The organism is Halococcoides cellulosivorans, assembly GCF_003058365.1.
Lineage (GTDB): Archaea > Halobacteriota > Halobacteria > Halobacteriales > Haloarculaceae > Halococcoides > Halococcoides cellulosivorans.
Window position 1 is genome coordinate 2290901 of record NZ_CP028858.1, and the last position, 432220, is coordinate 2723120.

The 432220-nt window shown below is 62.3% G+C and carries 369 protein-coding genes, 20 tRNA genes and 7 pseudogenes (1 of these 396 only partly in view); 167 read left to right on the plus strand and 229 right to left on the minus strand.

What is annotated here, in order from left to right; genetic code table 11:
* On the minus strand, positions 1-267 hold the start of the coding sequence (locus HARCEL1_RS13465) for a helix-turn-helix transcriptional regulator (protein ID WP_159077116.1). It extends 687 nt beyond the left edge of the window; 267 of the gene's 954 nt are visible here — the first part of the coding sequence; its start codon is at positions 265-267; its stop codon lies beyond the left edge, outside the window.
* Between the two features lie 117 nt (positions 268-384).
* Here HARCEL1_RS13465 and HARCEL1_RS11310 point away from each other — a divergent pair, with 117 nt between their 5' ends.
* Together HARCEL1_RS11310 and HARCEL1_RS11315 are read left to right on the plus strand one after the other, a co-directional pair.
* Entirely contained in the window at positions 385-1629 is a 1245-nt protein-coding gene (locus HARCEL1_RS11310; protein ID WP_108383619.1) for a DUF7096 domain-containing protein, read from the plus strand.
* Between the two features lie 51 nt (positions 1630-1680).
* Complete coding sequence (locus HARCEL1_RS11315; protein WP_108383621.1) at positions 1681-2139, plus strand: type IV pilin; 459 nt, start codon at positions 1681-1683, stop codon at positions 2137-2139.
* A gap of 86 nt (positions 2140-2225) precedes the next feature.
* On the opposite strand, the gene HARCEL1_RS11320 is transcribed toward HARCEL1_RS11315, so the two are convergent.
* Entirely contained in the window at positions 2226-2849 is a 624-nt protein-coding gene (locus HARCEL1_RS11320) for a methyltransferase domain-containing protein (RefSeq protein WP_108383623.1), read from the minus strand.
* Positions 2850-2970: 121 nt separating this feature from the next.
* Between HARCEL1_RS11320 and HARCEL1_RS11325 the strand changes: the two genes are divergently transcribed.
* Both HARCEL1_RS11325 and HARCEL1_RS11330 read left to right on the plus strand, forming a co-directional pair.
* The gene (locus HARCEL1_RS11325) at positions 2971-3303 is read left to right on the plus strand and encodes a V-type ATP synthase subunit H (protein WP_108383625.1); all 333 of its coding nucleotides are present in this window, start codon (positions 2971-2973) and stop codon (positions 3301-3303) included.
* The gene (locus HARCEL1_RS11330; RefSeq protein WP_108383627.1) at positions 3290-5455 is read left to right on the plus strand and encodes a V-type ATP synthase subunit I; all 2166 of its coding nucleotides are present in this window, start codon (positions 3290-3292) and stop codon (positions 5453-5455) included. The genes HARCEL1_RS11325 and HARCEL1_RS11330 overlap by 14 nt, the downstream gene beginning before the upstream one ends.
* Positions 5456-5461: 6 nt before the next feature.
* On the opposite strand, the gene HARCEL1_RS11335 is transcribed toward HARCEL1_RS11330, so the two are convergent.
* The 3 genes from HARCEL1_RS11335 to HARCEL1_RS11345 all read right to left on the minus strand — a co-directional run bounded on the left by HARCEL1_RS11335 (position 5462) and on the right by HARCEL1_RS11345 (position 11473).
* Entirely contained in the window at positions 5462-8236 is a 2775-nt protein-coding gene (locus HARCEL1_RS11335) for an anti-sigma factor domain-containing protein (RefSeq protein ID WP_108383629.1), read from the minus strand.
* Between the two features lie 172 nt (positions 8237-8408).
* On the minus strand, positions 8409-9947 hold the full coding sequence (locus tag HARCEL1_RS11340; protein ID WP_108383632.1) for an RICIN domain-containing protein: 1539 nt from the start codon (positions 9945-9947) through the stop codon (positions 8409-8411).
* Between the two features lie 71 nt (positions 9948-10018).
* Positions 10019-11473: a cellulase family glycosylhydrolase gene (locus tag HARCEL1_RS11345; protein WP_108383635.1), complete on the minus strand. Its 1455-nt coding sequence runs from the start codon at positions 11471-11473 to the stop codon at positions 10019-10021.
* Between the two features lie 229 nt (positions 11474-11702).
* On the opposite strand from HARCEL1_RS11345, the gene HARCEL1_RS11350 reads away from it, so the two are divergent.
* From HARCEL1_RS11350 to HARCEL1_RS11380, 7 genes are all read left to right on the plus strand, one after another.
* Positions 11703-11951, plus strand: a complete 249-nt coding sequence (locus HARCEL1_RS11350) for a hypothetical protein (RefSeq protein ID WP_108383638.1) — start codon at positions 11703-11705, stop codon at positions 11949-11951.
* 7 nt (positions 11952-11958) lie between these two features.
* Positions 11959-12537, plus strand: a complete 579-nt coding sequence (locus HARCEL1_RS11355; protein ID WP_108383641.1) for a V-type ATP synthase subunit E — start codon at positions 11959-11961, stop codon at positions 12535-12537.
* The gene (locus HARCEL1_RS11360; RefSeq protein ID WP_108383644.1) at positions 12534-13601 is read left to right on the plus strand and encodes a V-type ATP synthase subunit C; all 1068 of its coding nucleotides are present in this window, start codon (positions 12534-12536) and stop codon (positions 13599-13601) included. Before HARCEL1_RS11355 ends, HARCEL1_RS11360 begins: the two co-directional genes overlap by 4 nt.
* The gene (locus tag HARCEL1_RS11365; RefSeq protein ID WP_108383646.1) at positions 13601-13921 is read left to right on the plus strand and encodes a V-type ATP synthase subunit F; all 321 of its coding nucleotides are present in this window, start codon (positions 13601-13603) and stop codon (positions 13919-13921) included. Before HARCEL1_RS11360 ends, HARCEL1_RS11365 begins: the two co-directional genes overlap by 1 nt.
* A 1-nt stretch (position 13922) precedes the next feature.
* The gene (locus HARCEL1_RS11370; RefSeq protein WP_108383649.1) at positions 13923-15677 is read left to right on the plus strand and encodes an ATP synthase subunit A; all 1755 of its coding nucleotides are present in this window, start codon (positions 13923-13925) and stop codon (positions 15675-15677) included.
* A complete protein-coding gene (locus tag HARCEL1_RS11375) occupies positions 15677-17098 on the plus strand; it encodes a V-type ATP synthase subunit B (RefSeq protein ID WP_108383651.1) in 1422 nt (473 codons plus the stop codon). The genes HARCEL1_RS11370 and HARCEL1_RS11375 overlap by 1 nt, the downstream gene beginning before the upstream one ends.
* 95 nt (positions 17099-17193) lie before the next feature.
* Positions 17194-17406, plus strand: a complete 213-nt coding sequence (locus tag HARCEL1_RS11380) for a DUF7511 domain-containing protein (RefSeq protein WP_108383654.1) — start codon at positions 17194-17196, stop codon at positions 17404-17406.
* A gap of 4 nt (positions 17407-17410) precedes the next feature.
* On the opposite strand, the gene HARCEL1_RS11385 is transcribed toward HARCEL1_RS11380, so the two are convergent.
* Positions 17411-17626: a hypothetical protein gene (locus HARCEL1_RS11385; RefSeq protein WP_108383657.1), complete on the minus strand. Its 216-nt coding sequence runs from the start codon at positions 17624-17626 to the stop codon at positions 17411-17413.
* Between the two features lie 74 nt (positions 17627-17700).
* Complete coding sequence (locus HARCEL1_RS11390) at positions 17701-18285, minus strand: non-canonical purine NTP pyrophosphatase (RefSeq protein ID WP_108383660.1); 585 nt, start codon at positions 18283-18285, stop codon at positions 17701-17703.
* A gap of 233 nt (positions 18286-18518) precedes the next feature.
* Between HARCEL1_RS11390 and HARCEL1_RS11395 the strand changes: the two genes are divergently transcribed.
* On the plus strand, positions 18519-22526 hold the full coding sequence (locus HARCEL1_RS11395) for a GLUG motif-containing protein (protein WP_159077117.1): 4008 nt from the start codon (positions 18519-18521) through the stop codon (positions 22524-22526).
* Here HARCEL1_RS11395 and HARCEL1_RS11400 read toward each other — a convergent pair.
* The 6 genes from HARCEL1_RS11400 to HARCEL1_RS11425 form a co-directional block, all read right to left on the minus strand.
* Positions 22523-22798, minus strand: coding sequence for a DUF5808 domain-containing protein (locus HARCEL1_RS11400; protein WP_108383665.1), 276 nt, complete (start codon positions 22796-22798; stop codon positions 22523-22525). The genes HARCEL1_RS11395 and HARCEL1_RS11400 overlap by 4 nt on opposite strands.
* 32 nt (positions 22799-22830) lie before the next feature.
* A complete protein-coding gene (locus HARCEL1_RS11405) occupies positions 22831-24531 on the minus strand; it encodes a bifunctional N(6)-L-threonylcarbamoyladenine synthase/serine/threonine protein kinase (RefSeq protein ID WP_108383668.1) in 1701 nt (566 codons plus the stop codon).
* Between the two features lie 21 nt (positions 24532-24552).
* Positions 24553-25149: a hypothetical protein gene (locus HARCEL1_RS11410; protein WP_108383671.1), complete on the minus strand. Its 597-nt coding sequence runs from the start codon at positions 25147-25149 to the stop codon at positions 24553-24555.
* A 45-nt stretch (positions 25150-25194) separates the two neighbouring features.
* Positions 25195-25329: a 30S ribosomal protein S27ae gene (locus HARCEL1_RS11415; RefSeq protein WP_108383673.1), complete on the minus strand. Its 135-nt coding sequence runs from the start codon at positions 25327-25329 to the stop codon at positions 25195-25197.
* Positions 25330-25332: 3 nt separating this feature from the next.
* On the minus strand, positions 25333-25644 hold the full coding sequence (locus HARCEL1_RS11420; protein ID WP_108383676.1) for a 30S ribosomal protein S24e: 312 nt from the start codon (positions 25642-25644) through the stop codon (positions 25333-25335).
* Between the two features lie 146 nt (positions 25645-25790).
* Positions 25791-26138 carry a DUF5658 family protein gene (locus tag HARCEL1_RS11425; protein ID WP_108383678.1) on the minus strand — a complete coding sequence of 116 codons (348 nt, stop codon included), beginning with the start codon at positions 26136-26138 and terminating at the stop codon, positions 25791-25793.
* A 170-nt stretch (positions 26139-26308) separates the two neighbouring features.
* On the opposite strand from HARCEL1_RS11425, the gene HARCEL1_RS11430 reads away from it, so the two are divergent.
* From HARCEL1_RS11430 to HARCEL1_RS11440, 3 genes are read left to right on the plus strand one after another with little or no spacing between them, the layout of a single operon-like run.
* Positions 26309-26488 (plus strand): DUF1918 domain-containing protein, encoded by a 180-nt coding sequence (locus HARCEL1_RS11430; protein ID WP_108383681.1) that lies wholly within the window; start codon positions 26309-26311, stop codon positions 26486-26488.
* A 4-nt stretch (positions 26489-26492) separates the two neighbouring features.
* The gene (locus HARCEL1_RS11435) at positions 26493-26924 is read left to right on the plus strand and encodes an RNA-binding protein (protein WP_108383684.1); all 432 of its coding nucleotides are present in this window, start codon (positions 26493-26495) and stop codon (positions 26922-26924) included.
* Entirely contained in the window at positions 26921-27643 is a 723-nt protein-coding gene (locus HARCEL1_RS11440; RefSeq protein ID WP_108383686.1) for an RNase P subunit p30 family protein, read from the plus strand. Before HARCEL1_RS11435 ends, HARCEL1_RS11440 begins: the two co-directional genes overlap by 4 nt.
* A 495-nt stretch (positions 27644-28138) precedes the next feature.
* Here HARCEL1_RS11440 and HARCEL1_RS11450 read toward each other — a convergent pair whose 3' ends face one another.
* Both HARCEL1_RS11450 and HARCEL1_RS11455 read right to left on the minus strand, forming a co-directional pair.
* On the minus strand, positions 28139-29518 hold the full coding sequence (locus tag HARCEL1_RS11450) for a COG1361 family protein (protein WP_108383693.1): 1380 nt from the start codon (positions 29516-29518) through the stop codon (positions 28139-28141).
* Positions 29515-31926 carry a hypothetical protein gene (locus HARCEL1_RS11455; RefSeq protein WP_159077118.1) on the minus strand — a complete coding sequence of 804 codons (2412 nt, stop codon included), beginning with the start codon at positions 31924-31926 and terminating at the stop codon, positions 29515-29517. The genes HARCEL1_RS11450 and HARCEL1_RS11455 overlap by 4 nt, the downstream gene beginning before the upstream one ends.
* A gap of 818 nt (positions 31927-32744) precedes the next feature.
* On the opposite strand from HARCEL1_RS11455, the gene HARCEL1_RS13470 reads away from it, so the two are divergent.
* Positions 32745-33101, plus strand: coding sequence for a hypothetical protein (locus HARCEL1_RS13470; RefSeq protein ID WP_159077119.1), 357 nt, complete (start codon positions 32745-32747; stop codon positions 33099-33101).
* Between the two features lie 323 nt (positions 33102-33424).
* Here HARCEL1_RS13470 and HARCEL1_RS11460 read toward each other — a convergent pair whose 3' ends face one another.
* Positions 33425-33826, minus strand: a complete 402-nt coding sequence (locus HARCEL1_RS11460; protein WP_108383698.1) for an HVO_A0114 family putative DNA-binding protein — start codon at positions 33824-33826, stop codon at positions 33425-33427.
* Positions 33827-34022: 196 nt separating this feature from the next.
* On the opposite strand from HARCEL1_RS11460, the gene HARCEL1_RS11465 reads away from it, so the two are divergent.
* On the plus strand, positions 34023-34502 hold the full coding sequence (locus HARCEL1_RS11465; protein ID WP_108383701.1) for an Rpp14/Pop5 family protein: 480 nt from the start codon (positions 34023-34025) through the stop codon (positions 34500-34502).
* A gap of 3 nt (positions 34503-34505) precedes the next feature.
* On the plus strand, positions 34506-35294 hold the full coding sequence (gene psmA, locus HARCEL1_RS11470) for an archaeal proteasome endopeptidase complex subunit alpha (protein WP_108383704.1): 789 nt from the start codon (positions 34506-34508) through the stop codon (positions 35292-35294).
* 78 nt (positions 35295-35372) lie between these two features.
* Here psmA and HARCEL1_RS11475 read toward each other — a convergent pair whose 3' ends face one another.
* Both HARCEL1_RS11475 and HARCEL1_RS11480 read right to left on the minus strand, forming a co-directional pair.
* Positions 35373-36305, minus strand: a complete 933-nt coding sequence (locus tag HARCEL1_RS11475) for a hypothetical protein (RefSeq protein ID WP_159077120.1) — start codon at positions 36303-36305, stop codon at positions 35373-35375.
* Positions 36302-46276: a LamG-like jellyroll fold domain-containing protein gene (locus HARCEL1_RS11480; protein ID WP_108383709.1), complete on the minus strand. Its 9975-nt coding sequence runs from the start codon at positions 46274-46276 to the stop codon at positions 36302-36304. Before HARCEL1_RS11480 ends, HARCEL1_RS11475 begins: the two co-directional genes overlap by 4 nt.
* Positions 46277-46413: 137 nt before the next feature.
* Here HARCEL1_RS11480 and HARCEL1_RS11485 point away from each other — a divergent pair, with 137 nt between their 5' ends.
* On the plus strand, positions 46414-47139 hold the full coding sequence (locus HARCEL1_RS11485) for a ribosome assembly factor SBDS (RefSeq protein ID WP_108383711.1): 726 nt from the start codon (positions 46414-46416) through the stop codon (positions 47137-47139).
* Between the two features lie 40 nt (positions 47140-47179).
* On the opposite strand, the gene HARCEL1_RS11490 is transcribed toward HARCEL1_RS11485, so the two are convergent.
* Complete coding sequence (locus HARCEL1_RS11490) at positions 47180-47512, minus strand: FUN14 domain-containing protein (protein ID WP_108383714.1); 333 nt, start codon at positions 47510-47512, stop codon at positions 47180-47182.
* Between the two features lie 134 nt (positions 47513-47646).
* Here HARCEL1_RS11490 and HARCEL1_RS11495 point away from each other — a divergent pair, with 134 nt between their 5' ends.
* On the plus strand, positions 47647-48000 hold the full coding sequence (locus tag HARCEL1_RS11495) for a DNA-binding protein (RefSeq protein WP_108383717.1): 354 nt from the start codon (positions 47647-47649) through the stop codon (positions 47998-48000).
* Positions 48001-48055: 55 nt separating this feature from the next.
* Here the strand turns inward: HARCEL1_RS11495 and HARCEL1_RS11500 are convergent, their stop codons facing one another.
* Positions 48056-49384 carry a glutamate-5-semialdehyde dehydrogenase gene (locus tag HARCEL1_RS11500; protein ID WP_108383719.1) on the minus strand — a complete coding sequence of 443 codons (1329 nt, stop codon included), beginning with the start codon at positions 49382-49384 and terminating at the stop codon, positions 48056-48058.
* 128 nt (positions 49385-49512) lie between these two features.
* Between HARCEL1_RS11500 and HARCEL1_RS11505 the strand changes: the two genes are divergently transcribed.
* The 4 genes from HARCEL1_RS11505 (at position 49513) to artA (ending at position 58597) form a co-directional block, all read left to right on the plus strand.
* Positions 49513-50274, plus strand: coding sequence for a VOC family protein (locus tag HARCEL1_RS11505; RefSeq protein WP_108383721.1), 762 nt, complete (start codon positions 49513-49515; stop codon positions 50272-50274).
* A gap of 71 nt (positions 50275-50345) precedes the next feature.
* Positions 50346-53741: an Ig-like domain-containing protein gene (locus tag HARCEL1_RS11510; protein ID WP_108383723.1), complete on the plus strand. Its 3396-nt coding sequence runs from the start codon at positions 50346-50348 to the stop codon at positions 53739-53741.
* A gap of 137 nt (positions 53742-53878) precedes the next feature.
* Complete coding sequence (locus HARCEL1_RS11515; protein ID WP_159077121.1) at positions 53879-57466, plus strand: Ig-like domain-containing protein; 3588 nt, start codon at positions 53879-53881, stop codon at positions 57464-57466.
* Between the two features lie 48 nt (positions 57467-57514).
* Positions 57515-58597 (plus strand): archaeosortase A, encoded by a 1083-nt coding sequence (artA, locus tag HARCEL1_RS11520; RefSeq protein WP_108383727.1) that lies wholly within the window; start codon positions 57515-57517, stop codon positions 58595-58597.
* A 2-nt stretch (positions 58598-58599) separates the two neighbouring features.
* Here artA and dph5 read toward each other — a convergent pair whose 3' ends face one another.
* The 3 genes from dph5 to HARCEL1_RS11535 form a co-directional block, all read right to left on the minus strand.
* Positions 58600-59364 carry a diphthine synthase gene (dph5, locus tag HARCEL1_RS11525; RefSeq protein ID WP_108383729.1) on the minus strand — a complete coding sequence of 255 codons (765 nt, stop codon included), beginning with the start codon at positions 59362-59364 and terminating at the stop codon, positions 58600-58602.
* 72 nt (positions 59365-59436) lie between these two features.
* Complete coding sequence (locus HARCEL1_RS11530; protein ID WP_108383731.1) at positions 59437-60237, minus strand: hypothetical protein; 801 nt, start codon at positions 60235-60237, stop codon at positions 59437-59439.
* Between the two features lie 46 nt (positions 60238-60283).
* Complete coding sequence (locus HARCEL1_RS11535; protein WP_108383733.1) at positions 60284-61084, minus strand: hypothetical protein; 801 nt, start codon at positions 61082-61084, stop codon at positions 60284-60286.
* 83 nt (positions 61085-61167) lie between these two features.
* On the opposite strand from HARCEL1_RS11535, the gene HARCEL1_RS11540 reads away from it, so the two are divergent.
* Positions 61168-61479 carry a PRC-barrel domain-containing protein gene (locus HARCEL1_RS11540; protein ID WP_108383735.1) on the plus strand — a complete coding sequence of 104 codons (312 nt, stop codon included), beginning with the start codon at positions 61168-61170 and terminating at the stop codon, positions 61477-61479.
* A gap of 9 nt (positions 61480-61488) precedes the next feature.
* Here HARCEL1_RS11540 and HARCEL1_RS11545 read toward each other — a convergent pair whose 3' ends face one another.
* Positions 61489-62940 carry a DHH family phosphoesterase gene (locus HARCEL1_RS11545; protein ID WP_108383738.1) on the minus strand — a complete coding sequence of 484 codons (1452 nt, stop codon included), beginning with the start codon at positions 62938-62940 and terminating at the stop codon, positions 61489-61491.
* 118 nt (positions 62941-63058) lie between these two features.
* Positions 63059-65269 (minus strand): ATP-dependent protease LonB, encoded by a 2211-nt coding sequence (lonB, locus tag HARCEL1_RS11550; protein ID WP_108383740.1) that lies wholly within the window; start codon positions 65267-65269, stop codon positions 63059-63061.
* 117 nt (positions 65270-65386) lie between these two features.
* Here lonB and HARCEL1_RS11555 point away from each other — a divergent pair, with 117 nt between their 5' ends.
* A complete protein-coding gene (locus HARCEL1_RS11555) occupies positions 65387-65986 on the plus strand; it encodes a hypothetical protein (protein WP_108383743.1) in 600 nt (199 codons plus the stop codon).
* 61 nt (positions 65987-66047) lie between these two features.
* Positions 66048-66569, plus strand: a complete 522-nt coding sequence (locus HARCEL1_RS11560) for a nicotinamide-nucleotide adenylyltransferase (protein WP_108383744.1) — start codon at positions 66048-66050, stop codon at positions 66567-66569.
* 25 nt (positions 66570-66594) lie between these two features.
* On the opposite strand, the gene HARCEL1_RS11565 is transcribed toward HARCEL1_RS11560, so the two are convergent.
* Positions 66595-67383, minus strand: a complete 789-nt coding sequence (locus HARCEL1_RS11565) for a hypothetical protein (protein ID WP_159077122.1) — start codon at positions 67381-67383, stop codon at positions 66595-66597.
* A gap of 89 nt (positions 67384-67472) precedes the next feature.
* Between HARCEL1_RS11565 and HARCEL1_RS13475 the strand changes: the two genes are divergently transcribed.
* Genes HARCEL1_RS13475 through HARCEL1_RS11580 form a run of 4 tightly spaced genes read left to right on the plus strand, consistent with a single transcriptional unit; the run spans position 67473 to position 69135 of the window.
* Positions 67473-67613, plus strand: coding sequence for a hypothetical protein (locus HARCEL1_RS13475; protein WP_159077123.1), 141 nt, complete (start codon positions 67473-67475; stop codon positions 67611-67613).
* A 54-nt stretch (positions 67614-67667) separates the two neighbouring features.
* Complete coding sequence (locus tag HARCEL1_RS11570) at positions 67668-67931, plus strand: AbrB/MazE/SpoVT family DNA-binding domain-containing protein (RefSeq protein ID WP_108383746.1); 264 nt, start codon at positions 67668-67670, stop codon at positions 67929-67931.
* 3 nt (positions 67932-67934) lie between these two features.
* Positions 67935-68336 carry a PIN domain-containing protein gene (locus tag HARCEL1_RS11575; RefSeq protein ID WP_108383747.1) on the plus strand — a complete coding sequence of 134 codons (402 nt, stop codon included), beginning with the start codon at positions 67935-67937 and terminating at the stop codon, positions 68334-68336.
* 40 nt (positions 68337-68376) lie between these two features.
* Positions 68377-69135: an SAM hydrolase/SAM-dependent halogenase family protein gene (locus tag HARCEL1_RS11580; protein WP_108383748.1), complete on the plus strand. Its 759-nt coding sequence runs from the start codon at positions 68377-68379 to the stop codon at positions 69133-69135.
* A 15-nt stretch (positions 69136-69150) separates the two neighbouring features.
* On the opposite strand, the gene HARCEL1_RS11585 is transcribed toward HARCEL1_RS11580, so the two are convergent.
* The 4 genes from HARCEL1_RS11585 to mutL form a co-directional block, all read right to left on the minus strand.
* Positions 69151-70107 (minus strand): succinylglutamate desuccinylase/aspartoacylase family protein, encoded by a 957-nt coding sequence (locus HARCEL1_RS11585; RefSeq protein WP_108383749.1) that lies wholly within the window; start codon positions 70105-70107, stop codon positions 69151-69153.
* A gap of 100 nt (positions 70108-70207) precedes the next feature.
* Complete coding sequence (locus HARCEL1_RS11590; protein ID WP_108383750.1) at positions 70208-71158, minus strand: PfkB family carbohydrate kinase; 951 nt, start codon at positions 71156-71158, stop codon at positions 70208-70210.
* A 51-nt stretch (positions 71159-71209) separates the two neighbouring features.
* Entirely contained in the window at positions 71210-74803 is a 3594-nt protein-coding gene (locus tag HARCEL1_RS11595; RefSeq protein WP_108383751.1) for an ABC transporter substrate-binding protein, read from the minus strand.
* Positions 74804-74907: 104 nt separating this feature from the next.
* Positions 74908-77037, minus strand: a complete 2130-nt coding sequence (mutL, locus tag HARCEL1_RS11600) for a DNA mismatch repair endonuclease MutL (protein ID WP_108383752.1) — start codon at positions 77035-77037, stop codon at positions 74908-74910.
* Between the two features lie 86 nt (positions 77038-77123).
* Between mutL and HARCEL1_RS13480 the strand changes: the two genes are divergently transcribed.
* The 3 genes from HARCEL1_RS13480 to HARCEL1_RS11610 all read left to right on the plus strand — a co-directional run bounded on the left by HARCEL1_RS13480 (position 77124) and on the right by HARCEL1_RS11610 (position 79509).
* Entirely contained in the window at positions 77124-77753 is a 630-nt protein-coding gene (locus HARCEL1_RS13480; protein ID WP_159077124.1) for a prolipoprotein diacylglyceryl transferase, read from the plus strand.
* A gap of 64 nt (positions 77754-77817) precedes the next feature.
* Positions 77818-78360 (plus strand): SprT-like domain-containing protein, encoded by a 543-nt coding sequence (locus HARCEL1_RS11605; RefSeq protein ID WP_159077125.1) that lies wholly within the window; start codon positions 77818-77820, stop codon positions 78358-78360.
* A gap of 171 nt (positions 78361-78531) precedes the next feature.
* Entirely contained in the window at positions 78532-79509 is a 978-nt protein-coding gene (locus HARCEL1_RS11610) for an aldo/keto reductase (protein ID WP_108383754.1), read from the plus strand.
* 2 nt (positions 79510-79511) lie between these two features.
* Here HARCEL1_RS11610 and HARCEL1_RS11615 read toward each other — a convergent pair whose 3' ends face one another.
* Positions 79512-80501, minus strand: coding sequence for a methyl-accepting chemotaxis protein (locus tag HARCEL1_RS11615; RefSeq protein WP_108383755.1), 990 nt, complete (start codon positions 80499-80501; stop codon positions 79512-79514).
* 166 nt (positions 80502-80667) lie between these two features.
* Between HARCEL1_RS11615 and HARCEL1_RS11620 the strand changes: the two genes are divergently transcribed.
* Positions 80668-80741, plus strand: a tRNA-Lys gene (locus HARCEL1_RS11620).
* A gap of 518 nt (positions 80742-81259) precedes the next feature.
* On the opposite strand, the gene HARCEL1_RS11625 is transcribed toward HARCEL1_RS11620, so the two are convergent.
* A complete protein-coding gene (locus HARCEL1_RS11625; RefSeq protein ID WP_159077126.1) occupies positions 81260-82471 on the minus strand; it encodes a vWA domain-containing protein in 1212 nt (403 codons plus the stop codon).
* Between the two features lie 241 nt (positions 82472-82712).
* Here HARCEL1_RS11625 and HARCEL1_RS11630 point away from each other — a divergent pair, with 241 nt between their 5' ends.
* Both HARCEL1_RS11630 and HARCEL1_RS11635 read left to right on the plus strand, forming a co-directional pair.
* Complete coding sequence (locus HARCEL1_RS11630; protein WP_108383757.1) at positions 82713-84191, plus strand: oligosaccharide flippase family protein; 1479 nt, start codon at positions 82713-82715, stop codon at positions 84189-84191.
* 69 nt (positions 84192-84260) lie between these two features.
* Positions 84261-85394, plus strand: coding sequence for a glycosyltransferase (locus tag HARCEL1_RS11635; protein ID WP_108383758.1), 1134 nt, complete (start codon positions 84261-84263; stop codon positions 85392-85394).
* On the opposite strand, the gene HARCEL1_RS11640 is transcribed toward HARCEL1_RS11635, so the two are convergent.
* From HARCEL1_RS11640 to HARCEL1_RS11650, 3 genes are all read right to left on the minus strand, one after another.
* Complete coding sequence (locus HARCEL1_RS11640) at positions 85395-86831, minus strand: right-handed parallel beta-helix repeat-containing protein (protein ID WP_108383759.1); 1437 nt, start codon at positions 86829-86831, stop codon at positions 85395-85397.
* A gap of 486 nt (positions 86832-87317) precedes the next feature.
* Positions 87318-87860 carry a hypothetical protein gene (locus HARCEL1_RS13485; RefSeq protein WP_159077127.1) on the minus strand — a complete coding sequence of 181 codons (543 nt, stop codon included), beginning with the start codon at positions 87858-87860 and terminating at the stop codon, positions 87318-87320.
* A gap of 342 nt (positions 87861-88202) precedes the next feature.
* Positions 88203-90992 carry a right-handed parallel beta-helix repeat-containing protein gene (locus HARCEL1_RS11650; RefSeq protein WP_159077128.1) on the minus strand — a complete coding sequence of 930 codons (2790 nt, stop codon included), beginning with the start codon at positions 90990-90992 and terminating at the stop codon, positions 88203-88205.
* A gap of 320 nt (positions 90993-91312) precedes the next feature.
* Here HARCEL1_RS11650 and HARCEL1_RS11655 point away from each other — a divergent pair, with 320 nt between their 5' ends.
* Both HARCEL1_RS11655 and HARCEL1_RS11660 read left to right on the plus strand, forming a co-directional pair.
* Positions 91313-92542, plus strand: coding sequence for a DegT/DnrJ/EryC1/StrS family aminotransferase (locus HARCEL1_RS11655; RefSeq protein WP_108383762.1), 1230 nt, complete (start codon positions 91313-91315; stop codon positions 92540-92542).
* Positions 92543-92623: 81 nt separating this feature from the next.
* Entirely contained in the window at positions 92624-93811 is a 1188-nt protein-coding gene (locus tag HARCEL1_RS11660) for a carboxylate--amine ligase (protein ID WP_108383763.1), read from the plus strand.
* Here the strand turns inward: HARCEL1_RS11660 and HARCEL1_RS11665 are convergent.
* On the minus strand, positions 93801-94781 hold the full coding sequence (locus HARCEL1_RS11665; protein WP_108383764.1) for a polysaccharide deacetylase family protein: 981 nt from the start codon (positions 94779-94781) through the stop codon (positions 93801-93803). The two genes, HARCEL1_RS11660 and HARCEL1_RS11665, sit on opposite strands and share 11 nt — an antisense overlap.
* A gap of 300 nt (positions 94782-95081) precedes the next feature.
* On the opposite strand from HARCEL1_RS11665, the gene HARCEL1_RS11670 reads away from it, so the two are divergent.
* The 6 genes from HARCEL1_RS11670 to HARCEL1_RS11695 all read left to right on the plus strand — a co-directional run bounded on the left by HARCEL1_RS11670 (position 95082) and on the right by HARCEL1_RS11695 (position 100877).
* Positions 95082-96050: a Gfo/Idh/MocA family protein gene (locus tag HARCEL1_RS11670; protein ID WP_108383765.1), complete on the plus strand. Its 969-nt coding sequence runs from the start codon at positions 95082-95084 to the stop codon at positions 96048-96050.
* A complete protein-coding gene (locus HARCEL1_RS11675) occupies positions 96047-97408 on the plus strand; it encodes a nucleotide sugar dehydrogenase (protein ID WP_108383766.1) in 1362 nt (453 codons plus the stop codon). The genes HARCEL1_RS11670 and HARCEL1_RS11675 overlap by 4 nt, the downstream gene beginning before the upstream one ends.
* Positions 97405-98670: a DUF354 domain-containing protein gene (locus tag HARCEL1_RS11680; RefSeq protein ID WP_159077129.1), complete on the plus strand. Its 1266-nt coding sequence runs from the start codon at positions 97405-97407 to the stop codon at positions 98668-98670. The genes HARCEL1_RS11675 and HARCEL1_RS11680 overlap by 4 nt, the downstream gene beginning before the upstream one ends.
* The gene (locus HARCEL1_RS11685) at positions 98667-98897 is read left to right on the plus strand and encodes a hypothetical protein (protein ID WP_108383768.1); all 231 of its coding nucleotides are present in this window, start codon (positions 98667-98669) and stop codon (positions 98895-98897) included. Before HARCEL1_RS11680 ends, HARCEL1_RS11685 begins: the two co-directional genes overlap by 4 nt.
* 338 nt (positions 98898-99235) lie before the next feature.
* Positions 99236-100132 (plus strand): diacylglycerol/lipid kinase family protein, encoded by an 897-nt coding sequence (locus HARCEL1_RS11690; protein ID WP_108383769.1) that lies wholly within the window; start codon positions 99236-99238, stop codon positions 100130-100132.
* A gap of 22 nt (positions 100133-100154) precedes the next feature.
* Entirely contained in the window at positions 100155-100877 is a 723-nt protein-coding gene (locus HARCEL1_RS11695; RefSeq protein WP_108383770.1) for a PHP domain-containing protein, read from the plus strand.
* 37 nt (positions 100878-100914) lie between these two features.
* On the opposite strand, the gene HARCEL1_RS11700 is transcribed toward HARCEL1_RS11695, so the two are convergent.
* On the minus strand, positions 100915-101271 hold the full coding sequence (locus tag HARCEL1_RS11700) for a four-helix bundle copper-binding protein (RefSeq protein ID WP_108383771.1): 357 nt from the start codon (positions 101269-101271) through the stop codon (positions 100915-100917).
* 76 nt (positions 101272-101347) lie between these two features.
* Positions 101348-101983, minus strand: coding sequence for a helix-turn-helix domain-containing protein (locus HARCEL1_RS11705; protein WP_108383772.1), 636 nt, complete (start codon positions 101981-101983; stop codon positions 101348-101350).
* Between the two features lie 333 nt (positions 101984-102316).
* Between HARCEL1_RS11705 and HARCEL1_RS11710 the strand changes: the two genes are divergently transcribed.
* The 5 genes from HARCEL1_RS11710 (at position 102317) to HARCEL1_RS11730 (ending at position 108831) form a co-directional block, all read left to right on the plus strand.
* Entirely contained in the window at positions 102317-102706 is a 390-nt protein-coding gene (locus HARCEL1_RS11710; protein WP_108383773.1) for a pyridoxamine 5'-phosphate oxidase family protein, read from the plus strand.
* A 94-nt stretch (positions 102707-102800) separates the two neighbouring features.
* Positions 102801-104150, plus strand: coding sequence for a sulfatase family protein (locus tag HARCEL1_RS11715; protein ID WP_108384275.1), 1350 nt, complete (start codon positions 102801-102803; stop codon positions 104148-104150).
* Between the two features lie 146 nt (positions 104151-104296).
* Positions 104297-106171, plus strand: coding sequence for a glycoside hydrolase family 15 protein (locus tag HARCEL1_RS11720; RefSeq protein WP_108383774.1), 1875 nt, complete (start codon positions 104297-104299; stop codon positions 106169-106171).
* Positions 106172-106412: 241 nt separating this feature from the next.
* The gene (locus HARCEL1_RS11725) at positions 106413-107126 is read left to right on the plus strand and encodes a hypothetical protein (RefSeq protein WP_159077130.1); all 714 of its coding nucleotides are present in this window, start codon (positions 106413-106415) and stop codon (positions 107124-107126) included.
* 289 nt (positions 107127-107415) lie between these two features.
* Positions 107416-108831, plus strand: coding sequence for an ATP-binding protein (locus HARCEL1_RS11730; protein ID WP_108383776.1), 1416 nt, complete (start codon positions 107416-107418; stop codon positions 108829-108831).
* A 170-nt stretch (positions 108832-109001) separates the two neighbouring features.
* Here the strand turns inward: HARCEL1_RS11730 and HARCEL1_RS11735 are convergent, their stop codons facing one another.
* The 4 genes from HARCEL1_RS11735 to HARCEL1_RS11750 all read right to left on the minus strand — a co-directional run bounded on the left by HARCEL1_RS11735 (position 109002) and on the right by HARCEL1_RS11750 (position 113705).
* Complete coding sequence (locus tag HARCEL1_RS11735) at positions 109002-110459, minus strand: sulfatase (RefSeq protein WP_108383777.1); 1458 nt, start codon at positions 110457-110459, stop codon at positions 109002-109004.
* Between the two features lie 82 nt (positions 110460-110541).
* Positions 110542-111357 (minus strand): trehalose-phosphatase, encoded by an 816-nt coding sequence (gene otsB, locus HARCEL1_RS11740; RefSeq protein WP_108383778.1) that lies wholly within the window; start codon positions 111355-111357, stop codon positions 110542-110544.
* Positions 111341-112849, minus strand: coding sequence for an alpha,alpha-trehalose-phosphate synthase (UDP-forming) (locus tag HARCEL1_RS11745; RefSeq protein WP_108383779.1), 1509 nt, complete (start codon positions 112847-112849; stop codon positions 111341-111343). Before HARCEL1_RS11745 ends, otsB begins: the two co-directional genes overlap by 17 nt.
* Positions 112850-113222: 373 nt before the next feature.
* Positions 113223-113705: a DUF4112 domain-containing protein gene (locus HARCEL1_RS11750; protein ID WP_108383780.1), complete on the minus strand. Its 483-nt coding sequence runs from the start codon at positions 113703-113705 to the stop codon at positions 113223-113225.
* A 172-nt stretch (positions 113706-113877) separates the two neighbouring features.
* Here HARCEL1_RS11750 and HARCEL1_RS11755 point away from each other — a divergent pair, with 172 nt between their 5' ends.
* The 3 genes from HARCEL1_RS11755 to HARCEL1_RS11765 all read left to right on the plus strand — a co-directional run bounded on the left by HARCEL1_RS11755 (position 113878) and on the right by HARCEL1_RS11765 (position 116201).
* Positions 113878-114165 (plus strand): DUF7130 family rubredoxin-like protein, encoded by a 288-nt coding sequence (locus HARCEL1_RS11755; protein ID WP_108383781.1) that lies wholly within the window; start codon positions 113878-113880, stop codon positions 114163-114165.
* A 28-nt stretch (positions 114166-114193) separates the two neighbouring features.
* The gene (locus HARCEL1_RS11760; RefSeq protein WP_108383782.1) at positions 114194-115195 is read left to right on the plus strand and encodes a hypothetical protein; all 1002 of its coding nucleotides are present in this window, start codon (positions 114194-114196) and stop codon (positions 115193-115195) included.
* A 313-nt stretch (positions 115196-115508) separates the two neighbouring features.
* Complete coding sequence (locus HARCEL1_RS11765; protein ID WP_233357337.1) at positions 115509-116201, plus strand: DUF7344 domain-containing protein; 693 nt, start codon at positions 115509-115511, stop codon at positions 116199-116201.
* 6 nt (positions 116202-116207) lie between these two features.
* On the opposite strand, the gene HARCEL1_RS11770 is transcribed toward HARCEL1_RS11765, so the two are convergent.
* Positions 116208-116414: a hypothetical protein gene (locus HARCEL1_RS11770; protein WP_108383783.1), complete on the minus strand. Its 207-nt coding sequence runs from the start codon at positions 116412-116414 to the stop codon at positions 116208-116210.
* A gap of 474 nt (positions 116415-116888) precedes the next feature.
* Between HARCEL1_RS11770 and HARCEL1_RS11775 the strand changes: the two genes are divergently transcribed.
* Positions 116889-117164 carry a winged helix-turn-helix domain-containing protein gene (locus tag HARCEL1_RS11775; RefSeq protein ID WP_108383784.1) on the plus strand — a complete coding sequence of 92 codons (276 nt, stop codon included), beginning with the start codon at positions 116889-116891 and terminating at the stop codon, positions 117162-117164.
* Positions 117165-117693: 529 nt separating this feature from the next.
* Here HARCEL1_RS11775 and HARCEL1_RS13490 read toward each other — a convergent pair.
* Entirely contained in the window at positions 117694-117912 is a 219-nt protein-coding gene (locus HARCEL1_RS13490) for a DUF7511 domain-containing protein (RefSeq protein ID WP_159077131.1), read from the minus strand.
* Between the two features lie 81 nt (positions 117913-117993).
* Between HARCEL1_RS13490 and HARCEL1_RS11780 the strand changes: the two genes are divergently transcribed.
* Positions 117994-119310, plus strand: a complete 1317-nt coding sequence (locus HARCEL1_RS11780) for a phosphopentomutase/phosphoglucosamine mutase (RefSeq protein ID WP_108383785.1) — start codon at positions 117994-117996, stop codon at positions 119308-119310.
* 153 nt (positions 119311-119463) lie between these two features.
* Positions 119464-120822, plus strand: a complete 1359-nt coding sequence (locus HARCEL1_RS11785) for an anaerobic sulfatase maturase (protein ID WP_159077132.1) — start codon at positions 119464-119466, stop codon at positions 120820-120822.
* Positions 120823-121518: 696 nt separating this feature from the next.
* On the opposite strand, the gene HARCEL1_RS11790 is transcribed toward HARCEL1_RS11785, so the two are convergent.
* The 5 genes from HARCEL1_RS11790 to HARCEL1_RS11805 all read right to left on the minus strand — a co-directional run bounded on the left by HARCEL1_RS11790 (position 121519) and on the right by HARCEL1_RS11805 (position 125135).
* Positions 121519-121743: a hypothetical protein gene (locus HARCEL1_RS11790; protein WP_108383787.1), complete on the minus strand. Its 225-nt coding sequence runs from the start codon at positions 121741-121743 to the stop codon at positions 121519-121521.
* A gap of 229 nt (positions 121744-121972) precedes the next feature.
* Positions 121973-122632, minus strand: coding sequence for a hypothetical protein (locus HARCEL1_RS13495; protein ID WP_159077133.1), 660 nt, complete (start codon positions 122630-122632; stop codon positions 121973-121975).
* A gap of 8 nt (positions 122633-122640) precedes the next feature.
* Positions 122641-123276: a hypothetical protein gene (locus tag HARCEL1_RS11795; RefSeq protein ID WP_108383788.1), complete on the minus strand. Its 636-nt coding sequence runs from the start codon at positions 123274-123276 to the stop codon at positions 122641-122643.
* A gap of 64 nt (positions 123277-123340) precedes the next feature.
* A complete protein-coding gene (locus HARCEL1_RS11800) occupies positions 123341-124390 on the minus strand; it encodes a hypothetical protein (protein ID WP_159077134.1) in 1050 nt (349 codons plus the stop codon).
* 73 nt (positions 124391-124463) lie between these two features.
* Positions 124464-125135: a hypothetical protein gene (locus HARCEL1_RS11805; protein ID WP_159077135.1), complete on the minus strand. Its 672-nt coding sequence runs from the start codon at positions 125133-125135 to the stop codon at positions 124464-124466.
* Positions 125136-125697: 562 nt separating this feature from the next.
* Here HARCEL1_RS11805 and glmU point away from each other — a divergent pair.
* Positions 125698-126939 (plus strand): bifunctional sugar-1-phosphate nucleotidylyltransferase/acetyltransferase, encoded by a 1242-nt coding sequence (gene glmU / locus HARCEL1_RS11810; protein WP_108383791.1) that lies wholly within the window; start codon positions 125698-125700, stop codon positions 126937-126939.
* Positions 126940-127154: 215 nt separating this feature from the next.
* On the opposite strand, the gene HARCEL1_RS11815 is transcribed toward glmU, so the two are convergent.
* From HARCEL1_RS11815 to HARCEL1_RS11825, 3 genes are all read right to left on the minus strand, one after another.
* Complete coding sequence (locus HARCEL1_RS11815; RefSeq protein WP_233357338.1) at positions 127155-127418, minus strand: HalOD1 output domain-containing protein; 264 nt, start codon at positions 127416-127418, stop codon at positions 127155-127157.
* Positions 127419-127555: 137 nt separating this feature from the next.
* On the minus strand, positions 127556-128575 hold the full coding sequence (locus HARCEL1_RS11820) for a hypothetical protein (RefSeq protein WP_108383792.1): 1020 nt from the start codon (positions 128573-128575) through the stop codon (positions 127556-127558).
* Positions 128576-128867: 292 nt separating this feature from the next.
* The gene (locus tag HARCEL1_RS11825) at positions 128868-130097 is read right to left on the minus strand and encodes a glycosyltransferase family 4 protein (RefSeq protein WP_108383793.1); all 1230 of its coding nucleotides are present in this window, start codon (positions 130095-130097) and stop codon (positions 128868-128870) included.
* A gap of 133 nt (positions 130098-130230) precedes the next feature.
* Between HARCEL1_RS11825 and HARCEL1_RS11830 the strand changes: the two genes are divergently transcribed.
* Positions 130231-131088: a hypothetical protein gene (locus HARCEL1_RS11830; protein WP_108383794.1), complete on the plus strand. Its 858-nt coding sequence runs from the start codon at positions 130231-130233 to the stop codon at positions 131086-131088.
* Between the two features lie 26 nt (positions 131089-131114).
* Here HARCEL1_RS11830 and HARCEL1_RS11835 read toward each other — a convergent pair whose 3' ends face one another.
* From HARCEL1_RS11835 to HARCEL1_RS11875, 9 genes are all read right to left on the minus strand, one after another.
* Entirely contained in the window at positions 131115-131795 is a 681-nt protein-coding gene (locus tag HARCEL1_RS11835; RefSeq protein WP_108383795.1) for an HAD family hydrolase, read from the minus strand.
* The gene (locus HARCEL1_RS11840; protein ID WP_108383796.1) at positions 131786-132910 is read right to left on the minus strand and encodes an ATP-grasp domain-containing protein; all 1125 of its coding nucleotides are present in this window, start codon (positions 132908-132910) and stop codon (positions 131786-131788) included. Before HARCEL1_RS11840 ends, HARCEL1_RS11835 begins: the two co-directional genes overlap by 10 nt.
* A 2-nt stretch (positions 132911-132912) precedes the next feature.
* Entirely contained in the window at positions 132913-134109 is a 1197-nt protein-coding gene (locus HARCEL1_RS11845) for a glycosyltransferase family 2 protein (protein WP_108383797.1), read from the minus strand.
* Complete coding sequence (locus HARCEL1_RS11850; protein WP_108383798.1) at positions 134102-134701, minus strand: hypothetical protein; 600 nt, start codon at positions 134699-134701, stop codon at positions 134102-134104. The genes HARCEL1_RS11845 and HARCEL1_RS11850 overlap by 8 nt, the downstream gene beginning before the upstream one ends.
* Positions 134698-135432 (minus strand): polysaccharide deacetylase family protein, encoded by a 735-nt coding sequence (locus HARCEL1_RS11855; protein ID WP_108383799.1) that lies wholly within the window; start codon positions 135430-135432, stop codon positions 134698-134700. Before HARCEL1_RS11855 ends, HARCEL1_RS11850 begins: the two co-directional genes overlap by 4 nt.
* A 66-nt stretch (positions 135433-135498) precedes the next feature.
* Positions 135499-136059, minus strand: coding sequence for a metal-dependent hydrolase (locus HARCEL1_RS11860; protein WP_108383800.1), 561 nt, complete (start codon positions 136057-136059; stop codon positions 135499-135501).
* A gap of 10 nt (positions 136060-136069) precedes the next feature.
* Positions 136070-137161, minus strand: coding sequence for a DegT/DnrJ/EryC1/StrS family aminotransferase (locus tag HARCEL1_RS11865; RefSeq protein WP_108383801.1), 1092 nt, complete (start codon positions 137159-137161; stop codon positions 136070-136072).
* A complete protein-coding gene (locus tag HARCEL1_RS11870; protein WP_108383802.1) occupies positions 137158-137739 on the minus strand; it encodes an acyltransferase in 582 nt (193 codons plus the stop codon). The genes HARCEL1_RS11865 and HARCEL1_RS11870 overlap by 4 nt, the downstream gene beginning before the upstream one ends.
* A gap of 222 nt (positions 137740-137961) precedes the next feature.
* Positions 137962-139239 carry a sulfatase gene (locus HARCEL1_RS11875; protein WP_159077136.1) on the minus strand — a complete coding sequence of 426 codons (1278 nt, stop codon included), beginning with the start codon at positions 139237-139239 and terminating at the stop codon, positions 137962-137964.
* A gap of 163 nt (positions 139240-139402) precedes the next feature.
* Here HARCEL1_RS11875 and HARCEL1_RS11880 point away from each other — a divergent pair, with 163 nt between their 5' ends.
* The 4 genes from HARCEL1_RS11880 (at position 139403) to HARCEL1_RS11895 (ending at position 144411) form a co-directional block, all read left to right on the plus strand.
* Entirely contained in the window at positions 139403-140374 is a 972-nt protein-coding gene (locus HARCEL1_RS11880; protein WP_325047909.1) for a glycosyltransferase, read from the plus strand.
* 214 nt (positions 140375-140588) lie between these two features.
* Entirely contained in the window at positions 140589-142547 is a 1959-nt protein-coding gene (locus tag HARCEL1_RS11885; protein WP_108383805.1) for a hypothetical protein, read from the plus strand.
* Positions 142544-143425, plus strand: coding sequence for a DUF1616 domain-containing protein (locus tag HARCEL1_RS11890; protein ID WP_108383806.1), 882 nt, complete (start codon positions 142544-142546; stop codon positions 143423-143425). The genes HARCEL1_RS11885 and HARCEL1_RS11890 overlap by 4 nt, the downstream gene beginning before the upstream one ends.
* A complete protein-coding gene (locus tag HARCEL1_RS11895; RefSeq protein WP_394337423.1) occupies positions 143422-144411 on the plus strand; it encodes an NAD-dependent epimerase/dehydratase family protein in 990 nt (329 codons plus the stop codon). Before HARCEL1_RS11890 ends, HARCEL1_RS11895 begins: the two co-directional genes overlap by 4 nt.
* Positions 144412-144624: 213 nt before the next feature.
* Here HARCEL1_RS11895 and HARCEL1_RS13500 read toward each other — a convergent pair whose 3' ends face one another.
* Positions 144625-144882: a hypothetical protein gene (locus HARCEL1_RS13500; protein WP_159077137.1), complete on the minus strand. Its 258-nt coding sequence runs from the start codon at positions 144880-144882 to the stop codon at positions 144625-144627.
* Between the two features lie 170 nt (positions 144883-145052).
* Positions 145053-145370 carry an RPA12/RPB9/RPC11 RNA polymerase family protein gene (locus HARCEL1_RS11900; RefSeq protein WP_108383807.1) on the minus strand — a complete coding sequence of 106 codons (318 nt, stop codon included), beginning with the start codon at positions 145368-145370 and terminating at the stop codon, positions 145053-145055.
* A gap of 612 nt (positions 145371-145982) precedes the next feature.
* On the opposite strand from HARCEL1_RS11900, the gene HARCEL1_RS11905 reads away from it, so the two are divergent.
* Positions 145983-146465 carry a hypothetical protein gene (locus HARCEL1_RS11905; protein ID WP_108383808.1) on the plus strand — a complete coding sequence of 161 codons (483 nt, stop codon included), beginning with the start codon at positions 145983-145985 and terminating at the stop codon, positions 146463-146465.
* Between the two features lie 164 nt (positions 146466-146629).
* Here HARCEL1_RS11905 and HARCEL1_RS11910 read toward each other — a convergent pair whose 3' ends face one another.
* On the minus strand, positions 146630-147232 hold the full coding sequence (locus tag HARCEL1_RS11910; RefSeq protein WP_108383809.1) for a hypothetical protein: 603 nt from the start codon (positions 147230-147232) through the stop codon (positions 146630-146632).
* Between the two features lie 374 nt (positions 147233-147606).
* Between HARCEL1_RS11910 and HARCEL1_RS11915 the strand changes: the two genes are divergently transcribed.
* Positions 147607-148122: a hypothetical protein gene (locus tag HARCEL1_RS11915; protein WP_108383810.1), complete on the plus strand. Its 516-nt coding sequence runs from the start codon at positions 147607-147609 to the stop codon at positions 148120-148122.
* 532 nt (positions 148123-148654) lie between these two features.
* On the opposite strand, the gene glmS is transcribed toward HARCEL1_RS11915, so the two are convergent.
* On the minus strand, positions 148655-150442 hold the full coding sequence (gene glmS / locus HARCEL1_RS11920) for a glutamine--fructose-6-phosphate transaminase (isomerizing) (RefSeq protein WP_108383811.1): 1788 nt from the start codon (positions 150440-150442) through the stop codon (positions 148655-148657).
* Positions 150443-150888: 446 nt separating this feature from the next.
* Here glmS and HARCEL1_RS11925 point away from each other — a divergent pair, with 446 nt between their 5' ends.
* The 3 genes from HARCEL1_RS11925 to HARCEL1_RS11935 all read left to right on the plus strand — a co-directional run bounded on the left by HARCEL1_RS11925 (position 150889) and on the right by HARCEL1_RS11935 (position 153769).
* Complete coding sequence (locus HARCEL1_RS11925; RefSeq protein ID WP_108383812.1) at positions 150889-151512, plus strand: DUF7344 domain-containing protein; 624 nt, start codon at positions 150889-150891, stop codon at positions 151510-151512.
* Positions 151513-151878: 366 nt separating this feature from the next.
* Positions 151879-152541, plus strand: a complete 663-nt coding sequence (locus HARCEL1_RS11930) for a DUF7344 domain-containing protein (RefSeq protein WP_108383813.1) — start codon at positions 151879-151881, stop codon at positions 152539-152541.
* 415 nt (positions 152542-152956) lie between these two features.
* On the plus strand, positions 152957-153769 hold the full coding sequence (locus HARCEL1_RS11935; RefSeq protein WP_108383814.1) for a TrmB family transcriptional regulator: 813 nt from the start codon (positions 152957-152959) through the stop codon (positions 153767-153769).
* A 63-nt stretch (positions 153770-153832) separates the two neighbouring features.
* On the opposite strand, the gene HARCEL1_RS11940 is transcribed toward HARCEL1_RS11935, so the two are convergent.
* Both HARCEL1_RS11940 and HARCEL1_RS11945 read right to left on the minus strand, forming a co-directional pair.
* Positions 153833-154087, minus strand: coding sequence for a HalOD1 output domain-containing protein (locus tag HARCEL1_RS11940; protein WP_108383815.1), 255 nt, complete (start codon positions 154085-154087; stop codon positions 153833-153835).
* A 174-nt stretch (positions 154088-154261) separates the two neighbouring features.
* The gene (locus HARCEL1_RS11945) at positions 154262-154513 is read right to left on the minus strand and encodes a HalOD1 output domain-containing protein (RefSeq protein ID WP_108383816.1); all 252 of its coding nucleotides are present in this window, start codon (positions 154511-154513) and stop codon (positions 154262-154264) included.
* A 142-nt stretch (positions 154514-154655) separates the two neighbouring features.
* Between HARCEL1_RS11945 and HARCEL1_RS11950 the strand changes: the two genes are divergently transcribed.
* From HARCEL1_RS11950 to HARCEL1_RS11970, 4 genes are all read left to right on the plus strand, one after another.
* The gene (locus HARCEL1_RS11950; RefSeq protein WP_108384285.1) at positions 154656-155135 is read left to right on the plus strand and encodes a DUF309 domain-containing protein; all 480 of its coding nucleotides are present in this window, start codon (positions 154656-154658) and stop codon (positions 155133-155135) included.
* A gap of 77 nt (positions 155136-155212) precedes the next feature.
* Entirely contained in the window at positions 155213-156262 is a 1050-nt protein-coding gene (locus tag HARCEL1_RS11955; RefSeq protein WP_108383817.1) for an NAD(P)-dependent alcohol dehydrogenase, read from the plus strand.
* A 390-nt stretch (positions 156263-156652) separates the two neighbouring features.
* Positions 156653-157129: a hypothetical protein gene (locus HARCEL1_RS11960; RefSeq protein ID WP_108383818.1), complete on the plus strand. Its 477-nt coding sequence runs from the start codon at positions 156653-156655 to the stop codon at positions 157127-157129.
* Positions 157130-157691: 562 nt separating this feature from the next.
* Complete coding sequence (locus HARCEL1_RS11970; RefSeq protein WP_159077138.1) at positions 157692-158102, plus strand: hypothetical protein; 411 nt, start codon at positions 157692-157694, stop codon at positions 158100-158102.
* A gap of 25 nt (positions 158103-158127) precedes the next feature.
* On the opposite strand, the gene HARCEL1_RS13505 is transcribed toward HARCEL1_RS11970, so the two are convergent.
* From HARCEL1_RS13505 to HARCEL1_RS11980, 3 genes are all read right to left on the minus strand, one after another.
* Positions 158128-158274, minus strand: a complete 147-nt coding sequence (locus HARCEL1_RS13505) for a hypothetical protein (RefSeq protein WP_159077139.1) — start codon at positions 158272-158274, stop codon at positions 158128-158130.
* Positions 158275-158446: 172 nt separating this feature from the next.
* Positions 158447-158833: a hypothetical protein gene (locus HARCEL1_RS11975; RefSeq protein WP_108383821.1), complete on the minus strand. Its 387-nt coding sequence runs from the start codon at positions 158831-158833 to the stop codon at positions 158447-158449.
* 130 nt (positions 158834-158963) lie between these two features.
* Complete coding sequence (locus tag HARCEL1_RS11980) at positions 158964-159185, minus strand: hypothetical protein (RefSeq protein WP_108383822.1); 222 nt, start codon at positions 159183-159185, stop codon at positions 158964-158966.
* 383 nt (positions 159186-159568) lie between these two features.
* Between HARCEL1_RS11980 and HARCEL1_RS11985 the strand changes: the two genes are divergently transcribed.
* A complete protein-coding gene (locus HARCEL1_RS11985) occupies positions 159569-161740 on the plus strand; it encodes a beta-glucosidase family protein (protein ID WP_108384288.1) in 2172 nt (723 codons plus the stop codon).
* 1 nt (position 161741) lies between these two features.
* Here HARCEL1_RS11985 and HARCEL1_RS11990 read toward each other — a convergent pair whose 3' ends face one another.
* Positions 161742-162407, minus strand: a complete 666-nt coding sequence (locus tag HARCEL1_RS11990) for a Yip1 family protein (RefSeq protein ID WP_108383823.1) — start codon at positions 162405-162407, stop codon at positions 161742-161744.
* A 142-nt stretch (positions 162408-162549) separates the two neighbouring features.
* Between HARCEL1_RS11990 and HARCEL1_RS11995 the strand changes: the two genes are divergently transcribed.
* Both HARCEL1_RS11995 and HARCEL1_RS12000 read left to right on the plus strand, forming a co-directional pair.
* Positions 162550-162843, plus strand: a complete 294-nt coding sequence (locus HARCEL1_RS11995; protein ID WP_108383824.1) for an AbrB/MazE/SpoVT family DNA-binding domain-containing protein — start codon at positions 162550-162552, stop codon at positions 162841-162843.
* Positions 162840-163259 (plus strand): PIN domain-containing protein, encoded by a 420-nt coding sequence (locus tag HARCEL1_RS12000; protein WP_108383825.1) that lies wholly within the window; start codon positions 162840-162842, stop codon positions 163257-163259. The genes HARCEL1_RS11995 and HARCEL1_RS12000 overlap by 4 nt, the downstream gene beginning before the upstream one ends.
* A gap of 6 nt (positions 163260-163265) precedes the next feature.
* Here the strand turns inward: HARCEL1_RS12000 and HARCEL1_RS12005 are convergent, their stop codons facing one another.
* The gene (locus HARCEL1_RS12005) at positions 163266-164345 is read right to left on the minus strand and encodes a geranylgeranyl reductase family protein (RefSeq protein ID WP_108384290.1); all 1080 of its coding nucleotides are present in this window, start codon (positions 164343-164345) and stop codon (positions 163266-163268) included.
* An 88-nt stretch (positions 164346-164433) separates the two neighbouring features.
* On the opposite strand from HARCEL1_RS12005, the gene HARCEL1_RS12010 reads away from it, so the two are divergent.
* The 3 genes from HARCEL1_RS12010 to HARCEL1_RS13990 all read left to right on the plus strand — a co-directional run bounded on the left by HARCEL1_RS12010 (position 164434) and on the right by HARCEL1_RS13990 (position 167848).
* Positions 164434-165534, plus strand: a complete 1101-nt coding sequence (locus HARCEL1_RS12010) for a glycosyltransferase family protein (RefSeq protein ID WP_108384292.1) — start codon at positions 164434-164436, stop codon at positions 165532-165534.
* A 25-nt stretch (positions 165535-165559) separates the two neighbouring features.
* Complete coding sequence (locus tag HARCEL1_RS12015) at positions 165560-166117, plus strand: NUDIX hydrolase (protein ID WP_108383826.1); 558 nt, start codon at positions 165560-165562, stop codon at positions 166115-166117.
* Between the two features lie 1557 nt (positions 166118-167674).
* Positions 167675-167848 (plus strand): DUF7260 family protein, encoded by a 174-nt coding sequence (locus HARCEL1_RS13990; protein ID WP_449405014.1) that lies wholly within the window; start codon positions 167675-167677, stop codon positions 167846-167848.
* 155 nt (positions 167849-168003) lie between these two features.
* Here the strand turns inward: HARCEL1_RS13990 and HARCEL1_RS12020 are convergent, their stop codons facing one another.
* Complete coding sequence (locus HARCEL1_RS12020) at positions 168004-170160, minus strand: amino acid permease (protein ID WP_108383827.1); 2157 nt, start codon at positions 170158-170160, stop codon at positions 168004-168006.
* Between the two features lie 246 nt (positions 170161-170406).
* Here HARCEL1_RS12020 and HARCEL1_RS12025 point away from each other — a divergent pair, with 246 nt between their 5' ends.
* On the plus strand, positions 170407-170880 hold the full coding sequence (locus HARCEL1_RS12025; RefSeq protein ID WP_108383828.1) for an Lrp/AsnC family transcriptional regulator: 474 nt from the start codon (positions 170407-170409) through the stop codon (positions 170878-170880).
* A gap of 27 nt (positions 170881-170907) precedes the next feature.
* On the opposite strand, the gene HARCEL1_RS12030 is transcribed toward HARCEL1_RS12025, so the two are convergent.
* Both HARCEL1_RS12030 and HARCEL1_RS12035 read right to left on the minus strand, forming a co-directional pair.
* Positions 170908-171957, minus strand: coding sequence for a TrmB family transcriptional regulator (locus tag HARCEL1_RS12030; RefSeq protein ID WP_108383829.1), 1050 nt, complete (start codon positions 171955-171957; stop codon positions 170908-170910).
* A gap of 102 nt (positions 171958-172059) precedes the next feature.
* Complete coding sequence (locus tag HARCEL1_RS12035; RefSeq protein ID WP_108383830.1) at positions 172060-173478, minus strand: cellulase family glycosylhydrolase; 1419 nt, start codon at positions 173476-173478, stop codon at positions 172060-172062.
* Positions 173479-173844: 366 nt separating this feature from the next.
* On the opposite strand from HARCEL1_RS12035, the gene HARCEL1_RS12040 reads away from it, so the two are divergent.
* The 3 genes from HARCEL1_RS12040 to HARCEL1_RS12050 all read left to right on the plus strand — a co-directional run bounded on the left by HARCEL1_RS12040 (position 173845) and on the right by HARCEL1_RS12050 (position 177097).
* Positions 173845-175323 (plus strand): cryptochrome/photolyase family protein, encoded by a 1479-nt coding sequence (locus HARCEL1_RS12040; protein WP_108383831.1) that lies wholly within the window; start codon positions 173845-173847, stop codon positions 175321-175323.
* A 94-nt stretch (positions 175324-175417) separates the two neighbouring features.
* Entirely contained in the window at positions 175418-176296 is an 879-nt protein-coding gene (locus HARCEL1_RS12045) for a methyl-accepting chemotaxis protein (RefSeq protein WP_108383832.1), read from the plus strand.
* Positions 176297-176332: 36 nt separating this feature from the next.
* Positions 176333-177097: a type I 3-dehydroquinate dehydratase gene (locus HARCEL1_RS12050; protein WP_325047896.1), complete on the plus strand. Its 765-nt coding sequence runs from the start codon at positions 176333-176335 to the stop codon at positions 177095-177097.
* An 11-nt stretch (positions 177098-177108) separates the two neighbouring features.
* Here the strand turns inward: HARCEL1_RS12050 and HARCEL1_RS12055 are convergent, their stop codons facing one another.
* Together HARCEL1_RS12055 and tnpA are read right to left on the minus strand one after the other, a co-directional pair.
* Entirely contained in the window at positions 177109-178266 is a 1158-nt protein-coding gene (locus tag HARCEL1_RS12055; RefSeq protein ID WP_108383834.1) for an RNA-guided endonuclease InsQ/TnpB family protein, read from the minus strand.
* Positions 178263-178679, minus strand: coding sequence for an IS200/IS605 family transposase (tnpA, locus tag HARCEL1_RS12060; RefSeq protein ID WP_108383835.1), 417 nt, complete (start codon positions 178677-178679; stop codon positions 178263-178265). The genes HARCEL1_RS12055 and tnpA overlap by 4 nt, the downstream gene beginning before the upstream one ends.
* Before the next feature lie 226 nt (positions 178680-178905).
* On the opposite strand from tnpA, the gene HARCEL1_RS12065 reads away from it, so the two are divergent.
* The gene (locus tag HARCEL1_RS12065) at positions 178906-179301 is read left to right on the plus strand and encodes a DUF7575 domain-containing protein (protein WP_159077140.1); all 396 of its coding nucleotides are present in this window, start codon (positions 178906-178908) and stop codon (positions 179299-179301) included.
* A gap of 172 nt (positions 179302-179473) precedes the next feature.
* Here the strand turns inward: HARCEL1_RS12065 and HARCEL1_RS12070 are convergent, their stop codons facing one another.
* Positions 179474-179833: a hypothetical protein gene (locus HARCEL1_RS12070; protein WP_108383837.1), complete on the minus strand. Its 360-nt coding sequence runs from the start codon at positions 179831-179833 to the stop codon at positions 179474-179476.
* Between the two features lie 415 nt (positions 179834-180248).
* On the opposite strand from HARCEL1_RS12070, the gene HARCEL1_RS12075 reads away from it, so the two are divergent.
* Together HARCEL1_RS12075 and HARCEL1_RS12080 are read left to right on the plus strand one after the other, a co-directional pair.
* On the plus strand, positions 180249-181103 hold the full coding sequence (locus tag HARCEL1_RS12075) for an IS5 family transposase (protein ID WP_108383838.1): 855 nt from the start codon (positions 180249-180251) through the stop codon (positions 181101-181103).
* Positions 181104-181184: 81 nt separating this feature from the next.
* Positions 181185-181673 carry a helix-turn-helix domain-containing protein gene (locus HARCEL1_RS12080; RefSeq protein ID WP_233357339.1) on the plus strand — a complete coding sequence of 163 codons (489 nt, stop codon included), beginning with the start codon at positions 181185-181187 and terminating at the stop codon, positions 181671-181673.
* Positions 181674-181906: 233 nt separating this feature from the next.
* Here the strand turns inward: HARCEL1_RS12080 and HARCEL1_RS12085 are convergent, their stop codons facing one another.
* On the minus strand, positions 181907-183889 hold the full coding sequence (locus tag HARCEL1_RS12085) for a DUF5591 domain-containing protein (protein WP_233357340.1): 1983 nt from the start codon (positions 183887-183889) through the stop codon (positions 181907-181909).
* A 586-nt stretch (positions 183890-184475) separates the two neighbouring features.
* Positions 184476-184682 (minus strand): hypothetical protein, encoded by a 207-nt coding sequence (locus HARCEL1_RS12090; protein WP_108383839.1) that lies wholly within the window; start codon positions 184680-184682, stop codon positions 184476-184478.
* Between the two features lie 290 nt (positions 184683-184972).
* Between HARCEL1_RS12090 and HARCEL1_RS13770 the strand changes: the two genes are divergently transcribed.
* Both HARCEL1_RS13770 and HARCEL1_RS13775 read left to right on the plus strand, forming a co-directional pair.
* The gene (locus HARCEL1_RS13770; protein ID WP_233357341.1) at positions 184973-185236 is read left to right on the plus strand and encodes a hypothetical protein; all 264 of its coding nucleotides are present in this window, start codon (positions 184973-184975) and stop codon (positions 185234-185236) included.
* 433 nt (positions 185237-185669) lie between these two features.
* Positions 185670-185957: an HNH endonuclease gene (locus tag HARCEL1_RS13775; RefSeq protein WP_233357342.1), complete on the plus strand. Its 288-nt coding sequence runs from the start codon at positions 185670-185672 to the stop codon at positions 185955-185957.
* A 149-nt stretch (positions 185958-186106) separates the two neighbouring features.
* Here the strand turns inward: HARCEL1_RS13775 and HARCEL1_RS12100 are convergent, their stop codons facing one another.
* The gene (locus tag HARCEL1_RS12100) at positions 186107-187342 is read right to left on the minus strand and encodes an RNA-guided endonuclease TnpB family protein (RefSeq protein ID WP_108383840.1); all 1236 of its coding nucleotides are present in this window, start codon (positions 187340-187342) and stop codon (positions 186107-186109) included.
* A gap of 411 nt (positions 187343-187753) precedes the next feature.
* Entirely contained in the window at positions 187754-187894 is a 141-nt protein-coding gene (locus HARCEL1_RS13780) for a zf-HC2 domain-containing protein (RefSeq protein ID WP_233357343.1), read from the minus strand.
* 111 nt (positions 187895-188005) lie between these two features.
* Between HARCEL1_RS13780 and HARCEL1_RS12110 the strand changes: the two genes are divergently transcribed.
* The 3 genes from HARCEL1_RS12110 (at position 188006) to HARCEL1_RS12120 (ending at position 190661) form a co-directional block, all read left to right on the plus strand.
* The gene (locus tag HARCEL1_RS12110) at positions 188006-188971 is read left to right on the plus strand and encodes a CBS domain-containing protein (protein ID WP_233357344.1); all 966 of its coding nucleotides are present in this window, start codon (positions 188006-188008) and stop codon (positions 188969-188971) included.
* 182 nt (positions 188972-189153) lie between these two features.
* On the plus strand, positions 189154-189624 hold the full coding sequence (locus HARCEL1_RS12115; RefSeq protein ID WP_233357345.1) for a PDDEXK family nuclease: 471 nt from the start codon (positions 189154-189156) through the stop codon (positions 189622-189624).
* Positions 189625-189875: 251 nt separating this feature from the next.
* Positions 189876-190661: a hypothetical protein gene (locus HARCEL1_RS12120; RefSeq protein ID WP_233357346.1), complete on the plus strand. Its 786-nt coding sequence runs from the start codon at positions 189876-189878 to the stop codon at positions 190659-190661.
* A gap of 35 nt (positions 190662-190696) precedes the next feature.
* Here the strand turns inward: HARCEL1_RS12120 and HARCEL1_RS13510 are convergent, their stop codons facing one another.
* The 8 genes from HARCEL1_RS13510 to HARCEL1_RS12160 form a co-directional block, all read right to left on the minus strand.
* Positions 190697-191137: a hypothetical protein gene (locus tag HARCEL1_RS13510; RefSeq protein WP_159077142.1), complete on the minus strand. Its 441-nt coding sequence runs from the start codon at positions 191135-191137 to the stop codon at positions 190697-190699.
* Between the two features lie 69 nt (positions 191138-191206).
* Entirely contained in the window at positions 191207-191605 is a 399-nt protein-coding gene (locus tag HARCEL1_RS12130) for a hypothetical protein (protein ID WP_108383844.1), read from the minus strand.
* A complete protein-coding gene (locus HARCEL1_RS12135) occupies positions 191602-192441 on the minus strand; it encodes a ParA family protein (protein WP_108383845.1) in 840 nt (279 codons plus the stop codon). Before HARCEL1_RS12135 ends, HARCEL1_RS12130 begins: the two co-directional genes overlap by 4 nt.
* 264 nt (positions 192442-192705) lie before the next feature.
* Positions 192706-196347 carry a UvrD-helicase domain-containing protein gene (locus HARCEL1_RS12140; RefSeq protein ID WP_108383846.1) on the minus strand — a complete coding sequence of 1214 codons (3642 nt, stop codon included), beginning with the start codon at positions 196345-196347 and terminating at the stop codon, positions 192706-192708.
* On the minus strand, positions 196340-199528 hold the full coding sequence (locus HARCEL1_RS12145) for a PD-(D/E)XK nuclease family protein (RefSeq protein ID WP_108383847.1): 3189 nt from the start codon (positions 199526-199528) through the stop codon (positions 196340-196342). Before HARCEL1_RS12145 ends, HARCEL1_RS12140 begins: the two co-directional genes overlap by 8 nt.
* Positions 199529-199681: 153 nt before the next feature.
* The gene (locus HARCEL1_RS12150; protein ID WP_108383848.1) at positions 199682-200095 is read right to left on the minus strand and encodes a PadR family transcriptional regulator; all 414 of its coding nucleotides are present in this window, start codon (positions 200093-200095) and stop codon (positions 199682-199684) included.
* Positions 200096-200313: 218 nt separating this feature from the next.
* A complete protein-coding gene (gene orc4, locus HARCEL1_RS12155) occupies positions 200314-201546 on the minus strand; it encodes a DNA replication protein Orc4 (protein ID WP_108383849.1) in 1233 nt (410 codons plus the stop codon).
* 630 nt (positions 201547-202176) lie between these two features.
* Positions 202177-202500 (minus strand): hypothetical protein, encoded by a 324-nt coding sequence (locus tag HARCEL1_RS12160; RefSeq protein ID WP_108383850.1) that lies wholly within the window; start codon positions 202498-202500, stop codon positions 202177-202179.
* A gap of 136 nt (positions 202501-202636) precedes the next feature.
* On the opposite strand from HARCEL1_RS12160, the pseudogene HARCEL1_RS13900 reads away from it, so the two are divergent.
* A pseudogene (locus HARCEL1_RS13900) lies at positions 202637-202744 on the plus strand (transcriptional regulator TrmB); the annotation flags it as partial.
* Between the two features lie 49 nt (positions 202745-202793).
* Here the strand turns inward: HARCEL1_RS13900 and HARCEL1_RS12170 are convergent.
* The 3 genes and pseudogenes from HARCEL1_RS12170 to HARCEL1_RS12180 all read right to left on the minus strand — a co-directional run bounded on the left by HARCEL1_RS12170 (position 202794) and on the right by HARCEL1_RS12180 (position 205948).
* Positions 202794-203490, minus strand: a pseudogene (locus tag HARCEL1_RS12170) (nucleotidyl transferase AbiEii/AbiGii toxin family protein).
* 104 nt (positions 203491-203594) lie between these two features.
* The gene (locus HARCEL1_RS12175; protein WP_108383851.1) at positions 203595-204425 is read right to left on the minus strand and encodes a type IV toxin-antitoxin system AbiEi family antitoxin domain-containing protein; all 831 of its coding nucleotides are present in this window, start codon (positions 204423-204425) and stop codon (positions 203595-203597) included.
* 575 nt (positions 204426-205000) lie between these two features.
* Positions 205001-205948: a M78 family metallopeptidase domain-containing protein gene (locus tag HARCEL1_RS12180; RefSeq protein ID WP_108383852.1), complete on the minus strand. Its 948-nt coding sequence runs from the start codon at positions 205946-205948 to the stop codon at positions 205001-205003.
* Positions 205949-206103: 155 nt separating this feature from the next.
* Here HARCEL1_RS12180 and HARCEL1_RS12185 point away from each other — a divergent pair, with 155 nt between their 5' ends.
* Entirely contained in the window at positions 206104-206250 is a 147-nt protein-coding gene (locus tag HARCEL1_RS12185; protein ID WP_108383853.1) for a zinc-ribbon domain-containing protein, read from the plus strand.
* A 15-nt stretch (positions 206251-206265) separates the two neighbouring features.
* Here the strand turns inward: HARCEL1_RS12185 and HARCEL1_RS12190 are convergent, their stop codons facing one another.
* The 9 genes from HARCEL1_RS12190 to HARCEL1_RS12230 all read right to left on the minus strand — a co-directional run bounded on the left by HARCEL1_RS12190 (position 206266) and on the right by HARCEL1_RS12230 (position 213694).
* Positions 206266-206598: a hypothetical protein gene (locus tag HARCEL1_RS12190; RefSeq protein WP_108383854.1), complete on the minus strand. Its 333-nt coding sequence runs from the start codon at positions 206596-206598 to the stop codon at positions 206266-206268.
* A gap of 74 nt (positions 206599-206672) precedes the next feature.
* Entirely contained in the window at positions 206673-207671 is a 999-nt protein-coding gene (locus HARCEL1_RS12195) for a DUF6610 family protein (RefSeq protein ID WP_108383855.1), read from the minus strand.
* A 122-nt stretch (positions 207672-207793) separates the two neighbouring features.
* A complete protein-coding gene (locus tag HARCEL1_RS12200; protein WP_108383856.1) occupies positions 207794-208012 on the minus strand; it encodes a hypothetical protein in 219 nt (72 codons plus the stop codon).
* A 78-nt stretch (positions 208013-208090) separates the two neighbouring features.
* Positions 208091-209272 (minus strand): Fic family protein, encoded by a 1182-nt coding sequence (locus tag HARCEL1_RS12205; RefSeq protein ID WP_108383857.1) that lies wholly within the window; start codon positions 209270-209272, stop codon positions 208091-208093.
* A 275-nt stretch (positions 209273-209547) separates the two neighbouring features.
* Positions 209548-209766 (minus strand): hypothetical protein, encoded by a 219-nt coding sequence (locus HARCEL1_RS12210; protein WP_108383858.1) that lies wholly within the window; start codon positions 209764-209766, stop codon positions 209548-209550.
* 67 nt (positions 209767-209833) lie between these two features.
* The gene (locus HARCEL1_RS12215; RefSeq protein ID WP_108383859.1) at positions 209834-210994 is read right to left on the minus strand and encodes a hypothetical protein; all 1161 of its coding nucleotides are present in this window, start codon (positions 210992-210994) and stop codon (positions 209834-209836) included.
* A 116-nt stretch (positions 210995-211110) separates the two neighbouring features.
* Complete coding sequence (locus tag HARCEL1_RS12220) at positions 211111-211506, minus strand: DUF7567 family protein (RefSeq protein WP_108383860.1); 396 nt, start codon at positions 211504-211506, stop codon at positions 211111-211113.
* A 196-nt stretch (positions 211507-211702) separates the two neighbouring features.
* Entirely contained in the window at positions 211703-213118 is a 1416-nt protein-coding gene (locus HARCEL1_RS12225) for an ATP-binding protein (RefSeq protein WP_108383861.1), read from the minus strand.
* 159 nt (positions 213119-213277) lie between these two features.
* The gene (locus HARCEL1_RS12230) at positions 213278-213694 is read right to left on the minus strand and encodes a hypothetical protein (RefSeq protein ID WP_108383862.1); all 417 of its coding nucleotides are present in this window, start codon (positions 213692-213694) and stop codon (positions 213278-213280) included.
* Between the two features lie 165 nt (positions 213695-213859).
* Between HARCEL1_RS12230 and HARCEL1_RS12235 the strand changes: the two genes are divergently transcribed.
* Positions 213860-218761, plus strand: a complete 4902-nt coding sequence (locus HARCEL1_RS12235; protein WP_108383863.1) for a sacsin N-terminal ATP-binding-like domain-containing protein — start codon at positions 213860-213862, stop codon at positions 218759-218761.
* Between the two features lie 128 nt (positions 218762-218889).
* Positions 218890-220230 (plus strand): outer membrane protein assembly factor BamB family protein, encoded by a 1341-nt coding sequence (locus HARCEL1_RS12240; RefSeq protein WP_159077143.1) that lies wholly within the window; start codon positions 218890-218892, stop codon positions 220228-220230.
* Between the two features lie 89 nt (positions 220231-220319).
* On the opposite strand, the pseudogene HARCEL1_RS13995 reads toward HARCEL1_RS12240, so the two are convergent.
* Positions 220320-220415, minus strand: a pseudogene (locus HARCEL1_RS13995) (DUF6735 family protein); the annotation flags it as partial.
* Positions 220416-220735: 320 nt separating this feature from the next.
* On the opposite strand from HARCEL1_RS13995, the gene HARCEL1_RS12250 reads away from it, so the two are divergent.
* Positions 220736-222079: a PQQ-like beta-propeller repeat protein gene (locus HARCEL1_RS12250; protein WP_108383866.1), complete on the plus strand. Its 1344-nt coding sequence runs from the start codon at positions 220736-220738 to the stop codon at positions 222077-222079.
* A gap of 154 nt (positions 222080-222233) precedes the next feature.
* On the opposite strand, the gene HARCEL1_RS12255 is transcribed toward HARCEL1_RS12250, so the two are convergent.
* The gene (locus HARCEL1_RS12255) at positions 222234-223109 is read right to left on the minus strand and encodes a biosurfactant protein 1 (protein ID WP_108383867.1); all 876 of its coding nucleotides are present in this window, start codon (positions 223107-223109) and stop codon (positions 222234-222236) included.
* A gap of 136 nt (positions 223110-223245) precedes the next feature.
* Here HARCEL1_RS12255 and HARCEL1_RS12260 point away from each other — a divergent pair, with 136 nt between their 5' ends.
* Positions 223246-223797, plus strand: coding sequence for a DUF7342 family protein (locus tag HARCEL1_RS12260; RefSeq protein WP_108384303.1), 552 nt, complete (start codon positions 223246-223248; stop codon positions 223795-223797).
* Between the two features lie 17 nt (positions 223798-223814).
* Positions 223815-224303 carry a hypothetical protein gene (locus HARCEL1_RS12265; protein WP_108383868.1) on the plus strand — a complete coding sequence of 163 codons (489 nt, stop codon included), beginning with the start codon at positions 223815-223817 and terminating at the stop codon, positions 224301-224303.
* On the opposite strand, the gene HARCEL1_RS12270 is transcribed toward HARCEL1_RS12265, so the two are convergent.
* From HARCEL1_RS12270 to HARCEL1_RS12385, 22 genes are all read right to left on the minus strand, one after another.
* Complete coding sequence (locus HARCEL1_RS12270; RefSeq protein ID WP_108383869.1) at positions 224300-225226, minus strand: transcription initiation factor IIB; 927 nt, start codon at positions 225224-225226, stop codon at positions 224300-224302. The genes HARCEL1_RS12265 and HARCEL1_RS12270 overlap by 4 nt on opposite strands.
* A 742-nt stretch (positions 225227-225968) precedes the next feature.
* Positions 225969-226835, minus strand: coding sequence for a DNA-binding protein (locus HARCEL1_RS12275; protein ID WP_108383870.1), 867 nt, complete (start codon positions 226833-226835; stop codon positions 225969-225971).
* A gap of 950 nt (positions 226836-227785) precedes the next feature.
* Entirely contained in the window at positions 227786-228223 is a 438-nt protein-coding gene (locus tag HARCEL1_RS12290; RefSeq protein WP_108383871.1) for a hypothetical protein, read from the minus strand.
* Positions 228216-228785, minus strand: coding sequence for a DUF7342 family protein (locus HARCEL1_RS12295; protein ID WP_108383872.1), 570 nt, complete (start codon positions 228783-228785; stop codon positions 228216-228218). Before HARCEL1_RS12295 ends, HARCEL1_RS12290 begins: the two co-directional genes overlap by 8 nt.
* Before the next feature lie 60 nt (positions 228786-228845).
* A complete protein-coding gene (locus tag HARCEL1_RS12300) occupies positions 228846-229199 on the minus strand; it encodes a DUF7558 family protein (protein WP_233357350.1) in 354 nt (117 codons plus the stop codon).
* Positions 229199-229483: a hypothetical protein gene (locus tag HARCEL1_RS12305; RefSeq protein ID WP_108383873.1), complete on the minus strand. Its 285-nt coding sequence runs from the start codon at positions 229481-229483 to the stop codon at positions 229199-229201. The genes HARCEL1_RS12300 and HARCEL1_RS12305 overlap by 1 nt, the downstream gene beginning before the upstream one ends.
* 172 nt (positions 229484-229655) lie before the next feature.
* Positions 229656-230474, minus strand: a complete 819-nt coding sequence (locus tag HARCEL1_RS12310) for a hypothetical protein (RefSeq protein ID WP_108383874.1) — start codon at positions 230472-230474, stop codon at positions 229656-229658.
* A gap of 358 nt (positions 230475-230832) precedes the next feature.
* Complete coding sequence (locus tag HARCEL1_RS12315) at positions 230833-231273, minus strand: hypothetical protein (protein WP_108383875.1); 441 nt, start codon at positions 231271-231273, stop codon at positions 230833-230835.
* Positions 231274-232077: 804 nt separating this feature from the next.
* Entirely contained in the window at positions 232078-233274 is a 1197-nt protein-coding gene (locus HARCEL1_RS12320; RefSeq protein ID WP_108383876.1) for a PQQ-binding-like beta-propeller repeat protein, read from the minus strand.
* A 152-nt stretch (positions 233275-233426) separates the two neighbouring features.
* Positions 233427-234944, minus strand: a complete 1518-nt coding sequence (locus HARCEL1_RS12325; protein WP_108383877.1) for a primase-associated protein — start codon at positions 234942-234944, stop codon at positions 233427-233429.
* A complete protein-coding gene (locus tag HARCEL1_RS12330) occupies positions 234941-235825 on the minus strand; it encodes a bifunctional DNA primase/polymerase (protein WP_108383878.1) in 885 nt (294 codons plus the stop codon). Before HARCEL1_RS12330 ends, HARCEL1_RS12325 begins: the two co-directional genes overlap by 4 nt.
* Positions 235822-239643: an ATP-binding protein gene (locus tag HARCEL1_RS12335; protein ID WP_108383879.1), complete on the minus strand. Its 3822-nt coding sequence runs from the start codon at positions 239641-239643 to the stop codon at positions 235822-235824. The genes HARCEL1_RS12330 and HARCEL1_RS12335 overlap by 4 nt, the downstream gene beginning before the upstream one ends.
* Positions 239636-241852, minus strand: a complete 2217-nt coding sequence (locus HARCEL1_RS12340) for a VirB4 family type IV secretion system protein (RefSeq protein WP_108383880.1) — start codon at positions 241850-241852, stop codon at positions 239636-239638. The genes HARCEL1_RS12335 and HARCEL1_RS12340 overlap by 8 nt, the downstream gene beginning before the upstream one ends.
* Positions 241845-242966 carry a hypothetical protein gene (locus HARCEL1_RS12345; protein ID WP_108383881.1) on the minus strand — a complete coding sequence of 374 codons (1122 nt, stop codon included), beginning with the start codon at positions 242964-242966 and terminating at the stop codon, positions 241845-241847. The genes HARCEL1_RS12340 and HARCEL1_RS12345 overlap by 8 nt, the downstream gene beginning before the upstream one ends.
* 6 nt (positions 242967-242972) lie before the next feature.
* On the minus strand, positions 242973-244079 hold the full coding sequence (locus HARCEL1_RS12350) for a hypothetical protein (protein ID WP_108383882.1): 1107 nt from the start codon (positions 244077-244079) through the stop codon (positions 242973-242975).
* Between the two features lie 2 nt (positions 244080-244081).
* Positions 244082-244957 (minus strand): hypothetical protein, encoded by an 876-nt coding sequence (locus tag HARCEL1_RS12355; RefSeq protein ID WP_174182932.1) that lies wholly within the window; start codon positions 244955-244957, stop codon positions 244082-244084.
* Positions 244954-246684, minus strand: a complete 1731-nt coding sequence (locus tag HARCEL1_RS12360) for a hypothetical protein (RefSeq protein ID WP_174182933.1) — start codon at positions 246682-246684, stop codon at positions 244954-244956. The genes HARCEL1_RS12355 and HARCEL1_RS12360 overlap by 4 nt, the downstream gene beginning before the upstream one ends.
* Positions 246685-246711: 27 nt before the next feature.
* Complete coding sequence (locus HARCEL1_RS13910; RefSeq protein ID WP_108383884.1) at positions 246712-247134, minus strand: hypothetical protein; 423 nt, start codon at positions 247132-247134, stop codon at positions 246712-246714.
* A 6-nt stretch (positions 247135-247140) separates the two neighbouring features.
* Complete coding sequence (locus tag HARCEL1_RS13960) at positions 247141-247419, minus strand: hypothetical protein (RefSeq protein WP_108383885.1); 279 nt, start codon at positions 247417-247419, stop codon at positions 247141-247143.
* 184 nt (positions 247420-247603) lie between these two features.
* Entirely contained in the window at positions 247604-250009 is a 2406-nt protein-coding gene (locus HARCEL1_RS12375; protein ID WP_108383886.1) for a DEAD/DEAH box helicase, read from the minus strand.
* The gene (locus HARCEL1_RS12380) at positions 250010-251452 is read right to left on the minus strand and encodes a ribonuclease H-like domain-containing protein (RefSeq protein ID WP_108383887.1); all 1443 of its coding nucleotides are present in this window, start codon (positions 251450-251452) and stop codon (positions 250010-250012) included.
* A 172-nt stretch (positions 251453-251624) separates the two neighbouring features.
* Positions 251625-253415: an MBL fold metallo-hydrolase gene (locus HARCEL1_RS12385; protein ID WP_108383888.1), complete on the minus strand. Its 1791-nt coding sequence runs from the start codon at positions 253413-253415 to the stop codon at positions 251625-251627.
* 165 nt (positions 253416-253580) lie between these two features.
* Between HARCEL1_RS12385 and HARCEL1_RS12390 the strand changes: the two genes are divergently transcribed.
* Positions 253581-253910 (plus strand): DUF6788 family protein, encoded by a 330-nt coding sequence (locus tag HARCEL1_RS12390; protein WP_108383889.1) that lies wholly within the window; start codon positions 253581-253583, stop codon positions 253908-253910.
* A gap of 10 nt (positions 253911-253920) precedes the next feature.
* Here the strand turns inward: HARCEL1_RS12390 and HARCEL1_RS12395 are convergent, their stop codons facing one another.
* Positions 253921-254952, minus strand: coding sequence for a helicase-related protein (locus tag HARCEL1_RS12395; protein ID WP_233357352.1), 1032 nt, complete (start codon positions 254950-254952; stop codon positions 253921-253923).
* Positions 254953-255012: 60 nt separating this feature from the next.
* Here HARCEL1_RS12395 and HARCEL1_RS12400 point away from each other — a divergent pair, with 60 nt between their 5' ends.
* Entirely contained in the window at positions 255013-255525 is a 513-nt protein-coding gene (locus HARCEL1_RS12400) for a hypothetical protein (RefSeq protein ID WP_108383890.1), read from the plus strand.
* A 55-nt stretch (positions 255526-255580) separates the two neighbouring features.
* Here the strand turns inward: HARCEL1_RS12400 and HARCEL1_RS12405 are convergent, their stop codons facing one another.
* The 4 genes from HARCEL1_RS12405 to HARCEL1_RS12420 form a co-directional block, all read right to left on the minus strand.
* Entirely contained in the window at positions 255581-255925 is a 345-nt protein-coding gene (locus tag HARCEL1_RS12405) for a hypothetical protein (protein WP_108383891.1), read from the minus strand.
* Positions 255926-255950: 25 nt separating this feature from the next.
* A complete protein-coding gene (locus HARCEL1_RS12410) occupies positions 255951-256595 on the minus strand; it encodes a hypothetical protein (RefSeq protein ID WP_108383892.1) in 645 nt (214 codons plus the stop codon).
* A 53-nt stretch (positions 256596-256648) separates the two neighbouring features.
* Positions 256649-257059, minus strand: a complete 411-nt coding sequence (locus HARCEL1_RS12415) for a hypothetical protein (protein WP_108383893.1) — start codon at positions 257057-257059, stop codon at positions 256649-256651.
* Positions 257060-257192: 133 nt separating this feature from the next.
* The gene (locus HARCEL1_RS12420) at positions 257193-257771 is read right to left on the minus strand and encodes a rhomboid family intramembrane serine protease (RefSeq protein ID WP_108383894.1); all 579 of its coding nucleotides are present in this window, start codon (positions 257769-257771) and stop codon (positions 257193-257195) included.
* Positions 257772-258239: 468 nt separating this feature from the next.
* On the opposite strand from HARCEL1_RS12420, the gene HARCEL1_RS12425 reads away from it, so the two are divergent.
* The 5 genes from HARCEL1_RS12425 to HARCEL1_RS12445 all read left to right on the plus strand — a co-directional run bounded on the left by HARCEL1_RS12425 (position 258240) and on the right by HARCEL1_RS12445 (position 267837).
* Positions 258240-259007 (plus strand): BrxA family protein, encoded by a 768-nt coding sequence (locus tag HARCEL1_RS12425; RefSeq protein WP_233357353.1) that lies wholly within the window; start codon positions 258240-258242, stop codon positions 259005-259007.
* A complete protein-coding gene (locus HARCEL1_RS12430; protein ID WP_108383896.1) occupies positions 259004-262714 on the plus strand; it encodes a hypothetical protein in 3711 nt (1236 codons plus the stop codon). The genes HARCEL1_RS12425 and HARCEL1_RS12430 overlap by 4 nt, the downstream gene beginning before the upstream one ends.
* On the plus strand, positions 262711-263292 hold the full coding sequence (locus HARCEL1_RS12435) for a BREX protein BrxB domain-containing protein (protein ID WP_108383897.1): 582 nt from the start codon (positions 262711-262713) through the stop codon (positions 263290-263292). The genes HARCEL1_RS12430 and HARCEL1_RS12435 overlap by 4 nt, the downstream gene beginning before the upstream one ends.
* Complete coding sequence (locus HARCEL1_RS12440) at positions 263289-267131, plus strand: hypothetical protein (RefSeq protein ID WP_108383898.1); 3843 nt, start codon at positions 263289-263291, stop codon at positions 267129-267131. The genes HARCEL1_RS12435 and HARCEL1_RS12440 overlap by 4 nt, the downstream gene beginning before the upstream one ends.
* 61 nt (positions 267132-267192) lie before the next feature.
* Positions 267193-267837: a hypothetical protein gene (locus tag HARCEL1_RS12445; protein WP_108383899.1), complete on the plus strand. Its 645-nt coding sequence runs from the start codon at positions 267193-267195 to the stop codon at positions 267835-267837.
* 14 nt (positions 267838-267851) lie between these two features.
* Here the strand turns inward: HARCEL1_RS12445 and HARCEL1_RS12450 are convergent, their stop codons facing one another.
* Positions 267852-268862 (minus strand): Kiwa anti-phage protein KwaB-like domain-containing protein, encoded by a 1011-nt coding sequence (locus tag HARCEL1_RS12450; protein ID WP_108383900.1) that lies wholly within the window; start codon positions 268860-268862, stop codon positions 267852-267854.
* Positions 268859-269431 (minus strand): hypothetical protein, encoded by a 573-nt coding sequence (locus tag HARCEL1_RS12455; RefSeq protein WP_108383901.1) that lies wholly within the window; start codon positions 269429-269431, stop codon positions 268859-268861. The genes HARCEL1_RS12450 and HARCEL1_RS12455 overlap by 4 nt, the downstream gene beginning before the upstream one ends.
* 164 nt (positions 269432-269595) lie before the next feature.
* Between HARCEL1_RS12455 and pglX the strand changes: the two genes are divergently transcribed.
* From pglX to HARCEL1_RS12480, 5 genes are all read left to right on the plus strand, one after another.
* The gene (gene pglX, locus HARCEL1_RS12460; protein WP_108383902.1) at positions 269596-273918 is read left to right on the plus strand and encodes a BREX-5 system adenine-specific DNA-methyltransferase PglX; all 4323 of its coding nucleotides are present in this window, start codon (positions 269596-269598) and stop codon (positions 273916-273918) included.
* 61 nt (positions 273919-273979) lie between these two features.
* A complete protein-coding gene (locus HARCEL1_RS12465) occupies positions 273980-275980 on the plus strand; it encodes an N-6 DNA methylase (protein ID WP_108383903.1) in 2001 nt (666 codons plus the stop codon).
* Between the two features lie 9 nt (positions 275981-275989).
* On the plus strand, positions 275990-276829 hold the full coding sequence (locus HARCEL1_RS12470; RefSeq protein ID WP_108383904.1) for a hypothetical protein: 840 nt from the start codon (positions 275990-275992) through the stop codon (positions 276827-276829).
* A gap of 109 nt (positions 276830-276938) precedes the next feature.
* Positions 276939-279131, plus strand: coding sequence for a BREX-5 system phosphatase PglZ (gene pglZ / locus HARCEL1_RS12475; RefSeq protein WP_108383905.1), 2193 nt, complete (start codon positions 276939-276941; stop codon positions 279129-279131).
* Between the two features lie 55 nt (positions 279132-279186).
* Positions 279187-279906: a uracil-DNA glycosylase family protein gene (locus HARCEL1_RS12480; protein WP_108383906.1), complete on the plus strand. Its 720-nt coding sequence runs from the start codon at positions 279187-279189 to the stop codon at positions 279904-279906.
* Positions 279907-279942: 36 nt separating this feature from the next.
* On the opposite strand, the gene HARCEL1_RS13965 is transcribed toward HARCEL1_RS12480, so the two are convergent.
* Entirely contained in the window at positions 279943-280233 is a 291-nt protein-coding gene (locus HARCEL1_RS13965) for a hypothetical protein (protein WP_233357459.1), read from the minus strand.
* On the opposite strand from HARCEL1_RS13965, the gene HARCEL1_RS12485 reads away from it, so the two are divergent.
* Positions 280207-282894 (plus strand): helicase-related protein, encoded by a 2688-nt coding sequence (locus HARCEL1_RS12485; protein WP_394337431.1) that lies wholly within the window; start codon positions 280207-280209, stop codon positions 282892-282894. The genes HARCEL1_RS13965 and HARCEL1_RS12485 overlap by 27 nt on opposite strands.
* 24 nt (positions 282895-282918) lie before the next feature.
* Positions 282919-283407 (plus strand): HNH endonuclease, encoded by a 489-nt coding sequence (locus HARCEL1_RS12490; RefSeq protein ID WP_108383908.1) that lies wholly within the window; start codon positions 282919-282921, stop codon positions 283405-283407.
* A gap of 334 nt (positions 283408-283741) precedes the next feature.
* On the opposite strand, the gene HARCEL1_RS12495 is transcribed toward HARCEL1_RS12490, so the two are convergent.
* The 3 genes from HARCEL1_RS12495 to HARCEL1_RS12510 all read right to left on the minus strand — a co-directional run bounded on the left by HARCEL1_RS12495 (position 283742) and on the right by HARCEL1_RS12510 (position 286638).
* Positions 283742-284053 (minus strand): hypothetical protein, encoded by a 312-nt coding sequence (locus HARCEL1_RS12495; protein WP_108383909.1) that lies wholly within the window; start codon positions 284051-284053, stop codon positions 283742-283744.
* Between the two features lie 700 nt (positions 284054-284753).
* The gene (locus HARCEL1_RS12505) at positions 284754-286271 is read right to left on the minus strand and encodes a hypothetical protein (RefSeq protein WP_159077144.1); all 1518 of its coding nucleotides are present in this window, start codon (positions 286269-286271) and stop codon (positions 284754-284756) included.
* A complete protein-coding gene (locus HARCEL1_RS12510) occupies positions 286261-286638 on the minus strand; it encodes a hypothetical protein (RefSeq protein WP_108383912.1) in 378 nt (125 codons plus the stop codon). Before HARCEL1_RS12510 ends, HARCEL1_RS12505 begins: the two co-directional genes overlap by 11 nt.
* 60 nt (positions 286639-286698) lie before the next feature.
* On the opposite strand from HARCEL1_RS12510, the gene HARCEL1_RS12515 reads away from it, so the two are divergent.
* A complete protein-coding gene (locus HARCEL1_RS12515) occupies positions 286699-287037 on the plus strand; it encodes a hypothetical protein (protein ID WP_108383913.1) in 339 nt (112 codons plus the stop codon).
* 95 nt (positions 287038-287132) lie between these two features.
* On the opposite strand, the gene HARCEL1_RS13515 is transcribed toward HARCEL1_RS12515, so the two are convergent.
* Positions 287133-288410, minus strand: coding sequence for a hypothetical protein (locus HARCEL1_RS13515; protein ID WP_159077145.1), 1278 nt, complete (start codon positions 288408-288410; stop codon positions 287133-287135).
* A 102-nt stretch (positions 288411-288512) separates the two neighbouring features.
* Between HARCEL1_RS13515 and HARCEL1_RS12525 the strand changes: the two genes are divergently transcribed.
* Together HARCEL1_RS12525 and HARCEL1_RS12530 are read left to right on the plus strand one after the other, a co-directional pair.
* The gene (locus HARCEL1_RS12525) at positions 288513-288698 is read left to right on the plus strand and encodes a hypothetical protein (RefSeq protein ID WP_233357354.1); all 186 of its coding nucleotides are present in this window, start codon (positions 288513-288515) and stop codon (positions 288696-288698) included.
* A gap of 151 nt (positions 288699-288849) precedes the next feature.
* Positions 288850-289332 carry a hypothetical protein gene (locus tag HARCEL1_RS12530; protein ID WP_108383915.1) on the plus strand — a complete coding sequence of 161 codons (483 nt, stop codon included), beginning with the start codon at positions 288850-288852 and terminating at the stop codon, positions 289330-289332.
* Between the two features lie 273 nt (positions 289333-289605).
* Here the strand turns inward: HARCEL1_RS12530 and HARCEL1_RS12535 are convergent, their stop codons facing one another.
* The 3 genes from HARCEL1_RS12535 to HARCEL1_RS12545 form a co-directional block, all read right to left on the minus strand.
* The gene (locus HARCEL1_RS12535) at positions 289606-291000 is read right to left on the minus strand and encodes an ATP-binding protein (protein ID WP_159077146.1); all 1395 of its coding nucleotides are present in this window, start codon (positions 290998-291000) and stop codon (positions 289606-289608) included.
* A gap of 104 nt (positions 291001-291104) precedes the next feature.
* Positions 291105-291509, minus strand: a complete 405-nt coding sequence (locus HARCEL1_RS12540; RefSeq protein ID WP_108383917.1) for a hypothetical protein — start codon at positions 291507-291509, stop codon at positions 291105-291107.
* Positions 291510-291526: 17 nt separating this feature from the next.
* Positions 291527-291748, minus strand: a complete 222-nt coding sequence (locus HARCEL1_RS12545; protein ID WP_108383918.1) for a winged helix-turn-helix transcriptional regulator — start codon at positions 291746-291748, stop codon at positions 291527-291529.
* Positions 291749-291996: 248 nt separating this feature from the next.
* Here HARCEL1_RS12545 and HARCEL1_RS12550 point away from each other — a divergent pair, with 248 nt between their 5' ends.
* Positions 291997-292785: a hypothetical protein gene (locus HARCEL1_RS12550; protein WP_108383919.1), complete on the plus strand. Its 789-nt coding sequence runs from the start codon at positions 291997-291999 to the stop codon at positions 292783-292785.
* A 60-nt stretch (positions 292786-292845) separates the two neighbouring features.
* Here HARCEL1_RS12550 and HARCEL1_RS12555 read toward each other — a convergent pair whose 3' ends face one another.
* Entirely contained in the window at positions 292846-294258 is a 1413-nt protein-coding gene (locus tag HARCEL1_RS12555; protein ID WP_108383920.1) for an argonaute/piwi family protein, read from the minus strand.
* Positions 294255-295733 carry a hypothetical protein gene (locus tag HARCEL1_RS12560; protein ID WP_108383921.1) on the minus strand — a complete coding sequence of 493 codons (1479 nt, stop codon included), beginning with the start codon at positions 295731-295733 and terminating at the stop codon, positions 294255-294257. The genes HARCEL1_RS12555 and HARCEL1_RS12560 overlap by 4 nt, the downstream gene beginning before the upstream one ends.
* Before the next feature lie 107 nt (positions 295734-295840).
* On the opposite strand from HARCEL1_RS12560, the gene HARCEL1_RS12565 reads away from it, so the two are divergent.
* Both HARCEL1_RS12565 and HARCEL1_RS12570 read left to right on the plus strand, forming a co-directional pair.
* Entirely contained in the window at positions 295841-296704 is an 864-nt protein-coding gene (locus tag HARCEL1_RS12565) for a hypothetical protein (RefSeq protein ID WP_108383922.1), read from the plus strand.
* Complete coding sequence (locus tag HARCEL1_RS12570) at positions 296704-297468, plus strand: hypothetical protein (protein ID WP_108383923.1); 765 nt, start codon at positions 296704-296706, stop codon at positions 297466-297468. Before HARCEL1_RS12565 ends, HARCEL1_RS12570 begins: the two co-directional genes overlap by 1 nt.
* A 585-nt stretch (positions 297469-298053) precedes the next feature.
* On the opposite strand, the gene HARCEL1_RS13520 is transcribed toward HARCEL1_RS12570, so the two are convergent.
* From HARCEL1_RS13520 to HARCEL1_RS13800, 8 genes and pseudogenes are all read right to left on the minus strand, one after another.
* The gene (locus HARCEL1_RS13520; protein WP_159077147.1) at positions 298054-298245 is read right to left on the minus strand and encodes a hypothetical protein; all 192 of its coding nucleotides are present in this window, start codon (positions 298243-298245) and stop codon (positions 298054-298056) included.
* Between the two features lie 152 nt (positions 298246-298397).
* Positions 298398-300026 carry an AAA family ATPase gene (locus HARCEL1_RS12580; RefSeq protein ID WP_108383925.1) on the minus strand — a complete coding sequence of 543 codons (1629 nt, stop codon included), beginning with the start codon at positions 300024-300026 and terminating at the stop codon, positions 298398-298400.
* Positions 300019-301326 (minus strand): hypothetical protein, encoded by a 1308-nt coding sequence (locus HARCEL1_RS12585; protein ID WP_159077148.1) that lies wholly within the window; start codon positions 301324-301326, stop codon positions 300019-300021. Before HARCEL1_RS12585 ends, HARCEL1_RS12580 begins: the two co-directional genes overlap by 8 nt.
* Before the next feature lie 505 nt (positions 301327-301831).
* The gene (locus HARCEL1_RS12590; RefSeq protein ID WP_108383927.1) at positions 301832-302914 is read right to left on the minus strand and encodes a hypothetical protein; all 1083 of its coding nucleotides are present in this window, start codon (positions 302912-302914) and stop codon (positions 301832-301834) included.
* A 159-nt stretch (positions 302915-303073) separates the two neighbouring features.
* Positions 303074-309484 (minus strand): sacsin N-terminal ATP-binding-like domain-containing protein, encoded by a 6411-nt coding sequence (locus HARCEL1_RS12595; protein WP_159077149.1) that lies wholly within the window; start codon positions 309482-309484, stop codon positions 303074-303076.
* Positions 309485-310146: 662 nt separating this feature from the next.
* On the minus strand, positions 310147-313413 hold the full coding sequence (locus tag HARCEL1_RS12600) for a tetratricopeptide repeat protein (RefSeq protein ID WP_108383929.1): 3267 nt from the start codon (positions 313411-313413) through the stop codon (positions 310147-310149).
* 304 nt (positions 313414-313717) lie between these two features.
* Positions 313718-314056 (minus strand): annotated as a pseudogene (locus HARCEL1_RS13795) (thermonuclease family protein); the annotation flags it as partial.
* Positions 314057-314252: 196 nt separating this feature from the next.
* Positions 314253-314402 (minus strand): hypothetical protein, encoded by a 150-nt coding sequence (locus tag HARCEL1_RS13800; protein WP_233357355.1) that lies wholly within the window; start codon positions 314400-314402, stop codon positions 314253-314255.
* An 87-nt stretch (positions 314403-314489) separates the two neighbouring features.
* Between HARCEL1_RS13800 and HARCEL1_RS14000 the strand changes: the two are divergent.
* The 3 genes and pseudogenes from HARCEL1_RS14000 to HARCEL1_RS12620 form a co-directional block, all read left to right on the plus strand.
* Positions 314490-314822 (plus strand): annotated as a pseudogene (locus HARCEL1_RS14000) (pentapeptide repeat-containing protein); the annotation flags it as partial.
* Positions 314823-314846: 24 nt separating this feature from the next.
* Complete coding sequence (locus HARCEL1_RS13970) at positions 314847-316028, plus strand: pentapeptide repeat-containing protein (RefSeq protein WP_449405019.1); 1182 nt, start codon at positions 314847-314849, stop codon at positions 316026-316028.
* Positions 316029-316181: 153 nt separating this feature from the next.
* Positions 316182-316805, plus strand: a complete 624-nt coding sequence (locus HARCEL1_RS12620; protein WP_108383932.1) for a rhomboid family intramembrane serine protease — start codon at positions 316182-316184, stop codon at positions 316803-316805.
* A gap of 85 nt (positions 316806-316890) precedes the next feature.
* Here the strand turns inward: HARCEL1_RS12620 and HARCEL1_RS14005 are convergent, their stop codons facing one another.
* Complete coding sequence (locus tag HARCEL1_RS14005; RefSeq protein ID WP_449405020.1) at positions 316891-317094, minus strand: HVO_A0114 family putative DNA-binding protein; 204 nt, start codon at positions 317092-317094, stop codon at positions 316891-316893.
* A 109-nt stretch (positions 317095-317203) separates the two neighbouring features.
* On the opposite strand from HARCEL1_RS14005, the gene HARCEL1_RS12630 reads away from it, so the two are divergent.
* On the plus strand, positions 317204-318172 hold the full coding sequence (locus HARCEL1_RS12630; protein ID WP_108383933.1) for a hypothetical protein: 969 nt from the start codon (positions 317204-317206) through the stop codon (positions 318170-318172).
* Positions 318173-318314: 142 nt separating this feature from the next.
* Here HARCEL1_RS12630 and HARCEL1_RS12635 read toward each other — a convergent pair whose 3' ends face one another.
* Positions 318315-318719, minus strand: coding sequence for an HVO_A0114 family putative DNA-binding protein (locus HARCEL1_RS12635; RefSeq protein ID WP_108383934.1), 405 nt, complete (start codon positions 318717-318719; stop codon positions 318315-318317).
* A gap of 3 nt (positions 318720-318722) precedes the next feature.
* Complete coding sequence (locus HARCEL1_RS12640; protein WP_108384310.1) at positions 318723-319022, minus strand: toxin-antitoxin system TumE family protein; 300 nt, start codon at positions 319020-319022, stop codon at positions 318723-318725.
* A 158-nt stretch (positions 319023-319180) separates the two neighbouring features.
* Here HARCEL1_RS12640 and HARCEL1_RS12645 point away from each other — a divergent pair, with 158 nt between their 5' ends.
* Positions 319181-320422, plus strand: a complete 1242-nt coding sequence (locus HARCEL1_RS12645) for a tyrosine-type recombinase/integrase (protein ID WP_108383935.1) — start codon at positions 319181-319183, stop codon at positions 320420-320422.
* A gap of 4 nt (positions 320423-320426) precedes the next feature.
* Here HARCEL1_RS12645 and HARCEL1_RS12650 read toward each other — a convergent pair whose 3' ends face one another.
* Together HARCEL1_RS12650 and HARCEL1_RS12655 are read right to left on the minus strand one after the other, a co-directional pair.
* Entirely contained in the window at positions 320427-322133 is a 1707-nt protein-coding gene (locus tag HARCEL1_RS12650; protein WP_108383936.1) for a DUF262 domain-containing protein, read from the minus strand.
* 396 nt (positions 322134-322529) lie between these two features.
* The gene (locus HARCEL1_RS12655; protein ID WP_108383937.1) at positions 322530-322745 is read right to left on the minus strand and encodes a hypothetical protein; all 216 of its coding nucleotides are present in this window, start codon (positions 322743-322745) and stop codon (positions 322530-322532) included.
* Between the two features lie 85 nt (positions 322746-322830).
* Between HARCEL1_RS12655 and HARCEL1_RS12660 the strand changes: the two genes are divergently transcribed.
* Positions 322831-323256 (plus strand): hypothetical protein, encoded by a 426-nt coding sequence (locus tag HARCEL1_RS12660; RefSeq protein WP_108383938.1) that lies wholly within the window; start codon positions 322831-322833, stop codon positions 323254-323256.
* A gap of 14 nt (positions 323257-323270) precedes the next feature.
* Here HARCEL1_RS12660 and HARCEL1_RS12665 read toward each other — a convergent pair whose 3' ends face one another.
* From HARCEL1_RS12665 to HARCEL1_RS12700, 8 genes are all read right to left on the minus strand, one after another.
* The gene (locus tag HARCEL1_RS12665; RefSeq protein WP_108383939.1) at positions 323271-323960 is read right to left on the minus strand and encodes an SOS response-associated peptidase; all 690 of its coding nucleotides are present in this window, start codon (positions 323958-323960) and stop codon (positions 323271-323273) included.
* A 41-nt stretch (positions 323961-324001) separates the two neighbouring features.
* Complete coding sequence (locus HARCEL1_RS12670; RefSeq protein ID WP_108383940.1) at positions 324002-325243, minus strand: type I restriction endonuclease; 1242 nt, start codon at positions 325241-325243, stop codon at positions 324002-324004.
* A gap of 291 nt (positions 325244-325534) precedes the next feature.
* Positions 325535-325843 (minus strand): hypothetical protein, encoded by a 309-nt coding sequence (locus tag HARCEL1_RS12675; protein ID WP_108383941.1) that lies wholly within the window; start codon positions 325841-325843, stop codon positions 325535-325537.
* The gene (locus HARCEL1_RS12680) at positions 325836-326288 is read right to left on the minus strand and encodes a hypothetical protein (protein ID WP_108383942.1); all 453 of its coding nucleotides are present in this window, start codon (positions 326286-326288) and stop codon (positions 325836-325838) included. Before HARCEL1_RS12680 ends, HARCEL1_RS12675 begins: the two co-directional genes overlap by 8 nt.
* A gap of 58 nt (positions 326289-326346) precedes the next feature.
* Positions 326347-326628: a DUF3006 domain-containing protein gene (locus tag HARCEL1_RS12685; RefSeq protein WP_108383943.1), complete on the minus strand. Its 282-nt coding sequence runs from the start codon at positions 326626-326628 to the stop codon at positions 326347-326349.
* Positions 326628-328067 carry a lamin tail domain-containing protein gene (locus HARCEL1_RS12690; protein ID WP_108383944.1) on the minus strand — a complete coding sequence of 480 codons (1440 nt, stop codon included), beginning with the start codon at positions 328065-328067 and terminating at the stop codon, positions 326628-326630. Before HARCEL1_RS12690 ends, HARCEL1_RS12685 begins: the two co-directional genes overlap by 1 nt.
* A gap of 122 nt (positions 328068-328189) precedes the next feature.
* Positions 328190-328795 (minus strand): hypothetical protein, encoded by a 606-nt coding sequence (locus HARCEL1_RS12695; RefSeq protein WP_108383945.1) that lies wholly within the window; start codon positions 328793-328795, stop codon positions 328190-328192.
* The gene (locus HARCEL1_RS12700; protein WP_108383946.1) at positions 328795-329106 is read right to left on the minus strand and encodes a hypothetical protein; all 312 of its coding nucleotides are present in this window, start codon (positions 329104-329106) and stop codon (positions 328795-328797) included. The genes HARCEL1_RS12695 and HARCEL1_RS12700 overlap by 1 nt, the downstream gene beginning before the upstream one ends.
* 205 nt (positions 329107-329311) lie before the next feature.
* On the opposite strand from HARCEL1_RS12700, the gene HARCEL1_RS13525 reads away from it, so the two are divergent.
* The 3 genes and pseudogenes from HARCEL1_RS13525 (at position 329312) to HARCEL1_RS13820 (ending at position 331335) form a co-directional block, all read left to right on the plus strand.
* Positions 329312-330211, plus strand: a complete 900-nt coding sequence (locus tag HARCEL1_RS13525) for a site-specific integrase (protein ID WP_159077151.1) — start codon at positions 329312-329314, stop codon at positions 330209-330211.
* 8 nt (positions 330212-330219) lie between these two features.
* A pseudogene (locus HARCEL1_RS13815) lies at positions 330220-330525 on the plus strand (site-specific integrase); the annotation flags it as partial.
* 198 nt (positions 330526-330723) lie between these two features.
* A complete protein-coding gene (locus HARCEL1_RS13820; protein WP_233357450.1) occupies positions 330724-331335 on the plus strand; it encodes a site-specific integrase in 612 nt (203 codons plus the stop codon).
* Positions 331336-331723: 388 nt separating this feature from the next.
* On the opposite strand, the gene HARCEL1_RS13825 is transcribed toward HARCEL1_RS13820, so the two are convergent.
* A complete protein-coding gene (locus tag HARCEL1_RS13825; RefSeq protein WP_233357356.1) occupies positions 331724-332002 on the minus strand; it encodes a hypothetical protein in 279 nt (92 codons plus the stop codon).
* Positions 332003-332244: 242 nt separating this feature from the next.
* Entirely contained in the window at positions 332245-332781 is a 537-nt protein-coding gene (locus tag HARCEL1_RS12720) for a DUF7342 family protein (RefSeq protein ID WP_108383949.1), read from the minus strand.
* Between the two features lie 368 nt (positions 332782-333149).
* On the opposite strand from HARCEL1_RS12720, the gene HARCEL1_RS12725 reads away from it, so the two are divergent.
* From HARCEL1_RS12725 to HARCEL1_RS12735, 3 genes are all read left to right on the plus strand, one after another.
* Complete coding sequence (locus HARCEL1_RS12725) at positions 333150-334088, plus strand: P-loop NTPase family protein (protein WP_233357357.1); 939 nt, start codon at positions 333150-333152, stop codon at positions 334086-334088.
* A 5-nt stretch (positions 334089-334093) separates the two neighbouring features.
* Positions 334094-334381, plus strand: coding sequence for a hypothetical protein (locus tag HARCEL1_RS12730; protein WP_108384316.1), 288 nt, complete (start codon positions 334094-334096; stop codon positions 334379-334381).
* 89 nt (positions 334382-334470) lie between these two features.
* A complete protein-coding gene (locus tag HARCEL1_RS12735; RefSeq protein ID WP_108383950.1) occupies positions 334471-336690 on the plus strand; it encodes a type B DNA-directed DNA polymerase in 2220 nt (739 codons plus the stop codon).
* Between the two features lie 203 nt (positions 336691-336893).
* On the opposite strand, the gene HARCEL1_RS12740 is transcribed toward HARCEL1_RS12735, so the two are convergent.
* The 33 genes and pseudogenes from HARCEL1_RS12740 to HARCEL1_RS12880 all read right to left on the minus strand — a co-directional run bounded on the left by HARCEL1_RS12740 (position 336894) and on the right by HARCEL1_RS12880 (position 352539).
* A complete protein-coding gene (locus HARCEL1_RS12740; protein ID WP_108383951.1) occupies positions 336894-337439 on the minus strand; it encodes a DUF6884 domain-containing protein in 546 nt (181 codons plus the stop codon).
* Positions 337440-337538: 99 nt separating this feature from the next.
* Positions 337539-338189: a helix-turn-helix domain-containing protein gene (locus HARCEL1_RS12745; RefSeq protein WP_108383952.1), complete on the minus strand. Its 651-nt coding sequence runs from the start codon at positions 338187-338189 to the stop codon at positions 337539-337541.
* Between the two features lie 506 nt (positions 338190-338695).
* A complete protein-coding gene (locus HARCEL1_RS12750; protein ID WP_108383953.1) occupies positions 338696-338977 on the minus strand; it encodes a PadR family transcriptional regulator in 282 nt (93 codons plus the stop codon).
* A gap of 106 nt (positions 338978-339083) precedes the next feature.
* The gene (locus tag HARCEL1_RS12755) at positions 339084-339407 is read right to left on the minus strand and encodes a hypothetical protein (protein ID WP_159077152.1); all 324 of its coding nucleotides are present in this window, start codon (positions 339405-339407) and stop codon (positions 339084-339086) included.
* Positions 339408-339422: 15 nt separating this feature from the next.
* A tRNA-OTHER gene (locus HARCEL1_RS12760) sits at positions 339423-339494 on the minus strand.
* Positions 339495-339513: 19 nt separating this feature from the next.
* On the minus strand, positions 339514-341043 hold the full coding sequence (locus tag HARCEL1_RS12765) for a TROVE domain-containing protein (RefSeq protein ID WP_108383955.1): 1530 nt from the start codon (positions 341041-341043) through the stop codon (positions 339514-339516).
* Positions 341044-341106: 63 nt separating this feature from the next.
* Positions 341107-341235, minus strand: a tRNA-Arg gene (locus HARCEL1_RS13530).
* 502 nt (positions 341236-341737) lie between these two features.
* Positions 341738-341914: a hypothetical protein gene (locus HARCEL1_RS13535; RefSeq protein WP_159077153.1), complete on the minus strand. Its 177-nt coding sequence runs from the start codon at positions 341912-341914 to the stop codon at positions 341738-341740.
* Between the two features lie 149 nt (positions 341915-342063).
* Positions 342064-343158, minus strand: a complete 1095-nt coding sequence (locus HARCEL1_RS12770; protein ID WP_108383956.1) for a hypothetical protein — start codon at positions 343156-343158, stop codon at positions 342064-342066.
* 135 nt (positions 343159-343293) lie between these two features.
* Positions 343294-344163, minus strand: a pseudogene (locus HARCEL1_RS12775) (nucleotidyltransferase domain-containing protein).
* Between the two features lie 58 nt (positions 344164-344221).
* Positions 344222-344297, minus strand: a tRNA-Glu gene (locus HARCEL1_RS12780).
* A 4-nt stretch (positions 344298-344301) separates the two neighbouring features.
* Positions 344302-344375: transfer RNA gene (locus tag HARCEL1_RS12785), tRNA-Cys, on the minus strand.
* Between the two features lie 4 nt (positions 344376-344379).
* Positions 344380-344454: transfer RNA gene (locus HARCEL1_RS12790), tRNA-Ala, on the minus strand.
* Between the two features lie 85 nt (positions 344455-344539).
* A tRNA-Lys gene (locus tag HARCEL1_RS12800) sits at positions 344540-344614 on the minus strand.
* Between the two features lie 4 nt (positions 344615-344618).
* Positions 344619-344691 (minus strand) — tRNA-Glu (locus HARCEL1_RS12805).
* 477 nt (positions 344692-345168) lie between these two features.
* A tRNA-Ala gene (locus HARCEL1_RS12815) sits at positions 345169-345237 on the minus strand.
* 5 nt (positions 345238-345242) lie between these two features.
* A tRNA-Val gene (locus tag HARCEL1_RS12820) sits at positions 345243-345317 on the minus strand.
* Positions 345318-345321: 4 nt separating this feature from the next.
* Positions 345322-345404, minus strand: a tRNA-Leu gene (locus tag HARCEL1_RS12825).
* A 150-nt stretch (positions 345405-345554) separates the two neighbouring features.
* Positions 345555-345636, minus strand: a tRNA-Leu gene (locus tag HARCEL1_RS12830).
* A 3-nt stretch (positions 345637-345639) separates the two neighbouring features.
* Positions 345640-345721 (minus strand) — tRNA-Leu (locus HARCEL1_RS12835).
* Positions 345722-345852: transfer RNA gene (locus HARCEL1_RS13540), tRNA-OTHER, on the minus strand. It abuts the tRNA gene before it with no gap.
* Between the two features lie 9 nt (positions 345853-345861).
* Positions 345862-345947 (minus strand) — tRNA-Ser (locus HARCEL1_RS12840).
* Positions 345948-345953: 6 nt separating this feature from the next.
* Positions 345954-346039: transfer RNA gene (locus tag HARCEL1_RS12845), tRNA-Ser, on the minus strand.
* 253 nt (positions 346040-346292) lie between these two features.
* Positions 346293-346379, minus strand: a tRNA-Ser gene (locus tag HARCEL1_RS13545).
* 15 nt (positions 346380-346394) lie between these two features.
* Positions 346395-346510: transfer RNA gene (locus HARCEL1_RS13550), tRNA-Pro, on the minus strand.
* 279 nt (positions 346511-346789) lie between these two features.
* A tRNA-Asp gene (locus HARCEL1_RS12850) sits at positions 346790-346863 on the minus strand.
* A gap of 1034 nt (positions 346864-347897) precedes the next feature.
* Positions 347898-348284: a PIN domain-containing protein gene (locus HARCEL1_RS12855; RefSeq protein ID WP_108383957.1), complete on the minus strand. Its 387-nt coding sequence runs from the start codon at positions 348282-348284 to the stop codon at positions 347898-347900.
* Entirely contained in the window at positions 348281-348556 is a 276-nt protein-coding gene (locus tag HARCEL1_RS12860) for a hypothetical protein (protein WP_108383958.1), read from the minus strand. The genes HARCEL1_RS12855 and HARCEL1_RS12860 overlap by 4 nt, the downstream gene beginning before the upstream one ends.
* Before the next feature lie 424 nt (positions 348557-348980).
* Positions 348981-349139, minus strand: coding sequence for a hypothetical protein (locus tag HARCEL1_RS13555; RefSeq protein ID WP_159077154.1), 159 nt, complete (start codon positions 349137-349139; stop codon positions 348981-348983).
* Positions 349136-350086 carry a helix-turn-helix domain-containing protein gene (locus HARCEL1_RS12865; protein ID WP_108383959.1) on the minus strand — a complete coding sequence of 317 codons (951 nt, stop codon included), beginning with the start codon at positions 350084-350086 and terminating at the stop codon, positions 349136-349138. The genes HARCEL1_RS13555 and HARCEL1_RS12865 overlap by 4 nt, the downstream gene beginning before the upstream one ends.
* 437 nt (positions 350087-350523) lie before the next feature.
* On the minus strand, positions 350524-351222 hold the full coding sequence (gene queC / locus HARCEL1_RS12870; protein ID WP_174182935.1) for a 7-cyano-7-deazaguanine synthase QueC: 699 nt from the start codon (positions 351220-351222) through the stop codon (positions 350524-350526).
* An 85-nt stretch (positions 351223-351307) separates the two neighbouring features.
* Positions 351308-352084, minus strand: a complete 777-nt coding sequence (locus HARCEL1_RS12875) for a 7-carboxy-7-deazaguanine synthase QueE (RefSeq protein WP_108383960.1) — start codon at positions 352082-352084, stop codon at positions 351308-351310.
* A gap of 2 nt (positions 352085-352086) precedes the next feature.
* Positions 352087-352539, minus strand: coding sequence for a 6-pyruvoyl trahydropterin synthase family protein (locus tag HARCEL1_RS12880; protein WP_108383961.1), 453 nt, complete (start codon positions 352537-352539; stop codon positions 352087-352089).
* Between the two features lie 253 nt (positions 352540-352792).
* On the opposite strand from HARCEL1_RS12880, the gene HARCEL1_RS12885 reads away from it, so the two are divergent.
* Together HARCEL1_RS12885 and HARCEL1_RS12890 are read left to right on the plus strand one after the other, a co-directional pair.
* Complete coding sequence (locus tag HARCEL1_RS12885) at positions 352793-353302, plus strand: GIY-YIG nuclease family protein (protein WP_159077155.1); 510 nt, start codon at positions 352793-352795, stop codon at positions 353300-353302.
* Positions 353303-353522: 220 nt separating this feature from the next.
* A complete protein-coding gene (locus HARCEL1_RS12890) occupies positions 353523-357866 on the plus strand; it encodes a bifunctional RecB family nuclease/DEAD/DEAH box helicase (RefSeq protein ID WP_159077156.1) in 4344 nt (1447 codons plus the stop codon).
* Between the two features lie 101 nt (positions 357867-357967).
* Here HARCEL1_RS12890 and HARCEL1_RS13915 read toward each other — a convergent pair whose 3' ends face one another.
* From HARCEL1_RS13915 to HARCEL1_RS13560, 4 genes are all read right to left on the minus strand, one after another.
* Positions 357968-360724, minus strand: a complete 2757-nt coding sequence (locus tag HARCEL1_RS13915; protein WP_325047897.1) for a homing endonuclease associated repeat-containing protein — start codon at positions 360722-360724, stop codon at positions 357968-357970.
* A 261-nt stretch (positions 360725-360985) separates the two neighbouring features.
* On the minus strand, positions 360986-362533 hold the full coding sequence (locus HARCEL1_RS12900) for an ATP-binding protein (protein WP_108383964.1): 1548 nt from the start codon (positions 362531-362533) through the stop codon (positions 360986-360988).
* Complete coding sequence (locus HARCEL1_RS12905; protein WP_233357358.1) at positions 362533-363774, minus strand: tRNA-guanine transglycosylase; 1242 nt, start codon at positions 363772-363774, stop codon at positions 362533-362535. Before HARCEL1_RS12905 ends, HARCEL1_RS12900 begins: the two co-directional genes overlap by 1 nt.
* Before the next feature lie 2 nt (positions 363775-363776).
* Positions 363777-364250, minus strand: coding sequence for a DUF6884 domain-containing protein (locus tag HARCEL1_RS13560; RefSeq protein ID WP_159077157.1), 474 nt, complete (start codon positions 364248-364250; stop codon positions 363777-363779).
* 454 nt (positions 364251-364704) lie between these two features.
* Between HARCEL1_RS13560 and HARCEL1_RS12910 the strand changes: the two genes are divergently transcribed.
* The 6 genes from HARCEL1_RS12910 to HARCEL1_RS12930 all read left to right on the plus strand — a co-directional run bounded on the left by HARCEL1_RS12910 (position 364705) and on the right by HARCEL1_RS12930 (position 372695).
* Positions 364705-367701, plus strand: a complete 2997-nt coding sequence (locus tag HARCEL1_RS12910; RefSeq protein WP_108383965.1) for a DEAD/DEAH box helicase — start codon at positions 364705-364707, stop codon at positions 367699-367701.
* A 56-nt stretch (positions 367702-367757) separates the two neighbouring features.
* Positions 367758-369173, plus strand: coding sequence for a DEAD/DEAH box helicase family protein (locus HARCEL1_RS12915; RefSeq protein ID WP_108383966.1), 1416 nt, complete (start codon positions 367758-367760; stop codon positions 369171-369173).
* Positions 369174-369357: 184 nt separating this feature from the next.
* The gene (locus HARCEL1_RS13655; RefSeq protein ID WP_174182936.1) at positions 369358-369519 is read left to right on the plus strand and encodes a hypothetical protein; all 162 of its coding nucleotides are present in this window, start codon (positions 369358-369360) and stop codon (positions 369517-369519) included.
* A complete protein-coding gene (locus tag HARCEL1_RS12920) occupies positions 369519-371552 on the plus strand; it encodes an AAA family ATPase (RefSeq protein ID WP_108383967.1) in 2034 nt (677 codons plus the stop codon). Before HARCEL1_RS13655 ends, HARCEL1_RS12920 begins: the two co-directional genes overlap by 1 nt.
* Positions 371553-371554: 2 nt before the next feature.
* Positions 371555-372022, plus strand: a complete 468-nt coding sequence (locus HARCEL1_RS12925; protein WP_108383968.1) for a hypothetical protein — start codon at positions 371555-371557, stop codon at positions 372020-372022.
* Between the two features lies 1 nt (position 372023).
* A complete protein-coding gene (locus HARCEL1_RS12930; RefSeq protein ID WP_108383969.1) occupies positions 372024-372695 on the plus strand; it encodes a hypothetical protein in 672 nt (223 codons plus the stop codon).
* A 55-nt stretch (positions 372696-372750) separates the two neighbouring features.
* Here the strand turns inward: HARCEL1_RS12930 and HARCEL1_RS12935 are convergent, their stop codons facing one another.
* Together HARCEL1_RS12935 and HARCEL1_RS12940 are read right to left on the minus strand one after the other, a co-directional pair.
* Complete coding sequence (locus tag HARCEL1_RS12935) at positions 372751-373200, minus strand: phospholipase D-like domain-containing protein (RefSeq protein ID WP_159077158.1); 450 nt, start codon at positions 373198-373200, stop codon at positions 372751-372753.
* Positions 373172-377257, minus strand: a complete 4086-nt coding sequence (locus HARCEL1_RS12940; protein WP_108383971.1) for a DEAD/DEAH box helicase — start codon at positions 377255-377257, stop codon at positions 373172-373174. The genes HARCEL1_RS12935 and HARCEL1_RS12940 overlap by 29 nt, the downstream gene beginning before the upstream one ends.
* A 203-nt stretch (positions 377258-377460) precedes the next feature.
* On the opposite strand from HARCEL1_RS12940, the gene HARCEL1_RS12945 reads away from it, so the two are divergent.
* Positions 377461-378321, plus strand: coding sequence for an IS5 family transposase (locus HARCEL1_RS12945; protein ID WP_108383972.1), 861 nt, complete (start codon positions 377461-377463; stop codon positions 378319-378321).
* Between the two features lie 2 nt (positions 378322-378323).
* Here the strand turns inward: HARCEL1_RS12945 and HARCEL1_RS12950 are convergent, their stop codons facing one another.
* From HARCEL1_RS12950 to HARCEL1_RS12960, 3 genes are all read right to left on the minus strand, one after another.
* Positions 378324-378584: a hypothetical protein gene (locus HARCEL1_RS12950; RefSeq protein ID WP_108383973.1), complete on the minus strand. Its 261-nt coding sequence runs from the start codon at positions 378582-378584 to the stop codon at positions 378324-378326.
* Entirely contained in the window at positions 378584-379405 is an 822-nt protein-coding gene (locus HARCEL1_RS12955; protein WP_108383974.1) for a hypothetical protein, read from the minus strand. Before HARCEL1_RS12955 ends, HARCEL1_RS12950 begins: the two co-directional genes overlap by 1 nt.
* Positions 379406-379829: 424 nt before the next feature.
* Positions 379830-380987, minus strand: a complete 1158-nt coding sequence (locus HARCEL1_RS12960; protein WP_108384325.1) for a 3-dehydroquinate synthase II — start codon at positions 380985-380987, stop codon at positions 379830-379832.
* A gap of 335 nt (positions 380988-381322) precedes the next feature.
* On the opposite strand from HARCEL1_RS12960, the gene HARCEL1_RS12965 reads away from it, so the two are divergent.
* Genes HARCEL1_RS12965 through HARCEL1_RS12975 form a run of 3 tightly spaced genes read left to right on the plus strand, consistent with a single transcriptional unit; the run spans position 381323 to position 384325 of the window.
* The gene (locus HARCEL1_RS12965) at positions 381323-382603 is read left to right on the plus strand and encodes a Re/Si-specific NAD(P)(+) transhydrogenase subunit alpha (RefSeq protein ID WP_108383975.1); all 1281 of its coding nucleotides are present in this window, start codon (positions 381323-381325) and stop codon (positions 382601-382603) included.
* Positions 382600-382881, plus strand: coding sequence for an NAD(P) transhydrogenase subunit alpha (locus tag HARCEL1_RS12970; protein ID WP_108383976.1), 282 nt, complete (start codon positions 382600-382602; stop codon positions 382879-382881). The genes HARCEL1_RS12965 and HARCEL1_RS12970 overlap by 4 nt, the downstream gene beginning before the upstream one ends.
* Position 382882: 1 nt before the next feature.
* Positions 382883-384325 carry an NAD(P)(+) transhydrogenase (Re/Si-specific) subunit beta gene (locus tag HARCEL1_RS12975; protein ID WP_108383977.1) on the plus strand — a complete coding sequence of 481 codons (1443 nt, stop codon included), beginning with the start codon at positions 382883-382885 and terminating at the stop codon, positions 384323-384325.
* A gap of 46 nt (positions 384326-384371) precedes the next feature.
* Here HARCEL1_RS12975 and HARCEL1_RS12980 read toward each other — a convergent pair whose 3' ends face one another.
* The 3 genes from HARCEL1_RS12980 to HARCEL1_RS12990 all read right to left on the minus strand — a co-directional run bounded on the left by HARCEL1_RS12980 (position 384372) and on the right by HARCEL1_RS12990 (position 386226).
* Positions 384372-384866, minus strand: coding sequence for a hypothetical protein (locus HARCEL1_RS12980; RefSeq protein ID WP_108384327.1), 495 nt, complete (start codon positions 384864-384866; stop codon positions 384372-384374).
* The gene (locus tag HARCEL1_RS12985) at positions 384859-385548 is read right to left on the minus strand and encodes a nucleotidyltransferase domain-containing protein (RefSeq protein ID WP_108383978.1); all 690 of its coding nucleotides are present in this window, start codon (positions 385546-385548) and stop codon (positions 384859-384861) included. The genes HARCEL1_RS12980 and HARCEL1_RS12985 overlap by 8 nt, the downstream gene beginning before the upstream one ends.
* Positions 385549-385659: 111 nt before the next feature.
* Complete coding sequence (locus tag HARCEL1_RS12990) at positions 385660-386226, minus strand: hypothetical protein (protein ID WP_108383979.1); 567 nt, start codon at positions 386224-386226, stop codon at positions 385660-385662.
* Between the two features lie 80 nt (positions 386227-386306).
* Between HARCEL1_RS12990 and HARCEL1_RS13840 the strand changes: the two genes are divergently transcribed.
* On the plus strand, positions 386307-386618 hold the full coding sequence (locus tag HARCEL1_RS13840; RefSeq protein ID WP_233357359.1) for an NAD(P)(+) transhydrogenase (Re/Si-specific) subunit beta: 312 nt from the start codon (positions 386307-386309) through the stop codon (positions 386616-386618).
* Positions 386619-386636: 18 nt separating this feature from the next.
* Here the strand turns inward: HARCEL1_RS13840 and HARCEL1_RS13000 are convergent, their stop codons facing one another.
* Positions 386637-387500: an alpha/beta fold hydrolase gene (locus HARCEL1_RS13000; protein ID WP_108383980.1), complete on the minus strand. Its 864-nt coding sequence runs from the start codon at positions 387498-387500 to the stop codon at positions 386637-386639.
* Positions 387501-387584: 84 nt separating this feature from the next.
* Between HARCEL1_RS13000 and HARCEL1_RS13005 the strand changes: the two genes are divergently transcribed.
* From HARCEL1_RS13005 to mutS, 3 genes are read left to right on the plus strand one after another with little or no spacing between them, the layout of a single operon-like run.
* On the plus strand, positions 387585-388166 hold the full coding sequence (locus HARCEL1_RS13005) for a DUF6149 family protein (RefSeq protein WP_108383981.1): 582 nt from the start codon (positions 387585-387587) through the stop codon (positions 388164-388166).
* Positions 388167-388221: 55 nt separating this feature from the next.
* Positions 388222-388635, plus strand: coding sequence for a VOC family protein (locus HARCEL1_RS13010; protein WP_108383982.1), 414 nt, complete (start codon positions 388222-388224; stop codon positions 388633-388635).
* A gap of 40 nt (positions 388636-388675) precedes the next feature.
* Positions 388676-391375: a DNA mismatch repair protein MutS gene (mutS, locus tag HARCEL1_RS13015; RefSeq protein ID WP_108383983.1), complete on the plus strand. Its 2700-nt coding sequence runs from the start codon at positions 388676-388678 to the stop codon at positions 391373-391375.
* 32 nt (positions 391376-391407) lie between these two features.
* On the opposite strand, the gene HARCEL1_RS13020 is transcribed toward mutS, so the two are convergent.
* Complete coding sequence (locus tag HARCEL1_RS13020) at positions 391408-391920, minus strand: hypothetical protein (protein WP_159077159.1); 513 nt, start codon at positions 391918-391920, stop codon at positions 391408-391410.
* Positions 391921-391937: 17 nt separating this feature from the next.
* Entirely contained in the window at positions 391938-393137 is a 1200-nt protein-coding gene (locus HARCEL1_RS13565; RefSeq protein WP_159077160.1) for a hypothetical protein, read from the minus strand.
* A 309-nt stretch (positions 393138-393446) separates the two neighbouring features.
* Here HARCEL1_RS13565 and HARCEL1_RS13025 point away from each other — a divergent pair, with 309 nt between their 5' ends.
* The 7 genes from HARCEL1_RS13025 (at position 393447) to HARCEL1_RS13055 (ending at position 398180) form a co-directional block, all read left to right on the plus strand.
* Positions 393447-393701, plus strand: coding sequence for an AbrB/MazE/SpoVT family DNA-binding domain-containing protein (locus HARCEL1_RS13025; RefSeq protein ID WP_108383985.1), 255 nt, complete (start codon positions 393447-393449; stop codon positions 393699-393701).
* The gene (locus tag HARCEL1_RS13030) at positions 393702-394154 is read left to right on the plus strand and encodes a type II toxin-antitoxin system VapC family toxin (protein WP_108383986.1); all 453 of its coding nucleotides are present in this window, start codon (positions 393702-393704) and stop codon (positions 394152-394154) included.
* A gap of 344 nt (positions 394155-394498) precedes the next feature.
* Positions 394499-395911, plus strand: coding sequence for an ammonium transporter (locus tag HARCEL1_RS13035; protein ID WP_108383987.1), 1413 nt, complete (start codon positions 394499-394501; stop codon positions 395909-395911).
* Complete coding sequence (locus tag HARCEL1_RS13040; RefSeq protein ID WP_108383988.1) at positions 395908-396261, plus strand: P-II family nitrogen regulator; 354 nt, start codon at positions 395908-395910, stop codon at positions 396259-396261. The genes HARCEL1_RS13035 and HARCEL1_RS13040 overlap by 4 nt, the downstream gene beginning before the upstream one ends.
* Entirely contained in the window at positions 396262-396708 is a 447-nt protein-coding gene (locus tag HARCEL1_RS13045) for an Lrp/AsnC family transcriptional regulator (RefSeq protein ID WP_108383989.1), read from the plus strand.
* Between the two features lie 62 nt (positions 396709-396770).
* On the plus strand, positions 396771-397412 hold the full coding sequence (locus tag HARCEL1_RS13050; protein WP_108383990.1) for a DUF998 domain-containing protein: 642 nt from the start codon (positions 396771-396773) through the stop codon (positions 397410-397412).
* Between the two features lie 27 nt (positions 397413-397439).
* The gene (locus tag HARCEL1_RS13055; protein ID WP_108383991.1) at positions 397440-398180 is read left to right on the plus strand and encodes a hypothetical protein; all 741 of its coding nucleotides are present in this window, start codon (positions 397440-397442) and stop codon (positions 398178-398180) included.
* A 61-nt stretch (positions 398181-398241) separates the two neighbouring features.
* On the opposite strand, the gene HARCEL1_RS13060 is transcribed toward HARCEL1_RS13055, so the two are convergent.
* Positions 398242-398934: a cyclase family protein gene (locus HARCEL1_RS13060; protein ID WP_174182937.1), complete on the minus strand. Its 693-nt coding sequence runs from the start codon at positions 398932-398934 to the stop codon at positions 398242-398244.
* A 354-nt stretch (positions 398935-399288) separates the two neighbouring features.
* Here HARCEL1_RS13060 and HARCEL1_RS13065 point away from each other — a divergent pair, with 354 nt between their 5' ends.
* Together HARCEL1_RS13065 and hemL are read left to right on the plus strand one after the other, a co-directional pair.
* On the plus strand, positions 399289-400053 hold the full coding sequence (locus HARCEL1_RS13065) for an SDR family NAD(P)-dependent oxidoreductase (RefSeq protein WP_108383992.1): 765 nt from the start codon (positions 399289-399291) through the stop codon (positions 400051-400053).
* Positions 400054-400146: 93 nt separating this feature from the next.
* Positions 400147-401478: a glutamate-1-semialdehyde 2,1-aminomutase gene (hemL, locus tag HARCEL1_RS13070; protein ID WP_108383993.1), complete on the plus strand. Its 1332-nt coding sequence runs from the start codon at positions 400147-400149 to the stop codon at positions 401476-401478.
* 7 nt (positions 401479-401485) lie between these two features.
* Here hemL and HARCEL1_RS13075 read toward each other — a convergent pair whose 3' ends face one another.
* The 6 genes from HARCEL1_RS13075 to HARCEL1_RS13100 form a co-directional block, all read right to left on the minus strand.
* Positions 401486-401818 carry a hypothetical protein gene (locus tag HARCEL1_RS13075; protein WP_108383994.1) on the minus strand — a complete coding sequence of 111 codons (333 nt, stop codon included), beginning with the start codon at positions 401816-401818 and terminating at the stop codon, positions 401486-401488.
* Between the two features lie 77 nt (positions 401819-401895).
* On the minus strand, positions 401896-405678 hold the full coding sequence (locus tag HARCEL1_RS13080; RefSeq protein WP_108383995.1) for a hypothetical protein: 3783 nt from the start codon (positions 405676-405678) through the stop codon (positions 401896-401898).
* Positions 405679-405792: 114 nt separating this feature from the next.
* Complete coding sequence (locus HARCEL1_RS13085; RefSeq protein WP_108383996.1) at positions 405793-406587, minus strand: protein-L-isoaspartate O-methyltransferase family protein; 795 nt, start codon at positions 406585-406587, stop codon at positions 405793-405795.
* A 68-nt stretch (positions 406588-406655) separates the two neighbouring features.
* Positions 406656-407801 carry a DUF7118 family protein gene (locus HARCEL1_RS13090; RefSeq protein WP_108383997.1) on the minus strand — a complete coding sequence of 382 codons (1146 nt, stop codon included), beginning with the start codon at positions 407799-407801 and terminating at the stop codon, positions 406656-406658.
* 5 nt (positions 407802-407806) lie between these two features.
* The gene (gene hisI, locus HARCEL1_RS13095; RefSeq protein ID WP_108383998.1) at positions 407807-408178 is read right to left on the minus strand and encodes a phosphoribosyl-AMP cyclohydrolase; all 372 of its coding nucleotides are present in this window, start codon (positions 408176-408178) and stop codon (positions 407807-407809) included.
* 39 nt (positions 408179-408217) lie between these two features.
* Positions 408218-409273: an A24 family peptidase gene (locus HARCEL1_RS13100; RefSeq protein ID WP_394337424.1), complete on the minus strand. Its 1056-nt coding sequence runs from the start codon at positions 409271-409273 to the stop codon at positions 408218-408220.
* An 82-nt stretch (positions 409274-409355) separates the two neighbouring features.
* On the opposite strand from HARCEL1_RS13100, the gene HARCEL1_RS13105 reads away from it, so the two are divergent.
* Genes HARCEL1_RS13105 through HARCEL1_RS13125 form a run of 5 tightly spaced genes read left to right on the plus strand, consistent with a single transcriptional unit; the run spans position 409356 to position 413044 of the window.
* A complete protein-coding gene (locus HARCEL1_RS13105; RefSeq protein ID WP_108383999.1) occupies positions 409356-410624 on the plus strand; it encodes a DUF58 domain-containing protein in 1269 nt (422 codons plus the stop codon).
* Positions 410621-411166, plus strand: a complete 546-nt coding sequence (locus HARCEL1_RS13110; protein WP_108384000.1) for a hypothetical protein — start codon at positions 410621-410623, stop codon at positions 411164-411166. The genes HARCEL1_RS13105 and HARCEL1_RS13110 overlap by 4 nt, the downstream gene beginning before the upstream one ends.
* The gene (locus HARCEL1_RS13115) at positions 411163-411882 is read left to right on the plus strand and encodes a hypothetical protein (RefSeq protein WP_108384001.1); all 720 of its coding nucleotides are present in this window, start codon (positions 411163-411165) and stop codon (positions 411880-411882) included. Before HARCEL1_RS13110 ends, HARCEL1_RS13115 begins: the two co-directional genes overlap by 4 nt.
* An 8-nt stretch (positions 411883-411890) precedes the next feature.
* Positions 411891-412163 (plus strand): hypothetical protein, encoded by a 273-nt coding sequence (locus HARCEL1_RS13120; protein ID WP_108384002.1) that lies wholly within the window; start codon positions 411891-411893, stop codon positions 412161-412163.
* Complete coding sequence (locus HARCEL1_RS13125; RefSeq protein WP_108384003.1) at positions 412160-413044, plus strand: DUF4350 domain-containing protein; 885 nt, start codon at positions 412160-412162, stop codon at positions 413042-413044. Before HARCEL1_RS13120 ends, HARCEL1_RS13125 begins: the two co-directional genes overlap by 4 nt.
* Here HARCEL1_RS13125 and HARCEL1_RS13130 read toward each other — a convergent pair.
* Positions 413041-414894, minus strand: a complete 1854-nt coding sequence (locus HARCEL1_RS13130) for a COG1361 family protein (protein WP_159077161.1) — start codon at positions 414892-414894, stop codon at positions 413041-413043. The genes HARCEL1_RS13125 and HARCEL1_RS13130 overlap by 4 nt on opposite strands.
* An 80-nt stretch (positions 414895-414974) precedes the next feature.
* On the opposite strand from HARCEL1_RS13130, the gene HARCEL1_RS13135 reads away from it, so the two are divergent.
* Positions 414975-415934 carry an AAA family ATPase gene (locus HARCEL1_RS13135; RefSeq protein WP_108384005.1) on the plus strand — a complete coding sequence of 320 codons (960 nt, stop codon included), beginning with the start codon at positions 414975-414977 and terminating at the stop codon, positions 415932-415934.
* Between the two features lie 91 nt (positions 415935-416025).
* On the opposite strand, the gene HARCEL1_RS13140 is transcribed toward HARCEL1_RS13135, so the two are convergent.
* Entirely contained in the window at positions 416026-416994 is a 969-nt protein-coding gene (locus HARCEL1_RS13140) for a transcriptional regulator (RefSeq protein ID WP_108384006.1), read from the minus strand.
* Between the two features lie 168 nt (positions 416995-417162).
* Here HARCEL1_RS13140 and HARCEL1_RS13145 point away from each other — a divergent pair, with 168 nt between their 5' ends.
* Positions 417163-418467, plus strand: coding sequence for a tRNA(Ile)(2)-agmatinylcytidine synthase (locus HARCEL1_RS13145; RefSeq protein WP_108384007.1), 1305 nt, complete (start codon positions 417163-417165; stop codon positions 418465-418467).
* 51 nt (positions 418468-418518) lie between these two features.
* Here HARCEL1_RS13145 and HARCEL1_RS13150 read toward each other — a convergent pair whose 3' ends face one another.
* The 4 genes from HARCEL1_RS13150 to HARCEL1_RS13165 form a co-directional block, all read right to left on the minus strand.
* A complete protein-coding gene (locus HARCEL1_RS13150) occupies positions 418519-420195 on the minus strand; it encodes an endo-1,4-beta-xylanase (protein WP_108384008.1) in 1677 nt (558 codons plus the stop codon).
* A gap of 70 nt (positions 420196-420265) precedes the next feature.
* Positions 420266-420339: transfer RNA gene (locus HARCEL1_RS13155), tRNA-Lys, on the minus strand.
* Between the two features lie 26 nt (positions 420340-420365).
* Positions 420366-421046: a DUF7119 family protein gene (locus HARCEL1_RS13160; protein WP_108384009.1), complete on the minus strand. Its 681-nt coding sequence runs from the start codon at positions 421044-421046 to the stop codon at positions 420366-420368.
* Between the two features lie 656 nt (positions 421047-421702).
* Positions 421703-422191, minus strand: a complete 489-nt coding sequence (locus tag HARCEL1_RS13165) for a GNAT family N-acetyltransferase (RefSeq protein WP_159077162.1) — start codon at positions 422189-422191, stop codon at positions 421703-421705.
* 153 nt (positions 422192-422344) lie between these two features.
* On the opposite strand from HARCEL1_RS13165, the gene serB reads away from it, so the two are divergent.
* Together serB and HARCEL1_RS13570 are read left to right on the plus strand one after the other, a co-directional pair.
* A complete protein-coding gene (serB, locus tag HARCEL1_RS13170; RefSeq protein WP_108384011.1) occupies positions 422345-422977 on the plus strand; it encodes a phosphoserine phosphatase SerB in 633 nt (210 codons plus the stop codon).
* Between the two features lie 66 nt (positions 422978-423043).
* The gene (locus HARCEL1_RS13570) at positions 423044-423208 is read left to right on the plus strand and encodes a hypothetical protein (protein WP_159077163.1); all 165 of its coding nucleotides are present in this window, start codon (positions 423044-423046) and stop codon (positions 423206-423208) included.
* Between the two features lie 36 nt (positions 423209-423244).
* Here HARCEL1_RS13570 and HARCEL1_RS13175 read toward each other — a convergent pair whose 3' ends face one another.
* The gene (locus HARCEL1_RS13175) at positions 423245-424534 is read right to left on the minus strand and encodes an O-acetylhomoserine aminocarboxypropyltransferase/cysteine synthase family protein (protein ID WP_108384012.1); all 1290 of its coding nucleotides are present in this window, start codon (positions 424532-424534) and stop codon (positions 423245-423247) included.
* 164 nt (positions 424535-424698) lie between these two features.
* Here HARCEL1_RS13175 and HARCEL1_RS13180 point away from each other — a divergent pair, with 164 nt between their 5' ends.
* From HARCEL1_RS13180 to HARCEL1_RS13200, 5 genes are all read left to right on the plus strand, one after another.
* Entirely contained in the window at positions 424699-425454 is a 756-nt protein-coding gene (locus HARCEL1_RS13180) for a CPBP family intramembrane glutamic endopeptidase (RefSeq protein ID WP_108384013.1), read from the plus strand.
* A 66-nt stretch (positions 425455-425520) separates the two neighbouring features.
* Positions 425521-425925, plus strand: coding sequence for a hypothetical protein (locus tag HARCEL1_RS13185; protein WP_108384014.1), 405 nt, complete (start codon positions 425521-425523; stop codon positions 425923-425925).
* A 262-nt stretch (positions 425926-426187) separates the two neighbouring features.
* Complete coding sequence (locus HARCEL1_RS13190) at positions 426188-427918, plus strand: nitrite/sulfite reductase (RefSeq protein WP_108384336.1); 1731 nt, start codon at positions 426188-426190, stop codon at positions 427916-427918.
* Positions 427911-429446 carry a Coenzyme F420 hydrogenase/dehydrogenase, beta subunit C-terminal domain gene (locus HARCEL1_RS13195; RefSeq protein WP_108384015.1) on the plus strand — a complete coding sequence of 512 codons (1536 nt, stop codon included), beginning with the start codon at positions 427911-427913 and terminating at the stop codon, positions 429444-429446. The genes HARCEL1_RS13190 and HARCEL1_RS13195 overlap by 8 nt, the downstream gene beginning before the upstream one ends.
* 124 nt (positions 429447-429570) lie before the next feature.
* Complete coding sequence (locus HARCEL1_RS13200) at positions 429571-430518, plus strand: DUF4349 domain-containing protein (protein WP_108384016.1); 948 nt, start codon at positions 429571-429573, stop codon at positions 430516-430518.
* On the opposite strand, the gene HARCEL1_RS13205 is transcribed toward HARCEL1_RS13200, so the two are convergent.
* Complete coding sequence (locus HARCEL1_RS13205; protein WP_108384339.1) at positions 430515-432113, minus strand: DNA-directed DNA polymerase II small subunit; 1599 nt, start codon at positions 432111-432113, stop codon at positions 430515-430517. The two genes, HARCEL1_RS13200 and HARCEL1_RS13205, sit on opposite strands and share 4 nt — an antisense overlap.
* Positions 432114-432220: the final 107 nt, after the last annotated feature.

Consider the following 432220-nt stretch of genomic DNA (forward strand, 5'->3'; position numbering starts at 1 on the left):
GTCGGCGGCGGTCCGGGCGGACTGGAGGCCCTGGGATTCGATTCGGCCGTCCTCGTATCGATCTGCGACCTGCTCGAAAGCGACCCGATCGGTCTCGTTGCGGAGCGTGAGCGTGGTCGTGATCTGCCAGCGGGCGTCACCGTCGCTCTGGAGGGCGATCTCGATGGTCTGGTGGGTTTCGATCGGACTGGTCGCGCCGGTCGCGACACCGCCGATCACGGCGACGGAGACCACCACCAAGAGGAGGGCAATCGCCCGAGGCGACATATCGGGCGATTCGAACCTCCGTAGGATAACAGTTTTCATCGCTCAAAAGGCGACAGAGGGCGACCGGACGCCGCGGTCGGACGGGATTTAAGACCGGGGGGCCCGAACCTCGCCGTGATGGAATCGCGAGTCCTCGCGCTTGTGGTCGTCCTCGGCGTCGTCAGCGTCGCCGGCGCCGCGGGCGTCGCCGCGACGGACGTCGGCGCGGTCGGGATCGACGAGGGACGATCGGGTGTCGCCGCACCGGGGGCCGACCTCGGGACCGCGGCCCACGGCGATGCCGATCAGTTGCGATCGGAGCTCGCGGTCGCCGCACTGGAGACCCGTCTCGACCGGGCGGACGCGGACGCCGAGCGCCGGGCCGCCGTCGAGGCGGCGGTCGGGCGACTCCAGACCCGCCTCGATCGGTATCGGACCGACCGCCAGCGCGCGGGCGCGGAGTTCGCTGCCGGCGATCGATCGGCCGACTCACTCGCGCTCGCGCTCGCACGCGTCGACGGTGACGCCACCCGTCTGCGCGCCGAGCGCGCGGCGATTCAGGCCCTGGCTGCGACCCGGAGTGACCTCTCGTTGAGCAATGGCCTCGAATCGGAGCTATCGAGCCGATCACAGATCGAGGGCGAGGCGCTCTCACTCGAAGGCCCGGTCCGCGAGCGCGTCCGGACGGACGCGGTCTCGGGCGAGCGAACGGCAGTCGTACTCGCCGCCAGCGAGGACGGTGTGGCCGCGAGCACGATCGAATCGGGCTCCTACCGCCGCGAGGTGACCCGCTGGAACGACTACGTCCCCAGCGGAACCAACCAGTTCCGAGAGTCCAACGGCGGGCCCGTGAGCGCCGCCTACGACCTGGCGAAATCGGAGTACTACGCCACCGCCTATCAGATGGCGATCGAGAGCGGATCGAACAACCCGAGCATCCTCACCTACGGCGGGTCGATCTACCGGGTGACGTTCCCGTTCGACGGCGGACGCGTCCGGGCGTTCGTCGACGGCAACACCACCGCACCGTTCCGTGAACTCCAGCGCCGCTCGGTCGCCGACCTCGACGAACGGACGGTCGCGACCCACGAAGGCGACGATCTCACGGTGACGGTCAACGAGACCGACGCGGGCGGGCCCGTCGCGATCGACGTCACCGCCGACGGCGACCCGGTGGATGCGGCCGTCACGATCGAGAACACCACGATCGGACAGACCGGATCGGACGGCCGCCGCTGGGTGGTCGACCCCGCGGGCAAGACGCGGGTCACGGTCAGGGCCACGGGCGATCGCACGGTCGAGTTCGCTCTCGGCGGGGCGTCCCGTGACACCGCCAGTGAGTCGCAGGGCGTCGCGGACCCCACCGCGACGCTTTCCTCGTAGACCCAATCGCGAGTCGCGACATTTTTGCCCACGTAAGCGATCGGCCGAGGTATGGATCGGGCGACCAGTCCCGTCGTCGGCAGCGTCGTGCTGATCGTCCTCACGGTCGTCCTCGCGGGATCGGTCGCCGCCGCGTTCGGGTCAGTCTCGACGCCCGCAGAGCCGAGGTACGCGAGTATCGATGGGTCGGTCGACGCCGACACCGATCAGATCAACCTCATCCACCGTCGGGGCGACCCACTCGACGTCGACGACCTCGATCTGCGCCTGTCGGTCGACGGTGAGCCAGTGACCCACCAGCCCGACGTTCCGTTCAACGGCACCGTCGGATTCACCGGTGCGCCCGAGGGGCCGTTCAACGCCGCCAGTGCAGATCGCGTCTGGCGAGCGGGCGACCGGGCCGGATTCGAACTGGGAAACAACACCGCGATCGACGCTGGCGATACCGTCACCGTCACTATCTCCCACGAGGGCTATCACGTCGCGACCGTCGAGACGACGGCCACCTGACAGCGCGACGGTCGGATCGTCGCTTTGGAGATTTTCTCGAAAGACGCGCGCCTCTCGAAGGATGGTCGGATCGTCGCTTTGGAGATTTACTCGTCGGGCACGCGCGCGACGGTCGTGATCGCGACGTTCGGGCGGTAGGATGGCCCCATCGTGACGTGTTCGATCGCCTCGAACCCCGCGGCCTCGAACATCCGGTCGGCCTCGCGCTCGTCGTAAAAGAACATGATCGCGTCCGCGAGTTTGCGGAGCACCCGCGAGGAGGGGGCGTTCGGCCCGACGACGAGCACCTGTCCGCCCGGTCGTGTCACCCGTCGAAACTCTTCGAGCGCGGCGACGGGGTCGGGCCAGTACTCGATCGACCCCGACGACCAGACCACGTCGAAGCTGTCCGCCGCATACGGCAGCCGTTCGGCGTCGCCCCGGGAGAACTGCACCGGGCCGCGCCGCCCGAACTTCTCGTAGGCGTGTTCGAGCTGGTGGGCGCTCTGATCGAGCGCATGGACCGTCTCGACGTGGTCGAGCAGGCCCGCCGTCCCGAAGCCCGTCCCACAGCCCACGTCGAGGACGCGATCCTCGGCCTCGAAGTCGAGTTCCGCGAGTGCGTCCGCGCGCATCGCTTCGGTCCAGACGTACGGGTTGATCCGGTCGTAGATCGTCGAGAGAAACCGATAGAACGTCCGCGCCCGCGCCTTGTCTTCGAGGAGTCCCATGACCCGGTCCTTACCGGGTCGGCGGCATAATTCCCCGGATTCAGACGCTCGTTGCCGCGGTCGTGGGCCGGGTTCCGCAACGCCCATATAGCCGGTCGGGCAATCACCCGACGATCAGACAATGCCACGCCCGGAGGTACTCGAACGCATCAAGGCGGTCGAGAACGAGGCCGACGAGATTCTCGCGGACGCCGACGACGAGGCCGACGCGATCGTTGCCGAGGCCCGGGAAGCGGCCGAGACGATCGTTGCCGAGGCCCAGGAGGAGGCCGACGAAGCGGCCGACGAGCGTCTCGCGGCGGCTCGCGAGGACATCGAGGCCGAGCGCGAGGAGATCGTCGCGGCGGGCGAACAGCGCCGCGAGCGCCTCGTCGAGCAGGCCGAACAGAACGAAGACGAGGCGGTCGCGTTCGTCATCGAGCGCTTCGAGGAGGCCGTGAATGCTCAGGCCTGAGCGGATGAGTCGGGTCTCGGTGGTGGGGTCGCGGGCCGTCCTCCCGGACGTGATCGAGACGGTCCACGACCTCGAAATGCTCCATCTCTCGGAGTACGACGACGCCATCGAGGGGTTCGACCCGGGGTCGCCCCTGGAGGGGGCCGACGACGCCGCCCAGAAACTCGTCACCGTGCGCGCACTCCTGAGCACGCTGGAAGTCGACCCCGAGGCCGTCGGGCCCGCGCGGATCGAGCCCGACCGTCTCGACGATCGCCTCGAAGAGATCCGCACCGAGGCCAACGCACTCGACGACCGTCGCGAGGAGCTCGAACAGCGCCGGCGCGATCTGCAAGCCGAGTACGAACAGGCCGCCCAGTTCGTCGATCTCGGCATCGATCTGGACTTGCTCGGTGGGTACGACACCCTCTCGGTCGCCGTCGGGGCTGGCGATCCGGACGCGATCGAGGGGAGCCTGGCGGAATCGGACGCCGTCGAGGCCTTCGAGGTGTTCGCCGGCGAGGAGACCGTCGGCATGTTCGCGTCGCTCGCGGAGGGCGAGTTGAGCGACGTCCTCGTCGGCGTCGCGTTCGAACCGATCCCGATCCCCGACGGCGAGGCCGACCCCGAAACCTTCCTCCAGCAGCGACGCCACGAACTCCGACAGATCGAGTCCGAACTCCGGACCGTCGAGTCGAAACTCGAACGGCTCGCGCTCGACGTCGGCGGCGAACTGCTCGCCGCCGAGGAGTACCTCGCCGTCGAAGTGGACAAACGCGAAGCGCCGCTCTCCTTTGCGACGACCGAGCGGGCGTTCGTCGCTGAGGGGTGGCTGCCGACCGAGGAACTCGACCGGTTCGAAGAGGTGCTCCGGACCGCCGTCGGTGATCGGATCTCGATCGACGAACTCGAACGCGCCGCCTACGACGAGGGCCACCCCGTCGAACCCGCGCCCACGGCCGACGCCGAAGCGGACGGCGACGTCGAAGTGCGGGCCGACGGCGGCGTGACCGCGCTGGGTGATCCCAACCCGCCGGTCGTCCAGGACAACCCCTCGATCGCCCAGCCGTTCGAGCCGTTCGTCACGGCGGTCGGGGTCCCGAACTACGACGAACTCGACCCGACGATCTTGCTGTTGTTGACGTTCCCCGCGTTCTTCGGGTTCATGATCGGGGACCTGGGCTACGGGCTGATCTACGCCGCGATCGGAGCGATCATGCTCCAGCGATTCGAGCGGCCCGCCATGCGATCGATGGGTGGGGTCGCGCTCTGGGCTGGTGGGTTCACCGCGCTGTTCGGCGTGCTGTACGGCGAACTGTTCGGCACCCATCTGGTGACGGCCGTCCTCTGGGACGGCCTGCTCGGGATGGACGCGTCACCGCTGCACAAGGGCTTCATCCCCGTGCACAGCGACTGGGCGCTGCTCTGGCTGGTCGGGAGCCTCCTGGCTGGGCTCGCGCACCTCACCGTCGCGTACGCCGTCGGGTTCGTCGACGATTTGACCCACGGCGTCTGGGCCGCGATCACGGAGAACGCCTCCTGGCTCGCGATGCTCGTCGGGACCTGGGCGTGGATCTTCAGCTTCCACGGCGGGAGTTTCAAGCCCGATTTCATGGTCGGTGAGACCGCCGTCCTCAACGGCCATCCGTTCCCCCTGGGCTTTGCGGGCCTGCCTGCGATCGTCGGCATCGTCGGGATCGCACTGTTCGTCGTCGGGTTGGCCCTGCTCGCGATGGGCGAGCCGATCGAACTCGTCGAATTCCTCGACGTGTTCGTCAACGTCATCTCCTACGTCCGGTTGATGGCCGTCCTGCTCGCGAAAGCCGGAATGGCGTTCGTGGTGAACCTGATCGTCTTCGGCGTCGGAGCGGAAGGCGACCCACAGAACTGGCATTTCCTCATCGGGGAGTCCCCAGCCGAGTTCACCAGCCACTACGCGAGCGGTGAGATTCTGTTCGGCGGGCTGACCAACATGGGCATCGCCCCGCTGTTGGTCGGGATCGTCATCCTCGTCGTCGGCCACGCCGTCGTACTCGTTTTGGGTGTCATCAGCGGCGGCCTGCAGGCCGTGCGTCTCGAATACGTGGAGTTCTTCGGAAAGTTCTACGCCGGCAACGGGCGGGCGTACGAACCGTTCGGCGCCGAGGCCGACGGCGATCGCGCCTCGAACTGACCGCCCTCAGACCATCTCGAACAGCGCCATCACGTCCTGCATGTCGACCGTGCCGTCTTCCGAGAAGTCGTAAGCCGTCTCGTGATCGGAGAGCACCGCCTCGTCGGAGTGTTGGTAGAACGTGTTCACGTCGACGAAGTCGAGGCGGCCGTTCCCGTTGAGGTCCTCGTGGAGACCGTCACCGTCGATGTCCTGCGGAACAGTGTCCGCGACGGGATCGAGGTCGCCAGTCCGGACGCGGGCCGTCCCCGACGGCGTTTTGGGATCGGGCACGCCCAACTCGTAGCTCGTGTGATCGGTCGCGTCGCCGGGAATCGGGCCCGCCAGCGGTTTCACCTGGAACGGGGCCGGGCCGGTCGGATCCGTCCCGTCGATGTCGGGTTCGACCGAGATCACCGCTTTCGAGGAGCCGTCCGCGAGGTCGGTCGGGAATTCGAGCCCGTCGGGGGCGTTCTGGAGGAAGTCCTCGCCCGGGAACGGCGGCGCGCCCTGATCGCCCGAGTACGGGGCCGCGTCGTCGGCCATCGCCGGGTGGTCGAACCGGCCCGTCGAGAGCGGCATGCCGCCGTGGACGACCCAGCCCTCGTACGTCCAGTTCGCCTCGCTCAGATCCGGGAGGTCGAGCGATGCGGAGGGGCCACCCGCGGGATCGAGGAACCAGATGCCCGACCGCTCGTTCGAGTCGCCGCCGTTCGTCGGCGTCGCCAGGATATAGCTCCCGCTCGCATCCTCGAAGTTCACCGGGAAGGACAGGTCCGCGATACCGTCTTCGAGGGCGCCCGCGAGCACGACCACGCCGCTCGGGTCGGGGCTCGGATCGTCGCTCGGTTCGATCGTCACGACGATCTTCTCGGCTGCCGAGAGGTCACGGTCGACCTCGAAGACCGTCGATCCGGCCGCGCTGAACGTCCCGGTCGAGAGTTTCTCACTCCCGCCGTCGAAGATCGCCCACCCCTCGTAGTGACCCTCCGACAGTTCGGGCAGCATCGACAGGTCGAGCGAGAGCGTCGAGGTCTCGGGCGCGCGAGCGGCCGCGGCGTCCGCGTACAGCGTTGCGGTGCCGTCGGGCGTCTTCGGATCGGGGGCGTTCAGGTCGTAACTCGTGTGATCGGTCGCGTCGCCGGGGATCGGCGCGGCCAGCGGCTTGACCTGGAACGGGGCCGGGCCGGTCGGATCCGTCCCGTCGATGTCGGGTTCGACCGAGATCACCGCTTTTGACGAGCCGTCGGCCAGGTCGGTCGGGAATTCGAGACCCTCGGGTGCACCCCAGAGGAAGTCCTCCCCGGGGAACGGCGGCCCGTCCTGATCGCCCGAGTACGGTGCGCTATCGTCGGCCATCGCCGGGTGGTCGAATCGACCGGTCGAGAGCGGCATGCCGCCGTGGACGACCCAGCCCTCGTACGTCCAGTTCGCCTCGCTCAGATCGGGCAGGTCGAGCGATGCGGAGGGCCCCGACGGATCGAGGAACCAGATGCCCGACCGCTCGTTCGAGTCGCCACCGTTCGTCGGCGTCGCCAGGATGTAGCTTCCGCTCGCATCCTCGAACGAAACGGGGAAGGACAGGTCGGCCGTGCCGTCCGACAGCGATCCCGCGAGGACGACCACACCGCTCGGGTCGGGGCTCGGGTCCTCGTCGGGTTCGATCGTCACGACGATCTTCTCGGCCTCCGAGAGGTCGCGATCCACCTCGAAGACGTACTCCTCACCCTTCGAGAACGTCCCCGTCGACAGCTTCGTCGCGCCGCCGTCGAAGATCGCCCACCCCTCGTAATGACCCTGATCGAGTTCGGGCAGCATCGAGAGGTCGTAGGCGACCGCGTTCATCCCGTCGCTCGTCCCGCGGGCCGCCGCAGCGTCCTCGTACAGTGTCGCCATGCCCGACGGCGCTTTCGGATCCGGCACGTCGAGATCGTAGCTCGTGTGATCGGTCGCGTCGCCGGGAATCGGGCCCGCCAGCGGTTTCACCTGAAACGGGGCCGGGCCGGTCGGATCGGTCCCGTCGATGTCGGGTTCGACCGAGATCACCGCCTTCGAGGAGCCGTCCGCGAGGTCGGTCGGGAACGCCATCTCGCTGGGCGCGTTCTGCAGGAAGTCCTCCCCGGGGAACGGCGGGCCGTCCTGATCGCCCGAGTACGGCGCCGCGTCGTCGGCCATCGCCGGGTGGTCGAACCGGCCCGTCGAGAGCGGCATGCCGCCGTGGACGACCCAGCCCTCGTACGTCCAGTTCGCACCGCTCAGATCGGGCAGGTCGAGCGATGCGGAGGGCCCCGACGGATCGAGGAACCAGATGCCCGACCGCTCGTTCGAGTCGCCACCGTTCGTCGGCGTCGCCAGGATGTAACTCCCGCTCGCATCCTCGAACGAGACGGGGAAGGACAGGTCGGCCGTCCCGTCCGACAGCGATCCCGCGAGGACGACCACACCGCTCGGGTCGGGGCTCGGGTCCTCGTCGGGTTCGATCGTCACGACGATCTTCTCGGCCTCCGAGAGGTCACGGTCGACCTCGAAGACGTACTCCTCGCCGGCCGAGAACGTCCCCGTCGAGAGTTTCTCCGACCCGCCGTCGAAGATCGCCCACCCCTCGTAATGACCCTGATCGAGTGCGGGCAGCATCGAGAGGTCGTAGGCGACCGCGTTCATCGCGCCGGTCGCCGCACTCGCCGTCACGGCCGTCCCGCCCAGGCCCGCTGTCGCGACCAGCGCCCCCGCCGATCCGAGAAAGCCCCGCCGCGTGGTTCGTCGCCGCTGTGCGTCGTCGTCCGCAGTGTGTGGTTCAGTCATGAGTACGGTCGCACACGGATCGGCGGCCCCGAAGGGCCGCCGACAGGTTACACCGTGTGTGAACGTGCAGGAATCCGGACGTCGAAGTATTAAATCATGGACACTTTGCAAACTCCGAACGAACTCCACCCGAAAACCGTACAAACTTCGACCCGGATCTCGAAGCTCCGACTCAGACCATCTCGAACAGCGCGAGCACGTCCTGTGAGTCGACGATGCCGTCGCCCGAAAAGTCGTAGGCGTCGGGGTAGTCCTGCACGGCGGCGGAATCAGTGTGCTGGAAGAGTCGGTTCACGTCGGGGAAGTTCACGGTTCCGTCGCCCGAGAGGTCCTCGTGGAGTCCGTCGCCGTCGATGTCCTGCGGGACCGTGCCCGCGACGGGGTCGAGTTCCGGCGGGGTCTCGGTCGGTGTCGACTCGACCGGTTCGAACCGCCAGCGCTGGTTGGAGCCAGCGATCCAGGGCCACTGGAGCACCGGACTCCCCGGGTCGGTCGCGCCGTCGGCCACGTCGAGGACGTGCCGGCTGTTGGCGTTCTCGATGCGATAGGTGTCGTCGGCGTTCGCGATCACGTGCCAGCGCTGGTGGTCGCCGCCGTTGTCGGGCCACTGGTCGATCGAATCGCCCGCGTCGGTCGATTCGTTCGCGACCTCCAGGACGTGTCCCGAGTGCGCCGCCTCGACGGTGTACGCGCCGTCGGCGGTCGGTGACAGCGTCCAGCGCTGCCCGTGTGCGCCCACCGCAGCCTGAGCGACGCTCGCGCCCTCGGTGCTCGCACCGTCGACGACCGTCAGCGCGTGGCCCGAATGGGCGGCGACGATGCGGTAGGTGCCCGCCGCGATCGGCTGGGCGGACCGGCCCGCGCTGGTGACGTACGCCTCGCCGACATCGGTCAGCGTCCGCCCGTCAGCCCCCTCGGTGGTCAACCAGGTCGCATCGCTCCCGGACCACCAGGCATACCGGTGGACGTAGTCGCGGCGTTCGAGTTCGGGGACCGTCCGTGAGAGATAGGTCACGTTGCTCTCGATCAGCGACTCGATGTCGCTCACGCTCCCGAAGTTGGGGCCACCGAACTCCGTGATCCAGATCGGCCGGCCGAACTGCTCGTACACCCAGTCCATCCGGTCGAGGAAGGATGTGGCCTGCCCGACGGGGTCGGATGCCATCGCCTGCGAGCCAGCGTACCAGTGGACGCCCACCGCGTCGACGTAGAGGTTCGGATCGCTCTCGACGCCGTCCATAAACGCCTGCAGGTACGACTGCCCGCCCGACGTACCGGTCTTGATCGACGGGCCGACGACCGTCACGCTGGTATCCCGGAAGGTGTCACAGACGGTGCGCCACGGGTCGAGGATCGTCTGGACGTCGTGATACCCTTCCTCGTGGTCGGGTTCGTTGTAGCCGAGCATCGCGTCGGCGTCGCTCGCGCGGATCTGCTCGGCGGCCCCGGCCGTCCAGCCCAGGTCGTCGCCGTTGATCATCGGGACGAACTCGTCGTGGTCGAACTCGTCGGTGCGATCCGATCCCGAGAGCCAGTTGTACGACCACGCGGCTTCCAGAAGGTTCCCCCGCGCCGGGTCCGATCCCGCGAACCCGCGTTTCGAACTCGCGGGCCACTCGGCGGCAGCCACCCGGCCCGGCAGGCCGACGGCCAGTGCCAGCCCCGCGCCCAGGCCCCCGAGGACCGTCCGCCGGTCGACGCTGTGTTCCATGCCACCGATATTCGAGCACACCTCGGATAGTCGTTTCCACCGCTCGATCGACCGGAGAAAGAGACGACTGTTCAGACCATCTCGAACAGCGCGAGCACGTCCTGTGAGTCGACGGTGCCGTCCCCGTCGAAGTCGTAGGCGTCGGGGTGGTCCTGCACGGCGGCGGAATCGGTGTGCTGGAAGAATTGGTTCACGTCGGGGAAGTTCAGCGTCCCGTCCCCCGAGAGGTCCTCGTGGAGTCCGTCGCCGTCGAGATCCTGCGGGACGGTGCCGTCGACCGGGTCGAGGTCGCCCCCGGGCGTCGTGCCCGGCGTCGTCGACCCATCACCCTCGGGTAGACGGTCCGAGCGAGTCTCTTTGAGGTAATCGCGGAAGAACTGCCCGTGCTGGAGCGGCCCGGATCTGAGTTCCCAGGGTTCGTCGGGCCCGCCGGTGTCCTTGGAGAACATCGCGGGCGCCCAGATGTGATCGAAACACCAGACCTGCCAGGAGACGTTCGGGTGGCTCTCGAAGAAGTCGACGAACTGCTGGCCCTCCTTCTCGTTCGATCCGGCCATGTATTCGGCAGTCTCGCCGTCGTCGGGTTCGTACCCGAACTCCGTCATGAAGATCGGCACCTCCTCGGCGGGCGTGCCGAAGTATTCGTCCAGCGGGCGCAAGCCCGGATGGCCGTAGACGTGGCCGGTGTAGGCGAGATTCTCGCCCTCGAACTCGTGGATCGACGACCAGAAGGTCCACTGGGACCACCGCGGCGACCCGATGAGCACCGGCGCTTCGGGGGCGTTGGCCTGAATCGTATCGACCCAGGGCTGGGCGGCCGCCCGCCAGTCGAGCCAGGTCTGTTCGGCGTTCTCGTCGTCGGGATTGGCCACCTCGGCGCTCGCCCCGCGCTCGCGGAAGCCGTAGTACGGCGAGATGGGTTCGTTGTACACCTCGAAGAGGACGTGTGGCTCCTCCGCGTACCGCGAGGCGACGACCTCCCAGAACATCATCAGTTCGTCGTGGAGGTCGGGGTCGGTGTATTCGAGTTCCTGGCTCTTGTGGCGATGGTAGTCCAGAATGAGGTAGACACCGATCTCACGCGTTGTCTCGACGACTGGCTGGACGTAGTCGTCGAGATACGTCTGCAGTTTCGATTCGGAGAACCCACCCGGATCGACCCGAGCGCCGTTGCCCTTGCCGTCTTCGATGATGTCCGCGGGTTGCATCGGCAAGCGGATCACCCGCGAGTACCAGTCGCGCTCAGGGTCGGTCGCGTGCTCGACCACCCGCGGAATGGCGCGTCGCCAGGTGGTCTCTTTCGCGCGGGCAGGGTCGACGACGTTCACCCCGCGCAAGGTCACCTCGTTGTCGCTCGGGTCTTTCATCCACTTTCCGTCGCGATGCAAGCGTGGGGTCGGAATCCCGCGTGCGGCGGCGGTACCGACGGTCGCGAGACCGGCGGCCAGTGCGGCGGTCGCACCGGTGGTCTTCAGAAACTGGCGTCTCGACTGCCGATCGGATCCTGTGGTGTCGTGGTCTCTCATGTGTGCCCCCGGGCCGCCAGGCGCGGCGGTCCCCCGGCCTGACCATAAATTACGTTCATAATAAAGTAAAATGTTCCGACCAGCACGCGATGTCAATGCCCGAGATATCGCAATCGTCGGACGGCGACACCGGCAACATACGGTGGCGAGAGCTATTTACCAAGGTTTATCTTGGCGGTGGACCGACGCTACGCCGAGTGCACGTCGTCTCGAACGACACACGAAACCCATGATTCCAGAAACTGCCATGTTGCTTCAGGAGGGTGCACCGATTCTCAACGACGCCGGCGCTGCGGCGATCGCCGTCGGTTTGTCTGCGCTGGCCGCCGGCTACGCCGAGCGCGGTATCGGCTCCGCCGCTATCGGGGCGATCGCTGAAGACGACGACCTGTTCGTCAACGGGCTGATCCTGACGGTCATCCCCGAGACGCTCGTCATCCTGGTCCTGGTCGTGGTCTTCCTCGTGCTGTTCATCTGAATCCACGATGAGTCTCGAAACGGTCGTCGAGGACATTCGAGAGCAGGCCGAGGCCCAGGCCGAGGCCATTCGGGAGGAGGCCGAGGCGGAGGCCGAGGAGATTCGCGCCGAGGCCGAGGCGGAGGCCGACCAGATCCGCGAGCAGCGCGAGCGTGACGTCGAGCGTCAGATCGACCAGGAGCGCGAACGCGGCCTCTCGAACGCCGAACTCGAAGCCAAGCAGGCGCGGCTTCGCGCACGGCGGTCGGTCCTTCAGGACGTTCGCGAGCGCGTCGAGGACGAACTCGTCGAACTGGACGGCGACCGTCGCCGGGATCTCACCGAGTCGTTGCTGACCGACGCGCTCGACGAGTTCGACGAGGGGTCGCTGGTCGTCCACGGTCGCGCCGAGGACCGCGACCTGCTCGACGACCTCGTCACCGACCGCGACGCGACCGTCGGAGACCCCAGAGACTGTCTGGGCGGCGTCGTCGTCACGAGCGAGGGCGCGCGCGTCCGCGTGAACAACACGTTCGATGCGGTCCTCGAAGACGTCTGGGAGGAGCACCTCCGGGCCGTCAGTGACCGCCTGTTCGAGGAGGAATGAGCGTGTACACGGGATCGAAGCGTTCCCGGGGCAACCCCGAGTACGTCGTCGCGCGCGTCAGATCGCGCCGATCGATGCTGTACGACGAGAGCGATTACCGCAAACTCGTCCGGATGGGGACCGGCGAGATCGCCCGGTTCATGGAGGACAGCGAGTACGAAGCCGAGATGAACGCGCTCGGAACGCGCTTTGCGGGCGTCGACCTCATCGAGTACGCCATCGAGCGCAACCTCGCGAAACACTTCGAGGACATCCTCGGGTGGTCCGAGGGGCGGATCTACGACTTCGTCGCCCGGTACCTCCGGAAGTTCGACGCCTGGAACGTCAAGACCGTCATCCGGGGGATCTACTCGGGCGCGGACGCCGAATCGATCGAGACCGACCTCATCCGGGCCGGCGAAATCGACGAAGAGACGCTCGCCCAACTCACGGGTGCGGACTCGATCGAACGCGTCGTCGAGATCCTCGCGGACACGATCTACGGCCCGCCGCTCGAAGCGGCCTACGAGGACTACGAGCGGACCGACCTGCTCGTTCCCCTCGAAAACGCCGTCGATCGGGCGTTCTACGAGGCGCTGATCGAGGATCTGCCCGCGAAATCGAGTGCCAACCGCCCGACGGAGTTGTACATCGAGTTCCTCGAAACGGAGATCGACTTCCGGAACCTCCGGAACGCGATCCGCGTCGCTCACGACGCCTCGACCATCGACCCCACCGAGTACGCGATCGCCGGCGGGCGACTGTTCGACGTCGATGATCTCACCCGCCTCGGAGAGGATCGCGAGGCGCTGATCGATCACGTCCGGGAGAGTTCGTACGGCACACGGATCGAAACCGCACTCGGCCACCTCGAATCGGGCGATCGGATCGAGTTCGAGAACGCGCTCGACGCCGCGCTGCTCGAACAGGCCGATCGGCTCTCGAACCGGTATCCCGTGTCGGTCTGCCCGATCCTCGCCTACATCCTCGCGAAAGAACGCGAGGTCGAGAACATCCGCGCGATCGCACGCGGTCGCGAGGCGGGGATGAGCGACGCCGAGATCGAACGACGGGTGATTCTCTGATGGCAGACGAAATTGCCGTCGTCGGCAGTAGCGACTTCACGACGGGGTTCAGACTCGCCGGCGTCCGCAAGTGCGAGTCGGTCCCCGAGGACGACAAGCCCGAGCAGTTGGAGGACGCCGTCGAGACGGTGTTCGAAGACGAGTCGGTGGGCATCGTCGTCATGCACGAATCGGATCTCGAATATCTCTCGCGCGGGACGCGCGAGGCCGTCGAGCGGAGTCTCGACCCGGTCCTCGTGACGCTCGGCGGCGGGGCTGCGAGTGGCGGCCTCCGCGCCCAGATCAAGCGCGCGATCGGCATCGATCTCATGGAGGAATGATATGAGCACGGACCAGACAGTCCGCGCAGACGGACGGATCGACAGCGTGAGCGGCCCCGTCGTGACGGCGACCGGGCTGGACGCGCGTATGAACGACATGGTGTACGTCGGTGAGGCCGGCCTGATGGGCGAGGTCATCGAAATCGAAGACGACGTGACCACCATCCAGGTCTACGAGGAAACCTCGGCGGTCGCGCCGGGCGAACCCGTCGAAGGCACCGGATCGCCGCTCGCGGTCGATCTGGGCCCGGGCCTGCTGGACAACATCTACGACGGCGTCCAGCGCCCCCTGGAGGTCCTCGAAGAATCGATGGGGTCGGCGTTTCTCGACCGCGGGGTCGACGCCCCGGGGATCGATCTGGAGAAGCCCTGGGAGTTCACGCCCACCGTCGAGGCGGGCGACGAGGTCGCATCCGGCGACGTCGTCGGGACCGTCCCCGAGACCGAGAGTATCGACCATCGCGTGATGGTCCCCCCGGACGTCGAGGGCGGAACCGTCGCGGAGGCCAAATCGGGGACGTTCACCGTCGAGGAGACGGTCGTCGAACTCGACGACGGCACCGAGATCGCGATGCACCAGGAGTGGCCGGTCCGGCAGGCCCGACCCGCCGGCGAGAAAGAGACGCCGACCGAACCGCTGGTGACCGGGCAGCGCATTTTGGACGGCCTGTTTCCCATCGCCAAGGGCGGAACGGCCGCGATTCCGGGGCCGTTCGGGAGTGGGAAAACGGTCACTCAGCACCAGCTTGCCAAGTGGGCCGACGCAGACATCGTCGTCTACGTCGGCTGTGGCGAGCGTGGCAACGAGATGACCGAGGTGATCGAGGACTTCCCCGAACTCGAAGACCCCGTGACGGGGAAGCCGCTGATGAGCCGGACGAGCCTCATCGCGAACACCTCGAACATGCCCGTCGCGGCCCGCGAATCGTCGGTCTACACGGGGATCACGATCGCGGAGTACTACCGCGACATGGGCTACGACGTCGCGCTGATGGCCGACTCCACCTCGCGGTGGGCCGAGGCGATGCGCGAGATCTCCTCGCGACTCGAAGAGATGCCTGGCGAAGAGGGGTATCCCGCCTATCTCCCGGCGCGACTCGCGGAGTTCTACGAGCGCTCTGGGTACTACCAGACGCTGTCGGGCGACGAAGGGTCGGTCTCGGTCGTCGGCGCAGTCAGCCCACCGGGCGGGGACTTCTCCGAGCCCGTCACCCAGAACACGCTGCGCATCGTGAAGACGTTCTGGGCGCTCGACGCCGACCTGGCCGAGCGACGGCACTTCCCGGCGATCAACTGGGACGAGTCCTATTCGCTGTATCGCGACCAGCTCGACCCGTACTTCGAAGAGTCGGTCGCCGGCGACTGGCCCGACCTGCGCCAGTGGCTGATCGACATCCTCGACGAGGAGGGCGAACTCCAGGAGATCGTTCAGCTCGTCGGGCGTGACGCACTGCCCGAAGACCAGCAACTCACGCTCGTCGTCGCGCGATACATCCGCGAGGGGTTCCTCCAGCAGAACGCCCTCCACGACGTCGACACCTACTGTGCGCCCGAGAAGAGCTACCAGATGATGGGTGCGATCAAGGCGTTCCACGACGCGGCGTTCGACGCGCTCGACGCGGGCGTGCCCGTCGAGGAGATCACGTCGGTCGAGTCGATCGCCCAACTCAACCGCATCGCGACGACCGAGGAGTACGAACAGTTCATCGACGAGACGATCGACGAGATCACCGAGGATCTCAGGGGGCTGTACTGATGAAAGAGTATCAGACGATCACGGAAGTCAGCGGACCGCTCGTCCACGTCGCCGTCGACGAGCCAGTCGGGTACGACGAGATGGTCGAGATCGAGGTCGACGGCGAGACCCGCCGTGGACAGGTGCTCGAATCGACCAGCGACCACGTCGCCATCCAGGTGTTCGAGTCGACCCAGGGGATCGACCGGAACTGTTCGGTCCGCTTCCTGGGCGAGACGATGAAGATGCCCGTCACGGAGGACCTGCTCGGGCGGGTCCTCGACGGGACCGGCCAGCCGATCGACGACGGCCCCGAAATCGTCCCCGACGAGCGTCGCGACATCGTCGGGAAGGCGATCAACCCCTACTCGCGGGAGTTCCCCCGGGAGTTCATCCAGACGGGCGTCAGCGCGATCGACGGGATGAACACGCTCGTCCGCGGCCAGAAGCTCCCCCTATTCTCTGGCTCCGGACTGCCCCACAACGATCTCGCCCTCCAGATCGCTCGCCAGGCCGAAGTGCCCGAGGAGAGCGAGGGCGATGACGAAGAAGAGAGCGAGTTCGCGGTCGTCTTCGCGGCGATGGGGATCACCGCCGAGGAAGCCAACGCCTTCATGGACGACTTCGAGCGCACGGGCGCACTCGAACGCTCGGTCGTGTTCACCAACCTCGCGGACGACCCCGCCGTCGAGCGGACGATCACGCCGCGGCTAGCGCTGACGACCGCCGAGTATCTGGCCTTCGAGAAGGGGTATCACGTCCTCACGATCATGACGGACATGACCAACTACTGTGAGGCGCTCCGCGAGATCGGGGCCGCCCGCGAGGAGGTTCCCGGTCGGCGCGGGTATCCGGGCTACATGTACACCGACCTCGCGAACCTCTACGAGCGCGCAGGGCGGATCGAGGGCGTCGAGGGGTCGATCACGCAGATCCCGATCCTGACGATGCCCAGCGACGACGACACCCACCCGATCCCGGACCTCACGGGATACATCACCGAGGGCCAGATCTACGTCGATCGGGACCTCAACAGCCAGGGCGTCCGCCCGCCGATCTACGTGTTGCCCTCGCTCTCCCGGTTGATGGACGAGGGGATCGGCGAGGGCCACACCCGCGAGGACCACGGCGACGTCTCCGACCAGATGTACGCCGCCTACGCCGAGGGTGAGGACCTCCGCGACCTGGTCAACATCGTCGGGCGCGAAGCACTCTCCGAGCGTGACAACAAGTTCCTCGATTTCGCCGACCGGTTCGAACAGGAGTTCGTCGATCAGGGCACCGACACCGACCGCTCGATCGAGGAGACGCTCGATCTGGGCTGGGAGTTGCTCTCGATGCTCCCGAAAGCGGAACTCAACCGCATCGGCGAGGAGTTCATCGAGGAGTACTACATCGAGGACGAGTCCGCAGCGGCCGACGAGACCGAAGCCGAGGCCTGATTTCGGTTCGATCTTTTGGAGTCGTCCCGATCGCTCCCGAGTGCTCTATACCCCTCATAGCAACGCCCATCAGTGCCGCCGGCGGCGCACCGGACATGCCCGACAGGTCACGGCCCGAGTGCACCGCCGACACCCGCGACGACGCGCCCGCCACCCACGCGGACATCGATCTGGACCTCGCCGTCGTCGAGTACGCGACCGGTCCGGACCGGGCCACCATCCACCCCGGCGTGTGTGGGCACGACCGGACGACACACTGGCTCTCGGCCGACCGATCGGTGTTCTGTGACCTCGCGATGTGGCGGTGAAACGTCAGTCTCGACGACGCTCCGGGCGACCCGCCTCGTCGAGCGCCTCCCGCTCAGCGTCGGCGACGAGTTTGGCGACCGACCGATCGCAGTCGGCGACCTCCGCGCGGAGCGCGGCGAGCGGGTCGTCCGGGATCGGAAGCTCGATCTGACGATCGCCGCGATCGATCACCTCGACGCGGTCCCCAGATCGATCGTCGCTCGCGTCGGCCTCGTCCATACTCGGTGTTCGAGTTCGAACCCAATCAATCCTGTCCGGACGAGCCATCAGTCGTCTCGAAGTGCCCCGCCCGCTCAGGCCAGCCAGTCCGCGAAGGCTTCCAGCGCGCGCCCACGGTGTGAGACCTCGTTTTTCGCCTCCATCGATCGCTCTGCGAACGTCTCGCCTTCGAACTCGAAGATCGGATCGTAGCCGAAGCCCTCCGATCCGCGGGGCTGGACGATCTCACCGGTGACCTCACCGACGAGGAGGGCGACCGGGGCGTCGACGCTCGCGACGATAGTGTGGCCTTCGCCCTCGTCGATGCCGGGCGGGGCGCGTGCGAACGCGTCGCCGTCACAGAACGCGATCACCGAGCGGAACGTGGCGCGCGACCCCGCGCCGAGTTCGGCCACGCCCTCGATGCCGATGGTGTCCTCGACGTACGCCGAGTAGGGGCCGGGGAACCCATCCAGATCCTCGACGAACAGCCCCGAGTCCTCGACGAAGACGGGCCCGCCGACGTAGGCGTACGCCTCGCGCGCGCCGCGAGCGGCGATAGCCGCCAGATCGGGCGACTGGATCTCGACGTAGTCGTGGCTGACCTGTTCGACGTCCTGATCGAGATACCGGCGCGCCTCGCGGACCTTGCCGGCGTTGCCGGTGACGAACGTGAGCATGGGCGTGCCTGCACCCGCGCTCTCAAAAGCCTCCCCATCCCGGTGGGCGCGACCGAGGTCGTCCAGCGCCGTTGGAGCGAATCTCGAACGGAGTTTGGGTGAAGTTCGAACGGAGTTCGAACGCATCTTGATCGGCAATTGAACAATCGTTAAGCCCCGTTCGCGGTGAAACGAAGGTGAATGAGTACCACAGCGCGGATCGAGCGCATCGACGCGAGCGGGCGGTGGCTGTGATGAGATCCAGACTCGCCCTGGGACTGATCGTGCTGGTCGCCGGCACACTCCTCGGTGTCGCGAGCGCCGACACGACGGCGACACCCGGTGAGAACGTGACCACCGACGCGGAGACGACCATCGAGAATACGACGGTCAGGACCGTCGAGACGACGGCCGCGACGCCGACGACCGTCGATCCGGGGGCAGAACTCGCGGGGTCGGGGACCGCCGACGACCCCTACGTGATCGAGCGGGCCGACCAGTTCCGTCTGATCGACGGCGATCTGGACGCGGAGTACGTCCTCGGCAGTGACCTGGACTTCTCCGAGACGGCGATCGATCCCGTCGGCGCGAACGACACCGTCGATGAGGCCACTCGGAAATTCAACGGCACGCTCGACGGCCAGGGCCACACGGTCGAGAACGTGACCGTCGCGGGGCCGCGAATGCCGCTCGTCCGGACCGTGGGTGAGACGGGCCGTGTCGAGTCGCTTCGCGTCGTCGGCGTCGACGGATCGGGCACCGCCGCCGTCGTCGACTCGAACCGCGGGACGATCGCTGACGTCCACGTCACGGGGACGGTCCTCGCGACCGGCGAGTACGCTAGCGCCCCGCTCGTTGAGTTCAACACCGGCACCGTGCGGTCGGTGAGCGGCGATGTGACCGTCGAAGGCAACGCTGACGGGAGGACGCGTCAGCCGACGATCGGCGGCCTCGTCGGCCACAACGAGGGGCTGATCGAGAACGCGACAGTCCGGGGCGAGGTCGTCGGTCACGACGGTAACCGCGCCGTCGGCGGCATGGCGGCGACCAACGACCGCGGCGGGCGGATCGTCGATGCGACCGCACACGCGACCGTCGAGGGCACGAACAGCGTGGGCGGCCTGGTCGGGTTCAACGGTCGCGCGACGGTCACCGATTCGCGAGCGACGGGAGCAGTCACCGGCGAAAACAGCGTCGGCGGCCTCGTGGGCCACTCCACACACGAGGTCGCGCTCGGTGGAGACGACATCGACGCCACCGGCCGGATCGTCCGATCGCGGGCGAGTGGGACGGTAACTGGCGACGATGCCGTGGGGGGCCTCGTCGGGCGGTCCGAACGGCCGATCCGGCAGTCCGTCGCGACCGGGACCGTCAGCGGAGCCCAAACGGCGAGCGGCGAGCGAGGTGGCACCGACGTCGGTGGGCTCGTCGGCCTGGCGCGCGACGATATCACCGACAGCTACGCACTCGGGGCGGTTCGTGGCGAGGAGTCGGTCGGCGGCCTCGTCGGCACGTACGACGCCTTCGACGCGACGATCGACGGTGCGTACGCCGTCGGCACCGTCGACGCCGACACCGAGAGCGGCGCGCTCGTCGGATCGGTCGACGGCACGCCCGAGGCCAGCGCAGTCTACATCCGTGGGTCGGACACGACGGACCCGACACTCGGGACGGCCCTGACGACCGAGCAGATGACCGGCGAGAACGCGATGACGGCCCTCTCGGGGCTCGACTTCGAAGGCAACTGGACGACCACCGATCGGTATCCCAATCTCGCCTGGGAGCAAGACGGAGAGGATCGCGTGACGGTTCGCATCCGACCGCTCGTCGACGGCCGACAGCCCGCGGCTGGCGAATCCTTCGAGTTGTTCGTCAGCGCGGTCCCCCCGGAGAACGAGACGATCACGTCGACGACGACCGCGGTTACGGGGACGACCCTGACCGGTGAGACGGTCAGGACCGAGACCGACGGCGACCGGCCCTCGCTCACCGTCGAGCACGCCGGGGAGTACACCGTCCGCACGACCGTCGAGACCAGTGAGGGAGGAACAGCCGTCGCAGAGCGATCGATCACGGTCGCGCCCTCGCCCGCGACGCTCGACGGGGCGGGCACCGCCGACGATCCCTATCGGATCGCGAGCGTCGAGGGGCTGCTCGCCATCGACGCCGCCCCCGACGCCCACTATCGGCTCGTGAGTGACATCGACGCGGGTCGGGCGGTAGAGCCGCTGCCCGCCATCGCCGCCGAGCAGCCAGCCGACTATGGCTCGTATTTCGACGGGTTCGGCGGCACACTCGACGGGGCGGGCCACACCGTCAGCGACGCGCGCCTCGGGGGGAGCGGCCTGTTCGCGGAGATCGGTGATCACGGGACGGTCCGGAACCTGACCGTCGAGAACGCGAGCGTCGACGGAAGTGGCGAGGTCGGCCTGCTGGCCGGCCTCTCACACGGCCAGATCGCGAGCGTCACCGTCAGCGGGACCGCCTCCGGCGACACCGTCGGCGGTCTCGTCGGCAACACCCTCGGCACCGCCAGGAACGTCAGCGCCGACGTCGCCGTCTCCGGCGAGGAGGCGGTCGGCGGCCTCGCCGGGTCGAACGGCGGCCGGATCGAGGGCGCGGTCGCGCGCGGCGACGTCGACGGCACGCACGGCTACGGGGCAGACGCCACGGGTGGGCTCGTCGGGGAGAGCACCGGCCCGATCGTCGACGTGCGCGCGCACGGCGACGTGACCGGCACCGACAACGTCGGCGGCCTCGCCGGCGAGCAGTCGCTCGGGGGCGACACGCTCCGTCGGGCCGTCGCGACCGGGTCAGTCTCCGGCGGGAGCGCAGTCGGCGGCCTCGTCGGGACGAACGACGCGGACCTCGCCGACGTCGCCGCCCACGGATCGGTGACCGGCGACGACGCTGTCGGCGGCCTGATCGGTCGGGCCCGCGAGGCCAGCGTCGACGGCGCGTTCGCGACCGGGCAGGTCTCGGGGACGAGTGACGTCGGTGGGATCGCGGGCACGTTCAGCGATCGCGTCGACTACCGGACGTTCACCGACGGCGTCTACTTCGACACCGAAGCGACCGGGCAAGACCCCGTGTTCGCGGACACCGGGCGCACGACCGCGGAGATGACCGGCGCGGACGCCCGCGAGCACCTCGAAGCACTGGACTTCGAGACGACCTGGACGACGACCGAGGAGTACCCCAGGCTCGACCGAGACCCGACGGCGGACGGGCCGACCGTCTCGGTCGCGTTCGATCCCGGCATGGTGCGTCCCGACGGCACGACGACGGCGACGCTGCGACTCTCGGGGGCCCCCGAGGGGCTGTCGGGATACAACCTCAGCGTCGCGCTCGCGAACGACTCGGTCGCGACCATCGCGTCAGTGTCGGCCCCCGAGCAGTTCGGCGCGATCAAACGCGTCGAACGGACCGGTAACGGGACGGCACTCCTGAAAGTCTCAGACGGCGCGGGCGCGATCGACGGCCCGGCCCGGAACGTCACGCTCGGGACGCTCACGATCGACGCCGCGGCCACGGGCACGACGAACGTCTCCGCCGACGTCGAGAGCGTCCAGGCCGAAACCGGGGAGCCCTACGACACGGAACCCACCGCCGACACGCTCACCGTCACCGATATCGACCGCCAGACGGTCGCGGTCGACGTCGCGCCCGACCGCGTGAGTGTGAATCGGACGACGACGGCGACCGTGCGACTCGACGAGACCCCCGCCGGCCTCTCGGGGTACGAGGTTCGCGTCGCCGTCGCGAACGACTCGGTCGCCACGATCGAGTCGGTCTCGGCGCCCGAGGAGTTCGGCCCCATCCGCTCGGTCGAACGGACCGCCGACGGAGCGCACATCAAGGTCTCGGACAGCGCGGACGCGGTCTCCGGGCCGACGTCGAACGTCACGCTCGCGACGGTGACGCTGCGCTCCGACGAGCCAGGAGCGACGGCAGTGACGGCGAGCGTCGACACCGTCATGGCCGAGGACGGCACGCCGTACCCGACGGCGACCGAGCGCGGGAACCTCGCGGTCGTCGACGTCACCGCCGAACCGATCGACGGCACGAAACCCCAGGACATCGACGAGGACTGGACCTACGAGGACGTCAACGGGAACGGGCAACTGGACTTCCCCGACGTGAACACATTCGTGCAGTCCCTCGACGAGCCCGTTGTCACCGATCACGTCGCCGCCTACGACTTCGACGGCGACGGCGACATCGATCTCCAGGACGCGCTCGCGCTGTTCGAGATGGTCTAGTCGATCAGGACTTCGGTGTCCGCGTCGTCTGCGTCGTCCGCGTCGGCCGATCGCTGACTCGCGCGCTCGTGATACCACAGCAGGCCCGCGACCGCGAGCAACACCCACGTCCGCCAGGACGCCAGGTTGACCGTGTAGCCGATGCCGAACGGTTTCTGGACGATCATGCCCTTTCCCGGCTGGACGTGCGCGGCGAGCATGCGCCGCAGACCGGGGCGTTCGAAGTTGTACGGGACACCGAGCAGGCTGCCAGTGGTCGGTTTGTCTGCCATACTGACGCGTACGCCCGGGTGGGTCAAGTAGGTTAGCCACCCTGATAGCGGCCCCGACCCGTGATCGCCCCGACGCGGTCGAGCACCGCACGAGCCCCGCCGGCCCCGAGATACGCGCGCTCGGCGGCGGCCCGATACCGATCGGGCGCGTCGGTCGTCCCCGCGAGACTCCGGGCGAAGACGTGCAGGTCCATCGCCAGATCTTCGGGGTGGTCGCTGTAGTAGCCCAGTCCGAAGTCGATGAGGACCAGCGTCCCATCGCCGCAGACCCGCGCGTTCCGCACGGTCGGGTCGCCGTGGGCGATGCCGGCGTCGTGGAGTCCGGCGAGCAGTCGACCCATCCGGGCCGCGCGATCGGTCGTCATCACCCGATCCAGGTCGGACTCACCGACGCGCTGGACGACCAGGCGCCCCGCGCGTGGCTCGACGTCACGCACGACCGGCGTCGGCACGCCCGCGCGGCGGGCGTCGGCCAGCAAGCGGGCCTCCTGACGGGTGCGCTCGGCGCGGAGTCGGCGATCCAGGTCGGGATGGCGGTAGGCGCGGGGAACCCGCTCTTTGACGACGCGGTCACCCTCGATGGTGACGGTCGCCTCCGCGCCCTGGACGAGATCGGATCCGCGCTCGCGTGGCGGGTCGGCCCGCCAGGTGACCGGGACGGCGTCGGGTCGATAATTCGAGTCGACCGCCGACTCGTCGATCGCGAGCGTATCGCCCGCCGCGAACTGCTTCGCGCCGAGGACGGCGATCATCCCGGCGTTGTCGCTCAAAAAGCGAGGCTCGGGAATGTACAGATCGGCGTCGCGGTGGGCGGCCATCGCTTCGAGCATGCCCTGTAGGCGGGCGTTGTTCGCGACGCCACCGCCGACGACCAGTTCGTCACGGCCCGTCAGTGCGAGTGCGCGCTCGGCCACCTCCGTGAGCATCGCGAAGATCGTCTCTTCGAGACCCCGACAGACGTCCTCGACGGGGTGGTCAGCGACGGCCGCCTGGGCCGCACTCGACAGGCCCGCAAACGAGAAGTCCATCCCCTTCACGACGTAGGGCAACTCAACGTACTCACCGTCGCGAGCGTGGGCCTCGACGGTCGGCCCACCCGGGTGCGACCAGCCCACCTCGCGGGCGAACTTGTCGATGGCGTTGCCCACGCCGGTGTCCATCGTCTCACCGAGGACGCGGTATTTCCCGTTGCGATACCCCAGGACGTGAGCGTTCGCGCCCGAGGCGTTCAGCCCGATCGGATCCGAAAAGCCGGCGCGGTGGCGACCAATTTCGAGGTGGGCGAGCATGTGGTTGACACCCACGAGCGGGACGCCGAGTCGCTGGGCGAGCGCGCGGGCCGCCGTTCCGGTGATCCGCAGACACGGACCGAGACCGGGCCCGCGGGAGAAGGCGACCGCATCCACGGGCGCCTGCGGCCGTGGGCTCGTGGACGCGTCCACGGCGTCGATCGGGGCCGACCGCTCGGCGTCGCCGGGCAGCGACTCCTTTTCCGCCCGTTCGCGCGCGTGATCGAGCGCCCAGTCGACGACCGCGGGGATCGCCTCGCGCATATGTTCGGCGGCCTCGCGAGGGTGGAGCCCGCCGCTCGACGGTTCGTAGGCCCGCGACTCGATCGCGACGTGTTCGTCTGCACTGCCGACGGACGGATCGCGGGTCTCGTAGATCGCCGCACTGGCGGCCCAGGCGGTCCCCTCGATCCCGAGCACGCGGAGCGGGCGATCCTCAGTCACGAGAAATGGTGGGGCGCTCGATCACAAGGCCGTGTCGGTCCCGGCCGATCGGCGCCGCCAGGCCCGGATCGCGGCGACTGCGAGCGCCTGCGGGACGATTGCACCAGCGACCGCGACCGTGGCGACGACCGCGAACAAGACCCCCAGGCGAACGGGAGCGGGCCCGGTCCCGACGGGCGTTGCGACCAGTCGGACGGCCGGGAGTCCGAGCGTCTGCACGGCGACGGCCCCGCCGGCCACCGCGAGACCGACCCAGACGGCGGTTGCGCCGGCGACGACCGCAACCGATCCCGGGCCCCTCGCCACGAAGCCGCGACGACGACACCACTCGCGAGCGATCACGATATCGACGCCCACGAAGACGGCCAGACCGAGGCCGATCGCGATCTCGGTCAGCACGTGTTCGAGCGGGTGGAACGCGACGACGTGAATGGGCACTCCGGTCGGCCCCGCAGACTCGACAAGCAGGGCTCTGATCAAGCCGAGACCGCCGACATACAGCCAGAGCGTCGTCGCGGGCGCGACGATCACCACCGAGAGGGCGACGATCGCGAGCGACCAGGGATCGAGCGCGTCTCGAAGCCGACCGACCACGGCGCGGGTGCTCGACGTGGACACGAGTCGTCCGTTCGACGGGGTCCGCGAAAAGAACGGCGTTCGCGCTTACTGCCACTCGGTGTAGCTACACGCACCACAGTGGAGCCGATCGCCGTGATCAGCGAGGAACGTGTCGCCACAGCGGGGGCACTGCTCGTTGTCGGTCTGGCCCTCGTCGTCGTACAGTTCGTAGTGGGCCATCGATCAGGCCTCCTCTGGTTCGGCCTCGCCGTTGTCGGCGGCGATCTTGTTGCGTTCGAGCATGTGGTCCTGCTCGACGTCACGAGCGTGGGTCGACGACTCGTAGACCTTCGCCACGCCGACGGTCTTGCGCATGCCGAACTTCGTGTCGAGTTTCCGCACGACGACTTCCTCGGCATCCTTGTTCAGTTTCGCCGCGAGCGAGTCACGCACGGAGAGTCGCGACGGCGTCGCCTCGTCGTGGGTCATCTCGAACCGGACGTCAGTCCGGTGCAACATGGGATTGTCGTCTTCCGCTATGATGTCGATGTCCATAGTTCGTTGCCGTATACTCCCGCTGTCTCGCCTAAAAGGATTTCGAAGGAGCCGGTCCAACGGCGTCGAAACGGGCTCATACCCGCGATTTCGCGGATGGCGGGCCACCCCGATAGCGACTCCAGTCCCGGAGTGGAGAAGCGCACTCAGAGCACGTGGAGCGCGATCATCCAGGTGTTGATCACGATCGCCACGCCGCCGACGGCGGTCAGCGTCAGCGGAATCGTCTCGGGCCAGTACCGCTCGTCGAGGCGGCGATAGACTGCCCAGAGGACCCCGACCGCGAGGAGTTTCAACCCGACCATCGCCGGCAGCGCCCCAACGGCGTCCATCACCATCGCGGGCACCGGATTCGACTCGCTCACCCCGACCTGCAGGCCGTACGTCGTCGTGAGGATGTCGCCCGCGACGAACACGACCAGCGCGACCCCCCAGGCCACGGTGCCCGTCGAAACGGTCGTCACTGACGACCCCCCTTCGATGACCTCACCCATGCGTTGATTCAAATTGGTGAGCACGCCGAATAAATCGCTCGGTGGGTGAAATCAGTCCTCGGACGGGCCGAGACGCGACTGACCCGTCGACGCCCCCGCTGGCCGGATTCGAGCGCGCGCCACTCGGGCCGGATCGATCCGTTTTATGGGGCCGGGGTCTACGATCCGGTATGGCATTCGAAGAAGACGACGCGGTCATTCTGCACGACGAGCACAGCGACTTCGACGGCGAAGAAGGCACGATCGAGAACGTGATGGACACGATGTTCGGTGACGCGACCTACATCGTCGCCTTCGAGGACGGCAAAGAACAGGGCGTGCCCGAGGACAACATCGAGGCCGCCGAGTAGCGCGATGGGGGCGATACCGCTCCACTACGTCGATCTGCGGGCGTTCTCCTATGGCACCGAACGCGACGACCGCGTGGAGCGGGCGCTTCGGCGCTTCCTCCCCGAGGAGGCGACGATCGACCGGGTGAATAGCGAGGGCCACATGGGCGATCCGATCGGCGTGTTCTCGGCGCGGATCGAGCACGCCGACGGGATGCGGACGATCCTCGACGCGCTCGGAGACCTGCCTGCCGACGAGCGCGATCGCCTCGCCGCGACCCTCGACGATCGGGTCGACGACAACACCGCCTTTTACACGACGCTGGACAAACAGGCCGCCTGCGAGGGGTCGGTTCGACTGGGTGACGGCATCACCGTGCGCGCGAAGATCGAAGCCTACCCCGCGACCCGCGAGGGCGCGATCGAAAACGCCCGCGAGGTGTTCGGCGACCTGTGAGCTACGCCGCCGTCCTGGCCCACCCCGAGGGGTCGAGTACCGTCGCGCGCTTCGCACTCACCGCCAGCGAGTGCGGCTACGACGGGATCGTCGTCCGGAATCACGGTGGGAGCCTCCCCGAGTACGATCCAGCGGCGATCGCCGCCGAGTACGACATCGACGTAGTGAGCGGCGTCGAGGTCCGCGCGGACGATCCGAGTCGGGCGAGTGGGTTCGTGGGCAACCACCGCGCCGACAAGACGATCGTCGCCGTCCACGGCGACGACCCCGAGATCAACCGCTTCGCGGTCGAACACCCCGCGGTCGACGTGCTCGCCCACCCGATGGCCGACGACGGCGATCTGAATCACGTGCTCGCGAAGGCCGCCCGCGAGAACGGCGTCCGCCTGGAGATCGATCTCGGACCACTCGTCCGCGAGCGCGCGGGCGATCGCGTCCGGGCGCTGCAGGGCCTGCGCAAACTGCAGGAACTCCGGGCAGCGTACGACGTGCCCGCGGTGGTGAGTCTGACCCCGACGAGTCACCTCCACCTCCGCGCGCCTCGCGAGGTCGTCGCGCTGGGCGAATCGGCGGGCTTCGACGCCGCGACGATTCGGGCGGGGCTGGCAGAGTGGGGCCACCTGGCCGCCAGGAATCGGGAGCGACGCGACGAGGCGTTCGTCGAACCGGGCGTGCGACGGATCGACGGGCCGGGCGACGGGACGGGCGACGGCACCTGATCGGCGGACACGCGATCTCGACGCGACGGAACGACAACGTCGGCCCCCTGTTTCGAACGGAGTAGCGACGTCGAGACCGACGGCGGCCAGGAACGGCGTTTTCACCGGGTCGAACCCACCGCCTTCGCGGGCGGCCAGTCCTCCGAAACCGACGTCAGTTTCGCGGCATCGCCTTCGAACTGCCCACACAGAGCGCGCGCACGAGAAATGCGGTAGTCTCGACACCGTCCCGGGCGTGACGCTCGTGGCCTTTGATCCGCCCGGAGCGTTGCCGCCCCGATGGACTGGTGCCCTGGCAGCGGGATCGCGTCGGTACGGCCGATGACGCCGACGACGGAGAACCAATCCACCCACACGACAGTCGATCGTTCGATCACGATTACCCCACGGACGGTCATGAAGACACCGCAAGGATTGCTCCGCCGAAATGGGTCCGACCTCGGCGGTTCAGCTCTGTCCCCGCCAAGTGTTAGGGTCTGACCTAGAGCTTAGATGTCAGAGATAATCCGATTTTGCGTGTTCGAGCTGACGGATTGTCTCATCGACCAGGTCAGTCGCCTGTTCCTTTTCGGAGTCTGAAAGGTCCCAGTCGAGATTGATGTACCGTTTCGTGGGCGGGATTCCGTGGTTTATGAGGTTCCGGAAATCGCTCTCGATTTCGGAGGTACTCCCACCCGTCGCGATCGTACGACCGAGCTCGTTCATGTTCTCGATCTGGTCGCTCATGCCATCAGCCAGACTCTGGTTTGAACCAGCCTCCCGGATTAATTTGCGGGCCTGGTTGTACGTTTGCTTGGCACTTTTCAGATAGCAGGTGTCCGCATCGTCAGCGAGGCGAACGATGGCTTTTAACTCTTCGAGCTGGTCGATCAAGACCTGCCTATTGCGCTCACTGAGATTATCCTCTGCGTCCACATACAGCCTGAGCCAGAAGACTCTATCATCGATTATATGTGCAGAGAACTCCGTGTTGTGCGAGCCATCGTTTTTGCGGTACGCCGCGATTTGATCGTTGATGTCACTCTCGACCCATCCGGCACGTTTCCGCAAGTTTCGATTGTAGTCCAGACTCCCAGACAAGTTATCCACTGTTGAGTCGAACGAATTTATTTTGTCGTCGGCCTCGCTCAAGCACCGGAACTTGTCTGCGGCACGTACCTTCGAGCTGACCGTCGTTACTATTTCGCCGTTAACACTCACGTCGACGGTAACAGTGTACAATCCAGATGGAACAGGAGTCCCGTGAACGCTTTCGGCAGTAGAGACGTTCAGGTGGATCAAGGATTTACCCTCAACTTCAAGCGTCCCGATGGAGTGTTCGCTGCCGTTTGTCACCACCAGCGGATCAGCATCGACGGAAACCTCGACGTTTTCAGCCGAGTCGAACCCCGTGTTCTGAACGGTCACTGTTTTCTCTTTGGTCTCTCCAGCAGGTACGACTGTCACTGATTCGGCGTCAGCGGTGATGGAATAGCCGGCCTCATTCGCGACATCAGTGGTCTCCAACTGTCTGGCCGCGGCTTCCAGCTCCTGAAGTGCCTCCTCTTTCGCGTCGATGAGGTTCAGAATTTGCTGTTGGTTCTCTTCACCACTGAGAATATTTTTCGCCATCTTCGCGACGTTCATTATCGATTCTTCGACTTGCTGGGAAGCCCCAATCAGGGCCTCTGCCTGCTCTCTTTCCTGCGGTGTAATGCTTGGATCCTGACGCAGCTCCGCCGCAGACGCTTTCAGGGCGTCTTTTCGGTCCAACTCATCGTCGAAATCATCAAGCATCGGGGGAATGTATTTGATCGCCTCCCCCCACGCTTCGTTTTCCACAGCGGTCCTGAAGTCTCCCTGTGGGTCATCGGTCTTCGTCTGTGATTCACTCATATATCATACACCCCATTCAGATTGTCAGTCCAATCGGGATTCGGCATGTCCCACACCATGTCTGCTTCAATCCACTCCAGGAATACCCCGTGTATTTTACGGATTTGATAAAGCACTGTCGCAATTCCGGTTACCCCTAAGACGAAAGTCACCGCCTCCAATATTGTCATAGCCGTCAATATGTACGCAGAAATCGTAAAGAAGGTGGCTACAGCTGGTGGTACACCTAAACCCTCGGTAGCCACAATAGCGATCACGCCAACAAGGGCCATCAGACCCAACAAGAGAAGCGATGCTATGCTCAATTTAATTCTTTGGAACTTTTGATACCCCAACAGCAATGACTGTAAACGTGTTTGCATCTTTATGAGGGCAATGGCGGTATCCGCCCCTAATTGCCGTGTCGTACTGTCTTGGTGTGGGACCACTTCGCTTGGGTCCTCAGCACGTGATTTCAGGGTGTCTGCAAACTCATTCACTGTGGGGTCGATTGGATATATATTACTCCCAATAGCGTCGTTAATCCCGTCACCGATGTCTTCAGTTGTGTCTTCAGCCACATCTACCACCGTATTTAAGTCTTCAATCAAACCTGAATCGTTGAACTCGGTAATTATTGTTTCCCACGGAATCTCAACAGGCGGATTAACAACATTTACTGTCGCACGCGTATATTCACGGGGGATTTGTTTGTAGTCAATTTCTTTGAACTCTAGGCCCAGATCCACGTCAGGATCTACCTCGAAGTCCTTATCAATAAATTGGAAGTAATATATATCCCACAGCACCTTTTGGAACCAGCCCGCGACCCCGTCCACTTTGCCCATGAGTCCTTCAAGCTCTTCAGGAGTTTTTCTCTCCAGTATCTGTTCTTCGCTTTCATCATTGTTTCCAGTGAATAAGTCACCGATAGCACTCAAAATAGAATCGGTCGACCTACCCCAGGTGACCAAATGGCCAATTAAGTCCTTCGGTTTCCTAATTTCCTTGAAGGTTTCTGCAGCTTCGTCTATCGCAGTTACTGCATCATCGACAACCCCTCGAATTTTCCGTACCGCTGTTGCATCCCCAGCTGCATTCAATCCCTTCAACATATACCTTCCCACCCTCCCAAGATTCCGACCCAGGAACATTCCGAGGCGGCCAACAGCTCCTACTTTGCCTAAGACGCTCCCGAATCCTTCAATGGCGAGTAGAAGCGACAGTGATGTAAGTAGTTCGCTGATTTTGTCGACGAGACGTTGCACTCTCTCACTGGTCGCCGCCAGGGTGACCTGTTCCCCGTCGATCAGCTGGTCAACTGCGCGCCTGTGCTGGACTCGCTCGTGGGCAGCGAAGTCGTACTCATTGTCGTTGAGTTTGTCTTCAAGTTCGTCGATGTACAACTGGGCGCTCTTGTCGACTTTATCTTCAGGGGCGATATATCCATCAGGATAGAGGTCTCGAATCTCTTCGATGCGGGTGCGCTTGTCTTCGATAGCGTTCGCGAGGGGAGATGGGCTATCCGTCTCGATACTCTGCATACCGCCTTCGTGCATGCGGAAGTCGTCCCAGACGAGAGATCCGTCTCCTTTTGCAAGCAATGGATAGTGCCCCTGCTCCCCTTGATCGATAGTATAGGTAGTGGGGACACCGGTCATCGATGCAATTTGTTGATCGGTATCATCGTAGACCCACGCACTCACGAATTTCCGCCCGTTGTCGGCTTCAGTGAGCCCCCATTCGATCCGAAGCACGTCACTCGCCGGCGATTGATCGAAATTTTCTATTTTCACCGTCCGTGGATTTTGCATCGCCGTAATCCGTTTGGAATCGTTAGGTGGGTTTTCTAAGTTGTCCGCCTCAATCAACTCGATTTCTTCCTGTTGGGTATCCACCAATATTACGTAATGCGGCTCATCCTCGTTGCCCTGGGCACGGTCCACGAGGTCGATTGCCGGAACGGGACCCGAATCCTCAACCTCCACGTGAACTTCTACCAGATCACCAATCTCCTCTGATGGGTCATTTCGACTCCAGTGGTTGAAGTGAAATCCACTAATGTCCCCTTCGGCACATGGTTCGCCTGGCAGGCAGTCGGCTCGAAGCTGGAAGTCAGTGTGACCTGATAGAGTGTTCGGTACAGGAATCGGGTCAGTTGTTTCGTGTACCTTACCATCGTAGTCATCATCTACTTGAAACCGGTACTTATCAGTATTATCGAAATTCCATTCGGGCTCAGTATATTGGTAGTCACCATACAAATCTACAATCGGTTGACCCTCGACCGAGTCACCGGCCACCCGCGAGGTGGACAACCCCAACCCCAGTACCCCGGTGATACTCGATTGGAGGACTGCCCTGCGACTCAATCCGGCCCGACGATTATTTGACGTATCGGAAAACTCGTCTTCTTCTGTCGGTTTCATTGCGGATAGCAGTGAAAGGACACCAGCAATAATTGTTTTGGTCGGTGAAAACTATAATTAATCTTGGTGCACGATAATCCAATTTGAGTAATTAACGGAGGAAATTGGGCACCCCGATCCGATAGTCAAGCGGGGTATCCCCGAAAGAGAGGCCACTTCTATAGGCGAATTACCTAATGGATCCATCTGCGCACCTAATTCCAGAGAGACACCCGAAAGCGATAAGATGTGGACTTAAAAACAGCCCCAAATTGTGTTCGTGTCAATAGTAGTCTGTAGAACCACTGGTCGTGATTGTTTGGTCCTCCCGACCAGTAGCCATTCAAAATCATTACTACGAAATTATATTCATAATCGGAACATTCAGGAAAGAGAGACACGGGAGTCTATAGCATCGGTTTTCTTAATTTTCGAGTTCTGGGACTATTAATGTCAGATTGAGGTCCTGACGAGATTAAGGTACTCAGACTCAACGAAGGGAGATGGCCAGATATCTATTTTCACCCATGCATTATTATACGTCGGAATTTCCTCAGTCTAGGCGTCGATAGGAGCAAGCTGACTGACCGACCTGTGCTACCGGGATGTGGAGTGTTTCACAGGTATCACGATTTACGCCAACATTTATTATTCGTGAACGGTCAAAAGATTCAAAAGACCTCCTGGCGAACGCTCGAAGGTGCATTTTGCTAAGAGTGGCCCCATACACTCGGAAGTATCTATAATATCTCAGTCAAGAATATTTTTGGCCAGTATCCGTCCTTTCAATGTGAAATCGTCGGCATTATAACTCCGTTCGGAGTAGTGACTAGAAGGGTATGGGTACCAAATATCAAATTTTTCTCGATGTTTGTAATTATATCTGGTGGACCAGCCTAGTTTTCATACTTTGTATTTCAGTCATTCTCGGTTTGATAACGGATAGAGGGGTGTTGGTATACGCACTTTTTGCGTACCTGTTTCTAAGTCCTATTCTATTCCCTATAGTACTCATTCTCAAATGGTTTCCGCGTGGCAACCCAAATCCATGGAAAAATGCTGAAGGCGAATATAGATTTTCCGAGGATCGCGGAGCGGATGAAGCGGATAACGTCGATGAATCGTCCGCCAATAGTGAAGAGGGTGAAACCGATGGCAGTGATGAATCTCAGTACGGTGCCGACTTCGACGCTTGAGTGGGTCGAAGCGAAAATCGTCGGGAACCCTGTCGAAGGCCGTGTGCTCGACCAAGAAAGTCGTCACGGGACAGCGCGGTTTGATATTTTAAGCGACATCTCGGCCTCGACACGAGAGCCCCGAGTGTGCCATCGTCACTCTGTACCGTCTGCGGGTTGGCCTCGAAAATCGGATCGGGAAAGGTCCGATCTGCCGAGCGAAACAGATGTTCTCGGAGCGACGGGCCCGAACCGTCAGCTATCGGCCGAGTGACTGCGACAGCGTGGCTCCAGACCGGACGACCGACGAGAACAGAACTTCGGTGGCGTTTGCGGTATCCTGGCTACGGAGCGGCGGCGTCGACCGAGCCCACTGTCTCGAACGGAATATCGACTTCGAGGCCGTCGTAGACCAGGATCGGCCTTTTCGCCCGGCCCGAGCCACCGCCCTCGAACTCGATCACGCCGATGTCTTCGAGTTCCGTGAGATTGCGATGGACCTGCTTGTAATCCCGATCGACCAGGTCGGCGGCCTCGCTGATGCTATCGGGTTCGTGCTCGGCGATGACATCTAACAGCCCGAGATTCGCCGGACTGAGCAGCCGACTGAGTTCGGCGTACGACCCGAAATTCAGCACGGGTTGGGCGTCGTCGAGCTCCTCGCCGCGCTGGGCGGCTTCGATGCGGTCGCGAGTGCGCCGATCGAGGTGGTCGTGATCGCCGACGGTGACTGTGAGCGTTGGCATGGTGGGCCCTCCTGGAGGCGTCCGACGATGGCCAGTCCAACGACGGTCGGACACCATTCGTCACCCTCTGGTACGAAGTCCAAAGATATGGTCTATGGGTCTGTCTCCATAGGGCGAGCGCAGTATCTGGGACCGCGAGAGGAAAGCAGGAACCGAAACCGTCAGGCGTAGGCCGCTCCGGCCCCGAGGCCAGTGCGTGAAGCACCTCCCGAAGTATCTCCGCCCGCGCTGGCGGTATCTCGCGGTCGGGATCGAGTCCTGGCCCGACGCGGACATCGACCGGCGGGCGTTCCAGGGCGCGATCTGGGGGGCCGCCCGCGCGTTGTTCGGCGACACCGCGAGCGCCGCCGCGGACCTCTCGGTGCTCGACTGGGAGTTCGCGGACGGCACCGGCGAAGCCATCGTGCGCGTCCGCCGTGGCGAGTGCGATCGCGCACGCGCAGCCATCGCGTCGATCGATGCGGTCGACGACGCGCCCGTCGGACTCGTCGTCCGCGGAATCAGTGGGACGCTGCGTGCGTGTGAGGAAAAGTATATGGGTCGGGCACCGATAGCCCACACAGAGAACGAGGTCGTGTTCGGGAACGATCGTCGCACGGCCGTCACCCGCGACGGGCGGGTCGACGTGCGCGACGGCGAAACGTTCACGGGGGCGACGGACTTCGATTGTCGATAACCTATGCAAGGAAGCCAACAACAGCAGGCGTACGACCGGGGGATCACCATCTTCTCGCCGGACGGACGTCTCTATCAGGTCGAGTACGCGCGCGAAGCGGTCAAACGCGGGACAGCCTCCATCGGCGTCCGCACGTCCGAGGGCGTCGTCCTCGCCGTCGACAAGCGGATCCGGTCGCCGCTGATGGAGCGGTCCTCGGTCGAGAAGATCCACAAGGCCGACGACCACATCGGCATCGCGTCGGCGGGCCACGTCGCCGACGCGCGCCAGTTGATCGACTACGCGCGCCAGCACGCCCAGATCAACCAACTGCGCTACGGCGAGGCGGTGGGCGTCGAGACGCTCACGAAAGAGGTCACCGACTACATCCAGCAGTACACCCAGGTCGGTGGCGCACGCCCCTTCGGCGTCGCGCTCATCATCGCGGGCGTCGAGGACGGCGTCCCGCGGCTGTACGAGACCGACCCGTCGGGGACGCCCTACGAGTGGCAGGCGCTCGCGATCGGCGCGGACCGCAACGACATCCGGTCGTATCTCGAAGACCACTACGAAGCGGAGATGAGCCTCGACGAGGGCGTCACCCTCGCGCTCGCCGCACTCGCGAGCGTCAACGACGACGCGCTCTCGCCCGAATCGATCGGCGTCGCGACCATCGCCGTCGACGATCCCGTCCTGACGGAGTTGAGCGAGGCGGAGAAGACCACGTATCTGGAGGACGAAGGCCTGCTGGCCGACGACGAGGACGACGAGGAGAGCGACGCAGAAGAGGACGGCGACGAAGACGACGAGTGATCGAGCGTCCGGGCCCGATCGGACTGGTGGGCCCACCCGACGGCCGCCGACCGGCGGGCCACGCGGCCCGCGCTGCCGTCACGCTTCGTAGCTGATTCTTCGGACACGGCCGGGCGTCGACCGGAACCCCCAGGTTCGACAGCCTTCCCGAGCGGGCTTGACGCGATCGACCTGGCGAAGCCCCTGCTTGATACAGTCCCACCAGGCGCTACTCGAATCGTAGCCCGCAGGGAACTCCGCGTACAGTTCCTCGACGAAATCCGAGCGGCGCGCTTCGCCCTCGGATTTCAGCAGCGCGAGCGCCGCGCCGACCGCGGTGCGGCGGCGCTCGATCAACTCCTCGTCCCACCCGGGCACCTCGATCGCGTCGAGATCGGTGATCTCTCCGCCCGGGCGGACGCCGCCGCGCTGTTCGCGGGCGTCGTAGTCGATCCCGGTCCCGGCCTCACCGCCGAGCCGATCGCGCGTCTTCGAGACGGCCTGGCGGACGAACGCGTCCAGGCGATCGCCCTCGACGTCGGTCAGCGACGCGGCGACGTCCGCGAGGTCGTCGTCTTTCACGCGGTCGATCCGCATCCGGTCCGGGCGCGGTGGTTCCACGAGATGGACCTCGTCGCTGCCCTCCTCGGCCGCCGCCTCACCCTCCTCGGCGTCGCCGGCCGTCGCGTCGTCAGCCTCGGCGTCGGCGTCTTCAGCGAGGACGCCCGGTGGCGTCTGGACGTTGTCGAGATTCAGGTCGCGCATCCGCTCGGCGTACTCTCGCAGCAGTTGGTCGCGCTCGCTGCCGTGATCGATCGCGTACCGTCGGCGGACGATCCAGGCGAGATACGTTTCGACGTCGTCGAATCCCAGCAGGTCAGCCTCGACGTGGAGTGCGCGTTCGGTGTCGCCGTCGAGGTCGATCGTCACCGAGCCCATCGAATCACCGTTGGAGTGGCGGACGCATAAATCCAACAGGCCCGCGCCGTCGAGCGGTCGGGTCCCCGCCGAGCGGGGCCGTGGACGCGTCATCGCAACGCCACCACGCCAGTGTCGTTCGCGCCGACGAACACCGAATCACTGATCGGCACCGGTCCGCCCCGGACCGATCCGTTCGCGGTGTACGACCAGCGCTCGGCCCCACTCGTGGCGTTCAGCGCGACCAGCCGATCGCCGTCACCCAGATAGACGGTGTCCTCGACGACCGCGGGGTCCGAGTGGAGGTCGGTCCCGTCGTAGGTCCACCGGACCGCCCCGTCGGCCCGGTCGACCGCGAGGAGCGTCCCGTTCTGGAGGCCAGCGTACACCGTCGACCGATCGACCGCGGGCGAGGTGGTCACCGACTGTCCGGTGTCGCGCACCCAGCGGGCAGTCCCGTCGGTCCGATCGAGCGCGACGAGTTCGCCGTCGCTGACGGTCGGCCCGGTCGCGCGGTCGTGGTCGACGGTGATCGACGTGACGCCGAAGCTGTCGGTCGGAGCGAGCGTGGTGCCGTTGATCGTCACCACCAGGTCCTCGCTGTCGGGCAGTGCGAGCGCCGTGGTCGTCGTCCCCGCCGTGAGTTCGATCGTCGTCGTGCCGAGAACACTATTGCTCGCGTCGCGGGCCTCGACGGTCGCGTTCAGCGTCGCGCCCGCGGGCAGCGCGGCGGTCTCGACACGAACCTCCGACCAGGTCTGTGTGGCCTCGGTGTCGACGCGGTGGGTGTAGTTTCCGCCGAACGCCGATCCGACGTCGCGGTAGTGCTCGGAAATCTCGGCGGTCGAGAGCGCGCGGTCGTAGACCTGCACCTCGTCGATCCGCCCCTCGAAGGCCTCGGTTTCGGTCCCGCCGATCCGGACGGTCCCATCGGTGTCGTTGACGCTGCTGACCGTCGCCGTCCCGGCCAGCGACCCGTTGACGTACAAGGCGAGTTCGTCGCTGTCGGCGTCGTATCGCGCGAGGAGGTGCGTCCAGGCGTCGGCGGTCGCCGTCGGCCCCGAAACCGTCGTCCGCGCGCTCCCGGTGTCGATCGCCGCGCGCCAGGAGTCGGTGTCGTCGATCTCGATGGCCCACTGGTCGTCGTTGACGACGATCGGCTGGACCGTGCCGTCGAGCGTCGCCGGCCGGGCCCACGCAGCCAGCGTAAACGAGTCGGTCAGGTTGAGCGCCGGATCGCTCGCGACGACGGCGTCGTCGACTCCGTCGAAGGTGTAGGCGGTCGTATCGAAGATGCCGTCAGCCGACCCCGGATCGCCTGACTCTCTGGCCGTGATCGCGTTCCCGCCGAAGTCCGAAACGGCCAGGACGCGTTTCGGCCCGGAGAGCGTGATCCGGTCGAGGCGGGCCGACCGGGCCGGGTCCGTGGTCGTCATCTCGACGGTCACCCGACTGTCGACGCCGTCGTCCAGCGCGAGGTCGTAACTGTGGGTACCAGCACTCGACGGCGAAATCGTCCGGGAGTCGACGACCGACCCGTCCGAGAGCGTCTCGACGGTCACCGACAGCGTCGCCGCATCGGGCAGCGTCGGGGCGTCGACCTCCAAACTCGACCAGTTCGCGCCGTCGGCCGTGAACGTCCGCCGATAACTGCCTTCGTGAGTTCCGTCCGCGCCGTAGCGGTAGCGTCGATCGACGGTCGCGGCGTCGACCGTCGCGCTCGAAATCCGCACCTCGTCGATCCGCCCGTCGAAGTGGGCGTCAGCGACCGAACTGTTCCCGATCGTGACCGCGGCGTCCGTGCTCGCGATCGAGGCGTTGGCCGTCCCGACCTGCGTGCCGTTCACCCAGAAGGTCAACTCGCCCGCCGCCTCGTCGTAGGTCCCGACGAGGTGGACCCACTCGCCGGTCGTGATCGTCGTGCTCTCGACGGTGTGGGTGGTCCCGCTCGCGTCGGTCGCGAACACCTCCCAGCGATCGTTGGCGTTCACCCGCAGGCCCCACTGATCGCCCTTGCCGACGACGGTGCGGGTGGTCCCGTCGGCGACGCTCGCGTTCGCCCACGCCGACAGCGTCAGGTCGCCCGTGATATTGAGGGCGGCGGGCCGACCGACGCGGACGCCGTCGTCCGATCCGTTGTACCCAAACGTATCAGTCTCGAAGACGCCCGCCACGCCGGAGTCGGTCACGTTGGCGGTGGCGTCGTTCGCGTTGCCCGAGTAATCGAGCACCGTGCCACTCGTGCCCGACCCCGCACCAGTCAGCGAGAGGCGATCGATCGCCGGCGAGAGCGACACGTTCGTAGTGGTCTCGTTGACGACGACGCGCGTGTCGGTCGCACTCGCCAGATCGATCGGATACGTCGAGACGCCAGTCGTGCTCGGAGACACGGTCGTCGAATCGACGACGCTGCCAGCGCTGTCGACCGCCTCGACGGTCACGTCCACGCCCGTCGCACTCGGGAGCGCCCCCACGTCGAGAGTCAGTTCGTCGAACGCTGCGGGGTCCTCGTCGGCGTAGCTTCGCGTGTAGTTGCCCTCGTAGGTTCCATCCGAACCACCCAGATACAGGTCGTTGATCTCGGACTGGGAGAGGTCGGTGTCGTACATCCGGACCTCGTCGACCTCGCCGTCGAACCCGTAGTTGTAGCTGATGGAGTCGTCCTGACCGACCGTCACGTTGTAGCTGTTCGAGGGGATCGGGGTGGTGGCGGTGGCCTCGCGAGTCCCGTTGACCCACAGTGTGGTCTCCTGGGTCGCGGCGTCGTATCGCACCGTGAGGTGCGTCCAGGCCCCGACAGCTACCGGCGACCCGGTGGCCTGTTCACTAGCTGAATCGATGGCGATCTGCCACTCGTTGTTCGTGTTCTGGCGGACTTTGATCGCGTTGCCTTTCGCCCAAATTTCGCGGTTCTGATAGTCTGCCGTCTCCGAGTTGACCCACATCGACGCCGTAAACGACTCGGTGACGTCGAGTGCGTTCGCACCCATATTGACGTCGTTGCCGCTGCCACTACTCGCCCCATCGAAGCCGAACCCACCAGTGCCCAAGACGCCGTTCGCGTCGGTCGTGACGCCGTTACGCGTGGTCGCCGTCCCGCCCGACCCCGAATAATTGATCACGTCGCCGCCGTCACCCGCGGGCGTCCGATCGAAGCGGTAGAACTGCGGGAGGGTGTCACCCGCCGTGCCGTTGGGGTAGCCAACCCGCAGACTGCCCGCCGTCGCGGCGCTTTCGGCGTCGGCGGTCGACCCGTCGTACGTCCCGTTGTTCCACTCCGAGAGGGTCTCCAGCGTGAGGTTGGACGATCCGCTGGCGATCGATCGGTCGAACCGCCAGTAGCCTTCGAGTGCATCGGCGGTCGTCCCGTTCGCGTAGGTCATCGAGAGGTTCCCGGCCGTGGATCCGGTCGCGGCGTCACTCGTCGTCGCGTTGTACGACCCCGTATCGAACTCGTCGCTCGTGTCGAGGGTCTCGGTGATCGTCGCGGTCGTCGACGTCCCCGCGTCTTCGAGCCTGACACTGTCGATCCGCCACGATCGAGTGACGTCCGTACTCGTCCCGTTGATCAGGACGCGCGTCGAGTTCGTATCGGGCAGTGAGAGGTTGTAGCTGGTCGTGCCCGCACTCGGCGTCACCGTGCGTTCGTCCTGGACGGTCCCGCTGTCGAGTGCCTGGACGGTCACGTCGGGCGTCGTCGCCGTGGGAACTCTCGGAGCGTCGATCGTCAGGCTGTCCCACGCGCCGGCGTCCGACGAGTCGATCGTCTGGCTGTAGTTGCCATCGAAGACACCGTCACCACCAGTGCGGTAGAGATCACTCACCTCGGCGCTCGTGAGCGCGGTATCGTAGATCCGCGGCTCGTCGATGGAACCGCTCCAACTGTTCAGCCCGTCGTCGGACGCGCCGATCCCGAGGCCGTGTTCGCCGTCGTAGTCTGTGATCGACCCGCTGACAGACTGGCTCGCGACCTGCGTTCCGTCCTGGTACAGCACCATCTCCGAGCCGTCGTAGGTTCCGACGACGTGGGTCCACTCGCCGTCCGGCAGCGAAGCAGTCCCGATATACGTGTCTGTGCCGTCGACAGTGACTTTGAACTGCATATACCGGTCGGAATCGTTCATCTGGAGGCCCCACGGGCCGTAGGGGGCCCGCGATGCGTTGCCATACCAGACGGCCTGGGCGTAGTTGTCCTGTGGGCCCGAGCGTTTCAGCCACGCCGACACAGTGACGGCGTCGGTCGGTTCGAGCGTGCTGGATTGGGGGGCCGAAATGTGCGATCCGGTGACGTTCGCCGCCGACGTCTCGAAGACGCCCGTCGCGCCGGTCGCGACGCCGTCGTTGGCCGTCCCCTCGTTCGCGTTGCCCGAGTAATCCAGCACGGTCCCGCCCGTACCCGAAACGTCCCGATCGAGTCGCCAGTACCCCAGCATAGCGTCGCCCGCCGTGCCGTTGGCGTAGGTCAGTGAGTGCTGACCGGCGAGTGTCCCGTTCGCGCCGTCGGCACTCGACGTGGTGAACGAACCGTTGGTCCACTCCGGGAGCGAATCGATCTGGGTCGTGTTGCCCGTCGAACTGGAGGCCAGACCTGCATCCAGCCGATAGAACGCCGCGAGCGCGTCGCTCGATGTCCCGTTGGCGTACCGCAGCGAGAGGTTGCCCCGCGGGCCGTATGCCGCATCGACCGAGGTTCGATCGTATTGCCCACGATCGAACTGGAGGCCCGACTCGACGACCGCGGTCTGGGGGGCCGTCGACGCCGCGCGATCGCGGGAGAGCGTCACGTTCGCGAGCGACCAGGACCGCGCGGGATCGGAACTCGTTCCGTTGATCTCGATGCGGGCGTCGCGGCTGGTCGGCAGATCGAGGGCGGTCGTCGAGGAGCCCGCGGACAGATCGACGGTCTGTGAGCCCAGCGCCGTCCCGTTGGGGTCCATCGCCGTCACGGTCATCGTCGCGGTCGTGCCCGTCGGCAGGCCGACGTCGGTCACCACGATCGACTCCCAGCGCTGGAGACTGTCGGTCGTGACGCGTTCGGTGTAGTTCCCGCGATAGGTCGGCGGCCCGTCGTGAGCGAGGGCGTCGATCTCGTCGCTCGACAGTGCTCGGTCGTAGAGGCGTAGATCGTCGAGCGATCCGTTGAAGTACCGATCGGGGCTGCCAGAGATGTTGCGCGCACCGACGAAGAAGTCGTTCGAAGCGGGCGTCCACGCGTCAGTCGCGTTCGCGATCTCCGTGCCGTCCTCGTAGAGCCGGTAGGTCACGTTCTCGGAGCCGTCGATCGGTTCGGCCACGGCCGCCAGGTGCGTCCACGTGCCGATCTCGGCGGTACCGGAGCCAGAGATGCCGTGAGACTCGGTGCTGTAGGTCTGCCAGATGTAATCCTGATAGTTCGAGGTGTTGTGAATCCGGAGCGAGGTCTCGTTGCCCTTGTAAGCGCTCAGGAACGCCTGTCTCTCGCCACCACCCTCACGAGACCAGTTGTACCACAGCGAGACCGTCATCGGTAGCTGATCGCCCGAAACCCCCGATTGAGAGAGGTAATCGTCCGTCCCGTCGAAGTCGTACGCGCCAGTCCCGAACGTGCCGTTCGCGTCGGTCGTCACGTTGCCACTCGCCGTCGCGTCGTTGGCCGACCCCGAATAGTCGGGCGCGGTCCAGATCGTCGATTCATCGCTGTTGAGATCGATCCGGTCGATGACGGGCGCGTGAGCGGGGTCAGAACTCGTCGCGTTGACCCGAACGCGCGTGTCGGTCCCGCTCGCCAGTGCGAGATCGGACGTCGAGGTGCCGGTCGTCGTGGGGGACAGCGTCGTCGAATCGACGACCGTCCCGCCGTCCAGACTTGCGACCTCGATCGGTGCCGACGTCGCGGTGTCGAGGGCCGTGACGTCGACGGCCAGTTCGTCGTAGGAACTCGCGTCGGTCGCGAGCGTCTGGGTGTAGTTGCCCTCGATCGTCCCGTCGTTCGCGCCGCGCGCCAGATCACGCATCTCCGCGTCCGAGAGCGCGCGATCGTACCGCTGGACCTCGTCGATCCGCCCGTCGAACGGTTCGTCGGCGTCGGCGGTATCACCGATCAGCGTGTCAGCCCCCGCGTTCGAAATCCCGACGCCGTCGAGCGACGAGGCGTTCGTCCCGTTCACCCACAGCGTGAGTCGCTCGCTCGTCATGTTGATCCGGCCCGCCACGTGGACCCACTGCCCCGTCGTCGCCGGTGCGGTCGTCTGGTAGTTCGTCCCGTCGTCGGTCTCGTAGAACCACTCCCCGCCGCTGGTCACACCGAGGGTGTACTCTTGATCCCCGGCGCTCATGATCGACATCCGCGAGCCCGTGCTATCGAGATAGACCCACGCCGCAACCGTCTGCGATCCCGGCTGGCTAGTCGCACCCACGTTCACTGCGTCGTCGGTCCCGTCGAAGCTGTACGAGCCGTTCTCGAAGACACCCGCCGCGTCGGTCGTTACGCCGTTTTGGGTGGTAGCGGTGTTCCCGTTGCCGGAGTAGTCGGGGACCGAGCCGCTCGACCCCGACGGGGTCCCGTCGAACCGGTAGTAGTTGAGGAGGGCGTCGCCCGCCGTCCCGTTGGGGTAGCCCACGCGCAGGCGATCCGAGTCGGTCGCCGCGTCGGTCGTCGTCCCGTCGAACGTGCCCGCATCCCACTCGGAGCGCGTGTCGATCGAATCGACCACCGTCGTCGTGGTTCCGCCCGCGACCCTGGTGTCGAACCGGTAGAACGCACGGAGGTCGTCGTCGGCAGTCCCGTTGGGTTGACCGATGCGCATCCGACCCGCGGTGGTATTTGCCGCACCGTCCGCACTCGCCCCGTCGCTGTCACCCTCGGACCACGAGGCCGCGGTGTCGTAGACGGCGGCCCGGCAGACCGTACAGGGGTCGGTCGTTCCAACGCGCTCGTGATCCAGCGTGAGGTTCGCGACCCGGGGGGAGCGCACGGCCGAATCACTGGTCTGGTCGACGGTCACCCGGGCGGTCGGCCCGTCGGGCACCGACAGATCCCGACTCGTCGCGCCCGCCGAGAGCGTGACGGTCTCACTGCCGAGTGTCGCCCCGCTGGCGTCCTCGACCGTCACCGTCGCGTTCGCGGTCGTCCCCTCGGGCAGCGCACTCACGTTCGCCCGGAGTCGGTTCCAGGACTGGGTGTGGCCGGTCGTGTAGGTGCGATTGTACGCGCCATCGAAGGTGCCGTCGCCGCCGTAGCGGTAGAGTCGCTCGAACGCTCCATCGGACAGTGCGCGGTCGTAAAGACGGACTTCGTCGATGTGCCCGTTGAAGTTTCGGCCCGCTTTCTCGGTGTTCGTCCCGATCGCAACGTCGTAGCTGTTCGCGGTGATCGTCCCGGTCGCACTGTTGACCTGCGTGCCGTTGACCCAGAGCGTCAGTTCGTCGGTCGAAGCGTCGTACCGGGCCCCGACGTGGACCCAGGTGTTGGTCGCGATTTTGGTCGGTGCAGCGATCCCGGTATAGGTCCCCGAATCCTCGATGAAGATGTTCCATTCGTTGACGCTCGATTTCCGGAGCATGTACTGGGTGTCACCCTTGCCGACGATCGCACGGTTGTCGTCGGTGGTCGCGTTGGCGTTGACCCACGTCGAGATGGTGAACGAATCGGTGAAGTTGAGTGCGTCCGGTTGGCCGAGCGTCACGCGATCGTCCGACGCGTCGAAGGCGTATGCGGACGTCTCGAAGACTCCCGTCTGATTCGTGACGATGCCGCCCTCGGTCGTCCCGGTGTGATTCTCACCGGAGTAGTCCGGAACGGTCCCGCCCGTGCCCGCCGGATCGCCGTCGAGGCGGTAGTACCCGACGAGGTCGTCCTCACCGGTCCCGTTGGCGTACGTCATCGACAGTTGCCCCCCGCGAGAGGCGGTCGCGCCGTCACTACTCGTCGCGTTGTACCGCCCGCGGTCGAAGTCGGCGGCCTCCCAGAGGCGACGCTCCCAGCCCAGCGGGACCTCGTCGGCGTCCGAACCCACGTAGACAGAGTCCTTCCGGATCGCAGGGTCTTCGCGGACCGGCGCGCCAGTCGCCGTCGTCCAGCGCTCGATGCCGCGATAGTCGCCCGCCCAGACCGATCCGCCCGTGGTACCCGCGAGGACCGTCTCCGAGGCGGCCGCCGGTGCACTCTCGATCCGGCCGGCATCGATCTGCCAGCGCAGCGATCCGCCCGTGTCGTACGCCGACAGCGCGTCGCCGCCGACGAAGACCCGGTCGTCGGCGACCGTCGGCGCGCCGGGGATCGATCCGCCGGGCGTCGCCGTCCACTGCGTCGCCCCGTCGGCCCGATCCAGCGCGGTCAGGCGGTCGCCGTCGGTGGCGTACACCCGGTCGTCGACGACCGCTGGCGACCCGGTAATCGGCCCGGACAGCGAGGTCGACCACTCTTGGGTCCCGTCCGTCCCGTCGAGTGCAGCGAGCGTCCCGCCCACGTGGCCGGCGAACACCCGGCCGTCGACGTAGGCGACGCCCGAAGTGACGTTCGCGCCGGTGTCGACCGTCCAGTCGGGCGTCGCCCCGTCGGTCGGCGCGCGGAGCGTCGCGTAGCCCGCGTTGGTCGCATCGTAGCCCGCCATCCGCCAGACGCGCTCGCCCGCGGTAATGCGTGTGACCGTGCCCGATCGATCCGCGACGACGACCGCGCCGTCGAGGACCGCCGCACCGCTCGGGACCGGTGCGCCCACGTCGTTCGTGGCGCGGAGCTCACCGGTCTGGGGGTCGATCGCGTGGACGACGCCGTCGTGGTCGGCGGCGTAGACCGTCCCGTTCGCGATCGCCGGCGTCGCGGTGAGTGGGGCCTCGGCGTCGTAGGTCCATCTCGGCGTCGCATGGGTCGTCGGCAGGCCGACCACGCGACCGCCCCGGGTCCCCACGACGACGGTGCCGTTGAAGATCGCCGGCCCGGAGACGGCCGTTCCGAGGTCGGCCGAATAGCGCGTCGCGCCGTCCGATTCAGCGAACGCGTACAGTCGACCGTCCGCACTCCCGACGAACGCGGTCTCGTTGACCAGCGCCGGGGCCGTCCGGATGCGATCGCCGGTCGAGCGCTCCCACAGGTCGCTGCCGTCGCGTGCGTCCACGGCGAGCACCGTCCCGTCGTCGGTGCCCGCGACGACGACCGCATCGCGTTCACCCGGGGCCGACCGGACCGGACTCGCCGTCGGGCGCGTCCACAGACCGCTGCCGTCGGTGGCGTTCAGCGCGTACAGACCGCTATCCGTCGGGACGATCACCCGCCCGTCAGCGACCGCCGGTGAGGCCTCGATCGGTGGGAGCGAGGTGTTCGCCCACCGTTCGGTGCCGTTGGCCAGCCAGACCGCCCGGACGCTGCCCGATGCGCTCCCGACGAAGAGGGTCTCACTGTCGACGGCGACCGATCCGTTGACCGCACCGCCCGTCGAGAGCGTCCAGTCGGTCGTCCCGTTGGCCGCGTGGAGTGCTCGAACCCGCCCCTCGCGGTCACCGACGACGATCCGGTCGCCCGCAACGGTCGGCGCGGTCTCGATCGCCCGATCGGTCGGCGTCACGCTGTAGTTGATCGCCAGTCGCGGCGCACCCTCGATCGACGCGAGCACATCTGTGACGGATCCGTTCCGACTCGCGGTGACGCCCTCCATCGGCCAGCCGAGCATTCGGCAATCGGAGGCGTTCATCTCGTAGACCATGTACTCCGAGGTACCGATACTCGGGCTGTAGTCGAGACGAATCCCTTCCGATCGGCCCGGACCGATGTAGAACGGTTCGTCACCACTCGTCGTTTCGATCGTACCGTCACTCCCGATCAACTGGCTCGACACGACACAGCCGACCCGGTGGTCGGAGGCGTGAGTCGCTCGCAGGTCCAGCGCTTCGGCCGTGTCCCCGCTGTACACCACCGAGGTGGACTCGACGAGCAAGATGTTGCCCTCGGTCTGAATCGAGCCACCCTCTAGCGGATCGAGGTCGTATTGAAAGAGCGTGACCGCGGCGAGCGCCGTTCCGGCGACTACTCCGAGGAGAACGAGACCGACCAGTACGTATCGGCGGCGGGCGTCCCCACGCGACCGGCCAGACGAGCCGCCGACTCCCATTCTCTAGGGAAAGTCTACCATCGCTTAAATAGGTCGGCACAAAATTATCACTTCTGATTGCGCACGCGGGGCGGGCGCACGCGAGGCCCAACGCCGAACCGAAAACACCTTTCACCCTGCCGTGGGTACCACCTGGCATGATTTCCCTTGACGAGGCCGTGACGGCACGCCTAGAATCCCACGGCGAACGGTTCGAGGTGCTGGTCGACCCGGACGCCGCCCTCGCGATCAGTCGGGGCGAGTTCGATGGCGAGTTAGAAGAGGTCATCGCCGCCGAGGACGTCTTCGAGGACGCCGCTGCGGGCGACCGACCGCCGGAGAACGCCCTCGAAGAGGTGTTCGGGACGACCGATCCCATGGAGATCATCCCGCAGGTGGTCCAGGACGGCGAGATTCAGATCACCGCCGACCAGCGCCGCGAGATGCAAGAGCGCAAACACAAAGACCTCGTCAACCGGATCACCCGCAACGCGGTCAACCCCCAGATGGACGACGCGCCCCACCCGCCGGACCGCATCGAGTCCGCCCTAGAGGAGACCGACTTCCGGATCGACCCGATGGAACCGGTCGAACCCCAGGTCGACGAGGCGCTCGACGCGCTCCGCCCGGTGATCCCCATCCGGTTCGACACGGTCACCGTCGCGGTCCAGTTGCCCGCCGACTACGCCGGATCGGGACAGGCGAAAGTCCGGGAGTTCGGAGACCTCGACCGCGAAGAGTGGCAGTCCGACGGCTCCTGGGTCGGCGTGTTGACGTTCCCGGCGGGCCTGCAGAACGATCTGTTCGATCTGGTCAACGAGGTCTCCAGCGGCGAGGCCGAGACCCGCATTATCAAAGACGAAGACGAGATCGAAACGCGATAGCGCGGCCCGATCGCACGGAGCGGGTCAGGCGACCACTCGACTACCCTTTCCGGAAGCCGATCAGGAAACCGCCGGTGAAGCCCGCGCCGACGGGCAGTGTCGAGAGCAGACTCATCGCGTAGGAGTTGACTTCCGCGGAGGTCTCGCCGGCGGTCTGGGTGGCGTTGCCAGCCGCGCCGGTGATCGCCTCCCAGTTCACGTCGAGGATCCCCCGTGTTTCCAGGAATTTGAACAGCGCGAGTTCGAGGCCGACGATCACCGCGATGATCTTCGCGACCTTCTTCGCGGCGTAGCCGATGATGCCCCCGATGAGTGCACCGCCCCCGACTTCGAGGCCGAGCTGTGGCAGCATGCCACCGATATCCAGGCTCATACTCGAACGGAGGTATGCTCAGCATAAGGGTTTTGTGTCTACCCGCAGTTCGTCGCGGACCGTCCCGAACGGACCGCGATGACTCGCCCCGACGTGCGAAATGATTTTCTGACCGCCTCGTGTACGCTCGAACAATGAGTGGAGAGCCATCCGACGAAGAGATCGAACAGCTTCGTCAGAAGAAAATGGAGCAGATGCGCGAACAGGCCCAGGGCCAGGACGGCGGGAACGAACAGCAGGAGGCCGCGCGCCAGCAGGCCGACGCCCAGCGCAAGGCCATGCTGCGCAAGCACCTGACAGACGGCGCGCGCAAGCGCCTCAACGCCGTCGAGATGACCAAACCCCAGCAAGCCAAAAAGGCCGAACAGCAGGTGCTCGCGCTCGCACAGTCCGGCCGGGTCCAGGGCAAGATCGACGAAGACGACATGCGCAAGATCCTCCAGGAACTCAGCCCCGACTCGAAGGATTTCAACATCGAGCGGCGATAGTACCGTCGAAGGTGCGACTGTTTCCGTCGTGAGAACCGGGTCGGGGCGACGCGCCTCAGAAGGTGCCGTCGAAGGGCTCGTGCGTGAAGGGCACGGCGTCCTCGCCGGCGTACGTCGCGACCAGGTGGCCGTCACCCTCCAGATAGTACTTGTAGGTCGTCAGGCCCTCCAGGCCGACGGGCCCGCGGGCGTGGATCTTGCCCGTCGAGATGCCGACCTCCGCACCGAGTCCATAGCGATAGCCGTCCGCAAACCGCGTCGAGGCGTTGTGGAACACGCTCGATGCGTCGATACGGGTCATGAACTGGCGGGCGCGCGCGTCGTCTTCGGTCAGGATCGACTCGGTGTGTTTCGAGCCGTTCGAATTGACGTGATCGATCGCCGCCCGAAGCGACTCGACGATGCGAATCGAGAGGATCAGATCGCCGTACTCGGTCGTCCAGTCCGCCTCGGTCGCCTCGCTGACCTCGACGTCCGCGTCGGCAAGCACCGCACGGGTGCGCTCGTCGCCGCGCAACTCGACGCCCGCCTCGGCGTACCGCTCGGCGACGCGGGGTAAGAACGCCTCGGCGACCGCCTCGTGGACCAGGAGTGTCTCGACGGCGTTACAGACCGCGGGATACTGGACTTTCGCGTCGTAAGCCACCTCCACGGCCTCGTCCAGGTCGGCCTCGCGGTCGACGAACACGTGACAGACCCCCTCGGTGTGGCCCAGCACGGGGATCTGGGTGTTGTCCTGGACGTAGCTGACGAACGCCGAGGAGCCACGGGGCATCAACAGATCGATCGATTCGTCCATCTCCAGGACGGTGTCGACGGCCGCGCGCGCTTCGATGAGTTGGACCCAGCCCTCGGGGATCGCATCGACCGACTGGGCGGCCTCGCGGATGATCTCGAAGAGTTCGCGATTCGACTCGCTGGCCTCCGATCCGCCCTTGAGGATCACCGCGTTGCCCGACTTGAGCGCGAGCGCGGCGATCTGGACGAGCGCGTCGGGGCGGGATTCGAAGACCGTTCCGATCACGCCGATGGGGACGGCGACCTTGTACAGGTCCAGGTCGTCGTCGAGGTGGCGCGCGTCGAGCGTCTCGCCCAGGGGATCATCGCGGGCGGCGACGCTCTCGACCATCGCGACGATGGAGTCGAGTTTCGCGTCGTCGACGTCGAGTCGGTCGACCAGCGCCTGGGTGTACTCACCGGCTTCGAGCAGGTCCTCGGCGGCCGCGACGTCGTCGGCGTTGGCCGCGAGGATCTCCTCGCGCGACTCGTCGATCGCGCCTGCGATCGCGTCGAGCGCGGCGTTACGATCGGATTCTGCCACGGTCGCGAGTTCGAGAGCGGCCCGTTCGGCGGCCTCGACCTTGGCTTCGGTGTCGGCAGTCATGTCTCGGAATGGATCCCCCTGAAAGTTGTGTGCTCCGGTTTGCCGTGATGTGGAGACGGATGTGGACCGATCGCGGCCGCCACCGCCGCCGGCATCACGTTTTTCGGCCCGCCGCCCTCAGCGGCGGTATGGATGGCACCGTCGATCACGTCATGCTGCGCGTCGAAGACCTCGACGCCGCACTGGAGTTCTATACCGACCACTTCGGCTACGAGGAACGGTCCCGCTGGGAGGCCGAGACGTTCACGAACGTCCACCTCGGCCCGCCAGAGGCCCACCCCGACAGCGCGACCGTCGAACTGACCTACAACCACGACGGCCGGTCGTACACGTTCGGGGATTCGTGGGGGCACGTTGCGCTGCGCGTCGCGGACGTCCACGAGGCCTACGACGACCTGATGGCCCAGGGCGTCGAAGACTACCGCGACCCCGGCTCGTGTGGCGGCGAGTACGCGTTCGTGCGCGACCCCGACGGCCACGAGATCGAACTCGTCGAGCGCGACCACGGCGCGCGCTACAGCGTCGACCACGTAATGGTCCGCGTCGAGGACGCCGCCCGGTCGATCGGGTGGTACGTCCGGGCGCTGGAGTACGACCTGGTGCGACGCTCCGAGCACAGCGATTTCGCGCTGTACTTCCTCAAACCCGGTGATTCGGCCCCCGAAGCCACCAGCCTGGAACTGACCTACAATTACGACGGGCGCAGCTACGGGATGGGTGACGCCTGGGGCCACGTCGCGGTCCGCACGCCCGAGGGCACGCTCACGGATACCTGGGAGACCCTGCTCGAACGCGACGCCGAGGACTATCGCGACCCCGAGTCCTGTGGGTACGACTACGCGTTCACCAAAGATCCGGACGGCCACGAGATCGAACTCGTCGAACGGTAGGCGTCGCTGGACCGTTCTTTTCAAACCAGCATCGAAATAGTCTTGAAGAGTCTGGCCGTGAATGCTGTGTCATGAGTGAGTGGAATCTCCCACACGGCGATCGCGTTCGGCCAGCGGTGGCCGCCGCGGTCTTGTTGACCGTGCTCGCGGTCGTCGGCGGCGGTCTCGCCGCCTCGGGTGCGAGCACCGCAGTCACCGCATCGAACGAGACCGCGACGGTCGCCCCGAACCAGAGCGTCGTCGTCGACCTGAACCGAACGGCGTTCGGATCGAACGCCACGATCACGGTCGAGGATCCCTCGAACGGGTCGGCCAGTGTCGTCGCGGCGGGCATCGAGTACACCGCCGACCCGAACGCGACGGGGACCGGCCGGTTCGCCTACACCGTCGAGACGCCCACCGAAAATGACACCGGGTGGATCACGGTGGACATCGACAGCCCACCGAGCGCGGCGGACGTCTCGGTCGAGACCCGCGAGAACGACTCCGTCGAAGGAACGTTCGACGTGACCGACCCCGACGACGAGACTCTCAACGTGAGTGCCGCAACGGCCACGAACGGGACGCTCACCGTCGAGAATCGATCCTTTCGGTACACACCCGATCCCAGGTTCGCGGGGAACGAGACGGTCGAGTACGAAGTCTCCGACGGGACGTCGACCGACACCGCGACGCTGACGATCACCGTCGAAAAGAACCAGCCACCGATCGCCAACGACACCGCGATCACCGTCACCGAAGGTGACACCTGGAGTGGGTCGTTCGACGTGCACGACCCCAACGGCGACGATCTACACGTCGAACTCCTCAGCGAGCCGACCGACGGTGCGATCTCCGTCGACGGCACGAACTTCACGTACACGCCTCAGACCGAGGAGGTCACGACCGACGGGTTCGGCTACCGCGTGTCCGACGGCCAGGACGGCGCGACCGCGTCGGTGAGCGTCACGATCGAACTCATGAACGACCCGCCGACCGCGGCGAACGTCTCGGTCGAGACCCGCGAGAACACCTCCGTCGAAGGAACGTTCGACGTGAGCGACCCCGACGACGAGACCCTGAATGTGACCGCCGCGTCAGCCGCGAACGGGACGCTCACCGTCGACAATCGGTCGTTCACCTACACTCCCGATCCCGGGTTCGCGGGGACCGAGACGATCGAATACACGGTCTCCGACGGGAATTCGACGGCCACCGCGACGCTGACGATCACCGTCGTACCGAACCGACCGCCGATCGCCAACGACACCGCGATCACCGTCACCGAAGGTGACTCGTGGACCGGATCGTTCGACGTGCACGACCCCGACGGCGACGCGATGAGCGTCGATATCGTCGAGCAGCCGAGTCACGGGACTGTCTCCGTCGACGGCACGAACTTCACCTACACACCCGAGACCGAACAGGCCCAGGCCGACGCGTTCGTCTACGAGGTGACCGACGGCGAAGACAGCGCGACCGCGCGGGTGAACGTCACGATCGGGTTGGTGAACGACCCGCCGACCGCGGCGAACGTTTCGGTCGATACCCGCGAGAACGAGTCCGTCTCGGGCACCTTCGACGTGCACGACCCCGACGACGAGACCCTGAATGTGACCGCCGCGTCAGCCGCGAACGGAACGCTCTCCGTCGACAATCGATCCTTCACCTACACGCCCGATCCCGGATTCGTCGGGACCGAAACGATCGCCTACGAGGTCTCCGACGGGAATCGGTCCGCCACCGCGACGCTGACGGTCACCGTGGTGGCGAACGACCCGCCGGTCGCCACGGGTGGCGTGCACCTGACGACCGCCAGCGAGACGCTTCGCGTGCCCGTGAACGCGAGCGACGCGAACGGCCACTCCCTGTCATATGCGATCGAGACGGACGCGTCGAACGGGTCGGCCCGAATCGAGAACGCGACGCTCGTCTACGACGCCAACCGGACCTTCGAGGGTGTCGATCGAGTGACCGTCGCCGTCAGCGACGGCGTCGAGACCACGCACGCGACGATCGAGATCGCCGTCGATCGCCCCGACGCGGGCCAGTACGCGACCCATCGGACGGTCTCGGTGCTTCACGGCCGGGAGACGTGGGCCAATCTGCTCGATCGGTGGCACCCGAATGGATCCGTCGAGGAAATCACGTCGCCAGATCTCGGCGAGATCGTCGATTCGAACATCGAACACCACGTCGGCTACCAGGCACCGACGAATACGACCGGAACGTGGTCGTACGTGTTCCGCCTCGACACGCCCGCCGGCACCGAGATCGGGGTCGTCCACTTCGCGGTCGTCCGCGACAGGACGCCGCCCGAGGTCCGGGGCCTCGAAGCGCTGGCTCCCGGCCCGAACAGCAGCGAGGTGTATCTCGAAACCGACGAACCCCTCGATACCGCGACGGCCACGTTCACGAACGAGTCGGGCGCGGTCGTCGACCGGATCTCCCTCGACGAACACCGGATCGATTTCCCCCAGGACATGTTCGCGTATCGAGCCAACACGACGCTCGCGCCCGGGGAGTACGACCTGCGCGTCGAGGCTACCGACTTCGAGGGTGAGACCGTCGAGGCCAGGACGACCGCCACCGTCACGAGCGGCGGGCCGACGATCGAGAACGAGGAGATCGGAGTCGAACACGGCGATGGCGATCTCACCGGGTTCGTGAACGTGACCGGCACGAACGTCTCCAGCGTGGCGGTCTGGCTGACCGGCCTCGACACCGACCCGATCGAACTCACGCGCAACGAGACGGACCGAAACCGATACGATGTCGACGCGGAAGCCCTCCTGCCCGACTCGGCCCTGGAGTACCAGCACCCCATGCTGGTGATCGAAGCCCACGACGAGACTGGGCGGACCGTCGAAGGTAGCGGGCTCTGGTTCACCGTCGACGAGCGACCGCCCGAACTGTCGCTCTCGGCGACGGCCACCGACGGCGGCATCGACGTCCAGGTCGACCACTCCGAACCGCTCACCCAGATGACCGTGCGCGTCTCGGGGCCCGAGACACGCTCCACCCAGGTCTTCGAGTACGACGAGGGCATGACGGCGACGGCCCACTTCGAGACGCTCCCGAACGGGACGTATAGCGTCGAAGTGGTCGACGCCAGGGACAAATACGCAAACGCCCGGTCGGCGGGCCCCACGACCGTCCAGGTCGGGAGCGTCCCGGACGGCGCTGGCGACGACACGAGCGACTCCACGGGATCGACCGGCCTGGGCCTCGGTGACCGGGTCGACATCGCGACGCCGACCGCAACGCCCGGTGGCGGGGCCGTCCGCACGCCCGTCGATCGAGAGCAAACGACCACGACGCCGACGGCCACCGCGGCGGACACAGAGCAGGCCACGGCGACGACGACCGCCGACGCGGTGGTCGTCCAGCGCAAGCCTGGCCCGACCGACCAGGGTGGCCCCGGATTCGGTGTCGTCGCCGCGCTGCTCGCCGTCTGCGCGGCGGCCGGTCTCCTGGCCCGCCGATAAGCCCGCGAGACACCACCACACACGCGACAGTTCGCGTCGCTCGATCGGAACGCCCTCCGTCGATTCCGACCGTTCGAGTCAATTTCCCGCCTATCGCGATTCATTTTAGTGCCTCAAACGGAGAATAGAACTGTATGATGAGTCCCCCGACCGGTCGCCCCTCCACGACGAGACGTGTCGCAGTCGTCCTGGTCGTCCTCGCAGTCACGGCGACGATGGCCCCGATCGGGGTCGCGAGTGCCAACGACCCCGATCAAAACGACCCGCCAGTCACCGAACCGCTCGACATTCGCGTCGAACCCGGTGAAACCGTCGAACGGGCGCTTCCCGTGACCGATCCCGACGGCGAACTCCAGACCGTCTACTGGGTCGAAAAGCCATCCGAGGGGAGCCTTGAGATCATCCAGTCGAACGTCTCCTTTCGATACACCGCGCCCGAAGACTACGAGGGATACGTGACATTCGAGTACGCTGCCCAGGGCGACCGCGGACAGATCGTCCACGGAACCGTCACGATTCACGTCACCCCGAACGATCCACCGCAGGCGATCAACCAGAGCCTCGCGGGCCTCGAAGACCACCCGATCACTGGATCGTTCCCGGCGTACGATGGGAACGGTGACGCGCTGAACTACACCATCGAGACCCGCCCCGAAGAGGGGACACTCGGTGTCGACGGACACTCCTTTACCTACGAGCCACCGGTCGATTGGGTCGGAACGGCCGGCTTCGAGTACACCGTCTCCGACGGGAGCGCCACCGACCGGGGCCGCATCGCGATCACGATCCGCCCGGTGAACGACCCACCCGTCGCGACCGATCAGTCGATCTCGATCGACGAAGACACGAACGCGACGGTCGCGTTGAACGTGACCGACCCCGACGACGCGACCCACAACTACTCGATCACGGACGCGCCAGCGCTCGGCCGGGCGACCATCGACAACGGCACGCTCACCTACGTGCCCGACGAGAACGCCGTCGGGACAGACCGGGTCGTCTACGCCGTCAGCGACGGCCAGGAGACCACGACCGCCGCCGTCGACGTCGAAATCACGCCCGTCAACGACCCACCAGTCGCGCGGAACGTGAGCACGACCGTCGACGAAGACGCGTCGGTGACGGTCTCGGACCTGGCCAGCGATCCCGACGACACCGACCTCAACTACGGCGTCGTGAACGGGCCGCGCGTCGGGTCGGCCGGGTTCTCGGACGGATCGTTGACCTACCACGCCCCCGACGAGTTCGAGGGTCGCGTGACGGTGGACTACGTCGTCTTCGACGGTGAGTTCGCCGCCCAGGGTCGCGTGACGATCGACGTGCAGGCCGTCGACGACCCCCCGAGCGTCGAGGATCTGGCGCTCGACACCGACGAAGACACCGTCGTTCGCGCCCCGATCGAGGTGAGCGACCCCGACGACACGACCTTCGAGTACGCGATCGCTCGCCAGCCACAGCTCGGGTCGGCCACCGTCACGAGCGGCACCCTCGTCTACGAGCCAGCCCCGAACGTTTCGGGCGAAGACAGATTGTCGGTCCACGTCTCGGACGGGACCACGGTCGTCGTGTCGTCGGTCACCGTCTCTATCGCCCCCGTGAACGACCCACCCGTCGCGCAGAACCTCTCGCTCGACACCGACGAAGACGAGGCCGTCTCGGGAACGCTCTCGATCAGCGATCCCGATAATTCGACGTTCTCGATCGATGTCGACGAGCCCGCGAACGGGTCGCTCACTCGCTCGAACCGCACCATCACGTACACGCCCGACTCGAACTGGGCCGGGACCGAGCGGGTCGCGTACACCGCCTCCGACGGCAACGCGACCGACCAGGGCTGGATTACCGTCGACGTCGCCCCGGTGAACGATCCGCCGGTCGCAGAGAACCTCTCGCTCGGCACCGACGAAGACGAGGCCGTCTCGGGAACGCTCTCGATCAGCGATCCCGACAATTCGACGTTCTCGATCGATGTCGACGAGCCCGCGAACGGGTCGGTCGATCGCTCGAACCGGACGATCACCTACACACCCGACCCCAATTGGGCCGGGACCGAACGGGTCGCGTACACCGCCTCCGACGGCAACGCGACCGACCAGGGCTGGATCACCGTCGACGTCGCCCCGGTGAACGATCCGCCGGTCGCAGAGAACCTCTCGCTCGGCACCGACGAAGACGAGGCCGTCTCGGGAACGCTCTCGATCAGCGATCCCGATAATTCGACGTTCTCGATCGATGTCGACGAGCCCGCGAACGGGTCGCTCACTCGCTCGAACCGCACCATCACGTACACGCCCGACTCGAACTGGGCCGGGACCGAGCGGGTCGCGTACACCGCCTCCGACGGCAACGCGACCGACCAGGGCTGGATTACCGTCGACGTCGCCCCGGTGAACGATCCGCCGGTCGCAGAGAACCTCTCGCTCGGCACCGACGAAGACGAGGCCGTCTCGGGAACGCTCTCGATCAGCGATCCCGACAATTCGACGTTCTCGATCGATGTCGACGAGCCCGCGAACGGGTCGGTCGAGAGATCGAACCACACCATCACGTACACGCCCGACCCCAACTGGTCCGGGACCGAGCGGGTCGCGTACACCGCCTCCGACGGCAACGCGACCGATCGGGGTTGGATCACTATCGAGGTTTCCCCGGTGAACGATCCGCCCGTCGCGGAGAATCTGACGCTCTCGGCGCTCACGGGAGAGACAGTCGAACACGCACTCCCGGTGAGCGATGTCGACGACCGGACGCTCGATATCACGGTCCAGAACGCGACGAACGCATCGGTCGAGAACCGGACGCTCGTCTACGAGGCCACGACGGCCGGCGTCGATCGCTTCACGTACGTCGTCGACGACGGGGCGGCGACGGCGCGCGGAACGGTGACGGTCACCGTCACGGCCTCGAATCGCCCGCCGACGGCCACCAACCAGTCGATCGACACCGTGGGAACCGATCGCGTGCGAGTCGCGCTGAACGCGAGTGACCCCGACGGGGACGCGTTGAACTACACCATCGACGCGGTCTCGAACGGGTCGGCGGCCGTCTCGAACGACACGCTGCTGTTCGACCCCGTGGCAGTCGATCGAACGGCGATCGTGACCTACACCGTCTCGGACGGCACCTATTCGGCCAGCGCGGTCGTTCGGATCGCCGTCCACGAGAACCAGCCACCGACCGCCGACAACGCCACGCTGTCGGTCACCGAGGGCGGGACGGCGAGCACGGACCTCGACGCACGAGATCCCGACGGTGGCGACCTGGCGTTCGCCGTCGGGACCGGGCCGGCGAACGGGTCGGCCGAACTGAACGCCACGACCGGCGTGCTCACCTACACGCCAGACCCTGGCTTCGTGGGACGCGATACCGTCGTCGTCAGGGTCTCCGACGGTCACGTGAACACCACCGCACGGGTGTCGATCACCGTCGCGGCGGCCTCGACACCGGGCGAGAGCGGCGGCGGGAGCGGTGGCTTCGGACTCCCCAGCCGCGATATCGACATCGAGACCACGACCCCGACCCCCGCGGGCGGGGCCGTTCGGACGCCCGTCGAGCGAACCACGACACCGACGGCCACGCAGACGACGACCCAGACGACCAGCCGTGAGACGGCCGCGACGCCGGCCGTCCGACAGCGACCCGTCGATGGGAGTGGCCCCGGATTCGGTGCGATCGCGGCACTGCTCGCGATCTGTGCGGTGGGCGGGGTACTCGCTCGTCAGTAGTCCTCCGGAACGACAAGACATTTGCCCGCCGCTCCGGAACGCTACCGCGTGATTACAGCGCTCGGTGACGCACTCGCGTGGGTCCACGGGTTCGCGGATCCGATGATCTGGGTGGTCCTCGTGACCTTTCTCGCCGGCGCGCTCCTCGAACGCGCGGCCCATCGCTCGACGATCGAGTGGGTGGACGATCGGTTGGTCCGGCGGGCCTATCTGCTCGCGTGGCTTGCGCTCGCGGCCTACTGGCTGACACAGATCCACTACTTCGTGTTCCAGGCTCGCAGCATCGTCGAAGCGCCCGCCGTCATCGCCGCCGCTCCCGTCTCCGTCTACGTCGGCGTCCTCGTCGCCCGCGGCCGGGCGCGCCTTTTGACGCTGTCCCGAGCGATCGCCGTGATGTGGCTGGTTTACATGCCCTTTACCTCGCTGGCACTCCTCCGTCGCCCGCTGATCGAGGTCGTCACCCACCACAGCGAGTTCGTGCTTCGATTCCTGACTCGGGACTTCCGGGTCATCACCGGCGTCGCGACCGAGACGGGGATCCGCACCGGACCGCCGATCACGATGAACGGCGTGGAACTCGCGGCGAACCTCTCGATCGGTGAGAAACACTACCCCTACCGGAGCACGTTCCTGTTCGTCCAGGACGGCCACCCGATCATGTACACCATCCGCATCGCGTGTACGGGCATCGGGAGCATGGCCGTGTTCGCCGGTCTGATCGCCGCCGTGCGCGCACCGCTCAAGCGAAAGCTCACAGCGATCGCCACCGCCGCGGGGATCATCTACGTGCTCAACATCGCGCGGAACGTCTTCATCTCGTATACGTTCGGTCACCAGCGCCTGCACGTCGCCCCCGATCTGATCATGGGCCTGTTCGGCCTCAGCGATCCGTATCTGGTCTCGTATTACGTCAGCGATCGGATCATCAGCCAGTCGCTGTCGGTCGTCATCCTCGTCGCGATCACGTGGATCGTCGTCCGGCAGGTCCCCGAAGTCCTCGCGATCGTCGAGGAAGGACTGGCCGTCCTGACCGGCCGGGAGTACGACCTCTCGACGGTGATCGAGAGTCGAAAAGCCGCACTCGACGGCGACACCGAGGACGCAGACGCGACCGACGAAGACGACGCCTGACGCTATTCGCTTTCGAGCAGGTCCGCTGGCGCGTCTCCGAGCGCTTCGAGTGCGTCCCGCTCCAGGGGGTGCAACGCCGCGGGCACGACCAGCATGTGGAGCGGATCGCCAAAGGAGCGGTCGGCCAGCGCGCTCAACCGGTCGGCGTCGACCAGTGGCTCGGGACTGCCCGCCCGTGCGACGACGACACCCAGGCCGTCGTCCGCTTCAGCGAGCAGGCCCGCCGCGCGATCGGCCCGCAGATACCGGTCGTTCGCCCGATCGATGTCGAGGAAGGCCAGCGTGTGACAGTCCCGGGCTCGATTCTCTGCGATCCGGTCGGTGACACTGTCGGGCAGGCCGTCGTGGGTCTCGGGGAACGGAATCGTCGTCGCCGGGCCGAACCGATAGTTCTGGAGGCCCGTGAGCGACGAGGCGGCGGTCTGAGCGGTCGTGCCGTGGATCACGCGCGTCTCGATGTCGCGATCGATCGCGCGCAAGCGCAAGTCGACGTGCGTGGTCGCGATCATCGGATCACCGACGACACAGAAGACAGCGTCGCCGTCGGCAGCGGCGTCGAGGATCGGGTCGGGATTGCGCTCGACACGGTCGCGATCGCAGGGCTCGAACGACCGGTCGTGGGCGGCGTCGAGGTCCGCGATCGTCGCGCCCATCAATCGACTGGTGTAGGTCTCGACGAAGGCTCGGTCCGAACTCGCGATGGCGTCAGCACCGCGCTGGGTGACCGAGCGCTCGTCGTAGAGGCCAAGACCGACGAACGTGAGCATACCCGCTCGACGGTGGGAGCCCACACATGGGTTGCGATCGGTGCGCACCACGCGCGCGGCCAGGCCGCGGGCTCAAAACACCGCACCGAGGACGGACGAAAACGTGAGAGCGATCCACGCACCGAGTGCGACAAACGCCGCGCCGACAGCCACGAACAGCGCGCCGATCGCGGTCCCACGACGCACTGCACGCCCCTCGTCGCCGGCAGTGATCGAGCACTGGCTGTCGGCCGCCTCGACGACGGCGTCGACGCCGGTCCGGTCGGGCGTGCGCTCGCGACGTTGTGTCCCGTAGACGTGCACGTCCTCACCCGCAGTGATCGGTCGCACGGTGAAGCGACGCTTCCGGTCGTTCAACTGGGGCAGAATCGAGCCCATGTCGAACTCGTCGGTAAGCACCGACAGGCGAAGCCGTACGTCGTCCGCCAGCGCCGTGCTCGCGGTGTGTTTCGTCGAGGTCGCCGGCGCGACCGACGCACCCTCGGGATCGACCGCGACACAGCCCGTCTCGTCTTCGACGAGGAAGGGGCGCCGGATCGTCCCCGACGTGACGGTGATCCATTTCGACCCGTTGCGACGCGACCCACCGGTACTCGACACACTGTCGGTCGCCCTGCGCTGTTTCCGGCGTTCGACCGTATAGCTCTCCAGAACGGTCTCCTCACCGGAAAAGGGCTCATCGAAGCTGTACTCGTCGATCGGGCGGACCGTCCCCTCGAACTCCGCGGGGCCGCTCGCACGGGCGGCCTCGCGGACGGACACGGGGTCGCTCCGCCAGATCTGAACGGACTGACGGAGTTTCAACGCGCCCAGGACGAACGCGAGGCCGCCGCTGGCGAGGAAAAAGAGCCCGAAGGCCAGTTCGTCGATCATCGTCGATCACCATCCACGCCGGCAGCCGGCTGCGAACGATCGCGGATCACAGGATCGTCACCACCGTGAGCCCGTCTGAGAGGACGACAGCACCGACCCCAGAGAACACCGCCCCGAAGAGGAACACGAACAGGCCGCCAGCCACCGACCCCGCGATCGATCGGAGGTCGTCGTCCGCTCCGACCTCGGCGGGCGCCTCGGCAGCCAGACGGAACTCCCGAGAAGCCGCGGCGTCGATCCGGCGCCCCCGTTCGTCCTCGACGAGCGCGCCGTAGACCGCAATCTCGTCGCCGGGTTCGATCACGCCGTCCTCGTAGCGCCGCGGCTCGTCGACGCGACTGGCCAGCGCCTGGGGCTGAGCCTCGAAATCGTACGCCCCGCTCGACCCCAGACGGTCGCGCTGGGATGCAGACAGCGCCTCCTCGCCGTCGAGTTCGATCGACGCCGTCAGATCGGTCTCGGCGGGATCACCGCCGGGGTCGACTCGGAGCCGCTCGACCGGCCCCTCGACGGCGAACTCGGTCGACGCACCGCTGTCGACGACCGTCCACCACCCAGCGCCCGCCGAGTGCTGGCGGAGGCGATGGCGGTACGCGACTGCCTCGTCGCCCGAGACGGGCGTCTGGAGACGCTCGGCCGGATCGGCGGCCGTGCCGACGACGAGCGCGTGGCCCGACGCGGGCGCCTCGGAGGGGTCGACCGGGTCGGTCACCGACGTGTGGACGGCGGCGATGACACGCTGAGCGCCGTCGGACAGTTCGCGAACACCGATCGCAGCGGCGACCAGGCCGAACAGAATGAACGGCACCGAAATGGCGACCAGGCCGGGACTCTCGACGAGTGCCATACTCGTCGTGGGTGGCCACCCGACGAAAAGCGTACCGGAGTTGCGCCCACATCCTTAAGGCCACGAGCGTCGACAAACGGGACATGGAACCCGAATCGACTGCCGCCCCGGCGGAGATCACCGCGCTCGTCGGCCGCGAAGTGTACACCAACAACGGCGTCTTCGTCGGTGAAATCGAAGACCTGCGTCTGGATCTCGACGCCGAAGAGGTCACCGGCCTCGCGCTCGGCCGGACGAACGACGAACTGTTCGACGAGGACGTGCGGGCCGCCCGTGGCGTCATCGTCCCCTACCGGTGGGTCCAGTCGGTCGGTGACGTGGTGATCGCCACCGACCTCCTCGAACACCTCGACGACGCCGAACGCGACGGCTCCGAGACCGAGATGGCCGTCTGAGTCGGCCGATCAGTTCCCGTTGCTGTCGCTGTCGACACCCATCGCGGCGAACAGCTTGGTCTTCACGGCCTGTTCGGTCAGCGTGAGCAGCGTCTCCTGGTTCTGTTCGGTGGCCTCGATGCCCGTGAAGATGCCCAGCGGGATCTCCGCGCTCGCGTCCGTCGAGTGGCCGGCGGCGTCACCGACTTCGGCAAACGCGTCGCTCAGGACGTTCCCGATGTTCATCCGGATGTCTTTCGAGCGCGCGGCGAGATAGATGGTGTCTTCGGCAATCGCGAACACCGCCGACGTCGTGATGCCTTCGAGGTTGAGCAGTTGTTGGGCCGCCTGTGAGAGCGCGTCACGGTCGCGAATGAACCCCGCGTTCGAGACGAGATGTGAGCCCCGCACCTCGCGATTGCGGATGGCCTCCGCGAGCACGTCGAGTGTCTCGGGGCTCATCGACGGTGATTCGACCTGTTCGAGCGTGTCGTGATCGGCAAACGGATACAGGTACGCCGCCGCGGTCAGGTCGGCTGGTGTCGTGTCGCGCTTGAAATCCAGCGTCTCGGCGCGAATGCCATAGAGGAGTGCGGTCGCGACTTCCTGGTCGAGCGTGATGTCGAACTCCTGGAGGTACTTCGTCAGGATCGTCGACGTGGCCGAGACGTTCGGGCGGACGTCCTCGAAACTCGCCTCCAGCCCGAGTTCGCCCTCGAAGTGGTCGATGATCACGTCGACCCGTCGCTCGTCGTCGAACGGTTGCATGCCGCTTTTCGAGTAATCGACCAGCGCGACGGTGTCGTAGTCGTCGAGATCGACCTCGGTCCGGGCGAACAGTTCGAGGCCGAGCAAATTGACGAACGCACGGTTCTCGTGGTGTCCGATCTCGCCGTCGTAAATCACGTCGGCGTCGATATCGCGACTCGCCGCGATCGACTTGAGTGCGGCGCCGCTCGCGATCGAGTCGGGGTCGGGCCCCCGGTGGATCAAAATCGCCATCCGGTCGTCGGTGGCGTCGATCTCCTCGGCAAGCCGGCCGGCGAGGTGTTCGAGTTCGCCGGTTTCGAGCGCGCGGAGTGCCGAATCCGCGATCACCGCCGACGGGTTGATCACCACGTCCGCACCCAACTCCGAGAGTTCGTCCGCCGAGACCGGATCCGAGGCGCGGACGACGACGAACTGGTCGACCGCGTCGCCGCGGATGTGCTCGACGGCCGCGCGATTGGCATCGACCTCGGGCGTGAGAATGAGGACGGCGCCGTACCCCTCGATCTCGTCGACGATCGACGGCTCGCGGATGTCCGCCGTCCGGGCGTTGAGGTCCTGATCGCGCAACGCCTCGACGCGGCCCTCGTCTTTGTCGAGGATCAGGACGTCTTTGCCCTCGGCCGTGAGGTCCTCGGCCACGGCGTGGCCGACGCTCCCACACCCCAGAATAGCGTACGAGGACATCGTGGCCATCGGCATGTCGGTACTCATCGTCCGCCTAGAGCGCGAGGAGACACTTCAAACCACGCAGACGCGATTACCGCCGAAAAACGGACCGCTCGACGGGCCGAACGTCACGATGTGGCGACGAGCCGCGCCGCCCGCCCGATCACTGCGGACTCGGACTGCCCGGGTTGACCGGTCCGTCGAGAGCGCGCCCCGTGATCGATTTGAGGCGGTCGACCAGCGAGTCCTTCTCGGGTTCGCCCGCGAGCGCGACCTCCAGCACTTCCGAGAGGTGTGAGACGGGGATGATCTCGATCTGGTCTTCGTACTCCTCTTCGATCATGACGTCCTGTTCGTTCGCCTTCGGGATGATCACCCGGTCGAGGCCGGTCTTCGCGGCGGCCTCGATCTTGTGCGTGACGCCACCGACCGGGAGGACGTCGCCCCGGACCGACAGCGACCCCGTCATCGCGAGGTTCTGATCGATCGGGACGTTTTCGAGCGCGCTGATCACCGCCGTCGCGACGGTGACGCTGGCGGAGTCGCCCTCGACGCCCTCGTAGGACTGGACGAACTGGATGTGGATGTCTTTCTCCGAGATGTCCTCGTCGGAGAACTTCTTGATGATCGCACTCACGTTCTGGACGGCCTCCATCGCGATCTCCTGGAGTTTCCCCGTCGCGATCACCTCGCCGGGGCCCTGGGAGGGCGCGACCTCGGCCATGACGGGCATGACGATGCCCGAGTCCTCGCCCATGACCGCGAGCCCGTTGACCCGCCCGACCATGTCGCCGGCGTTGACCGTCAGCTCGTAGTCTTTCCGGCGGTCGATGTAGTTGTCCGCGAGTTGCTGTTCGATCGACCGGGAGCGCTTTTTCGCCTGGAGGACGTCCTCGCGCTCGGTGAACTCCTTGTCCGCGGCGCGCGCGACGTCGCCCGAGACGCGGACGAGCCCGCCCAGATCGCGGAGTTTCAGCGTCAGGTGGCCCTTCCGGCCCGCCCGCCGGCGGGCTTCGAGGATGACCTCGCGGACCGCGTCCGGGGTGAAATGCGGGAGGCGACCGTCTTTTTCGACCTCCTGGGCGACGAAGCGGGCGTACTTCCGGCGGATCTCGGGGTCGTCGTCGATGGTGTCGTCCATGTAGACTTCGTACCCGTAGCCTTTGATTCGGTCGCGCAGGGCGGGGTGCATGTTCTCCATGGCGTCGAGGTTCCCCGCCGCGACCATGATGAAATCGGTCGGGACGGGTTCGGTCTGGACCATCGCGCCCGAGGAGCGCTCGCTCTGGCCGGTGATCGAGAACTCGCCCTCTTGAATCGCCGTCATCAGCTTCTGCTGGGAGCGGATGTCCAGCGTGTTGATCTCGTCGACGAAGAGCACGCCTTTGTTGCCCTTGTGGATCGCGCCGGCCTCGACCCGATCGTGGCTGGGCGTCTCCATGCCGCCCGATTGGAACGGGTCGTGACGGACGTCACCGAGCAGCGCGCCGGCGTGGGCCCCGGTGGCGTCCTCGAACGGCGCGGTCTGGACGCCCGCGTTGTTCACCAGCAGGTTGGGGATGACCGCGTCGTCGCCCTGCATGAAGTACTGGAAGCCGAAGAAGATGACCGCGACGGCGACCAATCCGAGCAAGAGATTGCCCGTGATGAGGGCGTACCCACCGATCGCGACCATCAACACGAGCATGAGGAACGTCTTCATCTGCCGGCGCTTGTTGGCCTCCTCGCGGTGGGCGTCGACGATCTGTTCGCCCTTGCCCGCGGGGACCGTCCGGACTTTCGGCTCGTTGCCGTCGTCCGGGTTGTGATAGATCAGCACGTCCTGGAGGTCCTCCGGCGGGAGGAGTTGGCTCATCGCTTTCGCGAGCATCGACTTGCCCGTCCCGGGCGAACCGATCATCATCACGTGGCGGCGCTGCTTGGCCGCCTTCTTGACGATATCGCGAGCGTGCTCCTGGCCGATCACCTGATCGACCAACTGGTCGGGCACCTCGATGTCGGCCGTCGTCGAGATGTCCAGGCCACCGAGCAGTCCCTCGGCGTCGCCCTCGACCGCCGCATCGCCCTCGACGGACACCGTACTTCCGAGGTCGTCGGGGTCCTCTTCGAGACCGTCGTCAACCTCGTCGAGACCGCCGTCAGCGTCGGTGTCGTCGACGTCCACGCCCGCATCGGATCCCTCGGCGTCGTCCGCACCGAGATCCGGAATCGTCTGCGCCACGCTCTCCTCGCTCTCGGCAGTGTCGTCGGCCACCTCCTCGGGAGCCTCCGTCGGAGACGCGTCGGTGTCGTCGGCAGAGGGCGCGTCCGGGGACTCCTCGCGCTCGTCGTCGCTCGCTGCGTCCTCGTCGGGGGAGTCCGTGTAATCACTCATTCTCCGGGATAGTACAGGACAGAACGCGCCGTCGCCTCAAATATGTTCTCCTACGGGCAGCGAACGGCGAGGCGATCGACCAGAAAGCATTCACCCGACACCTCGAAACCAGGGCACGTGACGAACGTCCCAGATCTCGCGAGCGTGCTGTTCGTGCTTGTCGGCCTGCTCTCGATCGGGATCGCAATCACGCTGGTGGCGGGCTCGATCGTCGTGAGCCTCGTGGTCGCGTGGCTCACAGACATCGAGTTTCCAGTCGTCGTGACTGGCGTGATCTCCATGCTGACGACCGTCACGTCGGTCCTGGGGCTGATCTGGCTTCATCTCACGACCTCGGGGATCGCCGTCAAGCTGGTCGGGATCTTCGTCGCGGCGGTGCTCGTGTGTTGTCTCCTTACCCTGGTGCCGATTGCTGTCGGCGGATGGATCAGCACACGGCTCCACGAGGATCTGACGCTGGGCCGTGGGACCCACGTCGTCGCCTGTGGCTGGCTCGTGGGACTGGGAGGGCATTTCGCGCTGTCGTCGGTCGTCGCGCCGATCGCCAGTGTGTCGCCGACAGTCGAAACGGTCGCTGTTGGCCTCTGGATACTCTCCCTGCTTTTGGTCCCGGTCGGAATGGCCGTCGCGGCGAGATACGCCGATCGCATCGCGGCGACGATCGACCAGACCAGTCCCCACTGGGGACGACCGCTCCTGTCGATCCGGGTGCGATAATCCAGAGGATCGACCGGGGACGACTCGCGGGGTTTTTCGTTCCTGGGCCCGACCAATGGGTATGACGCGGGGCTTCTACATCGGTCGCTTCCAGCCCTACCACGACGGCCACCACACGATGGTCGACCACATCGCCGCCGACGTGGACGAACTCGTTCTGGGGATCGGGAGTGCGGGCGATTCACACACGTTCGCCAACCCGTTCACGGCGGGCGAGCGCATCATGATGATCACGAAGGCCGTCGAGGCGTTCGATCTCACGACCTACGTCGTCCCGATCGAGGACCTCGAACGCCACTCCGTGTGGGTGAGTCACGTCCAGTCGATGTGCCCGAACTTCGACGTGGCGTACTCGAACAACCCGCTGGTCGTACGCCTGTTCGAGGAGGCGGGCATCGAGGTCCGCCAGTCACCGATGTTCGACCGCGAGCGCCTGGAGGGCAGTCAGATCCGCCAGCGCATGGTCGACGGCGACGGGTGGCGTGAGACCGTCCCCCAGGCCGCCATCGACGTCATCGAGGAGAGCGGTGGCGTCCGGCGGCTCCGCCAGATCGACCAGAGCGACGCGAACGGCAGTACGTGACTGGCCAGCGGGACCGACGCCGAGATCAGACCCGTTCGGTGTCGCCGCTCTCGAACTCCCACCCGGTCGACGTATTGCGCCACTCGGCCAGGACGCGAGCCCCTTCGGCCAGAAACACACCGACCGTCAGGAGTCTGACCGCCCCGGTCAGCACGCCCAACTCCGGGCGTAAACACAGCGTGATCGTGGCGGCCACCAGCGAGAGGCCCCGGACCGTCGGTCGGTATCGCCGTTCAGGCGGCGTCAGACTCGCCAGGGAACGCTCGCCAATCGCTCCCCAGCGTCTGATGGCGACGACCGCCGCCATCAGCGCGACCACCACCGGTGACCACCAGGCGAACAGGTCGGTCGTGACCAACCCGATCGTGATTGCGATCGCACCGATCCAGAGTTCGGTGATCGCGTGATCGGGAGTCGTCTCGCCGTCGTCCGTGTCTGCCGCGCCGCCCTCGCTCTCCCAGAGGTCGTCCTCCGGACCGACGCCCGGCTGGTACGGCTCGTCGGTCGTCTCGGCGCTCGCCGCGCTTTCGTCGTTCGCCTCGGTCACGTCATCGCGCCACCAGATCGGGTCCTCGTCGTCCGTCCGCTCGTCGACGGTCGGTTCGCTGCGGTCCTCGCGCGCCTCGGTGTCCGCCGTCCACAGCCGTTCGTCGTCCCCACCGGTGTCCGTCCCGGCGCCCGCACCGGAGTCCGTCCCAGCGTCGTCGACGATATCGCCGTCTGCGTCGCGCCACCAGATCGGGTCCCCGTCGTCCGAACGGTCGTCTGGGACCGCCTCGCGCTCCTGGCCCGACCGATCGTCCCGTACAGTCACAACCAGTCGATCGACGGCCGGATAGAAATGATTACTGATGAACACTCGACGAGCGCGGCCTTCATTGGGACGGCGCCCAGTCGTGAGGTATGATCACGCTCAGCAGCGAGGTCGAGTCGCCGTATCCCGCCGCGATGTGCGGGGCGATCTGCCGCGAGTCCGAGGCGCGGATCGTCGAGATCAGCCACGATGGTCCCCAGACGGGACCAGAACCGGCCCGCCAGACGTGAAAACGGGCAATATACCGGGAAGATTTTTTGTCGTTCCCGTCCAACGCTGACACCATGTCGAGTTCGACCGACGAGCGGGGGCGGATCTACCTGCCAAAGGAGATGCGCGAGCGGTTCGGGGAGGAGTATCGCATCGTCGAGTTGCCGAGTCACGTCGCCCTCTTCCCCGTCGACGACGATCCGCTGGAGGGGCTCCGAGACGCCGTTGGCGACGCCTTCGCGGGGCGTGATCCAGACGACCTGAAAGCAGCAGCGCGTGAGGGACTGTCCCGAGACGTCCGGGCGGAAGCGGACGATCACTCCCAGACCGGTGAGTGACCCGTGTACGTCGAAACCGACTTTCTCACCGCGCTGGTGAAAGACGACGACTGGCTCCAGGACGCTGCCGTTCGCGCGCTCGACGAGCGCGGCGACATCCACACCTCGATCCTCGCGTACGCAGAGGTCCTAACGTTGTTCTACGATCACGAGGCTGCCGCCTACGGGATCGACGCCCCGCGAGCGATCACGAATCTCCTCGAACTGGTCCCGATCGAGCCAGCCGAGCACGAAGAGGCGGTCCTGGCCGCCGCAGCGTTCATCGACGAGTATGATCTCACCCCGTGCGATGCCCTCCACGCTGGCCTCGTCGCGACTGGCGACGAGCGTGTCCTCTCGACCGAGCAGGACTACGATTCGGTCGGGGTCGAGCGAGTCCCGCTCTCGCCAGACGCCTCAGAGTGACGAGCGCGGTCTTATTGGGGCGGCCGCCCGAGCGATCGGTATGATCACGCTCAGCAGCGACTTCGGGTCGCCGTATCCCGCCGCGATGCGCGGGGTGATCTGCCGCGAATCCGAGGCGCGGATCGTCGAGGTCAGCCACGAGTTTCCCCGCCAGGACGTCCGCGCGACGGCGTTCTGGCTGCGCGAACTCCTCCCCGAGTTCCCGCCGGCGGTCCACTGCGTCGTCGTCGATCCCGGCGTCGGCACCGATCGGGCGGCGCTCGCGATCGCGGCGGGCGAGCACGTCCTCGTCGGCCCGGACAACGGCGTGTTGGTCCCGCCGGCCCGCGCGCTCGCTGACGGGAACGAGTTTACCGTCCACGAGATCGCGATCGACGACCCCGCGAGTTCGACCTTCCACGGGCGGGACGTGTTCGCGCCTGCGGCCGCCGAGATTCACGACGCCGCGTCGGTCGAGGCGGTCGACGGCCTGACACGCCTCACCTCGTGGGTCGATCTCGAATTTCCCGACCCGACGCCCGTCGAGGACGGCGTCAACGGGACGGTGCTCACGGTCGACGACTTCGGCAACGCCATCACGAACGTGCCCGGCGCGATTCTCGACGAGCACCTCGGCGAGGCCGTCACCGTCAACGGCGTCTGGGCGCCCGCACGGCGGACCTACGCCGCGGTCGACGCCGGCAATCGGGTCGTGACGGTCGGCAGCCACGGGAACGTCGAACTCGCGGTCAACCAGGGCCGGGGCGACGACCGGTTCAGCGTCTCGCCGGGGTCGCGCGTCCGTCTGCGGTGGACGTGATTCGAGGAAAAACGGTCAACAGGTCCGCAGATCGGTCCCGACCGAACAGACGTACTCGCCGGTCCCGACCTGCGCCAGCCGTCGGGTGCGCCAGAACAGCCCACCCGTGTTCGCCGTGACGACCGCCTTCTCCGAGCCGAACACGTCCGTGACGCGGAAAAGCCGGTCGCCCGCCGCCACCGTCTCGCCGGGCTCGGCGCCGAACTCGACGATCCCGCCCGCGGGCGCGACGTACTGATCGAAATCGCGCGCACAGGTCTGCTCGCCGGGCGATGTCTCGCCGGGGAGGAAATCGTAGGATCGACAGACGTTCATCAGTCCCTGGACCCCGACCTCGACGCTCGCGGGATCGATCCCGACCGCGCCGCCGAGTTCGGGATCGATCGTGGGGATGCCCTCGTCGGGGCCGACGCGGGCGAGTTGCCCCTCCGGGCCTTTCTGATCGAGGATCGTCCCCGCGTCGAACGCGCGTGCCAGATCGAGACACGCGTCGTGCATCCGGTGGTGGCGGCCACACCGGACGCGCACCTCGTGGATCATCCGGCTGGTCGAGCCCTGGTGCAGATCGACGATGTAGTCCGCGCGCGAGGCCGCCTCGAACGTCGTCGCCGCGATACGCTCGCTGGTCGTCCCCGCGTCGTCACCGGGATAGGCCCGGTTGGTCTTGGTGTCGTCGAGCGGGTTGCGGTGTTCGCCGGCCTGGAAGCCGTGGTAGTTGACGATGCCGACGACGAGGATCGCACCGCGCAGGGCGGCGGGGTCGATCCGCGGGACGAACTCGCGGACGACGCCGACGCCGTTGGCCTCGTCGCCGTCGCTGGCGGCCTGGAGGTACAGCGTCTCGCCCGCCTCGGCCCCGTTGACGACCGCGACCGGCAGGCCCACCGACGACCCGTCACGCGTCTCACCGATCGGCAGTCGGCCAGTCGCCACCTCACCGGGGGCGGCCGCCGCCGAACCCAGACTGATCATCGTTCGCAGCCCGGACTGGGACGGCCTTGAGCGATTCGATGTGCGGCGGACGCGATGCGCGCCCTCTCTGGCGGGCATCGGAAAGTAGCGATGCGCGCCGTCAGTAGCCCGTCGCGTCGTCGCCCAGTTCCTCCCGGACGGCGGCGACCTCATCGCGGGTCACCGAAAAGAGTGGCCCGGGAACGGTCCGGGCCACCGCTCCGGCGGCGACCGCCCACGCGAGCGCCTCGTCCGGGCTATCGCCGTCGGCCAGCCGTTCGAGGAAGGCCCCGACGAACGCCGCGTGGTCGCCCGCCGCGTCGACGGTCTCGGTCTCGACAGGTGAGCGGTCGTGGATGACGTCGTCCTGCCAGACCACCGCCTCGCCGTCGGCCCGGCGGACGACGACCGTCTCGAAGTCGTGAGCGGCCGCGAGCGCGTGCGCGAGTTGCTGGGGTTGGCCGTCCTCGTCGAGGACGCGACGCACGTCCGCCGCCCGCGCGGTGAGCACGTCGACCGACTCGAACGTTCGCGTGACGGTCTCGCGAGCCTGTTCGGGCGTGGTCAGCGTCGGTTCGAAGGCCAGATCGAACGCGGTGGTCGACCCGCTGGTGGCACGCAGGACGGCACTCACGGTCTCGGCCGCAGTCTCGGAGAGCGCCATCGTCGACCCCGCACAGAAGACGACGTCCGCGGCCTGAATGTCGTCCATCGGGAGTTCGCCCGGTTCGAGCGTCGCCGCGGCGGCGTCGGCCCGGTCGGTGACGGTCACGTCGCTGCGCGGGTGCGCACCGGTCTCAGCGACGACCGTTCCGACGGTACCGTCTGCGACGGTGACCGGATCGGCGTCGACGCCGAACTGGCGGACCTCGCGGCTGATCCGCCGGCCCGTCGGGGTCGCCGGCAGTTTCGAATACCAGGTCGCGTCTGCGCCCATCCGTCGGGCAGCGATCGCGACGTCGCTCTCGATCCCACTCGCGACGAGTGTCGCTTCGTCGGCCATCTCGAAACGGGTCCGTCCGACCGGTTCGATCCGGAGTGGCGTCTCGCCAACGGCCACCACGTGACTCATGTCCGTGACAATCGGGGGCGATCGACAAAGGTGTTCGTGATCCCGTCCCGCTCAGCCGAAGAAGAACCGCCGCATGACCGAGACGGCGAGTTCGAGTGAGATGTCGCCGGTGAGGTAGTCGCCCTTTGCTTCCATGACCTCCGAGGGGTCGAGGTCGCCGTCACTCCCGACGTAGTCCTCGACGGTCGGAGGGTCGGTCGTGTACTGCATCGCCCCGATCGTCGGCAAATACGTCGCCGGCCACTTGACCTGGGCCTCCTCGGCGTCTTCGGGCGGTGCGGTCAGGTTCTGGGTGTTGATAAACGACTGCTCCTGTTTGGTCACGATCGGCAACATCGGCAGGTCCTGGTGAGTGACCCACGCCAACTCCTCGATCAGCGCGGCCTCTTCGTCCGCGTCGGTCGTCGTCGCGAGGCGGTCGAGCGCCTCGGGCACGTTGACTTCCATCGTGCCCGATCCGTCCATCGCGGGCACCTCGATCGGCTGTGCGTCGGCCATCCAGCCGGGGTATTTCTGCTGGTTGCCGAACGAACCGCCCAGGACGTGTCGCAGCGGGAAGTAGGGGAACGACGAGCGGGCGTTGCCGGGCAGCCACGCCCGACACGCGATCTGGAAGTTCCCGTTCGGGATCCGCTCGCCCACGATGGTGCCGTTGCCGATGAGGTTCACCTCCGCGTCGAAGCCAGCCTCGCGGAGTTCGTGACCGACGGTGTTGGCCATGACCTCCCAGTCGCTCCAGCCGTGCGGCGAGACGACTTCGATGGTCGCGACGCCGCGGTCGGGATGCTCCCAGTGGCCCTCGCTATTTTTCGAATAGCCGGCCTCGGCCATCAGGACCGCGACCTGCTCGTCGTCCTGCATCTCGGAGAACGTCCCACCGACGTCGATCCACTGGCGTTGCACCGGGGGAGCGATCGCGGCGGGCGTCGGAGCCGGGGTCTTCACGCGCGGGCCGGCGTTGTCGGCACACTGCTGTCGGTCGACGGCGTTCGCGATGGCCTGTCGGACCGTGCGATCGCTGACGTGCGGTGCGTTCTCGGCGTCGTGGTTGAACAACAGTCCCATCCCCCAGTAGCCGGGGAACTTGTACTCGTTCCAGACGTCGTCGAGGTCGGCCACGATGCGGGACGGCGTGAACACGCTCATCACGGTGTCGAACTCGTTGTTCTCCATCGCCCGCCACTTCGAGATATTTCCCGGCGACGCGGTGAACTGATACCGCTCGAAGTTGATGTTGTCGGCGCCGTAGTACTCGGGGTTGCGCTCCAGCAGATAGTGCTCGTCGGTCATCTCGACGAACTCCATCGCGCCCGAGATGTGGTCCGGTTCGGAGGGCTTGTAGGAGGTGATCTCGGTGCCGACATCCGTCTCGTCGTTGGTCCAGTACCGATCGGCCCAGTCGGCGTAGTGGCCCTCGTCTTTGGCCTGGAGCAGATGCGAGAGGACGTTGAACTCCAGGATCGTCGGATTGAACGTCTCGGTCGCGGTGATTGCCAGCGTTTTCTCGTCGACAACGTCGAACGACTCGACCAGGTCGTCGAGGGGCCCACCCGCGGCCATCGAGCAGATCAGGTGGGTCTTGACGTCCGCGGCGGTGATCGGGTCACCGGTCGCCCACGTGGCGTCCTCGCGAACGAAGAGCGTGACCCGATCGTCGTCGATCGTCCAGTCCGTGACCAGGCGGGGGATCCACTCCATGGTCTCCAGGTTGAACTGTGCGAGACGGTCGTTGACCAGCCAGCGACCCCAGATGTTCGGCCACGCGATGAACGCGGGATTCCAGTGGAGGGTGTCCATCCCGAGCGCGGCGGCCCCGTCGACGGTGACGTCCTGGACGTCCGAGGGCACGATCGTCGAAGAGTCGTCCTCACCCGGATCCCACTCCATCGCACCGGTCTTGGCGAGGTGGGCCGTCGGCCACTTGACGCTCGCCGCCTCGGTGTCCTCGGCGGGCGCGGAGAGGTTCTGGGTGTTGATAAACGACTGCTCGCGTTTGGTGACGATCGGGAGCCACGGGAGGTCCTGGTGGGTCACCCACGCGAGTTTCTCGATCAGGGCGGCCGCTTCGGCATCGTCAGACGTCGTCGCCAGTTCGTCGAGCGTGGCGGGCACGTCGACGGTCATCGTCCCCGACCCGTCCATCGCCGGCACCTCGATCGGCTGTTCCTCGTCTTTCCAGCCAGGGTACTCGAACGTGTTGCCGAGCGCCCCACCGAGGACGTGTCGCAGCGAGAAGTAGGGGTGAGAGCCACGTTCGTTGCCCGGAAGCCACGCCCGACAGGCGATCTGGAAATTGCCCTCCGGCATACGCTCGCCCACGATAATGCCGTTTTGGAGGCGATTTACCTCCGCGTCGAACCCGGCCCCGCGGAGTTCACTCCCGACGGATTCGGCCATGACTTCCCAGTCACTCCAGCCCTGCGGGGCGAGAATCTCGATGGTCGCGACCCCGCGGTCCGGGTGCTCCCAGAGGTCGTCGCTATTCATCGTGTACCCGGCTTCTTCCATCAGCGACGCGACCTCGCTCGAACTCTGCATCCGCCCGAACGGATTGCCGACGTCGATCCAGTCGTCCTGGATCGTCGAGGCGATGGCGGCGGGCGTCGGAGCGGGGTCCTTGATGCGCGGCCCGGCGTTGTTCGCGACCGTCTCCCGATCGACGGCGTGTGCGATGGCCTGCCGAACCCGTCGGTCGCTCGTGTGGGGTGCCAGTTCGGCGTCGTGATTGAAGACGAGCCCCATCCCCCAGTAGCCCGGGAACTGGTACTCGGTCCATGCGTCGTCGAGGTCCGCGACGACATCTGACGGCGTGAAGACGCTCGTGACGGTGTCGAACTCGTTGTTCTTCATCGCCCGCCACTTCGTCGGGTTGCCCGGCGACGCCGTGAACTGGTACTGCTGGAAGTTGATGTTCGCGGCGTCGGGGTGGTCCGCCCGGCGTTCGAGCAGATAGTACTCGTCGGTCATCTCGACGAACTCCATCGGCCCCGAGACGTGGTCCGGTGCGTCGGGCTTGTGACTCGAAATCTCAGATTCGACGTCCTCGCCGTCGTCCCAGTACCGATCGGCCCAGTCGGCGTACTGGCCCTCGTCTTTGGTCTGGAGCATCTCGGTGAGCACGAGGTGTTCGAGCAGATCGGGGTTGAGTGCGCGGTCGGTCGTGATCCGCAGCGTCGAGTCGTCGACGATGTCGAACGATTCGACGTGGTCCGCGAGGTCGCCGCCTGCAGCCATCCGACAGACGAGTTGGGTCCGCAGGTCGCTCGCGGTGACGGCGTCACCGTCGGCGTACGTCGAGTCCCGTAGCGAGAGTGTCATCGCGCGCCCGTCGACCGTCCAGTCCTCGACGATGCGAGGGATCCACTCGCGAGTCTCGTAGTTGAACTGCGCGAACCGATCGAAGGTCAGCCACCGACCCCAGATCTGCGGCCAGGTTTCAAAGCTGGGGTTCCAGTGGAGGATGTCCATCCCGAGGGCTGCCGCGCCGTCGACGGTTACCTCGTTGACCGTCGTCGCGTCGGCCGACGCGCCAGCGGCCGATCCAGCGCCGCCGAGCAGCGCCGCTCCGGACGCGCCTGCGAGTTTCGAGAACGACCGCCGGTCGAGGACGCCCCCGTACGAATCGGGAGTCTGATCTGACGACATACATTTACACTGCTCGCGGAGCCCTTTAAATTTTGAGATGTTGGGGGCACAACGGATAGCCGGCGATGGCGGGCCCGACACGCCGACGACGCTACGATCGGTCGTCAGTCGTGGCCCGGGTAGTCGCGCTCGAACCGGGTGGCGATCTCGCTTTGGTCGACGGTGACGATCGTCGGGCGGCCGTGCGGACACGAATAGGGGTGCTCGCAGTCGTCGAGTGCCGCCAACAGCGCCCGGATCGACCCCGTCGACAGCGACGTGTGAGCGGTCACCGCGGGCGCACACGCCAGGTCGGCCAGCAGGTCGTCGACCGCCGCTTCGACGGTGCTCGCGGGGTCCGCTCCGGCGAGTGCCTCGGAGAGTGCGTCGACGAGCCGATCGGGGTCGATCCCCTCCGCGAACACGGTCGGGACGGTCCGGAGTTCGAGCGTGCGGTCGTCGATCAACTCTGCGGTGAAGCCCAGTCGGGCGAGCGCGTCGACGAGCGTCTCGAAAACCGCCGCCTCGCCCGTGGTGACGGTCACGTCGACCGGGTCGGCCAGCGCCTGGGTCGCGACCTCGCCGTCGAGGCGGTCGCGCAGGCGCTCGTAGGCGATGCGCTCGTCGGCGGCGTGCTGATCGATCAAGAGGAGATCCGCGCCCGCCGTGGCGACGAGATAGGTCTCGTCGAGTTGCCCGAGGAGGTTCATCGCGGGCAGCGCGTCGAACGCGAGGCTCGTGGCGTCGCTCCCCCCGAGATCGAGTTGGGTCGTCGGCAGGTGCGCCCGGCCGCCGGTCGACTGGCCAGAGTCTGTCTGTTCGGAGGTGCGCTCGGCGGTCGGCACCTCCGTCTGCGCGGACGTGGCTTGGCGCTCGGCCGGCGTGTCGGTCGTCTCGTGCGTCGGGGCCCCGAAGGACTCGGTGGACGTGTCCGCCGCGGTGGCCGCCGATCCCGCGTTCGCGTCCGGCGAGCCATCGCCGCTGTCGGCCCCGTCGCGCCGCGCGTGTTCCACGCCGCTGTCGCGGCGCTCTGATTCCGCGGCCCTGTCGCGCCGCGCGTGTTCCACGCCGCTGTCGCGGCGCGCTGGCGTCTCCGCGGTGTCCCGGAACGCCGCCCGGCGCTCGGTGGGTGCGTCGCTCGCGCCGTCGTCGCTCGCACTGGATCCATCGGCGCCGTCACCGGGCTCGATCGCCACGTCGGTCGGTGCGGATCCACCCCGAGGCGCGCCAGTCCGGATCACGCCCGCCTCCGACAGCGCCGCGCGAACGGCCGTCCGGAGTTGCTCGCCAGCGGCCGTCTCGTCCGGAAAGCGCACTTCGAGTTTCCGGGGGTGAACGTTCACGTCGACGGCGCCGAGCGGCACCGACACGTCGATCACCGCGAACGGATAGCGATCGCCCCCGAGGTGGCCGCCGTAGGCGTCGATCACCGCGTCGCGGACCGTGCTCGCCCGGACGTAGCGCCCGTCGACGGCGGTCGTGGTGTACTCTCGACTCGATCGGGTCGTCTCGGGATGGCTGATCACGCCGTCGACCGCCTCCAGGGGCCCGTCGGGCAGGTCGGTCGCCTCGACGGTGATCATCGATTCAGCGACCTCACGGCCGTAGACCGCCATCACTGCCGACCGTCGGTCGCCGTCGCCCGCCGTCGCGAACACCTCGCGGTCGTCGTGGGTCAGACTGATCGCGACGTCGGGGTCGGTCAGCGCGTACCCCCGGACGATGCGGGTGACGTGGGCGAGTTCGGTCGACTCGGTCGCGAGGTACTTTCGGCGCGCGGGAACGTTATAAAAGAGGTCCTCGACGGTGACGGTCGTCCCCGTCCGCCGTCCGGCGGGGTCGACCCGTTCGATTTCGCCACCCGCGACTTCGAGTTCCGTCCCGCGGTCGGCGCCGGCCGCCCGCGAGCAGATCGTCAGGCGGGTGACCGCGCCGATGGCGTGCAGCGCCTCGCCGCGAAAGCCGAGCGTCGAGACGCCCGCTTCGAGGTCGTCGATCGAGGTGATCTTGCTCGTGGTGTGTTCACGCACGGCGCGACGAAGTGCGCGCTCGCTCATCCCGTGGCCGTCGTCGCTGACGACGATCCGCTCGGTGCCGCCCGCCTCGGCGGTGACATCGATCCGGTCGGCCCCCGCGTCGAGCGCGTTCTCGACGAGTTCTTTCACGACGGAGGCGGGCCGTTCGACGACCTCGCCCGCCGCGATACGCTCGACGGTCGTCGGATCGAGTTCGTGAATCTGACCCCCCTCGGACATACCGGCGTTTCGGGGGCCCGATTGAAACCCTGTGCGGTCGCCGCGAGGCCGACCGATTGATGGGGGCTGCGATCCGAGAGGCAGGCATGAGCCTCGAAGCGTTCCCCGACACGGTCGATATCGTCGACTCGAACTTCAAGACCAGTCAGCAACAGGAGGCCGCCGAGACGATCGCGGACAACTGGCCGGTCGACCTCGACCGACTGGTCGAGGAGGGCGATCACGTCCGGGTGTTCTACCGACGCGTCATCGAGCAGTTCCTCGGCCCCGCGGGCGCGGACATGACGTTCGCGGAGATCGAAACCGAGTACGGCGACGTCGCAGACTGGCCCGGCCCCGACGGGGACGGCGAGGAGCCAGCGGACGAGAGTAGCGGCGTGAGCGACGCCGAAGCGGCGGCCGCGGCCGTGGCGGCGTCGGCAGACGCAGGCGAGCAGGCGCAGACGGAGGCAGAGACGCCCACGGCGGAGGCAGAGACGCCTACGGCGGAGGCAGAGACGCCTACGGCGGAGGCAGAGACCGACGGTATCGCGGCGGCCGACCAGGTCGAGTCCCCGTCCAGCGAGAGGTCGTCGATCGGTGACGCCGGGATCGAGGCCGCGCTGGGCGAGCGCAGCGACGACGTCGACGATCAGCGGCGGGCCTGGTTCGCGTCGGGCTTTCGCGAAGGGATCCTGTTCGCCCTGGAGAACCCCCACCTCGTCCGCGATCGGTGAGCGATCGATCGAACCGCCCGCCGTCGATCGTCGGGCTTTTCGCCGCGCGACAGGATCGATCGGCGTGGCCGACGCCCCCGACTCGCCGGCGGAGCTTCGCCAGCGAGCGGCGGCCTACGCCGCGACCGTCGACATTCCGATCGACGTCGCGACGATCGAGTGGCAGGTCACCGAGCGCGCCCACCGCCGCGCGGGCGTCTGTCGGTACGACCCCGCGAGTCGCGACCTGACGATCGAGCTCTCCTGGCCGGCCTGTCGCGACGGTGGGTGGGAACGCACGCGGGGGACGATCCGCCACGAACTCGTCCACGCCTGGGAGTTCCGCCGCTACGGGCGATCGGATCACGGCGATCGGTTCGCGCTGATGGCCCGATCGATCGACGCGCCGCTCGACCGGGACTGTGCGATCGGGCGGGTCGAGTTGGCCTGTCGCGAGTGCTCGTGGTCGGATCCCCGATTTCGGGCCTCTCGGCCCGTTCGCCAGCCCGCGACCTACGCCTGTCCCGACTGTGCGGGCCCGCTCAGGGTCGCCCACCGCTGTGGCCCGACCTGGCGGACCGCCGTCGGCTATCGACTCGCGCGCCAGCAGTTGGGCGATCGGTGGTGAGAGAAAATTGGGTATGCATACCCAATTTTTGATCCAGATTTTGGGAACGCATACCCAACTCCGTCGCGAGACAAGAGGACCTGCGAGAACGATCGACGATCGAGCGGGGAGAGTTCACGCCCCCCGATACGTGACGGTACCATTTTCAGGTCGCCGCCCGACTGGCGAGCCATGGAGTACGTCACCCTCGGGACGACCGGCCTACAGGTCTCGGAACTGTGTCTTGGCACCTGGCGATTCGGGATGGCCCACGACGGCGTCGTCGAGACCGGGCGCGAGGAGGCCCACGACCTCCTCGACGCGTTCGTGGACCGTGGCGGGAACTTCATCGACACCGCGAACGGCTACGGCCAGGGCGACAGCGAGCGCTGGATCGGTGAGTGGCTCGCTGACCAGGACCGCGAGGACTACGTGATCGCCTCGAAGTGCTACTGGTCCGAAGAGTCGCGCTTCCAGGAGAACCTCTCCCGGAAGAACGTCCGGGCCGAGGTGGAGGGGTCGCTCGACCGACTCGACACCGACTACCTCGACATCCTCTATCTCCATCGGTTCGACGACGACACGCCCATCGAGGTGACACTGCGCGCGCTCGACGACCTCGTGAGCGCGGGCAAAGTCCACTACATCGGCGCGTCGACGATGGCCGCCTGGAAACTGACGAAAGCGCTGTACACCGCCGACATCGCGAATCGCGAGCGGTTCCGCGTGACCCAGCCACTGTTTCACGCCGCCTACGACGAACCCGAGGTCAACGCGTATCTCGACGTCTGTGCCGACCAGGATCTGGCGGTCTGTCCCTACTCCCCGCTCGCGGGCGGGTTTCTCACCGGGAAGTACGAACGCACCGCCGACGGCGGCGTCGAGGCCCCCGACGGATCGCGGGGCGCGATCGACGAAATGTTCGACGACTGGTACGTCTCCGATCACGGCTGGGACGTCGTGGAGGTGCTGCGCGACGTCGCGGCGGACCTCGACGCGACGCCCGCCCAGGTCACGCTCCGCTGGTTGATGGACCAGCGGGACGTGACCTGTGTCCCGATCGTCGGTGCGCGCACGGTCGACCAGATCGACGAGAACGTCGGCGCCGCCGAGGTGACACTCACCGACGATCAGTACGATCGGATCGCGGCCGCCCGCCTCGGTGAGTAGAGTCAGTCGTCCGCGACGGCCGAGCGCTCCAGATCGGCCACGAGGTCGTCGATCGCGCGGTCGATATCCGCGATCTGGTCGGTCTGTCCGGCCGCCCGGTCAGCGACGGCACTGGTCTGGTCAGCGATCGACTCGGCGCTCGTGACGGTCTGGTCGACCATCGACGCGATCTCCTCGGTCGAGGCGGCCTGTTCGTCGGTCGCGTCGGCCACCTCTTCGATCCCGTCGGAGACCTCCTGGACGGCCCCGTGGATGTCGTCGAGGATGTCGACCGAGCGCTCGACCGAGTCGATGCCCGCGGAGATGCGATCGTTGTTCTCGTCGAGGCTCTCGACGGCGGTGTCGGTGTTGTCCTGGATCCGATCGACCATCGCTTCGATCTCGCTGGCGTGGTCCTGAGACTCCTCGGCCAGCGATTTGACCTCGCTGGCGACGACCGCAAAGCCACCGCCGGCCTCGCCCGCCCGCGCGGCCTCGATCGAGGCGTTCAACGCGAGCATGTTGGTCTGGTCTGCGATGTCGTTGATCACCTCGACGATTTCGTCGATCTGTTCGACGCTCTCCTGGATCGTCCGGACGTCCGAAGCGACGTCGTCGGCGGCGGCCTGCAGTTCCTCCATCGAGCCCATCACATCGCTGGCGGCGTCCTGGCCCTCGTCTGCGAGGTCACGAGCCTCAGACCCGGCCGCCGAGACCTCCTCCGAGGAGGAGGCGATCTCCTCGACCGCCGCCGAGAGGTTCGAAATCTCGGTGGAGATCTGCGAGACAGCGTCGTGTTGCTCGGCGGCCTCGCCGCGCACGCTATCGGCCAGTTCGGCAATATCGACGGCACCGTCTTGGAGTGCGGCCAGCGAGGACTGCACGTCGCTCGCCGCGGCGTGGTCGTAGCCCGCGTTCGCATCGAGGTCCGTGTCGACCGATTCGTCGATGTCTACGTCGAGATCGTCGTCAATGTCGCCAGCAGCGCCAGTTTCGGGTGGTGATTCACTCATGGTGCGGTATGGAGATCACCGTATACGGTACAGATACTTATCACTGCCACAATACTTCAGGCCCCCAGCAGTTGGGACAACTGTCGGTGTCGAAAATTCAACTGCGGAAACGAGATCGGGCCGGGAACGTAACGTATATCCTCGAACGGCGAAAATCGCCATGTGAGGGCCGGTAGCTCAGTCTGGCAGAGCGTCTGACTCTTAATCAGACGGTCGAGGGTTCAAATCCCTTCCGGCCCGTGCAGCGAGTTTTCGAACGGAGTGAGAAACGAGCGAACCGGACGGAGGGATTTGAACCCGGGGAGTCGCAGCCCGCACAGTGAGCGACAGCGAGGCTCGAACAATGTGAGAGCCTCGAAGCGGGCGGTGAAAGCGCGAGCGACAGCGAACGAGCAGGACCGTCTCCACTCGGTTCAAATCCCTTCCGGCCCGTGGAACGAGACGGTGAGCGGCAGCGAGGCTCGAACGAAGTGAGAGCCTCGAAACGGCGAACGGCATCGCCGTGAGCCAGCGAACCGGCCGAAGGGTTTTGAATCAGGGAACGGAGCGCTTCGCGCGGAGTGACCGTGGTTCAAATCCAGCCCGTCGGCGCCGCCGTCGGTCGACCCTCGCGGCGACTTCCTCGCCGCTCAGTTCCGGCGAGTCCACTTCCTTCGCTCACTGCGTTCGTTCAGTCGTTCCCTCGCCGACCTTCGCGAAGCCTTCGGCTTCGGTCAGTCCCGTCTCGATCTGCAAAGGCGATCCCGATAGAACGCGCCTCACACCGCCCGGACGGTGACGGCCGCGAGCGCGACGATCGCGATCAGCGCCGCCACGAGCGCGACGCCCGGGACGAACGACGCCCGGGCGGCCGGCGCATCGGTCGTCCCGGCCGCTCCGTCGGCGGCGGTCGTGGTGGGCGGCGTCTCCGACGCTCCCGGGAGCACCGTGACGGTCACGGCCGGTTCGTGCGTGACGAACAACTCGTAGGTGCCAGACTGGTCGAAAGCGTGGGCGAGCGTCAGCGTCTGCTCGCCGTCGGCGGGAATCTCGACACGCTGTTCGTCGACCAATCGCCCCGAGTGTGAGAGGTACGCGGTGTACTCGCCGGCGGCCGACCCCGTGTTCGCGACGGTGACGGTCACGCCGACCGCCGACCCGATCTGCACGGTCGTTCGGTTCGCTCGGGTGTCGGTCACTTCGAACTCCGGCCGATCGATCGATCGCTCGGCGGCGTCCGCGAACGCCGCGTCGAGAGTCTCACCGAGGCGATCGACAATTCGAGTGGCCGGTTCGTTCACGTCGATCCACTCGCCGTCGGTCCGGTTGGCGACCTCTCTGAGTTCGTTGTCCGTGCGGTCGTCACACGGCGGCGAGTGGACCGCACACGAACTCGTCGCCGGTCCGGCGGGCGAGATGGCGACGAGGTGGGCGTCCCCGAGCGCGTCGATCGCTGCCGCGCGGGTGGCGTTCGAACTGTCGTCGTCTTCGTCGGTCATGACGACGACGAGCGTCGTGGCGTTCGCGCGCAGATCGAGGTCGGTGGCGGTCAGGATGGCGTCGGAGGCGTTCTCGCGGTTCCCGCCGACGGGGTAGTGCATCGCCCGCTCGATCGCCCCGAATGACGCGGTCATGTTCTGTTCGACCCGGGCCGTCGCGTTGTAGGTCACCAGTCCGTACCGGTCGTCGACGCCGTGGGCGTCGAGGGTGTCGTCGAGCCGTCCGATCTCCTGAGCCATGTGGTAGCGATTCTCGTTCGTGCTCTCCGATCGATCGAACACGAAGACCACGTCGATCTGGGTCTCGTTGGCGTCGTCGGCGGCATTCGCGAGCGCGGTCGTCTCGCTCGCGGCGGTCACCGGCAGGGCCATCAGCGCGAAAACGAGTGCCGTCAGCACGGCGACGGACACGGCCAGCCAGAGCATGCGACGCCGTGATCGGCGGTCGCCGTCCACGTTGTCCGGTATCGGTCGGTCGGTCCTGAGAGACATGGTAGATCCTACTGCGAGAAGCGGCGTAGTTACGAGCGGCTTACTGTCACCGCTCGCGAACCGGTGCGCGCGACGGGGATGGACGCCAGGGGCCCCACACAGCGAGTAGGCGGTGGGTAACAACGACCGATCGTCTCGGTGTTCGACCCGTGACCGAACTGGGGACCGTGGGCTGGCCGCGACCGTCCGTCGACGGTCAGCGTCGGCCGATCGGACAGACAGCGCCGTCTGACGCCGACCGATGAACGCCCCGTCGGGGCTGATCGGCCGCTTTCTCTCGCTGTTCGGCTCGAAAGTCGCCGCGACGGTGCTCGCGGTGCTCACGACGCCGATCATCGTCCGCTTGCTCGGGGCCGGCGCGTACGGCGACTACGCCGTCGTGCTCTCGATCTATTCGCTGTACATGATCCCGATCAGCGCCGCCGTCGCCGAAGGCGTCCAGAAGTTCGTCGCCGAGTCTCGGGACGATGGCTGGGTCGAGCGCGTCCTCCAGGTGTATTTCGTCCTCGGACTCGGCCTGGCGCTGCTCGGCAGCGCCGTCCTGATCGTCGCGACCCACCTCGGCGCGGGGCGACTGCTCGGAGAGGGGTTCTCCGGGTATCTGTACGTCCTCGCGGCGTTCATCCTCGTCGGTCAGTTTCGCGCACTGTCGACGCACACCCTGCTCGGGTTCAGCCTCGAATACGTCTCGGGGCCGCTCGACGTACTCAAGAAGGCGACGACCGTCACCGTCGGTATCGCGCTCGTCCTCGGCGGGCTGAGTGTCGTCGGCATGCTGATCGGCCACGTCGTCGCGAACGCGCTCGTCGCGGTGATCGCCGCGAGCGTCGTCCTCCGGCGGGTCTCCGTGCGCCGACTGGTGACCGTCCCCCGGTCGGTCCCGATTCGGGAGTTGCTCTCCTTTAACCTGCTCAACGTCGCGGTGGTCTTTCTGGTGATGTCGCTGTTCCACATCGACGTGATCATGGTCCGGACGCTGGTCGGTGACGACGCCACCGGATATTACAAGGCCGCGCTCGCGCTGGCCGAGTACCTCTGGATCGTCCCGATCGTCCTCCAGCAGTTGTTGATCCACTCGACCTCGCGGCTCTGGAGCGAACAGCGTCACGCGGCGATCACGGATCTCGCCAGTCGGATCACCCGCTACACCGCGTTGCTCGTCGGACTCATGGCGATCGGACTCGCGGTGTTGGCCGACCGGGTGGTCGTGCTCTACTACGGTGGACCCTTCATCGTCGCCGCCACGCCGTTGATCGTATTGCTCCCCGGCGCGGTCGGGTTCGCCATCGCCCGACCGTTGCAGGCGATTTGTCAGGGATCGGGCCAACTCCGCGCGCTCGTCCTCGCGGTCGGCACGACGGCAGTGCTCAACGTCGTCCTCAACGGGATGCTCATCGTTCCCTTCGGCATTCTGGGCGCAGCGACCGCGACGAGTGTCGCGTACGGGTCGATGGTCGTCGCACTGGTCTGGACGTCGCGTCGGATCGGGTTCGACCCGTTGAGCGACCTCCGCCTCCCCAGGATCGGGGCGACCGTCCTGATCACGGGCATCGTGATTGTCGCCATCGAGAGCGTCCTCGTCCGTGATATCGTCGCGCTCTCGATCGTCCCGCCGACCGGGGCCGCGGTGTTCGGCGCGACCGCGCTCGCCACCGGGGCCCTCGACCGCGCGGAACTGCGCGACCTCGCGGAGCGATCGCCGCTGAACTGGCCGGTCTGAGACTCCCCGTCGGTCGTCGCGGGCCGTAGCCGAGCCATAACCAAGGCCATCGGAGACCCCGATCGACCGATGACGACGCCGGCAGGGCCATCGCCACGAGCGACGCCGAGCGACGATCGAGACGTGAGCGACGCCGCTCCTGACGCCGCGAGCGACCGCGCGAGCGGTGCCGGGCGTGTCGCCGCGAGCGGACCCGGCCGCGACGCGCGCTGCGCGGACCGTGACGATTCGCGCTCCCCCGACCTGTCGGTCGTGATCGTGACCTACGACGAAGGCGAGCGGATCGCGACCTGTCTCGACGCGGTGCTGGCGGCGACCCGCGACCGCGATGCCGAGATCGTCCTCGTCGATTCGAACTCGACCGACGACACCGTCGAACGGGCCGCAGCGTTCCCGATCGCGATCTACCGGATCACCGACGACCGGGTGACGACGCCCGGCGCGGGCCGGTTCGTCGGGACGCAGGTCACCCGTGGCGATCGCGTCCTGTTCGTCGACGGCGACATGGCAATTCGGAGCGACTGGCTCGATCGGGCGCTCGCGGTGCTCGACACCCACCCCGACGTCGCGGGCGTCGACGGTCAGTTGAACACGCCCGCCGCGAGCGATAGCGTCGAGCCGGTCGATTCGGTGCGTGGTGTCGCGCTCTACCGCCGATCGGCGCTCGATCGGGTCGGCGGGTTCGACCCGTTCTTGCGATCGGTCGAGGACATCCACCTGGGGTTCGAACTCCGCGCGGCGGGCTATCGGTGCTGTCGGCTCCCCGAGGTCGCCGCCGAGCATCCCGAGCGGCGCGGACTGTCCGAACCGCTCCGACGCTGGCGACGCGGCTACGCCGTCGGGCCGGGCCAGGCGCTCCGGCGGTCGCTGTTCGATCCCGGCCTGCTCGCCCAGCACCTCGCGCGCATGCGGTATCGACTCGCACTGGGGGTCTGGGCCGCGCTCGGCGTCGCGACACTCGCCGTCCCGGGCGCGACGACGCTCTGGATCCTTCTTTCGGCGCTCGCCCTCGCTGGACTCGCGATCGCGCGTGGGCCACGCGAGGCGATCCAGCTTCTGGTCTCGAAGGGGCTCGGCCTCGTCGGCGTCGCCCGCGGACTCGCGATCGACGTGCGACCGCGGTCCGAATTCCCGATGCGTGCCGTCGAGTGCGTGCAGTCGGAGGATCGCGATCCGATCGAGCGGCGGCGAGTCGAGGAGTGATCAGACCCGAAGCGTCCCGTCGGTGACGGTCTCGCTGTCGACATCGCGCTCGCCCCGGGGCGTCACGAGCCGGCAGTTCCGCACCGTCACGCGCCCGTTCTCGACGACGAGCGGGACGCCCTCGACCGCGATCTCGGTGTCTTCGATGGTGCAGTCGGTCGCGTCCGAGACGTAAATTCCGTCGCGCTCGGCTCCCGACTGCTCGATCCGGGAGGCCCGAATGCGCGATCCGTCACGGCCCTGAATCTGGACGCCGACGCCGCCCACCGCGCCCCCCTCGATCGTGACGTCGTCGACGGTCACGGCCCCGTCCCCGGTCGCCGGGGAGAGCGCGTGGATCGCCGGCACCGCGTCCCGATCGATCGTGATCGAACTCTCGCGGACGGTCGCCGCTCCGTTGTCGTGGTGGACGACGACGCCACCGAAACTCGCCGCCGCGTCGGTGCCGAAGGCGATCGAACAGTCCTCGATCACCTGCCCGGACTTGTTGCGGAGGCGAATGCCCCGGGCGTTCAACTGCCCCCACCCCGGCGGTTCGTCGTCGACGACGATGCTCACGCCCGTGGCGCGCGCGTCGGTCGACCCCAGGCGCACGCCCGCGACGTTGTTGTTGCGATACGTGCCCCCGAGGACCTCGACCGTGCCGTCCGCGCCCTCGGGCCCGCCCGGCGCGGACGCGTACAGGCCGTTGTCCGAGAACTCAGCGATCGAACAGTCCTGCACACGAAGCGTCCCGGCGTGGTCTTCGCCGACGAACAGCCCCGTGAGCGTCCGATTCCCGTCAGCGTTCCGGGCGGTGAGTCCCTCCAGGGTGGCCGTCCCCTCGGCGTCGAGCACCTCGATACGCATCGCACTCAGCTGATTCGCACAGCTGCCCAGGACGTCGACGTCGCGCAGCGTCGAGTCGCCCGTGAGGTGGAGGTGGATCGGCCCGCCCGAATCGGCCCCCGTGAGGTCGAACGCGACGTTCTCCAGGTGGAGGTCGCGAACGTTCTCCGCGGCGACCCAGGGGTGGCCGCCGAGGCAGTCGCCTGCCGTCGGGACGAACCGTGCGGGATCGGGCCCGGTCCCCACGAGGCCGACCCGACGCAGCCCCGAGAAGGCGGTGGGATCGAGCGCGTACGTCCCGGGCTCGAAGGCGACGAGCGTGTCGTCGTCGGCCCAGTCCTCGATCAGCGGGGTGACCGGTTCCTCCCCGGTCGGGTCCGCCCCCGCCGCGACGGCGTCGATGCGCCGCTCGAAACCGCCGATGCGCTCTGGCTCGTCGGTCGTCGGTGTGGGTGTGTCCGGTCGGTCGGTCGTCCGCTCGGCGTCGGTCGGTGTCGGTCGATCGCGTGTCGAGTCGTCGGGATCGACGAAGACGCTGTACGCGCCCAGGCCGAGAAGTCCGGCCCCGCCGGCCGCCCCCATCGCTGCGAGAAGCTGTCTCCGGTTCATTGGGTCCGGCGAAGCCCGTCAGCCGTATCGTTATGTCGCGGGTACGGCGGCCGACGAACGCCTCGATCGGAGGGACGGGCCGAAACGGACGACCTACTCGTCACCACCGAGACGGAACTGGCTATCAATCGGGGACTAGCTGCGCGACTCTGGGACGGTGAATTACGGGAACTCGTGCCGACAGATGAGGTTTGTAAATTGGGCAGGGGGTGAAATCAAGCGATGGCTGGCGATTCACCACGGGCCTATGTTTCGATCACTCGGCCTGTGCATAGGTTCGAATCACAAAGAATATTCGTCTTTAGCTGACTCGATGGGAATTCTGCTAACCCATGAGAACGTGGAACAAGATATGGGGCGCAAGAGACCGACCCGTGTTTCGTGCCATCGAGCACGTTTAGCTGACTGGTCCTCGTGGATTTCATTGTCTGCTTGCTTGTTGGAGTACACATCCTCAGCAAGCAGACGTTCTAACTAACCATCTTTTTAAGGCACTGATAGGTAAAGCCGGATGACAAAGACAGTCCCCTCAAACTCGACGTACCACTCGAAACTACTGTGTGATCGCTCGCGACCAAGAACATCTTCGACACTCCGTGCGTCTTCCGGGGCTAATTTTCGCTCAACCAACGGTGATTGCAAATAGTACGGTTCATTCTCGTCGAGTTCGTCTTTCATTTCGGGATCGTATTCGCGATTGGCCTTTTCGAGGACTTCTTTCAGTATTTCGAAGTCCGTGAGATCGTCCTCTTTTGCGTGAACAACAGTGGCATCGTGGGGAACAGTGTTAGCGACGAAAACTCTAATTTGCCAATATTCTTCAATGTGAGTACTTATATTAGTAGTAGTATTTATATCGCCCTCGTCCTCAGATCCGTCGGTTCTCACCTCGGAGGTGTATCCATCCGTATGAGTGTCGTCAGTCCCGTCGTTTTGATTATCAGTATTTTCAGTTTTGCCGTCGTCAGTGCACCCTCCGGCGACCGCGAGAGTACTCGCGCAGGCAAGGAGCAACGATCGGCGGTTCATTGTATCACGAAATGATTGCGTATCATTTCCATTACTGTAGAGGATGAATATGTTTTTTGGTCTTTCATAATATACGTAGGCTCCCCTTTTGTCTGAAATGCCGTCAACTCAAGCGGTAATAGTACATCTACGATAGATCGAAGTGGGTATTTAAATACAATCGATACGTCCCAAACGAGTTGAGAGGGCGTTACCCAATCCCGGCCGAGAAACGGGAGACACTGTCTCAGATCGACGGGGAGGGTCGGAACGCGGCGATCGCACCCGGGACGGTTCCTCGTGAGCTCGTGCCCGACTGCCTGCGGAGGCGTCGCTCTCAGTCGAGGACGCCGGAGCCGCCCTCTATCTCTCGTTGTTCTCGACGTAGACCTTCGAGAGGTCGTCGGTCGAGGAGGCGTTCTGGAGGACGATCTGGGTGCCCCAGTGGCCGTGCGTGCCACGCTCCCAACAGCCACCCGAGGCGGGCGCGTTGCCGGGCGAGACGTTGTTGCGGACCCAGACGCCGTCGGTCGGTTCGCCCCGAACGACCACGAGTCGGGTCTTCGCGCCGCCGCTGCCCCGGATCTCGTGGCGGTTGTGTTCGACGATGGCGTTGCCCGAGGGCGACCCACAGGCGTTCGGGCCCTGGGAGGTCCGATATTCGTTGGGCGCGCGGAGTTCGACGAAGTGGTCGGGATCGAGGCCGATCGAGCCGAACGTGTGGTTGTCACGCACGTGATACCAGGCGTTCTCGGCGTTGATGAAGTGCCGGCCCAGATCGGAGAACTCGCTGTACTCGATGGTGACCTTGTGGGCCTCGTCGTGGGCGTTGTAGTTGTTGTGGAAGCCGTACCCCGAGAAGTTCGAGAACTTACACTGGGTGAAGGTCGCCGCGGAGTTCACCCGGCGCATCCGGATGCCCATGTCGCTGGCGTCGGTAAAGGCACAGTTGAAGAAGGTCGCGTGCTGGCCGCGGACGGTGAGCGCCGCCCCGCCGCCGGGGCTGATAGCGAGTCCGTCCAGGGTGACGTCGTCGGCGGTGACGACGACCTCGTCGCGAATCTGCCCGTCGCTGCCGATCCCGCGATTGCCAGCGATCGTCACGCCGGGCACGTCGACCGTGAACCCGCCGGCGCTGCCCTCGACGTAGATCAGATCGCCCGCACTCGAACTCGCGAGCGCGGCGTCGACGTTGCCGTCGGAGACGACGTGGTCGGCCTCGCTCGCGGTGTGGACGAGGTGAGCGGGCATGCCGCTGCCGCCGCCGATGGGGCCCTCGTAGCGGTCGTGGCGGATGCCGATCGCCCCGCCGGTCGAGGGCTCGTCGGTCTCGTCTGTGACGCCCTCGCCGTCGGCGTGCCACGGGAATCCGGACTTCCAGCCGTCGCCGGTCGCCGCCGGCCGGGGATACCAGTCGAGATTCGAGGGGCTGCCGTCGACCAGCGCGTCGGCCTCACCGACGATCGTCACGTCGAGGACGGGCGTATCGAACGCGAACGCGTGGGTCTCGCCGGGCAGCGCCCGGCCGGCGATCTTCTCGCCCGCCGCGTCGATCACGAACCGCCGGTAAGCGACCCGAGCCCCGTCGACCGTCGAGGGGATCGCGCCGCCCTCGGGTTCGACTTCGATGTAGTAGTCGACCGGATCGGACCCGGTCGCCGCCACCGCGTAGGTGTGGGCGCGCTGTTCGCCCGCGATGTGCCACGGGAAGTAGCCCTTCCAGTGGTCACCGGTCGCGCCCTCGTGGGGGTAGAGGGTGAGATCCGAGGGGGTGCCGTCGACCAGCGCGTCGGCCGATCCCTCGATCGTCACGTCGAGGACGGGCGTATCGAACGCGACCGCGTGGGTCTCGCCCGGGGCGACCCGACCCGCGGCCAACGTGCCGTCCGCGCTGGTCCACTGGGGAGCGGGGTCGGCTGTCGCTCCGTCGGCACTCGCGGAGACCATCGCGCCGCCGTCGTCGACCTCGACGTAGTAGTCGACCGGGTCGGTGCCAGTCGCCGCCACCGAGTAGGTGTGCGCGCGGTCGACGCCGTCGTCACTCTCGTCGTCGGTGGTCTCGTCGTCGGTGGTTTCGTCACCGTCGGTGGGCTCACCGTCGTCGGCGCTCTCCGTCTGCCAGTCGAACCCGGACTTCCAGCCGTCGCCCGACGCGTCGGGCCGGGGGTACCAGTCCAGATTCGAGGGGCTGCCGTCGACCAGCGGGTCCGCTTCGCCGCGGACCGTCACGTCGAGCAGAAGGGTATCGAACGCGACCGCGTGGGTCTCACCCGGGGCGACCAGCCCGGCGGCGCGGGTCCCGTCCGCGCTCACCCACTGGCGGTCGGGCACGACGCGTGCGCCGTCGGCAGTCGCGGGCACCATCGCGCCCTCGGGTTCGACCTCGATGAAGTACTCGACCGACTCGGATCCGGTCGCCGTCACCGAGTAGGTGTGCGCGCGGTCGGCGGGCGGGCGCTCACCGGTCAGTTCGTACGCGGTCGTCGGTTCGCCGTCGACCGACAGCGAGAACGGCCCCGCCATCGGGGCAAAGGACGTGACCGACCCCGCGAAGCGGTAGGTGTCGCCGTAGCCGTTGCCCGTCAGGCCACGCGCCGTCCAGGTGTCGCCGCCCTCGACGGTGTCGTTTTCGACCTCGGCGGCCCCGTCGCCGGTGAGGACCTTCTCGATCGGGCCGGTCGTCGTGAATTCGTACTCGACCGATCCGTCGGGCGGCGTCTGGATCGCGAGGCGGCGCGACTGGACGAGGTCGTCGCGAGGGACGCGCTCGCCGTTGCGATACAGCGTCAGGCGGTCGGCGGGGGTGAGCGACTGGACCGGGCCCACGACGTCGAACGCGTCGCCGTAGCCGTCCGCGACCGTCCCCGCGACGGTCGTCACGCCGCCGGCGGTCGTGATCTCGTCGTCGGATTCGGCGGCGGTGAAGCCGCGTGTGACACGCTCGACCGAGCCCGCGACGGTGAACTCGTAGTCGACGGTCTCGTCGCGCGGCGCGACGAGTTCCACCCGGTCGGGGGCGGCGAGTGCCGATCCCACGCCCAGTCCGATCCCGGTCAGGCCCGCTGCCGCGAGCCCCATAATCCGTCGGCGGTTCAAACGCCCGATCGTCCGTTCGGTCTCGTCGTCGGTAGGAACGCCTTTCTCATTTCCCATACCCGGTATGGGCCGCTTACCTGAAAGGGCGTTTTTACGGGTTTGAGGCGTTTCAAGCGGCGTCCGTACCCAGTATGAGCCACCCGAGTACGTGTTGCCTACTGGGTACAGTATCGTAGCGTCCGCGGGTGGGTCGACGCTGGGCTCGCGCGCTCGACCCGAAGGGAGTGCATACGTGTCGAAAGAAGCGCCTACTGGCCGTGAAACCCGACGAATGGGGGCCAAGGGCGGCGGTCAGGCGCACGTCGCCGTCCCGATGCAGCCCACGGGGACCGGTACGCGGGGGCTACCTTTGGCCGCGGCTCACCATCGAGTGGACGATGACCGATTCGAGCCGTCGCGACGGGCGTCGCGCGCGCCGGTGGCGCCTCCTCGCCCCGGCCGTCACGCCGATCACGACCGGCGACCTCGCGGCCGGGATCAAGGGGCACGCCAAGCGGTCGGGCCGGGCGGCCTTTCGACGGGCGATCGTCGACGCGCTCGACGCCGCCCACGCGGCGACCTACACCTCCATTCGACGCGCGCTCGCGGCCAGTCTGATCGCGCTGGCCGACGACCGCGAGGGCGATCGGGTCCTGATCCCGGCGTTTTGCAGTCCGGACTTCCCGGCGGCGATTCGGGGCGTCGGCCTCGGCGTCGACCGGTACGACGTCGACCCCGCGACGCTCGCCGCCGACCCAGCGGCGGTCGAGGGTGCGATCGGCCCGGAGACGCTCGCGGTCGTCGCGGTCAACGTCCTCGGATACAGTTCACCGATGGCGAGGCTCGCCGCCATCGCCAGCCGCGCGGACAGCGCGCTCGTCGAGGCGCTGGGCTATGCGCTCGGGAGTCGACTCGACGGCCAGCCACTGGGGACGTTCGGTGACTGTGCGGTCCTCAACTTCCAGCAGGGCAAGCCCATCCCCGTCGGCGGCGGGATGGTCCTCAGCCAATCGGGCGGGCCACAGGTTGCGGACGCGGGCCGACCGGCAATCACCGCCAACGTTGGCGTCCTCGCGGGCTACGCGGCGCTCTCACACCCGCGGCCCTACTACGCGTACACGCGAGTGCGCGACGGCCTCGCCCGTCTCGGCCACTCGATCGACCGGCCGACGACCCACCCCGAGGGAGAGACCGACGTGGCCTACGACCCCCCGTTCGCGACCGTATCGAACTTCCAGGGCGCGATCGGGCGGCGCGTGTTCGACCGTCTCGACCGCTATCAGCGCCACCGCCAGCGGGTGGCCCGCCAGTACGACGCGTCGTTCGCGGAGCTGTCCGGCGTCCAGACGATCGAGCCGATCGACGGCCTGGAGCGGCACCAGCACGTCCGATATCCCCTGCTCGTCGCGTCGAGCGATTGCCGCGAGCGCCTCCTCGCCGCGCTGGCCGACGCCGGCGTCCAGGCCACGACGATGTACGACTACCCGGCGATCGACCCCGACCAGTTCCCCGGCGCGGCCCGCCTCCAGCGCGAGATCCTCACGCTCCCCACTCACCCCTACGTCGATCAGCGCGACGTCGCGTCGATCGTCGGGACGGTCAGACGGGTCGTCACGGCGACGACCTGAGCGGTCAGCGAGCGACGGTACGGTCGGCTTACGCCGCGAAGTGAGACCATTACTTCACCCGCTGGGCACGCGAAATCACCCATGACAGATTCCGATCGCGCCGCCGTCGTCCCCGCGGTCGGGACGCCAGGCTCGCTCAGCACGATTCGCTCGCTCGGGCGCGCGGGCGTCTACACGATTTCGGTCTCCGAGATGTCGCGGCCGCCGTCGTTCAGCTCTCGGTACTGCGACGCGACCCGCGCGGTGCCCGACCCGACCGCCGACCTCGCAGGCTATCGCGACGCACTGCTCGCGCTCGCCGCCCGTGGCGACGTCGAGACGATCGTTCCGGTGCGGGAGGCAGACGTCCACGTGCTGGCCAGCCATCGCGAGCAGTTCGGCGCCCACATCGAACCGCTCTGGCCCGATCGAGAGACGCTCGATTCCGTGCACGACCGCCTGGCGCTCACCGCGGCGGCCGAGCGCGCGGGCGTCGCCACGCCCGAGACCGTCCCGCTCGATGCGATCGACGACTGGGACCGCGAGCGGATCGTCAAAGCGCGCTACGCGTTGCTCACCGATCGGATGGGCGACGTGGCCCCGAACACCTGCCGGCAGCCCCCGACGACGCAGTTTCTCGCGCCCGGCGAGACGCCCGATATCGAGGCCCGCGTCGAGCAGATGGGCCACGTCCCCGTCGCCCAGACGTATCTCGACGGGCCGGAGTTCTGCCTGCGCGCGCTCTGTGTCGACGGCGAGGCAATCGTCACCTCACAGAAGCGGCTCCATCGCGGCTACAAGTACGCCCGCGGCCCGAGCGTCTACCACGAGGCCGTCGACGACCGCGCACTGACCGCGGCGGGCGAGGCGCTGCTCGCAGAACTCGACTACACGGGCCTCGCCTCGGTCGGGTTCATCCGCGACGAGGGCCGGTACCGCCTGCTGGAGATCAACCCGCGCGTGCCCGCGAGCATCCCGGTCGACATCCACGCCGGCGTCGACTATCCCCGGGCGTGCTGGCGACTGGCGACCGGGCGGGCGGTCGACCCAGCCGAGTACCGCCCGGGGACACACAGTCACCTCCTTCGAGGCGAACTCGTCCACCTCCACAGCGTGATCCGCGAGGAGTACCCCCTCGCCAAACGACCCGGAATCGGCGCGACGGTCGGGGCGATCGCCCGGTCGGTGCTCGAACATCCGAACTTCGATACGCTCAGCCGGGACGACCCCCGCCCGTTCGTCCGCGACGCGCTCAACGTCTCGCGATCGATGGTCCCGATCAGTCGGTGAGTGGCGGGTCGGCCGGCACGGCCCGCTCGTCCGCGCTCGGCCTCGATGCGGCCTCACCAGCCAGGACACGCTCGGCGACCGTGCCCATCGTCTCGATACGCAACTGGCCCGCGTCGCGGCGCGCGGCGGCGTACGCGACGATCGACCGGACGCGGTCGACGTCGGCCGCGGTCTGGAGGTTGTTGGGGTGCAACCAGACGTGGAAGATCGCGCCCTCGCGACACGCCCGGTCGATCCCGTGGCGGGCCTGCCGGACGATCGGATCGACCCCGAGGCGGTTCGCGACCTGCCGCGGGCGACCCTCGAACCCGAACAGATACAGCGACGGCGGGATCGTGACGAGACCGTACGCGTCGATGCACGGCTCGACCAGGCGGGCCCGCGGGGTCGCGGCGTCACGGAGCTTCGCGGCCGTGCGGCGAAGCCGGCCCCGGGACGGGCCCCCGGCGCGGTAACAGGTGATCCCCGCGTCCACGAGCGCCTCGCGGTGGGCAATGGCGTTCCGGGGGAACACTGCGGAGTCGAGGTCGATCCCCCGGGCGTGGGCCACCCGCCGGTTCGCCGCGAGTTCGGCGCGAGCGATCGCTGGCGTCACGCGATCGTCCGCCAGCGGCGTATGCGAGAAGGTGTGTGCGGCGATCTCGTGGTCGGTCCGGCTCGTGGCGACGGCCGCAACGAGATCGGGCGCGAACCGCCACTCGGGGTGGGCGCGCCAGCCGTTGCGCTCGGCGGCGAACCAGTCGTCGATCGCGGGGTGGTCGGCGTGGGTGCGATCACACGCCGAGAGCAGCAAATGCCCGACGACCGCCCACGTCGCCGGGACGCGGTGGGCGTCGAGGACGGAGAGCAACCGTCGCCAGCCAGTCCGCGCCGCGGCGATCCGGTCGACGGGCCGGTCGTCGAGGTCGTGAAACCCCCAGCCGAGTTCCGCGTCGATCGAGATCACGAGCGTGCCCGCGGTCGCAGCCATGCATCGAAATCGGGCGCGTCGCCGGGTAGTTACGAGTGGCTTAGCCGATCGGCCGTCCGGGGGCGCTCGACGATCTGCCGATGGGGACCACACGGCCCGACTGCAGTCCGTCCACGCGGGCGGGCGTCGGTTCCGCACCCCACTGGATCACGGCGATAGGAGCGCCATACTGCGAACAGGCGAACCATAACAAACCACGCGTGGAGCCGATCGACAGGCTGTGACTGAGCGCTATCGAAGCCCCCGAGTACCGATCGAGAACAGCGAATTACGCGGCGGTGTGTCCGCCGGGAGGGCGCCATGAGCGAGCAACGGGCGGCGGGCGTCCTCGGCGTCGGATCCATGGGGAAACACCACGCCCGCGTCTACGACGAACTCCCCGAGACCCGCCTCGTCGGGGTGAGCGACACCGACGACCAGCGCGCCCGTGAGGTCGCCAGCGGCACGACGGCCGCGGTGATGGACAGTGACGACCTCCTGGAGGCCGCCGACGTCGTCTCGGTCGCGGTGCCGACGCGCTTTCACGCCGACGCCGTCCAGGCCTGCATCGACCGGGGCGTCGACGTGCTCGTCGAGAAACCGTTCGTCGACGACCACCAGCGTGGCCGCGAAATCGCCGCGGCGGCCCGCGCGGCGGGCGTCACCCTCCAGGTCGGCCACATCGAGCGGTTCAACCCGGCCGTGCGCGTCCTCGACGACATCGTTCCCGACCTCGACGTCGTCGCCGTCGACATCGACCGACTCGGCCCGCCGACCGACCGCGACAGCCAGGATTCGGTCGTCAAAGACCTCATGATCCACGACGTGGACATCCTGCTCGATCTGATCGACGCGGAGATCGAGACGCTCACCGCGGTCGCCCGCGACGACCAGCACGCGACCGCGCAGTTCCAGTTCGACACCGACACGGTCGCGACGCTCACCGCGAGTCGGCGCACCCAGCAGAAAGTCCGCGAACTCGTGATCACCGCCGAGTCCTGTCGGGTCACCGTGGATTTCATCGACCAACACGTCGAGATCCACCGCCGGTCGGTCCCCGAGTACGTCCAACACGACGGCGACGTCCGGTATCGCCACGAGAGCGTCGTCGAACGCCCGACGGTAACGAACGGCGAACCGCTGAAAGCCCAACTCGAAGCGTTCGTCGCGGCCGCTCGGGACGGGACGGAGCCGCCGGTCACCGCCGAGGACGCTCTCGATGCGCTGGAGATCGTCGATCAGATCGAGGCGCTCGCGCTCGGGCGCGTCCCCGAGGAGGTGACCGCATGAGCCGAACAGCGTCGCGAGCGATCTACGACACGAGTGCGGACGACGATCAGTTGCGCGAGGCGTTCACGAGCGGCGAGTTGCCGGTCGCGATCTACGGGCTCGGCAAGATGGGGCTCCCGCTGGCGGGCGTGTACGCCGACGTGACCGGGGCGACCACCGGCGTCGACATCGACCAGCACGTCGTCGACCAGATCAACGCCGGCGAGTCACCGATCAAGCGCGAACCGGGGCTGCCCGAACTCGTCGAGCGCGTCGTCGCGGACGGCGCGCTCGAAGCCACGGCCGACGCCGAGGGGGCCGCCGCCGACGCGACGATCCACGTCCTGATGGTGCCGACGCTGTTGACCGCCGAGAACGATCCCGACCTCTCGATCATGGACGAGGTGATCGAGACCGTCGGGCACGGCCTCGATCCGGGCGATCTGGTGATCGTCGAGTCGACGGTCCCGCCGCGGACGACCGTCGATCGATTCCTCCCGCGATTGCTCGAAACCAGCGGGCTCGACCCCGACCAGTTCGGCCTCGCGGCCTGTCCCGAGCGGACGGTCAGCGGGCAGGCCATCGCGGACGTGCGCGGGACGCACCCGAAGATCGTCGGCGGCGTCGACCCCGAGAGCACGCGCGCGGCCGCGATCGTCTACGACGAGATATCAGAGAATCGCGTCGTCGAGACCTCGAACGCGACCGCCGCCGAGATGACGAAAGTGTTCGAGGGCGTGTTCCGAGACGTCAACATCGCGATCGCGAACGAACTCGCGACGTTCGCGAAGGCGCTCGACGTCGACGTCCGCGAGGCGATCGACGCCGCCAACACCCAGCCGTTCTGTGACATCCACGACCCCGGCCCGGGCGTCGGCGGGCACTGCATCCCGATCTATCCGTACTTCCTCGCGGGGCAGTTCGACGTCGACGCCGACCTGCTGGAGACCGCCCGGGAGCGCAACGACGGGATGGCGATCTACACCGCCGACATGACCGAGGCGATCCTCGACTCGGTCGGCGTGCCGATCGACGAGGCGACCGTCCTCCTGCTCGGGGTGACCTACAAGGCGAACATCGCGGAACTCCGAAACGCGCCCTCGATCCCGGTCGCCGAGTCGCTCAAACAGCGTGGCGCGACCGTCGAGGCCGTCGATCCGCTGATCGATAGGTGGCACGAGCTCGATGCGATGACGCCAGTCACGCTCGACGCCGCGGCCGATCGCGATCCCGACGCGGTCGTCGTCGTCACACCCCACGACGACTTCGCGGATCTGGACTGGGCGGCCTTCGACGCGCCGATCCTCGACGGCCGGTCGTCGATCGACGCGAGCGCGACCGACGCGCCCGTCTACGCGATCGGTGGGCCCTGGCCGTGACGACCAGCGATCGCGGTGGGCGATCGAGCGCCGACGCCGCGACCCACGAGGAGCGAGCTGAGAGCACGCCCGAGAGCGGGCCTCGTGGAGGCGACGCCACCCAGACGGCGAGTCTCCACCAGCGCCCCCACGACGCCGGTGAGAGCGAGACGCCCGATCGGGACGCGTCGGGCGACAACGGCCCCGCAGCGGCCGCGAGCGCGCCGCTTCGGGTCCTGTTCGACGTGGCCCACCCCGCACAGGTCCACCTGTTCCGGAACGCGATCACCGACCTCCAGACGCGTGGTCACGAGACGTTCGTCTCCGCGCGCGACAAGGAGGTCACGCTGGATCTGCTCGACGCCTACGGGATCGAGTATCGGTCGCTCTCGACGAAAGCCGACTCCTTGCCCGGCCTGATCGCCGAACACCTCGTCCGCGAGGTGCGTCTCGCCGCGCTCGCCCGCGAGTTCGACGCGGACGTGATCGTGAGTCGGCTGGGGCCCGTGCCCGCCCACGCCGCGACGCTCGCGGGCGCCCGCCACGTCGCCGTCAGCGACACGCGCGTCGGCAACGACCTCCTGCGACGCGTGCAACAGACGGTCACGCTCCCGTTCGTCGATACGATCTGTGCGCCGGCGGGGTTCGATCTCCCGATCGACGACGCGTCGCGTCGCCCGCTCGACGTCCAGGAGTTGGCGTACCTCCATCCACGCTATTTCGAGCCCGACCCATCGGCGCTCGGTCCCGACCTCGATCCAGAAACGTTCTACGCCGTCATTCGGGTCGCGGGCTGGGACGCCTACCACGACGTGGGCGAGCGGGGGCTCTCACTGGCGGGGCTGCGCAGTCTCGTGGAGACCCTCGACGCCCACGGGACGGTCGTGATCTCTGCCGAGGGGTCTCTTCCCGACGATCTGGAGTCGTATCGCCTCGACATCGACCCGAGCGACATCCACCACGTCCTCGCGTTCGCGGACCTCTACGTCGGTGACTCGGGGACGATGTCCACGGAGGCAGCGGTGCTCGGGACGCCCGCGATCCGGACGAACTCCGCAGTCGGAGACCGCGACGAACCCGTCTTCAAGACGCTCGACGCGTACGGACTGCTGGAGTCGTATGCCAACGAAGCGGACGCGCTCGCCGCCGTCGATCGGCTCCTCACCGCCGGCGTCGACCGCGAGGAGTCGCGCGCACGCCGCGAGCGCCTGATCGCGGACCGTCCCGACCCGACCGAACACATCGTCGAGACCATCCTCGAATCCGCCCCGGAGCAGCCATGAGTGACCAACCCCCCACCACCAGCATCGAGATTCCGGATCGTATCGCCCGCGACATCGCGGCCCGGCGTGAGGGCACCGACTTCGAATCGGTCGACGCCTACGCCGCCCGCGCGCTCGACGAACTGCTCGCCGCGCTCGACCGCCGGGACGTCGAGGACGACCGCGGCGCCGTCAGCGAGACCGACGACCGCGTGGCCGATCGCCTCGAATCGCTCGGCTACCTCTAGTACGGCCCGCTGCGCTCGAATCCCCCGCTGACGCAGGACGGTACGCTCCGTCCGATCCTCCATCGATTCCTCCCTTCGCCCGGTCGCGACTCAGACGCGCCATCGAGCGACGGCTCCGGGTGATCGGCGAGGCCGGCAGGAATCCGGCCGGTGGCCACGGGCCGGCCGCCCCGTTTCGGGCGGATACGACCCGCCTAACAAACGCCACTGGTCCGCTCGATCGACGTGAGACGAATGCACGCCCCACACGCGACACCCGGTCCGGAGCGGTCCCAGTGGGCCACCACCGGCGTCGAGCGAGCGAATGGTCCGCCGACCGCGACGCGGGAGGCCCGGGGATGACAGACACCAGGGTGATCGGGAACCCCCAGAGCGGCAGCGAAGACCACACCGATCGGATCGAGCAGATCGCCGACGACCGGAACGCGACCGTCGAGTGGACCGAGGCGGCGGGCGACGCGATCACGCTCGCGGCCGACGCCGCGGCGGCGGGGGCCTCGACGATCGTCGCCGCCGGTGGCGACGGCACCGTCAACGAAGTCGTCCGCGGGATCGACCGTGCCGACGCGTTCGACGACGTGACGCTGGCCATTTTCCCGCTCGGGACCGGCAACAACTTCGCGACCCAACTCGGCATTCCCGACCTGGAGACCGCAATCACAGTTCTCGAATCGGGCGAGCGCCGCCGCATCGACCTGGGCTGGGCGACCGACCGCCCCGTGGTGAACTCCTGTGTCGCGGGCCTGACCGCGAACGCGAGCGACGAGACGGACCCGGAACTCAAGCGCCGCTTCGGAGAGGTGGCGTACCTGATCACGACGCTGCGCGAACTCTCGGCGTTCGACGGCCTCCGACTCACCATCGACGCGAGCGACGCGACGGGCGACTGGACCGGTGAGGCGCTGGGCGTGCTGGTCGGGAACGGCCGGCGGTTCACGACCGACGGCGACGCCCAGGCCGACATGGAAGACGCCCTCTTCGACGTCGTGGTCATCAAAGACGTCGCCGCACTCGATCTCGTGAGCGATTCGATCACCGAACGGCTGTTCGACCGCGAATCCGACCATATCGTCCGCTCGCAGGCCCCGTCGTTGACGATCACGAACCACGATCCGGAGACGATCGCGTTCAGCCTCGACGGCGAGTTCGTCCGAGAGCGCGAACTCACCCTGGAGGTTCGCCCGGCGACGCTCCGTGTCGCCGTGGGCGAGGGCTACGAGCCGACGCCGGAGTGACCGCCGAAATAGACTACACCATATGTTCACACTCGATCTCCACACGCATTCGCGGTTCTTTCACGGGTTCGAGAGCCGCCCGACGGCGTTCGACCCCGTGGGAGCGCGGCTCATCGACGCCGTCGCACGGGGCCACGGCCTCGACGGCGTCGCGCTCACGAATCACGATTACAATCCCGATCTGTCCTTCGACGGCATCGTCACCATCCCCGGGATCGAGATCTCGACGACGCAGGGGCACGTCCTCGTGATCGGGGCGGACCCGCCGACAGCCACCGATCCCGGGGCGATGACCCCCGAGGCAGTGATCGATCTGGCGGCCGAGCGCGACTGTGCGACGATCATCGCCCACCCGTTTCGGGACAGCACCGTTCGGGGCGTCGACGCGCCGTTCGACGCCGTCGAACTCAACGGCAAACACCCACGAAACCGAGCGTTCGTCGAGCGGATCGCCCGCGAGCGCGAGATTCCGATCGTCGGGGGCAGCGACGCCCACTACCCCGTCGAGGTCGGACGCGCCTACACCGCCGTCGACGCCGACGAACTGACGCCCGCATCGGTCGTCGCCGCGATCCGCGACGGCCGGGTCGAGGCCCGGATCTCGGAGTGGCCACCACACGACCTGCTCCGCCGGGTGTATCGCCGCCTCCACCGATCGAAAGGCGTTCTGGAGACGCCGACGTGGGACAGCGAGCACACCGACCGGACAGCCAGCGACGGCACATCTGGCCCCAACAGTCGCTAAGCAGGAGTCAGAAAACGACGAGTTGTCGGCCCGACGGTCAGGGAGTGGCCATCTGCCGACAGCTCTCGGCGGCCTCCGGGAGGAGTTCCGCACAGGCCTGGCAGTGGTCGGCGTCGTGTTGGGCACACTCTTCGGCACACGTCTCAGAGAGGTCGGCACAGATCGTCGCGATCTGTGAACTCGACGTGGAGTTTCGCGCCAGAAGTCGAGCGTGCAGCGATGCGATGTCAGCCACGTCCCGACAGAGGCGCGCACAGTCTTCCATCTCGGCGTCACCCAGACATTCGTCCGCACACCACTCACAGAGCGTGGCGGCCTCGGTACACAGGTCGATACAGTCGCGTTCGTCGTCGTTCAGGTGGTCTGACGACGACCCACTTTCTGAGAGAGCCATTGCGTTTCCCCCACCGGCCCAGTCCGCCGTCACCGTTCGGCCTGCGATCGCAAGGGCGGCCGGTCGCGGACCGCGCTCACCGAAGCGTCGACTCGACGAGCGAGCCCATCCCCCGCCGGAGTCGTTCGGAGAGCGCCTGGTGGCTGACCGGCGCGTCGACGGCCAGTTCTTCGAGCGTACACTCCCGGGGGACCTCGAAAAAGCCTCGCTCCTGGGCGTCGCTCAGGAGCTGTCGCTGGCCCGGCGTCAGCCCGAACCGTTCGGATGCCGTCGCGGGGTCCGTCCGAGACAGTCGTGTGGGCCGAAAGGTGACGGGGTGTTCGTCACAGTACTCGACGTAGCGCTGGAAGCTGTTCTCGTCGGGAAACTGGATGCGAAACCGCCAGCAATCACGGGTTCTGGTGCCGTCGAGAAACACCGCGCTCTCGTCGGCCCACCGGGGGTGGGTCATGAGCCGCCGTCCCTGTTCGGTCAGCGTGACGCGATAGCGACGCCAGTCGTCGGCCCCGGACAGTCGGACCCAGTCGGTGACGGTGTCGTCGGCGTCCAGGCCCGACTCGAACGAGGAAAACTCCTCGTCGACGACGTCCATGACGACGTCGAGACCGTTCGACGCACTCGCCGTCTGCTGGAGCAACGAGGCCTCCATCTGGGGCGATCTATCGAACGCTGCATCCATCACGGTCGTGTCGATGTCGAATTCTGCGATCATGGGTGGGGGTCGGGGAGGCAGTCGGGGACCGATCGTCTGGATCGGGGTCGTCTCCGGTCGGAGTCGGCTGGGATCGGGGTCGTCTCCGAGCGGACGATACCCGGGACGGTCGCGCTCGGCCGGTAAAGACCCGAAAGATCGTTCACCACCGTAGTTTTCGGCTACTCACGAGGACCGGCCGAGAAGGCCGTCTTTACCGGCGTCCAGCACTCGAACGACGACGCCGGTCCACCAGATCCGGACCCGGACAGCCATCGCGTCGGTTCGACGGCGACCGGGCGGGACGGACCGCGTCGCCCGTATCGTTATGTCGGCGGGGCCACGGGCAGGCATATGGGAGACGCCGTGCCCCCGAACGCCGAGAAACTGCTGGAGAGCGAACCGCTCGTCGGCCACCTGGCGACGAGCACCGACGATCGACCCCACGTCGCGCCGGTGTGGTACTGCTACGAGGACGGAACGCTCGACATCACGACGACCGGGCAGAAACTGGCCGACGTCCGGGCGAACCCGCGGGTCGCGTTTTCGGTTCAGAGATCCGAGGACGGCATTCCCGAGTGGCAGGTCACCCTCCGAGGCACGGCGACCGTCGTCGAAGACCCGGAGACGACTCGTGAACGGAATCGGTCGATCAACGAGAAGTACGGCGTCGATCCGGACGCCTACGCGGAGAACACGCTCGTCCGCATCGATGTCGGGTCCGCGAGCTACGAGACGTTCTGATTCGGGGCCCCACCGCCAGTCTCGACCAGCCCGGAACGCCAGACGCTACCGAATCCGGTCGATAACTATGCCCCTTCCCCCGGAAGTCGAGACGATGACAGACCCCCAGCCGAACATCGTACTCATTCACTGTCACGACCTGGGGCGGTATCTGGGGTGTTACGACTACGACGTCGACACGCCGGCGATCGAGTCGCTCGCGGACTCGGGGGCGCTGTTCACGGAGCACTACGGGACCGCGCCCCAGTGTTCGCCCAGCCGAGGGAGTCTGATGACCGGCCGGTACCCCCACGTCAACGGCCTCGTCGGCCTCGCCCACGGCGCGTGGGAACTCGACGATGGCGAGCGCATCCTGCCACACTACCTCCAGGACGCCGGCTACGAGACCCACATGTTCGGACTCCAGCACATCACCCAGGACACCGACCGACTCCGCTACGACCGGATCCACTCGGAGGGCAACCTCTATCCCGGCGTCTCGCCCGTCGTCCACGAGTCCAACCGGGCGCGGACCGTCGCGTCGGTGGTCTCGGAGTGGCTGGAAAGCGGGGCGTTCGACACGCCGTTTTTCGCCTCGGTCGGGTTTTTCGAACTCCACCGCTCCCAGGAGGCCGACGGCCGCTTCGGGTTCGACCCGGACCGATACGAGAAACACGACCCCGACCGGATCCGGCCGCTGCCCTACCTGCCGGACCGGCGCGGGATCCGCACCGACCTCGCGGAGATGCACGGGATGGTCACCGCCATCGACGACGGGGTCGGGGAGATCGTCGCGACGCTCGAAGACACCGGCCTCGACGAGGAGACGCTGGTCGTGTTCACGACCGAACACGGCATCGCCTTCCCGCGCGCGAAAGGGAGTTGCTACGACGCGGGCCTCGAAGTCGCGCTCATCCTCCGCTATCCGGGCCTCGCAGACGGGGGTGAGACCTACGACGAACTGACGAGCAACGTCGACGTGTTGCCGACGCTCCTCGAACTCGTCGGGATCGACCGTCCCGACGCGATCGACGGCCGGAGTTTTCTCTCCGTACTGACCGACGACGAGTACACAGAGCGCGAGCAGGTGTTCGCTGAGATGACCTGGCACGACGTGTACAACCCCGTCCGGGCGATCCGGACAGACCAGTACAAGTACATCCGGAGTTTCTGGTATCTCCCGAAGGTGTACCTCACGGCGGACGTGTTCGCGAGCGAGGCCGGACGCGAAGTCCGCGAGAAATACGGCGCTCCGGGCCGGCCCTACGAGGAACTGTACGACCTCCAGGAGACGCCCCAGGAAGACGAGAACGTCGTCCACGAACCCCGGTATCAGGACGTGCGCTGCGATCTCTCCCGACGGCTCAAAGACTGGATGGTCGAGACCAACGATCCGCTACTCGACGGGCCGGTCGTCCCCGACGACTTCGACGTGATCCAGCGCTGGCCCCACGAGCAGGAGTGAGGTCCAGGTGCGTCGTCGGGCCGGCGACGCTCGTCGACACGACACCGGCCGCCACCCGGCGTCGATCGGTCGAATCAGGCAGTATGGACCGCCTACGCCGGTGAAGGGCCCCCCATAGCCTTACGTGACACCGCGGTACCTATCGCATGACCACCGACGGGTACACACCGATCAGCGCGTACGGCCTCATCGGCAACCTCGAAACGGCCGCGCTGGTGGGTGCAGACGGCTCGATCGACTGGTGTTGTCTGCCCTATCTCCAGTCACCGAGCGTGTTCGGCGCACTCCTGGACGTCGAGAACGGCGGGCACTTCCGGATCCAGCCCGCCGAGCCCTTCGAGAGCTCCCAGCGCTACGAAGCACGGACGAACGTCTTGCGGACCGACTTCGAGACCGACGCCGGCAGTGCCCGCTTGACGGATTTCATGCCGATTCTCAGCGCCGACCCGGCCGCGCCGTTCGCCCAGCCGTGGGTGTTCCGCAAGGTCGAGTGCACCGACGGGCGCGTTCCCCTCGACGTCGACTTTCGCCCGCGATTCGACTACGCGCGCGGCCGGACGACCGTCGAGTCCCTGAACGGCGAAATCGTCGCCCGGGGCAACGGCGAGCATCTGTCGCTGTCGACCGACGCCGCCCTCCAGACCGACGGCGTCAGCGCGAGCGGGGTCGACCGCCTGGAGGCCGGCGACGTCCGCTGGCATACCGTCCAGTACGGCCAGCGCAAGCGCCCCGAATCCGTCGATCCGGAGACGCTGCTCGCGCGCGTCCGCGAGTACTGGCACAACTGGACGCACGACTGTCGGACGGTGGCGACCGGAGCCTGTCCGTTCGAGGGGCCCCATCACGCGCTCGTCGAGCGATCGGAACTCGTCCTCAAGTTGCTCATGCACCACCGGACCGGGGCGATCGCCGCCGCCCCGACGACGTCGCTGCCCGAACTGATCGGTGGGACGCGCAACTGGGACTACCGGTTCAGCTGGATTCGCGACGCCGCATTCACCATCCAGGCGCTCAACAAACTGGGCCACACCCGCGAATCGCGCGACTACTTCGACTGGTGTCTGGACGTGATCCACACCGAATCCGAGACGTTCCAGCCGTTCCAGCCGATGTTCGGCCTCCACGGCGACACCGAGATCACCGAGGAGACGCTCGATCACCTCTCGGGCTACCGGGGGTCGGCGCCCGTCAGGATCGGGAACGCCGCCCGCAATCAGTTGCAACTCGACGTGTTCGGTGAACTCGTCCACGCGCTGTACGAAACCTGCCAGTACGGCGAGACGATCACGGAGACGAGTTGGGAGACGATCAGTGACGTCGTCGAGTACGTCTGCACGCTCTGGGACAAACGTGACGCGGGAATGTGGGAGGTCCGCAGCGACCCCGAACAGTTCGTCCACTCGAAGGTGATGTGCTGGGTCGCTCTGGACCGGGGGATCGAGATAGCCCGCGCCCACGACTTCGACGCGCCGATCGGACACTGGGCGTCGGTGCGATCGGACGTCCGTGAGGCCGTCATCGAACAGGGGTTCAGCGACGCGACGAACAGTTTCGGCCGGTCGTTCGAGTCCCCGGAGTTGCTGGACGCGGCGGCACTCCGGATCCCGCTGGTCGGCTTCCTCCCGATCGACGACGACCGCGTCCAGGGGACGATCGACGCGATTCGCGACCGCCTGACCACCGAGGAGGGCCTGGTCTATCGCTACGAGGGCCGGGACGGAATCGCGGGCGGCGAAGGAGCGTTCCTGCTCTGTTCGTTCTGGCTCGTCGACTGTCTCGCGATGTCGGGCGACCTCCGGGAGGCCGAAGCGCTGTTCGAGACCATCGTCGAGTATGCCAGTCCGCTCGGCCTCTTCTCGGAGGAAGTCATCCCCCAGACCGGGGAACTGCTCGGGAACTACCCGCAGGCGTTCAGCCACCTGGGGCTGATCAACAGCGTGCTCTACCTCCAGGCGGGCGAGGAGGGCGTCCCCAAGCCAGACCTCGACGGCGTCTCCTCGCACCCTCCGTCCGCGACGTAGCGTGCGTCTCGGACCGGCCGAGTCCCGACCAACGTGATTGGGGCCCGCTCCGCGGCGAGTAGGAGCGTAATACCCCGATTCGGCCGGACGTATACGGTCCATACTCCGTCGCAGATCGGCGCAATTCGGGGGTTTCGAGCCGTCTCACGCGATAAAGACGACCACGCCCCCGGACGACCCGTCAAACACATTGACAGAGTGGAGAGAGTTATATAATGCAGTCCCTAATCTGTTCTCAGTCATGAGTAGCCCTCCCTCCACAGCGACGACACAGTCCGAGATGGCCTCGACGACGACTGCGTCCGACGTGCTGACCCGAGACGGTGCGGTCGCTCTCGTCGTCGAGAACACCTCCGAGACGGGCCAGACGAGTCACTACTCGCTGCTCGTCCACGGCGACATCCAGGCGAGTTCCATCCTCTCGACCGACGACCCCGCACCGACGGTGACGGTGCTCGACGACGACACGGTGCTGGTCGCCGGGAGCGTCACCGGCGGGACGGCCGGGTTCGTCCTGGACGGACAGGTCGTCGCCGCGGAGGTCGACGGCGCGGACCCGACCCTGACGGTCGGGGACCGAGTCGTCGATCCGGGCCGGTGGCCGACAGTCACGGCCTACACGGGCCACGGGCCAGAGGTCGAGCCCGTCACAGACCCGTTCCCGAACGGCGGGGAACTGGGCGCGACCCCGGAGGACCCGCTGTATCCCGAGGAGTACGTCCTCGAACTCTCGGCCAGCGGACTCGACGCCGCCGACGCCTACTGTTTCGACGTGGACGGCACCGTCCTCGATCACAGCGACGACGTGCGAGTCTCGGAGCTGGGCGACCGTGTCTACGGCAGTCTCCAGCCGGATTCGTCCGCCCGGATCGAGGTACGAGGGACGATCACGCGGATCGACACCGCCGACGGGATCGAGTTTGCTGTGCGGGCGCGTGACGACACGGCCGCCTGAGGACCGCGTCCTCAGAGTGTGCGTCGTCGATGTGGGTCTCCCGTGGCGGTTCATCGGGCAGTTGTTTTTCCCAGGATATCCGGATCGAAGCCGTGGCTCTACCCACGCGGTTCGGGAACGAATCGGATCGGAACGGGACCGTCGCTGCGGTCGCCATGCGAGAGCCGGTCCCGCGAGACCAGCGAACGAGAACGGCGAAGATTAGAGGCGAGACTATTATAGTTGAGACTATTATAGTCTGATTCCTAACTTCGGCACTTATATCTATCTCCCACCACGACCAGAGTGTATGGATCAGTTCGTCAATCGTCTCGATGAGCTCGATCGATTGGAGACGCTCTACGAGAGTGATGCCGCAGAACTCGCAATCATCTATGGGCGTCGCCAGATCGGGAAGAGCGAACTCGTCCGCCGATCGATTGCCGACCGCGACGATGCCGTGTACTATCAGGCAGTCCAAGGAACAGCGACGACACAGCTCAGGCGATTCGTCGAGGCGGCAGCGACGACCTATCCAGACATCACGGCCGTCAAAGAGGAATGGGAACCGCTCCTGACGTACCTCACCGACAGAGACGCAGTCACCGTCATCGACGAATTCCCGTACCTCGTCGAATCGAACGAGGGGCTTCCATCGGTCATTCAACACCAGTGGGATACAGCCGTCGACGAGAGTCAGGCAGCGCTCGTCCTCACAGGCTCTGCAATCGGCATGATGCATACCCACGTTCTCGATGGCGGTGCGCCGCTCTATGGCCGGGTGTCCCAGACACCGAACGGCCGCCTCGAACTCACCCAATTGCCGTTTCGCTCCATCCAGGAGTTCGTACCGACGTACGATCCCGAAGAACGGGTGTTCGTCTATGGCGTCTTCGGCGGCACACCCCGATATCTGAGCCCGCTCGACCCATCAGAGAGCTTCGGAGCGAACGTGACGCGGCTTCTCTGTGACCCTGATGGCCCACTCCACGACGAGCCCGAAACCGTCCTTCAGATGGAGCTCAACGAAGTGAACACGTATTTTTCGGTCCTAGAGTCGATAGCAAGCGGGAACCGTAGTCGAAACGAGATCGCCCAGGGGGCGGGCATCGAGAGCACAAATACGTCGTATTACTTCGACCAGTTGGAAACGCTCCAGATCATCGAAAAGCATCATCCGGCACTCACCGATCCGGCGCGCAGCAAACGAACTCGATACCGGATTCGAGACCCCGTATTCCGGTTTTACTTCCGATATCTCTACGGCCGCGAGGGGCAATACGACCTCTACGGCGAGAACGCCTACGCGGATCTCATCGAGCCAGAATTACCCGACTTCGTCAGCGAAACGTTCGAATCGCTCTGTCACCAGGCGGTGTCAGCACTCTATGCAGACTACCAGCTCACAGCACCACCACACCAATGGTGGTACAAGGGCCAGGAGATAGACGTCGTCGCACCGACTGACGAGTCGACGCTGATCGCTGGTGAAGCGAAATTTACCACCACTCCCCTCGGCTATGGCGTGCTCGCAGACCTCGAAGACGACGTGAAGCACATCGATTGGACACCCCCAGAGGGTGACGACCCGACGTACGAGTTCGCCTTGTTCAGCCGGTCTGGGTTCAAATGCTCCGTCGAGGAAGCTGCAGACGAGCGGGACGATCTGCGTCTCTTCGATCTCTCCGACATCGTTGCCGTTCTCGAACGTGAAATCAGCCATTGACCCCAGAGATACGGTCTCACCACCCACTCGATACTGTGAACGGCACACATCACGGCGATTTTTCGAGATTCGCCCGGCATTAAAAAAACCACTGTGGGCGACCGGCGAGTCCGCGCTTCATCCCGCCCCAGTGAACGATCGACGGCGGCGCTGTCCGGCGATGCACCTGCTCACTGCAAGTATCCAAGCTGTTCGAGCCGCGCCTTTCGCTGGCCACCGATCGCGACCGAGCCGTCGGGGTCGGCGTGATCGAACGCGGACAGCCAGTCGTCGAGGCGGCGCTCTAATCTGCGGACGACGCGCGGATTCGACGCCGCGACGTCGCGCTGTTCGTCGGGATCGGTCGCGACGTCGTACAGTTCCGTCGTCCCGTCCGACCCCCGGACGAGTTTGTACTCGGCGGTCCGAATCGCTCGCAACGACCGGTCGAGATCGTAGACCGACGCGGGCAGGTCTCCGACGTGGTGTTCGAGCGCGTCGATCGACGGGACGGGGCCCCGATACTCGCTGACGACGAATGCGCGGGGGTCGGCGTCGGCGGTCGGGTGGATGGAGCGGCCCTGAAATCCCGCCCGCGCGTCGGGGGCCTCGACACCGGCCGCGTCGAGCAGCGTCGGCACGATGTCGGCCAGACTCACGAACTCATGCAGGTCGCCCCACCCCTCGAACGCGCCGCCGCTGATCACGAGCGGGACGTGAACGAGCGAATCATAGAGACAGTACTGGTGGTCCATCAGCCCGTGATCGCCGAGGTTCTCGCCGTGGTCGGCGACGACGACGAAGACGGTGTTTTCGAGTTCGCCGGCGTCGGCGAGTGCCGCCCTGACCGCCGCGATCTGTTCGTCGATGTGGGCGATCTCGGCGCGATACAGTCCGCGCAAGGCGCGAAAGTCTCGATCGGACATCGACACGTGGCCGGCGAGATACCCCCAGGGCGCCTGGGAGACCGCGATCGCCTCCTCGTACCCGATGTCCTCGGGGAGGTGGGCCGCCGCGAGTCGCCGGGGCGGGCGATAGTCGAGGTGGGGTTCGATGTAGTTCGCGAGCAAGAAGAAGGGGCGCTCGGCCGACCGGTCGGCCACCCAGTCGCGAATCCACCGGGTGGTTCGCTCCGCGCCGTCGTCGCCGCGGTGGTCCCGGTACAGGCGATACAGTGCGTTCGTGGTGTTGACGAGGGGATTCCCCTCGAACAGTGTGCTGGCGACGGTGTGCAGTCGGTCCTCGTCGGTCACGTCGACGAGTTCGCTCAACGAGGTCGACGACTGGAGGAGTTGCCACATGTGATGAAAGTCGTCGAACCCCCGTTCGAACCCCGATTCGGCGGCCAGCCAGGTGTTGTTCGAGACACACTGCGTCTCGTAGCCCGCCTCCGAGAGGAGTCCGGGGAGCGTCGGAAGCGCGTCGTCGAGGAACTCGTGGTCGGCGTGCGCGCCGTGTTTCGAGGGGACGGTGCCGGTCAGAATCGACGCGTGTGAGGGGAGTGTCCACGGCGCGGTGGCGAACGCGTTCGTCGCGCGCAGTCCCCGATCCCCGAGCGCGGCGAGTGTCGGGGCGACCGAGTCGTCGTACGCGTCGTCGACGCGCGTCGTGTCCGTGACGAACAGCACGATGTTCGGCGGTGCAGCCATTGACCACCGATCGAGGGCGACGGGGAAATCTAAACGGTGCCTACCGGCGGTATCGGACGGTCTACCCGGCGGCCAAGCTGGATCACGACGGCGGCTGCACCGGGTGGCGGGCGCACGTGCTCACGAGCCAGCCGAGCAGGAGAGTCACACCCTGGGGGTCCGGGACGCGGACCGACGCGGCCGTCGGGCGATCGCCCACCAAGACGCCGAACCCCGCGGGTTCCGCCGCGCGAAAGGCGTCCTCGTCGGTGATATCGTCGCCCACGGCCAGGACGCACGCCCCGGGCCGGCGCTCGCGGAGGCGGTCGACGATGCGATCCTTGCCGACCGCGACGGCCGGGCGAACCTCGACGATCTGCTTGCCGGGGTGGCATTCGAGGCCGTCGACCGCGTCGACGACCGCTGTCGTCGTCTCGCGCACCGTCGAGACTGCCGATTCGGGGACGCACCGGGTGTGGACCGTCGCGGTCAGGCCCTTGTCCTCGACCGTACAGCCGGGCACGTCGGCCAGGCGAGATTCGAGGGTCTCGACGGTCGCATCGAGTGTCCGGGTCGCGCCCTGGGCGGCCTCGACGACCTCCCGTCCGTCCGGGCCCTCGAACGCGAGGCCGTGGTTGCCGGCGTAGTGGACGCCCGTGAGGCCGACACGAGCGCGGAGGTCGTCGAGCGACCGGCCGCTCACGACGGCGACCGTGACGCTCGGCGTGTCGACCAGTTCCCGGAGGAGTCGCCGGTTCGCCGGGAGCATCGTCGCGTCGTCGGGGTCCTCGACGATGGGCGCGAGCGTGCCGTCGAAGTCGAGACAGACGATCAGGCCGTCTGCGCTCGCGAGCGCCGCCCGCACGCGCGACAGCCATTCGTGATCGAGTCGCGGCGCTCGATCAGTTGGGGCGGACATTGTGGTGGGTCCGCGATTCCCGGACGTCGTCGGCGGTCGCTGCGGCCTCGTCGAGCCACCACGCGAGGTCGGTCTCGTGGACCGCCCGGCGGAGACGCCGCATCCGCCGCCAGCGCTCGGCGTCGTCCATCTCGATCGCGCGTTCGATCGCTTCGGCCGCTCGATCCGTATCGTAGGGATCGAACGCGACGGCGGCCTCCCCCAGTTGCTCGTAGGCACCTGTAAAGGGGCTGAGCAACAGCACACCGTCGGAGTCGACCTGCGCGGCGACGTACTCTTTGGCGACGAGGTTCATCCCGTCCCGGAGCGGGCTGACGATGGCCATGTCGCTGTGTCTGTACAGCGAGTAGAGGACGTCCCGATCGAGCGTCCGTGTGGTGTACACCACCGGCGACCACTCGTCGGTCCCGAAGCGGTCGTTCAGCGCCCGAATGCGGTCCTCGACGGTCTCTCGGAGGCGCTGATAGGCAGGAATGCCCTCCCGAGACGGCGCTCCCTTCTGGATGTACGTGAACTCACCGCGCAGATCGGGGCGGGTCTCGAACAGCCGTTCGAGCGCGTCCAGACGCCTGGGGATGCCTTTCGTGTAATCGAGGCGGTCGACGCCGATGGCGACGGTCTCCTCACCGACGTCGTGTCTGGCGCGGAACTGCGCCCAGGCGACCGAGTCGTCCGCGGCGACGGTGTCCCGGATCGTCGGGGCGTCGACTCCGAGCGGGATCGCCGCGAGCTGTGTGGTCCGGCCCTCGGAGACGACGCTGTCGGTGTCCCAGTCGACGGTCGCACCGTCGCAGTGCTGGTCGACACACTGCAGAAAGTTCGCACAGTACCGGGGCGTGTGAAAGACGAGGAGGTCGTTGCCCAACAGGCCGTCGAGGATCGCCTCGCTTTGCGGACAGAGGCGGAACACGTCCGGCGCGGGCCAGGGGATGTGAAAGAACTGCATCTGGAAGGCGTCGGGGGCGGCCGCTCTGACCATCCGCGGCGCGAGCACGAAGTGATAGTCCTGGAACCAGACGGTGGTGTCGCTGTCGACGTGGCCGCTGACCACGTCGGCGAACTGCGCGTTGACGTCGCGATACTGCTCCCAGTGGTCGGTCTCGAAGCTCACCCGGCCGGTCGCCGTGTGACAGAGCGGCCAGAGCGCCTGGTTGGCGTAGCCCTCGTAATACCCGCGGACCTCATAGTCGGTGAGACCGATTCGTTCGAGCGTGTAAGCCGGGTCCGACGGAGGGACCTGCACCTGATCGTCACCGTCGACGACGTCGAAATCGGCGTCACCGTCGCCCCAGGCGATCCACGTCCCGTCGGTCCGCTGCATCACCGGGTCGATGGCGCTCGCCAGCCCACCCACGGGCGTATCGACCGTGACCTTGCCGTCGTCGTACTCGTGTCGGTAGGGCTGGCGATTGGACACGAGCACCAGATCGTCGATCGCCACGGTGGCGTCGTCTCGACGGTCGACCTCGACTGCCTCTCCTGTGTGAGTCATTGCCGTGGACCTTCTTATCGGCTACGGGGAAAGAACGCACACCCGGCGTGTACAAGCCATTTATATTCCGTGGGGTACCGCTCGGCCAGCGAGTCGGGACAGGCCCGCGAGACCAGTGATTAGAGGGCTCACGACGTCGACACGGGAGAGAACCGGTGGACGATCGCGCTTCGGAACGACGGGGGGAATAGCGGCCCTCGCAGCCACATCCACGCCAGCGATCCACGGCGGAAGCGTCCGCGCGGGGTTCAGCGACCACCGGTTCGGAGTCAGCGCACGACCGGCGAGGACCTGCGGACCGGCACGCGATATTCGCTCGGAGTCGAGTGGCCAGCGACTGACCGGACGTGAACACACGTGTCAGTGCCGTCGCTCACGCCGAGACCGACCCGGACGCCCCACTCGTCTCGACGTGGCGGGCCAGGATCCGTGCGTTCCAGGCGTTAGCCTTCCAGACGGCGTCGAAGACGGACCCGAGCACCGGGACCGAACCGACGACCAGGTCGATCGCCACGTAGGCACTCATGCGCGCGAGCGTCAGCACCCCCACGCCGAGACGGACCGCTTCGAGGAGGATGTACACCGAGAACAGGGCCGCGACCGTGTCGCCAGCGATGGGGAGCACGCCGATGATCGGGTCGAGACCGATCCGCTGGTCCGTCCCCGGAATCCGGACGGCATCGTCGAGCACGCGACCGACCAGTTCGACGCGACGGACGGCCGGATGCGTGGCCGCTCCGGTGGCATCGGCCGCTCCGGTGGCGTCGGCCGCTCCGGTGGCGTCGGCCGCTCCGGTGGCGTCGGCCGCTCCGGTGGCGTCGGCCGCTCCAACGGCGTCACTCGATGCGTGTCGCATAGGGGTTCCACGTCGGCCCGACCGATACCAGTTGCCCCCGCGTCCGCAAGCGCTGGCCCGCGATCGGTGCGCCGAATACATCGTGAACGGCGACCGCGATATCGTCTCGAAACCGTGGTGAGACGGGCAGTAACGACTGACGAACTAAACCGGCGGCGGTCGATCGTCGCCCATGGACGAGCACCCAGCGATCGAGAGAGCGATAGAACCGGGCGAGCGAATCTACGACGGCGACGGACGACTGCTCGGCCACGTCAGCGGCCCGACCGAAGACGGGTTCGAAATCGCGCCGATCGACGACGACGCCGAAGAACTTCCCGGCCAGGAGTTCGGTGAAGGGTATCTGATGTGGCGGTGTTCGGAGTGCGGCGAGATGGGCGACATCGACGACGGGATGCCCGACCAGTGTCCGGTCTGTGACGCGCCACGAGAAGCGATCGAGAAAGTGCGCGAAGACTGAGCGGGACCCCGACGCTGAGACCCTACGTATGCACGAGGAGACAGACGAACTGACGGTATCGAAGCGTGACCCCGCCGGTGAGAGCCGGGTGGCACAGTGGGTACTGCTCGATGGCAACCGCCTCGTGATCACGGCGCTCCTGGTCGTCGCGATGTTCGTCTCCTTTGTCGGCGTCGTCGGAACGCTCGGGCCGCCCTTTGCCGATCAGATCGCTGCCGAGGACACGATCGAGACGATCTTCGCGACGATGCTGACGGTGATCGTGACCGGGACGACGCTGGTCGTCACGATCGGCCAACTGGTGTTGACCCAGGAGAACGGTCCGCTCGGCGACCAGCGCGACCGGATGGACGGGTCGATGGCCGTCCGGGAGTCCGTCGCGGAGTTGACCGGCGCACCGAGCCCACTCGATCCAGCGGCGTTCCTGCAGGTGATTCTCCAGACTGCGGCCCAGCGTGCGGAGGCCCTCCGCGCGTCGGTCGGAGACACCACCGATGGGATCGGTGCGGAGATCGACGAACTGGCCTCGAACGTTCTCACGGACGCCGAGACGGCCTGCAAGCGACTGGACGGCGCGCAGTTCGGGACGTTCGAGGTCATCGCCGCCGCGCTCGGGTTCGACTACAGCACGAAGCTCTATCAGCTCGAACGGATCGTCGACAACGACAGTGAGACGCTGGACGCGGCGGACCGCCAGCACCTCGCGGAGCTTTCGGCGGCGCTCGAACTGTTCGGCCCCGCCCGGGAGCACATCAAGACACTGTATTTCCAGTGGGCGCTGATCGACCTCTCACAGTGGATTCTCTACGCGGCGGTCCCGGCGCTCGCCGTCGCGGGGGTCATGGTCGGCGTCGTCGACGCCGGGACCGTCCCGGGCGCGACGCTCGGTATCGATCACATCGTGATCGTCGTCGGGGCCGCCTTCGCGGTGACGCTCGTTCCGTTCATGCTCTTTGTCGCGTCCGTCCTCCGGATCCTCACCGTGGCGAAACGAACGCTCGCCATCGAGCCGTTGCTCTTGCGAGAGTGATCGGCGTGACCGACGCCCATCGCGTCGGACTCGTCGAGCGAGCAGCCCCGACGAGTGACGCGGGCGGTCGTCTCGATATGTCCTTCCTACGGACGCGTTCGATCGGCCCGGCCCCGGAGACCGCCGACTGCCGGCCGCGACCGGGGGCCAGACCGCCACGAGACGGCGAGCCCCGAGCGCCCGTCTCAAACGGACGTAATCCGACGATACGGACCGCTTACTCCCGTAATACCCCAGGCATAACTATACCCAATCGAGGCCCATACTGTGGTATGATCTGCCTCACCGATACATCCGAACGGGAGTCAGACTCGTGACGCCAGACACCGACGAGTCCGTCGCCTCCGAGACCGACGATCCCGAGACCCGATCGTCCAAAACCAGCGAGTCCGCCGCGGCCGAGACCGACGGGTCGGGGGCTCAATCGCCCGACGCCGGCGATTCCGTCACGGCCGAGACCGACGGGTCGACGGCGCTCTCGCCCGACGACGTCTTCGAAATCCTGAGCAACCACCGCCGGCGGATGGTGTTGTACTACCTCCGCCATCACGGCGACAGTGCGACGGTGAACGAACTCGCTGACGAGATCGCCGCGATGGAAAACGAGGTCGAAGTCGACGAGATCACCAGCCAGCAGCGCAAGCGCGTGTACGTCTCACTGTACCAGACCCACCTGCCGAAAATGGACGATCACGACGTCCTCGAATACGACCAGGACGAGGGGGCAGTCAGTCTCGGCCCCCAGAGCGCGACGATCGACCGGTATCTCGGCGGCGGCGCGGTCAGCTCGAACCCGTGGACGCTCCGGCATCTCGCCGTCGTCCTGTTCGGCGGGACGATCCTCGCGCTCTCGCTGTTCGGCGTCCCCGGTTTCGACGCCATCCCCTCGAACTGGGCCGGCCTCGGCCTCCTTTTTTTGTACGTGACGTCGGCCGGGTCGGGCTATTTCTTCCAGAAGCGACGAACCAATGAGATTCCGCTGGAGACCGACTACCCGAACAAGTAGGCCGACTCACCGACACTCGTCGAGGCGTTCGATGGCGTCCGGATCCACGACGACGAACTCGGCGTCTGAACTGTGATCGTCCTCGCTGGGCAGGAAAATGTACTTCTCGCCGCCTTCCTCGACGTGGACGACGGTCAGTGCGACTCCTTCGAACGGGGGGTCGGTTCGATCGGGCGTGGCCGATCCGGTCGTGTCGCTGTCGACACGACTCATCGTCGGCGCTCCATCGTTCGACCCTGTCGCCAGCGTCGATGGTCGGTGCCGTCGGGGCGCGTATCCATAGCTAGTAGGGGGGGCTTACGAAAGATAACAGTTCGGACGAGATACAGTCCCGATCCGGACTGAAACGATCTGTGCTCCGTTCAGGTTCCGACGCGATCGGTCCGTTTCGCCATCAAATCGAGGGGGCCCCAGACGGAACGTCACGCACTGCCTACCGACGAGAATGGGGTGCATACTGTGATCCCGACCGATCCAGTGGGACGCGAAACCGGCGTAAGATGTGAGTACAGCCGGTATCACCCGCATACCTGAAAGGGCCGGACTCGAACACTGAGACAGCCTCGGTCGCGGGTCTCGACACACCCTGGCCGACGACACCACCCATGATCCATCTCCACACCCTCGATCCGTGCTCGCCCACCCACCGCCCGCCGGCCGCCCGACAGCGGCCCACCGGAGGCGACGATGACTGACGACTGGGAGACCGTCGGCCACGTCGTCAGCTCGACCTATCGCGTCGACGCCCTGGAGCGACTCGCGGAGTCGCCGGCGCCGCCGTCGACGATCGCAGACGACACCGGGTCGGCCGTCTCGCACGTCTCACGGGCGCTGCAGGACCTCCGTGAGAAGGGGTTGGTCGACCTGCTCGTCCCGGAATCGCGGAAGAAAGGACGGATCTACGGCATCACTGACGCGGGCCGTGAGGTCTGGGAGACCATCGAGGCCGAGAACCTGGCCTGAGTGTGGGTGTGTCGGTGTCGTCGAGCGGTCCGCCGAGCCGAGCGCCCCCCGTCGAACTCCGCCGCCGAGCCGAACGGTCCCGTCCACAGCGATTGCTTTCGTCCGCGTCGAGTGCTCTGGGTGTTGAGTGCTCCTGAGTGGCGACCTGTTTCGTCGAATCCCGACCCACGAGCCCGTGGGCTCGATCAGATCGGTCACAGCGGAGTTCGACGAGCACCGACAGGGCGGTCCGTCGAAAAAAGTGGCCGTCAGCTACTCGTCGTTCAGCGTCTCTCCCTCGGGGAGGAGGATCTCGGGCGAGCGTTTGTACTTCGGCGTCGATGCGAACTCAGCGATGCGTTGCCGTTCGGTTTCGGACAGGGAACCGTCCATACACAGACCTCTGGAGACCCAACCGAATTAGTATACGTACCATACAGTTCCAGTGAGATCGGAACGAAGTCCCTACTCGCGGCGTTCGATGGTCTCGAATGGTGTCGAACGGATCGCTACCGGTCGTTCGGAGGAACAGAGCTCGTCTCGGGACCGATCACCGCATCGCTTCGGCGTCACAGTACGACCCCTCGCGGGCGGTGATCCACGCGGTCGTCTGTCGGGCTTCGTCCACCTCGCGTGGCGAGACCGTACACTCGTCTGGCGCGTGATCGTGACTGACGACGACGGCTTCGAGCTGACAGACCCGGGCAGGGCGACGGACGACGTCCATGGTTCGACCGACGACGGTCGAGGACTTCGTTACAACCTCCATACCACCGGTCACCCGGGACGGACCGGCCGCTCCCCCGGGTAGGCGACGCATTCCAAATGGACTACCGGGCCGATCGCGACCATGTTCGGCACCAGCGGCATTCGCGGCCCAGTCGGAGACCAGGTCACGGGCGCGCTCGCGCTCGATCTCGGACGCGCGCTCGGGGCGACCAGCGATCGAGTCGTCGTCGGGCGCGACGTCCGCGAGAGCGGCGACGCGCTCGCCCGGGCGGCCATCGCGGGGATCCAGGAGGCCGGCAGCAACGTGATCGACGTCGGCGTCGAGTCCACCCCGACGATCGCCCGGTCGGTCCGCCCGCTCGACGCCGACGCGGGCCTGGTCGTCACTGCCTCGCACAACCCACCCGCAGACAACGGCTTCAAATGCTGGTCCCGAGACGCCAGCGCGTTCGACGCCGACGAGATCGAGGCCCTCGAAGCGGTGATGGCAGAGAGCCAGCGGGCGACGGTCCCGGCCGACGAGATGGGGACCGTCCGGACGGTCGAGCACGCCCGCGCGGACCACCGCGACCGGCTTCCGACCGACGGCCTCGACGCGTCGGTCGTCGTCGACGTCGGCACGGGCACCGGCCAGGTGACCAGTGAGGCGCTCCGCGCGGGCGGGTGTGCGGTCCACACCCTCGACGCCGACCGCGACGGGCGCTTCCCCGCCCGGCCGAGCGAGCCGACCGCCGAGACCTGCGGGACGCTCGCCGCACTCGTCGGGGCCACCGACGCCGACCTGGGGGTCGCCCACGACGGCGACGCCGATCGAATGATGGCCGTCGACGAGACCGGTCGGTTCGTCTCCGGCGACGAGTTGCTCGGTGTGTTCGCGAGTGCGACGCCGCCCGGATCGTCGGTCGCCGCGCCGATCAACGCCAGCGCGCTCGTCGAGGACGTCACGGACGGCGCGGTCGTCCGGACCGCGGTCGGCGACGGAGCGGTGGCCGAGGCCACTCGCCAGCCCGAGGTGGCGTTCGGCGGCGAGCCCAGCGGCGCGTGGATCTGGCCCGCCGAGACCTACTGTCCCGACGGCCACCTCGCGGCCTGCCGACTCGTCCAGTTGGTCACCCAAGGCCCGTCGCTGGCCGAGCGCGTCGCCGCGCTCCCGAGTTACGCGACGCGACGAGCCTCGATCGAGTGTGCGGACAAGCGCGCGGTCATGGACGCAGTCGAAGCGGGGGTGCGCGAGCGATTCGACGACGTGACCGACGTGGACGGCGTTCGGGTCGATCTGTCGGACGGATGGTTTTTGATCCGTGCGAGCGGGACTCAGCCGCTCGTGCGGGTGACCGCCGAGGCCGAGACCGACGCGCGCGCCGACGCGGTCTTCGACGAGGCGCGATCGATCGTCGAGGAGGCTGTCGAGCCGCCGGTCATCGACGGAGACGACTGACGAGCGTGGGTCGCGTCGTGGCTGCCGTCGCGAGGTCGCTGACGGTTCGAGGTCGCCGACACGTCGCAACGCCTGCCGCTTCGAGAGTACCCGACAAACCTCGCCACCAGATCAGCACGAACGTTTTTCGTGTCAGTGCACGACTGTGAATCCGTGCCCGACCGTGCTCGACAGCCGTCGATGGAGTGTGACGCGCCCGTTCACGTGACGGCGATGCCGAACGGTCCAGCCTGCAATCTCGACTGTGCGTACTGCTATTATCTCGATACGGCGGCCCTGTATCCCGAGCGGTCATCGTCCAAGATGTCCCTGGAGACGCTCGAAGCGTTCACCGAACAGTACATCGAAGCGCATCCCGGTCCAGAGGTGACGTTCACCTGGCAGGGTGGTGAGCCCACCCTCCGCGGCCTGGAGTTCTATCGACGAGCCGTCGAGTTCCAACGACAGTACGCGCCAGCCACCACGCGAGTTGTGAACACGTTCCAGACCAACGGCACCCGACTCGACGACGACTGGTGTCGGTTTTTCGCCGCGAACGATTTCCTCGTCGGGATCAGCATCGACGGGCCGCCCGCCCTCCACGACCGGTATCGCAGGACCCCCGCGGGCGGCCCGACGTTCGAGGCGGTCGAAGCGGGCCTCTCGCGCCTCCAGAACCACGGTGTCGAACACAACGTGCTCTGTGTCGTCACCGCCCTCAACAGCCAGTACCCACGGCGGGTGTACGAGTTCTTTGCGGAACTGGGCGTCGACTGGCTCCAGTTCATCCCCCTGGTCGAGCCCCGCGACGGGGCGGCAGGCCCGCCACCCGGGACGGGCCCGACCGATCGCGACGGAACGGCGGGCCCCGACCCGGAGCCCTCGTGGCCGGCCCACGACTGGGTCCGCGAGCGACACACGCCGGCCGCGGCGTCGGACGCTGACAGCGTGCTCGACCGGGCTCGCGAGGCTCCAGTCACGGACCGGAGCGTCGATCCCGCGGCCTACGGGGCGTTCATGCAGGCCATCTTCGAGCACTGGGTCCGCAACGACGTCGGAGAGCGGTCCGTCAGGTTGTTCGAGCACTGCGTTCAGGTCGCGCTCGGCGGGCCAGCCAGGTCTTGCGTCCTGAGTGAGACCTGCGGGACCCAGGTCGCGCTCGAACACACCGGCGACGTCTACGCCTGCGATCACTACGTCGAGCCGGCGTTTCATCGAGGCAACATTCACGACGAGCATCTCGCAACGATGGTCGACAGCGACACACAACGCGCGTTCGGCAGGGACAAACGCGAGGGTCTCCCGGAGCGCTGTCGACGATGCCCGGTCCGGGAGTTCTGTCACGGCGGCTGTCCGAAAGACCGCCACCTCAAGACCCCCCGCGAGTCGGGGCTCAACTATCTGTGTGCGGGGTATCGGCGGTTTTTCACCCACGTTCAGCCGTATCTGGAGCTGTTCGAGCGGACGATCGACGCGGGCAAGCCCCCCGCGTTCGTCATGGATGCGGTGGCGGCCCTCGACGACCGGGGGTGAGGGAGATCACGAATCGGTCAACGCGCTCGGTCTCGAATTCTTGTTCCGAAACGTCGTTCAGAAACGGTTGACAGTCGTTCTCGTGATGGCCTGAATTGTCCACGCGCACTGTCGGTATTAGAAACTTTGATTAGTGTTATATACACAATTTAACTACAGATATGCCACTACTTAGCGAAAATACCGTTACCGAGATTATCGCCGGTATGGCGCTCGTTTGCTTGCTTTTGACCCTGATTGCAGTCGGCATCACAGTGCATGACATCATTTCTGGTGTCGCTATTGACCCGCTCTCTATCTCGTTACCTCTCCTCTCAACCGCAGCACTATTCGGAGCACTTTCCCAAAGGAACAGAAATTAGTGATCAGCCCGATCTCGGATCGGTATGGAATTCAAAGAGTACGCGATTTTATTTGTACTTGACGTGATTGCCACCGTGGTTGGAATCTTTGTGTGGACCGCTTGGAGTTCGTTCTAATCAGCAGTGTCTTCCGACGCGAAGTGACTCGCCTGTATCCGGCCGATTCTCCGCCGAGGCTACGATCTCGCACTGCGGAATGCACGCCCTGAACCTGGACGGAATCTTGCTCTGGTTTGCGTCGAGGTTGCACCGATCTATGTGACGCGGCGGGCGTCGATCGAGTGTGGGGGGGGAGACAAAGCAGAATTGACTGGTCGGAACGTGTGCGAGTCGGTCAGTTCGGAGCCTTCGATGGGATGGTGAACAGGGCCATGAGAGTGAGCGCAAGATAGAGCCCAGTGCCGTGAATGAGCGTTTCAGCGAGGAGTTCCTCTGGTGTGCTGATTTCGATAATGTGAGTGACCCACATGTGACTGAGATTGATGAGCAAGGCGAGGATGGAAGCGGCCACCGCCCGGCGAACGCTGAGAAGAGGACTCGTCCGTAGCTGTTCGATCACACTGTCGAGTATTTCCCGAAGTGGGATAGTCTTACCCAGTGTCCGGCGATTCAATCCCTTTCAGACAGTGAATTCAAAAGATCATAATTAGATAATATTATTATTTGTCATTCCATGAGATGAGAGTTCAGTTATTACAAATATTCATTTTTAATTTTTTAATATGTTATATTCCATTTGCCTCTACTGCTCATGGGGAAACCATCATAGTGGTAAGAAACACATCAAATTAGACAACTTCAATGTCCAGGATAGTCATATCACCATTCAGAGCGTCTTCCATATAGACACGCTGATCAAGTACTCCGCTTGGTGACTTGTCCTTCGTGATTTCAAGAGGAAAATAGAAACTTGATGACTCAACATTATCGCAAACTATCACATTATTCTCCTCATCATAAACTGAGTTCCCCGGTGCGTACTGGGGCACAACACTCAATGAGCCAGTGGAATTAAACCGTAGCTTGTACTCCTCCGTTTCGTTATCAAAAATTATGGTAACAAGCACTTTTGCGGTGGGCGCATCTCTATCTTCGCCTGTCTTTGGCACCACCGAATTTTTCCGTTTTAGACGATGGTCCGTTGAGTCAGGCTCAATAGGATTCCATTCAACAACAACGTGGAACGGACGGTTCTTCCACCAATAAACGCCTGCCGGAACAATGTAAGTCCCGATCGCAACAATAACCAACAGATAATACACCCATGCTTCGGTCAAGAAAGGTAAAATATTTGGAAGAAGTTTGTTGCTTGAACTACTGCCGAAGAATACTGTAAAGAGCCAGAACACCGACGAGATGGGCGAACTATAGGCAAACCAAACAGACTTATGATATTCCTTTAAAAACAACCATAGCCGCCTCGGAGCAGAGTTTTCCAAAGAAGGCATTCAAAAAATCATCTCTCCGCCATCACCGACTCAAAAATTTGGATTACATATTCGCGCTCCCTCCCGTCGCATGATTGTATTTCAAGCGAGTCATCATGGTAACGCACGCGAATTGCTTCCCCATCCAACGTAAATTCGAGAACCGCAAGTTCAACCGGGTACTTGCCCTTCATATCGTCCCACTCGACATCTATCTCCATCGCAGATTTGATGCGGCCACTCGGGGTGATTACTTTGAGGTCTCGAAGATTCCCCCTCTCAATAAACTGCCAGACACGATTCTGATTGGGTACAAAATTCTTTTTGATTTCAGCGTCTCCATTTATAGCCTGATTGAGTGAACTGAATATCTTCTTTGGGCGAGGGCGGTCATTCTGCGTGTGAAGAATGGCCATTCCAGACCCAGTGCGCATCTGGAAGGACCCCTCGCCCGTTTCAGGATCACCGAAGCGTGGTGAGGATTCATAATAGTATTCCCCACGCACAATGGTCTGGTCAGGGAATGGGTAGTCCGGAAGCTCATCGAACTCTAAAGGGTATTCCGGGTCCTCTTGGAGATCGATCCGAATTTCTTCCGATTCCGGAGACTGGGAAGTATCAAGACCGCGCCCAACGCTCGCTTGACGGACGCTTTCAACCCCCATAGTTTACCTTTGAATCTACGTGTGGGGTACTCATACTTGTTGTCCCTACTTTGTTCACCAGCCCCTAAAGATAGTTGAAATCGGTTGGGTCCGCCGTTACCCCCCGTTTTTCCTCATATTCATTGATGAGGTCGTCAACATCGAACGAAAACTCTGCATTGTTCCTTGCAGCAGTCTCAGCAAGATCGTCAAAGAACGAGAGAGGCGGATATTTGTCCATTCGGTCCATATCATCTCTCCATTCTTGATAGAGACTTACGAACTCCGAAACAAATCGCAGCGCGAGCAAAACACGTTTGAGTTTTGTTTCTGCGTCTTTGATCGCTCCCGCCACCTTTACGTGAATACGTCCTTCCGTCCGTATTTGTACCTTCAGTGAAGAACCATTCACAGCAAAAAACCCTTCCAACATACGGAACTGCATCTCCTGCAGGAGAGCTGCAATAATTGGTAAGGACTCAGCAATATTCGAAGAATCTTCAATTCTACCACGATGCCCGAACTGCTCAAGGTCACCGTAAACCTCCGAAGAACTCAGGTCCTCGACCGAAATCGGGCCAGGGATATACTCTCCCGGCTTGCTATGGCGATAAAGAAGCCAGAGGAAGAAGTCAGGGTCAAACTCAAGATTGTCTACATCAACATGATCACCCATAGCAGATCTGATGCGTCGTTCTGTGGGATCAACCTTACCCTGAGAACCTTGAATCAGAATGAAATTTGGGTACATCCAGTATACGTAGGCCTCTTCAGTGGACCTCACCCAGGCATTAGTTTGATCCCCTTCCTCGTCAACGAACTCGTAATCACCGGCGTATTTCTCCCAGATATACCTCCGATCAATCACTGAATTTGCAGTTTCCAGCAGTTCATCACCAATTACATTCGGTGAGTCTTGGTCAAGTGCAGTGTTCTGGTCCTCCGCAATATCGGCCAGATTAATTTGACTGAAACCTTCTTTTTTATTGCTAGGACTGCCCCGGGAAAATGGTGGCAAGTCATCAAGTAATTGAGAGCGTATTTCCGTCGGGTCTTCGGCATTCACACTTGCCTCTCGAAGACCATTAAACACCAGTCTACCATTATAATCAAACTCAGAGATCTCCTGTGACATCCTTACTTATCACTAACCACCATTGGTCACATAAATCTGGTTGTGTTATCAGTAGTTACGATATAACATGAATCTATTTTAGATAGTGAATGACTTCATCAAGAATAAATTGGAGGTAGTCCTTCGATTCGTAATTGCTCGGTTGGTAGATCTCAAAGTACCCGCTTTCGGCCATATTAGCTTTTAACATCTGTCCATCGTAAGGATACTCAACTCCCAGCTGATTGAGGTTAGATTCGTGAAGAACACCACTCAATTCGTCGTCGCTTAGGAGATCAGTGCCGTGAACAACTCCGTTTTCTGCGTTCCCCAAGTGACCGTAGAACCCAACCTTCCAGGGGTCAGAATCGTCCTCATGATCTGCCGCGAAGCCCGAGAGATTGATCTCAGCACGCTCAATATTGGTATTCGTCTGCGACCCAATCATTGAATATGCGAACGAACCAGCTCCACTATCTACAACAACCACTTCACCAGGAACCGTAAGAAACTCAGTATAAGAGGGGACTTTCTGGGGCTCCTCGTATATTGAAATTTCCCCGTTTTGAATCATTACCTGCTCCCTGTCTTTGACTTGCTCCATAGCCGCATGTCCATAGTAAGCTTCAATTCCGCTAGGCAGTGTGAATCCTCGCCTAACGTCTATGCACCGCTTCAATTCGAAATCTCCTTGCTTAACAGTAGTTTCGAAAGACTCCAGTGCATCAAAATTCCCATCGACAGTCCCGATTACTCCGGCCTTCATAACTCTATAAATACATACTCCACTCTAAACACTAAGGTTTAGGGGATACACATCACAGCGGTGTTCAGATAACCGCCGTATAAGAGTTCCTCCATCCTGACGGTTACGATCGTATCCTGGTGGATCGAAAGAGCGAGCCTGTTTCGAGAACCCCGATGAAGTAAGCACTACAGGGTGCAAAGCACCCGAAGCGCGCAGCGAGTCGCGGGACCGAAACTGGCGAGGGCTTTCAAAGAAGACCCAGCTATTTCGAACGCTTGTCTGAACGCAATCGAGACGCCTCACTGGCGTTCGGCGTCTCGCTTTGCTCCGCGGCTCTCGGTGGTCGCCGCTCCGCTTCGAGGTTGCTCCCGGCGGTCGTCGCCTCGCTTTGCTCCACGGCTCGCGATCGCTCACCGCTTCGATTCGAGGCGACTCCCGTCGGTCGTCGCCTCGCTCGTCTCCACGGCTCGCTCTGCTCCGCGGCTCCCGGTGGTCGCCGTTCCGGTTCGAGGTTGCTCCCTGCGGTCGCAACCTCGCTAGCCACCGGCTACTAACGAGTACTCCCACCGTCCACCCGAGCGTGCACGTCATCATCCTCGCCGCCGGACGCGGCACGCGCATGCGGCCGCTATCGGACGCGATGCCGAAACCACTCCTCCCGGTCGCGAACCGGCCGATCGTCACCCGCGTCGCCGACGCCGCCGTCGAAGCCGGGGCCGACCGGCTCTCGATCGTCGTCGGCTACCGCCACGAACTGATCGTCGACGCGCTGGGATCGAGCCATCGCGGCTGTCCGATCGAGTACGCGATCCAGGAACGGCGCGACGGCACCGCCGCGGCCGTCGAGACCGCCATCGATCACGTCGAAGGGCCGTTCGCAGTGCTCAACGGCGACAACGTCTACGACCCCGCGAGTCTCGAAAAGCTGTTCGCGGCGGCCCCCGCCGTCGGGACGACCGAGGTCGAGAATCCCGAAAGCTACGGCGTCGTCTCGACGAACGGCGATCGGGTCACCGGCGTCGTCGAGAAGCCCGTCGATCCGCCCTCGAATCTCGTGACCACCGGCGCGTACGCCTTCCCAGCGGTCGCGAGTGCGCTGCTCGACGTCGGCCCGAGCGAGCGCGGCGAGCGCGAACTCACCGACGTCGTCCGCCGACTCGTCGACGACTGGCCGGTGACGACGGTGCCGATCGACCGCTGGGCCGACGTCGGCCATCCCTGGGACCTGCTCGCCGTCACCGAGACGCTGCTGGGCGACGTCGAGCGCCGAATCGACGGGACGGTCCACGACGACGCGACCGTCGAGGGACGCGTCGTCGTCGAAGCGGGGGCGGAAATCGGTCCTGGCGTCGCCATCGAGGGGCCCGTGATCGTCGGGCAAGACGCGGCCGTCGGGCCGAACGCCTACCTCCGGCCGGGGACGGTCCTCGGGACAGGCGCTTCGGTCGGGCACAGCGTCGAGGTGAAAAACAGCGTTCTGATGGCGGACGCAGCGGCCAACCACCTCGCGTACGTCGGTGACAGCGTCGTCGGGCCGGACGCGAACCTCGGCGCGGGGACGATCACCGCGAACCTGCGTCACGACGAACGCCCGGTGCTGGCCGGGGCCGACGCCGAGCCGACCGGCCGCCGAAAGTTCGGCGCGGTGATCGGCCCCGCGGCCAAGACCGGCATCGACACCTGCCTCGACCCGGGCGCGGTCGTCCCGGCCGACGGGCGGACCAGGCCCGGCCAGACGATCGCGCGCGACGCGTTCGAACTCGACCCCGTCGAGGTCGCGCCGCCGGTCGAGACACAGACCACGCCACGCGTCGATCGCTGAAAAACGGAAGGGGAGGGAGTGACACCTGCCGGGGTTGCGGTGGCAGGAATCCGGAGTACGACTGCCGGCGACCGGCACCCGACTCCGGGCATTGCACTCTGAGAGCGCCACACCCCTAAGGGGCGGACATTTTCACGCGGCAGATCGTTGTGATAAACAGGGTTACCGATCGGGGACGGCGATCGTCGCCCCATCCACTCGACCAGTGGACAGTGTCAGCGATCGACGACGACGGTCCCGTCGGCCCGAACGGTAATCGTACAGTCGAGATACGAAAAGCGGACGACCGCCTCCGCGGATCGGTCCGCACTCGATCGAATCAGCCGATCGAGCGCGTCGGGATCGATCGCCTCGTAGAGCGGGTCGAGCGTCGTCGGATCGCGATCAGTCGCGTACGCGACGGTCTCGACGACCGCCGTGCTCGGGGCCACGTCCTCGAAATCGAACGTCTCCCGACCGTCGGCCTGGTCGCTCGTCACGATCCGTCCTCCGGGGACCGATGTCCCGTGCCGTTCGAGCGTCGACTGGCCATAAATTAGCTACTGGCGAGAGCCACATTTGCCCCCTTCGGTTCGGCCAGACCACCCCCGATCGATGAGGTGAGACCGGCCACGGCTCAGGCGGCCGGCGGGACCAGCGCCGCGAGCGCGTCGGGGTCGACGCGATAGGCCCGGATCGAATCGTCGTCGACGTGCGCGTAGATCACGCCGGTGTCTTCGAGTTCGCGAAAGGCGCTCGCGAACGTGATCGTGCGCGCCGCCGGATCGTCGATCAGCGGCCGATCGGAAACCCACTCGACGGTGCCCGTCTCGGTATTGTAGACCATCATCCCGACCGCGAAGGTGCCGAAGCGGTCGCGTCCGGCGACCCGCTCGGTGGCCGACCGGCCGTTGAGCAGGCCGACCCGCCGGTCGGGCCCCAGATCGACGAACGATCGGGGGAGCAGCGGCCCCGTCGAGAGGTGGCCCGCACACCAGTCGTGGGGCAGATCGTCCGGGTGGAGCGCGACGCCGCCGTAGCGCCAGGGCGTGCCGAGATCGGTCGCGGTCGCCGTCCGGAGCACCGAGTACGTCCGGCCGTCGCGGCGATCGCTCGACTCGACGAGGTTGTGCCGGACGCCCGCCCGCGTCAGCGGCGCGACGGCGAGTTCTTTCGCACCCGCGTGGTCGGGTTCCGGCCCGAGCGTCGGGGCGGTCATCGAGAGCGTGTCGATGTCGGGGCCTTCCGCGTGCCCGAGATACATCGAGAGCGTGTCGCTCGATCGGTCGAGCAGCGGGATCGTACAGTAGAGGTGGACCGTCCCGTCTTCGCGCCAGAGGTTGGGGTCCTCGAAGCCCAGAAACGTCCGGTCCTCGGCCTCGGGCAGGCCCGCGACGACAGACTGCGCTCCGTCGATTTCGATCGCGCCCTCGATCCGGGCGTCGTACGGCGAGTCCATCGCGACGGTGTACAGCCGACTCCGGTCGACGAACCCGGGTTCGTCGACGCGCCCGTCGCGGTCGACGATCGCCCGGACGACGCCACGGCTGGCCGACCCCTGGGGATCGAAATGCAGCGCCATGACGTGCTCGAAGCGGTCGCCCGACGTCAGCACCGGCTCGGAAACGCAGTCGACCGCGCCGGCGATCACGGACATCGCGATTCCCTCCGGACGCGATATCGAGCCGTCTGGACCGCCGGTAGGCGCCGTTTACCCCGTCCCAGAGATCGTGATCGATTCATATACCGAGAGAAAGGCGAGTCTACTCAAAGAGGCTTCCTGCGGGATGCGATCCGGCTGTCGTCCGGTTGACGACGGATCGTGACCAGGCGCAGAACAGTTGACGACCAGTGGTAGTGAGGAGCTACCAGCGGGCGGGTGAGTGTACAATACCGGCAGTAACAGGACTCTACCAGCACGATGGAGGGGGCCCCCACCGATGGCCCGCTCACCGAACGGTCGGGGGCTCGGCCGCGGCAGGGGCACTACAGGCCGCCCGTATCGGTTCGGCCGGACGCTCGATCGTCGGGGCCGATTCGCCCGCGATCGCCTGCCGGTAGATTCGCCGGTGGTCGTCAGCGACGCGGTCGAAGCTGTGTGCGTGGGTGTACCGACGGCAGTTCTCGGCCAGCGCGGCCCGGCGGGCCGGCGAGTCGAGGAGGTCTCGGACCCGATCGGCCAGCGCGTCGTGATCGTCGATGGGCGCGGTCTCGACGGTGCCCCAGCGCCGCTCCATCCGCTCGAAGTACGCCACGTCGCTCCCGAGGATCGGCACGTGGTGAGCGACCGCCCAGTTGAACGTCCCGCTCTGGCTCACGACCCGATATGGGAGGACGGCGAGGTCGGCGGCGGCGAGCGCGAGTGCGAACCGCTGTTCGGAGAGCACACCTGTCATCGTCAGGTTCGGGCCGGCCTGCTCGCGGACCGACGCCGCGAACGCTTCTTCCTCGCCCGCCGAGCGCGCGCCGCCGGCGATCAGAAACTCGACCTCGGGGCGGCGCTCGGCGACGGCAGCGAAGACGTCGTGGCCTTTCGGCCGGCGAACGAATCCCGGGATGACGACGACGTGGTCGTCGGGGTCGTACCCGAAGGCGGCTTTCGCGCTCGCGGCGTCGGCGTCCGAGGCCGCCTGGGTGTTGACGCCGTGAGGGAGGACCGTCGATCGCTCGACGGGGACGTGCGCCCGGAACTCCTCGGCACAGTCCGTCGAGAGGAAGATCAACTGGTCGGCCACGAGCGCGAACAGTTCGTGCATCACATAGAGGTGCGCGCGGACGCGTCGCGGGGCCTCGGTGGCCGACGGGACGAGCACCGAGTGCATCGTCACCACGACGCTCACGCCGCGAAGTCGCGCGAGCACGGCGAGCAGCGGGACGACGATCAGCCCCATCACGCCGGGATACGGCGATCCCGACCGGCGAAACAGGCCGTACTCGTGCTGGAGATGGACGACGTCGTCCGCGGAGCGGACCGAACGGACGGCCAGAGCGACCATCGCGGGCAGCGTGCGGCGGTCTTGATCGACGTGGACGGGCCGCGTCTCGACGCGGTCGAACCCCTCGCGGAGGTGTCGTGCGTACGTCCCGATGCCACAGGAGCCGTCCCCTGGCGTCGCCACCATCGTCACGCTCAGGGCGTCGGCTCCCGACGCGCCGGAATCGGTGGTCGAATCTGTCACGCCGGGAGGCGGGGGCGGGACAGTTTGGTAATAGAGCGCGTACCGCTACCGATCGCCCGCGGGAACGCGGATCCACGCCAGCGGCCCGGCGTAGGCGGTGTATACCCTTTGAACGACGGCGTCCCGACCTCGTATGGACGAGACGCACGGCCCGGTCACCCTCGAAGACGGCGACTGGCGGGAAGCGTTCGACCGACTCGATCGGCGTGGCGGCGGCGTCATCCGCGTGCCCGCCGGCCGGCACGACTGCGAGCCAGTCCGGATCGATCTGGCGGCGTACGACCTCTCGAACGACGTCGCGATCCGCGGGGCGGGCCTGGGCGCGAGCGTCCTGGAGTTCGGAGTGGGGCCCGGCGACGGCTTCTCGCTGGTCGATTCCAGCGGCGCGGACGTCTTCTACACCGAGATCACCGACGTCGGCTTTCGCGGTTCGCGCGAGGGCGTCCTCGTCCGGATCGGGCGTGACGACTTCGGTGACGCGTTCAACAGCTGTCGATTCCGGTTCGCGACGAACAACGGGGCGCCCGACGCGACCGCGGCCTGTCGGCTCAACTACGTGCTGAACAGCGACCACTACGGTGTCCACAACGCACAGAGCGGCGTCGCCCTCGACTGTGGGCACGTTCAGTTCGGCGGCCTCCGTGGGTCGGTCAGCAGTCGCGAGGGCACCTCGTTGCGCCTGCGATCGTACTCGTTTGCGAACGCCATCGACTACCTCGACGTCGAGGCGTGTGCCGACGGCGTCCACATTACCGGCGCGGACTGTCAGTGCAACCGGTTCGGGACGCTCTACGGCGCGAACGTCCACGGAACGCTGTTCGAACAGGACGCCGCAGTTGCGACGCGCATCGAAACCGCGTTCGTGGGCGACGCGGTCGATCGGATCGCCACGACCACCGCCGGAACGGTCTCGGTCGGCCTCTCGAACGTGCCGCAGGGAACGTTCCAGCGACCGGCCAGTCCGGAGCAGGGCCTCGCCGATCGATCGTAACGGCAAAAATCAGTCGTCCGGATCGCTCACAGCACCGCCGGGAGGCGGTCGAGACTGTCGATTTCGTAATCTGGCGGGGCCGTATCGCCGGGGACCGCGAGGTCCTCGAACCGCCCGCGGCGCAGGCGAACGGTCGTCATACCCAACTCGTTGGGCACGGGCACGTCGACCCGTGGATCGTCACCGACGAACACGACCCGATCCGGCGGGACGGCCAGATCCATCAGTGCGACCTCGAAGGGACGAGCGTCGCATTTGGTGGCGTCGATCGCCGGCGCGACGACGACCGATTCGAACGTGTCCGCCAGGCCGAGGCGGTGGAGTTTGCGATGGCCGCCGCGGCCGTCGGTCACCACGCCGAGACGGTAGTCCTCCGCGAGGTCGGCCAGCACCGACACGGTCTCGGGATACGGCGACAGCGCGGTGTCGGCGTCGTGGTAGGCCTCGACACACTCGGAGAGGAGTTCGGGCGAGAGGTCGTGGTCGTCGAGCAGGCGGTCGAACGTCCCCGACGTGATCGACTCCTCGAAGTAGAGCCGTTCGAGTTCGTCGGCATAGTCCTCGCCGGTGAGTTCGGCCAGTCGGTCGGCAGCGGCGCGCAGGCCCGCCCGCGCGTAGGCGTGATAGTCGTACAGCGTGTCGTCCAGGTCGAAACAGACGGCCGTGACCGACGACTGGGTCGGCGACCGCGCCGATTTCACGCCCATTGTCGTGGCCCCGTCGGTTCGTCCTCGACGTGGTACGTCTCGCCGTCGGGCGTGCGGAACACCTCGTTCCAGTAGCGGTTCATCGTCGTCCCCCACTGGACGTCGATCTCGGGGATCGACTCGCCGAGGGCGTGTTTCAAGCCGAGATACGGCATGTTCGCGCCCGCACCGACACACATGATGATCGTCCCCGCGACGCGGGGGTTGATCTCGATGAGCTTCGGCGCGCCGCTCGCGTCGCGTTTGAACTGGAGGTTGATGTTGTAGCGCAAGCCGAGTTCCCGGCAGATCGCGCCAGCCTCCTCGATGAGCTGTTCGTCGCGTTCGACGGTGCCACGGAAGGAGATGCCCGCGCGCGTCTTCGCTCGCGTTCGCGGGACGACCGGGCCGGTTTCGGCGCCCATCGCGAGCGCGTCGACGCTGTACTCCTCGCCGGGGAGATACTCCATGACGACGAGTTCGGGGAACTCCTCGGCCTCGGCCAGTACCGGCTGAATCTCTTCGAGGGTCGTCCGGGCCGCCCCCGGTTTCTCGTCGAGCAGTTGTGTCGCGCGATCGGCGTCCTCTTCGAGTATGCGCACGCCGCGCATCCCGCTGCCGACGACGGGTTTGAAACAGACCGGTCGGTCGGGATAGCCGAGCGCCTCGACGGCCGCCTCGAACGACGACACGTCGTCGACGCGATGGAAGGCGGGCGCGGAAGCGAACCCACGTTCGTCGAGGAAGCCGTACAGCGCGGCCTTGTCGTTCGCGATGGCGAGCGGCCCGGCCTCCGAGACCATCACCGTGGCGGGGATGTCCGCCCGCCGCGTCGCCAGCGGCTGGAGTTCGTCGGTCGTCAGCGGCAAGACCACGTCGGCGTCGACCTCGTTCACCAGTTCGGCGATCCGGTCGACGAACGCGTCGTCGGTGCCCGCCGGCACCTCGTAGTGTTCGTCGAGCAAGGCGAACCCGTAGGCCTCGGGGTCCATGTCGACGCCGACGATCTCGACGTCGCGTTCGGTCGTCGAGTGGAGGCTCCGGATCATCCCCCACGCGCCCGGCGCGCCGGCGCCGGTCATCAGGACGGTCACGGTGTCGCTGCCAGATCGGGTCTGTTTGGGTGTATCACTCATAGTTACGAATCGCTCGGGTCCGCAGTGGTCAGTCGTCCGGTGCCGTTGCCGCTGGGTGGCGTCGTCGCGGCGCTGTCGTCCGTGTCGACGCCGTCACCGCGATCGGCCGCGTCGACGCCATCGTCGTCGCTCCGCTCGTCGATGGACTCGGCGTCGTCCGCCGTGTCCGCGTCTGGCGCATCGCCGGCCTCGGCGTCGGCCCCCGTCTCGATCGCGGGGTCCTCTGCGGCCGGATCCAGGTGAGCCTCCAGATCGCGGTTGTCGCGTCGGTCGCGTTCGCCCGCGTACAACACCGTGAGCGCGCCGGCGAACAGTCCGACCAGCCACGAGCCGATCGACTTCCGGCGGCCGAGCGCGGCGAGTGTACCCAGCGTCCCGACGCCGAGTGCGAGTCCGCCCAGGGCATAGAGCGGGGCGAGCGGGTCGTACCGTTCGAGGAGGTACTTCTCTTTGAGTCGCCAGAGGAACGCCGAGAGCAGCATGGCGGACACCCGGGGGATGTACTCGCGGTAGTCGATGTGGCTCTTCCAGCCGTCCTGGTAGGCGAACGTCGACGATCGCGGGACGTCGGCGATCGTGACGCCCGCGACGTTGAGCCGAACGAGCAGGTCGTTGCAGTAGCCGTAGTACTCGTACATGCCCTCGATGTCGGTCGCGCGCAGGGCCGCGAGCGAGATGGCCGTGTAGCCGTTCTGGGAGTCCATCGACCCCCAGTAGCCGCTCGCGATCTTCGTGAGATAGGAGAGCACGACGTTGCCGATCAGGCGAAAGCGAGGCATCGCCGCGCGATCCTCCGGGCGGGCGAAGCGGTTGCCCTTGGTGTAGTCCGCGACGCCGTCGACGATCGGGTCGATATACCGGGTGAGTTCGGCCGGGTCCATCTGATCGTCGCCGCCGAGGACGACCGTCACGTCCATCTCGTCGTCGCGCGCCCGCTGGTAGCCCGTCTTGATCGCGCCGCCCACGCCGCGATTCTCGTCGTGGCGAATCCCCACGACCAACTCCTCGAAGTGGCCGTCGTGGGCCGCGTTTCGCTCGGCGGCGTGCGACTGGATCTCCGCCCAGGTGTCGTCGGTCGAGCCGTCGTCGATCACGTACGCCCGGTCGACGAACTCTGGGAGCCCGTCGATGACGTTGCCGACGAACCCCGACTCGTTGTACGCCGGGACGACCGCCGCGACGGTGTGGTCTCTATACATTGTCGATCTCCGCGGGCTCGGCCCGGCGCGACGACTCCGCCGTCGTCTCGTCGGACTGGGCCGCAGTGGAGTCTGCCTCGGGGCGGTGGGCCACCGATCCGGTCTCGGCGTGGGCCGGCGGCGTGTCGCCGGCGTCACGGGTCGTCGGAGCGTCGTCGCGCTCGACGGTCGTCGCCGGTGGGTCGTCGGCGCCCGGGTCCTCGGGGTCGATCGCGACCAGCGGCTGAAGCCCGTCGACGTCGTCGACGATCGACGCGATGTGCGGTGTGATCGCCGCCGGGTCGGCCCGGTCGCTGTCGAGGACGATCGTCATGTCGACGCCGTCGTCCAGGGCCCGAAGATACCCCGTCTCGATGCCCGTGCCAGTCTCGCGGGCGCGCGGCACGGCGACGACGCGATCGGTGCCCCGATCCGCCTGGCTCGCCTCCGCGACGAGCCGACAGATGGCCGTCCAGTCCGACTCCCGCGTCCCGTTGTCGACGACGTACGCACGATTCACCATCGCGGGCAGGCGCCGGATCGTCCTGGCGACGGCACTCGGATCGCTGGCGGGGATCACCGCAGCGATCGTCCGAGAGCTCTCCGTGCTCACGTCTCGTAGGCCCCCTCGATGAACTCCAGCTCGGCCTTCCGTTTGCTGTGACGACACGAATCGTCGATGGCCCCCTCGATGCGGGCCTCGAAGTCGGCGTCGGCCTCGCCCCAGAGTCCGGGGTGGACGAGGACCTGCGTGTCCGCCTCGACGGCGTCGACCGTCGGTGGCCCGTCTCGCCAGCGCTGTTTGGAGTCGGCGACGTAGTTCATCTCCGAGAAGAACTCCGGCGCGTAGGCGTTCCGGAACCCCTCGAACTCGCGGTCGAGCACCCACGACGGCGGGACGTGAAAGGAGACCGTCTCGGGGTGAGAGGCCGTGATCGAGTCGAGAATCGCCTGTTCGGCCTCTACGCGCTCGACCAGGGTGTCGGTGTCGAGTCGTTCGTCCGGCCCCCAGTACTCGTGGGTGCTGAAGTGGAGGGCGATCTCGTGGCCGAGCGCCTCGATCGTCCGGATGCGGTCGCGGTGTTCGAGTTCCAGCGGGTTGTACAGTGCCGACGTGAGCAAGAAACAGTACGTGGACTGAATCCCGCGGTCGGCTTCGATACGCGCCATCGTCAGGGCCTTCTCGATCGAGAGGTCGACGTCGTGACGAAGCACGACGCCGTCGCCGTCGTCGGAGAGCCGACGAACGGCGATCCCCTCCTCGTCGAGGTGATCCAGGAACCCCCGATACCAGTCGTACGTGAACGCGACGGTGTCGAGCGATCGGTCTGTCTGTCGATCCATCACACGAGTCGAACACCCGAAATCTGCATTGTAATGGGGAGCCTACCGCCGTCGGACCGGGCGGGATCACCGCCGATCGAGGCCGGCGAGTCGGGATCGAACGACCGCCAGGCCAGGCGCGCCGTCGAGGACCCAGACGGCCAGCGTCGCCGCCCCCAGAACGGCGGGCACGCCGAGCGTTCCCACCGGCTCCGCGACGGCCGCCTCACCGAACCGCCGGAGGTAGACGATCCCGCGGGTCAGGCCGTACTCGGTCTCGTAGCCCGTCGGCGTGACCAGCGGCCAGCCCACACGCGTCGGGTCCGGGCCACGTCCGGTGCGAAAGGCGGCGACGTCGGCCAGCAGGTGCGACCAGAGGCCGACGACGGCCGCGACCGCGAGGCGACGCCGGAGGAGTGCGATCAGCGCGACTGTGGCGACGAGCGCGACGATCGCACCGTGGCCGACGGCGTAGCCGGTCGGAAACCAGCCCAGCCCCCAGGACAGTGGCTTGTCGATCAGATCGGGAGCCTGGGTGGCGAGGATGGCGACGACGGCTTCACCGGCGGTCGGTGGCCGCCGACCGAGCGCACGGAGCGCCAGCGACCAGGCGAGATAGCCGACGGCGGCGTGCTCCCAGGGCCACATCAGCGTCCACTCACTGGAGTTGTGGCAGCGCCTCGCGAACGGTCGAGACGATCCGGTCGGCGTCGTCGGCGCTGACCCCGGGGTGGACCGGCAGGCTGAGCACCTCCTCGGCCGCCCGCTCGGCCACCGGCACGTCCGCCGAATAGCCGTCGTAGGCCGCCAGATCGGGGATCGTCTGGGGGTAGTACACCGCCGAGCCGATGCCTGCCGCGTCGAGCTGGTCGGCCAGGCGGTCGCGGTCCTCGGTCCGGATCGTGTACTGGTGGTAGGCGTGGCGTCGGCCGTCGGGTTCGATCGGCGTCTGCACGCCCGCGTCGGCGAGCCCCGAACTGAGCCGGGCGGCCGTCTCGCGGCGCGCCGCGACCCAGTCGGGCAGGGCTTCGAGTTGGACCCGGCCGATCGCAGCGGCCATGCTCGTCAGGCGGAGGTTGTGGCCGACGCGCTCGTGACTGTACGGGGAGTCCTCGCTCGCGCGGCCGTGATTGATGAAACTCGCGGCCCGGTCGGCGACGCGCTCCCGGTCGGTCAACACGATGCCGCCCTCGCCGGTCGTCATGTTCTTCGTCGGGTAAAACGAGAAGGCCGCCGCGTCACCGAACGAGCCGACCGGTTGGCCGTCGACGCGTGCGCCGTGGGCCTGGGCAGCGTCCTCGACGAGTGCGACCCCCTCGCTCTCGGCGATATCGGACAGCGCCCGGACGTCGGCGGGGAGTCCGTACAGGTGCACCGCGAGGATGGCGTCGGCGTCGTGCTCGCGGACGGCCTGCCGGGTCGCCTCGGGATCGAGCGCGAACGTCTCGGGGTCGATGTCCGCGAAGATCGGTTCGGCACCGACCAGGCGGATCGCGTTCGCGCTCGCGACGAAACTGAACGGGGTGGTGACGACCCGGTCGCCTTCACCGATGTCGAGCGCTTCGAGCGCGGCGACCAGCGCGGCCGTCCCGTTGGCGGTCGCGACGCCGTGGTCGGCCCCGCTATAGGCGGCGAACTCCTCTTCGAACCGCCGGACTTCGGGGCCGTCCGCGACCATCCCGCTCTCCATGATCTCGACGACGGCGTCGCGTTCGGCCGGCCCGAAGCGCGGATCGGCGATCGAGATCACAGCTGATTCCCCCCGTCGAGCGGGCCGAACAGTTGCTCGTGGTCGGCGGGGACGCCGACCGCGAGGTGGTTCGGCGGCACGTCCTGGGTGACGACCGCGCCCGCCGCGACAAAGGAGCCCTCACCGACGGTGACGCCCGGGAGGATCGTCGCGTTCGCGCCGATCGAGACGTCGTCCTGGAGGGTGGGGCCCTCCAGATCGTCGTCGGTCCGCACCGGATAGTGGTCGTTGGTCAACACCGCGTGCGGACCCAGAAAGACACGATCGCCGATCGTCGACGCTTCCGGCACGTAGACGCCGGTCTGAATGCTCACGTCCGACCCGACGTCCACCCGCCCGTCGAGCACCGACTGTGAGCCGAGCAAGACGTCGTCACCGATCGTGGTGTGCTCGCGGACGAGTGCGTCGTGACCGGTCGTAAAGTCCGCGCCGATCTCCGTGTCACAGTACACCGTCGTTCCCTCGCGGATCGTCGCGCCCGGCCCGATCACCGCTGGGTCGACGTCGGTGTCGTACTCGTAGCCGATGGTCGCGCCGGGATCGACCTGGACCTGCCCGTCGAGTTCGGCACTGGTCATTGCGTCCTCCGTCCGTCAATCGGGCGCGCGCTCGCACGCCCCGTGATTCGTTCGTTCATGGTCAACAGCACCGGCGACCGGCCAGAACGGCCGACAGCGCCAGTGTCGATCCAGGCTACGCCGAACGGAGGCATTGTTAGGCGGTGGTTTCGAGCGGGCCGAGACGGTCCCGGACCGATCCGGTCGACACCGCTCGCCACTCCGGGGCGATCGAGTCGCCACTCACCACTCCGGGGCGATCGCCTGCGCCGCACTGGCGAGCGCGGCGGTCTCCCGTCTGGAGCCCTCGCGGTAGTCGAGTCGGCGGCGAGCGCGATCGCAGAGGTCGGGATGGGTGGGCGCGAGGTCGTCGCGCTCGTTGGGGTCGTGGGCCCACTCGAACAGCGATCGGCCCTCCTCGCGCTCGACGTAGGCGAACCGACGACCCCGGACGCACGCGTTCGTGCCACACTCGCTGGTCGCGGTCACGGCGGGTGCGGTGTGGGCACGCGGATCGGCGGAGTCGTCGGCGACCGACAGCGCCATCGCGGGGATCCGATCGAGCGAGATCGGCTCGGCCACGCGCTCGGCGGGGCCCGCGACCACCAGCGGCACGTGGACGTTCTCCGTGTAACACGCCCGGTGGTGGTGGCCGTAGTTGCCGTGCTCGCCGAACGATTCGCCGTGATCGGCGTGGAGGACGATCTGGGCGTCACCGTCGCGGAGGTGATCGACGAACGCGTCGACCGATCGGACGGTGTCGCGATAGCTGCGCTGGACGCTCGCCCGCGCCGCCGGTGTGAGCCCCTCGCTCGGCCCGCGCATGGCGGCCTCCGAGCGGATCGCACTCGTGAGGCTGCCGACCAACGTCTGCTCCTCGCGGTGGGCCTTCGAGGGCAAAAACGGGTAGTGCGTGTCCATCAGAAACACCCACAGGAAATAGGGCTCGGGCAGGTCCCGGCGCAGACGGTCGATCTCGTCGACGTAGTCGCCCCACGAGGAGAAAAACGATCCGCCGGTGAGGCCGTCGAGGGCGAGCTGGACGGGTTTGCTCGACGCGTCGATGCCGGGCGCGCGACGGGCGGCGCGATGCAGCCAGTCGTCCGACCGCTCGCCGACGAGATCGACGAACGTCTCGAACCCGCGGTCGAACCCGCTCGCCGTCGAAGCCCACGGGTTCGGGCTCACGCCCGCCGTCGCGTACCCCCGCGCGGCGAACCGCTCGGCGAGCGTCGGATACCGATCGAGGTGCGATTCGATCGCCGCCATCCGGCGCTCCCAGTGCTCCTCGCCCGGATACGCGTCGAGCGGGCCGGTCGGCCGGCGGTGGCCGGTGACGACCGCCGGCATCGACGAGAACGTCTGTGGCCCGGGCGCGATCGCGCGCTCGTAGACGGTCGATTCGGCGGCGAGCGCGTCCATCGCGGGCGTCAACCCGCGATCGTCGCCGAGAAACCCGCAGTGATCGGCCCGGAGGCTGTCGATCGAGACGCAGACGACGTTCGGGCGGGCGTCGCTCACGGGGACCGCCTCCCGAGCGCGACTGGGTGCGCCGAACCGCGTGAACAGAGTCTCATCCGTCTGGCCGACGGTCGCGCGTGGCTTGGTTACTGGCCGGCAACTCCGAGCGATGGGCGCTCGCCGTCGCGAGTGAATCGCCGCTGATCGGCGCTCAGAGCGCGACATCGGCGGTAGTCGTCGCGTAACGAAGCGTGTCGGCCGCCACAGACCGCCCACGTCGATGCACGTCCTCAATCTGGTCACGAACGACGAGGCCCAGTTCTTCACGGGCCAGCGCGACGCGCTCGCCCGGCGTGGCGTCACGAGTGACACCGTCGCGGTCCCCGGCGAGCGAACGGGCAGCGACGGGCGATCGGTCCTCGATTACCTCCGCTTCTATCCGCGCGTCCTCCGGGCGAGCCGTAGGGAGTACGATCTCGTGCACGCGAACTACGGGCTGACCGGCCCAGCGGCGCTCGCTCAGCCGATCCGCCCGGTCGTGCTCAGCCTGTGGGGGTCGGACCTCCACGGGTGGGTGGGGCGGCTGAGTCGGGCGTGTGCCCGGCGGGCCGACGCGGTCGTCGTGATGAGCGACGCGATGGCCGCCGACGTCGGGACCGACGCGTTCGTCGTCCCCCACGGCGTCGACCGGGCGACGTTCCGGCCCATGCCCCGTGAGCCAGCGCGACGCGCCGTGGGCTGGCCGGCCGACGCCGCGAACGTCCTCTTTCCCTATTCGCCGGAGCGGCCGGTCAAAGACTTCCCGCGCGCCCAGCGCATCGTCGAACGGGCCCGCCGCGAGGCCGACCGGCCGATCGACCTCCAGACGATCGACGGGGTCCCCCACGACCGCATGCCACTGTACTACAACGCCGCCGACGCCCTGTTGATCACCTCGACGCACGAGGGCTCGCCAAACAGCGTCAAAGAGGCGCTGTCGTGTGCGCTCCCGGTCGTCGCGACCGACGTCGGTGACGTCCGCGAGCGGGTGGCGGGCGTGACGCCCTCGACGGTGGCGGATTCCGACGACGCGCTCGTCGCGGGCCTGCTCGAAGCGATCGACGCCGGGCGATCGAACGGTCGAGCGGCGATCGGGGACCTCGGACGCGACCGGATGGCCGCCGAGTTGGAAGCGATCTATCGTCGCGTCTGTTGAGCGACGGGCCGGTCCGTCCAGAGACGATCGGTCCAGGGACGCACGGCTGGGCCGGATCGCGGGACGCCGGCGGGATCGCTGATCGAGCGCGCGGCAGTACGCGAGCCATAACAATTCCGGGCGTCCCCGTAGCCCGGACCAGTGACACCGAACTGCCCCACGCACACGTCTCGAACGCTGCATCGCCGCCGAACCGCACGCGATCGGTCGGCCCATGAGTGACTCGAACCGGTCGGTCTGGTCGGGCGTCCGCCTCGATCGGTCGGTCGCGTGGATCGCGATCGTCGCCGCGATCGCGCTGCTCGGACTGCGAATGCTCGCCGCGCAGGTCCTGCTCGTCGTCATCCCGGTGGCGGCCGCCGGCGGGAGCCTACTCTATCTCGCGACCCGCTCCGGCCACGCGTCGGCGGTCGAGTGGCGCTCGCTCGCGGAGCGCCCCGCACTCACGATCCCGACACTCCCGGCGTCGATCACCGGCTTTCTACCCGCCGTGGCCGCCCTCGCGCTGACGGGGTTCGTCCTCTCGACACATCTGGCCGGCGTTCGGACGGATCTGAGCACGCTGCTCGTCGCCGCGGCCGGAACGGTCGTCCTGGTGCAGATCCTGTTCACCGACCGGATCGCCCCGGGCGTGATCCTCGTCGAGATCCTCGCGGTCGCGCTCGTCGTCCGCCTGGTGACGCTGGCCGTGACGCCCGGCTACATCGGCGTCGACATCTGGACGCACGCGACGGTCTATATCGCCGGCATCGCCGAGTCGGGGTCGCTCGCCCCGCTCGCAGAGAGCAAGTACCTCCTCGCGCCCGTCTACCACGGGCTGGGCGCCGTCGGCGCGCTCGCCGTCGACAGTCCGCGCGCGGGGATCTACCTCACCGTCGGACTGGTCGTCCCGCTGTCGCTCGTTTTCGTCTACGGGACCGCGACCCACCTGGTCGCGACGCGGTGGGCGCTGCTCGCGACCGCGCTGGTCGCCTTCGCGGATCAGTTCGTCCGGTGGGGGCTGCATCTCATCCCGACGAGTCTCGGCCTGGTCGGCGTCCTCGCCGTCTTGTACGCGCTCACGCGCGTCATCGACGACGGGCCCGCTCCCTGGGCGGTCGGGCTGGCGCTGGTGGCCGCGCTCGCCGTCGTCTTCGTCCACCAGGTGTCGACGGCGGTCGTGCTCGTGATCCTCGCGGTCGCGGCCGGCGTCGTCACGCTGACGTGGGCGACCGGGCAGAGTGACGGGAAGACGGCACTCGCGCTCCTGGGGGTGTTCCTCGTGACCAGCGCGACGACGCTGGTCGCGTGGGCGCAAGCCCCGTTCGGCGGCGAGACGTTTCTCTGGCGCGAACTCGCGGTCCTCGAATCGGTCCTGATCGATCAGGCCGGCTTTCTCGCGCTCGCCAGCACCCAGGAGGCGGTCCTCGGCGGCGCCACGTCGGGCGAGACGACGATCGCCGCGCTCGTCCCGTACGTCGAACAGTTCGGGTTCGCACTGTTGCTCGCCGGCGCAGTCACCGGCGGGTTGGCGCTGCTGGAGGGCGATCGGCCGACCGATCTCGCGCTGACGCATCTGTCGATCGGCGGGGCCCTCTTCGTGATCGTCTTCGGGCTCTCCTTGTTCGGCGTGCGCGCACTGCTGCCCGGGCGGTGGCTGGCCCCGCTGTATGCCGCGCTCGCCGTCCTCGCCGTGATCGGCGTCGGCGCGATCGCCCGGTCTCGGTCGCGGCGGGTCGTCCTCGCCGCGCTCGTCGTGCTCGCGGTCGGCTATCCCGCGTCGATGGCCGTCGCCGAGAAGGCCACCATGGAGAACCCGACCTTCGAGGACACCCACAAGCGGTTCGCCTACACGCACGCCGAGATCGCCGCCGTGGATTCGATTTCGGCCGCCCACCCGCCCGGCGATCGAGCGATCGCGACCGACCACCCCTACGCGTCGCTGTTCAGACGCTACGGCGGCTACGAGACCGACGCCCGGATCGTCGGGTTGGGTGCGGGCGGGCCCGACGCCGACTGGGTGGTCTACCGCACCGAGCAGTCGACCGGCCCGGTCACGTTCGATCGGTCCGCGACGGCCCCGCTCGACACGCTGCCCCCGAACGTCGAGGGGACGGTCTGTCCGCCGTCGTACAACACCGGCTACGCCAACGACGAAGTCCGTCTCTGTACGGCGTCGGGAGGTGACCGATGACCGATCGGAGCGGCGGGCGGCCGTGGGGCCTGCTCGTCGTCCTCGTCGGCACGCTGCTCGCGAGCGCGGCACTGCTCGCGCCGGGCGTCCCCCGACCGATCGAGTGGGTGGCGGCGGTGGGACTGCTGGTGGTCTTCCCCGGCGCGGCGCTGGTCGCCGCGTTCGTGCCGGCACGCGGACCCGACGACCAGCCGGGGACGGCGCTGCGCGTCGGCCTGACGGTCGGCGGGAGCGCGCTCGTCGTCGGCGTCGTCGGGGCGGGCCTGGCCGCCGTCGAGGTGCTCACGCTGACGACCGCCGTCGTCGCGCTGGCGGCGATCGTCACCCTCGGGACGCTCGTCGGGGCCGTCCGCTGGCGTCGATCGGGGCTCGCTATCCTCGACTGGCCGGCCTCGCGCGCCGACGTCCACGATCGGCTCGGCCTGTCGACACTCCAGACCGTCGTGCTCGCCGTTGCGGCGCTCGCGCTCCTCGGAACGCTCGGCGTCGCCGCGATGCCCGCGTCCGGTGGGTCGTACTCGGAGGTCTCGCTGCTCGACACCGACGAGCGCCTGCTCGGCCCGGGCGCGCTCGCCGTCGACGGATCGACGACGCTCCTCGTCCGGATCGACAACCACGAGGGCCACACCGTCACCTACCACGTCGTCGGGCAGCGCCAGCGCGTCGGCCCGGACGGTGCGGTGGGTGACCCCCAGGAGATCGATCGCTTCGAGGTCTCGATCGACGACGACACGGTCGCGCTCGCGGAGCGGCCGATCGACGCACCCGCCGAGCGCTCGCAGTTGCGCTACCTGGTCTACGAGGGATCGGTCCCCGCAGAGCCCGACGCGTCGAATGCCGACCTGGTCGTCCGCCAGACCCTGGAGGGAGCGGCGTGAGCGATCACTCGCCGGCGGCCGATCGGCACGCGCTCGCGACCGACGACGACCCGATCGACGGAAGCGACATCGGGCGCGCGCTGGTGACCGGCGGCGCGGGCTTCGTCGGCCACCACCTCGTCGACGCGCTCGACGCTGTCACCGACGTGTGCGTGCTCGACGATCTCTCCACGGGATCGCTCGCGCGTGTCCCGGACGGCGTCGAGACCCACGTCGGTGACGTCCGCGATCCCGACACGCTCGGGGCGGCGACCGCCGACGTCGACGTGATCTTCCATCAGGCGGCCCGGATCAGCGTCGAGCGGTCGATCGAAGAGCCCATCGACACCGAGAGCGTCAACGTCGAAGGCACGCTCGCCGTCCTCGACGCGGCCCGGCGGGCCGACGCCCGCGTCGTGTTCGCCTCCAGCGCGGCGATCTACGGCGACCCCGAGACCGTCCCCGTCCCCGAGTCCGCCCCCCAGCGGCCCGCCTCACCCTACGGCGTCAGCAAATCGGCGGCCGATCGGTACGTCCGGCTGTACGAGGAGCTCTACGGGCTCCCGACGGTGTCACTCCGCTATTTCAACGCCTACGGGCCCGGCGCGTCGGCGGGCGTCGTCCGGGCGTTTCAGGAGCGCGTGCGGCGTGGCGAACCGTTGATCGTCGAGGGCGACGGCGGCCAGACCCGCGATTTCGTCCACGTGCGCGACGTCGTCCGGGCGAATTTGCAGGCCGCGACGACCGACGCGGTCGGCGCGGCGTTCAACGTCGGGACCGGAGAGCGCGTGACGATCGAAGCACTCGCCGAGCGCGTCCAGGCGGCCAACGGCGTCGATCGGCCGGTGGAGTTCGTCGAGGCCCGCGACGGCGACGTGCGACACAGTTGTGCGGACGTCAGTGCTGCGCGCGAAGCGTTGGGCTTCGAGGCCCAGATCGAGCTCGACGAGGGGTTGCGGCGGCTTGCCGGTGCGGAGCGGCCGGCGGCAGAGTCGCGACAGGACTGACGTCCGTCTCGGCATCTCCTCGACACCCTCCCACACTGTGACGATTTGGGTGGTGTCCCACACACAGGTCTGCCGATCGTCGATTGAGTTGAGTAATGGGCCAAGCGACGCCCCAGTAATCAATTCGATCTGGGACAGATTGACTGACTCGGGTGTATCGCGGCCAGTATTCAATCCCGACTCACGAGTCCGTCTCTGTTATGTGTATACCTGCTATTCTTTCATCAGGATATAGATGGAAATTCCCAGACCAAAAATCTGGAGAAGAATTGAGACAAGTTCGATAAGCAGAATCATATTTTGTTCTTTCGTTCTATTCGTACATTTATGGATTGGCTCATGAGTGTTCGAGCCAGAGCCATATTGTTTTACCATATCAGAAACCGCAGTAATAAATGGTAGAGCACTTCCTGCGGGTCTTTCCCGCATATCACAAATTAGAATATTGGCGCGATTTTGTGATACACTCATATAACACATTAATATACCCAGACATAAAAAAGTTTCGATATACACATTGTTTTGAGTTATTGAGTCTATCTGTGGAGAAATAGAAACAAGAACGTATTTAAATATTTGATTTCGGAGCGTAGACGGTCGAAAGCGTGAGCGGGTAAAACGCCCCGTATTCTCCCCCAACGTCAGGATGCGCGCCACTTGTGACCACACTCGACGCAGGTGAACAGCCGCACCTCGTACGCGCCGCCCGGTTTGGGCATCATCGCGGAGGTGGCCCGCTCGCTGTCACAGTCCGGGGCCGGGCAGGACGCTTCGACCGTCTCGCTGGTCTCCTCGGTCGTGTCGGCCACATCGGGCGCTCCGTCGTCGGTCTGTCCCTCCCGGGTCGCCATCTCGGCCTCGGCCTCAGAGTCCCGCGGCGTCTCGTGCTCACAGGACCGACACACCCACGTGTCCTCCTCTGTGTGCATGATCGACCCGCACTCGTCACAGAACTGCATGTGCTGTCCGCATACTGGATTGTCGGGTTTATGTGTTCATGTCCAGTGCGTCGTGGCCCTGGCCCCTGTCGTGCGTGAGTCCGCGTCATCGACTGGTCCACCGGCACCGTTCGATCGGGGCCACGGCAGGTCCACCACGGGCGTACGGTCAAGCCGAACGGCGCGGTCACTGAACGCCAGAACGACCGCTGGATGGCTCTCGCGTTCGACTCGCCCGGTTCGTACGGTAGTGTTCAGATGCGAACCTGACTCTGGTGAGACGACCTTGAAAGCCCTCGTCAGTTCCTGTCCCGCGACTCTCACGGGTCGCTCCGCTCGCGGTTTCACCGCTCGCAATCGAGACGCTCACTCCGTTCGCGTCTCGCAACGCTCCCCGTTCGAGCGGACGTGGCCTCGCTTTGCTCGGCCACGCACTCGCTGCGCGCTTCGGGCGCTACGCGCCCTGCAGTGCTTGCTTCGTCGGGGTTTCCGGAACTGACTCGCCCTTTCGGTCCACCAGGATATAGCTCATTTGCCGCGTGAAGGAGTTCTTTGGACGGTACTTGTCTGAAAAGCGCCCGAAAATGACAGAGACAGAGGTTTATGGATGAGGACGCCTGATACTGTACCATAATGCCGTGGAATGCTCTAACAGACAGGATTCTCACTGGAAGTAAGCGTAAGAAAATATTGGAGGTTGAGAATCAATCCGAGTACGACCAGTGGGTTTCCGAACTCTTCTCCGAAATAGGGGTATTCGTAAAGCGAGTAAATGACCTTGATCTGAGCCAGGCAGAAGACCGGGCCCAATTCGACAATTTTGCTGAAAAGTTTTCTGACCGGCTCCTTGAATTGCGGAAGCGTAGTGAATCGTCATCTGCTCCTACTGAGACGTTGATACAGTTGGAAGAGTTGGTCGAAAAGATTGACGAAACTTCTTCGCAGATGGCATTCACGAGCGTGTATTGCGGCGATGACCCATTTGAGAAGGCGAGGCTGGAGAAGAAAAGGAAAGAGCGCGAAGGGGAGAATACGGAGAGGGCGCGCGAGAAACGTGATGCGCTTGCAGATGAGATTCAAGAACTTATTACGACCTTTGAAGGCACCGGATCTTGAGACGTAGGTAATTTTTGTATGGTCTGGAGCAACCGGTGATTGTTCGGATAGTACCGATGTTGGGTGTCAAGACTAACAATGGAAAGCGGAGAGATCGTATTTCTTCTATCAAGTCACCGCGGCCAAGTAGTTATATAAATTATTTCTGATGTTTATAAAATACTCTAATTGACACTACTTAAAACGAAACGATACATATGACGAATAGTTGGCCACCCGATATCGTCGTTTTCTACCAGTAGTGACGTCTTGAGAGCAGTATAGAAAATAACCGCGAACAGTCCAATAGCAAGTGTCGGCATTGCCCATGGACTTAGCGACACTTCGAAAATTCCATCAGTCATCTCAAGCGTGCTCATCCAATCAAGAATATAGAAAGCGATGAAAGATCCCCCAACAAAGACCGCGAATGTAGTCAACCGATTTATTTCAATCACAGTTTCCTTCCTTGAATGGGTTTTTCCTGATATTTCACTTGCTAAAGCGTCCGTGACAGGCCACCTTGACTCAGGGCGATTCAGCCAGTAGATCTTTGTCTGTTTTCCCGCCTTTGTATCCAATAGCGCTCCTATTTCAACAAGTTCATTGAGTCGTTGACGGGCTGCTTCATCGCTAAGGTCAGTTATATCGGCCACAGCTGATTTGCTCAGAAACGGTTTGTTTGCCTGCACGAAGCACCGGAGTATTGCTTCATCTAGTACAGTTACCTCGGAAGGATCGTTTAGGATATCCCGATCAATGAAATCCGGAAGTTCAGATCCAGTCATGGCTCGTTGGATGGTTTAGTCCAGGGTTCCCTTGAATATCGCCATGATTTATCGGATGGCAACTAGCAATTGGTGGTCGCCAACTGGCCATTCAACAGGTCGTATAATATCCGTAAGCAGGAATGATAGCCCGTGTTCCGAGAAATCAGCGATCGGGCCAAATACATCCTACCTGGGGCAGGAGAAGCATCGATATCCAGTAACCAATTCAGAAAGTACAATGACCTAAAGACACTGCTGGAAGCAACATCGATAGGATCCTTTTCTCCGAAAAGCCCGGCTACTCCATCAAGTCAGGTCAGGATCTGCCCTTGTGAGACCCTGTATGGTGCCAGTCATGAAGCAAACAATCCCGTCGATACCCACACAGATACATGGCACTAATCGAGATCCACCATCGTCTTGAAGCGAGTGGCTACAAACCGTGGCAGATGTATTTTCTGGGAATATCTATCCTGGCCGCTGGTAGCCTCTTCTTCGATATCGGAGTGGTTCACTCATTGCTTCAGGATATCGAATCCCATCTCTCACCGTGGGACTGGCTAGTGATTTTGGGGATTCAAGGTATTCTAATCGGATTCGTCGCAGATCTGTTTTACGAGCAAGGCAATGGGTATGTCAAGATCGCCAGCGATCTGTTCGGGTCAAAAGATCGAACGCTTCTATTCCGAGTCGGGATAATGACCGTGGTGTCTGGTATTATAACAATAGTCGTTCCGACCGTACTCAGAGCAGTAACTGAATTGCTCGTTATTCAGACAACAGGAGCAGTAATCCTGCTTGGGATTGTACTAATTCACATGGAGATCCGTGATTGGAATGCGAGGACCGAATGGCCCGCAATCGTGGCAGGAGGAGTACTTGCAATCGCACCAAGTCTATTTCTCTGATTTTGGTCTACTTCCCTTCGGCCAGGTCTTGTTTAGACGCTAGAAAACAGCTGTTCCAACTCCTCTACGCCGATCGAAGAAAGAAGATTGAAAGCCCTCGGCACGCTTGCGCACACTCAGCCGGATATCCTCGCTGGCGCTCGGATAGTGACGGCTGAGACGCACGCGAGGCGACCGAGCCCTTTCAGTTTACCAGAAAACTTCGTATTCTGGTCGCCCGAAAATCTTCGATTTTCGCAGGCCGCCAGGAATTCGGTCGTATCGCCAGTCTATGGGCATCACTGTCCTGGTGGATCGAAAGGGTGAACCCGTCTCGCGTGTCGCTCTGTGACCGCTATCCGAGTGAGCAACGCGAGCGAGGATATGTCACAGAGCGGCCGCGAGCGGGTGAGGGCTTTCACCCTCACCTCGAAAAAAGCGATGAACGTGGTGAATTTGGGCGTCTAAACAGGACTGAACCGAAGAAAAGAACCTATCAAAAACATATCCCATACATACCCAGAGTGAAATACGAGCCACACCCGAAACCCCCTCACTCCACCGTCACGCTTTTCGCCAGATTCCGCGGCTTGTCGATCGACCGCCCGAGCGACGAGGCGGCGTGATAGGCGAGCAACTGCAGTTGCACGTTCGTCAGGATCGGCGTCAGATCGGGGTGGACAGCGGGGACGGTCAACGCGTCGTCGGCCACCTCGACGATGTCGGTCATCGTCCGGGGCGCGATCGCGACGACCGGGGCGCCACGCGTCTGGACCTCGCGGATCGCGCTCTCGATCTTGCCCGCGTCGCGGCCGGTACAGACCGCGAACACGGGGGTCTTCTCGGTGACGAGCGCGAGCGGGCCGTGTTTGAGTTCGCCAGCGGGGAAGCCCTCCGCGTGTTCGTAGGTGATCTCTTTGAACTTGAGTGCGCCCTCCATCGCGACCGGGACGCCGTTGCCCCGACCGAGGAAGAAGTGGCCGTCCTCACCGAGATACTCGTCGGCCAGGCGGGCGGCCCGCGACCCGTCGAGCACCGTCTCGACCGCGTCGGGCAGTTCGTCCATCCCGTCGAGGGCCGCGGCCGCGGGCGGGTCGGTGACGACCGACGCGACCTCGCGAGCGAGGAGATAGAGTGTGACGACCTGTGAGGAGAACGTCTTCGTCGCCGCGACGCCGATCTCCGGGCCGGCGCGGATGAACACCGTGTCGTCGCTCTCGCGGGCGGCCGTCGAGCCCACGACGTTGGTCACCGCGAGGCGGGTCGCGCCGCGGTCGCCCGCGACCGAGAGCGCGTCGAGCGTGTCGGCGGTCTCGCCGCTCTGGGTGACGCCGACGACGAGCGCGTCTTCCATCGGCGGCGGGTAGACCGAATACTCGCTGGCGAGGGAGGCCGTCGCCTCGACGCCCCACGAGCGGAGCTGGTGAGCGCCGTAGAGCGCCGCGTGGTAGGAGGTGCCACAGGCGACGAACTGGACGCTGTCGACGCCGGCGAGCGTCTCGGGCGAGAGGTCGAGGCCGTCCTCGACGCGGCCCTCGATGGTCTGGGCGAGCGAGACCGGCTGTTCCTGGATCTCCTTGAACATGTAGTGGTCGTAGCCACCCTTCTCGGCGGCCTCGGGGGCCCAGTCGATGGTCTCGACCGGGCGGTCGACCGGCGCGCCCGACCGATCGGTGATCGCGTAGTCGTCGGGCCGGACGACCGCGACGTCACCGTCGTCGAGGTAGACGACCTGCTCGGTGAACTCGACGAACGCGGGGACGTCGCTCGCGAGGTAGTTCGCGCCCGTCCCGACGCCGAGTACGAGCGGCGAGCCCTCGCGGGTCGCGAACACGCCGTCGACGCCGTCGACGACCATCGCGACGGCGTAACTCCCCTCCAGATGGGAGATGGCCTCGCGGAACGCCGTCTCGGGGTCCGCGCCTGCGTCGAGGGCCTCGCTGACGAGATGCGGGACGACCTCGGTGTCGGTCTCGCTGGCGAAAGTGTGCCCGCGCTCGCGCAGGGCGGCCCGAAGCGCGTCGTGGTTGTCGATGATGCCGTTGTGGACGACCGCGACCCGGCCCGTACAGTCGGTGTGGGGGTGGGCGTTCGCGTCGGAGGGCGCGCCGTGCGTGCTCCAGCGGGTGTGCCCGATGCCCACGCGACCGCTTGGACCGCCGTCGGCCAGCGCCGCCCGGAGGTCCGCGACCTCGCCCGCGCGCTTCGTGACGGAGATGCCGTCGCCGTTCGACAGCGCGATGCCCGCCGAGTCGTACCCGCGGTATTCGAGGTTTTCGAGACAGTCGATGAGCGTCTGGGCGGCGTCGCCGTCGCCCGCGCTGGCGGTGATCCCACACATTACAGCTCACCAGCCGCGAGCGGCGAACGATCGGTGCGGTGGGCCACGAGACCGTCTGCGGGCCGACAGTGTCCGATCGATCGCTCCGACCGGGCGAGCGCGACCTCCGTGGCTCTCCGTTGGTTCGACATGAGTGTCCAGACAACGCCGCCGATCGGGCTTTGTTATGGATCCATTGGCGATGCATCACGACAGTAATCGACGCATACCCCGCACGACCCGGCGAGCACCGACCGACCGACAGCGGCCACGAGACGTCGATCTGTGGGCGAAAGGGGGTCGAGTCGGACAACCCACAGGCGATTCACTCGATAGAGGGTGACACTTGTCGATTGTTAAAATATGCCCCCTTCATCAACGAGGCGCCCATTGTTCGAATCAAGAGGATCGGCGTCGGTCGGTCTCCATCGTGGACAAACGCACGGTGACCGATCGCTCCCCAGCCAATGATTTCCACCATTCAATCACTCCTCCGGACTGACACCGGCGGTCCACCTTCCCCCGAACCAGTCGCATCGACGGACGAAAACGACCACCCTGCGGACGGACGCGAATCGGACGCCGACCCCGGGGAGCGACCGTTCGAGATCGACCAGGTGTTCGAGATCCTGAAAAACGAGCGGCGCCGGCGCGTCCTGGATCACATACAGGAGGCCGACGGCCAACTCACGCTCGGTGACCTGGCCGAACGCATCGCCGCCGAGGAGTGTGAGAAGCCGATCAGCCAGATCAACTCCCAGGAGCGCAAGCGCGTCTACGTCGGCCTGTACCAGTGTCACCTCCCGAAGATGGACGACATCGACGCGATCGAATACGACAAAGCGCGCGGGACGATCGCGTTGGGCGAGGCGTTCGCGCACTTCGAACGGTATCTCCCGGACGAGCGCCCGGCCGATCCGGACTGGCACACCTATCTCCACGGCGTCTCGGTGCTCGGACTCGTCACGATTCCGCTGGTCGCCGTGCTCGGGGCGACGACGACGGGCGCGATCTGGCAGCCAGTGGTGGCGCTCACGGTCGCGACCGCGTTCGCGGTCGGGGCCGCGCTCGCCGTTCTCGCGACCTACTGATGCCCGCACGTTTCGTGACGGGGACCGCCGTCGCTCACGGGTAGAGATTCCAGCGTGGATTGGCGACCGCCGTCGATCGGGGAGTGGGGTGGAACCGTTCGCGACCCCCGGACGGTAATCGACGCGTACTCCGGGCCGCCCCGACGGTCGTCTCTGCCGGAAGACGCCACGAAACACGCTCTCCTGGCCGATACCGGATTCGATATCGGGCAGACCAGAGGAGTGTTACTCGTTTAATGAGTACACCACATTAGGGTTAAAATATACCACATTAATCCGGAGTGACACCAATTGGCGTACCACGCGGATTCGACGCGATCGATCACGACCCCGTGACTCCAGACGCCCTCGACCGCGAGACATCGTATGATCACCCGACTCACCACACTCCTTCGATCGGACGGCGGCGGCCCGCGAGGGCCCGAGAGTGCAGTCTCTGCAGCCGACAGCGACGATCGAACAGCCACACAGAGACCAGACGCGGACCCGTCGGCAATCGAGGGAGACGGATCGAGCGTCGAGGCCGAACAGCCACCGTTCGAGGTCGACCAGGTGTTCGAGATCCTGAAAAACGAGCGGCGCCGGCGCGTCCTGGACCACCTGCGCGAGTCGGAGGAAGGCCAACTCACGCTCGGTGACCTGGCCGAACAGATCGCCGCCGAGGAGTGTGAGAAACCCGTCAGTCAGATCAACTCCCAGGAGCGCAAGCGCGTCTACGTCGGCCTGTATCAGTGTCACCTCCCGAAGATGGACGACATCGACGCGATCGAATACGACAAGTCCCGCGGGACGATCGCACTGGGCGATGCATTCGCGCACTTCGAACGGTATCTCCCGGAGGATCGAGCGGCCGACGAGGACTGGCGCAGCTATCTCCACGGAATCTCGGTGCTCGGACTCGTCACGATTCCACTGGTCGCCTTTCTCGGAGCCATGACGACGGGATCGATCTGGCAGCCGATACTGGCGCTCACCATCGCGAGTTCCTTCGCGATCGGAGCCGGTCTCGCCGTGCTCGCGACCCGCTAGGGTCGCGTGGATCACACCCGCACCCGGATCATTTCGGTCGACCTTTCTCGTCGAAGCGGAGATTCACGAGGTCGAAGCCGGTCACAGAGTGACCGGAAGGCACGCAGTAGCAAGGTGGTTGGGACACAGTACTGAACTGCGCGCCCGGGTGTTCATCGCATTCCACCCGGTATAGCTCTTTTGTGATTAACAGGGTGACTCACTTCGCTGTCTGCGATTTTTGCCGTTTCCCGTGCGCGACGGACCCGACGCGCCAGCTCCCCGGCCGAGGCCAGGGCCCCACCCGAGACCGTCGGCGGGCCGTCACCGACACCCCCACAAATTACGACTCCGGATATTGTTTTAGTAGCAATACCTATCTGCCCAGGGGGAGAAGGGCCGGCCATACCCCGGAGCCGCCGGGAGGTTGGGACACATGGACACATCGAATCAACTGAACGAAGCCGTCGACATCCTCCAGCAGTTAGGACTCAAAGAGTACGAGGCCCGGTGTTTCGTCGGGCTCACGCGCCTGGAGACCGGCACGGCAAAGAAGCTGAGCGAAATGACCGAAGTCCCGCGCACGCGGGTCTACGACGCGATTCGCGTCCTCGAAGCCCAGGGGCTCGTCGAGATCCAACATTCGAGTCCCCAGCAGTTTCGGGCCGTCCCGCTGGACGAAGCGACCAAGACACTCCAGGGCCAGTACGAAGACCGCGTCGAACGCCTCGAAGACGCGCTCGCGACGATCGAGACCATCGAGACCGCCGACGCCTCGACCGCTCAGCAGGTGTGGGCGATGTCCGGGCGCGAAGCCATCGAGAACCGGGCCAACGACCACATCGAGACGGCGACCGAGGAGGTCGTCCTCGTGATCGGTGACGACTCCTTGCTGACCGAGAGTCTCCTCACAGCACTCACCGAGATGGACCCCGAGGTCGATCTGCTGATCGGGACGCTCAGCGAGTCACTCGAAGACGAGATCGAGGCGCAAGTCCCGAACGCGACGACCTTTACGACCGGGCTGGAGTTTCTCCACCCGAACACCGGCCCGGAGGAGGAGGAGGAGGAGGAGGTCGCGATCGGGCGCCTCCTCCTGATCGACCGCTCGACGATCCTCGTGAGTTCGATCATCCCGTCGACGGGCAAAGAACAGGCCATCTTCGGTGAAGGGTTCGGGAACGGCCTCGTCGTGATCGCCCGGCGGATCATCTCCCAGGGACTCATCCCCCAGCGCGATCCGGCCTGACTGCGGTGGCCGCCGATCCCGTCGGTCCGAAGACGACCGGCGGCCGATCACCGACGACACGGGTCAGTTCTCGCGGAGTTCGACCGTCAGATACTCGCCGTTCTGCACGGTGACCGTCGAATCGCTGTACTCGAAGGTCAAGCGTCCACCTGTCCGGGGCGACCCGTCGGCCCGATCGGCGAACAGCGCGTTCAGGGCATCCATATCGAGGACGTCCCTCAGCGGTCGCATGATCGTCGGATCGCGACCCTCCACCGCACTCACCGCACGGACCACGGCGGTACTGACCTGTTCGTCGGGATCGATCTCTGTGTCCATACCTGACCCAGGAGCCTCATCCAGATAACCCCCCACCTATTTCACTCGGAAAATCAAAACACGAATCGTCCCGGACGCCGATCACGGTGACGAATCGCTCGCCGAAACCGGCGTTCGTCACCGACACTTTCGCTGATCGAGATCGAGAGTCGGTTCGGCCCGGCCCCAGATCCGTCAGTTCTCGCGGCGTTCGACCGTCAGATACTCACCTTCGACGGTGACCCGAGAGTCGCTGTACTCGAAGGTCAGTCGCCCGCCCGTGCGTGGCGACCCGTCGGCCCGGTCTCCGAACAGTCCATCCAGGGCGTCCGGATCGAGGACGTCCATCAGTGGTCGCATGGTCATCGGATCGCGGCCCTCGACGGCGCTCACCGCACGGACCACGCTCGTACTGACCTGTTCGTCGGATTCGATCTCGGTGTCCATACTGTCTCAATGGCCTCCACCCTGATAATCACCTGAGTATTTCACTCGGAATATCAAAACACTCCTGTTCTCGGGATCGGATCACGCTGGCAAGTCTCACCCCGAGCCGAGAGGTCTTGAGATGCGCCCCCGAAATCGAGACGTGGCCGAACACACGCGCGACCCGTCGGTCGATCCGCCCGCGAGTGGCACGCCGACGGGCTACGATCCCGAATCGGGGTGGGCCCACCCGACCTGTCGGCGCGCGGTCGTCCACGGCGTCGCGCTGTTCAACGACGCGGCCTACCACGATTCCCACGACTGTTTCGAGGCGGAGTGGTACGGCTACGGAAAGGGGACGACCGAATCGGCGTTTTTGCAGGGCCTGGTCCAGGTCGCCGCCGGCGCGTACAAACAGACCCTCGACCAGCCAGAGGGGCGACGAAGCCTGCTCACGACTGCGCTGGGCTATCTGGAGGACGTGCCCGACGACTACTACGGCGTCGACGTGGCGGCGCTCCGCCGTGACGCCGCACGCGCGAAGGTGGACGGAACGGCGGTCGACGACTGGACGATCACACTCGACGGGAACGTTCCGACCGCCGCGGACAGCGACTACGCGTTCGCCGCCGAAATCGACTGACTGCAGTTGTTTCGATCCCGGTGACACCGGATCTGACACCAGCATTTATAGAGTGGCCCGCCGACAGTCCGCCTGGCATGAAAGCATTCGTGATGCGGGAGGTCGGCGAGACGGCGATCATCGAGAAAGATCGGCCCGAGGCGGGGCCGATGGACGCGATCATCCGCCCGACCGAGGGGCTGATCTGCACGTCAGACTGTCACACCGTCCACGGCGCGATCGGTGAGCGCGAGGATCTGACGCTGGGCCACGAAGTCGTCGGCGTCGTCGAGGAAGTCGGCGAGGCCGTCGAGGAGTTCGAACCGGGCGATCGGGTCGCCGTCGGCGCGATCACGCCGGACTGGAACTCCGCAGCGGCCCAGCGTGGCCACCCCTCCCAGTCGAACGAGGCGCTCGGTGGCTGGAAGTTCGCGAACGTCAAAGACGGGACGTTCGCCGAATACGTCCACATCAACGACGCCGACGGCAACCTCGCGCACATCCCCGACGGCGTCACCGACCACGAGGCGGCCTATACCGCCGATATGCTCTCGACGGGCTTCGCCGGCGCGGAAAACGCCGACATCCCGATGGGCGGGACCGTCGCCGTGTTCGCCCAGGGCCCGGTCGGATTGATGGCCACCAAGGGCGCGGAACTGCTCGGTGCCGGTGAGATCATCGCCGTCGAGACCGTCCCCGAACGCCAGGAGTTGGCCCGGCACTATGGCGCGACCCACGTCGTCGACTTCGCCGAGGTCGACCCCGCCGAGGCGATCATGGAGTACACCGACGACGAGGGCGTCGACGCCGCCATCGAGGCGCTCGGGGCCGACGAGACCCTTCAGGACTGCATTCGCGTGGTCAAGCCCGGCGGGACGGTCTCGAACGTGGGCTACCACGGCGATGGCGAGTTCCGCCACATTCCGCGCGCGGAGTGGGGTGTCGGGATGAGCGAAATCGACATCGTCAACGACCTCTGTCCCGGTGGGCGCGTGCGCATCAGTCGCCTGCTGAAACTCCTGGATGAAGGCCGGGTGGACCCGACGAAGATGACGACCCACGAGTTCGAGTTCGACGAGATCCAGGAGGCATTCGAGATGATGGAGACGAAAGACGACGGGATGATCAAGCCGCTGATTCACTTCTAGCGAGATCCCGAAGGGATCTCGGGCGGTCGCTCCGCGACCTCTTACGGCCGTTTACGGTCTCCGGAGATCGCTTCGCAATCTCCGAAGACTACTCTGTGATCTCCTGAGATTCCGAAGGAATCTCGTGTGGTCGCGGAGCGACCTCCTGCGGATCCCGCAGGGATCTCCAACGAATTCCGCAGGAATCGCGAACGATCGCATCGCGAACGCCGGCGGTCTCCCGTGTCCGCATCGCGATCTCCAGAGATCACCCTGTAACCCAGTCGCCGAAAACCATCCAGTCAACCACGACCGGAACCCTAACTTGGGAGACCACGTCACACTCGAAGCCGACAGTCAACAACTATTTGTATCGCTGTCGAGACGTTCCGCGCACCACTCGGAACGACCATGTCTCTGTTTTCCAATGGAGTCGAAGACGACGACCGGACGATGCTAGCGCTGTCGGTTGCCGCCCTCATGACACTCGGAGCAACCCTCTTTCTTGGTGATTACATCTTCAATACCCGCCCCGGGACGACCGAACCGGCACTGGCCATGCTCTTCAGCGTCACTCTCATCGCCACGGGAGTGATCGGTATGGGAGTATGGGCCGTGTCACCGATCCCCGGAAAGACGCTACCGCTGTTTGCCATCGAGGCCGAAGACAACCAGTGGAGGGTGCCTGTGGTCTTACTGGCGATGGCCGCCCTCGTGATGTTCGGAACGGCAGCGTATGGCATCAATAGTCAGTTTGTTGCTCGACCCGGGCCAACAGATACGCTGTCGCTCGTTAACATCGGTCTTCAACTCAGTGGCGGCACAGTAATCGGCGCGAGAGTTCTGATAACATTGTACTATCGTAGCCGACAGAGGGGGAGAGAATAGATATTCGCACGGGTGCCAGGCGGTGAGTCGATCCAAAAACCGGTCGACCTGGGCCAGTATTTTTCGTCCCGCTGTTCGCCGATCACGCGCCGGACGACCTCGGCGGCGATCGGTCGAAAATCTCCGCGAACACGGCGTCGGGACTGCCCAGGAGGACGGCGAGGCCGATCGTATCAGTCGCTGCCGACCCAGCACCCGTGAGACCAGACCCGACGCAGCGATGATGCTCGAAGACGTCGTGCCGGAATCCGACGATACTGTCGGTGGGCGGATTATCGTGGAAAGATGGCCAGCACGCCACAGTCTCCATCGACGATGATCTCGACTATCTGAAGCCGTCCACTCACCGACGAACGACAGCGAGACGCTGGTCCTCTCGGGGATACCAGAACCGACAGACAGCCCCGACTCATCTCGTCGGGCAAGACCAGGGAATGCCGACTGACGCCACCGACCTGCAACGTCTTTTTGTATCGCTGCCGAGACGTTTCGCACACGCATCAAATCGACCATGTCACTGCTACCGGGCGGACCCGACGACGATGGGTGGACGACGTTCGTGATGGCGCTGTCGGTCGTCGCTCTCGCGATGCTCGGAGTGACTGTCGGTCTCGGACACGCCGTGATCGATGGCCCCGCGGAGACGACCGCCCCGGGAGTGGCGGTGCTCTTCGGGGTCGGGCTGGCCGCCACCGGAGTGCTCGGTGCAGAACTGTGGGCCGTGTCCCCACTCCCCGGAAAGACACACCCGCTGTATGCCGACGAGGCCGAGGGTGAGAACTGGACGGTGTACGTGGTGGGGCTCTCAGTGGCCGCGCTCCTGATGTTCGGGACGGCCGCGATATCTGGCTCTGGACAGTTCGTGGCTCGAATCGGGTCACCCGATACGCTATCGTTCGTTACCATCGGCGTCTCACTCTCTGCCGGCACGGTCCTCGGCGCGCGAGTGCTGAATGTGCTGTATCGTTCGTAGACCACACCGCGAGCGTCGAACCGACCTATAGCTCGCCCACGAGACGCGCCTGCGTCAGAATGCGTTCGGCGTTCTGTTCGACGAACTCGTCGCCGCGATGCTCGCGCATCTCGTCGAGAATCTGTGCTTCCGCGGGCGTTCTGTCTGGCGACGTGTCGTTCGGTCCGTTCATGGTGGCGAGCGACGCTCATCCCAAAGACGGTGTCAAAGGCGATAAGAGGCCGGTCTATTCCACCTGTTCGAATTCGATGCCGGAGACTTCACCGTCGCCGGGCGAGTCCGACGCTGTCCGACGAACTTCCCAGAGCGGACGGGGATCCACTCTGAGTTCGGCCGGGCCGGCGTCACCGATCGGAGCTGCGGGCGACCGTCGCGAGCGCATACGCGACGGCGCTCGTCACGACGAAGCCCACACCGGCGGCCGCCGTCGGAGCAAGAGCCAGACGGGCGACCCACTCGACTGCGAGGAAGACGCCCCCGACGATGACTGCCGCGGCGACCGTCCACGCGACAGCCGCGAGGCCGGTATAGCTGGTCGGCCAGACGCGATCGTGGATCTCGGGGATGACGAGCGCGAGCACCATCGCGAGGGTGAAGCCACCGACGGTCGACCCGATCGCCCAGCCGTAGCCCAGGAGGGCGGCGACTGCCACACAGATCGCCGTGAGACTCACCGCGAGGTCACGCGTCAGTTCGTCGACGAATCGGTCGCGGAGCGATGGATTCGGCATTCCCGATAGTCAATGCGCCGCGGGCAAAAGGAGCGCCGATCGGCCGAGGGAGATCGCACTCTGGGACGTAAGAACCACGACACCGTCGGCTGATCGGGCGAGTCGGGAGAAACGGAAAGAACGATCCGCGTTATTCGAGGCCGAGGTCCGCCAGCGAGTGGGTGTGCTGCCACGCGCCCGACACCTCGTCGATGTCGAAGGTCAGCACGCCGTCGGTCAGTTCGAGTCGGACCGTCTCGTCGTCGATCTGCGTGTCGTGAAGGTGGAGTTCCAGCGGCTGATCGAACTCCGCGACCGCGACCATCAGTTCACCGTTCGCTTCGAGTTGTTCGCGCAGGTCGGCAGCGTCCATAGTGCAAACGGCGCTTGGACGGGTTCGCACTTAAAAGGTCGCCCGCCATCCGAGTTCCCGAGAACTGGTTTTGGCCGACCTAAAGTAGGGGCGAAACCTGCCCGTACTCCAAGACGCTTGTGTTATCCGACCGTGGAGTCAAGGGATGTCAATGAACGTCGAGCGCTACACGGAGTGTCGAGAGTGTGGGTGTGAGCTGGAATCAGCGACCTCGTACCGACGCCACGCCGTCTGTCAGGACTGCGAGTGAGTGGGCTCCGGGCGCGGTGACCGAGCCGACCACCAGGGTCGACCGTCGACAGCATCGCTTTTGGCCGTCCCGACGGTAGATGGGGTATTCCGAGCGCCGTCGCGACGGCGACGGTCGCCACGGAGGCACGCCCATGTCGAACACTAATCTTCCTTCCGACAGCATCGAAACGCTGCTCGATCGGCTCACGATCGACGAGAAACTCCGCCTGATCCGTGGTGGGGTCGATCCAGACGCACGCGCGACGGGCTACGTCCCGGGGATCGACCGGCTGGAGATTCCCGCACTCGCGCTGGTCGACGGCCCGATGGGCGTCCGCGCGGGGACCGCGACGGGGTTTCCGGCCTCGATCGCGCTCGCGGCCAGTTGGGACCCCGATCTCGCTCGCGAGTTGGGCCGGGCGCTGGGCATCGAGGCCCGCGAGAAAGGCCAGGACGTCGTGCTCGCGCCCGGGATGAACCTCCTCCGGGCCCCCCAGTGTGGGCGCGCGTTCGAATACTACAGCGAGGATCCCACTCTTACGAGTCGCCTCGCGGTCGGGACGATCGAGGGCATCCAGTCCGCGGGCGCGATCGCGACCGCGAAGCACTTCGTCGCGAACAGCCAGGAAGAACGCCGTTTCCAGGTCGATCACCGCATCGACGAGCGCCCGCTGCGCGAACTGTATCTCCGGGCGTTCGAGGCGTCGGTCCGCGAGGCCGACGCGGGGATGGTGATGGCGGCGTACAACGGCGTCAACGGCGATCCGATGACCGCCAACGAACGGCTGTTGACCGACGTGCTGCGCGAAGAGTGGGGCTTCGAAGGTGTCGTCGTCTCCGACTGGTGGGCCGTGACCGACGGGCCCCGCGCGATCACGGCCGGCCTCGATCTGGAGATGCCGGGCGTCCCCGTCAACGAGTGGCACCTCGCTGAATCGAACTCGATCACGCGGCTGATCGACGCCATCCCTGACCACGATCGGGTGCCCCGCCAGCGACTCGCCCGATTGCTGATGACGCCCTGGCTGCCCGATCACGCCAACCCGAACCTCTTCGACGCGGGCCACTTCGACGGGCCGCTCAGGGAGGCGCTGGACGCTGGCCGCCTGGACGAACGAGTGATCGACCGGTCGGTGCAGCGACTCCTCGAAACGATGGACCGGTTCGGCGTCCTCGACGGCGACCGGCCCGATCCAGAGGCGGGCGATCACGACGCGCTCGCCCGACGGATCGCCCGCCGCGGGACCGTCCTGCTAGAGAACGACGAGGTGCTCCCGCTGGACGATCCCGACTCGATCGTGATGATCGGCCCGAACGTCGACCGCGCGAAAGTCGGCGGCGGGGGCTCCTCGGCGGTCGAGGCGGGCGCGACGACCGACCCCGTGCGCGGCGTGCGCGACCGGGTCGGCGCGGGGACGCGCGTCCACGTCGAACGGGGTCACGAGCCGTTCGAGACGGCGACGATGGGCGCCTCGCCGTTCGAGGGGCTGGAGTTCGGCAGCGAAGACAGCGACGGGCGCATCGACGACGCCGTCGCCGCCGCGGGTGACGCCGACGTCGCCGTGGTCGTCGTCCAGGACAACGCGACCGAGGGCGAGGATCGCCCGCTCTGGCTGCCCGGCGAGCAAGACCAGTTGGTCAGCCGGGTCGCGACCGCCGCCGAACAATGCGTCGTCGTCGTGCGGTCGGCGGGCCCGATCGCGATGCCGTGGGCAACGAGCGTCGACGCGATCCTGGCGCAGTGGTACCCCGGTCAGGCCGACGGCCGCGCGCTCGCGGACGTCCTCTTTGGCGACCACGATCCCGGCGGGCGCCTGCCCGCGACGTTCGGGCGCCGGCCCGACGACTATCCGGCGACAGATCCCGCGGCCTACCCCGGGATCGACGACGTCGTCAGCCACGAGGAGGGGCTCTCGATCGGCTATCGCTATTTCGAGGCCGAGGATGTCCAGCCGCTCTACCCGTTCGGCCACGGCGAGTCGTACGCCGAGTTCGCGTACGGCGCGGTGAGCGTCGACGGCGGGACGGTCGAGGTTTCGATCGAGAACACCAGCGAGCGGGCGGGTCGAGAAGTCGTCCAGGTGTATCTCGATCCCGTGGAGCCGTCGGTCGAGCGTCCGCCGCGTGAACTCGCGGGCTTCGCGGCGATCGAACTCGCGGCCGGCGAGTCACGTACCGTCGAAGTCGACCTGCCAGAGCGCGCGGGCGCAGTCTACGATCCCGCGGCTGGCGCGTGGGCCTGGCCCGATACGGACTTCGAGGCGGTCGTCGGGCGATCGGTCACCGACGAGCGTGGACGGACCGCCGTCTCGCTCGGGGAGTGACTCACGCCATCGGGCCGACGAACCTCGACACCAGCGCGATCAGCGAGAGGAGGATCCAGGGCACCGCGACGATCACCGCCTGGCGGCGCTCGATGCCGTGCACGTTCTCGACGCCGACTGTCCAGAGATACGCACCCCAGAGGAGCGTCACCAGGCCGACGACGGTGATGACCAGATTGACCGGGTCGGTCGGCGCACCGGTGATCTGGCCCGACAGCGCCTGGATCTCCTGTTGGGTCATGTCCTCGGTGACCGCGGGCAGCTCCGTCTGGACGTATCGGAGGTAGCTCCCGGCCACGGCGACGGCCGTGCCGACGATGTGTGGGACGAAGCCCCACGCGACGGCCTGGGTCGTGGTCGAGAAGTCGGCGTCGCCGTCGAACCACGCGCCGACGCCGTACGCCGTCCCCGCCACTCCCAGCCAGTACAGCGGCGTCGTGACGAGGAACCAGCCAGCCGAGAACGCGACGGAGACGAGTGCGAACCCCGACCCTCCGCTCACCTCGCTGAACAGCTGTTGGGTCATCTGATAGGTGGGATAGAGCGACAACAGCTGGACGGCGAGGAGAACGCCGACGACAGCGGCGGGACTCGCCCAGCCACCCCACCCCTCGCGGTCGAAAAACGATTCCGGGTCGAACAGCAGTACGTCGATCGGTGGCACCATACGCGGACTCGCTCGCCCGGTGGTCGTAGTCCTTGTGGACCGGAATCGCCGGTACCGCAATTGCGGCCGTGGCGGTCACAGACGCCACGCGGTCACCACTACGCTTAACCACGAGGATCTCGAAGTAATACGTAGAGATAGTATGAGTTCAGTCGAATCTGAGACCGTCGTCTCTGTGTCCTCACGAGGGCAGGCGACGATCCCCAAGGAGTTTCGCGACGAGTTGGGCATCGAGACGCCCGGCCGGGTGAAGTTCGCCCGAACCGACGACGGCGAGATCGTCGTCCGTCCGATCACGTCGATCACCGACCTCCGGGGTGTGCTCGCGGGAGCGACCGACGAGGACGGGCGAACGGCGACCGAACGACTGCGCGAGGAGCGCGAACGGGACGCCGCCCACGAGGCCGCGCTCCGGAACCGCGACGACCAGCGATGACCGGCCAGCCCGATACGGTCGTGTTCGACGCCGAACCGCTTGTGGCGTACTTCTGTGACGAGCCGGGAAGCGACACCGTCGAGCGGTACGTCACGGCGGTCGAGGGGGCCGTCGACGGCTACATCTCCGCGGTCACCCTCGCGGAGGTCCACTACGTCGTTCGGGCGATCGACGGAGCGGACCGAGCGGACGCCGTCGTCGACGTCCTCGAAGAGAGTGGCATTCGGCGCGTCGACACCGCCGACGTCTGGCGACACGCTGCCGAGTTCAAGTTTCATCACGCCCCCTCGCTCGGTGACGCGTTCGCGCTCGGGACCGCCGCTCAGATCGACGGGACGCTCCTCGTGGGTGCAGACGACGACTTCGACGATATCGAATCGGTGCCCGTCGTCCGGTGTCGAGAGGAGTCCGCCTGACCCATCCTACCTGACGAACGCCCGGAGTTGATCGAACGAGAAGATCGTCGAGGGGCGATCCATGTGGACGCCAACCCGCCCGCTGGTGAGTCGCAAGCCCACACGTTGGACCGCGTTGGGGAGATCGTACGCCCGACGGATCCACGCGCCCATCGCGATCTCCCGGCCGAGGTCCTCGCGCCACGCACGCTCGTAGTCCGCGAGCGTCGCGGGATCACTCGGATCGACGGTGCGAGCGGCGTGATCGGCGGCGGTCATGCCGTAGTTGATCCCGCCGCCGGTGAACGGCTTGGTCTGGGCGGCGGCGTCACCGAGCAACAGCGTTCGATCCGCCGTGACCCGATCGGGCGGACCGATCGGGATCAGTCCCGAGCACCGACGGGCGGTCTCGACGCCATACGCGTCGGTCATGGCCTCGAAGCGCTCGACGGGGTCGGCCTCGGGGCGAGCGGCCAGGCCGTACTCGACGCCCGCCTCCCCTCGGGGGATGCGCCAGGCGAAAAAGCCCGGCACGTCGAGGTGGACGTCGACGCGGTCGCCGTTGTCGGCCGACGTATCGAAGCCCAACACGCCGTGGAGCAGTTCGTCTGGCTCCGGAAGGCCGATCGACTGTCGGACGCGCGAGCGTGGCCCGTCGGCCCCGACGAGGATCTTCGCCCGGAACTCCGCGCGACCCTCGGGCGTGCGGGCCGTGACCGTCACGCCAGTCGCGTCTTCGGTGGCGTCGACGACGGTGTGCTCGACCCGGAGGTCCGCGCCGGCGTCCTCGGCCGCACTCGCGAGATGGCGATCCAGCGCGACCCGATCGATCACCTCCGAGATGGTCTCGTCGCGATAGAACGCGTGGGCGGGGCTGTCGGGCCCGCCGACGTGAAAGCGAGCGCCGGAGATCTGGTTCTGGACGATCGCCTCGCGCGTCCCCTCGGGCGTGCGCTCCCAGATGTCGCGGCTGACGTGGCCCGAACACGCCAGCGGTTCGCCCACGGGGCCGCGTTCGAGGACGAGCACGCTCTGGCCCGACGCGGCCGCCTGCCGGGCGTACCGACTGCCCGCCGGTCCGGCCCCCACGACGATCACGTCGTGCATGGACGCCGACTGGATCGCCGCCCGCATAGCTCTCTCGAAAGCGGCACCGGCCGAACGACTATGTCTGCGGCCGGCGAACGAGGGCGCGATGGAGTACGTCCAACGGGCGATCGCGACCTGCCACGACTTCGGCGGGGCCGACCCGCCGACCGACCTGTCGCGGGTCGCCGTGGTCGTGCCGGTGACCGAGCGCGCGGCCCGCACACCGACCGCGTCGGACGTGCTCGCGTCCGTCGCGGCCCGGAATCCCGCTCGCATCGTCGTCCCCGTCCAGGCCGATGCCGACGCGATCGGGCCGATCGCAGACTGGCTCGCAGAGGTCGACGCGCCGACCGACTGTCTGTGGTGTTCGGCCCCCGCGCTGGCCGATCGACTCGCCGCCGCGGGCATCGACACGCCCCCTGGCAAGGGCCGCGATGTCTGGCTCGCGTTGGGCGTCGCCGCGAGCGCCGCCGACCGGGTCGCCGTCCACGACGCCGACGTCCAGACCTATGCCCCCGAAACACTCGCGCGACTCTGCTTTCCGCTCGATCACGACTACAGGTTCGTCAAAGGCTACGCCGCCCGCGTCGAGAGCGACGGGCTCTACGGCCGCCTGTTCAGGCTGTTCGTGAGCCCACTGCTCGACGCGCTGTCGGATCGTCACGACGCCGGGATCGTCCGCTATCTGCAGGCCTTCCGCTACACGCTCTCGGGGTCGATCGCGACGACCGCACAGATCGCCCGATCGATGCGTCCGCCGCCGGGGTGGGGCCTCGAAATCGCCACGCTCGGGACGGCGTTCGAACGGGCCGGGTTCGAGGCGACCGCACAGGTCGATCTCGGTCGGCACGTCCACGATCACCGCCCCGTCGCCGGTGCGGACGGCCTCGAACGGATGGCCCGGGAGGTCTGGACGACGCTCGTCGACGTGTGCGCGACCCACGGCGTCGGCGTCGATCCCGGAGCGCTCCGCACGGCCTACCGAACCGCCGCGGATCGACTGGTCGATCGGTACGCCCTCGACGCCCGCTTCAACGGCCTCCCCGCCGATCCACAGGGTGAGCGCGACCAAATCGAGCGGTACGCCGACGCGATCGATCAGGTGGACCAGATCGACCGCCTTCCCGCGTGGGACGCGATCGATCTCGATCCGGGCACGGTCCGGGCCACGGCGACCCGCGCCGTCCGGGCGGAACTCCACCGTTGAAGGGGATGGGTTGCGTCGATCACACATGGACCTGGGGCGGGTCGGTGACCGTGAGGCCACGACCGTCGACGACACAGCGCGAGCGGCGAGTGTGCTCGTGCCGGTGCTCGTCGATCGCGAGGCGCTGATCGTCATCCGACGGGCCGATCACCTCGACGACCACGCCGGGGAAGTGTCCTTTCCGGGCGGGAAACGAGAGCCCGAGGACGCAGATCGTGAGGCCACGGCACTGCGAGAGGCCCACGAGGAGATCGGCCTCGATCCGCACACAGCGTCCGTCTACGGCAGACTCGACGACATCCGGACGGTCACCGACTACTCGGTCCGGCCCTTCGTCGCGCGCGTACCCGATCGCGAGTACGTCCCCTGCGACCACGAGGAAGTCGCGAGCGTCGAGCGCGTCTCGATCGACGCGGTGACCGACCGCACGAACTACGAGTCCGAGACCCGCGAGCACCCCGAGTACGGCGAGATCGAGGTTCACTACTTCCACGTCGGCAGCGTGACCGTCTGGGGGGCGACCGCGCGCATTTTGATCGACTTTCTCGAAACGGTCACCGACTGGCGCGTTCCTCGATCCTGACCGACCAGCACCGACAGAGTCAGCGCTGTGGCGACCGCCGCGCCCACCGAGCGGGAGATCGGAGTCCTCGCGACACGACGAGCCACGGGCGACCGCACCGCCTGAGAGCGCCGGGCACGTTCGACGTGGGGGCCGAGCGTCGGGATCACCGGACTGACGCACTGGAGTCACACCGGCAGAGTACCGAGTGGGCCGTCGCCAGTAAATTCTATATAGCGACATTGGATTTAACATATATTCGTTTGGGTGCCGGGCCACGCGGATTGGTGGGCTGGAGTGGGCGTCCAAGCACACTGCTCGAACTGTCGGGAGACCACAGCCCCGAGAGACGGACCCGATCGGCCCGCTACGAACCCAGATCGGATCGCCAGGGCCTGAGCGACGACTGAGCGTGGAGTGACGGTATCGATCGGGGACAGCCCCCCGCTGGCGAGTTCGAACGTCCACCGTGTTCCAGTTGAGCGAAGTCGGGCGTTCGATCGGCTGAACGGCCGGATTTCCGGCGCTGGACGGGTGCGGTCGGTGTAACCCCAAGAGACATATAGTAAATCGCATGTCGCTATATTAATTCGGTTCGGGGCGGGCCAGCAGTCGACTCTCCGAACGCCGTCGACTCGGCGGGCCGAAAGGGGTTCGAGCGACGAATCGGCCAAGTCGGGACGGTCACCATGCCCAGGATCCAGTCACGTCGACACCGAGTCGTCGATTCGGGGCAGGCGCGCCGAGAGACGAACTCGACACCCGACCCAGTTGCAATGTTGATCTCGTGCGCGCGTGCGCGCGCATGAGAATCAACTCACAGAGACAGAGCCAGACTCCGATGATCGAAGATCGCCCCGTGGCCACACGACCTCCGAACCGCGTTCTGCAGAGCCGACTCACGCGGCCCGGTAGGAGGAACGAACCGCCAGCTCGTCGAGGCGCACCTGGCCGGACGGCCAGATCTGGGGCGAACGAGCCCCGATCACGACCAGCCCCCCAAATTATCGTCTCACAGACATTGAGGACGAGACCAGCGCCGTGAAGTACCGATCGATGGAGCCGGTGTCCCGACCAGGACGCGATTCGATATAGTGGTATACGATATACGTGGTATAGCTATTGGTACCCGGGGTACTCCGGTGGAGCGAGCCACATATGCAGTAGGAGGGGTTCACCGGTTCAGCATCGCGGCTTCGCGCCGCGAGCAGCCACGACGCGCGCACAGCGAGAGCGGGAGAGGGAGGGCGATATCAGTTCCCAAACCCCCATCTGAACGGGTCCGTGACCCCCCGGTGAAGACTCGGGTGCGGACGGACAGCGCCCTGATCCCAGTCACCCCGGGCCCCATCGAGCTGTGTCGAACGACGCATGGACCGGCCGCGAGATCCAGAACGGAGAGTCGGCAGCAGCCTCGACTCCCAAAATACTATATAATATACCGCATGCCACTATATACAATTCCCAGACTGACCGCGCTGCGTTTTCATGAACTGCCGAGTCACGACGGTCACAGGGGTTAGAGCACCGCAGACGTGGTCGAATGACTCCTGACCCGTATCGTCCCCAGCAAATTGAGTGACCGCCCGAATACGCCGGTCTCGGCCGACGAGACGCCGCTATCCACTCGGATTCGGCGCACTCCAGAGCCGTCACAGGACGCTCTCACGGCATCGCACGCAGTGTACCCATCTCGTGAGTCGCCGCCAGGAGTTCCTGGACGCGACCACCCTGGGGCCACGGCCGGCGTGAGCCACCGACAGCTCGTCCCCACGCTGTACGGTGACGGCGGGTCGGACCACCTCGTGCTGGCCACGGCACCATGCCTCGAAGAGGTCGTCGAGCGTGTCAGCGAGCGGTGCGGGCCCATCTGGTCCGGCGAGTCTGAGGGCCGGACCGACGAGCCGTCAGAAGACGATCCGTTCGAGGACCCGTCCGAGGAGTCCGGGGCGGTCACCCGGGTGGATGACGAGCAGGTTGTCGCCAGCCCCCCGGTCGTGTCGGTCACGCACCAGCCCGGGGCGACTGGCGACGATCACCAGGTCGGCGTCCGTACTCGCGCGTTCGAGTTCGACCGTGAGGTCCTCGCTGTCGACGATCGCAGAGACGGTCTGCACGGTACAGAGGTCCGCGAGTTCACCGTGGTATTCGATCGCAGAGGCGCGTTGCTCGTCGGTCGCACGCGGATCGATGCCGTGAACGAACTCGACGGTCGCATCGCGAGCCTGCGCCAGCGAGTTCGCGATGCGTACCTTCACCGGGTCGAACGGCCCGCCGTCGTCGACCAGCGCGATGCGATCGAGACCGTCGAGACTCGCCGCACCGACCTCCAGGACGTCGAACGAGCGTTGCGAGCGGATCCGATCGAAGATTCCCGGCGTGGTGTGTGGGCCGCCCTCGTCGACGACGACCAGATCGTAGCCGTAGTGACCGGCGACGTTCGAGACCGCGCGGTCGACGTCGTGGCTGACGACTTCGCCGTACTCCACGGGGACGACCGCCGCCTCAGCGAGTGCGGCAGTGCGATCCTCGAACACCTGATCGGCCTCGGTCAGCGTCGCTTCGGCGTAATTCAGCGGCGTCTGATCGGGCACCCGATCGAACTGGACGACCGTCACCACCCCGTCTCGTGCGCGCGCGATCGGGAGCGCGACGTCGAGCAAGCGTTCCTCGGCCGCGGCCGAAGTCTCCTCGGTGAGCGCGACGAGGACGTCACTCGTTTCGGCGTCGTGACAGACCGACCGCGTCCGTTCGACGGCCCGCCGATCGATCCCGCGCCGGATCGCGTCGGTGAGCGCACCCTCGCGATCGACGGCCTGGGCGTACGCGAAGTACCACACGACGCTGACGACGACGATGGCGATCGCGCCCACGAACGGGATCAGCCCCATCTGCGTGAGGAGGACGAGGCCACCGAGGACGCCGAACGCCTGGAGCCAGGGGTACAGCGGCGACGTGTAGCTGGGCTCGTAGGTGATCTCGCTCTCGCGAAAGGCGACGAGCGCGACGTTGATCAACACAAAGACGAGGATCTGGAACGCGCTCGCGAGTTTGGCGATCTCGGTCACGTCGACGAAGGCGATCAGCGCGAGCATCACCAACCCCGTCAGCGCGATCGCGGTGACGGGCGTCCCGAACCGGTCGCTGACGGTCGCGAACGTCGGCGGCGCCAGATCGTCGCGGCTCATCGCGAACGGGTAGCGCGACGAGGAGAGCAACCCCGCGTTCGCGGTGCTGATCAGCGCGAGCATCGCCGCGACGATCACCGCGAACACGCCGATCGGTGACATCGTCGCCCGAGCCACCTCAGCGACGGGGGTGTTCGACCCGACGATCCCCGAGGGGTCGACGCCGACGATCACCGCGACGACCATGACGTACAACACGGTCGTGAACCCGAGCGACCAGATCATCCCCCGCGGGATCACCCGGTCGGGGTCTTCGATCTCTTCAGCGACGCTCGCGATCTTCGTCACGCCCGCATACGAGACGAACACGAACCCGGTCGCTTCGAGGATGCCCCCCACGCCGGAGCCGAGAAAGCCGTCGAACGCCGCCCGTTCGATCGAGCCCGTCGACCCGCCGACGAACCATGCCATCGCCGCGAGCATCACCGCGACGATGACGACCTGGAGCCGACCGGTCTGTTTGGCCCCCAGGAGGTTGACGAGGATGAGGACGACCGCGAGCGCGAGCGCGACCGGCTTGACGGGCACCTCGAAATACCAGAGGAGGTAGGGCACCCCGCCGACGAGCGCGAGCGCGCCCTTAAACGAGAGTGCGAACCAGGTCCCGATCCCCGCGATGGTGCCGAGCAGCGGGCCCATCCCCCGCTCGATGTACAGATAGGTGCCGCCGGCCTCGGGCATCGCGGTCGCCATCTCGGCTTTGCTGAGCGCCGCCGGAAGGACGACCAGCGCGGCCAGCCCGTACGCCAGCACGACCGCGGGCCCGGCCATCTCCAGGGCGAGCGCCGGGAGGATGAAGATGCCACTCCCGACCATCGCGCCGATGCTGATCGCCAGCACCGAGAACAGCCCCAGGTCGCGTTCGAGTTCTTTCATCGTGGCAAGGTCACCTCCGGCGGTCGACCGCTGTCGGGGCCGGGGCGGCCCAGGACAGACCGGAGAGCGATCAGTCGGTAGTGACTCGGGGTGAGAAGATACACGCGTCTACCCGCGGTTCGTGACGGGAGCAAATAAATGACGTGGTCCGGTTGACGACACGTCGAAATACCCCACCCCTATTTCCCGATCCGTCAGAGACGGCGCACGGGAAGACCTAAGTCTGTCGATCGACCCACAACTCGCATGGCAGAGATCAGTCTCGACCGGATCGACGAACACATTCTCTACCGGCTCCAGGAAGACGCCCGTCGGACCTCCTCGAACGACATCGCTGACGAACTCGGCCTGTCAGCGAGCACCGTCCGGACGCGACTCAACAAACTCGAAGAGAGCGGCATCGTGCGGGGGTATCACGTCGACATCGACTACGACCTGGCGGGCTACCCGCTGTACACGAAGATCATCTGTACGGCCCCGATCCCCCAGCGATCGGCGCTCGCGGACGCCGCCCGCGACGTCGAGGGCGTGACCGCGGTCAGAGAGATCATGACCGGCGAGCGTAACGTCTACGTGAACGCGATCGGCACCGACCACGACGACCTCAACCGGATCAGCGAGGCGCTCGACGACCGCGGCCTCGACATCGCAGACGAACAGCTCATTCGCGACGAGTGCGTCTGTCCGTACAGCGGATTCCGCGACCACGGCGACGACTGACGGGCCCACGCGACGATCGGACGGGACTCACTCCTCGCTGAACAGCGTCACCGAGTCGGCGGCGTAGTCTTCGAGCGTGGCCGGCGGCCCCCCGACGGTGACACGCCCGTCGTCGGTTTCGAGGACGAGCGTTCGCTCACCGAGAAACGACTGATTGAACGGTTCGATCAGGCCCTGGCGCACCTCCACGACACGCCCTTCGATCGGATGACGACGACCGGTGGAGAGCGATCGGCCCTCGACGCGCGCGAAGAGGGGGGTTCCCTCGCGGCGATGGAGCGCAGCGTGCAGCGTGGCCTCACGAAAGGAGTCCGGCGTCGCCGGGAGCGCGGCGGGGTCGGGCACGTGAAACTCCTCACTGAGACGGTACTCGATACCGAACAGCGAGTCGTTCGTCCGGACCGCGATGGTGTCGTCGTTGACGTACAGCGCGGGCGAGTGGCGGTGGCCGTCACCCATGTCGGCCGAGGAGACCATCAGCGAGCGCACCTTGTCGGCCCCGATACCGAACTCCTGGAAGCCGTGCGGGCCCTCTCGGATCCGAACGATCGTCGCGAGATCGTCGAGAGGCTCGTCGGTCGCCGGGGCGTCGGTGACGAGCATCACCAGCACGCCACGCTCGATCGCCGCCCGCATGTCCTCGGCAAACCGATCGACCAGATCGGGCGGGAGGACGACGATCGCCCAGGTCTCGGCCGCCGCGAGGATGTCCGCCGCTCGCGCCATGACCGTCGGCTGGCGCTTGAGCACCTCGATCTCCGGGGTCTGATCGGGCGTCCCGGCGTATTTCGACGCGATCTGTTCGCTCATCGTCGACGCACTGCGTTCGATCACGTCCTCGACGACGCTCGGGGGGCGTGCGCGAATCCGTGTCGGCTGGACGTGCTCGTCGACGTCGACCAGGCCGCGCTCTTCGAGGCGTTCACACACCCGATAGACGTGCCGTGCCGACACGTCGGCGGCCTCACCGATCTCTGAGGCCAACCCCTCACCCACATCGAGGACCGCGAGATAGACGTCGATCTCCCCCTCGGAGAACCCCCAGCGTTCGAGTTCGCGACGCAACGAATCGGCCATAGCGGGTGTAAGCGGTCGAGAGGCAAATTGCTGTTCACCGAGGGGGAGCGGTTGGAGGCCGGGAGCGACGACCACGGTGCGATTCACCGGCCGATCACGGCCTCAGACCGTCTCGAACAGGGCCAACACGTCCTGTAAGTCGACGTCTCCGTCACCGTCGAAATCGTAGAACGCGGCGTTGGCCTGGGCCTGCTGGCTGTCGGTGTTCTGGAACAGGGTGTTCACGTCCGGGAAGTCGAGGTCGTCGTTCCCGGAGAGGTCCTCGTACAACCCGTCGCCGTCCGGATCGGTCGCCCCGTCCGGCCACGAGGGCGTCTCGGTGGTGTCGGGTGGCGTGGTCGACGGCGTCCCCTCACCAGGACGGTTGACGTCCGTCTTGGATTCGAGGAAACTCTGGGTCCATTCTCCGAACCCGGTCAGTTGCTCGTAGTTACTGGCCCCGTCCTGTTCGACGTACATCGGCGGGCTCCAGAAGTGCGACATGATCCAGGCCGTCGAAGAGACGTGATCGTACTCCTCGAAGAACGTCTGGAACTGCTGGCCTTCGACGTCGACGGTCCCGTTGATGAAATCGTCACTCGACCCGGTCGTGTCGAAGCCGAACTCGCTCATGAACACGGGTACCTCGTCGGCGGGGGTGCCGAAGTACTCGCCCAGCGGCCGGTAGCCCGCGTGTGCGTACACGTGGCCGGCGTACATCAGATTGTCACCGTCGAACTCGTAGTCCGGCGCGAGGTAGGTGTACTGGTCCCAACTGGGCGTGCCGACGAGGACCGGCCGTGCGGGGGCGTTGTCCTGGACGATATCGAGCCACGGCTGAGCCGTCTCCCGCCAGCGCTGCATGCACTGTTCGGCCTGCTGGTTCCCCCACGAACCACGGTTCGCGCCGACCGGTTCGTTGTACAGCTCGTAGATGACGTGCTCGGCCTCGGCGTACTCCGGCGCGACCGTCTCCCAGAACATCCGGACCTCGTCGTCGAGTTCGGGCGTCGTGAAGTCGGTCGTACGATGGCGGTGATAATCGACCATCGCGTAGACGCCGCGGTCTTTACACGCCTGCACGGCCGGGTCGAGATGGTTCTCGACGTACGAGTCGAGTTCGGCCTGGGTGAACTCACCCGGGTCGAGTTCACCGTAGTCGTCCGCCGGGTCGTGAACGTCGATGGGGTGGACGGGAATCCGGATCACCTGCGCGTTCCAGCCCTCCTCGGGGTCGGTCGCGAGCGTGATCAGATCCTCGATGGATTTCGTCCACGGCGCGAGTTCGTTGGCACGCCGCGGATCGATCACGTTCAGTCCGTGCAGCGCGACCGTGTTGTCACTCGGGTCGCGCATCACGTTGCCGTCGCGGTGCAAGGCTGGCGTCGGATCACCGACGAGCCCCGCAGCCGATCCCAGCGCGCCGGTGCCGAGTGCGCCAGTCATCGCACCCGCACCGGCAAGTTTGAGGAACTGCCGTCGATTCGTCGTCCGCGCTGCCGCTCGATGCGTCGCTGTCTCGGTTCGATCTGTATGTGTCATATGTTAGCCAGGCCGCACCCGATGGAACGGCGTCCCGGGCCGGTCGACTCACGGGCCGTCCGGGACGTCACGGCTGTGTATGGTTGATCTCGACGGACGCAGTCGGTCAGCCGGAACCGACTGTCCCCTCGTCCGCCGACGGTACAGCCACGACCGGCGTCACCCCGATCGTACCACGGGTCGTCCCGTCGTCCGGTCCGCCGCCACACATTCGTAGGCCAGCGATGTACGTAATTTTTTGCTACCAACCGGTGCGAACAATGTCGTCGCACTCGCCAGTGTGGCCCGTCACCGAGGAGACCACCGGCCTGGCCCCACTACTTTTGACGATCGCGTGGGACAGGTGGCTATGGCCGGAGGGATCGCGTGACCGTCTGGGTGCTGGGCGACCAGTTGACCGATCGATCGGGGCCGGTCGCCGGGAGTGACTCGGCTCTCATGATCGAGGCGACGGCGTTCGGGCGGCGACTGCCCTATCACCCTCACAAACTCACCCTGGTCGTCGCCGCGATGCGATCGTTCCGTGACCGTCTGCGGGCCGACGGTCGAACGGTCCACTACTACCAGTGCGAGACGTTCGCGGACGGCCTGGCCGCCCACGCCGCCGCCCACCCGGACGACCACCTCCGGGCGATGACCCCACCGACCCACGGGGCGCGCGACCGAATGGCCGCGATGGCCGACGAGGCGGGCCTCACGATCGATTTCGAGCCCGATCCACGCTTTCTGTGTGCCCCCGCCGCGTTCGACGAGTGGGCGGGCGATCGCGACGAGTACCGCCACGAGGCGTTCTATCGGTGGCAGCGCGACCGGACGGGCATTCTGATCGACGACGGCGAGCCAGTGGGCGGCGAGTACAACTACGACGCCCAGAACCGCGAGACGCCGCCGGCGGACTGGTCGCCACCGGCGGTCCCCACGGTCGACACCGGTGTGCACACCGACGCGGCGGCGGAGTGGGCCGCCGAGATCGGTGAGGACTGGGCCGATCCCGCGACGTTTCAGTGGCCGACGACCCGCGAGGGGGCGCTCGACGTCCTCGACGCGTTCGTTTCGGATCGACTGGAGGAGTTCGGACCCTATCAGGATGCCATGCGATCGGACTCGTGGGCGATGGCCCACTCGCTGCTCTCGCCGGCACTGAACCTCGGCCTGCTCGGGCCACGTGAGGTGATCGATCGGGTGGTCGCGGCCGAGGACGCCCCGCTCGCGAGCGTCGAGGGGTTCGTCCGGCAGGTGCTCGGCTGGCGGGAGTTCCTGCGCCACGTCTACCGTCGTGAGATGCCAGCGCTGGCCGCGGCGAACCAGTTAGATGCCACGCTCGATCTGCCGCCGGCGTACTGGACTGGCGAGACGCGACTGGCCTGTCTGGCCGACGTCGTCGACGGCGTCCGCGAACGGGGCTACGCCCACCACATCGAGCGATTGATGGTGCTCTCGAACATCGCGACGCTGCTCGGCGTCCGCCCCCAGGCGCTGAATCGCTGGTTTCACGCCGCGTTCGTCGACGCCTTCCACTGGGTGACGACGCCGAACGTGATCGGCATGGGCACGTTCGGGACCGACCAACTCTCGACGAAACCGTACGTGACGAGTGCGAACTACATCGACGAGATGAGTGATTACTGTTCGGGGTGTGCGTACGATCGGTCCGCGACGCTCGGCGCGGACGCCTGCCCGCTGAACACGCTCTACTGGGACTTTCTGGACCGCCACGAGGACCGTCTTCGCGCGAACCACCGGATGGGCCTGGTCTACTCGCATCTGGACGACCGCGACGACCGCGAGGAGATCCGGACGCGGGCCGACCGCCTGCGGAGCGATGCCCTCGACGGTACGATCTGAGTCTGCCGACGGCAGCACCCGATCGCAGGAAACCCATATCAGGCCTGATAACCGCAGGGGCAGCCTTAATCGCCGCCCAGACCCGTTTTATGGTATGGACACGGAGTCGGACAGCCTCGCCACAGACGGCGGGGTGACGACCGCCGAACTGGAGGGCGCGATTCGAGATCTGCTGGAGACCTCCGAGAACGTCACCCGGAGTTCCGACCAGATCACCGGCCTCGCGGAAGAACAGTCCGAAAACATGCAAGAGGTCGCCGGCGAGGTGTCGAACCTCTCGGCAACCGTCGAGGAGGTCGCCTCCAGCGCCAACGAGGTCAAGTCGATCAGCCAGGAGGCCAAGTCGCTGGCCGACGAGGGGCGCGCGGTCGCTGACGACGCCATCGGGGCGATGGAGCGCGTCGATGCGGCGAACGACGACGTCTCCGCAGACGTCACGAGCCTCCGCGACCGCATCGACGAGATCGACGACATCGTCGACGTGATCGACGACATCGCGGACCAGACCAACATGCTCGCGCTGAACGCCTCGATCGAGGCCGCGCGAGCGGGCGAAGCGGGCGAAGGCTTCGCCGTCGTCGCCAACGAGGTGAAATCGCTGGCCGAGCAGTCCCAGGAGAACGCCAACGAGATCGAAGCGATGGTCCGGGACATCAAATCGGACACCGACAACACCGTCGACTCGATCGACGAGGCCACCGATCAGGTCGAGGCGGGCATCGAACAGGTCGAAGCAGCCGTCGACATCCTCAAAGAGATCGACCAGGCCGTCTCGGAGGCCACCCGTGGGGCCGAAGAGGTCGCTGAAGCCACCGACGACCAGGCCGCCTCGACCGAAGAGGTCGCCTCGATGGTCGACCGGACCGCCGAGACCGCCGAAGAGGTCGCAGACGAAATCGAGGCCGTCGCCGCCGCGAACCAGCAGATGGCCGCGAAGGTCGACGAGATCAAGCGGATGATCGACGCCCGCTGACGGCCGGGATCGGCGCGCGGATCCTGAGTCACCTCGATGCCACCCGACCGCGCCACCCAGACAGCGACCCCCAGCGGTACCGACGGACGCGAGACTTTTCCGGACGGATCGCGTGATCGCGACATGGACTTCGAGTCGTTCGTTCTCACGGCGAGTACGGCGTCGCTGGATCGCGAGTTCGGCCCGGCCGACGCCGTCGAGTTTCGGATGGATCGGACCGAGTCCCCGCTCGACGCGCTCAATGCCTACGACGGGAATCTCCCGATCATCGCGACCGATCGCGTGACCAGCGAGGGCGGGGAATCACCCGCTGGCCCCGACCGCCAGAAGCGCCTGATCGCGGCCGCGCGAAATCCCAGCGTCGGCGCGATCGACGTGGAACTCGATCGGGCCGAAGCGTGCGAGGACGTCCTCGCGGCCGCCCAGGCGACCGACACGCGCGTGATCGTCTCGGCACACGACTTCGAGGGGACACCCGGGCCAGAGGCGATGGTCGAGCGCCTGGCACGCGCGGCCTCGATCGGTGACGTCGGCAAGTTCGCGGTCACGGCGACCGACCGCGAGGACACCCTCGATCTCCTCGTCGCGACCCGGGCCGCGACGGTCCGGGGCCACCGCGTCGCGACGATGGCGATGGGCGAACCCGGTCGGCACACCCGTGTGGTCGCCCCGCTCTACGGCTCAAAGATTGGCTACGCGCCACCCGACGGGGCGCCGGCGACCGCGCCCGGGCAGTACGGCCTCGCGCGACTGGCGGAACTGATCGACGCGCTCGACGAACCGCCAGTGCACAACGAGTGAACTACCCCTGCCTACTTCGCTCGTCTGACGGCTCGCTTCGTTGAGGCAGGGGCTTCCAAGTCGGCTCGCAAGCGTACCGTGGCAGAGGCTTGGTCAACACCGCTCGGTTCGAGCGCAGGTTCACAAACTGCGCCGAGACTGGATAGTGGGCACGCAATGTCCTTACCCAGTCCTTTCTTTGCGATATTCGTCGCACCGTTTTTGTCCGCGTTGTCGTCCAAACCGCACTCGTGACACAGGTGTTGGCCCTGTTCCTTGCGAGTGGTCGCTTCCTGCTCGCCACACCGCCAGCACGTCTGACTCGTCATATACTCGTTCACGGACTTCACCGCAATACCCGCGAACGTCGCCTTATACTCGATGTAGTTCTTGAGCGTATGGTGTGGCATCGAATGGAGCCGACGGTTCATCTCCGCTCCGAGGTCTCGATTCTGAATACCTTCGAGGTTTCCGACCACGATGAGCGCGTTGCGCTCTTTGGCTTCCTCCACGATAGCGCGAGAAATCTTGTGGAGACGGTCATTCACTCGACGGTATTCCTTCGCCTTGACCGACTGGAGTGTGTCGTAGGCTCCCTTCTCTTGCAAGCGAGTGCGAAGCTCATGATGGTGACGGCGGATACGGCGAATCTCTCTCCCGTAGAACTCGGTGTTGCGGGACGGCAACGCCACCGACGTTGCCACCCATCGAACACCGAAGTCCACGCCGATAACACCGTCGTACTCCTCGCTGATTTCCACCTCTTGCCGAACCGTCAGATGTGCGTAGTAGTCGCCGTTCTCCCGAACGATTTTCGAGTCCTTCACGTCGGCCCCGTCAGGTATCTCGTCGTGCGGTTGAATCGGGACGTTCACGCCACCCCAGACCTGCGAGACAGGAAGTTTCAGCCACCAGTCCGTCAGGTCAGTGTCGTGCTGTTCCACGTTCACGCCGACGTCGAACACGTCGTTGCGGATGAACCACGGGTAGTCGTGATCGTCGTGGAGGTTGTCGGTGTCCACGTAGGCGTCGGCGCATTGCTTCGTGGCCGAGTAGAGGTCAGCGTCCTCGTCACCTCGAATATATCGCTGGAACGCCTCGTACTCGTGGATGATAGCGTCGAGTTTCGACTGCGTAAGGTCGTCGGTGAGGATTTTCGCCACGACCGTCTTCTCGGCAGTCCGTTTCATTCGTCGTCACGCTCTCGTTGGTTCTCAACGTATTCTTTCAGCACGTCCAGCGATACCTGTCCCGTGCTGATGAGACAGTACGAGTCTGCCCAGAACGAGTCGCCCCACCTTTTGTCATCGATGTGGTCGCCGTACTCGTTGCGGATGCGTCGAGCAGACGCGCCTTTGAGAACGTTGATGAATTTGGTCAGGTCGGTTGTGGGAGTGGCTTTGAACAGGAGGTGAACGTGGTCGAGGTCGGCTTCGAGGTTTTTGATTTCGACGCCGTAGTTGTCAGCGAACCCGCTCACGACCTCGCGGAAGAAATCTTGGAGTTCTTCGTTGAACACCTCGTTTCGGTTTTTCACCACGAGGACGAGGTGGTAGTGCAGGGAGTATGTCGAGTGGGCTCCCGTATCGAGGTCGTAATCCATTGGGTTCACTTTCACTATCGGGCTACCGCCAAATGATTCTTTGGTTTGGGTGTTTGATTTTGAATATACCCTAATCTCGTGTCGGCTGTATCCCCGCCCTACTGCGTCCTCAGAACGCGGAGCGTTCTGATGTGCGAACGAGAGCTTCGCTCTCTCGAACGACTCCTTAACGGCGGGGACTTAGCCTCGCAAAAGTTAACGGCCCCGCCCCGCTATCCCGACCGACGTGACTCCCGATTCAGGCCGCTTTCGAACGCTGGTGGCAGTCCTTTTGACCCTGTTTATTCCAGGGCTCGGTCACCTCTACGTCCGCGCGTACTACCGGGCGATCCCCTGGTTCGTGCTCGTCGTCGCCGTCACGGCCTGGATCGCGACCGTCGTGCCCGCCCCGGAGACCGTGTCGGTCGCGTCGCTGGTCGAGATGAGTCAGGCCATCCCGATCGAGGCCCAGGTCGTGAGCACCTCGATGACGCTCGTCGCCGCGCTCGACGTCTACCTCATCGTGCAGATGGAAGAGGGGTCGGTGGGCGAGGACGCGACGCGGTGTCCGTCCTGCGGGAAAGACATCGAGGAGTTCGAGGACCTGGATTTCTGTCCGTGGTGTACCGAGCGGCTGGAGTGAGTACGACATCGCTACTTCCGATGCCCGGAGCGCATCGCTGTTGCCCGATATCCGTAGGATATCGCTATTTCTCGATAATCGACTCCTCGATGGCCTCGCCGAAGTGCCGCGGGGTATCCCCGTGATGAGCCACTGCCGCCGTCACCCGAACAGTGACATCGAGTTGCGGCGGTCAATCTTCGACGATCGACACCTCGTACACCGAGCCGTTATACCTCACATATGGGGTATCCTGCTGATACCAGAGATTGTGGTCGACATCGTCCGGCACGTACGTCAGACCAGATTGGGTTCGAGCCTCGTCGAACAGTTCCTGTTGTCCCTGCGTCATTTCGTCGTACTCGACGACCTCGTCCGACGTCCAATCGTCCGACATCTCGTTGTCGACCGTTATCGCGACGCCCCGGCCCGGCGGTTCCACGAGGACAAACGAGAGGAAAAACGGGTGGAAGTACACGACGATGGCGAGGCCCACCGCGAGGAGACCAGCCAGCGCGACCCGTTTTCGGGAGAGGGGTTGATTCCAGTCCATGAATTCGACGAGCTAGATCAGGTTTGAATCGATATACTCACGAATGCGTTCACGAGCACAGTGCATGAATCGGAATTGGCGATAGAGGTTCGGATCGTTGTCATTGCAGGATTGTGCGTAATCCCCCGTCGCTTTCCCGACCACGTCGTAGCTCGAAACGCCGTAATTCTGCCAGTGCGACTCGTCACCTACATGGGAGCACCCATAGATGTGAGCGAGTTCGTGGCCTATAGTGGCGTTTCGATTGTAAAAGCTCACATATCCGTACGCCTTATCAGTTCCGGCTTTCGAGACTTTCGCCTTGCCCCAGCCACCCGAAAGACAGCACCTGTTGTCGATGACGACTACCGCGTCGTAAGTATTCGGCCGTGTTTAGACGCTAGTAAGAGCGTCTAATTGTCGAAGATACTAGGAAGTGAAGCGGGAAACGGAGTTTGTGCCTACGAAACTCGCCCGCTTCACTGGTCGCATCGTTTCGCTCGCTCAAAAAGCCGTCGTCGGTGAGCCAGATCCAGCGTACCAGGCCGGTGACGGAGGGTACGCAGACTGGGTAATCGTGGCAATTCACGGTCTCAGAGAATATCTCGATCACCCGTACCGGCGGCTGCTGGACGTGCTCCACGAGATGCCTGGAATCGTTTCGAAGCTCGACCTAGCGGTAACTGAACTTCCCGATTTTACCACCGTTTGTACGCGCAAGCAAGACCTCGAAATGCGAATCTGGCGCGTCCTTTTGCGGTTATCGGCGGAACTGCACGACATCGGCGACGTTCAGGCGATCGACGCAACCGGCATGGATCGGATCGCTGCCAGCCAACACTACGCAAAACGGACGAACTACACGTTCCAGGCGGTGAAAGTGACCACGTTGATCGACTGCGATACAAATGCGATTCTCGACATACATTGCTCGATGAAACAACCGCACGACTCCAAGATCGGCTGGCAAATGGTGAAGCGGAACCTCGACAAACTGAGTGTTCTCACCGCCGACAAAGGATACGACTGGTGGCTCCTTCGCCAAAGACTGCGTGCAGAAGGCGTCAAACCAGTGATTCGCCACCGCGAATTCGGCTGGTACGGCGTCGCGAACAATATCTTGCAAGATGATACGATCTACCATCAACGCTCGAACGTCGAGTCGACGTTTTTCGCACTCCGGCGCAAATACGGCGAGATCGTTCGCGCCCGAACCTGGTTCGGTCAGTTCCGCGAACTCGTCCTGAAATGCGCTGTCAGAAACATTGAATTGAGCGTGAGCCGCTCATGACCGTAATATTAGGCGTCTAAACAAGGCCAAGATATAGTAATATCGGACAGTTTAAAGAGCACTCCAGGATGTGGTTGTGGTATGGACATCCCCACGGGCAGTGACCTGGAAGAAGCCCGCGAGGAGAGAGGACTGACACAGACCGAGCTCGCACGTCGGGCCGATGTCTCTCAACCACTCATCGCCCGAATCGAAGGCAATGATGTAGACACCACGCTCGAAACGATGCACGATATTGTATCTGCGATCAATGGGTCGGACACCAGTGTCGACCACGAGAAACTCGAACCACTTCTCCAGTCTTCGCTTAAACATTCACGAGATCAAGCTGGGTTGACCCAGGGGGAACTCGCAGACAAGGCTGGAGTCTCTCAACCGCTAATCTCGCGAATCGAAAACCAGGACCTCAATCCACGCGTCTCGACGCTCCGATCACTGCTCGAATATCTCGATCCATTGCCGACTGATAAAACCACTACAGCATCGACAACTGCAGCGTCGACAAGTGAAACGAGTCTTCTTACAGAAATCCAATCGGACTTCGACGAATTGCCAGGCAAGGATATGTAATAATGAGACTGTCGACAGTCGGGCAGACCTGATCCAGTCTTGTGACTGCTTTGACAGCGAATTATGGACCTGATTGGCGGCCAATTATGTCAGCACTACATTACTAGCGGTAGGGTGAGGGTCCCCTGAATGGGGCTCACCAAGGCAAATGAAATCCAATTTTCCAGACGAGATGGAGCTCTGAAGCAATCAGTTTGTCCCCTTCCGCATAACTCAGAATTTCTACGGATGTCTCAGCTGTGGGAGGTAGTCTGCTCGTCGATGAAACTAATGAGTTCGTCGATATTGTCGTTTCGAAAGAATTCAGTGAGTTGTAACGCTGTAGGATCGCGTGGAAACACTGTTCCTCGGCCATACCTCTCAAATGAGTCTTCAGTTACCTGCCGGTACGTCTTACTCGTTACATACCCGAGAACGTGGTCGAACCGATCGCCAAATCTGTTAAGATACTCAGTGAGCCGGTTGGTGACGAGTTTTATTTGGTCCGTATCCTCTTTTGCAAGTACGTAATCGTATTCAGTAACCGGTTGCTGACGCTCACATTCTTCAGGAACTGGACCGTACATGCCTGAAATAGTCACCTTATGGATATTCGATGTGCGGTGACTGAGTTTGTCGAACAATACAGAATGGGTACGCGACTCCGAGTAGGGCTTTTTCTGGCTACAGGGAATGACAAGCAGAATCTCTCTATCGGACGGTGGAGTATACGATTGAGAAAGTACGTTGAAGTCACCCGGGGAGTATTTGAGAGAAATCCGCTGCGTATCGAACGATTCATCCGCCCCTGCACCCCATTCTGAGAGCTTCATCTGATCGCTATTGAGGTTTGAGCCCGGTAACAAATCGTAGGCTCCCCGGGATTCGAGATCTTTGCGGAGCCGCTTATCGCGAACCTGGGCATTCTTGAGGCCTCGCTTGATGTCGTCATGTTCTCTTGCGAAATCGATTACGTGTTCGAGGAGCTTTCCCTCGTCTATTTTTTTCCGCACTTCTCGAAGTTCTCGGTTGTATACCTCGAAATTGTGGCGAGCCAGTAGTGCGTAGTAATCGCTCTTGATTGGTTTCCCGTTTTCTTTTCGTTCCATTGTCGCTGTTCTCGACATGTCACTATTGAGTAGGTTAACCATCTCCTCGTATCCGACGGATTCCTCAGTACAGAGCGTACAGTTCGGAAGGTCACACGGGAAGGCTCCGTCCGGATCGAGGTGGTCGTCAAGCTCATCGAGTTCGTGGTGGACCCAGGTATCTGGGTGGAGATATTTTTTGTACCGGGCCGTTTGCATATGTGTCGAGCAATCGAAAGAATCGACACCGAGGAGAGAAAGCAATCCGACCTGTTTGCCACCGACACCAAAGACGTGTATTCCGATTTCGTCAGCGCGGCTCTCCGGGATCGCGTCTTTTGCGCCCTGAACGATATCGACGAGAGTACGGACACTGTCTCTGAGTGGGACAAGCGATCCTATAGCGAATCCCTCGAACGAGGTGTCGGCGTCGACGTCCTCGACACGTTCGATGAAATTTCCGACGTACCAGCTCACCGTCTCGTAGTCATGACCGTGGAGGGCGACGTAGACACCCGGCTCCTCCTCATCTTTCTTTTGTTGCCGAAGCCGTTTAGCTGCGCGTTTGTTGACCTCAAAGCGTTCCTCGAGGAGGCCCGGGTCGTCAAGGATCTGAAGACATTCGACAGCGCTGTCGATACTGCGATTCATTCGCTCGACCTTTTCTTCTTCTTTCAGCCTTGGAGGGATTGGGTAATCGAGAGTTGCCACGATGTCCGCCCCAAAGTCCAACTGAAGCCCGAGGATACTCTTCGGATCAGTGTAGAGCCCCCACTCGTTCGGGACGCCACCCTCTTCAGGAGCATCGCCGAACGTATTCGAGTTCATCAGTTTGAATCCGCCAGAGTCAATGAACACCGGGGCATCTAAGTCATCAAAACGCTCGTGAAATGTCTGTGTCCGCCAGAAATCGTTGAGATTGCCCGGCGATACACCGTAGTCAGTAAAACTCATCGCCTGGAACATGATGCCCTGGAGATGGTCCTTATCGATGAGTTTGTCCCGCATTCGCCGCCAGACGCCGCCCGATTCCACCGTGGTCCCACCGATAATGTTGACGACCGGAAAGAGCGCCGGCGTTTCGACAGGGCCATTGGGCACTTCGATCTCCCCAATACGCCCATACCCGTCTTCATCGGGATTCTTCACACGAAACGACGCCATTGAATCGACAGAGGATACAGGAGCGTAGGCTATAGGCCCTTTGCTCCATCAAAGATACTCTCAATAAACAGCGTCGATAATTGTGAAAGCGAACTGCTAGTCTCCGAACTGTGGGAGCAGGTAGACCTTCTTAATTGACCGGGGACTGACAGTGCTGGCAGTTGCGAAATTGAAATTTGTGTCGCTCACACAAGGATTTGCCTAATCAATACGTCGACAGCCGCCTGTTTAGCCACTCCTCGCTGGAGAACTATGTGTATCACGTCGGCGTGGGTATAATCTACAGCCTCGTCCCAGAACAACCCTTACTTTGTGCCTCAAGGACTTGAAGTTCAATGATAGGTGAAGGGCTCAAGCGCAGTACACGAGCTCATCATCGGCGACCAGAGTCAAGAAGTTCGAGGCTTAGCTGGCGTAGCAAAATCGGAGTGATCAGAGGAAGAATGCCCATTCGGTTTATACTACGGGAACTCATAGAATGACAACTACAGGAACTATGCCACACTGTACCTATTGCGGAAGCGCCATTGAATCGAGTCATCGATACTGTGGTTCGTGTGGGTCGGACCTCTCAGAGACAACCACCGCCGGAAAGGAGGTTCACGCTGCGATTGATCGCGATGGGTTCCTGAGCCATCACACAGTCTCCTACATAGCTGATGTCGTCAGCGGCAGCAGAGACATTGATACAGAATCGCCCGCCCACACGCAACTCCAGTCCGAGGTCCGCGATGCGCTGGCTGATTTCGCTCTGTTGACGAAAGTCGAAGACCTTCATTTGATTCGCTTGTGGGCATCAGCGATCGATATCGACTCACTCGAAATCTACAAAGGTGAGATGGGTAATAACCAGCGACAGGACATTCTCGCAGCTCAGGGAATCCGGGCACTGCTCAGATTCTATGACAAATCTCTTGGGACAGAGTTCTGCGCCGAATATGATGATCGAATTTCGAATCTTGACGGATAAACCAGACTCTCCTCCGTCGCGATTCCCGTCCAAATAATCTGACTACCACCCGAGTGACCGAGGAAAAGGATCATCAGTTGGCCACGTAACGTGTCTGCATGCCCCAGGATTGGCTTCGCAGTATTGCTCCGATATTTGGTGGAGGGACGCAGTATGTCGAAACGTTAGATTCGATTCTCGAGTTCGTCGAAGCGCATCAGCCGACGACGAATGAACTGGTGATGTGGCATCGTGAAGCGTTTTCGAATGTCTCGAGTCGAGAATCGATCATGCGGCGGCTGCGCTACTTAGAGCAGGTCGGGTTTCTTCGTCGAGAAAACGACCACTGGGACCTTGAGGAGGCTGGACGAGACTACGCCTAGAAAGGCGATATGACGAGGCTGCTCCGGATCATGTGTAATCGAAACGTCGGACTCCGAAGTCTTCTGTATGCGCTGGTGTCTGGCCCGATGACGATCACCGAAGTGAGTGAGCAGCAACTCGATACACATCCCGAATTGGGATGGAGTCCTGGGGAGACAGACATGGCGAACCAGCGGGTGAACTGGCTCCAGAGTATGGGCTTCGTTGAGAAGAACGGGAACAGCTGTGAACTGACGGCCGACGGGCGGAGATTCGTCGAGAGTGCGGTCGAGGAGTGGGCTGACTCAGACTGGACACCGTCGACGAGTGATCCCGAGTTGCGTGCAGGGACGTACGACACGACTGTCCACGCTCGTTCGATTGATCCAGAGTTCCGCGCAACGGTGCTGTCCCGTCATGACCGTAGATGCCCAGTGTCTGGGGTGGACCATCATGGCCTGCTGGACGTTGCACATGTCACCGTGGAGCGACTATCCGAAACACCGGGTCGACCTCTCAAACGTACTGGCACTCAGCAAGACCCACCACGCGGCCTTCGACCGGGGGCTGTTCACCATTGATCGAGACTACCGGCTGCGGGTGAACCCCGAATTCGAGACGAGGAGTGAGCTGTTGCAACGGACGATCACCGACCGGGACGGAGAGCGTATCTCGATCCCGGATGAGAGTCTGGAACCACAGTACGTCTCGCAGCACAATGCGTCGCTCGAATGGGTGTGAGTAGATCGCAGAGCGGTGGACGGTAAGCGGGTTCTGGAACGATCGGGCCGCGGGATTTACATCTTTACCTCCGTATGTTTACCAGGTGACATCCTCCCCGCCGTAAACGGCGGGGCTTCCCCTACGAGGGGAATCCGGGGTGGCAGGTTTCAGTCCGAGTACGCCGAAAGCGTCATCTGTCCGGGTTTCGGACTCGTCTCTCGGTGAACTGTGGCGCTGTCACGGGCGCTCCCATCCTGTGGCGAGTCATCGCGTTCCGGTTCCCAAGGAACACTCTCTCCCCACGGGTTAGCGCGACGGGCGATGTTCGCCGCCGCGTTAATATCCGCTTGGAACTCCGATACGTGGCAGTCGTCGTGCGGACACACAAACTCCGCTTGTTCATCCCGCCGACCGAGACGACCGCAGGCGTGGCAGGTCTGCGAGGTGTACGCCGCGTTGACGTACTCGACACGAATACCTGCCTCGGTCGCTTTGTCTTCGATTCGGCCCTGTAGCCGGGCGAATGCCCATGCGTGAAGGCGGCGGTTCATGAACTTACCGTAGTCCAACTGCTCGCGGATGTACGACAGGTCTTCCAACACGATGACGGGGTTCTCGAAGGATTCGGCGTATTCGACGGCCCGCCGAGACGCCTTCTCGACGATATCCGTCAGTGCGCTCTGGTAGTGGACGAATCGTTCGTCCACGCGCCACTCGGCGGCGTCCCTCGACTGTAGCCGCCGAAGCGTGGTGGACATCTCTTTGCGGAGGTGTCGCGCTCGACTGCCACTGACGAGCATCGGCTTCCGTGGAACGTCGCGTTTGAGGGCACAGCCCGTAATCAACGCGCTCTCGCCGACGTCGAAGCCGATGTACGTCGGATCGTCCGACTCGGTCGGTTCGTCGACCGAGTATTCGACGGTCACGTGTAACTCCCACGATGTACGGTGTCGCTGTAGCCGCAACTCGCCCGCCGTCGCGTCCCCATCGAGTAGGTCGAACCAGAGCGATTCTTGCTCCGAGTTGATACAGAGCGGAATCCAGAAGTTCGTCCCGCGTCCGGGCATCGGAACCTGCCAGACGAAGCCGTGGTCGCGCTCCTCCGAGTAGTCGAATTTCGCGGCACGGTTGACGAGTCGAGCCGGATGCTCGTCGTCTAACTCCTCGGCGTTGTACGTCGAGCGGAGTTTCGGGACGTAGGACTTGAGCGCGTCTTTGGCCTGATACGGCAGGTCGTAGGGCGTCACGACATCGTTGACGGCAGACATTGTGTCTGCCCTGTTGCCGAAAGCGTCGTGGAGTGCTTCACGGTAGGTGTCCAAGAGCCGCTGAAGGCGTTGCTCTTTGCCCGTGGTGGGCGTGGCGAGCGTGGCCTGTAGCGTCTTCGTCACCGTCTCGGACACACCCGTAGACATAACGTAGTCAAAGTTAAGTGTGGCGAATATTTAGAACGACTAATGCCACACATCAACTTCGAGGTAGACGAAGCACAGTACGAGTCTCTGAAAGAGACGAAGAAGCGCCACGGTCTAACGTGGAAGGGAATGCTACTCCACGCTCAACGGGAGTTGGATTCCGGCAATGGCGATTGACCGGGGGACTGCGTAGTAGAGCTTCCGCGATTCCCTCCCGGCCTAAAGGCCGGGATTCCCTCGCTGTTTGAAGATGGCGATGCGCCGGTGCCAAAAATTTTGGACTGGCAGCCACGAGCCCGACCGTTTTCCCGGTATTCGAAGCTGATTCGTGATGGCGATTTTTGAATAGCGGGTCTTCTCGTCACTCCGAGCGTGGTTTGGTCAGGGTATCGCACCTCCTCAGAACTCCCCGAGACTGCGGTTTTTGGTCGGAGCTACCGCTTTCCCGACCTGGATGAGTTCGAAGTCCGAAAGCTCTCCATCAACGCGTTCTCCAAGCAATTCCCGGACCTCATCGTCCAGTGATGAGACCTCGATCACCGTTATCGGTCGCTGGGTCAGTGCGTAACTGCTGGCCAATCCTGTAGGGCGAACAACGAGGACGGACTCAGCTGGCGTACGCTCTAGTGCGAGTTCCGCGTCGCGGTGGGTGTGAAGGATGGCATTGATCTCTTCGACTGGGAACAGGACGGACGCATCTCCGTGGTCTACGTACCCACCTCCATCAGTGAAATGCCCTACGCTCATCAATACGATATTAATAATTACTATTACTTATTCCTTGCGGCGGCCAAACGATTATACTCGGAGCGACCGCTATTCGAGGCGATGGTTCAGGATCGGTACGTCTGTACAGCAGACGACCTCGCGACTCAAACAATCGCCACAAAAGACCCTGAAGCGACCGTTTCCGAGGCAAGTGAGTGGCTCGAAGCTGAAGGATTCGACGTTGCACCAGTGAGTAGCGGGGAGGACATTCGGGGATATGTCGTCCTGGAGGAGCTACAGGATGCGCCGTCCACCGACCACATTGTGGATCATACAAAGCCGATAACGATCGGTGAGATTGTCTCTGCTGACGCTACGTTCGAAGAAGTACTATTAGCGCTCTACGAGGACCCCTTCTATTTCCTCGGTGGTCAAAATCGGTTGACAGGAATTCTGACACGAGCGGATCTGAACACGTCTCCTGCGAGGATGCACCTGTTCGATCGAATCACGCTACTCGAGGATCAGTTCCGTAAACTCGTCCTCGACGTAGCGCCCGACTGGAAAGAGCAGGTCGCACTCAATACGAACGTGGTTGAAGACATCGAAGAGCGGCACGCTGAGGCTCGCCGGTCGAATATCGAACTCGACGAAATCCACTACGCCCAGTTTTCGACACTTGCAACGATCGTCAGCGACATCGAAGCGTGTTGGAAAGCCTCTGGATTTTCGAGCGATCATCGGGCGTCAAGCCAGCTTGATGACCTGACCGATCTGCGAAATGCGGTTGCACATTCCCATCAGGTCGTCCAGAACACTGAAGGTGGATTCGGAGAGGGACGAACGATTGGAAATGTTGAACAAATATATACGACTGTTGAAGGTTGTCTTGAAAGTCTCTCGTCATGAGTTTCAGGGAATGATCTTCAGAACCGTCGAAACCGAGTGATAATGCGTCGCTCGAATGGGTGTGGGTTGACCGCATAGAATGGACAATGTGCGAGTAGTGGTGAGCTTTAGGCCCCGGATCCGAAGACGAGCCCAGCGTGATTGCAGGAACACTATTGTTACTGCCATATGTCGAGTCTACAATGGCACGCATCTGGGTTACCAACGGGACGCCGACGATGCCTGGCCTTTTGAATCCACTCGCTGCTGCGTGTGACAGCGGGTATGTCCCGGATGAAGCACGAATTCTGTCGAATCCTGGTGTTGCCGATTCGGTCGCGGACGCGAGCGAGATGTTTGAGACAATCATCGGGGCTCACGGCGGGGATGCGACTGTTTCGAAACACAGTCTCGAAACGGAGACGGATTTCCGAGAAATCATCGAGTTCTATCAGTCAGCGATTGAGGCGGCCCGTGAGAACGGAGATACGATCGCAGTCGACGTAACCCCCGGTCGGAAGTTCATGTCAGCTATTTCGTTCCAGGCTGGCTTCCGATTCGATGCCGACCATGTCTTCTACTTCTATCGAAAAAGTGGAGCGTACTATGGCGACCTCTATGCGGAGATTCCACGAACTGCGACCGAACTCATCGATTTCACGGAGGTGATGTAATGCACGTCGAGCGCCGCCGATTGATGGTTCTCTTGAATGCACTGTACGATCACGGCGTGACCTCGATCCCCGTCGAACACCCGTGCGATGACATTGGAGAACTGCTGGTGGTCGAGTTAGAGGACAATGGACAGGCGACCGTTCGATTCACCCAGGGGTCGATGACCTATCAGGACAGTCGTGAGACGATCCCAGCGAAACACGGTGAGCCAGCCTACCTGGACCTACCGGACGCACAGACGTATACTCGAATGATGGTCGCCAGCGGGTACGTCGAGCCGAAGAACATCGATGAGGTGGTGGCGTTCCTCGATCGCCACGGATACCCGGACCTCGAAGCCGGGCACGATCCGGTCGTCGTCGGTCTTGACGCGAATATTTTGGCGTGGCGTCTCCCTGAAGTGCTCGGCTTTGACAGCGAGACAGGTGAAACAGATGCGAAGGGACGTCGGCCGACCAACGGCTACGCGTTGGCGACGGGCGTCGAAGAGGAACTCGACTGGCACTTTAATCAGTACAATACCCACGAACTCACTTCGGCGTTCGGTTCGGAATTCGACCGCCTCGACGACCAGCCAGCCGGAGCGAACCGCGAAGGATTGCTCGGACTGTACGAGTACCGGCGGCTTCGGACCGATCGGACGGTTGACATCGTCGAGAGCGACACTGGTGACGAAGCGATCATCGACAGCTATCGCAAATTCAACGAAGAAAGTCAGAAACAGGCGATTCTGTTCAGCAACGATCACGGATTCGTCGAACGGAGTCTCGACACAGGTGTGCCAGCCCAGGTTGTCCAGTTCCCGATTGACCTCCCCCAGACTGCGACGGGCTCGTGGACACAAGCAACGGAACTACTGTATTATCTCGCTGTGCTCTTCGGAGTTGTTGTTCTTCCGAAGGTGACCATCTACGGCGTGTGGAACGGGAAAAACGGCCGCCACTGGCAGTCCGAGCAACTCGATATCGATTGCCGAAGCCCAACGGTGGAAACACAACTCGAGCGCGATTTAACCATCCTCGACGCACGGACGTGAGTTCACCCGACCAGTGAGAGGTCTTCGGCGGAGAATCAGATCTCCATGATTTCGTATCCATCTCCAACCTCATACACGACGCCGTATTCCAGACAGCGGTCAAGCGCGTCCTCAAAGGCGTCGTCTGGAACATCGTGCTGGTCAGCAATCTCCCGAAGTTGAGTTTTCGAAAACCCGGCTTCATGGGTCTCGTCGTCCTGTTTAGTCGATTCGAGAGCGCCCCATAATGTCGCTCCAGAGCTCACTGCATTGCGTGTGAAATCGGATTGGAGCTGCAATGTGTCATCGTCATTCTGGATGAGTAACCCACGGTCAATCATTGAATCGATAACGTTGTTGGCTAATTGTTTGGGAAATCCCTTCCCGAAATTAAGATGCTCAACGATCTCAGACCGCTTGAGAGACTCTCTTGTAGAATAGAGATCACCCTTAAAACAAGAAATGACGGCCATTTCCGGGTTCTTCCAATTCGCCATAGAAGAAAACCTCTCACCGCAATCTTAAGGGCTTTTTATCTGACCCCACACAGTCGTCAAATTCCCAACTCAATCCCAGCCGTAGCCCCACTCATCGAGTGTCTGGGAGACCAGGTCGGGGTGTTCTTGAGCCACGGCCATCGCCGCCTCCGTGACGTCGGTTTTGTAGACGTCCTCTCCGAACTCATCTTCCATCTGATCGACGAGGTCGTCAATCCCTTCCTCGATGTGTTCCCGCAAGAAGATAGGGCGCTGGATCCGGCCGTCTTTCACGCCGTCGCGGGAGTGGATGTAGGGGAGTGATTGACGCTGTGACGTCGAAGTGAGCTCGTCGGGAGACGGAGGGGAGTCGGGAGAGTCAAGCGAATCAGAAGTATTGACGACTGGCTCAGTGTCAGAACTCGACTGATCGCTGTCTTCGTCTTCGGGATCGTCTGCGAAGGGATCGTCCGTCGATCCTTGCTTCATGCTTCGACCACCTGCACGTTGCGGATGTGCTCCGCCAGATCATCCAGTTTCTGGAGCGTGTCGAGTTCGTGCTCTCGTTCCCGGTCCCGGTACTCATCGATATAGCGATATGCACTACATTGCTCCGCCCAACAGCCTTCGAACAGAGACGACCGTTCACGAAGACGGATTGGGAGCTTCCAGCCATCGTTCCGAAGCTCCTCCAGAAAACGGTCTTGGTCGTTCATGCCCTTGTATCGGTTTGGAACCACCGCAAGGACCCCGACCTCGATGCCGAGCGAGTCCTCAAGTCCGGACACAAGCTGGCCGAGGCCCTGGACCGACTCGTACCCCTTCCCACTCGGTTCGAACGGAATCACCAGGTGCCGCGTCGCGTGGATCGCGTTGTGGAGTTTGATATCAGCGGTCGCCGGTGGATCGACAATCAGGGTGTCGTACTGTTCATGAACGCCGGCCTCCCGCAGCACCCGGAGGAGTTGCTTGTTTGGATTCCACGACTCGCCGAAATCAGCTGCTTCTTCTTCGCGCCTGCGGAGGTGCTTCGACGCGTATTCGAGAATGTTGTGCGAGGGGACGACATCGATCCCCTCACTCGTTTTGATGAGGTCATGGAAGTCGCCACGTGGGCGGTCGATCATGTGCCGCAGCAAGCTATCTGCCTGATCGTTATTCCGGTCGTCACCGACGTCGAGGAGGTGAGACAGCGATGCCTCCTGCGTGTCGAGATCGACGACGAGGACGTCCCGCCCTTGCCGAACTTCAGCCTTTGCGAGGTTCGCAGCGAGAGTGGTTTTCCCGACGCCACCTGCTTCTGAATAGACGGTGTAGGCCAGCATACTCACCCATTTGATCCGCATAGCCATAAAACTCAGTCAGACAAGATAGCCAAGTGACTTAGCTACATCTTCCAGCCCACTCACTTGACTATACTGCTTAGCTATACCATCCAGCCGATCCGTATAGCTATACCAGTTAGCTATACCAGCCAGCTAATCCACTTAGCTGGATGGCTCAGTCAGATGTATCCGCCGCCTCAACTGCGCTATCGGGCAAATACGAATACATTAGTCGAATACAGAGGAGAGTCGTGGGACCGTCGATCAGTGGTGCGAGACCAGATCAACCATCGAACGAAGATCCGATTCGATCAGAGAGGACTCATCGGGATCCCATGCCAGCCGTTCCTCGATACCGGCGTCGGTGAACCGAAGCGAGGCGCGAACCCTACGGTCGGGGTCATGCTGGAAGAGAGCCAGAGCGTAAGCGAGCATCTGCGGGCGATAATGATCTGCGAGATCAGTCGTCGACTTCGAAGAGAGGTCGTTCGTCTTGTAGTCGATAATATGGAAGGCGTCCGGCGTGACCAGGAGCCGGTCGATGTCACCGACGACCCGTGAATCACCGATACGGGCACCGACAGAGAACTCGTCATACACCGCTTGGAGTTGAACATCGGCCTCAACCTGGTCGACAAATTCGACCGCATCAGTCGCATGATCGACTGCATCGTGGAGGTCTGTGTCTGTCGGGTCTTCCCCAGCCATCCGACTCAGGCGACGAATGAAAGCAGGCCATTCGTCTCGCGGCGGCCGAAGTTCGATGAGGCGATGCACGACCGTCCCGAACGTGGTCGGGCTCAATCCAGTTACCTCACCCTCGAACGAGGAGCCATTGGCGCTCTCGCCGGCGTCCGCGACTGCATTCACGAGCGTTGTCGCTGTAACTCGGCTCGCTGGCGTCGGAGTCGGTGGCGTCGGAATCGAAATCTCCGGAGTGGGGTCTGAAGTCCCGTCGTCGGGGTGCCAGTCGACCGGCCGAGGAGGCTGACGAACGGTGTAGCTAGCCGCCCCAAGCTGTCCTCGAACTACCCCCTCCCGATGCGCTCGGTCGAGGAGATCGTCGTCAAGAAGCAGGGGTTGAAGCCAATCACGCCACCGATCGGCCTCATCGAACGCCGCCGGCTCACCGAGTCCGATGGCCCCCGACTCGTCAACGTCGATCTCATGGGTACCACAGAGCAGGAGGTGATCGCGCGCTCGCGTGCACGCGACGTAGAGCAGGCGTTTCGCCTCCGCTCGCTCTCGTGGGAGCGACTGTCGCTGTGCGTACTCGTGAACGGCAGTCTTCTCGATCGAGAACGCATCGTCCGGACTGGGACCGCCGACGGCCGGGAGTGGCGGCGCGTCGTCGGTCCCCTCGACGAGCTGAACGTACCCGTGATCGTCGACGGACCGGCCGAAGTTGAGTTGACCCCCGATGTCCGGCACGGTGACGATCGGAAACTCCAGCCCCTTCGCGGAATGGATCGTCATAATTCGAACACCCTCGACGTCCCCTGGGATGTCGGCCTCTCCCTCTCGTGGATCGGTCTCAGCCTGTCGATCGATGCGGTGGAGGAGTCCCGCCGCCGTTCGAACGCCGTTCTCGCTCCAAGTTCGTACCTGATCGCGGAACTTCTCGACGTTCGCGACGGCCTGTTGGCCGCGTTCGTCGGCACTCACACTCGCCAGATAGCCAGTCTCGTCGATCACACGCGAAAGCAGCCGATTCCACGGACGCACACCGTCTTCCGACGGCGTCGCACAGCCACAAAGCGTCCGCCACGTCGTGAGCAGGGCGTACGCGTCTGAAAGCTGTGAATCGTCGGCCTCGGCGAGGGCCTCCCAGACCGAATCAGCGTCTGCGACGGCCGGTGCGAGACGGTCATCGGTGAGCCCGAACAGTGGCGACCGAAGCACGCCATATAGAGAGACATCGTCGTGGGGATCACCGAGCACCCGGAGCAGATTCGTGAGCGCCTGGATCTCGGGCGTGTCGTAGAACCCGACGCCACCGACGACTGTGAAGGGGATGTCGTAGCTCTCGAGCGCGCGCTGATACCGGTCGAGATGGGTTCGCCGGCGAAGGAGAATGGCGACATCGTCCGGCGTTGCCGCGCGGTGTTCCTCGGTCTCGGTATCCTGCACTGTCGGCGGGTCGTCGAACAGGTGGGTGAGCCGCGCGGCGAGAGCCTGGGCTTCAGCTTCGAGTGTGTGATCCAGCGCTCCGTCAGCCACGGGGTGGTCGTCTCCGAGGAGCGTCGCCGCGGTCTCAGCATCATCAGGCACTGGGAGATACTCGACGGTCCCCGCCAAGCCCTCGATGTCCTCCACCAGATCACGCTCGGTGGACAGCGACTGCGGGCGTGCCTCGTACGGTTCATGGTCCTCGCCGTCCGGCTGGAACACCGACCCAAAGAGTTCGTTCAGGAAAGTGAGCGGCGCATCCAGCGTCCGAAAGTTCCCGGAGAGTTCGAGCCCAGTCGGACTCTTATCGTCGCTCTCGGGGACGGTGTCGACCCCACGGGCGTCGTTGACCGTCTCGAGTTCCGTCCGCGCCTCACCGAACGTCGTCACGTCAGCGCCACGGAATCCGTAAATGCTCTGTTTTTCGTCACCGACCAGGAACACATTCGACGCCGTCTGCGCGTCGACGCCCGTGAGGAGTTTGACTAGCGCCCACTGGCGCGGGTCTGTGTCCTGGAACTCGTCGACCATCACGGCCGCAAACTGCTCTCGAAGCTGGTCAACGACTGCATCGTTCGACCGCAAGAACTGAAGCGTCGTCGCGATCACGTCCGGGAAATCAAGGGAATCGCGGCGCTCCTTCTCCGCCGTGTAGGCCGCCAACACATCGTCGAAGACACGCATGAGCGCCACCGCGTACGGAGCGCTGTTCGCTTCGAGCTCACCGGGCGTCGTCTCGACAGCGTCTGCGTGGGGCTCGACCGCCGCTAGAGTCGCGTCGATGGCACTCTTGAGATCATCGTAGACGTCTCCGTAGTCACCCCAGTCAGCTCGGTCGCCAACGACGTATCCGGAACTACTGTACAGCCCGCCGTTTTTCTTCTCACAGGCCTCGTAAAGGTTGAGGATCGCTCGCTGGCAGTCACGCGGATCGCTTGCTTCGGGAGCGACCGAGAGTGTCGTCGCGATCTCATTGAAGGTCCTGTAGGCCCGGAGCCCGTCCTCGTCGGCGATCTGTGCCTCGTGGTCCACGCGGCCCGCGACTGTGCGAACCTGCTCGAGGAGGCCGTCCGCATACAGCGTCTGTCGTGCGTCGGCCACATCGAGATCACAGACGACGTCCCAGAGCAGATCGACGTACTCCTCGGCGTCGGCGTCACGCCACTCCTCGAGGACGGCCTCGCTCTGCGGGCGTTGGTCGAGCAGTCCCACGAACACGTCGATCAGTTGGTCTCGACCCCAGAGCTGGGCCAAGAGTTTGACATCCTCGTCGTCCTGGGTGTCTTCGAGAAACTCGGTCACGGCCTCCCGCTGGAGTTTCGCTGCGCCGTCTTCATCCAGCACATCGAACCCGAGGGGAACCGGGGCCTCGACGGCCCACTCCCGTAAAAGGCGAGTGCAGAACGCGTGAATCGTGTGGACGTACCCGTCCTCAAGGTCGTCAAGGACAGCGCGCCAGCGCTGATACGCTGCCGGTGACTCCACCGCTTCGAGTCGGTCGTACACCTCCTCCCGGACGCGCTCGGTCAGTTCGGCCGCTGCCTTTCGGGTGAACGTGATCGTGACGAGGTTCTCCGGTGTGAGCGACGGATTCTCGGCCAGTATCGTCACGTATCGCTCGGTCAACGCCGTCGTCTTCCCGGTCCCGGCGCCGGCGGTGATCGCAACGTTCCGACCCTGGACGAGTGCGTCCTCCTGTTGCTCGGTGAGTTCGAACTCCTCGGGTGCATCAGTCATCGTTCATCACCGCCAGGAGATCCTCGTCATCGCGAACGCGAAGCGGGACGTAGGCGCTGTCGTCTTCTCGTGCGGTCTCGACGAACGCTCGCTTGCGGTGGTGTCGAACGTCACACGCGCGCCGGTAGTCACAATACCGGCAGTTTGCATCACGAGCGGACTGGAGCGTCGTGTGGAACCGCCCGTTGGCGATCGCCGTCTCGATATGGCCCAGCCACTCCGGAACGACATCGTCTAGGAAGCGACGAAGGTCAGATTCCGAATCGAATTTGGACTCCAAGCCACGCGGCAGTTTGAGATCGTTGGGCGGTCGAACTTGATAGTACGTCGCCGACAGCGAGGCCCGATCGAACAGATCGTCGCCAACGACATCGGCGGCAGCGAGCAGATAGATCGGGAGCTGGAACGTCGTTCCGCCGGTCGTTTTCGTCATATACGGTGCCTTCCCAGTCTTGTAGTCGTAGAGGGCGAGCCTCGGTGGGTCACCATCCCGGTTCACGTCGACACGATCGATGTATCCGCGTATCGAGACCGACGTTCCGTCCGGGCGTTCGACGGAGAAGGGACCGGCATCCGAATCGAACAGCCCCTCGCCGAACGGGACTTCGAATCTGTGTGGGCGGGCGTCCTCGTCCCGAGACAGCTCCTCGTCGAGGAACGTAATGAACAGCCCCCGTTCTGGCGCATCGTGCGGTGTCTCGTCGGCATCACCGAGAACGCTCCCGTCGTTCCCCAACCCCGCGAACAGTTCCGCCGTCCACCGTTCGTAAAACAGCCCTTCGTAGTCGAAATCGGCATCCTGGAGCTCTTCGGCAGCGACCTCACGAAGGTGGGTCAACAGCGTCTCGCGATCGAAGGTCTGCAGGTCGACGCCGCCATCTGTCTCGTCCTGTAAGTCTGCATAGAATCGTTCGAGAACGTTGTGGACGTACGAGCCAGTCTCCAGCGGTGTCGGGACCACCTCGACGTCGTCGGGGTCCTCGATTTCGAGGACGTTTTCGGCGTAGAACTTGAACCCGCACTCGACGTACCGTTCGATCCGACTCGCGCTGTAGGGTTCCCGTTCAGCCGGTGGGTACACGTCTGCGACCGTCTCGGGATCCAATACGCCGTCGTGTTCGGAGAGGCCCGCTCTGCTTCTGTTGTCTGCGCATCGAAGGCCGCGGTCCGTGCGGGTCGTTTGCGCGGGCGAGAAATCTCCATGGTCGCCGGCGTGACTGACCGCAGCACGCCGGTCCGGTGTGTCAGCGACGTGCCGTTGGAGATCCTCACGAGAACCGACCCGATCGTCGACGCCGTCCTCTGGCTCGAGCCCAGTCACGCGCTGAAGCTCGTCGAGTACCGGCGACCGGACGACGGCGGATTCATCGCCGCCCGTCTCGGGCGTCGTGATCGTGATCTCGTCGACGTTCGCGAGCAGCGTCGCGAAGAGATAGCGGTCCCGAAGCCGTTCATCGCCGGTGTCGAATCGGGGGTGAGCGTTCGTCATCTCCTCGAAGAAAGCGGGCCGTTCCGGTGTCGCCGGGAAGTGTTCGCTCGTCAGCCCAACGAGGAATACCCTCTCGAACGATCGCATCCGGGCGTCAAGCATCCCCATCACCTCGACGTGGCCGCCCGCAGCGCGCTGAGGAACCCGGATCTGTACGCCATCGAGGGCGCGAGTGAACAGTGCCACTGGGGCACGGTCGCTCGTGACGCCCTGGAGTGATTCGAACGACGAGAGAGCCTCGTCGACGACATCGTAGGCCCGCTGTTCGACAGCCCGTTCGGCACCACTGGCGTAGTTCTCGATCGCCGCCGTCACGTCGAGCTGGTCGTCCAGCAGTCGACGGAGCGTCGCGGTCGCGTCATCGACGTCCCCCGTCTGGAGCGTCTCCAGTGTCGCGAGCAGATCCTCGACCATGGCCGACGCAGGAGCGTCGAGATCGTCGAGCAGTGGAGCTATTGAGACGGTATCTCGCCGGCGGGCTGCAGTGGTGATCGAATCGACCGTGTCGGCATCGAGGACATCGACCAGCGGGTTCGCCAGCAGCGACGTGAGGTCCTCCGCACGCGGGTCCGGCTCAGCGAGAGTCAGCAGATCGTGAACGACACTCCCGAGAAAGGTCCGGTTCAGCTGTGTGGCGGCAGTCGTGACATACGGGACATCGTACGTATCGAACGTGTCCTCGACGTAGCCAGAATACGCCTCAGTACCGGGGATGACGACGGCAAGATCGTCGGGATCACGTCCATTCGCCAACGTGGTTCTGAGCTCACGAGCCACGAATCGAATCTCACGCTCTGGCGTGGGCAGCTCTCGCCACCGAAGTGTCTCGGGAACGGCAGCCGGCTCGGGATCCGGTCGGTAGAGCGACTGAGTGATCGCGCTGAAGCCATTGTTCGCATCATCGGTTGCCCCAAGATCGACTGTCTCGAATTCCAGCGACTCGTAGACATCCAAAGCATCGGTCGCGACGGCATCGACCCCGCTCCGACCACCCTGATGGAGTGGCAAGAGAGCGATCACAGAGAACTCGCTGGCGATGCGTTCGATGAGGCGGCGTTCGACCGGACGGAACTCGTGGTACCCGGAGAGAATGATGACGTCCAGTTCTGGGGAAAGGGCTTCGAGCGATCGGTCCGCCGACGCAACTGAGTGGAACATCTCTCCGCGGGTGCAGACCCACTCGTCGACGTAGTCAGCGAAGAGACCACCGTAAGTGCGGTAGGCGTCGACCGTGGCTGTCGCAATCCGATCGTCCAGCGGTGAGCTCTCGAACTCCGTCGTCAGTTCGTCGGCAGTCCGAACGCCGGCGTCGTCGAAAAGCGAGAACCGACTGCTGAACGAATCCGCGAGTGAAGCGGACGCGGGCTCGCCGGCGAGAGCACCAGCCGTCTCGGCCGTCGTTCTGTCGAGGGCGTACTCGACGAGCCGGCGGTTCAGCTGTCCCGGCAGTGATTCAATCGGCCCATGGAGGTCCTCGTACCAGTCTCGAACGATTGCATCGAGTGTCTCGGCCCGAAGGCGGAGTGGTGCGTACGACTCTGACCAGTGGTCCTCGACCGAAGTTCGACGGGCGTCGTTCCGAGCGATGTACAGGACTGATCCAGGAAGCTCGCCAGCACGCTGGTCAGCCCGCTCGAAAGCAGCCTGTTCCAAATTCGAGTGTCGAGGGCCAGTGAGGAGTGTCTGCTGCATCGAATGCCGAAACAAAAGGGCGCGCCCTCACTTCATTCTTGGCTAGACGAGCTCGGGCTGGTTTCGCGACCGCGGTTCTCGAGACGTCTGAATCACCGATCACTACACCCCTGATCCAGAGTGTATCGCTGGATTTTGAAGCTGAACGAACGGTCACGCCTCTTCAGGACGGGGAGCGTTCTCGTATCTGACCATCTTCTCAGGCTTATCAGAGATGGTCTCGTAGATCTGCTGAAGCGTTTCTTCGGCTGCAAGCAAGTTGTGGTCTTCGAGGAACTCGCGTCCCTCCGCTGAGAGAGCGTAGAACTTCCGAGGATACCCCTGCCGACGCTGATCGTCGTCTAAAGCGACCTCTTTGACGATACCAGCCTCGATCAGCTTCTGGATGTGCTTGTAGACAGTGGCCTCGCTCACGCTGGGATTGAACTCCTCGAGCTCGTACATCGAGGGGAGTTGGTCGGGGTGCTGGAGAATATTGTTGATGAGCGCGAACCGCGTCTGTTGTGTGACGAAATGGACGAGTTCGCGGGATTGCGTTCCCTCACCGGTACCAAAATCGGAGCTCATGCGACAAGATACACGTCTTGACGGCAAGTAGTTTCACCGCTGGAAGAATCCACTATATGTTCATTCGAAACCCCAACCGGTTGTAGTGGACTGACCCACCACCCCACGTTTCCGACGTCTCCGTCGGGCCAATTGACCCCCCTTGTTTCCGTCGTATCTTAAAACCCCACCCCAGATTTCCGTCGTTCGAGCTCCCGGTGAATGAGGGGAGAAACTAGTCACTCACCAGGCCAGTCCTCCATGAGGCTGTCCTCGAGGATCGTCTCGCGAACGACCTGCGGGTCTTCGATGAGACGGTTTTGAAGGTGGATGCCACCGGCACTTCCCTTGTTGATCTTCTCGATCTCGACGACCCCGAGGAACGCCTGTTCTTTGAGAATATCGCGGAACCGTCGAACCGAGAGGATGTCCATATCGAGGTGGTTGCAGATACGTTCATACTGGTCGTACACCCGGCTCGTTAGGAAGGCGTCCTCGTCGGAGCTGACACTCAGTTCGGTCAGCGCGAGGAGCGCAGCCTTCGCCTGGGTGGGAGCCCCGTTCACGAGTTCTCGAAACCGGTCCTTTTCGGCGTGTTGCTGAGCCTGCCGAACGTGCTCCTCCGTCACTTGCTCTGCTCCGGCCTCATAGGCGACTTCCCCAGCATGACGAAGAATATCGATCGCCTTCCGGGCGTCACCATGCTCCTGTGCGGCAAAGGCAGCCGAAAGCGGGATCGCGTCCTCGGACAGAACGCCATCTTGGAAGGCGTCCTCCCGATTGAGCATGATCTCTCGCAGCTGGTTCGCGTCGTACGGTTTGAAGAACATCTCCTTGTGCTGGAAGCTGCTTTTCACGCGCTCGTTGACGTTGTCGACGTACTGGATCTTGTTACTGATCGCCATCACGCCCACACTACAGTCGATTTTCCCTGCTTCCTCAGCTCGTGAGAGTTTCATCAGAACGTTATCGTCGTTCATCAGATCGATCTCGTCCAGGATGATAATCACAGAATCAAATTGTGCGTCAAGCGTCTTCCAGAGGAGTTTGTAATACTTCGACGTGCTGAGACCGGTGTGGGGAACATCGATTCCGGTCGTCGATTCATCGTTCAATTTCGCTGCAAGAGAAGAGACAGCTTGGGTCTCAGTATTGTCTTCTGCACAGTCGATATATGCAGTTCCGATCTCGACACCATCCTGAGCGGCATTTTGAGCCCGTTGGGAGACATGCTTTGAGACGAGAGATTTGCCAGTTCCAGTTTTTCCATAGATCATCACGTTCTCTGGAGAGTAGCCGTGGACAGCGCCGTTGAGACGTTTTGCGAGTTTCGAAATCTCGTCGTCACGGCCAACGATCCGGTCAGCTTCTGGAACATGGCCAATTTTCAGAAGATCCTTGTTCGCGAAGATTCGATGCCCGGATTCAAAGAGTGGATCGTCAACAGAACTGTTTGAAGAGTCGGGCGCCATTGAATATCGGACGGTGTGTGCGGAGGGGTCATAAATCTAGTGGAAATTACCACCCCACGTTTCCGACGTTTCTTTCCCGATATCACTGAGAATGTGCCGTAATGCGGTGGAATTTGATTGCTGATATTATAACCGCGTTTCCGACGTGGAAGGGGAAATCAGGAGACGGCAGCGTGATAATGGTTCCGAATCCCACCAAATTCACCACCCACACACCCCACGTTTCCGTCGTAATCGTGGATTGATGGGGAGGGGGAGTGGAAGGAGAGATCCATGAGAGAAGAAGCGAAACGAGGGTGCTTACACCGTCTACGAGAAGCCAAATAGATGGTTAGACAATACGGATCGTTTCGTCTGAACGGACGAAGTACTTCGCCCGTTCTATGGACGAAGAACACTTAATGGACTTTTCGTACTTATAGTACTTATATCTATGTATGACGTAGATACCTCAACGATATATAGTATATGGATTAACATAGTTAGTGAGCGTATACCATTAATCTCCGTTTCCACCAGCGCTACCCTAGAGAAACGACGGAAACGTAGGGGGTGGGGCCCTCTTGACCTCAGTGTCTCCTCCCCTCCAATCTGCAGTTACGACGGAAACGTGGGGTGGGTGTCTTCCCCTCAGTCATCTGGGTTGACCGGGGCTTTGTATTTTGACTTCACCTTCTCACCATCTCGCCACTGCCAGTAGTAATACCGGTTGTCGTTGATCTCCTTGATCGTGATCGTCGCCTTTGCGGGGACGTCGGCTGGGAGGTCGTCCGGTCGCTCCTCCACTTCGTCTTGGTCTGCTGCCTTTTTGACGGGGGCCTCGCGTTCCTTGTGCTCGGCGAGTGCTTCGGCGTACGTGGCAATCTCTCGGAGACGCTCCGCAGTTGCCTCATTGAGCGTGTTGACAACCTCCGTCGGAAGGTTCGCCGGTGGAATCGGTGGTTCGTGGGTCATCGGCTGTGCTCGTGTTAACCAACATTCGGCGCCAGTCCATAGCTTTGTTGGTTAAGACTATCGCGCTGATGCTCTGGCGCTGGCTGTAACACTACTCGAAACAGATTGATATTCAAGTTTCGTACTATGTTACACCGTGCTCCGTTACCTCGAGACGAACGGGGAGGTCCACGACGCCCGGCTCCCGGAGTGGGACGAGTTCCAGGAGCTGGCGGCTGACTACGAGGTGGACCTACCCGAATGAGATCGGGTCGCTCTTGCCCACGAAGCGATGGAGCTCTCGCCGCCTTGTACTACGAAACGCTGCTGATTTCCGTGTCTAATTGATTCCAGACCAGCTCGAACGCTGGCGGATCACCGGTCAGGTCCGGTAGCGTGGTCTCCCACTGGTGGCGGATCGTCTCTTGTTGCTCGTCCGGGAGTCCATCGTTCAGATCAATTGCGAGTCCATCGTGTTTGCACTTTGCCTCGAAGGCGGGTTTCACGTCGGCAAAGTCGATCGTGACTGAATCGGTTTCGAGCAGCTGGTAAAGATCGTAGTAATCACGAGCGGCCCCGCGCTGGTAGATCGCCCGGAGCTTCTCGGCGAAGATTTCCTCGACGCTGTACGCCTGGAGGTCGAACTCGGGTATGTCCTCGTACGCGTGAGTGTGCTGAACAGGGTCGAAGGCGACGTACTCGTCGACCATCACGTCGATGCTGGTCGTGTTTGGGTGGTTGAGGACGGCCCGGTACTGAATGCTGATGTCGACGTAGTGGGTCGGGTAGTGGTCCTGCTGGGATTCGTGATGCTCTCGAATCTCGAATTCGATGCCAGAGCGTTCGGCAATCGTATCGAGGACCGTCCGGAGCTCTTGTTTGGACCCCTGGTACTCCTTTGACACCAAAATCGAGGTCCTCCGAGAACCGCCATGACTGCGGGAAATACAGTTTGGATAGCGCCGTCCCGCCTTTGAACAGGAGGTTGTCGCCGTAGTCACTTGTGAAGATGCCCCAGAGGAGCCACGAATTGACGTAGTTCTTTTCGGCGTACCCTTGCCGAACGCCCAGTTCGCGAGCGAGGATTCGGAGCCGTTCCTGACTGATCATCGGGATCAGGACTCCGTCGGCTCCAGCGTGGCTGGCTCAACGTTGATCCGAAGACGATACGCACTGTCGGAGGATCCGGTGTCGGGTCGCGTCGGGTCCAGTGGGGAATAGCCACTCGTGAACGACTCGACGATTGCCTCACGACCGGGGAGATCGATATCCAGCTGATCGGCGAGGTAGACGATCCGCTTGGTCGCGGCGCCGTTGTCGAGCCGCTCGAGGTACTCACCGACGGTGTCCCAGGCGCAGCCCCGTTCGTCGGCAGTTCGCATCGCGGTTGCGAGTTCCCGAAGGCCACCGCAGAACTCGGGGTGGTCCGCACAGTCGACCAGCGTCTTCTCCAGGTCGCTGACCTGCACGGTCGTCCCCTCGATGGACGTCGGTTCAGACCCGAAGAACTTTCCTTCGGTGACTGTCGTGACACGGTACGGAACGCCGTGGATGTCCCGGCTTTGGGCCCGTGTCGGCGTAACGACGTACACCGTCCGGGGGACCTGTTCGGTCAGCCCATGGTGGCTGAGGGCGCTGTAGTAGCCGATGTACATCGGCTCGGCGACGTGGGCGGCGATGAGATATTCGTGAGTTGTGTAGACTCCCTCCTCGCCGGCAGCGAGTGGAATGATGAGATATGTGCCCGGGAAGAGCCGGTCGAGCCAGCCCTTCTCAGTGAGCCGGGAGGCGATCTCTCGGGCAGTGTTCGGGGGGACCTCCAGCGTCGTCTCGATGTCATCGACGGAGATGATCTGATGACCAGCGCCAGCGAGTCTTGCAAGAAGTCGACTTTCTCGAGTCGAGAGACCCTGGCGTATATTTCCTGATTGGTCTATGGCACTCATACCTGCGTATCTTACATAGAGTATAACGACGAGCCTGCATTAGCCTTGCGACTACGACGGAGACGGGCAGACTTAACCAACGAAACTGGGACAAAGAACTGAGCGTTGGTTAACCATTCAACTGTGCGGTAGCGCGGAGTCTCCTTCTGCTCACGGCTTTGCCGTTCGCATGGTCAGCGGAACCTTCGGTTCCGCACTATCCTCAAGCGCGAGCGAAGCGAACGGTAGGGAGCGGAGGAGCGCGTGTCGAAGCAGGGCACAACCGTTATTTTCACCCGGATCGTCGTCCCACGTAGTCCAGTCCGGGCTTCAGACAGCCCTGTGAAGGGTGCCGATACCAACATTGCGGGGGTAAAGGGACGGTATCTCGGGATGGACGGGCCGCCGTCAACCGGCCCCGAAGGACGGACCGACGACGCGACCGCTCCGCGCTGGCTCGACCGGCCGCGAAGTCGCCGAGGTCACGTCCAATTAAATTGCCGCTGCCGACCGACCTCATCGGCAAACAAGTCGGTCCGGGACGATAACTCCCATCCGACGCCATGCAAGCCCCGTCCTCAGAGCGCCGAAGGCGCTCAGGGCGGGGTAGTTGACCTACTGGCTTCGAGGACGTCGATGATCTCTTCTGCCGTCCGACTGATCCGTCCGAGCCGGTCGCGAACGACCTCAGGATCGTCCGATTCCCACGCGGCCAGGTAGAACGCCGACCCGCTGGTGTCGAGCCCGCAGTACCGCCCGACGACGTACGCGACCGCTTCGGCCTCGACCTCGCGTTTCGACCGCTCAGTGTCGTCGGTAACCTCGAAGTGGAGCAACGCGTGTGCGTACTCGTGAACCAGCGTCCGCGCAAGGTCGGCATCGTTCTCTCGATCGTGCACCTCGACGAGCGGCTGCATGTCGATGAGACTCCGCTGCTCGCAGATGCCCTTTGCCTCCCCGTGCGTCCACTCGTCGGCTGCAATGATTCGAACCGTCACGCCGACATCGTCAGCGCGCTCGGTCAGCTGGGAGACGAGATCGCCGGCGTCACCAGTCGCTTCTGTATCGAGGTCAGGGAGTGGTTCGCCCTCGGTCTGGGAGACGTCGAACACTGGCGCGGGCTTGAACCCGACCAGGCCTTTCGACCACTCGTCTGGTGGGGTCTCGTCGAACTCACAGTCACTGTTTGCGTGGTAGCTCGGCGAGTTCTCGCACTGTGGGCACTGCTTCGTGATGATCGGTGCCCAGATCCAGAGGGCTGACTCGCCTTCCTGGACGTGGCGATCGAACTCTTCCTGCCAGGTCCGGTAGCCCGCCACGCGGGTTGCCCCGGGACACTGTCGCTTGATCAGGAGCGTGTTTCTGTAGGAGTAGTCGTGGAAGCGACTCTGGATGTCGAGCCATTCCTGGAACTCCGCGCTGGCCTGCGCGTCGTCGACGCCGGCGACGAGCTCGTCGATCCACTGTTCGATGGTGCTGTTCATCTCGCCGGATCGTGTGTCGGTCTGCTCGAAGGCGACCGACGACTCACTGGTTGTAGACATGGTAATCTCCAAATCGAATGCACGGCGACTGCGGCCGTTCAGAACGCGCCGCACCCCTCAGGGGGCGCAAAAAAACGTCTCTGCGGCTTCGTTGAGGTCAGAACGGCTAACGAGGGTGTTGTTTTAACTACGGCGGGGGCATCAGATGAGCCAGCATGGGGCTTGTGAGTTCGCTCCGGAGGACCGTCGACGGGGGGTTATCGACTGTGTGGGAGTGTCGAAACTGTGGCGAGACTCTCTCAGAGGACGCCGCCGAGTGCCCACGTTGCGGGGCGGAGGATGTCGCCCGCTACGAGATTTGATCAGCGAAGCGTTTCCTATTCGTCAGCGAGACCGATCTTGTCGAGGTACTCGAGGAACTCGTCGAACCGCTCGACGTCACTGGGCGAGTCGGTCGCGAGATGACGTGCCCACTCGATGGCCCACTGGAAGGCGGGATCCGTTCCGCCTTTCCCGTGAATGTACCACCACCGCGCCGCTTTCAGCACGACCAGCGGGTTCGTCGGCGGCTGCTCGCCGGCGAGCCCCCGGGTGATCGACTCGATTTCGTCGGGGACCGCGGTGGGATTGACGTCGCCTGATTGGTTGTTTGCGATATCGACTGGAATGTCGTCGATCGAGACACTGTTGGCGCTCTGTTGTTGACTCACTGGAAATCTCCTCTGGACGCGGACCCTCGATGAAGCCCTCGCCCTCTCTGGGGCGCGAAAAACAACTCGCGGTCTCACGAGGGAAAGGAGACGCTCTGTTCGCCAGCGACTTCTTCGAGATTGTTCCGGTGGCGATGTGCGAAGTAACAGTCGTAGCTGCAGTATCCACAGAGTGCTCCAGTGTCGTACTCGGCGACGTAGGGACCACGCTCGCTCGTCCAGACGTTCGATCCACACTCGGTACAGGCGGCGCTGTCGAGATCGCTCGGTGATGGCCCCTCGTAAGTGACGGTGAGATCGTCCTCCTGTGGCGTCGTTTCGGGCCAGACCCCGTGGTGCTTCCAGAACCCGCGAACCTGACCGAGACTGTGACGGACCGTTTTGCGAACCGTGAGGTGGTCCGCGTCGCGACCGCTGTTGTCCCATCCGCCGGCCGTCCAGAACTCCCCGAACTGCGCGCCCCGATGGAGGCCGTTCCAGTCGAGGCCGACGATATCCGCTGGCGGGTCGTCTGTGAGCGTAGGTCGAGTCAGCTGGCGGATGGCCTCGAGCTGCGTGGGTGGGCTTCCACCAAGGATGTGGACCCGTCGTCCGCGCCAGTCGGCCGGGTCGGAGAACTCTTCTGCCAATCGGTCGGCGTAGCCATGCGAATACCCGAGGGTGATGTCCTCGGGAATTGCATCGATCACTGCCTGGCACTTCGGAACGACGATGAGCTCGGCCTCGGGGTAGCTCGAACGGATCTCGCGAACGGCAGCGACGTGGTCGTCGACGTCCCCCGGCTCGTAGACGTCGCCGACCACGCCAACCTGTGGCTCGTACTCGAAGAAGCGATCGACGAATCGATCCAGATCGGGATTCCGGAAGTCGTTGTCGAGCATTCCAACGGGGAGATTGAGGTTTTGATACTGGTTTTCTTGATATCCACAGTCCTCCCGAAAGCCGGGAAGATATCCGAGGGCGAAGGCTCCGATAACGAACGGCGCTCGGTGCAGGAACGCAATGTAGTTGGTTTGTCTGGCAGCAGCGATGTCGCTCGCCGTACCGGTGGTCGGACTCAGATCGATGGACATAATTTCACTCGCGAGGCCGCTGTTGGCTGCCCCGCACCCCTTCGGGGCCGAAAAACGCTCTCTTTACAGGATTAACCAACAACCGATGCACTCAATCGCAGTTTGTTGGTTAAGAAACGACCTCACTCCTCGTCTGCACGTAGCTCGTCAGCCCTCCACTCGAGCCGACGCAGAATCTGCGTCCGGTTCTGGTGAGTGTTTTCGTAACCAACACACTCTCGAAGCGTCTCCATGTCCGGGATCGTCGCGATCCCGGCCTCGACCAACCGATGGCTCGGTGCTTCGAGACGTTTCTCGGGTGGAAGTCCGTCGGTACTCTCGCTCCTCGTGGACTGCTGCATTGCTGTTGACCTCACCCTTCGAGGGCAAGATAGACAGAACGGGCGACTCCATTACACCGGATAGGGATTGGAGGAATTCTACGATTCTGAGAGTGGTTTGTCGAGACGTTCGTAAATGTCGGTAGCTTGGTATAGCTGACTACTGCCGTCGCTTTCAACCGCGGTGAGGACACCGTCTTCTTCGAGTGTTTCGATGAGCGAGTATGCGGTCGTGTGGGAGAACCCGAACTGCTGTTCGGCTTGCTTGGCCGTGATGTAGGGGTTCTTAAAGAGCTGTTGGGTGAGTGGGAGAATGTACTCTGAGCGATGGGTTTGATACTCGGTGACGTATGTTCGCCGGAGTTCTAGCAGTTGTTCACCCCGCTCGACGGCTTCCTTCGCTTGCTGCCAGATACCCCGAAGGAAGAAATGGAGCCAATTGTCCCACGCACCGTGAGTACGAACGTGCGTGAGGAGGTTCGTGTAGTCATCGCGGTATTCGTTGAAGTATGCACTGAGGTACAGATACGGTTCTGTGAGGAGTTCTTCGCGCTGGAGCCCAAGACTGACTAAGAGACGGCCAAGGCGGCCGTTCCCGTCGCGGAAGGGGTGGATGGTTTCGAACTGGTAGTGGATGAGTCCAAGCTTAATGAGCGCGTGAATTGGTTGCGGGACGTTCGTGTATTCGAGGAGTTCGTCGAGTTTTTCACGGGCTTGCTTGGGTGGCGCCGGGACAAATGTTGCCTGAGAGATATCGGCGGCCTCGAAGGGAGCGAGGTAGTTTTGGATGTCCCGGATTTCTCCGGGTGATGGATCTTCGCTTCGGACGCCGTCGAGGAGAATCGAGTGCATCTCACAGAGGGTATCTGTGGTGATCTGTTCGTCTTGGTCGATGGCGTTGAGTCCGGTTTGGAGGGCCGTGAGATAGTTTTTTGCCTGTCGTGCCCCTTCGTTATCGGAGGAGGCTTCTCCGACAGCTTGCTGTGCCTCATATCGATACACATCTGAGAGTGTGACTTGGGTCCCTTCGATACGAGAGGATTGGACTGCCTCTTTCCGGGCGAACGCTTCGATGAGCATCGTGCTGGAGCCTGCTTTTGGACCGAGGTATTCGAGTGCGCCGAGCATCCGCATTGCCTGCCCGATTTCCTTCGTGAAGTCACCTTGGTCCAGGTCGATTGCATCGAGATCGTCGGGAATGAATGAGGATAACTCGTATCCGTCGACGGTGGTGGTGACGAGCTCCCCAGGGGCGTTTTCTGTGAACTGGTTTTGATCCATGTCATATAATCCTTTTGTGGCCACTAAAGGTTTAGCGGGTATAGTTGAATGAGGTCAAGACCTGTTCAATGTAGCATGAATAGAAACAATCTTCATTCAACCTTCCCGGGGAGAGGGTTGAATATTGAGTGGCGGGATTCAGTATAGAACTGAATCAGAACAATTCCCATAACAGCTTCCGACTATAAACTTGAATGGGCGAGGGGGCGAGTCGGCCCACGCTGAATTAGCTATTCACCGGTTCAACTTTAGTAGGTGTCTTCACCTCTGTTGTCTCAGTCCTCCTGTGTGCGGATCTCGCTGGCCCGGTGTTCGAGACGCCGAAGGATTTGGACTCGCTGCTGGTGGGTGTTTTCGTAGCCTACACACTCTCGGAGCGTTTCCATGTCCGGGATCGTCGCGATACCGGCCTCGACCAATCGATGGCTCGGTGCTTCGAGACGCCTCTCGGGTGGAAGTCCGTCGGTACTCTCACTCATCGTGGACTGCTGCATTGCTGTTGGCCTCCACCCCTCGAGGGCGAGATAGACAGAACGGGGTGACTCCAGCACCGTCAGGGGCTCAGGCCATCGTCTCCTGGAACCGTTCGCGAAGCGCATCCTCGCGCTCTTCGAACCGATCGACTTTCCCCTTCAGATCATCGCTGACGCTCTCGATGCTTGCCAGCGCTCGCTCGCCGGCCAGCGACGCCTGCGACCCGCCGTCACCGTTCGCTTCCAGCTGTTGCTCGTACGCGTGTTCGACGCGCTTGATGGTGCCTTCCGGGTTGAACAGAATGTCGTTCGCGATGCGCACGTACTGATCAAGGGAACCCCCTTCTTTCCCCTGGAAGAAGTGGGTGAGCGCGTACGTGCCACCGGAATGCAGCGTCCACATGTCGATCTCGAACGGTGACATCGCATTGGCTTCTGCGTCGCCTGCAGCGCGTTCGGACAGGTAGTCCGGGAAGCCGAGTAGCGTGTAAAACTCCGTGACGGTGAATGGAAGCTCCGAGAAGTCTAGGTCGATCTCCTGGGCGTCCCGGATGAACTCGAAGAGGTCGTCGGCAACGAGCTCGACCTGAGCGAGGATCTCCTCCCACCAGGTCCGGAAGTTCCGGATGTCGCCGACGTGCTTGATGACCTCCTTGTCGGTGAGCGAGCGCATCGTGTTCGAACAGTACCCGTCCTGGGCGAATCCTTCCACGTACACCGCGTGCTCGCCGAAGAAGTCATATCCCGACGTCACGCCCATCGTGATCGGCTCTGATCGACCGGGCAGACGCACCTCGAGGCCGTCGAACATGATGTCCATGTGGACCTCGCCACCGCCCCGGTAGCGCCGAATCTCGCCGAACATCACGTCACCCAGCGGCGTTTCGTCGAGGGTCTCCTCGCGGAGCACCGCTTCCAGCGGGTTGTACACGTCGACCGGATTGATGATTGAGTAGGAGTCGGTCGGGATGTGAAAGAGAGGATCCGTCTCGGCGCCCTGTTCGTGGGCCTCCGTGCAAGCCCGTCTCGGCTCGACGAGCGCGTTGAACCGCTCCGTCTCGACCCACTCGTCGGTGTATGGATTCTGGTAGGCCACGTTCGTCTCGACAGCTTGCGGGAGGTCACGGATCGCCTCGGCAAACGTCACGGGATTTTCGCCTCCGTGTCGGTTTCGATACCACTCAGGGAGTTCCGTCTCAGTCCGTCCATCGACGCCGGCGAAGATGGTTCTAGACGCTGGGTCTTTCATTTTTGGTCACCTCGAATCAGGATCAGTCATCGACGAGTGCTTGCATCGTCTCGCGCCCTGCGCCCTCTGCCGGGCGCAAAAACACTACCACGCAGTCAGCTGTCAATCGAAATCTGCTACGCCAGATGCGACACCGCTTCTGGTTCCTCGATGTCGTCGAACTCACCACGTTCGACCGGCTCCCAGTCCTCACTTAGCGTCGGACTCCACCAGTCGATCTCGTAGGTGCCCGGTGCGCCGAAGACCTTCACTCGAGCCGATCCATCAGGCAGATCGCGACGGAGCTTCTCGTCGACGTGGAGATTCCAGGTCGTGGCGGTATCGAAGCAGGCGAGGACGGCTTCCTCGTACCCGCGTGTCTCTCGGGATTCCTGGAGTTCGACCTGGGTATTGCAGTTCTCGCAGAACACCCCCTCGTATGGAATGTGGCTGAACACCTCGTGCCCGCAGACCGGACACCAGAGGAACTCGAACAGTGCGTCGCTGTGACGGTCGATGACGTCCAAACTCATTGTGGATCTGGCCCGATCGGAACGGGCCACCCATTTTGGCCCAATATAAACGTCACCGTGGGACGCGGCTAGCGGGGCTGACGGTCGCTCGAGACGCTGTCGTCTCGGTGGAGTCTCTATCATGGATATCCTCTGGGGGACATTCGATTTCCCCTCATAACAGGGTCGAACCCTCTCCAGCTCTCACCGTCCGGCATTAATCGGTGGCTCCTCGCTCGAGAACCCCAACGATATCGGAGAGATCGAAGAGGCTGAGGTCGTCACGTTCGTCTGCAGCTTCCTGGACGGAGCGTTTGAACCCAGAGCGGCTGAACAGGGTGAATTCATACGTCGGTTCGCCTCCGCCAGTGGGTGTCCAGTCGATGTGCTCCACGTCGTCCTCGAGGTCCGCGAGCACGTCATAGCCGAGAGGGGAGTTGGTAAATTTCGCCTCGCCTACGATCAGCGTTGACTCGTCAGTCGGGGCGACGACATCTATCTCCCGGCTCTTGTACCACCACTGGCGTGGCGCCTGTGTGAGCTGGTAGTCTGAATACAGCGCCGGCACCGCCTGGTGGCAGAGCGATTCGAACGTTTCGCTGACGAAGTCGGGCAGTTCTGGCTCGATGAGATCCGCATAGGCGTTTTCGCCATAGAGGTCGTACTGCCCCTCGCGACCGTAGAGATACCGGAAGTAAAACCGGAAGACGGGATCTCGAATCCGGTACCGAGTTCGCTTGCTGCGAGCTGGATCGGCGAGTGCCGGATGCTGTTTCTCGATGATCTGGAGCGTTTCAAGTCGGTCGATGTAGTATGACGTGTTGGTGGTCTCGATGCCGGCCCCCTGGGCGATCTCGTTTCGACTGTGGTTCCCGCTGGCCATCGACTCTAGAACCGAAAAATACGTGTTCACTTCGTTGAGCTCCATCTGAAGGACGGTTTCGGGCTCGTCGTGGAGTGGACCATCCGGGTCGCAGAGTAACCGCGTAATGTTCGCTCCGAGGCTCTGTGATGGCTCGAGTGGGCTGAGATATCGGGGGGTGCCGCCGAAGACGCCATAGACGAACACCCGGTCTTCGGGATCATATGTCGGCACGAACTCCTGAATTGTGTGAAACGGCAGATGGGTGAGTTCGAGGCGGCCGTTCGGTGTCTGGGACACCCGGCCGTAGAGGGGCGCACCGCCATCGAGGACGTGCGTATGGATCATGCCGATTGCCGAGCCTGTGAGGACGAGTGTTGCCTGATTCTCGTCGACAGCTGTATCCCACTGGTGTTGAATGATCGACGGGAGGCCCTCGTTCGATTCGACGAGGTACGGGAATTCGTCGATGACGATGACAGCATCTCTATCGGTGAGGTGTGTTAAGAGCGGTTCCCATTCCTCTTTGACGGCCGTGATGTCTGGATAGGTCGTCGCTGCTGCCTCGACGAATCGCCTGAGTTGTGTCGTCGCTGTTCCCTGGACGGCCTGATAGTACACGGCATCGTCGCGGTCGGCAATCGATTGACGGACGAGTTCGCTCTTCCCGATTTGACGACGCCCATAGACGATTGCGAGTTCTGCGGCGTCACTCTCATAGAGGGTCTGCAACCGATCGAGTTCATCGAGACGATTGACGAACTGGTCCATACCTCTCTATCGTGGTGGGAGATACAAATGAGTGCCGAAGTTAGGAATGAGACTATAATAGTTTGGGCTATAATAGTCTGAACTATAATCATCCCGCCTCTATTACCGCACCGGCACGCATCCATGGTGCTTGACCTCTATGCTCGCGGCCAGCGTTTCTCAGGACAGGTCCGCTCGTTCGACAGTGATGCTCAGGTCACCGGACTCGTAGTCGGCGTCGAACTCGACGGCGAGCGCACCGGAGTCGAAGGCGGCGTGGTAGGCACGGTACAGTTCGAGCGACCCGGTCGCCTTGAAGTGGAAGAATGCAACCGCGGTGTAGGGCCTGCTCTGGGTCTCGATTTGCGTCTCGACTGATGCCGGAAGCGCGATTTGGGGCGTCTCCGTGTCGATACTCGAAGCGAACGCTCTCGCTTCCTCGACGGTTGCTTGCGAATGGGCCGGTGTCTCGCCGGTGAAAACGTTCACCGGGGTTTCCGTGTCGTCGGTGAACAAGACGTCTTCGAACGTCTGTGTCCCGAGGATCGCCTCGGGATTCAACTCGCAGTCGTGGAAGTGATGGTCGTGTGTGGTCATCGAATCACGAGCCTTCGGAAGGGCTCACCCCTCGGCCCTTGATAAACAGCTTCTGCTGACGCGGTCAGTACCCCGCCATTCTGTTGGGTTCACTCAGAACACCTACGAGTCTGGGCTCGTCGATTCATCAAGTGTTATGGGTGTGACGCGGTTAAATAATGTCTAATGCCGGACCAACGGGCTATCAATAGCCTGCAGGACATCCGAGAAACGAAACTGAGGACGTATGCGAACGAGCCGCCGTTGGTGAGTAAAGATTTCAAGTTGGAAGCGGCTGACAGCGCGGACTACAGTCGTCGGTTCGTCTTCGAACTCCTGCAGAATGCGGACGACGAGATGCCGGATACCAGCGACGAATCCCGCGAGATTCGATTCGAACTGCACGAGAACTGCCTGTTCGTCGCCAACACCGGGCGCCCGTTCGATGCTGCGGACCTACATGCAATTACGACTCTCACTCAGACCACGAAAGGGGACGATGGAGACGAGGCCACGATCGGGCACAAGGGGCGGGGATTCACGTCGATTTTGGATATCACATCGAATCCGGGGGTTTACTCGCAGAACGAGGATGGCTTGCTGGCTGCAGAGTTCGACCGAGAACGGACCCGTGACGTTATCGAGCAAGCACTGCTCACGGAGGGCGTCGAAACCGGCGAACTACTTGATAACGTCCCACTCATGTCAATCCCGTTCCCGAGTGAACCCACGACTCGCGTAGGGGAACTTCTCGAAGCGGGATATTCGACCGTGTTCCGACTCCCGCTCAGAGCTGAAAACCAGGAACGGATTTTCGAAACGATTGAGTCGACGTTCAGAGAGCAGGTGACGCGGGAGACTGTGGCGCTGCTTCCCAAAACGGACCGCATTGAGTTTGTCGTTGGTGAGCGACAGCGTGTTTGGACGAAGACCCGGCGGGAATGGCGGGGAGAAACGGCAGGTACCGTTATCGGTATCGAACGCCGGGGTGATCTCGATCCCACCACCCCCGTAAAGACCTCGGAGGAACTCATCTCGTTCGCCCGCGAGTACGACGTTCCAGAGCAGTCTTTTGCGGGAATCGACTCCGCGATTCTCGATGACATCGGGACACTGCGGTTGAGTGTGGCTTTCAGACTGGAGGACGACGAGGAGACATCACTCAGACCGTTGTTTGTCGGAGATGAAGCGACAGAGCGACCGTTTGTTCACGTGTTCTTGCCGACCGAGGAACGAAGCCCGATTCCCGCTTTGTTGAATGGGACGTTCCAGGTGAGTACGTCTCGACGGAGTCTGAATATGCCGACAGACCCGGACACTGGCGCGGTCATGGGGTTGAACGGCTGGCTGTTCCAGCGGGTTGCTGATCTCCTTGCTGACGATGTCCTTTCGTTCGTAACGGAGACGGACACGACGCTTGAAGAATTTCTACGAACGATTGACTTTACCGCAGTCCACGCAGACGAGACAGCTCGGACGAACCCGGTGAATCGGTGCTTTGTCACAGCGCTCCAAGATGCGTTCGAGGGTGTATCGTTCATTCCCCAGCTGGAACAGGTGGCGTCAGGCGTGACTGGGCTTGACTCTCAATTACGATCGCTCTCGGAGATTGTACTCCCGTACACGCATCCGGACGCAGACCGACTGGGTCCGTTGACGGCGATGGTGTACGGACAGGACCGTCTCGAATTGAAGGATGGCGATGCTGACGTTGCGGGCTGGTTCCCCAGCACATCACTGCTCGACCATGATGTCGCGGCGGTTCTGGAGGAGTTGGGAGCAACTCGACTCGAGACCCATCGAACCCCTGCGGTTCTCGGTGCCGCCCCAGACGAGAATGCCATCCTCCAGTATCAGGATGTTCCTGACCGACTCACCGTCGATCCAATCGTGTACGCCCTGGCGAACACCTGGCAGACGCTCACTGACAGTGCGGACAAGCGACGGCTCGCTGAGGCAGCTCGAACGGCGGCTGTGTTCCCTGTCGGCGATCCCAAGGACGGTGAGCACGGCGCGTATTTCAGGCACGAGTCCACACCGGAGTCCGTCGAATGCTTCTTTCCACCGCAGCAGCGTGTCCCAACAGATGCTCTCGCGGGCATTCGACTGTTTCCGACGGAGCTGTATTACACGGACGGCTCTCTACAGGCGGATTCGGATGCTCGTGCCGAGATCCTCGAGGGCGGTGAGTTTGAGAGTGTCTTGGATGCCCTCTGGGACATCAACGACTTCGGGTTCCAGGACATCGCCGAGAAGGGTGTATTTCCACTTCTTCCTGGACCATCGTCCGGCGATGTCGATGACAGCTCGCTCCGAGACACTGAGGTACTTGAATTCGTTCAGCGATTGGCGACGAGCAGTACGACCGGAAAACCGCCAGCCTCTCCGAATGAGCCGCTCCCGTACACGTACCGCAGTAACGAGCCATACTACGACTTGTGTATGCTTCCGGTCCCGACGGCTGACGGTGGCTGGGCGCGTGCCTATGAGGTGTACTTCGGTGCCAGCTGGCAACGCAACAGGCCGGCTGCGGGCCGTGTAGAGCAGCTCCTTCAGACGGCGGGGGTATCACCGCCGGTGGTAGCACCCCCACGGGACCTCGGGCTAGACGACGCCGACGATTGGTCGAAGTGGCGGGAGTTTTTCCAATGGATCGGTGTCTCCGAACACATTCGTGTTACGCCGTTCTTCCACCCGACACAGTCCCACCGCTATAGCGTCACGGAACACGTCGACCGAGCAGCGAATTCCACGCTCGATCCGGAGAGTCAGTTTAGTCCGCGGCTGCTCTCCGAGGGCGAGCTCGATACGTACCTGACCGAGTTGAAGTCCGCTGCGGACGATGCAGTGAACGACGACGATGGAGAGCGACCGTACATCTGGCAAGTCAATGGCCTAGAGTACGATCACGCGATACTCGGGGCCGGGAAGGATCGGGCGTTCGGAAATATGCTGATGGGGCATCTGTACACGTGGTGGGAGAAACTCTCAGATCACGCGAACGCAACCGTTGCGCTCTATTCGAACACCCGACTCCGATACCAGACCACCTATCTGTTCGACCAGGACGAAATCGAGGGCGTCATGCCGAACCTCTGGCTGTGGCAGCTCCAACGCGCCTCATGGTTGCCGACTATGCTCGGAGAAGTCTCTCCTGAAGACGCATGGGTTCTCACCGACAAGGACATACAGCGCTACTCGATCGACATCGGTGACACTCGCCATCCGCTTCTCCCGACCCTCCGCCGAGAGGTGTATCTAGACCTCATTGAGGAAACTCCTGATCTACTCGATGCGCTGTCGATTCGGCGGCGTGTCGAGACACGGACGCTCACGCCGCGCGACGCCAGAACGGTGGCAGAACGAATTCGATCGCTCGTCGCGGAACTCTGGAGCGACTCCGGCCCTGGTGCCTACTTTCTCTCCGAAATTGAAGCGGTGTACAGCAACCTGAGTGAGGACCTACCGCCACTCGATACCCAGGGCCAAATCCAGTCTTCCGAGTGGGAGCCGACTACAACCGGACTCGATTCTGCACCTATCCCTTCCATGGCCGGTGATGAGTTAGAGTTCCATCAGGCTTCAGAGACCTACTTTACGCGGAGTCACGAGGAGGCGTCACGGTTCGAGGACTTGGCTGTTCCTATTTTTACGTTAACTCGTGATGAGACGCCAACGATCGGCATGCACTTCGGGATGATCGACCTGGTCGAGGCTGTCGAGGAGACGCCACAGGTCGACGAAGAACGCATTGAGGCGACAGAGCGGTTCCAGGAGGATTGGTTGGATGTGGCTGCGCCATACGTTCTCTCTCGGCTGAAAGCGACGCGGAGTAGCCAACGTGAGGACGCAGCCGGACTGTCTCGGTTCGTCAATCAAATGGTCATTGTCGGCTCTCTGGACGTCATGTATGAGCTCCGCGATCGTCCGGAAGCGGACCCATCGACGCGGCCGGCGGAGTATTTCATCGAGCGGGACGAGCACGGGAATCGAAAGCGGGTGTACGTCGTCGCTGACAGTCCTGATCCGGTTCAGGACGCCCCAGTGGAGACGATTTCCAAAGCATTCGCGGAGTATCGCGGCTTGGGGAGCTGGGAGTCTCTGTACGTCCTCCTCCAACAAGCGCCAGACACAGTGGCGATGCAGTCCCAACTAGAGGCGGCTGGCGCGCCAGCTAGCCAGCGTGAAATCGAGGCCAGACAGGCAGCCTACGAGGGGCGAGCAGACCAACAGCAGATCGAAACGGTCGCCAGCACTGGATTCGACAGTGAGAAAATCACTTCAGATGGAACCAACTCGACTGCCACTGATGCTGGAGACTCCAGCGACCCGTCAATGGAGACCACGGAGACGGGTGCCACAGTCCGGGACGGGTCACGTGTCCCGTCAGCCGACCAGCTGACTGGCATCGGCGACAGCTCCACGCTCGCTGTTGGGAACACGGACACAGGCAACAGCTCGCATTCTGACGGATCCGGGACGACCGGGGGTGGGTCTGGAGACTCGTCGTCTCGAAAGACCACGGTGACGGCGAACTATATCGACAAAGTCGACGAGTTCGGGATGGAAGCAACGTATCGTGCGGAACTCCAGCGTCTGCGCGAAGAAGGTTGTACGGATCCAGATGCGTACGTTCACGATATCCATACGCGTAACCTCTATCTTGAGGCAAAGGACGACGACATCGCTGGCCCAGTCCTGACTGCATTGGAGGAACAGGGCGTGATATCCAAGCCGTATCCAGGGTTCGACTTCTTGATTGTGGCTCGAGAGACGAGCGAGCCAGAGCGCTGTATCGAGCTGAAATCGTCTGGATCGAACACTCGACGACCCTCCATCAGCTGGAACGAATGGAAGTCAGCGCGAAACGAAGACCTCAGAGAGGCCTACTATCTATACGTCGCTGTCGAACTGGAGGCCGGCAAGAGCGGTGAGGCGAGATTGATTCAGGTTCCAAATCCTTTCTCAACACTCGATTCGCGTGAGCGAACCGTTCGATCGCAGAATCGAGAGGTTCAGGTAAAGCTCTCGGAGTTCCATTCGGACGAGCAGGAGGTGATTGAGCGGGCCATTCACTGGGAGGAATGAATGCATAGATTTTCTTACCGGCTTCAGTGAACCGCGAAGGAGATCGGATGGTCGTCATCGCGACTCCGAACGTAACCAGTCATGACGGATCGATATCGCTATCCCCCAAACCCACACAGTTCGATCCTGTGACTGAGTACCGTGTCTATCTCGATCGTCTGTATACGCCGGCGTGGGAACGGACGTTCGAGGGGTATATCGCGCAGGTCGTCGAGCACGATGGGCGGCTGATCTTCCGACTCCGAACGGAGCGTTCGAAGAACCTGATCGCGCTGGACGTCGATACCGGCGACCGGGTATGGCAAGTCTCTGAGGGGGCCCGACCGACGATGAGATTTCCAGGCTATGAGTGGTGTACGATCGTCGGCGACCGCCTCTGGGCTACAACAGCGGAGGCCGAATCCCGATACCGGATCGATCTCGACGATGGCCAGGTCCGGGAGCGTATCTCCGACTCGACTGTCCCGGCGGCCACAGGCACCCTCGAAACCGATAGCCCTGTCCACCAGGTCCGCTCCGATGGCGATGTGGCGATTGCCCTTGTCGACGGCAGCGACGGCAAGCGGTTGCTCGGCGTCACTACAGACGGGAAGCAAGCCTGGGAACACGAGGGCGGTGACGGTGGCTTCTCGACGCTTCGATCCGGGCCCGATGGCGTGACCGCGTTGCAGGACGACCCCGAGATCTGGCTGGCTGTCGACCCAGACACTGGTGAACTGCGTCCGGCCCGCCCGCAGCTACTCGAAAACGAGATCGCAATGCCGAACGGCCGTCGGATCGACCGCTTCGACAGCGTCAATCGCTTCGATCGGCACGCGAAAACGGTAGTGGAACTCAAAGAACAGAGATCGTGGTCTCCCTATCGGTTCGTCGATCGCGATACGGAGGCGACCCTGGGCTGGGTAGACGATCCGGACGACCAGCGTCTCGTCTGTTTGAGCCAGGACGGATCGACGCGATGGACTCGATCGACTCGAGTCGACGAAGAGCGGTTCGTTACCTTCCGGTCGTTCGGTGACCGGCCAACCCTTCGAACGGACGACGGACGCTGGTTCGATCTGGACCTTGAGACTGGTGACGTGTCGCTGGCCTGCGGGACCAGTGGCCTGCCGTTGCCCGGGGAAACACGATCAGTCCCGCTCGACGTGCAGATGGCGTTTCAGGTCGACGATGTCGTGGTGGTGCGGTTCGATGTGGAGACCGACCGATCGGTCCCAATCGCTGACCTCGAGGCGTTCGAACCGGTCCAGCCACCGCTCGACCACGCCCCGACGTTCGGCGAACTCACCGAAGAACGACCGGTGATCGGCGTTGGACTCGACGGGACACTCCGCTGGCAACTGGAAGGCGCGGGTGCTGCGTTTCCTGGATTCAAGGACGTTCCTGGTGTGAGTGCCTGGGTGTACGACTTTCATATCACCTGGAATCCGTACACTGGCGAGTGCACCGATACCGGCTCGCGACGATGAGCGGGTCGTCGGGACGATTGGCGATTCGAGTCAGTCAACATGCCTTCGTGACCACGACTCCCGGCCACGCCACCATCCTTGCGCTCAAAGTGGTTCATCACCGGCTTCTCGAAGGGTAATTCCTCGGTCGGGATGAGCAACTCTGGCCGGTCCCCGACTCGCTCAGCCAGCTTCCGTTTCAACCATCTTCCCGGCGGGGACGGGGAATACGCGTACTTCGTCCATTCCCACTATAGTGACTCGAACCAAGATTGCGCGGTGACTGCCTTGAGGGAGTCTGGGGTCAACTTTACCCATCTCGTCGCCAACGAGGCTGGCAACATGGTGGGCAGCAGTTCCCCCCCCTTTGAGAAGTGCGCCAGGACAGGGTTGGCGATTCTCCGGACCTTCGTCAGCTACTGCGACGAACAGCGACGACAACGAACGGATGTGCGTCCTGACCGCGACTGGAACCAGTCATCATAGATCGGTATTGCTATTGTCCAAACCAACACAATTCGATTCTGTGACCGAGTACCGGGTCTATCTCAGCCGCCTCCATACCCCGGCATGGGAACGGACATTCGACGGGCAGATCAAGCAGGTCATCGAGCACGAAGGTCGGTTGCTCGTGCGATTCTCGACGGGGGTTCGAAAAAACGTGGTCGCGCTGGACCCCAGTACCGGCGAGTTGGAGTGGACTGTCTCAGAGAGTGTCCGACCGACGATGAAGAACCCTGGATTTGGATGGTGTACCATCCTCGGCGACACTCTCTGGGGCGAGACAGCAAGGGCCACGTCCCGATACCGGATTGACCCCGACGATGGGCACGTCCAGGAGGAGGGCATCTCCGGCTATACTGTCCCGGCGGCAGAGGGCAGTCTCGAGACAGACAGTCGCGTCTACCAGGTCCGCTCCGACGGCGACGTGGCGATCGCCCTCGTCGACGGCAGCGACGGCAAGCGATTGCTCGGCGTCACTCCTGACGGGAAGCTAGCCTGGGAAAACACGGGCGAAGACGGTGAGTTCTCGACGATTCGATCCGGGCCCGAACGCGTGACCGCGTTGGTGGACGATCAAGAGATCTGGCACACTGTCGACCCAGAGACCGGTGAGCTGCGTCCTGCCCGCCCACAACTGGCCGGCAACGAGATTGCAATGCCGAACGGTCGTCGGATCGATCGGTTCGACAGTGTCGAACGCCTCGATCGGCACGCGAAGACGGTAGTGGAACTCAAAGAGCACAGATCACGGGCCCCCTACCGGTTTGTCGATCGCGACACGAAGGCGACCCTGGTCTGGGTGGGCGATTCGGACGACCAGCGCCTCGTCTGCCTCGACCAGGATGGATCGAGGCGATGGACTCGGTCGACTCGAGCAGGCGAAGGTCGCTTCGTCACGTTCCGATCGATGGGTGACCGGCCAACCCTTCGAACGGACGACGGCCGCTGGTTCGATCTTAACCTTGAGACTGGTGACGTGTCGCTGGCCTGCGGGACCAGTGGCCTCCCGTTGCCAGGGGAGGCACGATCAGCCCCGCTCGACGTGCAGACGGCGTTTCAGATCGACGATGTCGTGGTGGTGCGGTTCGACGTGGAGACCGACCGATCGGTCCCAATCGCCGAGCTTGAGGCATTCGAAACAGTCCAGCCACCGCTCGACCACGCCCCGCAGTTCGGCGAAATCACCGAAGAGCGACCGGTGATCGGTGTCGGCCTCGACGGATTGCTCCGCTGGCACCTGGAAGGCGTGGGAATTGCGTTTCCTGGATTCGGGGACGTTCCCGGAGTGAGTACTTGGGTGTGCGACGACTATATGACCTGGAATCCGTATACTGGCGAGTGCACTAAAACCGGCTGGCGGCGGTAAGCGACCCTATTTATTTGGTCGTCGGGAAGGCCCGACTAACTCGCGACCGACTTTCTCCACTGGGATTGTCGTCTAAATCTCGGATATTCGTTTCATTAAACAACAAAACTCGGAACACCTCACAGGATGTTGGTTAACTCTCGTTGACCCTCCACTACTCGAGGGCGGGGCCGTAGCGAGCTGTGCCACACTCTTGGCACCCCCAGATCGGTTGCCCTGACCACGTCTCGTCTGGGACCGATTCGTAGGCCTTGAACCGATGCTCGGTCGCCTGGCCGCAGTTCTGACAGTCGAGGCGCTCAACACTCGGTCGGGACGAACGCTGGCTATCTGATTCATCCTCGCCAGCAGCGTCGGTCAGTGCCATCGCTGGGACCAGCCAGACCGCGTGGTCGGCGTCGTCGAGGACCTCACTGAGGCGAGACTCATCGTGGATCTCGTGTCCACACTCGTCGTAGAACTGCGTCGGGGCCTGCCGGTCGGTCGCCGACGTGCCGCGCCCAGCCCATCCTGTTGGATCACGGGCGGCTGAGAGCAGCTGCTCACCCGCTGGTGAGTTAACGTGGACTGCGTCGGGGAGGGATGGCCATCGATCGGTCAGCTGCGGTGCAGGCGCCTCCTCGAGGTCGTAGATGAGCGTAAAGTCGTCGGCCGACTCCGTTCCCGTGGCGGTGTAGAGTTTCGTGGCGGCCCTGCCCTTCGCGACAGCGCCGTAGAACGTGGTCGAATCGACGACCATGTGGACGATCCCGAGCAACGTCGTCGCCGTCTCGTCCGTACTGACGGCTTCGTTGCCGAGGTGGTTGCTGAGGCAGCACCGGCACTTTGTCTGGCCAACTGGGATCGAAGCCCCACAGGACTGGCATTCCGCTTCGGCATCCGACGAGACGTCGGGATAGCCCCCTGTGCTCGTTGCGACGCGTTGCCGCTGGGGGTCGCCATCACAGCCGTCTTCGAGAGTGTCGTCTGGAATGTGGGATACCTCGCCGGTTGGCCGTAGTTCCTCGAAGTCAGTATATCGGTTGTGCATCGGTTGACTCGTAGTTTCTTCCGGTATCGTATTTCAATGTCTGGGGTGCCTCAATCGCGATAGTCTCTTGACTATACGAGAGGGTACAAACATATATGAGAGCCAGGCGCGAACACTCGTGATAGAGGTGACCAGTATGTCCGAGTCTCCGGGAGATGGCGTCCAATCGTGGGCTGAGTCGATGAATGCCCGCGAACGTATTCGGTCGGTCGCGGAGACGCTTCGCGAACCCCGCTCAGTCAACTGGATTAGCGAGCAGGCCGACGCCGCATGGGGCACGACCAGCGAGGAACTTCAGGCGCTCGTCGAGCAGGGGCAGCTGCGCCGCGTTGAGGACGGGGAGACGACGCGCTATCGGCCGGACTTCACGCGACTGCTCTTCGAGGAAATCCGCACGCTCATCGAGGAGAACACGCGCGAGGAGCTTCGGAACGAATTGGCCGCGATCACCGAGGAGATTGAGGAGTGGCAGGCCACCTACGACGTCGAGACGTGGGAGGATCTCGAACAGTCGCTTGCCGACGGCGATCTCGGAAGTGAAGAACTCCGCGAACGGCGCGACGTTATCGCGTTCTGGCGCGAGAACGAGGAGGATCGTCGCCTCATCAAACACGCATTGGAACTCTATTCAGATGTCATAGCTGCTCGCGAGGAAATGACCGATGTGGCTGACCGCGCCACGAGCTAACCCCTCATTCCAACAGTATGATCTTCCTTGCCGGTCGCGATCGATATACACAGCGAACCCTCCTCCGAGATGTTCCTGACCGATTGACGAGGGAGGCTGGGTGTGAAACCGTGCGGTATCGACCGTCTCGACGACGGCCGCGATACGTCATCGTGGATGTCGATCCGACACTGTTCCTGAGCAACTCCTACGACGTGGAGAACGCACGACTGGAGATTCGCTTCTGGTACCCAGCTGGCGTCGACCGTGAATACTACCGTATCAACTGGGTCGAACCGAACCGGAACCTGATGCTTGGCTTCCACCAGGACGGCGATCATCCGGACCTTGGGCCCTGTCACATCCAACTCAATCACGAAGACACGCCCGTCGATCGGCATGGTGCGACGTTTCTTGACGCACACCCGCTTTCCGTCCTTGATGACCGACTCCAGCAGCTCCCGTCGGCGGTAGAGGCGATGCGCTGGAAGAATGGGACCCCTTCGCTTCCAACCTGGCCGGTCTAGTCAGCTCGTTCAGCGATCGTCTCCTGATGCGCTCGGATGGTCGCCGTCGAGATGTTGGCGGCGTCTGCGGCCTCGGCTTGCGTCAGCCCGTGGCCCTGCTCGAGACCGGCTGTGTAGAGGCAGGCCGCTGCGAACCCGGCCGGATGGACGCCTGTCGTGGCTCCCAGTTCTTCAGCCCGCTCCGCGAGTCCCCGCGCCCGCTGGTGGATCGCATCGGGACAATTGAGGTCTGAGGCCAGTCGGGGTACGTACATACTGGGGACGACGGGTTCGGCAGGGAGGCCCAGTTCTTTGTTCAGCATGTTGTAGGCATTCGTGACTCGCGACGCCGCGACACGGGCCATCTCTGTGACCTCGCCTCGCAATCGCGAGAGGCCATTGCACCGGCAGGCTCCGTATACGCTGGCGGCGGCGATGGCCTCGATAGATCGGCCACAAAGCAGATTCTCGTTCTGAGCACTCCGGAAGAGCTGGCACGACTGGTCACGAATAGTTTCGGACAGCTCAAGGGCGCTCACGATCCGGCGGACCTCTCCGAGCCCGTGTGCGAGGTTCCGCTCGGCCTTCGACTGAAACCGTCCCCGGCTGTGCTCGCGTTTCATTCGGGCGACTTGGCGGCGTTTCCGCCCGGAGAGTGTGTTCCCCTTTGCGTCGGTACCGCGACCGATTTCGGTCGAGAGGCCCCGGTCGTGCCGAGCGGCCGTCAGCGGTGCCCCCGTTCGTTCGCAGTCCTCCTCGTCGTATGCCCGCCACTCCGGCCCGTGGTCGATACGCTGGTCCTGGATGACCAGGCCGCAGTCTTCGCAGAGTGTTTCGATCGCGTTGGTGCTGACCCGACCGTCGCATTCGGGACAGTGGTTTGCACTCGAGTCCGTTCGAATGTCCTCGTCGAAGCCAGTGTCGTAGATGTCTCTCGTTGCCATGATTCTCACGAGGGGGGACCACGGCGATCGCAGCTCTCGGACGCCCCTCACTCATTGAGGGGTCAATAGACTCCCAGCGGTGGGGAGTCGGCGTACTGCTGTGCTGTGGCGAAAGCCCGGCTGTGAACGGAGTGAACAGCCCGGAACGTGGAGGAGGGTGGGGTGGGGGGTAGTGGGTGAACGGGCTTCAATGCCAGTGGCATGCTTGGTCCACGGCCGGCACCGACGCTACGGTTGCCGATGAATGGACACATCACCGAGCGATCCCGTCCACCTGCACTGGGCACATGTCTTCTCGTCCCGACCGTCGGTGTCCTGGCTGACCAGCGTCGACGCACCGCAGTTCGGACAGCGTTCCGAGTGACACTGCGACCAGGTGCACGACTGGCAGGCGAGCCCCGAGGTGATCTCGTACAGTCCCCCGTGGTGGAGCATCGGTTCGTAGGCCAGTGCGTCCTCGGTGCACTCGGGACAGCTGTCTGTCTCTGACACCACTTCCGTCGCCGATATTGCGACTGTTGTCTGCATTCCTGATTCCTCGCTGCCGCGCCCCTCTTGGGCGCCGATAAACTCTGCCGATCGAATCGCCTGTGGTTCCGATCGTGATCCCTGCTCCTGGACCGCTGGGTTGAGGTCGTGGCTGCGCGCGCAGCGACCGCAGGGAGCGAGCACGGAGCGGAGGGTGGGGTGGTGGGGTTTGGGTCGGTCCGGCAAATAAAAAATAACTGGCTGAGCCAGCTGGCTATACTGTCCACCACTGACCGCGCTCTGGGAACCAGATCTGCGACCACCCGGTCAGCGCGATTGAGCACCGACCTTTGTACCAGTTCTTGGCTGCTCCCCGGAACTGGACCGTTTCGCCTTCTTGCACGACCGGCTGGTTGCTCTTGGTCCAGACGGTGAACTTGATTTTCTCGCTTTCGTCTTCGATGAGCCCGACTTGTTGGATGCTTGGTGAGGATGGCTCCCAGAGTGTCTCGATGGTCCCTTCGACGGTTACCTCACCGACCGGGACGTTCGGCACATCTGCAATGGGCACGATCGCCCCCGGCGCCGCCTTCAGATCTTCGAGTGTCTCCAGCACCGCCGTCGTGACGTCCTCACCGCGCTGGACCTTTTCTGCCATCTGTTTCGCGACGACTGCTCTCGACCAGCCACCGTTCACCTTGGCCTTGATCCGCCTCGCCTGCTCGTTCACCGTTGCGAGTTCGTCCTGTGATAGTTTCTCTCGGGGATCCGTCCGTTTCACTGCCTCGTGCTCTTCACGGCGACACTGCTCGCTGACGACCGCCCGCGTGCGCTCTTCCCGTCCCTCCTGCGTTCCCAGCTCGGCCTGGGCACTGATGTGTTCCAGTTCGGCTTCCCGTGCTCGAATGCATTCCTCCTGTTCGAGGGTGACTCCGTATATCCGATCCTCGCTCGTGTCTGCGATCCCGTCCGGGTGGTTTGCATCCACCTTTGCCTGTATCTCCTGCTCGACTGTCGCCTCGAACTCCGGCGTCTCGTCGACGACCGGGAAGCCCTCTTCATCGACCGCCCGACCGCCCGCTGTCTCGAATGCCTGTTCATCGACCGAAACAACTTTTCCACTAGCGTTGTTAATTGACATTGGTATCTCACCTGGGTACCACTAAAGGCGCTCAGCGCCCGACACCGCGATGCTCCTACATCGCGGTTTTCCGATAACGACGACTGACAGACCCATCTGTGCGCTCTCGCTCGCGCCTTCGCGAGCGCCCTCTGGGCGCGAGCGAGAGCGCGCCTCAGGGAGCTACCCAACCAGAACCGCGCGCCGTCCTGCCGAGCGGTGCGTGGCCGACCGTCGGGAGGCCACGGGCTAGCGAGCGGGGAGTTCTACGACCCGCGAGCAGCGAGGCAGGGCTTGGAAGACGAACGGAGTGAGTCTTCCAGTGAACCGCCCGGAGCGAGCGTCCAGCGGAGTAAGCGTGAGGGGTGAGCAGCGACAGCGCGCAACCCCTCGCGCTTACCCGCTGGCGTCGAGGGCACATTCATTTTAGCCCGGAACGGGCGCGGGCGGTGCGGAGAGCGCCCGCATGCCCGGAATGGTCGGTCGCGAGCGAAGCGAGCCGCGACCAGTCGGGAGCGGCTCGATGCGAACGGCGAACGCAGTGAGCCGTGAGTAAGCGGAGGGCGGCAGCGGCGAGCGGGGCGGGCCGGTACGTACACCTGGCCAGCCGTTTTCTCGCTCAGTGGGTCATCTCCCACCTGGTCGGACTCAGAAAGGGCGCGGCCGCCTCGGCCATCGGGAGACGCCGTCTCCCGAGCACACGGCGCGTCGCGCCGTGAGCGTCCCCCGACTCCGTCAAGCACCGCAGGCACGAGGCGCGCAGCGGCGGTCGCGGGATGCCGAGCGGCCGCGGGCTTTCGGGTGTGGTCGCCTCCCGAAATGCAGGACTCCGTCAGTTATCTCCGGTCATCAGGTCCTCGATGAACCGGAAGATGATCGTGAGACTGCGGACCGCGTCAGCAACGTCATCGTGGGTGAGGACGAGAGTACCGGTACGTGATACCGACGGGAGATAGGGTCGCCGCCGTCCGCTACTCCTTCCAAAATGCCTCAATCCGTTCGTCGAGCCGATCGAGAACGGTACCGAGTACACCTCGCCACTCGTTTGGAAAGTCTTCGTCCTGGCCTGGTGTCGGTGCATCCGGGGGCGGGTGGAAGTGCTCACGGGTATTGTGATCGTTGGGGTGGCGGTCCCAGCGGCATTCCCACGAATTCCCGGTCTGGTATTGCTCGGCGTAGTGGATGCTGAAATCGTCAGTCTCGAACCAGCGAATCCGAAGGTACGCTCGCGTGACTCCGCTCGGGAAGTACCCCAGATCGTAGTCGGCAACGACAGCGTTCGGTGCAGACACAGGGCGTGCGTGGACCTTGTCGAAGCGAGCGCTTCGGTCGAGATGTCCGGCAATCCGGTCGAGGAGTTCAGCATCGATAGGACCCGTACTGGGCGGGTCAGCTGAATTGTCAGGCATCGATCGGGCCGGGTTTGCTACTGGCTGCTAAGTCATCGCGTCGTGCCGCGTCGAGGAGCGTTGCTCTACGTTCGAGCGTTTCCCACTCGGAGAGTGCCTCCCACGCGTCTTCGGTTGACATGTCACGACTGGCTTCCACCAGCGAGACATCGTTGGGAGCGTCTGCATCGAACTGGGCTCTGTAGTCTTCGATTTGATCAAGGGCGTCTGAGAGCGCATTGACGATCTCTTGGTCAGTGTATTCGTCGCGGATATGGTTGATGCGTCGCCACTGAAAGTACGTATTGTTACGCTCGTATCGAACGGGGCGGCCGTCGTGACGGTGAACGATCCCCATCTCGGTGAACCATTCGAGGTAGTCGCGGGCGGTCTCAGTATCACAGTCAACGAGGTCTGCGATGTCAGAGACCTTCGTGGGAGTTCGCAGTTCGATGATGATGTCGAGGAGTCGCTCCCGAATGGGGCCGTCCGTGAGTAGTGACTCGAGTGATTCGAGTTCGTTGAGGTCGGGCGGCGATTCGTCACCAGCGTACGCATCGTCGGGGATGTCGGTGATATCCATTCGTGAATCCTCTTACTAGGGGTTACTGCTTGAAGCGATGTATATCTATCGCATACTGAATTATTTCTGTTCGAATCGCGGTCGCATTCGTCTTTCGCTAAGACTGCTGCTGAAATCGAACGATGAGAAGAGCTGGAAATGAGATATTCCGGTTACCTCGGAGTCGCGCAACGGACCGTCGAGATGTCCGACCTCAACGCGGAACCGCGTCAGCGCCGCGAGCGCGTCGACGACGAGGCCACAGCCGTCGCAGGCGTAGAGGTTGCACTCGTCGGGGTCCGACCGCGTCTGGATGGCGCAGTCGACACAGATCGGGTGGCTGACTCGCTCGTCTTGTCTCCAGGTATGCGCCACGCCAGTCTCGGTGCCGGGCGGGGCGTCGCAAAAAGCACAGCCGACGAGTGTTTGTTGCATCACTCCTCGTCGGCGTACCGAGCCGCCGTCCAGCCTCGGTGGAAGACCGCCAGTAGTGTCGTCGAGTCGAACGCGGTCCCACTCGGTTCGTGGACCAGAACCTGGTGCTCAGGAATCGGAGTGACGACGTCCCCGTCGACGAGGTCGCTGATCAGGTTGCGGGCCATCGCGTCGTCGATGTCCGCTGTGTCGACGCCAGGAATGTCACGGTCTTGAGCGAGGAGCGTGGCTTCGATCTGTTCGTAGTCAGCACTCGTATCGTCGTGAGGATCGGGAGTATCCATAGTGAATCACGCCGCGCATTTGCCGCGCGCCGCACGCCTCGCGGCGTGCACGACAAACCGGCCAGGGCGGCCAGCGTCAGTCCGGTCGCGGGTCGCGATAGCCAATGACGGCGACGTCGTCAATGAACAAGATTCCCTTCAGGAAAGCGTGATGAGATGGCCCCACCGGCCATTACTCGAAGTATGTACGGGTCGCCTCGGCGGTTTCCAAGCGGAACGTATCTGTCGGCTCGGGCACGCCAAAGGCTTGCTTGTGATCGATTGCATTGTCAGGTTCGTAGTCGTCGAAGCCGCTGTATTCCTGAAGAGGGCGGTATATTAGTGGCTCTTCATCGTGAAACAGTGGGATTTCCGGGCCATACTCTGATTCGAGGGCGTCGAGACGTTCGCTTTCAGCCAATAGCAACGGCGTATCGTCCCCAAGTGGTTCGCGACGACCAACGATCTCTAAACCCAACTCCGCAAGTACAGTCTCATTGCAGAGCTCAGCAGCGGCGGTGTGATCCTGAACTGCCAGAGTTTCAGTGGCGTGTGGGTACAGTCGAAGCGCTTGTTCTGCGACCGTCTCGTTGGTCTCTGTGTCGGTAACCGTCACGATGAACACCTCAGGGTGCTCGCCCGAAAGTGACGGGTACCGAGCGTCGGGCTGGGCCGGGAGCGTCACGTCGACATCGTAGCCCCACTGGTCGAGAACGAGCGTTAATCGCTTCGGTATCTTGTGAGCGTGGACCTTGTAGTCTGCGCCCAAACTGGTCGGGAAAGCAATGAGGAACCAATGTTCAATGTTGGCCCAGGCGGTATCGAAATCCGGATCGGTCTCCGGATAGCCCCACCCCTCCTGGAAATGTGCGATGAGGGCCTCTCGGGCAGTATCCGAGGCCTGGGCTGCAGGGATATCCGACTCAAGAATGGCTATTTCGTCGAAGCCAAAGAGTTCGAACGCGTGGATTGCAGCGTCGAACGGATCGTCGTATTCTTCCACAAGGGGCATATGGCGGGCTTCGATGCACCAGGGCAAAAGCGTGTGGCGTCGGTCCCAAGTTGACTCCGCCTGGTTGGTGCGACTTTCTTCACAGATAGTGTCTAATGATGGCCACCTTGCAGATCTCATTACCGCTGTAGATCATTACTATGGTAATGGGTGGTTCCAATCGCTATGAGTCGTCACGTCTCAGACCCACGTTCACTTTCATACTAATTTTCGGCTTGTATTGAATATACGCTCTGGACCTAACAGGTGGGTTCTGGTAAATTCGGGGATATTGGAAATCCAATTTTCCATGCCACGCTCACCAGTGTTAACCAACACTGGGCGAGAATTGATTCGATATGTTGGTTAAGAAATTACGCTACGGTGTGTGGAGGTCTCGAACCGGCTTCACGGCGAACGTGTCTGGCTCGCACCCTGGCGCCTCACGAGGATGCTCCGCCATCGGGAATGATGATAGCCTGAGCTGGGTAATGAGTTCATCACGAACGGTCCGTCGAGGGATGGTGGTCTCGTACCATCCCAGCCGGTCATCGACGTACCGCTTCTGGAACCGCTCGCCGGTCTCGTCGATCGCGACGTACTGGGTGCGCGTCGTACTCCCGATCTGCCGTGAGACGAAGACGGCACCCACATCTTCGTGGGTCAACTCGACGAGGGCGCACTCCACGAGTGAAACGACTGATGCGTAGTCCCGATCGATCGGAGCCGTCACCTCAAGGCTCGCCCACGGAGCTTTGTCGTCGGAAGTAGTTGCCTCTCGCTGCTCTGACCGTGTCTCGCCGGTTCGTTCCGAAATCATAGTCTGAAGAGCGCTTGTGTTGCGCCCCTCCGCCTCTCGAGGGGGCGAAAAACACCACCGGAGCGGAGCGGTTTGATCAATGCGGTGATTTTGATATATCGTGGACTTCAACTGTCCGGGGATGGCCTCTCGGCCTGAGAGAGCCGGCGGCCTTCGCACCCTGTATAGCGGTTCTTTCTTTGGACGAATCGCGCAATATGCAATTCAATATAACGGCTGGATATCGTAGTAGAGTCCCGTCGGGCCGATTAGAGGGCGTTAAATATACCCCGACGATTTCGGGGATATTTCTGCGATTCAAATATTTGCTTGACGGCGGGGTAAGGAAGGAGATATCGGCGGTATTCGAAGGTCTTCGGGTTCGCGAGTCCCCTATCGTGAGTTCTTCGAGGGTTTCAGCTCAGCACTTCGAACTATGAAATACCCCCGATACCTTGGAATATGACCGTCTTAGCTGCTGAGAATTGCCCGACGACGATTTAGAGGCGTCTGTCCTGATCCGCAATCTAAACCTAGTATTTCTGATGGGAGTCTAACTCTGCGAAACCTCAAACTGTATTCTGCTGCGGGAGTCAACTAGTTGGATACCGGTCACTTACACACCGATCACCCTACCGAGTTTCTCAATATATTTCAAGAACACCGTGCGTGATATAGAGCCTGAGTTCAGCATTCCGGCTTCGCTTCTTGAAGGAATCCTGGTCTGAGGGGTGTTCAGGCAAAAACAGAACCGTCGATTTTAATCAGATGGATGGGTTGAGATAGATGCGATTTCCGATGGAATCGCTAGGTTGTCGGTGAAACTCACTGTGCTTGAAGAGCATAGAGATCACCGGGAGCCGTGGCAACATATACGAGGTCGTCAACGACGGCGAGACCACTATTAACCCAGCCTCGCTCGTAGTCTCCGAACAGTACTTCTCTTGTTTCGAACTGCCAGCCTTCGTCGCCGTTACTCGCATCGAAGGTGTACAGCGTTTGGCCTGCGACGACGTACACAATATCATCTGCGACGACAGGTGGTCCCGAGAGCGTCGCACTGACGGAACGCCTCCACTCTTCGTGCCCGTCAGACGCAGTCAGTGCTATCAAAGACTTTTCCTGGCCTGGAAGGAATAGGGTTCCATCAGCGATAGCGACAGGACCAACGGAGCCGGTGCCAAGGCTACGTCGCCACACATTCGATCCATCGTCGGCATCGAGGGCAAGGAGGTCTCCCTCACCTGTACCGAGATATAGGATTCCGTCCCCGATGACTGGAGTCGAACGCTTGATATCGGCCGATGGGGTTCGACGCCACTGTTCCTCTCCGCTGGTCGCGTTTATCGCGTAGATTGTCGATGTTTCGTCGATGCTGTAGACCGTCTCGTCGGCAACCGCCAGCGGAAAACGACCCTCACTGTCGGGTTCAAATCGCCAGATTTCCTCTCCGTTCGATGCATCGACGGCGTAGATAGTCGGATCGTCGAATTGGCCTCGCGTGTATACTGTCCCGTCTTCGACGGCTGGAGTCGCCAGCCCACCGCTATCACTGTCGGTCTCGAACGTCCAATCACGTTCGCCAGTCGTCGCGTCAAGTGCGAGTAAATCGTGCGCCCCAACGTATACTCGTCCGTTGTCGAACGTCGGTGTACTAGCGTGGCTGTCCCACTCACCACCGACCGCGCGGCCCGTCTGACCGTCCACTACGAGACCACCGGCAGAAACACGTCCGTCGTGGACGACGGCACCGGATTCGGCCTCTGTACACGCGGGATATCGCCAGGCCACCTCGACATCGTCTTTCGGACCGCTCGCCTCCGGATTGTGTCCGGTGTTCGCCGAGTCGTACTGGTACGATGGCCACGATGCTGCCTGGTTAAGATTGGCGTCAGATTCGTGAACCAACTCTTCGTCGGAACAGTCAGCTGGTGGGTGGCCTGAGAGGGATGAACAGCCTGCTAGACCAGCGATAGCGATGGCACTTCCCTTGAGGAACCGTCGACGGGAGGGCCCGTTCATAATCAAATCATTCTCGCATTATCATATAGGCTTTCTGTGCAATACAGATTTGAATGTGTGAATCAGTCCCTTAGAATTAGATACTGAACAGCTGATTCATATCCGACAGTGTCCAATCGACCGTTTATTACCAGATCAAGAAATCTTGAGGTTCAGAACTCCTCGGGGCGACCGCCGGACTCCTCGTCGACCTGCTCGTACATCTCATCAGGGAAGGGGAGACTGCCCCAGATCGAATAGGGACACTGGTCCTGGCCGATGCAGTAACGCTGTAGATCGTCGTTGTCGCAGTTCATTGGCAACGGCGTGTCGCCGTCGATCGTGTTCGAGAACTCGTAGCGAACCTGGTACTCGGTTTGCTGCTCGTCATACCACGGCCACCGGGCGAAGACAGCCTTGAGGTCCGCGACGATCTCCTCAAGGCTGCGGTCTCGATACTGCGGGAGCCACATCACCATTCGCGCGAAGTTGTAGAGGTCTTTCCGGACGGGCTTTTTCTCGTGCAGCCGCTCCTCCATGTTCGCCATACAGGGCAGTTCGAAGAGGTCCTCGATCTCCTGGACCTCGATCTGCTCTGCGCCGGTCCCGGATCGTTCGATTCGATACGTGTTGACTCGCCCATCGCGGTCGATCGTGACGGCCGAGTGGGACTCGTGGTCGGCGAGCGTCTTTGCGAGACTACTCGGACTCGAGATCCAGTCCGTCACCGAGGATTCCCAGTCGTCTTCGGCATCGTACGCCTCGATCGCACGATAGAGTTCTTTCGCGGTGTGGAACTCCCCCGTTTGGGCGATGTCGTCGGAGACATCGTTGAGCGCCCGTCGAAGCACGCGGATCGTCCGCTCGCCACGGTCCCAGTTTCGCCAGATGCGCTCGTGATGTCCGGTCTCGAGGAAGCGGTCGATCCGCTCTGTAATCGCCGACTCGTTCGTGGTCAACCACGTCAGCTGATCTTCTGAGAGGCCATCCTCCTGCACCTGGAGAAGCGCCTTGAACGCCCGCTCGGCATACTCCCGATACTTGGTGTCGAAATCGCCGACCGGGACGTACAGGTAGTTGTCTTTCACTCGCGTCAGTAGCTCTCCGCCATCACTCCTCGACCCTTCGCCTTCCCGAACGAGACAGCTGCGAGAGGCCGCCACCATCGGGATTTCGAGATACAGGCCATCCCCGAACTCCGGCAGCTCGGTGATGCCCGTACAGACGCGGCCGGGGTGTGGGCCGTCCTCGCCGGGCTCCTTGCGGTACAGCACCTCGGCGATGTCCTGCTGGAGCGACCCGTCACCGTGGGCGCGGATGAGCGACGCGAGATTGTTGACGAACAGCTCCCGGATGTCGTAGAGCACCTGGATGTTCCGTGGCGACGCGTGCTCGAATTTCGGGTGGGCTTTCACACAGATCGCACTCAACGTCGCGAGCACGGCGAGCGTCCCCGGCTCGTCGACGAACGGCTCCTCGACGGCGTCGGCACGCACCTGTTCTTTGAACGCGGCCGTTCCGAACCGCTCGATGTCGTGGAGGAGGTCTTCGGGCTGGTCCTCGCCGTCGACGACGTATCGGTTGTAGCCACGCGTAAACAGCTGGTTGATGCGGGTCTCACCGTACTCCACCGGGAGCGCGGCGACCCGATACGCCGCGTCCTCATCCTCGGTGGGGACACTCGTACTCATTGGTCGATCACCTCCGGCGTCGCGGACTGCACGTCGAACGCCGGACTCTCGATCGGCTGGACGATTTTGCAGACGTCGGCGTGAAGCGAGTAGGGCAGGCGAGCGACGCGCCGGCGGTCGGCCGTCACGACGGGGTCGATGGGGATCTCGTAGCTCTCGAGGAGGAGGTCGTTCAACACTTCTCGGCTCTGTGCGTCGTATCGGTGCGCCGGGTCCGTATCGAGGAGGTAGACGTGGACGCCTTGCCCGGTGTACACGACCATCGTCTCCTCGGCGTCGAAATCATCCTCGAAGATGTCGCGCACTTCGAACCCGTACTCGATCGCCCGGTCGACATCCTCGAAGGCATACGGATACCCCTCCGGAGCGGCCTCGAGGATCCCGACGGCATCGAGAAACGCATCGCTGTCCGGGTCGTCGACGGCTATCGAGACCATCTCCGCTGCTCGTTGCCTGGCGATCTCTTTCGCGTCGATATCGACGAGGAGGACCCACGGCCGCTCCCAATGATCCAGTGCGTAATAGACTGCGTCGGGGCGTGGATCCTTTTTGTCCACGACATCCGGATCGGCGAGCGCGAACCGGCTCCGATCGAGCGGATCATTGCGAGCCGGATGCCGAATGAACTCCACGACATCGTCGACGTCGTCGAAATTGGCGGTCGTTCGGTCGCCCGATGCATCGGTCTGCCACGTATCCCGTCGGATGAACTCCCTGTCGGGGACGTCGTCTTTGCGAACGGGATGGGGATCTCGAAAGGCGACGGCGTACTGTTTCGGCCCGTCAGCCGTGATGAACTCGGGAAGATTCTCGACGTGGCGGGGAAACTCCGTGGCGTAGAACGCGTCGATCTCCTCGCGGGTCGCCTGCCGCCACGTCATTGGCTGATCTCCCGATCGAGATTTCTGAACCCACGAACGGTGGTCATCCCGGGGGCATCGAACTCAGCGATCGCGTCTTGGATCGTCGAGAATGACCGTGCGTCACGTCCGTTGACGCTCTCTTCGAGTCGGTCCGCCTCGACCAGCCGGTCAAGCACCTCGACAGCCGTCTCACGGGTGTTGAACGTCCAGATTGCGTCTGCGTCGACCGATTGCAGCTTATCGTAATCGTTGACCGGCGCGTGGACGTTGTTGCTCGGCAGTTCTGCTTCGCCAACCCAGACGAGGTCACCATCTGCACCGAACCCGGCGACGTCGAACACGGTCTCATTATCGTATTCATAGTACGGCTCGACACGCTCGACGTCGTCTTGCTGTCGAATCCACAGCTCCAGGAGTCTGACCCCGACCTTGTGCGGGGTTTTCTCGCCGATATCGCCCAGACCGGGACCCACCTGTAGCGTGTCGCCCAGAAGCTCGCGTCCTGCTGGGAGGACGGTGTAGTATTTCCGGCCACAGGCTGATGCTTCCTCGAGGAGATTCTGGTCGATAAGGCGCTGAACATCGAGATCCTCGAACTCGTCTCGGAGCGACCGCATCGAGTCGAGCAGTGTGTACTCGTCGGCGTCTCTGTTCATCACGTCGAGGACGCGACGCAGGAAGCTGACGTCGTCACGGCTGAGTCCGCGTTGTTCGAGTTCGTCGTCTGGGACTGCCACGTCGCTCTCTCGAACTGGAGTCGAGCCGGTTTCCGACAGCTCCGTCTGGTCTGCAGCGGCTGCCTTCTCGGTCACGGTGGAGCCCCCGACCACTGGGCTGATCTCCTGGGGATCCTCCTCGGTTGCAGTCCCAGCGGCCAGGGAGTCGCTCGACGTGGACCCCGTCTCGGTCGTTGGGTGATCGATAAACGAGGACTGAGTCGGGGCTGCGGTCGATGCCTCGTCGTCGGTTGCGGTGGGTGTGTCAGCGCCTGGACTCCCCCAGCCAGCTGTGTCTGCGGAACCACCCGATTCAGTCGCCGCTGTGAGTCCGTACTGGGCCTGGGAGCGTTCCATCATCCGTGGTCGGGACACTGACTCGAAATGGTCTTCCTGTGGCTCAGTCAGCGGCTGATCGCTTTCTGGATGCCCAGGTGCAATCGGGAGCGGCGCGAGTGAAAACGGAGCGGGACCAGTCGTTCCGAACGACGGGCTCGGGAGTTGGGCGATCCACTCGCCACTCGGAAGCGTGTTCATTCTGTTGCGGAGTTCGGTCGGGCTGAGATCTTCGTGGGCCAACGATTCGGCGAGATCCCGCTCGACCGAGATGTTCCCGATGAGTTTCGTCTTGATGTTGTTGAGCACCTCGCTATACGCCCGCTCGTTTCGATTTCGAACCTGTTCGGGGAACTGCATCACGAGCCCCATACTCAGCCCGAACGACCGTCCCTGGGGCAGGAGCTGTTCGGAAACGAGCTTCGTCGACGCGACCGGGGCTGCCTCCTCGATGATGAGGTTCGTGAGCGTCTCGTAGTCGGTCTGGTTTTCGCGTCGACGAACCTGAACGGCGTCCCAGAGATTGCTCAACAGCAGGAGGGTGATCGCTCGCTGAGCCTCCGGTCGGAGGTCGCCGAGGTCGAAGAGAAGGGTTGCGTCTTCATCGAGAAACGCGCGGAAGTCGAAACGGTTGTCGACGTACTCGCCGGCGTCGTTCTGCTCGGGCACGTGGCTGAACATCCGCCGAAGATGCGCGTCTTCTCTGAGCTTGTCGAGACGGTTTCCGACGGCGTCCATCGACACCTGGAACTGGCGGTCGTCTTTCGAGAAGTGACGCGTCAGCGATTCTTCTATGGCCTGGTTGTCGGCTGCAAGGGGTGGAATCGTCTGGTCGCGTTGCATCCGGAGGGCTGCGTCGAAGAGATCGTTCAGACCGAACACGTCGCTCCCGTACTCTTCGTCGAACAGTGCCCTGATCAGGTAGCTGAGGATCTCGTTCGCGACGAACGCCTGGCCGTACTGCTCGCGGCCCATAATCATCCCGAGGATGTCGTGAAAGTGCTCGACTTTGTCCTGTATCGCATCTTCTCGGTTGCGACCCGCCTCGAGGGCGGGACGGATGTCGAAAAAGGAAAAGGCGGGGATGGTCTCGGGGACGCGGAACTGGTAGACGTCGTCGAGGCCTCCGAACTGTTTGTAGTGGCACCGCAGGTAGTTCTCGCACATTCCGTCGCCTTTCGGGTCGACGATGACGACGGGCCCGCCGGTCGTCTCTCGAAGCGAGAGGGCATCGTTGATGATTGCCTTCGATTTCCCACCCCCAGTCGATGCGAACCGTCCGTAGTGGGTCGTCAACAGATCTGGCGGGATTCGGATGGGATCCGGTCGCGGCTCGCCGTTCTCGTCGAGGGCGTACCCGATGGCCATTCCGTCCTGGAACTGCTCGATCAGATCGGGATTGGGCCACGGGAGTGGGTTCCGACTCTGCTGTTCGGCTCTCGTCCCCCGAGTCCCTTCGACCGTCAACTGCTCGGAGGAGGGGACGAGGACGAAGTTCGCGAGTTCCGTCCCACAAAGAACCAGCTCTGGCCGGGTCTTGCCCCGTCCGGTCGTCAGCTCGCGGTCGAGGAGGCGCTGAAGAGCGGCCCGTGCTTTCTTTGCCTTCGTTTTCTCACGGAAGCCACTGTTTCGGAGGCGTTTCCCCTCGACCTCGTAGAACGGCCCATCGAGCGGGTCGAACACCGGGAGCAGTGACTCCATCCGGGCATCGAGGTCGTCGCGGGTGTCATCGGTGGGGACGCCGATCGCACGGATATTGGCTGTGAACGACCGGTTGGCGTTCTTCGCGTCGATATACTCGAGTCGCTTCTCGATGGACTCGTTGAGCTGCCGTCTGTCAGGGTCGCTCCGCTGGTTGTCGCCCTCGAACAGTGATCCGATGACCTCTTGGAAGAACGTATCCCGGCCGTCGATGAGGTCCTCTTTTCGCACTTCTGCGTCGGATTGCCAGTTGGCCCGCCGTTCGAAGACGACTTGGAATGCTGTCGGCGCTCTCGCCTCCATCAGGTGGTCGACGAGCGACGCCAGCGCTGCGCCGGGGTGGTCGACGGAGGAGAGCGCTCTGTCCGTCTCCTTCGTTGTGAATGGTGTCAGAGAGGTCATCCAGTCCTGCTTTCGCGTTGCCGACCCACACCACTGGACACCGAGTGGCGAGACAGTATCCCGCGCTGGACGAGCCAGAATCGTTCCCGCTGGTGTCAATGTCGGCTTCTCGATGGCGCGTGGCTCCCCGTCCTCAGGGAGTGCATCAGGCGGCGCTAGCTCGAGTGCTGTGGCCCCGGCAACAACGTGATGGGTCGGGACTAAATCGAGTGTCTTTCTCCCGTCGACAATGGGGTTCGCGTTGGGTGGCTCGGAGTCAGTTGACTCCTCGTCGACAATATCGTACTGTTCCGCCGGACCGAACTCGTACTGCAGTCGCCCGGCCTCGTACTGATCGACGAACTCCTGGGGTGTGAACTCGACGGGCTGGATGAGCCGAGCAGCGACGTCCACGTCGACGCGCTCGATGTCGAACGTGGCCGGGTAAATCGAGCGGAGGCGTTTCTCGAGCGTCTCGAGATGCGCATCGGCCCCGTAGAGGAATTCTACTGGGTCGTCCGGGCCATCACTGATCGCGAGGAACTCGAATCGAGGTGGTGTCTTACTGGTGAGTGGGTTCAGCTTCGCTCCGAACCCGGACGAGCCGGACGTGGTCAGTTTGTGAAGGCTGTCGAGGACGCGGGGTATGCTCTCGGGATCGAGTCGCTCGGATGTCGGCCTAACGCGAAGGTAGTCAGGCACCGGTACTCTCCTCGGTGAACCAGCCGTCCGGCGTGGCTTTGATCGAGTCTGGCTCCTCGTTCGACTCACTCGTTTCGCTCATTTCCCGACGTTCGAGCCGCTCTTGGAACGCCTGGATCTCGGCATCGACGGCGTCGTCACCGGCGCCGGGCAGTGAGGACCGTCGCTGTACGGAGGGGTCGAAGTCGATGACCTGCTTCTCTTTGGGCATCGCTTTGACCTTGGTGCCGCGCCACTCGCCGTCGACACCGACCAGCGCTTCGGAGAAACCGGCGTCTTCGTTGCCGGGGACGGCATCCTGGACGAACCGCATCTGCGCGTAGTTCAGGCCGAACTCGTCGGCCCACTCCTCGTCCATCCCATCCAATCGGTGGAACTGCTTGACTGCACACTGGTCCAAAATCGCCTCGGATTCGGCGTGTTCGAAGAACTCGTCGACGGTCTGCGTGACTAGCCGGATCGAGAGGTCGTGGTGGCGGTGGTGCCGGAAGACCGTCTCGAGGAACGCCAGGCTCGCGGCGTCCTGCATGATATACCGCGCTTCGTCAATGTAGAACACGACCTCCTTCTCTGTGACTTTCGCGCGCTCGTAGACCAGCGAGATGAGCAACTGCATCGTCAGTGCCGTGCTGCTGTCGACGCTCCCCTCTTGTTGAGCGAGATCGAGATAGATGACTTTCTCGTTGCGAATGTCGAAATCCGACGGCTGTCCGAGGTTGGCATGTCGACCACCCTCTTCGAACGGCCGGAGCTGGGTGAGCAGCCACGTCGCATCCTCTTTGACTTTGCCTGCCTCCTCATCGGATCGGACGACGAACGTCTCGGGTTTGTCGACCATATCCTCAAAGACGTCCATCATATCGCGAATGGTTGGACTCGGGTTTCCGTGCGTGGCGATGTCGTCGGTGATGCCGTTGCGTTTGTACGACCGCTTGAGACCGAGTTCCAGTGTCGTTCGGCGGTCACCCAGTGAGATACCCCGGAGTGCGAAGAAGTTGGTGAGGAAGCTCATCGCGTCGTCGAGCTTCTCGTTGAATGGACTGGCGTCCTCGCCCATCGCTCGCTGGACGTGCTCGGGCGTTTTGCGGATCTCCAAGGGATTGAGGCCGAGCGTTCCGCCGACGGTGATCCGTTTGGCATCGAGTGCTTCCGAGACGCCAGCCCAGTTGTTCAACGGTTCGAGAATGATTCCGATACGGTCCTTACTCTGCTCGATTGACCGGATGAAGTTCTGTTTTGAACTGAACGATTTTCCCGACCCCGTGTCGCCGACCGTGAACATCGCGTACCCGTTATCTCTGGCGAACGGATCGATGACGACCGGACTCTGATTGTCCTTGTGAATCCCGAATTCGACTCCGCCCTCCTCGAGGATCGTCGCGTTGTGCGGTGAGGAGAGCAACGCACCGACGGCGCCGCCGAGTGCAATCGACGTGCGTCCGAACGCGTTGTCGCCGATGGGCGCGGCGGCCTGAAGGGCCAGATCCTGCCGAGCGATTGCGGTCTTTGGCGTCAGGTGCGCCGGATCGTCACGGAGTGTACTCTTGACCTTCTGGACGGCGTCCTGGAGGTCCGCCTTCTCGTCGGCTCGCACCGTGATGAACATCCCCTGGTCGAAGACGCTTGCTCCGTTCTCGACGGCCGTGTACGTCGCCGCAGCTTCGTGCGCCCGTTCCTGGAGATACCCACTCCGGACACTCTGTTCGAGATCGGCGTCGACCTGAAGGTCATCAGCGATGTCCTGCAGTTCGTTTCGCGCCAATTCCTGGTTCTTCGGGGTAATATGGGCTGTCAGGTCGAATTTGACATCGCTCATCTCGAAGAGTTCACTGAGATACCCGTCTTTAGGGTAGTCAGGATAGTCAGCGATGGATAGCGTCGTCGTCCACTGTTCCCCGACCCGTGCGGATCGCGTTTCCCATTCGATGGCGGCTGGCGCCGTCACCGTCTTGTGCGACTCAGAAATATCGTCCAGGAGCTGGTGTTCGACTGTCGCCTGTTCGAGCGTCTCCTCGTCGAGAACATCGGAGAACTCGACCTCCTCGGTGTCGTTCTCGGTATACCAGTCCCAGAGGAGTTTCAATTCGATTGCGATCAGGGTGAGCAAGATGAGATAGAGAACCGCGCCTCCGAGAGAGAACGGGTTGGTGAGCCATTCGACGAGCTGGCTGATCAATCCGCCTCCCGCTTGGAGGACGACATTATGCATCGAACTCGTCCTCCCGGTGCGAGTGGCCGATAATGGGCTGCTGGCGAACGAAGCGTTCTGCTTTGTCGTGGTCGTGTTCGCGCCCGTTCCAGAAATCCATATTCAGTACGAACAGCTCGACCGTGCTGAGCCGGCGTGCGGACCACCCTGCGGCTTGCTGGATGAATTCGGTGCGGACATCATTCACCCGCTCGTCAAGCTTCTCGAACATCTGGACGCGGTGCTCGACATCGGTGAGGTCTTTTCGGCGGGTGACGAACGGATTGAACAGGAAGCCGATAACGGGGAACTGCGTCAGCTTCTCGGCGGGCGTCCCCTCATCACGGTAGCGGTCATACACTTCGAGCGGCGTGACCTCGACGCCGAGATAGTACCGAACCTGTTGAATGCCTCGGTCGCGCATCTCCTTTGGTCGATTCTCACGGTACTCTTCGAGGAGTTCTTCGAAGATCGGGTTCTCTGTGACGTCCTCGTCGTTCAGTCGATCCTCGATGGTCTCTGTAATCTGTTCGACCGGGAACGATCGGGTCGTCGCATGGAGTTTGAGTTTTGAGTTCAGTTCCTTGTTGGCGAACTGTTCGCCGGCGTCCTGGAGCTGTGCCCAGTCGTCGGACATCGCGAAGTCCATGTTACCGGGATCGACCTCGATGAAAGCTTCCATCGACCCATCGGTGCGCTGTATCGCGTCAGCGCCCGGCCACGCCCGCTCGATGTTCGTGAGATCCTGTGTCCGCTCGTCCGGCTTGAAGGGTGTATAGTTCGCGAGCCCGCCCTCGTTGCGCTCTGTTTCGTTGGTGGTACTATCGGCGTCCTTTGGGGCGTTGAAGGTAATCCGGGGGCGCTTAAGGTACCGGTAGACATCTTTTGTCCACGTCCACGCGTTCAGGTGGTCGGGTGAGACGGAAACGATCGCGATGCCGAACCCGAACCCGCCTGCGACGAACGGCAGGGCCAGTGATTCAATGCCGGTGAGGCCAGCGATGAACAGGCCGACGACCGGGAAGGCAATTATCAGACCGACGTCGCCCTCCTCGATATTGAGGTAGGGAATGCGACTCTTCTCTCCGAATTGGTTCATGATCCGCCGTGCGGCTGCGTCTTGATCGGTAGACATGGATGTTTACCTTCCAGGATCGTTTTCGGTCCGCCGGTAGGACGGGGTACCGCTGTTCCCTTCACTTTTCGAACGCCGAGCAGCAGCTTTCTGGGCAACAGCATGGCCAGCAGCGGCTTTTGGACCAAACCGGGCAGCGGTCGTCGCGACACCGGCGCCACCGATATAGGCTCCACCAGCTACACCGCCAATGAGAAGTGCCCCCTTGGCCCCTTTCGCTGTTCCCTTGGCTACTATCTTAGTCGCGCCCCCGAGTACTTTCGCCGTCAGTGGGGTCGCGTATTTGAACGTCTTCCACGTCAGGTAGACTGCGATTAGTGGGAGAGAAATTGCGACTAAATATCGTAAAAAGAGGCTATCATTCGGAATCATTCCATTCTGGGAGTACAGGAGGTCGTATCCTTTGAATAACACTGCGGCAGGTAGAGGCAGGACAATTAACGGAACGAATTTCTTACAGAATTTCACCGCAATATCTGACAGTACGGGAACATTTCCGAAAGCAACCGCGAACGCAATCGGCATACCATACACGTAGATGTAGATCAATATCTCACGAATGTAGTAGAGGGCTTCCAAAGCCCACATTGAGAGCCCTCCAATGAGCGCGAAAATGAACGATAGCCCTGGGCTAAGCTCTTGGTTTGTCACAATCCCTTTCAGCAAGTCAAGCATCAATTTGTTCAGAGAGTCCAGACTCGGCATCATCACCAATGTAAATCCATTGATAAGGTAGAGTACGAGAATCGCAACCCAATACCAGGTGGCAATCAAGAACGCACCGGCCCAGGCGGTTTTCTGAGTCCGTCTGTCTTCATATGTGCTACCGATATTGAAAATCCGTACTGTGTGACGTGCTTGGACGCACATCACGAGAATCAGTATGGATATCAACATGATATCGCCACCGACGAGCGCGTCTTGAATTGACGGCCAGGGGGGATTCTGGGGTGCTCCAAATACGAACGCACCATCCGTTTCGGGGGTGGGTGTACCGAACATCCCCTCGGTGAGCGATTCATAGCCGGATTGAAGCCCGTCCGTGAACTGGCTGGTCGTCCAATCGATGATCTCTTTGAATCCCTCAAGAACGATGTCGATTAGATCAACCACGGCTAATCCTCACTGATGGATATTTCACACCCATCTGACTCCTGCGAAGCTGAATAGTGGATGCTGTACGTTTTCGAAATTTGGCCCCCGCCAATCTTACTCTCCAATATTAGATCGAATTCACCGGTCTTTGAACTCTCTGAGCAGGACGTGCCTATTCCAGGAACGAAAGCAAACGGCGAGCGTGAACTGTAGAGTGTAATTTGTTCACCTGGGGCGATGATGACCTGCTGGACTTCGGAGTCTGATTCCGGATCGTATATCCCACTAACATCATCACTCTCCACATAATTTGTCCCCTCGTCGTCTGAGGGATAGGGAACATCACCGATAAAGTATAGTTTTGTAATCGCATTGGGGCCTGTCCCGTGGTTTTCGATGGTGACGAACACTTCCTCATCGGTGGTGAAGAACGCGTTTCGATCGGTATTATTTTCCCCGCCGTCCCACATCTTTTCAGGCTGATTTCTCCCGATTCCCATCTCATTTATCTCGACATTTGGTTGGATGGACACCGAACTTTCTCCAATACTCTCTCCATCACTGAGTGCAACTATCGTATACTCGCCAGGAGCGTAGGATGCACCAAGTTCGTAGGACACCTGTTGAGTGCCAGTGGCGACATCCTGTTGTCCGAATAACTCTCCGTTTGGTTGAATGAGGTTGATTTGGTCTATCCCATCCTCTGATGAGTACTTAACTACGAGTTCTGTCTCTTCTATGGAGACTTGTCGAAAAACTCCCCCACCAGATTGCTCCAGAGCACCGCCGCCTGTGGAATCTTCGTCGTTGAGACATCCGGCCACGCTCACGAGAGCGGCGCCGGCGAATGTTCGAATGGCGTTTCGTCTGTTGAGCTGAGGATTGTCTTGAGTCATGGGGGTTGCTGGATAGCATTTTCTGAACTGATCATCCGCAGGAGGTGCTTGCCGGCGTAGAACACTACGAAGAACGGCAGCAGTTGCCAACCAGTTTCGAATAACAGCGCAAACCAGCCGTCAATCGTCGCCAGTGGGTGCCAACGTACCGTCGCAGAATCGCTGACGTACGCCGGGTCGTGATCGAGCCACGAGCCCGGATGGTAGCGGGCCGTATAGATTCCCGATTCGTCGAGGGTCACGATAGCCTCTCCCGAAGCGTTGGTCTCGATGTGCCGGTCCCCGATCGTGATGTACCCGTTCCGGGTGGCGCCGCGAATGGGGTGTCCTCGACTTTTGTCGAGGATGATCGGTGCGTCTGTCTGGTTGTCTCGTAGTTCGAGGCGGAGGGTCGCCTGTGACTGGTTCTGATCGACGATTTCCGCCGTGAGATTACTGCGACGGAGCTGCCGATTAGATCCAGCATTTGGCTCAACGATCGACGCGTTCACGCCCCGGACGATTCCAGACACGTGCAGCGCCTCGCGGTCGACGCGCTTGGCGCGAACGGCGACGCCGTACGTCGTCGTGTACGGCTTGTTGACAATGTCGATGTTGATATTCTCACCGAGGGTGCCGACCGGTGACGGGCGGTCTGTCCCCCAGCTATCGAGGAGTTTAGGGCCGTCTCGAACTGGCTCTGCACGCGGGCCGATTCGAGATGGAAAGGCGTGGACGTAGACCGGAATCGCATCAGACTGAACGGTGGCACTGTCAGTCCGCTTCGACCGGACGAGCGTATCCCAGTTGGTGTTCCGAGCCGTATAGAACCGCCAGAGTCCACGAACTCGTGTCTCACCGTCCGCTGTGAGCGAATATCCCTGCCACAACTGGGATTGGAAGATGGCCACGCCGGTATCGCCGTTTGGATACTCAGCATAGTACGGAGACGCCGAGATGTCGTAGACTTCGACGGCGATCGAATCGGAGACGTTGCGTGATTCAGTCCGGTAGGAAACGTCGGTGGTTGTCTGGTTGCCCAGACCACTCGTGATGGCCTTCTTGAGTCGGACGCTGATCTCTGCTTCCAACGTGAGGGTCGTTTCCTGATCACCCACGATCTGGTAGTCGAGAGCTGGAGTATGAGACCCGTCATGCTCGGCGATGATCTCTCCGTCTTTCTTCAAGCGAACCTCATCGATCTCGTGTTCCGTGATTGACCAAGTGATGTTCGTGTAGGCGGGTGAACTCTCGTTGGGCACTCGAACGCGGTAATCAACGAACCCGCGCATCGTCCCGTTCGGTGCGATGTAGAGTGGGGTATCGCCGGGCTCGATGTGCCCACGGGTAGCAGGCTGGACCGCGAAGATCGTCGCGTGGGCGTCCTTGATGAAGACGCTATCTTCTAGGTTCGCATGGGGTGGATGGACGGACGTATTCGTGTCACCTGCTTCGAGGTCCTTGAAGTCGTTTCGCGTCCACGTTGCAGCGGTTGCCGGAGGACGTTTGAACGTGATATCTGTCCCACTGGCCAACTGATCAATCGCTGAACGGTCTTCGCCGTACAACTGGCCCGACTCATTGTCGTTGAAGTTGTCCGTATCACGGGACCACAGTGTTGCCGTCTCGTTTTCTGTGAGTCCGTTTCCTTCTGTCCCCGGCCGTGGCGGATCAGCGGCGACGACGCCCGAGACGAGACTCGTCACGAGTAGGCCGATCATGAGGGCGGAGGGGACGTGGTAATTCATAGCTCGTGACGAGGGAATTCTGGGTGTTCACCAAGGGACGAGATCGATGCACTCCGCCAGCGGGAGCCCCATTATCTCCCCTGCGACAGAGTATAATGGACCGAGGACGAGGAGGATGACTGCGGACTTCATTGCGGATCGCTTGTGCCGCTTGAGTCCCTTTTTCTGCTCGGGATTGAAGGTGAACATCTCCATGAGGGAATCAGCCTGCCAGACGATCACGAGACCCATGATCCCCAGTGCGGTGGTTATCTGGAAGAACCCCTCAATCATACTCGGGAGTTTGTCCGCGCTACAGACTGCGCTTTCTTCTGCGGCAGCAACCGGTTGGGCAGCGAACAAGGTCAAGAAGACGACGATGAGCGCTACCTGCCGAGGGATTTTTCTGGTCAGCTGTGCCTCGATATCGGTGCTACGGGTAGTTTTGGGGGAAGACTGGTCTTGTGACATTGTGGGCTAGTAATCCGGCGCATCTCCAGGTGTTCGATGGGTCTGCTGGTCTTCGACGAGCGACTGGAGATCAGCCATCCGGTTGGTGTTTTCAACAACATCGTCGAGTGTATAGCCTTGCTCGAGGGCCCGTTCGAGGAGTTCACGGAGTTCATCGGGATCGACACCGCGAACGTCCATCTCTTCGCGGAGGGCTTGGCGATACAGGGCAGAGGCATTGATGTGATCGTTCCACATCAGATACAGATCATCGATGTCTTCGATGGTAACTGACCTCGTAATCATACGTGTTGATATGTGTCTGCACCGGCTGAATCCCGGTACATACTGGCGAGATTGTGAGGTAGTTAACAAATACGTATCGATTATAGGTTAATACAAGATAAACTAATAACTCAAATACATGTATTCCGTTTCTGTGTAAATGAGAAAGTTGCGACTCTGTTCTGGGCACCTTTGAGGAACGTCTCTATTCGAATCGACCTAGCACGACGTCCAAAATCTTCGTCGTCGCCTCGCGATGCAACGGCTCGTTCTCGTTCCCACAATCCGAACTCATCAGGCAGGACGGACAGCCATCGACTCGGCCACAGTCACAGTCCGCCACCCGCTCGCGCGTCCGTTCAGCGACCTGCTCGACGTGTTCGTAGATGCTGTGTGAAAACCCGACGCCACCCTCGACCGCGTCGTGGATGAACCAGACTGGCGATCCGACTTCGGGGTGTGACAGGGTGCTCAACCCGCCCATGTCGTCGGTGTCCAGCCGAAGTTCAAGCGGCGACATCTTGATCATGCCGTGCTCGGCGCCGTGGAGTCCGCCGGCGAGCGTCCATTCCGCCTCGCTCATCGCCACGTCTCCAGATGCTGACTGCATCGCGTCAGCGGGTATCGTCTCGATGACTCTCTCGAGGTGCTCGCCTGGGATCTCGATCCACATCAGCTGGGTTCGGAGCGTGATCGGATCCAGATCGATTGGCTCGGGAAGCCCAGTCGCCGATCCGGAGTCCATATCGATCCGCTTGAACGAGTGATAGTCGATCGAAACGGTTCCCATGCCGGCGTGAAGCTCAATCCCGTTGCCGAGATCGACGTGCCGTTCGCTCACGATGTCGTGAACGCGCTTGTCGCTGAGCGTCTTCGTGTACTTCCGTGTCGAGACGCGCTCGACCTCGACGTACGGCTGGGGACGATCTTCGACGACGTCGACCACCTCGTACTGCTCGCCGTCGTAGAGCTTCAGCGCGCCAGGATGGTAATCTCGGTAGACCCGCTCCTTGTCCAGCGGTTCCATGTCAATCTCGCCGTCGACACACCGGACCTGATACTGGTCGTCGGTGGTCGCGTACATCGAGATGTCGGTCTGGGGACGCGGCGGGCCGTCGTACTGCGCACCGCGATCGAGATCGCCCACGATCTGCCCGGCGTCTCGCCACATCGCGATCGCGCGTTCGAGGCGCTCTTCCGGGCCGAACCACGCTGCGTCGTCCCGCGTCAGCGGCCGTTCCGCCGCTGCACAGAGAACGTGTCGTGCGTAGACGGCGTTGTTCGAGAGATCGACGACCGCGTCCTCGACGTCGTCGCTGAGCAGGTACTCCGGATGGTCCAGGATGTACTGGTCGATCGCGTCGCCACGCGGGACGAATACCGACAGCGCGTCCGACGTCCCCCGTCCGGACCGGCCGACCTGCTGCCAGAACGACTGTCGCGTGCCGGGATAGCCCGTCAACACCGTCGCGTCGACCGAGCCGATGTCGATCCCCAGCTCAAGGGCGTTCGTCGAGATCACGGCGTCGAGCTCGCCCGTTTTCAGGTTGTGCTCGATGGCGCGGCGTTTCTCCTTGCTGAGGCCGGCGTGATAGGGTTCGACGTCGAGATAGCCGGAGTCGGGGTGGTCGGTGGCAGCGCTGACTGCTTGCTTCACGCCGATTTCGGTCCCTTGCCGGGATTGGGCGAAGGTGAGCGTCTGGACGTCATTGAGGCCCAGATGCGCCGTTACGTTCGACGCCTCGTTGCCGGCGCTGCGCCGCATCGCCGGGACGGTCTCCTCGATCGTTTCGAGGTCGTCATCGTCGATCGGCGGCTGCCAGAACGCGATCTCACGCGTTCCGCGGGGACTGCCGTCCTCGTCGACGACCGAACACTCGGCCCCGGTCAGCGTTTCGGAGTGGCTCGCCGGGTTGCCGATCGTCGCCGTCGAACAGACAACCTGTGGGTCGGCCCCGTACGACTCGAGTATTCGCCGGACACGCCTGAGCGTCCACGCGACGTGCATGCCGTGGACGCCAGTGTACGTGTGGCTCTCGTCGGCGACGAGCAGCTGGCAGTTCTGGAAGCAGTCCCGCCACTTCCGGTGGTGATCGAGATAGACGTTCAGCCCCGCGAAGTTGGTGATCACGACGTCAGCCCGCTCGCGGATCAGCGGTCGGCGGTCGCTCTGCGTGTCGCCGTCGTAGGTCTCGGCGGTGGCGTCGATGTCGAGTTCTTTGAACAGATCGTTGATCGCCGTCTCCTGATCGGAACTCAGCGCCTTCGTTGGATAGACGAACAGCGCGCGGGCATCGGGATCCTGGCGTTTCAACAGGGCGTAGTAGAGTGCGAACACCCAGGTCTTCCCCGACGAGGTCGACGTCGCGACGGTCACGTCGTCGCCGTCACGAAGGCGCTCGATCGCCTGTGCTTGGTGGGTGTACAGATCGTATTCGAGTTCGTCTGCGATCGAGCCAGGGAGCACTTCGTCATTTGGGACGCGATTGGCTTCGCGTGGCTCCTGTGTGCGGACGTGTTCCAGCTGATCTTCGTACTGGGGGAACGTCTCTCGAAGCGACTCCGGACTGAGGAGGGTTGCCGTCTCGGACGTGAGGCGTTCGTTGCTCATCTAAAAATCACTCAGAGTTCCTTGGGCGGTGTTGGTGGGTGTGCTTCCGCTGGCGTTCGTCTGCCGCTCCGTCCTGACTGGCGCGTCGATCGCATCGTAGACGTGCGCAAGTGCCCGGACGTCGTCCTCACAATAGCGTTCGTGGCGCTCCCAGTCGAGTTCAGTCTCGGGGCTGGGATCGGCTGCCCATTCTTGGAACCGACGGCCGACCGTCGCGCCGCTCAGTCCGGTCTCGTCGTGGTCCCAGCCGAGTCCGCTCGCCACGTCTTCGAGGCGGTTCGTCCGTCCGGGGAGGAAGGCGTTGTCCCGAACCGTCGCCCAGAAGTACGGATCGACGACTCGAGCGTCTTCGAACGCATCGAGATGCTCCGGACAGTGCCGTTCGATGTGTTCTTCGAGGATCGGAATGTCGAACTTGCGGCCGTTGTACGCGACGAGTGGCCGGTCGGCGGCGTTCGCCGACCACCACGAGGCGAACGCCTCGACGGCCTGGCCGGGCTCGTCAGGATCGCGGGCCAGGAACGACATGTAGCTCTCACCACCCTGGCGGTTGAGAACTCCGATCAGCCACACCATCGTCGGCGTGAGGCCGTCCGTTTCGATGTCGATGAAGACAGGCTCGGCCGACGGGAGCGTTGCCTCGCTGCGCCGCTGCACCTCGCCGTCGACGATCGCCCGAGCGCTCGCGATCATCGTTTCGGCGGTCGGGCGCCCGATCCCCGAGGGCGAGCTGAGATCCTGGATGTCTGCTCGCGCGATATCGGACCGATCGCGATACCCCTCTTCCCAGAGCTTCGTGACTCGGGAACGGCCCACCTGCTTGACGGCCCTGAGCCCAAATCTGTCGGCCGACCGCGCTTTGGCGCAGATCGTGCCGTCCGCGTGGAGGTCGAGATGGGCGATGTCAGTCTGATGGCGTCCAAGCCGTTCGGTCGCACCGGGCATGACGCCGCGAACCGTAAGCTCACCCCACTGGTGGTGGTAGGTTGGATGGGCTTCTGTCGTGAGGTGGGTGTACGACCCGTCCAGATCGGACGTTGGGAACGCGTCTCGATACGCGTCGATCCCGTCCAGCCGGCTCTCAAGGTTGATCGGATCGATCGCGACGGCGAGCTGGTCCGACAGCACGTAGGTCTCGCCGGTCGGGTCGAACGTGTTCTCGGATTCGAGGGCGATGAGGGCGGAGAGTGCCGCAATGTCCGAGACGTGGACGAGGGCAACCGATCCGCTGGTGGACGTCGCTGGGCCCGTCCCGCGAGGGCGGTGGAGGACGATACTGTCGGTTTCTGGCGGGGCCAGGCGCTGGACGGTGCGCTCGTGATGGGGACTGGGAATGGCAACGACATCTGGATCGAAGTACTCGATCGAATCTTGGAACTGGGCGTCATCCAGCTTCAAGAGCGCGTCATTCGAGTAGATTGTCAGCCCCAACCGCCCGGTCATGAGTTCGAATTTCTGCTGTCAGCACCAAGAGACTGGCTATGGGAACTCCAGATGGAAATGTCGAACTCTCCCCGATTCGCCGGCTGAACCTTATGTAATATTTGGACCCCATCCACCTCAATTTTTACATAAGGCGACGCCGGTCTGCTCACACAAGCGTCGGACAGACAGGTCACGGCTCCGTCTCGTCTTCCTCGCGGATCGCTGGCTCGTCATCAGTCTGCACTGCAATCTCGATCGTTTGCCCGTGTTCCAAATCCTCGGCGATCGAATCGTCGGTCAACCGGAGAAGCATGACCCCGTCCCCTGCGTCGACGACGGTCGCAGTGGTCGTCGTTCCGGTTACGGCGGCTTCGATCCGATCGAGTCGTTCGAGGATGTCCCCATACGCCTCTGCATCGATGGCATCGGCTGCTTCCTCGATACTTGATGGCAAACTGGCCGACTGATCTTGAGTCGGTTCCTGACTCTCCTCGCGATCTACCGCCGTTGATCCATCGGCGGCGACCACGTCCGTTTGCGATGCTTCTTCTGCATCTCCTGGAGACGAACTCACTGTTTGCGCACTCTCATCGGCGGGATCACCCTCTGGGGCGGGCGCCGAGCCATCGACATCGCGGTGCAGTGCGTCATCCAGACGGTCGGTGTCGAGTCCTTCGGCCTCGAGGTCAACGTCTTCGAGGCGTTCGACGGTTGGCAGTCCGACATCGATCGAACCCATCACCTGTCCCATCGCATCAGTCTGGGTATACTGCCTGGACATGACGCGCCGGTGTGTCGCGTCGTTCACCCACGGTGGTCCCTCCCATCCCTCGTCGTAGAGCGTGTACTGATCGTCATCATTGGGGGCCCACACGAAGCTGTTGTACCTGTCTTTGTACTTACGGGCTGCACGGCCCTGCGCGTGGGTCACGACGACGTGGATCGGCTCGTACTCCTCGACGACTGCGTCGATCGTCGCCTCGTCCGGGTGGTTGCTCAACTCGTACTCATGGACGGTACAGCTGGCAGAGTCGATCTCGTCGAAGGCTCCACTCGTCACCTGGATCAGTGTCGCTCCGCCGTCGTCTCGCATCGCCTCGAACAGTCGCTTACTACTCCCGGCGATGGGGACTTCTGGCCCCGCGATCGTCACACTGCCTGGCTGGAGCACGTCGGCTGGATCGTCGAACACGGAGACCGCCTCGACGGTGGACCGATCGTACTCGAGTGTGTCCCACACCGTGGCAACTCGTCCGGCGACGGTGACAGGTATCGAACGATCGGTGGTCTGGCTCAGGCTATCGAGCAAGTACGCGAGGTGGACACCGGTCGTCCCACTGGCCGTCGCCAGGACGGTCGAGCCGGCGTGCGCTCGCTGGACGATGGTCTCGACAGCGCCGGTCAACTGGTCGGGGAACTCGGCGTTCGACGCGACAGTTAGGAAGACCGCGTCGATCGGAATCTCCGTGGCCAGGCCCGGATAGCCCGCGGCTCGGCGTGTCGTGAAGTCGCCGCTCGCGAGCAGGTTGTACGAGTCCTCGCCGTCGTCGAACTGGATCACGAACCCACTGGCGCCCGGGGCGTGCCCGGCCGGCACCGGATGGATTCGAACGTTGGGAGAAATCTCCGTCCAGTCTACGATCGGCTCCAATGCGTCTCGAACGTCGCCTGAGAGGTCGAGATCGTCGTGGTCAGCGTTGGTCTGGAGACGTGTTTCGATCGCTGCGGCCGTCTCTCTCGTCGCGTAGATGGTGGCCTGATCACGAAGGTTCGACCCGAGTGTGCGGTAGTGGTCGAGGTGAGCGTGCGTGAGGAGGATCGCTGAGAGGTATTCGTCGTCTCCGAGGAGCTCGTCGACGTCGACGCCGTTGCCCGAGTCGATGAGGATGCAGGTCGTCTGGTCGTGAATTTCGTCGTAGAATCTGAGGAGCACGGACTCGCGACCGCTGTGGGGGTTCGCATGGTGGTAGCTGACCTGCATCGCTTGACGAATCGATAATGATTGATGAGGAATATAGGTTTGGTGGTGAGTGTCTCGTGTGTACGGGTTCAGGCGTCGCGAAAGATCTCTGGAATGCTGTTCGGTTGGTCTGCTTAGCCTTATGTAACATTCAAGCCGCTTGAGGGCACAGGTGTTACATAAGGCATGGACACTCCCGACCCGCCGTCGTCGCTGCCGAACTACCTCGCCGAGGGCATTCCGAAGCAGGACGTTGAGACGCTTCGAGCGATCCGGCAGTTCGTCGACGAGCTGATCGAGTATCGAACCCAGTCTGTCTATCCCGACGAACTCCCGAACACCGCCGAACCCGTCGAGGACGATTCGAGCAGCGGGAAGGGGACGGTCGTGAAAGAGATGGTCACCTGTGGCGACGAGAACTGCGCGTGTGCTGACGGAGACCTTCACGGCCCGTATTTGTACCGCTACTACAGAGTGGACGGTGAGTTGACCTCCGAGTACCTGGGGAAGCCCTGAACAGACGATCTCATTCCAGCTGGTTGCCGAGGAATTCGTCACGCCACCGCTGGATGGCCGAAATGTCGTCCACATCGCCCACCGCTCCCTGAGGCGTAACACGTGCGAGTGTCGTGGTCCGACTCCAGCCACAGACGAGTGGGACACTGATCGACTCCGATCGGAACGCGTCCACCTTCGGCAAGCGCAGAGGCTCGTCGCTCGCAGAGCGAAGCGTCCGAACTAGTCGATCGAGCAGGGGATTCCCGGGAGCGAGATACTGGATCGACGGAAACTCGTCGGCACACTCGCTGTCGAACGTGACGGCGACCGTGCCGTCCGCCGGCGCGATCGCCTCCGCGAGTGTCCCACCGTTCTGTCCTGTCTGTTCGTCGAGGGCGTCCCACTCGAGGCGATACGTCGCGCCATCGAACTCGAAGCCGGACCCGTCTGTCGCAGCGCTGGTGTCGATGTCGGTGGCCGGGACGAACGTGACGCCGGCGTCCGAGAGCGTCTCGTTGCCGACCAGGATCGCCTCGACACCCGCGACGTGGAAGGGCTCGGGATACGCGTACTCGTCGTCCCCGACGTCGACGAGATCGGGGTGGCGGAACGACGCCCAGGCGTCGAGTTTCGCTTCGTCGACGACATCTTCCTCGAGGAGCGTGTCCACGGAGTCCAGTGACTCGCCGACGTCCACCCGATCGGTCTGGTCCTGGTCTTCGACCTGCTCGGAGAACTCCCGATCGGCGGCTTCGACGGCCTCGGAACTCGACTCGGCGTCGGTTTCCAAGGTCGCGGCTCGAATCTGATCGCTCACGCCCGATAGCACGGGTTGCATCTCCCCGACGACGCTCTCGAAGAGGTTGATCCGATCGTCCAGCCGGTCGTAGATGTCAGTCTCGACGGTGTCCTCGTAGCTGTAGTTGAGGATCGTGATCTCGTCGAACCGTTGGCCAATGCGGTCGATCCGGCCGATCCGCTGTTCGACGCGCATCGGGTTCCAGGGGAGGTCGTAGTTGATCATCGCCCCACACTCCTGGAGGTTCAGACTCTGACTCAATCTTCGGGATCAACCTGACGATAGTTACTTCGAGTTAAAGTGAGAACGCGATGCATAGAAATGGTGCTACTGGAACTCCATGTCCGTGTTAAGCATAGTAAATACAAACCTTGGCAGGTCTACCTGCTCGCAGCAGCTATCATACTCTGTCTCATCCTCTACTTCGACATCGGCCCACTCACCGATACCCTCCGCTCGCTTGAGGCTGCCGCTTCGGGGTTCCAATGGGTCGTGATTCTAGCCATCCAAGGAGTCTTGATCGGGTTCGTCGCTGAGTATCTGTATGAGCAAGGGGATGAGTATGCGAAAGTTGGGAGCAATGAGTTCGACTCAAAAGACAAAACCCTCGTCGCTCGCGTAGGCATTATGACCGGCGTGTCAGCTGTCATCACTCTCGCTGTACCCAACGTTGTCCGGACCGCCGCCGAATATCTCGTAATCCAAACGGTGGGCGCAGTAATCGTCCTCGGTATCTTGCTCGTTCATGAGAGCTCCAGTGACTGGAATCCGAAAACTGAGCTGCCCGGACTCGTTGCTGGACTATTGCTCGCAGTAGCACCAACCGTCCTTTAGGAACCGGGGTACCATTCTCAATGTGCTTTCCCAATCGTTGGGTTCCCGAACACCCTTACTCGTCGTCCATTCGCATCCGCGCCTCTTCGAATCGAAGTAACCGTCCTTTGGTCTCCTTGAAAGCCTCCTCTGTCTCTTCGTTCAGCACGTGGCCATACTCGTCAAGCAACTGCATCAGCGACGCGATCCCAACCGAGGCGATGAACGCCGGTTCGTCCTCCATCGTCTGCGGCGTCACAGCGGTATACCCGTAGGCTGGCGTGCCGTAGAGGTCGAGTGCTGTCTCGATGCTCTCTTGGACACTCTCCGCGTCCCGCACGGAGTCGTACTCCACGAACATCGAAATCGCTTCCACACTATCCGAGTCAACGCTCGTCTCAAACTCGTCAGAATCTTCCATAAGAGTCCTTTCAGCCACTGGTCTGTTAAGGATTGGTAACTGACCGGGTCAGAATTAGAAGTCGAGACAGGGCTATTTTCCCGACTGACAGACTCTTCTCCATCTCGTCAATTGTGTCGTCGCACATCTCAACAATTACCTCCGCACCCTTCTCAGCCGGCATCTTGTTGTCCTCGGGAACCTCAAACTTGTTTAACGAACCCATGAACGTGTGAAATAGTAAATTTTCGATCTCTTCCCGCATCTCATCACTCAAATCAACATCCGTCGTCGACACGTGAGTGAGTAACTCATCGTAGAGAATGTCCATCTGCTCCAGTTGTCGGTTGTACGCCGCCTCCTGATGTCTCTCGAAAAGTTCCTCCATGTGTTCAGCCGCCTCCTCCGGAATCGACGAATCGGACTCGACATCAGGCATGTCCATCTCTTCCCGGTCAACATCGAACTTGTCCGTATACGTCTTCGTGACCGCGTGAGCAAGCGCGATCCGTCGGGCCAATGCTCGCAACTCGTGGTACCACTCCAAGTCGTCACGAACGGCCTGCCGACGCCTCTTTAGGCCCGAGGAGACCACGTCCCACACCATCTTCAGCAGAAATCCCAGAATGACCGAGACAACAGCGGTCGGGAGATCGAATCTCGACACCAAATTGATGACAGGGTCGATCATATTCGAAGATACTTCCCCTACTGATAAAACCAAATTGGTGAACATACTACCGGCTACAACCCGAGCGAATCCTTGAGCTTATTCCGCATCTCATCGTTCCGCTCTACCCGACCCTGTTGAAGTGAGTTCGACAGACCAACCAACTGCTTCTTCGCCTCCAACACGTCATCCCGTGGCGGAACGAGTCTCACCCTCACCCAAATCCCATACAGCGGAATGTCATCAATAGTCGCCTTCAAATCCGACGCGTGACTCCTGAAGGTTTCCTCCGCTTCATCAATCCGATCTGACTCGCCGCTCCCCGGGTTCCCAATTAGGTTCCCGTAATATTCTAAATCCCGTGAGACATCTCGGCGAACTTGCCGGTATTCTTGAATCGGGTCTACGATGAAAACCTTTGTCGCATACGTACCGAGGCCACCAGCTGCGAAGAGGCCGGCGAGAAGGGCGAGGACAGACACCATAATTCATCTTTCGGACGGAATGTAATATAGCACCGGGGAGCGATGTCTCCCACTCGGTTGCCCGCTCACTACTATACATTCTTGACCTTGGTACTGGTCGGCGAGTAGGGTAGCTTTCCCGGTCAAGCTCCTACTACGCATCCACTAGCCCTTGACGCACCGACCGCCACCCGAACCACAGCACTCCGAGAACGAGACCGGTCATATGCGACGACACCGACACGCCCCCCGGTCGAGGCTCAAGGCCGACGAACCGCTGTACAGTCATCCACGAGTCTACGCTCAAGTAGACCAAAACGAGCAAAATCCCGAGTCCGACGGCCACCTCCTTTGCATCGCACTCGAAGGACTCGATCCGCTTGGCGAGATCGACGAGTAAGACCGGAAATACGTATCCGGTTAGCGCCATTGTCAACCCGCTCGCTCCTCTCGACAACTCACCGTACTCCAACACGACTGGGAGATGTAGAGCGAGATAGGGAATCATCACAACGAAGAAGAGGAAGGGCAACCAGCCCACCCGATGCTCCACCCACGCACCGAGAACGACGAAGACGAGAAGATTCTGCCAGATGTGTCCGAAGCCTGCGTGCATCCACGGGGCGAGGAGCGTATAGTTCAACGGCGTGATCGCGGGCGAGACGAAGTAGACAACTACCATCCCAGTCGCGAGAGCAAACGTCACCCACGGAACGTCGTTGATTGTCACCATCTATATCGATGACTCATCTTCGGCATATATCCCCAGGTATCGACGAGACAGCACGAAACTTCGTTAGCTATGGAAGAACGCGCATTCCTTTGTCATATAGATTTGAGTATCACCGATTGACGATCCCTCGCATTTCCCACCCGGCTTGACGTTATCGCACACCAGTTCACCACGTCGCGGACACTTGTCCACCGGGTTCCATTCATCAAGCATTCCACCTAACAGTTCGCTGTGGGAAATGGTAGATGCCGACACGCGAAATGAGAACTCGTTGTAGGTCTTCGGCTCTTATGGTCAAAACCAGGTGATGATGCGCACCTGTACCCGGATACCTGGTCTCCTCGATCCGCTTTTCCCTATCAACTAAGTGGTGTGGATGGTTCGAGATGATATATGACTCTTCGCACCGACGGGAGGGGAACTTCCCTACCGTCGCTTGGCTCGACATATTCTCACGACGAGGTGTCGATGGCACTCACCAGATGCGGACTCCTCGTGGATAGAGCGGAGACGCTCGCTCGGCTGTACGCCCACCATCGGGACTGGACTGTCGTCGAAGAGAAATGGGTTGAAGAACGCTTCGACGAGCGCAGCACGCGTGGGAGTTCGAAAACAATCTACCGGGCTCTCAGTTCCCGTTTCAAGACTGCTGGTAGCGAACTCCCGTCTATCGTCCAACTCCCCTCCGTCCTCGACCAGTGTGAGACGGTGCGCGACAAAGCTCAGGTGCTGTACTTCTACTTGCTGGAGGACGACCCACTCGTGAAGTACACCGTTCACCGGTACGTCGACCAACTTCAGGAATCCGGTGTCGAGGGACTGAATTTCGAGCAGGAGACGGTCAATCGCCTTCTGAACGAGTTCCACTACGACGACGGAAGCGAGTTTGACTATGCGGAATCGACGACCCGTCGATGGGGAGAAGGACTCCGATCGGTGATGCGAGAAATCGGTGTTCTCGATACCCAGCAGTCTCTTCGAGGGCAAATTCCCAACATGGGAACGACGCCACTACTCGTGGCGTCAGGTTACTCGTGGGAGACCCACGGGGATGACTGGCTCTCCCAGCCGACTGGCTGGCTCTACCTCTTCCAATCGGAACAGTACTGGGACTCCTTGGCCGAACGAGTGAGCGACGATTCAAACTGGGAAGCGAGTGGGATTCACGGTGAGCTGAGACTCCAGCCGGTCAGCGATACATACGACTGGGCCGAACCATGGGAGGGCAAAGTATGACTGACGAGAGCTGGTTCGCAACCGATGTCGGGAGCGATTTCGAGGAGTCTGTCCGCATTGACCGCGAAGACGACGGTCGTGATCACCGGCTGCAATCAATTGATACCTACCACGTGACGGCGGAGTCCGAGGAATTCATGTCCGACTTCTTTTCGCGCCTGCTCGGCCGTTCCGAGGATATGCGGTCGGGTGCGAACTACTGGCTCTACGGGTACTACGGGAGCGGAAAGAGTCACCTCCTCAGCGTGCTTCGTGGCCTGCTGGATAGCGAATGGCTTCGAGAGCGCGAGGATGTCTGGGAGCAGCTAACCGACGGTCGTGAGCTGGACACGCTTAAGTCCATCTGGTCATCGATCCACGAGGAATACGAGATCATTCCGATCTCGGTGAACCTCTTGAAGCATCAGGGCCAGAAGAAACTGAGTTTCAGCGAGATCGTGCTCCGAAGCGCTCACACGTCGGAACGGCTCACCGGTGTCGATGGGGGGCTCTCGTCGCAGCTTGACGTCGCATTCTTTGAGGACTGGTACCGGACGACCGACGCATGGGATGACCGGACGATCAACACCCAAACGGCACTACGGAGTACGGTTGACAGCCCCGAGAAGTACGGCTGGGAGGACGTCCAGCAGTACAACGCCCTCGCGGACGCCGTTCTTCCCACGCTCTTCGAGCAGGAAACCGGCACCGGGGATGGTCTAGAGGACTTGGTGCCGTCCGATCTCGACCCGCAAGCGATGGTCGAGCGCCTCGAACAGTTGCGGAGCGATCGCGCAGAGGAACTTGGTCACCCGGTCAAACTCGTTCTACTCCTCGACGAGGTCAGTCTCTTCATCGGGACGGATTTCGACCGTCTCACCGAGTTACAGACACTCGCCGAGAGCGTCGACGAGATCGGTGACGGCGACATCCAACTGGTGGCGACGGCACAGGCCAAAATCGAGGACGTCCAACCGCAGTTTGCGGCTCGCGGGGCCGACTTCAGTATCGTTAAAGATCGCTTCCCTCACCGGTTCGGACTCCCGAGCAGACACGTCGGGGAGATCTCGACCCAGCGACTGCTCAAGAAGACCGGGGACGGCAGACGGGCAACGGAAAGCGTCCTCGAACGCACCAGTAACGAACCAGAGACGCTGCTCGTGTATTCGGGTATCGAACAGAACACCGAACCGCCGCTTGACGACATCGACCGCGAGCGACTCGTCGAGTTCTATCCGTTCCTCCCGTATCAGCCACCGCTGTTCCTCGACATTCTCTCGAACCTCCGGCGGGAAGCCCGCGATCCAGCCAAGTCGATCTTCTCAGGGACTGCCCGGGCCATTCTGGCACTCGTCCACGGCCTTCTTCAGGAGTGGATCGAGGTCGGCGAAGAGGCACATCTCGTTTCGCTTGTCGATTTTTACGACCTCATCGAACCGGAACTCGAAGACATCACGCCGCAGGACGTTGCCGTCATTGAGGAGATCGAAGGCCAACAGGAACAGGGCGAACTGGAAGACCTCGACGTGGATGTCGCGAAGGCCGTTTTGCTCCTCCAGCACGTTCCCGAGACGATTCCCATGTCCGAGCGGAACCTTGCGGTGGCCATACTGAGCGACCTCGACGGCCCGACTCAGTTCCAAATGGAAAACCGAGTCGAGGATTCACTCCAGCGTCTCCGGAAATTCATTCGGCCCACGCACGACGAGACAGGGCCGAAGTACGCCTTCACCCACCCGGAGGAGCGGGAGATTATCGAGACCGCCGAGCAGAACCTCGACGACCCTGACTGGGAGGCTATCATCGAGTCCGTCGACAACTACCTCTGGGACGACGTTGTCCGCGATCTCTCACTTCCAACGTCCGTCGAGTACGCCAACACTGGCGAGCAGTATCCTGTTCGCTACGACTTCAGCGTTGACGGCATCGCTTTCGATACGACCGCCGAGGCCGACGACGCGCTCGATGTCGAGGTCGCCATCGAAGGATTGTCACCCGAGGTATCGGAGGTCGACTATGATAGCAATCCGCTCGAATGGAGGATCAGCAGGGACGGTCTCGAAGATCTCCGTGATAACCTCATCGAGTGGTGGTCGCTCAGGGCCGCCGTCGGCGACCACACGCTCCCGCAGTCTGTGGAGCGTGATCTCTCGGATCGGGCGACGCGCGTCCGAAGCAAGCTCGTCGAGACCCTCAAGAGTGGCTCGTTTGCCGTCAAGGATCGGACTGACCTTCGTGGACTGGCCTCTGCGGTCGAAGAATTTGTCGATGTTCGCTATCCCGACGACTTCCACCCCGTCATGCTGCAGATTAGCGATGAGCACCTCCAGGAACTCCGAGGACTCTCGGCCCAAGACCCGCTGCCTGCGTGGGCTCGACAGATCGAGGTTGCGACTGAGGATCCGGAGACCCACGGCGGTTCCATTCAGAACAACGTGCGGGCATTCACCGGCCAGCAATTGAAGCAGAGCCACGGCAGTCTCGCGATGACTACCATTATCGACGGGATTGTGGAGAAGGAAAATCAGCAGCGTCAGAAGACCTCTGAACTCGCAGTGTATGGCAATACCCGGCCAGCATTGTGTGCCATCATCTGGGGGCTCTGTCGCAAGGGTGACTTCCTCCCCGTCGACGAGACAGGGGATTCTCTCGAACTCGATTCGGTCATCGATCTAAACGAACTGATGACTACGCGCCTCAAGATTGCAGGAGGGAGTGGCGTCCGCGAGGTACTCGAGGCTGGTGGCTTCATCGACTCGACGGAGACGATCCCGGACGGAATGGTCAGGCTCCAGTCTGCGAACGACACGCTGGCCAGCCGCCTTGGGAGCCTCATCGAGGACGTGAAACTGGTCGCAGAAAGCGATGTCCAGACCCAACACATTCAGAATCTGCTCGATTCGTTTGTCGACGCTCTTGAAGACAAGCAACAGGACGCTTACGACCGCCACGAGGCTGTCAAGTCCCGCGACACCGACTGGAAGCGGGTCGTCGAAGCCACTAACGCCGCCCAGGAGTGGTATGATGACGCCAAGGAGGTGTGGAACCTCCGCCTGCCGGCACTTGTACAACTCGATGCCCAGCTCACTCTCGCTCGACAGTCCTTCGACTGGCTGACTGACGAGTGCGAAACTGCCAGCCGGACGCTTCGGGACACTATTGCTGAGTACGACGACGAGTGGTGGACGCACGACGGATGGGACCGGTTCAACGATGCTCGCACTGTCTCGCCGTCATTGGACGACGCCATTGAACATGCGTGGCAGGCGTTCCGAGACTCGACTGACGTCGATGCGCTCGTAAGCGAACTCGATGACCACCCGTGGATACGACCACCGAGCGAATTCGGGTCGAACGTCCGTCCCGCCTTCGGGAACGAATACATCACGCCGCTTCGCCGTGCTGTATCGTGGTACGAAGACATTTCGGGGGCTATCGATACCGTGACTGGCGGTACGACGGGCACCGAGGCGGATGCCCTCATCCGAGCGACGGACACGGTTGTCGACACGGAGCCTCTCCGCGTGGTCACAAGCAGTGGGGTCAGCGAACTTCGGGCTACGTTCGAACAGTTGCAGACAGTCGTCGGCGACCAGCTACCGTCGAATGTCATTGCGATCGGTGTGCTTCCGTCTGATCGGGGGTCCCTGGACGCTGAACTCGAGCGATTGGCCGAACGGCGCGATCTCAGTATCGAGCGGACAGAAACGGGGGTGATCGTCCGATGACGAGCAAGCGACCGCTCCACGACTTCACGGAGCGACTCGCCCGGTTCGCGGACGGGAGACGCGGCATCCGGAACCCGTTCGTAATCGTCCCTGTCCAGCCGAAATACGAGCGACGCGTCGCCAACCGCCTCGTCGAGTGGGCTGACAACCCACACGAAACAGAAGAGTTCCCCAAAGATGGTACCGTCCAAGTTCTCCGCTTGGACGAGTTGCTGGTGGAGACCGAGGTGTTCGATCTCGCGGTTGACCTCGGCAAGGAGACCGAGCCGGCAACGATCAAGGACACGATGCAAGATCGACTCGCCGAAGAGCTGGTCGAGGTCATGGTCGAAGAAATTTCCGCTCCCAATCAGCAGCGTCACGTGGTCGTCTTGACCCATCTCGGAAGTCTCTATCCCTTCACGCGGGCCTCGGAGCTGCTGGACGAACTCGACCGTCGCAACGTCCAGTCGACGATCGGCATTCCGTTCCCCGGAGACATCGTCGGCGGGAAGTTGAGCTTTTTCGGCGAGGAATCGCGGAACTACTATCCCGCCCACCAGATCGACGGTCGTATCGAGGAGGTGCATCTCCAATGAGTGACCACCGAATCCACGACATCTTCCAGCAGCCACCGACCCGCGAACTCGAGGAAGTCCAGAAGGTCAACGCCAGAGCGCAGGCCGAGAACGACGTGCGCGAGTTCTACGAAACCGACAGCGCACGGAGTGTTCTCACGACGCTCGGGAATCTCGTCGACAAGTACCCCCAGGAGGAACCGCGCTTCCTGTACATCTCCGCGACGTTTGGATCGGGGAAGACCCACCTCCTGAAACTCGCCGGTTTCGCCGCGGATACCGAGTCGGAGTTCGCCGATCTCGGCGAAGAGCTGGCGAGCCGGTGGCCGGGCTTTCAGTCGTTCAGACAGAGCATCGCGGACTCTCACGTCGACCGCCTGAAGCCGGTCTTTCTCAACCTCCTCAACAGAGACGCATCACAAGAGCCGCCACTCCCCTACCTCATCTACGAAGCCATCGGTCGGGAACTCGGGTATCCGACCGATCCAAACTGGCTGCTGGAGTGGGCGTGGCAGCTGGAGATGAATCACGGCGACTGCTGGGAGCAACTTCAGGAGATCGAATACGACGGGCGGACGTTCGACGAGGTGTACGACGAGCGTGCCTCGCTGCGAAGCTGGCTCTATGGAGCCGTTCCCACACTCGACGACTCGCCGTATCGCTCCAGCGACGAGGTGAAACGCTCGATCGACGACGCCATCGACGAGGTCGACCCGGACGAGTTCGACCCCGACGAACTCGTCGACCGGATCGAGGCGGCGCAGGCGGCGCTGAGTACGCCCGAGACAGAGACGGAGCTGTTGATCGGCCTTGACGAGGTGGCACTGTTCATCGGCGACGGCCGCCACCGCTACCGGGAGTTCCAAGAGACGATGGAGGCCCTGACTAACCCTGTGACGGGGCCGAACCCACCCATCGTCGGGACGGGACAGTATCCCTTCGATCGCATCCACGGGGAGTTCGAGGATTCCGACGTCACCAACGAGCCGTGGTGGGGCGAGCAGGAGCCACTGGAGGGGGCTGACACAGAGATCATCGTCCGCAAACGATGGCTCCAGAAGGACGGCGACAGCGAACAGGTGGTCGACGCGACAGTTCAGGAGCTTTCCGACCTCACGCTCGATACGTACGCGGACATCACGGGCGCGGATCCCGATGCCGTCGAGTCGTATCCGTTCCGCGAGTACGACCTCGGGCTGTTACGCACGGTGATCCAGCAGTTGATGCCGCGGGGTCGCGTGACCGAGGAGGAGTACGTACAGGGCCGGGCCCTGCTCATCCTCGTGCGGTCGCTGTTCACCCGGTTCGAGTGGGGCGAGAAGTCCGTCGGGGCGCTCGTCACGTGGGACGAGTTGTACGACCTGCTGGTCGAGGAGACGACCTATGTCCCGCTGTGGGTGCAGGAGATGGTCGAGAACAAGCTCGTCCCGTCCGCAGATGGGGATGAAGGTACGTTCTCGGTGCGGGTCGCGAAGGCGCTATACCTCCTGAATCAGGTTCGCTCGGAGGTGCCATCCACGCCGGAAAACCTCGCCCGGCTGATGGTTGGGTCGACTGACACGTCACTCGGAGACGTCCAAGACGACGTCGAATCGGCGCTGGCAGACCTCGTCGAGGACCGTAAAGTACTGACCGAGACGAACGACCGCGGCGACGAGGAGTACTTGCTCGTCTCCGAGGAGCAGGAAGACATCCTAACACGAGCGAAGACACGTGCCCAGCAAATCTCGTCGCACCGGCTGTCGGCCAAGCTGGAGACGTACCTGCAGGATGGAAACGATCACCTGCTTTCGGAGGGCAGTCGCCACGAGGTCGACCTCGACAGCGAGCGTCGGGTACCGCTCCGGTTGGAATACTCCGTCCTCGATCCGATCGAGCGGGCCCCTACTCCGGAGTTCGATGCGATCCGCATTCGGCTTGTCGCCGATCGCCCCGACACGGTAACCGATCAGGTGGACGCGTGGCAATCGACCAACGAGGGGCAGGACGGCGGCGAGCACGTCCTCGTGGCCGTGGAGGTCTCGGAGTCGACGGTCGAGCGTCTGCGGGACGTGATGGGGATGCAAGAAGTCCTCTCGGAGGAGACGGAAACCTATCCGGACTTGGAGTCCGACCACCGCGACGATCAGCGTGCGCTCGAGTCGACGGTGCGTAACCAACTCGAGGAAGCCGACGTCTACGTCCGAATTGGTGACACGAGGGGTCGTTACGGCGACGTGTTCGAGCAGGTCGTGACGAGTCAGGTGCAGTCGGTCTTCGGCCAGACGAGGCACGCTTTGACGAACGGGATCACCGAGGTCGACGATGCGAAGCAGATGGCGCGGTTCTTCCGCGGTGTCGACGACTGGCCGCTGTCGAGTGAGGATGCCGTCACTCTCGGTGTGGACACCGATCGGGGAGAACTCGCCGACGGCTGGTGTCAGGAGGTCATCGACGACTACGAGAACACCCAGTCGCTCCGTGGTGAGGACTTGCTCGCCCAGACCGTCCAGCGCGGGGGTAACTACCGTGGGACACCGCGGGAGTCTATCGCGGCGCTACTGATTACACTCGCCACGGCCAACGAGATTGCGCTCCGGCGCGACGACGAGTACATCACCGAACCCGGGGAGATCGGACGGGCGGTCAGGAACAAGACGAATCTGACCGACGTTCAGATTCGCTTCGAGTCTTTGGAGGGCATCGATCCCGACCAGATTCGGGACACCGTCCGGACGGTTATGGACGAGTCCCCGGAGGGGAGCGACCCGGACGCGTGGCTCTCTGGGCTGGCCGAATGGGTCAAGGAGAACAGCGTCCTCGTGAAACGCGTCTTTCGGGGCGTCAGCAGAGAGTTCGGCGAGGGTGCGTCGCTGGATGAGCTTGAGGACGCTCTTGAACAGGCACTCGGCGGTGAGGCGCTCGAGACCGAAGACTTCGCGACCGATGCGGTCGAGCGACAAGCCGAACGGTTCGCTCGGGCCAGGGGGCTGTTCCGTCCGGACGAGGACGGTGAGACGCTCTGGGATCGGTTTAGCGAAAGGACGGCCGAGATGCAGCGGCTGCATCCCGGTGCGGACGTCACCGGCGATATGCAGAGCACTGCCGGCGGTAGCGAGGTGCCCGACGCCGAGCGACTGCAGACATTGATCCACGAGGCAGACGTCCACAGACAGCGCGTTGTTCGGGAGCAGTACGAGCGCATAACCGGTGAAACGCCGGCCGATGAGGCGCCCGAGAGCGTCGTCTCCAGCCTCACGACGTGGCTCTTTGCCCACGACGCGAGTAGTAAGGAAATTGGTGACCGCGTCTCGGTCGAATTCGAGGGCCTAACCATCGATGAATTGTACGCCCTCTTCGAGACGGCGTGGGAAGGCGACTCGTTCTCGGAAGAGAAACTCGTTGATCCGACGGTCGTCCAGCAGGCCAAGCGATACTCGAAGGCACGAGAGCTCCTCGAATCACCCGACGGTGAGGCCAGTCTCTGGTCGCAGCTTCAAGACGCATCGAGGCGGCTCGATGAGGAGTATCCGAACCACCCGGTCACGAGTAACGTGGAGGAGACACTTGCCCAGTCACGACCGCCGTCCATTACTGAGGTCGAGGAATTGCTTGAGGCAGCCGAGAAACCATTTGATATCGACGAACGATTGGAGAAATTGGCCAGTGAACTCCAGTCGGAGTATCCGGACCACGATACGACCAAAGACATTGTCGCTGCCGTCGAAGCAGACAGCCCACCAGGTGATGAGCGTGTGCGGGAGTTGATCTATGCTGCCGAACAGTTGCTTGATGGCGGCGACGGGAGGTTGAAGCAAATTCGGGAGACGATGGATGCTCTCGACGATGGCTCAGTTGTGTTGATCGAATCTCTCGAATGATCGAACCACTACGATTCGCCATGTTGAAAAGTATTAGTCGGTCGTGGTTGTCTGCCCGACTATGGTCGACATCGAATGGTCGCTGAAGCAACTCGATCAAATTCATCATTCTGAAGATCATTTCAAGCTCTCGCTCGGCGCTGAGCTGGCTCAGATGTATGGGGACGAACGCGTCCGGTTAGAATGGCAGCCAGCAACGCAAGCACAAGTTGACATCGGGATCAGGCGGAGCGGCGTGACAATTCCTGTCGAACTCAAGTACAAGACTGATGCTGCGACAGTTGAAGACGATGTATTTAACGAATCTTTCACACTCGCATCACAGGGCGCTCAATCGGGTGCTCACTATTGGATTTTTGAGGACATCAAACGCATCGAGAACATCGTGAACGAGCAGGGGCGATACGGGTACGTCGTGGTGTTGACCAATGACTCGAACTACTGGTCGGAGCCATCAGAACCGTACGAGGCCCTCCACGATGCATTCCGAATTCACGAGGGGCGGACCGTCGAGGGAACACTGGAGTGGCGTGACCGTAGAGACTGGATTGAAGACAACGGCATGTCTGCGCCGATCGAATTGAGTGGTCGATATCAGATGGAGTGGTCAGACTACAGCTATCGGGACGAAATTTCCGTCCGGAACAATCCAACCTTTCGGCATCTGGTCGTTCGGGTTGACTCGGCAGACGTGGGAGAGGGGTAGCGACCTGATGGTATCTATCCGGCGTCTTGCTTTGAGAGTGAGATGTACTGCTCGTCTGTGAGTGGCGAGTCAAGGTGATCATCGTTGAAGAAGCGAAGTACAGCCCACACATCCCGCTTGTCGTCCATTTTAACCGCCATCTCTCCCTCATCGTTCTCTTCAAACTTCACGTCGGTGTCGAAATTGTCCCGGATGTACTTCGCATCGTCAGAGTCCAAATCCTCGTAAGTCCCTCGCTCGTGAACCTTGTACATTAGCCGGAGAACCCGGTTGTTTCCATAGACAGCATCTTTGAACATCCCGAAGTCGTGGAAGGGAATGTCAGTGTCGTCAATTGCGTCGATGACCTCGTCGGCGCAGCGTTCATATTCGGCCAGATAGTCGAAGACCTTCTCAAACTTGGATTGGTTGAAGATGTACATCAAATCGTCGTAGTAGACGGCATCGACACGGTCGGGGATGGAGATTAGGGATTCGTCTACCTTTCTGTGTTTTTCACTCCCGACCTTCATGCGGGTCCAAGAAGTTCTCCCCATAATCTGCCGCCGACTGTAGTGGAGAAACGCAATCGCCATCTCATCATTATCCTCGTCACGCAACCGGATTGCTTGGAATTCCGGTTTAGGTGGTTCAGTGTATGTGGTATGGTTGAACCGCTGCCCTTCCAGCAACCGTCCGAAATTGTCGAACTGAGGGATGTTGTCGGAAAACTCGTACTGGACGAAGGTCTGATCCCGATCGCGATTTTCGAGGCTGTATTCCGAGAAACGGATGCTCTCATTTTCCAGTGCGGATCGCTTGCTTTCGACCTTCTCGCGAAACAGCCCCTCCAATTCCTCGGGAATCTCTTGATCTAACGAGATGCGCTCGAACTTGTAGTCGTAATCCTCAACGCTACCTTCGTCTAAACGAGCCAGTAGGAGATCGATCCCGAGTTCGTTGGTATCGACGATCTCAATCCGTCGGAGAAAATCGACCAGTCTGTCGAATTGATCTCGAGCGTCGCTCCGGCTCGCTGAACTCATTGCCTTGTAGTGATATACACTTCACTACTAATTCTTGCGGTGTTGATTGTGATGTCATTGCCATCCAGCCGATCTTTGGTTAGAAGAATTCGTTTATCTTGCTCTGTCTCGACTTCATAAACTCGGTAACGGAAGGCGACCAGCACAGGGTTGACAAAGAGACGATTAGACCGGATCACAATCGCTGCGACCGTGACAAACAAAACCAGAAATGCCGCTACATCGAACACGTTAGCGAATTCGAAGACGATGAACGGGAAGATATAGACCAACAGATATTCCGTGAACATGTCCGACCGATTTCGGTACTGTTCGATCTCGCTCAATTGGCCCTGACGCGTACGGTTCATCCGGATCATGATGGTCAAGAAGGCGACGCTGACAACAGTCAAAATCAAGGAACCAATCGAGAGATAGGACAACTCGAGAAAGCCGACAGCGACTGGTTCAAGCCGGTATCCCAGAATCGAATGGACGGCGTCGTGGGCGCGAAGTGCGACAATGATGTAGAGCGGGCTGTAGGAACTGAGGAAAAGGACGACCTTAGCCCAACTCGGTATGCGCCCCATTAGGTGCAATAGATTCTATACGGAAGTCAAAGTGACTTTTGTATCAATTCTTCTATCAAGATTTCAGAAAGTAGGCAGCGATTCTATCAGCGATGGATGAGGGCGTTGATAGACAATCTTCAAGACACTCCCGTGGTTCTCAACGAGACATCGCTGACCTTCATATGGACGGGAATTCTGCCACACCACGGAAGGCCCAGCTCGACAAGGAAGAGCGCGAACATCTCGAAGACATCGTCACCGAGATGCGCGAGCGCGTCGAGGCAAACGTTCGTTACCAACTCGATGCGTACGACCTCGACGAGCGTCCCGACGAAGACGCGTCCCTGAGCGACGAGGAGGAAGACCTCGTCGAGGCCATCGAATTGGAAGCCGTCGACGGAAATGACTGGGATGACGGCTACGAGCAGTATATCACGGGCGTCGGTTACACCATCGTCAACCGGCTCGCTGCCCTCCGCTGTATGGAGGTTCGGAACTTCATCGACGAGGAGGTAACTCGGTTCCGTGAGGATGGACTCACGCCAGCAGCCGACCGACTGGTCACCGAGGAGTTCATGCTCGAGGAAGAAGCCGTCCTCGACGCCTACCGGAACGCGTGCGACGACCTCGCCGAGGAAATCGAGATTCTCTTCGACCGGTCGACTGCCTACAGTCTGATCGATCCCGACGACGACACCTACGAAGACCTCTGTGGGATGCTCGACGAGGTTTCTGACGAGGTCTGGCGTGCCGACGACGTGCTTGGCTGGGTCTACGAATACTACAACATCAAACTCCTCGACGATCTGCGTCGGAAGGGCGACCGCGAGGGGCTGGAGCCCGAAGACGTGCCGGCAGCGAACCAGTTCTACACGCCGCACTGGGTCGTGCGGATGCTTACCGACAATTCTCTCGGGAAACTCTATCTCGAAGATAGGGGGGCACTACAGGAGACCGTCAAGCGACAGGACTCGATGTCTCCCGACGAGCGCAAGAACCGCCCGCTCACCCCCGACGAATCTCCGGATATCGCGGACTTCTGCACCTATCTCGTTCCATCTGAAGAGGAAGGGGAGCCACCGGAGTTCGACGGCCCCGAAGACATTCGCGTCATCGACCCAGCCTGTGGGAGTGGACACTTCCTGTTGTACGCGTTCGACGTGCTGGAGCGCATCTACCGAGCCGAGACCGACCTCGACCACGCCGAGATTCCTCGGGAGATTCTGCGGAACAACCTCTACGGCGTTGACCTCGACATGCGGGCCTGCCAACTCGCCGCGTTCAACCTCTATCTGAAGGGGCGTACGCGTGCCGAAGCGGAGGGGGCGAATGGCTTCGATATGCCGGAGGTCGGCATCGTCTGTGCCGACGCGAAAGTGGTCGATGTTGAGGGTGTCGAGAAGGTGTTTGACGAGGTGGCTGGCGACGACCGAGAAGTGCAGCAGGCGCTTGACCGCATTCTCGACGCCTTTGAGGAAGTCCACGGTCTCGGCAGCCTGCTTGACGTACGCGGCACCCTCGGCGATTTGTTCGAAGACGACGCTGATGTCGGCGGTATCCAGTTGACTCTCGGTGACGACCCACGGGAGAGTCACACGCTCGGACAGGTGCTCCACAGTCTACATGGGGCTGTGGAGGAGCATCGAGAGGCTGATTCGTTTCTCGCACAAGACTTGCGGAGCTTCGTCCGATTACTAGATATTCTAGCACAAGACCATGACGTGGCGCTGATGAATCCTCCATACGGGTCGCAGAATCGCATGCCCGATTCTGTAGAGGAATATGTCGAAGAGAATTATCAATTCAGGCCAGAATTCTATGTAAATTTCTATGAAATATGCGAAAATCTGTCGGTAGATAACGGTCGTATCGGTATGCTTGTGCCGCGGTCGTTTATGTTCAAACGGACTCTGCAAGATTTCCGGGAAGGCATCTTGAGAAGAGGGGCAGGTGTGGACTTTTTGGCTGAATATGGTCTCGGAGTTTTGGATAATGCGACAGTCCGAACTGTTGGAACTGTTATCAAAACAGGAGTAGAGGAAGAAGATGAAATGACTGGTCGATTTATACGCCTTCATGATATTGACGGTTCTGAAAAAGAGAATGTCTACCTGAATGAGATTCTATCCGACACATCTGGCCAAGATATACAGAGGTTCTTTGAAATTGATATTTCTGAATTTGCCAAGGTTCCCGGATCTCCGATTTCATATTATACGCCGGAGGAAATCCGGGCTTTGCACGATACTGAGACAAAAATTGACGCTGAACGGGCAGGGATTGATGGAGAAAACATCGCTGATGCAGTTCAGGGCCTCTCTTCGGGGAACAATGACCGTTTTCTCCGAAATCACTGGGAAACAATAGGCGTAGAAGGTTACCGTCCGATTTCACGTGGTGGGTCGGATGCTTGGATACAGCCACACACAACTCAAACAGCATATTGGAACTCCGGAAAAGAAATAAAACGGACTTCTGGTTCGTTAGTACGGAACGAACAGTATTATGGCAGGGAAGGGCTCACTTGGACGTATATTAAGGAGACTGGCCGTAGATTCGGCTACTTCCCTGAAGACGGTCTTTTCGACTATGCAGGGTCAATGTTGTTCCCGCGAGGGGACAGATCCCTGTGGAGTATGCTGGCTGTTCTGAATTCTAATCTATATCACGCACTTATAATCTCGATTACAATTGAAAGACATTGGAATGTCGGAGAGTTGGGCAGACTTCCTTGGAAAGATGCTCTTGAAGAGAACAGCCAGTTAGCAGAATACGCAAGAAAGCAATACGAACTTATAACTCAGCTGCGAAGCGGAGACCCCACAAGTCCATATTATGAAGGGCCAACGCTTCTTCTTCCGAATCAATCTACTCAGTTTTACTACAGCCACCCACATCTAGAAACGATAGATACGACTCAGAAAGATCTCCCAGATGGAAGTCCACAGGATCTAAAGAAATCTGCCAGAGAGTGGGAGAAGAAACGACTGAGATTGGAGGGTCGTATAGAGAAGCTTGCATCGAAGATGGACGCTTTGGTGTTTGACCTCCTTGGTCTGAGTCCGGATATACGCGAGGAGGCAGAACAAGAAATCTTCCTCCGTACGTCCGAGTCATCAGAAGACCGAGAATTCCCCGATCCTGAATCTGTCCCCGAAGTCCCTGACAATCTCGACGAGCAGGTCAAAGACCTCGTCCACCACTTCGCAATGGAGGCCGTCCGCGAGGAAGATGACGGCATCATCCCACTCGAAGGCGCGGAAAACCAGGCAGACATGCTCGACCGCATTGTCGAGCGGTTCGAGGACGCGTACGGTGAGTACGCCGAAGACCGCCTCGTCGAGGTCGACGACATCCTCGGGGCCGAATCCGCCGGCGACGAGGCATATCCCAACCTCCGGTCGTTCATCGAGGACGACCTCTTCGCCTACCACGTCGATACGATGGAGAATACGCCCATCGTCTGGAAGCTCAGCACCGAACGCCTCCTTGCCGACGCGAAAGGCGAGGGCTTCGCGTGCTTCGTCGACTACCACCAGTTCGACGCCAGCCTGTTCGACCGCCTGAGCAACCAGTACCTCGAACCGCGGAAGGCCGAACTCCGCGACCGCCTGTCGGCAGCGAACCAGCGCCGGAACGACGAGTCACTCTCGACGAGCGACCGCGCCGATGCGACCGACGAGTTCGAGTTCTGTTCGAGTGCCCTCGAACAGATCGCCGAATTCGAAGCGGTGATGCAGGAACTCGGTGCCACCAACGAGCGGGACTTCGACGCGGACGACCGCGAACTCGTCGAGGAACTCGCACCCAAGGTCGCCGCGTTCCGCGAGGAGACCGCCGAGCGTATCGACACGCTCGCCGAACTCCGTGAGATGAACGGCGAGGAGTGGTTCCAGGACACTTTCTCCGATGGCTTCTGGGACAAGGTCGACGAATGGCGCGACGAGTGGCTGGACGCCCTCGAAGAACTCGAACACGCCTGCGAGGAGTACGCCGAGCCCAGCGACGAGTCAGTCGAGGCCCATCTCGCGGACCTCTTCGATTACTTCAACTGGCGGCTCAAGGGTTCGGATCACTACTCCAGCACGGGCATCCTCTTCATGACCTACTACTTCGAGCGAGAGGGTGCCGACTTGCTGAACGACGATGGGGGCCCCTTCGAGAATCTAACTGAGGACGAACGAATGCTTGCCTCGCTTGCGACGGGAGTCAACGATGCGTCCATAATCGACGAGGAGTATCTCGAGCAGGTTGCGGACGATGAAGATGTCGACGATGTCGATGACTTACCGCCGCTAGCGGAGTTCAAGGCGCTGGCCGAGGAGATCGACGACCGTTGCCAGACCGTCGATAAACAGGTTCCCTCCGATTGGTCTGATCGGGCGCTGTCGGAGATTACGACGGCCGGCTACCAGCCGAACCATAAGCACGGCGTCGTGATCAACATCACACCGCTTGCAGAGCAGAGTGTTGTTCCAGAGATAATTGAAAATAAGGTATTATAACTTGGTCCAATTTGAGAGGTCAGAACCAAGCTCTTTGTAGTAACCGGACCCGGTCAAGGATATGAAAGAGGAACTCCGAGAGCAGGCATGGGACACCCTGCACCAACAGTACGACGAGAACCGTATCGTTGAGAAGCCAGAACTGCTACATACATCCGCTAGACCTGATTTTGGGATCCGCCATGAAGACAGTCGAGATCTGCTCGTCTTGGTCAACGTTAGTTCCATGAGGACCCGGCACCGGAGACGTGAAGATATCGAGTCTCTCAAACGGATGTTAAATAAAGCAGATGTCGCGTTTGGAGCTCTAATTTCAGACAATATAGAATATATTTTCGAACTAACTGAATATGATGGAGAACAAGTGGAGCGAGAGATTCCGGATTACCCAGATAGCCGGGATAGCGAGTTCGAAGAGATGTTATCAGCGGCAGAACTCGAATTCCGCTTGTGGCGTGCTGCGGATATTTTGCGCGACCAGATGCCCCAGAATGAATATTCCTACCAGCTATTTCACGCACTCTTCCGAAAATGGATAGCAAACGAGCATGGGGAGGAAATCGATATTCAAGCTATCGACGAACGGTGGCTTGACGAAAAAGACTCTCAAATTGAAGATCGGTTTTCGGCGTACACACCAAGCGTTGCCCCCCGTAACGTTGAGGTTCATCGTCAGATTCTCCGGGCCTTCGAGGAGGTGAACCTTAGTGCGATTCAGCCAAGTGCTGCCCGGGCTTTCGTGGAACTCGTCGAATCATCCCGTTCAGATTCTGCATCGATGACACCGATTCGCGTTGCTGATGCACTTGTTGACCTTGCTAGGCCTGCTGATGGGGATCTCTTTCTGGATCCGGCGGGGGGAATCGGGAATGTTGCTCGTGAAGCTGCCCATCGAGGAGCCGACGTCTTGGCGGTCGATATCAACCCTGAGGCTGTGAATAGTGGTCTCTTTCTCAGTGCGGTCCACGACGTCGATGTATCGTACACTGTGGCTGATTTCTTGGAGGCTGCTCAATCCAACAGCTCTACTCTTCCTGATGATCTCGATAAAGTTGTTATTGACCCACCATTCGGGCTTCATTACGAGCAACCGGATGGGTCCCATGTCCGGAATGCCGAAGAATTGTTCATCCGAGAGTCGCTTAAACGATTGAAACCAGGCGGCACAGTTACCGTTGCCGTTCCTCAAGGAAGTTTATTCAAGCGTCAGTGGGCAGATTTCCGTGACTTGATCACGGACGAGTACCGACTTTCGACCATAATCGAAGTGAATAAGCCTGTTTTTCAGCACACTGCTGTCCCGACTGCAATTATCCAGATTGTCAACGAACCTGCTGAGGACTCATCTGAAGTTGAGTATGATATCGTTTCAGAATCAGACGCAGAGCGGGGACTGGCAAGATCCGTCGATAATATCTTGAAGTCTTCCACTCCATCACTGCAAATCCGAGAGTTACGCGAGGGGTCGTTCCTCCCGAGCGAGATTATTGGTAGACAAGAAATTGTTGAACGAATTAATGATAATTACACCCAGCTGGATATTGTTGAACTTGGGGATAGAGCCAATGATATCCGATCAGGGATTAATCCCTCAGAATCGTCTACGGAGCAGACTCCGAACACAGTTCCTTTCCTACGCCCCAAGGACGTAAACGATGGTGGTCCAGAAGAGTATATACCTGCAGAAGAAGCAAATGTAATTGCGGATATTGGTGATGTTCTTGTATCCGTAAAGGGGTCTCCATCTGTCGTTCATGCACCCAGAGAAGCTATTGTTCCTTCCTCAAGTTGGGCTGTCATCCGAGTTGAGTCCCCAGACGTTGCGTTGGTCTATGCAACCTACATTGATTCAGAACTTGGCCGAGACCAGTTAGAAATGATGCGTGGTGGTTCGAGCATTCCATATATCTCGCTACGGCGTTTACGCGAGCTTCTCGTTCCCGACTTCAAAGACTCAGAAATCATAGAGAAAGCCTCGGAGATTCGCTCTCTCAAAGAAGAGATTCAAGACCATGAGCGGCGGCGTGAGGCGCTTGAAAATGAGATCGAGGATCTCGTGTGAGGTGATATAATGAGTGATGCTTCTATCCCTATTGACGATTCACCGGCTGTAAGCGAGGAACTCATTCAAGATCAAATCGATACCTGTAACGACCGTGTAGCGGAAATAATTGGAGACCGTCTGGATCTGGAAGACGAGGACGACATCTACCAAGATATCGACGGTTTTCTTGGTCAAGTTGAGGATGCTACTCTCGATTGCTTTTCCGACCGATACCAGACCTCCACTTTATTTGACCAGCTCAAGTTCTTTCTCCGAGCTTTGATTAAAGAACGGGATTTTGAGGACAAGCTTTTCCGAGAAGAACGAGGCCAGCAGAAGATCCAGGATAACCCAGTTGACCTATGTCGCTGGATTAAACTGTATGCTACAATCGCACTGGACTCCCCAATCGAGATCGAATATATCTTTGCAATTGAACAGTTCAACCTCTATCGGGAGGGGTACATCTCTCACCCTTCGGATTTACCCACTCCAGGGCAGGAAACTGATCCCACTCTCTTGAGCTCAATTCTTCTCATTTGGTACGCAATGGAGGAAATAATTGATATCTGGGGAGAGATTTTAGACCTCGAAGAAAGCGATCCATCAAAAAATATAGAAGATATATTGAGTGGCACTGAATTACAAGTCGGATATATTAGCATGCTTGAGGAGCAACGCGGCTTCATCAGGACGTTCCAGGAGGGTGTCGGAGGCCAAGATCTGAGAATTGAGCCAAACCATATCTCGTATTTTGCTTCTGAGGGAGATATCGTCCAATTTGAAGCACCCGATGGTTATGGCTCTGCGGGACACCATGCGTATGACCCAGATGATGAGTCAATTGAGGTCGAAAAATATATTTGAACCAACTCTAACCAATTCCAGAATTATTGGCGGTGTTCAGTTAAGCATGAATAGTGAGGCGATGTAACTGCTCAAACACGGACATCAATCTCAAGAGGCCTAATTAATAATGCAAGCATCCAAATCTCTCCCAGAAGCCGCGAAAGACACGATTCGCCGCAAATTCGATGGAGCAGAGTCGGAAGATCCGATAGTCCTCTGGTGGGATGATGGCAACTACCTTGAAGACATCCTCCAGCAGGCTTGCTCCGAACTGGGTGTCCCGCTGAAGACTGCTGAAAAGACACCGCTCGAACTCCGTTCTGACCCCGTCGACGGCGAACAGGTCTGGTACGTCCCACACGTCAAAGAACCAGCCGATAGAGAGGGCGACTACGACTGGTTCCGCGACGTCCAGCATACGGGCAGCGAGGTAGAGATGAGCATCGAAGACCTCACCGTCCACGCGTTTGAGCGCGGGCAACTCGATGCGTGGAAACTGAAGAACGCTACCGAGTCCGACGACCCACAGCAGCGCCGGGAGATCGCGCGAATTCTTCATGAGCAGCTCACCGGTGGCCAGCTCCCAACGCTCGAACAACTCCAGACCCAAATCGTCACCGGTGGGTACACCGATCCCGTGGCGTTCGTGCTGGAGAACGGCTGGGCAGATATCGACGACGACCCCCAGACCATCGACCAGATGAAGGACTTGCTGACCAGCGAGGGCGTCGACGCGGTCGCCGACGAGACTGATCCCACAGTCATCGAAACCCAAACGCGTCGGTGGGCGGTCGCGGAGTGGTTGATTCACGCCGGCGCCGACGCCGACCGCTTCCCTAGCGAGTTCCGGGCCGAAACCGCGGGCGCTCACGACCTCCCGGAACTCAAGTCCCTGCTGAACAACACGACATCACCTGACCTGATCGCTGACCGCTATCTCGGTGAGGCGATGTGGCCCGACGTCATCGATTCCATCGACGATCCGTGGGAACTGTCGAGTTGCATTGTCGACGCCGCACTCGAACGCCGTCTCTGGAAGGAGTGGCACGCGTCCTTCGACGCAGGCGACTACAAGGAGTGTCTCGACCGAGCAGAGGAACGGTACGAAACCCTCCTCGGGAGCGAAGACAGACACGGGAACTACCGAGGCGCCTTTGGCCCAGACAGTCCGTGGACACAAACGTGGGAGCAAGCCGCCGAGGTCGCGCGTCTCGCACATCAACTCGACACGTGGGACGAACGCGTGAACGACGACGTCGTCTCCCTGTACGCGGACGATGACGATGGCACGTGGCAGATCGACAACGCCGTCCTCAATCTCGTCGTCTCAGGCGAACCGGAGACCGACCTTCCTGGTGACCACCCGGCGACCGAGACGCTCAATGACCTCCGCACCCAGCTCCAGTCGGACTACGTCGACTACCTCGAAGACCTCGGCGACCTCGTCACTGAGACCGTCGAGGCAGGCGCTCCCTTCGTCGATGAGGATCACGCCTACCAGTTCTTCACCAAGGAGTCCGACGGCCTCGAAAGCGGGCAGACGGTCGCGCTGTTCGTGATCGACGCTCTTCGGCTTGACCTCGCCCGACGCCTTGCGGACGAACTCCGCGAGTACGTGGCAACTCTCCCAGCCGACGCGCCCGAGTTCGCCGTCGAAGAGAGTGTCTGGCTGGGGACGCTCCCCTCGGAGACCGAGTTCGGGAAGGCCGCTCTCACGCCTGGCGAAGTGCAGATGTTCGACATCTCGCTCGTCGACGGCGAGCTGCTACCGCTCCGCAACAACCGAAAAGTCACTCCAAACCGACGAAATTCGCTGTTAGACGGCGACGGCTGGACGGTCACCCGCGAGCAAGACGACGGCTGGCAGTCCACGCGTGTGGCCTACTTCAAGAACGACCTCGACAATATTGGCGAGACGGAACTCAGCGACCTCGAAGCAATGCTCGCCCAGCGTGTCGACTCGCTCGCGGAGTTCATTGGGACGAAAATCGAGCAGGGCGAGTGGGATCAGGCATACGTCTTGACTGATCACGGGTTCGTTCTCCTTCCTGACGACGTAACCCCGGAGAAGATCTCGCGGCCGTCAGAGGCGTCGGACTCCGGACGTCGGTGGATCGCCGGCGAGGACGTCGACGAGGACTCACCCGGTGTGCTGCTCGACGCCAGCACTCGGTTAGGCTATCTTGACGCCAACGTCAGCGCCTTTGCGAGCCCACTCAAGCGAATCAGCAAGCAGGGCGTCGGCGACGCCCGCTTTTACCACGGTGGGCTTCTCCCCCAGGAGTTTGTGCTCGACTTCATCAGTATCACGCAGGGTTAGTAACGACCGGACGGGCGATCACCTTTTTGTCGAAGGTCTATCTACCACCACGGAAATGGCGTCTGATAAAAGAGTCGAGAATTACTTGAATCGAATCTGGAACAATTGGCAGTTCGGTTCCGGCCCCTGCCAAGATTGTCCTAACCGGGACAATGCAGGATGCTATACCCCCTACTACGGTGACGGCATTCTTGATGCTGAGATCGCCTTCGTGGCGGAAACCCCCGGAGGCGGTCGAGACATCCAAAATGAAGATCAACTCGACTGGGAGCTACCCGGGAGCTTTAGTGCCGAACGAGGCGGGGCCAGCAAACCGGGCTGGATTACAGACGGCAACAGAATTCCGGACGAATTTTTTGACAGTGTTGATGCTTGGTTCGAAGGAACGGGGCAGTATGACCGCGGGATCTATTTCACGAACGCCAAAAAGTGCCAAGACATCGATGGAAAAGACATGGAGTGGAAGAACATCAAAGCCAAACTGCATTGTCGTGAGTACTTAAAGCCTGAAATGAATGCTGTCGACCCAGAAGTTATAGTGGTCTTCGGGGAGAAGGCAACCGATACTACCTTTGATCTCTATGATGTCGACGAATATATTGAGGCTTTCAACGACGTTGCGCTCTCGGTGTACCGCGATAACGAGCCCTATGTAATACCTTCATATCATTGGAGTAACCTTTTCCGAAATCTGCGTCATATTGACGGCATCGACAACCACGACGCTTACTGGGAATCGTTAGCTGACACCATTGAATCCACGCTTGATTCGTGAGGTGTCGATAGTAGTGCACAAAACCGCTGATAACTTTCAAGAATCTGTGCTTCGAAGGTGCAATATCCTTCGATGACGGACGCCACCTTCTCGCCCGGACAGCAGATTGTTCTCAACGGCACGTCCGCGGAGGTCATCCAGAGGCGGACAGTTGGTGACATCGAGTATCTTCGAGCATACATCGACGGCGAGGGCGTCAAGACGGTCTGTCTGGACGACATCGATGTCCAACCACATCAAACTGGACTGGAGCGTCTCCCCGGACAGCAACTCGATGATCTCCATCCGGATCACGACTCCGTGTCCGCGCAGTGGTTCGATCTTCACACGCAGGCGACGAAACTGAAACTCGCCCACGAACAGGGGCAACTACTGAGCATCTCGAACTCGCTCGTTCGACTGGAGCCCTACCAGCTTGACGCCGTGAACTGGGTGATGCAGAAGCTTCGCCAGCGCGCACTCATCGGCGACGACGTCGGGCTCGGGAAGACGATCGAGGCAGGGCTCATCCTCAAGGAACTCTCGGCCCGCAATCGGGCCGACCGCGTCCTCTTCGTCGTCCCTGCCCACCTCCAGAAGAAGTGGATTCGAGACATGAATCGCTTCTTCGATGTCGATCTCACCGTCGCAGACCGGGCGTGGGTCGAAGGTGAGCGTCGACGACTCGGCGAGGAGGCCAATATCTGGAACCAAGACCAGCAACAGCTCGTCACCAGCATGGCGTTCCTGCGGCAAGACGAGTTCCGACCCGCACTCCGGGACGCGTTCTGGGACGTGGTTGTGGTCGATGAGGCACATAAGGCCGCAAAGCGGGGCGAGTCGCCGAGCAAGACGGCAAAGATGGTTGATACTGTCACGGGGAACTCCGACTCGCTGCTGCTCCTCAGCGCGACGCCCCACGACGGGAAGGGCGAAGCGTTTCGCTCACTCGTCGAGTATATCGACCCGTTCCTCGTCGCCGAGAACCGGGAACTCTCACAGGAGACAGTCGACCGCGTCATGATCCGTCGCGGGAAGACCGACATCTACGACGAAGATGGTGAACGCGTCTTCCCAGACCGAGAGGTCAACTCGGTATCCGTCTCGATGACGCACGACGAGCGGCAGTTCTACCGGGCGGTCACTGACTACGTCAAAAACGTCTACAACCGCTCGGAGAAACTGAACGAACCCGCGGTCGGGTTTGCGATGGCGCTCATGCAGAAACGGCTGGTGAGCAGCGTCGGCGCGATTCACGCGACGCTCCGTCGACGACTGGACGACCTTCTCGACGAAGAGGCAGAAACGGATGGCCTTTCCGAGGAAGCGCGGGCCTACCTCGACGGCGAGGATCTGGACGAGGACGACAAGCAACACGCGGAAGACGAGATCGGCGGTTTGACCGTCACCAGTACCGACGAACAGCTCCAAGAGGAGATCGATACGCTCCGCGATCTCGTCTCGCTGGCGGAGGACTTACCGGTCGACTCCAAGGCCCAGAAGGTCAGACGGTTCATCTCCCAACTCCTCGAGGAACAACCGGACGAGAAACTCCTGTTGTTCACGGAGTACCGAGACACGCTCGACTATCTCCTCGAGTTCGTGCAGGACGAGCCGTGGGCCGACGAGATTCTCGTGATTCATGGCGACGTAGACAAAGAGGAACGGGCGCGGATCGAAGACGAGTTCAACCACGGCCAGTCGCGGCTCCTGTTCGCGACCGACGCAGCGAGCGAGGGTATCGACCTCCAGCACAGCTGCCACATCATGGCCAACTACGAGCTGCCGTGGAACCCGAACCGGCTCGAGCAGCGGATCGGCCGCATCCATCGCTACGGACAGGAGGAGGAAGTCAAAGTCTGGAATTTCCTCTTCGACGACACCCGCGAGAGCGAGATCTTCGAGATGCTCCAAACCAAGGTTGAGGAGATCCGTTCCCAGCTCGGTAACACGGCGGACGTGCTCGGCATCCTCGACGACATCGACGTGGACTCGCTCATCATGGAGTCCATCGAGAACGACGAACCGCCGAGTGCGACCAAAGAGGAACTCGAGGAGATGATTGAAGAACGTCAGCGGACGCTCGAGGAGTGGTACGAGCGAAGCCTCGTCGATACGAGTACGTTCGACGCCGAGAGTCGCCGGCAGATTCAGGAGGTCGTCGACGAGTCAGAAAATGTCTACGGGAGCGAGGGAGACATTCGGGAGTTCTTCGAGCGAGCTGTGGAGGCCTTCGGAGGCGAATTCGAGAAGCGCGGCACCAATCTTTATCAGGCCGAGTTACCGGACGAAATCAATTCGCCTGGCCAAGATACAACGTTCGGTCCGTTCACGTTCGACCGCGACTTCGCGATGGATCACGAGGATATCACCTACCTCGCTCCAGACACGGACGTCCTGCAACGGCTCATGGCACGCGTGTTGGAGGACGTACGCGGTGAAGTCGGACTCAAACTACTCCCGTTCGTCGACACGCCGGGGATCACCTACAACTATCGTGTGGCGTTTGAGGACGGCACCGGCGACGTGATTCGCGAGGAGACCATCCCCGTCTTCGTAGATGCTGCGCAAGAGGACGCTCAGCAGGCGCTCGGTGAACGTATTATTGAGGGCGACTCGGTAGCAGCAAAGCCCGACGTCGACGACCTACGAGCGGTTCTCGACGCTCAATCCGACTTACGGACGGCTGCCGATCGGTATGTGAGCGTGCGGGTCAACGAGATCAAGAACCACCTTCAAGAGAAGCGTCACGAAGAGACCGCTCGGGAGCTGGAGAACCTCAAGGAATACGCGCAGGCGGAACGGGAACGCATCGAGTCCTTCATCGAGGAATACGAGCGCAAAGCCGACGCCGGATCGGATATGGACATCGCGATCCGTGGCCAACGAGAGCGTCTCGAACAGCTCGAGGAGAGAATCGAAACGCGTCGCGACGAACTCCGGCGTCGGGAGCAGATCATCTCACTTGCACCCGAGGTCGAGAACTACTGTCTTACGCTCCCTCTTTGAATTCCGTCAAAAACTAGTCTGCACGTGACGTTGTCAGCAAAGGACAACGTTAAGACGCTTCTCCTTACCCTTTACATCCGTATGGTGGAAAATAGAGGGCAGCGGTTCAAAGAGATTGCAAGAACCGTTCGCAACAGGGATGCAGGACGCTGCCTCCATTGTGATGAACCGGAAAGAGAGGAATTCCTTAGCGTCCACCACTTGGTTCCTGAATCAGACATTTCGGATGAGTTTGACCCTCACCTTCCAGTGAACCTCGTCACACTTTGCCGGGAATGCCACAGCAAATTCGAAAACCAATCCCTCCCCTCACAGCTTAGACAGCTTGATATTGAGGAGCACTCAGACCTGATGATTACTGACGCCGAACGGAGGGCCCTCAACAAGCGCTTGAAACAGATAGGCACCGAAATCCGCAAAGTCAAGAAGATATCTAAGTCCGAGTCACGCGAGTTATATGAGTACTACGTGGATAGAAACGGCGCACAAAGTGGACTATCCGATTTTAAATAGCTACTCTCTTTTATATGTTGATTCACGGTGGTTCTGTTCCATAGTCATTGCTTCGCCAATCCGAATTCGGTCAATACTATCAACATGGCTCAAACGTCAAATCGTCAGACCAGCCACAGATTGACATCCTAGCTCGAACGGCAGGCCCTACTTGAGGACGAACTGGCGTCGCTTCGCGAGGATATCGAGGCTGTCGCGGACCAGCAATAAGGGAGACCACAGAGCCCCATTCATCGATATCCTACGCTATTCTACCCTGCCTGTATTCGGGGAACAGTCACTGTTGGTGCTCTAACGGACGACACGCGAGACGAAAGTAGTCCCGCCACTAGACCTAATCCCCTTCGTGGACGAGTTCGACGTGGTCGGCGTCGCTGATCAGGATCTGGATCTCGTCGAGTTTCTCGTAGCCCCGCTCCTTGCCGAAGATTTTGTACGTGTTTCCTTTCTCCAGTCTGAGGTCAGGGTCGTAGACGACGAACTTCCGGGGTTCGATCCCCCGTGAACTGTCGTCCCCGAGCATCCCCTTCTGATAGGGTTTGTGCGCGTCGAGATCCTCGATGTAGGTCACCCACGCGTACACTACGATGTAGTTGCCAGTCGGTTCTACTTCGTCCAGGTCCTTGACCTGCACTGACGAGGCCATCTTATGCCCCTCCCTCGAATCGAACGGTCACTCCGTTCTCCATCTCGACAGTCGGTGAGCGATTCTGGCACCAGCGGCAGATCGACTCGACAGTGTCGAATCGGTCGAGGTTCCCCCACTCAGCGCACCGGCCAAGATGGTCAGTGTCGAGCGTATCATAGTTCGCAGGCCAGACACTGGTAATCTGGCTGTTCTGGACTCGGAAAACGACGTCACACGGAGCGTACAGCCGTGCCCCCTCACACGCCTGCTGCGAGGCTCCGACCACGACCGACTCCTGCCACGCCGTCTCGATGTCGATGTCCGCACGAGGCGCACGCTCGGCCCAGCGCGTCCGTGCGTGGTCGGTGACTGGGGGCAGCGCTCCCCCCGTTCGCGTGTTTGGTCCGGCTCGGTGCGTCTCTTCGCGGAGAGATTTTGCAGCCGACATCACAGTACCATGATTGTTAGGTAGGGACTTAAATTTTGGGTATAGAGGCCTTCTAACTCCATAATATGGGCCTTAACAATATACTACGAGCATTATAATTCGGGCGCGATCGGACGCCCGCGCGCCCGATCGCGCATATATGTGGGGCGGTGGTAATCGACAAAGAGGGGGAGCTGGGACCCCGTCACTTCTCACAGGAATTCTGAGCAGAATAATGCGTTTCACCTGGTCTAGGACCCCCCCGAAACTTTCGGGATTGATCCCTGGCCGTCACTCGAGGTCGTTTCGAGTCTCCTCAAGCACTGGCTCAAGCGTCTCTGGAGCGCCTTCCGACATCGCTCGAAGCAATTCCACAGCACCCTCTACGTCACTATCGGGGGTCCGAGCGACGAGACGTCGCCCAAGGGCTGCAGCCCTCTCTGGATCGTTCTGAGCGACCGTGACAAGGGGGTCCGCTGCCGCGTCGTCTGACTCAGCCTCCCAGTGCGCGCTCAGAATATCACCAACAGTTTGCACCGCTGTCGAATCGGGTGCCCGATCGACGTTTTCGGCGAGCACCGTAGCTGCACGGACCCGAACTGTCTCGGCCGGGTCGGCGAGCGCAGCGTACAGCCCGTCCATCGGCAGATCAGTCTCCGGTGCGGCGTCGAGCGACTCTTCGATGAGGTCGAGCGCGCTCTCCTTCCCGAAGGAATCGCCGGCGAACACACGATTCGACGCCGTGCGGGTTGCTACTGACGCAGCTGGTTCAGCGAGTTGAGGGTACTGCTCGAGGAGCCGGGAGAACGCGTTGACGAGGTTTCGGTCAATCTCTGTGTCTGGTGATAGCTGGGTCGCCGTCTCGCCGATGGCCTTGAGCTCCGTCACGATTTCCTCCCCATTGTCGGATGGAGAGGTGAACAGCGAGGAGTTCCTCCAGAGAAGTTCACTGGCTCGGCGTCGAACGACCGGTGAGGACGACCCCAGAGACTCGTTCAACCCCCGTGCGATCCCCGGCGCGAGCGCAACGATCTCTTCGGGTGGCTCGGTAGCGGGACGGACCTCGGACAGGGCTTGGCGGAGCCCATCGAGTGCAGTGCGCTGGATACCGACACGGTCATCAGAAAGTCCGTCACGGTATGCATCGATCGCCGTCCGGAACCCATCGGGATCGTCGGACGACTCAGGTGCCCTGAGAGCGGCGAGAGCGTGTCCGCGGACGAACGGGTCGTCATCCCTGGCCGTCGCTGCAAACTCTTCGAGGTACTCCGTCAGATCCGAATCGAGCAGCGTGAGCACACCGTCGTTGTCCCGGCACTCGACGATCGAGAGTGCGGCCCCACGTCGAACCGTTCGGTGCTCGTCCGAGAGCGCATCCACGATCGCGGGAATCAGTTCGTCTAGGACGTCGCGAGGGAACAGATGGCCTGACGCGTACGGCGCGAGCCACCGGACGGCACAGACCACACCAGCACGAACGACGATATCGTCGGCGGAGATGTCCCCGACGAATCGCTGGTTGTCCTCACCACGAATCCTTACGAGGTGGTCCCCTTTGGCGGTAGAAAGCTGCTGTATCCGCTGTCGAGCCGCGATTCGAACCGATCTGGACTCACTCACGGCCGCGATCGCGAGTCCATACAGGCCATCGATCGGCCGGTCGTCAGTCCCGACCTCGAGCACCGTCTCCATCGCACGGCGGACATCCTCGGGATCGTCCGGATTGAGATCTGTCCCCGATGGACGGTCAACGGCCTCCAGAACGGATGCAGCCACTACTGCACGGGCCGTCTCGAACTCAGTGCTCATCGATATCGAACCCGTATTCCCTGCACACGTAATCGTAGGCCCTGGCATGGCCGTGGGCCGTGTAGGTCTCCACGTGGGTCAGCTCCCCATCGATCCGCTCGAAATACTCGAGTGTGGCGTCCATGGTCGTATCGTTGTACTCGACCCAGCAGGCTCGGTCGATCTGTTGGGTCGGTTCGATCGCTGCTATCAGATCGTCATGGCCCTGCTCGTACCACTCGTAATCTGGGCCGGAAATCAGAACTACCCCGTCTCGGACGCGGACGGTCGCGTCACCGATTCCGTCGAACTGCTCCGCTAACGTCGTCGGTTGGATGCCGTCTCTGGGCTCTACGGTGAATTGCCGCCGTTCAGTACTGGTGGACATACTGCCGCCGTGGAATGCCTGATCGTTAAGCGCTTTCGTCCCGCTCAGTGAATTCCAAATATGGCTGAGGACTGGGATGCAACTGAATACGACCTTGACTACGACTTATTGGACAATCCGGAAGGCTACCCTGCCGAGGGCGTGGAGATCGATGATGAGCGGTTCGAAGCACTTGCTAATCACCTCGAGGATGAATATGGCCACCCCGGAAAACGACATTTCCGGGTAGAGGACCTTGAGTACATCGAGCCCGATGTGTACGCCGTTTCGTTTTCCGTGATCGGCGGCGGGGCGACGGTACCGGGCACCGCATGGGCTGCTATCGCTGTCTGGGAGGACACCGCCGGAGAATGGACGCTGGAAGATGTCGAGAAGCTTTACGCGAACAGCTTTCATTGACTGACTTTTCCGACCGTATGGCTGTCGGGTCCCGCACGGGACCTTCGCAAAAGCACCGATGCGGAACCGGTGTAGGGCCACCAGCTTGAGATACTTCAGGATGATCCGGTCAGCGGCTCGTCTCGGTCTTGCCACAGCGAGCCATTCTGACTCCAGTTCGGGAGTCCATGGAACTGTTGACAGAGACTCGGATCGTCGATGTCGTCCATACGGTAGAATTCGATCGGATTTTCCTGGTGATCCTCAGAGAGGATTGTCAGCGTGAGGAACTCGTCGTTCCACGTGACCCCGTTCGGTCGAGTTCCGAGTGGTGTGCCGTCTTCGTCGACGAGTCGTCTGATAAACTCGCCGGTCTCAGGAACGTACAATCGATGGCCGTCACGCTCGACGTGGAGTACCTGGCAGGCCTGTTGCGTCCAGAACGACTGTCCCGTTAGTTTCGTGTAATCGAGCGGTTCGAGGTCCTCGGCCCCGAACGGTGAGTGGTCGGGACAGATGACGAGATCGCTCCCGATCTCACCATCATCGAGTGAGCGAAAAGGATCCAGGTGCTCGCGCTCATAGTTTGCGAGGATTCGTTCGCGCTGCTCGTAGAGATTCGGCATTGGGCGACCATCGAATACGTACGCTGCAGGATCGACGAAATCGCCGTCGAGACAGAAGTCTCGGCGTTCTCCGACACCAGTCGGTGGGAGTTCGGTTCGCCGGATCAGGACCGCGCCAGTCGACAGCTCTCGTGTTTCCCACGCCGGCGTCTCCAGCAGGCGGTCGCGTCCGCCGAGGTGTCGATACCACTCCTCACCGAACACGCTCACCCAGGGGAGCCGGGACAGTTCAGCTGTCGACGGTGGCCCGTCCGGCGTCGACACGCCTCCTTCAGCGGTGGTTCCGATAACACCCCAGGGAGTTGTGGCTTCGGAAAGAGCGACGATCCCATCGATCAGCGTGTCGGCACGCCATGTTGCTGCCTCTGGTTGGACATCGATCAGTTCCACTCGATCGTTATCGTCCCAGATGAGGACCGGAAATGCGTTCTTCGGGCCCCAAACGCTTATTGGAATATGTGCCAATCGACCATCGTCGTCCGGTCGGATCTCGATCGGGACCTCTAATCCATCGAGGTACACTGTGAGAAACCCACCGCTAGCAGCAGTTTCCCGGCAGGCTCGCGAGATATCGAGTAGCGTGGACTCATTGGGCCTCGGGCCGCACTTGATCGTGTCCGGAAGTCCCTCCGAAGCGTCGGTTGATGGGGTCTTGGGTAACGCAGTGAAGCCACTCCGAAATAACCCCTTCACCATTCGCGAGAGGGCATCCACGTCGGTATCGGCCTCGAGGAGATATGCCGCGAACCGGTGAGTGTAATCGACCATTGTGGCTGGTGTATCGTTGTGAGTGATGAATATTGATCGGTCGGTTCTCTCGAGAAGTCATTCTGACTGCGGTCTAAATATGTGTTCTGCCAGGACGAGTTCATGGGCGAGTCGATCCTGAACTACCGGATCAACTCGAGTGACACCGAGCCGTTCACGCCCGACTGTGCCTGGACGCCGGAGACGATGGAGGATCGCGAGCTTCTCCTCGACGGCGAGTCCGCACCGATCATTGTGGCGCCGTCAGGGATGAAAGCGCCGCAACGGCCAGAAGGTGTTCGCCGGTGACAAGGGCGCCGCGGACTCCCGCCCTTGCACCGAGGACGTCAACGTAGGACCGTAAGACCATGATCTCGACGGATTTGAGGCCCTTCCCGATTGATCTGAGTGTTATAAGTGCGTGGGAAGGGTTTATAAGGCCATCCTCGGTGTATTCTGTATGCCAATCAACGAAGATTCTGAAGAGTGGAAGGAGGGCCGCCGACTGGATCCGCTTCAAGTCCACATTTCTAATATTCTACGTCGCAATGATGAGCAGGCCTTCACATTGGAAGAAATAACAGATCACATTATCGAGGACGAGGCGGATGCCCTGTTCCTGTTAGACAGCGTCGATGAAGAGCAGGCACTCGAAGAAGTGGACGAGGAGACGTACGGATTGATTAAGTCCCGTATCGCGATGAAGCTGGAAGATCTTGGTTGGAGAAATTTCATCGAATGGAAGGTCATAGGGTACGAAGACGCCGATATCGGCACGGTCTACTTTACGAACTCGGACAAGGAATCGGTTTCCCCGATCGCCAAGATTGTCGATGTCTATCCCCGCAAGTTCAGTAGCATAGAGGAAGACATTGAGGATCTCGCTGACGATGTCGAGGAACTGCAGTACGGAGTCAACAATCTCCGTGGAGAGAATTATTAACCCTAAGAATTTATGAATATTGTCCGAAAATTCGTAGAGAGATCCTGAAATACATCTACGAAAAGTTCTATGCTAACGCAGCCCCGACAAGCTTTCCGGATAACATTATTTCCGCCCAATATATAGGCGCTGTATCGAGAGGCTGCCCGAAACCGAGCTAAAGCAATTTTACCTGACCCTGTCTCCCCACCCCGCTCCTCCCTGCGTCAAGGTACGATCGACACGCACCGTTCACGGGATGAGTTTCGCAGTACCCCTCAGAGAAATGCCCCGCTATGAGTCTCTGAGAGCTGTCACAACGTCCGCCACCGAAAACAGATGCACATCGTCACGGGTTTGTGCGGTTTCTTCCAGTGCATCGGTGAAGCCAGACCGGCTAAACAGACAGTACTGTCGGGTCACTTCCGATTCGTTCGGTGGTGTCCACTCAATACGCTTCGTTCGCGTTTCGACATCGTCTAGGTGTCCCGGATGCATCGGACTCGCAGTGAACTTCGACTCACCACCGACGATGCGTCCAGTGTGATCGAGTCCAACGACATCCAGTTCACCCTCTGAGTCCCACCACCCACCGATGCGACTGAACGACGCTTTCGGGAACAGCACCGGGAGCGCGTCACGACATACGTCCTCGAAGACACGCCCAACGTAAGCCGAAAAATCCGGGCGAATCTGCTCCGTGAACGGATCGTCAGTAGTGATGTGCTGTGGGTTCTTCCCGTAGAGGAACCGGAACCAGAACCGGAACAACGGCTCCTGAATGCGATACCGTTTCGGGCTCGACGTCTCTTCCGTGACTGGTTGGTCTTCCTCGATCACTCGGAGCTGTTTCAGTCGCTCAGCATACCGCCAGACTCCCCTCGAGTCATCAAATCCCGCGTAATCGGCAATCTCACTTGTTTCACGTCGCCCGTCGGCAAGTGCCCGGAGAATGCTCATGTATCGCTCCGGCTTCCGCACACTCTCTGTCTGAAGAATCGTTTCGGGTTCACCGTGCAGTCGCCCGTGCTGGCTGATAATATGCCGGTTCACGTTCGTCGCAAGCGACTCATCTGGCGAAATGAGCTGGAGATAGAATGGTGTGCCGCCAAAGATACTCCAACTTTCGAGGATTCCAATCGGGTCATCTGCCGGGGCAGGGTAGTACGGGGCCGCATCACCGAGCGATAGCGGTGCGAGATCCAATCGAACCGTGTCTCGGTTGTACAGCGGGGCATCCTGCTCCGTGATTTTGTTCGTCATGATGCTGATCGCCGACCCGACTACGACAAGCGTCATCTCCGTTTCTTCAAGTTCCGTATCCCACACGCGCTGGAATTTCGTCGGAACGCTACTATCTGCCTCAACGAGGAACGGCCACTCATCAATGATGACTGTGGCGTTCTGATCGCCGAGATACCCGAGCAATGCTTCCCAGTCTTCGCGAATCCGTTCAATTCCAGAATACACCGCTTGGGCTTCCTGGATGAAGTCAGATATCTGAACTGCGTCGGTGTCCCGTGTGGCTTGGTAGTAGACGGTATTCTCGTCCGGGATTGATTCGCGGACAAGCGCCGACTTTCCAATCCGTCGGCGTCCCAGGATGACAATGAACTCGGCGGAATCGCTCTCATAAGCCCGCTGAATCCGCGACAACTCTTCCGAGCGGTTGACGAACGAGGGTGGCATACACGGGTATGTGATCGACGAACCCATAAGTATTCCGATGGCTGAACACGATATGTCTGAACACGGTATGTCTGAATACGATTCGTAGAGTTTGGACTATCATCTCAGTCTAACCGCCGCGTTTCAGGAGAGGCATCAAAGGGCAGCACAACAATGCTGGACCTCGAGGATGGGCCCACGTCCGAAGAGCGCGTTTTCCTCGCGAAGACCGACTTGACGACATCGGAATCGAGAATGGTCTCGACATCGATGTCATCCTCCCGTGGCCATTGCCGAAGTATCCGGGCGAGCCCCCGCCCGACCTGCGCGACCTTGAGAGAGTGGGACAGCCGATCGTGGTACAGGTACGATTCGCCAGAGCGGGCCACCTGCGTGACGTCCTTCAGGCGACGGAGCTCCCGTGTGTAGAGGATCCGGTCCCGGTCGCGTTCGAACTCTGACCGGGCCCACTCGTCCTCCAACTCGTTCACGAATCGCTCAGTGCGGTCTTCCGACTGTGTGTCGCTCATCGACGGACCGAAGAACGTCAGGCCTTGCTCCGCCGGGACTCGCGATAGCGCCAGTCTGGCGTGCTCGTGATCTTGCCGCGCTCCATCAGCTCCTCCAGAATCCGTTGCACGTGCCGGGAGGAATAGCCGGTCTCTGAGGCGAGTTCCTTGACGCTCTTCCCGGTCTCTTCGTTGATCTGCCCGAGGACGTGGTCCAGTTCCTCGGGGTCCACGTCAGAGCCCGCCGTGCGCGGTGCCATTGTGGATGGGTAAGGGGGAAACGTGCTTATAGGTGGTGGTTGTTGCATTCTTTTGTACTGCGACTAAGGTAAATAAGCCGGAGAAGATCTAAAACGTCTAAACAAGTCCCTTCCTAGTATCTTCGACAATTATACGCTCTTACTAGCGTCTAAACACGGCCCCTTGTGGTCCTTTCCAGAATTTTGAAGAGACTCCGGTAGATACAGGTGGCTGATCACTGAATTATTCGACTATGTCTCAGGATTCAATGCAGGCTCTCATCGGCCAATTCTCCCGATTCGCCGTCGAAAACAATATCACGAAAAATGATTGGGAGATGGCCGCGACTGAATTTGGAGTCCACGGCAAAGCAACTAATATCGACCGCTTCTACCGGAGCTGGCACTTCGGAGACGACGACCGACAAGTAACTGCAGCACGTTTCCTACGGTCAGTAGCTGACGATGACGAAGACGTCGCACTCGGGATTATGCGGCGAATGTATACGATGGCAAATTCCGACGAAGAAACGCTCCAACAGTACCCAGCCCTGGAGGTCTTGGAAGACGACGACAGAGAACCAGCTGGAATCACTGCACCTCAAATCTCAATCCACTCCGAACAGTTCCTCGACATCGACAACGTACCCGGGACGTTCTACCCGGACCTCGTGGAGAACATCAACCGGTGCTACAGCCTCGGGATCTACGACGCTACCCTCGTCCTGACACGGAAGCTCCTGGAGAACCTAGTTATCGACATCCTCAGAGACCAATACGGAAAGCAGGAGATCAACCTGTACTACCTCCCCGACAACCACCGATTTAGTAAGTTCAGCGACCTTATCGACAGCTTCGAGACTAACCTTGGCGACTTCAAGCATCTTTCCGGAGGCCTTGACAGCGACTTCATTGACGAACTGAACTCTTTCAGGCAGGACGCTAACGCAGAGGCCCACTCTATCGAGACAAACATCACTGAAAGCGACATAGAGGGGTACCGGGAGCAGGCCCAACACGCTTCTAAGGTCCTGTTTCGGGTGTGGCGGAATATGTAGTTGGGAGAATTTTCCCTCACTCTTCTAATCCAGTGGTCCATATGGATAAGCCACTACTAGTCACATGTAATAGTAATAATGGGTCTGTAGGTTGATGTCGTCCGCGTTCGGTTCGGCGAGAATCTCACTCACGGCATTTGCGATTCCGATGGTGACGGGGAGCCGCTTGCAGAAATCCGAACTGTTCCAGTCCAGTTTGGTGAAAGTGAGTATCTCACGGCAGAGGCGTCGGTAATCGCCGCTGAAGTGCTCCTCGTGAGGTCTAACGACGATGGGAGTGGGCACGCCCGGCCCGTTGTACACGGACTGCTCGGGTACGTATCCGGTAGTGTAGAGGTACCCTTCGCTCCGGTCAGGAGGGAGAGCAAGTGTGCCCCGCAACGGCGGATTGTCGCCTTCTGGAAAGAGGCGGAGTGGGTGGTGGTTCCTGATGGTGACGAATTCTTTCACGTCCACTTGGGCGGCACCGTCATCGAACCCTTCACTCTCCTTCGGCCAGAAGTTGGACGACTTGTGAAGTACAAGTCGATTCGGTTGCGAGTCTCGATAGTCGCCGTACTTCTCAAGAATACTTTCAACCAACCGCTTGGCGTCTGCGTACGAGAGGTGGGTCTGCGCTTCATCGCTGGCGATGTCTTGCACGGGATCTCCGCGAATGACGAAGTTCTCTCCGCCCTCTATGAATACCTGTGCGATCGACGCCCTGACGTCTGGATCGGCGCCCCGCTCTCTGTAGAACGAAATACCCGCGTAACACTGCTGGCTGTCAAAACTCGCCGTCTTCCAAGGCCTTCCCTCACGGGCTTTGTAGAGCATCCCGACGGCGATGTTCCACGCGAACTCAGAACGGTGCTGTACATCAGGACCCCCGCGCAGCGCTTTCGGTGACATCAGTTGCGTGGGGGTGCCAACTTCCATGCCTGCGAGCTTGACCTGACTCCGGAAATCGCTGTTCTCCGTTTGAATCCGGCCGGTGTCCGTATTCGGATCGCCACAAAGTTCCACGAAACGCTCGGGGATGGCAACGAATGTGATGTCGGGCGGTGGCGTCTGTGACCCGAGTCCTGCGATTTGGTGTTTCAGGTGTCTGATGGCGGGTTGGACGCGTTCTTGCCGGTCGGGTATCTCGGCAATCGTGTCCATATCCTTCTGACGGATGCGCCCCCTCCACTTTTCGTGCGTTTGGTAGTCGAACTGGAGGCGCGAGTCGACTCCGAGTCCTGGGAATGGTTGTCGCCATCGTTTCCGGTTCGAGTTGCTCGGAATACCGGTTCGCATCTTGCGGAGCAGTTCCTCCATCATTGAGATCGACCGACTGTCTCCGACAATCCCGACGTTCACGACCTCTTCCTCTATATTGGCCCGAGGGCGGGGGCCATACTTCAGCAGCCCTCCGCGCGGATCCTTCGCCGTTTCGCCATCGGCGAATAGCAATTCAGGCTCCATAATCCGGCGGAGCTTGAAATCGCTCATTGTTTCACCACGGTTTCACCTGCCATCAGTGCGTCTCGTTCCTCGGTGTTCTTGGGTGGCCGCTCTCGGAGATGAACGTCGATCGCGTCCTCGAAAGTCATCCGCTGCCCGCCCGTTCCTGGGATTGCCGCATAACCACCCCGTCCTTCATCGAGACCGAGGTAAGCTCGCCACTGTCTGAACTGACTTTTCTGGTTGGGGTTCCGAGATAGTGAGTTCTTGTCCAGTTGATTGTGGAGCTCGTCAGCACGGTCGCCACTGATGAACGAATCGCCTTGCCCACGCTCGGTGAACAACCACCCTGTCTCAACGAAGACATAGTATTGGTCGCCGTACTGTTTCACAACGGGCCTCCCGTACCGGTGTGCGTAGGCATTACCCCAGTCCTTTAGTGCGACGTATCCCTTGAACTTCTGATTGGCTTCTGAGTCGTTCTCGCCAGAGGGTCTTAGAGCACCTGACAATTCTTGCTGCCTGGTCTCGTCGGAATTCTGGTCGATGTCTCTGTCCCTCTGAATAATGAGTTTATGTCGGCCACGGTGACGGATGCTGACGCAGCGGTCGTGGCGGCTAACACCGCGCCACAGCACCTGCCGATTCAACAGGGCGGTTACTCCGCGATTGTGTTGGTCTCCTGTCTGACTCATCCATTCCGTGAAGTCGTGACACTCCGACGTGTCCGTCTTCACGAACTGTACGAGTGAACCAGGCATTTCCCCAGGTGGTAGTAGGCTGTACATCTGACCACTTTGGAACCAGATCGGAAGATAACGCGGATTTTGATCATACACGTCATGGTACTCGGGGGCCAGACTCCGCAGTGTCCAGATCTTGTCGGGGAGGTCAACGATTCGGACGAAATTTGGCGTGGGATTGCCGCGCTCCTTTACAGGTTCGTTCTCACGAGTGTAGAAGTCCCACTTCTTGTCTCCACGATTCTGTGACTCGCGATCTTCAATGAGTTCGCCTAGTCGCTCGTATCCCGCTTTTTTGATGCTGACTCGCTCCAAAAATCGCCAAAACTCCCGAAAATCGAGTGACTCGAATTGGTCTGCTTCCGCTTCGTTCAGATTGTGCCTCTCACACAGTTCCTCGTAGTAAGTCCGCACCTCTTCTTCTTTCCTAATACGATCGTGGAAGATGTCTTTCCACCGCGACTGACTGGCGTAGTCCTCGGCGAATACGATGAATTCGAACTCTCCCCTCTCAGAGCGCGAAAAGTCGATAAACTGACGGGCTAATTCGTCGATAAAACCGTTGTCGAACAGTGAGAGTTTGGTGTTCTTGGTCTCGACACGGAACCTCTTGTCCTCTGCGTGAGCCGGTCGGGACAATACAATATCAGAGGTTCCTGCATAACCGTCACCAACCTCCAAATATTCGCCAGCTTCGAGGTAGTCCCGAACCCGCCGCCGATACATCTCTGCTTTGTGGTGGCTGGACTCCTGTTCCCCCTCGAGATTCTCGAACGTCACTACCGTTGCATACCGCGGCCCAGAGCAAAAAATGTCGGGTGCAGCGAAAAACCGCTCCCGTAGCGGATAAGACGGAGGCGCAGTAACACCCATTCAGAAATCCGGCGATGCCCGACTCTCTCGATTTAGACGATGTGGCCGCACTGTTGTTCGACGAGCGGCGTTACAACGGCGACATCCGGCCTAAGGCCTTCCACAAGATCCTATACTTCGCAAAGGAGGAGTTAGACAGAGAATGTGTCGATGAAACCATCGACACGTACTGGTATATGTGGGGTGCGGTGGTAGCGACGTCTGATTCGTCTCTCGAAATAAGAGAGGGGACTGATGGGCAACGGGTGATATGTGAGACAGAGGTTTCCGACATTGATGCCCCTCGTACTACTATTCGACGCGCCCGACGAGCGATCTCCAGCACACTAGATCGCTACTATGACCGCGGCATCGAAGGATTAACCGACGAGATGTATGACGAGGCCCCGTACGATGTTCAACGACACTTTCGGGAATTGGACAAGCAACTCGACGCGGCTGGCGACTCTAAACAGCTGACGATCACCCTCGATCGGAACGAAAAGCGCACTCGGGAAACGCTCCACAGATTCGTCCAGAGCTTCCCGATTGACGACTTCCCCCAGTACGAGGACGATCTTCACATCTGGTACCGATTGATGAGTGCTGAGTTAGACTCGGAGGACTACGACCCTCAGACCGCAGAGATGCTTGCGAAATCATTCTGGCGACTGTACTGTCTTGAACTCGCGTGTAGAGCGGACAATCTCTCCCGGTCGGAAATTGCCGAAGAACGAGGCGTCGGCAGCGTCGAAAGTGCTAAAGAAGAGATTCGTGAGCGCCTCCGCCGGAGGGAGCGCGAGAAGGCGAGGCGGAACTCGAAGGATACTCGGGTCGCCAAAGAAGCGGCCGACGCTTTCGTCGTGCCATTCATCGACAACGACCTACTTCTGCACTAATGGCTCGGTACTTTCTTGACACCGGTGTTCTCGTTGGCCTGACGTTCCTCCACGACCTGTGGCACGACGACGCCGAACGACTCTACGATACCGATAACGGCCTCTACACAAGCCGAGCAGTCGTTTACGAGTACTGCAACAACAGCAACTCGAGCAGACTTGAGGACACAGTCGTGGACTGGGACACGGATGCGGGTCTTTTCGGGGCAATCTTAGCGAAGGTTCGCGCTGCCCAGATGAATCTCAACTTACGAATGGATGGGTACGAAGACTACGAACTGGATATTGAAACGCTCGTTGAGGCTTTTCTCGAAGAGACTGACGTGATGGGTAGCATCAAGCCGGAAAGACTAATCGAAGAACACATCAAAACTAATATTAGAAACGAGTTGGAAGATACACTCGCTGACGAAGAGGTCACTACCGCGTCGGCCCGACGTGCCTTGGACAGCCTGTGTGACACCGTTATATACGAAGCACACGAGACGAAGCAAAAGCTCCAAAACCGGGTCACACAAGGGCCCTCCGGGTCCCTCGGTAAGTTTGAGCGCAGACAGCGTCTTGGATTCGTGGACGGGTATATGGACAAGGTAATCCTATCCGACGCTGCGCATCAGAACGACCGAAATCTGGTCAATAAGGTGGTGACCGCAGACAAATCAGATATGTACGGGCACCGTGAACGGATTAATGCCGAGTTGGGAATCCGAGTCGTCTACATCAAAGACGATTTTGCCGATCCCTGTTGGCCTGACGGTGAATGAGGAGCTGTAGATGCGATGCTCCTCCTCCACGGACATGCCTGAAACGACTGCTTTTATCACCTTTGGGGATGACTCACACTTCTCCAGTTTTGACTCTAAAATAATCCAATCTGAATTCTGTAATCACCTGCTGCGTTGGTTGGCTAGGTGTGACACATTGTGTTTCCGGTGGTAACTACCGGCACTCCGGATAATCTGTCGCCCGGCGCCGGATTTGTTAAAATCCATACTGGAATGCTCTGGACGAATATCCCCGCGGTAATTGCGAATGCCAAGATTGCTGTATAGGATCTGACCTCTGGATGAGGTCGTTATAATAGTGACGAGAAGGGAAGTGGAGGTCGGTATATCGGCTTCATCACCAATCAACCCAGAAACTAGAATATGAATGTGATCCGACCAAGTACGACCTTACGTGCGGCGCATATTACAGTCCGTGGTCGTCTCTTCAAACATCGAACGCCTGCTCGAACGGCAGCCCGGCTTGGAAGACGAACTGACGTCGCTCCGCGAGGATATCGAGGAAGCCGCGGACCGGCGGTGAATCTGGCTAATCGTCCGGTGACGGAACGTGAAACGAGCCGTTCAGGCATCTTCAGCGACGACGTCGAGAAGATCCCACTCGAACTGGGCGAGGTCCTGGGCGACAGTGCTGTCCTGGCTAATCTGGTACATGGGACTTCCGTTGACCTCTCTCGTCTGCTCGACGACGCCGAGATGGAGTTCGTTCGGGATGCACTGTGGGACAAGTTGCGGGCAGAATTCGACAGTACCCATGTTCACGTCGAGCTAATTCCGGATACCGACCTGGATCTGGAGGCTGTTTTGAGGGCAGTCTCGACTGAATGGGACGGAAGGAAGGCGGATATGTTTGTATCGGGCCGATCTGACTGGGTGTGGTGAGTGGCAGGGACAGTGTCAGCGCCACTTCATTCAATCAACTCGACGTGATTGACTGCGAGAGACGGTTCTCCGTCCGCACTCTCGTAGATGAGGAGGTTGTCCTCCCGCCATCGAAGCAGTTCCTCGTGGATCGTCTCGACGGCGATACTGGCAAGGGGAGCCCGGTCGCTGCTCCTGATCACACTGTCTAATTCAGTGAGATAGAGACACAGTGGGTCGGAGTCCTCGTGTTGGAAGGCTGCAACGACACGGTCGCGAGTAGCTGACTCGTCCGCCCCAAGCAGTTGGGGAGCCCGGAGTGAACGAAATACCACCTCATCTGTTTCGTCAGTTTGGCGGGCGCGATCAGCTGCGATCAAACGACACTCCTCCTCAGTGGTGTCCTTGTCCACAGCGACTGCATTCCCGTTCTCGCTCAACCGGACTTCATTCGATTCGTGGGCCCTCACGGTGTCTCCGGAAAGTTCCGTGCCCCCACGTTTCTCCCGCTGTCGAACGTGCTCTCGGACGGTGGAAGCCGAGAGTGGAGGCTGTAGTCCGTCGCCGGGGGTCCGGACCTTGGTAACGGCTGCGACAAGTACGTCTTCGATGTCAGCTCCCGTGTAGCCCTCTGCAGCCTCCGCGATACGATCCAGCCAGTCGGATTCCGCTGGTGTCGTTACTGCGTGGGAGAGGATCTCGTCGAGGTCCCCCTCGTCGCTGACGCGAATCTGTTCCAAGTAGTGGTGGAAGATGGCCTTTCGTTCAGTAGCGGTCGGCCGGTGGAACTCAATCGGCTGGTTTCCGAGCCTCCCCGGTCGAAGAAGCGCCGGGTCAAGAACTTCCGAGAGGTTAGTCGACGCGACGACCCTCGGTGCGTCGTCGGTTTTCGCGTCGACACCATCGAGGAGCACTAGGAGTTGGGCGACCAACTGTGCGCTGTGTTCGTGGGACGAGGCACTCCGACTCCGGGCGATCGCGTCGATCTCGTCGATATAGAGGACCTGTGACTGGCTCTCCCGGGCCTCTTGGAACTGCTTGCGGAGCATCCGTTCGGACTCACCGACCCACTTGCTGAGAATCTCCGGTCCGGAGATCGTCACGGGCATTCCACCGAAGAGCTCTTCGCAGGTTTCCATGACGAGCTCTGTCTTCCCGGTCCCCGGTGGCCCTTCGAGCAGGATCCCCGTGCGATGGGCGAGCCCCCAGTCGTCATTGTCTGCCTGGAAGAATCGGCGGAGGGCTTCCTTCTGCTCCGAAAGCCCTGCCACGCGTTCTGATGACAGTGGGTGGACCGTTGGACAGTCCAGTGAACTGGCCAGTGTGTCGCCATGTATCTCGAACCTGTCTGCTGGTTCTGTTGGGTGGCTGCCCGGGACCTCGAGGAGCAACCGGAGGTCGTTCGCTTCCGAGGTGCTGGACTGGTCGAACTTGTATCGCTGCCACACTTCGTGTGCCAACGAATCGCCCTCGACCCGTACACGGTGTCGTCGTTGCGCTTCCTGCTGATCCGCCCGTTCGAACGTGAAGGCATCGTCGTCATCGACCGAATTCGAGAGCTCCCGGTGTGAGAACCGCCCCTCGTCGTCGCGAACGCCGACGCGAATACCGGTCGTGGTCGGATCCAGCTCTAGCCGATCCTGTAGTCCCTCGTGGTTCTCGTTCGAATCAGACATCGTCGTAGAGCCTGGTGATGAGGTCCGATGCAGTCTGGAGGCCAATGCAGCGACTCTCGCTCAAGCAGGGAACACACAGCCGAACTCGCAGCGTCTCGAAGATGTCTTCCTGATTCTGGACGAGCCTGTCGAGGTGACGGGCCTGTCGTTCGCCTCTGTATAGAAGTCGTGGCGGAACCACGACGAAGAGCGTCTCCACGGACTGAGATTCCTGATATTTCTCGACCGACTCGACGAGCTTTCGGTACCCGAACGCGGCCTCGGAGAAGCCTGTCTCGAATTCAATCGCCAACGGAGCCTCGTGCTCCTGCCTGTCGAGAAACCCGTCGAGTTGGTCGGTTGGCAAGCGCCGATCTTCGTCGAGAAACACGTCGGCAATCACGCTGTCGTCGTCTTCGACGCCGCTACTCAGTACGTGTTCTGTCGCGAGTGGTCCGTCATTGATGAGTGACTCTCGCACGAACGTCTCGAACGGCTGGTCCCCGTCCCTCGCAGCATTCCAGAGCGTCCGCGCGAGTCCTTCAGCGACGAGGGCCTTCCAGTTGTAGTGTCGACTACTCTCTTCACCGTAGGACTGGCGCTCGGTGAGGGCGACCTTCGCCCACCGATCCGCTCGCAGGGCGGCCGTGAAGCTCGCGTCGAACTGTGAGATCGTCTCGTAGGCCGGCGCGTTCGTGAAGCCGAAGTACTGTGCGACGCGTTCCGCAAAGCGGTCAGCATCGGTCACTCGCGGCCGAGCGACAGTGACGGGTGCCGAGCGGAGCGTTTCGAACGCTCCAGTGGTATTATCGTTGTCCTGAGGCGGCGCGGCGTCGGCCAGGTCTGCGATGAGGTTCTCGACGAAATTCCGGCGTCGATACGTTGACTCCCATTCTTGAGGAACGTTGACGACCAGGTAGCCGAGGTTGCCAGAGTAGAGGGTGTCCCCGTGGTCCCTGAGTGCTGGGACGACGTCGACCCCGCCCCGTTTGATCGTGGGACTGCCGTTCTCCTCGGAGGCGGTCCACTCGTCGTCTGTCAGATCGAGCGTGACAATTCGCCCGCTCACAGTCGGGATCTGGACCTCGTTCGCGACGAAGTCTACCTGCTCGACTGTGGGTTCGCCACCCTGGAGTTCGGTAAACGTGTCCCGGAGCGCGTGCTGGAGGAACGAGAAGGACTGGATCTCGTCGTCGCTGTCGGCACAGTGGAGGATCAGCGTCGGTCGATCCGAGTCGTAGGGTTGACCGCCGCGCCAGCCGAACACTGGATCGGCGTCTTCGATGTCGTCGAGCAGTACCTGTCCTCCGCCCTGAACCACTGACTGCGCCGTCGGGCGGGACTGGCTGTCGATCCTGTCCGCTGATCTGGTGACCTCGATGTCGCGTCCTCGAACGGGTTTCTCTCGGCGCCCAGTACTCTGGTTCTGGCGTCGGAGTTGCAACCCTTCTACGGATTGCTCCCGACGCCGCCCCACGGTCACTTCGTGTGCCGATATGTGGGTTTCGTGCCTCGACACTGGAGGTGTCGGACGCACTGCCGTCGCGACGGTATCCTGGGCTCGCCGCAGGGAGATTCCGGCTACGTCGGGCGCGGGCGGTTCGGATCGCTCGATGGCGGGAATCGGCCTGCTTCGTTCTTCGATCGCGTCTTCCGAGCTCGTGATCGCTAACTGTTCACGCTCTTCGAGTGACAGCGGGCTGCTGGGCTCTTCGTCGTCCTCCCCAGACTGGGTCGCACTGGAACTCACACCCGTCACTTGATCGGCTATCTCTGCCTCTTCCGGATTGTCGACGTCCATGCGACGACCCCGTTTGTCACGGGAGTTAGTCATCGTTCACTGGATGCCCGAACTCCTCAATGAGCTCCCCTATCGCCTCGGACTCACTACTATTCCCGTAGTTGCTCTGATCTTCGAACACCACGTTAGACCTCGAAATCCTGGTGGGGAGGCGAAACGCGTATTCGGTGAATCGATACTCCTCGCCCTCTCCGATGTCGTCCCGATTCTGCGCTTTTCGGAGCCACTTCTGTTCGTTAGAAAACCGGTTTGTATCTCGTGCCCATGCGCGATAATAGGCGTACTGCAGCTTCGTCAGATCGCCTTTGTCGTGCTCGAGATCGAACTCGAGATCGAACGGCGGCCTGATTTGCAGCAGCGTCGACAGCGACTCGTGATAGTCCTCGTTGAACGCCCGGGCCTCGGGCTCCGAACTGTCGAACACCCCCAGTTCAGTGAGCCGCTCGAGTTCGTCACCATCGAGGACTCGGTCAGCGTGTCGACGCTCTACGTTCGCATTGACGCGGAAAAGCGCCGTCAGTTCCGGACACCCCGGCGGACACAGGTTTATCATCCGTTCGAACCAGGTCTCGAAAGACTCGCTGGTGGCTATTCGCCCTTCCTCCGGAACGACGAACAGCTTCTGGGGGAGCTCGAACTCCGAAAGGTCCGCTTCTCGATCGTGCTCAGTCGGATCACTCACGGCGTTCGTCAGGGTTTCCTCGAGCGTCGCAAACGCCTCGAGCCCTTCTACCACTGATGCCGCACTGTTGAGGGTGATATCCTCCACGCTCGTCGAATCTAGCGGGTACTCCTCGAATTGGTCGAGAGACCGGTCGTCGATGGTCAGGGTATCCAGCGGTTCCGCGGTAACGGTCCACTTGAATCCGTCTAACCACCACGGAAGCCGTTCCTCGTCGGGATCGGCGTAGCCGACCAGATCACCGTGGTCGTCGAGGATCTCTTCGTACGTCCGCCCCTCGATATCGACTGTCGAACTGAGAGCTTCTTCGACGCGGCGTTCGAACTCACTTCCGGTCGGCAACCGGCGCAATTTCGCAGCGACGTTGGCCAATCGCTCCTCGTCCAACCAATCGAATACTTGAGACGCTTCGGTCGCAGTCGACATGCTTTCTGGTACCGTGGACTCATGTTAAGTGCTTGCGAATCGACTAAAGAAGAGCGTAGACTGTGGCAGCCTACAACTCCGATGATCGGTCCTGATCCCAACCTCAGGATAGAATTATAGGTTCGGTTTTGGGTAGTCGTGAGCGGCAATGCAATCTTCTCAGTCGAACGTGATACGGAGATAGCCTCCGCGGATTGTCCGTTCTAAAGTAGTAGCGACGATACAATCCACAACGTTGTCAGGCACGTCCTCAACTGCCTGTAGATCTAGGTCAGGGAGATACGCATAGAGGTCTGATGGCGTCCAGAACGTAACGCCTGGTGCTAACGTGACCGACATTGAATCTAAGGAGCCAACTTCGTCACCTACGACGCGAACCAATTGGATGCGATACGGGACATCATGACGAACAAACTTCAGCGCTCGGCGGAACTCATTTACCGTGAAGCGAACCGTATAGGGCGCCTCGCCTACAACAGCCTTTACTTCGACCGGAGTTGGTTGTGCGGTTGTATCCACAGCTGTTCCTGCGACCCGCCCTGTGATATCGAGGATATCGTACCCTGGGCCCCGCTCGTCAGCGGCGACGAAGGCGAGACGGGGCGGATCGTCGGATCGAGTCGTCTTACCGGCTTCGATGGAATGCTGAAGACGTCTGGCGAGTCTCTCAGGGGTTCGCTCCAGGCGGTTGAGGTCGCTGCAACGACCAGGGTTATGCCAAGGGCATGGACTCGACTCGTTGACAATCGGCTGGAGATGCTCCCCCAGTCGCTGTTGCCAGTCGTCGGTTTCATTGGCCCATGTCTGTAGCTGGCTGCAGACAGAAGCGAAAATGACCTCCTCAGCGAACTCTGGCCGGTCGGTGAGTTCGCTGCTCCCGCCGCTTCCGTATCCGGCATCTCGAGATTGAATGCGACCGCTCACCTCGACACTGTCGCGTGCATCGAACCGTATCGGTTCGGCTAGAATAGTCTCAAAAGCTTGTTCTCGCACTCTTCGTGTATGTGTCTCTTCGGGACCCGATATATCGTGAATGTCTGGGAAGGTTCCGGTCTCGAGGTACTGCCTAAGTGATCGACAAAGTGTCTCATTGCCGTCCCGACTTTCTTCCCCCGACCCAGATTCAGGTGATCCGTCGTTACAGATGACTGTGAGTATAGCTTCAGAGAGGTCGTCCACGGCGGCAGAGCCAAGTGAGAGCCAGCAATTCTCTTCGCCAGTTTTGTCATCTGTTTCCAAGAGGCGATATGCGAGCGGGGGCCTGGACCAAGACCACTCCGCGGGCTGCTGGCGTGTCTCAATTCGCCATTCTTGGACGTCTCGGAGGTCAGTCCGCCGGGTTTCCTTATCAGCGTTCCACCAGATTCGACACACCTTTTCTAGACGTTGTGCTTGCTCTTTCGGCAGCGAGTGGTGCTCTTGGAAAATCGGGTGATGGTCGTCCGCCCACGTGACGAACCTTTCCGGAGCAATCGTCTGTGACAGTGTTTTGCAGGGGCAGTCGTCCACCAAAGCCGCCCGATCGGAGAGTAAAGTTTGGACCATCTCAACGGCCGGTTCCGAAGCCGACTGCGTAGCGTCAATAAACGGCTTCAGGGCATCGGTGTCGGGTGTACCATTCCCGATGGCCTGTCGGATGTTCGTCCGGACGGAATAGGCATCCGTATCCGCCTCGGCAAGTCGGTCGTCCAGGCGACTCAATACCTGATCTGGGTCGACCGATACTCCGACCGTATCCAGGAGAGTGGCTGCTGCCTCGATGTCTGATCTGAGCGCGTCACCTGAACCCTGACCGATCGCGCGCCGAACGGCGTCTACATCGAGATCCGCAGCGAGTACATCCTCCTCGTCAGCGAGAGCGAGACGGAGGTACGTAGAGCGTGAGCGCTCGAATAGTACCTGGAGAGCCTCTGTAAATATCGTCGGATCTGGATTGTTCTCATCAACGGATGTTACGTTATAGGCGATTCCATACCGGGTTGTTCCGGCCTGAGTTCCTTTTCCGCCAAGCGGGTAGACAGCAGAACGTTCGCCGAATCTGGTATCCTGCAACGAGAACCGCTCACGGTAGCCGACAAACACCTCCTCTGGAACACTTCGGATATGGTCGATGGCTACCTCCAGATCTTCGCTGTGACCGGGTTGGAACGTTTCGCTCGTTTCGGCACTCAATGCGGCGAGAATGAGTGGTCGGCGACTACGGAGTTTTGCGGCGAGGCGCTCGTCCATCTCGGGGTTGGCCGAAGCATCAAGTTGAGCAGCCGATAGCTGTGGTCGATCGCCAGCCTGTGTCCGGAATTTACAATCGAGAGCTTCTGCAAGGGCAGCTCCTCGTCCCACAGTCGGCGTCTCTACGACCCACGGACCTTCCCACGATCCGTTTCGATCTTCCCACGGGAGTTGTTGGCTGTCGCTAAACCAGTAGCTCTCTCGGTCACGGACGAGTTCGACTGGTACCGATGCCCACCGATCGCCAGCCTTGACTGGGAAATGGGTAAGGAAGGGGAGTTCACCGAGCGTTGTGTCGTCACGGTCAAGGTAATCAGCGATGGGAGTAATGAGTCGTGAGTAGACGGTCTTCCAGCCGTCGGCGATGCCGCCAGTGGCCAACTGCTCGAGTGTCACAGGATTGTCCATCTCGGACATCAACGGCGCTGCTGCAAGCTCCTCCTGAATTTTCTGGAGACGGAGTGCAGCCTCTGGTGCCGACAGCTCTTCAAGCGGTCTGACGCCAAGCGTTTCCCAAATCGAAACGTCGACCTCAGTAGACGCCACATCGACTGTCGGTAGCCAGCTGCCGGTCTGTGACCCCTCGCCGGCGCGCTTAACCGCCCAAAGTATGGAGTTGTCGGACCACCAGTCCGGTGTGTGGACGGCGTTATGCTCACGCCACATTGACGCGGCGCGGAGCTGCCAATTAAGCAGTGTTGGGACCGTTTCCGTCCAGCCATGACGCCCGCCGTGGTCGGCACGACATGACCATCCCGTGGATAGGATCGACTGTTCGAGTCTGTCGCCGTGGGTGGCGAGGAGGTCACAAACGTACTCTACCCCCAGTCGAGCGAATGGATCGTCTGGACCCTCAGTAGAAATCCAGATCCACGCTTCCAAGGCGATATCGTAACTATCCAGCCCGCCCTCAACGGCTGACGGTTCAGTGGCGAGTTCGGTTTCGGTGTATCGGCCACGAAGATCCTTTACCGAGCAGTAATCGCTGTGGCCAGCCGTCGTTTGCGGACCGAACTCTGGTGCGGTGATCAAGTCGAGATACGATCCACTATCCTCACCACGGCTCCCGACAGCTGTCCTGTCGATGACTTGCTGTAGTGTTGTCCGGAGACTCGAAATCGACCGCTGGTCAACCTCAGAGCGAACATCGCCAACGTTCCACTCGAGCGGGTTCCAGTGGTCACGACCCCCCTTTGGCGTTTCCGTCTGTGCAAGGGCATCCACTTTCGGGAATGAAGAGAGTCCAAGGATGCCGAGGAGCTTTGCCGCCGTCGTCGGGCTGATACCCTGGTCGGCCAAGAACTGCCACCGATCATCGTTTGGCGGGCGGACGGTTGGGCCACCGTTCACCGGCTCAACCGAAGTTGTTGTCTGTTCATCAAAGTCTAAAGACAGTCTCTCCCAGGTATCGATCGGCTCGTTGACGTCCCGGAGTGCCTGCCATTTCGGTGGCAGGCGAACGTCGGCGATTCGGTGAGCCATTCCATCAGACTGATCAAGGAGATCCGCCCTCAGACAATTCTGCCTTACTGCGAGGCGGTTCAATAGGTTTCGACGCCGCTCGGAGTTGTAGGTGTGTTTTTGGACGTTGTTGTGGTTGAGATACGCTCCTTCCGTCGGATCGAGGCGCTCCCGCTCTTGGTCGGCAACGGCTCCCGCGAAAAAGCTCAGAGCGGCGTCCGAGAGCCCCTTACTGGAGGGTCCGGTTTCGCCTGTACGTCCCAGTTGGCGTTGGGTTGACCCGAGGAGTTCACGGACGTATTGTGGATATGACCGAAGCTGGACGATGCCCCAGTCATTCCCCGCCTTTGAGAGAATGTTGCTGGACCGGGAGTTATCGGATATCGCTTCGTCGATGACGAACACGCTAAGGCCGATACTGTCTGGGGGTATGCGTAGCTCCGTCTCGGGTGCATCATCTCCCCGCCAGAACACCGTCCGCGTGTACGTTTCCGATACGTTGCCCCCCTCGCCGTGAGACTCGACTGGGACCAACTGGACACGGTCCTCTTCGATGGTGGTCGAACGATAGGAACACGGGAGTATATGGACGCCAGCGGTCTCGATGTCGAATTCGTCGGCCAATACATTCTGAACGTCTATATCCTTAATCTCGGCATACCCGTCCACGAGCCTCACAGATCCGTGGAAGAGTTGCCTCCCGATCGTTGCCGGGACAACAATTCGAGCGTCCGGAGTTGTGAGGCGTTCTGAGAGTTGGGTCGTCCAAGCCTCCACTAGAGAATGATGCCGCTCAGCTTCGTCATTGGTTGACGGTGGTGCCTCTTCTATGAGATAGTGATATCGTTTTGACCAGTCCACTGTGTCGAGATCATCGTGAATACTCCATCGAAGAAATATGAGTAGGCTTTCGAGGGTGGGGAGACGACGGGTCGTCTTTACCGGATTCCTTGCCTGGGCGGGTTCATTCAGATTCTCTCTGACCAGATACAGTGCTGCGAAGGCTCCCACCACTTCGGGATCTGGATGCAGAAGCGCCTCGTTGACAGCCGTCGAAGGTGCGTCGCTATTGTCTATCTCTTGCGTTGGTAGACACGGCCTTTTTCCTAGCTGTTCGTAGACGGCCCGTGAGAATAGGTCTAGAAGGCCGACTCCGGTTTCGTCAAGATGTACCTCGTCGTTGACGATGTCTGCGAGTGTCACGCCATTGGTGCCTGCTGGCGTCGGTGGTAGGAGGTTCCACGGACTGTTCACGGTACCCTGGTTCTTTGTCCCTCCTTCCTGTCCAGCGAGCACGGTGGCAACGTCGCCAATTAGCGTGGCGCAGTGGTCTAGGATATACGCGTTGTATTGGTCTGAGTCTGAGTAGAGTTTTTCCCGATCTTTGGAAACCTCCACGTTCGCGTGCAGGCAAAAGGGGAACCGTTTCGAGGCACCCGTGATGGGGTAGTAGAGGTATGGTGGGTAGGCGTGTGACTCTGGTCCGATACCGTCCAATGCCTCTTCTCCGAGCACTGCCTGCAGGTTCTGGTTAGATAGCCAAGCTGGAGGTTCGTTATCCGTGGGGACGAGGATTCGCGGTCGTACATCAACCACCTGTTCGTCGTCTGTTGACCGGCGTTGCTCCGTAGTCAGCAAGGAATCCGGGACAATCGGTTCGTGCCCCTCTTCCCAGTGGAAAAGTTCGTAGGTCTGTTGAACCTGCTCTTGATCTGGGTTATGATCTTGCTCCTGCTGGTTGACCGTGACTGTGACAGATGTAGACTCCACAGGACATTCGGTATCTGTTGTGAATAACACTGGCTCAGATCGGTCGATATCCCACCGTTCGTGGGCCGTTCGCTCGGTCCCCTCAAGTTGATCCAGTACGAGTTGGTCGATGTTGCCGAAATGAATGAGAGATTCTGGTGTGACCTCACCTCTTGACTCCCCATAGGCGTTCACAGTCGCTGAGTACCGAAGCCGAGCCCACAGGTTGTTTGCGATTCGGTCGGGATCTCTGTCGCGCTCCTTTTCGACTCCGAGGGCAGAGCGGAACGCCTCGAGGTCCTCGTCCTTGAAGCGGACGATAACTGCCGTTGTGAACTGATCAGGGATCTCTGGCCCCTCAACGATCACGGACGCATCACTCAACAGCTGTCTTGCCACCTGCTGCAATGATCCATCCAAAGCTGCTCTGTCGTCTGGTATCTCGAGTGGGAGTGGATAGGAAAAGAAGGGGAGACTTGTGACATCTTCAGCGCGAAGGGAATCTAATGTGATACGGTTTTCCTGATCCGCCGTCCCGACGAGTTCGGTGAGATCAGACGTGGCGAGTCGCTCTCGAAAGCTGTCGAGTCGATCTTTGACCTCAGGATTGGTATTCGTCGCCGTCGACCGGGAAAGAACACCTGCTGTCGGATTAACAGGACCACACTGGAGTCGTGCAAGATTCCCGTCGCTGAGGTCTGTCCACACCTCGTAGGCATCCCCAATAGTACAGACCGATGTCAAACCTACTCCTTTTTCGCCGATTGCGTCTGTTTCCTTCCCCGATCGACTGACCTTTCGTAAGTCTTCGAGGACCTCTTGGTCGTCGAATTCAAACGGAGCGCCCGTGTTCGCGACGAGAACGCCCTCACGTGAGACGGCGACGTATAGTGTTCCCGTCTCGTCAGCCTTTTCGATGGCATCGCGCCCATTTTGTAACAGTTCGACAAGTTCACGGTCTTGATGTGCCCCTGCCGTCCCTGCCTCTCCGCCACCGATACTTGTCTCATGGAAAAGTGCTTTCTTCGGAGTATCGTATCGACTGTCTGGCCCAATCGATTCCAGTTTCTCCAAAAGATCAGCGTATCTCTCAGTCAGCTCGTCAGCCCACTCTCTCGAGGTAAGTTCCATCTAAGTAGTTCGGTAGTACTCCTCGAAGTCATTATGCCTTTTTCCTTTACCGGTTCTTCAGAGCTCGGTTATTTCTTTTTGACGACGCGATTGAATCCGTATGCCGATTCGTCCAGCAATGTCTTCTGCCTATATCGGATGGGTTGTGGTGTGGGGTTCTTAGACGGACTCCGAGGCCCACCGAAATTCTAATCCCATCATGAGCGCCGGAAACGCCGACAATCGGCCGGATTAGTGGTGGCGGCTAGCCCCCGCATTTTGTATAGCGGTATACGATTTATAAAAAATTATGCGCACCACACATATTCAACCGATGAACGAACAGACTCATTCAGTCTGCGTACCCAACAGAAACATATGTTTTCAGATAAAATCGCTGAGCATGGAGAATTCCGCTGATTCAGCTGGGGATTCTGGACCGCGATGGACCTTGCTCGACCTCGAGGGCCTCGCGGCCGCCTACTGGGGACGAGGACGGGCCAACTCTCCAGCTGAACCCCCACTCACGCCGGCGTGACGTCCAGATCGACTGCCTCCCGACCGCGAGGATCTGACGCTGCAGCAGAAACGAGAGATCGGCGAGACACCCTCGATCCCGGGGACGCTCGAGATCGAGGTAAGCGAAGAAGTTGAGGTCGGCCAGAGTGGTCTCTGAGCGAGATTTAGCGATCGTCTGCAAGGCCTGGACAGACATTCTCGAGTCGCTCGCGGTGGTGGGAAAGCGGCAAATCTACACTGTCGATTCGGTTATGGGCCTGTTGACACAGTGTTCGTGCTTGATCAACATCCCCGTGATTGCGTTCGACTCTAATATGGTGCCTGAGGATCCGAAGTTCGTCCGGGAGGAGCCCCATCTCACGAAGTGATGAAAGCGCGGTTTCGCGCTCTTCGCGGGCAGTCTCGACATCGCCCGACGCGAGTTTGACCGCCGCGACCATGCCACAACTGAGAGCTGCCTGGCGAGGAATGCCGATCTCCTGGGCAAGATCGAGACTCCTCTCCAAGTACTCGTCCGCGTCGTCGGGATTCCCCTCCACAATAAGAGTAGTTCCAAGGTCCTCGAGAACGCTGGCCTCGCCCTCTCGGTCGCCCAGATCGCGGGCGATGGCGAGACTCTCTTCGTGGTACTCCCGGGCGTCGTACTCGCCGAGCGCCCGGGCGACTAGCCCGAGGTTACCGAGACTGGTTGCCTCGCCTTGTCGGTCGCCCAACTCTCGCGTGATGGCGAGACTCTCTTCGTAGTACTCCCGGGCGTCGTCGTTCTCGCCGAGTTTCTTGGCGACCACCCCGAGGTTGTTGAGACTGGTTGCCTCGCCTTGTCGGTCGCCCAGTTCTCGCGTGATGGCGAGACTCTCTTCGTGGTACTCCCGGGCGTCCTCGTACTCGCCGAGCGCTCGGGCGACCAGCCCAAGGTTGTTGAGACTGACTGCCTCGCCTTGTCGGTCGCCCAGTTCTCGCGTGATGGCGAGACTCTCTTCGTGGTACTCCCGGGCGTCGTCGAGCTCGCCGAGCGCTCGGGCGACCAGCCCAAGGTTACCGAGACTGGCTGCCTCGCCTTGTCGGTCGCCCAGTTCTCGCGTGATGGCGAGACTCTCTTCGTAGTACTCCCGGGCGTCGTCGAGCTCGCCGAGCGCTCCGGCGACCAGCCCAAGGTTGTTGAGACTGGCTGCCTCGCCTTGTCGGTCGCCCAGCTCTCGCGTGATGGCGAGACTCTCTTCGTGGTACTCCCGGGCGTCGTCGTTCTCGCCGAGTTTCTTGGCGACCAGCCCAAGGTTGTTGAGACTGGCTGCCTCGCCTTGTCGGTTCTCCTTTCTTCGTGCAAACTGTAGATGCTCTTTGAACTCGGTTTGAGATTTTTTGTACGCACCACGGCCCTTATGGGCTACACCTCGTTTTCTTACCACCCAACGCCAGGTTTCCTTCGAGCAATTTTCTGGAAGTTCGTACCGCGCTGTCTCGACGGTTCCTACAAGTGGAGCCAAAACTGGCCATTCGGTGACGAGGTCGAAAACGGAGTGGACGTACTCTCGAGCGGTTTCATCTGGCTCGGACAGTAGTTCCTCAAGTTTCGCCGAGGATCCCACCTGTGCCGCCAAGGATTCTCGATGCTCCACGTCACCGAACAACGCGAACAGCGAGTCGAGTGCATGTCCGGCGTGCTTTTCGGATTTCTCCGTGAGAATGGAGGGCGATTTCTTCTCGGAATGGTCACGGGCAAGACACCGGAGGTAGAGAGTCGACCACAGCGGATGCATCGAATACGCTGGCGTCTGTCCTTCCTGGTCCGACTCGAACAGGAACCAGCCCTCCAGTTCGTGCTGAATCGCTGCGATTTCCTCGTGGACCTCCCGATCGTGGCCGTGGACGTACCCCAACGCATGGACGAGTTCGCGGTGGATCCCGATCTTGCTGGCACTCAGCAGTGCCACCATCGCCCCGACATCTGCCAGGAGGTCCGAATCGAACCCAGAGAGATCCCGAAGAGCGTCGTCGCTTCCTGGGTTCATGAGTGTCTCGTATCTCGACCTGACGTGGGCTTCCAGACCGGTCGTACTGGTGTCAGACCGATCGATCGCACTATCGCCGAGTGGCAGGTGGAACGAGAGAAGCAGATACGAACCGATTCCTTCGATGAATTCGGATTGGATCGTCTCGAGTAGTTTCGTCGGTGACTCTGAAACGGACCGATCAGTCACCTCCTCGAAAGCGTCGACCGTTCGAGCCACGTCAGTCTCTGAAATTTTGGGCAACGGATAGGGCTCGATATTGTCGAGGATCTCGCGGTGACGGCGGTCTCGACTTACGTCGAGTCTTTGAGCTCCAGGGTCGCGCTCGAGGTCCTCTTCGCGGGCATCAAGCAGAAAGCTCACCTGAGAGTCGGTGTCGTACTCCTCGACCAACCGGAGGGCGGCGTTTGCGCTGGGTCGGACGACATCCTCGACGACCACGAGGACGTGGCCGGTAGCCCGGTCAATTGCCGCCCGAAGCGACTCTCGATGCTGGAAGTGACTCTGCGCCTGATCACTATCCCGGTAGAATACTGGCCCCGTCGCCTCGTCTCGATACCAGTCGACGGCGACCTGTTTGCAGAGTGTACTCTTGCCTGCGCCAGCCCGTCCGACGACGACCCGATCGGCACTTTCGAGGAGGAGCTCTCGCAGTTCCTCAGCCGCAGTGTCGCACTCACGGCCGCACCGACGGGCTGGAATGCCGGCGGCGACGTCCGCGAGTGTGAAGGTTGTCCGCCAAGAGCGTTCGGGGGAGACTGGTACTCGTTCGAAATAGGCGGTCGATAGCTGGCGAAACCCGTCGTTTCTGGCTGGTTGCTCGAGTAACCGCTCGTTCACCTCCTGCAGTGTCGAGAGTTGGTGTTGAACATCCTCCAGTCGATCGACGAGGTCCAGTTGAAGTTCTTGCTGAAACACGTCGGCGAGATCGGTCCCAGCAATTTGATGCTGGAATTCCGCGATCGCGCTTTGATAGGCCTGGGAAACCGCGTCGATGAGATTTTCGCGGAGCTCAGGTGTGTTAGTGAGATCGAAACCGTTCGCCGCCGCTATCGCATCGGCGACCTGTCGAACTGCATCTTCTTCGGTATCTCCGGTGTTGAATATGAATGGCATCTGCTCACGCACCCGGGCCCGTCCCGGGGAGTCGGTCGTTTCGTCCGGAAGATCGGCGAGTTCCTCGATGACGTCTTCCCAATTCACGGCGACATTCGCGAGTTCTTTCGTCTCGGATCGGGCATCCTGCTCTTCGATCGCTTCTTGCAGTGATACGCTGAACTCAGTCGCGACGTGTTCGAGATCTTCGGAATGGGTTCGCCTTCGGATGATGTCCTTTGCCTTGTCCGCTCCAGCAGCCGTACCCGCTGTGATGCCCGCCGCTACCAAATTCACACACAACGGAAGCACAACTGGATCGGTCATATTGCGGTCTGTGGGTGGGGGATTTCAAATAACCACAAGTTTCGATCGCAGGAGATCGGTTCAACTGGTTCGTCCCAGGATAACCACTGCGCCGGTCAGACTCAGTACGTCTCTCCCGCCTCCACCAGGCCCCCATCCGTCTCGACGAGGACCGTGCCGCCGTTGTTCTACACCGGCGAATCCCGACCCCAGTACAGCGCGCCCTCGCCGTCGGTGCCCGAGCCCGTGTAGAGTGTCACCCGCTCGCCAGCCTCGAGCACGACGCCGTCGGGACGGTGTACGTCTTGTTCGCCTTGTCGCTCACCTACCAGCTCGAGAGATCGAGCGCCTCGTCACCCGCGTTCTCCAGGACGACGTACTCGTCGTTGAGGTTCTCGCGATCGTCACCCGCAGCGTCGGCGTGGATCTCGGCGATCTGCAACGCTCCGGTCGAGCCCTCGAAGCCCCAGAGCCCGACGCCGTCCTCGCGGGCCTCGCGCTCGAGGGGGGTGAACCCATCGCGATAGCGGAATTCAGAGTCGCACAGTCGGGCGTAGCCCTCGCGGAGCAGCTCGCGATTGAGCATCGAGTCCCCGACGAATAGGTAGACGAGCAGGCGGCCGTACGACCCGCGGTGATCGCCACCGACGACGATCTCGACCGAGCGATTCCCGACGCGGGACTCGACGAATGCGCTGGCGTTGTCGCCCCAGTCGCTGAGCCACGACCGACCGGCGAGCGTGTCTGGGACACCCTGGAACTCCGCCGGGTCGACGCCGGTGTGGAGCTGGCGCGTCGACGCTGAGCAGGCGAAGCGTTTTGCGCGTCCCGTTTGCGTAGCTCACCTCGAGGGTGTCGCCCTAGACGCGCTCGACCGTGACGGTGGTCGATGTGGGGGTGGGGGCCGAAGTAGCGGTGGCTGTCGGCGTGGCGGTGTCGGGGGCCGGTCGGATCGGCGCGGTGCAGCCCGCCAGGAGGACGATCACGAGGAGCGCGAGGGCGCGTTTCACGATGGAGGGGTCGGGCGAGGGAGAGGTGAAGGTTCGGGTGACGGCGGATCGGTAAGCCGAAGGTCGAGGCTTTCAAAGATATTAATGATGGACCTTTCGGACGCGGATCTTGAGGATACTGGCCTTTCGGATTCGGATATTGAGGATGGTGACCTTTCGGACGCAAATCTTGTAAATATCGATCTGTCGGACGCAGATCTGTCGGAGGCCAACTTGCGGGACGCGGATCTGAGAAGTGCTGACCTATCGGGCTCAAATATTCGAAATGCTAACTTGTGCCGTGCGAATATTCAAGAGGCTAACCTGTCCGACGCAGACTTATCTTTGGCCAATATTTCGTAGGCAAAATTGCTTAACGTTAATTTACAGAACGCGGATCTCTTTAAAGCCGACCTGTCGGACGCGGATCTCGGGAGTGCCAACCTGTCGGACGTGAATCTTATGATGGCCAACATTCATGAGGCGAATCTTGGCCATGCCGACCTGTCTGACGCGAATCTGATAGCGGCCAACATTCAAGACGCAGATTATTCGTTTGCTGAATTGCCGAGAGCGCTTCTGTGGTCAGCCAAACTACATGGCACGAATTTACATCGTTCAGACCTCTCGGGCGCAGAATTCCTATTTTCAACCATTGAAGAGGCCGATTTTACTGGGGCGAATCTTGAAGATGTTGATTTATCCAATGCTGAGGTTCACAACTGCATCTTCGAGGGTGCGAATCTGACTTCTATGGAATGCGACGGTGCGACCTTTGGAGGAAACTACCTCTATGCGGCCCGATTGCTGGATATACATATCTCGGATAGAACTAACTTCGAGGCACCACCAGGCGACGTGTTCGACGCTGACCCGATCGACACGCCATCCCTCGAAATCCCTCCGGCCATTGATTCAATCGAGTGGATCGTTCTCAACCCGGATCTCGATTCAGTCGAGATCGATGCCGAAGACCATCACCTTCGCGACCCGGACCCATCGATCTTCGAGATCAAGCGTCGGGGCCTTCGCCGGTGGTTCGCCCTCCGTCGCATGGACGATCCCGACACCGACGAGAAAGGCATCACGCACTTCGAGAAGGCCAGGAACGCTTACCGCGAACGAGAACGCCTCTATCGCGAGAACTCCCTCACGGATCGGATCGGCGACGCATACGAGGGTGCGAAGCGGGCTCAACACCGCGAAGCGCTCGCAAAAGGCAATTGGTTTTCGTACGTCGGTCTGGCCGCTCGAAAATGGACGATGGGGTACGGGGAGCGTCCGTGGCTATTGGTGGGAATTTCCGGGGTCTTAATCATCGGTTCGGCGGTGTTCTATCCGATGCTCGGGGGCGTCCAGGTTGGCGACGGATCGGGCGATATCGTCGGCGGATCGATTCTCACGCGGATTCCTCCGCTGGTCCCCGACGCAGTCGCGTCATTGCCGCTCGTCGAGCCGCTGGCGCATCACGGGTCGGTGTTCCTCACGAGCCTGTACTTCAGCGTGATCACATTCACGACGCTGGGATACGGAGGGATTCAGCCGCATGGGTCACTGGTGAAGGCGTTCGCGTCGCTTGAGTCTCTCATCGGGACGATCATCCTCGCGATGTTCGTGGCTGTCTACGCTCGAAATAAGATGCGGTAGGGGCTCGGGCGAGATCGTCGTCCGATTTGAGATCGAGGAGAAGAATGAGATAATCGGGCTCTTCGGCTCGGTCTCTTACGATCAGGGTGCTGGCCCGGCGAAAGGGCCGAGCTGTGCCAGAAATATATTGATAGGCAGAGTCAAAATAACCGCATGGAGAATATTAGAGCCTGGATCTCTCGTCGTCGAGTCACATTTGGATTGGCTCTTTTCTTCACACTCTGGTTCGGTTTAGAACTCATCGTCTACACTCGCTTTGGGCTTGAAACGGCCGAATACTGGTTTTACTGGGAGAAGGACCGATTCCTCACCTCATTCGACCCGGGATTGGTTCTTTCCCCGATTTCCCACGAGTTGGATAATTTCAAGCACATACTTGGAAATGTACTGTTCCTCGTCTTTGCAGGATCGGTTGTCGAGACGGAGGTCAAGGAAAGTGACGTATTTCTATTAGTCGTTGGTTTTGCATACTTATCGACGCTCATTGCCAACATCACTGCTCCAATTCACGAAGTTTGGGGCATCGTTGGAGCAAGTGGCGGAATATACTCGCTAATTTCGTATGGTGGCGCTATGGTGATATTAGACGATAGAGAGCTTTCAGAGGGTGATTTCATATATTCCGTCTCTCGCCTAATTTTGGTACTGATTGCAGCCTATGCCCTCCTATCTGAACTTAAAGGGGGTGGGAACATCGCCCACATAGTTGGCTGGTTCTGTGGGTTGATCTTTTATATGATGAGATATTCGAAACCAATCGAATATAGTTGGAGATGAATAATTCCATTTCACTTTTTGTCGACGCTCGTCGAGACGTTGGCGCACTGGGGATCGGTGCGGAGCTGTCCGTCTCGACGCGAACTCACGACGCTTGAGGGACATATAGGGCAAGCGCGGCGAAGTATAGCGCAAGGATCGACTGGTAAAGGCGTTCCAAGCTTTCGGACACCTGCTTGATGTCCCGGCCGACTAACCGGGAGGCCTCGCAAATATTTGTTGACTCACGTTCTGCGATCGCCTGAAGCAGGTCGATCGGCCACGGTGGGGGGGACCTGTACCAGCTGATCGGTCGTTTCGAAGCTCAGCCGGCGTGGAGATTTTTCGTCTGAGTGGCAGTCGACTCGACTCCACCAGAATCTGGATAGAATCAAGTGACAGCCGTAGAATTACCGTCCATGGACGACACAGCAGTCACCAGTTCGTCAAACGCGACGATATCAGACATCGGAGAGCAGGAAACTGACTTCGAACCGACTGCCCGGCCCGACGATGTGTTCTTCGCGATCGTCGATCCGGAGCACCTAGTCGAAGTCGCCACCGTTCACGGCCAGACGGACGGCAACGCCGTTGTCCTCGTTCGTGGTGAACATGGGCTCCGCGTCCGGGGTCGAAGCTACAACTGTTACTGGTTCGATATCGACCTTCCACGCCGGGTCTTGGAACTGATCGAGGGCGACGACGCAGATTTCTGGATTGACCCAGACGCACTCGGTGAAGTTGCCCGGACGACCCAGAGTGATCGTGTCGCACTCCGGGGGACGCCGGATGGGCATCTCATTCTGGAGAGCCCTGATGGAGTGACTGACCTCTACGCTGATTCGCTCCCGCTTCTCAAAGAAGACTCCGAGGAGGAGAGCATGAACCCTGAACAGCCCAAATCAGAGCTCCGTGAAACGAACCGGTTCGACCTGACCGAGGTGAGTCACGTTTATAATAAGTATGGGTCGTTTTCCGTGGACGCAGAGCTACTCCAGGGGATCGCAAGCGCTGATCGAAACCACGATCATATGATTTTGAGCGTGGACGTGGCGGATGACACTGTCGAGTGGTCGTTCTTCGACATCGAGGAGGAAACGCACACAGTCGGTCTGTCGATCGGACCAGATCGCCTGGCATCAGTACCAACATCGGCTGGAGACGAACTCCAGACAGACGCCACCATCCATCGGCCGATCTGTCGAGAGGGATTCGAAGATGCAGTCGCGACGTTTCGTGGGTCCGTCGAAATCTGGTTTAGTCATATCTTCCTGAGCCAGGTGTACGCACAGTACACTCGTGGAGCTGGGGGTCTCCCAGTCTACGCCCTGCTTGGACACGAACAAGAGGCTGAATCGACGATGGAGGAGATGCTCGAATTGTCGTAGCTGACACAGAGAGTGCTATCTTTCGGGGGAACGTTATCGGAGGAAATCAGACCCAGAGCCAGATAGACCACATTCAGTCTCAAAGACTTCGCGACCACCAATCGGAACGAAACCAGACCATATTTCAAAATGAACCCATGGCTCACGCCGGCTGGACATCCGGATCAGCCGCGTCCCGGAGCGGGAGCTGAATGTCGATCTCGTCGTAGGGGACCACCGGTCGCTTCGCTCGTCCCTCGTCGACGAACTCCACGACACCGTACTCCTCGAGGCGCTCCAGGTTCCCAGACACCTGCTTGATGTCCCGGTCGACCAGCCGGGCGGCCTCGCGGATACTCGACGGCTCATGCTCTGCGATCGCCTTGAGGAGGTCCATCGCCCGTGGGGTGAAGACCTGCGCCAGCTGATCGGTCGTCTCGAAGCTCAACCGGCTGGGGGCACCGCCAGCCGGGGCATCGTCGTCGAGTACCTGATCGAACGCGTCACGGGTCCGCTGCTGGACGTCACCGATCGATTCGACGGTCACGATGAGAGTGTTTCGGGTCATGGGTTAGGGTTCGTCGCGGTGGTGTTCGACCTCGGTCCAGAACCGATCCTGGACGGCGTCGTAGCCGGGGAAGTCGTACGCGTCGTCGAGACCGTCCGACGTGTGGCGCTCGTGGACGCCGTGGGAGTTATCGTACCGGACGATCGTCTCGCCCCCGACAGTACCGTAGTGGAGCCGGTACTTGATCCCGTCCGGGAAATTCTCGGACTCCGGCACGGACAACACGCGAACACGGAGGACCGTTCCATCGTCGAAGTGCCGTTCCGTGTCTTCCACCACGCGCACGTCGTCTTCGGGGGCCATCGACATATGATGTTACAGGCCACATCATTATTAATGTTGTGGTGGAGAACATCACAATGGCATCAATGCCGGTCGTGTCGTGTGATTTCTGGCGAAACAGGATATATTTCGTCTGTGCAGTCAACAGAACCATAATGCCTCGGATACGATAGGTGGACATGCCAACTGCCGCCGATACAGACCAGCCTCGATGGACCTTGCTCGACCTCGAGGGCCTCGCGGCCGCCTACTGGGACGAGATCGCACCCGTGCTGCGGGCCGAAGGGCGGGACCCAGAAACTGACCGGCCCTCGTACGAGTGGCTATCAGAGAACGGGTGCCGCGGTCTCACCTACGCACTGCGGGAGTACCACGACCTCTCGTTTTCGGAGTTCTGGAACGACCATCTCGACACGGAATCCCCGGGGTACGACTGGGAGATCGACCATCGACCGACGATCGATGCGCTCGAACGTTACCTCGACCGCCAGCAACAGCGACTCTCCTGGAGTGAGAGCACCGTCCAGACCCATCGCTACCGGCTGGCGCAGTACGTCCGCGCGTACGAGGACGTCAACGGAACCAGCGATGTCCTCACGCCGGTCGCCCGCGACAGCGATGTCCCGGCCTCGGTGGCCGTCGACGCGTGCTGGGACACCTTCGACGCGCTCGACCGGACCGTTGATCGCACCACGCTTCGGCGGATCTACAAGTCGACGTCCAGCTGGTACTCGACGCTCGTGAGCCGGCGTGAGGCCGCGCTGAACCCGACCGACGGCCTAGACTACGACTGGGGCGGAAAGGACCGTGATGGCGACAAGAACCCGCCGCTCGCCCCAGAGCACGTCCGGGCGCTGTACGACGCCGCTGCGGACACTCGCGAGCGTCTCCTCGTCGTCGCCCTCTGCGCGTGGGGGCTCCGGTCGGGTGAGGTCGCGGCGTTGCATCGCCGACAGCTCAACCTCGAGGACGATCACCCACACGTCGCGTTCGACGAGCGGAAGAACGGCCCCGGGACAGTCGCCGTGATCTACGGCGCCGACGTCGCCCGTGATCGGATCGTCACGCTCGTCGAGGACGACGACTGGAACGGCTACCTGTTCCCGTCCGACCGATCGGCGTCAGGCCACCGCACGCGAGGGACGATCGGCGACTGGTTCGACGACCTCGCCGACCGGGCCGGGCTGCCCGAGGAGATCAACGGTCGCGAACCGATCCCCCAGATGGCGCGGCGGTTCTGGTACGATCGGTATTCAGATACTGTGGAGCAACTCGTCGAACACCAGATTTCGGAAATCGCTGAGGAACAGGGGAGTGCGTCAGCCGACGTCGTTTGGCAGGACTATCTCGAGGAAGATCGCCGACGCGAACTCCGGCGGGAGTTCATGCGCGAGAAGCTGAGTGAGGCATTTGGAGACTAATCTCCTACAGGCTCCAGATGTCGACTGCAATCTCAGCGAGTCTCCTACTCCGCTTTTGTATCGATTGCGTGTCCCACCGTTCCTTCCCTTGCAGTTCGTGAGTCATTTTGAAATCGGTTGCTTCCTCCGTGTAGTAGTTTTGTTTCTCTTCGAGCGTCCTGTTCGACGCTCGGATATTCGGATCACTTTCCAGTAGCGTCAAATTGCCGATTCGCTTTTTGTACTCTTCGTGGTCGTCATCGGAGATATTGAACGGTTTGAGCCACAGCTTTCGCAGACTTTGTCCGGGTCGCTCAGGGAGAATGTGTTCGATGTGGACCTCGTACCGACTCTGGCTCACACGTTTGCCACCCTGGCCGTAGTGTTTTTCTTCGATGTTGCTCAGGATGTACTTCGTCCGATCAGTCTTTCTGAAACTCTCCCGTCGGAAATACTGCATGAACTGTTCATCGCTGGGGATCCTATCTTCTGATTTAAGGTACTCGTCCATGTACGCGAGAGGGTCCTCCGTTTCGAACATCTCCTGTGCGAGATGGTTGAACATCGTATCGTGAGGACTCGTGCTCCTGTCGCAGATCTGTCTCCGAAGCATCAGCACGTTTGATTTCTCGATCATCCGCTTCAGCCTCTCCACGTTATCAGTTTTGGAAAACGCACGGAGAAATAGCGTAAATGGTGTGATGGACACGGTTTTCGCGTCTTTGAGCAATCGTTTGACCTCAACGTTTGCAGACCTGTCGAACATATCGATATCCTGCTCTATCAGTTTTCGATAGAGGGTCGACTTGTCTCTGATATCTTCCATCAGCGTCTCGATATCGCTGGTATCCTCGATACTATTAATGAACGTCGGCTCGTACAGTTTGTTCGTTGTAATTTTATCGTTGACTCCATACTGATCTGATGCCATGAAGTATTGCCGAAAGAACGTAGTTCCGGGGCTGTTGATGCCCGAGATCTGATCGATATTTTCTATCACGTCACCCCAAAGGTTCTCGATTCGGTCCTCAACCTCCTGTTTCGAGGCCTGCATGAGGAGATAATTCTTCATCAGATCGATCGGGGAGAGCGATAAACCTCTGTTGTTCATTGCCTCGAAGAGTTGGTAGGCGTCCGAATGTTGCTCGACGGTGATCGCAACGTAGATGAGTTGGTCCAGAATACGGTCGTGAACCTCTTTGATGGCCTCTAAATCCCCAATATTCCCCAAATGTTGTATGAACGACTCGTATGCGTTGACGATGTTCTCGTTTTCGACCTCATCTGGATGACCCTTGATGAGATCCTCATACGAGTCTTGGTCTAGATTTCCAAGCAGCAGCCGGAATCCCTGCTGTTTGTTGTCACGGTCGACTAACCATAGCGACTCATTGATATTTTCGATTCTACTCTTCACATCCTCCTTTGGGAAGTGCTCATCGAGATAATCCCGGATAGCACAGAGAAGTATCGAAACAGTTGTGATGCGCTGCTGTCCGTCAACGATGTCGTATTTTGTAGCTCCTTGGGCCGAGGAACGAGACATGAAGACGATCGTCCCGAAGAAATGATCCTCATCATCGCCCTCAATTTTCTGTAAATCTTTCCAGAGGTCGTTGACCTGATTGCTCTCCCACGAATATCGCCGCTGATACGAGGGAATGATGAATTGGTCGTTGCTTTCGAAGAGAAAGCCCATCGAACGAGAGCTAATTTGATCCGCAATTTCCATGCGATTAGTTGTCGTCTACTTATTCATTATCTTTTTGGCATACTGCCGAGATCCGTACTCTTCGATGTAAGATATTCTAACAACTGGCCTCCCCAATAGAATCTGAGAGATCAGCCTCTCCACATTCAGATTCTCGTGACTGGCGATTTTTATGTCCCAGTAGAGTGCATCAATTGGCCACGCGTCGCAGTTCGACGCGACTGAGTCACGTCGTCACTCAGTTGACCGTCAGCAGTGGGATGAGCAGGTGTGAAGATTTCCATTGTTACTCGAGGTCGAACGATATCGTGACCGGTTGGGCATCGTCAGCGTTGCCTGTTCCTCCGAAGGTCGGTGTCTCGGCTGGGTCGGTGATTTTATCTCGGGAATAATTGAGATAGTTGACAATGTGGCAACTTAGTCGCTCGCCTCCGGGCCGCATTCGTGCCAACCCTTCTCCTCGGTATAGTGGAGCCTGTATTCCTCGTCCCCGACCTGGATGAAGAGGTGATCATCCTCCGCTCCAGCGGGGGTATTGCTCGTCATGACCGAGTCGAACCGGTCTGAGTTCTGGAGGTCACGGAGTTCGTCAAGCGACAGCGGCCGATCAGGGAGTGAGTCTTGAATGGCCATATTGCGACCTTCTCAGTTTAGGATCAAAACTCTACTCACCCATTCAAAAAGCTATACACGGACTCTTCCCGACTGTCGAAGTACAATGGTACTCCCCGATCCCGGAACTCTCCAGGACGCAGCCCGCCATGCAGAGAGAGTGGCTGAGGAGGGTATCGACACGAGCAACGCCAAGGCGCTCGCGAAAATGCGGAACGCTCTCAAGAGGCTGGAAGATGCAGCTCAAGACGCACGAAAGGGCGAGATTGAGCCTGCACTGGACGAAGAGGTAGACGTCGGGGACAACGTGGGCGACGTAGTGAGAGTAACACAGAGCCGATCAACTGTCACGGACACGGAGGCAGCCCTGGAGATGCTTGAAGATGCTGACGCAGATCCAGGGGACCTGATGCGAATCTACGTCGGCCGGTTCAGAGATGCCGTCAATGGATCCGATTCAGACCCATCGGAGGTTATCGAGGACGAGGAGTACACGTGTTATCACCGGACCGGCGACGGAAGTAGTGGCTAAGGGGGATTTGAGACTTATCGCCCATCGAAATCACCCAGTCCCGACTGTTCGTGGTCCTCGGGCTCAATCACCTGGGGCGAATCGTTGCTCGGGTCGTTCACCCGTCTCGAGATCGGATACGCGTCGAGGTCGTCCTCTGGATAGGGCTGGCAAAGATCCAGACGCTCATCGGGCCCGGCGGAGAGCCAGCGTTCGGTTGACCCCTGGGGGAGGACCACCGGCATCCGGTCGTGGATCGGTTTCATCAGGTCGTTCGGCTCCGTCGTGAGGATCGTCACGCAGGAGAGCGTCTCGCCGTCTCCCGTCCACTCGTCGTAAATCCCGGCCATCGCGAACGCCGGCGCGTCCTCGCGATAGATCCGGTACGGCTGTTTCGGCCCACCGTTTGCCGCCTGCCACTCGTAGAAGCCCGAGGAGAGGACCAGACAGGGTCGCGACGCCCACGCGTCTTGGAACACGCGCTTCTCGTCGACGGTCTCTGATCGAGCATTGATGATCCCATCGCTGGGGTCGTCCGCCCACGGCGGGACCAGTCCCCAGTGGAAGCGGTCGATCTCGTCCGGGGCCTCGGTGGTGATGACCTCGAGATCGTCCCCAGGGGCGATGTTGTATCGAGGTTTGTAGCCGCCGTCGGCGACGAGCGTGGCGTCGAAGGTGGCCTCCAGGTCGGCTTGATCGACGAACAGCGAGTTCCGGCCGCACATGCACGTCTGTTCGCGAGGAACGGCCTTCAACCGTGGGGTGATCAACAGTAGGCGCTGCGGGCGAGCTGTAAGAGAACGTCCGACCGGTGGACGTCGTCGAGTCCGATTTCTGCGACGAACTCCTCGGTGGGGCGGTCGTCGTCCTCGGCCGTCTCGAAGATTCTGTACGTCTCGCCGTTCGTGAAAATTCCCCAGTCAGCGCCGTACTCCCGCATGTAATTCCGTGTCCGATGTTCCATATCCAGATTACGCCCCAACCTCTTCGCCTCGATCACGACGACCGGGTGGTCGCGATCGGGCACGAACAGTGCGTAGTCTGGCCGGTCGTTGATCTCGCCGTCGGTGTACTCGAGACGGACCTGACGGGGGTCGGTCGGATCCCACCCGAGCGCGTCGACGAACGGCGTGACGAGCTTCGCCTTGGTCTCCTCTTCGCGAACAGTGTCCGAAAGCTGCCCGAGTACTGACGCCGCAGTCGCCTGGAACTCTTCGAGTGCTTCCTCGACATCCGCTGGCTGCTCTTCGGCCGACGCCGGCGACCATTCGAGTGCGTCCCAGTCAGCCGCCGAGACAGACATCCCATCCAGGTAGATCTCGAACTCCGGCGAATCGCCCCGTTCTTCGAGACGCACGACGGCGGTGATCCGGACGGGATCCCCGGGGGCGAACGTCCCGGCGAGGTCGTCCTCGACCCTGGTTTCGAGTTCTGCGCGCCCATCGCCGGGGGTGAGCGAGTGGATCGTGGCGCTCTGGGCGTCGACGAACTTGGACCGGTCGAAGTTAATCTCGAACGGGCCCTCTTGCTCACAGCCCTGGCACTCGTGAGGCTCTTCGAGGCTGCCATCACGCTGTGGAATGCGGGTGAGCGTCCCACACCGCTGGCACTCGAAGGCTGCCGTCGTGATCTTCGGGCGGACGTCACTAGCGTCCCGGACGATACCCTCGACCGCGACCAGCCGACCACGGTGGTCGGCACGAATCGATGGGATTGCCGTCCTCTCCGGGAGGTTCCTGAAGCGGATATAGGTCTCGTTAGATGCGAGCTCGAAAGGCAGACCGTACTGTCGCAGTGCCTCCTTGGCATATTCTTGAAGCTGGGCTGGACGACTTCGGACGTCGGCTGCTAGATCTTCGTCGAACTCCACTAACTCCTCGTAATCGATGTTGAGGCTCGTCTGCTCTGTTCGATAGTTCTCGGCCAGTTCGGTAATGCCCTCTCGACAGTGTTCCTTGAAAAACACCTGGAATGAGTCGACGACATCCCGGTCCTCTGTTCTCACCATCGTGCTTCTTCCACCCGTCGGCCCCGGCTTAAATCGGGCGGCCACTGCGGGGTGAATCGGCCTCGTTCACGTGTGAACCTGAGACAGCGCACGTGCGTTCACTTCCGATCTGCCCGCTGGTATTACTGGTATGACCGTCCCACACTGGGACGAGATACAATGTCTGACGAGAACGAATCGGAGATCGATCCCGAGCGGTGGAAGATGCTTCGAAAGCGACTCCGCAACCACCCGGCCAGGAAGCGATTGAACCAAAGCGAGTAGGTCCGGTAGAGCGTCGATTCCCCGTTTTTAGGCGTCGAGACGGTGAATGTACAGCCAGTTCACCGTGTCGCTTTCCTCACAGACAGACAGGGACTCATCGTCGATCGCCCGAAGATCGACGATATCCCCGAGGATCACGGCATCGGCTGTCCGGCCACAGACCGGGCAGATGTCTGGATCCTCCTTGCCCTCGACCGACCCCTCTCGGGCCGCCTCAAGGTTATCGATTAGGTCACGGACGACGGCTGTCCGACTCGACCCGCTTTCGGCGTCGAGAACCTCTCGATGCCGCTCGCTGAGCATCATCGTCGTCTGGATAAGCTCCTCTTCAAGCATGGTCCCCAGGTAGCTTCGGGGTGAGCGACACGCCGAGCCGCTGTTCGAGGTAGAGAACGTAGTCTCGGAAGGCCTGGAATCTGGTGTCCTCGCTCCGGAGCGATACCAGCACCCTGTTCTCGGCTACGTGCGATGACAGCCGTTCCCTCGAGTCCACGTCCACGACCGTCGCGGACGCCTTGATCTCGTCGGGCTCGTCGGTCTCACTCCCAGCAGCGAACGACGAGACGAGATCGAAAATCCGGTCGTGGTGGAGCCGGCTGGACAGGACCACGCCGGACGTCCCCAGGGGTTCGTCCGGCTCGAAGGTGGCTGCAACGCAGTCCTGGATCCGTTCGCCGTACTCCGCGCTATCGAACGCCGCCCGGAGTCGCTTGTCGCGCTCCGCGCTGATCTCCGCCTCTGCGACGTCGTCTCGGGTACGGTATCGTTCGACGAGACTCATCTTTGGTATCTCCGAATTGAGCGTCCACACTGAAATATTGACACCGGTGGCCAATGGGTTACCCGTCGTCGTCCGGCGGCCGCCGTGAGAGGCGATCGAAACGGCTCTGAGCGCGCTCGGAACGCGCTTCGGTCTCGTCGGCCTCATAGTTGATCTCCTTGACGTCACCGTCGACGAACGTGACTTTCAGCACTGCGTCGGCGTGGCGGCCTGCCTCGGGCAGGCGCTCGCCGTCCAGGACCCGCTCGTCGATCGTCTCGCCGTCGTCCTCGATCAACAGCACCGCCTGATCGCCCTCGAATCGATCGACCACTGCCGTGTAGCTGCCGTCGTCGAGCATCAGTACGCCTCCTCGAGGATCGTGTCTCCGTTCTCATCCGTCACGATCACCGTATCGCCAGCGTTGTTCCAGATCGGCGATCCCGACCCCCAGTAGACGTCCGTCGCGGTGTCGGTTCCGCTGCCAGTATGAAGGGTGAGCTCGGCGCCGGGATCGAGCGTGGCCTCATCGGGGAACGTGTAGGTGTGGTCGGCCTCGTCCGAGACGGTCCACCCCGACAGATCCAGCGGTGCGTCGCCGCTGTTGGTGAAGGTCACAGTCTCGTCGTTGAGCGTCTCGCCGTCGGCGTTGATGGTCGCGATCGCGAGCGTCCCGCCAGTCGTGGTCGTTTCGGTCGGCGTTGCCGTCTCGGTCGTGGCCGTCCCACCGTCGGTCGCGACCGGCGCCGTATCCCCAGCGACCGGGACGACCGTCCGTCGCTCGAGGGCGTCAGTGCTCCCAGGCTCGACCGGGTCGCCGTCGCGAAGCGCGAGTGCATCGGTCGGGGCGTCCGCTTGCGTCGCGACCCTGATCGCCGATCCGTTGGTCGTCATGCGGATTGTGCCATGGGTCCCCGTCCAGTAGGTCGGAATCGACCGGTCGTCAAAGCGCTGGAGGACCGTGTCGTCGGGATGGCCGTACTGCGAATCGTACGCGCTGCTGATCACCGCAACACGCGGCGACGTGGCTTCGAGGAACGCGTCGCTCGAACTCGACGAACTGCCGTGGTGGCCAGCGCTGAGGACGCTGACGTTGAGTGTCGATCCGTACTCCTCGATCAAGTAGGATTCACTCGCACTCTCGCCGTCGCCGGGAAGGAGAAGACTCGACTGGCCGAATCCAAGCCGGAGGACGATGCTGTTCTCGTTCGCATCGCCGTTCGCGATGCCCTCGGCGGGCGGTGCGAGGACCTCCGTCTCGACGCCCTCCATCGGGATCGAATCGCCGGCCTGGGTCTGATAGAGGGTGACGTCGTGCGCTTCGATCGCGTCGAGATACTCAGTGTAGGTGGCTGAACTCGAGGTGATGCCTGGATCGTACACCGCCCCGATGCCGTCGGCCTCAGTCTCGAAATATTCAATCACGGCCTCGTGCCCCCCGATGTGGTCGGCGTCCGGGTGCGAGGTTACGAGATAGTCGATCCGGTCGATGTCACGCTCGCGGAGGTAGTCCAGGACGATCTCACCGTCGTCACGCCAATCGCCCGTGTCTATCAGCATCGTCTCGCCTGCGGGGGTAACGACGAGCGAGCTGGATCCCTGGCCGACGTTGAGGAAGTGGACCGACAGTGTTCCGTTCGGCCCGGCTGGACTCGTGGTCGGTGTCGTCTCCGGCGCCGTCGTTGGTGCGTCCGTGGTCGTGTCCGGGTTGGTTGGGCCACCGTCAGTGACGCCAGTACAGCCGGCGAGGGCGAGCAATAGAACAACGGCGACAGTCGCGAGGGCACGTCGGTCGAGCATGGTCGTTCCGACGGAGGATGGTCAGAAAGGTGTGCCGGAACCACCCACTTTGCCGTCCGTCGAAAGACTATGGAACGAAGGACTCACGAAGAAAGGCAGCCAGGCTGATTCGGACGTGTTCGTCACGGAAGCAGGTGCTCGTCCAAAATATCACTGCAATCAATCGGAATTGCCTCCCACGCAGCTTTCACGGCGTTGTATCCGGTCCAGCCCTCACGTTCCAACAGCTCCCCACACGCGTCACAGAACTCGCGCCGAGAAATGAGCTCGTTGTCGAAGAGAATATAAAACAGAAACGGAGGTGCCACGACACGGATGTCTTCATCGTGGTCGTCGACAACACGACGAATCGAGCGTCGGCCGGCCGCATCCATCAGGATGACGGAGTCGACAGTTTCCGGGTTCTGTAGCACTTCCTGTCGAAGCGATTCCTCACCGGCGTCTGCTCCGTGTGGGCGGGGGACGCTCGTCACCTGGGTAAGCGGTGTCTCGTCGTCCGCAAGCGCTTCGAGTGCGGTACGGCTCCCGTGATAAAGCCGGTACGGACGGCTTCCCTCCGGTGCGGTCTCCCGGCTGTTCTCACGGTGCCGTTCGAGCTCCTGTTTGCAGACGTTCGTTGTTGTGAGGCCGATATGATCGGTAATTTCGGTCCAAAGAGGGTTGTTCGCGACGGCGATCAACGCGTCCGTGTCGACGATGATCGGATACCGAGTGTCGTCGTGAACCATTAGAGGAGATAGTCACTGGTGTCATCCTCGACAGCCTCGCGGAAGGCGTCAATGTCCTCTTCGAGAAGGTCGAACTCGTCACCAAGGAGCAGACGAGTGGCGTCCTCCGAAAGGTCGCCCACCGAATAGCGTTCGTAAATCGCGATCTTGTCGTCGTCTGTCATCGTTCGCCCGAGCATCTGGGAAAGTCCCTCACGTGCGAGTTCACTGATGTTGATGCCACCCAAATGCACGGAGTCGAGTTCGTTCGCCGCCTCTTTGAGCGGGCCGGCACGGAATTTGATCGTATCATCGAACGAGTCCTGACTCATACTACGAAGTACGCGGTACAGGGTGAAAAATTGTCCCCTCATGTGTGAACACGTGGGGAAGCAGGTGAACGAGATCGGAGTGGTCGAGACCTGGTACCAAGAGAACCCCTTCGGCCAGCGAGTGATTGTAACGTTTTCTAGAATATATTACACCACCATTGTCCTGAAAATCAGAGTATTTCTCTTGTAACTTCGACAGCTAAGTGTGTCCGGCATGGAGCAACGAAACTGGGACTCCACTCTTGCAGGCATCGAAGGGGATCTGACCGTAACAGTTGGAAATTATCTCGATGGGGTCTCCAGTGCTGCTCCGGCTACCACCTACTGGTCGCAGAAATCTCAGCTGTCGTCTTTCTATGAATGGTATAACGACACGTCATTCGATATTGTGACTCATGAGCATGATATCGTTGCTCGCTTCGTTCAGCATCTGTTTGTCGAATCGGAGTGGTCAGCTGAAACGGCTCGGAGCTATATCTCAACCCTCACGAACGTACTCGCCTACCACTGCGAGTGTGATCCGGAGATTTTGACGCACGAAATCGCATCGGTGCTCTGTGCATCATCTGTGCCGACCATTCGGAAATTGGGTGATCAGATCGTCGACGTCGACACGACCGATCCAAAGGGTATCGCGTGGACGAAGGTCCCCCATGTCCTTGCCTTTCTCCGCCAGCGTCAGTTCGGCACTCGAACACACCTCTTTGTCGAGATTCTACTCGATACGAAAGGCCGGCCCGAGCAGGTCAGACAGATCGACCTCGGTGATATCGACTACGAGGCCCAACGGGTCGTCGTCGGTGTTCCGGAGACACACCTGGTGAGCTCGTCCGGACTCCTCACTGACCGTGTCGCCAACCTGTCTACGACGACGCTCGATGCTCTCGAGACGTATACCGAGTACGAACGTAACGAGCCTGAGTATTCCTGCGGAGGAGATCCACTGTTCACGACCCACAATGGCCGTGCCAGTTCCGGGACCCTGCGTCGCTCGATCAAAATCGCGAGTACAAACGCTTCCCCAGAATCGGCTGACGAATCAGGACCAGTTCTTCCAAACGACATCTGGCAGTACGCGATGTCCGAGATCCTCAACCAACAATGACAGATTCAATGGCTGACGTCCTCGCAGACGTCGACGATCCAGAAACGATCGAAAAAGTACTCGCATTGTCCCAGAGCGACGACTCTGCCGAGAGTCTCACTGATCCATCCGGGGGACCAGCGCTTTGCGACCTCTATGACCGATACCTCGCTCGGAGGCGCGATCGGAGCCCCTCAACACGAGCCCAGTATCGCCGGACCATTCCGGACTTCGTCGGGTTTGCCGAAGACGACGGTGTGACCACACCGGCTGGTATATCGACCACGCTGGTTGACGCGTACGTCGACGAACTCCAGGAGCGATACGATACCGACGCGACGATTCTCACCTACACGAAAAACGTCCGGAGTTGGCTGCGATGGCTCAACAGGCGCGACCACTGCGATGATGCCGTCTGCCGGATTCTCGATAAGGACGAGCTCGGACTCACTCCGCGGGCACGAGACGAGGCCCTCCCGACGGATGAGGCTGCGGCCATCCTCGGGAAACTGCATCAGCGCCGTCGTGGGTCGATGAAGCACGCGCTCCTGGAACTCCTCTGGAACACCGGATTACGTCTCGGAGGCGTCCACTCGCTCGACGTTCGGGACTTCGATCCTGCCAATAGCGAAGTCTGTCTGAGACATCGTCCCGAGAGCGGGACGCGGTTGAAGAACGGGAGCGAGGACGAACACACGGCAGGCGACGGCGAGCGAAACGTCGAACTCAGCGATCGGGTTGTCACGGCCATCGATTCGTATCTCGATCACGAGCGTCCAGCCGTCACGGACGATTACGGTCGCGACCCACTTTTCGCGACGACGCACGGCCGCGCGACGCGATCGACACTTCGCCGACGAGTCTACGAGGCGACGAGCTGCCGCTGGGCACCCGAGAGCTCGGACGACCGATCATGCGACGGGAGTTGCGATCCTGATTCGGAAGTCTGCGAGTATTCGTACTACCCGCATGCGATCCGTCGCGGTGCGATCGTCCGACACCTCAGCGGTGGCCTCCAACCGGCGATCGCGAGTGAGCGGTTCGATGTCTCGATCGAAACGATCCGGAAACACTACGATCCGCGGACGAAGCGGAAGCGGAAGGAAGACCGATCAGCTGCAGTCAGGACTGCCTGGGAGGGTTGAGAAGCGCAGAGTGCTACCGCCGGGCAGTCTATCGACGCAATCCTTAGCGAGACGCTTTCATACCAAAAGCCAACGCGTCCACGGAGTTACCCATACAGAACGGTGTACGGAGTTCTGGCGGACTCCGTCACCTGCGCTGAACACGACAATCCCATTACTACTGCTGGAATTAGCAACAGCGGATTTTCTGACTCTCTCACAATGGCAGAATAGCCGCTCTCAGTCCTGGAGATCAGCGACAATGCGACCGAGTTCTCGAGCATGTTCGCTCTCCTCGAGGTCGAACCGTTCTTCTATCGAGCGGAGTCGTTCCTGAAACGTCATTGTGGTGTCTCTGTCTTCCCGTTGCGAGGATTCGGTGATTGCCGCGTAAGAAGATTCATATCTCTTATTCCGAAGGAGGCAATCCGTCGTCGGGGACAGTCGGCGCTCCTTCGGCCCATTCGATCCGAGGCAGTACCGCCCGGAGCTGATCGAGACGTGTCTCCAGCACTTCCAGAGGGTGGTCGTTGAGAAACGTCGCTGATCGCCGGTCCACCGTCTGCCCCGCATGGTCGATCTGGAAATGGCACTCACCGAGGTCTGGGTGATCTTCGTCCTGATGCCAGCCGATTCCGAGGTCGCGTTCTTCCTCACTCCATTCAATGACGTAATACTCGTAGTCCACAGCATTGGGATACGAGAACCGTACTGTGAGCGTTGCCTCGTCGATGGCATACCCCTGCCCTAAAAATTCCGATGGTGTCACACGAGCCAGGATGGACCGCGGGCGAGCACGGGAGGGCCGGACTCGAACGTCATGACACCCTGGCTCTTTGTCGAGTCGATTGCGGATCGCTGTGAAGAGTTTCGCCTTCGTAAGATTCCCTCTGTTGGCAAGGAAAACGAACCCGAGCGGCGCCATAGGTCTTAGGCAGCCCTCGTCTCGGGCGTCTCGGCCCCCTCTTCGACGTACGGATCGATCTCGTGGAGGTCCTCGTAGAGGCTGAGTGCGTGCTCCAGGAGCTGCAACTCGTCGACGATCTCTTCCAATTCTCGGAGCGATTGCTGGCGCTCTCGTGCCTCCGCGGCAGACACGTCCTCGTCACTCAACGACGCCTCAAGTTCCGATCGCGACTCAACGTCGTACTCGGACTGGATGTCCTGGATATCCTCTTTCGCCTGGACCAGTTCCTCGCGTAGCTCCTCCCGGGAAAAGGAGAGCACGAGTTCACGGATACGTTCGGTGTACAGGCGTGTGAAGTCCGGAACGTATCTGACGTCGCCGTCCTGGTCGACTTCTCGGAGATCGCCACGGTCCGCAAGCTGCTCCAGTTCGTCCTTGGCGGTCTGCCAGCCGACCTCGGCCTGTTCTGCGACCCAGTTCGGCGAGACGGGGTCGGTCACTGTTTCGGCGATCTGCCTGACCCGCTCGCGTGGAGAGAGATCATCTTTCCAGTCGGTCATGCTACGACCCTGTACGAGCGCACACTCAAAATATATTACGACCGTTCGTTAGATATTGAGGGTATCGCTCACATCGACATCGTCGTCCATCCGATCGAGCATCGGGAGCGACAACCAGAACAGGGCTTAGAAATCTTTCACACACCGTCTTCTTCGCCCCGTTCCGGTCGAAAATCCGCTTGTCTCGTTCTTCGACGCCGTCACACTATGCCGTGATCGATCTGATCTAAGTTCCGGAACCATTCCGGAAACGCGGTGAAGCCGGCTGATCGGCCTTCCCAGACACCCGATATGTGGCCCTAGTCCCCTTCTGGAAATTCGGAAAGTCCCCGATTGACGGTTTGTGGCTGGTCGGGCTATCTCAGTCTATGCCAAACTCCGAGTCCGTTCGAGAGCTCGATCACGGGAGCATTGACGGCGCCACGACCACCGGCGATCGCCGCTGGCCAGGGCCGAATCGCGACGATCTCCTCGGCCAGCGAGCACGGCAACGATCGTCCGGTGAGATCGACGACGCGGCCGTCGCGACCGCCGACGCCGGCCTCACCCTGCCGGAGTTTCCGAGTCTCGAGGACGACTGTTATCTGCTCGATCCCGACGCCCAGTCCCCACGCTCGCGACGGACGGCGACGATTGGGACACTTCACGCGCTCGCGCTCGACACCGCGCTTTCGGCCGGCGGCGACGTGGTCTGGATCGACGCGCAGGGCCACGCCACGACCCACGCGTTCGCGCAGGTGGTCCCGTCCGAACGGGCGCTCGACCGCGTCCACATCGCACGGGCATTCACGACCCACCAGCACGTCACGCTCGTCGATCAACTCGGCCGGTGGCTGCGCGACGACCCGACGTCTCCGTTCGGCGGGCCCGCGACCGACCGCCCGGCGGTGGTCGTCGCGCCGGCGCTGGACGCGCTGTATCGCGGCGGCGACCTCCGGAACGATGACGCGCAGGCGTTGCTCCTGCGGTCGCTCGCGACGCTACGGGCCATCTCACGCGATCACAACCTACCAGTCATCCTCACGCGGGCGCGGCCTGACGGTGTCGCCACGGCGCTCGAGACGGCCGCCACAACGATAGCCCTCGAGGAGACACGGTTCGGGCCCCGATTCGAGTGTGAGGAGCTCGATTTCGAGACGCTGGTCTACGATGTCGGCGACGGGATCCAGCAGACGACGATCACCTACTGGGCGGAGATCCTGGCCGCCCGCCACCCATCGGTCGCGACCGGCGCGTCTTCGCCGGCGCCGTCCAGCGTGGGGCGGTCGGGTTCGTCGACGATCGCCGGCCTGGGAGACGCGAGGTGATCGCGATGGGTCGGACGAACCCTACCTTCTGGGACGTGCTCCGGTCGGTTGAGGACCGGTGGAAGCCGTTTCGGCGGACGCTCCGTCACGAGGACCAGGAGCGGTTCGACCGCCTCCTCGAACACGCCCACACCCACGCCGACGCGGCGGGAAACCTCAACCATCAGTCCCCGATGGTGCCGATCCTCGTCGCGATCGCGATCGGCCAGGAACGCCGGATCGACGAGCTCGAACAGCGCCTCGGTGACTCGGACGGCAAAGCACCGGATCGTCGCGACGAACCCCCGGGGTGAGAGGTAGGATGATGGCCATCGCGACCGGCGATCACGGCAGAGTATGGCGCTCGCCAGCCAAGACGACGGAAACGCGGGGTCACTGAGCCGTGGTCTTCACGATCGATTTCCTCGACGACGGTGCGCCGCTGGTGTGGTCCCTCGAAGGGACCAGCGAGACCCCCGGTTGGTCGGCGACGCGGGCGGCTGACTACACGCCGACGCTGTTCGCCGTCGCTGCGCGGGGGATGCAGGAGGCCGACCCCGACCGGCAGGCCTGCGTCGACGAGCTCGACGAGATGCGCGCTGACCTCGAGATGCATCCCGCCGTCGGGGACCTCTCGGTCGCGTGGAAGCGCCCGGGGTTCCGCTTCGCCGATCAGCCCGTCCTCCGGATCGATGTCGATCGGACGTCGTCGGTCCGAGAGATCGCACGGTTCGTCGAAAATCGAGGCCCGCCGGGGCGAGTCCCGTTCCGGGCGTTCAACGTCGACTTCTCCCCGGAGTTCCGGTACTGCCTCGAAACGGGGACCGATCCGGCGCCGTCGCGACGGCCGCAACGACTCCGGCTGGATCTCCCCCGGACGGCTGCGGCGGACGGGGACCTCACCGCCCTCGAGGTCAGCGTCGTCGACGGCGATGGCGACGGTTGGGGCGAGATCGACGCGACCGACACCGTTGGCGTCCTGGAAGAGCTCGAACGCCGCCTACGCGTGGTTGATCCGGACATCCTCTCGGTCGAGCGGAGTGCGATCGTCCCGATGGTCGCCGACGCCGCCGACGAGTACGGCATCGATCTCGGCCTTCCGCGTGTACCCGCCGGCGTCTCCGACGCACAGGTCCCGGACTACCAACAACTCGCCGGCGAGTCCACGTTCGAGTCCTACGGCCGGCGACTGCACTCGCCGGCGCGATACAACGTCCCCGGCCGGGTCGTGATCGACCGGTCGAACACGTTCTTCCTCGAAGAGACCAACCTCGCCGGCGCGCTCGATCTCGTCGAACGCTCGGGGAAGCCACTCCAGGAACTCGCGTGGGCGTCGATCGGGAACGTCCTCACGGCGATCCAGATCCGCGAGGCGACCCGTCGCGACGTGCTCGTCCAGTGGCGTGCGTGGCGGCCAGAGCGGTTCAAGACTGCCGGGACCCTCCACGACGCCGACCGGGGCGGGACGACGCTCTCGCCGGTCGTGGGCGTCCACGACGACGTCCACGAACTCGACTTCGCGTCGATGTATCCGAACATCATCTGCCAGCACAACCTCTCGCCCGAGACTGTCCGGTGTCGGTGCCACGATCGTGATGACGTCCCCGACCTGGACTACGCGGTCTGCGATCGCGACGGCTACCTGCCCGACGTGCTCCAGCCGATCATCGACGATCGGGCTGGGATCAAAGACCGACTGGCGAGTGAGGACCTCGACGCCGAGGAGCGCCGCGCCCTCGAGGGCCAGTCGGACGCGCTGAAGTGGATCCTCGTCTCGTGTTTCGGCTACCAGGGGTTCAGCAACGCGAAGTTCGGTCGGATCGAAGTTCACGAGGCGATCAACGCCTATGCACGGGACATCCTCCTGACCGCGAAAGAGCGACTCGAGGCCGGCGGCTGGACGGTGTTGCACGGTATCGTCGATTCGATCTGGGTGACCGCTCGCGACGGCGCCGACCAGCGCCCACTCGATGAGCTCGCGACAGAGATCAGCGAGGCGGTCGGCATCGCCCTCGAGTACGAGAGCGCGTTCGACTGGGTAGGGTTTTGCCCACGTCGCGACGGGCGCGGCGGGGCGTTGACGCGCTACTTCGGGCGGCGTCGCGACGCCGACGACGATCCGTACAAGCTCCGGGGGATCGAGTGTCGGCAGCGATCGACGCCGGCGTGGATCGCCGAGGTCCAACGGGAGTTGATCGATGTCTTCGACGAGACGCGGAACCCCGAGGCCGTGGTCGCCACCCTGGAAGATCGTCTCGCCGTCCTGGAGGCCGGCGACGTCGACGCGACGGACCTGCTCGTCCGGACCCGGGCGTCGAAGTCCCTCGAGGCGTACTCCCAGCGAACGCGGACGGTCGCTGCGCTCGAACGGGCGGAGCAGCTGGGCCTCGAGTTCGCCCCGGGCGAGGACATCGTCTTCATGGTCCAAGACGACGAGAAGGACAGCGTCGATCGAGTGCGACTCGCGCCAGAAGTGGACGACAAGACGGCATACGATCCGGACTACTATCGGTCGGAAGCGGTGAGGGCTGCGGCGAGCGTACTCGGACCGACTGGGTGGGGCGAGGACCGCCTCCTCGACGAACTTCTCGGGCAGCGATCCGCAGCAGTCGGAGAGTATTGAGTGGCTAAGCCTTATGTAACAAAGGCCAAGGGAGGGAGCACGATGTTACATAAGGCCGGAACTGCTTCAGAACACTGGCACTCGCTGAAGTGTCTCACGCTCTGCACCTTCGAGTTCTCGAGTGGGGGTCGACTCCACTTTCGCCGGGTGCTCTAATAGATTCGATACTATCGATATTGGCGATTCCTTTTCCGCCCGCCGTGTCAGCTTTCGGCCGCTTTCGCCCGCTCGAGGTCGATGCTTCCCTCGTCGCGGTACTGTTCGACGAGTTCCTTGAGACGGGACATCTGCTCGCCGTTCCCGGCAGTCCCCTCGAACGGGTAGACCACTTCTGCGGGCAGGTCCTCGAGGATGTGCTGGATCGGCTCCAGGTAGCGCTGTCCGAGGAGTACGTCGATCACCACATTCTCGTCCCAGTGACGCTCCACAAACGACCGAATGTCCGGCCCGACATCTTCGACCCACGCCTCGATCTCTTCGTCGGTCATCTCGGTGATCGTCCGGTCGTAGCTGTCCTCCATCGGTCGGTCGGGGTTTGCGAGACCGAGACCAGCCGAGAGTATCCGCCAGTCGTCAGCAACGAGACGCGCATACCGAAGCTTAACAACCCAGTAGGAACGCTTGTAGAGGTGCCTGAGCGGAAGCACATCGACATCGTCGCCCTCCTCGTGGTCAGGATGGGCTTTCCCCCACTCGTCGGGGTCGTGTTTGGACTGTGAGCACCCGACGATCGCGAGGCGTGTCGTCACCGTTTGTCACCCCCTGGGTCCACGAAGCCCTCAAGGATGGGAACATCGGTTTCGACCGCGAGAACCCCTTCGGTCAGTTCCCGACCGTTCTCTGGAAGATCAGTAGTCTGCGTCGCTATCGACCTCGTCGTACATCCGATCAAGCATGGACAGGGCCGACTGGAACGTGGCATAGTGTTCACGGGCGAATTCGACCGTCTCATCCATCGAGATGACCGGACGGCCGTCGACTGATTCCGCGTCGGTCGAGTCGCGAAGTTCGACGACGACCTGGAGTGGCCCGTCGATTTCGTCGCGCGGTTGTCGCTCGCCGGAGACGGGAATATCGAACCGCTCGAAGAATCGCTCCCACGCTTCGAGGTTGGATTCCTTGACAGCGATGAACAGAGGATAATCGTCCGGCTCACGCGCGACCTGATAGCCGCCGCGCGTCCAGACGTACACCGCGTCGATTCCAGTGAACGCGAAGTCCATGCCCGTGAACTGCGGGAGGACGTACGCCTCGGAAATCGATGGTGGTGAGACGCCTGCCGAGGTCGCGAGCAACTGCAGTCCAGCGTCCCGGACAGATTCGTCGACGACAGTGAGCCCGTCGTCGTATTCGACGTACCCCTCGGCTTCGAGACGATCGATTGTCCGGCGGATCGTCTCGCGGTTCTCGTCGATTTTCTGTGCGACGCCGACAATCGTGTCGCCCGGCTTGATCGCGAGCAGAATTTTCAGCTCCTTTTCGCCGCATGCGGTATACATCTGTCTTCTTATGATTGCACATAGTTGTGTAACAGTAAAGAATCTTATCGTCGGTCCGTACTCGACTCTCACGCTCGGAAGTTCTTTGTCTGGTTCAAGGCCGGCGTGTCACGAGTTATCGAGGAATGTATCAGTTCCGACGACAGCATAGCTGGGGATTGATCGGTACCCGGCGAAAAGCAGGTAGCGAAAACTTTCCTCGAACACCCCTCGGGCAGCAATCCCCAGGAATTGGGAGAAAGGAGGGGAGCAAACCCAGACCCCGGATCGGTGTAATTTGTTCAAACGCCAGGTTCATCCGACTAGCGTCGATCCCTGGCTGAGCATACCTTATGTAACAATATCCCCGGAAAGGGAGCACATTGTTACATAAGGCTCTGACTGCTTCAGAACCCCCGGACTCGACGAAGCGCCCAAGGCTACAGCAACGAGCTCTCAAAGAAGATTCCGCTCCGCTTTGGTCGAAAATCTCCGAAGAGATTCGATCTCCTCGGGATACTATCTTCTTATCTCAAAGATGATGCGTATTGGTCTTCCCACTCGCGCCGGGCCTCAATCTCTCGCTCACCGCGCTTCGTAATGGAATAGTAGTTTGTTCGTCGATCCTTCGCACCCTTCTCCACCAACCCTTTTTCAACGATGCTGTCCAGATTGGGATAGAGGCGGCCGTGGTGGATCTCATTCTCGTAATATTCCTCAAGCTTGTCCTTGATTTTGAGGCCCTTGGGCTCGTCGAGCCCGGCGATTACGTACAAGAGGTCGCGCTGGAATCCCGTGATGTCGTACATTATCTAACGGTGGTAGTATAGGGGTTAAAATATTTTGGCTTCGGCCGACGGCTGGTTTCATATACTGTTAGAACTGAGAAGACGATGACAGTGAGCGATCATATTATTATATCAAACCCCGATCGACTATCTCGATCGCGACCTCATCCTCGGGCGATACAACCGCTCCCGTGACCGTCTCCACCGTCACTGCGACTGTGATCTCCGTCGCCGAAAGCCCAGGGTCGAGACTGCGAAGTTCATCGATCGAAACGTCGACGATGCCGTCGACTCGAGAGAGCCGCCGCTCCGCCTCACTTACGAGGTCGCCGTCCGATCCGTCGGGGATCCGGATTTCGACGACCAGTTCGTTCGTCTGTCGAGTCTCGTTGTCACTGGATATTGCCATTGGATTCACCTCCGTTGGAGCGGCGTCGGCACGATCGCGCACGACAGCGGCCCCAACTGCGCGAGGAGAGATTCGAACTCTCGGCTCGGCCCGCTATGCCGCGTGGTGGCCAGGCTCCACTACTCGCGCGATAGAAACGAAAAATCGCTTAGACCGGTTCGAACGCCTCGATCTCGTCGATTACCTGGAGAGGGTCCTCGGCGTGCTCGATGAACTCGAGGACGTTCTCGGACCACCCCGAGACGTTGTAGACCCCCTCGTAGCCCTCTGGAGTGACGAGGTCGCCGTACGACGCCAGGTCGATCATGTAGAGGGAGACATCGGGGGCGATGGTATCGCGATAGGCCTCGAAGGCCTCCCGGACCGTCCGGGCGTCGTCGGGAACTCTCCAGCGCGAATCCCAGATCTGCATGTCAGTGAACAGCACGACGCGATCGACGGCGATCGCCTCTTCGCGGAGGTACTCCAGGACCTTCCAGCCATTAGTCGAGTTACCGACTTCGCGGTCGATGCCGAGGAGTGCGTCCTGTCGCTGGAGCACCGGCGTGTCGACGTGAGTCGATACGTCCTGAAAGTCGTCGCCAAAGCCACCGACGCGAGCGCCCTGGTCGGCCAATACCGCGCCGAACAACGCGCCGATCTCTTTGTACCGGATCGCACTCTGCTCGGAGAGGACCGTATCCATCGACCCCGAGAGGTCGACACCGACGAACGTGTCACCCAGGCCCTCGGGAACGCTCTCGACGGAGACGTCGACGGCCCACTCGAGCCAGCGCTCGACTGCGGGTGCGTCGATCCCGGCGTCCTGCAACGCTTTGTACGCCTGGTAGTACCGGAACGGGTAGAGCGGCGCGTGGCGCACCGCCTCGAGATCGAGGTACTCGACGATGGTCGCCTCCTCGACGCCAGCCTCGAGCATGTTCCGGAGGTTCCGGATCGATGCGAAGATCGGCAGCGAGTATGCGTCGTCTTCGATCAGCGTCTCCCACGCGTCTCGCGTGTTCCCGCGCTCGGAGATCACCGTCTCCCAGGTCTTGGGCGTGGGCAGTGGCTCGACGTCGGGATAGTCGTCCAGATCCCCGCGCATGAATCGCTCGAAGAGGACCTCCTGGTCGTCGTCGACGGGCGTCGGGTGGACGCGGTTGAACACGTCCCGGAGCGTCACTTCGCGTCGCGAGAGCTCGTACTTCTCGAGCGTGTACGCGTCGGCCATGTCGACGAGCGCGTCTTCGATCCCACGTCGGAGCGGCCAGGGTGCCGTCCCGCCGAACAGATCGTCGTGGATCGCCAGCGCCGTCGCCGTCTCGTCCATCCGCTGGATGATCTGGGGCGCCCACTCGCGGATCAGCGACTCGTCGGTGTCGTCTTTAAACCGGTCGTCGTTGGCCGCGAGGACGAGCAGGACCTGGGGAACGTCCCGCAGATACAGCTCCTGCCGAGCATACGCGGCGAGCTTCAGGACGAACTCTGGATCCTCGTCCGCCGCCGCGTCGAAGCGCTGGACGATGGCCGCGAGGTGCTCCTCGTCGTCCTCGTAGTAGGAGTCCTCGAGCAGCTGGTTGATCGTGCGCTTGTACAGGGCGAGTCGTGGGTCGGCGGGGTCGAACGCTTCCCCACCTTCGTTGTTGGTGGTCCGCGTCGCCTCCGCGACCGTCTGTGTGGTGTCGTTGAACTGCATGCTATCACCGGAGCCGCAATGGGCGACCCCGAACAGTGCCACTCGCGGGGTGCGAGTGGTCCACGTCCCCGGCACGATTCGAACGTGCCACACTCGGCTTCGAAGGCCGGTGTCCTCGTGAGGGCCGAAAGCCCGAACGAGGGCTCGTCAGAGCTTGCTCTGACGGTGCTCTCCAGACTGAGCTACGGGGACAACGGTGGTCGGAAAATCGCAGGAGCGAGGAATAGCGTGTTCCCAGTTACACCAGAGCGGACGGTCCGCACCCCGGATTCGAACCGAGATCTCTCGCTGAACAGGCGAAGGAACGCTCCAGCTCGACGACCACCCGACTGATGAGTGTCGGCGACCGGAAAATCGCAGGAGCGGTAGGACGGTCGCCAAACCGCGCAGGACATATCGTCCCCACTCGAGACCATTGTGATCGGTCATCGCGTGGCTGCCAGTCGTCTGGCAGAGCGCCGGGATTCGAACCCGGATATCGCGTAAGAGCGAAGGAACACTCCTGCTCGACGGTCGCCGCCAACGAATCGGTAGTGGTCGGAAAACCAACGGAGCGGTGCGGGAGTTGAACCCGGTGGTGGCCTGAGGAAGGAACGCTCCGTTTTGACGACCACGATGAACCTCATTGAAATCGACTTCTGAGAGGCCGCTTTCGATGATCGCGGGGACTCGATTGCTTCTGTGAGGGAATACTTCAATGCATTCTGACGGCGATCTGGACGAGAAGCGACGACCGGAACACTGCCGGAGCGGTGCCCATTGTCGGGGAGAGCCCCTTTGTCTGGACGGCACAGTAGACCTGCTCGTCTACCGCCGGGATTTGAACCCGGATGAACCATTCGAAGGATCGCTCCGACTCGACGGTCGCCATTAACGGGTGATAGGTGGCCGGAAAACCGACGGAGCGGGTGCGGGAGTCGAACCCGCTGGGTGCCAGATGAAGGAACGCTCCGTCTCGACGGCCACCCCAAGGGCCAGGAACACACCCGGTCCACGCTGGAAACACCGACAGCAGCCGCGTCAGGAGTCGAGAGAATCGAGTTCGTCGTCGATAACCTCGACAGTCTCCCGGAGTTCGAGATACGAGTTTTCGAAGCTGTCCCCGTCTTCGATCGCCGAGGTCGCGGTGGCGATCGGATCGACGCGGATCTCGGCGTTCGCCGACGGGAATGCGAGTTTCAATCCGTCTCCGTCGAGATAATTCCACTCGGCCGCAGTATTTCGTCTGATGACTTCGCCGAAGTAGCCGGCAGCCTCACTCGCCGTGGCAGTGAGCACGATAGAAGCTTCATCGTCGGTCTCCCCGAGTTCGGCGTCGGCGAACTCCGGCGTCCGATACCGCTCCTCGAACAGGGTATCGACTGTCGCGAGTGACTCCACCGAGAAATCCAGGTCGTACTCGTCGTGCCGGTCGACGAAATCGTCGGCAAAGCCGTGCATGTCCTCGGGAGCCAGATCCTCGTCCGCTCCGTCTGCGTCGATCTCCGACGGATCGATACCGCTGTCCTGCCGACGCTCCTCGAGGCGCTCGCCATCGGGTTCGAGCAGTTCTCCGTCGAGATCGTAGTTCTCGACGAAGGTGTCGTGCATACGGACGAACGGTGGCTCGGTGTCGAGGGCGCTGTGGGCCGTCCCGAACAGATTCACGATCGTCTGTCCCTCGAAGCCGATCGCCCAGCCATAGTCGCGGTCGAGTACCCACTGCGCGTCGTAGTGACGAATCAGAACCTCACCGAAATAACACGCCGGCTGGGCCGCCATCGGTGCGAACCCACCGGTCCGCCCGTCTTCGAGGTCGATCGCCAGCCAGTTCGCTCGATCTTGCTGGGTCGCGAACATCTCGTCGACCCCACGAATCGATTCGATCGAGTAGTCAGTCGGTCCGAACTCCTCCCAGGTGCCGGCGTAGTCCTCGGCCATCTCACGAAGGTCGGTGACCGAATCACCGACGAGACAGCCCGGCGGGACGTGATTCTCGTCGCCGAACGCCGAGCGATCATCGATCACGCGCGTCTCCTCGGCCGCCTGTGTTGACTGGTCCGGGCCTTCGGTCGCGTTCGACTGGTCGTCGTCGTTGCCACCGAACAATCCGATAATCGAGTCGAAAAGTCCCATGGGTGTCGATATCGACCATTACGATCATAGTCGTTTCGAGAATGGGATCGAGAACGGCGCACTCAATCGATCGACCCATGAATCAACACCCCACGATCGTTCAATGATCAGATTCTCTCACCGAGAGCGACCGACCTATGCCCGAACTTTCCGCATCCAGTCGTCGATGGCGTCTCGATACCCGCTCTTGTCGGGGTCGGGCAGGTCATCGAGCGCGTTGAACTGTGTGGCGATCGCCTCACGAGCGCGCCCCTCCAGATCGTCCGGAACGGTCGGGTCCGCGGACGCTCGCTTGTGTTCGACCAGCCGATCGACCAGATCGGGATCGCCACCGTCGACGGTCGTCGCCAGCCGATGGATGTCGGCCTCGATGTCCTCGTGATCGAGGACGTACTGGGCCGCGAGGAGGCCACGATAGACGTAGAGGAACTTCTTCGGCCGCGGGTCGTAGCCCTCGCTCTTCTCGGGGTCGAGGTGTTTGTAGTAGTTCGATTTCGCCATGCCCAGGTAGGCGTGAGGGACGTTCATCGGGAGGAACTCTCGGAGGAGTTCCTGGAGCGCGTCCATCTCGAGGGGCATGCCATTCATCACCGTCGGGGCCTCGAAGACCAGCTCGAGAACGTTGTAGTTCGCCTTCGCGAGCAACGTGCCGAACTGCTTGAGTTCGTAGCTCCGCAGGTCGACCTCGCTATACTCCTCGAACCCCTAGGTCGTCCCGTCCATGTTGACGGTGACCTCGCTCGCAGGGGTGTCGAGGTAGGCGTACTCCTCGGGCGGGACGACGTGGAGGCCCCTGACGTCGATATCGCTGTCTTCGCTGTCGAACCCGTAGATATGACTTCCCGTGACCGCGTAGAAGCGAGGGCAGTGTTCGGTCCCCTTCTGCGCGACGGCGTCTTCGATGAACTCGCGTAGTTTCTCGTCACTATACGCCAGATTCAGGTCGGATATCGTCATCTGTGATTCCTCGAATTGTGTCGTCATTGCACCGTTCGGATCGGCCATCCAGCGCCAGGGGATGGAGTGTCCGTTCGATATTCACCGACGGTGAGGCGATTCATAATGCTCCCGAAGGGAATCGAACCCTCGACCTCTGCCTTGAAAGGGCAGCGTCCCTCGCCAACGGAGACTCCAGGAGCACAGAGTCGCGGGTCGGATTCGAACCGACGATACTCCACTCTGCAGGCGGACGCGTTCGACCACTCTGCCACCGCGACCTGATGGACACCCCCGGGATTCGAACCCGGAGCTTCTCCCGTGCCACGGGAGCACTCTGCCAGATTGAGCTAGGGGCCCCGCGAAAACGCCGGGACGAGGACTCGAACCTCGCACAGCTCGGGTAACAGCCGAGCTCCCGCACCAGGCGGGACTTCCCGGCAGAAGGGCCGGGCGGGGCTCGAACCCGCGTCGAACAGTCGATTAAAAGTCGACCACTTAGCCGCTAAGTTACCGGCCCGGAGTGCTCCAGCCCGGATTTGAACCGGGGGCCCGGCCTCGAGAGGGCCGTGAGTTTGGCCACTACTCCACTGGAGCAAAGATGAATGCCCAATGAGGGCACCACATGCCAGCCGACGCACGCGCGTGCGTCGAGTCTCCCCGACACGACTGAGCGAAGCCGACAGCTTCGCGAGGGTCGGAAGACGCGAGCGTCTTCCGGAATTCGAACGTGCGTCTCCTCCTCTACAGGGAGACGTCGTCGCCGCTTGACCACGGGGAGATGGGCCGATGCGTCAACTCCCCACCGGCGACCGGGGGAAACCGTGGGAGCGGGAGTGTTTGGCCGGCAGATTGCTCTGCCGGCTTACACCGAGGCATTTCACCCTCGGAACAGCGGGCTCTCGCCCGTCGGCCCGTGTGGATTGGTGGAACGAAGTATCGCTCCCACTCGACCCAGTTCGTCTGTGAAGAGTTTGATCGGCGGGGATGCACCGACCGATGTCAGCCGTCTCCGGTCCTGACGCCAGATTGGCGGCTGGTTGTGACTCCAGCGCATCGGTCGGTGCGAGTGGACGCCCCCGGGAGTCGAACCCGGAGCCTCTCGCTTGCAAAGCGAGCGCTCTGCCAGATTGAGCTAAGGGCCACAATCGCGGGACCACGATTCGAACGTGGGTCTGCTGGATGTGAGCCAGCCGGGATCGGCCAGACTACCCAATCCCGCGAGAGTGTCGCCGCCAGGATTCGAACCTGGGTAGGACCTTCGCCAGCGGTCCTGAGCCGCTTCCCGTTGACCGCTTGGGTACGGCGACAAGCGCAAAATCATTCGCCAGCAGCGCGCTGGCATGCCACCGGAAGACTCGATCGCTCACGGCAGAGCCGTTCGCTCGTGTCGTGGTCCTCACATTCGTTCGAACCACGCAGCGCTCGTCTTCCGAGGCGTGCCTCGCTTTCGCTCGGCATGCCGCCACCAGGATTCGAACCTGGGAAGGACTCACCACACGGCCCTCAACCGTGTCCCTTTGGCCACTCGGGCATGGCGGCGCATTCCGCGGGGAGGATTCGAACCTCCGAAGGTCTATCCGGCGGGTCTTAAGCCCGCTGCCGTCGACCACTTGGCTACCGCGGATGAGCACGGGCTGAATCGAACCAGAGGAAGACTCGCTCCGCTCGTCTTCCAGGGCTCGAAAACCGCCGGACGGTTTTCGAACAGCCGTCTCCCGCCTGAAGGCGGGCGTCTTGCCATTGGACCACGTACCCAGCTGAGAACGCCGAGGGAGTGATTCGAACACTCGTGGCCTCGCAGCCGTCGCCTCTCGAGGGCGATCCCTTGACCAGGCTCGGGGAACCTCGGCAGATCACGGCGGGAGGGCGATTTGAACGCCCGTGTCCTCGTGGACACCGTGGTTCCAGCACGGTCCCTTGGCCAGGCTAGGGAAATCCCGCCGAACGGTGAGACGGAGAGTCGAACGCCGCGAATCAGAGATTCGCAAGCCCGCGGCTCCGATCGGAGCCGCGGACTCCGAAGCCTAGCGGCTCTCGATTTCAAATCGAGTGCAGTCACCTGTCTGCCTGTCTCACCACACCGGAAGACTCACTCCGCTCGCGGGTCGTTCCTCCCCGCTCGCAATCGAGGGCTTCCTCCGGTCGCCCTCGCATCGTTCGTCTTCCGAGCCCCGCTTCGCTTTCGCTCAGCGGGACGCCACGACTCGGATTCGAACCGAGAGACCGGCACTCACCGGCCACGGCGTAGCAGGCCGTTGGGTTCACCGGTACCCAGTCGCGGCACAATTGGGTCGATGAGGGTCCCGTGAGCAAAGCGAACGGGACGCCGAAAGAGCGCCGCGCTCTTTCGGAAATTCGAACCTCGGTCTCGTGCACCCAAGGCACGGATCTTCGACCACGAGACCATCGACCCAAAGGATGGTTGTATGTCTATACGTCTGCGCACGCGACGGGGACGGAACGACTGTTCGCTACCGTCTCCCGTCGCGTTGGGGCGTGCTTCGACCGTCGGAGCGGTCGGGAATGCCGCATCGGTCCATGCAGGTTGCAGACCCTTCCGGGCCCAGCCCGCCGGTCTGAACGTACCGGCGAGAGTGCCTGCCTCGATGGGCATCCCCAGCGTGGATTGACCACGCAGCCACGCCGTCAGAGACCAGCTCTGACGAGCCCAGCCTCGATCGGCTCGGCTGGACGCCGACGCCGGGATTCGAACCCAGGTCACGACCGTGACAGGGTCGCATGCTAGCCGGACTACACCACGTCGGCTCGCCACGGATCGCCCCGAGGGGTCCCGTCGCGTTCACGCGACGGGGCTCGCGGGAGCGACGCTCCCGCGGCGAATCGAACCAGAGCCAGACGGTCTCGACCGTCTGGCAGGGATCAGATTCGCGGAGCGAATCTGAACCCCCGACCTCGGGATCCAAAGTCCCGCGTCCCTCGCCGGAAGACTCGCTTCGCTCGACTTCCGAGCCCTCGTTCGGACCTCCGGCCCTCACGAGGACGCCAACGGAGACTCCGGGGCTACGGATCCGCGGCTGATCGTGGATGGAGTGCTTACCAGTCGCTCCAGAGACGCTCAGCGCGTCGGGAACGACGCGTTCGCACCGCTCACAGGTGCGAACGGAACCAGTGTGCCGCGAACGTCACCACAAGTCGACGGCCAGTCTGTTGGACTGACCCAACGCTGGGCGACGAGTTGCGGCAGGCCCGTGTTCCCCGGCCCCGAACGGGTAGTCCGTGTGGGGGCCAGGTTATGCGGGGATGGTGATCCGGACGGAGCCGGAATCGCTGGCGTCGATCGATTCGACGCGACTGGGATTCCGACCTGATTCGTCCGGTTCCGCACGCTGATCGCGTAGGCAAAATTGCACACCCACGGCTCCGGTCGGGCGAACGGGCCGTGGAGTGGGTTTTGCGATCGTCATGCGGAATCACCGTCGGTTGACGTTGGGTGAGTGCTTCAATTACAACTCATTGACGCGGGGGTATTAATTCTAACTGGGGTGTGATATGCAAAGGCACAGGGCTGGTGGACTGGACCGAATTCGGCCTACAGGGTTGTGCTGAATCCTTAGTTCCAGCCAAGACGGGCCGCGAATGGTCACGCTGATTCCCTCGGTTCCGTATCTCCAGACGGTTACTCTTCCGCCGGTATCCAGTCCAGAAACAGATCTCGAAGACTTTGAGAGACGGTACGGAGGTCAGAGAGAGTTTGCTCTTCGTTCTTCTTCGTAGCCAAGTACTCCTCGACGAGAGTATCATTGATTCCTTCGAGAAAGTCGAGTAAGACGTCGTAGCCGTTACCCGTCGGCCCCCGGTTCCAGCGGCAAACGCTCGGGATCGACATCCTCGTACGCTTTGTCGGAGCTAAGGATGGAATGTCCGCGGGTTTCGGCAGTCGCAGCGTGGAAGGCATCAAATGCGGTCATCCCGTCCTCGAAGTAATTCACCGCTTTGAGTACGATCTGGCGTTCTTCCTCGGTCTCGACGGGGACAACATCGAGCATATTCGAGACCAACTTGGTGAAATCGAACTCGTGACGCCCACTGATGAGCAATAGCTCCAGATACGAATACGTGGATGTGACGACGTCATGTTCTTCCAGCTGTGCTTCTGCCTGGTCTTTCAGCCAGTCGGAGTCTTTGACGAGAGCGAGGAGAAAATCTGTCTCGACGAATCGCGTCATTCGTCTGTCTCCTCCGCCGCGTGTTTTCCGCGTTGGAGTCCGTCTTCAGCATCGGCTTTCGCCTGTTCACGAGCTTCTTCACGGAGTGCTTCGATAGATTCTCCCTCGAATGCGTCGCCGGCTGCGTCACGAATCGCCTGCAGCGGGTTCTCGTCGATTGGAATGAGCTCGAGCCGGTCCTCGTATTCGACCACGTGGAACTTCTCGCCGTACTTCTGCCGTACCTCTGAAGACAGGTAGAGCCGTCCGTGTGAATCTGTTTCGACTGACATGGTTCTCCATTAGTTTGGGTCGAATATAGGTTTTATCCCATATATCGGTTAGACCTCCCATAACATTGTGGCCAAGCATTTCCGTGTCGCTTAGTACCTGACCTGCAGACCTGCGAAGTGCTTGTTTTCACAATCAAGAGTGACAGGGCGGTGCCAGACTCCGATAGCGGCGGTCCTGAGTCGATCCCTCGCCCGCGACCGGTTGTACCACACCATCTTCGTGAGATACCTTCGGACGGTTCGATCGGATTTCGGGTTCGCGACGCGAGACCAGTACTCCGTATTCAGATCACTCGGTGCGACCGATTCGTGCTCTTCGATCATCTCGTCGATCACACGCTGATGGTCCGACAGCGCATCCAAATTCTTCTGGTGGAGTTCCTCGTGGGCGTCCGGAACGGACTGTGACGTGGTCGGTAGCGATCTACTCGGCGTTATCCCGATCGGCCTGTCGCGCGGCGAGTTTGAGCGGCGCGACCGCGACGCGGGTGTCGCCGCCGGCCTCGTCGGCGATCAGTTCGATTTCCGACTGCAAAATCGCGTCGTGGGTGAGTACCCGTTCGGCCGCTCGCGGAGGATTCACGAAACTCCGTATTGGTTCTTGAGCGCCGTGAACTCTGATTCACTCGGGAGGACAACAGCAGCCTCATCCGGATCGTCGAACTCACCCTGAAGTGATCGATACATCGCAGTGACCGACCGCTCCAAACCGTACCAGTGTGCAGTCTCGGTCAGCGTCTCCTCGTCAATATCCAGCTGCTCGATCAAGAGCATAGTATAGCTGACGCGGCGGGATCCACTGCCGAGGACGAGCGTATGACACACCACGTCGGCGGGTGTGAGGTCCTCCTCGGGTGCATACCAGAACGCAGGTTCACCTGCGAGGAAGAACTGTAGTCCGTACTCCGCGAACCGAGCGAGTCCGGTCAGGTCCCAGTCGGCGGCTGTCTCGAGTGCCTCTGTATCTTCACTCGTCTGGACCCGGACGAGTGCTCGCTTCGGATCGCACCATTCGACAGTCGCGCTTGGAGCGAGTGCTCGAACTCGCGACCGGTGGTTGTGGGCCACGACAGCACGGGCAAACGCCAACAGCGGTGAGAGATCTTCCTGCAACGCGTACTCCGGGCCGGACGGAGACAACATTGCACGATCCTTGAGGGGAGACAGCGCCTTGTGAACACCCTGGCGAGAGAGCCCAAGTCGATCAGCGATCTCGGAGACCCGGCGTGGTTCGTCGAGATACCAGCACACCCGGAGTGTGGCCGGTGACAAGAGGTCCACCCACTCCACGTGGCCGAGTTCCGCGTACAGCGTCCGGTAGGCCTCGACGATCGGATGGTCAGCGAGGGAAACTCGCCGCTGATTATTGGGGCCACGGCGTTCAGTGAGAATGCCCGCTTCGAGCAGTTCATCGAGGACCTCGTATAGATGGTCCCGGGAATACGTGGTTTCTGACGCCAGATCTGTTGGCGTCGCCTCTCGGCCGGTGCGCAGCGCGTCAAGGACTACGAGGCCGGCCCTGGTGATCATCTGTGTCTACCCTAATCCCGGAACCTATAAAAACGTTACCGGATTTGGGTTGACGATTTTGGGACTCGTCATCGAGATAAGGGTGCCAGATTGACTCACTGACTCTCAAGCTCATACAACAGGTCAAAAGCGGGATGGCGCTGTAGTACTGCTTTACAGCTCAGACATTGGGTTAGTAAGGAGCGTTTCGAGTTCCAGTAATCACTTCTCAGTTTTACCACGTCGCAGTCGATACCGTATCGTCCTCCTTCAGCCGTAAAGTGACGGAATTCACTGCTTCCACATTCTGGACATGGATCACTGAGCTGCTCCCAATCTGGGTGTTTCGATCCGATCAACTGAATCTCTGATCCGTCTGCGTCGATGAGTTTAAGCTCTTTCTTCATTGATGGAGCCCCACCCATTGGGGCTCACAAACAACCTCGTCGTTTTGCAATCTACTCGTCAACGTACTCCGGTCGCTGCTCGTATTCGATCGGATCGTTCACGTCGATCCGTTGGAACGCTTGTAATCTGAATGCACACGCATCGCAGGTGCCACACGCAGGTGATGACTCGCGATAGCAACTCCACGTGAGTTCGTAGGGAACATCCATTTCCACCCCTCGTTCGGCGATATCGGTTTTTGACCACTCCACAAAGGGCGCGATGAGTTCGATCTCGGTTTCCGGCTTCGTCCCCGTATCGATCACAGATTGGAAGGCGTCGAAAAACGCTGGCCGACAGTCCGGGTATCCAGAAAAATCCTCACTATGCGCGCCAATAAACACCGCTGAGCAGTCATTGGCTTCTGCGTACGACGTAGCCATCGCGAGCAGGTTCGCGTTCCGGAACGGAACGTACGAAGTCGGGATTTCGTCACTCTCTAAGTCTGCATCCTCGACATCAATCGAATCGTCCGTGAGACTCGACGTCCCGATAGTGGCGAGGTATTCAGTTTCAATGTGCAAGAAATCCGCCGCGTCAACTTCTTCGGCCAGCACTTTCGCACACTCACGTTCTGTGGACTCCGTCTGTTGACCGTAGGAAGTGTGGAAAAGATATGGTTCGTATCCACGGTCCATCGCTTCGTAGACTGCAGTTGCACTGTCCATTCCACCGGAGACAAGAATTACGGCGCGTTTTGAATCAATCATCTGTGTGGGGAGAGTTGTTTTCGGTCCTGTACCGTGACTGCGCTCTGAATCACGTATTGCTCACCGCTCAATCGAGATTTCTCAATCATGTTCCTGGTTCATCGTTCCACAAGTCGACGTGAAGCCGCGGCGTATATCGATAGCCATACTCCATCGCCAACTCGGCGACTATTTTGCGTGTCTCGTCTAACTGCTCTCTCGTCATTCCCTCGGGCATGAGAAGAACAGCAGAATCAGCAATCCTGGAGGTCGTTGCCGCTCGTATTTCCCCCAGTAGTTCCTCAATTTCAACCATGTCGTTGCGATCCGTGATGACGAATTTCAATTGGAACTCGTGGTCATCCACGAGAGAAGCGAGGGCCTCGAGATTGATCCGATTATTTTCATGACGACTCGCCCACTCTCCATCCCCTTGCGGGTCCTTCTTTTCGGTCGGCGTGCTGCTTGCCAGCTTCGGACTGATGCTCACGAGGTCGATAGGGGCATCCCGATAGATGGTTCCATTTGTCTCGACTGTTATGTGGTACCCAGATTTGTTCAGTTCGTCAAGAAGGCGGACGCTATTTTCGTGCAGTAGAGGCTCACCACCCGTAAGAACGACGTGGTCCGCGTCGTGCGATTGTACCTCGTCAACGACACCTTCAATCTCCATCCACGAATGATTTGGCTCCCAAGACGTGTAATAAGAGTCACAGAACCAACAGCGGAGGTTGCAGCCGCTCGTACGAACAAAGACTGTCGGCACTCCAGCGAGAATCCCCTCTCCTTGCAGCGAATAAAAGAGCTCATTGATCGGAAGAGAGTTTCCGGAACGCCGTGGCTCACCATCAGGTATCTCGATGTTTTCAGCGTTGACCAGCATTGTTATCTCGCACAGAGTTCATCAGTCTCCCGTACCGTCACCGAAACCTCCGAGACGGTTTCAGGAAATGTCTCCAACATCCGTTCTTCGAGAACCGCACTCATTATTTCGGCTGTCGGTGGGTAGTCGAGGATGATAACAGCATCTCCATCTCCACTCTCTTCGAACGCCTCAATCAGGGGATCGCCCTTCTCCAGCAGAAACTGATGATCCCACTCGAATATTATTGAAGTAATATCGCCCTTGTCGACGACCCATCCGTCTTCGGTGAGTTCACCGGTCACCTCTACATTGATCTTGTAGTTGTGGCCGTGTGGACGGGAACACTTCCCTACGTGGTGACGGATCCGGTGTCCTGCGCTAATCCGGATCGGCCGGTCCCGCCCAACTTCTAGCGTCCGCTTCCCGGCTGTTTGGATGGGATCATCACTCTCTGTAAGCTTGCGGTCGCGCACAAGAACGATAATATCGGGGTATTACTTAGATATGATGGTCGCATACCGCGTCGACCACCGCCGGCAGATATAACGCGAATATATTACGTCAGAACGTCGGGGGAAATGACCATACACGAACACAATAAAATCGTCCTCTACTGGAGTAGAGTGAGAAGAACCGTTACAATTGAAAGGAGTTGCTACCATAGGCTACCCAATGATATCCGAAGAGCTACGGTCAATTCCTACTGGAACACCTGGTGTGTATTGCATGTTTGACCTGGACGGTGAACCAGCCTATGCAGGCCGCAGTAGTAAGTTGCGAAGCCGTCTCAGACAACATTTCATCCGACAGGACTCCAGCGTGGTGAGCTATGGACGATTGGACATTTGGGATATTTCTTTCGTCGACTGGTGGAGCACAGAGGAGACGAACCGCGCAGAGGAGAAACTACTCGCTGAATATCGTCCCTACTTGAATTTCGATGCAGACGTGGGAGCGTCAAGTGCCGAGACAGAGATATCCGTAGATGACCCAGACGGAACCCTGGAATTGGTAACCAAGGATGAATTAGAGTTTCGGGCAGATCCATACAATCGATCCAAACAAAAGTTAGAGCACTTACTGCGTATGCTCGACAAAATAAAGCTGGCTGGGCACAGTGATGACACAAAACAGACGGTATTCGAGCATCAACGGATTCTTTATCAAAACGTTGTTGAATTTCTCGACGTCGAACCCCCACAGAACAACACCAATCTGACCGAGTGGAATGATTAAGTCCTCGTGTTTTCGCCCGTTCGATCAACGTATCCACGAGTAACTTCCTTGTGGCACGTACTCCTGACCACGGTACAGCTCAGGTTTTCGTGATAACAATTAAAAAGGCGTTTACCCTCTGGAAAAATAACCCCATCTTCCTATGAGTCCCTCCCCCGAACCACGTGATACGCTCAGCCCGAGTGCGATCGCTCAGTTCTATAAACTACAGCAGTGCCCAATGTATCTCTATCATCGATACGTCGACGAGGATTTCGCTGAGCTAACTGATGTCCCGCTCAGCCCATTACTTGCTGCTACAGGCGAGAAGTTTGAGGAGAGTCAGGTACGACGCCTTCTGGAAGCCGACGTTTACAGCGTTGGAGACTCCGATAGCGTCTTACCGTTCGACGAAACCTGGGCCGGCAATCAGACGACTGACATTGACCGGATCAGCGGACTCATCGAGGAGCTAGCATCCGGTGAACGGTCGCGACCAGTCGTCTTCTTCCAACCACCACTAGCCGGCACCATCGGATCGTGGCCCGTCCACGGTGCTGCAGACGTCGTCATCGCTTCCTCCGGCGCATCAAGGGCTGGTGCAAGCGTCGAGCTGCGAGTCATCGAAGTCAAATCCTCGAGTGCTGTCCAAACCCACCATCAGCTCCAAGCTGCAACCTATGCGCTCCTGTTCGAGTGCCTACTAGAAGAATCCAACATTCAGGTTTCGGCCAGTATTGTATCGCAAGATCCAGAATACAACGATCTGGCATCGATCGTGACGAGCACTGCTGGTCTCGAACCCAGCCGGCTAAGTACGTTCGACTTACAGACTCGCCAAAACGACGTTCAACTACTGCTCGAAGCGGGCGGTACAGTCGACGATATCCTTCTTGAGGATGGAGATATGCGTTCAAGTGGAGATCCACCGACGTACCGGATCGATGGGAGATGTGACGGGTGTTCTAAGCAGATTCGATGTGTTGCACACTCGGTAAGGACCAAACAGCTCTCACTACTTGGGTTGACAGAAGGCGTTCAGCAGTCGTTGGCCGAACTCGGCGTAAACGACCTCCATGATCTGGCAACACTTTATGATTGGCCGACGAATACGAGGGACCGACGAGCAACCTCACACGCACACCCACAGCCAACGGATCCAGATCTCGTCTCTCGCATCACACGTGAGACAGACGTCTCGAACCTACGCAACATCGCACAAATCGCCCACCGGTTCCTCCGCGAGATTAGCCCAGAATACAATACAGAGTGGAACCAAAGCGCTGATGCTGGCCCTTGGGGAGACTATCTTATCGGGACCGGTCGGAATCTCCCCGATGACGACCCACCATCCGGATTCAACCTCAGCTATCCGAGACAATCGCTGGTCCGGGTGTACCCATATGTCCAACATGATATCGTCCGGAACAGAATTGTATTCCTCGCCGCGAAAGTCACATCGACGCACTACGAGCAGTCCCATGACGATGGACTCTTCGTGGCTGCACGTCCAGAGGGACACCCCAACGACACTGACGCCAAAGACGAAGAAGAACAGAGACTAATCGAGGACTTTTTCCAGAAGCTCTCGGTGGCGATTCAGAAGGTACGTCCAGACCTCACCACAGATGACTACGACCCAACCGAGGGCTTCATTCATCTCTATCCTTACGGCGATTCACAACGGAAGTGGCTCGTAGAGGCAGTTAAACGGCATACCGACTCCGAAGCAGCCCGTTCCCTCCGAACCCTGTTGGGCTATCGCGAAGCTATCGACCAGTCTGTGGTCAGCATCCTCCAGGAGGAGTTCCGGGACCGACACGCGTTACGATATCCCGGACTTGGAATTGTCCAAACGGCCGCACAGTTCTGGGGGAGGAACTCCGAACTGGATTGGGAGGGGCCACGAGATAGCTCAAAAACACCACTCAAGGAGACATTTGCGGCGGGGTTCTGGGAGATTGGAGCTGAATACAATATACTTGATGATAGAATTAGCCTCGGGTTCGACGATGGACTACAGATTCCTGATGACCATATGATCCAGAGCAGCTACCCGGTCGTCGGACGTCATCAAGAAGTCCTTCCCTTGGAATACATCTATGCCTCTAAGGAATTCGACCTTCTCCGACCTGAGATTGCGGATGATAAGGAGGTACGGGAGCAAATCATCCGGTACCGCCACCATACCGATGAGAACTCCCCCCAGATCACTTTCGACGATATTGAGGACGGCGTCCAAGCGATTTGCGAAGCGTACGAACACATCGAACGATGCATTCGCGATAAGGATGCCACCATTGAGAAGAATCCATTAAACCTCAGAGATCTGTCGGCCAACTCCCTTGGCGAATCCGAGCTTCAGTCGACCTGCCTCGAGTATCAGAATCTCGAATACGGGGCACAACGACGCCAACTTGAACAAACGTACCGAACACCGCTCCCAGAGCGAGTCGGTGAAGGATCAGCAATCCCTTTCGAAGTGACGGTCCCACCGGTCGAATCAGCCGATGAAGATGAGCAGCGGAACTCGGTGAAAGGATCAATCCTTCGCTCGCTCACGCCGGGACGGAACGACGGACTCCAACCTGATAGCCAACCGAGCCTCGAAGTAGGCAACTTCGTCGTTCTGACGCCACTGGTCAGCTCACAGAACGGGAGACTCACCGAGGCCGTCGACGACCCAGTCAAAATCAAACACCAAGTGCTCGGTGTTCTCACAGCACTTGACCCCGCGGAAGGGACTATCCGCGTCTCACTGAACTGGCGATACAATATGTCTCGAGAGACGTTCAAACCAAACCACGTTGGATGGACGACCGATAGCGACGACGAATATGGTCGCCAGTTCATTGACGAAGGCATGACGTTCGTCGTGGACACGGCCCTCGACGACTTCGTCGGGCACCGTGCCCATCAGGCATTGTCTCAAGCCCAGGAAAACGACGTCCACAACCGGCTTGTGGATGTGTACGATGACGAGATCTCGGACGCGCTAGAGACACCAGCGCCACTGTTTGATCGGAAAGCGATTAACAAATTTATCGAGGCATTTGACATGGCGATGCCGGAATCTGCGAATCAAGACCAGCAGTCTTTCGTGACTCGTCTTAACCACACAGTCGCAGCACTACAAGGACCCCCAGGAACCGGAAAGACACAGTACGCATCTGCACCGGCCATACTTTCGCGTGCTTACGCGGCAGGGCCTGGATTCGCGGGAATTGCATCCGCACACTCAAATACTGCTGTCGACGAAATTGCCGACGCCGTCGGAACGGCGCAACAGGCACTGTCTGCCGAGGGGTACGCCCGGGACGTGAAGATGATTCGCGTTCGGTCGGGAAATGGGTCCAGCGACCTTCCACATAATGTTCAAGATTTCAATTACTACGACGACCGGGACGAGCTGAATCGGCTATTAGAGCAGCATCTTGAAGGAGACGGAGCAGTCCCGCTGCTGGTGTTCGCAGCCCCAGTCACCTTGCGGAATTTGATTAACAGTGCTTCAGACGTTATCGCAGATGCTGAATCGGCCGAAGAACTCATGCAACGGGGCCAAGCGAGACTTTTTGACTTCGCGCTCGTCGACGAGGGGAGCATGATGGACTTACCGCTCTTGTTCCTGCTTGGTGCCTTCCTCGGTCGTAACAAGCAGTTGCTCCTCGTGGGCGATCACCGGCAGATGCAGCCCATCCAAAAACACGATTGGGAGACCGAGGACCGCCAGACGATTGAAGAGAATACCCCATCCGTCTCGGCACTTGACTTCGTTCGCTTTCTGCGCGGCGAGGAAGAGAGTGCATTCGAACGACTGGAGCGTGAGGCACCGACCTGGGCAGACAAACAATCAGTCCTGCCGATGGACAGACTCCAGACGACGTACCGACTCCCGCCAGCGATGGCACAGTTCGTTACGGATCTATTCTATTACCGGGACGACATAGATCTCCAGTCCGGGACATCGGCAGAACGAATGCCAGATGTTCGGACGTCCGAGCAGCCGGAGTGGCTTAGGTGTGCACTCGACCCAGAGCCCCGCGTCACCCTACTGCTACACGACGACAACGTGTTTACCAAGGATAGTCCGCTGGAGGCCCACCTGCTTGAGCAACTCCTGCAACCGCTGCCGGTCGTTCAAGCCAATCCAGAGGACGAGGAAATCACAGGAGGCATCGTCGTTCCGTTCCGGCTGATGCGCCGACGATTACAAAACCAATTTGACCTGACGGTAGACACCGTTGAGCGGTTCCAGGGAGCCGAGCGAGACGTGATGACGCTGTCGATGACCGCTGGAAATCAAGGGTATGTCAATCAGATTGGCGAGTTCCTGCTGGACGCTAATCGGTTCAATGTTGGTGCGAGTCGCATGAAGCAGAAGCTGTTTATCCTCGTCTCGAAGTCGCTGTTTCGGGCAGTAAACAGTGATCCACGGAAGTACGAGCAACAGAAAGCCTGGAAGCAGCTGTATCAGTCCCTGGTCTCCGGCCATGAGCCAGATGCCGAGTTTGTGGTTGACACCAGTGAAGTGGACGAACTGTCGACGTCAACCAAAGTCGCAGTGTATACTGGGTACCGTGATTAACCATCCCTGGGAGATAATCGACAGGTCATCCGATCCCAATCCATTCGGTATCGGCATGGATACTACTCAGTGGAGAAGAAGCCGGCTCCCCGCTCAACCACTCAGATATCCTCAAACTCGTCCGTCAGCTCATCCAAGATGTTGTTTTCCGCGATGATATCTGAAGCATCGTCATCAGCCATCGATTCCTCAGAGTCATCACCCGGCGATGTCTGTCTTGGCTTGACGGTAGATTCCTCAGAGTCATCACCCGGCGATGTCTGTCTTGGCTTGACGGTAGATTCCTCAGAGTCAGATGTATCTACAGATAGACGCGCCAATTTCGTCTGTTCCCACCGACGGCGGGACTCCATGAGATTTCGCCCACCAGTTGTGAGTCGGTACCCGTTCGACCGGCCATTAACTTTGAACTTATCGACGAAACCTGCCTCTGCGAGGTCATCCAAATTTGGATAGAGTCGACCATGGTTGATTTCTTCGTCATAATATGTGCTAAGCTCGTCTTTGATTTCAAGGCCCTTCGGGTCATCCAGTCCAGATATGACATACAGGATATCGCGTTTCAGCTGCGATAAATCTGCGAATTCCGGCTGTGAAACGATATCTAGACTTCCGTCTACATTTTCGTGCATCTGATCGCCATCTATCAAATCCCAATCCGCTTCAATGACGTCGTCTTTAGTTTCAGTATCGGCATCCTCAGTAGCATCCCTATTCGTATCTGAAGGGGTTTCTCCCGAATTTTCTTTCTCTGGAGAAGCGATAGCCTCAGAAGTGGGGTGGGCAGTCCCAAGATCTGTAATACTCATATCTCTCGTCGAACTCAATGCGCATTTCTGAGTACCGCCATTTGTTGTCCAAGCCTTCCCCCGAGCTTGGTCTAACAGGTACCAACGACCAAGCTCCCATTCACAGTCCACGTCGTGTGTCGTCCATACATTGAACCAGGCAGTGTCCCCGTCGATATCTTCGACTTCAAAGCTCGCCTCTTTCTCTTCGCTCGGGGAATCAGCGGACCTTTTGAGCATGACCGGAATCGGCTCATTGAGGCGACTGTTGTCCGTGATATGATCTAATGTTATCAACGAAGACATGTCTTCCCCTGTCGATGGTTCTGTATCAGTCGTCTCAAAAACCTCCTGAAGGGCGGCTTCATAGCTCTTGAAGTACTTAGTAAAGTCTGATGAATCAGCGTTTCCATGCTTGCTCATTTCATCTTCTGAAGGTCGATGGCCTAATTCGTCAGAGACACGACGAAGCTCACGGACAAGACAAGACTCCACATCGATATCAGCAGCTTCAAGCGCTGCATGCCATGATCCAAAGGTGTTCATAACCTGCTGGCTGGAGTAGTCGGTAGCGGTATCGATATCATCGATATCGGGGTATCCATCTACCGTCTCAGTGATGTCCTGGACAGCCAACGTCAACTCTTTGCGGGAGACTGTTTTGGATTTGGCTTGTGTTTTGTTCAGTTTATCCTGGATCTCATCGGATTGTGATTCTACCGCCATATCGGAGAGATCAGCAGTCCAGAGTGCAGCATTCCAACTCGAGAAGTGGGACACATATATCCCAGAAGAATGGACACTATGTTCGTCCATTTCCGTCGTCGTCGGTGGGTGACCAACGATATCGGCAACGCGCCGAATTTCATCGAGCAACCGGTCCTCTTTATCGATATCTGCCGCCGCTAGTGCATCATCCCACGAACCAAATTCATCATAATAGTCCCGAGGGGTATACGCACCCTCGGACCGCATCGTTGTTGAAAGTGGATAGCCCCGTCCAGAGTCCAACTCTTTGAGAGCAGTGAGGAGTTCTGATTTGGTAGCCGTACTGTTGGATTCATCGTCGGCTAGCGATGGGGTGCCGACACTACAATTGTGAGATGCATCAGTCGGTGTAGCCGAAGCAGCTTCATTGGGTTCAGCATCCTCACGAGATCTTGTCGAATCAGCGGTTTCCATGGTGTCTGGTGTCGCGTCTTCGCCTTCGACAGCAGACAAGACACCCGATGGCCCAGGGGAAATAGGAACAGACTCAAACGCATTGGCAATCTCCTCACGCTCTGCTTCCTTTAGTTCATCAACAGAAGTGAATCCGGCATTGAACAGCGCTTGAGAATGCGCTTCAGTCACATCAGGGAGGTCCGTGAAGAGACTCCTCGGTGGTAAGGCGTCGGACGATTCGGTCGTTTCACCCACCTGTTCGTAGACTTCTGTACCATTCTCTTCGTCTAGCCCCTCATCAACAGTATTCTGCAGGCTCACCAGCGGATATACCCCAATAATCATAGCGGTAATTATCATATTCATAAATATATTAGTATGGCCGATTGTCAGTACTTCATCGTAAAATCCCGCTAACCAGGCTGTCCCAACCCAAAAAATCAGTCCGAAGAGACTGAGCCCAATCCATGTTTTGTTCCTTTTTACCAATCCCGCTAAAAATACAAAAGGTCCTACAACAGTGAGTAAGATAACAGTAGATATAATTACTAATGAAGAGATCAGTCGAAGAAAACTGAGTGTCGTAATTAGCATCGAGACCGTAAGAAACGTAGTGGCAAATTTTCTCCAGATACCTGTTTGTACATCTTCCCCTTCCGGATTCCAGCGTTGAATTGTCAACGTCGTAGCCAGCGCCGTTCCGAGTCCGGCCCCGAGAATTAAACAGCCCCACACTGCGTACGTGAACCCCTGAGCGTATGCCACTAAGGAGAATGATAGTGTCGGAAATCCGGTCAGAAGAGCAGTGGACCCAAGGAACAACACGGCACTAAATAGAAGACTCCCTATTCCCGCCACCAGTGCAGCTGGTCCAATACCCGAGTCAGTATCTGATGTTTCAGTCATCGTATTTTGATTGGTGTCGTCCAGACAGAGCTATTTGACTGCTCACTAAGGGCGTCTACTATACGCAACTGCTCGCCATACATAAATTGTGAAGTGAGAAGGCTATGGCGGTTCGCGGTAACATCTTCGGGATATATACTTAACCACACCCTCGTAATAAACTAGCCTGGTCTGTGTCTTTGGGAGTTTTCCACCCCTCCCCTCCTCCCCCCACCCCAAATACTAAAGATACAAACAGCATCGGAGCCAAAAGGATATCTATTAGTCGTCGGCAACTGCTGGCTCTTGGGGCTTCAATAACGGTGCAACCTCAATAACGTCAATATTGTGGCTCCCCTCATCCCGATAGGTGAACCCACCGTCTGACAGATCCATCTCGACCTCACCGTTGAGATACCCATGACGTTCGTACTCGGAGAGTTCCGCTGGATCGCCGTGGTTCCAACAGATTGCAAGGTCAATATTTGTGAGGAGCACATCGTCATTAAGAAGTTCAGTCAGTGTCGGACCCACAACGGCGTTCCGCAGATGTCCGTTCTGCCTGACGATAGCGTGGATATCGGCAGCTGGGTCAAAGTCCTCGACTGTAATCGAAGACTGTGTCTTAGCGCGTTCCAGAGCTATGAGTACTTCAGCGCTGTTCACCGGTTGGAAGCCATTCGCCTTGATGGTCTCGCGGCGCATTTTGAGCGAGGACTGCTGTTTGGCTGCCTTACGCTTCTGTTCACCCTCTTTCCGGGTTTCCAGATAGGACTTGAACCACGGGTCCTGCGTCACCTTTGAGAGATAGTATTCTAACTCCTGCCGGATGGCCCGAAATACTGGGCTAGACTTGTTCCTGATCGTCTCACGGTTCGCTGAAAGTTCGATGTCCTGGCAGTTGGCAACGAAAAAGAAGTGAAGGTATTCATTGTCGTGCGAAATAGCTTCATTGTACCGTTCGACCTTGATGTGATCTTTCGCTAGCCAAATTCCGAACTGGGCTGAGTGTCGCCCATACGTTGGAAGCTCATCCCGAGTTTCCTTCCCACCGACCATCCCGACGATTTGGATTGTTGTCTCACCACCGTCAAACTCAACTGAGAGTTCCCGCCCCGGATAGTGCTTGCACATTCGTTCAGCCGGGAACTCCCCATCATCAGGGTCCAGCTGTTCGTCCGGGAACTCGAATTTGTTGTTGGTAACTAGTTCGTCACGGGTATCGTCGATCTGATCGTCCAAAGTGACCGAGATTTCCATCTCCCGTAGCCCGTCATCAAAGAAGTGGGCAGTCGATCCAGCGATCGTCTTCCACTTGAGATAGTGCTCTATCTTATTGTAGGTTAGTGACTCAGCGTCGAAACCTTGTCCTGACCGAAAGTTGGATATTTTGATTTTTGTCCCAGGGTTTCCTGGCCGGACATCCCGCTCAGTTAGTTCATATTTGGGGAGTTCCTTATGATTTAGCTTCTCCCAGGGGTCATCCATCACAGCGCGATATGAGTCCCCGTCGTGGACCGTCGTTACCTCAATCCGGTCGCTCTTATAGAATATTTTCGTGCCGTGACCTTTGTAGCCAATAGAATCCGTCTTTTGAGAGTTCCCCAAATCGAAGAACGACTCAAGATCGCGCTCGTTCATACCATGGCCGTCGTCCTCAATGATGATGTCAGACCCATCAGGACAATCCTTGATGGAGATATCGACCGCTGTTGCGTTCGCGTCGTAGGCGTTCGATAGCGATTCCCTGATGACTTCGAGAGGATCCTCGAAGTCGCTCGCAATTTCTAAAAACTCGTTAACTTCGTTTACTTTTGGTGCTTTCTTCATTAGAAGTACCCTCCAAGGGACTGGTTGACAACTTTGTGCGCGAATCGTCGCATGGTTTGATCGTGGCTAAAAGTCTCTTCTAAATAGTCGATTAACGCATCAGTGTCGCCTGTCTGAATCCGTTCACGGACTGCTGCTATCTCGTGTTTTGCTACTATCAAATTATGCATCGCAATTGGACCTGCGATATCCTTCTTATACTCCGCGTTTCCTTTCATGCGCTCAACGAGCAGGTCAGACTGGCAGACTGGACAGTCACAATCGGAGAAATCAACATCCTCGATATTGATGGGCTCGGTGACTGATTTGTAGTACTTGCCGTTGATAGCACTATGAATGTGTGTGCTCGAGTCGAACGTATCAACACCGATTGCAGCGAGGATTGGGGCTGCACCGCTCGAAATGCCGAGGACGTGTAGCGGCCAATGATCGATATCCCACTCCGCCATCACCTCACGGCAATCAGTCACAGCTTTGATGAGTGCGTCTCGGTCGTCCTTCTTTGGAACGAGCCCTCCTAGCGCGATGCCGTCAAACCCCTCACGGAGAACACCCTCAGGGACACTATCGGTAATCACCTCAAGGAACTCCGACATCATCGAATAGTTATAGCCTTGGAGGGTCAGATACTTGGCGCCTTCAAACTCTCTCGAAACACTCAGGAACGTGTGAATGTTCTCTGCTGTCTTTCGAGCTTTCTCCACACGATCTGCATGTGAATCATCCGGTGCGATAGGATAATCGAGATTCACAATAATATCACCACCCATTGCACTCTGGATCTCGTAGACTGCACGCTGGTTCATTTCGACTTCAAAGTCGCTCCCGTCAATACCGTCATTATTCAGGAATTTGAATCCTCCGGAGTCGATAAAGATGAGACCATCATATTGAGTGAAGAGATCGCGCTCCTTGATTGGTTTTGCGAGATAATCCTCATATCGCTCGCGACTGATATTGTAGTCGGTGAGCGACGAGACAGACATCATCGAGCCATCAAAATACTCTCCGGCGTTCACGTCATCGACTCGATCTGCACCGATCATGAACTCCTTGAGCGTCCGATGAATACCGCCGCCATAGACGCTATTCTCGGTTCCACCAGCATAGAAGTTCATCACCGGAAAGAGATTTGGCGTCTCAAGGGTCCTCCCGTCAATAAGAAGAGTTCCAGCTCGGGCATCACCCGTCATCTCCTCCACTGCAAACTCGACATTTGGTTTCACTGAAGTTCTGCTCATCCTTACGAGGAGTATTTTACGAGATTAGTCGCACTATCCAAGTCCAACTTACCTCGAACAAGACGTTTGAGAACACTTCCTTTCTCACCGATTCCGTCCCCTTCGATACGGTAAACATCTGATTTTATCTCTGAAGGAACGGGTTCGATAGCTTGCTGATAAATTGAACCAGTGTTGATGACGATATTCTCGTAGGAATCAGCCCGTTCGCGAAGGCCAGTTTTGACTTCTGGGGCCAACTCCGCAGCTCGCTTGGCGTCCATTCGTCTATCATACCATCCTATCTCAGTGCTACCCGTAACCAAGCCATGTTCCGCTGAGAGTATTGCAATGTCTATCTGCTCATCAAACTCTCCCTCACGCATAGACTTTTTTATAATTTTAAAGAAGTACCCAGAGTACAAATCGAGCGCCGGTAGACGGGCTTCTGTCTCAGCTTTGCTTTTTGAGCAACTCTGTACCAGCAGTACTGCCATGGGTAGTTGTTGAGATCACTCTGGTTTATGTTTTGGGTATGATCCCTAAGGAACAGTCACTGCCACTTGACTCGACCTTAATCGCCTGAAACCCAGACAAAGAGCGTCGAACAATACGCCAGAATCACAAAACCCATTACTATTTGCGAGTTACTACAGAATAACGAAAAATTTGGGTATGGAGGCGATGACCCGCTCCCAACCACTAAACGAATATTTTACCGTTTGGCGGTGCCGTAAAATGGTTATATAGCCAATATAAATGGACGCACACTATAATTTGATCGTTATATTTCCGTCGGAGTAGTAACATTAAATCAGAACAGGACATCCATTTATGTGTGTTGAGGTAGCTCATCAGGATAGGAATAGTGGATATTTCCACGCCTCCGCGATATCCAGAGAGGACGGATACAATCAAAAATCAACACCATCGGTTTGATAAAGACCCACAATGACAGGAGGGAGCAATTGGGATGATTTCGTTGACAACAGTCCGATATTCAAATCGTCGGAGCTCTCGGATTACGACAAGGCCGAGTGGCCGCGAAAAATCGACTACATCGCAAAGCGGGTCTCAGAGGGCGAATACGTCGTTGGCAACATAGACAACCAGCAATTATTATCCGACGGATGGGACGTGGAAGACAAGGCCCGAGACTATTATCTTGAGGGAATCGCAGCACTCACGGGAGACAGAACTCGGGAAACAGCACTGCCAGATACCTTCGATATCGGAGCGTTGCTCGTGGAGTTTCAGGAGTTGCGAGGCGGACTTGCCGACGTAAATAGAGATGAGATACCGGCAGGCGAGATCTTATCTCGCCTGCTAACCCGCACAATTCAACGACAGTCAAGTGGAAGTCGAGCTGATTTGGCCAGCCAACTCCGACCAGACACGGAGACACCACGGGAGCTGGTTGCCGAACTGACTTCGGCACCGGAACTTGCTGACGTCGTATCGGACGCAGTACCGGACACTGATAACCCATCAACACTCGCAAAAGAGCTTGCATCGCTAGATTTGTCGACCGAGCTGTGGGACCATCAGCTCGAGAGCCTTGCGCTGTGGCTACACCACGGGTCGAACGGCTACGTTGATATGGCGACAGCAACTGGAAAGACAGTTCTCGGTCTAGCGGCGGTGGCTCACACCGTTGATAGTGGTTCGTTGCATCCCGCGGACCAGCACCGGCTCGAAGACATTTTCGATGGCGCTGTTCCCGAACCAGACAGCCAGCGTCCAAATAACGTCCTCATTGTCACGACAGACGATCTCCTTGGGATCCAGTGGTCCCGGCTATTCCAAGAGCACTGTCACACGCCAGAGGAGTTTACCCGGGTCACGAATCGAGGTATCCAGCTTCCACGAATGGAGATTGAAATCAGGTCTGCAGGAAGCCTCGACGACCTTGACCCGGCCGACTACGGACTCGCCATCTTCGACGAGGTACACAACTATGGTTCGAAGTCTGGGTGGGGAGATAACCTCGTATCCTTCGTCGATTCCGTATGTCCAGTTTTAGCGCTTACAGGAAGTGTTACGGAGCCATTTAAATTGACCGTTCGTCGGGCTAACAAGAATTTTCCTGTCCTCTATCGGTACACTCACGAACTCGCACTGGCGGACGGCGTTATCCCGGACTTCGAATGGACGCTGTGGTTTACGGACGTCATTGAGAGCGATGCGCTGGACCGGTTGCGCACAACTTCTGACCGCATCCAGGAAATGATAACATATGAGGAAGGAAAACTTCATGTTGAGCGGTCGGCGGTGGCATCAGTGGCTCCAGAACTGGAAGAGGAGACGTGTGAAGCCATCGCAGGAAAGTATACGTCCGGGACTGCACTTGCGAACCAGCTGCGAGAAGTTGGTGGCGGTGAAACAGCCCCGACCGAGTGGCTTGAGTCACTGGCCAAAGGCCTTTCTGACCGAACCCTCGACCGGCTAAACCTGTCGGCCGACCTCGACGCTATCGTTACCGAAGCTGAACGCTCGCTAGCGGAGAAACGACCGACATTGGTGCTGACACGGACATATGGGGAAACAAAAGCGCTGTGGCAACAGCTCTACGATGGGAGTGACGATCGAGTCGTCGAACGGCTCGAAGCTGGAGGGTCAGCCGAAGAGCACGCGTCGACCATTCGGGAGTTTGACGAGGCTGAGACAGAAGAGAAGGTTCTCATTGGGCCTGGAAACCGTATCGGACAGGGGAACGACATCCACTCTGTCGAAGTCGGCATCAACATCGCCAAGCCGGGGAGTGGCGTCAACGCAACACTGGTACAGCGGCTAGGACGATTACTCAGGGACGCGGGAAGCAAGGATACCGTGGATTTCTACCACGTTATGGGGGTACAACCCAGGGACACTGCCGTTGAGCCCGACGGCGAGTCATTCGTCCAGACCGTCTCGGAATTCTTTGGACAAGTCATTGAGCCGGATACTGATGGGATCCTTAAATCGCCGACTGTAAGAGTCAATAATACTGTCTCGAAAGACGTTGCAGCGTTGGAACGGCTCGGTGCTGACAGTCTCAGACTTGACGCAAGGGGGACAGTCATTGAGGCCGCTTACGCAGCGGCAATCCAAGAGACACCTCTAGACAAACCTGCCGTTGAGACAGACTGGTTCTCAGCTGCCTACGGCGTCACTACACCAAGCCAGGAGATGGTTTCAACAGACGACCAGCAGCAAGACGAGGATGACAGAGAGAACGATAACCAAACCCCGCTCTCACCCCTAGCCGAACACTACGATGCCTTCCGCAGCCTCGGGATTATCCACCGCGGACTGCAGAACATCGGTCTGAGCGAGATTGACCACGAAGACCCGTTCCAACAGTGGGTAAGGTTAGTCAAGAGAATATTGAATGAAGAGGGGTTCGGTGAACAGTCGGTCGGGTATGGCTCCCAGTTAGCTGCGAGCGAGGCCGTCGATATCGACGACTATCGAGAATTCTATGGCGACGGAAAGCGGATTACCGAGTTTGAGACGGTGACCGTCACACAGCCACCGTCAGCCGTGTTAGCGTTGATCGGCGATAGGTTCGCAAATCTGGATACGTGGTACGTACCGCTGGCACCGGATAGCGAGACTCCACTCCCTGTCCTCGTCGAATCACAGGCAGAGCTTCGGCGCGCAAAGGCCCTTCTCGAGGAGTTCGCTTCAATGCCCCCGGAACAGTCGTTCACTGAGGATCAGGAAAACAGAGACACCAGTCAGTCCGTCAAAAAGCAGCCCGAAAATACGCAAGCTGAGAACGAGCTCGCGGATACTCCCGTCGCTGACGTCAGAGGCGTTTCTTCGGCTGCTGCTGAGGCATTCTCCGCGGCCGGGTTCGAGACGTTGAGTGATCTCCAAACTGCCACGGACGAGGAATTAGTGTCCGTTGAGGGACCGTCAGAGCAACGAATCAAACTCATTCGCGCATCGATTGGACGGATATAGCAGGTGGGGAGAAGCCTCAAGATGACGTACCTATTTTTTCCAGCACCGAACTACAGATGGCTAACCTGACAGCGCCCGAGTGGGTCGAGGCACGAGATTACCAGCAAGAGGCAATTCAGAACTGGATGGGGGCTGAGGGGCGTGGCATCCTTCGTATGGCGACAGGGACGGGAAAGACGGTGACCGCGTTGTTAGCGGCCAGTAGCGTCGCAGAGATGACTGATGGACCGCTTCTGCTCGTTGTTGCCGTTCCTTATCAGCACCTCGTTGACCAGTGGGCTGCTGATATTCGAGAATTCGGAGTGAATCCCGTTCTGGCCTACGAATCCAGACGCAACTGGCAACCACAGCTGGAGCGGGAACTTCTCGAACAGAATTCTGGAAATCGAAATGCCACTGTCATGGTCACCACCCACCGTACACTCTCTGGCCAAAGCCCCCAACAAACGATTCTACGGGCCCAGGCGCCGTCTATGCTCATCGGCGATGAAGTGCATCATATGGGGGCCCCACAAACGCAAAAAGCCCTCATGGACGAGTTCGACCTTCGTCTCGGCCTTTCCGCAACACCAGAGCGCTGGTACGACGACGAGGGAACAGATGCTCTCGATGACTATTTCAACGGGACGATATTCGATTACGGGCTCGACCGTGCAATCGAGACGGGAATCCTCTGTGAGTACTATTACATCCCACATATCGTAGAGCTGGGTGACGACGAGATGGAGGTCTACATGCGCCTAACTCGAAAGATAGGGCGCTTGATGGCCAAAGCAGATGGCGACAGCCCTTCCATGGTGTTAGAGGGAAATGAGGCACTCCAACAGGCGCTGTTCTCGCGTGCCAGGTTGATCGGGACAGCCCAGCAAAAACTTGACGTCCTGGTGGACCTTTTCGATCGGCAGGCCACTCACAGCCACTCACTGGTCTATTGCAGCGACGGGACAACAGGTGTTGATGAAGATGGCGAGCGCCACGTAGACGCGACTACTCATCGACTCCGGCAAGAGACAGACCTGAATATTGAACGATTCACCGCGAGAGAGGATCAAGCCGAGCGCGAACGATTGCTTTCGGCGTTCGAAAAGGGAGAGATAGAAGTGCTCACATCTATTCGGTGTCTCGACGAGGGTGTCGACGTGCCTGCGACCCGGACCGCCTATTTACTCGCCAGCACATCGAATCCCCGACAGTATGTGCAACGGCGCGGACGGATCCTTCGCCGCCACGCTGACAAAGACTTCGCAGTCATCCATGATTTCGTCACTGTACCGGATACCTCACGGCATCCGAAAATCCTCTCTGACGGGCAATATGAGGTGGAGCGTACGTTAATTCGCAAAGAACTCGAGCGAGTATCCACATTTACGGACTCTGCACGCAACCACCCTGATGCGGAGGTTGATGGGGTGCCCACAACCGACGGCACACTCCAGAAAATCAAACGTCGGTACAACCTACTCGGTGCCTAATACGAGGGGTCTTCGTAGTAACTCGACCATCACCTCCAAAGAAATTGTACCAAACTCAGTCCTACAGATAATAAGACCGCAGGATCCATTTAAGTACCAAATCGTATGGGTCGCGTGCGGAAAAAATTGCGAGCTAGAAGTCTGCGGCTAACATATAAATACATGCAGTTACCCACATAGCGTAATGACGGAGATCCCAGGCGAAGGCGACGTTTCAATCGATGCGGACAAGCGGAAACGAATCCGGGAACGCGTATTACAGGCCGAGAAAGATAAACTCCATCTCGATAACCCTCGCGGGGTAATTAACAATATTGAAGAAATTATTCGAGAGGAAATAAACTAATGCAGTTAGAACGTATTGAGCTCGAAAACTTTCGGCAGTTTCGAAGCGAAAGTATCGAGTTCGCCAACGACGCTGATAAGAACGTAACCGTTGTGCACGGTTCGAATGGATCAGGCAAAACGACAATCCTCAATGCATTTACGTGGTTGTTCTACGATGAGGTGGATTTTGATACACGCCCAGAACGACTTGCTAGTGAGGGGGCCATGGCCGGAGCAGAGTCTGGGAATCGAGTACAGGTATCGGTACGCCTCTCTTTTGAACATGACGGAACAGAATATGTCGCTGAGCGAGTAGCGGTGTACGAAAAGCGCACTCCGGACGATTTCGACGGTGAAATCGTCGAGATGGACCTGCGCGTGAAATATCGAGAGAACGGTTCGTGGAACGAGCGTAACAATCCCTCGAATACGCTCGACCAAGTACTTCCCGAACGACTCAGTGGATTGTTCTTTTTCGACGGAGAGGACATTGACGAGCTTGCGGGAATAGATAATCAGGGCCGCATTCAGGAAGCAATCCAGAACATTATGGGTCTAACCATCTTGGAGCGAGCAACCCACCACCTTGACGAAGCGGCCGGTCGCTTCGAGGACGAGACCCAGGATAGCGCGAGTGAAGAGCTCACGGACCTCATTTCGAAAAAACAGGGGGTCGAAGAGGAAATTGAAACGCTAGAGCGCGACCGCGACGATACAAAGCGCAATAAAGACCGAATCGAACAAGAGATCGACGATATCGATCAGAAGTTAGAGCGGCTCGACGAAAGTGCCGCACTCCAAGAGCGGCGATCGGAGTATCAGGGTGAAATTGATGAACTGGAGCATGAAATTGAGGATATAAACGAACAAATTCGGTCGAAACTCTCCGATGAGGGCGTGGTCCCCATGGCGATGCCACTAATCAAGGAAACGGCCGAGCAGATTGATGGAATGCGTGAACGGGGTGAAATTCCATCGGAACTCAGCAATTCCTTCATCGAGTCACTGCTGGCGGCCGAGCAGTGTATATGCGGGCGCCCATTGAACCAAGGAACAGATTCGTATGAGCGAGTTGTCGGCCGACGTGGAGAAGTAATCGAAGACGGCGTCGAGCAAGGAGCACTCCGCATAGTGGGCCAGCTCAACCGGATCGTTGATATCGAAGCAACGTTCTTCGATGAAATCGAGGAGCTGACCGCTGATCGACAAGATCTTCACGATGAGATTGGAAAATTCGAGGAGAAAATTGACGAGGTGAGTGCCGAGCTCCAGGAAATGGACGCTACCACGGAGGAAGGCCTCTCAGTCAAAGACCTGGAGAACAAACGAAAGGAGAAACTCGGCACCCGAGACGACCTTATCGGTGAAAAAGCGACCTATGAAAAACAGATCGAAGAAAAACAAGACCGCGTCGACGAGCTCGAAGATGAGATTGACGACCAGGAAGACGAACATGAAGAGACCCTTTTGGCAAAGCGACGACGCAAGGCCGCCAAGGAGATCGAACGAGAACTGCAAACGGTATTCGACGAACTCAAAGACAAAGTCCGACGGTGGTCAAACGAACGAATCCAGTCGGAGTTCAGTCAGATTGCCAGCAAAGATCTCGAGGCCGAGATCTCCGAAGACTTCGAGCTGAAAATCTGGCAGGACGTCGGCGGCGAACGAATCGAAGTCGACAAGTCGCGAGGAGAGCGCCAGATAGCGAGCCTGGCCTTTATCGGGAGTCTAGTCGATATCGCTCGCGAACGGTACGAGTCCAACAATGACGCGGAATACTTCGACACTGGGGGCATCTACCCCATCGTGATGGACTCACCGTTCGGCGCACTTGACAAATCACATACGCGGGAAGTCAGCCGTGCCATTCCGAACTTAGCAAACCAAGTTGTCGTCTTCGCGACTGACGCACAGTGGGACGGCCCAGTAAGTGAAGAGATGGACAGTGTCGTCGGAGATCGATATTCGCTGAACTTCACCGACGGCGACGGGAAGCATAACTACCCCCAAACGACAATAGAAACTGGCCGACTACCTGTGGGGGATGAGTAACAATGATTACACAGAAATACAATAAGTCTGAGCTTTACGACCGGGTCGTTGAAAGGCACGGTATCTTCGAAAACTCGTATGACTTCATGGTATTCCTAGCGGTAATGGGCTACCGGGAAAACCGACGAATTACCTCCGAGTACCTTGGGAACGACGGGATGTCTGGCGAGATTGGTGTTGACAACCTGAAGAAAAACGAGCTCTACCGAACGGTAATGGCGTGTCTGGCGTTTCAGGAGACGAATGATCCAACTGCCTTGGTCAATGAAAGAAAGCAAGCAAAAATCCTCGCACAATACGCGGCGGGTGGTCTCGAAATAGCCGAGCAAGAGTTTGGAACTGTTGCTGGCGATCCGACCGACGCGGTCGTCAACTACATCCGATCGGCACAAGACGAAGACATAAATCCAAGTGGCGAACTTGGAAAAATCGTCAGTAGTTTCGACGAGGAAATGATGCAGGATAACTAAAATGAACGATTCCATCGAGACGCCTCCAGTCGACGATTCGCTGACTGTCCTTAGTTCCAAATCAATTTATCGGACTGACGAATGGTGGAAAGTCGTCGTTCGATATCAATACGAGGACAGCGCCGCGGAGACAGCGGTCTACCTTTGGCACCGTGACGATTCCGAGTGGACTCGGAAGAACAAGTACGTCATCAAGACGAAGGATGCCTGGGAGACAGACCGTCGTGTCATTGCGTCCCTGCTCAACGGAGCGATGTCGGAAACGGAAAATGAGTTTCCGGTCAGTGATTACTATCACGTCGACGCCGGGACGACCATCTCAAAGTCAGACGACTGGTGGAAAGCAATCGTTCGCATCGACCAGAAGGGGTCCTACGAAACGGAGGAAGTTGTCGTCTATCTCTGGCAGAACGAGGACGGTCAGTGGTTCCGGCGCCAGAAGTACGCGGTCAAGAATTGGGACAGCTGGGATGACGAACGTACGGCAATCTCATCGATGCTGACCACCGAGACTTCAGGACAACCTGACGACAGCGACGAGTCAGTAAGCGACAGGGAAAGCGGCGAAGATACTACTGACACTGCCGAGCCTGTTGATACGGACATCAAATCCGACCTTGAGCAGATCGGTGACGAAATCGAGGATCATCTCAGCGAGACGTTCGAGACATAACTGCCAGGTGGCGCCGACCAATTACATTACAGAGCCGGATTTTTGCAGATACCAGTTATGTTGAGTCCAGAGTGATGTCGAGTTCAGTTTCGAGGTACGTGTCCACATCACGGTACTCGTTCTCGACGACATTACATAGTTCGCGGTTCAGGGACAGCCCACCGTGAGTGATGTTGGCTGACCCAACATAGGCGAATTCGTCACAAACAACGACTTTGGCGTGGAGGTCGTCAACTTCCAGTACCGTTACCGTGTCTGGCAGCTGCTCACAGACGGACGCATTGTGTTCTTGTCCCGTCTGTATGACGAAGGTGACGACTGTATCTAACTGTGTGACTGCCTCGACCAAACTCGGGTGACGGTTCTCGACGGAGTCAGTGACTGGCAACCGAAGCGAGACGTCACTCACCCACGGCGAGACGAAAGCGACCTTATCTGCATGAACAAGCGTGTACCCGAGGAAGTACCCCAGGCTCTCAGAGGTTAAGGAAAACGCTCGTCCCATCCGTCTCACCACCTGGTGGCTGTTCTCGGTCGAACATTTCATTTGCCGCGTCCTCCGAGTTGACCATCTCCAAAAGGTAATCCCGAAGCGCCTCGAGGAGAATGTAACTGAGTGTTTCACTCTGATCGTCCGTCGCTATACATTCCATCAGATGAAGATTCTCGACACAGCCATCGATGTCTGGCGAGTAGAAGGCCGTCCTCACGCGCTCGTAATCCGCGATGTCAGCGGGGTGGTCGTCGACCTCTGCAGCCGGGAACTCATTGCAGCCACGCACTTGAGCCGCTGCAACCGTGTGTTTGAGTGCATAGCTGGCGGCATGTTCAATACCTTGGTCGATTGCTAGCTGATGAGCCTGGTCGACAGTTGCAACAACTTCCTCAGTCACACGTTCGACGACGTCATCGAACGGGACAGCGAGATTCTCGAAGACGACGGTTTCAATAGCAGACGTGCTAATGTCGTCGATCGGGAGGGCCGCTACGAATTCCTGGTCAGCCCACAGCCGTTCGTTGATGACCTGCTCGTTGTATAGCAGCCGGTGCATGGATTCCAAAACGGACCCGGGATCAGACTCGATTTCTTGGTAGACTAGATCAACAATGCCTTGACCGCCTTCTGTCCGTTCAAAGACGTATACTTCAGCGAGATGCTGATCGTATCCATAGAACACCCGCTGGGCCGTAACGCTACTCACGTCCGTTACCAGTTGAAGGAAGAAGTGAGCAGCAGTGTGGTATGCGAGAAATTCGAGGCTGTAGTCGTCGGTATCATGATAGCGCCGGACTAGGTCACCTATTTTATCTTCCAATCCGTCGAGAAATCCGTCCATGTCGAACACCAAACCCCGAGTCTGCGTGGTGAATCCCAGCGGAATGTCCGGACTCTGGAGCTCCTGTGTGACTCGATCTCCCTCCGAGGCGTAGATGACGCCGATGTCGGGACCGGCGTCTTGTCCCGGTGTAATTTCGAGTGTAACACTCTCCAACGTGACTTGTGCTTTCAGGTCCGCCAGGGTCAGATCCCCGCGTGACTCAACCGGCGTCCGGTCAGTGACAGTCGTATCGATGTGTGGCTCGGAATGGATCTTTCCGTATGCAGACGTATCGTGGCGCAAGCAGCTATCGAGGTTTGGAAGGATCTGGAAACACTCCGGACAGTACCGCACCATCTCCATCGCTTTCTGGCCGGAGAGGTCGCGGATCTCAGTGAGCGAAATAGTGTCCGGCACGAGGAGTCCATCGTGTTCCTCGCCGGCGACGTCGCCAGTATACTCCATCACGACACCATCTTCCGTGACCTCTGTCCGGGGGAGGAACGCGTGCATTACCCCAGATTCGGACTGGTACTCGGAGCGATATGGGCTATAGGTGCTGACAATTTGGTCCATCGATTCTTCGGGGCGACTGCCAGTCGATCCCTCACGCTGGATGGTGACAAACTGACCAGCGCCCCCGAAGTAGTCTGGGGGGACGAACCAAACTGTATCTCCAAGCTGCTCGTCGACGGTCCGAAGGAACCGATCGACATAGTACGCCCCTCGAAGAAGGTCTTTGACCCGAAAAAGGGAATTATACGGGCTACCGGGGGAATCAAGATAGGAAGCATACTCATCGAGCGCCCGGTCGAGATAGTAAATCTGCTCTTCGAGAGTATAGTACGCTTCCAACCGGTCATCCTCAGTTAGAGTCTCCAATTGCGTGACGACGGATTTAAGGGCTTGAATCTCACCGTCGTCGACCTGTGGAACCGGTTGGTCGGCGACGACGTTTGCCTGCTGTCGGAGCCCCATCAGTTGGCCCATTATCTGGTACAGATCCGCCACGAGCGAACCAAACAGTTGGACAGCTTCGCCATTGTCATCCGGAACGTCTGTTGCTGACGATCTGATATCCGCGAGCGAGGTTTGAAGCCTCTCGACCATCGACTGATATTCGTTCGCATCCTCCGCATCGAGTTTCGCCGCAAAACCGGATACCTGTCCATCGAAAGTATTGGTTGTACGTAGCGTCTGCTCCTGCACTTCCAAGACGAACGTTTCAACGGAGTCGACACCGCGAACCACGTCGCCACCATCCATATCGAAGTACACCTCGATGTCAGCGACGTCCTCCCGTTGTTGCTCTTTGTACTGCTGGAGAGAGTTTCGCACCTCGTCGACAGATCGGGGCGAAATAAGCCGGTTGGAATCAACCTCTACTCCAAGCCGCTCCTCAAAGAACGTCCTGGGCTCCAGCAGCATTTCGTAGTACGTCTCGTATCCCAAGTCGTCACAGAGATACTCCTCGAGGAACGTCGTGTGTCTCCGTAGGTCGGATCTGATGGTACGGCCCGAGATATCATTGAGTCGGTGGTAGTAACGATTGAACCGTTCATGCATCCACTCGACCACCCGGTTGTTCGTATTTACGGGAGTCCTGATGTCCGATGCAAGAAATCGATCAGCACGATAGAACATGTTGGCATCTCCAGTTAGAGTTGACAGATACACCGCCACGTGTGAATCCATGCCGGGCTTTCTCGCAGCCCTACCAGCTCGCTGGAGAAATGATGAGAGATTCCACGGTGTCCGGTGTTGGGTGACAAGCTTGATATCGCCGACGTCGATACCGACTTCGAGGAAGTTCGTCGAGAGCAAGATATCGCTCTCACTGGCTCGTTCGCGGTCGAACCCTTCCTCCGAGTAAACGGGCATGAACGACAGTGGTTCGTCGATGAACCGCTGGCCCATCGCCGTCGCGACGCGTTGCCAGTCCTCCTCGAACTCATCGTTAAGGTGGAACTCCCAGAGCTGATTCGTCCGGTCAGCGTCTTCCAGTTGTACCCTTTGTTGGTTGATTTGGGAGATACTATCGATAAACGAGAGCTGTTTGGCGCGGCTTCCGTCGTTACTCGCAAGCATCGTGTGTCCGAGAAGCATCGACTGCTGAATGGACATCGAGGTGACTCCGGGACCATCCTCACGAGCAATCATGAAGTAGTAATGTTCGTGATCGTCGTGAGTATCATCGAAGTCCGACGGTGGTGGGGCAGTTGTCACGATATCCACGGATTCGAGGCCAAAGATTTGTTGTCCAAACCGCGCGGGGTCATCGATAGTCGCACTCGACCCCACCCACAATAGAGGACCTGACGAGATGTCGTCGACGTTCTGGATAATCTTCGCTGCATGCGCACCGCGTAGGCCAGTGTTCAAATGGACTTCGTCCAAGACAATGGTTCCGAAGTTGTCCAGGAGGTCGTAATGGGGCTTATGTGCAAAGTTCTCCATTGACTCGAGGGTTGTCAAGACAATATCTGGTGTCTCTTCGAAAACCATCTCCTTGCGGGCCAGTACGAGCTCGTCCTGCGTGAAGCGGTGTGTCGAATCGTTCTCGCACTGAAGGAAATAGGACTCACTGTTCTGATGGAGTTCAAACGAGTTTGTCTGGCCGTCGGAACTACACCAGCAGTTGCACGGGGTGAACCGCTTCCGGCCGTCACCGGAGTGGAAGAATCCTCGGTCACCGACATCCGATAGATTCCAGGCCATGTTCCCGACGTAGCAGCCGACAGATAACTGGTCACCGCAGGATTGTTTGATAGAATGGACGTGTTCTAAAACACGTCCAAGCTGGTCTTGCAAGAGCGCACGGCGTGGATAGACGATGGCGACAGAATCCTGGCGACCACTCCGAAGGAGTTGATAGAGTGGTCCCAAGAACGCTTCCGTCTTCCCGAATCCCGTTGGTGCAGAAAGAACTGCTGCCTTGCTCTGGTTCTCCAAACTGCAAGTCTGTGCCATCCTATCTATCAATTGCCAGCTCGTGACTTGGAAATCCAGAGGATCAAACCCAAAGATGTCTACAATCGATTCGACGAACGAATCCGAGCCGGAATACGGACTCGTCTTTCGACGCTGCTGCCGTTTACGTTCGTATTTGATTGCTTGGGTGACCGGAGGCGGATCTTCCTGATCTACATAGCGGATCTGTTTGTTCGCCAGCATCGCCTCCAACAACGTGTCGACGTCGTCCGGGAACCTGCCCGGGTTCGTATTCGAATCGATGTACTGCATTACTGGTGGTCGATACTAACTCGTGAAGAGGCCGCTTCTTAGTAGTTCCCATGCCAGCCAGACAAGACAATCGACCACCCCGACCACGAAATTCGGATCACTATTATAGGAAATCTACGGAGGACACTAAAATACACATATATAAGATATAGGGCCGTGTTTAGACGCTAATAAGAGCGTCTAATTGTCGAAGATACTAGGAAGTGAAGCGGGAAACGGAGTTTGTGCCTACGAAACTCGCCCGCTTCACTAGTCGCGTCGTTTCGCTCGCTCAAAAAGCCGTCGTCGGTGAGCCAGATCCAGCGTACCAAGCCGGTGACGGAGGGTACGCAGACTGGGTGATCGTGGCAATTCACGGTCTCAGAGAATATCTCGATCACCCGTACCGGCGGCTGCTGGACGTGCTGCACGAGATGCCTGGAATCGTCGCGAAACTCGACCTAGCGGTGACTGAGCTGCCCGATTTTACCACCGTTTGTACGCGCAAGCAGGACCTCAAAATGCGAATCTGGCGCGTCCTCCTGCGGTTATCGGCGGAACTGCACGACACTGGTGACGTTCAGGCGATCGACGCAACCGGCATGGATCGGATCGCTGCCAGCCAACACTACGCAAAACGGACGAACTACACGTTCCAGGCGGTGAAAGTGACCACGTTGATCGACTGCGATACAAATGCGATTCTCGACATACATTGCTCGATGAAACAACCGCACGACTCCAAGATCGGCTGGCAAATGGTGAAGCGGAACCTCTACAAACTGAGCATTCTTACCGCCGACAAAGGGTACGACTGGTGGCTCCTTCGCCAACGACTGCGTGCAGAAGGCGTTAAACCAGTGATTCGTCACCGCGAATTCGGCTGGTACGGCGTCGCGAACAATATCTTGCAAGATGATACGATCTACCATCAACGCTCGAACGTCGAGTCGACATTTTTCGCGCTCCGGCGCAAATACGGCGAGATCGTTCGCGCCCGAACCTGGTTCGGTCAGTTCCGCGAACTCGTCCTGAAATGCGCTGTCAGAAACATCGAAGTGAGTGTGAGCCACTCAGGACCGTGAAATTAGGCGTCTAAACAAGCCCAAGTATTCAATAGATATTGGACAAGGCCGTTGTTGCCGACCTGAGTGAAAGCCTCGTCTATTGTATCCGGGTCCTGCAGACTGACGTATCCAGTCGGAGTGATTGCGATCTCGTAATCACCATCGGTCGCGACATCGTCGTTCCACTTGGACTGAGTCTCTTCGGCTTCATTATAAGGATAATCCGCGAACAGACCCTTGAATTCTTCCGTGGCCACGAACGCGGCAGTGGTCGTAGTCATCAGGCATCACCTCCGATCGGGGAGACACTCGATTCGTAGAGGACGAACGCTCCGTACTTCTGTGAGTGTTCGACGCGAACGTCTTTGGTGTCGAGTCGAAGCGTCCCGTTCGTCGGTTGTTCGGACATGAGATGTCGGGCCTGATTGGCCAATCGGTGGTTCGATGGCAGAATCCGATAACTAGGATGATCGACTACGTTCCGCGTGCCGAGATGTTCGACCGTGGCAACCAACACCGTCTCGAAGACCGCCCAGTTGCCATCTGAATCCTGATATCGGATCCGGACGGGTGAACGCTCCTTTGCAGACTCCCGGTGATGGAGCGTCGTCTCACGATTGCCGATCCGAAGTGTGACAGCCGGAGACGATCCACCCTCGCCATTCGTTCCGGACCGCTGTGCGGCGACATTGAGGTGTACTTCAGTTTGGAGTTCGCCGATCAGGTCGCCTTCGACGCTTCGAAACGAGCGAATGCCCTCCGAGAGCGAAACGTCCTCGCCGACCGCCGCCGAGTGAAACCGTTGATTTGAACCAGCGATGACGACATCTGCTCCCCGAGAGAAGTTCGGGGAATGATCGGATTCCGAGACGAAGACCGTCCCGCCTTCTCCGATCTCGATCGGGGGTGATCCCGAACTGCCCGAGACCCGGGGGCTGTCCTCAGGTCGATCCTCGATCCGAAGATCGACCGTGACGACGGTCGACCGCGTCTTCGAGAGATCCGCCCGTAGTCCATCGTCCTCGGCCGCCAAAACCGATGGCGCGAGGAGAGTTCCAGCACCGACACCGACGTTCTGTAACACCGTCCGTCGTGACCTCATAGGAATGGAGTCAAGTGGATAGTTGAAAAAAACTAATGCAAACTGCCAAACCTATTTTGCGATTGAGTTTCATGCGGTATATTGGGTGGTGAAAACTACCCGACTACGGCCGTTTGTAGATTTACTGTCAGATATTACAGGATGATTATTGACTTATTGTTCGTTCACAACTGGTTGGAGACGCAATTCCGCCGATATCGTCTGCTTTGAGACGAAAACCGGCCAGTTTCCACGAGACGTGATCAGTACAGATCCGGCACTGCGACAACCCCCGTCACTCGGTGTGATCCACCGCTCGGTGTTGTGCGGTGTCGCCGTTCACTCCGATCGCTTCCAGCAGCCAATTTATCTCGATATCCGGAGGATATCGCTATTTCTCGATGCCCGGAGCGCATCGCTATTTCTCGATTCTCGGAGAGAATCGCTATTTCTCGATGATCGACTCCTCGATGGCCTCGCCGAAGTGCCGCGCGGTGTCCTCGTAGTAGACCAGAATCTTGTCGCCTTCCTCCAGATCGGGCACGGCGGTCCGGCCGTCGCGGGTCGCGACCTTGATCGTCTCGGCGTTCTGGAGCAAGGTTTCGATCGTGTCGCCCTCGATCTCCGCTTCGATGCGGAACATCGGGCGGTGTTCGATCTTCACGCGCCCGACGATCACCTCGCGGGTCTCGCCGTCACGGGTGAGGACCTGGACCTCGTCGCCACTCTCCAGTTCCGAGAGGTAGGTCGTCTCGCCGCCGGGCGTGCGGGCGTAGGCGTGCACCGCGCCGGCGTTCACGCGGAACGGTCGCGACGCGACGTAGGGCGACTCGGCGGTCTCGGCGTGGACGAAAAACAGGCCGCGCGCCATCGACCCGACGAGCATGCCCTCCTCGTGGTCGAGCAACGATCCGGTGTCGACACAGACCCGGTCGGCGCTGCCGGTCTCCTCGACGGCGGTGACCTCCGCGAACGACAGGTCGAGGGTCTCCCGATCGACGCTGTCCCGGACCTCGACGGTTTTGCGGATCTCGTCGACGTCGTCGGTGTCGAGGAGGACGCCGTCGGCCCCGATTTCCAGCGTTTCGTAGGCCGTGCGGGCCTCCTCGGCGGAGGTCACGCCCGCGATCAGGTCGGTCTCGGCTCCGATCCGGGCGATGAGATTTTCGAGGGGGATGATCTGCCAGTCCTCACCGATGACGAGCGTGTGGTCGGCGGCCTGGGCGACCGCTTCCGCGAACGCTTCGTAGTCTTTCCCTCGAATCTCGACGTAGCCCGCCGACGGCCCGTCGGTCTGGAGGGCCGCTAGATCACCCGACGACGACAGATCGCCGGGGAGATCGACGGTGCCGTCGCCTTCGCCGCGTTTGCCGACGACGGCGATATCCGGGTTGGCGTCGTCGCTCTCGGCGTCGATCACGTCCACGTCGTCGCCGGTGAAGGCCGCGACGTCGACCGCGCCGAGTTCCCGGACGCGCTCGATGTCGCTTTCGTCGACGAGGACGGCGTCGACCCCGGCTTCGAGGCCAGCAGTGATGCGAGCCTTGCGATCCTCCCAATTGCCGACCGAATCGTCGGCTTTCAGCCAGACGGAGCGTGTCATGGCATGCGGTCCGCGCGCCGCGACCATGAGCGTGGCGCTCGTCGCCGGCGCGGAGTGGATCGTCCCCGGCGCAGCGATCGCAAGGCCCAAGCCCACGGCCGTCGGTCTCTCGGTCCCCTCGACGGCCACCTGCTCGCCTGAGGGTGCGTTCGATTGTTCGCCCTCGATAGCGGTACAATTTGACGCTCTCACGGTACCCATATCAATCCCCACGCGAATATTGCGGATATGGAGCGAGTCATACCGATGCCCCGATCGGGGAGTGGCGAGCGATCGCCCGCGACCGCGACCGATCCGGGAGCGACGCTTCGAGGAGTCGGGAGGCGTGGTGAATCGTGATCGTCGGCGTACCGAGTGAGCCAGACGGCGAGCGGCGAGTAGCGGTGACCCCCGAGGTCGCCGGCGAGTTGAGCGCGGACGGCCACGACGTACTGGTCGAATCCGGCGCGGGGACCACGGCCGGCATCGACGACGCCGCCTATCGCGACGCCGACTGCGAGATCGTCGACCGGGCAGAGTTGACGCGAGCGGACCTCATCGCCGCGATCGACGGATCCGCCGCCAGCGAGATCGGCGACGGCACAGACGGAGCGACCGTCGTTGGCGTCTTCGGCGCGTACGAGCAGTCCGAGGCCGATCTCGCTGCGCTCGCCGACCGGTCGATCGACGCGATCGCACTCGAACTCATCCCCCGGATCAGCCGGGCCCAATCGATGGACGTGCTCTCCTCGATGGCGAGTCTCGCGGGCTATCAGGCCGCGCTGCTCGGCGCGAGCGAGGCCGATCGACTATTCCCGATGGAGATGACCGCCGCGGGGACGATCCAGCCCGCCGAGGTGTTCGTCATCGGCGCGGGCGTCGCCGGCCTGAAGGCTATCTCGACGGCCGATCGGCTCGGCGCGTCCGTGCGAGCGTACGACGTTCGTCTGGAGGCCCGCGAAGAGGTCCAGAGTCTCGGCGCGGAGTTCGTCGAACTCGACCTCGAAACCGAGGGCGCAGGCGACGACGAGGGCTACGCCCGCGAGATGGACGAAGAGTTCTACGCGGCCCAGCGCGAGGCGCTCGCGCGCGTCGTCCCCGAGTCCGACGTCGTGATCACGACCGCCGCGATCCCGGGCCAACCCGCGCCCGAACTCGTGACCAGTGAGATGGTCGCCGCGATGGACGACGGCTCCGTGCTCGTCGACTGTTCGGCCGACACCGGCGGTAACTGCGCGCTGACAGAGCCAGACCAGCGCGTGACTCACGAGGGCGTCACCGTCCTCGGTCCGACCGATCTGGCCGGCCAGGTCGCCGCGACCGCCAGCGATCAGTTCGCGCGCAACGTCGCGCACCTGCTCGAACTGATCACCGACGAGGGCGCGCTCGCGCTCGATCTCGACGACGAGATCGTCGCCGCGACGCTGTTGACTCACGAGGGACGAGTCCGTGCGCCACACCGAGACGATGGAGAGAGTTCCGAGAACGGCGCAGACGATGACGGCGGCGCGGACGAGACTGACGGCGCGGACGGCACCGACACGAACGGCGGAGACGCCGACGACGCCGGTGCAGACGACGGCGACGCCACTGACGAAGCGGCCGCCGATACCGCCAACGACGGAGGTGACGCATGACCCTCGTCGAAAACCTGACGCTGTTCGTGCTCGCGGCGTTCGTCGGCTACGAGATCATCACGAAGATCCCGACGAACCTGCACACCCCGCTGATGAGCGGCGCGAACGCCATCTCGGGGATTACGCTGCTCGGATCGGTCGTCGTCATCGCCGGATCGGGCGAGACGACGCTGCTCGCGACCGTACTGGGCTTTATCGCGGTCGTGATGGCGACGATCAACGTCGTCGGCGGGTATCTCGTGAGCCACTTCATGCTCGCCGAATTCGGGGGGCAATAAGATGGTGAGTGTCCTCGAAGGACTTCCCCAGAGCGGACTCGAACTGATGTATTTGGTCGCGGCAGTCATGTTCATTCAGGGCCTCCGCGACATGACCCATCCGCGGACGGCCGTTCGCGGAAACGGTCTCTCGGCCGGCGGGATGGCCCTGGCCGTCGTGGTGACGGTCCTGTATACCGGTCTCTTCTCGCTCCCCCTCCTCGGAGCCGCACTCCTCATCGGGACGGCGGTCGGCGTCTGGCTCGCAGTGAGTGTCGAGACCACCGAGATGCCTCAGCTGGTCGGCCTGTTCAACGGATTCGGCGGTGGCGCGTCCGCGCTCGTCGCGGGTGCAGAACTCGTCGACATCGCTGGCCCCTCGTCGGCCGCACTCACCGTCGAACTCACCACGACCGCCGCCATCGCAGGGATCATCGGATCGGTCACCCTCGTCGGCAGTTTCGTCGCGGCGGGCAAACTCCACGGCCTCGTCGGCGACTGGCCGTTCGACGCGCGGTTGGGTCACGCGATCAAGGCCGCGCTGTTCGCCGTCGCGGTCCTCGCGGGTCTCGCGCTGGTCGTCCGCACCGCGCTCGGGACGGCCCCGCTGGCCCCGTGGGTGCCGACCTACTGGCTGCTCGTCGGAGCCGCGGCGCTGCTCGGCGTCGTCCTCGTCTATCCGATCGGTGGCGCGGACATGCCGGTCGTGATCGCCCTGCTCAACTCCTACTCGGGGCTCGCGGCCGCGACGACCGGGTTCGTCCTGAACAACACCGCGTTGATCGTCGCCGGGACGCTCGTCGGCGCCTCGGGGCTGATCCTGACGGTGATCATGTGCGAGTCGATGAACCGCTCGCTGACGAACGTCCTCTTTGGCGGCCTCGGCGGGAGCGAGTCGAGCGAGGACCAGCCGGATATCTACGAAGGCAACATTACGGAAACGTCGCCCGAGGAGGTCACGATGATGCTCGAAGTCGCCGATCGCGTCGTGATCGTGCCGGGGTACGGCATGGCGGTCGCCCAGGCCCAGCACGCGGTCGCGGATCTGGCCGCGACGCTCGCCGACAACGGCGTCGACGTGGAGTTCGGCATCCACCCCGTCGCGGGCCGGATGCCCGGGCACATGAACGCCTTGCTCGCCGAGGCCGACGTCCACTACGAGAAGATGCGCGAACTGGAGGAGGTCAATCCGACATTTAGCGAGACCGACGTGGTGTTGATCACCGGCGCGAACGACGTGGTCAATCCCAGCGCGAACGAGGACAGCGACAGCCCCATCGCGGGCATGCCCGTGCTGGAAGTCTGGGACGCGGGATCGGTCATCGTCAACAAGCGTAGCCTCTCCCATGGCTTCGCGGGCATTCCGAACCCGCTGTTCGCGAAGTCGAACACGAGCATGCTGTTCGGTGACGCCAAGGACTCGATGCAGGAACTGCTCGCGCAGTATCAGGAAGCGACGGAGTGAGCGAATCGGCGTCCGCCGACCGTCTCGCGGGTCCGTCGTTCACAAATCAGAATTCGTCACACCGGCACTCGTGGCCGTGTCTCGAACGGCCGACGACGAAGGCGTGGAGTTCGTGGGCAAGCGCCAGCATTGCGTCGGCGCGATCCGCCGTCGCGAGTCCATCCCGATAGTACGTTTTCGCGCGGTGGTCGCGCCAGAGATCCGCGAGATCGTTCGCCGTCTCTTCGGAGACGATCCCTGCGGACGCCGCCTCGCGATAGACCCCCGGATGGGTGCCCGGGAGATCACTTGGCTGCGTCCGCCCGCGTTCGAGGAGTCGGAACTCGATCGTGCGTTCGATCGCGACGAACGAAGCCTCGATGACGATCGTATAGTAGCCATCCTCTCGGAGGGTTTCGGCCCCGTCGAGCAATCGACAGCCCTTCCGCAACTGGAGGAGTGATCCGCTGTCGACATCCAGCCCCGTTTCGACCTCGGTGGGCCGACGGTCGAAGGCCGCGTGCGCGGCCTCGACGAGGCGCTCGATCTCTGTGCTACTCATCGTCGAACACCCGCCGCCGAACGGCATCCAGTCGATCAGTCGTAACGATCGTCACGCCCTCCTCGAAGATCGGTCGGAGCTTCGATCCGGCACGTCGAGCGCTCTCGACGGATTCGACCTGCGCCTCGATGGCGAACCGGTCCCCGTCGAACCGGCGGCGCTCGATCTCGTCTGCCACGTCGGCAACGGCGCGGCGCGCCGCCGTTCGATCGCCCGCCACGAGGACGAACAGATCGATGTCACTTCGGCGGTCGGCATCGCCGCGAGCCACACTCCCGAAGACGACGAGGCCAGCCAGTTCAGAGACTCCCTCGATCTCGTCGATCGACGCTCGGACGGCCTCCCAAAAGGCCTCGATCGGAGCGCGAAACTCCGATTGCTCGATCGCGAACAGTGGATCGTCCTTCTGGAGGCGGTCGTGATCGACGGCCACGTAGTTCCGCTGGGGCGTCTCACGAACGGTGATAGCGCCGATCTCCGCGAGAAGGTCCACGGCCCGCCACACCGTCGAACGGGACGCGCCCGTCGCCGCGATAAGTTCGCCGATCGTAAACTCCGTGTCGTCGGCGTCGGCGACTAGAGCGAGAATGTCGTCGGCGGCCTCGACGCGGAACACTCCCGTCTCGGGGTCGGCGTCCACGTCGATGCAGATTTTTATCCCTTGTTTTGTCTCGTCGGACACCGTCCGATGTTACGGGACGAGGTATAAATAGATAGTGGGAGGTCTCCCTGCAATCCCGTTACCACGGTGCAAAGAGTTGCTCGCGCAGTTTCAGGAAGCGACGGAGTAGACTCAGAGGTCTTCGGAATCGGGAGATTCCGGCAGTGTAGAATTCTCGACCATCACCTGGGCGTGCGACGCCGATCGCAGATTCATCGTCCGTGCCTGGATGACCCTCGGTGTGTGGTAGTTGTGACCATCACCGGCGCGAACGACGTAGTCTATGCTTAAAGTCAAAGCGACGTGTTCGAAGTTGACATTCTCGAACGTGAATTCATTCCACGACGATTGATCACGTAGGCGATATCGAACGCGGTAGTTCGCCTCGGAGGGGCCCCATGTTGGCGTAATCCGTCGCGGATTGACATCCGAGATGTCCCATTCGTAGGGGTAGTCCCGAAGGTACGGATTAATTGAGTCCTGAAGGCTCGGCAAATGATAGGTGTCGTCCAACACTAGTTCACCATTTTTCAGGAGTTCGAGGTCGACCGACACTGCAGGTCCGTAATTTATAATCCGAATAAGCCACAATCGCACCGTCGGATCTCCGCGACCGAAAAAGTAGTACGACCCGACCGACACGCCACCGAGCCCTGCAAGCGCCGCGAGTACCGCTCGTCTGGAAATCTTTTCCTTCATAGATTCGTCCAATCGATTACCGTCGATGAGCGGTTCTGCGTTGCGAGCCGTCCGTAATCTTCTTTTCCCATTTAATCTCCATGGGGAACGCTCTCCAGGCAGACACGCTCGCGAGCCGCCTGCCAGAAGAGATAGGTCTCGCCCCGAAACACGGCCCTTACCGAATACGGTGCCAGCGGGGATTCGACATCCAGCGCATCGCGGTCACGGGCATGCCCGTCCTCGAAGTCTGGGACGCGGGATCGGTGATCGTCAACAAGCGCAGCCTCTCGCATGGCTTTGCGGGCATTCCGAACCCCCTCTTTGCCAAGGACAACACGAGCATGCTGTTCGGTGACGCCAAAGACTCGATGCAAGAACTGCTCGCGCAGTACCAGGAAGCGACGGAGTGAGCCAGACCGTCCCGACGGTCACCCGTCGACGAACGCCGCAATCTCCCGGCAGACCCGTTCGCGGGCCGCCGCCGAGAGAATGTGTGACTCGCCGTCGAGCGTGGTGACGCCCACGAGATTCGTCAGGCGCTCGCGGGCGCGAGACGCGACCGACGACGGCGGGAAGAAGGGGTCCTCGCTCGCGAGAAAGAGTGCGACGGGCGCGTCGAAGCCCGCGATGTCGGCGGCCGTGGCCTCGGGAAAGCGCGTTTCGAGGTTGACGTGGCGCAGCGACGCGGCGACGGTCTCGCGAGCGATCGGATCGCCGTCGGGATCGGTCATCAGGCGACCGAGTGCGTGATCGAGCGCGAAACCGTTCCCCGAGAAGCAGTACGTCAGCGACGAGGCGCCCAGGCTTGCCATGCCGACCATCGACCCCGTCCCGAACCCCGCAGGGACCACGAGCGCCGCGCGGTCGAGGCGGTCGGGGGCGACCGCGGCCGTCCGGAGGAGAATCCCCGCGCCGTAGGAGACCCCGATAGCGGGGGCGCTCGTCACGCCGACCGCGTCGAACAGATCGACGATCCACTCACCGAACGCGTCACCACGGGGGTCGGGTCGCGTCGTCGCGCTGTACCCGGGCTGGCCGATCACGTCCGGCGCGATCAGGCGATAGTCGTCGGCCAGACCGGCGACCCACGAGAGCGTCATCGGATTGGTCGCGTTCGCGCCGTGGACGACGAGCACGGGCGGGGCGGCGTCGGGGCCAGCGCACAGGAGATGGGTGTCGCCGTGACGGGTCGAGACGGTCCGCTCGGAGACGTCGAGCGAGAGGTCGTCGAGCGCCGCATCGTAACACGATAGCAGAGTATCCCGACCAGAGTCGGTACGGTAGACGGACACGACCGTCGCTCGGGCCGGTGGCCGAAAGGGCTTGTCGACTGCCGCCGTCCCGGCGCTCTTTGGCCTGGGCCGTCAACGCCCGCCATGAAGATCAAACAGGGCCTCAAACACTGGGCGGCCAAACGGGCGCTGACGGCGCCGATCGTCGGAGACGCCGTGCACGCGAAACTGGTGAGCTATCATACGGACGTCTTCACCGACCGGGCCGACGCTCCCCACCGGGCCGAGCGTCGCGACCACCTCAACGCGCTGTTCTCGGCGACAATGGACACGTACGTCGCGGCCCTTCGCGCGGGGCTGAGCGAGGCCGAAGCCCGCGAGATCACGCACATCCAGGCCAACTTCGACTTTTTCAATCACGGCTGGACGGAGATGATGGAGATCCCGACCGACGAACTCGACGCCCATTACGACCGGTACGCCGACTTCTTCGGGACGCACGGCATCACGATCGCAGACCCGCTCGGCGCGTTCGCGCCCGCGGGTGGGCTCCCCGAGGCCCCCGCGACGCCCGAGCGCCTCGACGACCCCGAGCATCCCCACGCCGAGGGCGGGTTCGCCGACGACGTGTACGTCGAGACCGACGCGGGCGAGACGGTGATCGGCGGCGGCGAGGAACCCGCTGACGTTCCGACCGAGGCGGCCCCGGGCGTCGAGGAGGACTGACCGCTCTGGGGTGAGCGACCAGCACAGCTTTGGGACGACCCATCGATCGCGAGGCATGGACCCCCGACTCACGGTGATCACGCTCGGCGTCGACGACCTCGGCCGCGCGACGACCTTCTACCGCGACGGCCTCGGGTTTCCGGTCCTCGACGAGTCCGACTCGTTCGTCAGCTTCGACCTCGACGGGATGGCGCTCGCTCTGTACCCCCGCGAGGCCCACGCCGCGGGCGCGAATCTCGATCCGAGCGAAACCGGAACGGGCGACGTCTCCTTGGCCCACAACGTCCGGTCGCGCGAGGCCGTGGACGCCCTGATCGACGAGGCCGAGGCGGCCGGCGCGACGGTCACACACCCGCCCGACGAGACGTTCTGGGGCGGGTATTCGGGCTATTTCACCGACCCCGACGGGCATCTCTGGGAGGTCGCGACCGGCGCGGACGTCTTCGAGCAGTTCGTCCCCGAGGACTGATCCCGCCAGGTTGAAAGCCGCCTCGCGCCGAACGCGGGGTATGACCGAGGCCGATGGCATCGTCGGCGAGTTCCTCGCGCTGGCCGAGGAGGCCGACGCAGACGTACTCACGATGCAGGTGGGCGATTTCTACGAGTTCTTCGACGATCACGCCGAGCGGGTGGCCGAGGAGTTGGATCTGACGGTCTCACAGAAGTCCTCGCACGGATCGTCGTTCCCGATGGCGGGCGTTCCCGTCGCGGAACTCACCCCGTATCTCCGCGCGCTCGTCGAGCGGGGCTATCGGGTCGCCGTCGCCGAGCAGTACGAGACCGAAGACGGTCACGCCCGCGAGATCGATCGGATCGTCACGCCCGGAACGCTGCTCGCGACGCCCGACGAGCGCTCGCGCTATCTCGGGGCGATCGTCGACGGCGAGGAGTGTGGGATCGCACTCGCGGACGTCACCACCGGCCGGTTTCACGTGACGAGCGCCGAGGACCCGGCGACGGCGATCGGCGAACTCTCGCGGTTCGACCCCGTCGAAGTGCTGCCCGGGCCAGATCTCCGCGGCGAGGACGGCGCGCTCGAACGGATCCGCGCGGAGACCGACGGGCGGGCGACGCTGTTCGACACCGAGGCGTTCGCGCCCGGGCGCGCGAAAGCACGCCTGCGCGAGCAGTTCGGAGATGGGGCCCTGGACAGCGTCGGCCTCACGAGTGCGGCGACGATCCAGGCCGCCGGGGCCGTCCTCGCGTACGTCGAGGCCTCGGGCCAGGGCGTCCTCGCCTCGATCACCCGGATCGAACCCTACGGCGCGAGCGAACACGTCGACCTCGACGCGACCACCCAGCGCAATCTGGAGTTGACGGACACGATGGACGGCGAGTCGACGGGGACCGTCCTCGCGACGCTCGATCACACCGTCACCGCGGCGGGGCGGCGCTGTCTGCGCGAGTGGCTCTGTCGGCCACGCCAGGATCGCGCCGAGTTGGAGCGGCGCCAGGACGGGGTCAGCGCGCTCGCGAACGCGGCGATGGCTCGCGAGGCGATCAGCGACGAACTCGACGGGACCTACGATCTGGCGCGGCTGGCGAGTCTCGCCGTCTCGGGGACGGCCGACCCACGCGATCTGGACGCGGTCCGCGAGACGCTTCGCGTGCTCGACCCGCTCGCGGAGATCTGTGAACGCCACGCGATCGACGACTCACCGATCGCCCGATTGCTCGACGCGGGCGATAGCGAGACGGTCGCGACGCTCCGTGCGGAACTCGACCGGGCGCTCGTCTCGGATCCGCCGGGGACGATCACCGAGGGCGGCATCATCGCCCGCGGGTACGACGAGTCGCTGGATGCGATCGTCGCGGATCACGAGGCCGCTCTGGAGTGGATCGAGACCCTGCCCGAGCGCGAACAAGAGCGCACGGGGATCACCCACCTCTCGGTCGATCGGAACACCACCGACGGCTACTACATCCAGGTGGGCAACAGCGAGGCGAGCGACGTTCCCGACGACTATCGACAGATCAAGTCGCTCAAGAACAGCGAGCGGTTCACCACCGACGCCCTCGACGAACGCGAACGCGAGATCCTCCGCCTGGAAGAACAGCGCCACGAGCGCGAGCGGGAACTGTTCGAGGCCGTCCGCGAACAGGTCGCCGCCGCCTCGGAGGTGCTGCAATCAGTCGGGCGCGCGCTCGCGGAAATCGACTGTCTGGCGAGTCTGGCGACCCACGCCGTGCGCAACGACTGGGTCCGACCGGAGCTGGTCGACGGGAGCGAGAGGGGCGATGGGAGCGAAAGCGGCGGGAGGAGCGAGGGGAGCGACGGCGACGGGGAGAGTGGCGACGACCTGTCGATCGACGCCGGTCGACACCCCGTCGTCGAGCAGACGACGGAGTTCGTCCCCAACGACTGCCGCCTGGGGGCAGATCGCCGAATGTTGATCGTGACGGGCCCGAACATGAGCGGGAAATCGACGTACATGCGCCAGACCGCGCTGATCGTCCTGCTCGCCCAGATCGGGTCGTTCGTCCCCGCCGACGCGGCACGGGTCCCGCTGGTCGACGGTATCTACACGCGCGTCGGCGCGCTCGACGAACTCGCGGAGGGCCGCTCGACGTTCATGGTCGAGATGCAAGAACTCGCGCGCATCCTCCACGCCGCGAGTGCGGACTCGCTGGTGATCCTCGACGAAGTCGGCCGCGGCACGGCAACCTACGACGGCATCTCGATCGCGTGGGCCGCGACCGAGTACCTGCACAACGAGACGCGCGCGAAGACGCTCTTTGCGACCCATTACCACGAACTCACGGGGCTGGGCGATCGCCTGCCCGGCGTCGCGAACGTCCACGTCGCCGCCGAGGAGCGCGACGGGTCGGTGACCTTCCTTCGGCAGGTTCGGGAGGGCGCGACCTCGCGATCGTACGGCGTCCACGTCGCGGATCTGGCGGGCGTGCCCGACCCCGTCGTGGATCGCTCCCGGGACGTCCTGGAGAAGTTGCGCGCGGAGAAGGCCGTCGAGGTCCGCGGCGGCGGGTCGAGTGACACCACCCAGGCCGTCTTCGATCTCTCCTCGGGGACCTTCGGCGGGTCGGCGTCGGCTGACGGCGGCCGCGAACCCGATCGGATCGCCGACCGGTTCGGGGCGGACGCCGAGCGCGTGCTGGAGGCCCTGGAATCGGTGGACGTCGATTCGACGCCGCCGGTCGAACTGCTCGCGCAGGTCCAGGCGTGGCAAGAGCGGATCGACGGCGAATAGCGACAGCCGAGCGGTGAGGATACGAGGCAGAGTCAGTTGTTTCCGTCGAAACACGTGACCAGGTCGGGGCGTTCGATCGGCCCGGCGTACGAGACGCGGTCGTCGAGTCGAGGTGCAGCGGACGGGACGAGGTCGATCGAGACGACCCAGTAGTTGAGTTCGCCCCGAACCTCGTCGGGACGTTCGATCCGAATCAGTCCCTGAAACCCCGCTCGAACGTCGAGAACGTCCACGAAGCCGTCGACAGGGTCGGGAGTTCGCAACGCCCACATCGCGCAGGTGTCGAGTTCGGTCTGTTCGGCCACGAGTTCGGCCCCCGTCGGATCGAGCACGCGGGCCTCGACCGTCCGCGAGACGGTGGTCCGATTGAGGATCCGGATGCGAACGGCTGTGGAGTCTTCACACGGTCCGGATCCGACGGGTCGCGGTGGACCGGTGTCGTTCTCGGCGTGGCGGCCCTCGCAGTCGACCGCCGATTCAGTACACCCGGCGAGACCGCCGATCATGGACGAACTCGTGCCCAGGAGGAACGTTCGTCGGTTCATCGTGGATTCGATTCGCATCACCGTTTCGAGGGGTCGGAGTATAGTTTCATCGAATAGACCGCCGGCCCCACCGTGAAGGTACCTCTCACCCAGAAATCGTCGCTATAACAGACCCCTTTATTGGTCTTTGTTCCATTAGAACTCGCAGAAGTCATATACAACAGCCATGCCTCCCCCTCAATGACATCGTACGCTGGTCCACCAGAATCGCCACCTGCCGAATCCGCTTCGCCCTCAACCCCCTCACCTTTGTAATGTCTCCAATCGTCCTCATATGCCGTATTGAATCCACCGTAATCAGCTTTGTAATTTCTGATTGCACCCTTCAAATCTCCGGTACTCGTCCCCATCTTCCGGTTTGTATCCCAGAGTTGTCCAGCACGATCCGATATCCCAAGTTTATTAATATACCCAGAGATCGATATCGAGTCAGATTCTCTTTTAATGTTATCCTCGAAATTGTCAATATTGTGTGATTCCCCAATATATGCGACATCTAGATCAGGGAAACTGTGTTCAACACGACCAATGTACTGGTCAGCATCGTAGACGGTATTTCCTGTATTGTCTTCCCATGCTTCCCCAACGACGTGGTTGGCGGTAACAAGATACCTCACTCCGTTGTGAGTGAATGCAAAGCAGGATGTTCCCCATGAATCGTCTAGCGTTGATTGCTGAAGGACGCACCCTCCGCTTACGGTGTCGGTGCTAATATTGTTATAACACGGATACATATCTCCGCCAATCAGACGGGGCCGTTCCTTTTGTGACACGGACTGTTTCGTAACCGGAACGCCCCGGTATATCGATGGGAGATCGGTTTCAGGATCGAATCCAGCTTTTCGCGCCACCTCCGGATCTACTTTGACCTCATACTGGAACTTCTGTCGACCGTTCGATCCGCCAATCTTCTTGTCTGTATTAGTAATGCTTACCGCACAGACACCTGGTTTTGAGAGAAATTCCCCCTTGAATGAGTAGAGTTTCCGTTCTACGTTTTTTCGATGAGACAACCAAGAAGTATTCAGTTTCTTGCTCCCCCCTACCCGATGCTTTCCGTTGTTGACCCTAACTCGTGTAACACGTTTTCGAGCGCGGTGGAGAGTGCCCTTTCCAGTGATTGCTGTAACTGGGAGAGCACCCGCCACACCCATGAAAGTCCTGCGTGAAATGGTTCTTTTCCGATCGGGCTCTGAATTGGTCATCTCTTCAGGCATACAATCTGTCTCGTTAATCCCCAAATTAAAAAAATATCTAAATATATCTTATAATTTGAGATTCTCGCGCAGGTCCAGGCGTTCCAAGAGCGTCTGGACGGCGGGCGACTCACTCGACGCCCGTCTCGCGGAACCGCTCGATGTCGACGGGCACACCCTCGAACTCGCTGTTGGTCCCGACCACCGCCGTCGCGCGCACAGTAGGCCGACCGAGCCAGGAGGAGTGCGCGGCCGACAACGTGGTGATGAGTAATAGAGTCACCACACTATTTGGTGATCGAGTTCGTCAGTATTATCTGGTGTGAATAGATGAGTCAGTCTGACGACGACGCATACGGCGAGGCCACGGTCAACGACCGCGGTCGGCTGACGATCCCGAAGACGCTCCGGAAAGACCTCCAGATCGACGCTGGCACGACGTTTCGAGTCGTTCGTGACGGAACCGACGTGCGACTCGTTCGAGAGTTGCCCGACCTGGAGACCCTCTCGACGGGCAAATCCGACGAGGAGTGGGAGGGCGTCGCCTTCCGTGACGCTGGCGAGGCCACCTTCGGAGGGGAGTGAATGCGCGTCCTTCCCGACGTGAACGCACTCGCGATCCAGCTCGTCGAGGACCACCCTGGCCATCCCTCCATCGCAGAGGCACTCGCACCGGCGCTCCGTGGACCCGACACCCTCGTCGTGTTCGGCTATCAGCCACTCCGGGTGCAGTGGATTCTGGAGGATCTCGGAGTCTCGACGATCGACGCGCGCAATGCCGTCGGATCGCTCTTGCAGTATCCGATGGAGAACGCACCGATCGACGCCCAGACCATCATGGACGCCTACGAGATCAGTAGCGAGTACGATCACGACGTCTACGACTGCTTTTATCTCGCACTCGCACGGCAAATCGACGCCGACCGGATCGTCACGACCGACCGCGATTTCGCGGCGCTGTGTGCCGACGGACGAGTCGAGTACCACAACCCGGTCCCCGAAGACGTCCTCACGTCCTTCGACACCGCTGGCGAGTGACGTGACGAGCGCGTCGTCCACCCCGATCGAACGTCTCCCAGCGAGTGCGCGCTCGGGTCGCGGCCCCGATCGGCTCCCGTCGCGGCGCCGACCGGGTCGACGAACGTCCAGATAGAGGCCCACGATCGATCGATTTCGCCACGTCCGACGACCTTATACAGATTATATTCTCACCTATTTTGTCCATATGTGTTCTGAGCGGTCGAAAAATGAGTTATTGTCAAGCCAACCCTTATTGGCTGTGATCCTCACGGTTCTCGCGTAGGAAGCACCATGAACGACCACTCGCGCAATGTAGATTCGACGTTCGAACAGTTCGAGAGCGTAATCAACGAGGACCACGCATGACGGGGACTGTCATGCAGACCGACCCGGCGACGCTCGCAGAGGGGGTCAACCTGCTGTGGGTGCTGGTGGTGACCTTCCTGATCTTCTTCATGCACGCCGGGTTCGCGATGCTCGAAGCGGGCCAGGTCCGGGCGAAAAACGTCGCCAACCAGTTGACGAAGAACATGCTCACCTGGAGTGTGGGCGTGACGGTCTTCTTCCTGATCGGCGCCGGCATTTCGAGTCTGGCCGGCTGGCTCACCGCGGGCATGAGCGGTGAGGCCCCCGGTCTGCTCGCCACCTGGACGATGGGGTCGAGTGGCCTGGTCTCGTGGCTGTTCGGGGCGGTCTTCGCGATGACCGCCGCGACCATCGTCTCCGGGGCGGTCGCCGGCCGCGCCCGATTGCGGGCGTACGTCGGCTACACCATCCTGCTCGCCGCGGTGATCTACCCCGTCGTGGCCGGCCTCGTCTGGGGCGGCGGCCTGCTCGCTGGAAGCGGCCCGCTGGGGAACCTGCTCGGCGTCGGCTTCCACGACTTCGCGGGCGGGATGATCGTCCACGGCATGGGCGGACTGGCGGGGCTGACCGCCGCCGCGGTGATCGGCGCACGCCTCGGCCGCTTCGAGAAGGGGAGTGTGAACGTCATTCCGGGCCACTCGATAACGTTCGCCGTGCTCGGGACGCTCATCCTCGCCTTTGGCTGGTACGGATTCAACGTCGGGACGGCCGCGACCGTGTTCGCACCCGGCAGTGATACGCTCGCACTCGGGGCCTTTGCCAACGTCGGAGCGGTCGCACTCGCGACGACGCTCGGCATGGCCGCCGGCGCGATGGGCGCTGGCGCGGCCGCCTGGTACAAGACCGGCAAGGTCGACACGCTGTACGTCGCCAACGGCATGCTCGCGGGCCTCGTCGGCGTGACGGCCATCGCGGACGCCATCGTCTGGCCCGGCGCGCTACTCGTCGGCTTCCTCGCGGGCGTCCAGTTGCCGATCGTCTTCGGGTTCGTCGAGAAACGCCTGCACATCGACGACGTCTGTGCAGTGTTCCCCGTCCACGGCTCGGCGGGCATCCTCGGCGCGCTCGCCTTCCCGTTCGTCGCGACGGAGTTCTGGAGTGGGGCGTCCGGCGTCGCCTGGCTCGCCAGTCAGTTCGCCGCCCAGGTGATCGGCGTCGGCGTCATCGCCGCCTGGACGGTCGGCGCGACCGCCGCGGTGTTCTACACGTTCAAACTCGCCGGGCAGGCGCGTGTCACGCCCGAACACGAACGTGAAGGCCTCGACAGTTCGGAACACGGCGTCGAGACCTACCCCGAGTTCGGCGTCGGAGACGAGGCCCCGATCATGGCCGACGGCGGGATGGTGGCCTCCGAGCGCTCGCGGACCGCCGACGATAGTGTCGTCGAACACGGAGGTGACCACGAATGACCGACGCTGACATCGAGATGGTCGTCGCGATGATTCGTCCGGACAAACTCGGCGCGGTCAAACAGGCGCTGGCGGAGGCGGGCGCGCCGTCGCTGACGGTAACCCAGGTCTCGGGCCGTGGTTCACAGGCCGCGAAAAAGGGCCAGTGGCGCGGCGAGGAGTACGTCGTCGACTTACTCCAGAAGGTCAAAGTCGAGTGTGTCGTCGCCGACACCCCGACCGACGACGTGGTCGAGGCGATCCGCGAGGCCGCCCACACCGGTGAGAAAGGCGACGGGAAGATCTTCGTCCTCCCGGTGTCGGACGCCATCCAGGTCCGCACGGGCGAGCGCGGCCCCGACGCGGTGTAAATGGTCGACGCGACCGACCGCCGATTGATCGACGCGATGCTCGCGGACGGTCGCGCCAGCCTGCGTGAGATCGGCGAACGGAGCGACGTCTCACCGACCACCGTCTCTGCGCGACTGGAGGGACTCGAAAGCGTGGTCGGGTCGGTCGTCCCGCTGATCGACTACGAACAGCTGGGCTACGAGACCGCGATCGTTCGCCTCCGGGTCGACGGGCCGTCCCGAGAGGGCGTGCTCGACCGTCTCGACGAGCGTCCCGAACTCACCTCCGTCTACGCGGTCACCGGCCCGACGGACGTGATCGCGATCGGGAGCTTCGAGAATCGGGAGGCGCTCGACGACACGCACCGGGAGATCCTCGCGCTCGACGGCGTTCGCGACGTCGAAGTCGCCGTCGTTCGGTCGGTCGCCGCGTCGTTCGAGCAGTTCCCGGTGGCCGATCGGGCCTAACGGAACGGACCGCTCGACCACGCGGTCGACGCTCTTTTGGGCGATCCGCGTGCCGTGTCGCCATGGCCCAGTCGAGCTGGCGCGACGCGCTCGCAGTGGAGACCGACCGCCCCCGACTCGCTGGCGGCGCGCTGGCAGGCGCTGGACTCGTGCTCACGACCGGCATCACCGTGTCGGGCGCACTGTATCCCGACTACTCGATTCACGCCCAGACCATCAGTGCACTGGGCGGGCACGACGCGTCTGGGCAATTGGTCCAGCCTGCCGCGCTCGTCTTTACGCTGGCGCTGGCTCTCACTGGCGTGCTCCTGATCGTGGCGGGTGTGACCGGGTGGCCGACGATCGATCGGCCCGTCGCGGGCGGACTCTGCCTGACCGGACTGGGCGTCCTCGGCGTCGGAGCGTTTCCCGAACACCTCGGCGCCCCGCACGCGATCAGCGCGCTCGTGGCCTTTGCGGGCGGCGGGGCGACGGCACTGGGCGCCGCCCGTGCGACGCGCGGTCCGATACGGTGGCTCTCGGCGCTCCTCGGGACGTGGGCGCTGGGCGCACTGGTGGCCTTTCTGGTGTTCTTTGGGGACACCCCACTCGGCGTCGGCGGCCTCGAACGGCTCATCTCGATTCCGATCCAGGGCTGGGCAATGGTGTTCGGTGGGTGGCTGATCGGGGGAGCGGACAACCGATCGTCAGTCAAAACGCACTAATTTTCGTCGTCCAAACACTGACGAAATATGTTCGATTGGAACGGGCAGATCCGCGGCTGGCCCGTCGCGGGCGACCTGCTGCTCGTGATCGGGGTCCTTCTGGTCGTCAATGCGGCTGGCGGATTCGTCCTCGACGTCGGGTCACCCGCCTATCGCTACGACACGGTGCAGGTGACGGACGGAGATCAGTTTCTGGAGACGATCCCCAACGAGGCGACCACGGTTGACTGTTTGCACGTGGCGGACCGACTGTGTGTCCTGGAGTCCTGGGTCGTCCGATCGGGGGCTGGCACCGTCACCGACGGGACGCGTTTCGTCCAGAGCGACCGGGGAACCGTTGCCGACACGGCCGGTTCGATCGCAGTGCTCGACGGGAGGCTGTATCAGCGGTCGCTGGAAATGATGCCACGCGACGACGGACCCGCCCGAGCGGCGCTCACCTACCGCCCGATCGACGAACGGGCGGCACTCGACGAACTCGCCGTCCCGCAGGACGCCCCGTGGCTGTCGCCAGCGGCGCGTCGGATCGTCACGAACGGCCCGATCACCCGGTCGTCGCCACTCGATCTCTCCGAGACGGTCGTCGAGACCGACGACGGCTACGCTGTGATCTACGGGTACCAGACGGACGATAGCGATCCGCTCGTCGGTGGGGCCGTGCGGGCCGTTCAGGCCATCCTCGGCGCCGTCGCGATCGGACGCGGACGAACGAGGGACTCGGTGATCGACCCCATCATCGAAGCGAGGAGTCTACGAACGGTGGGGTAGGACCTGTTCCGGAGAGCGAACGGACCGGGAGCGGCTAATCCGATCGCTCGACCGGCCGCGCTCACCGTTCGACACCCACCGCCCGCACGGGCGACCCGCCGCCGTCGAGTCGGAGCGGCAGCGCCCGCAATTCGAAGGTCGTGCCGACGGCCCCGAGATTCCGCAGATTCTCGACGATCGGTTCGCCCGCCCCCAGAATCGCGCGATGGGCCGGCCAGTTGGCGTCGCCGTCCGCGGTCGTCTCGCTCGACGCGTCCGCCACACTCGCAGTGTCCGCGGGTGCACCGTCCACGGGGGGCGTCGGGTCCGGACCCGCGGTGTCGAGTGCGACCGCGAGTCCCGCATCGGCGATCCGCTCGGCCGCGGCGGGCACGAGGTGGGGATGGTCGCGATAGGCGGGCGTCCCCCAGTGGGTGTCCCACCCGGTCCAGACGGCGAGGCAGTCGACTGCGTCGTCGAGAGCGTCGAGATCGGGCAACCGATCGGCAGTGATGGCCGCGCGCGGGCCCAGATCACGACAGTCGACCCGCCGACAGACCCGGACGAACGCGCTCACGTCGAACTCGTCCAGCGTCCGCCCGTCGGGGAGGATGTGCGCTGGTGCGTCGATGTGCGTGCCCGCGTGCGTGCCACAGGACAGTCGGGCGAGGCGATACCCGTCGGTGGCGTGCGTGGCGACCGCGTCGGTCGACACCGGCGGATCGCCCGGATACGTCGGCATGCCGTCGACGACGGGATGTGAGAGGTCGTGCACGATCGATCGTCGGCCCGACGCGACGAAAAGCCGGCGAGCCACCGTCGTCGCGACATCGAACCGGAACGGATGGCCGCCGGACTGGCCCAGACACCCCGACCGGAGTGAAAGTGTGATCCGGTCGCGTACGACGCGAGTACGGTGGTATCGGGGCCTGCGCACCTGAAACAGAGGGGTTCGCGGCGACCGGGTGATCGCAGCGATCGCGACGCCAGTCGACACCGTGTGCTCCCATCGCACCACGAGTCACCGCCGTGGGGTGTGTCGGCGCGCCGTCCGTGATATTGGTGGACGTCACCACACCACAGAAGGGCCCAAACCATCAAGTCGCCCACGGGTATAGACCCGCCTGCTATGGTAGACTACGACTTCGAGAACGACGTCGTCGCGATCACCGGTGCAGCGTCGGGTATCGGTGCCGAGACCGCCCGAGAGTTCGGAGCGGCGGGAGCCAGCGTGGTCGTCGCGGACGTCGACGACGACGGTGGCGAGAGCGTCGTCGACGAGATCGAGAGCGCGGGCGGCGAGGCCGTCTACGTGAACACGGACGTGACCGAGATGGGCGACGTCGAGGCGATGGTCGAGACCGCCGTCTCCGAGTTCGGTGGCCTCGATTATGCCGTCAACAACGCGGGCATCGGCGGGCCCGCCGAGGCCGCCGGCGGGATCGACGAGTCGGACTGGGAGCAGACCGTCGACATCAACCTCAACGGCGTCTGGCGCGCGATGGCCGCCGAACTCGACGCGATGGGCGAGAGCGGCGGTGCGATCGTCAACATGGCGTCGATCATGGGCCAGATCGGCATGGAGAACACCGCGGCCTACGTCGCCGCCAAACACGGTGTCCTCGGGCTCACCAAGACCGCCGCCTGGGAGTACGCCGACGACGACATCCGCGTGAACGCGGTCTGTCCGGGCTTCGTCGAGACCCAGATGCTCGCCGACGCGGGCATCACGACCAACGAGGGCGTCCGCCAGCACATCGAGGGCAAACACTCCCAGGACCGCCTGGCTCAACCCGAAGAGATCGCCGCCGCCGTGCTCTGGCTCTGTTCGGACGACGCTTCCTTTACCAACGGCGAGGGCCTGACCGTCGATAGCGGCTACACCGCGGTGTAGACGCCGAGTCGGTTCGGTTCGATTCGAATCAGGTGCGCCGATAGTGTGCGCCGACTCCCGAGTGTTCTTCCCGTCGCCAGTCCAACCCCGGCCATGGACGAGAACTCACGCGCCCTCTACGACCGCGCGCTCTCGGTCGCGCCGGGCGGAGTGAACTCCTCGGTACGAGCCATCCACCCGTATCCCTTCTTCGTCGAACGGGGCGACGGGGCCCACGTCATCGACGCCGACGGGAACCGGTATCTCGACTGCGTGATGGGCTATGGCCCGCTCCTCCTGGGTCACGACCTGCCCGAGCGCGTCCAGTCGGCGATCCAGCGGGAGGCCGCCGCGGGACCGATGTACGGTGCGCCGACCGAACGCGAAGTCGAACTCGCGGAGTTCGTCACGCGCCACGTCCCGAGCGTCGAGATGCTGCGATTCGTGAATTCGGGGACCGAGGCGACGGTCTCGGCGGTCCGACTCGCGCGGGCCGCGACCGGCCGCGAGAAGATCGTCGTCATGCAGGGCGGCTATCACGGCGCACAGGAGTCGACGCTCGTCGCGGGCGAGGGTCACCACACCACCCCGTCGAGTCCAGGGATTCCAGAGAGCTTCGCCGAGCACACGATCACCGTCCCCTTCAACGACGCCGAGTACGCCCGTGGCGTCTTCGAGAATCACGGGTCGGAGATCGCCGCCGTCCTGACCGAACCGATGCTCGGGAACACCGGCATCGTCCACCCCGTCGACGGGTATCACGAGACACTGCGAGAGCTCTGCGATACGTACGGATCGCTCCTGATCTTCGACGAAGTGATCACGGGCTTTCGGGTCGGAGGCCTGCAATGCGCCCAGGGCGCCCTCGGCGTCGACCCCGACCTGACGACGTTCGGCAAGATCGTCGGTGGCGGGTTCCCGGTCGGCGCGATCGGCGGCCGAACCGAGTTGATCGAGCAGTTCACGCCGTCGGGCGAGGTCTTCCAGTCCGGAACCTTCTCGGGGCACCCGGTCACGATGGCCGCCGGGCTCGAAACGTTGCGCTACGTGGCCGACGAAGACGTCTACGAGCAAGTGAACGCCCTCGGCCAGGAGGTGCGCGAGGGCCTGACCGACGTCGTCGCGGATCGCGCCCCCGAGTACACCGTCGTCGGACGGGACTCGATGTTCAAGCTGATCTTCACGCGCGACGGCGCGACCGACGAGCGCCACTGCACCGCGGGCTGTCGCCAGGACGAGGACTGTTCGCGCTTCGAACACTGCCCGAAAGACGGGGCGGACGTCGGGCGAGCGGACACCGAGCGCTGGGAGCGACTGTTCTGGCCGGCGATGAAAGCACAGGGCGTGTTCTTGACCCCCAATCAGTTCGAATCGCAGTTCCTCTCGGCGGCCCACACCGAGGCAGATGTCGAGACGCTGCTCGACGCGTATCGAGAGGCGCTGTAGGCTGCGATCACGGCGTCGAGACCGGCTCGTCGGCCTCGTGATCGGTCGCCGCCTCCGTCTCCGCCGGGCGATCCACCGGCGCGTCCGACGCCGTGCTCGTCGCGGGTGACGTCGTAAAGACGTACCGGTCGACACGACCGGAGGCGATCGCCGTCGCGAGCGCGAACACCGCCAGTCCGACGACGAACAGCGTGCCCCCGACGAGAAGCTGTGGTGTCGCCAGGACCGTACTCACGCCGGCGACGATGCTGAGAAACCCCGTCGCCATCGTGATCGCGAACAGCACCGACCGGCGCTCGTCGCCGTCGTCGAACCACTGTATCGTGGTATTCGTTTCCATGGCATGCGATAGGGCGAATATCTACTTATAAGTCACGGTAAAATTCGGTCCGTCAGTGCGTGAATCGACGACACGCGTCAGACGTCGCGGAACAGCGCCATCACGTCGCCGAAGTCGATCCGGCCGTTCCGGTTGAAGTCGTATGCGATCGGATGGTCGGTCACGACCGGGTCGTCGATGTGCTGGAACAGTACGACGACGTCGGGGAACGCGACCGTCCCGGAGCCGTCAAGATCCTCGCGCTTCCAGTCGTCGTCGATGTCCTGGGGCGTCGTGCCGTCGATGGGGTCGACGTCGATGTCGATACTCTGGACGGTCGCCGGGTCACGGATCGGCTGGTACGCACCGCCCTGCAGGCCCTGGATCTCCTCGGCGTGGGGGGCCACCGCGGTGGTCCCGCCCTCGTGAGTCCGAAGCGTGAAGCGGGCCAGCGTGATCGGGCCCGACCCGGGCGAGATGTCGTCACCGGGGGCGGCGGCCTTGACCTCGACGCGCATGCCCGCCTCGGTGTGGTTAGTCTCGGTCAGCGCGAACGCATCGGTGACAGACACGTTCTCGACGGTGGCGACACTCGCGTTGCCCGTCCGAACCTCGAACAGCGCCCCCGAGAGCCCGTGGGGCACGTCGGTCACCACGATTCGGCCCGTGACGGTTGCTTCGTCGGGGACCTTCTCGGCGTCGAGACGAACCGACAGCGTCGGGCGGTCGATCTGTGGCCCGTCGACGCCGCGCAGCACCGGTCGACCGGCCGTCGTTTGCCAGGTCTCCTCGAAATCAAACGCGAGCGTCGTGGTGGCGTTCTGGCCGCTCAGCGCCGCCGTGTCGACGGGCGTCGCGGCGTCGACTGGCGCAGAGACGACACCGCGGTCGACGTAGACGTCTTCCAGGAGGTCAGCCCGGGTGGCGTCGTGGTCGATCGCCGCGACGACCGCGTGGTCGTCGGCACCGGGCAGCGGCGTCGCGACCACGGACCGGACGACGGTCCCGCCGTCGTAGAGGTTCGCCACCAGGCCAGCGACGTCCTCCTCGCCCGTGACACGACCGGTCGCGTAGCTGTCGACGATCGGCGCGCGGGCGTAGCCCACCAGGCCACCGACCGTCTGGCGACCCGACACTGGCCCGATCGCGTAGGATCGCTCGACGGGCGTCGCCGTGGTCCCGACCAGCCCACCGACGGGGCCACTGGCGGCCTCGACCTGGCCCGCGGCGCCGGAGTTGTAGATGCCCGCTGGCCGGTAGAACCGGGGCGACCGGGCCTGCTCGTCGGGGAACCGATCGGCCTGACCGACCAGGCCGCCGGTGGCCTGGCCACCCTGGACGGTCACGTCGGCGAACGAATCGGCGATCCGACCGCGACTCTTCCCGGCGATCCCGCCCACAGTCGCGTGATAGTCGGCGCCCTCGAGGGTCCCGGTGGCCTCGACGTTCGTGAGCACGCCCTGATTCTCGCCGACGATCGCGCCGAGGTTGCTCTCGGCAGTCCCCGTGACGTCGGCTCGGGTGTCAGTGATCCGCCCCTCGTTGACGGCAGCGACGCCGCCAGCCGTCAGGTGGGCCGTCACGGTCCCGGAAACAGTCACGTCGTGAATCTGTCCCTCGTGGGCCCCAACGAGCAGGCCGGCACCGGCGACCGACCCCAGCCACGCTCCCGACCGCTCGTCGACGGTCGCGTTCGCGAGCGTGAGGTTCCGGATGGTCCCGTCGGGGTCGGTCGCAGCGAAGAGGCCGTCGACCGCGACGGTCGCGTTATCGATCGTGTGATTGTTGCCGTCGAAGGTTCCCCGGAAGCCGACGGATTCGGGGTCGTCGTAGCGCTCGTCGTGGAGATCGACCGCACGCTGCTCGTACAGCGGCAGGTCCGAGGGGCCCGCCCAGTCGGCAGTCTCACTCGCGTCGATGTCGGCCGTGAGCGCGTAGTGGGCGGTGGGATCGCGCTCGACGGCGAGCAGGTCACGCGCCGAGTCGATCCGGTATGGGTCCGTCGCGGTCCCCGACCCCTCCAGATCGCCGAGCGCCTTCATGACGGTCACCGACCGGCGGGCGGTCGCCGTCGTGCCCTCGGGGCCGGTCGCGGTGACGCGGACGGTGTAGTTCCCGACCGCGGGGAACGCGTACGCCAGGCTGGCGTTCGACCGGTCGATCGTCTCCTCGACCGGCGTCCCGTCGATGGTCTGGCCGGAGACAGTCCACTCGGTCGCGGTGATCGAGCCGACCAGTGGCTCGGCGCGCACGCGGACCGGGTCGTCGGTCATCGTTCGGTTCCCGACGGTCCGAAGCTGGATCGATTCGAGTGACTCGGGGTCGCCGGACTCCCAGTCGAGGACCGGGAACGATGCGGTCGTCCGGTAGCCATCGCCCAGATCGAGGCTCGCAGCCGCCTCACCCGTCAGTGCGTCGCGTGCGACGGCCGTTCCGATCCCACCGGGTGCGCCGTCACGGTCGAGATAGTAGCCCGAAATCGGCGTGTCGTCGTTGCGCTGGCCGATCAGCGATCCGGTCGCACGCTCGCCGGAGACCTCACCGAGCGCGTAAGTGTGATCGACCGGGCCGAGCGATCGCGCCCCGATGGCGACCGGCAGGTCCGATGCAGCGTCGGTCCCGGCGGACTCGACGACACCGACGAGGCCCCCGACACCGGCCTGCCCGCGGACCGACCCGGTCGCGTACGCGGCCTCGATCGACCCGTCGAGCCGTCCGACCAGGCCGCCGACCGCGCCGACGCCTTCGACGCTTCCGGTCGCGGCGCTGGCGTACACCACGTCGTCGGCCTCCCCGACGAGTCCACCCGCGCTGGCCCGCTGGCCGGAGGCTCGCACCGGCCCGGTCGCCGCCGAGCGGACGATCGGGCCCTGACTCCAGCCCACGAGGCCGCCGACCTGGCTGGTCCCGGTCACCGATCCGTTCGCAGTCGCGTCGACGACCCCGCCCTCGGAGAGACGCCCGACGAGGCCGCCGACCTCGCGATCGCCGGTGACGGCGACGCTCGCGGAGGCGTTCCGAACCACGGTGTCACGAGCGGTCCCGACCAGCCCGCCGGCGGTCTCGCTCGCGGCGACGCGCCCGGTCGCGTGGGCCTCGGTAATCGAGGCGTTGTCGGCGTCTCTGACCAGTCCACCGCCGCTCTGAACCCCCTCGATCGTGACGTCGGCCGTCGCGCTATCTATCGTCCCGTCACGATGGGTCGCCACCAGACCGCCAGCGTTCGGCCTGTCGTGGTCGTCGAGACCGTCGGCCGGGCCAGCGAGCGAGATCTCACCGGTCGCCCGCACGTCCCGGAGCGTCCCCCGGTTTCGCCCGACGAGGCCGCCCGCGTGGCGGGGCGGCGCCGTCGTCGACAGCGCGAGGTCGACGCTGGTCGTACTCCCGACGATCGACCCGTCGGACCCGGCCACGAGGCCACCCGCCGTCGTGGCAGTGGTCACGTGCAACCGACCCGAGACGGTCACGCCCGCGATCGTGCCGTCGTTGTATTCGGCGAGCGTGCCCACACCGGTGGTGTCGACGCCCTCCAGCGAGAGATTCCGGACGGTCCCGTTCGCGCCGATCGTCCCCAGGAGCGCCGGATCGCTCGCAGCCGTCGAGAGGTTCGCGATCGCGTGGCCCTGGCCGTCGAGCGTGCCCTCGAAGGCCGGTGGATCGGTCCCGATCGGGTCGGTCTCGGCCCCGTCGAGGGTGAGATTTGCGGTCAGGACGTAGTGAGCGTCGGGATCGTCGGTGATCGCCGCCAGATCACCTGCCGTCTCGATCCGGTAGGGATCGTCGGCGGTGCCCGCGCCATCCAGCGGTCGGTCAGCACTCGCCGGCGCGGCCAGGCCGGCCAGGACGACCACGAGGACGACGAAGACCGCCCGTCGTGTCATCGTCGCCCTCCGCTCTGCGTGTCGTACTGCTCCTCGGGATCGACAGTGTCGCGTCGCTGCATGAGTTTCGAGAGGTGAAGGGGCTGAAAAAAGATTTTTCCAACAGCGTTCAGGTCAGTCCAGACTCTCTCTAGAGTTCCCCGATCGGTGAGTTGTCGACCGATCACGACCGGCCTCCCGGGCGTCCCAGTCGATCCAGTCGCGTTCCCACCCGGGCGGTCGCCGTCGGGCGGCGAACTCCCGATTTTCGCGATGCGTGCGGTTGGCCTCGACGGTGTCCGCGCGTTCGCCGTCGACGAGCATCGGGCGGACGCGAATCGGGCCATAGCGGTCGTGAACGCGGCCCTCGGGCCCGACGGCGACGAGCGCCGGGTCGTGGGTGCCCAGGGGCATGACGAGTCGACCGTCGGGGGCGAGCTGGTCGAGCAACGGTCGAGGCGGCCCGACGGCGGCGGCCTCCAGGAGGATGCGGTCGTAGGGGGCGTACGCCGGCAGGCCGTCGCTGCCCGATCGACAGTCGACGAGGACGTCGCGATAGCCCGCGGCGGCGAGATTCGACCGGGCCGCACCGACGAGGCGACGGTCGATGTCGACGGCCTGGACCGCGGTGGGATCGGCCAGTTCCGCGGCGAGCGCGGCGGTATAGCCGACACCCACGCCGACGACGAGGACGCTGTCCTCAGGCGTCACGGCCAGCGCTTCGAGCAGTCGAGCGGCGGTGCGGGGCGCGAACACGCGCGTTCCGAGGTGATCGAACGAGCGGTCGGCGTACGCGCGGGCGTCCTCGGGGAGAAACGCCTCGCGCGGAACCGCCCGCATCGCCAGCGAAACCGCCTCACTGACGACACAGCCTTTGGCCTCGTGTTCGAGGCCGTCGACCATGTCCTCGCGCTGGGCCGCCAGGTCCATGGCCCTACTCAGCACCGATCGATAATCAACGCCTCGCTTGGGGAGACCCGACCACCGGCCTCACCCACTCACGGCGCCGGCGCGTCCGACAGCGCCGACTGAAGCCGATCGATCGCCTGCTCGGCGGCGACGCGCTCGCGCTGGACGAGCCCCCACTGCAGGCGTCGCCGGTCGGTCGGGTCGAGTGCCACCCGGGCGACGGCGGCCTCGCGACGCCGTGAGTAGTCGTCCGAAAAGGCGAGCGCCCGCACGCGCTGGAGGGCCGCGACCGTCGCGTCGTCGGCGATCCGATCGACGACCGCGAGCAGTTCGCGCGTGCGATATCGGAGGTCGTCGGCCTCGGGTGGTGGCCACCCGACGGTCAGCGGCCCGGCGTCGAGTCGGCGGAGATAGCCCGTGTGCGGCCCGACCGCCCGTTTGAGTGCCCCCGGATCGTCGACGTAATGATCGAGTTTCGAGTGCGAATAGTCCGCGTACTCTCGGAGTGTGCCCAGCGGTTCGGTCCCGACGGGCGTCCGATCGACGTAGCGCTGGAGGTCGGCGGGCGGCGGATCGAGGTCGACCAGGGGGTACCACCGACAGTCGTCCAGCCAGTCGAGAAACTCCCTGGCCGACGCCGTCCGGCGAAAGGTCGCGAAGTCCGCTTCGATCCGGCGGTCGTAGTCGGTGATCGGCCGGGCGAGGCGGGCGACGTCCGCCGAGAGGTCGGCGTCGGCGTGGGCCTCCAGTGCCGCACACGCCTCGACGCGCTCGCGGAGGTCCTCGATCGCGCGCTCGATCGCGAAGCGCCGGCGACGGATGCGCTCGGCGGCGTCGCGGCGCTCGTCGAGGACGGCCACCCGGTCGGCGACGCCGGCGAGCGTCTCGCGGGCGGCCTCGAAATCCGACTCGGTCAACCGGCGCTGGTGGAGGCGCTCGTCGACGCTCTCGAAGGCCTCGCGTTCCGGGAGGTCGTCGTCCAGGTCCTCGAAGAAGGTCGCCAGCTCGTCCTGAAAGGTGAGATACGACTCGAAGTCGGCGTCGCCGACGGCGGTCTCGTCGTACTGATCGAGCAGCGCCGTCACCTCCTGGTGGGCCGCGGCGAGTGCCTGCAGATCACCGTCGGCGGCCCGAATGCGCTCTTGGGCGGCCTCGTGGTCTGCGACCGCCCGATCGAGGCTGGCGATCAGGCCCGCGGCCCGCGCCAACTGGGGTGACCGTCCGGGATCGACCATGAGTGTCAGTCGTCGTAGACCGCGTCGGGGTCGAACACCTGCTCTCCGACGACTTCACCGTCGAGCCGGCGGTGAAAACAGGATTCGTACCCCGTGTGACAGGCGCCGCCCTCCTGGTCGATGAGGTAGAGCAACGCGTCGCCGTCACAGTCGACGCGAATCTCTTCGACGTGCTGGACGTGCCCGCTGGACTCGCCTTTCTGCCAGAGCGCGTCTCGACTCCGCGAGTAGTAGTGGGCCAGTCCCGTCTCCCGGGTGCGTTCGAGCGCCTCGGGGGTCACGTACGCGAGCATGAGGACCGCGCCGCTCGATGCGTCCTGGGCGACCGCCGGGATGTACTCGACCTCGTCGAAGGCCAGATCGACCGCGTCGCTCATGGATGGAGTCGGGGCAGCGACGCTATGACTCTTGTGCGACTAGATCAGGCCGACGGCGTCCATCCCCCAGACCAGGAGGTCGCCCGCCGTCAGGCTCACCACCAGCCCCGCGACCATCGGCACGAGGAACGGGATGCCCGGCGAGACCCAGACCGTCTCGCGGTCGGCCTCGGTGAGCACGTCGAGCGCCCCTCGTAACTGCTCGGGTGTGGTGCCGTACGCGCCGCCGGCGTCGGTGAGGAATGTCTGAGCGCCCCACGGATCGAGTGGCTCGTCGGTCGCGGACGGGTCGCCTCGGGGAGGAGTCGGGGGCGACGCCGCGCCGTCCGTGGCGTCACCCGCGTCCGGCGTCCCGCCGTCGGTCCGGACCGACCCGTCGCCGGGATCGGCGGGCTGATCGGGGACACTCGCCGGGCGACGCGCCCGGTCGGGGTCGGCCCGGAGCGTCGCCAGATCGGTCTCGCGCCAGTCGAGATACATCCGGACGGCGTCGATGTCACAGCCCGCCCGGCTGAACCCCGCGGGCGTCTCCAGCAAGCGCCCGTGAGTCGTCGGGATGTCGGGGACGGCAACCGGACGACCGACGACCATCACCCACGAGACGCGACCCGCGAGGGCGTTGCGAACCGCGAGCGCGACCGGGTAGGCCAGCCCGGCGATCACGGTGTTGCCCAGGATCGTCAGCGCGAACAGCCCCGCCATCGGCTGATACAGTGGCAGCGTGAGGACCGCGGTCGCCCCGAGCCCGGGGATGGAGCCACCCACAAAGGCGTACGTCGGATACGTCGGGAAGAGCACCGCGAGCGTCATCAGGGCCTTCGCGTCGGCCCCGCCGAACGCACCGAACATCCAGAAGCCCAGCGCGAGCGGGACGATCAGGCCGAGGCTCAGCACGACCTGGATCGTAAAGAGCGGGCCCGTCGGCGTGCCGAGCAGTTGGGAGGCGTCCCACGCCAGGACGAGGACGCCGAGGGCGACCAGCGGTGGCCAGAGTCGATTCGTGACGCGTCGCGTGCGCACGTCACGCCAGGCCGCCCAGCCGAGAGCCGGGACGGCGATCAGGCGCAAGAGATCGGGCGCGGACGCGTCGATCACGGTCAAGGTTGGACGGGCCGTCCCTAAGCGGTTTCGGCCACCGACCAGCAGTTTGAACTGAGTGGCCCTCCCCGAATCCGGTATGTACCTCCGTCCCGTCGGCTGGCGGATCGTCGGCGCGGCGGTCGCGCTGGTCGTCGCGGGCGTCGTCGCCGCCCGGCCGCTCGCCGTCGCGGGGGCCGCCGGGATCGTCGCGATCGGCCTCGTCGTCCAGGTGAGCGTGGTGTTCGCCGGCCGGCGGGCCCGGGCGGCCCTCGACGTCGCGTTCGATCCCGACCGCGTCCGGGTGACCGCGGGGTCGACCGCCGAGACGACGGTGACGGTCGCGACCGCCGCCCCGATCGGCGCCGATCTGTCCGTCGAACTCGTCGTGCCGGCGGGGCTCACGTGTCGGCCGGCGACCGTCGCCGTGCCCGCCGGCGAGCGCCAGACGACGGTGCCGGTGACGATCGAGACGAGGGAAGCGGGCACCTACGCGATCGATGCGGCCCGGGTCAGCCTCACCGACCGGATCGACACCGTCGGCCTCGCGTTCACACACCGGGTCGACGCCGCGGTCACGGTGACCGCCGCGGACGCGACGCTCGCGGGCGGCGAGGGCGGGCACGGCGACGACCGCTCGGAGGCTGGCGACCGCCGCGGCCTCGAACCCGGCCGGATCCGGCCGTACGTCGCGGGCGACCCCGTCACGCGGATCGACTGGAAGACCAGCGCGCGCCACGACGACCGCCTGGTGCGCGATCCGGTCCACCGCGGGGGCCGACCGCTGACGATCGTGTTCGATCGCCGGACCGTCCCCGGGCACGAGACGGCGTTCCGCCGGCGTCGCGAGGCGGCACTCGCGGTGCTCGGTGGGGCGACCGGATCGAACGACCGCGCGACGGTGACACTCGTCGACGAGAGCGGCCGGACGACACTCGACTCGGGACGAGACAGCCCCGAGACCACCCTCCAGCGGACCCGGCCCGCCGAGCGGGTCGACTGGCCCACCGATCCCGGTCGACCGCTGGCCGACCGCTCGCTGCCGCCCGCCGAGACGACGTTCGACCGGGCGATCGAGCCGTTCACCCATCCCGGCCCGGTCGACGACCCGCTCTCGGCCGCCGTCGACGCCGCGACCCGGCACGGCGATCGGTCACGGATCGCCGTACTCACCGAAGACGCCGACCCACAGGCGGTCCGTCGGGCGGCCCGCATCGCGGACGCGCGCGGTCACCGGACGACCGTGCTGTGCTCGCCGGTCCGCGGTGACGACCGCCTCCGGGATGACCTCGATCGGTTCGACAACGTCGAGTGTGCGTGGATCGACGGCGAGCACCCCAGAGCTCTCGCCGGAGGTGAGCGACGATGACCGGCGTCCACGATCGGATGAACGGGGTCTTCGAGCGGGCGAGCGAGTCCGTCGGGCGTATCTCGCCCGCGCGCGTACGCCAGCGACTGGATCGGCGCACCGCCGCCGGCGGTGGCCTCGCGACCCTGGGGCTCGCGGCGGTCGCCGGCGGACTGAGTGCTGGCCGCACCGACCCCGAATGGCTCGCGGTCGTCGCGGCGAGCACCGTCGTCGCCCTGGGTCTGTATCTCGTCGGCTGGGGGCTGATCGCGGTCGTGATCGCCCAGATCGCGGTCGCAGCGGTCGACCCCGGCCTCGCCCGATTGGCCGGTCTCGAAGCGGCTATCGTCGCACTCACAGTCGGGGCGCTGCTCGCGCGCGGTCTCGACCGCCGGACGATCGCACTCGCGATCGTCGCGGCGAGCGTCGCGGCGACCGCGGTGCTCGCGGCCCAGTCGATCGCCCCACCGTGGGCGCTGGCCGCCGGGGTGGGCCTCGTCGCGGTGGGACTCGCCGGCCTCGTCCATCGCGTCGCCGTCGTCACCGTGGGTGATCCGGAATGAGCGCGGCCGACCGGGATCGGCGGAACGACCGGGCCGTCACGCTCGGGTTCGTCGCCGTCGGCGTGATCGCCGCGGCCGCCGCGGCCGCAGTGCCGGCGAACCGATCGGTGCTGATCGCGCTCGCGGGCACGGCCTGGCTGGGCGCGCTGCTCACCCGACTCGTCGTGCGGACGCCCGGCCATCCCGCGCTGGTGGCCGAGAGCGTCCACGCCGCTCACGCGAGCACGATCGACCGCCTCGCGATGGAACTCGATCTGGCGGGCCCCGCGGTGTACGTCCCGACCGGGACGGACGTGCGACTGTACGTCGCCCGAACCGACGGGCCACTGCCCGACGACGTCTCGGACGCGCTCGTGACCGATGCGGGGGCGCGCGGCCTGTCGGTCGCGCCCGTCGGCGCGGCGCTGCTCGCCCGCCTGGACGACCCGCGATCGGCGGAGTCGACCGACGAGCGGATCCGCCGGCTGACCGAAGCGATCGTCGACCGGTTCGAACTCGCGGGCGGGATCGACGTGGACCGCGACGGTGAGTGCGTGACGGTCACGGTCACCGACGCCTCGATCGAGGATCTGGGTCGGCGCGACCACCCGATCGGCTCCGTGCTCGCGGTCGGCCTGGCCGAACACCTCGACCGGCCCGTCCGGGTGCGCGTCGAGGGCGACCGCGTGATCTGTTCGTGGGATCGACCGGTAGATTCTAACACCGACTCGTCGTAGGCCTCGGCGTGTCGACACACCGTCGGACCGGGTTCGTGACCGGCGTCGTCGGCTGGACAGCCGCGCTGCTGGTCGTCCTGGTCGCACTCGACGCCTATTCCGCGGAGCTGTTTTTCGTCGTCGCGCTGATCGGCCTGCTGGTCGTGACCGAACTCACCGCGCCCGTCGCGGTCCGCCCGCCCTGGCGGCGTCGGGTGCGCTGGCTGGTCGTCGCCGGCCTGGTCGTGTTCGGTCTGATCGTCCTCCGGCGCGTGCTGACGATCCTGGAGGGGTCACTGTGAACGAGCGATGGCTCCGGATCGCGCTCGCCGTCGTCGCCGTCGCCGTGCTGGTGGTGCTCGTCGCGACGACCGCGAGTTCGACCGTGACCTTCGATCCGTACAACCCCGACTGGAACGGCACCAGCGAGTTTCGAGCGCTGGCGGCCGAACAGGGCAGTGCCGAGTTGATCACCGACGCGTCCGCCTACGATGGCCTGGACGCCGATCGATCGGTCGTGTTCGTCCTCGCCCCCGAACAGCCACACTACGCCCGTAGCGGCCAGGCGATGCAGTCGTACATGGACCGCGGCGGGACGGTCGTCGTCGCGGGCGACCGCGGTCGGTCGGCGGACTGGCTGGTCCAGAACCTCACCCGGTATCGCATCGATCGAACGCCCGTTCGAGACCTCGCCGCGTTCACCGAGGGGACCGCGCTCCCGCTGGTCCACCCGCCCGCCGACCGCCCGATCGACGGGGTCGATTCGGTCGCGACGAATCTGCCCGGATCGATCGACAACGTCCCCGACGAGCAGCGCGTGCTGGTCACCGCCTCGACCGCGTTCCGCGACGCCGACGGTGACGGCGAACCCGACGACGACGAACCGCTCGGCCCCTTCACCGTGGCCGCGACCCAGTCGGTCGGTGACGGGCGCATGATCGTCCTGGCCGACCCGAGTCTGTTCATCGATAGCATGCTCGACCGGGCGGACAACCGCGCGTTCGTCACCCACCTGTTTGGCGACGCCGACAGGGTCGTCATCGATCGGAGTCACGCGACGAGTGGACGCCCGCCGCTGTACGCGGCGCTGGACGTGCTCAGATCGTCGCCAGCGGCACAGATTCTGGTGTTCGGCGCGGTCGCGATCGGACTGGCCGCGATCGTGGGCTGGACGCGTCGTTAGCGATCGCGGAGCCAGCGCAGCGCCGCGCGGTGAGCCTCGATCGCGCGGTCGTCGACCCGATCGAGGGCGTACGCCTGTCGTTCGTACGCCCGCGCGATCGCCGCGACGACCGCCGCCCGCCGGCCCGACAGTTCCGCACGCGCCTGACTGGCGGTCTCGCGCGGGGTCAACGCCGGGTGGCTCCCCGGAACGGACTCCCGCGCGGCGCGATACAGCCACGCCAGCGAGGCGGCGTCGACGACGCCAGCGTCGGCGCCGTCGGCCGACGTCCCGCTCGGGGTCGGCCCGGGCGACCCGCCCGATCGCCGCCAGACCGCTCCGAGCGCGCCGACCGCCAGGATTGCGAGCAGTCCGATCGGCAGCCATCGGGGCGTCGCGGGGAGCGCCCCGCCGGCGTCGGGCAGCGACACGCGCGTCTCGGTGGGTCCGAGTGCGCCCGTCGCCGCTCGATAGGCGACGGTGACGGACCCACTCCGGCCGGCCACCGAGACGTCGAACGCCCCCTGTGCGTCGGTCGTGACCGTCCGGTCGACGCCGCCGATCACGACCTCGCGGTCGGGCAGCGGCCGCCCGTCGGCGGTCGTCAGCCGACCCGTGAGTCGGCCGTCCTCGACGGACGCCGTGAGACGCGTCGGCGTCCGCTCGACAGAGAGCTCCTCGACGACCTCGGTCGCGGCCACCGCGCGGTCGGTCGCCGTCATCGCCACACGAAGCTGGCGATCACCGGGTTCGATTGCCGGGGGAAGCCGTCCGGACAGCGCCACCGTACCGTTCGCGGCGGTCTCGCCCGTGGCGATCGGCTCGTCCGCGACGAACGCCCGCACCGGCGCGTCGGCCACTGGCTCGCCGTCGATCTGGACCGTCGCCGTGACCGACACGCGGTCACGGTAGCCGACCGTCGGGACGTCACCGACGAGAATCGCCGGCTCTCGCGACCGAATCGTGATCCCGACGGTCGCCACACTCGCGGCGTAGGGGCGCTCGGGAGCGGGCTGGAACGCCACCTCGCGGTCGTGGTCGCCGGCGGTCAGCCACAGCGGGCGGTGCTCGATCGAGACGACCGAGCCGTTCCAGGCGGCCGACGTCACCGGTCGCCCGTCGATCGTGACGGTGCCGTCGTCCGGCGAGAGCGCGCCGTCGGGGCCGGTGAGTCGAACCCGCATCGAGAGTGGGTCGGTCGGTCCGGCCGCGCTGTCGGCGTCGAGCACCGTCAGCTCCGTGGGCTCGAACGAGCGGTCGAGTTCGTCACCGACGCGCCCCGTCGCGTCCCGTGTGAGCGCCGCGACGCGGTCGCTCGCCCCGCCGGTGTCGACGCCCGACCGGTTGAGCGCCTCGTAGCCCGACTGGACGCGCTCGCTCTGGGTCGCCAGCGAGCGATTGAGTCGTTCGGCCCGCCGCAGCGCTTCTCGCGCGGCGGTCTCGTTGCCGCGCTCGCGGGCCTGACGGTACTCCTGGGTCGCGTTCTGCAGGTCACGGCCCGTCGCCGCGAGGCGACGCTGTTCGGAGCGCGTCAGATCGATCGACGCCGCGATCTCAGCGCGGTCCTCGTCGTCGGCTCGCTCAGCGAGTTCGCGATACCGGTCGAGGTCGCGGTCGAAGTCGTCTCCGAGCGCCTCACGGGCCGCCGCGAAGTCGCCGCTCGCGAGCGACTCACTGCTGTTCGCCAGGCGGCCCTCCAGTGAGGCGAGCAACCGCGTCGAGAGCTCGGACTGATCGGTGGGCTCACCGGCCGCCTCGGGCGGGACGTGATGCGTCCCGTTCCAGTCGCTGGGCGTGGCCGCGCCGGCCCCCACAGAGCCCAGCGCGAGGACGAACAGACACCCCACGACGACCGCCACCCCGACTCGCACGTGACTCCATAGAAGATCGACGGATTTCAGCGTTGCTCTCGACCACTACACTCATTTGCCCGGGGGAACAGGACACAGCAATGACCGTCGGCTCGACCGCAGAGCGGATCCACGAGGAAATCGAGCGCGTGATCGTCGGCCAGTCCGAGGCGGTCGAGTTGCTCACGGTCGCCCTGCTCGCGCGCGGGCACGTCCTCCTCGAAGGGATCCCCGGGGTCGCGAAGACGACGTTGGCCGAGTCGTTCGCGAGCGCGAGTGGCCTCGATCGCTCGCGGATTCAGCTGACGCCCGACCTGATCCCCGCGGACATCACCGGCACGACCGTCTTTCGTGAGGACTCTCGCACCTTCGAGTTTCAGCAGGGCCCGGTGTTCGCGAACCTGGTGATCGCAGACGAGATCAACCGTGCGACGCCGAACGCTCAGTCGGCCTTGCTCGAAGCGATGCAGGAGCGATCGGTGACCGTCGACGGCACCGCTCACGACCTGCCGCGGCCGTTCATGGTCGTCGCGACACAGAACCCCGTCGAGATGGAGGGGACCTACGAGTTGCCCCGCGCCCAGCGCGACCGCTTTCTGTTCGAGGTCAGCCTCGGCCCGCCGACGGCCGACGAGGAACGCGCCATGCTCGATCGGTTCGACGACCGCCCCGAACTCGGGCCGAGTGCGGTCGAGACCGTCGTTTCGGCCGACGAAATCGACGACCTCCGGGCCGCCGTCGACGCGGTCACCGTCGCCCCCGCGATCAGGGAGTACATCGTCGACCTCGCGGTCGCGACCCGTGAGAGCCCGGACCTCTCGATCGGCCTCTCGCCGCGGGCCGCCCTCCAGTGGCAGTGGGCCACGAAGGCCCGCGCGGCCGTCCACGACCGCGAGTACGTCCTCCCGGACGACGTGAAGGCGCTCGCGGTCCCGATCGCGCGCCACCGGATCCACCTCGACCGGGACGCCGCACTGGCCGATCGATCGATCGACGACGTCCTCGACGAGATGCTCGACAGCGTCCCCACGCCGGACGCGGCCGGCCCAGACGGGTCCTGACGCGAGATCGCGCGGATCCGTCCGCTCTGCAGGAGACAGATTCGGCTGGCCCACCGCTCCGAGCCATCGGACCGATCACCGGCGCCAGTCCCTACGCGGTTCCGGCGCGGTCCCGGATCAGATCGCGCAACTCGTCGGAGTCGTCGATCGACGCCATCTCCGACTCCTCGACGAGAGCGGTTCCCTCGACGGAATCGCGTGGCGCTTTCTCGACGACGTACACCGACCGGGTGCGCGTGACCTGGCCGACCGAGGACATGATCCGGGCGCGCTTCTCGGCGGCCTCGGTCAGCGTCGAGTGGCCCGTCAGCAGGCGATCGGTCACGCCGTCCTGGCGGGCGGTCTCGCCGTCGGTTTCGCTGACGGTCTTGAACGGAGCGCGCTGGGTGACGTGCACGTCGAAGCCAACCCGCATGAGGACGGAGACGACCGGTTCGTCCTCCGGGTCGGGGTCCTCGGCGGCCTCCTCGTCGTCGATGTCGTCGGCCCCTTCGAGGACGCTCACGGGTTCGGTCAGCGGTTCGGTGAACAGGTCTTCGAGTTTCGTGGCGACCTCGACGGAGGCGTCCATGCCGTTCTCGTATTTCGAGACCGTCCGGCGAGACACCCCGAGTTCGTTGGCGAGGCGGCCGAGTGACCAATCGCGCTCCTCGCGGGCGTCCGCGAGCACGTCGCTGTCGATGGTGACGTACAGTCCGCCCGGGGCGGCGTAGATCAACGGCGGGACCTCCTCGACGAAGGTCTCCATCGCCGTGTCCGGGCTCAACACCGGTACACCGTGTCTGAAGTACACCACCCCTGGTTTCAGCTCCTCGTCACGCGTCCGGAGTCCGATCACGAGCGGTGTCGCACCCAAAAACTCCCCCAACCGACGCATCTCGACACCGATCCGTCCGTCGAAGGCATCGATGTTGCCGAGGATCTTCACCAGAATGGTGTCCTCGCCTCGACGAGCGGCGACGTCGAAACTCTTGGGTCGGATCGCACACCGGTCGCTCACGAGAAAGCCCGCGTCTTCCAGCATCGCGGTGACATTTTCGACCAGCGCCGACCGTGACATGTATAATAGTGGTCGGTCGTCGCATAAATGCGTTGTGCCGTCTCAGCGTTGCTGACACGCCATCTCACCGACAGACACGCCCGTCTCGGTCGGGGGCGACACGGGTGGAGAGACGCGTCCAGGCCCGGACCCACAGGGCTAAGCCCTCCCGAGTGCGTACCGTCGCCCGTGACGATCGTCGGCCTCGACGACACGGACTCCCGCGACCAGGGGATGTGCACGACCTACGTCGCGGCCCGGATTGCCGACCGCCTCGCGGATCGGGGCTACGCCGTCGAGCGGTATCTCCTCCGATTGAACCCCGCCGTCGAGCACAAGACCCGCGGTAACGCCGCGCTGGCCGTCGAGACGGACGCTCCCCGACGCGTCGCGCGCCGAATCGCCCGCGAGCATCTCTCGCTGGCCGCCGACGGCCCACGGACGGACCCGGGAGCCGTCGTGGCAGGCGATACCGACGAAGGCATCGCTGATTTCGCCCGGCGCGCCATGCGGGCGTACTGTGATTCCGACCGGGCCGCACGCCTGGCCCGCGACCGGGAGTGGGACGTGCTCGCCACGGGCCGCGGGATCGTCGGCGCGGTCGCCGCGGTGGGCGCGCCCCGCGTCCGGACCCCGACCGTCGAGTGTATCTCCTATCGCGAGTCCTCGCGGCGCGGCACCGAGCGGTCGGTGGATCACGACACGGTGTTCGCGGCGGCCGAGCGAGCGTATCCCGACGCCTGGGACACCGTCGACCGGACCGCCGGGCGAGCGGTGTGTGTCCCCCGAGCGCCGGGGCCGATCCTCCACGGGATCCGCGGCGACGACCCCACGACGGTCGCGCGCGTCGCGCGCGCGATCGAATCGGAACCGGTCGAGCGCCGCGCGATCTTTCGGACGAACCAGGGCACCGATGCGCACCTCCGCGAGGCCACGATCGACGACTGCGAGGACGGCTACAGCTATCGGGTGACGGGCCAGGTCGTGAGCGCACCCGACACACGCGAGGGGGGCCACGTCTTCGCGACGCTCGGGACGCGTCTGGATCCCGCAGCGGCCGCCGACGGCGGCGCGGCCGTCGATCACGCCGAGCGGTCGCCGTCCGACGCCGAGACGATCGATCTGGTCGCGTTCGAACCGACCGAGCGGTTTCGCGATCACGTCCGCGCGCTCCGGGTCGGCGACCGGGTGACCGTCTGTGGCGAGGTCAGTGACGGCACGCTCAAACTCGAAAAGGTCGCGGTCCGCGATCTGCGGCGGAGTGAGTGGGCGACTCCCGACTGCCCCGCCTGCGGGCGCTCGATGGAGAGTGCGGGCCGCGCGGCGGGCTATCGGTGTCGGGACTGTTCGACGAGTGCGCCCGGACGCGTCGAGCGCCCGATCGAGCGTGACATCGCGATCGGGTGGTACGAAGTCCCGCCGCTGGCGCGGCGTCACGTCGCGAAACCGCTCGTCCGCGGTGGGTTCGACGCGCCGATCCATCCCGAGCGGTGAGCGCTCGGAGACTACCGAGACCGATCGAAAGACGGTCCGAACGCGTCCTCGTTAGATTCGATCGAACAGTACGAGGACATCCTGTTGATCGACGCTTCCGTCACCGGTCACGTCGAAATACATCAAATTCGACTGGACGGTGTCGGTCTCGGCGTTTTGAAACAGGCGATTCACGTCGGGGAAGTCGAGGCGACCGTTCCCCGAGAGGTCCTCGTAAACACCGTCCTCGTCGAGGTCTCGGGGGACGACCCCGTCGACCGCGGGCGGCCCGTCGGCGGCGTGCTCGCCGTCGAGGGTGAGCGTCACGCGTGTGGGATCGGCGGCGACCGTGACAGTCGTCGTGGTCTCGGTGCCGTCGGCGCGGGCAGTGATCGCGTGCGTGCCGTGATCGACGGTCGTCGCGTACACGCCGGTCCCGTCGGTCGCCCCCGACGTGTCGGTCCACCACTCCCCGAAGACCAGATCGCGGTAGGCGTCGCGAGCGGGCTTGGGCGTCCAGTCGGCGTGATAGAACGGGTAGTCGTCGCTCCCCTCGGGGCCGTCCCAGAGCCCCCAGAGGAGGACGTCCTCGACGACCGGATGAGCGTAGACGCTCGTGAGGAACTGACGGAGGTAAGTCGCCTGCTCCTCGGGGGTCCAGATCGCACCGCCGACGTCGAGTTCGGTGATCCGCACCGCGACGTCGTGAGCGGCGTAGGCGTCGAGTGCCGCCCAGGTCTGGGCTGGCGTCAGCGTCTCGTCGTACGACTCGTCGCGATAGAAGTGACACTGGAGGCCGACGCCGTCGAGTCGCACGCCGTCGGTCGCCTGCAGGAACCCGATCTGGTCGTGATAGGTCCGTCGAGTGTCCTCGTACGGTCCGACGAGCACGTTGTAGTCGTTGACATCGAGGGCCACGTCGTCGGGCGCACTCGCCGTCGCGCGGGCGTAAGCGTCAGCGATCCAGGGGGCGGTCACCGGATCGGAATCCTCGCCGTCGACCACCTCGACGAACCGGGGTTCGTGCTGGGCCTCGTTGACGACGTCCCAGTGCTCGATGGCCGAGCCGTACTCGGTTCCGTCGTGTGAAAAGTTGGCGTAGTGGTCGAGGATCGTCTCGACGTGATCGAGCGAGCGCTGGCGGACGTGCGCTGGATCGCGATCCGGGCCGGACTCACCGCTCGGGTGATCGACGCCCATCGCGTCGACGACGTCGCCGGGGACGGCCCACCCCTCGACGTTCGCCCACAGACAGGTGTGCCCGCGCATCGAGAGGCCGTGATCGAGCAGCCACGCCGTCGCCGCGTCCGCGACATCGGGGCTCTCCTCGAAGAAGCGCCACTTGTGATGGTTGGTGAGGACGGCCGTCTCGAACAGGTCGGTAATCATCGACCGGTAGTTCGCGCGGTCGGTCGCGGACAGCGCGTCGTCCCGGCCGAGCAGACGCGGCGCGTTGACACCGACGCCGAACCCGACGTCGTGAGACTGCATCGCGACCTCGACCGTGGCGTCGGGCACCGGCCGACCGGCGGCGTCCTCGACGGTGACCGTCAGTGTCGCCCGCCGGTACTCGTCGATGCGCTCGTCGGCCCGCTCTTCCCAGTCCGCAGCAGCGTTCGTGACGCCCGACAGCGGCGCCGTCGCCGCACCGACCGTCCCGACGAGAGCGCCCCCCGCGAGTGTCCCCGCCGCGGTCAGCATCGTCCGACGATCGATTGCTGGCACGTCCCCGTCTCCCCCCTGTATCATCCGACAGTGTAGGCTCTGGAACGATGTACACGTTGGGGTGGTGGCGGCCGACCGACGACACGAACGAAAACGGGCCGGATGGGAATTGAACCCATGACCGTCTGGTTAAAAGCCAGACGCTCTGCCTGACTGAGCTACCGGCCCTCGATGCACTCTCACGGCCGTCGGGTCTAAGGGGTTTCGGTCGGGTGGCGCTCGAAGTACTCTCCGAGTGCGGTCGCGACGACCGCGCGCGGACTCGAATCCTCCAGGGCAGCCCGGCGTCGCAGGCGACTGTACAGTTCGACCGGGAGGGAGAGGTCCATCCGCCCCAGGTCCACGCCCGCGTCCGTGAGCGCCTCACCCACGGGCGTGCCGTCCGTGATCTCACCGGCGATCGATCGGACCTCACGGACGGTCAGGTCGTGATCGAGCAGCGCCCACGCAAGCAGGAGGCGATCGGTTCCGCCGACCCGAGCGACGTGTTTGGCCGCCGTGGGGGCGATGTCACCGCTCGCGACGTGACGACGGATCGCCCGCGGGAGGTCGTGGACTCGCGCCCACTTCCGGACGAACGAAATCGAGACGTCGTCGCCCGCGCGCTCGGCCGCCGCGGTATAGGATCCCTCCCCACGGACGAGCGCCGCACACGCCGCCGCGCCACGGAGCATGTAGACGGTGTCGTCACCGGGGTCGCCGCCGGCAAACGACTGGACGGTCTCGGCGGCCAGGTCCAGGCTCTCGGGGTCGTCTGGGTCGAACGCGACGGCGGCGTCCTCGTCGCGTCCCGTCACCGAGGGGTCGCCCCTGATGACCGGATCACCGACCGGGGACTGACGGCGCGCGGGGAGGTCCTCGGGACGTTCGCTCATTGACGTGGCGTTCGAGAGTCGGACGCAAAAACCGTTCGTCGCTCGAAACCCATCAGTCGGCAGTCGAGTCCCGGGACTCCGAGAGGTGCTCCCAGACTTCGGCACAGCCACACCCGTCATCGACGTCGTCCAGGTGGCCGTCGGCTCGCTGTTCGCTCGTGTCGCTCATCGGTCCCTCCGTGACCGGCCCCAGGTCGCCGGTCGAGTCGTCTCGTAATGCATCGAGTGGCGCTTGGACCGAGACACGCAAAAGGCCGCGCGCTGACGTAATCCTGGCCCGTTCTCCCGTGCTGCGGCAAGCGCTTCCGAAACCAGTGACGCCCCATCGAGAGCGTCGACCGCAGTCGAGGAGTCGATTCGGTTCGGTCGTGTCACTCATTCGTCAACGACGGGCCGGCCGCGACGACACACTCGCTGTGGCGTCGATTCGGGTGCAGACCCGACGAGACAGCCAGACCTCGTCGGCGGGTGAAAAGCATGAAAAAACGGGGAAAGAGGGGTGGGGGGTGGGGGGGTGGGGGGGGAATGGCACCGGGCTGACCGATGCCACGTATTATTCAACACGCTCGTTGGTATATAATTGTATCGGAGGAATTATCACCGGTGAAATTTGGGACTATCCGTGTCACGCAGTCGAACGAGACAGAGAGACACACTCAGCACGCCGCCAGAGACCGTCGCATGCGGACGACCGGCACCGAGTGGTCGTCGAACGTCCTGGTGGTACGTTCGATCGGCTCGTAGCCCAGGTCCGCGTAAAACGCCCTGGCGTTGAGCGATGCCGCCACGGAGAGCGTGTCGAGTCCCGCTACCGACGCCGTCGTTTCGAGGACGCCAACCAACTGACGACCGACGCCCGAGCGTGCGTGGTCCGGGTCGACGAACACCGCGTCGATCGTCCCGCTCGCACGATTGAGAACGGCATAGCCGACGATCGCACCCGCACGTTCAGCGACCCGGACCTCGTACTCGTCGCCGTCGAGCGCCGTCTCGAACGCCCCCAGGTCGCGCCCGTCGGGCGCCCACGCGGCCAGTTGATCGGCGTCGTACGCGTCGTGGTTGATCGCGAGGATCGCGTCGCGTTTGCAGACCAGCAGGTCGGCGGCGTCGTCCGCCCGCGCGGCCCGGATGCGAAGGTCAGTCACGGCAGAGCAGTCACTGCAACGTGGTTCACCAGCCGCGGGGAAATCGTTCACGGCGGCGGCACCGACGGAGAGCCCACTTCGCCACGCGTCTACCCCAGGTGTCTGGCGGGGCTATACCGGGACATTTGTGCCGGTGAGGTCACAACCTGCCGTATGCTCGTCGCCTTCGACTTCGACGGAACGCTGTCTGACTCCGAGATGGTGGTCGAACTTGCCGACCGACAGGACGCCGCCAGCGAGGTCGCTACGATCACCGAGCGCGCGATGAACGACGAGATCGCCTACGCCGAGAGTCTCCGCCAGCGGTGTGGGCTGCTGGAAGGCCTCGAACTCCCGACCGCAGAGACGGTCTTCGAGGGTGTGCGCCTCCGACCGGGGACTGGCGACGTCCTCGCTGATCTGGCCGGCGCGGGCGTCCGCTCCGCGATCCTGACCGGTGGGTTCGAACGCGGGGTCCGGGGTGCGCTCGCGGCCGCGGGGACGGACGTCGAGACGATCGTCGCGAACCGCCTCGTCGACGACGGCGAGCGCCTGACCGGGGCGGTCGAGGGGCCGCTGATCGAGGGGACCAAAGACGACGCCCTCGAAGTCCTCGCCGCCGCAGAGGGAGTCCCACTCGAAGACACCGTCGCCGTCGGTGACGGCGCGAACGACCTGCCGATGCTCGAACGCGCCGGCCTCGCGATCGGATTCGACCCGAAGCCGGCGGTCGAGCCAGCGTGTGACGTCGTCGTGGAATCGATGCCCGAGTTGGGCGACGTGCTCCAGGATCGGGGCGTGTACTGAGGACGTTCGATCGGCGGATCGGCCGGGATGGCCACCATTGAATATCGGCCACGGAAACCATCGTCTATGGACGACGCCACAGCCACCGCCCTGATCGTCGTCGGGGTGGCGCTCTCGACCGTCGGACTGCTGGTGGTCGATCGTGACGCGAACGCGATGCTCTCGATCGGACTCCAAACGCTCGGCGTCGGTGTGCTGGCAGTCACGGCCGTGAAAACGATGCGCGACTGAATCGTGGGCGTCGGCGTTCGACCGCCGGCGCGCCGGTCACCGTGTCGCGCGATCGATCGCCTGATCGAGGTCCGCAATGATGTCGTCCGGATCCTCCAGGCCGACCGAGAGGCGCACCATGTCGTCGGTAACGCCCGCCGCCGTCTTCTCCTCGTCGCTCAACTGCTGGTGGGTCGTACTCGACGGGTGGATGATGAGCGTCTTCGCGTCGCCGACGTTCGCGAGGAGGCTGGCCAACTCGGTGGACTCGACGGTGTCGCGGGCGGCCTCGTAGCCCGCTTCGAGGCCGAACGTGATCATGCCGCCGTAGCCACCATCGAGATACTCGCTGGCGGCGTCGTGGGTCTCGTGATCGTCGAGACCGGGGTAGTTCACCCAGTCGACCGCGGAGTGATCCGCGAGGAACGCCGCGACCTGCGCGGCGTTCTCGCAGTGTCGCTCCATCCGCATCGGGAGGCTCTCGATGCCCTGGATCGTCTGCCAGGCGTCGAACGGTGACTGCTGGTTGCCCAGATCGCGCAGGCCGCGTGCGATCGCAGCGTAGGTAAACGCGGCGTCGCCGAACCGCTCGCTGAAGTCGACGCCGTGGTAGGCGGGGTTTGCCGCGCCGATCTCGGGGAACTTCTCGGAATAGTCGGCCCAGGGGAACGATCCGCCGTCGACGAGGATGCCCCCGACGGTCGTGCCCGACCCGTGGATCCACTTCGTCGTGGAGTTCCAGACCAGGTCCGCGCCGTGCTCGATCGGGTTGCAGAGATACGGCGTCGCGAACGTGTTGTCGACGACCAGCGGGACGCCATTCGCGTGAGCGATATCGGCCAGTCGTTCGAGGTCGGGCGTGACGAGTGCGGGGTTGCCGATCGTCTCACAATGGACGTAGGCGGTGTCCTCGTCGATCGCCTCCTCGTAGGCCGCGTAATCCAGCGTATCGACGAAGCGCACGTCGACGCCCTGGCGCGGGGCCGAATGCGTGTAGTAGGTGACCGTGCCGCCGTAGAGCGCCGACGCGGTGACGACGTTGTCGCCCGCATCGGCGAGCATGAAGGTTGCGAGGTTGATCGCGCCCATGCCCGAGGCGGTCGCGACCGCGCCGACGCCGCCTTCGAGCGAAGCGAGGCGTTCCTGAAGGGTCCCGACGGTCGGATTCATCAAGCGTGAGTAGATGTGGCCCTCCGCTTCGAGGGCGAACTGTGCGGCGGCGTCCTCGGCGTCGTCGAAGACGTACGAGGTGGTCTGATAGATCGGCGGTGCGCGCGCACCGGTGTCGGAATCCGGCACCTGGCCGGCGTGCAACGATCGCGTCGCGAAGCCTGAGTCGTCGGTCATGACGACTCGGCGTTGGTGGACCACGACCGTATACCTTCCACTCCCGGGCGTGTTCCTGCCGGAACCGGTGACGCGGCGATCGAGAGAGGCCACCCTACTTGCGCCGTGACACTCCAGAGAAGAACGAAACACATATTGTCATGTTGTGAGAACGACGACGCTGTATGCACGTCGAACAGTGGGACGGGCAGCGGACGGGATCGATACCACAGTGGGCCCGAACGGGTGGCGCGGCGGTCGCCCTGGCGGTCGCCGGGTTCGTCCTGACGATGGTGATCAGCGTCGTGGCGGGGTTCGGGTTGGCAGCTGCGGGAGTCACGGTCACGGATCCGACCGCCCCGCCAGTGTTTCTCACCGGGACGGCCGCCGGATCGGTCGCGTTCGCGGTCGTCGGCGGCGGCTACCTGGCGGTCATGTGTGACCACCTCCCGATCGGAGCCCCCGACCGCGAGGACGTGGGGCTGATCGTCGGGAGTTCGGTCGTCGCCATCGTCCTCGGTCTCGCCCTGACGAGCGCCATTCAGTTCGTTACCCCCGAACCCGTCGAGAACGTGTTCGGCAACGCCGCGAGCGGTGCGCCGTGGGTGTATCTCGCGATGGCCGCCCTGTCGGTCGTGTTGATCGCGCCCGCCGAAGAACTGCTCTTCCGGGGCGCGATTCAGGGGCGCATTCGGGCCCAGTACGGCGCGATCGCCGCGATCGGGGGTGCGAGCGTTCCCTTCATGCTGTTTCACGTGCCGAACTACCTGGCCAGCCTGCCGGTCGCGATTCTGGGCGCGAGTGCGGTCGGCGTGATTTCGGTCATCCTCGGGGTCGTCTACGAGCGGTCGGGCACCCTCTGGGCCCCGATCGCCGTCCACGCGCTGTACAACGTCGCGTTGTTCGGCCTGGCGTACCTGTCGGTGACGGGTATGCTGTGAGAGCGCGGACACCACGGCGTCGGGATCGACCCGAACGGTCGAGTATCGGGCGCGCGATGTTCGGGCGTGTTCGAGATCGCAATCGATCGGTCGCGACTCCGGCGGTGGGCGTTGCTCGCAGTCCTTGCCCAGTTGTCAGTGCGCGCGCTCGCGGGCGGGATCGCACTCGTCGTCGATCCGACCGGCGGAATCGTCGGCCGGTCGACGGCCGGACTCGCGGCGCTCCCCATCGCGGACTTCCGGCTTCCGGGACTCGTGCTCGCGGTCGGGATCGGCGGTGGCGCGCTGCTCGCTGGAGTCGCCGTCTGGCGGCGACACCCGCGCGGGTCCTGGGCCGCTGGCGCGGTCGGCGTCGGACTGCTCGCCTGGATCGGCCTCGAACTCGCTATTGGCTACGGCGGGCCGACGATCGCACTCAATCTCGCGACCGGCCTCGCACTCGTTGCCCTCGCGCTGGCCGAGTCCCGGTAACCGCGATCGGGGAACGAATGGCCGATACTGGTATGTTCGCATGGTCCACACCGATCTAGACGGTCATCGTCACCGATTGCGGCATCGCCTGCCGCTCGCGCGCACGAGGGTCAGCATTTTCCGCTTGAACGGGGTTGATCGGTGGGGACGGCGTGTCGATTGTAAGGACGGCCGCAAGGCCGAACAGCACCATGATTCAGGCACGCAGACTGGTCGGCGGACGACGCCGTCGGCCCGCGCGGGTGACCGTGGGGTGGTCACGATGAACACAGTCGAACAGTACAAACAGAACAAACATCCGCTCGACGTCATCCAGGACGTCCGCGAGTACGCCGACGGTGGGCTCTCCTTCGCAGAGATCGAAGACCGCGCCGGCGACGGTGAATGGGAGCGGCTCAAGTGGGCCGGGCTGTACGCCCACGGCGAGCACGACGACTACTTCATGAAGCGGACGAAGGCCCCGGGCGGGTATCTCACGCCCGAGCAGGCCGAAGTCATCGGCGAGGTCGCCACCGAGTACGCCACCGCACCCGAGCGGTTCGGCGGTGCAGAGCAAAACGACATCTGGGGCGACGCGTACCTCGATCTGACGACCCGCCAGGACATCCAGATGCACTGGATCGAAGTCGAGGACGTCCCCGAGATCTGGGAGACCTACGAGGAGGTCGGCCTGACGACGATCCAGGGCTGTGGGGACTCCGCACGGAACGTGCTGGGCTGTCCGGCCGCCGGGCTGGACGGCCACGAGTGTTTCGACGCCCAGCCAGTGATCGACGCCGTCAACGAATTCTTCACCGAAAATCGGGAGTACGCCAACCTCCCCCGGAAGTTCAAGATGACGATCACGGGCTGTACCCACGACTGCGGGCAGTCCCAGATCAACGACGTCGGGCTGACGCCGGCCCGGAAAGAGGTCGAGGGCGAGGACATCTACGGGTTCCACTGCAAGGTCGGCGGCGGGCTCTCGGACGGGCCACGGATGGCCACGCAGATGGACGTGTTCGTCCCGCCGGGCGACACCGTCGAGTTCTGCCGTGCGATCGCTCAGACGTTCAAGGAACTGGGAGACCGCAACAATCGGGGCGTCTGCCGAATGCGCTATCTGGTCGAACAGATGGGCACCGAGGAGTTCGAGGCCGCGGTCCGGCGGCGCTGTTCGGTCGAACTGCCGACGAGTGGCGAGGACCTCACCGAGGGGTACACCGGCGATCACGTCGGCGTCCACGACCAGAAGACAGACGGCCTGAAATACGTCGGCTTCAACGTCATCGCGGGCCGAATGAGCGGCGAGGAGTTCGCCGAGGCCGCCCGTGCCGCCGAGAAATACGGGACCGAGGACGCCTCGGTCCGGCTGGCGACCGATCAGAACTTCCTGATCACCCATATTCCGGCCGAAAACGTCAGTGACCTGATGAGCGAGCCGTTCGCCCGGAAGTACAGCCCCGATCCCGGGCCGTTCTCGCGGGGCGCGGTCGGCTGTACGGGATCGGAGTTCTGTAACTACGGCATCATCGAGACGAAAAATCGCGTCTACCGGTGGGCGAAAGCCCTCGACCGACGCATCGACACGCCCGACGATCTGGACGTCGTCCGGATGCACATGTCGGGCTGTTCGGCCTCGTGTGCGCAACCCCAGATCGCCGACATCGGCTTCCGCGGCGAGACCGTCAAAGTGGATGATCCGGAAGATTCCAGCAACGTCGAGGGCGACGCGATCGTCGAAGGGATGGACTTCGGCCTGGGCGGCGCGCTCGGGGCGGACAACGAATTCCTGGACTGGGTCGAGTCCGCCGTGCCCGCGCGCGCGGTGATTCCCGCACTCGAAGAGCTGTTCGACGCCTACAGCGCAGAGCGCGAGGAGAGCGAACGGTTCTACGAGTGGTGTCGCCGCGTCGAGAACGATCGGCTGCGATCGGTTATGCAGCGGGCCGACGCGCCCGTTGCCGCTGGCGTCGCACAGGAATCGGGCGGCCGGGGGGCCAGCGATGACTGATCGTCGTCCCGGCGTTCCGGACCGCGGTCGCGATTCGAGCGCGGGCCACGATCACGACGACGGCGGGTGTGGCTGCGGGTCGAGCTGTGGCTGCAAGAGCGGTGGCGACGAGGAGTCCAGCGAGTCCGAAGGGGCGTCAGAGGAGGTCCGACCGGACGGCGGGCAAGCCAAATCGGTCGGCCGCCCCGCCAACGTCGATTCGGACGGGCAGCTCCAGGATGTCGAGTTCACCGAGCCAGTCGAGGGGACCAGTCAGGACGTCTACGAGACCGCACCCGACCAGCGCGTCCAGCGCCCGGGTGAAGAAGATCTGGATCTCGACACGCCGGGCTACGAGATCCGCCAGCAGATGTCCGACATCGAGGAGCCAGAACAGAAGACCTGGTTCATGGAACTCGACGATGCCGTCATCGACGCCGATCGGTGTATCCAGTGTGGGACCTGCGTGGCGGCCTGTCCCTCGGATTCGATCGGCGTCGGCGACGACAACCTGCCCGAACTGGTGAAGATGTGTACGGGCTGTTCGCTGTGCTGGGACTTCTGTCCCCGTGGTGGCCTGCGCTACGAGCGCCAGTGGAAGGTCACCGGTGGCGACGACAACGTCTCGGGCGCGGGCGACCCGATCACAGAGTTCTCCGCGCGCGTCGAGGAGGACTGGCGCGCAGGCTCACAGGACGGCGGTGTCGTCACCGCGGTACTGATCCACCTGCTCGAAGCGGGCGAGATCGACGGCGCACTCGTCGCGACCGAAAGCGACGAGGACCCCTGGAAGGCCGAGGCCTTTCTCGCGACCACGCCCGAAGAGTGCATCGAGGCCGCGGGGTCGGTGTACAACCAGACGCTCGCGCTCGGCAATCTGGATCTCGACCGGTGGGCCCACAAGATCGACGGGCCCATCGAAGACGCCTCGCTCGCGGTCGTCGGGACGCCCTGTGAGATCGAGGGCATCCGCGCGATGCAGGACTTCGAGTGGGAGTACGGCTCTCAGGAGACGGGCGTACGCGCGATCGACTACACGATCGCGCTGATGTGTACGAAGAACTTCAACTACGAACGCCTGATGGGCGACGCGCTCGAAGAGCAGCGCGACGTCGACCTGGCGAACGTCTCGAAGATGGACGTCCTCGACGGGAAGATGATGGTCTACGATCAGGACGGAGAGCTGATCGTCGACGAAGACGTCTCGAATTTCCACGACGCCGCGCTCAAGGGCTGTGACGAGTGTGCCGATTTCACGGGCTACTGTGCGGATCTGACGGTCGGGTCGGTCGGGTCGAGCGACGCGTATTCGAGCGTGATCGTCCGGACCGAGACGGGCCTCGACGCCTGGAACGCCGTGAAAGCGGATCTGGACTATCACGACCTCGAAGACCGGTCGGCAGTCGGCAAGCTCCAGAGCTGGGACAAAAAGAAGGCGTTCGACAGCCTGGAGCGGGCGTTCGATCCGGATGCGCCGCGCTTTATCGAGTATTCGGATCACGTCGAGAACTACGGCGGCGAGATTCGGCCCCACGAGGCGGGGCACTGACCGGGCCGCACGCAGAGGGCCCCGGCAGCGATCGCGCCGCACTCTGACCGACAACCCCGCAGTTCGATCAAATCGGCGTCTGTGCCTCGGCGAGTTTTATTGAGTGTGGCATAGATTCTCGACTATGGTTTCGATCGGATCGCGACGTATCACGGTCGGGGTCGTGCTCGTGGTGTTGATCGTCCTTGCGGGCTGTACGGGCACCGATCCCATCGGGCCTTCCGGGAACCAAGACGTCTACGCCGATGCCGAGGCCGACTTCGACGGAGAGAACCTGCAGGTCGATTCCGGCGGCGTCGGGAGCTACTACGACGGCGACGGTGATCGGGTCGTGGTGCGGACCGCCGAGATGGCGGTGCGTGTCGAGGAGTTCGAACCGGCGTTCCAGGAACTGCGGACGATTGCCGACGACCACGGCGGCTATCTGGGCGATCGATCACAGTCGAGCGAGGGCGAGTGGGATCGCGGGACCATTACGGTCCGCGTGCCCGCTGCCGAATTTTCCGCCGCACGCGACGCCATCACCGATCTGGGCCGCGTCGAGAGCGAACAGGTCGACGCCAAAGACTTCTCTGCGGAGTACGACCGCCGCGCCGACCGCATCGAGCGGCTTCGCGAGGACGAACAGCGCTTCGAGGCGCTGCTCGCGAACGCCTCGAACGCCAGCGAGGCGACTCGACTCCGGAGCGAACTCCGGGAGATCCGCGACGAACTCGATCGGGTGACCGCCGACCAGGCGCAGTTGGAGCGACGAGAGGCGTTCAGTACGATCACGGTCACGATGACCGAACCGACCGATCGGAAGCCACCCGCGACGTACACCTCCGAGTGGGGCTTTTCTGACGCCTTTTTCGCGGCGTTGTTCGTCGGGACGCTCGCGATCAAGGCCGTCATCGTCTTCTTCGGCGTGATCATCCCGGTCGGCATCGCCGCGATCATGCTCGGCGTGTTCGGAATCCTGTGCTGGCGGCTGTGGCGCGTCGTGTCGAGTGGTCTCCGGGGGCTGCTCGGTGAGGGACGCGACGATTCCGACGACTCCAGGGAGTCGGCCGTCGCTGACGCCGACGGCTAATCCGAAAACGTCCGAATCGTCAGATACTCACCGACATCGGTCGCGTCGAGACGGTCGAGGCGGACGATCGGGGCGTACCCCACCTCGGGGTCGATGTTGACCGACTCCTGGAAGGAGGTCTGGTGTTGCCAGCACGCCGAGTTGATCGTCAACACGCCGTGATAGGAGCCGTACCCGAGTTTGTGGACGTGGCCCGTATGAAAGACGTCGGGGACCTCGTCGATCACCATGTAGTCGCGTTCCTCGGGCGCGATCCGGGTGTGGCCGCCGAACTGCGGCGCGAGATGTCGCTTGCGCAGGAGTTGGGCCATCGCTTTCTGGGGTTCGTCGTAGTTCGCGCGCTCGTCGGGGAGTTCCGCGATGATCTCGTCGAGGCTGACGCCGTGGTACATCAGAATCGAGACGCCCTCGACAGTGACGCGCGCGGGGTTGCCCACGATCCGCGGGTCGGTCGCGTCGAAAATGTCGAGCAGTTCATCACGAAACGCTGGTTGGGGTTCGGCCAGGCGGACGGCGTCGTGGTTCCCGGGGATGAGCACCACCTCGATGTCTCCTGGAACACGTTTCAACAGTTCGGCAAACCGTTCGTACTGGTCGTAGACGTCGACGATCGAGAGTTCCTCGTCCTGATCGGGATAGACGCCGATCCCCTCGACGGCATCGCCACCGATCAACAGATACTCGACGTGATCGGCCTCGTCCGTGTGCAACCAGTCCGCGAATCGCTCCCAGGCCTTGGCGGCGAACTCCTGGCTGCCGACGTGGAGGTCGCTCACGAGGGCGGCGCTGACCTCGCGATCGGCGGTCGACGGCGAGAAGGTTCGGGGCACGTCCGGGAAGTGGATCGCATCGGCGAACATGATCTCGCCGTCGTCGCTGATCGTCCCCTCGACGGCGATCACCTCGTCGGTGAGCAGTTCCTCGACGGCACTCGCGATGTCGCGGTCCTTGAGGACGAGGATCGGATACGTTCCGTTCGTGTCTTCGAGTTCGATCCGCCAGTGGCCCCCACGCGTCGAATCGATCTCGGCGACCATCCCCACGAGTGCGCCGTCACTCCCCCCGGGCATCGCGTCGAGTGCGTCGGTCGGGCGATGGGTCACGCGCCCGCGCAACTGCTTCGAGAGGCGTTCGTATCGGTCGCGAAACACCGACAGGAAGTCCGCGTACTCCCCCGATCCGGTGGAATCGCCGGTGATGTCGCCCGTGATCTCGACCGACGACTCGGACTGAGTCGACGGCGATGTGGGCGTGGCTCCGGGTCGGGCCGTCGACGCCCCCTGACCCGTCGAGTTCTCACCCGACGCAGTCGAAACAGAGGGGTCAGATTCGGTGGCCCCAGTCGACCCAGACGAGGGGGGATCTCCCGGTCGGGGTCGACCGTCCGATTCCGTCGCCGTCTGTGATGAATCGAGCACACGCTCGACGTGATCGGTCGTGATCTTCGTCGTCCCCGACGGCACGGTTTCGACTGCACGGAGAATCGCTGCTTCGGGATCGGTCGCGTCCGCGAGCAACGTGATCGCCGTTCGGTCGGCGTTGAACCCCCGCTCTGCGAGCGCACTCGCGATTCGAGCGGGGGTTTCGAGTGGCACACCGTTGGATCGGTGTTCGAGACCAAATATGTGGCGGGATCGACGGCCACTGAGAGAATCCACCACGGTCACGATCTCCACGCTTCGTCGAGTGATCGGGATCGAAC

Bases quoted from the DNA above. Each gene is read 5' to 3' on its own strand.
- HARCEL1_RS11310 (WP_108383619.1), top strand. From the start codon at position 385: ATGGAATCGCGAGTCCTCGCGCTTGTGGTCGTCCTCGGCGTCGTCAGC.
- HARCEL1_RS11315 (WP_108383621.1), top strand. From the start codon at position 1,681: ATGGATCGGGCGACCAGTCCCGTCGTCGGCAGCGTCGTGCTGATCGTC.
- HARCEL1_RS11320 (WP_108383623.1), bottom strand. From the start codon at position 2,849: ATGGGACTCCTCGAAGACAAGGCGCGGGCGCGGACGTTCTATCGGTTT.
- HARCEL1_RS11325 (WP_108383625.1), top strand. From the start codon at position 2,971: ATGCCACGCCCGGAGGTACTCGAACGCATCAAGGCGGTCGAGAACGAG.
- HARCEL1_RS11330 (WP_108383627.1), top strand. From the start codon at position 3,290: ATGCTCAGGCCTGAGCGGATGAGTCGGGTCTCGGTGGTGGGGTCGCGG.
- HARCEL1_RS11335 (WP_108383629.1), bottom strand. From the start codon at position 8,236: ATGACTGAACCACACACTGCGGACGACGACGCACAGCGGCGACGAACC.
- HARCEL1_RS11340 (WP_108383632.1), bottom strand. From the start codon at position 9,947: ATGGAACACAGCGTCGACCGGCGGACGGTCCTCGGGGGCCTGGGCGCG.
- HARCEL1_RS11345 (WP_108383635.1), bottom strand. From the start codon at position 11,473: ATGAGAGACCACGACACCACAGGATCCGATCGGCAGTCGAGACGCCAG.
- HARCEL1_RS11350 (WP_108383638.1), top strand. From the start codon at position 11,703: ATGATTCCAGAAACTGCCATGTTGCTTCAGGAGGGTGCACCGATTCTC.
- HARCEL1_RS11355 (WP_108383641.1), top strand. From the start codon at position 11,959: ATGAGTCTCGAAACGGTCGTCGAGGACATTCGAGAGCAGGCCGAGGCC.
- HARCEL1_RS11360 (WP_108383644.1), top strand. From the start codon at position 12,534: ATGAGCGTGTACACGGGATCGAAGCGTTCCCGGGGCAACCCCGAGTAC.
- HARCEL1_RS11365 (WP_108383646.1), top strand. From the start codon at position 13,601: ATGGCAGACGAAATTGCCGTCGTCGGCAGTAGCGACTTCACGACGGGG.
- HARCEL1_RS11370 (WP_108383649.1), top strand. From the start codon at position 13,923: ATGAGCACGGACCAGACAGTCCGCGCAGACGGACGGATCGACAGCGTG.
- HARCEL1_RS11375 (WP_108383651.1), top strand. From the start codon at position 15,677: ATGAAAGAGTATCAGACGATCACGGAAGTCAGCGGACCGCTCGTCCAC.
- HARCEL1_RS11380 (WP_108383654.1), top strand. From the start codon at position 17,194: ATGCCCGACAGGTCACGGCCCGAGTGCACCGCCGACACCCGCGACGAC.
- HARCEL1_RS11385 (WP_108383657.1), bottom strand. From the start codon at position 17,626: ATGGACGAGGCCGACGCGAGCGACGATCGATCTGGGGACCGCGTCGAG.
- HARCEL1_RS11390 (WP_108383660.1), bottom strand. From the start codon at position 18,285: ATGCTCACGTTCGTCACCGGCAACGCCGGCAAGGTCCGCGAGGCGCGC.
- HARCEL1_RS11395 (WP_159077117.1), top strand. From the start codon at position 18,519: ATGAGATCCAGACTCGCCCTGGGACTGATCGTGCTGGTCGCCGGCACA.
- HARCEL1_RS11400 (WP_108383665.1), bottom strand. From the start codon at position 22,798: ATGGCAGACAAACCGACCACTGGCAGCCTGCTCGGTGTCCCGTACAAC.
- HARCEL1_RS11415 (WP_108383673.1), bottom strand. From the start codon at position 25,329: ATGGCCCACTACGAACTGTACGACGACGAGGGCCAGACCGACAACGAG.
- HARCEL1_RS11420 (WP_108383676.1), bottom strand. From the start codon at position 25,644: ATGGACATCGACATCATAGCGGAAGACGACAATCCCATGTTGCACCGG.
- HARCEL1_RS11425 (WP_108383678.1), bottom strand. From the start codon at position 26,138: ATGGGTGAGGTCATCGAAGGGGGGTCGTCAGTGACGACCGTTTCGACG.
- HARCEL1_RS11430 (WP_108383681.1), top strand. From the start codon at position 26,309: ATGGCATTCGAAGAAGACGACGCGGTCATTCTGCACGACGAGCACAGC.
- HARCEL1_RS11435 (WP_108383684.1), top strand. From the start codon at position 26,493: ATGGGGGCGATACCGCTCCACTACGTCGATCTGCGGGCGTTCTCCTAT.
- HARCEL1_RS11450 (WP_108383693.1), bottom strand. From the start codon at position 29,518: ATGAGTGAATCACAGACGAAGACCGATGACCCACAGGGAGACTTCAGG.
- HARCEL1_RS11455 (WP_159077118.1), bottom strand. From the start codon at position 31,926: ATGAAACCGACAGAAGAAGACGAGTTTTCCGATACGTCAAATAATCGT.
- HARCEL1_RS13470 (WP_159077119.1), top strand. From the start codon at position 32,745: ATGGGTACCAAATATCAAATTTTTCTCGATGTTTGTAATTATATCTGG.
- HARCEL1_RS11460 (WP_108383698.1), bottom strand. From the start codon at position 33,826: ATGCCAACGCTCACAGTCACCGTCGGCGATCACGACCACCTCGATCGG.
- psmA (WP_108383704.1), top strand. From the start codon at position 34,506: ATGCAAGGAAGCCAACAACAGCAGGCGTACGACCGGGGGATCACCATC.
- HARCEL1_RS11475 (WP_159077120.1), bottom strand. From the start codon at position 36,305: ATGACGCGTCCACGGCCCCGCTCGGCGGGGACCCGACCGCTCGACGGC.
- HARCEL1_RS11480 (WP_108383709.1), bottom strand. From the start codon at position 46,276: ATGGGAGTCGGCGGCTCGTCTGGCCGGTCGCGTGGGGACGCCCGCCGC.
- HARCEL1_RS11485 (WP_108383711.1), top strand. From the start codon at position 46,414: ATGATTTCCCTTGACGAGGCCGTGACGGCACGCCTAGAATCCCACGGC.
- HARCEL1_RS11490 (WP_108383714.1), bottom strand. From the start codon at position 47,512: ATGAGCCTGGATATCGGTGGCATGCTGCCACAGCTCGGCCTCGAAGTC.
- HARCEL1_RS11495 (WP_108383717.1), top strand. From the start codon at position 47,647: ATGAGTGGAGAGCCATCCGACGAAGAGATCGAACAGCTTCGTCAGAAG.
- HARCEL1_RS11500 (WP_108383719.1), bottom strand. From the start codon at position 49,384: ATGACTGCCGACACCGAAGCCAAGGTCGAGGCCGCCGAACGGGCCGCT.
- HARCEL1_RS11505 (WP_108383721.1), top strand. From the start codon at position 49,513: ATGGATGGCACCGTCGATCACGTCATGCTGCGCGTCGAAGACCTCGAC.
- HARCEL1_RS11510 (WP_108383723.1), top strand. From the start codon at position 50,346: ATGAGTGAGTGGAATCTCCCACACGGCGATCGCGTTCGGCCAGCGGTG.
- HARCEL1_RS11515 (WP_159077121.1), top strand. From the start codon at position 53,879: ATGAGTCCCCCGACCGGTCGCCCCTCCACGACGAGACGTGTCGCAGTC.
- dph5 (WP_108383729.1), bottom strand. From the start codon at position 59,364: ATGCTCACGTTCGTCGGTCTTGGCCTCTACGACGAGCGCTCGGTCACC.
- HARCEL1_RS11530 (WP_108383731.1), bottom strand. From the start codon at position 60,237: ATGATCGACGAACTGGCCTTCGGGCTCTTTTTCCTCGCCAGCGGCGGC.
- HARCEL1_RS11535 (WP_108383733.1), bottom strand. From the start codon at position 61,084: ATGGCACTCGTCGAGAGTCCCGGCCTGGTCGCCATTTCGGTGCCGTTC.
- HARCEL1_RS11540 (WP_108383735.1), top strand. From the start codon at position 61,168: ATGGAACCCGAATCGACTGCCGCCCCGGCGGAGATCACCGCGCTCGTC.
- HARCEL1_RS11545 (WP_108383738.1), bottom strand. From the start codon at position 62,940: ATGAGTACCGACATGCCGATGGCCACGATGTCCTCGTACGCTATTCTG.
- lonB (WP_108383740.1), bottom strand. From the start codon at position 65,269: ATGAGTGATTACACGGACTCCCCCGACGAGGACGCAGCGAGCGACGAC.
- HARCEL1_RS11560 (WP_108383744.1), top strand. From the start codon at position 66,048: ATGACGCGGGGCTTCTACATCGGTCGCTTCCAGCCCTACCACGACGGC.
- HARCEL1_RS13475 (WP_159077123.1), top strand. From the start codon at position 67,473: ATGATCACGCTCAGCAGCGAGGTCGAGTCGCCGTATCCCGCCGCGATG.
- HARCEL1_RS11570 (WP_108383746.1), top strand. From the start codon at position 67,668: ATGTCGAGTTCGACCGACGAGCGGGGGCGGATCTACCTGCCAAAGGAG.
- HARCEL1_RS11580 (WP_108383748.1), top strand. From the start codon at position 68,377: ATGATCACGCTCAGCAGCGACTTCGGGTCGCCGTATCCCGCCGCGATG.
- HARCEL1_RS11585 (WP_108383749.1), bottom strand. From the start codon at position 70,107: ATGATCAGTCTGGGTTCGGCGGCGGCCGCCCCCGGTGAGGTGGCGACT.
- HARCEL1_RS11590 (WP_108383750.1), bottom strand. From the start codon at position 71,158: ATGAGTCACGTGGTGGCCGTTGGCGAGACGCCACTCCGGATCGAACCG.
- HARCEL1_RS11595 (WP_108383751.1), bottom strand. From the start codon at position 74,803: ATGTCGTCAGATCAGACTCCCGATTCGTACGGGGGCGTCCTCGACCGG.
- mutL (WP_108383752.1), bottom strand. From the start codon at position 77,037: ATGTCCGAGGGGGGTCAGATTCACGAACTCGATCCGACGACCGTCGAG.
- HARCEL1_RS13480 (WP_159077124.1), top strand. From the start codon at position 77,124: ATGAGCCTCGAAGCGTTCCCCGACACGGTCGATATCGTCGACTCGAAC.
- HARCEL1_RS11610 (WP_108383754.1), top strand. From the start codon at position 78,532: ATGGAGTACGTCACCCTCGGGACGACCGGCCTACAGGTCTCGGAACTG.
- HARCEL1_RS11615 (WP_108383755.1), bottom strand. From the start codon at position 80,501: ATGAGTGAATCACCACCCGAAACTGGCGCTGCTGGCGACATTGACGAC.
- HARCEL1_RS11625 (WP_159077126.1), bottom strand. From the start codon at position 82,471: ATGTCTCTCAGGACCGACCGACCGATACCGGACAACGTGGACGGCGAC.
- HARCEL1_RS11630 (WP_108383757.1), top strand. From the start codon at position 82,713: ATGAACGCCCCGTCGGGGCTGATCGGCCGCTTTCTCTCGCTGTTCGGC.
- HARCEL1_RS11635 (WP_108383758.1), top strand. From the start codon at position 84,261: ATGACGACGCCGGCAGGGCCATCGCCACGAGCGACGCCGAGCGACGAT.
- HARCEL1_RS11640 (WP_108383759.1), bottom strand. From the start codon at position 86,831: ATGAACCGGAGACAGCTTCTCGCAGCGATGGGGGCGGCCGGCGGGGCC.
- HARCEL1_RS13485 (WP_159077127.1), bottom strand. From the start codon at position 87,860: ATGAACCGCCGATCGTTGCTCCTTGCCTGCGCGAGTACTCTCGCGGTC.
- HARCEL1_RS11650 (WP_159077128.1), bottom strand. From the start codon at position 90,992: ATGGGAAATGAGAAAGGCGTTCCTACCGACGACGAGACCGAACGGACG.
- HARCEL1_RS11655 (WP_108383762.1), top strand. From the start codon at position 91,313: ATGACCGATTCGAGCCGTCGCGACGGGCGTCGCGCGCGCCGGTGGCGC.
- HARCEL1_RS11660 (WP_108383763.1), top strand. From the start codon at position 92,624: ATGACAGATTCCGATCGCGCCGCCGTCGTCCCCGCGGTCGGGACGCCA.
- HARCEL1_RS11665 (WP_108383764.1), bottom strand. From the start codon at position 94,781: ATGGCTGCGACCGCGGGCACGCTCGTGATCTCGATCGACGCGGAACTC.
- HARCEL1_RS11670 (WP_108383765.1), top strand. From the start codon at position 95,082: ATGAGCGAGCAACGGGCGGCGGGCGTCCTCGGCGTCGGATCCATGGGG.
- HARCEL1_RS11675 (WP_108383766.1), top strand. From the start codon at position 96,047: ATGAGCCGAACAGCGTCGCGAGCGATCTACGACACGAGTGCGGACGAC.
- HARCEL1_RS11685 (WP_108383768.1), top strand. From the start codon at position 98,667: ATGAGTGACCAACCCCCCACCACCAGCATCGAGATTCCGGATCGTATC.
- HARCEL1_RS11690 (WP_108383769.1), top strand. From the start codon at position 99,236: ATGACAGACACCAGGGTGATCGGGAACCCCCAGAGCGGCAGCGAAGAC.
- HARCEL1_RS11695 (WP_108383770.1), top strand. From the start codon at position 100,155: ATGTTCACACTCGATCTCCACACGCATTCGCGGTTCTTTCACGGGTTC.
- HARCEL1_RS11700 (WP_108383771.1), bottom strand. From the start codon at position 101,271: ATGGCTCTCTCAGAAAGTGGGTCGTCGTCAGACCACCTGAACGACGAC.
- HARCEL1_RS11705 (WP_108383772.1), bottom strand. From the start codon at position 101,983: ATGATCGCAGAATTCGACATCGACACGACCGTGATGGATGCAGCGTTC.
- HARCEL1_RS11710 (WP_108383773.1), top strand. From the start codon at position 102,317: ATGGGAGACGCCGTGCCCCCGAACGCCGAGAAACTGCTGGAGAGCGAA.
- HARCEL1_RS11715 (WP_108384275.1), top strand. From the start codon at position 102,801: ATGACAGACCCCCAGCCGAACATCGTACTCATTCACTGTCACGACCTG.
- HARCEL1_RS11720 (WP_108383774.1), top strand. From the start codon at position 104,297: ATGACCACCGACGGGTACACACCGATCAGCGCGTACGGCCTCATCGGC.
- HARCEL1_RS11725 (WP_159077130.1), top strand. From the start codon at position 106,413: ATGAGTAGCCCTCCCTCCACAGCGACGACACAGTCCGAGATGGCCTCG.
- HARCEL1_RS11730 (WP_108383776.1), top strand. From the start codon at position 107,416: ATGGATCAGTTCGTCAATCGTCTCGATGAGCTCGATCGATTGGAGACG.
- HARCEL1_RS11735 (WP_108383777.1), bottom strand. From the start codon at position 110,459: ATGGCTGCACCGCCGAACATCGTGCTGTTCGTCACGGACACGACGCGC.
- otsB (WP_108383778.1), bottom strand. From the start codon at position 111,357: ATGTCCGCCCCAACTGATCGAGCGCCGCGACTCGATCACGAATGGCTG.
- HARCEL1_RS11745 (WP_108383779.1), bottom strand. From the start codon at position 112,849: ATGACTCACACAGGAGAGGCAGTCGAGGTCGACCGTCGAGACGACGCC.
- HARCEL1_RS11750 (WP_108383780.1), bottom strand. From the start codon at position 113,705: ATGCGACACGCATCGAGTGACGCCGTTGGAGCGGCCGACGCCACCGGA.
- HARCEL1_RS11755 (WP_108383781.1), top strand. From the start codon at position 113,878: ATGGACGAGCACCCAGCGATCGAGAGAGCGATAGAACCGGGCGAGCGA.
- HARCEL1_RS11760 (WP_108383782.1), top strand. From the start codon at position 114,194: ATGCACGAGGAGACAGACGAACTGACGGTATCGAAGCGTGACCCCGCC.
- HARCEL1_RS11770 (WP_108383783.1), bottom strand. From the start codon at position 116,414: ATGAGTCGTGTCGACAGCGACACGACCGGATCGGCCACGCCCGATCGA.
- HARCEL1_RS11775 (WP_108383784.1), top strand. From the start codon at position 116,889: ATGACTGACGACTGGGAGACCGTCGGCCACGTCGTCAGCTCGACCTAT.
- HARCEL1_RS13490 (WP_159077131.1), bottom strand. From the start codon at position 117,912: ATGGAGGTTGTAACGAAGTCCTCGACCGTCGTCGGTCGAACCATGGAC.
- HARCEL1_RS11780 (WP_108383785.1), top strand. From the start codon at position 117,994: ATGTTCGGCACCAGCGGCATTCGCGGCCCAGTCGGAGACCAGGTCACG.
- HARCEL1_RS13495 (WP_159077133.1), bottom strand. From the start codon at position 122,632: ATGCCTTCTTTGGAAAACTCTGCTCCGAGGCGGCTATGGTTGTTTTTA.
- HARCEL1_RS11795 (WP_108383788.1), bottom strand. From the start codon at position 123,276: ATGGGGGTTGAAAGCGTCCGTCAAGCGAGCGTTGGGCGCGGTCTTGAT.
- HARCEL1_RS11800 (WP_159077134.1), bottom strand. From the start codon at position 124,390: ATGTCACAGGAGATCTCTGAGTTTGATTATAATGGTAGACTGGTGTTT.
- HARCEL1_RS11805 (WP_159077135.1), bottom strand. From the start codon at position 125,135: ATGAAGGCCGGAGTAATCGGGACTGTCGATGGGAATTTTGATGCACTG.
- HARCEL1_RS11820 (WP_108383792.1), bottom strand. From the start codon at position 128,575: ATGTCCGTGATCGCCGGCGCGGTCGACTGCGTTTCCGAGCCGGTGCTG.
- HARCEL1_RS11830 (WP_108383794.1), top strand. From the start codon at position 130,231: ATGGACGAGACGCACGGCCCGGTCACCCTCGAAGACGGCGACTGGCGG.
- HARCEL1_RS11835 (WP_108383795.1), bottom strand. From the start codon at position 131,795: ATGGGCGTGAAATCGGCGCGGTCGCCGACCCAGTCGTCGGTCACGGCC.
- HARCEL1_RS11840 (WP_108383796.1), bottom strand. From the start codon at position 132,910: ATGAGTGATACACCCAAACAGACCCGATCTGGCAGCGACACCGTGACC.
- HARCEL1_RS11845 (WP_108383797.1), bottom strand. From the start codon at position 134,109: ATGTATAGAGACCACACCGTCGCGGCGGTCGTCCCGGCGTACAACGAG.
- HARCEL1_RS11855 (WP_108383799.1), bottom strand. From the start codon at position 135,432: ATGGATCGACAGACAGACCGATCGCTCGACACCGTCGCGTTCACGTAC.
- HARCEL1_RS11860 (WP_108383800.1), bottom strand. From the start codon at position 136,059: ATGTGGCCCTGGGAGCACGCCGCCGTCGGCTATCTCGCCTGGTCGCTG.
- HARCEL1_RS11870 (WP_108383802.1), bottom strand. From the start codon at position 137,739: ATGACCAGTGCCGAACTCGACGGGCAGGTCCAGGTCGATCCCGGCGCG.
- HARCEL1_RS11885 (WP_108383805.1), top strand. From the start codon at position 140,589: ATGAGTGACTCGAACCGGTCGGTCTGGTCGGGCGTCCGCCTCGATCGG.
- HARCEL1_RS11890 (WP_108383806.1), top strand. From the start codon at position 142,544: ATGACCGATCGGAGCGGCGGGCGGCCGTGGGGCCTGCTCGTCGTCCTC.
- HARCEL1_RS13500 (WP_159077137.1), bottom strand. From the start codon at position 144,882: ATGAGTGTATCACAAAATCGCGCCAATATTCTAATTTGTGATATGCGG.
- HARCEL1_RS11900 (WP_108383807.1), bottom strand. From the start codon at position 145,370: ATGCAGTTCTGTGACGAGTGCGGGTCGATCATGCACACAGAGGAGGAC.
- HARCEL1_RS11905 (WP_108383808.1), top strand. From the start codon at position 145,983: ATGCCGTGGAATGCTCTAACAGACAGGATTCTCACTGGAAGTAAGCGT.
- HARCEL1_RS11910 (WP_108383809.1), bottom strand. From the start codon at position 147,232: ATGACTGGATCTGAACTTCCGGATTTCATTGATCGGGATATCCTAAAC.
- HARCEL1_RS11915 (WP_108383810.1), top strand. From the start codon at position 147,607: ATGGCACTAATCGAGATCCACCATCGTCTTGAAGCGAGTGGCTACAAA.
- glmS (WP_108383811.1), bottom strand. From the start codon at position 150,442: ATGTGTGGGATCACCGCCAGCGCGGGCGACGGCGACGCCGCCCAGACG.
- HARCEL1_RS11925 (WP_108383812.1), top strand. From the start codon at position 150,889: ATGATTTCCACCATTCAATCACTCCTCCGGACTGACACCGGCGGTCCA.
- HARCEL1_RS11930 (WP_108383813.1), top strand. From the start codon at position 151,879: ATGATCACCCGACTCACCACACTCCTTCGATCGGACGGCGGCGGCCCG.
- HARCEL1_RS11935 (WP_108383814.1), top strand. From the start codon at position 152,957: ATGGACACATCGAATCAACTGAACGAAGCCGTCGACATCCTCCAGCAG.
- HARCEL1_RS11940 (WP_108383815.1), bottom strand. From the start codon at position 154,087: ATGGACACAGAGATCGATCCCGACGAACAGGTCAGTACCGCCGTGGTC.
- HARCEL1_RS11945 (WP_108383816.1), bottom strand. From the start codon at position 154,513: ATGGACACCGAGATCGAATCCGACGAACAGGTCAGTACGAGCGTGGTC.
- HARCEL1_RS11955 (WP_108383817.1), top strand. From the start codon at position 155,213: ATGAAAGCATTCGTGATGCGGGAGGTCGGCGAGACGGCGATCATCGAG.
- HARCEL1_RS11960 (WP_108383818.1), top strand. From the start codon at position 156,653: ATGTCTCTGTTTTCCAATGGAGTCGAAGACGACGACCGGACGATGCTA.
- HARCEL1_RS11970 (WP_159077138.1), top strand. From the start codon at position 157,692: ATGGCGCTGTCGGTCGTCGCTCTCGCGATGCTCGGAGTGACTGTCGGT.
- HARCEL1_RS13505 (WP_159077139.1), bottom strand. From the start codon at position 158,274: ATGAACGGACCGAACGACACGTCGCCAGACAGAACGCCCGCGGAAGCA.
- HARCEL1_RS11975 (WP_108383821.1), bottom strand. From the start codon at position 158,833: ATGCCGAATCCATCGCTCCGCGACCGATTCGTCGACGAACTGACGCGT.
- HARCEL1_RS11980 (WP_108383822.1), bottom strand. From the start codon at position 159,185: ATGGACGCTGCCGACCTGCGCGAACAACTCGAAGCGAACGGTGAACTG.
- HARCEL1_RS11985 (WP_108384288.1), top strand. From the start codon at position 159,569: ATGTCGAACACTAATCTTCCTTCCGACAGCATCGAAACGCTGCTCGAT.
- HARCEL1_RS11990 (WP_108383823.1), bottom strand. From the start codon at position 162,407: ATGGTGCCACCGATCGACGTACTGCTGTTCGACCCGGAATCGTTTTTC.
- HARCEL1_RS11995 (WP_108383824.1), top strand. From the start codon at position 162,550: ATGAGTTCAGTCGAATCTGAGACCGTCGTCTCTGTGTCCTCACGAGGG.
- HARCEL1_RS12000 (WP_108383825.1), top strand. From the start codon at position 162,840: ATGACCGGCCAGCCCGATACGGTCGTGTTCGACGCCGAACCGCTTGTG.
- HARCEL1_RS12005 (WP_108384290.1), bottom strand. From the start codon at position 164,345: ATGCACGACGTGATCGTCGTGGGGGCCGGACCGGCGGGCAGTCGGTAC.
- HARCEL1_RS12010 (WP_108384292.1), top strand. From the start codon at position 164,434: ATGGAGTACGTCCAACGGGCGATCGCGACCTGCCACGACTTCGGCGGG.
- HARCEL1_RS12015 (WP_108383826.1), top strand. From the start codon at position 165,560: ATGGACCTGGGGCGGGTCGGTGACCGTGAGGCCACGACCGTCGACGAC.
- HARCEL1_RS12020 (WP_108383827.1), bottom strand. From the start codon at position 170,160: ATGAAAGAACTCGAACGCGACCTGGGGCTGTTCTCGGTGCTGGCGATC.
- HARCEL1_RS12025 (WP_108383828.1), top strand. From the start codon at position 170,407: ATGGCAGAGATCAGTCTCGACCGGATCGACGAACACATTCTCTACCGG.
- HARCEL1_RS12030 (WP_108383829.1), bottom strand. From the start codon at position 171,957: ATGGCCGATTCGTTGCGTCGCGAACTCGAACGCTGGGGGTTCTCCGAG.
- HARCEL1_RS12035 (WP_108383830.1), bottom strand. From the start codon at position 173,478: ATGACACATACAGATCGAACCGAGACAGCGACGCATCGAGCGGCAGCG.
- HARCEL1_RS12045 (WP_108383832.1), top strand. From the start codon at position 175,418: ATGGACACGGAGTCGGACAGCCTCGCCACAGACGGCGGGGTGACGACC.
- HARCEL1_RS12050 (WP_325047896.1), top strand. From the start codon at position 176,333: ATGCCACCCGACCGCGCCACCCAGACAGCGACCCCCAGCGGTACCGAC.
- HARCEL1_RS12055 (WP_108383834.1), bottom strand. From the start codon at position 178,266: ATGAAACGGACTGCCGAGAAGACGGTCGTGGCGAAAATCCTCACCGAC.
- tnpA (WP_108383835.1), bottom strand. From the start codon at position 178,679: ATGGATTACGACCTCGATACGGGAGCCCACTCGACATACTCCCTGCAC.
- HARCEL1_RS12070 (WP_108383837.1), bottom strand. From the start codon at position 179,833: ATGGACTGGAATCAACCCCTCTCCCGAAAACGGGTCGCGCTGGCTGGT.
- HARCEL1_RS12080 (WP_233357339.1), top strand. From the start codon at position 181,185: ATGGACATCCCCACGGGCAGTGACCTGGAAGAAGCCCGCGAGGAGAGA.
- HARCEL1_RS12090 (WP_108383839.1), bottom strand. From the start codon at position 184,682: ATGAAGGTCTTCGACTTTCGTCAACAGAGCGAAATCAGCCAGCGCATC.
- HARCEL1_RS13770 (WP_233357341.1), top strand. From the start codon at position 184,973: ATGCCCCAGGATTGGCTTCGCAGTATTGCTCCGATATTTGGTGGAGGG.
- HARCEL1_RS13775 (WP_233357342.1), top strand. From the start codon at position 185,670: ATGGCCTGCTGGACGTTGCACATGTCACCGTGGAGCGACTATCCGAAA.
- HARCEL1_RS12115 (WP_233357345.1), top strand. From the start codon at position 189,154: ATGGCACGCATCTGGGTTACCAACGGGACGCCGACGATGCCTGGCCTT.
- HARCEL1_RS12120 (WP_233357346.1), top strand. From the start codon at position 189,876: ATGATGGTCGCCAGCGGGTACGTCGAGCCGAAGAACATCGATGAGGTG.
- HARCEL1_RS13510 (WP_159077142.1), bottom strand. From the start codon at position 191,137: ATGGCGAATTGGAAGAACCCGGAAATGGCCGTCATTTCTTGTTTTAAG.
- HARCEL1_RS12130 (WP_108383844.1), bottom strand. From the start codon at position 191,605: ATGAAGCAAGGATCGACGGACGATCCCTTCGCAGACGATCCCGAAGAC.
- HARCEL1_RS12135 (WP_108383845.1), bottom strand. From the start codon at position 192,441: ATGCTGGCCTACACCGTCTATTCAGAAGCAGGTGGCGTCGGGAAAACC.
- HARCEL1_RS12140 (WP_108383846.1), bottom strand. From the start codon at position 196,347: ATGACTGATGCACCCGAGGAGTTCGAACTCACCGAGCAACAGGAGGAC.
- HARCEL1_RS12145 (WP_108383847.1), bottom strand. From the start codon at position 199,528: ATGCAGCAGACACTCCTCACTGGCCCTCGACACTCGAATTTGGAACAG.
- HARCEL1_RS12150 (WP_108383848.1), bottom strand. From the start codon at position 200,095: ATGAGCTCCGATTTTGGTACCGGTGAGGGAACGCAATCCCGCGAACTC.
- orc4 (WP_108383849.1), bottom strand. From the start codon at position 201,546: ATGGCGCCCGACTCTTCAAACAGTTCTGTTGACGATCCACTCTTTGAA.
- HARCEL1_RS12160 (WP_108383850.1), bottom strand. From the start codon at position 202,500: ATGACCCACGAACCACCGATTCCACCGGCGAACCTTCCGACGGAGGTT.
- HARCEL1_RS12175 (WP_108383851.1), bottom strand. From the start codon at position 204,425: ATGAGTGCCATAGACCAATCAGGAAATATACGCCAGGGTCTCTCGACT.
- HARCEL1_RS12180 (WP_108383852.1), bottom strand. From the start codon at position 205,948: ATGTCTACAACCAGTGAGTCGTCGGTCGCCTTCGAGCAGACCGACACA.
- HARCEL1_RS12185 (WP_108383853.1), top strand. From the start codon at position 206,104: ATGGGGCTTGTGAGTTCGCTCCGGAGGACCGTCGACGGGGGGTTATCG.
- HARCEL1_RS12195 (WP_108383855.1), bottom strand. From the start codon at position 207,671: ATGTCCATCGATCTGAGTCCGACCACCGGTACGGCGAGCGACATCGCT.
- HARCEL1_RS12200 (WP_108383856.1), bottom strand. From the start codon at position 208,012: ATGCAGCAGTCCACGAGGAGCGAGAGTACCGACGGACTTCCACCCGAG.
- HARCEL1_RS12205 (WP_108383857.1), bottom strand. From the start codon at position 209,272: ATGGATCAAAACCAGTTCACAGAAAACGCCCCTGGGGAGCTCGTCACC.
- HARCEL1_RS12210 (WP_108383858.1), bottom strand. From the start codon at position 209,766: ATGCAGCAGTCCACGATGAGTGAGAGTACCGACGGACTTCCACCCGAG.
- HARCEL1_RS12215 (WP_108383859.1), bottom strand. From the start codon at position 210,994: ATGAAAGACCCAGCGTCTAGAACCATCTTCGCCGGCGTCGATGGACGG.
- HARCEL1_RS12220 (WP_108383860.1), bottom strand. From the start codon at position 211,506: ATGAGTTTGGACGTCATCGACCGTCACAGCGACGCACTGTTCGAGTTC.
- HARCEL1_RS12225 (WP_108383861.1), bottom strand. From the start codon at position 213,118: ATGGACCAGTTCGTCAATCGTCTCGATGAACTCGATCGGTTGCAGACC.
- HARCEL1_RS12230 (WP_108383862.1), bottom strand. From the start codon at position 213,694: ATGACCACACACGACCATCACTTCCACGACTGCGAGTTGAATCCCGAG.
- HARCEL1_RS12235 (WP_108383863.1), top strand. From the start codon at position 213,860: ATGCCGGACCAACGGGCTATCAATAGCCTGCAGGACATCCGAGAAACG.
- HARCEL1_RS12255 (WP_108383867.1), bottom strand. From the start codon at position 223,109: ATGCACAACCGATATACTGACTTCGAGGAACTACGGCCAACCGGCGAG.
- HARCEL1_RS12260 (WP_108384303.1), top strand. From the start codon at position 223,246: ATGTCCGAGTCTCCGGGAGATGGCGTCCAATCGTGGGCTGAGTCGATG.
- HARCEL1_RS12265 (WP_108383868.1), top strand. From the start codon at position 223,815: ATGATCTTCCTTGCCGGTCGCGATCGATATACACAGCGAACCCTCCTC.
- HARCEL1_RS12270 (WP_108383869.1), bottom strand. From the start codon at position 225,226: ATGGCAACGAGAGACATCTACGACACTGGCTTCGACGAGGACATTCGA.
- HARCEL1_RS12275 (WP_108383870.1), bottom strand. From the start codon at position 226,835: ATGTCAATTAACAACGCTAGTGGAAAAGTTGTTTCGGTCGATGAACAG.
- HARCEL1_RS12290 (WP_108383871.1), bottom strand. From the start codon at position 228,223: ATGCCTGACAATTCAGCTGACCCGCCCAGTACGGGTCCTATCGATGCT.
- HARCEL1_RS12295 (WP_108383872.1), bottom strand. From the start codon at position 228,785: ATGGATATCACCGACATCCCCGACGATGCGTACGCTGGTGACGAATCG.
- HARCEL1_RS12300 (WP_233357350.1), bottom strand. From the start codon at position 229,199: ATGCAACAAACACTCGTCGGCTGTGCTTTTTGCGACGCCCCGCCCGGC.
- HARCEL1_RS12305 (WP_108383873.1), bottom strand. From the start codon at position 229,483: ATGGATACTCCCGATCCTCACGACGATACGAGTGCTGACTACGAACAG.
- HARCEL1_RS12310 (WP_108383874.1), bottom strand. From the start codon at position 230,474: ATGCCCCTTGTGGAAGAATACGACGATCCGTTCGACGCTGCAATCCAC.
- HARCEL1_RS12315 (WP_108383875.1), bottom strand. From the start codon at position 231,273: ATGATTTCGGAACGAACCGGCGAGACACGGTCAGAGCAGCGAGAGGCA.
- HARCEL1_RS12320 (WP_108383876.1), bottom strand. From the start codon at position 233,274: ATGAACGGGCCCTCCCGTCGACGGTTCCTCAAGGGAAGTGCCATCGCT.
- HARCEL1_RS12325 (WP_108383877.1), bottom strand. From the start codon at position 234,944: ATGAGTACGAGTGTCCCCACCGAGGATGAGGACGCGGCGTATCGGGTC.
- HARCEL1_RS12330 (WP_108383878.1), bottom strand. From the start codon at position 235,825: ATGACGTGGCGGCAGGCGACCCGCGAGGAGATCGACGCGTTCTACGCC.
- HARCEL1_RS12340 (WP_108383880.1), bottom strand. From the start codon at position 241,852: ATGCATAATGTCGTCCTCCAAGCGGGAGGCGGATTGATCAGCCAGCTC.
- HARCEL1_RS12345 (WP_108383881.1), bottom strand. From the start codon at position 242,966: ATGTCTACCGATCAAGACGCAGCCGCACGGCGGATCATGAACCAATTC.
- HARCEL1_RS12355 (WP_174182932.1), bottom strand. From the start codon at position 244,957: ATGACTCAAGACAATCCTCAGCTCAACAGACGAAACGCCATTCGAACA.
- HARCEL1_RS12360 (WP_174182933.1), bottom strand. From the start codon at position 246,684: ATGAATTACCACGTCCCCTCCGCCCTCATGATCGGCCTACTCGTGACG.
- HARCEL1_RS13910 (WP_108383884.1), bottom strand. From the start codon at position 247,134: ATGTCACAAGACCAGTCTTCCCCCAAAACTACCCGTAGCACCGATATC.
- HARCEL1_RS13960 (WP_108383885.1), bottom strand. From the start codon at position 247,419: ATGATTACGAGGTCAGTTACCATCGAAGACATCGATGATCTGTATCTG.
- HARCEL1_RS12375 (WP_108383886.1), bottom strand. From the start codon at position 250,009: ATGAGCAACGAACGCCTCACGTCCGAGACGGCAACCCTCCTCAGTCCG.
- HARCEL1_RS12380 (WP_108383887.1), bottom strand. From the start codon at position 251,452: ATGACCGGGCGGTTGGGGCTGACAATCTACTCGAATGACGCGCTCTTG.
- HARCEL1_RS12385 (WP_108383888.1), bottom strand. From the start codon at position 253,415: ATGCAGGTCAGCTACCACCATGCGAACCCCCACAGCGGTCGCGAGTCC.
- HARCEL1_RS12390 (WP_108383889.1), top strand. From the start codon at position 253,581: ATGGACACTCCCGACCCGCCGTCGTCGCTGCCGAACTACCTCGCCGAG.
- HARCEL1_RS12400 (WP_108383890.1), top strand. From the start codon at position 255,013: ATGGTGCTACTGGAACTCCATGTCCGTGTTAAGCATAGTAAATACAAA.
- HARCEL1_RS12405 (WP_108383891.1), bottom strand. From the start codon at position 255,925: ATGGAAGATTCTGACGAGTTTGAGACGAGCGTTGACTCGGATAGTGTG.
- HARCEL1_RS12410 (WP_108383892.1), bottom strand. From the start codon at position 256,595: ATGATCGACCCTGTCATCAATTTGGTGTCGAGATTCGATCTCCCGACC.
- HARCEL1_RS12415 (WP_108383893.1), bottom strand. From the start codon at position 257,059: ATGGTGTCTGTCCTCGCCCTTCTCGCCGGCCTCTTCGCAGCTGGTGGC.
- HARCEL1_RS12420 (WP_108383894.1), bottom strand. From the start codon at position 257,771: ATGGTGACAATCAACGACGTTCCGTGGGTGACGTTTGCTCTCGCGACT.
- HARCEL1_RS12425 (WP_233357353.1), top strand. From the start codon at position 258,240: ATGGCACTCACCAGATGCGGACTCCTCGTGGATAGAGCGGAGACGCTC.
- HARCEL1_RS12430 (WP_108383896.1), top strand. From the start codon at position 259,004: ATGACTGACGAGAGCTGGTTCGCAACCGATGTCGGGAGCGATTTCGAG.
- HARCEL1_RS12435 (WP_108383897.1), top strand. From the start codon at position 262,711: ATGACGAGCAAGCGACCGCTCCACGACTTCACGGAGCGACTCGCCCGG.
- HARCEL1_RS12440 (WP_108383898.1), top strand. From the start codon at position 263,289: ATGAGTGACCACCGAATCCACGACATCTTCCAGCAGCCACCGACCCGC.
- HARCEL1_RS12445 (WP_108383899.1), top strand. From the start codon at position 267,193: ATGGTCGACATCGAATGGTCGCTGAAGCAACTCGATCAAATTCATCAT.
- HARCEL1_RS12450 (WP_108383900.1), bottom strand. From the start codon at position 268,862: ATGAGTTCAGCGAGCCGGAGCGACGCTCGAGATCAATTCGACAGACTG.
- HARCEL1_RS12455 (WP_108383901.1), bottom strand. From the start codon at position 269,431: ATGGGGCGCATACCGAGTTGGGCTAAGGTCGTCCTTTTCCTCAGTTCC.
- pglX (WP_108383902.1), top strand. From the start codon at position 269,596: ATGGACGGGAATTCTGCCACACCACGGAAGGCCCAGCTCGACAAGGAA.
- HARCEL1_RS12465 (WP_108383903.1), top strand. From the start codon at position 273,980: ATGAAAGAGGAACTCCGAGAGCAGGCATGGGACACCCTGCACCAACAG.
- HARCEL1_RS12470 (WP_108383904.1), top strand. From the start codon at position 275,990: ATGAGTGATGCTTCTATCCCTATTGACGATTCACCGGCTGTAAGCGAG.
- pglZ (WP_108383905.1), top strand. From the start codon at position 276,939: ATGCAAGCATCCAAATCTCTCCCAGAAGCCGCGAAAGACACGATTCGC.
- HARCEL1_RS12480 (WP_108383906.1), top strand. From the start codon at position 279,187: ATGGCGTCTGATAAAAGAGTCGAGAATTACTTGAATCGAATCTGGAAC.
- HARCEL1_RS12495 (WP_108383909.1), bottom strand. From the start codon at position 284,053: ATGGCCTCGTCAGTGCAGGTCAAGGACCTGGACGAAGTAGAACCGACT.
- HARCEL1_RS12505 (WP_159077144.1), bottom strand. From the start codon at position 286,271: ATGAGCACTGAGTTCGAGACGGCCCGTGCAGTAGTGGCTGCATCCGTT.
- HARCEL1_RS12510 (WP_108383912.1), bottom strand. From the start codon at position 286,638: ATGTCCACCAGTACTGAACGGCGGCAATTCACCGTAGAGCCCAGAGAC.
- HARCEL1_RS12515 (WP_108383913.1), top strand. From the start codon at position 286,699: ATGGCTGAGGACTGGGATGCAACTGAATACGACCTTGACTACGACTTA.
- HARCEL1_RS13515 (WP_159077145.1), bottom strand. From the start codon at position 288,410: ATGGTCGATTACACTCACCGGTTCGCGGCATATCTCCTCGAGGCCGAT.
- HARCEL1_RS12525 (WP_233357354.1), top strand. From the start codon at position 288,513: ATGGGCGAGTCGATCCTGAACTACCGGATCAACTCGAGTGACACCGAG.
- HARCEL1_RS12530 (WP_108383915.1), top strand. From the start codon at position 288,850: ATGCCAATCAACGAAGATTCTGAAGAGTGGAAGGAGGGCCGCCGACTG.
- HARCEL1_RS12535 (WP_159077146.1), bottom strand. From the start codon at position 291,000: ATGCCACCCTCGTTCGTCAACCGCTCGGAAGAGTTGTCGCGGATTCAG.
- HARCEL1_RS12540 (WP_108383917.1), bottom strand. From the start codon at position 291,509: ATGAGCGACACACAGTCGGAAGACCGCACTGAGCGATTCGTGAACGAG.
- HARCEL1_RS12545 (WP_108383918.1), bottom strand. From the start codon at position 291,748: ATGGCACCGCGCACGGCGGGCTCTGACGTGGACCCCGAGGAACTGGAC.
- HARCEL1_RS12550 (WP_108383919.1), top strand. From the start codon at position 291,997: ATGCAGGCTCTCATCGGCCAATTCTCCCGATTCGCCGTCGAAAACAAT.
- HARCEL1_RS12555 (WP_108383920.1), bottom strand. From the start codon at position 294,258: ATGAGCGATTTCAAGCTCCGCCGGATTATGGAGCCTGAATTGCTATTC.
- HARCEL1_RS12565 (WP_108383922.1), top strand. From the start codon at position 295,841: ATGCCCGACTCTCTCGATTTAGACGATGTGGCCGCACTGTTGTTCGAC.
- HARCEL1_RS12570 (WP_108383923.1), top strand. From the start codon at position 296,704: ATGGCTCGGTACTTTCTTGACACCGGTGTTCTCGTTGGCCTGACGTTC.
- HARCEL1_RS13520 (WP_159077147.1), bottom strand. From the start codon at position 298,245: ATGGGTACTGTCGAATTCTGCCCGCAACTTGTCCCACAGTGCATCCCG.
- HARCEL1_RS12580 (WP_108383925.1), bottom strand. From the start codon at position 300,026: ATGTCTGATTCGAACGAGAACCACGAGGGACTACAGGATCGGCTAGAG.
- HARCEL1_RS12590 (WP_108383927.1), bottom strand. From the start codon at position 302,914: ATGTCGACTGCGACCGAAGCGTCTCAAGTATTCGATTGGTTGGACGAG.
- HARCEL1_RS12595 (WP_159077149.1), bottom strand. From the start codon at position 309,484: ATGGAACTTACCTCGAGAGAGTGGGCTGACGAGCTGACTGAGAGATAC.
- HARCEL1_RS12600 (WP_108383929.1), bottom strand. From the start codon at position 313,413: ATGACCGATCCAGTTGTGCTTCCGTTGTGTGTGAATTTGGTAGCGGCG.
- HARCEL1_RS13970 (WP_449405019.1), top strand. From the start codon at position 314,847: ATGGCCAACATTCATGAGGCGAATCTTGGCCATGCCGACCTGTCTGAC.
- HARCEL1_RS12620 (WP_108383932.1), top strand. From the start codon at position 316,182: ATGGAGAATATTAGAGCCTGGATCTCTCGTCGTCGAGTCACATTTGGA.
- HARCEL1_RS12630 (WP_108383933.1), top strand. From the start codon at position 317,204: ATGGACGACACAGCAGTCACCAGTTCGTCAAACGCGACGATATCAGAC.
- HARCEL1_RS12635 (WP_108383934.1), bottom strand. From the start codon at position 318,719: ATGACCCGAAACACTCTCATCGTGACCGTCGAATCGATCGGTGACGTC.
- HARCEL1_RS12640 (WP_108384310.1), bottom strand. From the start codon at position 319,022: ATGGCCCCCGAAGACGACGTGCGCGTGGTGGAAGACACGGAACGGCAC.
- HARCEL1_RS12645 (WP_108383935.1), top strand. From the start codon at position 319,181: ATGCCAACTGCCGCCGATACAGACCAGCCTCGATGGACCTTGCTCGAC.
- HARCEL1_RS12650 (WP_108383936.1), bottom strand. From the start codon at position 322,133: ATGGAAATTGCGGATCAAATTAGCTCTCGTTCGATGGGCTTTCTCTTC.
- HARCEL1_RS12655 (WP_108383937.1), bottom strand. From the start codon at position 322,745: ATGGCCATTCAAGACTCACTCCCTGATCGGCCGCTGTCGCTTGACGAA.
- HARCEL1_RS12660 (WP_108383938.1), top strand. From the start codon at position 322,831: ATGGTACTCCCCGATCCCGGAACTCTCCAGGACGCAGCCCGCCATGCA.
- HARCEL1_RS12665 (WP_108383939.1), bottom strand. From the start codon at position 323,960: ATGTGCGGCCGGAACTCGCTGTTCGTCGATCAAGCCGACCTGGAGGCC.
- HARCEL1_RS12670 (WP_108383940.1), bottom strand. From the start codon at position 325,243: ATGGTGAGAACAGAGGACCGGGATGTCGTCGACTCATTCCAGGTGTTT.
- HARCEL1_RS12675 (WP_108383941.1), bottom strand. From the start codon at position 325,843: ATGCTTGAAGAGGAGCTTATCCAGACGACGATGATGCTCAGCGAGCGG.
- HARCEL1_RS12680 (WP_108383942.1), bottom strand. From the start codon at position 326,288: ATGAGTCTCGTCGAACGATACCGTACCCGAGACGACGTCGCAGAGGCG.
- HARCEL1_RS12685 (WP_108383943.1), bottom strand. From the start codon at position 326,628: ATGCTCGACGACGGCAGCTACACGGCAGTGGTCGATCGATTCGAGGGC.
- HARCEL1_RS12690 (WP_108383944.1), bottom strand. From the start codon at position 328,067: ATGCTCGACCGACGTGCCCTCGCGACTGTCGCCGTTGTTCTATTGCTC.
- HARCEL1_RS12695 (WP_108383945.1), bottom strand. From the start codon at position 328,795: ATGGTTCACGACGACACTCGGTATCCGATCATCGTCGACACGGACGCG.
- HARCEL1_RS12700 (WP_108383946.1), bottom strand. From the start codon at position 329,106: ATGAGTCAGGACTCGTTCGATGATACGATCAAATTCCGTGCCGGCCCG.
- HARCEL1_RS13820 (WP_233357450.1), top strand. From the start codon at position 330,724: ATGAAGCACGCGCTCCTGGAACTCCTCTGGAACACCGGATTACGTCTC.
- HARCEL1_RS12720 (WP_108383949.1), bottom strand. From the start codon at position 332,781: ATGACCGACTGGAAAGATGATCTCTCTCCACGCGAGCGGGTCAGGCAG.
- HARCEL1_RS12725 (WP_233357357.1), top strand. From the start codon at position 333,150: ATGCCAAACTCCGAGTCCGTTCGAGAGCTCGATCACGGGAGCATTGAC.
- HARCEL1_RS12730 (WP_108384316.1), top strand. From the start codon at position 334,094: ATGGGTCGGACGAACCCTACCTTCTGGGACGTGCTCCGGTCGGTTGAG.
- HARCEL1_RS12745 (WP_108383952.1), bottom strand. From the start codon at position 338,189: ATGTATACCGCATGCGGCGAAAAGGAGCTGAAAATTCTGCTCGCGATC.
- HARCEL1_RS12750 (WP_108383953.1), bottom strand. From the start codon at position 338,977: ATGTACGACATCACGGGATTCCAGCGCGACCTCTTGTACGTAATCGCC.
- HARCEL1_RS12765 (WP_108383955.1), bottom strand. From the start codon at position 341,043: ATGCAGTTCAACGACACCACACAGACGGTCGCGGAGGCGACGCGGACC.
- HARCEL1_RS13535 (WP_159077153.1), bottom strand. From the start codon at position 341,914: ATGGCGACCGTCGAGTCGGAGCGATCCTTCGAATGGTTCATCCGGGTT.
- HARCEL1_RS12770 (WP_108383956.1), bottom strand. From the start codon at position 343,158: ATGGGACTTTTCGACTCGATTATCGGATTGTTCGGTGGCAACGACGAC.
- HARCEL1_RS12855 (WP_108383957.1), bottom strand. From the start codon at position 348,284: ATGACGCGATTCGTCGAGACAGATTTTCTCCTCGCTCTCGTCAAAGAC.
- HARCEL1_RS12860 (WP_108383958.1), bottom strand. From the start codon at position 348,556: ATGTCAGTCGAAACAGATTCACACGGACGGCTCTACCTGTCTTCAGAG.
- HARCEL1_RS12865 (WP_108383959.1), bottom strand. From the start codon at position 350,086: ATGATCACCAGGGCCGGCCTCGTAGTCCTTGACGCGCTGCGCACCGGC.
- queC (WP_174182935.1), bottom strand. From the start codon at position 351,222: ATGATTGATTCAAAACGCGCCGTAATTCTTGTCTCCGGTGGAATGGAC.
- HARCEL1_RS12875 (WP_108383960.1), bottom strand. From the start codon at position 352,084: ATGCTGGTCAACGCTGAAAACATCGAGATACCTGATGGTGAGCCACGG.
- HARCEL1_RS12885 (WP_159077155.1), top strand. From the start codon at position 352,793: ATGTTTGACCTGGACGGTGAACCAGCCTATGCAGGCCGCAGTAGTAAG.
- HARCEL1_RS12890 (WP_159077156.1), top strand. From the start codon at position 353,523: ATGTATCTCTATCATCGATACGTCGACGAGGATTTCGCTGAGCTAACT.
- HARCEL1_RS13915 (WP_325047897.1), bottom strand. From the start codon at position 360,724: ATGACTGAAACATCAGATACTGACTCGGGTATTGGACCAGCTGCACTG.
- HARCEL1_RS12900 (WP_108383964.1), bottom strand. From the start codon at position 362,533: ATGAAGAAAGCACCAAAAGTAAACGAAGTTAACGAGTTTTTAGAAATT.
- HARCEL1_RS12905 (WP_233357358.1), bottom strand. From the start codon at position 363,774: ATGAGCAGAACTTCAGTGAAACCAAATGTCGAGTTTGCAGTGGAGGAG.
- HARCEL1_RS13560 (WP_159077157.1), bottom strand. From the start codon at position 364,250: ATGGCAGTACTGCTGGTACAGAGTTGCTCAAAAAGCAAAGCTGAGACA.
- HARCEL1_RS12910 (WP_108383965.1), top strand. From the start codon at position 364,705: ATGACAGGAGGGAGCAATTGGGATGATTTCGTTGACAACAGTCCGATA.
- HARCEL1_RS12915 (WP_108383966.1), top strand. From the start codon at position 367,758: ATGGCTAACCTGACAGCGCCCGAGTGGGTCGAGGCACGAGATTACCAG.
- HARCEL1_RS13655 (WP_174182936.1), top strand. From the start codon at position 369,358: ATGACGGAGATCCCAGGCGAAGGCGACGTTTCAATCGATGCGGACAAG.
- HARCEL1_RS12920 (WP_108383967.1), top strand. From the start codon at position 369,519: ATGCAGTTAGAACGTATTGAGCTCGAAAACTTTCGGCAGTTTCGAAGC.
- HARCEL1_RS12925 (WP_108383968.1), top strand. From the start codon at position 371,555: ATGATTACACAGAAATACAATAAGTCTGAGCTTTACGACCGGGTCGTT.
- HARCEL1_RS12930 (WP_108383969.1), top strand. From the start codon at position 372,024: ATGAACGATTCCATCGAGACGCCTCCAGTCGACGATTCGCTGACTGTC.
- HARCEL1_RS12935 (WP_159077158.1), bottom strand. From the start codon at position 373,200: ATGGGACGAGCGTTTTCCTTAACCTCTGAGAGCCTGGGGTACTTCCTC.
- HARCEL1_RS12940 (WP_108383971.1), bottom strand. From the start codon at position 377,257: ATGCAGTACATCGATTCGAATACGAACCCGGGCAGGTTCCCGGACGAC.
- HARCEL1_RS12950 (WP_108383973.1), bottom strand. From the start codon at position 378,584: ATGACTACGACCACTGCCGCGTTCGTGGCCACGGAAGAATTCAAGGGT.
- HARCEL1_RS12955 (WP_108383974.1), bottom strand. From the start codon at position 379,405: ATGAGGTCACGACGGACGGTGTTACAGAACGTCGGTGTCGGTGCTGGA.
- HARCEL1_RS12960 (WP_108384325.1), bottom strand. From the start codon at position 380,987: ATGACACGCTCCGTCTGGCTGAAAGCCGACGATTCGGTCGGCAATTGG.
- HARCEL1_RS12970 (WP_108383976.1), top strand. From the start codon at position 382,600: ATGACCCTCGTCGAAAACCTGACGCTGTTCGTGCTCGCGGCGTTCGTC.
- HARCEL1_RS12975 (WP_108383977.1), top strand. From the start codon at position 382,883: ATGGTGAGTGTCCTCGAAGGACTTCCCCAGAGCGGACTCGAACTGATG.
- HARCEL1_RS12980 (WP_108384327.1), bottom strand. From the start codon at position 384,866: ATGAGTAGCACAGAGATCGAGCGCCTCGTCGAGGCCGCGCACGCGGCC.
- HARCEL1_RS12990 (WP_108383979.1), bottom strand. From the start codon at position 386,226: ATGAAGGAAAAGATTTCCAGACGAGCGGTACTCGCGGCGCTTGCAGGG.
- HARCEL1_RS13840 (WP_233357359.1), top strand. From the start codon at position 386,307: ATGGGGAACGCTCTCCAGGCAGACACGCTCGCGAGCCGCCTGCCAGAA.
- HARCEL1_RS13005 (WP_108383981.1), top strand. From the start codon at position 387,585: ATGAAGATCAAACAGGGCCTCAAACACTGGGCGGCCAAACGGGCGCTG.
- HARCEL1_RS13010 (WP_108383982.1), top strand. From the start codon at position 388,222: ATGGACCCCCGACTCACGGTGATCACGCTCGGCGTCGACGACCTCGGC.
- mutS (WP_108383983.1), top strand. From the start codon at position 388,676: ATGACCGAGGCCGATGGCATCGTCGGCGAGTTCCTCGCGCTGGCCGAG.
- HARCEL1_RS13020 (WP_159077159.1), bottom strand. From the start codon at position 391,920: ATGAACCGACGAACGTTCCTCCTGGGCACGAGTTCGTCCATGATCGGC.
- HARCEL1_RS13565 (WP_159077160.1), bottom strand. From the start codon at position 393,137: ATGCCTGAAGAGATGACCAATTCAGAGCCCGATCGGAAAAGAACCATT.
- HARCEL1_RS13025 (WP_108383985.1), top strand. From the start codon at position 393,447: ATGAGTCAGTCTGACGACGACGCATACGGCGAGGCCACGGTCAACGAC.
- HARCEL1_RS13030 (WP_108383986.1), top strand. From the start codon at position 393,702: ATGCGCGTCCTTCCCGACGTGAACGCACTCGCGATCCAGCTCGTCGAG.
- HARCEL1_RS13035 (WP_108383987.1), top strand. From the start codon at position 394,499: ATGACGGGGACTGTCATGCAGACCGACCCGGCGACGCTCGCAGAGGGG.
- HARCEL1_RS13040 (WP_108383988.1), top strand. From the start codon at position 395,908: ATGACCGACGCTGACATCGAGATGGTCGTCGCGATGATTCGTCCGGAC.
- HARCEL1_RS13045 (WP_108383989.1), top strand. From the start codon at position 396,262: ATGGTCGACGCGACCGACCGCCGATTGATCGACGCGATGCTCGCGGAC.
- HARCEL1_RS13050 (WP_108383990.1), top strand. From the start codon at position 396,771: ATGGCCCAGTCGAGCTGGCGCGACGCGCTCGCAGTGGAGACCGACCGC.
- HARCEL1_RS13055 (WP_108383991.1), top strand. From the start codon at position 397,440: ATGTTCGATTGGAACGGGCAGATCCGCGGCTGGCCCGTCGCGGGCGAC.
- HARCEL1_RS13065 (WP_108383992.1), top strand. From the start codon at position 399,289: ATGGTAGACTACGACTTCGAGAACGACGTCGTCGCGATCACCGGTGCA.
- hemL (WP_108383993.1), top strand. From the start codon at position 400,147: ATGGACGAGAACTCACGCGCCCTCTACGACCGCGCGCTCTCGGTCGCG.
- HARCEL1_RS13075 (WP_108383994.1), bottom strand. From the start codon at position 401,818: ATGGAAACGAATACCACGATACAGTGGTTCGACGACGGCGACGAGCGC.
- HARCEL1_RS13080 (WP_108383995.1), bottom strand. From the start codon at position 405,678: ATGACACGACGGGCGGTCTTCGTCGTCCTCGTGGTCGTCCTGGCCGGC.
- HARCEL1_RS13085 (WP_108383996.1), bottom strand. From the start codon at position 406,587: ATGGACCTGGCGGCCCAGCGCGAGGACATGGTCGACGGCCTCGAACAC.
- HARCEL1_RS13090 (WP_108383997.1), bottom strand. From the start codon at position 407,801: ATGGTCGATCCCGGACGGTCACCCCAGTTGGCGCGGGCCGCGGGCCTG.
- hisI (WP_108383998.1), bottom strand. From the start codon at position 408,178: ATGAGCGACGCGGTCGATCTGGCCTTCGACGAGGTCGAGTACATCCCG.
- HARCEL1_RS13105 (WP_108383999.1), top strand. From the start codon at position 409,356: ATGTACCTCCGTCCCGTCGGCTGGCGGATCGTCGGCGCGGCGGTCGCG.
- HARCEL1_RS13110 (WP_108384000.1), top strand. From the start codon at position 410,621: ATGACCGGCGTCCACGATCGGATGAACGGGGTCTTCGAGCGGGCGAGC.
- HARCEL1_RS13115 (WP_108384001.1), top strand. From the start codon at position 411,163: ATGAGCGCGGCCGACCGGGATCGGCGGAACGACCGGGCCGTCACGCTC.
- HARCEL1_RS13135 (WP_108384005.1), top strand. From the start codon at position 414,975: ATGACCGTCGGCTCGACCGCAGAGCGGATCCACGAGGAAATCGAGCGC.
- HARCEL1_RS13140 (WP_108384006.1), bottom strand. From the start codon at position 416,994: ATGTCACGGTCGGCGCTGGTCGAAAATGTCACCGCGATGCTGGAAGAC.
- HARCEL1_RS13150 (WP_108384008.1), bottom strand. From the start codon at position 420,195: ATGATACAGGGGGGAGACGGGGACGTGCCAGCAATCGATCGTCGGACG.
- HARCEL1_RS13160 (WP_108384009.1), bottom strand. From the start codon at position 421,046: ATGAGCGAACGTCCCGAGGACCTCCCCGCGCGCCGTCAGTCCCCGGTC.
- serB (WP_108384011.1), top strand. From the start codon at position 422,345: ATGCTCGTCGCCTTCGACTTCGACGGAACGCTGTCTGACTCCGAGATG.
- HARCEL1_RS13570 (WP_159077163.1), top strand. From the start codon at position 423,044: ATGGACGACGCCACAGCCACCGCCCTGATCGTCGTCGGGGTGGCGCTC.
- HARCEL1_RS13175 (WP_108384012.1), bottom strand. From the start codon at position 424,534: ATGACCGACGACTCAGGCTTCGCGACGCGATCGTTGCACGCCGGCCAG.
- HARCEL1_RS13180 (WP_108384013.1), top strand. From the start codon at position 424,699: ATGCACGTCGAACAGTGGGACGGGCAGCGGACGGGATCGATACCACAG.
- HARCEL1_RS13190 (WP_108384336.1), top strand. From the start codon at position 426,188: ATGAACACAGTCGAACAGTACAAACAGAACAAACATCCGCTCGACGTC.
- HARCEL1_RS13195 (WP_108384015.1), top strand. From the start codon at position 427,911: ATGACTGATCGTCGTCCCGGCGTTCCGGACCGCGGTCGCGATTCGAGC.
- HARCEL1_RS13200 (WP_108384016.1), top strand. From the start codon at position 429,571: ATGGTTTCGATCGGATCGCGACGTATCACGGTCGGGGTCGTGCTCGTG.